General features: G+C 64.4%; 444 protein-coding genes, 8 tRNA genes, 1 other RNA gene and 1 pseudogene (1 of these 454 cut by a window edge). 232 read left to right on the top strand and 222 right to left on the bottom strand.

Annotated elements, in window-relative coordinates; all coding sequences use genetic code 11:
- A protein-coding gene (locus tag FYJ91_RS02245; RefSeq protein WP_149520647.1) for an MFS transporter crosses the window boundary here: on the top strand, positions 1–527 show its end. Its footprint begins 691 nt before the window's first position; 527 of the gene's 1218 nt are visible here — the last part of the coding sequence; the start codon falls outside the window, past its left edge; the stop codon is at positions 525–527.
- Positions 528–530: 3 nt separating this feature from the next.
- Here FYJ91_RS02245 and FYJ91_RS02240 read toward each other — a convergent pair whose 3' ends face one another.
- The 6 genes from FYJ91_RS02240 to FYJ91_RS02215 all read right to left on the bottom strand — a co-directional run bounded on the left by FYJ91_RS02240 (position 531) and on the right by FYJ91_RS02215 (position 5681).
- On the bottom strand, positions 531–1403 hold the full coding sequence (locus FYJ91_RS02240) for a hypothetical protein (protein WP_149520646.1): 873 nt from the start codon (positions 1401–1403) through the stop codon (positions 531–533).
- Positions 1404–1557: 154 nt separating this feature from the next.
- Positions 1558–2775, bottom strand: a complete 1218-nt coding sequence (gene coaBC, locus FYJ91_RS02235) for a bifunctional phosphopantothenoylcysteine decarboxylase/phosphopantothenate--cysteine ligase CoaBC (RefSeq protein WP_149520645.1) — start codon at positions 2773–2775, stop codon at positions 1558–1560.
- On the bottom strand, positions 2772–3119 hold the full coding sequence (locus FYJ91_RS02230) for a HepT-like ribonuclease domain-containing protein (protein WP_149520644.1): 348 nt from the start codon (positions 3117–3119) through the stop codon (positions 2772–2774). The genes coaBC and FYJ91_RS02230 overlap by 4 nt, the downstream gene beginning before the upstream one ends.
- Entirely contained in the window at positions 3120–3416 is a 297-nt protein-coding gene (locus tag FYJ91_RS02225; RefSeq protein WP_149520643.1) for a nucleotidyltransferase family protein, read from the bottom strand.
- 4 nt (positions 3417–3420) lie between these two features.
- Positions 3421–4953 (bottom strand): 2-polyprenylphenol 6-hydroxylase, encoded by a 1533-nt coding sequence (gene ubiB / locus FYJ91_RS02220; protein ID WP_149520642.1) that lies wholly within the window; start codon positions 4951–4953, stop codon positions 3421–3423.
- The gene (locus FYJ91_RS02215) at positions 4950–5681 is read right to left on the bottom strand and encodes a class I SAM-dependent methyltransferase (protein ID WP_149520641.1); all 732 of its coding nucleotides are present in this window, start codon (positions 5679–5681) and stop codon (positions 4950–4952) included. Before FYJ91_RS02215 ends, ubiB begins: the two co-directional genes overlap by 4 nt.
- Before the next feature lie 182 nt (positions 5682–5863).
- Between FYJ91_RS02215 and mutM the strand changes: the two genes are divergently transcribed.
- The 6 genes from mutM to FYJ91_RS02185 all read left to right on the top strand — a co-directional run bounded on the left by mutM (position 5864) and on the right by FYJ91_RS02185 (position 11126).
- On the top strand, positions 5864–6676 hold the full coding sequence (mutM, locus tag FYJ91_RS02210) for a bifunctional DNA-formamidopyrimidine glycosylase/DNA-(apurinic or apyrimidinic site) lyase (RefSeq protein WP_149520640.1): 813 nt from the start codon (positions 5864–5866) through the stop codon (positions 6674–6676).
- Positions 6677–6778: 102 nt separating this feature from the next.
- Positions 6779–7042, top strand: coding sequence for a 30S ribosomal protein S20 (rpsT, locus tag FYJ91_RS02205; RefSeq protein WP_149520639.1), 264 nt, complete (start codon positions 6779–6781; stop codon positions 7040–7042).
- A gap of 463 nt (positions 7043–7505) precedes the next feature.
- Entirely contained in the window at positions 7506–8888 is a 1383-nt protein-coding gene (dnaA, locus tag FYJ91_RS02200) for a chromosomal replication initiator protein DnaA (RefSeq protein WP_149521298.1), read from the top strand.
- Positions 8889–8989: 101 nt separating this feature from the next.
- Positions 8990–9074 (top strand) — tRNA-Leu (locus tag FYJ91_RS02195).
- 64 nt (positions 9075–9138) lie between these two features.
- Positions 9139–10791, top strand: a complete 1653-nt coding sequence (gene tig, locus FYJ91_RS02190; RefSeq protein ID WP_149520638.1) for a trigger factor — start codon at positions 9139–9141, stop codon at positions 10789–10791.
- Between the two features lie 122 nt (positions 10792–10913).
- Positions 10914–11126, top strand: coding sequence for a hypothetical protein (locus FYJ91_RS02185; protein WP_149520637.1), 213 nt, complete (start codon positions 10914–10916; stop codon positions 11124–11126).
- Here FYJ91_RS02185 and FYJ91_RS02180 read toward each other — a convergent pair.
- Complete coding sequence (locus tag FYJ91_RS02180; RefSeq protein ID WP_149520636.1) at positions 11123–12457, bottom strand: hypothetical protein; 1335 nt, start codon at positions 12455–12457, stop codon at positions 11123–11125. The two genes, FYJ91_RS02185 and FYJ91_RS02180, sit on opposite strands and share 4 nt — an antisense overlap.
- 243 nt (positions 12458–12700) lie before the next feature.
- Between FYJ91_RS02180 and clpP the strand changes: the two genes are divergently transcribed.
- The 6 genes from clpP to FYJ91_RS02150 all read left to right on the top strand — a co-directional run bounded on the left by clpP (position 12701) and on the right by FYJ91_RS02150 (position 18830).
- A complete protein-coding gene (gene clpP / locus FYJ91_RS02175; protein WP_149520635.1) occupies positions 12701–13357 on the top strand; it encodes an ATP-dependent Clp endopeptidase proteolytic subunit ClpP in 657 nt (218 codons plus the stop codon).
- A 234-nt stretch (positions 13358–13591) separates the two neighbouring features.
- On the top strand, positions 13592–14683 hold the full coding sequence (locus tag FYJ91_RS02170; RefSeq protein ID WP_149520634.1) for a hypothetical protein: 1092 nt from the start codon (positions 13592–13594) through the stop codon (positions 14681–14683).
- The gene (locus FYJ91_RS02165) at positions 14656–15018 is read left to right on the top strand and encodes a hypothetical protein (RefSeq protein ID WP_149520633.1); all 363 of its coding nucleotides are present in this window, start codon (positions 14656–14658) and stop codon (positions 15016–15018) included. Before FYJ91_RS02170 ends, FYJ91_RS02165 begins: the two co-directional genes overlap by 28 nt.
- A 33-nt stretch (positions 15019–15051) precedes the next feature.
- Positions 15052–16725 carry a 6-pyruvoyl-tetrahydropterin synthase-related protein gene (locus FYJ91_RS02160; RefSeq protein WP_149520632.1) on the top strand — a complete coding sequence of 558 codons (1674 nt, stop codon included), beginning with the start codon at positions 15052–15054 and terminating at the stop codon, positions 16723–16725.
- 140 nt (positions 16726–16865) lie between these two features.
- Positions 16866–18137: an ATP-dependent Clp protease ATP-binding subunit ClpX gene (clpX, locus tag FYJ91_RS02155; protein WP_149520631.1), complete on the top strand. Its 1272-nt coding sequence runs from the start codon at positions 16866–16868 to the stop codon at positions 18135–18137.
- A 231-nt stretch (positions 18138–18368) separates the two neighbouring features.
- Positions 18369–18830: an RNA polymerase sigma factor gene (locus FYJ91_RS02150; protein ID WP_149520630.1), complete on the top strand. Its 462-nt coding sequence runs from the start codon at positions 18369–18371 to the stop codon at positions 18828–18830.
- A 129-nt stretch (positions 18831–18959) separates the two neighbouring features.
- On the opposite strand, the gene opgC is transcribed toward FYJ91_RS02150, so the two are convergent.
- Positions 18960–20081, bottom strand: a complete 1122-nt coding sequence (gene opgC / locus FYJ91_RS02145) for an OpgC domain-containing protein (protein WP_149520629.1) — start codon at positions 20079–20081, stop codon at positions 18960–18962.
- Between the two features lie 87 nt (positions 20082–20168).
- Here opgC and FYJ91_RS02140 point away from each other — a divergent pair, with 87 nt between their 5' ends.
- The gene (locus FYJ91_RS02140; protein WP_149520628.1) at positions 20169–21944 is read left to right on the top strand and encodes an ABC transporter transmembrane domain-containing protein; all 1776 of its coding nucleotides are present in this window, start codon (positions 20169–20171) and stop codon (positions 21942–21944) included.
- Here FYJ91_RS02140 and FYJ91_RS02135 read toward each other — a convergent pair.
- Genes FYJ91_RS02135 through FYJ91_RS02125 form a run of 3 tightly spaced genes read right to left on the bottom strand, consistent with a single transcriptional unit; the run spans position 21941 to position 24407 of the window.
- Positions 21941–22276, bottom strand: a complete 336-nt coding sequence (locus FYJ91_RS02135; protein WP_149520627.1) for a 2Fe-2S iron-sulfur cluster-binding protein — start codon at positions 22274–22276, stop codon at positions 21941–21943. The genes FYJ91_RS02140 and FYJ91_RS02135 overlap by 4 nt on opposite strands.
- Complete coding sequence (locus tag FYJ91_RS02130; protein WP_149520626.1) at positions 22273–23373, bottom strand: cysteine desulfurase family protein; 1101 nt, start codon at positions 23371–23373, stop codon at positions 22273–22275. Before FYJ91_RS02130 ends, FYJ91_RS02135 begins: the two co-directional genes overlap by 4 nt.
- Positions 23370–24407, bottom strand: coding sequence for a cysteine desulfurase family protein (locus FYJ91_RS02125; protein ID WP_149521297.1), 1038 nt, complete (start codon positions 24405–24407; stop codon positions 23370–23372). The genes FYJ91_RS02130 and FYJ91_RS02125 overlap by 4 nt, the downstream gene beginning before the upstream one ends.
- 92 nt (positions 24408–24499) lie before the next feature.
- Here FYJ91_RS02125 and FYJ91_RS02120 point away from each other — a divergent pair, with 92 nt between their 5' ends.
- The 7 genes from FYJ91_RS02120 to FYJ91_RS02090 all read left to right on the top strand — a co-directional run bounded on the left by FYJ91_RS02120 (position 24500) and on the right by FYJ91_RS02090 (position 30732).
- Positions 24500–25141, top strand: coding sequence for an alpha/beta hydrolase (locus FYJ91_RS02120; protein WP_149520625.1), 642 nt, complete (start codon positions 24500–24502; stop codon positions 25139–25141).
- A gap of 157 nt (positions 25142–25298) precedes the next feature.
- On the top strand, positions 25299–26519 hold the full coding sequence (locus FYJ91_RS02115) for a polyhydroxyalkanoate depolymerase (RefSeq protein WP_149520624.1): 1221 nt from the start codon (positions 25299–25301) through the stop codon (positions 26517–26519).
- Positions 26509–28035 carry a hypothetical protein gene (locus FYJ91_RS02110; RefSeq protein WP_149520623.1) on the top strand — a complete coding sequence of 509 codons (1527 nt, stop codon included), beginning with the start codon at positions 26509–26511 and terminating at the stop codon, positions 28033–28035. The genes FYJ91_RS02115 and FYJ91_RS02110 overlap by 11 nt, the downstream gene beginning before the upstream one ends.
- The gene (gene dgcA / locus FYJ91_RS02105; RefSeq protein ID WP_425473983.1) at positions 28032–29018 is read left to right on the top strand and encodes an N-acetyl-D-Glu racemase DgcA; all 987 of its coding nucleotides are present in this window, start codon (positions 28032–28034) and stop codon (positions 29016–29018) included. The genes FYJ91_RS02110 and dgcA overlap by 4 nt, the downstream gene beginning before the upstream one ends.
- A gap of 48 nt (positions 29019–29066) precedes the next feature.
- Positions 29067–29143: transfer RNA gene (locus FYJ91_RS02100), tRNA-Arg, on the top strand.
- A 16-nt stretch (positions 29144–29159) separates the two neighbouring features.
- Positions 29160–30140 (top strand): oxygen-dependent tRNA uridine(34) hydroxylase TrhO, encoded by a 981-nt coding sequence (trhO, locus tag FYJ91_RS02095; RefSeq protein WP_149520621.1) that lies wholly within the window; start codon positions 29160–29162, stop codon positions 30138–30140.
- Positions 30133–30732 (top strand): glutathione S-transferase, encoded by a 600-nt coding sequence (locus tag FYJ91_RS02090; protein WP_149520620.1) that lies wholly within the window; start codon positions 30133–30135, stop codon positions 30730–30732. Before trhO ends, FYJ91_RS02090 begins: the two co-directional genes overlap by 8 nt.
- On the opposite strand, the gene FYJ91_RS02085 is transcribed toward FYJ91_RS02090, so the two are convergent.
- Complete coding sequence (locus FYJ91_RS02085) at positions 30729–31151, bottom strand: hypothetical protein (RefSeq protein ID WP_149520619.1); 423 nt, start codon at positions 31149–31151, stop codon at positions 30729–30731. The genes FYJ91_RS02090 and FYJ91_RS02085 overlap by 4 nt on opposite strands.
- Positions 31152–31218: 67 nt before the next feature.
- Positions 31219–31524, bottom strand: a complete 306-nt coding sequence (locus FYJ91_RS02080) for a glycerophosphodiester phosphodiesterase family protein (RefSeq protein ID WP_149520618.1) — start codon at positions 31522–31524, stop codon at positions 31219–31221.
- A gap of 133 nt (positions 31525–31657) precedes the next feature.
- Here FYJ91_RS02080 and FYJ91_RS02075 point away from each other — a divergent pair, with 133 nt between their 5' ends.
- Together FYJ91_RS02075 and FYJ91_RS02070 are read left to right on the top strand one after the other, a co-directional pair.
- The gene (locus tag FYJ91_RS02075) at positions 31658–32476 is read left to right on the top strand and encodes a helix-turn-helix domain-containing protein (RefSeq protein ID WP_149520617.1); all 819 of its coding nucleotides are present in this window, start codon (positions 31658–31660) and stop codon (positions 32474–32476) included.
- Between the two features lie 123 nt (positions 32477–32599).
- Complete coding sequence (locus FYJ91_RS02070; RefSeq protein WP_149520616.1) at positions 32600–33499, top strand: Coq4 family protein; 900 nt, start codon at positions 32600–32602, stop codon at positions 33497–33499.
- 115 nt (positions 33500–33614) lie between these two features.
- On the opposite strand, the gene FYJ91_RS02065 is transcribed toward FYJ91_RS02070, so the two are convergent.
- The 4 genes from FYJ91_RS02065 to FYJ91_RS02050 all read right to left on the bottom strand — a co-directional run bounded on the left by FYJ91_RS02065 (position 33615) and on the right by FYJ91_RS02050 (position 36203).
- Positions 33615–33998: a hypothetical protein gene (locus FYJ91_RS02065; RefSeq protein ID WP_149520615.1), complete on the bottom strand. Its 384-nt coding sequence runs from the start codon at positions 33996–33998 to the stop codon at positions 33615–33617.
- A gap of 20 nt (positions 33999–34018) precedes the next feature.
- Positions 34019–34672: an endonuclease III gene (gene nth, locus FYJ91_RS02060; RefSeq protein WP_149520614.1), complete on the bottom strand. Its 654-nt coding sequence runs from the start codon at positions 34670–34672 to the stop codon at positions 34019–34021.
- Between the two features lie 124 nt (positions 34673–34796).
- Positions 34797–35552: a 4-hydroxy-tetrahydrodipicolinate reductase gene (gene dapB / locus FYJ91_RS02055; protein WP_149520613.1), complete on the bottom strand. Its 756-nt coding sequence runs from the start codon at positions 35550–35552 to the stop codon at positions 34797–34799.
- 105 nt (positions 35553–35657) lie between these two features.
- Positions 35658–36203 (bottom strand): fasciclin domain-containing protein, encoded by a 546-nt coding sequence (locus FYJ91_RS02050; RefSeq protein ID WP_149520612.1) that lies wholly within the window; start codon positions 36201–36203, stop codon positions 35658–35660.
- A 151-nt stretch (positions 36204–36354) separates the two neighbouring features.
- Here FYJ91_RS02050 and FYJ91_RS02045 point away from each other — a divergent pair, with 151 nt between their 5' ends.
- Both FYJ91_RS02045 and FYJ91_RS02040 read left to right on the top strand, forming a co-directional pair.
- Entirely contained in the window at positions 36355–36543 is a 189-nt protein-coding gene (locus FYJ91_RS02045) for a hypothetical protein (RefSeq protein ID WP_149520611.1), read from the top strand.
- A gap of 7 nt (positions 36544–36550) precedes the next feature.
- The gene (locus tag FYJ91_RS02040; RefSeq protein ID WP_149520610.1) at positions 36551–37258 is read left to right on the top strand and encodes an NAD-dependent deacylase; all 708 of its coding nucleotides are present in this window, start codon (positions 36551–36553) and stop codon (positions 37256–37258) included.
- On the opposite strand, the gene era is transcribed toward FYJ91_RS02040, so the two are convergent.
- Both era and rnc read right to left on the bottom strand, forming a co-directional pair.
- Positions 37255–38148, bottom strand: coding sequence for a GTPase Era (gene era, locus FYJ91_RS02035; RefSeq protein WP_149520609.1), 894 nt, complete (start codon positions 38146–38148; stop codon positions 37255–37257). The two genes, FYJ91_RS02040 and era, sit on opposite strands and share 4 nt — an antisense overlap.
- Positions 38145–38813 (bottom strand): ribonuclease III, encoded by a 669-nt coding sequence (gene rnc, locus FYJ91_RS02030; RefSeq protein WP_149520608.1) that lies wholly within the window; start codon positions 38811–38813, stop codon positions 38145–38147. The genes era and rnc overlap by 4 nt, the downstream gene beginning before the upstream one ends.
- Positions 38814–38871: 58 nt before the next feature.
- On the opposite strand from rnc, the gene FYJ91_RS02025 reads away from it, so the two are divergent.
- Positions 38872–39051 (top strand): DUF4169 family protein, encoded by a 180-nt coding sequence (locus tag FYJ91_RS02025; protein ID WP_149520607.1) that lies wholly within the window; start codon positions 38872–38874, stop codon positions 39049–39051.
- Between the two features lie 32 nt (positions 39052–39083).
- Here FYJ91_RS02025 and FYJ91_RS02020 read toward each other — a convergent pair whose 3' ends face one another.
- The 7 genes from FYJ91_RS02020 to fliP all read right to left on the bottom strand — a co-directional run bounded on the left by FYJ91_RS02020 (position 39084) and on the right by fliP (position 44713).
- Positions 39084–39374, bottom strand: coding sequence for a hypothetical protein (locus FYJ91_RS02020; protein ID WP_149520606.1), 291 nt, complete (start codon positions 39372–39374; stop codon positions 39084–39086).
- Between the two features lie 82 nt (positions 39375–39456).
- A complete protein-coding gene (locus tag FYJ91_RS02015) occupies positions 39457–39846 on the bottom strand; it encodes a flagellar export chaperone FliS (protein WP_149520605.1) in 390 nt (129 codons plus the stop codon).
- A 40-nt stretch (positions 39847–39886) separates the two neighbouring features.
- Entirely contained in the window at positions 39887–41518 is a 1632-nt protein-coding gene (gene fliD, locus FYJ91_RS02010) for a flagellar filament capping protein FliD (protein ID WP_149520604.1), read from the bottom strand.
- A gap of 94 nt (positions 41519–41612) precedes the next feature.
- Positions 41613–42752: an EscU/YscU/HrcU family type III secretion system export apparatus switch protein gene (locus tag FYJ91_RS02005; protein ID WP_149520603.1), complete on the bottom strand. Its 1140-nt coding sequence runs from the start codon at positions 42750–42752 to the stop codon at positions 41613–41615.
- Between the two features lie 3 nt (positions 42753–42755).
- Entirely contained in the window at positions 42756–43538 is a 783-nt protein-coding gene (gene fliR / locus FYJ91_RS02000) for a flagellar biosynthetic protein FliR (RefSeq protein ID WP_149520602.1), read from the bottom strand.
- The gene (fliQ, locus tag FYJ91_RS01995) at positions 43535–43813 is read right to left on the bottom strand and encodes a flagellar biosynthesis protein FliQ (RefSeq protein WP_149520601.1); all 279 of its coding nucleotides are present in this window, start codon (positions 43811–43813) and stop codon (positions 43535–43537) included. Before fliQ ends, fliR begins: the two co-directional genes overlap by 4 nt.
- 123 nt (positions 43814–43936) lie before the next feature.
- On the bottom strand, positions 43937–44713 hold the full coding sequence (gene fliP, locus FYJ91_RS01990) for a flagellar type III secretion system pore protein FliP (protein WP_149520600.1): 777 nt from the start codon (positions 44711–44713) through the stop codon (positions 43937–43939).
- Between the two features lie 138 nt (positions 44714–44851).
- On the opposite strand from fliP, the gene plsY reads away from it, so the two are divergent.
- Together plsY and dprA are read left to right on the top strand one after the other, a co-directional pair.
- The gene (gene plsY, locus FYJ91_RS20775) at positions 44852–45448 is read left to right on the top strand and encodes a glycerol-3-phosphate 1-O-acyltransferase PlsY (protein WP_219822548.1); all 597 of its coding nucleotides are present in this window, start codon (positions 44852–44854) and stop codon (positions 45446–45448) included.
- Positions 45445–46533, top strand: coding sequence for a DNA-processing protein DprA (gene dprA, locus FYJ91_RS20770; RefSeq protein WP_425473964.1), 1089 nt, complete (start codon positions 45445–45447; stop codon positions 46531–46533). Before plsY ends, dprA begins: the two co-directional genes overlap by 4 nt.
- Before the next feature lie 118 nt (positions 46534–46651).
- Here dprA and FYJ91_RS01980 read toward each other — a convergent pair whose 3' ends face one another.
- Complete coding sequence (locus FYJ91_RS01980) at positions 46652–47965, bottom strand: M20/M25/M40 family metallo-hydrolase (protein ID WP_425473981.1); 1314 nt, start codon at positions 47963–47965, stop codon at positions 46652–46654.
- Positions 47966–48206: 241 nt separating this feature from the next.
- Between FYJ91_RS01980 and FYJ91_RS01975 the strand changes: the two genes are divergently transcribed.
- Complete coding sequence (locus tag FYJ91_RS01975) at positions 48207–49529, top strand: DEAD/DEAH box helicase (RefSeq protein WP_149520597.1); 1323 nt, start codon at positions 48207–48209, stop codon at positions 49527–49529.
- Between the two features lie 118 nt (positions 49530–49647).
- Here FYJ91_RS01975 and msrA (FYJ91_RS01970) read toward each other — a convergent pair whose 3' ends face one another.
- A complete protein-coding gene (gene msrA / locus FYJ91_RS01970) occupies positions 49648–50313 on the bottom strand; it encodes a peptide-methionine (S)-S-oxide reductase MsrA (RefSeq protein ID WP_181008309.1) in 666 nt (221 codons plus the stop codon).
- Positions 50314–50476: 163 nt separating this feature from the next.
- Positions 50477–51679, bottom strand: a complete 1203-nt coding sequence (locus tag FYJ91_RS01965; protein ID WP_149520595.1) for a pyridoxal phosphate-dependent aminotransferase — start codon at positions 51677–51679, stop codon at positions 50477–50479.
- Between the two features lie 104 nt (positions 51680–51783).
- Between FYJ91_RS01965 and FYJ91_RS01960 the strand changes: the two genes are divergently transcribed.
- A complete protein-coding gene (locus FYJ91_RS01960; protein ID WP_149520594.1) occupies positions 51784–52833 on the top strand; it encodes an NAD(P)H-dependent flavin oxidoreductase in 1050 nt (349 codons plus the stop codon).
- Here FYJ91_RS01960 and pabB read toward each other — a convergent pair.
- On the bottom strand, positions 52825–54573 hold the full coding sequence (pabB, locus tag FYJ91_RS01955; protein ID WP_181008308.1) for an aminodeoxychorismate synthase component I: 1749 nt from the start codon (positions 54571–54573) through the stop codon (positions 52825–52827). The two genes, FYJ91_RS01960 and pabB, sit on opposite strands and share 9 nt — an antisense overlap.
- A 67-nt stretch (positions 54574–54640) precedes the next feature.
- Here pabB and FYJ91_RS01950 point away from each other — a divergent pair, with 67 nt between their 5' ends.
- Complete coding sequence (locus FYJ91_RS01950) at positions 54641–55324, top strand: MBL fold metallo-hydrolase (protein ID WP_246152365.1); 684 nt, start codon at positions 54641–54643, stop codon at positions 55322–55324.
- 99 nt (positions 55325–55423) lie between these two features.
- Here the strand turns inward: FYJ91_RS01950 and FYJ91_RS01945 are convergent, their stop codons facing one another.
- Positions 55424–55858, bottom strand: coding sequence for an MAPEG family protein (locus tag FYJ91_RS01945; RefSeq protein ID WP_149520593.1), 435 nt, complete (start codon positions 55856–55858; stop codon positions 55424–55426).
- A 195-nt stretch (positions 55859–56053) separates the two neighbouring features.
- On the opposite strand from FYJ91_RS01945, the gene rpmF reads away from it, so the two are divergent.
- The 5 genes from rpmF (at position 56054) to FYJ91_RS01920 (ending at position 59224) form a co-directional block, all read left to right on the top strand.
- Positions 56054–56233, top strand: a complete 180-nt coding sequence (rpmF, locus tag FYJ91_RS01940) for a 50S ribosomal protein L32 (protein ID WP_127743140.1) — start codon at positions 56054–56056, stop codon at positions 56231–56233.
- Between the two features lie 15 nt (positions 56234–56248).
- A complete protein-coding gene (plsX, locus tag FYJ91_RS01935; protein ID WP_149520592.1) occupies positions 56249–57304 on the top strand; it encodes a phosphate acyltransferase PlsX in 1056 nt (351 codons plus the stop codon).
- A gap of 65 nt (positions 57305–57369) precedes the next feature.
- Positions 57370–58335 carry a beta-ketoacyl-ACP synthase III gene (locus FYJ91_RS01930; RefSeq protein WP_149520591.1) on the top strand — a complete coding sequence of 322 codons (966 nt, stop codon included), beginning with the start codon at positions 57370–57372 and terminating at the stop codon, positions 58333–58335.
- 158 nt (positions 58336–58493) lie between these two features.
- Entirely contained in the window at positions 58494–58796 is a 303-nt protein-coding gene (locus FYJ91_RS01925) for an integration host factor subunit alpha (RefSeq protein ID WP_149520590.1), read from the top strand.
- A gap of 11 nt (positions 58797–58807) precedes the next feature.
- Positions 58808–59224, top strand: a complete 417-nt coding sequence (locus FYJ91_RS01920; RefSeq protein ID WP_149520589.1) for a MerR family transcriptional regulator — start codon at positions 58808–58810, stop codon at positions 59222–59224.
- A 136-nt stretch (positions 59225–59360) separates the two neighbouring features.
- Here the strand turns inward: FYJ91_RS01920 and FYJ91_RS01915 are convergent, their stop codons facing one another.
- The gene (locus tag FYJ91_RS01915; protein ID WP_149520588.1) at positions 59361–59903 is read right to left on the bottom strand and encodes a SixA phosphatase family protein; all 543 of its coding nucleotides are present in this window, start codon (positions 59901–59903) and stop codon (positions 59361–59363) included.
- Positions 59900–62650 (bottom strand): ATP-dependent DNA helicase, encoded by a 2751-nt coding sequence (locus tag FYJ91_RS01910; RefSeq protein WP_149520587.1) that lies wholly within the window; start codon positions 62648–62650, stop codon positions 59900–59902. Before FYJ91_RS01910 ends, FYJ91_RS01915 begins: the two co-directional genes overlap by 4 nt.
- A gap of 339 nt (positions 62651–62989) precedes the next feature.
- On the opposite strand from FYJ91_RS01910, the gene FYJ91_RS01905 reads away from it, so the two are divergent.
- Entirely contained in the window at positions 62990–64612 is a 1623-nt protein-coding gene (locus FYJ91_RS01905; RefSeq protein WP_219822547.1) for a GmrSD restriction endonuclease domain-containing protein, read from the top strand.
- Between the two features lie 160 nt (positions 64613–64772).
- Here the strand turns inward: FYJ91_RS01905 and FYJ91_RS01900 are convergent, their stop codons facing one another.
- Positions 64773–65693 (bottom strand): IS1595 family transposase, encoded by a 921-nt coding sequence (locus FYJ91_RS01900; RefSeq protein ID WP_149520586.1) that lies wholly within the window; start codon positions 65691–65693, stop codon positions 64773–64775.
- A 145-nt stretch (positions 65694–65838) separates the two neighbouring features.
- Here FYJ91_RS01900 and FYJ91_RS01895 point away from each other — a divergent pair, with 145 nt between their 5' ends.
- Positions 65839–67425 (top strand): lysine--tRNA ligase, encoded by a 1587-nt coding sequence (locus tag FYJ91_RS01895; protein WP_149520585.1) that lies wholly within the window; start codon positions 65839–65841, stop codon positions 67423–67425.
- On the opposite strand, the gene FYJ91_RS01890 is transcribed toward FYJ91_RS01895, so the two are convergent.
- Positions 67422–68306 (bottom strand): LysR family transcriptional regulator, encoded by an 885-nt coding sequence (locus tag FYJ91_RS01890; protein WP_149520584.1) that lies wholly within the window; start codon positions 68304–68306, stop codon positions 67422–67424. The genes FYJ91_RS01895 and FYJ91_RS01890 overlap by 4 nt on opposite strands.
- Positions 68307–68419: 113 nt before the next feature.
- Between FYJ91_RS01890 and scpC the strand changes: the two genes are divergently transcribed.
- Complete coding sequence (scpC, locus tag FYJ91_RS01885; protein WP_149520583.1) at positions 68420–69934, top strand: succinyl-CoA:acetate CoA-transferase ScpC; 1515 nt, start codon at positions 68420–68422, stop codon at positions 69932–69934.
- Positions 69935–69971: 37 nt separating this feature from the next.
- On the opposite strand, the gene FYJ91_RS01880 is transcribed toward scpC, so the two are convergent.
- The 3 genes from FYJ91_RS01880 to FYJ91_RS20845 all read right to left on the bottom strand — a co-directional run bounded on the left by FYJ91_RS01880 (position 69972) and on the right by FYJ91_RS20845 (position 72856).
- Positions 69972–71795, bottom strand: coding sequence for a DUF885 domain-containing protein (locus FYJ91_RS01880; protein WP_149520582.1), 1824 nt, complete (start codon positions 71793–71795; stop codon positions 69972–69974).
- Between the two features lie 115 nt (positions 71796–71910).
- Positions 71911–72387: an RcnB family protein gene (locus FYJ91_RS01875; protein WP_149520581.1), complete on the bottom strand. Its 477-nt coding sequence runs from the start codon at positions 72385–72387 to the stop codon at positions 71911–71913.
- Positions 72388–72619: 232 nt separating this feature from the next.
- Positions 72620–72856, bottom strand: a complete 237-nt coding sequence (locus FYJ91_RS20845) for an RcnB family protein (protein WP_246152363.1) — start codon at positions 72854–72856, stop codon at positions 72620–72622.
- 6 nt (positions 72857–72862) lie between these two features.
- Here FYJ91_RS20845 and FYJ91_RS20840 point away from each other — a divergent pair, with 6 nt between their 5' ends.
- Positions 72863–73519, top strand: a complete 657-nt coding sequence (locus FYJ91_RS20840) for a hypothetical protein (RefSeq protein ID WP_246152362.1) — start codon at positions 72863–72865, stop codon at positions 73517–73519.
- A gap of 98 nt (positions 73520–73617) precedes the next feature.
- On the opposite strand, the gene FYJ91_RS01865 is transcribed toward FYJ91_RS20840, so the two are convergent.
- A complete protein-coding gene (locus FYJ91_RS01865) occupies positions 73618–74160 on the bottom strand; it encodes a (2Fe-2S)-binding protein (protein ID WP_149520580.1) in 543 nt (180 codons plus the stop codon).
- 218 nt (positions 74161–74378) lie between these two features.
- Between FYJ91_RS01865 and rpsU the strand changes: the two genes are divergently transcribed.
- The 3 genes from rpsU to uraH all read left to right on the top strand — a co-directional run bounded on the left by rpsU (position 74379) and on the right by uraH (position 75698).
- Entirely contained in the window at positions 74379–74585 is a 207-nt protein-coding gene (gene rpsU / locus FYJ91_RS01860) for a 30S ribosomal protein S21 (protein WP_010126124.1), read from the top strand.
- Positions 74586–74671: 86 nt separating this feature from the next.
- Complete coding sequence (locus tag FYJ91_RS01855; RefSeq protein ID WP_149520579.1) at positions 74672–75244, top strand: FKBP-type peptidyl-prolyl cis-trans isomerase; 573 nt, start codon at positions 74672–74674, stop codon at positions 75242–75244.
- 64 nt (positions 75245–75308) lie between these two features.
- Positions 75309–75698, top strand: a complete 390-nt coding sequence (gene uraH / locus FYJ91_RS01850) for a hydroxyisourate hydrolase (protein ID WP_149520578.1) — start codon at positions 75309–75311, stop codon at positions 75696–75698.
- A gap of 126 nt (positions 75699–75824) precedes the next feature.
- Here the strand turns inward: uraH and FYJ91_RS01845 are convergent, their stop codons facing one another.
- The 4 genes from FYJ91_RS01845 to rnd form a co-directional block, all read right to left on the bottom strand.
- Positions 75825–76919, bottom strand: coding sequence for a nucleoside hydrolase (locus FYJ91_RS01845; RefSeq protein WP_149520577.1), 1095 nt, complete (start codon positions 76917–76919; stop codon positions 75825–75827).
- A gap of 371 nt (positions 76920–77290) precedes the next feature.
- Positions 77291–79786, bottom strand: coding sequence for an ABC transporter permease (locus FYJ91_RS01840; RefSeq protein WP_149520576.1), 2496 nt, complete (start codon positions 79784–79786; stop codon positions 77291–77293).
- Positions 79783–80469 (bottom strand): ABC transporter ATP-binding protein, encoded by a 687-nt coding sequence (locus tag FYJ91_RS01835; protein WP_149520575.1) that lies wholly within the window; start codon positions 80467–80469, stop codon positions 79783–79785. The genes FYJ91_RS01840 and FYJ91_RS01835 overlap by 4 nt, the downstream gene beginning before the upstream one ends.
- A 182-nt stretch (positions 80470–80651) precedes the next feature.
- Entirely contained in the window at positions 80652–81821 is a 1170-nt protein-coding gene (gene rnd, locus FYJ91_RS01830; protein WP_149520574.1) for a ribonuclease D, read from the bottom strand.
- Positions 81822–81917: 96 nt separating this feature from the next.
- On the opposite strand from rnd, the gene aspS reads away from it, so the two are divergent.
- The 4 genes from aspS (at position 81918) to FYJ91_RS01810 (ending at position 85357) form a co-directional block, all read left to right on the top strand.
- Positions 81918–83696, top strand: a complete 1779-nt coding sequence (gene aspS / locus FYJ91_RS01825) for an aspartate--tRNA ligase (protein WP_149520573.1) — start codon at positions 81918–81920, stop codon at positions 83694–83696.
- A 239-nt stretch (positions 83697–83935) separates the two neighbouring features.
- Positions 83936–84742 carry a polyphosphate kinase 2 family protein gene (locus tag FYJ91_RS01820; protein WP_149520572.1) on the top strand — a complete coding sequence of 269 codons (807 nt, stop codon included), beginning with the start codon at positions 83936–83938 and terminating at the stop codon, positions 84740–84742.
- Positions 84743–84865: 123 nt separating this feature from the next.
- Entirely contained in the window at positions 84866–85138 is a 273-nt protein-coding gene (locus FYJ91_RS01815) for an HU family DNA-binding protein (protein ID WP_127743173.1), read from the top strand.
- A gap of 144 nt (positions 85139–85282) precedes the next feature.
- Positions 85283–85357: transfer RNA gene (locus FYJ91_RS01810), tRNA-Val, on the top strand.
- Positions 85358–85375: 18 nt separating this feature from the next.
- Here FYJ91_RS01810 and FYJ91_RS01805 read toward each other — a convergent pair.
- Positions 85376–86173, bottom strand: a complete 798-nt coding sequence (locus FYJ91_RS01805; protein ID WP_181008307.1) for a phosphotransferase family protein — start codon at positions 86171–86173, stop codon at positions 85376–85378.
- A 146-nt stretch (positions 86174–86319) separates the two neighbouring features.
- Between FYJ91_RS01805 and FYJ91_RS20495 the strand changes: the two genes are divergently transcribed.
- Positions 86320–86493: a hypothetical protein gene (locus FYJ91_RS20495; protein WP_181008306.1), complete on the top strand. Its 174-nt coding sequence runs from the start codon at positions 86320–86322 to the stop codon at positions 86491–86493.
- Positions 86494–86542: 49 nt separating this feature from the next.
- Positions 86543–88180 carry an NAD(P)/FAD-dependent oxidoreductase gene (locus tag FYJ91_RS01800; RefSeq protein WP_149520570.1) on the top strand — a complete coding sequence of 546 codons (1638 nt, stop codon included), beginning with the start codon at positions 86543–86545 and terminating at the stop codon, positions 88178–88180.
- 78 nt (positions 88181–88258) lie between these two features.
- Here FYJ91_RS01800 and FYJ91_RS01795 read toward each other — a convergent pair whose 3' ends face one another.
- On the bottom strand, positions 88259–89587 hold the full coding sequence (locus FYJ91_RS01795; RefSeq protein ID WP_149520569.1) for an aromatic ring-hydroxylating oxygenase subunit alpha: 1329 nt from the start codon (positions 89585–89587) through the stop codon (positions 88259–88261).
- Positions 89588–89820: 233 nt separating this feature from the next.
- Between FYJ91_RS01795 and FYJ91_RS01790 the strand changes: the two genes are divergently transcribed.
- The 5 genes from FYJ91_RS01790 to FYJ91_RS01770 all read left to right on the top strand — a co-directional run bounded on the left by FYJ91_RS01790 (position 89821) and on the right by FYJ91_RS01770 (position 94084).
- Positions 89821–90810 carry a thiamine pyrophosphate-dependent dehydrogenase E1 component subunit alpha gene (locus tag FYJ91_RS01790; protein ID WP_149520568.1) on the top strand — a complete coding sequence of 330 codons (990 nt, stop codon included), beginning with the start codon at positions 89821–89823 and terminating at the stop codon, positions 90808–90810.
- Entirely contained in the window at positions 90810–91790 is a 981-nt protein-coding gene (locus tag FYJ91_RS01785) for an alpha-ketoacid dehydrogenase subunit beta (protein ID WP_425473980.1), read from the top strand. The genes FYJ91_RS01790 and FYJ91_RS01785 overlap by 1 nt, the downstream gene beginning before the upstream one ends.
- A gap of 16 nt (positions 91791–91806) precedes the next feature.
- A complete protein-coding gene (locus FYJ91_RS01780; RefSeq protein ID WP_149520566.1) occupies positions 91807–92037 on the top strand; it encodes a biotin/lipoyl-containing protein in 231 nt (76 codons plus the stop codon).
- 111 nt (positions 92038–92148) lie between these two features.
- Positions 92149–92574 (top strand): nuclear transport factor 2 family protein, encoded by a 426-nt coding sequence (locus tag FYJ91_RS01775; RefSeq protein ID WP_149520565.1) that lies wholly within the window; start codon positions 92149–92151, stop codon positions 92572–92574.
- Between the two features lie 16 nt (positions 92575–92590).
- Positions 92591–94084 carry a CoA-acylating methylmalonate-semialdehyde dehydrogenase gene (locus FYJ91_RS01770; protein ID WP_149520564.1) on the top strand — a complete coding sequence of 498 codons (1494 nt, stop codon included), beginning with the start codon at positions 92591–92593 and terminating at the stop codon, positions 94082–94084.
- Between the two features lie 116 nt (positions 94085–94200).
- Here FYJ91_RS01770 and FYJ91_RS01765 read toward each other — a convergent pair whose 3' ends face one another.
- The 4 genes from FYJ91_RS01765 to FYJ91_RS01750 are packed head-to-tail and all read right to left on the bottom strand — an operon-like array spanning position 94201 to position 97600.
- Positions 94201–95118: an alpha/beta hydrolase gene (locus FYJ91_RS01765; protein ID WP_149520563.1), complete on the bottom strand. Its 918-nt coding sequence runs from the start codon at positions 95116–95118 to the stop codon at positions 94201–94203.
- Between the two features lie 2 nt (positions 95119–95120).
- Positions 95121–95906: an SDR family NAD(P)-dependent oxidoreductase gene (locus FYJ91_RS01760; protein WP_149520562.1), complete on the bottom strand. Its 786-nt coding sequence runs from the start codon at positions 95904–95906 to the stop codon at positions 95121–95123.
- Positions 95907–95927: 21 nt separating this feature from the next.
- Positions 95928–96680, bottom strand: coding sequence for an SDR family NAD(P)-dependent oxidoreductase (locus FYJ91_RS01755; RefSeq protein ID WP_149520561.1), 753 nt, complete (start codon positions 96678–96680; stop codon positions 95928–95930).
- The gene (locus FYJ91_RS01750) at positions 96677–97600 is read right to left on the bottom strand and encodes an IclR family transcriptional regulator (RefSeq protein ID WP_181008305.1); all 924 of its coding nucleotides are present in this window, start codon (positions 97598–97600) and stop codon (positions 96677–96679) included. The genes FYJ91_RS01755 and FYJ91_RS01750 overlap by 4 nt, the downstream gene beginning before the upstream one ends.
- 197 nt (positions 97601–97797) lie before the next feature.
- Between FYJ91_RS01750 and FYJ91_RS01745 the strand changes: the two genes are divergently transcribed.
- Positions 97798–99273 carry an ANL family adenylate-forming protein gene (locus FYJ91_RS01745; RefSeq protein ID WP_181008304.1) on the top strand — a complete coding sequence of 492 codons (1476 nt, stop codon included), beginning with the start codon at positions 97798–97800 and terminating at the stop codon, positions 99271–99273.
- 138 nt (positions 99274–99411) lie between these two features.
- On the opposite strand, the gene FYJ91_RS01740 is transcribed toward FYJ91_RS01745, so the two are convergent.
- On the bottom strand, positions 99412–100344 hold the full coding sequence (locus tag FYJ91_RS01740; RefSeq protein WP_181008303.1) for a LysR family transcriptional regulator: 933 nt from the start codon (positions 100342–100344) through the stop codon (positions 99412–99414).
- 157 nt (positions 100345–100501) lie between these two features.
- Between FYJ91_RS01740 and FYJ91_RS01735 the strand changes: the two genes are divergently transcribed.
- Positions 100502–101293 (top strand): enoyl-CoA hydratase/isomerase family protein, encoded by a 792-nt coding sequence (locus FYJ91_RS01735; protein WP_149520557.1) that lies wholly within the window; start codon positions 100502–100504, stop codon positions 101291–101293.
- Between the two features lie 36 nt (positions 101294–101329).
- On the opposite strand, the gene FYJ91_RS01730 is transcribed toward FYJ91_RS01735, so the two are convergent.
- The gene (locus FYJ91_RS01730) at positions 101330–102715 is read right to left on the bottom strand and encodes a M28 family peptidase (RefSeq protein WP_149520556.1); all 1386 of its coding nucleotides are present in this window, start codon (positions 102713–102715) and stop codon (positions 101330–101332) included.
- Positions 102716–102818: 103 nt separating this feature from the next.
- Here FYJ91_RS01730 and ettA point away from each other — a divergent pair, with 103 nt between their 5' ends.
- Positions 102819–104498, top strand: a complete 1680-nt coding sequence (ettA, locus tag FYJ91_RS01725) for an energy-dependent translational throttle protein EttA (RefSeq protein ID WP_149520555.1) — start codon at positions 102819–102821, stop codon at positions 104496–104498.
- A gap of 112 nt (positions 104499–104610) precedes the next feature.
- On the opposite strand, the gene FYJ91_RS01720 is transcribed toward ettA, so the two are convergent.
- From FYJ91_RS01720 to FYJ91_RS01710, 3 genes are all read right to left on the bottom strand, one after another.
- The gene (locus FYJ91_RS01720; RefSeq protein ID WP_149520554.1) at positions 104611–104889 is read right to left on the bottom strand and encodes a hypothetical protein; all 279 of its coding nucleotides are present in this window, start codon (positions 104887–104889) and stop codon (positions 104611–104613) included.
- A 267-nt stretch (positions 104890–105156) separates the two neighbouring features.
- The gene (locus FYJ91_RS01715; RefSeq protein ID WP_149520553.1) at positions 105157–105573 is read right to left on the bottom strand and encodes a hypothetical protein; all 417 of its coding nucleotides are present in this window, start codon (positions 105571–105573) and stop codon (positions 105157–105159) included.
- A 36-nt stretch (positions 105574–105609) separates the two neighbouring features.
- The gene (locus FYJ91_RS01710; RefSeq protein WP_149520552.1) at positions 105610–106242 is read right to left on the bottom strand and encodes a carbonic anhydrase; all 633 of its coding nucleotides are present in this window, start codon (positions 106240–106242) and stop codon (positions 105610–105612) included.
- A gap of 81 nt (positions 106243–106323) precedes the next feature.
- On the opposite strand from FYJ91_RS01710, the gene lipA reads away from it, so the two are divergent.
- Together lipA and FYJ91_RS01700 are read left to right on the top strand one after the other, a co-directional pair.
- On the top strand, positions 106324–107271 hold the full coding sequence (gene lipA / locus FYJ91_RS01705; protein WP_149520551.1) for a lipoyl synthase: 948 nt from the start codon (positions 106324–106326) through the stop codon (positions 107269–107271).
- Positions 107272–107282: 11 nt separating this feature from the next.
- Positions 107283–107762 carry a type II toxin-antitoxin system RatA family toxin gene (locus FYJ91_RS01700; protein ID WP_149520550.1) on the top strand — a complete coding sequence of 160 codons (480 nt, stop codon included), beginning with the start codon at positions 107283–107285 and terminating at the stop codon, positions 107760–107762.
- Here FYJ91_RS01700 and FYJ91_RS01695 read toward each other — a convergent pair.
- Genes FYJ91_RS01695 through FYJ91_RS01685 form a run of 3 tightly spaced genes read right to left on the bottom strand, consistent with a single transcriptional unit; the run spans position 107705 to position 110448 of the window.
- Positions 107705–108235 (bottom strand): CinA family protein, encoded by a 531-nt coding sequence (locus tag FYJ91_RS01695; protein WP_149520549.1) that lies wholly within the window; start codon positions 108233–108235, stop codon positions 107705–107707. The genes FYJ91_RS01700 and FYJ91_RS01695 overlap by 58 nt on opposite strands.
- 13 nt (positions 108236–108248) lie before the next feature.
- Complete coding sequence (locus FYJ91_RS01690) at positions 108249–109382, bottom strand: bifunctional 2-C-methyl-D-erythritol 4-phosphate cytidylyltransferase/2-C-methyl-D-erythritol 2,4-cyclodiphosphate synthase (RefSeq protein WP_149520548.1); 1134 nt, start codon at positions 109380–109382, stop codon at positions 108249–108251.
- 31 nt (positions 109383–109413) lie between these two features.
- Positions 109414–110448, bottom strand: coding sequence for an NAD(P)H-dependent amine dehydrogenase family protein (locus FYJ91_RS01685; protein ID WP_149520547.1), 1035 nt, complete (start codon positions 110446–110448; stop codon positions 109414–109416).
- Positions 110449–110764: 316 nt separating this feature from the next.
- Here FYJ91_RS01685 and dusB point away from each other — a divergent pair, with 316 nt between their 5' ends.
- From dusB to ntrX, 5 genes are all read left to right on the top strand, one after another.
- A complete protein-coding gene (gene dusB, locus FYJ91_RS01680; protein ID WP_149520546.1) occupies positions 110765–111763 on the top strand; it encodes a tRNA dihydrouridine synthase DusB in 999 nt (332 codons plus the stop codon).
- Positions 111739–112854 (top strand): two-component system sensor histidine kinase NtrB, encoded by a 1116-nt coding sequence (locus FYJ91_RS01675; RefSeq protein ID WP_149520545.1) that lies wholly within the window; start codon positions 111739–111741, stop codon positions 112852–112854. Before dusB ends, FYJ91_RS01675 begins: the two co-directional genes overlap by 25 nt.
- Positions 112851–114299 (top strand): nitrogen regulation protein NR(I), encoded by a 1449-nt coding sequence (gene ntrC / locus FYJ91_RS01670; protein ID WP_149520544.1) that lies wholly within the window; start codon positions 112851–112853, stop codon positions 114297–114299. The genes FYJ91_RS01675 and ntrC overlap by 4 nt, the downstream gene beginning before the upstream one ends.
- A gap of 88 nt (positions 114300–114387) precedes the next feature.
- The gene (locus tag FYJ91_RS01665; RefSeq protein ID WP_149520543.1) at positions 114388–116631 is read left to right on the top strand and encodes a sensor histidine kinase; all 2244 of its coding nucleotides are present in this window, start codon (positions 114388–114390) and stop codon (positions 116629–116631) included.
- An 11-nt stretch (positions 116632–116642) separates the two neighbouring features.
- Positions 116643–118037, top strand: coding sequence for a nitrogen assimilation response regulator NtrX (gene ntrX / locus FYJ91_RS01660; RefSeq protein WP_149520542.1), 1395 nt, complete (start codon positions 116643–116645; stop codon positions 118035–118037).
- A 12-nt stretch (positions 118038–118049) separates the two neighbouring features.
- Here ntrX and FYJ91_RS01655 read toward each other — a convergent pair whose 3' ends face one another.
- Positions 118050–118514 carry a hypothetical protein gene (locus tag FYJ91_RS01655; protein ID WP_149520541.1) on the bottom strand — a complete coding sequence of 155 codons (465 nt, stop codon included), beginning with the start codon at positions 118512–118514 and terminating at the stop codon, positions 118050–118052.
- Between the two features lie 137 nt (positions 118515–118651).
- On the opposite strand from FYJ91_RS01655, the gene hfq reads away from it, so the two are divergent.
- Complete coding sequence (hfq, locus tag FYJ91_RS01650) at positions 118652–119134, top strand: RNA chaperone Hfq (RefSeq protein ID WP_127743204.1); 483 nt, start codon at positions 118652–118654, stop codon at positions 119132–119134.
- Positions 119131–120450 (top strand): GTPase HflX, encoded by a 1320-nt coding sequence (gene hflX, locus FYJ91_RS01645; protein ID WP_149520540.1) that lies wholly within the window; start codon positions 119131–119133, stop codon positions 120448–120450. Before hfq ends, hflX begins: the two co-directional genes overlap by 4 nt.
- A 117-nt stretch (positions 120451–120567) precedes the next feature.
- Here the strand turns inward: hflX and FYJ91_RS01640 are convergent, their stop codons facing one another.
- A complete protein-coding gene (locus FYJ91_RS01640; RefSeq protein WP_149520539.1) occupies positions 120568–121722 on the bottom strand; it encodes a GGDEF domain-containing protein in 1155 nt (384 codons plus the stop codon).
- Between the two features lie 104 nt (positions 121723–121826).
- Positions 121827–122564 carry a nucleoside triphosphate pyrophosphohydrolase gene (gene mazG / locus FYJ91_RS01635; RefSeq protein ID WP_149520538.1) on the bottom strand — a complete coding sequence of 246 codons (738 nt, stop codon included), beginning with the start codon at positions 122562–122564 and terminating at the stop codon, positions 121827–121829.
- A 123-nt stretch (positions 122565–122687) separates the two neighbouring features.
- Between mazG and FYJ91_RS01630 the strand changes: the two genes are divergently transcribed.
- The 5 genes from FYJ91_RS01630 to FYJ91_RS01610 all read left to right on the top strand — a co-directional run bounded on the left by FYJ91_RS01630 (position 122688) and on the right by FYJ91_RS01610 (position 127190).
- A complete protein-coding gene (locus FYJ91_RS01630; RefSeq protein WP_149520537.1) occupies positions 122688–124205 on the top strand; it encodes a hypothetical protein in 1518 nt (505 codons plus the stop codon).
- Between the two features lie 33 nt (positions 124206–124238).
- On the top strand, positions 124239–125168 hold the full coding sequence (locus FYJ91_RS01625) for a glycosyltransferase family 2 protein (protein ID WP_149520536.1): 930 nt from the start codon (positions 124239–124241) through the stop codon (positions 125166–125168).
- 223 nt (positions 125169–125391) lie between these two features.
- Positions 125392–125622, top strand: coding sequence for a 50S ribosomal protein L31 (gene rpmE, locus FYJ91_RS01620; protein WP_149520535.1), 231 nt, complete (start codon positions 125392–125394; stop codon positions 125620–125622).
- A gap of 73 nt (positions 125623–125695) precedes the next feature.
- Entirely contained in the window at positions 125696–126064 is a 369-nt protein-coding gene (locus tag FYJ91_RS01615; RefSeq protein ID WP_149520534.1) for a VanZ family protein, read from the top strand.
- Between the two features lie 76 nt (positions 126065–126140).
- A complete protein-coding gene (locus tag FYJ91_RS01610) occupies positions 126141–127190 on the top strand; it encodes a Glu/Leu/Phe/Val family dehydrogenase (RefSeq protein WP_149520533.1) in 1050 nt (349 codons plus the stop codon).
- Between the two features lie 40 nt (positions 127191–127230).
- Here the strand turns inward: FYJ91_RS01610 and FYJ91_RS01605 are convergent, their stop codons facing one another.
- The 4 genes from FYJ91_RS01605 to FYJ91_RS01590 form a co-directional block, all read right to left on the bottom strand.
- Positions 127231–127839 (bottom strand): hypothetical protein, encoded by a 609-nt coding sequence (locus FYJ91_RS01605; protein WP_149520532.1) that lies wholly within the window; start codon positions 127837–127839, stop codon positions 127231–127233.
- A 93-nt stretch (positions 127840–127932) separates the two neighbouring features.
- Positions 127933–129111 (bottom strand): mechanosensitive ion channel family protein, encoded by a 1179-nt coding sequence (locus FYJ91_RS01600; protein ID WP_149520531.1) that lies wholly within the window; start codon positions 129109–129111, stop codon positions 127933–127935.
- Between the two features lie 23 nt (positions 129112–129134).
- Positions 129135–130604 (bottom strand): putative O-glycosylation ligase, exosortase A system-associated, encoded by a 1470-nt coding sequence (locus FYJ91_RS01595; protein WP_149520530.1) that lies wholly within the window; start codon positions 130602–130604, stop codon positions 129135–129137.
- Positions 130597–130776, bottom strand: coding sequence for a hypothetical protein (locus FYJ91_RS01590; RefSeq protein WP_149520529.1), 180 nt, complete (start codon positions 130774–130776; stop codon positions 130597–130599). Before FYJ91_RS01590 ends, FYJ91_RS01595 begins: the two co-directional genes overlap by 8 nt.
- Positions 130777–130855: 79 nt before the next feature.
- Here FYJ91_RS01590 and FYJ91_RS01585 point away from each other — a divergent pair, with 79 nt between their 5' ends.
- Together FYJ91_RS01585 and FYJ91_RS01580 are read left to right on the top strand one after the other, a co-directional pair.
- Positions 130856–132055 (top strand): TIGR04063 family PEP-CTERM/XrtA system glycosyltransferase, encoded by a 1200-nt coding sequence (locus FYJ91_RS01585; protein ID WP_149520528.1) that lies wholly within the window; start codon positions 130856–130858, stop codon positions 132053–132055.
- A gap of 75 nt (positions 132056–132130) precedes the next feature.
- Positions 132131–133696, top strand: coding sequence for a hypothetical protein (locus FYJ91_RS01580; RefSeq protein ID WP_149520527.1), 1566 nt, complete (start codon positions 132131–132133; stop codon positions 133694–133696).
- Between the two features lie 56 nt (positions 133697–133752).
- Here the strand turns inward: FYJ91_RS01580 and FYJ91_RS01575 are convergent, their stop codons facing one another.
- Both FYJ91_RS01575 and FYJ91_RS01570 read right to left on the bottom strand, forming a co-directional pair.
- Positions 133753–134040 (bottom strand): hypothetical protein, encoded by a 288-nt coding sequence (locus FYJ91_RS01575; RefSeq protein WP_149520526.1) that lies wholly within the window; start codon positions 134038–134040, stop codon positions 133753–133755.
- A complete protein-coding gene (locus tag FYJ91_RS01570) occupies positions 134037–134225 on the bottom strand; it encodes a hypothetical protein (protein WP_149520525.1) in 189 nt (62 codons plus the stop codon). The genes FYJ91_RS01575 and FYJ91_RS01570 overlap by 4 nt, the downstream gene beginning before the upstream one ends.
- Before the next feature lie 93 nt (positions 134226–134318).
- Here FYJ91_RS01570 and FYJ91_RS01565 point away from each other — a divergent pair, with 93 nt between their 5' ends.
- Complete coding sequence (locus FYJ91_RS01565) at positions 134319–134996, top strand: S24 family peptidase (protein WP_149520524.1); 678 nt, start codon at positions 134319–134321, stop codon at positions 134994–134996.
- Here the strand turns inward: FYJ91_RS01565 and FYJ91_RS01560 are convergent, their stop codons facing one another.
- Together FYJ91_RS01560 and FYJ91_RS20490 are read right to left on the bottom strand one after the other, a co-directional pair.
- Entirely contained in the window at positions 134997–136067 is a 1071-nt protein-coding gene (locus FYJ91_RS01560; RefSeq protein WP_149520523.1) for an NAD(P)H-dependent amine dehydrogenase family protein, read from the bottom strand.
- 118 nt (positions 136068–136185) lie between these two features.
- Positions 136186–136362 carry a hypothetical protein gene (locus FYJ91_RS20490; RefSeq protein ID WP_181008302.1) on the bottom strand — a complete coding sequence of 59 codons (177 nt, stop codon included), beginning with the start codon at positions 136360–136362 and terminating at the stop codon, positions 136186–136188.
- A gap of 227 nt (positions 136363–136589) precedes the next feature.
- Here FYJ91_RS20490 and FYJ91_RS01555 point away from each other — a divergent pair, with 227 nt between their 5' ends.
- From FYJ91_RS01555 to FYJ91_RS01530, 6 genes are all read left to right on the top strand, one after another.
- Positions 136590–136802 (top strand): hypothetical protein, encoded by a 213-nt coding sequence (locus tag FYJ91_RS01555; RefSeq protein WP_149520522.1) that lies wholly within the window; start codon positions 136590–136592, stop codon positions 136800–136802.
- Between the two features lie 90 nt (positions 136803–136892).
- Positions 136893–138905 carry an autotransporter assembly complex protein TamA gene (locus FYJ91_RS01550; RefSeq protein ID WP_149520521.1) on the top strand — a complete coding sequence of 671 codons (2013 nt, stop codon included), beginning with the start codon at positions 136893–136895 and terminating at the stop codon, positions 138903–138905.
- Positions 138905–143047 (top strand): translocation/assembly module TamB domain-containing protein, encoded by a 4143-nt coding sequence (locus tag FYJ91_RS01545; protein ID WP_149520520.1) that lies wholly within the window; start codon positions 138905–138907, stop codon positions 143045–143047. Before FYJ91_RS01550 ends, FYJ91_RS01545 begins: the two co-directional genes overlap by 1 nt.
- An 18-nt stretch (positions 143048–143065) precedes the next feature.
- Entirely contained in the window at positions 143066–143344 is a 279-nt protein-coding gene (locus tag FYJ91_RS01540; protein WP_149520519.1) for a hypothetical protein, read from the top strand.
- Positions 143345–143347: 3 nt separating this feature from the next.
- Positions 143348–144019: a hypothetical protein gene (locus tag FYJ91_RS01535; RefSeq protein WP_149520518.1), complete on the top strand. Its 672-nt coding sequence runs from the start codon at positions 143348–143350 to the stop codon at positions 144017–144019.
- A gap of 64 nt (positions 144020–144083) precedes the next feature.
- Entirely contained in the window at positions 144084–144746 is a 663-nt protein-coding gene (locus FYJ91_RS01530; RefSeq protein WP_149520517.1) for a nitroreductase, read from the top strand.
- On the opposite strand, the gene FYJ91_RS01525 is transcribed toward FYJ91_RS01530, so the two are convergent.
- The gene (locus FYJ91_RS01525) at positions 144743–145990 is read right to left on the bottom strand and encodes a multidrug effflux MFS transporter (protein ID WP_246152359.1); all 1248 of its coding nucleotides are present in this window, start codon (positions 145988–145990) and stop codon (positions 144743–144745) included. The genes FYJ91_RS01530 and FYJ91_RS01525 overlap by 4 nt on opposite strands.
- Positions 145991–146130: 140 nt before the next feature.
- On the opposite strand from FYJ91_RS01525, the gene FYJ91_RS01520 reads away from it, so the two are divergent.
- Entirely contained in the window at positions 146131–147387 is a 1257-nt protein-coding gene (locus FYJ91_RS01520; RefSeq protein ID WP_425473960.1) for a TCR/Tet family MFS transporter, read from the top strand.
- A gap of 57 nt (positions 147388–147444) precedes the next feature.
- Positions 147445–148596 carry an epoxide hydrolase family protein gene (locus FYJ91_RS01515; protein ID WP_149520515.1) on the top strand — a complete coding sequence of 384 codons (1152 nt, stop codon included), beginning with the start codon at positions 147445–147447 and terminating at the stop codon, positions 148594–148596.
- A 185-nt stretch (positions 148597–148781) separates the two neighbouring features.
- On the opposite strand, the gene glnA is transcribed toward FYJ91_RS01515, so the two are convergent.
- From glnA to map, 4 genes are all read right to left on the bottom strand, one after another.
- A complete protein-coding gene (gene glnA / locus FYJ91_RS01510; RefSeq protein ID WP_149520514.1) occupies positions 148782–150194 on the bottom strand; it encodes a type I glutamate--ammonia ligase in 1413 nt (470 codons plus the stop codon).
- A gap of 80 nt (positions 150195–150274) precedes the next feature.
- Positions 150275–150613, bottom strand: a complete 339-nt coding sequence (locus tag FYJ91_RS01505) for a P-II family nitrogen regulator (RefSeq protein WP_149520513.1) — start codon at positions 150611–150613, stop codon at positions 150275–150277.
- Positions 150614–150780: 167 nt separating this feature from the next.
- Positions 150781–151260, bottom strand: a complete 480-nt coding sequence (locus FYJ91_RS01500; protein WP_149520512.1) for a hypothetical protein — start codon at positions 151258–151260, stop codon at positions 150781–150783.
- A gap of 38 nt (positions 151261–151298) precedes the next feature.
- Entirely contained in the window at positions 151299–152123 is an 825-nt protein-coding gene (gene map / locus FYJ91_RS01495; RefSeq protein ID WP_149520511.1) for a type I methionyl aminopeptidase, read from the bottom strand.
- A 65-nt stretch (positions 152124–152188) separates the two neighbouring features.
- Between map and FYJ91_RS01490 the strand changes: the two genes are divergently transcribed.
- Positions 152189–152947, top strand: coding sequence for a competence/damage-inducible protein A (locus FYJ91_RS01490; protein ID WP_246152358.1), 759 nt, complete (start codon positions 152189–152191; stop codon positions 152945–152947).
- Between the two features lie 141 nt (positions 152948–153088).
- On the opposite strand, the gene FYJ91_RS01485 is transcribed toward FYJ91_RS01490, so the two are convergent.
- Positions 153089–153475, bottom strand: coding sequence for a winged helix-turn-helix transcriptional regulator (locus FYJ91_RS01485; protein WP_149520509.1), 387 nt, complete (start codon positions 153473–153475; stop codon positions 153089–153091).
- A 105-nt stretch (positions 153476–153580) separates the two neighbouring features.
- Here FYJ91_RS01485 and FYJ91_RS01480 point away from each other — a divergent pair, with 105 nt between their 5' ends.
- Complete coding sequence (locus tag FYJ91_RS01480) at positions 153581–154324, top strand: SDR family oxidoreductase (RefSeq protein WP_149520508.1); 744 nt, start codon at positions 153581–153583, stop codon at positions 154322–154324.
- Between the two features lie 93 nt (positions 154325–154417).
- On the opposite strand, the gene FYJ91_RS01475 is transcribed toward FYJ91_RS01480, so the two are convergent.
- Complete coding sequence (locus tag FYJ91_RS01475) at positions 154418–155662, bottom strand: MFS transporter (RefSeq protein ID WP_149520507.1); 1245 nt, start codon at positions 155660–155662, stop codon at positions 154418–154420.
- 254 nt (positions 155663–155916) lie between these two features.
- Between FYJ91_RS01475 and FYJ91_RS01470 the strand changes: the two genes are divergently transcribed.
- A complete protein-coding gene (locus FYJ91_RS01470; protein WP_149520506.1) occupies positions 155917–156321 on the top strand; it encodes a DUF2177 family protein in 405 nt (134 codons plus the stop codon).
- A complete protein-coding gene (locus FYJ91_RS01465; protein WP_149520505.1) occupies positions 156318–156686 on the top strand; it encodes a GFA family protein in 369 nt (122 codons plus the stop codon). The genes FYJ91_RS01470 and FYJ91_RS01465 overlap by 4 nt, the downstream gene beginning before the upstream one ends.
- 120 nt (positions 156687–156806) lie before the next feature.
- Here the strand turns inward: FYJ91_RS01465 and FYJ91_RS01460 are convergent, their stop codons facing one another.
- Together FYJ91_RS01460 and FYJ91_RS01455 are read right to left on the bottom strand one after the other, a co-directional pair.
- A complete protein-coding gene (locus FYJ91_RS01460) occupies positions 156807–157832 on the bottom strand; it encodes an SAM-dependent methyltransferase (protein ID WP_149520504.1) in 1026 nt (341 codons plus the stop codon).
- Positions 157833–157840: 8 nt separating this feature from the next.
- A complete protein-coding gene (locus FYJ91_RS01455) occupies positions 157841–158641 on the bottom strand; it encodes a DUF1295 domain-containing protein (RefSeq protein ID WP_149520503.1) in 801 nt (266 codons plus the stop codon).
- A gap of 213 nt (positions 158642–158854) precedes the next feature.
- Here FYJ91_RS01455 and FYJ91_RS01450 point away from each other — a divergent pair, with 213 nt between their 5' ends.
- The 5 genes from FYJ91_RS01450 (at position 158855) to FYJ91_RS01430 (ending at position 162479) form a co-directional block, all read left to right on the top strand.
- Positions 158855–160204, top strand: a complete 1350-nt coding sequence (locus FYJ91_RS01450; protein ID WP_149520502.1) for an NAD(P)/FAD-dependent oxidoreductase — start codon at positions 158855–158857, stop codon at positions 160202–160204.
- The gene (locus FYJ91_RS01445) at positions 160201–160986 is read left to right on the top strand and encodes a DUF1365 domain-containing protein (protein ID WP_149520501.1); all 786 of its coding nucleotides are present in this window, start codon (positions 160201–160203) and stop codon (positions 160984–160986) included. The genes FYJ91_RS01450 and FYJ91_RS01445 overlap by 4 nt, the downstream gene beginning before the upstream one ends.
- Positions 160983–161444, top strand: coding sequence for a GreA/GreB family elongation factor (locus FYJ91_RS01440; protein ID WP_149520500.1), 462 nt, complete (start codon positions 160983–160985; stop codon positions 161442–161444). Before FYJ91_RS01445 ends, FYJ91_RS01440 begins: the two co-directional genes overlap by 4 nt.
- Positions 161445–161455: 11 nt before the next feature.
- A complete protein-coding gene (locus tag FYJ91_RS21070) occupies positions 161456–161734 on the top strand; it encodes a hypothetical protein (protein ID WP_181008301.1) in 279 nt (92 codons plus the stop codon).
- A gap of 85 nt (positions 161735–161819) precedes the next feature.
- On the top strand, positions 161820–162479 hold the full coding sequence (locus tag FYJ91_RS01430; RefSeq protein ID WP_149520499.1) for an OmpW/AlkL family protein: 660 nt from the start codon (positions 161820–161822) through the stop codon (positions 162477–162479).
- An 18-nt stretch (positions 162480–162497) separates the two neighbouring features.
- On the opposite strand, the gene FYJ91_RS01425 is transcribed toward FYJ91_RS01430, so the two are convergent.
- Together FYJ91_RS01425 and FYJ91_RS01420 are read right to left on the bottom strand one after the other, a co-directional pair.
- Positions 162498–162977: an RNA pyrophosphohydrolase gene (locus FYJ91_RS01425; protein ID WP_181008300.1), complete on the bottom strand. Its 480-nt coding sequence runs from the start codon at positions 162975–162977 to the stop codon at positions 162498–162500.
- Positions 162978–162979: 2 nt separating this feature from the next.
- Complete coding sequence (locus tag FYJ91_RS01420; RefSeq protein ID WP_246152356.1) at positions 162980–163909, bottom strand: alpha/beta hydrolase; 930 nt, start codon at positions 163907–163909, stop codon at positions 162980–162982.
- Positions 163910–163922: 13 nt separating this feature from the next.
- On the opposite strand from FYJ91_RS01420, the gene FYJ91_RS01415 reads away from it, so the two are divergent.
- The 5 genes from FYJ91_RS01415 to FYJ91_RS01395 all read left to right on the top strand — a co-directional run bounded on the left by FYJ91_RS01415 (position 163923) and on the right by FYJ91_RS01395 (position 168705).
- Positions 163923–164873, top strand: a complete 951-nt coding sequence (locus FYJ91_RS01415) for a histone deacetylase family protein (RefSeq protein WP_149520497.1) — start codon at positions 163923–163925, stop codon at positions 164871–164873.
- A gap of 27 nt (positions 164874–164900) precedes the next feature.
- The gene (locus tag FYJ91_RS01410; RefSeq protein WP_149520496.1) at positions 164901–165308 is read left to right on the top strand and encodes a hypothetical protein; all 408 of its coding nucleotides are present in this window, start codon (positions 164901–164903) and stop codon (positions 165306–165308) included.
- Positions 165309–165315: 7 nt separating this feature from the next.
- A complete protein-coding gene (locus FYJ91_RS01405; protein ID WP_149520495.1) occupies positions 165316–166680 on the top strand; it encodes a cryptochrome/photolyase family protein in 1365 nt (454 codons plus the stop codon).
- A 143-nt stretch (positions 166681–166823) separates the two neighbouring features.
- The gene (locus FYJ91_RS01400) at positions 166824–168101 is read left to right on the top strand and encodes an SAM-dependent methyltransferase (protein ID WP_149520494.1); all 1278 of its coding nucleotides are present in this window, start codon (positions 166824–166826) and stop codon (positions 168099–168101) included.
- Between the two features lie 124 nt (positions 168102–168225).
- Positions 168226–168705 carry a PilZ domain-containing protein gene (locus tag FYJ91_RS01395; RefSeq protein WP_149520493.1) on the top strand — a complete coding sequence of 160 codons (480 nt, stop codon included), beginning with the start codon at positions 168226–168228 and terminating at the stop codon, positions 168703–168705.
- On the opposite strand, the gene FYJ91_RS01390 is transcribed toward FYJ91_RS01395, so the two are convergent.
- The 4 genes from FYJ91_RS01390 to FYJ91_RS01375 all read right to left on the bottom strand — a co-directional run bounded on the left by FYJ91_RS01390 (position 168702) and on the right by FYJ91_RS01375 (position 172434).
- A complete protein-coding gene (locus FYJ91_RS01390; RefSeq protein WP_149520492.1) occupies positions 168702–169502 on the bottom strand; it encodes a PhzF family phenazine biosynthesis protein in 801 nt (266 codons plus the stop codon). The two genes, FYJ91_RS01395 and FYJ91_RS01390, sit on opposite strands and share 4 nt — an antisense overlap.
- Entirely contained in the window at positions 169499–170383 is an 885-nt protein-coding gene (locus FYJ91_RS01385) for a cation diffusion facilitator family transporter (RefSeq protein ID WP_246152355.1), read from the bottom strand. Before FYJ91_RS01385 ends, FYJ91_RS01390 begins: the two co-directional genes overlap by 4 nt.
- A complete protein-coding gene (gene pdxH, locus FYJ91_RS01380; protein ID WP_149520490.1) occupies positions 170380–170955 on the bottom strand; it encodes a pyridoxamine 5'-phosphate oxidase in 576 nt (191 codons plus the stop codon). The genes FYJ91_RS01385 and pdxH overlap by 4 nt, the downstream gene beginning before the upstream one ends.
- A gap of 114 nt (positions 170956–171069) precedes the next feature.
- The gene (locus tag FYJ91_RS01375) at positions 171070–172434 is read right to left on the bottom strand and encodes an aminotransferase-like domain-containing protein (protein WP_149520489.1); all 1365 of its coding nucleotides are present in this window, start codon (positions 172432–172434) and stop codon (positions 171070–171072) included.
- A gap of 117 nt (positions 172435–172551) precedes the next feature.
- Between FYJ91_RS01375 and FYJ91_RS20480 the strand changes: the two genes are divergently transcribed.
- The 5 genes from FYJ91_RS20480 to FYJ91_RS01355 all read left to right on the top strand — a co-directional run bounded on the left by FYJ91_RS20480 (position 172552) and on the right by FYJ91_RS01355 (position 180172).
- A complete protein-coding gene (locus tag FYJ91_RS20480; RefSeq protein WP_181008299.1) occupies positions 172552–172695 on the top strand; it encodes a hypothetical protein in 144 nt (47 codons plus the stop codon).
- Positions 172692–173312, top strand: coding sequence for a LysE family translocator (locus FYJ91_RS01370; protein WP_149520488.1), 621 nt, complete (start codon positions 172692–172694; stop codon positions 173310–173312). The genes FYJ91_RS20480 and FYJ91_RS01370 overlap by 4 nt, the downstream gene beginning before the upstream one ends.
- A 114-nt stretch (positions 173313–173426) precedes the next feature.
- Positions 173427–176747, top strand: a complete 3321-nt coding sequence (locus FYJ91_RS01365) for a transglutaminase family protein (protein WP_149521289.1) — start codon at positions 173427–173429, stop codon at positions 176745–176747.
- Between the two features lie 21 nt (positions 176748–176768).
- Positions 176769–179291 (top strand): circularly permuted type 2 ATP-grasp protein, encoded by a 2523-nt coding sequence (locus FYJ91_RS01360; protein WP_246152353.1) that lies wholly within the window; start codon positions 176769–176771, stop codon positions 179289–179291.
- On the top strand, positions 179291–180172 hold the full coding sequence (locus FYJ91_RS01355; protein ID WP_149520486.1) for a transglutaminase family protein: 882 nt from the start codon (positions 179291–179293) through the stop codon (positions 180170–180172). Before FYJ91_RS01360 ends, FYJ91_RS01355 begins: the two co-directional genes overlap by 1 nt.
- On the opposite strand, the gene FYJ91_RS01350 is transcribed toward FYJ91_RS01355, so the two are convergent.
- The gene (locus tag FYJ91_RS01350; RefSeq protein ID WP_246152351.1) at positions 180159–180950 is read right to left on the bottom strand and encodes a hypothetical protein; all 792 of its coding nucleotides are present in this window, start codon (positions 180948–180950) and stop codon (positions 180159–180161) included. The two genes, FYJ91_RS01355 and FYJ91_RS01350, sit on opposite strands and share 14 nt — an antisense overlap.
- Positions 180951–181243: 293 nt before the next feature.
- Here FYJ91_RS01350 and egtB point away from each other — a divergent pair, with 293 nt between their 5' ends.
- Genes egtB through FYJ91_RS01335 form a run of 3 tightly spaced genes read left to right on the top strand, consistent with a single transcriptional unit; the run spans position 181244 to position 184109 of the window.
- Positions 181244–182497: an ergothioneine biosynthesis protein EgtB gene (egtB, locus tag FYJ91_RS01345; RefSeq protein WP_149520485.1), complete on the top strand. Its 1254-nt coding sequence runs from the start codon at positions 181244–181246 to the stop codon at positions 182495–182497.
- The gene (gene egtD, locus FYJ91_RS01340) at positions 182487–183479 is read left to right on the top strand and encodes an L-histidine N(alpha)-methyltransferase (RefSeq protein WP_181008298.1); all 993 of its coding nucleotides are present in this window, start codon (positions 182487–182489) and stop codon (positions 183477–183479) included. Before egtB ends, egtD begins: the two co-directional genes overlap by 11 nt.
- 21 nt (positions 183480–183500) lie before the next feature.
- Positions 183501–184109, top strand: a complete 609-nt coding sequence (locus FYJ91_RS01335) for a ribonuclease HII (protein WP_149520483.1) — start codon at positions 183501–183503, stop codon at positions 184107–184109.
- 44 nt (positions 184110–184153) lie between these two features.
- On the opposite strand, the gene FYJ91_RS01330 is transcribed toward FYJ91_RS01335, so the two are convergent.
- Positions 184154–184513, bottom strand: a complete 360-nt coding sequence (locus FYJ91_RS01330; protein WP_149520482.1) for a hypothetical protein — start codon at positions 184511–184513, stop codon at positions 184154–184156.
- Positions 184514–184773: 260 nt separating this feature from the next.
- Between FYJ91_RS01330 and FYJ91_RS01325 the strand changes: the two genes are divergently transcribed.
- The 3 genes from FYJ91_RS01325 (at position 184774) to folP (ending at position 188655) form a co-directional block, all read left to right on the top strand.
- Positions 184774–185922: a site-specific DNA-methyltransferase gene (locus FYJ91_RS01325; RefSeq protein WP_149521287.1), complete on the top strand. Its 1149-nt coding sequence runs from the start codon at positions 184774–184776 to the stop codon at positions 185920–185922.
- Positions 185923–186406: 484 nt separating this feature from the next.
- The gene (locus FYJ91_RS01320) at positions 186407–187546 is read left to right on the top strand and encodes a tetratricopeptide repeat protein (protein ID WP_181008297.1); all 1140 of its coding nucleotides are present in this window, start codon (positions 186407–186409) and stop codon (positions 187544–187546) included.
- A gap of 2 nt (positions 187547–187548) precedes the next feature.
- Positions 187549–188655 (top strand): dihydropteroate synthase, encoded by a 1107-nt coding sequence (gene folP / locus FYJ91_RS01315; RefSeq protein ID WP_149520480.1) that lies wholly within the window; start codon positions 187549–187551, stop codon positions 188653–188655.
- On the opposite strand, the gene FYJ91_RS01310 is transcribed toward folP, so the two are convergent.
- Entirely contained in the window at positions 188652–190088 is a 1437-nt protein-coding gene (locus FYJ91_RS01310) for a sigma-54-dependent transcriptional regulator (RefSeq protein WP_149520479.1), read from the bottom strand. The two genes, folP and FYJ91_RS01310, sit on opposite strands and share 4 nt — an antisense overlap.
- 162 nt (positions 190089–190250) lie before the next feature.
- Here FYJ91_RS01310 and FYJ91_RS01305 point away from each other — a divergent pair, with 162 nt between their 5' ends.
- The 4 genes from FYJ91_RS01305 to FYJ91_RS01290 are packed head-to-tail and all read left to right on the top strand — an operon-like array spanning position 190251 to position 193273.
- Entirely contained in the window at positions 190251–190388 is a 138-nt protein-coding gene (locus FYJ91_RS01305; RefSeq protein ID WP_149520478.1) for an aa3-type cytochrome c oxidase subunit IV, read from the top strand.
- Between the two features lie 6 nt (positions 190389–190394).
- Positions 190395–191516: an NAD(P) transhydrogenase subunit alpha gene (locus tag FYJ91_RS01300; RefSeq protein ID WP_149520477.1), complete on the top strand. Its 1122-nt coding sequence runs from the start codon at positions 190395–190397 to the stop codon at positions 191514–191516.
- A gap of 23 nt (positions 191517–191539) precedes the next feature.
- A complete protein-coding gene (locus tag FYJ91_RS01295) occupies positions 191540–191827 on the top strand; it encodes an NAD(P) transhydrogenase subunit alpha part 2 (protein ID WP_149520476.1) in 288 nt (95 codons plus the stop codon).
- A gap of 27 nt (positions 191828–191854) precedes the next feature.
- Positions 191855–193273, top strand: coding sequence for an NAD(P)(+) transhydrogenase (Re/Si-specific) subunit beta (locus tag FYJ91_RS01290; RefSeq protein ID WP_149520475.1), 1419 nt, complete (start codon positions 191855–191857; stop codon positions 193271–193273).
- Between the two features lie 124 nt (positions 193274–193397).
- On the opposite strand, the gene FYJ91_RS01285 is transcribed toward FYJ91_RS01290, so the two are convergent.
- Together FYJ91_RS01285 and FYJ91_RS01280 are read right to left on the bottom strand one after the other, a co-directional pair.
- Positions 193398–194162, bottom strand: a complete 765-nt coding sequence (locus FYJ91_RS01285; protein ID WP_149520474.1) for a class I SAM-dependent methyltransferase — start codon at positions 194160–194162, stop codon at positions 193398–193400.
- The gene (locus FYJ91_RS01280) at positions 194159–195718 is read right to left on the bottom strand and encodes a phospholipase D-like domain-containing protein (protein ID WP_149521286.1); all 1560 of its coding nucleotides are present in this window, start codon (positions 195716–195718) and stop codon (positions 194159–194161) included. Before FYJ91_RS01280 ends, FYJ91_RS01285 begins: the two co-directional genes overlap by 4 nt.
- 152 nt (positions 195719–195870) lie before the next feature.
- Here FYJ91_RS01280 and FYJ91_RS01275 point away from each other — a divergent pair, with 152 nt between their 5' ends.
- On the top strand, positions 195871–196425 hold the full coding sequence (locus FYJ91_RS01275; protein WP_181008296.1) for a biliverdin-producing heme oxygenase: 555 nt from the start codon (positions 195871–195873) through the stop codon (positions 196423–196425).
- 10 nt (positions 196426–196435) lie between these two features.
- Positions 196436–198985 (top strand): HWE histidine kinase domain-containing protein, encoded by a 2550-nt coding sequence (locus FYJ91_RS01270; protein ID WP_246152349.1) that lies wholly within the window; start codon positions 196436–196438, stop codon positions 198983–198985.
- Between the two features lie 60 nt (positions 198986–199045).
- Here FYJ91_RS01270 and FYJ91_RS01265 read toward each other — a convergent pair whose 3' ends face one another.
- The 3 genes from FYJ91_RS01265 to FYJ91_RS01255 form a co-directional block, all read right to left on the bottom strand.
- On the bottom strand, positions 199046–199225 hold the full coding sequence (locus FYJ91_RS01265; RefSeq protein ID WP_149520471.1) for a CsbD family protein: 180 nt from the start codon (positions 199223–199225) through the stop codon (positions 199046–199048).
- 82 nt (positions 199226–199307) lie between these two features.
- Positions 199308–200096, bottom strand: a complete 789-nt coding sequence (locus FYJ91_RS01260; protein WP_149520470.1) for a response regulator — start codon at positions 200094–200096, stop codon at positions 199308–199310.
- Positions 200097–200153: 57 nt separating this feature from the next.
- Complete coding sequence (locus FYJ91_RS01255) at positions 200154–200897, bottom strand: Crp/Fnr family transcriptional regulator (RefSeq protein WP_149520469.1); 744 nt, start codon at positions 200895–200897, stop codon at positions 200154–200156.
- A gap of 173 nt (positions 200898–201070) precedes the next feature.
- On the opposite strand from FYJ91_RS01255, the gene FYJ91_RS01250 reads away from it, so the two are divergent.
- From FYJ91_RS01250 to mmsB, 3 genes are read left to right on the top strand one after another with little or no spacing between them, the layout of a single operon-like run.
- On the top strand, positions 201071–202216 hold the full coding sequence (locus tag FYJ91_RS01250; RefSeq protein ID WP_149520468.1) for an acyl-CoA dehydrogenase family protein: 1146 nt from the start codon (positions 201071–201073) through the stop codon (positions 202214–202216).
- Between the two features lie 24 nt (positions 202217–202240).
- On the top strand, positions 202241–203017 hold the full coding sequence (locus tag FYJ91_RS01245) for an enoyl-CoA hydratase-related protein (protein ID WP_149520467.1): 777 nt from the start codon (positions 202241–202243) through the stop codon (positions 203015–203017).
- A 2-nt stretch (positions 203018–203019) separates the two neighbouring features.
- Positions 203020–203910: a 3-hydroxyisobutyrate dehydrogenase gene (mmsB, locus tag FYJ91_RS01240; protein WP_246152347.1), complete on the top strand. Its 891-nt coding sequence runs from the start codon at positions 203020–203022 to the stop codon at positions 203908–203910.
- Here the strand turns inward: mmsB and FYJ91_RS01235 are convergent.
- Positions 203907–204110 carry a hypothetical protein gene (locus FYJ91_RS01235; protein WP_149520466.1) on the bottom strand — a complete coding sequence of 68 codons (204 nt, stop codon included), beginning with the start codon at positions 204108–204110 and terminating at the stop codon, positions 203907–203909. The two genes, mmsB and FYJ91_RS01235, sit on opposite strands and share 4 nt — an antisense overlap.
- A 124-nt stretch (positions 204111–204234) precedes the next feature.
- Here FYJ91_RS01235 and trxB point away from each other — a divergent pair, with 124 nt between their 5' ends.
- Positions 204235–205200, top strand: coding sequence for a thioredoxin-disulfide reductase (gene trxB, locus FYJ91_RS01230; RefSeq protein ID WP_149520465.1), 966 nt, complete (start codon positions 204235–204237; stop codon positions 205198–205200).
- A gap of 117 nt (positions 205201–205317) precedes the next feature.
- Here the strand turns inward: trxB and FYJ91_RS01225 are convergent, their stop codons facing one another.
- Positions 205318–205596 (bottom strand): acyl carrier protein, encoded by a 279-nt coding sequence (locus tag FYJ91_RS01225; protein ID WP_149521284.1) that lies wholly within the window; start codon positions 205594–205596, stop codon positions 205318–205320.
- Positions 205597–205696: 100 nt separating this feature from the next.
- On the opposite strand from FYJ91_RS01225, the gene guaA reads away from it, so the two are divergent.
- The gene (guaA, locus tag FYJ91_RS01220) at positions 205697–207295 is read left to right on the top strand and encodes a glutamine-hydrolyzing GMP synthase (protein ID WP_149520464.1); all 1599 of its coding nucleotides are present in this window, start codon (positions 205697–205699) and stop codon (positions 207293–207295) included.
- Between the two features lie 258 nt (positions 207296–207553).
- Complete coding sequence (locus FYJ91_RS01215) at positions 207554–208843, top strand: tyrosine-type recombinase/integrase (RefSeq protein WP_425473958.1); 1290 nt, start codon at positions 207554–207556, stop codon at positions 208841–208843.
- Here the strand turns inward: FYJ91_RS01215 and FYJ91_RS01210 are convergent.
- The 11 genes from FYJ91_RS01210 to mads1 form a co-directional block, all read right to left on the bottom strand.
- Complete coding sequence (locus FYJ91_RS01210; RefSeq protein WP_149520462.1) at positions 208833–209162, bottom strand: helix-turn-helix transcriptional regulator; 330 nt, start codon at positions 209160–209162, stop codon at positions 208833–208835. The two genes, FYJ91_RS01215 and FYJ91_RS01210, sit on opposite strands and share 11 nt — an antisense overlap.
- A 123-nt stretch (positions 209163–209285) precedes the next feature.
- Positions 209286–210050, bottom strand: a complete 765-nt coding sequence (drmC, locus tag FYJ91_RS01205) for a DISARM system phospholipase D-like protein DrmC (protein ID WP_219822546.1) — start codon at positions 210048–210050, stop codon at positions 209286–209288.
- Positions 210047–211888 (bottom strand): DUF1998 domain-containing protein, encoded by a 1842-nt coding sequence (gene drmB / locus FYJ91_RS01200; protein ID WP_149520461.1) that lies wholly within the window; start codon positions 211886–211888, stop codon positions 210047–210049. The genes drmC and drmB overlap by 4 nt, the downstream gene beginning before the upstream one ends.
- Positions 211885–215862 (bottom strand): DISARM system helicase DrmA, encoded by a 3978-nt coding sequence (gene drmA, locus FYJ91_RS01195; RefSeq protein WP_149520460.1) that lies wholly within the window; start codon positions 215860–215862, stop codon positions 211885–211887. The genes drmB and drmA overlap by 4 nt, the downstream gene beginning before the upstream one ends.
- 23 nt (positions 215863–215885) lie before the next feature.
- Positions 215886–216881 (bottom strand): O-methyltransferase, encoded by a 996-nt coding sequence (locus FYJ91_RS01190; protein ID WP_149520459.1) that lies wholly within the window; start codon positions 216879–216881, stop codon positions 215886–215888.
- A gap of 3 nt (positions 216882–216884) precedes the next feature.
- Positions 216885–218300 (bottom strand): ATP-binding protein, encoded by a 1416-nt coding sequence (locus FYJ91_RS01185; RefSeq protein WP_181008295.1) that lies wholly within the window; start codon positions 218298–218300, stop codon positions 216885–216887.
- Positions 218301–218310: 10 nt separating this feature from the next.
- A complete protein-coding gene (locus FYJ91_RS01180; protein WP_149520457.1) occupies positions 218311–222399 on the bottom strand; it encodes an Eco57I restriction-modification methylase domain-containing protein in 4089 nt (1362 codons plus the stop codon).
- Positions 222396–225518: a DISARM system SNF2-like helicase DrmD gene (gene drmD / locus FYJ91_RS01175; protein ID WP_149520456.1), complete on the bottom strand. Its 3123-nt coding sequence runs from the start codon at positions 225516–225518 to the stop codon at positions 222396–222398. Before drmD ends, FYJ91_RS01180 begins: the two co-directional genes overlap by 4 nt.
- Complete coding sequence (locus tag FYJ91_RS01170) at positions 225515–225940, bottom strand: very short patch repair endonuclease (RefSeq protein WP_181008370.1); 426 nt, start codon at positions 225938–225940, stop codon at positions 225515–225517. The genes drmD and FYJ91_RS01170 overlap by 4 nt, the downstream gene beginning before the upstream one ends.
- Complete coding sequence (locus tag FYJ91_RS01165; RefSeq protein ID WP_149520454.1) at positions 225912–227006, bottom strand: DNA cytosine methyltransferase; 1095 nt, start codon at positions 227004–227006, stop codon at positions 225912–225914. The genes FYJ91_RS01170 and FYJ91_RS01165 overlap by 29 nt, the downstream gene beginning before the upstream one ends.
- 43 nt (positions 227007–227049) lie before the next feature.
- Complete coding sequence (gene mads1, locus FYJ91_RS01160) at positions 227050–227244, bottom strand: methylation-associated defense system helix-turn-helix domain-containing protein MAD1 (protein WP_149520453.1); 195 nt, start codon at positions 227242–227244, stop codon at positions 227050–227052.
- A 403-nt stretch (positions 227245–227647) separates the two neighbouring features.
- Between mads1 and FYJ91_RS01155 the strand changes: the two genes are divergently transcribed.
- From FYJ91_RS01155 to FYJ91_RS01145, 3 genes are all read left to right on the top strand, one after another.
- Entirely contained in the window at positions 227648–227842 is a 195-nt protein-coding gene (locus FYJ91_RS01155; RefSeq protein ID WP_149520452.1) for a hypothetical protein, read from the top strand.
- Positions 227843–228212: 370 nt separating this feature from the next.
- Positions 228213–228620: a GFA family protein gene (locus FYJ91_RS01150; protein WP_149520451.1), complete on the top strand. Its 408-nt coding sequence runs from the start codon at positions 228213–228215 to the stop codon at positions 228618–228620.
- Positions 228617–229030, top strand: a complete 414-nt coding sequence (locus FYJ91_RS01145) for a DUF2147 domain-containing protein (protein WP_149520450.1) — start codon at positions 228617–228619, stop codon at positions 229028–229030. The genes FYJ91_RS01150 and FYJ91_RS01145 overlap by 4 nt, the downstream gene beginning before the upstream one ends.
- 39 nt (positions 229031–229069) lie before the next feature.
- Here the strand turns inward: FYJ91_RS01145 and FYJ91_RS01140 are convergent, their stop codons facing one another.
- Genes FYJ91_RS01140 through FYJ91_RS01130 form a run of 3 tightly spaced genes read right to left on the bottom strand, consistent with a single transcriptional unit; the run spans position 229070 to position 233605 of the window.
- Complete coding sequence (locus FYJ91_RS01140) at positions 229070–231574, bottom strand: ABC transporter permease (RefSeq protein ID WP_149520449.1); 2505 nt, start codon at positions 231572–231574, stop codon at positions 229070–229072.
- Positions 231575–231600: 26 nt separating this feature from the next.
- Positions 231601–232281, bottom strand: coding sequence for an ABC transporter ATP-binding protein (locus FYJ91_RS01135; RefSeq protein WP_149520448.1), 681 nt, complete (start codon positions 232279–232281; stop codon positions 231601–231603).
- 13 nt (positions 232282–232294) lie between these two features.
- Positions 232295–233605 (bottom strand): efflux RND transporter periplasmic adaptor subunit, encoded by a 1311-nt coding sequence (locus tag FYJ91_RS01130; protein WP_149520447.1) that lies wholly within the window; start codon positions 233603–233605, stop codon positions 232295–232297.
- 174 nt (positions 233606–233779) lie between these two features.
- On the opposite strand from FYJ91_RS01130, the gene FYJ91_RS01125 reads away from it, so the two are divergent.
- From FYJ91_RS01125 to FYJ91_RS01110, 4 genes are all read left to right on the top strand, one after another.
- Positions 233780–235171, top strand: coding sequence for a sigma-54-dependent transcriptional regulator (locus FYJ91_RS01125; protein WP_149520446.1), 1392 nt, complete (start codon positions 233780–233782; stop codon positions 235169–235171).
- On the top strand, positions 235161–236468 hold the full coding sequence (locus FYJ91_RS01120; protein WP_149520445.1) for a sensor histidine kinase: 1308 nt from the start codon (positions 235161–235163) through the stop codon (positions 236466–236468). Before FYJ91_RS01125 ends, FYJ91_RS01120 begins: the two co-directional genes overlap by 11 nt.
- 264 nt (positions 236469–236732) lie before the next feature.
- Positions 236733–239474, top strand: a complete 2742-nt coding sequence (locus FYJ91_RS01115) for a TonB-dependent receptor (RefSeq protein ID WP_149520444.1) — start codon at positions 236733–236735, stop codon at positions 239472–239474.
- An 88-nt stretch (positions 239475–239562) separates the two neighbouring features.
- Positions 239563–239916 carry an ArsC family reductase gene (locus tag FYJ91_RS01110; protein WP_149520443.1) on the top strand — a complete coding sequence of 118 codons (354 nt, stop codon included), beginning with the start codon at positions 239563–239565 and terminating at the stop codon, positions 239914–239916.
- Here the strand turns inward: FYJ91_RS01110 and FYJ91_RS01105 are convergent.
- Positions 239889–241076, bottom strand: a complete 1188-nt coding sequence (locus tag FYJ91_RS01105; protein WP_149520442.1) for a GGDEF domain-containing protein — start codon at positions 241074–241076, stop codon at positions 239889–239891. The two genes, FYJ91_RS01110 and FYJ91_RS01105, sit on opposite strands and share 28 nt — an antisense overlap.
- Positions 241077–241209: 133 nt before the next feature.
- Here FYJ91_RS01105 and FYJ91_RS01100 point away from each other — a divergent pair, with 133 nt between their 5' ends.
- A complete protein-coding gene (locus FYJ91_RS01100) occupies positions 241210–241593 on the top strand; it encodes a RidA family protein (protein ID WP_149520441.1) in 384 nt (127 codons plus the stop codon).
- Here the strand turns inward: FYJ91_RS01100 and FYJ91_RS01095 are convergent, their stop codons facing one another.
- A complete protein-coding gene (locus FYJ91_RS01095; RefSeq protein WP_149520440.1) occupies positions 241594–242463 on the bottom strand; it encodes an alpha/beta hydrolase in 870 nt (289 codons plus the stop codon).
- 136 nt (positions 242464–242599) lie between these two features.
- Here FYJ91_RS01095 and FYJ91_RS01090 point away from each other — a divergent pair, with 136 nt between their 5' ends.
- The 5 genes from FYJ91_RS01090 to msrA (FYJ91_RS01070) all read left to right on the top strand — a co-directional run bounded on the left by FYJ91_RS01090 (position 242600) and on the right by msrA (FYJ91_RS01070) (position 246363).
- Positions 242600–243892: a homoserine dehydrogenase gene (locus FYJ91_RS01090; RefSeq protein WP_149520439.1), complete on the top strand. Its 1293-nt coding sequence runs from the start codon at positions 242600–242602 to the stop codon at positions 243890–243892.
- A gap of 80 nt (positions 243893–243972) precedes the next feature.
- On the top strand, positions 243973–244935 hold the full coding sequence (gene glpX / locus FYJ91_RS01085) for a class II fructose-bisphosphatase (protein ID WP_149520438.1): 963 nt from the start codon (positions 243973–243975) through the stop codon (positions 244933–244935).
- A 46-nt stretch (positions 244936–244981) separates the two neighbouring features.
- An RNA gene (gene rnpB, locus FYJ91_RS01080) (RNase P RNA component class A) lies at positions 244982–245359 on the top strand.
- A 50-nt stretch (positions 245360–245409) separates the two neighbouring features.
- Positions 245410–245652, top strand: coding sequence for a DUF2171 domain-containing protein (locus tag FYJ91_RS01075; protein ID WP_149520437.1), 243 nt, complete (start codon positions 245410–245412; stop codon positions 245650–245652).
- Positions 245653–245817: 165 nt separating this feature from the next.
- Positions 245818–246363, top strand: coding sequence for a peptide-methionine (S)-S-oxide reductase MsrA (gene msrA, locus FYJ91_RS01070; protein WP_149520436.1), 546 nt, complete (start codon positions 245818–245820; stop codon positions 246361–246363).
- 305 nt (positions 246364–246668) lie between these two features.
- Here msrA (FYJ91_RS01070) and FYJ91_RS01065 read toward each other — a convergent pair whose 3' ends face one another.
- The 3 genes from FYJ91_RS01065 to FYJ91_RS01055 form a co-directional block, all read right to left on the bottom strand.
- Entirely contained in the window at positions 246669–247604 is a 936-nt protein-coding gene (locus FYJ91_RS01065) for an L-threonylcarbamoyladenylate synthase (RefSeq protein WP_149520435.1), read from the bottom strand.
- Positions 247605–247765: 161 nt separating this feature from the next.
- Entirely contained in the window at positions 247766–248110 is a 345-nt protein-coding gene (locus tag FYJ91_RS01060) for a GntR family transcriptional regulator (protein ID WP_149520434.1), read from the bottom strand.
- A gap of 39 nt (positions 248111–248149) precedes the next feature.
- Positions 248150–248734 (bottom strand): nitroreductase family protein, encoded by a 585-nt coding sequence (locus FYJ91_RS01055; RefSeq protein WP_149520433.1) that lies wholly within the window; start codon positions 248732–248734, stop codon positions 248150–248152.
- 129 nt (positions 248735–248863) lie between these two features.
- Here FYJ91_RS01055 and FYJ91_RS01050 point away from each other — a divergent pair, with 129 nt between their 5' ends.
- From FYJ91_RS01050 to FYJ91_RS01025, 6 genes are all read left to right on the top strand, one after another.
- A complete protein-coding gene (locus FYJ91_RS01050) occupies positions 248864–250645 on the top strand; it encodes a peptide MFS transporter (RefSeq protein WP_149520432.1) in 1782 nt (593 codons plus the stop codon).
- Positions 250635–252050, top strand: coding sequence for an amidohydrolase (locus FYJ91_RS01045; RefSeq protein ID WP_149520431.1), 1416 nt, complete (start codon positions 250635–250637; stop codon positions 252048–252050). Before FYJ91_RS01050 ends, FYJ91_RS01045 begins: the two co-directional genes overlap by 11 nt.
- Entirely contained in the window at positions 252047–253333 is a 1287-nt protein-coding gene (locus tag FYJ91_RS01040; protein WP_149520430.1) for an amidohydrolase family protein, read from the top strand. Before FYJ91_RS01045 ends, FYJ91_RS01040 begins: the two co-directional genes overlap by 4 nt.
- A 76-nt stretch (positions 253334–253409) precedes the next feature.
- Entirely contained in the window at positions 253410–254747 is a 1338-nt protein-coding gene (gene glmM, locus FYJ91_RS01035; protein ID WP_149520429.1) for a phosphoglucosamine mutase, read from the top strand.
- Positions 254744–255499 (top strand): bifunctional hydroxymethylpyrimidine kinase/phosphomethylpyrimidine kinase, encoded by a 756-nt coding sequence (gene thiD / locus FYJ91_RS01030; protein ID WP_149520428.1) that lies wholly within the window; start codon positions 254744–254746, stop codon positions 255497–255499. Before glmM ends, thiD begins: the two co-directional genes overlap by 4 nt.
- Positions 255500–255525: 26 nt before the next feature.
- Positions 255526–256353, top strand: coding sequence for a hypothetical protein (locus FYJ91_RS01025; RefSeq protein ID WP_219822545.1), 828 nt, complete (start codon positions 255526–255528; stop codon positions 256351–256353).
- Here the strand turns inward: FYJ91_RS01025 and FYJ91_RS01020 are convergent.
- The 6 genes from FYJ91_RS01020 to glmU form a co-directional block, all read right to left on the bottom strand.
- Positions 256350–256781 (bottom strand): JAB domain-containing protein, encoded by a 432-nt coding sequence (locus FYJ91_RS01020; RefSeq protein WP_149520427.1) that lies wholly within the window; start codon positions 256779–256781, stop codon positions 256350–256352. The two genes, FYJ91_RS01025 and FYJ91_RS01020, sit on opposite strands and share 4 nt — an antisense overlap.
- 95 nt (positions 256782–256876) lie before the next feature.
- Positions 256877–258700 (bottom strand): glutamine--fructose-6-phosphate transaminase (isomerizing), encoded by a 1824-nt coding sequence (glmS, locus tag FYJ91_RS01015; protein WP_149520426.1) that lies wholly within the window; start codon positions 258698–258700, stop codon positions 256877–256879.
- Between the two features lie 13 nt (positions 258701–258713).
- The gene (locus FYJ91_RS01010) at positions 258714–259079 is read right to left on the bottom strand and encodes a type II toxin-antitoxin system VapC family toxin (protein ID WP_149520425.1); all 366 of its coding nucleotides are present in this window, start codon (positions 259077–259079) and stop codon (positions 258714–258716) included.
- Positions 259076–259315 (bottom strand): ribbon-helix-helix domain-containing protein, encoded by a 240-nt coding sequence (locus FYJ91_RS01005; protein ID WP_149520424.1) that lies wholly within the window; start codon positions 259313–259315, stop codon positions 259076–259078. Before FYJ91_RS01005 ends, FYJ91_RS01010 begins: the two co-directional genes overlap by 4 nt.
- 41 nt (positions 259316–259356) lie before the next feature.
- Positions 259357–259791 (bottom strand): hemerythrin domain-containing protein, encoded by a 435-nt coding sequence (locus tag FYJ91_RS01000; RefSeq protein WP_149520423.1) that lies wholly within the window; start codon positions 259789–259791, stop codon positions 259357–259359.
- Positions 259792–259894: 103 nt separating this feature from the next.
- Positions 259895–261253, bottom strand: coding sequence for a bifunctional UDP-N-acetylglucosamine diphosphorylase/glucosamine-1-phosphate N-acetyltransferase GlmU (gene glmU, locus FYJ91_RS00995; RefSeq protein ID WP_149520422.1), 1359 nt, complete (start codon positions 261251–261253; stop codon positions 259895–259897).
- 44 nt (positions 261254–261297) lie between these two features.
- On the opposite strand from glmU, the gene FYJ91_RS00990 reads away from it, so the two are divergent.
- Positions 261298–261966: an HAD-IA family hydrolase gene (locus FYJ91_RS00990; protein ID WP_149520421.1), complete on the top strand. Its 669-nt coding sequence runs from the start codon at positions 261298–261300 to the stop codon at positions 261964–261966.
- On the opposite strand, the gene FYJ91_RS00985 is transcribed toward FYJ91_RS00990, so the two are convergent.
- Genes FYJ91_RS00985 through FYJ91_RS00970 form a run of 4 tightly spaced genes read right to left on the bottom strand, consistent with a single transcriptional unit; the run spans position 261963 to position 264569 of the window.
- Entirely contained in the window at positions 261963–262973 is a 1011-nt protein-coding gene (locus FYJ91_RS00985) for a nucleotidyltransferase domain-containing protein (protein ID WP_149520420.1), read from the bottom strand. The two genes, FYJ91_RS00990 and FYJ91_RS00985, sit on opposite strands and share 4 nt — an antisense overlap.
- Positions 262970–263839 carry an HprK-related kinase A gene (locus FYJ91_RS00980; protein WP_425473979.1) on the bottom strand — a complete coding sequence of 290 codons (870 nt, stop codon included), beginning with the start codon at positions 263837–263839 and terminating at the stop codon, positions 262970–262972. Before FYJ91_RS00980 ends, FYJ91_RS00985 begins: the two co-directional genes overlap by 4 nt.
- A complete protein-coding gene (locus FYJ91_RS00975) occupies positions 263836–264120 on the bottom strand; it encodes an HPr-rel-A system PqqD family peptide chaperone (protein ID WP_149520418.1) in 285 nt (94 codons plus the stop codon). Before FYJ91_RS00975 ends, FYJ91_RS00980 begins: the two co-directional genes overlap by 4 nt.
- A gap of 11 nt (positions 264121–264131) precedes the next feature.
- A complete protein-coding gene (locus FYJ91_RS00970; RefSeq protein ID WP_149520417.1) occupies positions 264132–264569 on the bottom strand; it encodes a hypothetical protein in 438 nt (145 codons plus the stop codon).
- Between the two features lie 149 nt (positions 264570–264718).
- Here FYJ91_RS00970 and FYJ91_RS00965 point away from each other — a divergent pair, with 149 nt between their 5' ends.
- The 7 genes from FYJ91_RS00965 (at position 264719) to phoB (ending at position 271935) form a co-directional block, all read left to right on the top strand.
- Positions 264719–265933 carry an ATP-binding protein gene (locus tag FYJ91_RS00965; RefSeq protein ID WP_246152345.1) on the top strand — a complete coding sequence of 405 codons (1215 nt, stop codon included), beginning with the start codon at positions 264719–264721 and terminating at the stop codon, positions 265931–265933.
- A gap of 102 nt (positions 265934–266035) precedes the next feature.
- A complete protein-coding gene (locus FYJ91_RS00960) occupies positions 266036–267067 on the top strand; it encodes a substrate-binding domain-containing protein (RefSeq protein WP_149520415.1) in 1032 nt (343 codons plus the stop codon).
- Entirely contained in the window at positions 267064–268443 is a 1380-nt protein-coding gene (gene pstC, locus FYJ91_RS00955) for a phosphate ABC transporter permease subunit PstC (protein WP_149520414.1), read from the top strand. Before FYJ91_RS00960 ends, pstC begins: the two co-directional genes overlap by 4 nt.
- The gene (pstA, locus tag FYJ91_RS00950; protein WP_149520413.1) at positions 268436–269707 is read left to right on the top strand and encodes a phosphate ABC transporter permease PstA; all 1272 of its coding nucleotides are present in this window, start codon (positions 268436–268438) and stop codon (positions 269705–269707) included. Before pstC ends, pstA begins: the two co-directional genes overlap by 8 nt.
- A 65-nt stretch (positions 269708–269772) precedes the next feature.
- Entirely contained in the window at positions 269773–270519 is a 747-nt protein-coding gene (pstB, locus tag FYJ91_RS00945; RefSeq protein WP_246152452.1) for a phosphate ABC transporter ATP-binding protein PstB, read from the top strand.
- A gap of 13 nt (positions 270520–270532) precedes the next feature.
- Positions 270533–271240, top strand: a complete 708-nt coding sequence (phoU, locus tag FYJ91_RS00940) for a phosphate signaling complex protein PhoU (protein ID WP_149520411.1) — start codon at positions 270533–270535, stop codon at positions 271238–271240.
- Positions 271237–271935: a phosphate regulon transcriptional regulator PhoB gene (gene phoB, locus FYJ91_RS00935; protein WP_149520410.1), complete on the top strand. Its 699-nt coding sequence runs from the start codon at positions 271237–271239 to the stop codon at positions 271933–271935. The genes phoU and phoB overlap by 4 nt, the downstream gene beginning before the upstream one ends.
- Here the strand turns inward: phoB and FYJ91_RS00930 are convergent.
- Positions 271932–273071 carry an epoxide hydrolase family protein gene (locus FYJ91_RS00930; protein ID WP_181008293.1) on the bottom strand — a complete coding sequence of 380 codons (1140 nt, stop codon included), beginning with the start codon at positions 273069–273071 and terminating at the stop codon, positions 271932–271934. The genes phoB and FYJ91_RS00930 overlap by 4 nt on opposite strands.
- A gap of 218 nt (positions 273072–273289) precedes the next feature.
- Between FYJ91_RS00930 and FYJ91_RS00925 the strand changes: the two genes are divergently transcribed.
- Complete coding sequence (locus FYJ91_RS00925) at positions 273290–274357, top strand: hypothetical protein (protein WP_149520408.1); 1068 nt, start codon at positions 273290–273292, stop codon at positions 274355–274357.
- Between the two features lies 1 nt (position 274358).
- On the opposite strand, the gene FYJ91_RS00920 is transcribed toward FYJ91_RS00925, so the two are convergent.
- A complete protein-coding gene (locus tag FYJ91_RS00920) occupies positions 274359–275267 on the bottom strand; it encodes a DMT family transporter (protein WP_149520407.1) in 909 nt (302 codons plus the stop codon).
- 114 nt (positions 275268–275381) lie between these two features.
- Between FYJ91_RS00920 and ccmC the strand changes: the two genes are divergently transcribed.
- The 8 genes from ccmC to FYJ91_RS00885 all read left to right on the top strand — a co-directional run bounded on the left by ccmC (position 275382) and on the right by FYJ91_RS00885 (position 280451).
- Entirely contained in the window at positions 275382–276098 is a 717-nt protein-coding gene (gene ccmC / locus FYJ91_RS00915; protein WP_149521281.1) for a heme ABC transporter permease CcmC, read from the top strand.
- On the top strand, positions 276095–276232 hold the full coding sequence (locus FYJ91_RS20475; RefSeq protein ID WP_181008292.1) for a hypothetical protein: 138 nt from the start codon (positions 276095–276097) through the stop codon (positions 276230–276232). The genes ccmC and FYJ91_RS20475 overlap by 4 nt, the downstream gene beginning before the upstream one ends.
- Positions 276229–276663: a cytochrome c maturation protein CcmE gene (gene ccmE, locus FYJ91_RS00910; protein ID WP_149520406.1), complete on the top strand. Its 435-nt coding sequence runs from the start codon at positions 276229–276231 to the stop codon at positions 276661–276663. Before FYJ91_RS20475 ends, ccmE begins: the two co-directional genes overlap by 4 nt.
- Complete coding sequence (locus tag FYJ91_RS00905; RefSeq protein ID WP_149520405.1) at positions 276660–278585, top strand: heme lyase CcmF/NrfE family subunit; 1926 nt, start codon at positions 276660–276662, stop codon at positions 278583–278585. Before ccmE ends, FYJ91_RS00905 begins: the two co-directional genes overlap by 4 nt.
- The gene (locus FYJ91_RS00900; RefSeq protein ID WP_149520404.1) at positions 278585–279112 is read left to right on the top strand and encodes a DsbE family thiol:disulfide interchange protein; all 528 of its coding nucleotides are present in this window, start codon (positions 278585–278587) and stop codon (positions 279110–279112) included. The genes FYJ91_RS00905 and FYJ91_RS00900 overlap by 1 nt, the downstream gene beginning before the upstream one ends.
- Positions 279109–279522: a cytochrome c-type biogenesis protein gene (locus FYJ91_RS00895; RefSeq protein WP_246152343.1), complete on the top strand. Its 414-nt coding sequence runs from the start codon at positions 279109–279111 to the stop codon at positions 279520–279522. The genes FYJ91_RS00900 and FYJ91_RS00895 overlap by 4 nt, the downstream gene beginning before the upstream one ends.
- Complete coding sequence (locus FYJ91_RS00890) at positions 279519–280157, top strand: tetratricopeptide repeat protein (RefSeq protein WP_149520403.1); 639 nt, start codon at positions 279519–279521, stop codon at positions 280155–280157. Before FYJ91_RS00895 ends, FYJ91_RS00890 begins: the two co-directional genes overlap by 4 nt.
- A gap of 84 nt (positions 280158–280241) precedes the next feature.
- Positions 280242–280451 carry a hypothetical protein gene (locus FYJ91_RS00885; RefSeq protein WP_149520402.1) on the top strand — a complete coding sequence of 70 codons (210 nt, stop codon included), beginning with the start codon at positions 280242–280244 and terminating at the stop codon, positions 280449–280451.
- 102 nt (positions 280452–280553) lie between these two features.
- Here FYJ91_RS00885 and FYJ91_RS00880 read toward each other — a convergent pair whose 3' ends face one another.
- From FYJ91_RS00880 to FYJ91_RS00820, 12 genes and pseudogenes are all read right to left on the bottom strand, one after another.
- The gene (locus FYJ91_RS00880; protein WP_149520401.1) at positions 280554–281492 is read right to left on the bottom strand and encodes a cyclase family protein; all 939 of its coding nucleotides are present in this window, start codon (positions 281490–281492) and stop codon (positions 280554–280556) included.
- 59 nt (positions 281493–281551) lie between these two features.
- The gene (locus FYJ91_RS00875; protein ID WP_149520400.1) at positions 281552–283354 is read right to left on the bottom strand and encodes a flavin-containing monooxygenase; all 1803 of its coding nucleotides are present in this window, start codon (positions 283352–283354) and stop codon (positions 281552–281554) included.
- 108 nt (positions 283355–283462) lie between these two features.
- On the bottom strand, positions 283463–283798 hold the full coding sequence (locus FYJ91_RS00870) for a helix-turn-helix domain-containing protein (protein WP_149520399.1): 336 nt from the start codon (positions 283796–283798) through the stop codon (positions 283463–283465).
- Positions 283799–283808: 10 nt separating this feature from the next.
- Positions 283809–284240 (bottom strand): hypothetical protein, encoded by a 432-nt coding sequence (locus FYJ91_RS00865; protein WP_149520398.1) that lies wholly within the window; start codon positions 284238–284240, stop codon positions 283809–283811.
- 129 nt (positions 284241–284369) lie between these two features.
- A complete protein-coding gene (locus FYJ91_RS00860; RefSeq protein ID WP_149520397.1) occupies positions 284370–284879 on the bottom strand; it encodes a response regulator transcription factor in 510 nt (169 codons plus the stop codon).
- 35 nt (positions 284880–284914) lie between these two features.
- Complete coding sequence (locus FYJ91_RS00855) at positions 284915–285667, bottom strand: SDR family NAD(P)-dependent oxidoreductase (protein WP_149520396.1); 753 nt, start codon at positions 285665–285667, stop codon at positions 284915–284917.
- 3 nt (positions 285668–285670) lie between these two features.
- A complete protein-coding gene (locus tag FYJ91_RS00850) occupies positions 285671–287143 on the bottom strand; it encodes a flavin-containing monooxygenase (RefSeq protein ID WP_149520395.1) in 1473 nt (490 codons plus the stop codon).
- Positions 287144–287173: 30 nt separating this feature from the next.
- Positions 287174–288940 (bottom strand): N-acyl-D-amino-acid deacylase family protein, encoded by a 1767-nt coding sequence (locus tag FYJ91_RS00845; protein WP_149520394.1) that lies wholly within the window; start codon positions 288938–288940, stop codon positions 287174–287176.
- A 173-nt stretch (positions 288941–289113) separates the two neighbouring features.
- Positions 289114–289230 (bottom strand): annotated as a pseudogene (locus FYJ91_RS00840) (acyl-CoA dehydrogenase family protein); the annotation flags it as partial.
- 151 nt (positions 289231–289381) lie between these two features.
- Complete coding sequence (locus FYJ91_RS00830; protein ID WP_149520393.1) at positions 289382–290131, bottom strand: SDR family NAD(P)-dependent oxidoreductase; 750 nt, start codon at positions 290129–290131, stop codon at positions 289382–289384.
- A 12-nt stretch (positions 290132–290143) separates the two neighbouring features.
- The gene (locus tag FYJ91_RS00825) at positions 290144–291085 is read right to left on the bottom strand and encodes a hypothetical protein (protein ID WP_149520392.1); all 942 of its coding nucleotides are present in this window, start codon (positions 291083–291085) and stop codon (positions 290144–290146) included.
- 128 nt (positions 291086–291213) lie between these two features.
- Positions 291214–292566 (bottom strand): aminotransferase-like domain-containing protein, encoded by a 1353-nt coding sequence (locus tag FYJ91_RS00820; RefSeq protein WP_149520391.1) that lies wholly within the window; start codon positions 292564–292566, stop codon positions 291214–291216.
- An 80-nt stretch (positions 292567–292646) separates the two neighbouring features.
- Between FYJ91_RS00820 and FYJ91_RS00815 the strand changes: the two genes are divergently transcribed.
- Positions 292647–293087, top strand: a complete 441-nt coding sequence (locus tag FYJ91_RS00815; protein ID WP_149520390.1) for a DUF983 domain-containing protein — start codon at positions 292647–292649, stop codon at positions 293085–293087.
- Between the two features lie 30 nt (positions 293088–293117).
- On the opposite strand, the gene FYJ91_RS00810 is transcribed toward FYJ91_RS00815, so the two are convergent.
- On the bottom strand, positions 293118–293417 hold the full coding sequence (locus FYJ91_RS00810) for a DUF1244 domain-containing protein (RefSeq protein ID WP_149520389.1): 300 nt from the start codon (positions 293415–293417) through the stop codon (positions 293118–293120).
- A 73-nt stretch (positions 293418–293490) separates the two neighbouring features.
- Between FYJ91_RS00810 and FYJ91_RS00805 the strand changes: the two genes are divergently transcribed.
- Positions 293491–293724 (top strand): hypothetical protein, encoded by a 234-nt coding sequence (locus tag FYJ91_RS00805; RefSeq protein ID WP_149520388.1) that lies wholly within the window; start codon positions 293491–293493, stop codon positions 293722–293724.
- A gap of 11 nt (positions 293725–293735) precedes the next feature.
- Positions 293736–294323: a ClpP family protease gene (locus FYJ91_RS00800; RefSeq protein WP_149520387.1), complete on the top strand. Its 588-nt coding sequence runs from the start codon at positions 293736–293738 to the stop codon at positions 294321–294323.
- Between the two features lie 61 nt (positions 294324–294384).
- Here FYJ91_RS00800 and FYJ91_RS00795 read toward each other — a convergent pair whose 3' ends face one another.
- The 17 genes from FYJ91_RS00795 to FYJ91_RS00715 all read right to left on the bottom strand — a co-directional run bounded on the left by FYJ91_RS00795 (position 294385) and on the right by FYJ91_RS00715 (position 313267).
- Positions 294385–294612, bottom strand: coding sequence for a hypothetical protein (locus tag FYJ91_RS00795; RefSeq protein WP_149520386.1), 228 nt, complete (start codon positions 294610–294612; stop codon positions 294385–294387).
- A gap of 13 nt (positions 294613–294625) precedes the next feature.
- Positions 294626–296728 carry a catalase gene (locus FYJ91_RS00790; protein WP_149520385.1) on the bottom strand — a complete coding sequence of 701 codons (2103 nt, stop codon included), beginning with the start codon at positions 296726–296728 and terminating at the stop codon, positions 294626–294628.
- A 106-nt stretch (positions 296729–296834) separates the two neighbouring features.
- Positions 296835–298814: a hybrid sensor histidine kinase/response regulator gene (locus FYJ91_RS00785; RefSeq protein ID WP_149520384.1), complete on the bottom strand. Its 1980-nt coding sequence runs from the start codon at positions 298812–298814 to the stop codon at positions 296835–296837.
- On the bottom strand, positions 298807–299445 hold the full coding sequence (locus tag FYJ91_RS00780; protein WP_149520383.1) for a chemotaxis protein CheX: 639 nt from the start codon (positions 299443–299445) through the stop codon (positions 298807–298809). The genes FYJ91_RS00785 and FYJ91_RS00780 overlap by 8 nt, the downstream gene beginning before the upstream one ends.
- A complete protein-coding gene (locus FYJ91_RS00775; RefSeq protein WP_149520382.1) occupies positions 299442–299825 on the bottom strand; it encodes a response regulator in 384 nt (127 codons plus the stop codon). Before FYJ91_RS00775 ends, FYJ91_RS00780 begins: the two co-directional genes overlap by 4 nt.
- 68 nt (positions 299826–299893) lie before the next feature.
- The gene (locus FYJ91_RS00770; RefSeq protein ID WP_149520381.1) at positions 299894–300118 is read right to left on the bottom strand and encodes a hypothetical protein; all 225 of its coding nucleotides are present in this window, start codon (positions 300116–300118) and stop codon (positions 299894–299896) included.
- 20 nt (positions 300119–300138) lie between these two features.
- Positions 300139–302079: a chemotaxis protein CheA gene (locus FYJ91_RS00765; protein WP_149520380.1), complete on the bottom strand. Its 1941-nt coding sequence runs from the start codon at positions 302077–302079 to the stop codon at positions 300139–300141.
- A complete protein-coding gene (locus tag FYJ91_RS00760) occupies positions 302079–302912 on the bottom strand; it encodes a CheR family methyltransferase (RefSeq protein ID WP_149520379.1) in 834 nt (277 codons plus the stop codon). Before FYJ91_RS00760 ends, FYJ91_RS00765 begins: the two co-directional genes overlap by 1 nt.
- Complete coding sequence (gene cheB / locus FYJ91_RS00755; protein WP_149520378.1) at positions 302909–304015, bottom strand: chemotaxis-specific protein-glutamate methyltransferase CheB; 1107 nt, start codon at positions 304013–304015, stop codon at positions 302909–302911. Before cheB (FYJ91_RS00755) ends, FYJ91_RS00760 begins: the two co-directional genes overlap by 4 nt.
- Complete coding sequence (locus FYJ91_RS00750; protein WP_149520377.1) at positions 304012–305382, bottom strand: chemotaxis protein CheW; 1371 nt, start codon at positions 305380–305382, stop codon at positions 304012–304014. Before FYJ91_RS00750 ends, cheB (FYJ91_RS00755) begins: the two co-directional genes overlap by 4 nt.
- Positions 305379–307085 carry a methyl-accepting chemotaxis protein gene (locus tag FYJ91_RS00745; RefSeq protein ID WP_342787979.1) on the bottom strand — a complete coding sequence of 569 codons (1707 nt, stop codon included), beginning with the start codon at positions 307083–307085 and terminating at the stop codon, positions 305379–305381. The genes FYJ91_RS00750 and FYJ91_RS00745 overlap by 4 nt, the downstream gene beginning before the upstream one ends.
- Before the next feature lie 428 nt (positions 307086–307513).
- Positions 307514–307589, bottom strand: a tRNA-Lys gene (locus FYJ91_RS00740).
- Positions 307590–307698: 109 nt separating this feature from the next.
- Positions 307699–308799 carry a rod shape-determining protein RodA gene (rodA, locus tag FYJ91_RS00735; RefSeq protein ID WP_149520375.1) on the bottom strand — a complete coding sequence of 367 codons (1101 nt, stop codon included), beginning with the start codon at positions 308797–308799 and terminating at the stop codon, positions 307699–307701.
- Complete coding sequence (mrdA, locus tag FYJ91_RS00730) at positions 308796–310811, bottom strand: penicillin-binding protein 2 (protein WP_149520374.1); 2016 nt, start codon at positions 310809–310811, stop codon at positions 308796–308798. Before mrdA ends, rodA begins: the two co-directional genes overlap by 4 nt.
- Positions 310808–311320, bottom strand: a complete 513-nt coding sequence (locus FYJ91_RS00725) for a rod shape-determining protein MreD (RefSeq protein WP_149520373.1) — start codon at positions 311318–311320, stop codon at positions 310808–310810. Before FYJ91_RS00725 ends, mrdA begins: the two co-directional genes overlap by 4 nt.
- A 10-nt stretch (positions 311321–311330) precedes the next feature.
- The gene (locus FYJ91_RS00720; RefSeq protein WP_149520372.1) at positions 311331–312206 is read right to left on the bottom strand and encodes a rod shape-determining protein MreC; all 876 of its coding nucleotides are present in this window, start codon (positions 312204–312206) and stop codon (positions 311331–311333) included.
- 17 nt (positions 312207–312223) lie between these two features.
- A complete protein-coding gene (locus FYJ91_RS00715) occupies positions 312224–313267 on the bottom strand; it encodes a rod shape-determining protein (protein WP_149520371.1) in 1044 nt (347 codons plus the stop codon).
- A gap of 113 nt (positions 313268–313380) precedes the next feature.
- On the opposite strand from FYJ91_RS00715, the gene mutL reads away from it, so the two are divergent.
- Positions 313381–315162 carry a DNA mismatch repair endonuclease MutL gene (mutL, locus tag FYJ91_RS00710; protein ID WP_149520370.1) on the top strand — a complete coding sequence of 594 codons (1782 nt, stop codon included), beginning with the start codon at positions 313381–313383 and terminating at the stop codon, positions 315160–315162.
- A 3-nt stretch (positions 315163–315165) separates the two neighbouring features.
- On the opposite strand, the gene FYJ91_RS00705 is transcribed toward mutL, so the two are convergent.
- Both FYJ91_RS00705 and FYJ91_RS00700 read right to left on the bottom strand, forming a co-directional pair.
- On the bottom strand, positions 315166–315747 hold the full coding sequence (locus FYJ91_RS00705) for a permease (RefSeq protein ID WP_149520369.1): 582 nt from the start codon (positions 315745–315747) through the stop codon (positions 315166–315168).
- A 3-nt stretch (positions 315748–315750) separates the two neighbouring features.
- Positions 315751–316209, bottom strand: coding sequence for a GNAT family N-acetyltransferase (locus FYJ91_RS00700; RefSeq protein ID WP_246152342.1), 459 nt, complete (start codon positions 316207–316209; stop codon positions 315751–315753).
- A 200-nt stretch (positions 316210–316409) separates the two neighbouring features.
- Here FYJ91_RS00700 and FYJ91_RS00695 point away from each other — a divergent pair, with 200 nt between their 5' ends.
- Positions 316410–316676, top strand: coding sequence for a hypothetical protein (locus FYJ91_RS00695; RefSeq protein WP_149520367.1), 267 nt, complete (start codon positions 316410–316412; stop codon positions 316674–316676).
- On the opposite strand, the gene FYJ91_RS20470 is transcribed toward FYJ91_RS00695, so the two are convergent.
- The 8 genes from FYJ91_RS20470 to FYJ91_RS00660 all read right to left on the bottom strand — a co-directional run bounded on the left by FYJ91_RS20470 (position 316673) and on the right by FYJ91_RS00660 (position 324198).
- On the bottom strand, positions 316673–316846 hold the full coding sequence (locus FYJ91_RS20470; RefSeq protein ID WP_181008291.1) for a hypothetical protein: 174 nt from the start codon (positions 316844–316846) through the stop codon (positions 316673–316675). The two genes, FYJ91_RS00695 and FYJ91_RS20470, sit on opposite strands and share 4 nt — an antisense overlap.
- On the bottom strand, positions 316843–317607 hold the full coding sequence (locus FYJ91_RS00690) for an MBL fold metallo-hydrolase (RefSeq protein ID WP_149520366.1): 765 nt from the start codon (positions 317605–317607) through the stop codon (positions 316843–316845). Before FYJ91_RS00690 ends, FYJ91_RS20470 begins: the two co-directional genes overlap by 4 nt.
- Positions 317604–318380 (bottom strand): TatD family hydrolase, encoded by a 777-nt coding sequence (locus tag FYJ91_RS00685; protein ID WP_149520365.1) that lies wholly within the window; start codon positions 318378–318380, stop codon positions 317604–317606. The genes FYJ91_RS00690 and FYJ91_RS00685 overlap by 4 nt, the downstream gene beginning before the upstream one ends.
- On the bottom strand, positions 318380–319933 hold the full coding sequence (gene metG / locus FYJ91_RS00680; protein ID WP_149520364.1) for a methionine--tRNA ligase: 1554 nt from the start codon (positions 319931–319933) through the stop codon (positions 318380–318382). Before metG ends, FYJ91_RS00685 begins: the two co-directional genes overlap by 1 nt.
- 39 nt (positions 319934–319972) lie before the next feature.
- Positions 319973–320938, bottom strand: coding sequence for an AAA family ATPase (locus FYJ91_RS00675; RefSeq protein WP_149520363.1), 966 nt, complete (start codon positions 320936–320938; stop codon positions 319973–319975).
- Positions 320939–321042: 104 nt separating this feature from the next.
- A complete protein-coding gene (locus FYJ91_RS00670) occupies positions 321043–322218 on the bottom strand; it encodes a D-alanyl-D-alanine carboxypeptidase family protein (RefSeq protein WP_149520362.1) in 1176 nt (391 codons plus the stop codon).
- Positions 322215–323135, bottom strand: coding sequence for a septal ring lytic transglycosylase RlpA family protein (locus tag FYJ91_RS00665; RefSeq protein ID WP_246152339.1), 921 nt, complete (start codon positions 323133–323135; stop codon positions 322215–322217). Before FYJ91_RS00665 ends, FYJ91_RS00670 begins: the two co-directional genes overlap by 4 nt.
- Positions 323116–324198, bottom strand: coding sequence for a lytic murein transglycosylase (locus FYJ91_RS00660; RefSeq protein ID WP_149521278.1), 1083 nt, complete (start codon positions 324196–324198; stop codon positions 323116–323118). Before FYJ91_RS00660 ends, FYJ91_RS00665 begins: the two co-directional genes overlap by 20 nt.
- A gap of 163 nt (positions 324199–324361) precedes the next feature.
- Here FYJ91_RS00660 and FYJ91_RS00655 point away from each other — a divergent pair.
- Together FYJ91_RS00655 and FYJ91_RS00650 are read left to right on the top strand one after the other, a co-directional pair.
- Positions 324362–324451 (top strand) — tRNA-Ser (locus FYJ91_RS00655).
- Between the two features lie 25 nt (positions 324452–324476).
- Positions 324477–325532 carry an alpha/beta hydrolase family protein gene (locus tag FYJ91_RS00650; protein ID WP_149520361.1) on the top strand — a complete coding sequence of 352 codons (1056 nt, stop codon included), beginning with the start codon at positions 324477–324479 and terminating at the stop codon, positions 325530–325532.
- On the opposite strand, the gene FYJ91_RS00645 is transcribed toward FYJ91_RS00650, so the two are convergent.
- Entirely contained in the window at positions 325529–326407 is an 879-nt protein-coding gene (locus tag FYJ91_RS00645; protein WP_181008290.1) for an SDR family NAD(P)-dependent oxidoreductase, read from the bottom strand. The genes FYJ91_RS00650 and FYJ91_RS00645 overlap by 4 nt on opposite strands.
- 109 nt (positions 326408–326516) lie before the next feature.
- Here FYJ91_RS00645 and FYJ91_RS00640 point away from each other — a divergent pair, with 109 nt between their 5' ends.
- Both FYJ91_RS00640 and FYJ91_RS00635 read left to right on the top strand, forming a co-directional pair.
- Positions 326517–327479 (top strand): aspartate carbamoyltransferase catalytic subunit, encoded by a 963-nt coding sequence (locus tag FYJ91_RS00640; RefSeq protein WP_149520359.1) that lies wholly within the window; start codon positions 326517–326519, stop codon positions 327477–327479.
- Entirely contained in the window at positions 327476–328705 is a 1230-nt protein-coding gene (locus FYJ91_RS00635) for a dihydroorotase (protein WP_149520358.1), read from the top strand. The genes FYJ91_RS00640 and FYJ91_RS00635 overlap by 4 nt, the downstream gene beginning before the upstream one ends.
- Positions 328706–328758: 53 nt before the next feature.
- On the opposite strand, the gene FYJ91_RS00630 is transcribed toward FYJ91_RS00635, so the two are convergent.
- Positions 328759–330045 (bottom strand): SPOR domain-containing protein, encoded by a 1287-nt coding sequence (locus tag FYJ91_RS00630; protein WP_181008289.1) that lies wholly within the window; start codon positions 330043–330045, stop codon positions 328759–328761.
- Positions 330046–330207: 162 nt separating this feature from the next.
- Here FYJ91_RS00630 and FYJ91_RS00625 point away from each other — a divergent pair, with 162 nt between their 5' ends.
- Together FYJ91_RS00625 and FYJ91_RS00620 are read left to right on the top strand one after the other, a co-directional pair.
- Positions 330208–331272 carry an SPOR domain-containing protein gene (locus FYJ91_RS00625; RefSeq protein ID WP_149520356.1) on the top strand — a complete coding sequence of 355 codons (1065 nt, stop codon included), beginning with the start codon at positions 330208–330210 and terminating at the stop codon, positions 331270–331272.
- Positions 331273–331340: 68 nt separating this feature from the next.
- A complete protein-coding gene (locus FYJ91_RS00620) occupies positions 331341–331652 on the top strand; it encodes a hypothetical protein (protein WP_246152336.1) in 312 nt (103 codons plus the stop codon).
- Here the strand turns inward: FYJ91_RS00620 and serB are convergent.
- Positions 331649–332527 (bottom strand): phosphoserine phosphatase SerB, encoded by an 879-nt coding sequence (gene serB / locus FYJ91_RS00615; protein ID WP_149520355.1) that lies wholly within the window; start codon positions 332525–332527, stop codon positions 331649–331651. The two genes, FYJ91_RS00620 and serB, sit on opposite strands and share 4 nt — an antisense overlap.
- On the opposite strand from serB, the gene miaA reads away from it, so the two are divergent.
- The 7 genes from miaA (at position 332520) to FYJ91_RS00580 (ending at position 340946) form a co-directional block, all read left to right on the top strand.
- On the top strand, positions 332520–333470 hold the full coding sequence (gene miaA, locus FYJ91_RS00610; protein WP_149521276.1) for a tRNA (adenosine(37)-N6)-dimethylallyltransferase MiaA: 951 nt from the start codon (positions 332520–332522) through the stop codon (positions 333468–333470). The genes serB and miaA overlap by 8 nt on opposite strands.
- A gap of 81 nt (positions 333471–333551) precedes the next feature.
- On the top strand, positions 333552–335306 hold the full coding sequence (locus tag FYJ91_RS00605; RefSeq protein ID WP_149520354.1) for an acetolactate synthase 3 large subunit: 1755 nt from the start codon (positions 333552–333554) through the stop codon (positions 335304–335306).
- A gap of 46 nt (positions 335307–335352) precedes the next feature.
- Positions 335353–335868: an acetolactate synthase small subunit gene (gene ilvN, locus FYJ91_RS00600; RefSeq protein ID WP_149520353.1), complete on the top strand. Its 516-nt coding sequence runs from the start codon at positions 335353–335355 to the stop codon at positions 335866–335868.
- Between the two features lie 64 nt (positions 335869–335932).
- The gene (ilvC, locus tag FYJ91_RS00595) at positions 335933–336952 is read left to right on the top strand and encodes a ketol-acid reductoisomerase (protein ID WP_149520352.1); all 1020 of its coding nucleotides are present in this window, start codon (positions 335933–335935) and stop codon (positions 336950–336952) included.
- Between the two features lie 99 nt (positions 336953–337051).
- Positions 337052–337684 (top strand): YceI family protein, encoded by a 633-nt coding sequence (locus tag FYJ91_RS00590; protein WP_425473957.1) that lies wholly within the window; start codon positions 337052–337054, stop codon positions 337682–337684.
- A gap of 93 nt (positions 337685–337777) precedes the next feature.
- Positions 337778–339196 carry a sensor domain-containing diguanylate cyclase gene (locus FYJ91_RS00585; RefSeq protein ID WP_149520351.1) on the top strand — a complete coding sequence of 473 codons (1419 nt, stop codon included), beginning with the start codon at positions 337778–337780 and terminating at the stop codon, positions 339194–339196.
- Between the two features lie 205 nt (positions 339197–339401).
- The gene (locus tag FYJ91_RS00580; protein WP_149520350.1) at positions 339402–340946 is read left to right on the top strand and encodes a 2-isopropylmalate synthase; all 1545 of its coding nucleotides are present in this window, start codon (positions 339402–339404) and stop codon (positions 340944–340946) included.
- Between the two features lie 35 nt (positions 340947–340981).
- On the opposite strand, the gene FYJ91_RS00575 is transcribed toward FYJ91_RS00580, so the two are convergent.
- Positions 340982–341560: a carboxymuconolactone decarboxylase family protein gene (locus tag FYJ91_RS00575; protein ID WP_149520349.1), complete on the bottom strand. Its 579-nt coding sequence runs from the start codon at positions 341558–341560 to the stop codon at positions 340982–340984.
- 188 nt (positions 341561–341748) lie between these two features.
- Here FYJ91_RS00575 and FYJ91_RS00570 point away from each other — a divergent pair, with 188 nt between their 5' ends.
- On the top strand, positions 341749–342069 hold the full coding sequence (locus FYJ91_RS00570; RefSeq protein WP_149520348.1) for a PilZ domain-containing protein: 321 nt from the start codon (positions 341749–341751) through the stop codon (positions 342067–342069).
- Between the two features lie 6 nt (positions 342070–342075).
- On the opposite strand, the gene hrcA is transcribed toward FYJ91_RS00570, so the two are convergent.
- The gene (gene hrcA, locus FYJ91_RS00565) at positions 342076–343119 is read right to left on the bottom strand and encodes a heat-inducible transcriptional repressor HrcA (RefSeq protein WP_149520347.1); all 1044 of its coding nucleotides are present in this window, start codon (positions 343117–343119) and stop codon (positions 342076–342078) included.
- A 99-nt stretch (positions 343120–343218) separates the two neighbouring features.
- On the opposite strand from hrcA, the gene rph reads away from it, so the two are divergent.
- The 4 genes from rph to FYJ91_RS00545 are packed head-to-tail and all read left to right on the top strand — an operon-like array spanning position 343219 to position 346462.
- Positions 343219–343935, top strand: coding sequence for a ribonuclease PH (rph, locus tag FYJ91_RS00560; protein WP_149520346.1), 717 nt, complete (start codon positions 343219–343221; stop codon positions 343933–343935).
- A 2-nt stretch (positions 343936–343937) separates the two neighbouring features.
- Positions 343938–344558 carry an RdgB/HAM1 family non-canonical purine NTP pyrophosphatase gene (gene rdgB / locus FYJ91_RS00555; protein WP_149521274.1) on the top strand — a complete coding sequence of 207 codons (621 nt, stop codon included), beginning with the start codon at positions 343938–343940 and terminating at the stop codon, positions 344556–344558.
- A complete protein-coding gene (gene hemW / locus FYJ91_RS00550) occupies positions 344555–345715 on the top strand; it encodes a radical SAM family heme chaperone HemW (protein WP_149520345.1) in 1161 nt (386 codons plus the stop codon). Before rdgB ends, hemW begins: the two co-directional genes overlap by 4 nt.
- A 51-nt stretch (positions 345716–345766) precedes the next feature.
- Positions 345767–346462 carry a DUF4230 domain-containing protein gene (locus FYJ91_RS00545; RefSeq protein WP_181008288.1) on the top strand — a complete coding sequence of 232 codons (696 nt, stop codon included), beginning with the start codon at positions 345767–345769 and terminating at the stop codon, positions 346460–346462.
- A 3-nt stretch (positions 346463–346465) separates the two neighbouring features.
- Here FYJ91_RS00545 and FYJ91_RS00540 read toward each other — a convergent pair whose 3' ends face one another.
- The gene (locus FYJ91_RS00540) at positions 346466–347644 is read right to left on the bottom strand and encodes a penicillin-binding protein activator (protein WP_149520343.1); all 1179 of its coding nucleotides are present in this window, start codon (positions 347642–347644) and stop codon (positions 346466–346468) included.
- Between the two features lie 12 nt (positions 347645–347656).
- Between FYJ91_RS00540 and rsmI the strand changes: the two genes are divergently transcribed.
- From rsmI to FYJ91_RS00520, 4 genes are read left to right on the top strand one after another with little or no spacing between them, the layout of a single operon-like run.
- The gene (rsmI, locus tag FYJ91_RS00535) at positions 347657–348538 is read left to right on the top strand and encodes a 16S rRNA (cytidine(1402)-2'-O)-methyltransferase (protein ID WP_149520342.1); all 882 of its coding nucleotides are present in this window, start codon (positions 347657–347659) and stop codon (positions 348536–348538) included.
- Positions 348535–348888 carry a YraN family protein gene (locus FYJ91_RS00530; protein WP_149520341.1) on the top strand — a complete coding sequence of 118 codons (354 nt, stop codon included), beginning with the start codon at positions 348535–348537 and terminating at the stop codon, positions 348886–348888. Before rsmI ends, FYJ91_RS00530 begins: the two co-directional genes overlap by 4 nt.
- Positions 348889–348942: 54 nt before the next feature.
- Positions 348943–349890 carry a glutathione synthase gene (gene gshB, locus FYJ91_RS00525; RefSeq protein ID WP_149520340.1) on the top strand — a complete coding sequence of 316 codons (948 nt, stop codon included), beginning with the start codon at positions 348943–348945 and terminating at the stop codon, positions 349888–349890.
- A gap of 2 nt (positions 349891–349892) precedes the next feature.
- Entirely contained in the window at positions 349893–350498 is a 606-nt protein-coding gene (locus FYJ91_RS00520; protein ID WP_149520339.1) for a DedA family protein, read from the top strand.
- Here FYJ91_RS00520 and FYJ91_RS00515 read toward each other — a convergent pair.
- From FYJ91_RS00515 to hisI, 4 genes are all read right to left on the bottom strand, one after another.
- Positions 350486–352936, bottom strand: a complete 2451-nt coding sequence (locus tag FYJ91_RS00515; protein ID WP_149520338.1) for a TonB-dependent siderophore receptor — start codon at positions 352934–352936, stop codon at positions 350486–350488. The two genes, FYJ91_RS00520 and FYJ91_RS00515, sit on opposite strands and share 13 nt — an antisense overlap.
- A gap of 93 nt (positions 352937–353029) precedes the next feature.
- A complete protein-coding gene (locus FYJ91_RS00510) occupies positions 353030–354043 on the bottom strand; it encodes a LacI family DNA-binding transcriptional regulator (protein ID WP_149520337.1) in 1014 nt (337 codons plus the stop codon).
- Between the two features lie 55 nt (positions 354044–354098).
- Complete coding sequence (locus tag FYJ91_RS00505) at positions 354099–354554, bottom strand: DUF1465 family protein (RefSeq protein ID WP_149520336.1); 456 nt, start codon at positions 354552–354554, stop codon at positions 354099–354101.
- A gap of 191 nt (positions 354555–354745) precedes the next feature.
- Positions 354746–355123, bottom strand: coding sequence for a phosphoribosyl-AMP cyclohydrolase (gene hisI, locus FYJ91_RS00500; protein ID WP_149520335.1), 378 nt, complete (start codon positions 355121–355123; stop codon positions 354746–354748).
- Positions 355124–355251: 128 nt separating this feature from the next.
- Here hisI and purF point away from each other — a divergent pair, with 128 nt between their 5' ends.
- On the top strand, positions 355252–356712 hold the full coding sequence (gene purF / locus FYJ91_RS00495; protein WP_149520334.1) for an amidophosphoribosyltransferase: 1461 nt from the start codon (positions 355252–355254) through the stop codon (positions 356710–356712).
- A 26-nt stretch (positions 356713–356738) separates the two neighbouring features.
- The gene (locus FYJ91_RS00490; protein WP_149520333.1) at positions 356739–357449 is read left to right on the top strand and encodes an SDR family NAD(P)-dependent oxidoreductase; all 711 of its coding nucleotides are present in this window, start codon (positions 356739–356741) and stop codon (positions 357447–357449) included.
- Here FYJ91_RS00490 and mnmA read toward each other — a convergent pair.
- A complete protein-coding gene (gene mnmA, locus FYJ91_RS00485) occupies positions 357446–358549 on the bottom strand; it encodes a tRNA 2-thiouridine(34) synthase MnmA (protein WP_149520332.1) in 1104 nt (367 codons plus the stop codon). The two genes, FYJ91_RS00490 and mnmA, sit on opposite strands and share 4 nt — an antisense overlap.
- A gap of 109 nt (positions 358550–358658) precedes the next feature.
- Between mnmA and FYJ91_RS00480 the strand changes: the two genes are divergently transcribed.
- The 3 genes from FYJ91_RS00480 (at position 358659) to FYJ91_RS00470 (ending at position 359712) form a co-directional block, all read left to right on the top strand.
- Entirely contained in the window at positions 358659–358934 is a 276-nt protein-coding gene (locus FYJ91_RS00480; RefSeq protein ID WP_149520331.1) for a hypothetical protein, read from the top strand.
- A 112-nt stretch (positions 358935–359046) separates the two neighbouring features.
- Positions 359047–359346: a CtrA inhibitor SciP gene (gene sciP, locus FYJ91_RS00475; protein WP_149520330.1), complete on the top strand. Its 300-nt coding sequence runs from the start codon at positions 359047–359049 to the stop codon at positions 359344–359346.
- Between the two features lie 117 nt (positions 359347–359463).
- Positions 359464–359712, top strand: coding sequence for a GlsB/YeaQ/YmgE family stress response membrane protein (locus tag FYJ91_RS00470; protein WP_149520329.1), 249 nt, complete (start codon positions 359464–359466; stop codon positions 359710–359712).
- Positions 359713–359787: 75 nt separating this feature from the next.
- Here FYJ91_RS00470 and FYJ91_RS00465 read toward each other — a convergent pair whose 3' ends face one another.
- Positions 359788–360492: an SIMPL domain-containing protein gene (locus tag FYJ91_RS00465; protein WP_149520328.1), complete on the bottom strand. Its 705-nt coding sequence runs from the start codon at positions 360490–360492 to the stop codon at positions 359788–359790.
- Positions 360493–360746: 254 nt separating this feature from the next.
- Here FYJ91_RS00465 and FYJ91_RS00460 point away from each other — a divergent pair, with 254 nt between their 5' ends.
- The 3 genes from FYJ91_RS00460 to FYJ91_RS00450 all read left to right on the top strand — a co-directional run bounded on the left by FYJ91_RS00460 (position 360747) and on the right by FYJ91_RS00450 (position 366337).
- Entirely contained in the window at positions 360747–361919 is a 1173-nt protein-coding gene (locus FYJ91_RS00460) for an efflux RND transporter periplasmic adaptor subunit (RefSeq protein WP_149520327.1), read from the top strand.
- A gap of 10 nt (positions 361920–361929) precedes the next feature.
- Positions 361930–364998, top strand: coding sequence for an efflux RND transporter permease subunit (locus FYJ91_RS00455; protein WP_149520326.1), 3069 nt, complete (start codon positions 361930–361932; stop codon positions 364996–364998).
- A 67-nt stretch (positions 364999–365065) separates the two neighbouring features.
- Entirely contained in the window at positions 365066–366337 is a 1272-nt protein-coding gene (locus FYJ91_RS00450) for a DUF445 domain-containing protein (protein ID WP_149520325.1), read from the top strand.
- Between the two features lie 144 nt (positions 366338–366481).
- On the opposite strand, the gene FYJ91_RS00445 is transcribed toward FYJ91_RS00450, so the two are convergent.
- Positions 366482–367861 (bottom strand): MFS transporter, encoded by a 1380-nt coding sequence (locus FYJ91_RS00445; protein ID WP_149520324.1) that lies wholly within the window; start codon positions 367859–367861, stop codon positions 366482–366484.
- Positions 367862–368036: 175 nt separating this feature from the next.
- Between FYJ91_RS00445 and pgsA the strand changes: the two genes are divergently transcribed.
- From pgsA to FYJ91_RS00420, 5 genes are read left to right on the top strand one after another with little or no spacing between them, the layout of a single operon-like run.
- A complete protein-coding gene (gene pgsA, locus FYJ91_RS00440; protein WP_149520323.1) occupies positions 368037–368588 on the top strand; it encodes a CDP-diacylglycerol--glycerol-3-phosphate 3-phosphatidyltransferase in 552 nt (183 codons plus the stop codon).
- A 5-nt stretch (positions 368589–368593) separates the two neighbouring features.
- Positions 368594–368857, top strand: coding sequence for a MoaD/ThiS family protein (locus FYJ91_RS00435; protein ID WP_149520322.1), 264 nt, complete (start codon positions 368594–368596; stop codon positions 368855–368857).
- Positions 368854–369303, top strand: coding sequence for a molybdenum cofactor biosynthesis protein MoaE (locus tag FYJ91_RS00430; protein ID WP_149520321.1), 450 nt, complete (start codon positions 368854–368856; stop codon positions 369301–369303). The genes FYJ91_RS00435 and FYJ91_RS00430 overlap by 4 nt, the downstream gene beginning before the upstream one ends.
- Positions 369300–369842 (top strand): sigma-70 family RNA polymerase sigma factor, encoded by a 543-nt coding sequence (locus tag FYJ91_RS00425; RefSeq protein WP_149520320.1) that lies wholly within the window; start codon positions 369300–369302, stop codon positions 369840–369842. Before FYJ91_RS00430 ends, FYJ91_RS00425 begins: the two co-directional genes overlap by 4 nt.
- Positions 369835–370554: an anti-sigma factor gene (locus FYJ91_RS00420; RefSeq protein WP_149520319.1), complete on the top strand. Its 720-nt coding sequence runs from the start codon at positions 369835–369837 to the stop codon at positions 370552–370554. The genes FYJ91_RS00425 and FYJ91_RS00420 overlap by 8 nt, the downstream gene beginning before the upstream one ends.
- 233 nt (positions 370555–370787) lie before the next feature.
- On the opposite strand, the gene FYJ91_RS00415 is transcribed toward FYJ91_RS00420, so the two are convergent.
- Positions 370788–371699, bottom strand: a complete 912-nt coding sequence (locus FYJ91_RS00415) for a LysR substrate-binding domain-containing protein (RefSeq protein WP_149520318.1) — start codon at positions 371697–371699, stop codon at positions 370788–370790.
- A 122-nt stretch (positions 371700–371821) separates the two neighbouring features.
- Between FYJ91_RS00415 and FYJ91_RS00410 the strand changes: the two genes are divergently transcribed.
- The 4 genes from FYJ91_RS00410 to FYJ91_RS00395 all read left to right on the top strand — a co-directional run bounded on the left by FYJ91_RS00410 (position 371822) and on the right by FYJ91_RS00395 (position 374246).
- Positions 371822–372367, top strand: coding sequence for a peroxiredoxin (locus FYJ91_RS00410; RefSeq protein ID WP_149520317.1), 546 nt, complete (start codon positions 371822–371824; stop codon positions 372365–372367).
- A gap of 110 nt (positions 372368–372477) precedes the next feature.
- On the top strand, positions 372478–372999 hold the full coding sequence (gene ahpD / locus FYJ91_RS00405) for an alkylhydroperoxidase, AhpD family (protein WP_149520316.1): 522 nt from the start codon (positions 372478–372480) through the stop codon (positions 372997–372999).
- Positions 373000–373215: 216 nt separating this feature from the next.
- A complete protein-coding gene (gene epsC / locus FYJ91_RS00400; RefSeq protein WP_149520315.1) occupies positions 373216–373911 on the top strand; it encodes a serine O-acetyltransferase EpsC in 696 nt (231 codons plus the stop codon).
- A complete protein-coding gene (locus tag FYJ91_RS00395) occupies positions 373911–374246 on the top strand; it encodes a DUF2794 domain-containing protein (RefSeq protein ID WP_149520314.1) in 336 nt (111 codons plus the stop codon). The genes epsC and FYJ91_RS00395 overlap by 1 nt, the downstream gene beginning before the upstream one ends.
- On the opposite strand, the gene FYJ91_RS00390 is transcribed toward FYJ91_RS00395, so the two are convergent.
- From FYJ91_RS00390 to FYJ91_RS00375, 4 genes are read right to left on the bottom strand one after another with little or no spacing between them, the layout of a single operon-like run.
- Positions 374247–376082, bottom strand: coding sequence for an acetyl/propionyl/methylcrotonyl-CoA carboxylase subunit alpha (locus FYJ91_RS00390; RefSeq protein WP_149520313.1), 1836 nt, complete (start codon positions 376080–376082; stop codon positions 374247–374249).
- Complete coding sequence (locus FYJ91_RS00385; protein WP_149520312.1) at positions 376079–376564, bottom strand: endonuclease domain-containing protein; 486 nt, start codon at positions 376562–376564, stop codon at positions 376079–376081. The genes FYJ91_RS00390 and FYJ91_RS00385 overlap by 4 nt, the downstream gene beginning before the upstream one ends.
- A complete protein-coding gene (locus FYJ91_RS00380) occupies positions 376564–378156 on the bottom strand; it encodes a carboxyl transferase domain-containing protein (protein ID WP_149520311.1) in 1593 nt (530 codons plus the stop codon). The genes FYJ91_RS00385 and FYJ91_RS00380 overlap by 1 nt, the downstream gene beginning before the upstream one ends.
- Positions 378153–379304: an isovaleryl-CoA dehydrogenase gene (locus FYJ91_RS00375; protein WP_149520310.1), complete on the bottom strand. Its 1152-nt coding sequence runs from the start codon at positions 379302–379304 to the stop codon at positions 378153–378155. Before FYJ91_RS00375 ends, FYJ91_RS00380 begins: the two co-directional genes overlap by 4 nt.
- A 110-nt stretch (positions 379305–379414) precedes the next feature.
- Between FYJ91_RS00375 and FYJ91_RS00370 the strand changes: the two genes are divergently transcribed.
- From FYJ91_RS00370 to FYJ91_RS00360, 3 genes are all read left to right on the top strand, one after another.
- The gene (locus FYJ91_RS00370) at positions 379415–381547 is read left to right on the top strand and encodes a M3 family metallopeptidase (RefSeq protein WP_219822544.1); all 2133 of its coding nucleotides are present in this window, start codon (positions 379415–379417) and stop codon (positions 381545–381547) included.
- Positions 381548–381628: 81 nt separating this feature from the next.
- Positions 381629–381704: transfer RNA gene (locus FYJ91_RS00365), tRNA-Glu, on the top strand.
- Positions 381705–381789: 85 nt separating this feature from the next.
- A complete protein-coding gene (locus FYJ91_RS00360; RefSeq protein ID WP_149520309.1) occupies positions 381790–382029 on the top strand; it encodes a hypothetical protein in 240 nt (79 codons plus the stop codon).
- Between the two features lie 12 nt (positions 382030–382041).
- Here FYJ91_RS00360 and FYJ91_RS00355 read toward each other — a convergent pair whose 3' ends face one another.
- Positions 382042–383598, bottom strand: coding sequence for an acetate--CoA ligase (locus FYJ91_RS00355; protein ID WP_149520308.1), 1557 nt, complete (start codon positions 383596–383598; stop codon positions 382042–382044).
- Positions 383595–383951, bottom strand: coding sequence for an SDR family NAD(P)-dependent oxidoreductase (locus FYJ91_RS00350; protein ID WP_149520307.1), 357 nt, complete (start codon positions 383949–383951; stop codon positions 383595–383597). Before FYJ91_RS00350 ends, FYJ91_RS00355 begins: the two co-directional genes overlap by 4 nt.
- A 123-nt stretch (positions 383952–384074) precedes the next feature.
- Between FYJ91_RS00350 and FYJ91_RS00345 the strand changes: the two genes are divergently transcribed.
- Together FYJ91_RS00345 and FYJ91_RS00340 are read left to right on the top strand one after the other, a co-directional pair.
- Entirely contained in the window at positions 384075–384692 is a 618-nt protein-coding gene (locus FYJ91_RS00345) for a hypothetical protein (RefSeq protein ID WP_149520306.1), read from the top strand.
- 83 nt (positions 384693–384775) lie between these two features.
- A complete protein-coding gene (locus FYJ91_RS00340) occupies positions 384776–384976 on the top strand; it encodes a hypothetical protein (protein WP_149520305.1) in 201 nt (66 codons plus the stop codon).
- Positions 384977–385014: 38 nt separating this feature from the next.
- Here the strand turns inward: FYJ91_RS00340 and FYJ91_RS00335 are convergent, their stop codons facing one another.
- From FYJ91_RS00335 to FYJ91_RS00325, 3 genes are read right to left on the bottom strand one after another with little or no spacing between them, the layout of a single operon-like run.
- Positions 385015–385773 (bottom strand): SDR family NAD(P)-dependent oxidoreductase, encoded by a 759-nt coding sequence (locus FYJ91_RS00335; RefSeq protein WP_149520304.1) that lies wholly within the window; start codon positions 385771–385773, stop codon positions 385015–385017.
- Between the two features lie 10 nt (positions 385774–385783).
- Positions 385784–386956, bottom strand: coding sequence for an acyl-CoA dehydrogenase family protein (locus tag FYJ91_RS00330; protein WP_149520303.1), 1173 nt, complete (start codon positions 386954–386956; stop codon positions 385784–385786).
- Positions 386957–386967: 11 nt separating this feature from the next.
- Positions 386968–387753 carry a class II aldolase/adducin family protein gene (locus FYJ91_RS00325; protein WP_149520302.1) on the bottom strand — a complete coding sequence of 262 codons (786 nt, stop codon included), beginning with the start codon at positions 387751–387753 and terminating at the stop codon, positions 386968–386970.
- Positions 387754–387901: 148 nt separating this feature from the next.
- Between FYJ91_RS00325 and FYJ91_RS00320 the strand changes: the two genes are divergently transcribed.
- Positions 387902–389632 (top strand): N-acyl-D-amino-acid deacylase family protein, encoded by a 1731-nt coding sequence (locus tag FYJ91_RS00320; protein ID WP_149520301.1) that lies wholly within the window; start codon positions 387902–387904, stop codon positions 389630–389632.
- A 58-nt stretch (positions 389633–389690) separates the two neighbouring features.
- Positions 389691–390179, top strand: coding sequence for a pyridoxamine 5'-phosphate oxidase family protein (locus FYJ91_RS00315; protein ID WP_149520300.1), 489 nt, complete (start codon positions 389691–389693; stop codon positions 390177–390179).
- Positions 390180–390183: 4 nt separating this feature from the next.
- Here the strand turns inward: FYJ91_RS00315 and FYJ91_RS00310 are convergent, their stop codons facing one another.
- Positions 390184–391041: a S41 family peptidase gene (locus tag FYJ91_RS00310; protein WP_149520299.1), complete on the bottom strand. Its 858-nt coding sequence runs from the start codon at positions 391039–391041 to the stop codon at positions 390184–390186.
- Positions 391026–391922, bottom strand: coding sequence for a hypothetical protein (locus tag FYJ91_RS00305; RefSeq protein ID WP_149520298.1), 897 nt, complete (start codon positions 391920–391922; stop codon positions 391026–391028). Before FYJ91_RS00305 ends, FYJ91_RS00310 begins: the two co-directional genes overlap by 16 nt.
- Positions 391923–391976: 54 nt before the next feature.
- Between FYJ91_RS00305 and FYJ91_RS00300 the strand changes: the two genes are divergently transcribed.
- On the top strand, positions 391977–393650 hold the full coding sequence (locus FYJ91_RS00300) for a formate--tetrahydrofolate ligase (protein WP_149520297.1): 1674 nt from the start codon (positions 391977–391979) through the stop codon (positions 393648–393650).
- Positions 393651–393797: 147 nt separating this feature from the next.
- Here the strand turns inward: FYJ91_RS00300 and FYJ91_RS00295 are convergent, their stop codons facing one another.
- From FYJ91_RS00295 to FYJ91_RS00285, 3 genes are read right to left on the bottom strand one after another with little or no spacing between them, the layout of a single operon-like run.
- Complete coding sequence (locus FYJ91_RS00295; protein WP_149520296.1) at positions 393798–394427, bottom strand: TetR/AcrR family transcriptional regulator; 630 nt, start codon at positions 394425–394427, stop codon at positions 393798–393800.
- 42 nt (positions 394428–394469) lie between these two features.
- Positions 394470–395633 carry an MFS transporter gene (locus FYJ91_RS00290; RefSeq protein WP_149520295.1) on the bottom strand — a complete coding sequence of 388 codons (1164 nt, stop codon included), beginning with the start codon at positions 395631–395633 and terminating at the stop codon, positions 394470–394472.
- 4 nt (positions 395634–395637) lie between these two features.
- A complete protein-coding gene (locus tag FYJ91_RS00285) occupies positions 395638–396228 on the bottom strand; it encodes a cupin domain-containing protein (RefSeq protein WP_149520294.1) in 591 nt (196 codons plus the stop codon).
- 219 nt (positions 396229–396447) lie between these two features.
- Between FYJ91_RS00285 and FYJ91_RS00280 the strand changes: the two genes are divergently transcribed.
- Together FYJ91_RS00280 and FYJ91_RS00275 are read left to right on the top strand one after the other, a co-directional pair.
- A tRNA-Met gene (locus FYJ91_RS00280) sits at positions 396448–396524 on the top strand.
- A gap of 91 nt (positions 396525–396615) precedes the next feature.
- The gene (locus tag FYJ91_RS00275) at positions 396616–397023 is read left to right on the top strand and encodes a DUF3775 domain-containing protein (RefSeq protein ID WP_149520293.1); all 408 of its coding nucleotides are present in this window, start codon (positions 396616–396618) and stop codon (positions 397021–397023) included.
- A 35-nt stretch (positions 397024–397058) separates the two neighbouring features.
- Here the strand turns inward: FYJ91_RS00275 and FYJ91_RS00270 are convergent, their stop codons facing one another.
- The 3 genes from FYJ91_RS00270 to FYJ91_RS00260 form a co-directional block, all read right to left on the bottom strand.
- Complete coding sequence (locus FYJ91_RS00270; protein ID WP_149520292.1) at positions 397059–399014, bottom strand: potassium transporter Kup; 1956 nt, start codon at positions 399012–399014, stop codon at positions 397059–397061.
- 123 nt (positions 399015–399137) lie between these two features.
- Positions 399138–399851 carry a dienelactone hydrolase family protein gene (locus FYJ91_RS00265; RefSeq protein ID WP_181008287.1) on the bottom strand — a complete coding sequence of 238 codons (714 nt, stop codon included), beginning with the start codon at positions 399849–399851 and terminating at the stop codon, positions 399138–399140.
- A 254-nt stretch (positions 399852–400105) separates the two neighbouring features.
- Positions 400106–400369, bottom strand: a complete 264-nt coding sequence (locus tag FYJ91_RS00260; RefSeq protein ID WP_149520290.1) for a hypothetical protein — start codon at positions 400367–400369, stop codon at positions 400106–400108.
- Positions 400370–400739: 370 nt separating this feature from the next.
- Here FYJ91_RS00260 and ald point away from each other — a divergent pair, with 370 nt between their 5' ends.
- Positions 400740–401837 carry an alanine dehydrogenase gene (ald, locus tag FYJ91_RS00255; protein WP_149520289.1) on the top strand — a complete coding sequence of 366 codons (1098 nt, stop codon included), beginning with the start codon at positions 400740–400742 and terminating at the stop codon, positions 401835–401837.
- 102 nt (positions 401838–401939) lie between these two features.
- Positions 401940–403550, top strand: a complete 1611-nt coding sequence (locus FYJ91_RS00250; protein WP_149520288.1) for an FAD-dependent oxidoreductase — start codon at positions 401940–401942, stop codon at positions 403548–403550.
- Here FYJ91_RS00250 and FYJ91_RS00245 read toward each other — a convergent pair.
- The 10 genes from FYJ91_RS00245 to FYJ91_RS00200 all read right to left on the bottom strand — a co-directional run bounded on the left by FYJ91_RS00245 (position 403547) and on the right by FYJ91_RS00200 (position 413631).
- Positions 403547–404668: a glycoside hydrolase family 130 protein gene (locus FYJ91_RS00245; RefSeq protein ID WP_149520287.1), complete on the bottom strand. Its 1122-nt coding sequence runs from the start codon at positions 404666–404668 to the stop codon at positions 403547–403549. The genes FYJ91_RS00250 and FYJ91_RS00245 overlap by 4 nt on opposite strands.
- Before the next feature lie 52 nt (positions 404669–404720).
- Positions 404721–406451 carry a single-stranded-DNA-specific exonuclease RecJ gene (gene recJ, locus FYJ91_RS00240; protein ID WP_246152446.1) on the bottom strand — a complete coding sequence of 577 codons (1731 nt, stop codon included), beginning with the start codon at positions 406449–406451 and terminating at the stop codon, positions 404721–404723.
- Positions 406452–406497: 46 nt separating this feature from the next.
- On the bottom strand, positions 406498–407202 hold the full coding sequence (locus FYJ91_RS00235) for an N-acetylmuramoyl-L-alanine amidase (RefSeq protein WP_425473955.1): 705 nt from the start codon (positions 407200–407202) through the stop codon (positions 406498–406500).
- 30 nt (positions 407203–407232) lie between these two features.
- Complete coding sequence (locus FYJ91_RS00230) at positions 407233–408051, bottom strand: CheR family methyltransferase (RefSeq protein ID WP_149520284.1); 819 nt, start codon at positions 408049–408051, stop codon at positions 407233–407235.
- Positions 408042–409175 (bottom strand): chemotaxis-specific protein-glutamate methyltransferase CheB, encoded by a 1134-nt coding sequence (gene cheB / locus FYJ91_RS00225; protein ID WP_149520283.1) that lies wholly within the window; start codon positions 409173–409175, stop codon positions 408042–408044. The genes FYJ91_RS00230 and cheB (FYJ91_RS00225) overlap by 10 nt, the downstream gene beginning before the upstream one ends.
- A gap of 1 nt (position 409176) precedes the next feature.
- Positions 409177–409542: a response regulator gene (locus FYJ91_RS00220; protein WP_149520282.1), complete on the bottom strand. Its 366-nt coding sequence runs from the start codon at positions 409540–409542 to the stop codon at positions 409177–409179.
- Between the two features lie 68 nt (positions 409543–409610).
- The gene (locus FYJ91_RS00215) at positions 409611–410051 is read right to left on the bottom strand and encodes a chemotaxis protein CheW (RefSeq protein ID WP_246152333.1); all 441 of its coding nucleotides are present in this window, start codon (positions 410049–410051) and stop codon (positions 409611–409613) included.
- The gene (locus FYJ91_RS00210; RefSeq protein ID WP_149521271.1) at positions 410048–412375 is read right to left on the bottom strand and encodes a chemotaxis protein CheA; all 2328 of its coding nucleotides are present in this window, start codon (positions 412373–412375) and stop codon (positions 410048–410050) included. Before FYJ91_RS00210 ends, FYJ91_RS00215 begins: the two co-directional genes overlap by 4 nt.
- Before the next feature lie 97 nt (positions 412376–412472).
- On the bottom strand, positions 412473–413099 hold the full coding sequence (locus FYJ91_RS00205) for a histidine phosphotransferase family protein (RefSeq protein WP_149520281.1): 627 nt from the start codon (positions 413097–413099) through the stop codon (positions 412473–412475).
- Between the two features lie 118 nt (positions 413100–413217).
- Positions 413218–413631, bottom strand: a complete 414-nt coding sequence (locus FYJ91_RS00200; protein WP_149520280.1) for a M67 family metallopeptidase — start codon at positions 413629–413631, stop codon at positions 413218–413220.
- Positions 413632–413648: 17 nt separating this feature from the next.
- On the opposite strand from FYJ91_RS00200, the gene FYJ91_RS00195 reads away from it, so the two are divergent.
- The gene (locus tag FYJ91_RS00195) at positions 413649–414659 is read left to right on the top strand and encodes an RluA family pseudouridine synthase (protein ID WP_149520279.1); all 1011 of its coding nucleotides are present in this window, start codon (positions 413649–413651) and stop codon (positions 414657–414659) included.
- Positions 414660–414665: 6 nt separating this feature from the next.
- On the top strand, positions 414666–415571 hold the full coding sequence (gene rpoH / locus FYJ91_RS00190; protein WP_149520278.1) for an RNA polymerase sigma factor RpoH: 906 nt from the start codon (positions 414666–414668) through the stop codon (positions 415569–415571).
- Between the two features lie 57 nt (positions 415572–415628).
- Here rpoH and FYJ91_RS00185 read toward each other — a convergent pair whose 3' ends face one another.
- On the bottom strand, positions 415629–416426 hold the full coding sequence (locus tag FYJ91_RS00185) for a transporter (RefSeq protein WP_149520277.1): 798 nt from the start codon (positions 416424–416426) through the stop codon (positions 415629–415631).
- Positions 416427–416508: 82 nt separating this feature from the next.
- Here FYJ91_RS00185 and mtgA point away from each other — a divergent pair, with 82 nt between their 5' ends.
- Positions 416509–417222, top strand: a complete 714-nt coding sequence (mtgA, locus tag FYJ91_RS00180) for a monofunctional biosynthetic peptidoglycan transglycosylase (protein ID WP_149520276.1) — start codon at positions 416509–416511, stop codon at positions 417220–417222.
- On the opposite strand, the gene FYJ91_RS00175 is transcribed toward mtgA, so the two are convergent.
- Together FYJ91_RS00175 and FYJ91_RS00170 are read right to left on the bottom strand one after the other, a co-directional pair.
- Positions 417183–418901, bottom strand: coding sequence for a hypothetical protein (locus FYJ91_RS00175; protein WP_149520275.1), 1719 nt, complete (start codon positions 418899–418901; stop codon positions 417183–417185). The two genes, mtgA and FYJ91_RS00175, sit on opposite strands and share 40 nt — an antisense overlap.
- Positions 418898–421123 carry an ATP-binding protein gene (locus FYJ91_RS00170; protein WP_149520274.1) on the bottom strand — a complete coding sequence of 742 codons (2226 nt, stop codon included), beginning with the start codon at positions 421121–421123 and terminating at the stop codon, positions 418898–418900. Before FYJ91_RS00170 ends, FYJ91_RS00175 begins: the two co-directional genes overlap by 4 nt.
- A gap of 215 nt (positions 421124–421338) precedes the next feature.
- On the opposite strand from FYJ91_RS00170, the gene FYJ91_RS00165 reads away from it, so the two are divergent.
- On the top strand, positions 421339–422322 hold the full coding sequence (locus tag FYJ91_RS00165; protein WP_149520273.1) for an arginine N-succinyltransferase: 984 nt from the start codon (positions 421339–421341) through the stop codon (positions 422320–422322).
- Between the two features lie 9 nt (positions 422323–422331).
- Positions 422332–423609 (top strand): N-succinylarginine dihydrolase, encoded by a 1278-nt coding sequence (locus FYJ91_RS00160; RefSeq protein ID WP_149520272.1) that lies wholly within the window; start codon positions 422332–422334, stop codon positions 423607–423609.
- Here the strand turns inward: FYJ91_RS00160 and FYJ91_RS00155 are convergent.
- Positions 423606–424370, bottom strand: a complete 765-nt coding sequence (locus tag FYJ91_RS00155) for a CHAP domain-containing protein (RefSeq protein WP_149520271.1) — start codon at positions 424368–424370, stop codon at positions 423606–423608. The two genes, FYJ91_RS00160 and FYJ91_RS00155, sit on opposite strands and share 4 nt — an antisense overlap.
- Before the next feature lie 187 nt (positions 424371–424557).
- On the opposite strand from FYJ91_RS00155, the gene FYJ91_RS00150 reads away from it, so the two are divergent.
- The 7 genes from FYJ91_RS00150 (at position 424558) to FYJ91_RS00120 (ending at position 432685) form a co-directional block, all read left to right on the top strand.
- Complete coding sequence (locus FYJ91_RS00150) at positions 424558–425562, top strand: arginine N-succinyltransferase (RefSeq protein WP_149520270.1); 1005 nt, start codon at positions 424558–424560, stop codon at positions 425560–425562.
- Positions 425559–426962: a succinylglutamate-semialdehyde dehydrogenase gene (astD, locus tag FYJ91_RS00145; protein ID WP_149520269.1), complete on the top strand. Its 1404-nt coding sequence runs from the start codon at positions 425559–425561 to the stop codon at positions 426960–426962. The genes FYJ91_RS00150 and astD overlap by 4 nt, the downstream gene beginning before the upstream one ends.
- A complete protein-coding gene (locus FYJ91_RS00140; RefSeq protein WP_281290550.1) occupies positions 426959–428155 on the top strand; it encodes a hydrolase in 1197 nt (398 codons plus the stop codon). Before astD ends, FYJ91_RS00140 begins: the two co-directional genes overlap by 4 nt.
- Positions 428156–428411: 256 nt before the next feature.
- Complete coding sequence (locus FYJ91_RS00135) at positions 428412–430520, top strand: TonB-dependent receptor domain-containing protein (protein ID WP_149520268.1); 2109 nt, start codon at positions 428412–428414, stop codon at positions 430518–430520.
- Between the two features lie 80 nt (positions 430521–430600).
- A tRNA-Ile gene (locus FYJ91_RS00130) sits at positions 430601–430676 on the top strand.
- 174 nt (positions 430677–430850) lie between these two features.
- The gene (locus tag FYJ91_RS00125) at positions 430851–431420 is read left to right on the top strand and encodes an integrase arm-type DNA-binding domain-containing protein (RefSeq protein WP_181008286.1); all 570 of its coding nucleotides are present in this window, start codon (positions 430851–430853) and stop codon (positions 431418–431420) included.
- Positions 431417–432685 (top strand): tyrosine-type recombinase/integrase, encoded by a 1269-nt coding sequence (locus FYJ91_RS00120; protein ID WP_149520266.1) that lies wholly within the window; start codon positions 431417–431419, stop codon positions 432683–432685. The genes FYJ91_RS00125 and FYJ91_RS00120 overlap by 4 nt, the downstream gene beginning before the upstream one ends.
- A 7-nt stretch (positions 432686–432692) precedes the next feature.
- On the opposite strand, the gene FYJ91_RS00115 is transcribed toward FYJ91_RS00120, so the two are convergent.
- From FYJ91_RS00115 to FYJ91_RS00060, 12 genes are all read right to left on the bottom strand, one after another.
- Entirely contained in the window at positions 432693–433271 is a 579-nt protein-coding gene (locus FYJ91_RS00115; protein WP_149520265.1) for a hypothetical protein, read from the bottom strand.
- Positions 433272–433286: 15 nt separating this feature from the next.
- Positions 433287–434228 carry a hypothetical protein gene (locus FYJ91_RS00110; protein ID WP_149520264.1) on the bottom strand — a complete coding sequence of 314 codons (942 nt, stop codon included), beginning with the start codon at positions 434226–434228 and terminating at the stop codon, positions 433287–433289.
- Between the two features lie 68 nt (positions 434229–434296).
- Positions 434297–434530: a helix-turn-helix transcriptional regulator gene (locus FYJ91_RS00105; RefSeq protein WP_149520263.1), complete on the bottom strand. Its 234-nt coding sequence runs from the start codon at positions 434528–434530 to the stop codon at positions 434297–434299.
- Positions 434531–434728: 198 nt separating this feature from the next.
- Positions 434729–435172, bottom strand: a complete 444-nt coding sequence (locus FYJ91_RS00100; RefSeq protein WP_149520262.1) for a hypothetical protein — start codon at positions 435170–435172, stop codon at positions 434729–434731.
- A complete protein-coding gene (locus FYJ91_RS00095) occupies positions 435169–435402 on the bottom strand; it encodes a hypothetical protein (RefSeq protein ID WP_149520261.1) in 234 nt (77 codons plus the stop codon). Before FYJ91_RS00095 ends, FYJ91_RS00100 begins: the two co-directional genes overlap by 4 nt.
- Positions 435402–435920 carry a hypothetical protein gene (locus tag FYJ91_RS00090; protein ID WP_149520260.1) on the bottom strand — a complete coding sequence of 173 codons (519 nt, stop codon included), beginning with the start codon at positions 435918–435920 and terminating at the stop codon, positions 435402–435404. Before FYJ91_RS00090 ends, FYJ91_RS00095 begins: the two co-directional genes overlap by 1 nt.
- Before the next feature lie 28 nt (positions 435921–435948).
- Positions 435949–436452, bottom strand: coding sequence for a hypothetical protein (locus FYJ91_RS00085; protein WP_149520259.1), 504 nt, complete (start codon positions 436450–436452; stop codon positions 435949–435951).
- A complete protein-coding gene (locus FYJ91_RS00080) occupies positions 436449–437690 on the bottom strand; it encodes a helicase HerA domain-containing protein (protein ID WP_425473954.1) in 1242 nt (413 codons plus the stop codon). The genes FYJ91_RS00085 and FYJ91_RS00080 overlap by 4 nt, the downstream gene beginning before the upstream one ends.
- A complete protein-coding gene (locus tag FYJ91_RS00075; protein ID WP_149520258.1) occupies positions 437690–438820 on the bottom strand; it encodes a DUF6551 family protein in 1131 nt (376 codons plus the stop codon). The genes FYJ91_RS00080 and FYJ91_RS00075 overlap by 1 nt, the downstream gene beginning before the upstream one ends.
- Complete coding sequence (locus FYJ91_RS00070) at positions 438817–439083, bottom strand: hypothetical protein (protein WP_181008285.1); 267 nt, start codon at positions 439081–439083, stop codon at positions 438817–438819. Before FYJ91_RS00070 ends, FYJ91_RS00075 begins: the two co-directional genes overlap by 4 nt.
- A gap of 23 nt (positions 439084–439106) precedes the next feature.
- A complete protein-coding gene (locus tag FYJ91_RS00065; protein ID WP_149520257.1) occupies positions 439107–439388 on the bottom strand; it encodes a hypothetical protein in 282 nt (93 codons plus the stop codon).
- 174 nt (positions 439389–439562) lie between these two features.
- Positions 439563–440186 (bottom strand): LexA family protein, encoded by a 624-nt coding sequence (locus FYJ91_RS00060; protein WP_149520256.1) that lies wholly within the window; start codon positions 440184–440186, stop codon positions 439563–439565.
- Between the two features lie 344 nt (positions 440187–440530).
- Between FYJ91_RS00060 and FYJ91_RS00055 the strand changes: the two genes are divergently transcribed.
- The 4 genes from FYJ91_RS00055 to FYJ91_RS00035 all read left to right on the top strand — a co-directional run bounded on the left by FYJ91_RS00055 (position 440531) and on the right by FYJ91_RS00035 (position 444845).
- Complete coding sequence (locus tag FYJ91_RS00055) at positions 440531–441538, top strand: DUF7146 domain-containing protein (RefSeq protein ID WP_281290549.1); 1008 nt, start codon at positions 440531–440533, stop codon at positions 441536–441538.
- Positions 441535–442929 (top strand): replicative DNA helicase, encoded by a 1395-nt coding sequence (locus tag FYJ91_RS00050; protein WP_149520254.1) that lies wholly within the window; start codon positions 441535–441537, stop codon positions 442927–442929. The genes FYJ91_RS00055 and FYJ91_RS00050 overlap by 4 nt, the downstream gene beginning before the upstream one ends.
- A 31-nt stretch (positions 442930–442960) precedes the next feature.
- Positions 442961–443782 carry a hypothetical protein gene (locus FYJ91_RS00045; protein ID WP_149520253.1) on the top strand — a complete coding sequence of 274 codons (822 nt, stop codon included), beginning with the start codon at positions 442961–442963 and terminating at the stop codon, positions 443780–443782.
- A 199-nt stretch (positions 443783–443981) separates the two neighbouring features.
- Positions 443982–444845 carry a hypothetical protein gene (locus FYJ91_RS00035; protein ID WP_149520251.1) on the top strand — a complete coding sequence of 288 codons (864 nt, stop codon included), beginning with the start codon at positions 443982–443984 and terminating at the stop codon, positions 444843–444845.
- 146 nt (positions 444846–444991) lie between these two features.
- Here FYJ91_RS00035 and FYJ91_RS00030 read toward each other — a convergent pair whose 3' ends face one another.
- Complete coding sequence (locus tag FYJ91_RS00030; protein ID WP_181008283.1) at positions 444992–445552, bottom strand: hypothetical protein; 561 nt, start codon at positions 445550–445552, stop codon at positions 444992–444994.
- Between the two features lie 60 nt (positions 445553–445612).
- On the opposite strand from FYJ91_RS00030, the gene FYJ91_RS00025 reads away from it, so the two are divergent.
- The 5 genes from FYJ91_RS00025 to FYJ91_RS00005 form a co-directional block, all read left to right on the top strand.
- Positions 445613–445945, top strand: coding sequence for an HNH endonuclease (locus tag FYJ91_RS00025; RefSeq protein WP_149520249.1), 333 nt, complete (start codon positions 445613–445615; stop codon positions 445943–445945).
- Between the two features lie 96 nt (positions 445946–446041).
- The gene (locus tag FYJ91_RS00020; protein WP_149520248.1) at positions 446042–446476 is read left to right on the top strand and encodes a P27 family phage terminase small subunit; all 435 of its coding nucleotides are present in this window, start codon (positions 446042–446044) and stop codon (positions 446474–446476) included.
- A 175-nt stretch (positions 446477–446651) separates the two neighbouring features.
- Entirely contained in the window at positions 446652–448286 is a 1635-nt protein-coding gene (locus FYJ91_RS00015) for a terminase large subunit (protein ID WP_246152331.1), read from the top strand.
- A gap of 9 nt (positions 448287–448295) precedes the next feature.
- On the top strand, positions 448296–449600 hold the full coding sequence (locus FYJ91_RS00010) for a phage portal protein (protein WP_149520246.1): 1305 nt from the start codon (positions 448296–448298) through the stop codon (positions 449598–449600).
- Positions 449590–450457, top strand: an 868-nt coding sequence (locus FYJ91_RS00005) for a head maturation protease, ClpP-related (RefSeq protein ID WP_149520245.1), incomplete at its 3' end; no start/stop codon positions are given. The genes FYJ91_RS00010 and FYJ91_RS00005, both read left to right, overlap by 11 nt.

The raw sequence follows: 450457 nt of genomic DNA, 5'->3' as shown, positions 1-450457 counted from the left end.
GCTTCGGTGGCGTGTTTGCGGTATACAGCTATATCACGCCGATGCTGGTGTTCGTGACCGGGATGACCGAGGCGGCGGTGCCGCCGATCCTGTCGGTGATCGGCGTCGGCATGGTCGCGGGCAGCCTGTTCGGTGGCTGGCTGGCCGACAAGGGGGTGATGCGCGCGGTGGCGATCACATTGTCGCTTAACGTCGTGGTGCTGGCTCTGGTCGCGGTCACCGTGCACAATGTGGCGGCGGTGACGGTGAACATGTTCTTCATGGGTTTTGCCGCGCTGTCGATCGGGCCGGCGCTGCAGACGCGGCTGATGGACGTAGCGCAGGATGCGCAGGCGCTGGCCGCCGCGCTCAACCACAGCGCGTTCAACTTCGCCAATGCGCTGGGCGCGTGGCTGGGCGGGGTCGCGATCGCGGCGGGGATGGGGTGGACATCGACCGGGCCGATCGGCGCGCTGCTGGCGCTGGGCGGGCTGGCGATCTGGTTCGTCGCGTGGCGAAGCGGCGGCCCGAAGACCGCCGCCCGCTAAGTCTTACTCCGCCGCCTGTGCGTATTCAGGGCGGGGATCCTCGCTGAGCGCGGTTGTGTGCGCCCAGACGCCCGATGGCTGGACGTTCTTGATACCGAACTCCTCGCGGATGTCGGTGACCTGCCAGTCGAGATAGTCGCGGAACGGGACGATGAAGAGCGGGTGCTTCCACGAACGGCCCATCGCGGCGCCGACATCCTCATAATCCTGCATCTGTGCCGCGCTCTCCGGATAGAAGAGGCCCGACTTCATGATCGTCTTGGCGCGCAGATAGCTCTGCGTGCGGAACATGTAGTTGGCGAGCTCGGGCGTGAAATATTTGTAGATCGCACGGCTGTTCGCGGTGAGCAGGGCGAGCTCGCCGCCGTGATCGGTTTCGAAGCCGGTGATCATATGCTCGATATCGTGGGTGTGGACACGTTCCTTGCGGTAGAATTCCAGATCGGTCTCCACCTTCATGCCCTTGTAGAAATGGTCGATATCGTAGCCGCTGTTCGCCAGGAAATCATAGATCACCGCGCGCAGCGTGCCGGGTGCTGCGCCCTTGCATTCCTCGGCGGTGAAGTTCGATTGCTTGCGCTCGGTAAGCCATTTGCGGAATTCAGGAAGGCGCTTCTTCTCCTCTTCGAACAGCTGTTCGATGCGGGGATAATCCTCCATCTGATTCATGATCTGAACCACGTTGGGGATGAAGGCGGTGTTGGGCAGATCGGGCCCGTTCCGGCGCAGCATCTCCTGCGCGATCAGCTCGCGAAGCTGGCCGTTGTTGAGATACGGCGACGAGCTGATCAGGATCGAGCTGTTCGTCGTCGGCGCCTCTGCAGTGCCGTTATAATAAGCGAAATCGGCCGCTGTGGCCTTCAATTTGTCGTTCATGCCGAGCTCCTCTCCCAAGGCAGTCTGCCGAGTCGACGGCGCATTTCCGCGCCGATCGGGACCGGCGGGAATTACTTTTACCATCTACGAGAATTGTCGAACGGGTTTCAGAAAAGTCAAACCCTATTCGACGACCTGCGGCCTGGCGGAGGTGTCAGACCAGTTCGTCGGCGATCCGGGCGGCGAGGCGGCGGGCGACATCGGCCTTGGGAAGCCGTTCCCAGCTTTCGACGCCGTCGCGGGTGACGATGTGGATCGTGTTGGTGTCGCCGCCCATTACGTCGCCCGAGACATCATTGGCGACGATCCAGTCGGAGCCCTTGCGTTCGCGCTTGGCGACGGCGTGGTCGACGACCTTCTCGGTTTCCGCCGCAAAGCCGATCAGCAGGCGGGGGCGTTTGTCGCTGGCGCCGAGGCCGGCAAGGATGTCCGGGTTTTCGACCAGCGACAACGCGGGTGGGGCGCCGGTGCCGTCCTTCTTGATCTTCTGGTCCGCATTGGTGTCGACCCGCCAGTCGGCGACGGCGGCGACCATCACCGCTACATCGGCGGGAAGCGCGGCATCGACCGCGGCCGCCATCTGCCGCGCGGTTTCGACATCGACGCGGTTCACCCCGGCGGGGGCGGGGAGCCCGGTTGGGCCGGAGACGAGCGTCACCCGCGCGCCGAGCTTCGCCAGCGCCTCGGCGATCGCATAGCCCTGCTTCCCCGACGATCGGTTGGCGATGTAGCGGACCGGATCGATCGGCTCGTGGGTGGGGCCAGCGGTGACGAGGATGTGCCGGCCCGCCAAGACGCCGGGTGTCTCGACTTCGCTCGACACGAACGGATCGGAGGAAATGAGGCGCTGGATCGCGTCCCAGATCACCGGAGGTTCGGGCAGGCGGCCCGGCCCATATTCGCCGCAGGCCATCGGTCCCTCATCGGGATCGAGCACGGTGACGCCGTCGGCCTTCAGCGTCGCGACATTGCGCTGGGTGGCGGGGTGCAGCCACATCCGCACGTTCATCGCGGGCACCGCCAGCACGGGCTTGTCGGTGGCGAGGAGAAGCGTGGTCGCCATGTCGTCGGCGATCCCGGCGGCCATTTTCGCCATCAGATCGGCGGTGGCGGGGCAGACGACGACCAGGTTGGCCTCGCGGCTCAACTGGATATGCCCCATCTCGGTTTCGTTCTTGAGATCCCAGAGGCTGGTGTGGACTTCGTTCTCGCTCAATGCCGCGAGCGTCATCGGCGTCACGAAATGCTGCGCGCCCTCGGTCAGCACGCAGCGCACCGACCCGCCGCCCTTGCGGATCAACCGCACTAGCTCGCACGCTTTATAGGCCGCGATCCCGCCGCCGACGATCAGGAGGATGCGAGGAGAGGTCATTTGAGAAGACGCTCCAGTTCAATCTGGCAAAGCCGTTTAATCGGATCGAGCTCGGTCTGGACAACGTTCCAGATCAAGGGGGCGATGATCGTGCCGTAGCTATGCGCAATGACATTGCGCATCTGCACCATGCGCTTCCATTCGACTTCGGGGTAGCGATCACGGATGTCGGCGGAGAGCTTGCGCCCTTCCTCACCAATATGGCCAACCCGAAACGCGGCAAGATCGACCTCGTCCTGATCTGCCTCGAACTGAGCGAGACTGAGCGGCTTCGTGCGGCGTTCCAGGTGGGCGATCAGTTCGAGCATCGTTTCGAGAGGGTCGACATTGCGGTCTGCGGCCATTCAGAACACCTTGACCATTTCGGGTACCACTCTGTCCCGAATGCGAGGCCGTAGGCCGCGCCGTTCGACGAGGTCCACTGGCGCAGACAGATAATCCTCGAGACGATCCTTGATGCCGATGAAATCGAGCAAGCTGAGTTGCCTGATTCCAGCGAGATCACACAGCAAGTCGATATCGGATGTCGCCTTTGCTTCGTTCCGTCCGGTCGACCCGAACAGATACAGCGCATCGACCCCCGCCGAGCGCAATTCGCGCTCATGCGGGCGAAGGCGGGCAAGGGCTTCGTCGCGGGTCATGCGCTCAAGATAATATGAGCGTGGCTCCAGCGCCAGCCAGCCCCGCAAGCAGCGCGACGGCCAGGTAGCGCCAGCCGGCGCCAATGCGGACGATCTGCACCTCGCGCAGCGGCGGGGGAGGGGGGGCGGCTCCCGGTGCCGGGAAGCGTTCCTCGATGCGGCGGACGAGATCGGGGAGTTTGGCGAGGGTGCGGACGTCGTCGACGATGCGGTCGGCCAGCCATGCCTCGGGACCGAGTTCGCCGCGCATCCAGTCCTTCACGAACGGGCCGGCCGTTTCCCACATGTTGAGATCGGGATCGAGCGCGGTCGCGACGCCCTCCACCATCACCATCGTCTTTTGCAGCAGCAGCAGGTGCGGCTGGGTCTGCATGTCGAAATCGCGGGTGATCGCGAACAGGCCGTCGAGCATCTGACCGACCGAGATGTCCTTGACCGCAAGACCACGGATCGGTTCGCCCACGGCGCGCAGCGCGGTCGTGAACTCGGCGACATTGTGGTGCGGGGGAACATAGCCCGCCTCGAAATGGATTTCGGCGACGCGACGGTAATTGCCGGTGATCAGGCCGTGGATGATCTCGGCCAGCCACATGCGCGCGCGTCGATCGATCCGGCCCATGATGCCGAAGTCGATGACGCCGATCTTGCCGTCGGGCAGCGCGAACAGATTGCCCTGGTGAAGATCGGCGTGGAAGAAGCCGTCGCTGATCGCCTGGCGCAGGAAGGCGAGGACGAGCCGGTTGGCGAGCGCGCGGCGATCGTGACCGGCCAGGGTGAGCGCGGCGGTGTCGGACAGCTTGACGCCGTCCATCCACTCCATCGTCATCACCTTGCGCGCGCTGCGGGCCCAATCGATCCCGGGCACGACGAAGCCGGGGATCGCTTCCATATTCTCGGCGAGTTCGGACGCCGAGGCGGCTTCGCGGCGCAGGTCGAGCTCGCGCGCGGTCCACTGCCGGAAGGTGGCGATGACGAGGCGGGGGCGCAGACGCGCCAATTCTCCGCCGAGCGCCTCGGCATGGGCGGCGGCCCATTCGTAGGTTTCGAGCGCCTTGGCGAACTCTTCCTCGACGCCGGGGCGCAGCACCTTGACCGCGACCTTGCGGCCGTCGGTGGTAACGGCACGGTGCACCTGCGCGATCGAAGCGGCGCCCACCGGCTCCTGTTCGAAACTGGCGAACAGAGCCTCGATCGGCTGGCCGAGGCTTGCTTCGACCGCAGCGCGAATCGGTGCGAACGGGATGGGGGGCAGGGCGTCCTGCAGGCGGAACAGTTCGGCGGCTGCCTCCTCGCCCACCAGGTCGGGGCGGGTGGCTAGTGCCTGCCCGAACTTGATCGCGGCAGGGCCGAGCGCTTCGAATGCGGCGGCGTAATTGGGCTTGGCGGGCACCCGCGCGCCGAAGCGGGCAAGCTTCATCAGCCGGCGCGCGGGCGCGGGCGTCAGCGGATCGCGCTCAAGCCCGCGCAGCGCGCCGTGGCGGGCGAGGGTGCGGCCCCACTTGAGCAGCCGCCAGACGTGGACGACGGCTGCGGTCAAATCTTCCAGCCGCTATGAATGGCGACGAGGCCGCCGAGCATCGGCTCGACCTTGGTCTGGACGAAGCCGGCGGCGGAGATTTCGGCGCGGAACTCGTCCATCGGCGGGAAACGGCGGATCGATTCGATCAGGTAACGATAGCTTTCCTCGTCACCCGCCAGCGCCTTGCCGACCTTGGGAACGAGCTTGTGCGAATAAGCGTCGTACACTTCCTTGAAGCCGGGCCAGAGCGTGGTCGAGAATTCGAGGCAGAAGAAGCGCCCGCCGCGTTTGAGCACGCGATGGGCCTCGGCCAGCGCCTTTGCGCGATAGGTGACGTTCCGGATGCCGAAGGCGATGGTGTACGCATCGAAGGCGCGATCGTCGAAGCTGAGGGTCTCGGCATTCTGCTCCGACCAGATCAGGCCCTCTATGCCCTTCTTCTGCGCGCGCTCCATACCGACTTCGAGCATCGCGCCGTTGATGTCGCTCACCGTCACCTGCGAGCCCGACTTTGCGAGGCGGAAGGCGATGTCGCCGGTGCCGCCCGCCATGTCGAGGATGGTTTCGCCCTCGCGCGGCTTCACGCGGCGTACGAAGCGATCCTTCCAAAGCCGGTGCATACCAGCCGACATCGCGTCGTTCATGATGTCGTAGCGGCGCGCCACACTGCGAAACACCTCGCCGACCTTCTCGGTCTTATCGGCGGGGGCGATATCGGTATAGCCGAAGGAAACGGTGTCGGTCATGGGGTGGCCTCTAGCCAAGGCTTGGCCGCGCGGCAAACCCAACCTACCTTCGCGCGACATCTCGTTTCCCTTCGTCATTGCGAGCGGAGCGAAGCAATCCATTCCGAAGCCTGGAGTGGATTGCTTCGTCGCCTCCGGCGCCTCGCAATGACGAGGGGGGGCGAAGGGCCAAAAGGATCGCAATGCCCGAGCTTCCCGAAGTCGAAACCACCGTGCGTGGGCTGGAGCCTGTGCTGGCCGGCCATCGCCTGACCCATGTCGAGACGCGCCGTGCCGACCTGCGCCGGCCGTTCCCCGTCGACCTGCGCCAGCGGCTGACGGGCGCGACCGTCACCAAGCTGGGGCGGCGCGCCAAATATGGGCTGATCGAAACCGATCGCGACGACGTGATGATCTTCCACCTCGGCATGTCGGGGCGCTGGCGGATCGATCCGGAGGAGATCGGCAAGCACGACCATCTGATTCTGGAAACCGATGCGGGGCACCGGCTTGCCTTGTGCGATCCGCGACGCTTTGGATCGGTCGACCTCATAAGGCTGGACGCGTTGCCGGGTTTTGCGCCGTTTGCGGCGCTTGGCCCTGAACCGCTTGGCCCCGAGTTCAACGGCAAGATGCTCGCAAAGGCGCTCGATAGCCGGCTCGCGCCGATCAAGGCGCTGCTGCTCGACCAGCGGATCGTAGCCGGGCTGGGCAATATCTATGTGTGCGAGGCGCTGCACATGACGGGAATCGATCCTGCCACCCCTGGTGGCCGGATCGCCCGCAAGCGGCTGGATTCGCTGGTGGACGCGATTCGCGTGGTGCTCGCGGCTGCGATCCAGGCGGGGGGATCGACCCTGCGCGATTATGCGCGGCCCGACGGGCAACTCGGTTATTTCGCGAAGGAATGGCGCGTCTATGGGCGCGAAGGCGAGGCGTGCGGATGCGGGACGACGATCCTGCGGCGTGCGGATGGCGGAAGATCGACCTTCTATTGCCCGAAATGCCAGCGCTGATGGTTGACCGCATGGGGCCATCTGTGTATTGGCGCCACCTTCCCGGAGCGGGTCTTATGGTCCGTCGCCGTATCCGACATATTAGCTAGGGTTTGAACGAGCATGGCGAACACGCCGCAGGCAAAGAAGCGCATCCGTCGCAACGACCGTCGCGCCGACATCAATGGTGCGCGCATCAGCCGCATCCGCACCTTCGTGAAGAAGGTCGAGAGCGCGATCGCTGCTGGCGACAAGAGCGCGGCTGCGACTGCACTCGCCGCTGCTCAGCCCGAAATCTACCGCGGCGTTTCGAAGGGCGTGCTTCACAAGAATACTGTGTCGCGCAAGTTCTCGCGTCTGACGAAGGCGATCGCCGCTCTCGGCTGATCCTTTTTCCTATTACCAAATTATGGAAAGCCCGCTGGCGCAATCGTCAGCGGGCTTTTTTCGTCAAATGGTCACGAAACTGTAAGCTATGGAATTAGCTTGATTCGTTGATATGGTGGCAGCCAAGTCACTGAAAAATAGCCATTAAAATAAATGTTACGGTCAAAGGCCCGGCTTTGTTGAGTCAAGCGGGTTTATTTCACTTTGGCGAACATTGATGGCCTTGATCGCGGTTTCGCGATCTCCTTACTGTGTGTTCTCCGGTGCGGGTGATTCTCCCCACTGGGCAATATCGAGAGCGGTTTTCCAGGGTCTGTCGGGGCATGCCTCCCGGGCCTGGGGAGCTTTTTGCCCCGCGCATAGGGGCCCAACGGGGCGAAAAAGAAGGAGCGGGGGATTGGCGGAAGGGTTGGATCGGCCTGCCGATTGGGATCGGCGGGGCTTTGGCGAAAGCGCCGAGGGGATGGCTGTCGCCGACCCGATGGCGAGCGCCTGGGCCTCGGTTCGCGCCCATCTGCGGCGCGCGGTCGGCGCACGCACCTTCGACGGCTGGCTGAAGCAGCTCGCGCTCGGCGAATGCGATCCGGTGGCGGGCAGCGTACGCCTGGTCGCTCCCAGCGACTTCATGGCCAATTGGGTCAACACCCACTTCATCGACCATCTCCGCCAGGCATGGCGCGCGACCCTGCCGCAGATCGTCGACGTCGCGATCGTGGCGGGCATGGTGGCGACGATCGTCGAAGACGCGCAGTTCGCTGCCGAGCCGGTCGTGGAGACGCCCGTCGAGGCCGCTCCCGCGGTCGTCGATGCCGGCGCAGGCCGCAGCTCGCAGTTCGAGCCACGCTACAGTTTCGACACGTTCGTCGTCGGCAAGGCCAACGAGGTGGCGTATAACGCAGCCAAGACGCTGGCCGAGGGCGGTCCGCTCGCGTTCAACCCGCTGTTCCTCCATGGCGGCACGGGCTTGGGCAAGACGCATCTGATGCATGCGATCGGGCAGGAATATCTCGCCCGCCATCCGAACGCGCACGTTCTGTATATGTCGGCCGAAAAGTTCATGTTCGAGTTCGTCTCGGCCATGCGCGCGAAGGACACGTTCAGCTTCAAGCAGCGTCTGCGTTCGGCCGACGTGCTTATGATCGACGACGTCCAGTTCATCGCCGGCAAGGAATCGACCCAGGAAGAATTCTTCCACACGATGAACGAGCTGATCTCGGCCGGCCGCCGTCTGGTTATCAGCGCCGATCGCAGCCCGCAGAACCTCGACGGGATCGAAAGCCGGATCCTGTCGCGCCTGAGCTGGGGCCTGGTCGCCGACGTCAATCCGGCCGATTTCGAACTGCGGCTCAACATACTGAGCCGCAAGCTCGAAGCGATGCCGAACGCGACCGTGCCGCATGAAGTGGTGATGTTCCTGGCCAAGCGCATCAGCGCGAACGTCCGTGAACTCGAAGGCGCGCTCAACCGCGTGGTCGCCTATGCCAATCTGTCGGGCAAGACGGTCGACATCGATTTCACGCAGGAAGTCCTTGCCGATATCCTGCGCGCCAACCAGCGCCGCGTGACGATCGATGAGATCCAGCGTCGCGTGTGCGATCATTATCGCATCCGCCAGGCCGAGATGTCGTCGGCGCGCCGCGCGCGTGAAGTCGCCCGCCCTCGCCAGGTGGCGATGTATCTCGCAAAGCAGTTGACCCCGCGATCGCTGCCCGAAATCGGCCGTCGCTTCGGCGGTCGCGACCACACCACCGTGATCCATGCGGTGCGTCAGATCGAGAAGCTGCGTCAGACCGATGCGGAGCTCGATGCGGACGTTCGCCTGCTGATCCGCCAGCTGGAAGGCTGACGCCTTTCTGCAATACGATTGACCACCCCGGTCCGGTGGGGTAAGCGCGCCACCCGAACCGTGGGATGGGTCTCTGCTCCCTACGGGCCACGGGCTGACAAGCGGGCGTGGCGGAACTGGTAGACGCAGCAGGTTTAGGTCCTGCCATCGCAAGATGTGGGGGTTCGAGTCCCTTCGCCCGCACCAGCTTCGCCTTTGTCCCGAATGCCGGCCCGATCGCCAGATTTTTCGAGATAGAGGTTCAACCCCGATGCAGACTGTCGAGACGCTCAACGAGGGCCTGAAGCGCGCCTATAAGGTCACCATCCCTGCCAACGACGTCGCCAAGCGCGTCGAGGCGGAGATCAAGTCGATCGCGCCGCAGATCAAAATGCCCGGCTTCCGCCCCGGCAAGGTTCCGACGAACCTGGTCAAGAAGATGCACGGTGCGTCGATCGAGCAGGACGTGCTGCAGAAGGCCGTTCAGGACGGCATCCAGACCCTCCTGGTCGAGCAGAAGCTGCGCCCGGCCGTCCAGCCGTCGGTCGAGCTGGAAGAAGGCTATGAGAGCGGCAAGGATGTCGAGCTGAAGGTCGCGCTCGAAGTGCTGCCGGACGTGCCGGCCCCGTCGATCGACGGACTGACGCTTGAGCGCCTGACCGTCGACGCGGCCGATGCCGAGATCGACGCCGCGCTCGCCCGCATCGCCGGCCAGCAGAAGCAGTTCGCCGACGCGCTCGAAGGCCACCCCGCCGTCGAAGGCGATCTGGTCGTGATGGACTTCGCCGGCAAGGTCGACGGCGTCGCCTTCGAAGGCGGCACCGGTGAGGGCATGTCGATCGAACTCGGTTCGGGTCGCCTGATCCCGGGCTTCGAAGAGCAGCTCGAAGGCGTCAAGAATGGCGAAGAGCGCACGCTCAACGTCACCTTCCCGGCCGACTATCCGGAGAAGAAGCTCGCCGGCAAGGCCGCGACCTTCGACGTCAAGGTCACCGACATCCGCATCCCCAAGGAAGCGGTTGCCGACGAAGAATTTGCCAAGTCGCTGGGCCTCGACGGCCTCGAGACGCTTCGCAATCTCGTCAAGGGCCAGGTCGAGCAGGAGCTTAACGGCCTCACCCGCACCCACATGAAGCGCAAGCTGCTCGATCAGCTGGCCGAGTCGCACAGCTTCGACGTGCCGCCGTCGATGGTGGAAGCCGAATTCGAGCAGATCTGGGCGCAGCTCGAGCATGAAGCCGGCCACGAAGCCGATCCGGAGGCCGCTCGCGCCGAAATGGAGAAGGATCGCGACGATTATCGCGCGATCGCCGAGCGTCGCGTCCGCCTGGGCCTGCTGCTGTCGGAAATCGGCCAGCAGAACAATGTCCAGATCAGCGAGCAGGAAATGCAGCGCCTGATCATGCAGGCCGCCGGTCAGTACGGCCCCAAGGATCGCGACCGCTTCATCCAGTACGTCCAGCAGGATCCGATGGCCGCCGCGCAGCTCCGCGCGCCGCTCTATGAGGACAAGGTCGTCGACTTCCTGTTCGAAAAGGCGACCGTCACCGACCGCGCCGTTTCGCGCGAGGAGCTGGAAACCGCGATCGAGGCCGACGATGACAGCATCGGTAAGGGCCACGTCCATGGTCCGGATTGCGGCCACGACCATGATCACGATCATGGCCATGTTCACGGCCCCGATTGCGATCACGATCACGACGTGAAGCCGGCCGCCAAGAAGGCCGCGCCGAAGAAGGCCGCCGCCAAGAAGGCTGAAGCACCGGCCGAGACGACCGAAGCCGAAGCTGCTCCGGCGCCGAAGAAGAAGGCCCCGGCCAAGAAGGCGGAAGCCGCTCCGGCTGAAGAAACTGCCGAGGCAGCGCCGAAGAAGGCACCGGCCAAGAAGGCTCCTGCGAAGAAGGCCCCTGCCAAGGACGCCTGATCGTCGGCATGATGATTTGAGAAAGGCCGCGGGGGCGATTCCGCGGCCTTTTTCTGTGATCGCGGAACCGCCGCTTGGCACATGCGTCTCTGCGTCGAAACGGTTTCGAAACGGAGCGAAGCATGGCGTTGAGCACGGCTTTGGGTGCATTGATCGGCAGCGCGATCGACGGCGCGGATGGTGAGGATACGACTGCGGATGGCGCGATCATCGGTGCGGCGACCGCAACGGTCGTGCGCGTGCTGGTGCCGGTTATCTTCACCTATGCGGTTGGCTGGGCAGTCCTGAAGGGGCTCGATACTGCCAAGGACAAAGTGTTCGGCGACAAAGTTTAAGTCGACCGCCGCTTCATTGCGCCATAAGCGAACAGGCCGAACCCGCTCGCTATCGTCCAGACGAAGATGCGGTCCATGAACCAGGCGTGCAGCACGATGTGCTGGCGCGTCGCCACTACCCAGACGAGCAAGGCGAGGTTCGAGCCCGCGAGCAGCCAGGCGGTCTGGCGCACACGGACGTCGGGATGAGGGCGCAGCACGAACAGCGCCCATAGCCCGCCCGCGACCCCCAGCGCCATCGCGAGCACCGGCAGCGGCCAGGCGCCGGGCGCGAGAGCGTCGAGATTCCAGAACAGTTCGCTGACGAAGCGGCCGAACGAGGCGTCGACCGGCTCCCCAGTTGTGGGGATGATCGCCATCCGCACCTCGGTCGATCGCGCGATCTGTGCGAGGGCGCCGGTGCCGAAGGTCGATGCGACCAGCGCGAGCTTGATCGCGATCGTCGTGAGCACCGCAGCCCAGAAGGCGATCGTTGCGCTGGCAGCGGCCATGACGGGGCTCGTCTTGGCTTTGGCCCGCAAAGCGAGCGCCGTGCCACCGATGACGAGCGCGGTGCCGAGCGGCAGGCCGCCGCTCAGGAATTCGAAGTCGATCGTGAGCGCGCCGAACAAAGCGGCACCGGCGAGGAGCAGCCACAGCCGCGCGCCGCCTGCAAGGTTCGCCAGCGCCAAAGCCAGTATCGCGCCGACGAATACGATGTCAGCAGGCCCATGGCTGAGTGACTGACCGAATGCCTCGATCCCGAAAAACCGCGCGAAGGCGATGAACGCCGCGAACCAGACGAGCCCACTCGCCGCCCGCCTGCGTCGCAACGCGACCGTCAGCATCGCGATGCTGATGCCCAGAACGAGCAGGCGGATTTCGGTTTTCTTGTAGAGTTCGCGGATGTCGGCGACGGAATGATCGGGCAGCAGATAGCGCGTTAGCGTGGTGTGGCCGTGGAGATAGCGATTGTAGAAGGCTACGGGAGGCGTCGGCCCGCCGCGTTCGGCAAAGGCATGGAGCTTGGCGCACATACCGCCGGGCATGTCGGTCCAGATGATCGGGCTGACGGTCAATTGCGCCGTCGTGCCGCGCTGGTCGATCGCTTGCAGCAGGGTGAGGCAGTCGTTGAACTGATGATGGCCGATATCGGTGTTGCCGGGTAGCCAGTCCCTGTCCTGCAGGTCCCCGCTCGCGAAAGCGGCGCGGATACGCGCAGTGTCGTCGTGGCCCAGGCTCATGCGGTTGGCGAGGCACAAGAGGGCGAAGGCGAGCAGGCCCATCGCGAAGCCGATGCCCAGCGCCCCGAGGATCGGACGGCGAATGCGGGCGAGGGCGGGGCGGTTCATGCCGTAACGATAGCGGGGTGCGGCAACCTTTCAATCCTCCCCCGGAGGGGGAGGGGGACCGGCGCAGACGGTGGAGGGGTAGCTCTCCGCGGGAGCATCGCTGCCGGCCAATACTCCTCCGTCATGCCTGCGGCATGCCACCTTCCCGGCCGGGGGAGGATTTGAGGTGAGCGAGCCCCCTTGAAGTCCCCCCAACAAACGCCGATGTTGGCCTTCACCTAAGAGGGCAAAGCGAGACACCCCATGCAGAATCCTTTCGAGACCGGCCAGTTCATGAATCCCGAGACAGGTGCGCTGGTCCCCGTGGTCATCGAGCAGTCGAACCGCGGCGAACGTAGCTTCGACATCTACTCGCGCCTCCTGCGCGAGCGCATCATCTTCGTGACCGGCCAGGTCGAGGACCATATGGCCTCGCTGATCACCGCCCAGTTGCTCTTCCTCGAGTCCGAGAACCCGAAGAAGGACATCTTCATGTACATCAACTCGCCGGGTGGCGTGGTCACCGCGGGTCTCGCGATCCACGATACCATGCAATATATCCGTCCGCGCGTGGGCACGGTCTGCATCGGTCAGGCGGCATCGATGGGCAGCTTCCTGCTCTCGGCGGGTGAAAAGGGCATGCGCGTCGCGCTGACCAACAGCCGCATCATGATCCATCAGCCGTCGGGCGGTGCGCAGGGTATGGCGGCCGATATCGAGATCCAGGCCAAGGAAATCCTGCGGATGCGCCACCGCCTCAACTCGCTCTACGCCAAATATACCGGCAAGGAGATCGAGGAGATCGAGCGCGCGATGGATCGCGACAAGTTCCTCGAGGCCGACGAAGCCAAGGCGTTTGGCCTGATCGACGAAGTCTTCGACAAGCGCCCGTCCCCGGCCGACGAGGCGATCGCAGCCTGACCGTTAGGACGCGGTTCTTCCATCATAATCGCGCTTTAGAGGCGGCGAACCCCGACGGGTTCGCCGCCTTTTTCGTTATCGCGATTGGTTCATGTTCGTGAGGGCCATGAACAACGCGATATTATTTGCCAGTATTAGACTTCGAGATTGCATCGATCGGCGGCGCGCTTCAAACAAATATGCAGGGATTCGTGGGACTTTCTCGAAGCCTATTGGGTTGGGGGAGAAGCTGGAATGGGCGATATTGGCGCGGGCGGGCGTGTATCTGAGGATCGAACTTCGGCGGCTAAAAAAGGACGTGACCTTTTCGATCGCCTCCCGGAAAGTTCCGTCAGCTATGCATTGATAGCGTTCGCCAGTATCGCGGTTATCAGCAGTTTTGCGATGGCTTACCCCGGGGTGATGACAGAAGACAGCTTCAACCAGTATAAAGAGGCTGTTTCAGGCCAGTATAAAGACTGGTTTCCGCCGATAATGGCGCGACTATGGTCTATATTTCTTGTATTTACGCCAGTTGGCAGTGCCTTTTTCGTTCTGCACATGGCATGTTATTGGGGTGGCCTCTATCTGATCGCCGATCGGCTGCGCGACATGGGGCATCGCGGCATGGCCTTCGCGACCCTGGCGATCGGGATAGTGCCGTCCCAGTGGGTGACGAGCCTGTTCATCTGGAAGGACGTGGGCATGGCGGTGACGGCGCTTGCCGCCTTCGCCATCCTGTTCCGGGCGCGATCGAAGGGGAGGTCCATGCCGAAATGGCAGGGCGTGATCGTCGCGACCCTGCTGGCTTATTCGGTGATGGTTCGAGCCAATGGGCCATTCGCCGCGATTCCTGTGATCTTCTATGCCTTTCATGCGCCGATTGCCCGTCGCCCGATCCTGACTGCTACACTGGGTCTGGTCGCCATCGTTTTTGCAGTGGGAATAGCGACGCCGATAAACCGCCATGTCTTTGCGGCGAAAGATGCCGGCGGACGCTTCGCGCTCCTGATTTACGATATGGTGGGGACCGCGCATTTCGCCCGCGACACGGCGGTGTTCGACAAGATGGGCGGCGCCAGCCTGGCGGCGGTCGATCGCTGCTACACGCCTCAACTCGGTGACGGGATCGCCCATTCCAAATGTCAGGACGAGGTCGGAACCCGCAGTCCGGGCGCAGTGGGCGTGGCGAAATTCGTTCTGCGCCACCCTCTGGCCTATGCCCAGCACCGACTTCTCCACTGGTGCCGTGGGGGCGTTGGCACAATTATTACAAGATCGATTATTTCCCCGATCAGATGCGGCTTGGCCCGCAATATATGTTGTTGCAGTGGCACGGGATTCTGACGTCGGTTCCGTTGCTGGCGCCGGGGCTGTACCTCGTCCTGGCACTCGGACTGATCCCGATGGCGGGGCGGCTTGCGCGCCAGGGCAATGCGTTTGCGGAAGGGGCGCTCGTGATGGCGATCGCGTCGGCAAGCTATGCCCTGAGCTTCACTCTGCTGGGGATCGCCGCGCTCGCCCGGTACCAGTTTTTCACGCTGCTGGCCGCGCTGTTGGCGCTTGTGCTTTACATCTGCGCGCGGCGCGGCTTTGTCGGTCTCAGCCGTGGGGAACGGGCGCTGATCGCCATCGAAGGCGTGCTGCTCCTCGTGATCATCATTAGCCGCGTCGCTCTCTAACCGGGCGGCGTTGCCCGAACGACGAAGGCAGGGATGGACAGCCGCCGATCGACTCTCCTGATCTGCGCGTTGAGCGTCCTGTTGATGGCTCCCGCCTTGATCGACCCGGCGGCGATGACGGGCGACAGCTATATCGCCTATCGCTGGCAGGGGTATTTTGCTGAGGCGTTCTGGCGGGGCGATCTGTGGCCGCGCTGGCTGCCCGATCTGAATTTCGGATCAGGAAGCCCGGTCTTCTTCATCTATCCGCCGCTCAGCCAGTGGCTACCGGCGTTGCTTGATCCGATCCTGCCGGGGCCGGCGTGGTCGGGGAGCCGTGTGGTCGTGATCCTCCTGATCGCGCGTGTCGTGGGCGGGTTGGGCGTGCTGCGCTGGCTGCGCGCGATGGGCGTCAGCCCGAAGGGCGCACTGCTCGGCGCCGCAATCTATCTGCTGCTACCCTATCACGCCTTCATGGACACTTATCAGCGCGCGGCGTGCGCCGAACTGGTGGGGATGGCTGTGCTGCCGTGGGGGCTGCGCTATGCCCATGCGATCCGGGCAGTGGAGCGGAGCGGGTGGGCCGGGTTCGCGATCAGCATCGCGGCCCTGCTCTACAGCCACGCCCCGACCGCCTTGTTCGGCGCGCCGTTCCTGTGCCTCTATGCCGTTGCGCTGGCCGATCGCGGCAATGCGCTGCGGATCTGGGTGACGACCGCGCTCGCGGCTGCGCTCGGAATCGGGCTTGCCGCCGCCTATCTGGGGCCGGCGCTGACCCAGGTCGATCTGATCAACGGGCGGCATCTGTTCAACGGCATCTACAAGCCGACCAACTATCTGTTCTTTTCGGCCGCGCGCTGGCCCGATCCGGGGATCGAGGGCGCGGCTTTGATCTGCCTGGGCATCCACGTGCTCATGCTGGGCGTGCTGGCGGCGATCACATGGCGCACGAAGCCCGTGGATGGCCGAGCGCGGTTGTTCCTGCTGGTGGCTTTCGCCATCGTGCTGATCCTGATGACCGACGTTGCGCGCCCGCTATGGCGCGAGGATCTGCCCTGGGCGCGGATCCAGTTCGCGTGGCGGATGCTGACGCTCCACACGCTGATCCTCGCCGGTCTGGGCGGGATGGCCTGGGATGCGGCGGGGCAGGGACGGCGGGCGAAGCGCGGATATGTGTTGCTGCTGGCGCTCGTCCCGGCGTTGTTCGTCGCCGACGCGGGCATGCTCGGCATCCGCGTGTGGCGCGCGGCGCAACGGACCGAGAACTGGCCGCCAGCCTATCTCAAGGATTATCGTCGCGACGTGAACGAATATTGGGTGGGCGACTTCGAACATGCCCGCCGCTTCGGCCCCGATCGCGTTATCACGGTGGACCGGGCGACCGAGGTCGCCGTCCTGCAGTGGAAGAGCCGCGCGATCACTTTGGTGGCCGACGCTCCGGTGACGACTCGGATAATCGTTCGCCAATGGGTCTATTCGGGTTGGGAGATGCGGGTCGACGGAGGGGCGTGGCGGCCCACAGAGCGCCTTCCCGCGCCCGACAATTATGTCGTCGCACCAGTTCCGGCGGGACGGCACCGAGTCGAAATCATCATGCCGGCGCTGCCTGCAGAGCGCATCGGCGCGGGCATAAGCTGGGTATCGCTGGCGCTTTTGCTGGCATTGTTGGCGGCAGGCCGCATCGCCTCGCGTGGTGCCCTTGTGCGGAACCGTGGCGGCTCCATATAGTTCGAACGGGGTGGGCATGTTCATGCCAGAGATGTCAGGATCAAACCCCTACCGCCGATTTCCCGGTTGCGGGGGCGGTAAGCCGGGGTTTAGGATACCCCTTTATGGAAGGCCGGTGTGTTGGCCGATAGGATGAGAGCATGACGAAACTGACCGGCGGCGACTCGAAGAGCACCCTCTACTGCTCCTTCTGCGGGAAATCGCAGCACGAGGTTCGCAAGCTGATCGCCGGGCCGACCGTGTTCATCTGCGATGAGTGCGTCGAACTGTGCAACGATATCATCCGCGAAGAGACCAAGGGCGCACTCATCTCCAAGAAGGATGGTGGCGTCCCGACCCCGCACGATATTTGCGGGCATCTCGATCAATATGTGATCGGGCAGGCGAAGGCGAAGCGCGTCCTCTCGGTCGCGGTTCACAACCATTACAAGCGGCTCGATCACGGCGCGAAGGGCGCCGATGTCGAACTCGCCAAGTCGAACATCCTGCTCGTCGGCCCGACGGGTTCGGGCAAGACCCTGCTCGCGCAGACGATGGCCCGCCTGCTCGACGTGCCGTTCACGATGGCCGACGCGACCACGCTCACCGAAGCGGGCTATGTCGGCGAGGATGTCGAGAACATCATCCTCAAGCTGCTCCAGGCGTCGGACTACAACGTCGAGCGTGCGCAGCGCGGCATCGTCTATATCGACGAAATCGACAAGATCAGCCGCAAGGCCGACAATCCTTCGATCACGCGCGACGTTTCGGGCGAAGGCGTGCAGCAGGCGCTGCTCAAGCTGATGGAAGGCACGACCGCCAGCGTTCCCCCGCAGGGTGGGCGCAAGCATCCGCAGCAGGAATTCCTGCAGGTCGACACGACGAACATCCTGTTCATCTGCGGCGGCGCGTTTGCGGGCCTCGAAAAGATCATCGGCGATCGCCTGCAGGGCAAATCGATCGGCTTCGGCGCTTATGTCGCAGCACCTGAAGAGCGCCGCACCGGCGAGACGCTGCAGCAGTGCGAGCCGGAAGATCTGCTCAAGTTCGGCCTGATCCCCGAATTCGTCGGTCGTCTGCCCGTCATCGCGACGCTGATGGATCTGGACGAGACCGCATTGGTCAAGATCCTGGTCGAGCCGAAGAACGCGCTGGTGAAGCAGTATCAGAAGCTGTTCGACATGGAGGGCGTGAAGCTCAGCTTCACCGACGACGCCATGATCGCGGTGGCCAAGAAGGCGATTACCCGCAAGACCGGTGCGCGCGGCCTGCGATCGATCCTCGAAGGGCTGTTGCTCGACACGATGTTCGATCTGCCGTCGATGGACGGTGTCGAGGAGATCGTCGTCGACAAGGACGTGGTCGAAGGCCGCAAGGAACCGGTCCGCGTCTTCTCCAAGAAGGGTAAGGAAAAGGCTGGCGACGCCGCCTGATTCTGCGCTTATTCGTCATTGCGAGCGTAGCGAAGCAATCTACTCCGATCGTGAGTGGGTTGCTTCGTCGTTTTCAGCGCCTCGCAATGAAGAGGAAGGTAGTGGACAGCCCCTTGGAAAGATGATTTCTTTCTTATCGATAAAAAGAATGTTCGGGGGAGGATCGATTCCGGCTTTGGGGGCGGGGTGGATCCAGGGGTTTCCAAGATTGAATGGTTCACGCGGGACGTGATGCCGCATGCCGTCGTGCTGCGGCGGCGGGTGCGATCAAGCGTGCGCAGCGATGATGATGCCGACGATGTGGTGGCGGAGGCGATGGCACGCGCCTTTTCGGTCGAGGATTGGGGCGGCGTCGGCAACGGCAAACATTATCTGTTCCGGGTCGCGCGCAACATCCTGATCGACGAGGGGCGGCGCGGGGCGATCGCATCGTTCGAGCCGATCGTCGACATGGACGCGGTCCAGCCCTCCGCCAGCCCCGAACCGATGCTCGCCGCGCGCGATGAGCTTCGTCAGATCGAACGGTTCGTGGCGACCTTGCCCGCGCAGAGCCGCCGCGCGTTCGTGATGCGCCGGATCGAGGAGCGGACGCCGGGCGAGGTCGCCGAGGCGATGGGGCTGTCGATTTCTACGGTCGAGAAGCATCTGGCGCGTGCGATGATGCTGCTCACGCGCGAACTGGCGGCAACCTAACGTCAATCCTCCCCCGCCAGGGGGAGGTGGCGCCGAAGGCGACGGAGGGGGAGGGCTGCGACCAACTCCCGATCATCGCATCCTCCCCCTCCGTCAGCTGCGCTGACACCTCCCCCTGGCGGGGGAGGATCAGGAAGCGCGCGCCTTCCAGCGGGCGTAGCCGTTCGCGACGAGGCCCAATACCGCCACACTGCCAATGCACAGGGCGATATAGGCGCCGTGCGTGCGGGCATGCTCGATCCAGATATAACCGGCAGCATAGCTGATCGCGACGCAGGCGACGAAGGTCTGGAGCGAGTTCGATCCGATGATCGCCACCTGTCGGAACAACCAGAAGCGGCCCAGCCGCGGCCACATCCAGAACAGTGTCAGGATCGCCCAGATCACCGACAATGCGTGAGCGGTGCGGACCGGGCCGACGCGGATCTTGCTGACGAAATCGATGCGGAAGCCGTACCACGTCTGGGCAAGGAACAGCACGGTCAGCCCCGCGAACAGCGCCCAGGCGGCGATCAGCAGCCACCAGTTGCCTTGCGTCTTCCGGCGCAGCCAATCGAGGATGCGCCAGCGCCCCGCCGCCATCGCGACGAAGAACAGGGCCTGCCACGAAGCCGGATTGAAGTTCCACAGCCAGTCGCCCACCGGCGATCCGCCCGGAATGTTGAAACGGATATGTTCGTGCGCATACCAATACAGGCCGACCGACGCGACGAGCGCGACGAAGGGCTGGAGCCGCAGCAGCAGGGCGAACAGCGGCGCCGTGGCCAGCAGCACGATATAGGTGACGAGGATTTCGAGGCAGTAGGGCTGGACGTAGAGCAGCAGGAACTCGACGTAGCTCCACGGTTCATGCTTGAAGAACCAGCTGTAGAAGCCCAGCCGCGCCAGATCGGGCGAGGCGAGGCACAAAGGGATCAGCGCCACGAACAGCGCCAGATTATAGACGTAGAGTTTACCCGCGCGCCGCCACACCTTGGCCGCGAAGCCGCCGAACGAGGGTTGTTTCACCTTCGCGAAATAGACGGCGCCGACCAGATAGCCCGACAGGACGAAGAATATCTCGGCCGCGCTGGAAAAACCCCACAGGGTGAGGGTGGGGAATTGCATGCCCACCAGCCCCATCCGGTCGGTGAAGCCGGTAATGTGGTTGATCGTGATCGTGATCAGCGCCAGCCCGCGCAGGACATCGATCGCCGTATCGCGTTCGCGCGGCGGGGTCGTGGGTGCGGTGAAGTTCTCGGAATGGCTCACTCTTTGGCGGCATTAGGGGCGGCGGACGCGCATCGCAATGGTTGCGCGCTTCTCGCCTTCGCGCGGGAGGGGTGCTAGTTCGCGCGCATGGCGAAAGACTCGGACGACAAGGCACCACGGGGGAAGATCGGCGAACTAAGGATGCTGTGGGGTTTTGCCCGCCGCTATCCGTTGCAGATCATGGCGGCGGCGCTGGGGCTGGTGGTGGCCGCCGGCTCGACCTTGGCCATCCCGCGCGGTTTCCAGATGGTGATCGACAAGGGATTCATCGCCTCGGGCGGCGATGTCGCGCCCTATTTCCGCTATCTGCTGCTGATCGTCGCGGTCATGGCGCTGGGTACGGCCTTCCGCTTCTATTTCGTGTCGTGGATCGGCGAGCGCGTCGTCGCCGACATCCGGATCGCGGTGCAGGCGAACCTGCTCCGCCTCGCGCCGCGCTTCTTCGAGGAGAATCGGCCGTCAGAGATCGCGTCGCGCCTGACGGCGGACACGGCGATCATCGAACAGGTGGTGGGCACCACCGTGTCGGTCACGCTGCGCAACATCGTGCTGGCGATCGGCTGCGTCCTGTATCTCTTCTCGATCGCGCCGAAGCTCGCGGCGATGCTGTTGATCGGCATTCCGCTGGTGTTGACGCCGGTGCTGGTGATGGGACGGCGGCTGCGCGGGCTTTCGCGTAGCAGCCAGGATCGGATCGCCGATGTTGGCGCGATGATCTCCGAAGTGCTGGGCGCGATGAAGATCGTCCAGGCTTTCGGCCAGGAAAAGCGCGAGGCCGAACGCTTCGGTGCGGTGGTCGCGTCGACCTTCGGCACCGCCAAGCGCCGCATCCTGATGCGCGCCTTCATGACCGCAGCGATCATGGGCCTGATCTTCGGGTCGATCACGATGGTGATGTGGCAGGGTGCGATCGACGTCGCAGCCGGGCGGCTGTCGGGTGGTTCGATCGCGGCGTTCATCATCACCGGCGGACTGATGGCGGGTGCGTTCGGCGCGCTGGCCGAGGCTTATGGCGATATGGTGCGCGGGGCGGGGGCGGCGATGCGCCTATCCGAACTGCTCCACGCCGAACCCGAAATCCACGCGCCCGCCATTCCGGTCGCACTGCCGGTACCGGCGGTCGGCACCCTGGCCTTCGATCACGTCACCTTCCGCTATCCGACGCGGCCTGAGGTCAAGGCGCTCGACGATTTTTCGCTGTCGATCGCGCCGGGCGAGATGGTGGCCGTGGTCGGGCCGTCGGGCGCAGGCAAATCGACGCTACTGCAGCTTGCGCAGCGCTTCTACGATCCCGAATCCGGCGCGCTTCGGCTCGATGGTGTCGCTTTGCCCGATGCCGATCCGGCCGAGATCCGTGCGCGCCTTGCGATCGTGCCGCAGGAAACGGTGATCTTTGGCGCCTCTGCGCGCGATAACCTCCGCTACGGCCGCTGGGATGCGAGCGAGGACGATATCTGGAAGGCCGCCGAGGCTGCCAACGCCGCCACCTTCCTGCGCGCCTTGCCCGAAGGGCTCGATACGTTCCTGGGTGAAGGTGGTGCGCGTCTGTCGGGTGGCCAGCGCCAGCGGCTCGCGATCGCGCGGGCCTTGCTACGCGATGCGCCGCTGCTGCTGCTCGACGAAGCGACCTCGGCGCTCGACGCCGAATCGGAGCGACTGGTGCAGGATGCGCTCGACCGGCTGATGGCGAATCGCACGACGATCGTCATCGCGCATCGTCTGGCGACCGTTCGTGCGGCCGATCGTATCATCGTGATGGATCAGGGCCGGATCGTCGAGGAAGGCACCCACGCTACGCTTACGGCGCACGAGGGCCTCTACGCCCGCCTCGCCCGGCTCCAGTTCAGCGATATGGCGGCTTAACGCCCCTGCATGTTCTTGACCCCGCCGGGCATACGCACGGTGAGGCTGTCGATCGCGTCGGTCAGTTCGATCTGGCAGGCGAGCCGCGAATAGCGGGTGACGTGGCTTGCGAGGTCGAGCAGGTCTTCCTCCATTTCGGAGGCGCGGGGGAGTTTGCCGAAATCCTCGGCCGCGATCAGGACGTGGCAGGTCGAACAGGCCATCTGGCCCTCGCATGTGCCTTCGAGCGGCTGACCATCATTCTGCGCGACTTCGAGCAGGCGATGGCCCGCTGGTGCATCGACCTCGGAGCGCTGCTCGCCATCGGCGGAAAGGAAGGTGACGCGGGTCATGCCGCCCACATAGCCTGACGCGCGGCGGCGTCGAGAATCAATCGGGCAGCCTCGTCGATCTCGGCTTCGGTGGTGTAGCGGCCGAAGCCCAGACGGATGCTGGCGCGGGCCTCTGCATCGGATAGACCGAGCGCCTTGAGGACGTGGCTCGGCCGCCCCGATCCGCTCGCGCACGCCGATCCGGACGAGAATGCGATGTCGCGCAATCCTGAGATCAGTCGTGCCGAATCAATGCCTTGCCGGCGAATGTTGAGATTGCCTTTGTAACGGCGATCGACCGACCCGTTGACCGTCCAGCCTTCGGCCAGCAACGGCGCGGACAACCGATCCCACAATGTCTCGACGTGCGCCATATCCTCATCGCGTCGCTCGGCCGCCAGTTTCGCTGCCGCCCCGAATCCCGCGCAGAGCATCGGCGCGAGGGTGCCCGATCGCAGCCCCTGCTCCTGCGCGCCGCCGTGAATCAGCGGGGCGAGCACGATCCCGTCGCGCACCCACAGGGCGCCTATCCCCTTGGGGCCGTGAATCTTGTGCGCGGAAAGGGCGATCAGATCGCAAAAATCCGGGATGTCGACGCGGCCATAGCCCTGCACCGCGTCGCAGACGAAAGCGGCGCCCGCGTGGTGCGCGAGTTCGGCCAGCGGCGCGAGATCATGCATCACCCCGATCTCGTTGTTGACCAGCATTGCCACGACCGCCGAAACGCCGGGCACGATCGCGCCCATCGCGGCCGGCATGTCGACCAGCCCGTCGGGCCCGACCGGCAGGACGGTGACGTTGCGTCCGCCCCAGGCCATCGCTTTCACCGTATCGAGTACCGCCGCATGTTCTGTAGTGATCGTTACAATATCGCCGGGCGGAAGTCCCTTGATCGCGAGGTTGAGGGCCTCGGTCGCCCCACTGGTCAAGATCGTGCGCCCTCCCGGCGGCAGCAGCGCCGCGACCTGTTCGCGCGCCACCTCGACCGCCGCCGCGGCTTCACGGCCGAGCCGATGCGCCGAATGCGGGTTGCCGAACCTGTCGTCGAGATAGGGGAGCATTGCCGCCTTCGCTTCGGGCGCGAGCGGGGTGGTCGCCTGATAATCGAGGTAGATCATGCGGCGCGGGTCCGCGTGTTTCGCGCGATCTTCGTCCATTCTGCGATGAAGCGATCGAGCTCGTCCGAGGTCGTCGACGGCCCGAAGCTGACCCGCACCACCTCGCGCGCGGCGGCCTCGTTCCATCCCATCGCGGCGAGGACGTGGCTGGACTTCAGGCTGCCCGACGAACAGGCGCTGCCCGCCGACACCGCAATTCCGGCCAGATCGAACTGGATCAGCTGCGCGGTCGCGGCGGCTCCCGGCATCCGATAGCTCGCGATCGTGGGGAGGCGAGAGGCGTTCCTCGCGACGACGATACCGCCCGCCGCCTCGATCGCGGTATCGAGCCGCGCGCGAAGCTCGGCCGCGCGGTCCATCCACGCTTCGCCTGCCTCCAGCGCCGCCGCGAAACCCAGCGCGGCGGGCAGGTTCTCGGTGCCCGCGCGATAGCCCTGTTCCTGCCCGCCGCTGGCCTCCAGCGCTGCGAGGTCGCGGATCAGCAGCGCGCCGATCCCCGGCGGGCCGCCCAGCTTGTGCGCCGACACCGCGACGAAATCAGCGTCGGGCAGTGCGATCTTGCCGGCGGCCTGCGCGGCATCGGCGAGCCAGAAATGACTGCTGACCGGGGGCTGAACCACGCCGGTTTCGTTGTTGACGACCTGCACCGCGATCAGCGGCCGATCACCGTGAATGGCGGCGAGATCGACGACACCATCGGCATCGACCGGCAGTATATCCGCGTCGGCGGCGGTCCGGCGCACCGCATCATGCTCGACCGCCGAGACGAAGCGCCGCCCCGCCTTTGCCCGGCCGAGCGCGATCGCCAGCGCCTCGCTGGCGCCGCTCGTGAAGATCAGTGCGCCGTCCCAGCCCAGCGCCGCCTTGATCCGCGCGCGCGCATCCTCCAGCGCGGCACGGGCCGCGCGACCTTCGGCATGGGGGGAGGAGGGATTGGCCCAGCGCGCCAGCCCGTCGGCCATCGCCGCGATCGCTTGCGGAAGCATCGGCGTGGTCGCGGCGTGATCGAGATAGATACGGTTCGACAGAAGCATTTCCAAAGATTGCGCAAAGCCAAGCCGTTTCTATATAGGCGGACGATCATTAGGACGCCATTCCCGCGCGCCGCCAGCATTCAAGGACAGCGATGCCCGAAGTCATCTTCCCCGGACCCGAAGGTCGCCTCGAAGGCCGTTTCAATCCGGGGCCGCGCCCGCGCGCGCCTGTCGCGATGATCCTGCACCCGCATCCTCAGTCGGGCGGCACGATGAACAACCGCATCGTCCAGGCGATGTACCAGACGTTCGTGCGCCGCGGATTCGCGACGCTGCGCTTCAATTTCCGCGGCGTGGGCAAGAGCCAGGGCGTGTTCGACAACGGCATCGGCGAGCTTTCGGATGCCGCCTCGGCGCTCGATTGGGTCCAGTCGATCCATCCGGAGGCGCAGACCACCTGGATCGCGGGCTACAGCTTCGGCGCATGGATCGGCATGCAGTTGCTGATGCGCCGGCCGGAGATCAAGGGCTTCATCTCGGTCGCGCCGCCCGCGAACATGTACGACTTCACCTTCCTGGCGCCGTGCCCGTCCTCGGGCATCATCATCCAGGGCGAGGCCGATGAGGTCGTGACCCCGGGTGCGGTCCAGAAGCTGGTCGACAAGCTGCGCACCCAGCGCCACATCACCATCCACCACGACACCATCCCGACGGCGAACCACTTCTTCGCCGATGAGATGCCGCAGCTGATGCAGTCGGTGGACGGTTATCTGGACATGCGCCTCAACGGCTGATCGGAATGATGGCGCGCGGGAACGCGCGCCGTAATTCGCCGATTTTCAACCTTTGTGAGCTAAATGTCGGACCCACATCAGGGGTTGCGGCGTTCGCATTGCGTGATCTGCCGAGTTGGTCGTAAAACCGGTGCTGGCAAAGCGGAGAAGCGGTTCGATGTTGTACAATGCGTATGAGTTTCAGCGTAACCTGCTGTCGGTTGCCAGCGCCTGGGCCGATATCGGCTCCGAATGGCTGCAAAACCCGCTAAACCCCTTATCCTATGGTTCGATGGCGCCGATGATGGCGTCGGGCCTCGACGTGTTCGCCCATGCCTCCGCATCGCGCGGCAAGCCGGCCTTCGGCTTCACCGAAGTGATGGTCGACGGCAAGACTGTGCCGATCACCGAGGAAATCATCCTCCGCAAGCCCTTCGGCCAGCTCAAGCGCTTCCGCCGCAAGGGCGTGACGGGCAGCCCCAAGCTGCTGATCGTCGCTCCGATGTCCGGCCACTATGCGACACTGCTACGCGGAACCGCCGAGCGGATGCTGCCGTTTGCGGACGTTTACATCACCGACTGGCGTGATGCGCGCAACGTGCCGATCGAGGAAGGCACCTTCGATCTCGACGACTATATCGATTACGTCATCGAGTTCCTGGAGAAGATCGGCCCGGGCACGCACATGCTCGCGGTCTGTCAGCCTTCGGTTCCAGCTTATGCCGCCGCGGCGCTGATGTGCGAGGACAAGAATCCGTGCCGCCCGCGCACGCTGACCATGATGGGCGGACCGATCGACACGCGCGAGGCGCCTACGGTGGTCAACACCGTCGCCACGCAGCGGCCGCTGAGCTGGTTCGAACAGAATGTCATCCACACCGTACCGGTCCTGTATCCGGGCGGTGGCCGCCGCGTTTACCCGGGCTTCCTGCAGCTGGCCGGCTTCATGGCGATGAACCTGGGCAATCACCTCGTCAGCCATTGGGGGATGTTTAAGCATCTCGTCGACGGTGATGAGGAGAGCGCGCAGTCGACCAAGAAATTCTACGAAGAATATCGTTCAGTCTGCGACATGACCGCCGAATTCTATCTCCAGACGATCGACAGCGTGTTCCAGCGGCACCTGCTGCCCAAGGGCGAGCTCACCCATCGCGGGCGCAAGGTCGATCCGGCCGCGATCACCGATTGCGGCCTGCTCGCGATCGAAGGCGAAAAGGACGACATCTCCGGCCTGGGCCAGACCAAGGCGGCGCTGACGATCGCGACCCAATTGCCCAAGGCCCACAAGAAGCATTTCATCGCCGAGGGTGTCGGCCATTACGGCATCTTCAACGGCCGCCGCTGGCGGGAGAAGATCGCGCCCGTCGTCGAGGATTGGATCACCAAGCATGGGGCGTAAGGCCGCTATCGGCTTTGCGAGCCTCATGATCGCTGCGGCAGCGCCGGTTCACGCTGTCGAAACTACCGCGCTACCCACCAATTCGCTAGACGCGTCGTTGCAGGCCGCGCAGGCGGCGGCGGTGAACAACGACTGCACTGGCGTGCTCGCCGCGCTCGATCCGATCGTGCCGCAGCTCGGCGACACGCCGCAGCGGCCGATCATCCAGCGGATGCGGCTCGCGTGCCTGGCGGCGACTGGCCGGACGGGCGAAATCCCCGTTGTTCAGCAGGAACTGGCCAAGAGCCTGCCCAAAGATGGGCTCGTCCAGGCATTTGGCGTGCTTGTGGCGGCCGATTCGAGCCGTTTCGTCGATGCTGCGGACAAGATCGTCCAGCTCGCCGGATCCTCACCCAAGAATCTGGAGCTGCTGACCGGCGCCTCGGTCCGCGCGATCGCGATTCAGCTGGGCGAGCAGCGCGCCTTCGACGCGCGCGGCCGGATGATGGTTGCGCTGGCCAAGGCCGACTGGCTGCCCGCCGACATGCCCGATCTGCGCATCAGTGTGACGCAGGGGGCGATCGATTCGCTGGTCGATCAGGGCCGCGCCGACGAGGCCGCGAACCTGCTCGAAAGGGTCGACGAGCCCGAGCAGCTGACCGCCATGGCGATCGAACGGCGCTATTCGGTGCTGTGGCCGTCGATCGAGGATCTGCTCGGCCCGAACGGCAAGCCGATGGTCGATCGCTATGCCAAGGCGAAGCTCGATCTCTATTCGGACAATCCGGATGCACCGGGCGCGCTGCGCGATGCGACGTCGGCGATGCTGCTGCTCGGCCGCTATGCCGACGTGGTTCAGATGACGTCGGACATCGTGCCGCGCGACGGCATGGACCGCGACGGCGTGCGCACCGTATTGCTGCGCGCCCGCGCTCTGCTGGCGCTCAAGCGTTCGGATGAGGCGCTCAAGCTTCTGTCGGGCTTCGCCGCGCTCAATCTGGTTAAGACGCCCGAGGCGGCCGCGACACTGGTCACCTATGCCGAGATGCTCGATGAGGCCGGGCGCGAGGAGCAGGCATTAACCGCCGCCCGCGCGATCAACGCCACCGCCGCCCAATATCTGACCGATTATGGCCGGCGCTGGGTCGATCGCACCGAAATCTGCGCGCTGGGTGCCCTGGGCCGAACGGCCGAGGCCAATGCAGCGATGGCCAAGCTGGTCGCGACCGCGCAGCAGAACCAGCCCGCGACGATCGAGGCTTTGCTGTGCCTCAAGCGCGATGCCGAGGCGGAGAAGATGCTGATCAAGGCGATCGACGACGAGGATGTCGCCAGCAACCTCGTCGTCCAGTTCCAGCCTGCCGCCTCGCAATGGGCGGCAGCGCCGTCTCGGTTGCGGTCGCTGTGGCAGGCTTTCCTCGCGCGGCCGGCGGTGAAGGCCGCGTTCGAGCGCAAGGGGCGGCTGCTGCCCAAGGCGATGTGGCCGACGCCGGGCGAACGCCCCGTGCCGCGCGACAAGGGATCGAACCTCACCTGATGCGCCGGCTCGACGTTCGGATCGAGACCTGGCCGGTCGCCGGGGCGTTCACGATTGCGCGCGGCGCCAAGACCCAGGTCGACGTGGTCTGCGTCGAGATTGCCGATGGCCCGCATGTCGGCCGGGGTGAGGGCACCGCGATCTATTATCATGGTGAAAGCGCCGAGAGCGTAGCCGAACAGGCGCGCGCGATGGCCCGCGCTGTCGCGAGTGGAATCGATCGGCACGCGCTGCTGACCGCCATGCCACGGGGGGCAGCCCGCAACGCGATCGACGCCGCTTTGTGGGATCTGGAGGCGAAGGCCAGCGGTGTGCGCGCCTGGGCAAGTGCGGGTCTGCCGGCAATCGCGCCAGTCCAGTCGGCTTTCACGATTTCGGTCGCGGACCCTGCGACAATGGAGGCCGATGCGCGTGTCGCCGCGCCGACTTATCCTCTGCTCAAGCTCAAGCTGGCGGGGGAGGGCGACCTCGATCGGGTCGCGGCCGTACGGCGTGGGGCGCCCGATGCGCGCCTGATCGTCGACGCCAACGAAAGCTGGACGGGACGCGACGTTGCCGACGAAGCCGCGCGCCTGCTGCCCTTCGGGGTCGAACTGATCGAACAGCCCGTCGCGGCAGGCCAAGATCATCTGCTCGATGGCGTCATCTCTCCGATTCCCCTGTGCGCCGACGAAAGCTGCCAGGATCGCGCTGATCTTGCGCGTTGCCGGGGCCGCTATGCCGCGATCAACATCAAGCTCGACAAGGCTGGCGGGCTGACCGAGGCGCTCGCGCTGGCGGCGGAGGGCAAAGCGGCCGGGCTGGAGATCATGGTCGGCTGCATGCTCTCGACCTCGCTCGGTATCGCGCCGGCGACGATCGTCGCGCAGGACGCCCGATGGGTTGATATCGACGGGCCGTTGCTGCTCGCGCGCGATCGCGTTCCCGGCGTCGCCTTTGCCAACGGCATCGCCTCACCGCCCGATCCGGCGCTGTGGGGCTGACGATTTGCGCTGGCGGGGGCCACAACGCTTTGCTAAGCGCCCCTCAACGCACCCGTAGCTCAGCTGGATAGAGTACTGCCCTCCGAAGGCAGGGGTCACAGGTTCGAATCCTGTCGGGTGCGCCAGACTTACTGCAGGCCCATGCCGCTACCAGACGCACATCATCAGCCGGACGCCGCCGATTTCCCTATCCGGGTCGTCGCGCTCTACCGCTTCACGCCCTTCGCCGATCGGGAGACGATCCGCGCTTCGCTCGCGCTCGCATGCTGTTCGCGGGGGGTGAAGGGGACGCTGCTTGTGGCGCACGAGGGGCTGAACGGCACGATCGCGGGGACGGATGACGCGATCGGCGAGGTGCTGGACCATATCCGCACGCTGCCGGGCTGCGCCGATATCGAGGTGCGCGAGAGCCGCGCGGAGACGATGCCGTTCCACCGCATGAAGGTCCGCATCAAGGCCGAGATCGTGACGATGGGCGAGCCGGCGATCGATCCGGTCGCCGATGCCGGCCACTATGTCGCGCCGGCGGACTGGAACGCGCTGATCGACGATCCGAACACGATCCTGATCGACACGCGCAACGATTATGAAGTGGCGGTCGGCACCTTTGCCGGTGCGATCGATCCAAAGACGCGGACGTTCCGCGATTTCCCCATCTGGTTTCGCGAACACCGGGACGAACTGCTGGCCAAGGGCGAGACCCCGCGCGTCGCGATGTTCTGCACCGGTGGCATACGCTGCGAAAAATCCACTGCGTTCCTCGCGGCGGAGGGCGTGGAGGAGGTCTATCACCTCAAGGGCGGCATTTTGGCCTATCTCGAAACCGTGCCCGAAGAGCAGAGCCGCTGGGAAGGCGAATGCTTCGTCTTCGATCAGCGGGTAGCGGTGGGCCATGGGCTGGCGCCGGGCACCCACGAACTGTGCCATGGCTGCCGGATGCCGGTGAGCATCGCGGATCGGGCTTCGGACCATTATGAGGAGGGGGTGAGTTGCCCCGCCTGCCACGCCGACCGCAGCGAGGAGCAGAAGGCGGGCTATGCCGAACGCCATCGCCAGACCAGCCTGGCGGATGCGCGCGGCGTGGCGCACGTCGGCGCGACCTATCCGGCCAGGGATGGCTGAGCCGGTCCTCTACAGCTTTCGGCGCTGTCCCTATGCGATGCGCGCGCGTCTGGCGCTGCTGGTCGGCGAGACGGCCTTCGAACTGCGCGAGGTGAAGCTCTCGGCCAAGCCCGCGGCGATGATCGCGGCGTCGCCCAAGGGGACCGTGCCGGTGCTGGTGTTACCGGATGGACCGGTGATCGACGAGAGCATCGACATAATGCGCTGGGCGCTCGGTCGTCACGATCCCGAACATTGGCTCGATGGCGACGACACCGCCTTGATCGAGGCCAATGACGGTCCGTTCAAGCATCATCTCGATCGCTACAAATATCCCGAACGCCATGATTCCGATCCGGTCGCGCATCGCGCGGCGGCGCTGGGCCTGCTCGCGGCGCTGGACGATCGACTATCTCGACAGCCTTATCTGTGTGGGGCGACCCGATCGCTGACCGATGCGGCGCTGATGCCGTTCGTTCGCCAGTTTGCCGCGACGGACCGGGCGTGGTTTGACGGCCAGCCGGTTCCCGGTGTGCAGCGCTGGCTTGAGGCGCAATTGGCATCGCCCCTGTTCGATCGGGCGATGGCCCGGCACGAGGTATGGCGACCCTAACCGGCGCAGGCGGGCAGGCGCGTGGCGTGATCGGTGACGAGCAGATCGGCAGGGCGATCGGCCAGATAGCGACGATAGGCGCCGACGTCGGCCGCCGCGAGCCGATCGGGGGCGTCGGCGCCGCCGCTCATCGCGTCGGTCAGGGTCGGGACGCCCGCCGATCGCGCTTCGGCGAACAGGGCGGCTGGCGACAAGGTCGGGAGATAGGCGACGAAGCGTCGGCGGGCGAAGATGTCGCCATAGGCCCGCAACTCCTCGCGCGATTTGACCAGCACCGAGATGCGCCAATCCGCATCCGCCGCGATCGCGGCTTCGGCCGTCTTGCGATCGAAGGTCAGGACAAGCACACGTCTGGCCATCCGTGCGCTCCGGACGATGGGCGCGACCTTGGCGGGCGGCACCTTCTTGATATCGAGCATCAGCGTAACGCCGGGATTGCGCGCCGCCCAGCGCGCGACCGTATCGAAGCGCGGGAGCGTTTCCGGGCTATCCCTGAGCAGGAGCTTCGCGGCTTCGGTAGCTCAGAATGGCGAGCGGGCCTCGGCCGGTCGTGGTGCGATCGAGATAGTCGTCGTGGAGGAGCAGGATCGCGCCGTCGCGTGTCTCGCTCAGGTCGATCTCCAGCATATAGGGCGCGGCGGCGGTCGCCTTCATTTCCGCAAGGCTGTTCTCGGGCCGATCCGCGTCGCGCCGAGCGCGATGCGCAACGATACGTGGACCCGAGCCTGGCACGCAGAGCAGCGGATCCGGAAGGGCGGCCGCTGTCGCGGCGAGGAGGAGGGTGGCGAGCATGCGATCAGCCTATCCCCGCTCGATGACAGCGTCGATCGTTTCGCGCGGGACGGCTCCTGACCCCTGTTGATGGATTTCGGGTTGACCGGTCCCGCATGAAGGGGTGGATAGGCGCATCAGCCGGGGAGGGAGGATGATGATGGCCGCTAGGGAACGGATCGAAGGCGTGCGGCGCGGCAATGTCGACAGCGGGCGGATGCTCGCGCAGCTCAAGCGGCTCTTTCACGCCGCGGGCCTGCGCTATGCCGATGTCGCCAAGGAGATCGGTGTCAGCGAAAAGACCATGAAGCGCTACATGAGCGGACGCGGCCTGACGGTGGCGGCGCTGGAACGTATCTGCGCGGTCGTCGATACCGACCTGCTCGAACTCGCCGAACTCGCGGTCGATGCCGAAGCGGTGGCGAGCAGTTTCCTGACCTCCGCGCAGGAGAGCGCGCTGGCCGAGAACCAGGTGATGGGGCTGACCTTCTACTTGCTCAGCAAGGGATGGAGCGTCGACCGCATCGGTCACAATCTGCAACTGAGCGAAAGCGAGATGACCTTCCTGCTCACCAAGCTCGACAAGATCGGCGTGATCGCGCTCTACCCGGCAAACCGCGTCAAGCTGCGCGCTTCACTGCGCCCTTTCGCACAGCTCAACGAACAGATGGTCCGCAGCGTGCAGGAACGGTGGCGCAAGTTGTTCGCCGACATGGATTTCACCGATCCGCACACGATCTGCCGATCGGGTCTGACGCGGCTGAGCGAGGAGAGCTTCGCCAAGGCCGACGAACTGTTCAACCACTTCATGGCGCAGCTGTTCGCGCTGGGAGACAAGGATCGCAACCTGCCTCACGAGAAGGTCAGCTGGTATGCGACGGGTGCGGTGATGCGGTCCGATGACATCGTCGGCCGCATCCATGACGTGGGTAGTTTCCCGCCGATGCTCGACGGGGCTTTTTTGCGACGTTGAATGTTACGGGTCATTTGACGGGCCCAAATGGGCCATAAGGCGGGGCGGGGTGCAAAGGCATGTCCCCGAAGCTTGCCGGGCGGCGCTAAAGGCATATCCTCCCGATCAAAATAGGAGAGGCCGATGACACCGCCAGAGGTCGCCACGCTCGATCGTGAGCGTATCGAAGATCCGTCGACGATCGCCGACGCCAACGAGCGTCGCGCACTGACCGACGCCGAAAAGCGCTACATGCGCGGCGAGGCCGAGCCGGCGGTGTCGAGCGTGCTCACGTCCAATTCGAAATATCTCAACGATCCCTATTTCCGCGAAACCTTCGCACAGTTCGCGCTGCGGCGGCATGGCCCGGATTTACCCGAAACCTATCTGATCCCGAACATGGTCCGCGCGCTGGCCGAGGTGCGCGACAATGCCGAATTCTATGCGCTGATGCAGGCGGAGAGGGCGAAGAAGCCGGATTTGGCTGCGTGGCTCGATGCGCGGCGGATGACCAGTTACACGCCCGAGATCGTCGCCGACTGCAAGCCCGGCACTTTGGGCGCGCAGATTCACGCCTTCATCAGCCAGAGCGGCATGGAGATGAACTTCATGAAGGCGGGCCTCGAGGTCCGCAACGACATCGAATATGTGATGAAGCGCCGCGTGGCGAACCACGATATCGAACATATGATCACCGGCTTCGGCCCGCACCAGTTGGGCGAGGAAGCGTTGGCGATCATGAACACGACGTCGATCGCGGCCTATTTCACCCCGAAGCTGGCGCAATATCTGTCGGAGGCGAACATGTTCGTCAGCGCGACCGGATATTATCGCGTGTCGCTCCATTATCCCGCCCTGATGCCCGCGCAGCTTCACGCGATGCGGTTGGGCATCACGGCGGGCGAGGCGATCAAAAAGCCGCTGATGATGGTCGATTGGGAAGATTATCTCGACTGGCCGGTCGAGGATATCGCTGCCGATCTCGGTATCGAGCGCGGCCCGGGCGAGGAATGGGCGTGGTCGCTTCATGCATCGGTCGGCTGAACGATAAAGTTCGTCCTGGCGGACGTAGTGCGGCGGCGCTTCCGAAGGGGGGAGGCGCCGCCGGTTTTTTAAGCTTTTATGATCCTCCCCCCGGGCGGGGAGGATGGAGCTGGCCTTATTTCGGAGCACCCGTCACCGGCTGGAACTGGCCGAGGCCGCACGATGCGCCGGGCATGAAATTGGGGTTGGAGAACAGCACGGTGATGATGTCAGTCGAACAAAGCTGTGAGATCGAGGTCGCGTAGCTGAATCGTTCCTGGAAGCCGAGCGACGGGCAGCGCGACGGTAGCTTGTTCCGATAGACCTTCCGGTTGTTCATGTAGAAATCGATCGTGCTGTCGTCGCGCACGCGGCTCGACCGGATCTGGCTGATCGGGATGCAACTGACGGCCTTGCCGTCGGGCTTGATCAGCGCCTCCTGTTCGGGTTTGAGCGAGCGGGCATCGGCGGTCGCGGCAAGGCTGGCGATCGTGAGGATGATGGGCAAGCCGAGCTTCATGGCAACCTCCTGAGCCGCGTTCAGGCGGCTTTCTGCTTGGGCGCCGGCGTCTTCGGCTTGAAGGCGCACAGGTCGTCCACCGGGCAGCGCCAGCATTCGGGCTTGCGCGCCTTGCAGATATAGCGCCCGTGCAGGATCAGCCAATGGTGCGCGTGCTGGCGGAAGGGCGCGGGCGTCACTTTCTCCAGCTTGAGTTCGACTTGCAGCACGTTCGTGCCCTTGGCGAGGCCGGTGCGGTTGCCGACACGGAAGATGTGGGTATCGACCGCGATCGTTTCTGCCCCGAAGGCGACGTTCATCACGACATTGGCGGTCTTGCGCCCGACGCCCGGCAACTGCTCCAGCGCCTCGCGGCTCTGCGGCACTTCGCCATCATGTTCGTCGACCAGGATGCGGGCGGCGGCCATGACGTTCTTGGCCTTGGTGTTGAACAGGCCGATCGTCTTGATGTGCTGCTTCAGCCCCGCTTCGCCCAGATCGAGCATCGCCTGCGGGGTCTGCACCTCCTGAAACAGCAGCTTCGTCGCCTTGTTGACCCCGATATCGGTCGCCTGCGCGGACAAAGCGACCGCGACGAGCAGAGTGTAGGGGTTCACATATTCGAGTTCGGTCTCGGGCGCCGGATCGGACTCCGCAAGGCGCCGGTAGAATTCGAAGACGTCGGCTTTTTTCACTTCCCGAACCCGCCCCAAAAATAACCGTTCGTGTCGAGCGAAGTCGAGACGCGGCACCGCGCACCCAGCCAACGTGTCTCGACTTCGCTCGACACGAACGGGGTCGGGGACGACGCCTCGCGCATCAGAGCCCCAGCACGTCGCCCATCGTGTATCGGCCGGCCGGCTTCCCCGCGAGCCACAGCGCCGCCTTCACCGCACCCTTGGCGAAGATGCCGCGATTTTCGGCGCGGTGGCCTAGCTCGATCCGCTCGCCGTCGCTCGCGAATACGACCTGGTGATCGCCCGCCACCGATCCGCCGCGCAGCGAGGCATAGTAGATACCGCCTTCTTCGCGCGCGCCGGCATCGTTGCCCATCCGGTCGATGCGGTTCAGGTCGGTCCCGTTCGAAGCACCCCGGCCGATATTGGCCGATGCGCCGAGCAGCAAAGCGGTGCCCGACGGGGCATCGACCTTGTGGCGGTGATGCATCTCGACGATCTCGATATCCCAGTCGGTGCCGAGCATCTTCGCCGCACGCTCGACCAGCAGGCTGAGCACGTTGACGCCCAGCGAGGTGTTCGCTGACTGGAGGACGGCGATGTGCTTCGCAGCCTCGTCGATCCGGGCGTGATGTTCGGGCTTCAGGCCGGTCGTGCCGATGACGATCGGCCTGCCCGCCGCCTCGGCTGCCGCGAGATGCGCTTCGAGCGCGGCGGGGGAGGAGAAATCGATCAGGACGTCGGCGCCGCCGGCGAGTGCCGCGGCATCCGCATGCGGGCCGACGACCGCGCCCTCGCGATCGACCCCGCCCGCGATCGTGGCACCCAAGCCGGTCGCCTCATTGGCGATCGCAAGGCCCATTCGTCCCTGCGCACCCAAAATCCCGATCGCCGTCATGCCGTCCGCCCTTGTTGATCCGGCGGCTTAATGGGCGCTGGCGATCGTGCTTGCAACTCACCTCGTAAGGCGGAGGCCGGGACGGGCCCGGCCTCCGAAAGCCCATTACGGCATCAGGACGGTGTCGACGACGTGGATCACGCCGTTGGACTGCATCACGTCCTTGATCGTGACGGTCGAGTTGCCGCCCTTGGCGTCGGTCAGGACCAGCTTGTCGCCCTGCATCCACGCGGTGAGCTTCTCACCCTGGACGGTGGTGAGGCTAGCCTTGCCGTTGCCTGCCTTGATCGCGGCGGCAATTTCCTTGGAGGTCATGCGGCCCGCGACGACATGGTAGGTCAGGATCTTGGTGAGCGTGTCCTTGTTCTCGGGCTTCACCAGCGTGTCGACGGTGCCGGCCGGCAGCTTGCCGAACGCATCGTTGGTCGGTGCGAACACGGTGAAGGGGCCGGTGCCCTGCAGCGTCTCGACCAGGCCCGCGGCCTTCACGGCGGCGACGAGGGTGGTGTGATCCTTCGAGTTCACGGCATTGTCGACGATCGTCTTGGTCGGATACATCGCGGCACCACCGACCATCGGATTGGCGGCGATGACGGGCGCGGCGACGGCAAGCGCGATCGCGGCCAGGCTCAGGCGAAACTTAATGCTCATGGGAAGACATCCTCTCGAAGCCTCCCATGTGTGGGAAGCAACGACAGTTACGGGCCAAGATGCGTTATGGATGCGACAGAGCGATTATTTATCGGTGACAGCGACGAAAAGGCGCCTAGTCTGTGCCGATAACAATGAAGGAGGATGTGCCATGATCGTCACCCTTACCGACACCGATCGCCTGGAAACCGCCGTCAACGCCGCGCAGGTCACCTTCATATCCTCCGTCACCGACGGCACCCGCATCCGCTTCGGCGAGGGGCGCAGCGTCACCGTGATCGAGCCAATGGCCGAGGTCGTCGAAACCCTGAACCGCGCGCTGCCCTGGGCGGAACGATAGGAGCGCGATGCCCACCGCAGTCCGCAACATCGTCGTCCTGACGGGCGCCGGCATTTCGGCCGAAAGTGGGCTCGATACGTTTCGCGGGCCCGGTGGGCTGTGGGAGGGGCATCGAGTGGAGGATATCTGCACGCCCGAGGCGCTGGCGCGCAATCGCCCGCTGGTGCTCGATTTCTACGATCAGCGGCGCGCGGCGCTAGGCGGCGTCAAACCCAATGCGGCGCACGAGGCGCTGGCGCGGCTCGATCGCGAATGGGCGGGCGACCTGTTGATCGTCACGCAGAATGTTGATGATCTGCACGAACGCGCGGGGGCGAAGCGGCTGCTCCACATGCATGGCGAACTGATGTCGGCGCTGTGCGAAGGGTGCGGCGGGCGCGCCTCCTTCGGCGGGGCGATGCTCGACGGGCCGGACTGCGCCGTCTGCGGGGAGAGCGGTGGCGTGCGGCCCGACATCGTCTTCTTCGGCGAGATGCCGTATGAGATGGACCGGATCGAGGCGGCACTGGCCGAGGCCGATCTGTTCGTGTCGATCGGCACATCGGGCGCAGTCTATCCGGCGGCGGGCTATGTTCAGATGGCACGCCATTTCGGCGCCGAGACGCTCGAACTCAACCTCGAGCCGTCAGCGGGAAGCTACAATTTCGACGAGAGCCGGATGGGGCCGGCGAGCGTGCTGGTGCCCGCCTGGGTGGACGAGGTGCTAGGCGCCTAGTCGACCCAATCCAGCCCGATTTCGCGATAAAGCCCGCGATCGTCGCTCCATTTCTCCGCCACTTTGACGTGCAGGAACAGATGGACCTTGCGGTCGAGCAACTTGGCCAGTTCCTCGCGCGATCGGCTGCCGATTTCCTTCAGTCGCGCGCCGCGATGGCCCAGGACGATCGCGCGCTGGGTATCGCGGGCGACGAGGATCTGCTGGTAGATCGCGACCGATCCGTCCTTGCGCTCCTCATATTTCTCGGTCTCGACCGCGCTGTCATAGGGCAACTCGGCGTGGAGTTGCAGGTAGAGCTGCTCGCGCGTCACTTCGGCTGCCAACATGCGGTCGGTGGCGTCGGACACCTGCTCCTCGGGGAAATGCCATGGCCCCTCAGGCACGCGCGCGGCGAGCGCCGCCTTGAGGTCGCCGACGCCGTCGCCGGTCGACGCCGAGACCATGAAGATGTCCTCGGGGTTCAAGGCTTCCTGCAGCTTCGTCGCCAATTCGAGCAACGTCCCCTTCGAACAGAGATCGACCTTGTTGAGGATAACGAGCTTGGGCTCGCGACGCTGGCTAAGCGTCTCGATCAGCGGGGCGACCCGCTTGGTGACCCCGGTCTGGGCGTCGACGACGAGCGCGATCAGATCGGCATCCTGCGCACCGCCCCAGGCCGCGGCGACCATCGCGCGATCGAGCCGGCGCTTGGGATCGAAGATGCCGGGCGTGTCGATCAACAGGATCTGCGACTGGTCGGCGATCGCGACGCCGATCAGGCGGGTGCGCGTCGTTTGCGCCTTGGGGCTGACGATCGCGACCTTCTGGCCGACGATCGCGTTGACGAGGGTCGATTTGCCCGCGTTCGGCGCGCCGACGACGGCGACGAATCCGCAACGTTCGGTCATGCGAGCTTCTCCAATAGGGCTTTGGCGGCGGCGGTTTCCGCCTCCTGCTTCGATGTGCCTTCGGCGCTCGCCTCGGCGCGGCCGGGGATGGCGACGGTGACGTTGAAGCGCGGCGCATGGTGGGGGCCGGTGCGCGCGCCCAGCGTGTAGATGGGAGGGCGGCAGCGATTGGCAGCGGCCCATTCCTGCAAGGCGGACTTGGGATGCCGGGGCGCCTGCGCCTGCCGCGTGACCCGATCGCCCCACGCACGGCGGACGAATGCGGTCGCACCGTCGAGCCCGGCCTCCAGGAACAGCGCACCGATGAGCGCCTCGACGACGTCGCCGACGACATTTTCGGAATGGCGGGCGCCGTCGTCGCGCGCCTGCTTGCCCAGGATCAGCCGCTCGGGCACTCCGATGTCGCGGCCGACATCGGCGCAGGTTTCGCGGCTGACGATCACGTTGAGCCGGCGCGATAGATTGCCCTCGGGCTCGTTCGGGAACTCGGCATAGATCCAGTCGGCCGCGATCAGGCCCAAGACCCGGTCGCCCAGGAATTCAAGCCGCTCATAATGGTCGGCATTGTAACTGCCGTGGGTCAGCGCGCGGACGAACAGGGCGGGATCGCGGGGCGCATGGCCCAGCGCGTCGCGCACCCAGCCGGCGATGGCATCTTCATTCATCGGCGCGCCTTAGACGAAGCGGGTTCCGGCGTCACGCATTTCGGGGCAGGATGGGTTCATGGCTGAGATCATCAACCTCAATCGAGCCCGCAAGGCGAAGAAGCGCACCGACGACAAGGCCCGCGCCGATGCGAACCGCGCGGCATTCGGGCGGACGAAGGCAGAGAAGCAGGCGGCGGACAAAGAGCGCGCCCGGATCGAGCGCACCGTGGACGGAGCGAAGCTGGACGAATCTTGATCCTCCCCCGCCAGGGGGAGGACCTTAGATGATTACATCGCCGCTTTGACGAGCAGCGCGCCGATGCCGCCGAGGGTGCAGCCCCACAAGGTGACGGCGCCCAGTATGAAGCGCGACAATTCGCCGCGCTGCGATCGGTGTTCGCGGGGCAGGCGTACGGCATGACCGGCGGCATAGCGGCCGACCTGATCCTGCAAGATGCGCGCTGGGGATTCGACCGGGCGCGTATTGGCCGCGGCGGCCTGGATCGGGTTCACCTGCTCAGGTGCGCGTACCGACCGGAGGTCGCCACCGTCGCGAATCTGTCGTTTGGTAGCTGTCATGGCCTGTTCTCCGTTCGCCATCCTTGTGTGGCGAAGCTGCTGAAGCCGATCTGAAGCAGCGCGGTTAACGCGCCGGTAAGCGTCAGCCGATCTGTTCCCAGGCGCTGGCGATTTCGGCGAGCATCGAGCGGGCTTCCTCGACCATCTCGGGCCTGTCCTCGCGGCCGCCCTGCTGCACGAGCCGGCGCCCTTCGCGATAGACCTGCGCCAGCGTGATCGCCAGATCACCGCCACCCCGGAAATCGAGGCTGGTTTCGAGCGCGAGCAGGATGTTCGCGGCGCGCTGCTGCTTGTCGATCATCTTGGCGCGATTGCCGATGGACTGCGCCGCCTGCATGATCTCGATCGCCTTGATCAGTTCGTCGAACAGGATCGCGATCAGCTTGTGCGGCGATGCGCTTTCGATCCGGCTGTCGACGTCGACGGCCTGATAGCGGCCACGGGCGGCACCGGGATAACCGGACATCAGCATTCAAAGCTCCTGAACATGAAAAGGGTGATGCGGGCTGGCATCAATTGTTGCTCTTGTTCCATTGTTCGATCTGTTGGGTGATGAACGATTGGGTCGAGCTGTAGGCGCGCAGCCGGGTCTGCAACGATGTATATTGCTTGGTCAGCTGCTCGCGATAGGCGGCGTCCCGCACGGTCAGCTTCTCTTTCTCGTCGGAGATCGTCTTCTTCTCCGTGTCGAGCCGGGTCTGCGATGCGGTGAGCGCGCCGGACGAGGCAGTGAGGCTGGTCTTGATCGCCTCAAGCGCGCCGGCGATGCCGAGATCGATCGAGATGGTCGCGCTCGCGACGTCGCCCAACGGCTTGAAGATCAGGCCGGCCGATGCCGCGAAGAAGGACGATTGCACGCTGTCGCTGCCCGATGGGAGCATCGCCTGTCCGTCGAGCGTGGCGGAGGCAGCCGTGTTGCTGGTCGCCGCCTTGACGTTGGTCACGGTGTAGATGCCACCCGGCGTCTTGCCGATCGGGCTGGTGATCTGGATCAGCGGGCTTGACGAGCGCTGCCCCGGATTGAACATCGCCTCGACCGCTTCGGGATTGCTCGTCATCACCGACGACAGCTTGGCCGCGTCAAGCGTGAGCGTGCCATCGCGGTTGGTCTTGACCCCGATCTCGGCCAGCGTCGAAGGGCTGCTGGGATCGGCCGGATAGGTGAGCTTGGTCGTCGTCAGCTGCGACAGCTTGGTCACCAGCGAACGGATGCCCGAATCCGACCGAAGGCTGCCGTCGACGCCGGTCATCTTGCTCAGTGTCGAGCGCGCCTCGTTATAGGCGTCCACGATGTCGCTCACCGCCTGCTTGATCGCTTCGGTCGGCTGGTTCGCACCGATCGAGATCTTGGTGCCGGGCGCCGCGCCCTGCAGGTCGATCTTCACGCCGTCGAGGACGTCTGAAAAACTGTTCGACGCCTTGCTGACCGCGACGCCGTCGACGATCAGTTCGGCGTTGAGCGCCTCCTGCTTCAGCGTCAGGCCGGTGACGTTGTCCTCGTCATAGGTGGCCGGATCAAAGGTGAAGCGGCCGATACCTACATCGTCGCCGGTCAGCTTGGTCAGCGAGAAGGCGTTATCTTCTCCGGTTTGCCCCTTCACGACCAGGCGGGTGCCGGTGCTATCGGTGACGAGGCTGGCGGTGACGCCCAGGTTCGCGTCCTTGATCGCCTTGGCCAGACCGGCGGCGGTGTTGTTGGTCGAATCGATTTTGATCGTCGCGGTCTTGTCACCGACCTTGAGCTGCAGCGTGCCTTCGCCAATCGCGGCGTTGCTGCCGGACAGGGGGGCGGACGTCATCGTCTGCGCGGTGGCGAGCTGCTGCACCTCGATCGTCGCGGACAGGCCCGAAAGCCGCGCGCCGGCGACCGCGCTCACCTGCACCAGCGACGTGTTCGAGCTGGTCGGCTGGGTGTAGAGCGACCCGCCCGAAATCAGCGAAGCGAGCGACGAGGAGAAGGTCGTAATCGTGTTGATCGCATTGGCGAGGTCGGAGATCTTGGTAGTGTTCGCGGTTTCTTTCTTGGTCAGCGCAGCGGCTTTGTTAGCGATCGCGGCGGTCGCCAGCTGATCGACGAGCGAGGCCGTATCGATGTTCGACGCGCCCAGCGATGATAGGATCGACGATCCGACTGCCGTAACCATTATGAATTTCCACCCTCGTTTCAGCCGTTAACGGCATCGCGACGGGGTGGTTTAGGGCGAAGATGGTTACCGAAGGGTTTGCGGACGGCGAATTTTACGCCGTTGGTCGACCATCCTCGTCGAAGCGGGCGCCGCCCGGTACGTCGATGTCGGGCTGGACGATGCCTTCGGCCGCTGCGCGATCGAGATTGAAGACGAAGGCGAGGATCGATGCGACCGCAATGAAGAGGTCGTCGCGGATCATCTGGCCCGATCGGCTGGTATAGTAGATCGCGCGCGTCAGCTGCGGATAGCGCAGCAGGGGCACGCCGTTCTCGGTCGCGAGTTCGCGCAGCACGTCGGCGGTAACGCCGCGCCCGCGCGCTACGACGACGGGGGCGGGGTCCATGCCGGGGCGGTAACGCAGCGCGACCGCGAAATGGGTCGGGTTGGTCAGCACCACGGTTGCCTCGCTGATCGCCTTGCGGGCCGAGCTGCGCGACATCTGCATCTGCTTCGATCGGATGGCGCCCTTCATCTCGGGCGATCCTTCGGTCTGCTTGGACTCGTCCTTGATCTCCTGCTTCGACATCCGCAGGCGGCGTTGGCGCTGGAAGATCTGGGCGGGAACATCAAGGCCACCGACGATCGCGAGCGCCAGCGTCATCACCACCACCGCATAGACGAAGGTCGATCCCAGCTGCCCCAGAGCGGTGCGCAGATCCTGCTGGCCCATGGTCACGATCTGCTTCACCTGGCCCGCCAGCAACCAATAGCCGACTGCGCCCATCGCCACGATCTTGAGCAGCGACTTGATGAGTTCGACCAGCCCCTGCGTGCCGAAGATGCGTTTGATCCCCGCGATCGGATCGAGCTTGTTCGCCTTGAACCCGATCGCCTCCCAGCGGAAGCCGAGCGACCCGAGCGCTGCCGGTGCCGCGATGGCGGCGAGGAAGGTCAGCCCCATCAGCACGATGAGCGGCGGCGCGACCTGCAGCAGGGTGCGCGTTATCGCTGATCCCGCGTCGAAATTCTCGACCGCGCCGACATCGAAGGACAATGCGTCGGCCAGCATCGACTTGAGCGACCCCATCAGCCAAGGCCCCGCCAGCGCAATCCACGCCGCACCTGCGATCATGACGAGCGCGGTGCCGAGCTCCTTGGATTGAAGGACGTCGCCCTTTTCGACAGCCTCCTGCTTGCGCTTCGGGGTTGGGGCTTCTGTCTTGTCGTCGGCCTCGGGACCCTCGGCCATAGCCTATTTCCCGAGCGCAAGCTGGTGGGCGACGGCAAGGCCGCGCTGGATCGATGCGGTGATGCCGTCGCCCATCGAGGGCGCGGCGATCGCGAGCAGGACGAGGCCGGCGAGCAGCGTCGCGGGCAGGCCGACCGAGAAGATGTTCATCTGCGGCGCCGATCGCGCGAGCATCGCCATCACCAGCTGGACGAGGATCAGCGCGAAGCCGACGGGCAGGGCGATGGCCAGCCCAGCCGCGAACAGGTCGCCCCCGAACAGGGCCAGCCCCTGCAGGCTTTTCGCCCCCATCCACGCCTCGCCCGGGGGCAGCGCCTTGTAGCTTTCGATGATGATCGTCGCGAGCTGCAGGTGCCCGCCGATCGCCAGGAACAGGAAGGTCGCGATGATCGACATGAACTGGCTGATTGCGGGGGTGGGCGTGCCGCTGGCTGGGTCCATCATCCCCGCGAAACCCAGCCCCATCGCATTGCCGATCACTTCGCCCGCGACCACCGCGGCCGAAAAGCCGATCTGGGTCGCAAAGCCGAGCGCGAGGCCGACCAGCACTTCGCCCGCGACCAACGCTATGCCTGCGAAGGAGGCGATGCCGCCTTCGGGCAGCACAAACGGCGTGTTGGCGAGTGCTGGAATGCCGATTGCGAGCGCGATCACCGTCCGCAACTGCATCGGCACCGCGGGCGCGCCGAAGACCGGTGCGGCCATGAAGGCGGCCCCCGGCCGGATCATCGCGATCATCCACAGCCATAGCTGGGTTTCGACCCCGGCGAAGGCCGTGGGGATCATTGCAACAGATCCGGTATCCGCGCGAACATCTCGCGCGTGAAATCGGCGAGCAGCATCAGGATCGCGCCACCGAACAGCGCCAGCATCGCGCCGACGACGATCAGCTTGGGGACGAAAGCGAGCGTCTGTTCGTTGATCGACGTCGCCGCCTGGATCATGCCCAGGATGATCCCCGCGATCAGCGCCGGGATCAGGATCGGCGCGGAAGCGAGCGCGAGGATCCACATCGCCTGCTGCGCGATGCCGATGAAATAATCGGGGGAAGACGCGCCCATTACGCTCCCACCCCGATCGTCATCCCAGCGCGAGCTGGGATCTCACGAGGCTCTTGCGCACTACCACTTTCCAGAGATCCCAGCTTGCGCTGGGATGACGGGATCGGGTGGGATTGCATCATGCTAACCACCCGCAAAACTCCCCGCCAGCGAGCCCATCGTCAGCGCCCATCCGTCGACAAGAACGAACAATAACAGCTTGAACGGCATGGATATAATCGCCGGCGATAGCATCATCATGCCCAGTGACATCAAGGTCGAGGCCACCACCAGATCGATGACCAGGAAGGGCAGGAAAATCAGGAAGCCGATCTGGAATGCAGTCTTGAGTTCGCTCGTCACATAAGCGGGCAGCAGGATCGAAAAGGGGATGTCCGATGCCCGCTGGAAACGCGGTGCCTTGGCGAGATCGGCGAAAAGCTTGAGGTCGGTCTGGCGCGTCTGGCGGATCATGAAGCCGTGCAGCACGGTGCCCGATCGCGTGATCGCTTCCTCGATCCCGATCTGCCCGGCGCCATAGGGTTTCCAGGCGTTTGCGTTGATCTGGTCGATGCTCGGCCGCATGATGAACAGCGACAGGAACAGGGCGAGGCCGACGAGCACCTGATTGGGTGGCGTCTGTTGCAGCCCCAGCGCCTGACGCAGCAGCGACAGCACGATGATGATCCGCGTGAAGCTCGTCATCATCAGCACCAGCGACGGCAGCACCGTCAGCAGGCTCATCAGGACGAGGATCTGGAGTGACAGGCTCAGCGGCTGGCCGTTGCCCGCGATCGTGCCCATCGCGCGGTCGAGCGCCCCGGTTTGCGCCGGGCCGGCGGTCGAGGCGAGCGCTGGCTCGGCGAGGATCGCCGCGCCGAGCGCGAACAGCAAAATGGTGGCGAAGCGGCGCGCGGTCATCGGGCGGTTTCAGCACCGGGCCGGGTTAACTTCAAGCGGAGTTTTGGCGGCGGCGTCGGGCATGGCTGTGCGCACAAGTGCATGTTGCGAAAGCGGATCGTTCCACTATGGTCCCCACCGTTTCTCGCGGGGGGCAGAATGCCGACACTTGCCACAGCCATCGTGCTGATCGGCTCCTATCTGCTGGGTTCGATCCCCTTCGGCGTGCTGCTGACGCGGTGGGGCGGGGCGGGCGATCTGCGCCAGATCGGGTCGGGCAATATCGGCGCGACCAACGTGCTGCGCACCGGTCGGAAGGGGCTGGCGGCGGCGACGTTGCTGCTCGACGGCGCGAAAGGCGCGGTCGCAGTGCTGATCGTACGGCATTTCGCGCCGGGCCTCGAAGTCTTTGCGGCGGGCGCCTCCTTCCTGGGCCATCTCTATCCGGTGTGGCTGGGCTTTCGGGGCGGCAAGGGGGTCGCGACGATGCTGGGCGTCAGCCTCGCGCTCTATTGGCCGGCGGGCGTCGCCTTCGCGGCGGTCTGGATCGGCATGTTCGCGATCACGCGCATCTCTTCGCTCGGCGGCATGACAGCGTCGATCGCGCCGCCGGTGGTGGCTGCGATGGTCGGCCGGTCGGACGATGTGGTTGTGTTCCTGGGCATGACCCTGCTCGTCCTCATCAAGCATCGCGAGAATATCTCGCGACTGCTCGCGGGCACCGAACCCCGTTCCGGGGGCAAGAAGCCCGAGTGAGCATCGGCCGGGACGAAGGTATCGCCCGGCTGCGGCTGATCCGCACGTCGGGCATCGGGCCGGTGACCTATATCCAGTTGCTCCGCCGCTTCGGCGATCCGGAGGCCGCGCTCGCGGCACTGCCCGATCTGGCCCGGCGCGGCGGCGGCAAGGCGCCCGCCATCGCGTCCAAGGAGGTGGTCGAGGCCGAGATCGTCACGGTCAAGCGGCTCGGCGCGCGTTACCTGTTCCGTGATACGTCCGTTTATCCCGCTCTTTTGGCCGAGATCGACAATGCCCCGCCCGCCTTGATCGTGAAGGGCGACGTGGTGCTGCTCGAACGGCCCGCGGTCGCGATGGTCGGCGCGCGCAACGCCAGCGGCATCGCGATCCGCTTCGCGCGGCAACTGGCGCACGATCTGGTGGTGGAGGGGTGGACGGTGGTCTCCGGCCTCGCGCGCGGTATCGATACCGCCGCGCATGTCGGGTCGATAGACGGCGGCACGGTGGGCGTGATCGCAGGCGGCATCGACGTCGCCTATCCGCCCGAAAATGCCGCGTTACAGGATGACATTGCGGGGCGTGGCCTTCTGATCGCCGAACAACCGCCTGGCACCGAGCCCCGCGCGCGACACTTTCCCTATCGCAACCGGATCATCGCTGGGCTTTCCTTAGGAACGCTGGTGGTTGAGGCCGCGCCCAAGTCCGGCTCGCTGATCACCGCTCGGCTCGCGGGCGAGTTCGGGCGCGAGGTGATGGCGGTTCCCGGCTCGCCGCTCGATCCGCGTTCACAGGGCTGCAACCTTCTGATCCGCGAGGGCGCGACCCTGATCCAGTCCGCCGCCGACGCGATCGAGGCGATGGGATCGATCGGCGGCGGCGTGCGGGCGGGAAGGGGTGCATCCTACATTCCACCAGAGCCGATGGAGGCGGGCGACGCCGAACGCCGCGTCGTCATCGACTTGATGGGGCCGGTCGCGCTGCCGGTCGACGAGATCATCCGCCAGAGCGGGCTGCCGTCGCCGATCGTGCAGACGGTGCTGCTGGAGCTGGAGATCGGCGGAAGGCTGGAGCGGCACGCGGGCGGACGGGTGAGTTTGGCGTGACGCCACGACATTAATCGTCACCCCGGGCTCGACCCGGGGTCCAGCTACCTTTGCCACGCTGAAAGAAGAAGCTGGACCCCGGATCAAGTCGGGAGTGACGAAGTAAGGGGGCTGAGGCTTACCTCCGCTCCCCGCTCAACCGGCTCATCAGAACCGCCGCGCGCTTCGCCTGCAGCGGGATGCTCTTGAGGTCCACCGTCTCGCCCGGCGCATGATCCCCCCGGCTCGCGGCGCCCATGCCGACATAGCCGGCGACGTCTTTCGCCACGAAGCTGATGTCGCCCGCCCCCCGGCGCAGCGGATCGAGTTCGGGCATTTCGGGTAATCCCATGTCGCGGTTGACGATGTTGAGCTTGGCCAGGATCGCGCGATTGCCCGCAGTCGGTGCCATCGCGGGATAGCCATCCTTGGGAAAGCTGATCTCGGCGCCGGTGCCAGGCAGGTGATCGCCGACGATCGCCTTCATCTTCTCGCGCACCCGCACGGTCTGCTCGTCCGAAAGCGTGCGCATGTCGCCATGCGCCTCCGCGACGGGCGGGATGATGTTGCCCTTGCCGGTCGCGGTCGCACGGATGCCCTGCGCGTCGAACTCGGTCGTCGCGCCGCCCGCGATCAGGCCGATATTATAGGTTAGGTTGGTCTCGGGCAGCTCGCGACGGAAGCGATCGAGGATGCGGACCAGCTCGTAAGTTGCGCCATAGCCGACCCGATCGGAGAAGATGCCGCTCGAATGGCCGGTCTTGCCCGTCGCCTTAATCACCCAGGACGACGAGGACCGCCGCGCGATCGACCCCATGTCGCGGCCATCATCGCGCGCCAGCCCTTCGAAATCGAGCGCGGCATCGGCGCGCTTGCCTGCGGCGATCAGGTCGGCGCGCGCGATCGATACCGGCTCACCGACATTCTCCTCATCGCCCGTCAGCACGATCTCGATATTCGCCTTGGCCAGCGTGCCCGCCGCCTTCATCGCGCGCAGGGCCGCAACCATCACGGTCATCCCGCCCTTGTCGTCGCCCACGCCCGGTCCCTCGGCCTCGTCGCCCTTGCGGGTCCAGTGTTGGAAGGGGCTGTCGGGTTCGAACACCGTGTCGAGATGGCCGATCAGGAGCAGGCGTTTGCCGTCCTTCGCACCGGCATGCGTCGCGACGATGTGGCCCGATCGTTTGGCGGCCGCCATCGGCACCCACGTCACGGTGAAACCCAGCGGCTCGAGCTCGGCGCGCATCATCTCGCCGACCTTCGCGACCCCCTCCATGTTGAGCGAGCCGCTATTCTGTTCGACCAGCTTTTGCAGCAAAGCGATCGACCGGTCGGTTTCGGCATCGATCGTGGCGATCATCTTGCCTTCCGGCGCCGACAAAGCAGCGAGCGTCGGCGTCGCCGACGCGGACGCAAACAGGCCACAGATCAGCATTTTAGCGGCGTTGCGCATCGTCATTCGGCTCCCGGCTTGAAGTTCGGCATAAAATGCTGCATATGCGGTCTCGCGTCGATGCCGGAATTTCGGGATTGGCCTTCGAGCAGCGTGATCTCCTGTCCGCTCCAATGGACAGGCCGGCTCGGGTTTAAAGACGCACCCCAAGCTTAGGCTTCCCAATTCACGCGGGTCGTCATTCGAACCCGCTGTCGCATGGTGCGTAGCCGTGCGCCCGCATCACATGCGAAAGAATTTCATGACCAAATTTTCCGACCTCGGTCTTATCGAGCCGTTGCAGCGCGCGCTGGCCTCCAAGGGCTATGACGTGCCGACCCCGATTCAGGCCCAGGCCATTCCCGGTCTCCTCGAAGGCCGCGATCTGTGCGGCATCGCGCAGACCGGCACCGGCAAGACGGCCGCGTTCGCGCTGCCCTCGCTCCATCACCTCGCCGAGAACCTGAAGCATACGCCGCCACAGGGTTGCCGCATGCTCGTCCTCGCGCCGACGCGCGAACTCGCCAGCCAGATCGCCGAAAGCTTCGTGCAGTACGGCAAGTATCTGCGCCTTTCGGTCGCGACCGTGTTCGGCGGCGTGCCGATCAACCGGCAGATCCGTCAGCTGTCGCGCGGTGTCGACGTCCTCGTCGCCACGCCCGGCCGCCTGCTCGATCTGATCGACCAGCGCGCTCTGAGCCTGAAGTTCGTGGAGATTTTCGTCCTCGACGAAGCCGATCAGATGCTCGACCTCGGCTTCATCCATGCTCTCAAGCGCGTCGATCAGCTGCTGCCGAAAAAGCGTCAGTCGCTCTTCTTCTCGGCCACCATGCCCAAGACGATCGCCGAGCTGGGCGACCGTTTCCTGACCGATCCGATCAAGGTGTCGGTCGCGCCGCAGTCGACCACCGCCGAGCGTGTCGAGCAGTTCGCGACCTTCTGTAACGCGACCGAAAAGACCGCGCTGCTGATCATGAAGATCAAATCGGAGCCGATCGACCGCGCGCTGGTGTTCAGCCGCACCAAGCACGGCGCCGATCGCGTCGTGAAGCATCTGCGTGCCGCCGGCATCGCCGCCGATGCCATCCACGGTAACAAGAGCCAGCCGCAGCGCGAGCGCACGCTGCTGGGCTTCCGCAAGGGTGAGGTGAAGATCCTCGTCGCGACCGATATCGCCGCGCGCGGTATCGACGTCGGCGGCGTCAGCCACGTCTTCAACTTCGAACTGCCCAACGTCGCCGAACAATATGTCCACCGCATCGGCCGCACCGCGCGCGCCGGCGCCACGGGCATCGCCATCGCGTTCGTGGCCGATGACGAGCGGCCTTATCTCAAGGCGATCGAGCGTCTCACCAAGGTGAAGCTCGAAATCCAGCCGCTGCCCGAGAACTTCGTCACCGAAAAGGCGAAGCTGCCCAAGCCGGCCGCTCCGACCGCCGAGGAACTTCGCCAGCAGCGCAACGGCCAGAACGGCCGCCGCCACGAAGGCGAACGCCCCGCCGGCGGGGCCCCCCGCCGCTTCGGCCGCCCCAAGGGCCCGGTCGGCGCGCACAAGAGCGCGGTCCGCAAGACCAGCGGGCGTTAAGCTTCGCTGTAGCGAAAACCCATATCGTCATCCCCGCGAAGGCGGGGACACATCCAGCCGTTTCGCAAGAGGCGACGTTGGATAGGCGTCTGCCTTCGCGGGGTGACGATTTTGGGGGCTATCCGATCTTGTAGACCGTCACCGCCGTCTTGCGGAAATGCTGCGGGAATGCCGTGCGCAGCGCCTCGACCTTCGGCAGGTCGTTATAGACGATATACGGATAGTCGGGCTTCCGCGTCAGGAAGTCCTGGTGATATTTCTCGGCCGGAAAGAAGCCCTTGTTCGGCTCGACCTTGGTCACGATCGGGGCTTTCCACACCTTCGCCGCGCCGAGTTGCGCGATATAGGCGGTCGCGATCTGCTTCTGCGCGGGCGTCGTCGGGAAGATCGCGGTCCGATATTGGGTGCCGCGATCGGGGCCCTGCCGGTTGAGCGTCGTGGGATCGGCGACCACCGAAAAGAAGATGCGCAGCAGCGTGCCGTAGCTCACCTTGCGCGGATCGTAAGTGACCTGCACCGCTTCGGCATGGCCGGTCGTGCCGCTGCCCACGGCATCATAGTCCGCATTGGCCTTCGTGCCGCCCGAATAGCCAGAGACGGCGCCGGTGACGCCTTCGACATGCTGGAACACGCCCTGCACGCCCCAGAAGCATCCGCCCGCGAAGATGGCGGTGCGGGTGGGGGCCGTGTCGGCGGGATCGACGGCAGGTGCGGGGGCGCGGGCGATGGTGCCTGCATCGACCTTGGGCGCCGGCGCGATCGCCGGGCTGCGCGTGGCCATCATGCCGGCGGCTCCCAGAAGGAGAAGACCGGCGGCAATTCCGACACCAAGATGTCGTTTCGGGGAATCCGTCAAAACGGCATCCTTTTTCTGCATTCTGTGGCGTTTATGCCACAGTTTGCCGATGGATGTCGAGAGCGACCGATTCCCCGAACGGGACGCCTGTTTAACGCAGCGCCGCGCAGGCGGTCTGGATGCGTTCGCAGGCTTCGGTGAGGATCGCTTCCGACGTCGCGTAGGACACGCGGAACGCCGGCTCGAGCCCGAAGGCCGCGCCGTGCACCGCCGCGACCCGCGCGTCGTCGAGGAAATAATCGATCAGTTCGGCGTCATTGGTGATCTTCTTGCCCGCCGGGGTCGACTTGCCGATCAGGCCCGACACGTCCGGATAGACGTAGAACGCGCCTTCGGGCCGCGGGCAGACCATGCCGTTGACCTGGTTGAGCATCGACACGACAAGGTCGCGACGCTTCTGGAACGCGTCGGCGCGCTCCTTGAGGTGATCCTGCGGACCGTTGAGCGCCGCCACCGCCGCCGCCTGCGCGATCGAGCAGGGGTTGGACGTCGACTGCGACTGCAGCTTCGCCATCGCCTTGATCAGCGGGGCCGGACCGCCGGCGAAGCCGATGCGCCAGCCGGTCATCGAATAGGCCTTGGAGCAGCCGTTGACCGTCAGCGTGCGATCGTAAAGGTCGGGCGCGACCTCGGCGATCGTGGCGAACTTGAAGTCGTCATAGACGATATGCTCGTACATATCGTCGGCCATCACCCAGACGTGCGGGTGGCGGCGCAGAACCTCGGCGATCGCCCGCAGCTCGTCGGCGGTATAGGCCGCGCCCGACGGGTTGGACGGCGAATTGAGCAGCAGCCACTTGGTCTTGGGCGTGATCGCCGCTTCGACCTGATCGGGCGTGATCTTGTACAGCTTGTCCGCGCCCGCCTTGATGAACACCGGTGTGCCGCCCGCAAACTGGACGATATCGGGATAGCTGACCCAGTAGGGCGCGGGGATGATCACCTCGTCGCCCGCTTCCACGGTCGCGACCAGCGCATTGAACAAGGTGTGCTTGCCGCCGACGTTCACCGTGATCTGCGACGCATCGTAGGTCAGGCTGTTGTCGCGCTTGAACTTGCCGATGATCGCGGCCTTCAGCTCGGCGGTGCCATCGACGTTCGTATATTTGGTCTGGTTGTTGCGGATCGCCTCGATCGCGGCTTCCTTGACGAAGTCGGGCGTGGGGAAGTCGGGCTCGCCGGCGGAAAGGCCGATCACGTCGATGCCCTTCTGCTTCAGCTCGAGCACACGGCTCGTCATCGCGAGCGTGGGCGAGGGCGAGATGCGGTTGAGGGCCGAGGCGATGAGGCTCATGAGATTCGCTTTCCCCAATTCTAAAAACGCGCGGGCTATGGCGCGCGATGGGGGTGAGGGCAACCTTAGCTTTGCTTGGGGCTGCAAAATCGTAGGATGGCGGCATGACCCTGCTCGAACGCCTCGCTGTGCCCTTGCCGATCATCCAGGCACCGATGGCCGGAACCTCGACGCCTGAAATGGCGGCGGCGGTGTCCAATTCCGGCGCGCTCGGATCGATCGCGGTGGGCGCCACGGACGCGGCCGGTGCGCGATCGATGATCGATGCGGTGCGCGCGCAAACCGATCGGGCGTTCAACGTCAACCTGTTCGTCCACGCGCCGCCACGCCGCGATCCCGCGCGCGAAGCCACGTGGATCGATGCGCTCGCGCCGCTGTTTACGGAGCAGCAGGCGGCGCCGCCCAACGAACTGCGCGAAATCTACACGAGCTTTGCCGCAGACGACGCGACGTTCCGTCTGCTCGTCGAACAGGCGCCGCCGGTCGTGAGCTTCCATTTCGGCCTGCCCTCGGCCGATCGCATTGCGGCGCTTCGGCACGCCGGCTGCCTGCTGCTCGCCACCGCGACGAGCCTTGCCGAAGCCGAGGCCGTGCGCGCAGCCGGTATCGACGTGGTGGTCGCGCAGGGCTGGGAGGCGGGCGGCCATCGCGGCATGTTCGATCCGGAGGCGCACGACGATCGGCTCGGCACGGTGGCGTTGACGAGACTGCTGGTCGCCAGATCGGACCTGCCGGTGATCGCGGCGGGCGGGATCATGGATGGCGCCGGTATCCGCGCGATGCTCGATCTCGGCGCGGTTGCAGCGCAGCTTGGCACCGCCTTCATCGCCTGCCCCGAAAGCAGTGCCGATGCGTGGCACCGCGCCGCGCTGGCCGGCGAAGCGGCCGAACACACCGTCATGACGCGCGCGATTTCGGGCCGCCCCGCACGCTGCCTCGCCAATCGCCTCACTGCGTGGGGCAAGGCGAACGAGGCGGCCGTGCCCGATTATCCGGTGGCTTATGATGCGGGCAAGGCGCTGAACGCCGCCGCCAAGGCGCGGGGCGAGGGTGGTTATGGCGCCCAATGGGCGGGGCAGGGCGCTCCGCTCGCCCGGCCGATGCCGGCGGCCGATCTGGTCGCGACGCTCGCGGCGGAAGCTGGGTTAGATTAGGCGCGCCGGCATCAATCCGCGCAGGGCGTTGCCGATGAAGAAGCCGTTCGTCAGATCGTCGGGTTTCAGGGCGGTCTCGATCGCCTTGCCCTCGTCGAGCAGGCGCGCACGCAGCACGCCGGGCATCAGCGCGCCGATCAACGGGGTATGCAGCACGCCGTCGCGTTCGACGAAGATGTTGGTGAAGCTGCCTTCGGTCAGATAGCCGTCCTCGTCGACGAAGATAACTTCGAACGTGCCGGCTTCGTGGCGGGCTTTATCGAGGAAAGCGCGATCGCTGGTCTTGTGCTGAAGCCGAAAATCGTCGCGCGTTGTGGGCAGCGGCACCAGCTTCACCGCGACCGTCTCGGTCGGCGTCTCGGGGAGTGGACGAACTTCGATCGCGAGCGCGCCGCTGCGGGCCAGGAGAAGGCGAATCTTGGCGCTGTCCGCCAGCCGGAAGGTCGCGGCCTGCAGGTCGTTGCGGCAATCATGGCGATTGAATGCAAAGCCCAGCGCATCGGCGCTCGCCTTCATCCGCGCCATGTGGCGGTCCAGATCGACGAAGCCTTCGATCGCGTCGAAGTGCATTGTTTCGATCAGGTCGAACGGCCTGCTCGCCATCGTGACGAATTCCCCTTTCGCCATACACTCACGCCACTCGGCTTCTCGTTGCGAATCGGCAACGATCCCCGACCCTAACCCCAAAATCGCAGATTTCCGACCCTTGGTGATGGAAAGCGTGCGGATCGCCACATTGAAGCCGGCCGATCCCTGCGGGCCGAGCCAGCCGATGGAGCCGGTATAGGGGCCGCGAGCAAGTGTTTCAACTTCCTCAATAATCTCGATCGCGCGGATTTTCGGTGCCCCGGTCACCGATCCGCAAGGGAAGATCGCGGCCAACAGATCTACCGCGTCGCGCCCGTCGGTCAGGCGTGCCTCGACGGTCGATGTCATTTGGTGGACGGTCGGATAGGTTTCGACCGCGAAGGCCCGCGTCACGCGCACCGATCCCGGCGTGGCGAGGCGCGACAGGTCGTTGCGCAGCAGATCGACGATCATCAGATTTTCGGCGCGCTGCTTGGAATCGCTCGCAAGTTGCTCCGCCGCTCTGGCATCAGCCGCGGGATCGGGCAGGCGCGCGGCGGTGCCCTTCATCGGACGGACGGTGACATGGCCGTCCTCCAGCGTGAAGAACAATTCGGGCGACAGGCTCAGAAGCCAATCCTCACCGTCGAACAGCACGCCGCCCCAGCCTGACAGTGCGTACCTGCGCAGCCGGGCATAGAGCGCCAGCGGCGCGCCGAAACACGGCACTTCGGCGCGATAGGTCAGATTGGCCTGATAGATGTCGCCCGCCGCGATATAGTCCTGCACCCGATCGAATGCGGCGGCATAGGCCAGCGGGTCGATCATCGGCTTGGGCGTTCCCGCCCAGGCGGCGGCGGGGTCGGGCAGTTCGGCCAGGACACGGTCGGCGGGAATGTGGCGCGGTGCGTCGAACAATCCGAACCACAGCAGCTTCCCGGGGCGGGCGAGGGGCGCGAGCCTTGGCTCAAGAGCATGCCCCGCCTCGAACGCCATGAACCCCGCCGCGTGCAATCCCTCCGCCTGCGCTGCGCGCAGCCGGGCGAGTGCCGGGGCGACCTCGTCGGGCCTGTCGGCGCGGACGATCTCGCGCGGGTTCGCGAACAGCCGCGCCCCATCCGAGCCGGACCGTGCATCGTCGAGCAGCACGAAGGGACGGTCGGTCGCGATCATGGCGGGCGATTGGGGGAGACTATGGGCGCTGGCAAGCCCGGTATTGCATCGCGCAGGGCGCTCGCCCATGTCGGATGGCATGACCGACGCCCCCAAACGCCCGCTTCAGGCGGTTATCGTGCCCGTCACGGCCTTCCAGCAGAATTGCACCTTGTTCTGGTGCACCAACACGATGAAGGGCGCCTTCGTCGATGCGGGCGGTGATCTCCCCACGCTCAAACGCGCGGCGGAAAAGCACGGTGTCACGATCGAAAAGCTGCTCGTCACCCACGGCCATATCGATCATTGCGGCGGCACCGGTATCTTGGCCGAGGAACTGGGCGTGCCGATCGAAGGCCCGCATGAGGGCGACCGCTTCTGGATCGAGCGTCTCGGCGATGACGGACGCAGTTACGGCATCGAAGGGCGCGTGTTCGAGCCCGATCGCTGGCTCAGGGACGGCGATCAGGTGACGGTGGGGGATCTGACGCTCGATGTCATCCACTGCCCCGGCCACACGCCCGGCCATGTCGTGTTCCACCATGCCCCATCGCAGCTTGCGCTGGTCGGTGACGTGCTGTTCCAGGGATCGATCGGCCGCACCGATTTCCCGCAGGGCAGCCACCAGGCGCTGATCGACTCGATCACGAAGAAACTCTGGCCCCTCGGCGGGGAAACCGCCTTCGTCCCCGGCCACGGGCCGATGTCGACCTTCGCGCACGAACGACAGGGCAATCCTTTCGTCGGCGATCGGGTGGTGGGCGCGGCCTAGCTTCCTTTCTCGTCATTGCGAGAAGCCGCAGGCGACGAAGCAATCCACTCCGCAGTTCGGAGTGGATTGCTTCGTTATGCTCGCAATGACGTAGAAAAATCAGTGCGCCGAGTCGCTCGTCACGGTCGTGATCGTGCCGTCCTTCGTCACATAGGGAATGCTCACCGCCCATCCGGCCAGCGCCAGCAGGACGACGAAGGTGATGAGGATGCCGATGCCGCGAAAGGCGTTGGTCCCGGCCTTGTCGAGGCTGATGCCGTGGAGCAGGCGGCCCACGATATAGACGATGCCGATCACCCACAGGACCGTGGAGGTACCGCGCGCCAGTTCGATCAGGCCCATCAGGATCAGAACGAACGGCGTATATTCGACGAAGTTCGAATGCGCGCGCATCCGCGCCTCGAGCAGTGGCACGTTGCCGTGGCCGATCGAGACCTTGGTCTTGACCCGCGGCCCCGACACGCGGATCGCGAGCCAGAGATTGACGATGGCGGCCGCACCGGCAATCGTCAGCGTAACAGGCAATATTATCATGGGCCCCTCCGGCAAATCGAACAGGTCCGCGTGATCGCAGGTCATGGACTTACTTGCAACGCGGGGCGAATTCGCTATAGGGCGGTCCGCTCGCGACGAGCCCGGTAGTCGGGTCGATGGCCTCAGGGCCGCGATCCTTATGCCACGGGGGTTCGTCGCTATTTTATTTGATCATTACAGGAAACAGGTGCCGAAATGGCCGTCCCCAAGCGAAAGACCTCGCCCTCCAAGCGCAACATGCGCCGCAGCCACGACGCGCTGAAGGTGGAAGCGTTCCAGGAATGCCCGAACTGCGGCGAACTGAAGCGTCCGCACAATCTGTGCAACGCCTGCGGCCATTATAACGGCCGTGAGATCGTTTCGGTCGAGGCGTAAGCCAGGGACCGGAACATGGCGACGGGTCATCAGGGGCCCCGGATCGCCCTGGATGCGATGGGTGGTGACGTAGGTCCGGCGACGATGGTCGCCGGGGCCGCGATCGCGCGCAAGCGCAACTCCGGCATCCGGTTCGTCCTGTTCGGCGATGAAGCACAGGTGCGGGCCGAAGTGGCGCGTCACCCCGTGCTCGCCGACAGCGAAATCGTTCACACCGAAGACGTCATCACCGGCGACGACAAGCCCAGCCAGGCGATCCGCCGGGCGAAGACGTCGTCGATGGGCCGTGCCGTGCTGGCCGTCAAAGACGGTCTTGCGGATGCGGCCTTGTCCGCCGGGAACACCGGCGCGCTGATGGCGATCGCCAAGCTGAACCTGCGCACGATGCACGGCATCGATCGGCCGGCGCTCGCCGCGCTGATGCCGACGCTGGGCGACAATGACGTCGTGATGCTCGATCTCGGCGCCAACACCGAATGCGATGCGCGCAATCTCGCCGAGTTCGCGGTGATGGGCGCGGCCTATGCGCGCGCCGCAATGGGGCTGAGCTGCCCGCGCGTGCGCCTGCTCAACATCGGCACCGAGGAGCTGAAGGGCACCGGCGAGGTCAAGGACGCCGCGGCCCTGCTGCGCACCCAGACCAGCGGCGAATGGCGCTTCGACGGCTTCATCGAGGCCGATCGTCTTGGGCGTGGCGAAGTCGATGTCGTCGTGACCGACGGTTTTTCGGGCAATATCGCGCTCAAGTCGATCGAGGGCACGGCCCGTTTCATCACCGACCTGCTCAAGCGCGCCTTCTCCAGCTCGCTGCGGTCCAAGGCCGGTTTCCTGCTGTCGCGTCCGGCTTTCACGCTGCTGCGCGGTCATCTCGATCCGAACAACCATAATGGCGCCGTATTTCTCGGGCTGAACGGTCTCGTCATCAAGAGTCACGGCAGCGCCGATGCCACCGGCACCGCCAACGCGATCGATGTCGCCGTGCGGATCGTTTCGGAAGATATTACGCGCCGCATCACCGAGGATCTGGATCGTTTCCGGACCCATGCGGAGTTGCCCGAAGCCGCCGCTTGACGGGGGCGCGGGTTGATCTGAATTAGTCGCCCTGTTTTGCGAGGCGGCGGGAACAAGGACTTTTCATGCGTCGTGCCGTCATCGCGGGTACCGGATCGGCCCTTCCCAAAAGGCGCGTGACGAACGAAGAGCTCGCGCAGACGGTCGACACCAGCGACGAGTGGATCCAGGCGCGCACCGGCATCGCCGCGCGCCACATCGCCGGTGATGACGAAACCACGGTGACGCTGGCGACCGACGCCGCCCGCGCCGCGCTCGAAGCCGCCGGGATCGACGCCTCCGAAATCGGCCTGATCGTGCTGGGTACCGCGACCCCGGATCAGACCTTCCCGTCCTCGGCGACGCAGGTGCAGGCGAAGCTGGGCATCGACGATTGCGTATCGTTCGACGTGCAGGCGGTCTGCTCGGGCTTCCTCTACGCGCTGTCTGTCGCGGATTCGATGATCGCCAAGGGCGTCGCCGATACCGCGCTGGTGATCGGTGCCGAAACCTTCAGCCGCATCCTCGACTGGGAAGATCGCACCACCTGTGTCCTCTTCGGTGACGGCGCAGGTGCGATCGTGCTGAAGGCGGAGGAGAGCGCCGATGGCGCACGCGGCGTGCTGGCGACCAAGCTCCATGCTGATGGCCGCCACAACCAGCTCCTCTATGTCGATGGCGGCCCGTCGACCACGGGTACGGTCGGCAAGCTGCGCATGAAGGGGCAGGAGGTGTTCCGCCATGCCGTCGTCAACCTCGCCGAGGTGCTCGCCGAGGTGGTGAAGGACGCCGGGCATGAAATGGGCGACATCGACTGGGTCGTGCCGCATCAGGCCAATCGCCGCATCCTCGACGCGACCGCGCGCAAGCTTGGCCTGCCGCCGGAGCGCGTGATCATGACGGTCGATCAGCACGCCAACACATCAGCCGCCTCGGTCCCCCTTGCGCTCGATGTCGCGGTGCGTGACGGACGCATCAAGCCCGGCGATCTCGTCGTGCTCGAAGCGATGGGTGGCGGCTTCACCTGGGGCGCGGCGATCGTGCGCATCTAAACGGCAACCAGTCCAGGGCGGCCAAAACCACCCAATTGTAAAACAATGTTAAATATGTTCGCCGAATCGACCCGCGATGGTCGAATCTTGCCGTGGAATCAACTTTGCGGAACGCAAAGTCGACGATAAGGTGATATTCGAGATCGGTGGGGGACAATATGGGGTTGGACAGCAGTACGTTGACGCGCGCGGACTTGTCTGAACAGGTTCATCGTGAAATCGGGCTGTCCCGTGCCGAATCCGCTTCGATCGTCGAACAGTTGCTCGACCATATTTGCGGCGCGCTGGCCGAAGGGCAGAACGTCAAGATTTCGGGCTTCGGCAGCTTCGTCCTGCGTGAGAAGGGCGAGCGGGTCGGCCGCAATCCCAAAACCGGTGTCGAAGTGCCGATCGCCCCGCGCCGCGTACTTACCTTCCGCGCCAGCCAGATGTTGCGTGACAGGATCGTGAACGGCCACTAATCGCTTTGGTCATGACACCCGGCGGCGACAAGTCGGAAGATGCCTTCCGCACGATTGGCGAGCTATCGGCCGAGCTCGGCATTCCCCAGCACATCCTGCGCTATTGGGAGAGCCGCTTTCCGCAGCTCAAGCCCCTGCAGCGCGCGGGCAACCGGCGCTACTACCGGCCTGCCGACGCGGCGCTGGTCCGCCGAATCCATAGCCTGCTTAATGATCAGGGCTACACCATCAAGGGTGTCCAGAAGCTGCTCGCGCAAAAGGGCGGCGCCGCGCCTGAGCCCGAAGCCGTCGGCGATGACGGGCAGCGCGTGATCGCACCCCCGCCGGTGCTGGTCGTCAACCAGTCGGCTTTGCCGCGCGCGATCCGCGCCGAACTGGAAGCTATCCGCGATTCGCTGAAAGCGGCGCTCGCGACGGATATGGAATAACCTCTTTCCGCGAATTGCTCGTCATTGCGAGCATAGCGAAGCAATCCAGTCCCGTGAGGGTGGGGTTCGAACCATTCTCAAGTGCGGGACTGGATTGCCGCGTAGCCTGCGGCTCCTCGCAATGACGAATGGGAGACTAGTTCCCGTCCGGCCCCAGCGCAGGATCGAGATCGCGCGGGCGGACGAAGCGGGCGAGGGCGCCCTTGTTGGCGCGGACATCTTCCCAATGGTCGACCGGCAGGCTGATCTCGGCGATGCTGGCCGTGGGGAATTTCTCCTCCACTTCGTAGCGCGCCGTTCCCTCGGCCCCCTCGGGCACGAGCATCATGATCAGATCCTCCAGACCCGGATTATGCCCGGCGATCAGCAGGTGCGAATAGGAATCGTCGGCCTCCTGGATCACGTCGAGCAGCGATTCGGCCGATGCGAGATAGACGCGCTTGTCCCACGCGGGGGCGATCGTCTCGCCCAACCCGGTCGCGACATGCTCCAGCGTTTCGACCACGCGCACCGCGGGCGATGCGACGATATGATCGAACTCGAGATGTTCGTGGCGCAGATATTCGCCGACGCGTTGTGCGGCGCGCTTGCCCTTCGCATTGAGCGGGCGATCGAAGTCGCGCGAGACAGGCTCGTCCCACCCCGATTTGGCGTGGCGCAGCAACGTAACCGTCTTCACGATCGGCTTGTCTCCTCTCCGGTCGAGGGAACAGTGCCTGAAAGATGCGACGATAGGAAGTCGGCGCCCCGCGCTTTTTGTGCAGCCGCGATCCGCGCGACCGCTTCGTCGAGCGTTACGCGCAGCACCGGCACATCGCCGGGAAAGGCATCGAGCAGGCGCGACGGCGTGGCCGCACCCAGCAGCACGAAATGCCCCCGATCGCCGGCGGAGCGGATCAGCCGCCCGAACGCCTGGCGCAGCCGCGCGCGAACGATGCGATCGTCATAGGCGCTGCCGCCGCCTGCCATCTTGCGCGCGCTGTGCAGCACGGTGGGGCGCGGCCATGGCACTCCCTCCATCACCACAAGCCGCAGCGAATCGCCCGGCACGTCGACCCCGTCGCGCAGTGCATCGGTGCCCAGCAGAGACGCGCGCGGATCGTCGCGGAAGATGTCGACCAAAGTGCCGGTGTCGATCGGGTCGACATGTTGCGCGTAGATCGGGAGCCCGTCTCGCGCGAGGCGATCGGCGATCCGGGCATGGACCGCGCGCAGGCGGCTGATCGCGGTGAACAGTCCCAGCGTCCCGCCGCCCGCCGCTGCGATCAGTCGGTGATAGGCCTGCCCCAGTTGCGCGACGTCGCCGCGCTTCAGATCGTTGACGATCAGCACCTCGGCATGCGCGGCATAGTCGAACGGGCTGGGCACCGCGATCCGCGCCGTGCGCGCGTCAAGATGCGCGGCGCCGCTGCGCGCTTCGGCAACAGTCCAATCCTCGCCGTCGCGCAGAGTCGCCGATGTGATGACCGCACCCTGCGCCGGCTTGAGCACGGTCTCTGCAAAGGGCCGCGACGGATCGAGCCAGTGGCGGTGGAGTCCGATGTCGAACTCGCGTCCTTCAACCCGGTCGACCGCAAGCCAATCGACGAAGTCGGGATCGACCGGACCACCCAGCCGCGCGAGCATCGCGACCCACGCGGCGACGGTCTGCCCGCGCTGGACGAGGCCCGCGATCGCTCCTTCGACCCGGGCGCGCGCCTGTCCGTCGAGCCAGTCGGGCGCGTCGTCCATGATCGCCACGAGCCTTTGGCGTAGTTTGGCCATCGGTCGCATCAGCCCTTCCAGCGCGGCGATGGCCGGCTGCGCCGCGTCGATCAACATAGGCGGGGGAATGTTCGCGTCGGTTTCCAGCCCATAGCCCGCATCGGCCGCATCGGCGCGCGCCAGAACGGCGGCGCGGACGGCGGCCAGCAGCCGCTCGATCGGCCCCTGCGGCAGATCCTCACCGAGCCGCCCAAGCCATCCGTCGCCGGGCAGCAAGGTCGCGGCGGTCGCGGCGGCGTCGATCGCGAGCCCGCCTTCCTCGTCATAGCTGGCGATGTCCGAAAGCCGCGCCGAAAGCCCGCGCCGCCGCCCGCGCGACTTGGCTTCGGGGCCGATGATCCAGCGGCGCAGTTCGATCGCTTCCTGCCCGGTCAGCGCCGCCGCAAAGGTCGAATCCGCCGCGTCGAAGATATGATGGCCTTCGTCGAAGATGATCCGCCCGATCGGCGCGCCTTCATCGGCACGGCGTTGTGCCAGGATCATCACCAGCGCATGGTTGGCGATGACGATGTCGGCCTGCTCGGATGCGCGCGCGGCGCGTTCGATGAAGCATTTCCGATAGTGCGGGCAGCCCGCATAGACGCACTCGCCACGCCGGTCGGTCAGCGCGGTCGATCCCGCGCGTCGGAACAGGGTCGGCAGCCATCCGGGCATGTCGCCGCCCACCATGTCGCCGTCACGGCTGTAGCGCGCCCAGCGGGCGACAAGCTGCGCCAGGATTGCCGCCCGGTTCTGGAATCCGCCCTGCAGCGCATCTTCCAGATTGAGCAGGCACAGATAGTTTTCGCGGCCCTTGCGGATCACCACCTTGCCCGCGCGCGCCGCCGGATCGGGAAAGGCGCGTCGCGTTTCCTTGTCCAGCTGGCGTTGCAGCGCCTTGGTGTAGGTCGAAATCCACACGCCGCCCTGCGCCTGATGTGCCCACAGGGTCGCGGGCGCCAGATAGCCCAGCGTCTTGCCGATCCCCGTCCCCGCCTCGGCCAGAACGAGGTTGGGTTTGCCCTCGGCGATGCGCGGATCGAAGGCGCGCGCGGCGGCGGCGGCATATTGGCGCTGCCCCTCGCGGCTTTCGGCGCCGGGGCCGACAAGATCGCTCAGCCGGTCAAGCGTCTCATGTTCGTCGAGCAGAACGGCGCGTGGTGGGGGGCGGCGCGCTTCCTCATCCCATTCGGGGAGGCGCGCGAAGAGGCCGCGTTCGGGCTTGGCCGGCTCGCGCAGCACCTTGCCCAGCGCCGCGACCCACGGCCAGCGCAGCCGCGCGAGCGATTGCGCGCTGTTCCACGCCCCATCGCGTTCGGCCCAGCTGTCGCGCGCCTCGACCCGCTCCAGCAGCGCCTGCGCCGCCTTCAACAGCAATGCCGCGCTCGATGCCTCGTCGACGGGCGGATCGAGATCGAGCGCGCGGGCGATGCCCGCCGGCGTCGGCACCGCGAAGCGCGCTGGATGAACGAAGGCGAACAGCTCCAACAGGTCGAGCCCCAATAGCTCGGGCAGGCCAAGGCGCGCGGAGACCAGCGGCGCGTTGAGCATGATCATCGGCATATCCGCCGCCATGCTCGTCGCCTCCCCACGCCCGACCGCGCGGACATGCCCGTCGGGCGAGGCGATCCAGATACCGGCATGGGTGGCATGGAGCGCGGAATAGGGCAGGGGCGGCGGCATTCCCTCGCTATGTAGGAGATGCGGAACGGCGGGGGAACAGCAGTTGATCGCATTCTCCCGTCCCCGTCACCGCGGACTTGATCCGGGGTCCAGCTTTTCTGCCGAACCGAGCAAGAAGCGGGATCCCGGATCAAGTCCGGGATGACGAAAAGGGGGGGAGATCGACTGTCCTACACAGTCACACGCCCCTAAATTCGTCCCATGCTCACCCTTCGCTCCACCAGCCTCCGTCGCCTCCGCGCGGCGGCTTGCGGGAGGCGATTCCGGCGCGCACGTAGTGACAACTTTGGGCGTTGTTATATTTCGCGTACCCACTACTCTCGGTTGGAGGGCTAGGCTATGAATGCTTGGTCTGATCCGGGGGAGTTTGAAGCCGTGGCGCGAACAACCAACGTCGTTAATTTGGACGCCCTTATCAAGCGAGCAGACCTTGCCGAAATTGGTGAGGCTTCAGACGACATTCCGACCCTTTACATCAACGGATTAGAGCCCAAGGGGCTTCTCTACCCAGCGTTGCGGAAGCCGGACTTTCAGCGCGAAACTGCGGTTTGGTCTCCCGAACAGGTTTCAGATCTTATCGCCACGTTTCTAAGGCGCGAACTGATCCCAGCGGTGATCTTGTGGCGAAGCGGCAAACATGTGTTCGTGGTAGATGGAGCTCATCGCCTCAGCGCCCTTATTGCTTGGGTTCACAATGATTATGGCGACGGGACTATCAGTCAGGATTTTTTTGGGTCTGTACTCCCCGAAGATCAGGTCAAGGCCGCTAGGCGGACTAGGGACTTCGTCGATGGCACCATCGGTTCGTATCTGGAACACCGCGATGCCATTGAGCGGCCTGATAGGGCGCGGCCCGAAGTGCTTGAAAGGGCACAGCGATTTGGCTGGCAGAATATTGAAGTGCAGTGGATTCGTGGGGCGGATCACGCGAAGGCTGAAAAGTCATTTTTCCGAATCAATCAGGGAGGGACTAAGATTGAGCCCACTGAGCAGCGCATTCTCCTTGCACGCACTTCTGCGACGGCCCTCGCCTCCCGCGCCATTCTGCGCGGCGGTTCAGGCCATAATTATTGGGACAAGTTTTCGGCTGCGACACAGCGGCGCATTGAAGAGTTAGGCCGCGAAATATTCGCGCTGATGTTTAATCCGAATATCGAGCAGCCCATTCGGACGCTAGATTTGCCAATGGCGGGTCAGGGCTACGGCCCGCATGCACTTCCGTTCGTGTTCGACTTGGTAAACATCGCGAACAAGGTGCAGGTCGCCGATTCCAGCAATAAGAGAGTCAAGGAGGAAGATGGTTTCATCGATGACCTCGACGGCTCAGAGACGGTTAAATACTTGACCGAGGTTCGTCGGTTGCTCTGGCGATTTTGCTCTAACAACCCGTCATCCCTCGGCCTGCATCCAGTCCTCTATTTCTACAGCGGCAGCGGGGTTTTTCAGCCGGCGGCGTTGCTCAGCTTTGTAGTTTTGATGAAAGAATGGGAAACGGCTGATTACCGGAACTTTGTCGAAGTGCGTTCGCAGTTTGAGGAGTTTCTGCTGGCCAATCGCAACATTACGGAGGCGATTAGAAAGCTGGGAACTGGGAACCGGAGCCGACCCCGTATTATCGGCCTATACCGGATCATTATAAACCAGCTGCGCGAAGGAAAAACTTCTGCGGAGGTTGCGAATGCTCTCCGGGAGACCAAGGATTATGGATTTTTGATCGATGCTTCTGATGAGGCCCCGCCGATGTTGGCCCTAGACGGTGGGTCGTTCAGTCGCGAGACTAAAGGCGCCGCGTATATCGCCGAGGCGCTCCCCCACGCGCAAAAATGCCCCTCATGCGGGGGCCTCATGCATCGCAACGGAATGCAGGTTGGCCACCGCCGTCACCGTCGGGATGGGGGGAGTGGTAGGCAGGACAATGCCATGATGCAGCATCCATTCTGCAACAGCACCGTGCATAACTAGGATGGCTTGTCCCTCGCTCTCCGGACCAACTGATCGAGCGCGGCGTCCGCGACGGTGGGGTTTAGTTCGCCAGCGGCGATGGCCTCGCTTACGAACTTTCGGAACCGCTCGCTCTGCTCTTCCTGGCTTTCTGCCGGCGACCTCTTCTTTGGCATCGCGTTTACCCTCCGACACCAACTCGTTGATAGGTGAGCCGCTTGCCGACAACACCAGACAGCAGATTTTCGGCGCGATCGGTGTCGTTGAACCCGCAAGCAGCGCGGTTGGTATAGCGGAAGTCAAACTCTGCCAAATAGCGGTGCAGATGCTTCTCGGAGCAATGCTGATAAATGCCCCGCATCCCGCGCTTGAAGATGGAGAAGAAGCCCTCGACGGTGTTCGTCGTGACGTCGCCGCGCACATATTCGCCCGCCAGATGGTTGACCTTATCGTGGCCCGCATATTCGCGGCCAACTGCCTTGTAGAGCGAGGATTCGTCGGTGGTGAGCAGCGCTTCGCGAGCGACGTTGGCGCGCACGATCTGCGCGACTTCATCCTTCGCCAGACCAAAGGCGGCGATGGAGCGCGACTTGCCGGTTTCACGGTCGATCAGCGAAACGACGCGCATCTTGTGATAGCCGCCGCGCGTGACGGGAACGCCCTTCTTGCGGCCGATGTAGGTCTCATCGACTTCAACGCGCGTTCCGTTGCCGCCGAAGGGAGCAAGGTCGCCAGAGCGCATGGCTTCACGGATACGCTGCGACATAAACCAAGCGGTCTTGAGCGTCACGCCAAGCGTCCGATGAAGCTGGTTGCTCGAAATGCCCTTCTTGCTGCCCGCGATCAGGTACATCGCCTGCAACCAGATGTGCATGGCAACGTGGCTGCTTTCGAAGATGGTGCCGATCTTCACAGTGAAGGGCTTCCGGCACTGGTAGCACTTGTAGGCGCCGATCCGGGTGGACTTGCCCTGCATCTTCGAGATGCGCTCGACACCACCACAATGCGGGCAAGTCGGGCCTTCCGGCCAGATGCGAGCCTCGACAAAAGCATAGGCTGCTTCTTCGTTGTGGAACTCGGGGCGGGAAAGGGCGCTGCTCATGCAATTGACCTACCCCTAGTGGGTGGGTACGTCAAGTATAATAACGCCCAACTTTGACAACTTCGGAAGATTGTTGCGCGCTCGCGAATCGCGCCTGCCGCAACGATTGTTGATATGTGACGCCGCTTCCCGCTACAGGCGCGGCATGTCCGACAGCATCACCTCAGCCGCTCTGCGCGAAGCCGCGCTCGTCTCCAAGGCCTGGCCTTATGAAGAGGCGCGCAAGCTGCTCAAGCGTTACGAGAAAGGCGCGCCCGACAAGGGGCATGTGCTGTTCGAAACTGGCTATGGCCCGTCGGGCCTGCCGCACATCGGCACCTTCAACGAAGTGCTGCGCACCACGATGGTCCGCCGCGCTTATGAAGAGCTGTCGGATATCCCGACGCGCCTGATCGCGTTCAGCGACGATATGGATGGGCTGCGCAAGGTGCCCGACAACGTCCCGAACAAGGATCTGCTCGCGCAGCACCTCGGCAAGCCGCTGACGCAGGTGCCCGATCCGTTCGAAAAGTTTGACAGCTTCGCCGCACATAACAATGCGATGCTTAGGGAATTTCTCGATCGCTACGGCTTCGACTACGAATTCCTGTCGGCCACCGAGCAGTATAAGGCGGGTCGCTTCGACGAGACGCTGAAGTCCGTCCTGCGCCACTATGATGCGATCATGGGCGTGATGCTGCCGACGCTGCGGGCCGAGCGCCGCGCGACCTATTCGCCGGTCCTGCCGATCAGCCCGACGTCCGGCATAGTCCTGCAGGTGCCTGTGACTGTCGTCGACGCGGAGGCGGGCCTCGTCAGTTTCGAGGACGAGGGCCAGACGGTCACCCAGTCGATCCTGTCGGGCGGCGCCAAGCTCCAGTGGAAGGTGGACTGGGCGATGCGATGGGTCGCGCTTGGCGTCGATTACGAGATGTCGGGCAAGGATCTGATCGACTCGGTCACCCAGTCGTCGAAGATCGCGCGCGTCCTTGGCTCCCGGCCGCCGGAAATGTTCACCTACGAGATGTTCCTCGACGAAAAGGGCGAGAAGATCTCCAAGTCCAAGGGCAACGGGCTCAGCCTCGAGCAATGGCTGACCTATGGCCCCGAGGAGAGCCTGGCTTTCTACGCCTATCGCGAGCCCAAGAAGGCCAAGCAACTCCACATGGGCGTGATCCCGCGCGCTGTGGACGAATATTGGCAGTTCCGCGGCAATTATCCGGCCCAGCCGATCGAGCAGCGGCTCGGCAACCCGGTCCACCACATCCATAGCGGCAAGCTGCCGGAGGGCGAATTGCCGGTCACGTTCGGCCTGCTCCTCAATCTCGTCGGCGTGATGGGTGAGGCGTCGAAGGAGCAGGTGTGGGGCTATCTCGCCAATTATGTCGCTGATGCCTCGGCGGAGAAATATCCCGAGCTCGACCGGCTGATCGGCCACGCGCTCGCCTATCACCGCGATTTCGTCGCCCCGACGCTCAGGCGCCGCAAGCCCGAGCCGAATGAGGCTGCGGCGCTCAAGGCGCTCGACGACAAGCTGGCGGCAATGCCGGGCGCGTCGGCGGAGGATATCCAGAACGAAGTCTATGAGATCGGGAAGAACCCCGACTACGGCTTCGCCAGCCTGCGCGACTGGTTCAAGGCGCTGTACGAAACGCTGCTGGGCGCCGAACAGGGGCCGCGCATGGGGAGCTTCATCGCGCTCTACGGCATCGATAACTCGCGGAAACTGATCGCCGAGGCGCTGGCGGCTTAAGCGTCGCCCGCGCCGGGAAAGGCGCGGTGGAGGAAGTCGAGGACCGCGCGGACCCGGAACGGCATCTGCCGCCCGGGAAAGTGATGGACCACCGACAGCCGCAGCGGCTCGATCGCGATGCCGGGCAGCAGGCGGGTGAGCCGCCCTTCGGCGATCGCCTCGGCGACCTGGATGTCGGGGAGCAGGCCGATGCCCAGATCGTGCGTCACCGCGCGATAGACGGCCTCGCTGCTGTTCGCGCGGAACGCGCCGGTGGCCGGAATCTGTACGCCGCCCACGTCCCACACCGATGGGGCGGGGCCATAGCCATAAGCGATGCACTCATGCTCGCGCAGGTCATCGGCGCCATCAGGCGTGCCGCGCTGGCCAAGATATAAGGGGGTGGCGACGAGGCTGCGCCGGATCAGTCCCAGCGGCTCGGCGAACAGGCTTTCGGGCGCCGGATCGCCGACGCGCAGCGCGAGATCGAGCCCGGTCTCCCGCAACTCGCCCTGCCAGTCGGCGACCGCGAACTCGATCCGCAGTTCGGGGTGGCGCGCGCGCAGGTCGGCCAGCCGCCCGGCATAATGAAGGCCGAGCGCGGTCGTCACGCCGACGCGCACCACGCCGCGCGCGCTCTTGCGGTCGCCCAGTTCGGACCTGGCATTGTCGACTGCCTCGATCACCGTTCGGGCGTGGTCGAGCAGTCTCAGCCCCTCGTGCGTCAGCGTCAGCCGCCGGGTGCTGCGGTGGAGCAGGCGGGCGCCGAAATGCGCCTCGAGGAAATCGATCCGTCGCGCGATCGTCGTATGGCTCGCGCCCGATCGCTCGGCCACGCGCGAAAAGCTGCCCTCCGCAGCGACGTCGGCATAGGTTCGCAGCGCCTGCACCAGATCGGTCATCTGAACATCCTATGCACAGCTGATACTCATATTATCGATATTGTGAACATATTCCGACCAATTCATCAGCGGCGATCGAGTCTGGTTGGAAGCCAGCAGCAAGGAGAGTGTTCATGGCGGATCGCGTGGCGAACCCCGGTTTGCGGTCGAAAATCTGTTCGGCCGAACATGCGGCCAGCTTCATCCGGCACGGCATGACCGTGGGGATGAGCGGTTTTACCGGATCGGGCTATCCCAAGGCGGTGCCGACCGCGCTCGCGCGGATGATCGAGGCAGAACATGCCGCCGGCCGGCCGATGCGGGTCAAGGTGTGGACAGGCGCCTCCACCGGCCCCGAACTGGACGGCGCGCTGGCCAAGGCAGACGGGATCGAACTGCGTCTGCCCTACAATTCGGATCCGGTCGCGCGCGAACGGATCAACCGGGGCGAGATGGACTATCTCGACATGCATCTGAGCCAGGTCGCCCCGATGGCGTGGGAGGGGTTTCTCGGCCCGCTCGACGTCGCGGTGGTCGAGGTGACGGCGATCCGGGCGGACGGATCGCTGGTCCCGTCATCGTCGGTGGGCAACAACAAGACCTGGCTCGATCGCGCCGAGGCGGTGATCCTGGAGGTCAACAGTTGGCAGAATGCCGCGCTGGAGGGGATGCACGACATCTATTACGGCACCGCGCTTCCCCCGCATCGCGTGCCGATCCCGCTGGTTCGCGCCGACGATCGGATCGGCGAGCCCACCTTGCGATGCGATCCCGCCAAGATCGTCGCGATCGTCGAAACCGACGTGCCCGATCGCAACCTGCCGTTCAGCCCGCCCGATGAGACCGCGTCGCAGATTGCGGGCCACCTGCTCGAATTCCTGTCGCATGAGGTGCGGGTGGGGCGGATGCCGGCGAGCCTGTTGCCGCTGCAATCGGGCGTGGGCAATATCGCCAATGCGGTGATGACCGGGCTGATAGACGGGCCATTCGACGAACTGGTCGCCTATACCGAGGTGATCCAGGACGGGATGCTCGACCTGATCGACGCGGGGAAGATGCGGATGGCGTCGGCCACCGCTTTCTCGCTCAGCCCCGAGGCGGCCTTGCGCGTGAACAACGATATGGCGCGCTATCGCGACAAGATGATCTTGCGTCCGCAGGAGATCAGCAACCATCCCGAGATCGTCCGTCGGCTCGGCTGCATCGCGATGAACGGGCTGATCGAGGCCGACATCTACGGCAACGTCAATTCGACCTGCGTGATGGGATCGCGGATCCAGAACGGCATCGGCGGATCGGGCGATTTCGCGCGCAACGCCTTCGTCTCGATCTTCATGACCCCGTCGACCGCGAAAAGCGGGGCGATCTCCGCGATCGTGCCGCAGGCGGCGCATGTCGATCATATCATGCAGGACGTCGCCGTGCTGGTGACGGAGCAGGGACTTGCCGACTGCCGGGGCTTGAGCCCTCGTAAGCGCGCCGAGTTGATCATCGCGAACTGCGCTCACCCGGCCTATCGCGAAATGCTGCGCGATTATTACGATCGCGCGCTCAAAGGCTCCTACGGCCTCCACGCCCCCTCGCTGCTGCGCGAGGCGCTGTCATGGCATCAGCGGTTCATCGACACCGGCACGATGATGCCGGGCTGATGGCGTTGGGGGCGGGCAGGTAGCCCGCCCCCGTCGCTCACTTCCCCGCCGCGATCCAGCGGTCGAGCTTGGCTTCCAGCACCGACATCGGCAGCGCGCCGGTATCGAGCACCTGCGCATGGAAGGCGCGCGGGTCGAACTTCGCGCCCATGACCTGCTTGGCCTTGGCCTTTTCCTTCAGGATCGTCAGCGCGCCGATTTTGTAGGCGAGCGCCTGGCCCGGAATGGCGATGTAGCGTTCGACTTCGGCGGTCGCGTCGGTCTTGCCCATGTTGGAGTGGCTGAGCATGTAGGCGATCGCCTGATCGCGGGTCCAACCCTTGGCGTGGATGCCGGTGTCGACCACCAGTCGCATCGCGCGCAGCATCTCGTCGCTCAGGCCGCCGAACCGCTGATAGGGATCGGTCTCCATGCCCAGATCCTTCCACAAGGTTTCGGCATAGAGCGCCCAGCCTTCGACGAAGGCGGTGTTGCCGCCGAAGCGCATGAAGGCGGGCAGGCCGGCATTCTCCTGCGCCAGGCTGATCTGGAAATGATGCCCCGGCACCGCTTCGTGCAGGTAGAGCGTCTCCATCCCCGGCGTGGTGCGTGAAGGGAGATCATAGCTGTTGTAATAGAAGGTGCCCGGGCGCGAACCGTCCGGCGTTCCCTGCTGGTAGCTGCCGCCCGCCTCGGTCTTCTCGCGATAGGGCTCGACCGCCTTGATCTGCAGCGGGCTCTTGGGGATCAGCGCGAACTGTTCGGGAATGCGCTGGTCGACGCGCTTGCCGATCGCGACATATTCGTCGCGGATCCACTCGGCGCTCTTGGGCTGGAACTTGGGATCGCTGCGCAGATATTCGAAGAACTGCGCCAGTGTGCCCTTGTAGCCCACCTGCGTCCTGATCTTTTCCATCTCCCCGGTGATCCGCGCGACTTCGCCCAGCCCGAGTTGATGGACGTCCTCGGCCCTGAGCGGCAGGGTCGTGTTCTGTTCGATCAGATAAGCGTAGAGCGTGTCGCCGCCCTTCATGCCGACCAGGCCCACGCTGTCGCGCGCGGCCGGCAGATATTCGGTCTTCAGGAAATCGCGCAGGCGGACATAGGCCGGGATGATCTGTGCCTTGATGGCCGTGGCATATTCGGCCTTCAGCCGCGCCTGATCGGCGGGAGCGATGCCTTCGGGGAAAGTCTTCACGGGGCCGTAGAAGGTCGAACCTTCGGGGCCGGCCTTCACCTGATCGATCTGCAGGTTGAGCTGGTCGATCACGTTGTTGACGATCAGCTTGGGCTGGACGACGCCCGATTTCATCCCCTGACGGAAGCGGACGATGCTCTCGTCGAGCAGCGCGACATATTCGCGGTGCCGCTTCAGATTATTCTCATAATCGGTCAGCGTCTTGAACGGCGCCGCGCCTTCGCCCGATGCGAAACCGGGATAGAAGGTGTGGAAACCGAAAAAGTGGTCGATCGGCCGCACCGCCGTCAGTGCCAATATCTCGGGCGAAAGCCCGCGCAGCGCGATCTCGGTCTGCCATTCGAACACATCGTAGGCGATCTGGTCGGTCTGGTTCAGCTTGGCGCGATCGATCGCCTTCAGGTTCGCCAGATCCTGCTCGCCTGCCTTGCGTTCGCCGTCAAAATAGGCGTCGGACAGAAAATCGCCCAGCCGGTCAGCATAGCGCATGTCGCCGCGGAACATGCCGCTGATCGGATTGCGCCTGAGCGAGGCTTCGTCGCTGTCGGCGAACAGCTTGAGCAGCTTTTTGTCCTCCGGCCCCTGCGCTTCTGCGGCGGGGGCGGGTGTCGCCGTCTGGGCGGCGGCGATGCCAGGCGCGAGCATGAGCGCGGCGGTCGCGAAAAGGAGGGCGCGGATTTTCATGTGGAGGGGCATCCCTGTCTGGAAGATGCCCTGTCCTATTCCGCCAACACAGCGAAACGCAAGCGGCCCCGGCATCGCGAGGATGCCGGGGCCGCCAATGCTTCTATCGGGTAAATTACCAGAAGAAGCCGTTGTTCACCGTTACGACGCGGCCGGTGCGAACGTTCACGAGGACCGCATCATTGCCGTAACGGACCCACCGGTTGACGCCACCCGCCATCGGCAGACGATAGCGGCCCGGATCGGTGATGTAATAGCGCGAGTGGTAATAAGCCGGCTGGAACCGATAACCCACGCTCACCGGGCGGTAGACATAGCCGCGCGGGCCGACATAGGCCGGGCGACGATAGACGTCGCGGTGCGAGCGGCGATAATCGCGCCAATCCTCACGAACCTCACGACGGGCATCGCGCACATCGGCGCGGGCATTGCGAACGTCGCGGTTGCTACCGTAGCGCTGAGCGTCGCGCAGGTCGCGCTGCTCCTGGCGCAGCTCGCGCTGGCTGTGACGGACTTCGGCGGCCGACTGGGCCTGGGCCATGCTCGGCACCGCGACCGCGGCCAGCAGCGCCATGATGATCGGACTACGCATTTTAGTGCTCCTTCTCCGTTCGAATCTCGTGCCGGCGCTCAACAAAGATTGCGTCGACAGGTTCCTGATTCGCACAGTCGCGCTGAACGGAGCGGAAATGTGTTCGTCAGCGAAATGACAGGTTTCCGGGCATTTCCAGACATTTCAGGTTTGAAAAAATCGAGCTCGCAATCAAAGCGAAAGGCCCGGCGGATCGCTCCACCGGGCCTCCTGATTGCGCGTCCCGCAGCGATCAGCGCCAGAAGAAGTCGTAGATGATGTCGCGGACGATCCCGCTCTGCACGTCGACCAGGATCACGTCGTCATAATAGCGGACCCAGCGATAAGGGCCGTATGCGGGCGGCAGGCGATAGTCCCACGGATCGTTGATCCAGTAGCTATTGCCGTAAAACCACGGATCGATCCGGAACCCTGGCGACCAGCGACGATAGCTGTAGGAATAGCCGCGCGGACCGACGTAGCGCGGCACCCGATAGTGCGAGCGATTGTCGCGGCGATAATCCTGCCAGGCGAAGCGGCGATCGTTGCGCCAATCCCGGCTCCAGTCGCGCCGATCGTTCCCGTTCCAGTCGCGACGGTCATTCCAGTCGCGGCGGTCCGCGCGGAAATCATTGCGATCATTGCGGAAGTCGCGGCGCGCATCGGTGCGTTGTCGGTCGAACTGATTCCGGTCGCCTTGGCCGCGATCGACCTGACCCCGATTGACCTGACTGCGGTCGACCTGGCCCTGGCGCCGATCGTCCTGCCGATCCCGTTGCCAGTCGCGTCGATCCTGCGGGGCAGGGGTGGGCGCGTTTGGACGTTCCTGACGCGGCGGCTGGAATTCACGCGACGGTTCCTGCGGATTCAGGCGGGCGCGCTCTTCTCGATCCTGACCGAAGTCGCGACGTTCATTTTGTTGAGGCCCGCCACGGCCACGAAAGCCATCGCCACCACCATTGCCGCGATCGGGACGATCCGTCCGCGCTTCCTGCGCCTGTCCGGCGACGGGGGCCAATACGGCAGAGGCGAGCAGCAGGCCCATCAGGCCCTTCGACACGGTACGCATCTCTTGAAACTCTCCAACGAGGCGGGCGTGATGCCAGCCTCGCACCCCATTTGCCGTAGTGCGACTGAGCGATGTCTGAATTGAGTCGTCAGCTTTCAGAAAGCAATTCGGTTTCCCTTGTCACGTCCCCTTGTCATTGCGAGCGTCGTCGCCTTCGGCTTCTCGCAATGACGAGGGCAGGGTTAGGGTTTCGGTTTCGTCAGCGCCGGCACGGCATTGGCGGCGTCCTCGGGATCGATCCCCGGCGGAGGTGCTGCGGAGATTTCCTCGCCGCCCGACATCACCCGGCCCGCGCGCTGGATCGCACGGCGGATGCGCGGATAGGTGCCGCAGCGGCAGATGTTGGTCATCGCCGCGTCGATCTCTTCGTCGGTCGGCGCGTGATTCTTTTCGAGCAGCGCGGCGGCGGCCATGATCATGCCCGGCTGGCAATATCCGCACTGGGGCAGGTTTTCCGCCACCCATGCCTGCTGAACCGGATGGCTGCGATCGCGCGCCAGCGCCTCGATCGTCGTGACGAAGCTGCCCTCGATCGATCCGATCGGCACCTGGCAGCTGCGGATCGCGGCCCCGTCGACATGCACCGTGCACGCCCCGCACAGCCCCGCGCCGCAGCCATATTTGGTGCCGGTGAGGTTGGAAGAGTCGCGCAGTGCCCAGAGCAGGGGGGTGGCCGGGTCCATCTTATAATGGATGGGCTGGCCGTTGACGGTGAAGCGAGTCATGGCCGGAAGCATAGGCAAAGACGGGCGGACGCAAAAGCGCGGCTGAAAATGGCCGTGCGACTTGATGAATCAATATCAGGGGTGTAGGGGCGGCGCTTCACGGCGCGAAGCAAATGGCTCGCGACGAGGCTTATACGTTGTCCGGTCAGGAAATCGGTGCTCGTCGGATCGGCGATGCGGCGCTCCATCCCGGGCCGGATTTGGAGATAGACGGGTTTATGCAGATCATCGTTCGCGACAATAATGTCGATCAGGCTCTCCGCGCGCTCAAGAAGAAGCTGCAGCGCGAGGGCGTGTATCGCGAAATGAAGCTGCGTCGTCATTACGAGAAGCCGTCGGAGAAGCGCGCCCGCGAGCGTGCGGCTGCCATCCGTCGCGCCCGTAAGCTCGAGCGCAAGCGCGCCGAGCGCGACGGCGTCCGGTAAGAAGCACTTACTGAGCCTGAATATCCTTGCCGCGTCCGGCCGGACGCGGCATGTCTCGCCCGAACGCCAATAACCGCGAGAGACCTATGTCCGAAGTGACCGCCGTACCCCTTCGCCCGATCGCGAAGGGCAGCCTGACCAAGCTCTGGATCGGGGTGGCGGTGGTCCTCGCGGCGGCGGCGGGCGTGGCGTATGTCGGCACCTACAAGCAGGTGGCGATGGCGCAGACGCCCGAAGAATTCCTGGCCGCCAATGCCAAGCGCAGCGGCGTGAAGGTCACCGCGTCGGGCCTGCAATATGAAGTCCTGAAGGAAGGCAGCGGCCCTTCGCCCACCGCCAACGACATGGTGCTGGTCGAATATGAGGGCAAGCTTGCCAATGGCGACGTCTTCGACGCCAGCGCGCGCCACGGCGGCCCGCAGCCACTTCCCGTCGCGGGCGGCATGATCCCCGGCTGGGGCGAGGGCCTTCAGCTGATGAAGCAGGGCGCCAAGTATCGTTTCTGGATGCCGCCGGCGCTGGCCTTCGGCGAGCGTGGCGTGCCCAACGGCCCGATCCCGCCGAACGCGGTCGCGATCTTCGACGTCGACCTCATCGCCGTCGCGCCTCCCGGCGCGATGGGGGGAATGGGCGGCATGGGCGCCGGCCACGGAATGTAAGCAAAAGGGTCGCTTCGGCGGCCCTTTTTGTTTTCGCGCCTCTTCAGCCACCAAAGGTTCGTTCGTGAAAGCCATTCTTCCCTTGCTCGCTTTGTGTTTCGCCGCTCCGGCGGGCGCGGCGGAGATATCGACGCACATCCTCGACCTTTCGCGCGGTGTCGGCGGTGTCGGCGTGCCCGTAACCCTGTCGAAGCGCGCAGCCGACGGTCGCTGGAGCGAGGTTGCCACCGCCAAGACCGGCGAGGGTGGGCGCATCCGCAGCTTCGGTGACTCCAAGCTGTTCGACAAAGGCGACTACCGGCTGCAGTTCGACATGTCGGCCTATCCCGATGCCAGCGCGACGCCCTTCTTCCCCGAAATCGTCCTGACCTTCCGCGTGACCGATCCGGCGGCGCATTATCATGTGCCGGTGGTCGTCAGCCCTTATGGCTATTCGACCTATCGGGGGAATTGACGCGCAGCCCCGATTTCCCTCGTCATTGCGAGCGTAGCGAAGCAATCCAGTCCTTCGTTTCTCTCATGGTCCGGGCCTGGATTGCCGCGTCGCCTTCGGCTTCTCGCAATGACGAGGAGTGGAGAGTCACCGCCCGATCAAATCGACGAACATCGTGTCGAGCTTCGACACGTCGATCGCGTAGATCAGGTTGACGTCGCGTTCGCCGAGGCCGGGGCCTTTGCCGGCAGGCCATGTCAGGAGCGCGCCGTAATTGGCGCCGGGCATCAGATCGACGTCCATCGCCAATGTGCCGCGCTGGGTGACGATCGTGGGGTCGAGCCAGGCGGCGGCTTCGACTTCGTCCCACAGGGGGAAGCCGGGCTGGGCGGTCTTGGCGACGTAGCGGGCGACGGGGCGCTTGCTGGCGGTCGCCCTGGCGAGCAGATCGGCGCCCGCGCGGGTGGGGGCGCTGGTGTCGCCGGTGACGAGGGTGAGCTTCTGCCAGGGCGAGGTGAAGACGATGTGCGACGCCTCGGGATCCCAAAAATGGTTGAACGAGAGGCGCGGCGCGTGGCTGACCTGCGCGGCGAATTCGTCGCCCTTCGTGCCCGCCGGCGGGGCGAGGAACATGCCGCCTTCCATCACCAGTTCCTTCACGCGGCCCGCAAAATCGTCGTCGAGGCGCTGGGCGAGCGCGAGATTGGTGAGCGGGCCCATCGCGATGATCGTGATTTGCCCCGGATATTTGCGGGTCATGTCGATCAGGAAATCGGCGGCGGAGCCGGGGCGGGCGGCGATTTTCGGCAGGCCGATTTCCATCGGGGGCACGACCTTGGGTTCGTGGAAGGGCGCGCGCTTCATCGTGTTGTCGCCGGGCCAGCTTTCGGTCCAGGCGCCGCGATAGCCAAGCGCGCCATATTGATCCTCACGCGCCTTGTTGCGCGCCTTGCTGTTGATCAGCGGGTGGATCGCGCCCTGGATGACGGGGACTTCGGTGCGTCCGATCAGTTCGAGCATGCGCAAGGTCTGCGCGGTTTCCTCGGGCGCCCAGCCGTCCCCGCTGACGATCGTGATCCCGAGAACCTCGACGGTCGGATCCTGCAGCAGCATGAGGATAGGCTGAAGGCCCGGGCCTTCGAACGCGTCCTGATCGACAATCACCTTGCGGCGTTCGGCCTGCGCAGCGCTGGCGAGCGAGAGAGCCAGCAGAAGGAAGAGCGCGTGCAGTGCTTTTGTCATGTGACCCCCCGGTTCGATTTTTCGATGTTACCGTCTCACCGGCGGACCGAAAGCCAAAAAGCCAGAATGGTCGCGGCCTTTGTGGCTTTCGTGGCCTTCGGCCGAAAACCGGGCTTTTCGCGCGATGGGGATCGGGCGAATCGCGAGGCGTTATCGGGAGGGTGGAGTCCGGCGCACGGCGTGCCGTGTAGAACATAAAGAGAACATTGTCAAGAGGGATTGACGGGGTGGGTGGCAGTTAAGTCCTCCCCCGGAGGGAGAAGTGGCGCGCCGAAGGCGTGACGGAGGGGTATTTGCCGGCAGCGATGCCCTTGTGGCGAGCTACCCCTCCACCGGCTGCGCCGGTCCCCCTCCCCCTCCGGGGGAGGATTTTAGAGGGAACGCAAGGCCCGCGCCGGGCGGGCTGACAAAGCCGGGATCGCACCGAGGAGACCGATGCCCAGGGTGCCCAGCGCGCCGATCGCGAGGGTGACGAGGACAAGGGTCCAGTCGGTGCCCCAGGGAAGTTCGAACAGCTGGGTGACGAGATACCAGCCGGCCGCACTGCCGATCAGCAAGGCGACGATCGCGACCGCGATGCTGAGCAGGGCATATTCGAGCGCCTGCGCGAACAATATCTGCCCGCGCGTCGCACCGAGCAGCTTGAGCAGGACGGCGTCGTAGATGCGCGCGCGGCGCGAGGCGGCGATGGCGCCGATCAGGACGGCGATACCGGCGGCGACCGCCACGGCCGCGGCGGCGCGGATCGCGGTCGCCATCTGGCCGAACAGGGTGGATACCTGGCCCACGACATCCTTCACCCGGATCAACGAAACCGAGGGGAAGGTGGCGGCGACCGAGCGATTGAGCTGGCCCTCGGCGTCGTCGGGCAGGGTAACGGTGGCCATATAACTGTGCGGGGCGCCTTCGAGCGCACCGGGAGCGAAGATGATGCCGAAGTTGAAGCCCATCGTTTCCCAGTTCACGCGGCGGATCGAGGCGACTTTCGTCTCGATCTCGACCCCCAGAACCGAGATGGTCATCGCATCGCCGGGGTGGAGATCGAGCGCGAGCGCGGCGCGATCCTCGACCGAGATGAGTGGCGGGCCGCTATAATTTGCGGGCCACCATTTGCCCTCGACGATCTCATTCCCCTCGGGAAGCTTGCTCGCATAGGTGAGGCCGCGATCGCCGTTGAGGATCCACGCGCCCTGCGGCTTGGGCTTCATATCGGCGACGCGCTGCCCACGCACCGCGACGACGGTGCCGCGTAGCGAGGGGACGTTGGTGGTCGTCGCGGACGGGCTGGCTGCGCGGGCGAGCGACAGGAAGCGATCGATCCCGTCGACCGGGATGTCGAGCGCGAAGAAATTGGGCGCCTTCTTCGGCACGGTCTGTTCGATCTGCGATGTCAGGTTCGATTGTACGACCGCGAGCGTGACGAACAGCGTCAGGCCGAGGCCGAGCGCGACGACCAGCCGGTCGGTCTGCGCACCCGGGCGATGGAGATTGGCAAGCGCGAGGCGCGCAAGGGGCTGGCGCGGGCGCGGCATGGCGGCGGCAAGGCGGCGGATGCCCCAGCCGATCAGGCTGAGCAACGCAAAGACGCCGGCGGCCGCGACAAGGAAGCCCGCGCTGAGAACCGGGGCACGCGCGCTCAGGATCGCGAGCGCGGCGATGCCGAGACCGGCGACGACCATCGCGATGAGGACCGGCGTTGACGGCCGGCGCGCGCCATCGACGATCTCGCGGAACATGCTGGCGGCCGGAACGCGACGGGCGCGGGCGAGCGGGGGCAAGCTGAACAGCAACGCGGTGAGCAGGCCGTAAGCGGCGCTGACGACGAGCGGCAGCGGATAGAGGCCGAAGCGCGGCTTGACCGGCAATGCGTCACCCGCGAGCCAGCCAACGGCCTGTGGCACGAAGATGCCGACCAATAGCCCTGCGGCAATCGCGCCCGCCGCGACGATCGCGACCTGGATCAGATAGATGCGGAAGATGGTGGCGGACGACGCGCCCAGGATTTTCAACGTCGCGATGGCTCCGCGCCGCTGATCGAGCCAGGAGGCGACGCCGTTACCGACGCCTATTCCTGCGACGATCAGGGCGGTGAGGCCGACGAGGGTGAGGAACTGTTCGAGCTGCTGGACGAAGCGGCGCAGGCCGCGCGCGGCGTTGCTGCTGTCCTTCACATCCCAATTGGCATCATGGAAGCGGTGTTCGAGTTGTTCGGCGAGTGCGTGCGCATCCTCGCCCGCGTCGAGGCGGATTCGGTAGCGCGATTCGTAGAGGCTGCCGGGCTGGACGAGTTTGGTCGCGGCGAGCGCGGCGGGATCGACGAGGACGGTGGGGCCGAGGCTGAAGCCTTCGCCGACCTGATCGGGTTCGCTGTCGATCAGGCCGATCACGGTCAGCCGCGCCTCGCCGACGCGGATGATGCTGCCGGGGTGCAGCTTCAGGCGATCGGCGAGCGCGGGGGCGATCGCGGCCTGCAGGCCGCGCGGGCGGGATGCGAGCGCGCCGGGCTTCATCGTGAAGCTGCCGTAGAGCGGCCAGCGCGCGTCGATGCTCTTGAGCTGGGTGAGGAGCGAGGCCGATCCGTCGGCGCGGGTCGCCATAGCGCGCATCCGCACACTTTCGGAGATGGCGCCGAGTTTGGCGAAGGCGGCGCGTTCCTGCGGCGTCGCCCCGCGCTGATCGACCGCCATCTCGATGTCGGCGCCAAGGATCGTCTGCCCCTGGGCTTCAAGCTCGCCGATGATCGACGAGGCGAGGCTGCCGACCCCTGCGAGCGCGGCGACGCCGAGGAACAGGCAGATCGCGAGCAGGCGCAAGCCGCGCATGCCGCCGCGCAGTTCGCGGAGGGCCAGGGTGAGGGAGAGGCTCACGCCGCTTTCTTGTCCGAGACGATCAGGCCGTCGCGCATCTCGACGATGCGACCGCAGCGGGCGGCAAGCGCGGCGTCGTGGGTGATGACGAGGAGGGTGGCGCCGGCTTCGGCCTGGCGGGCGAAGATGAGATCCATGATCGTGGCGCCGGTCGCGGCATCGAGATTGCCGGTCGGTTCGTCGGCGAAGATCAAGGCTGGGCGGGGGGCCATGGCGCGGGCAATGGCGACGCGCTGCTGCTCGCCGCCCGAAAGCTGTGCGGGATAGTGGCCGGTGCGGTGGCCGAGCCCGACGGCTTCGAGTTCGGCGCGCGCGCGGGCGAAGGCGTCGGCATCGCCCGACAGTTCGAGCGGGACCGCTACATTTTCGAGCGCGGTCATCGTGGGCAGCAGGTGGAAAGCCTGGAGGATGATGCCGATGCGGCCGCGCCGCGCAGTGGCCAGTGCATCCTCGTCGAGCTTGCCGAAATCGAGGCCGGCGACATGGACCTGGCCCTGGTCGGCGCGTTCGAGGCCCGAAAGGATCGCCATCAGCGAGGATTTGCCCGAGCCCGAGGGGCCGAGCAAAGCGACGCTTTCGCCCGCCGTGACGGTCAGGTCGATGCCCTTGAGGATCTCGACCCGCGCGTCACCGCGCCCGAGCGAGAGACGGAGGGCGCGGGCGTCGATCGGGTCTGGCGTCATGGGCCCCATGATGGGGATGGTGTGTGGCGGACGCAAGACGGCGGTTTTCTAATCCTCCCCGGCACGGGGAGGGGGACCGCGAAGCGGTGGAGGGGGCGGGAGACAGGCGGTGCCGCTTGTGGCGAACCCCCTCCACCATGCTTCGCATGGTCCCCCTCCCCGTGCCGGGGAGGATCGAGGGCTCAGCCTTCGATCGCGGTCATCACCATCTTGCCGTTCTTGACGCTGAACCCCAGCCGGCCTTCGACGAGGTCGAGCGCGTCCTTGCCGAAGACGTCGTAGCGCCAGCCCTGGAGCAGCGGCAGATCCTTGCGGACGCCGGCGGCGAGCAGTTCGAGATCGTCGGAGCGCGCGATCAGGCGCGGGGCAACGTCGGCATCGCGCGAGCGGACCTTGAGCAGAAGCTTGAGCAGATCGGCGATCAGCGCGCCTTCCTTGCCGAGACCGGGACGGCGATCTTCGCGAGGGGGCATCTCCTCCTCGGTGAACGGCTCGGCGGCGGCGATCGCGGCCATCAGGCGCGCGCCGATATCGTTCGACGCCCAGCTAGGGGACAGGCCGCGCACCTTGGACAGATCGGACTGTTCGCGCGGCGGGTGCGACGCCATGTCGGCGATCGTCTCGTCCTTGGCGATGCGGCCGCGCGGGATGTTCTTGCCGCGCGCTTCACGCTCGCGCCACGCGGCGATCGCACGCAGGCGGCCGAGCACTTCGGCCTTGCGACTGGGCAGGCGGATGCGGTTCCAGGCGAGTTCGGGGACGTTGGCGTAGCTGGCGGGATCGCCGAGCCGCTCCATTTCGACGTCGAGCCAGCCGCCACGCCCGGTCTTGCGCAGCTTTTCCAGCATCTTGGGGAAGAGGTTTGCGAGATGGGTGACGTCGCCGATCGCATAGTCGATCTGCCGCTTGTCGAGCGGGCGGCGCGCCCAATCGGTGAAGCGCGCACCCTTGTCGAGCTTCACGCCGATCAGGGTTTCGACCAGGTTCGAATAGCCGATCTGTTCGCCAAGCCCCATCGCCATCGCCGCGACCTGCGTATCGAACAGCGGATAGGGGGTCTTGCCGGTCAGGTTGTGGACGATTTCGAGATCCTGCCCACCGGCGTGGAAGACCTTCAGAACCTCGTCATTCTCGACCAGCAGATCGAGCAGGGGCTTGAGATCGATATCTTTCGCCTTGGGATCGATCGCGGCGGCTTCCTCGCTGTCGGCGATCTGGATCAGGCAGAGATCGGGCCAATAGGTGTTCTCGCGCATGAACTCGGTATCCACGCACACGAAGGGCGAGTTGGAGAGCCGGGCGCAGAGATTGGCGAGCGAAGCGCTGTCGGTGATCAAAGGGTGGATGTGCATCCGAACATCCCATAGTCCTGTCTGAAAGCTTGACAAGCATGGAGGCCCGCGCGAAGCGCCAGCCCTTCAAAATCATCACAAAGCTGAAAGTTGCTCATGCACGCCTATCGCACCCATCATTGCGCCCAGCTTCGCGCCTCCGAAGTTGGTTCGCAGGTCCGGATTTCGGGCTGGGTCCACCGCAAGCGCGATCATGGCAACCTGCTGTTCGTCGACCTGCGCGACCATTATGGCATCACCCAGATCGTGACCGACATCGATGCGCCCGCGTTCAAGGTGCTGGAGCGGCTGCGCGTGGAATCGGTCGTGACGGTCACCGGCGACGTCGTCGCGCGTTCGGCGGAGGCGGTGAACCCGAACCTGCTGACCGGCGAGATCGAGGTGCGCGCGCGCGAAGTGACGATCCAGTCGGCGGCGCAGGAACTGCCACTGCCGGTCGCCGCCGAAGCCGATTATCCCGAGGATATCCGCCTGCGATATCGCTTCCTCGACCTGCGGCGCGAGCGGATCCACAAGAACATCCTGCTGCGATCCAACGTGATCCGGTCGATCCGCGAGCGGATGATCGGGCAGGGCTTCACCGAATATCAGACGCCGATCCTGACCGCGTCGTCGCCCGAAGGCGCGCGCGACTATCTGGTCCCCAGCCGCGTCCATCCGGGCAAGTTCTACGCGCTGCCGCAGGCGCCGCAGATGTTCAAGCAGTTGCTGATGGTCGCGGGCTTCGATCGCTATTTCCAGATCGCGCCCTGCTTCCGTGACGAAGATGCGCGCGCCGATCGCTCGCCGGGCGAGTTCTACCAGCTCGATCTCGAAATGAGCTTCGTCACGCAGGACGACGTGTTCGCCGCGCTGGAGCCGGTGCTGCAGGGCGTGTTCGAGGAATTCTCGGACGGCAAGAAAGTGACCGAAGCGCCGTTCCCGCGCATCGCCTATCGCGACGCGATGCTGCGTTATGGTTCGGACAAGCCCGACCTGCGCAACCCGCTGGAGATCACCGACGTCACCCAGCATTTCGTCGGTTCGGGCTTCGGCCTGTTCGCCAAGATCGTCGAGGGCGGCGGCGTGATCCGTGCGATCCCGGCGCCGGGCGCGGGTGCCGGCAGTCGCAAATTCTTCGACGACGCGAACGAGTGGGCGCGCGCGCAGGGCTATGCGGGCCTGGGCTATATCAACATCAAGGATGGCGAACCGGGCGGCCCGATCGCCAAGAACCACGGCCCCGAAGGCACCGCCAAGCTGATCGCCGAACTCGGCCTCGGCCCGAATGACGGCGTGTTCTTCGCAGCGGGCAAGGAAGGCCAGGCGGCCAAGCTCGCCGGCCTCGCGCGCACCCGCGTCGGCGAGACGCTCGACCTGATCGAACAGGGCGAGTTCAAGTTCTGCTGGGTCGTCGACTTCCCGATGTTCGAATATGACGAGGACGCCAAGAAGGTCGATTTCAGCCACAACCCCTTCTCAATGCCGCAGGGCGAGATGGAGGCGCTGACCACCAAGGATCCGCTCGATATCCTCGCCTATCAGTACGACATTGTCTGCAATGGCGTGGAGCTGTCGTCGGGCGCGATCCGGAATCACAAGCTCGACGTCATGTACAAGGCGTTCGAGATTGCGGGCTATACCGCCGAAGAGGTCGACGCGAACTTCCCGGGCATGATCAACGCGTTCAAATATGGCGCGCCGCCGCACGGCGGTTCGGCCCCGGGCATCGACCGCATCGTCATGCTGCTGGCCGATGAACCGAATATCCGCGAAGTCGTTCTGTTCCCGATGAACCAGAAGGCAGAGGATCTGATGATGGGTGCGCCCGCGCCGGTAACGGCCAAGCAGCTGCGCGAACTCAGCATCCGCGTCGTCGACGGTCCCAAGCCCTGATAAGCCGCGTTCCCTTCCGGCCTCTAATCCTCCCCCGCCAGGGGGAGGTGTCAGCGCAGCTGACGGAGGGGGAGGGCGCGGTGATTTGGAGGTGGCTGTGTCCTCCCCCTCCGTCGCCTGCGGCGCCACCTCCCCCTGGCGGGGGAGGATTGAAGTTGTACCAATGCGATACAGGGCGGCCACGGCGTTTACCTTGCTTGGCGCACCCTGCGCTCGGTCGATTGCGCTAGGCACGTCGTATGGCGAAGGCGCGATCTCTCGATCTGAAGGACTATGAGGAAGGCGCGCCTTTCGATGGCGACTATGACGCCGAGCTGAAGAAGTTGCAGGACCGGCTTTCCAAGCTTCAGGTCGCGCACAAGCTGTCCCTGCGCAAGACGATGATCGCCTTCGAAGGCTGGGATGCAGCGGGGAAGGGGGGCGCGATCCAGCGGCTGACCGCCACCTGGGATCCGCGCAATTACGAAGTTTGGCCGATCGCGGCACCGAGCTTCGAGGAGAAGAGCCGCCATTTCCTGTGGCGATTCTGGAAGGCGCTGCCGATCGCGGGCGACATCGCGGTGTTTGATCGCAGCTGGTATGGCCGCGTCCTCGTCGAATGGGTCGAGGGATATATCGACGCCAATCTGCGCAAGCGTGCGTTTGACGAGATCAACGAGTTCGAGGCGCAGCAGCGCGCCGACGGCGTGCTGACGATCAAGATATTCCTCCACGTCCGCGCCGACGAGCAGGACAAGCGGCTGAGCGCACGGCTCGAACACAAGTGGAAGCGCTGGAAGATCACGCGCGACGATTTCCGCAACCGGGCGCGCCGCGACGACTATCTGACGGCGATGCGCGACATGTTCGCCGAAACCAACACGCGGTGGGCGCCGTGGCACATCGTCGACGGCAATGACAAGAAGGCAGCGCGACTGGCGGTGTTGCGCATCGTCGCCGAGCAGTTGGAGCGGTTTGTACCGTCCGAACCTCCGCCGATGGACGAGGACTTTCTGCGCTATGCCCGAACCCAGTTGAATGGCGAAAAAAAGCCGGAAGCCGAGTAACCGTCGCTTCTTGCGGACCTGATGTCTTTGTTGCAGCATTATGGCTGACGGCGCTCATCACGCCGATCAAGGGGGCAAGACGTCGCCAGGCGCGGCCCAGCAACACGGGCAGAGGATAAAATGATGAACAAACAAGAGCTTATCGGAAAGGTTTCCGATGTCACCGGTCTGACCCGCAACGATGCCGGCAAGGCCGTCGAGGCTGTGTTCGATTCGATCGTTCGCGTGCTCAAGGGCGGCGACGAAGTGCGGTTGGTCGGTTTCGGGACATTTTCGGTCAATCAGCGCAAGGCGTCGACCGGCCGTAATCCGCGCACCGGCGAGCCGATGGACATCGGATCGTCGAACCAGCCCAAGTTTCGCGCGGGCAAGACGCTGAAGGACGCGGTCAACTAATAGCAATTCTAGCGAAGGCGGCGGTCCCTTCGGCCGCCTTCGCTACAGCTGGCGTCGAACCGCGTTTTGGGCTGGACAGCGATCGTCACGCGCCTTAGGGGAGCGCCCTGCCTCGGCGCCTTACGGCCAACGGGCCTTCAGAGTGGGCGCATAGCTCAGCGGTAGAGCACACCCTTCACACGGGTGGGGTCGCAGGTTCAATCCCTGCTGCGCCCACCACTCTGATCCCTTGAAAACCTAAAGCCAACGCTCGATCGCTGCCCGCAACAGCGGCACGTTGGCGCTGGTGCGCGGCTGTAGCCAAGCGACCGCGACGGGCAGTCGCCACGCTGCGATATCGGCGCGGCCGACGCCGGCTGCGCGCGCGTAGAAGCTGGTGTAGCTCCACGCGGCGCTGTCCCGCGGGATGCGGAAAATCGCCGAGCGCTGCAGCAGCCGGCTGTGGCGACCATAACGGATCAGCAGTTCGGTGCGCGCGGCATCGGCCAGCGGGTGCCCGGTGCAGGCGTTGAGCCAGTCGATAACCGCGAGCCCGTCGTCGGTTTCGATCGCATTGCCGGGGTGGAGATCGCCGTGACACAGCCGGTCGCCGTCGGGCAGCCCATCAAGCCGGGCATAAGCCGCGCTGCGCCATGCGTCCGGCACCTCGGCCGTTTCGATCCGGTGGCGCAGGATGATGCGTTGATCATGCAGGGGCGGGCCAGCCTCTACGCCGTGCATCGTCGCCTGATAGTCCGCCAGCCGCTTGATACCGATCAGCAGGGTGAACGGGCGAAAGCGCAACGTCTGGCGCATGTCGCGGCTCGGCAGGTCTTCGAACAGGATGCCGGTGCGGCCCTGCACCGTCTGCCAACCCAGCGGACGCGCGACGCGCAGGCCGGCACGTGCGGCGAGCTCCGCCGCGTCATATTCACGCTGCATGAGATCCTGGGTGATATCGTGCCGGAACAGCTTGATGACCTGGCCGCGGGGCAGCCGGTACACGTCGGCGCTTTCGCCGCTGCCGATGGGAAGATGGATTTCGGGGTCAAGCACGCGCACGTCCGTCTTTCTCAACCCCTTGACGGGCAATTGTATAAATGGCGCAAGCTTGTCAATGCGATGAAGCCGCCATGTCGTGCGATTGACACGAGCATATCGCGCTTCCAATCCGCACCCTCCATTTCGGGGAGAGTAGTTCGATGTCGACGATCGCGTCGCTGATCCTGTCGATGCTGATGCTGGCGACGGTGCTGCTCGGCGCGGGGGGCGTGTGGGTGATCGTCAAGCGAGGCGACAGGAAGCGCGGCGTGCTGATGCTGATCGCCGCCGTCGTCATGCTGGCCAACGTGCTGATCTCCGCATGGCCCGTATGACCGGGCCGGCTCAGTAGCGCGACGGCGTCCAAATCGCTAAGGGCGGCCGATGATCCGCCTGTCCGAACTCAAGCTGCCTCTCGATCATCCGCCCGAGGCGATCCCCGCCGCAATCGTCGCGCGCCTGGGGATCGAGCCCGCCGATCTGATCACGCACAGCATCGCCCGCCGTGGCAACGACGCGCGCAAGCGCAGTGCGATCCTGCTGGTCTATTCCGTCGACGTGGAACTGCGAGACGAGGCCGCGGTGCTTGCGCGCTTCGCCGCCGACGTGAACGTACGGCCGACGCCCGATACCGGCTATCGCTTCGTCGCGCAGGCGCCGGCCGTGCCGACGCGTCCGCGCCCGGTGGTGATCGGGGCGGGGCCGTGTGGGCTGTTCGCGGGGCTGATCCTGGCGCAGATGGGCTTTCGCCCGATCATCCTCGATCGCGGCAAGCTGGTGCGCGAGCGGACCAAGGACACTTGGGGCCTGTGGCGCCGTTCGGAGCTGAACCCCGAAAGCAATGTCCAATATGGCGAGGGCGGGGCGGGCACCTTCTCCGACGGAAAGCTCTATTGCCGGATCAAGGATCCGCGCCATCTGGGTCGCAAGGTGCTGACCGAGTTCGTGAAGGCCGGCGCGCCCGAGGAGATATTGACCGAAGCGCATCCGCATATCGGCACCTTCCGCCTTGTCACGATGGTCGAGAGCATGCGCGCGACGATCGAGGCGCTGGGCGGCGAATATCGCTGGCAGCATCGCGTCGAGGATATCGAGATCGAAGAGGTCGCCGGCGAGCGGCGCGTGCGCGGGCTGCACCTGTCGACGGGCGAGTTTCTGGAGGCCGACCATGTCGTCCTCGCGGTCGGGCACAGCGCGCGCGACACGTTCCACATGCTCCACGATCGCGGCGTGCATATCGAGGCGAAGCCGTTTTCGATCGGGGTGCGGATCGAACATCCGCAGAGCTGGGTCGATCGCGCGCGCTACGGCAATTGCGCGGGGCATCCCGATCTGGGGGCGGCGGCCTATGCGCTGTCGCACCACTGCGCGAACGGGCGCACGGTCTATAGCTTCTGCATGTGCCCGGGCGGGCGTGTGGTCGCGGCGGCATCCGAGCCGGGACGTGTCGTCACCAACGGCATGAGCCAATATTCGCGGCAGGAGTTCAACGCGAACTCCGGCCTTGTCGTCGCGATCGATCCGGACAAGGATTATCCGGGCCATCCGCTTGCGGGCATCGCCTTCCAACGCAAGTGGGAGGAGGCCGCGTTCGTCGCGGGCGGATCGACCTATCATGCGCCGGGGCAGCGCGTGGGAGACTTTCTGGCGAAGCGCGCGTCGACCGCGATGGGGGAGGTGACGCCCTCCTACAAGCCGGGCGTCACGCCGACCGATCTGTCGGCGTGCCTGCCCGATTATGCGATCGAGGCGCTGCGTGAGGCGATCCCGGTCTTCGGACGGCAACTGCCGCGCTATGACGATCCCGATGCGGTGATGACGGGGGTGGAGACGCGCACTTCGTCTCCGGTGCGAATTCGGCGCGGGGCGGATTTCGTGAGCGTCAACACCGTCGGCCTGTATCCGGCGGGCGAGGGCGCGGGTTATGCCGGCGGTATCCTCTCGGCCGCGATCGACGGGATCAAGGTGGCCGAGGCGATGGCGCTGAGTATGGTTTCCCAAGACTCGTCATTGCGAGCGTAGCGAAGCAATCCATTCCGCAATTCGGAGTGGATTGCCACGTCGCCTACGGCTCCTCGCAATGACAAGAAACGTGAGGGTTTAGGCGCACCACTCCCTGAGCTTGCGGTGGAAGTGGGCGACGGTGCCTTCCTGCACCGGGTTCGTCACAGCACCCTTGAAGCCGCGCGATTTCACGCCCTGATTGACGGCTTCCATGTTGAGGAAGTCCTCCTCCAGAAACTCGCAATTGCCTTTGAACGCTTCGAAGCCGTGGTAGATCTCCTGCTCGACCACCGGCTCCGCGCCCGGCGCGAAGCGGCCGAAGGACCAGATGTCGAACACAGCCTGATCGTGATGCTTGCCCGGCCGGATGCGATACCAGAGCGCGCCGTCAAGCGAGGGCAGGAAGATGCTGTTCGGGAAGATGTGCCAGTCGGTGCCCGCCGCGAACCACTTCTCCATATTCATCGTCTCGGGCAGGGTGACGCCTCGCTTCGCCAGTTCGTCGAGCTGATAGTCGAAGAAGAGCGCGAGAGTCTGTTCGGGGGGCGTGTCGTCTGGCAGGTCGAGCAGACGCTCGGTCGCCTTCATGCCCGGTTCCAGCGTGATCGCGCCCAGCGTGCTGTAGAGATGCTTCTGGTTCGCCCAGAAATGCTCGACGAAGGTCTTGGGCGTCGCCCAGCCGCCTTTTTCGGTCTTGTACTCGGTGAAGGGGGCGGGGGCGTTGTAGAACATCGCATGCTCGCCCACGACCTGCGTCGGCATCGGCGCCTCGCGATAGTTGATCCCGCTGATATGGGTTTCGCCGCTGTGATAGCCCTCGCAGAACGCCTCGACGATGATCTTCCAGTTCACGTCGGCGATGATCGTCTTCCACCACAGGGGGCGCATCGCGGCGAGATCGAAGGGTTCGAGGACGGGTGAGACATCCTTGAGCCATTCGGCCAATGGGATCGCGTCGGCATCCTGGTTGATCCACACCCAGCCGCCCCAGCGCGCGACCTGCACCGCCGGGATCGTCAGCTCGGCCTTGTTGAAGGCGGCGCACCCGTCCCAGTCGCCCTCGAACGGGACATGCTTCAGCTCGCCGGTCAGGCCGAAGCGCCAGCCGTGGAAGCGGCAGGCGATGTCATTGCCGAACTTGCCCTTCGCCCGCTCGGTCAGCTTGCGGCCGCGATGCTGGCAGACATTGTACATCGCATGGATATCGTCGGCGCCGTCGCCCGTCTTGATGACGAGGATCGATTCGTCGAGGATGTCATAGACGACATAGTCGCCCTTCGCCTTCAGGTCGCTTTCGCGGCAGGCCATCTGCCAGGTGCGCGGCCACAGCAATTCGGCTTCGCGGCGATCCTGGTCAGGATCGCGCCAGTCCGACGCCGGAATGAAGATGTCCGCTTTGATCCCGCCCGTAAGTTCGTTCATCATCCGCTCCTGGATAGCTTGATGCTTCTCCTCTTGGCGGCATCATAGCTCCCTGCCCGGAATAATGCCATGCGCGCCATGCATTTGCGTTATGGACAATAAAGAGTGGGCAGGGAACCGCTTATACGCATTATTGCAAGATCGTTTGGCGCGCGCAGCGGCGGATCATCGCCAACATCCGCTTCGCCGCCAAGGGCAGGCCGCCTAAGAGGGCGGCGCGACAAGGGAGAGATGCAGTGACGAGGCCGAACGCCGCCGCCGGACCGGAAGATCTGATCAAGATCTACCGGACGAGCACGCTGATCAAGCAGACCGACGAGGCCATTCGCGGGCTGCTGCGCAGAGGACGTCTGCAGGCGAACTATTATTCGCCGCGCGGGCAGGAGATCGTCGCCGCGGCGATGGCCGCCACGCTGCAACCGGACGATTATGTCGTGACCATCTATCGTGGCCTGCATGATCATCTGGCGAAGGGCGTGCCGCTCAAGGCGTTGATGGCCGAATATTTCGGCAAGGTCGACGGATCGTGCAAGGGCAAGGGTGGCTGCATGCACATCACGCATCCCGAAGCGGGCGTGATGGTGACGACGGGTATCGTGGGTTCGGGCATGCCGATCGCCAACGGCCTCGCGCTCGCATCGCAGGAGCGTAAGGACGGGCGCGTCACCGTCACCAACTTCGGCGACGGCGCGACCAATATCGGGTCGTTCCACGAAAGCATGAACCTGGCGTCGCTGTGGAAGCTGCCGGTGGTGTTCCTGTGCCAGAACAACCTGTTCGCCGAACATACTGCGACCGAGCTGTGCACCGCGGGCAACATCGTCGATCGCGCCAAGGGCTATGCGATGCCCGGCATTCTGGTCGACGGCAACGATCCCGAGGCGATGTATGCGGCCGCCCGTCAGGCGGTCGATCGCGCCCGCGACGGCGAGGGGCCGACGCTGATCGAAGCGCGCACCTTCCGTTTCGAAGGGCATAATTACGGCGATCCGTCGAGCTACATCCCCAAAGAGATGATGGCCGAGGCGAAGGCCAACGATCCTGTCCCGAAACTGCGCGCGCTGCTGATCGAACGCGGCATCGCGACCGAAGACGAGGTCGCCAAGATCGACGCCGACGCGGCCGCAGAGATCGCCGAGGCGGTCACCTTCGCGCAGGAATCGCCTTATCCCGACGTCGCGGAGAACCTGTCCGACGTTTACGCGACCGTGCTGGAGAACGCATGATGGCCGAGATTACCTGTAGCCAGGCGACGCAGCAGGCGCTCGACGAGGCGATGGCCGCCGATCCGACCGTGCTGGTCTTCGGTGAGGACGTCGCCGATCCCGAAGGCGGCGGCATCATGGGTTCGACCGCTGGCCTTTCGACCAAGTACGGATCGCGGGTCCGTTCGACCCCGATCTCCGAACAGGCGATTGCGGGCGCGGCGGTCGGTGCAGCCATCGCGGGCATGCGGCCGGTGGCCGAAATCATGCTGATGAACTTCATCACGGTCGCGATGGACATGATCGTCAACCACGCCGCCAAGACCCGCTTCATGTCGGGCGGCAAGACGGCGGTTCCGCTGACGATCCGCACCATGTCCGGCGCGGGCATTGGTGCTGGCGGGCAGCATTCGGACATGTACGAGGCGTGGCTGGCCCACGTTCCCGGCCTGAAGGTCGTCGTGCCGAGCAATGCGGCCGATCAGAAGGCGCTGCTCAAGAGCTGCATCTTCGATGACGATCCCTGCATCTTCGTCGAGACGACCTACATCCAGTTCGTGAAGGGCGAAGTGCCCGACGATTATGAGGCGCCGCTGGGCAAGGCCAAGGTCTCGCGCGAGGGCACCGACGTGACGATCGTCGGCTATGGTCGCCCGATCCTCGATGCGCTCGCGGTCGCGGAGAAGCTGGCCGCCGAGGGCATCTCGGTCGAGGTGGTCGATCTGCGCACCGTGATGCCGTGGGATCAGGAGACCGTGTTCAAATCGGTCGCCAAGACCAAGCGCGCGGTGACGCTGCACGAGGCGGTCGTCCAGTTCGGCGTCGGTGCGGAAATCTCTTCGCGGATCCACGAGGAGCTGTTCGATACGCTCAAGGCACCCGTCCAGCGCGTCGGATCGATGAACACGGTCGTCCCTTATTCGGCCCCGCTGGAGCAGAACTTCATGTGGAGCCAGGACAAGATCGAAGCGGCCATTCGCCGCACGCTAGAGCGCAAGTGAGCGTCAGGGAGATATAATGAGCACCGAAGTCGTTCTGCCCAAGCTGGGTTTCTCGATGCAGGCCGGGACGGTCACCGAATGGCTGATCGCCGACGGCGCCGAGGTCAAGGAAGGCGAGCCGCTGTTCCTGCTGGAAGCCGACAAGGCCACCAACGAGGTCGAGGCGCCTGCTTCGGGCAAGCTGACCATCATCGCCGCGACCGGCGAGGAGTTGGACGTCGGCACGGTGATCGGGCGGATCGACTGATCGAAGGTGGAGCAAACTCCTCCGTTCGTCCCGAGCGAAGTTGAGGGATGTTGGCTTGGTGAAACGTATCTCGACTTCGCTCGATACGAACGGCAGATGAGAGGATAGAAGATGACCAAGGTCACGACCGACGACTGGGTTTCGATCAGCGACCATCTGGGCCGTTATTGCTGGTTCGTCGACGAAGGCATGGGCGAGGAGTGGGCAGCGTTGTGGGAGCCTGAAGGCGTCTTCATCGGCGTCACGCCCGAGCCGATCAAGGGCCGCGCGGCGCTGTCCTTCGTCAGCACCAGCACCTACGAGCAGCTGAAAGGTCGCCTGCGCCACATCGCGGCAAACTTGCATGCCGATTATGCGGACGGCACCCGCGACATCGTCCACGCGCGCTACTATAATTATGTTTCGCGCTGGGACGACACACCCGGCAACTTCACCTTCGCGATCTGCCGCATGACCCTCGTCCGCGATGGGGACGGCTGGCTGATCCGCGAGAACAATGTCGAACTGTTCGCGCCGCCGCTGCAGGTAGCTCAATAATCTGAAAGCCCAGACAATGAAGACGATCCCGCACTATTTCGGCACCGGTACGGCTGCCGAGGCCACCCGCTTCGGCGATGTTTTCGATCCGAACAGCGGATCGGTCCAGGCGCGGGTCGTCCTGGGGACCGCCGCCGATCTCGACACGGCGGTGGCCGCCGCCCAGGCTGCACAACCTGCATGGGCAACGACCAATCCGCAGCGGCGCGCGCGCGTGATGTTCCGTTTCAAGGAACTGATCGAGGCGAACATGGAGGAGCTGGCACGGCTGCTCTCGTCCGAACATGGCAAGGTGGTCGCGGATTCGAAGGGCGACATCCAGCGCGGGCTCGAGGTGATCGAGTTCTGCGCGGGTGCGCCGCATCTGATGAAGGGCGAATTCTCGATCGGCGCCGGCCCCGGCATCGACGTCTATTCGATGCGCCAGCCGATCGGCATCGCGGCGGGCATCACCCCGTTCAACTTCCCGGCGATGATCCCCTTGTGGATGTGCGGGCCGGCGATCGTCACGGGCAACGCCTTCATCCTCAAGCCTTCGGAGCGTGACCCGTCGGTCCCTGTGCGGATCGCCGAACTGTGGAAGGAAGCGGGCCTGCCCGACGGCATCTTCCAGGTCGTTCACGGCGACAAGGAAATGGTCGACGCGATCCTCGATCATCCGGCGATCGGCGCGATCAGTTTCGTCGGTTCTTCCGACATCGCACATTATGTCTATAATCGTGGCGTCGCCGCCGGAAAGCGCGTCCAGGCGATGGGCGGCGCGAAGAACCACGGCATCGTCATGCCCGACGCGGACATGGACCAGGTGGTCGCCGATCTGTGCGGCGCGGCCTTCGGTTCGGCAGGCGAGCGCTGCATGGCGCTGCCGGTGGTCGTGCCAGTGGGTGAGGATACTGCCGACCGCCTTCGCCAGAAGCTGATCCCCGCGATCGAGGCGCTGCGCGTGGGCGTGTCGACCGATGCCGAAGCGCATTACGGCCCGGTCGTCACCGCCGCGCACAAGGCGAAGATCGAAAACTATATCCAGCTGGGCGTCGACGAGGGCGCCGAGCTGGTGATCGACGGACGCGGCTTCAAGTTGCAGGGGCATGAGGACGGCTTCTTTGTCGGCCCGACCCTGTTCGATCGCGTGACGACCGAGATGCGCACTTATCAGGAGGAGATCTTCGGCCCCGTCCTGCAGATGGTGCGCGCGAAGGATTTCGAGGAGGCGCTCGCGCTGCCCAGCCAGCACCAGTACGGCAATGGCGTCGCGATCTTCACCCGCAACGGCCATGCGGCGCGCGAATTCGCGGCGCGGGTGAATGTCGGCATGGTCGGCATCAACGTGCCGATCCCGGTGCCGGTCGCCTATCACAGCTTCGGCGGGTGGAAGCGCTCGGCGTTAGGCGACGTCAACCAGCACGGCGTCGAAGGCATCCGTTTCTACACGAAGGTCAAGACGGTGACCCAGCGCTGGCCCGATGGTGGCGCGGGCGACAGCGCGTTCGTGATCCCGACGATGGGGTGAGCCTTCGCGCTCATATCCTCAATTCGTCATTGCGAGCGTAGCGAAGCAATCCACTCCGAGGTTGGAGTGGATTGCTTCGTCGCTTTCAGCTCCTCGCAATGACGAGATATTAGAGGCTAGGTCGCTGCCTTTTTCAGCGCATCGGCGATCAGCTTCACGCCGCGCTGTGCCGAGGCAAGCTGCGGGAAGCTCAGGAAGCCGTGGAAGCTGCCGACCATGTTGGTCGCCTCCACCGGAACGCCCGCCTTCTTGAGACGCTCGGCATAGCGGATGCCGTCGTCGCGCAGCGGATCGTGATCGGCGGTGATGACCGTCGCGGGCGGCAGGCCCGCCACGTCGTCGACCTTGAGCGGCGACATGAGCGGCGCGGTGCGGTCGAAGCCGGGTTCGGCATATTGCTCCCAATACCAGCGGCAGGCTTCGCTGGTCAGGAAATAGCCGGTGGCGTTCTCTTCATAGGATGAACCGACGCAGGCCGCGTCGAGCATCGGATAGAGGAGCAACTGATGTGCGATCTTCGGGCCGCCGCGCTCGCGCGCAAGCAGCGTGATCGCGCCGGTGAGATTGCCGCCAGCGCTGTCGCCGCCGACCGCAAGGGTCGACCCGTCGATGCCCTTGGGGCTTTGCGACGCCCATTTGAGCACTGCGTAGCAATCCTCGAGCGCGCCGGGGAAGCGGACCTCGGGCGACAGGCGATATTCGATCGAGATGACGATCCAGTCGCTTTCCACCGCGATGCGGCGGCACAGATCGTCATGCGTCCCGATATTGCCGCCGATGAACCCGCCGCCATGCATGTAGAGCAGGGCAGGACGGGCCTTCTCACCACCGTTGGAATAGAGCCGCACCGGCACGTCACCCGCAGGGCCGGGCACTGCAAAATCCTCGACCCGCGCGACCTCTACGTTCGAGGGCGGCAGTTTGAACGCGAGCCCGGCGTTGCGATAGGCGATCGCGTCCGTATCCTTCTTGGGGGTCGGACGCGCGGCGCTCATCATGTCGACGAGCGCCTGTTCTTCAGCCACGAGCGCCATGATCAGGCCACCAGCGGCGCGATGCGATCGTTGAACATGCCTTGATAGGTCATGTCGGGCAGGATGTAGAGTTCGCGCGCCTCGGTCTTGTCCATCGTCAGCTTGGCGACGAATTCAGGCGGCATCAGGCTGGCAAAGAAATCGTCGGCGGCGGCTTCGCCCTGCGCATCGCGGACGCGGCCGACGGTGGTGGCGACGATGCCGGTCGCGACGCGCGGCGGGGCGAGCATCGAGGCGCGGACCGGCGAATCCTGCTTGGTCAGTTCCATGTTCAGCGTCTCGGTCAGCGCCCACACGCCGTGCTTGCTGGCGGCATAAGCGGCGATTTCGGGTGCGACGACGAAGCTCGCCTGCGAACCGGTGGCGACGAACTGCGCGGGCTCGGCTCGATCCATCATGCGACCTACGAAGCTGTGCAGCATGTGGACGACGCCGTACAGGTTGACGTCGATCGTGAACTTGAACTTTTCGAGATCGAGCCGGGGCGTGTCCTGATAGCGGATGATGCCGGCATTGGCGTAAACCGCCGCGATCGACGGGAAGGCGTCGAAGCAGGCCACGGCGAACGCTTCGACCGCCTCCGCCGAGCGGACGTCGACGACCTGCGAGACGACCTTGGCCTGGCGCTGGCGCAGCGCCTCGGCGGTCTCCTCAAGCCCTTCGGCATTCACATCGGCGATGGCGACCGCCATGCCGCGGCTGACCGCCTCATGCGCAAGCGCACGGCCGATACCCGAACCCGCGCCCGTGATGACCGCCGCGCGGCCGTGAAACTCCAGCTTTTCCATGATCCCTCTCCCGTCTTATTGTCAGTTGATCGAGAAGCCGCCGTCCACAGGCAGCGCAATTCCGTACACGAACTTGGATTTCTGACTCGACAGCCACAGCACCGCTTCCGCGATGTCGGCCGGTTCGCCCATCTGCCCGGTGACCGGGCTGAGCTTCTTGAGGCCGGCTTCGGTTATCGGCCGGCCCTCGATCGTCGTCATGCCGGTCTGGATCAGGCCGGGGCAGACGACGTTGATGCGGATACCCTGCGGCCCGTACATCATCGCAGCCGCCTTGCTGAAGCCGACCACGCCATGCTTGGCTGCGGTATAATCGAGCGTGCCGACATTGCCGGAGATGCCCGCGATCGAGGCGGTGTTGACGATCGTGCCGCCACCGTTGGCGATCATGTGCGCGATTTGATGCTTCATGCCCCAGATCACCGCCTCGAGATTGACCGACAGCGTGCGATGGATCCCGTCGGCATCCCACAGCCGATCGCCAAAGCTGCCAGCAACCCCGGCATTGTTGAAGGCGTGGTGCAGCCCGCCCAGCCCCTCGACCGTCTTCGCGACGACCATCTCGCACGCTTCGGGCGTCGACAGATCGGCGGGAATGGCGATGCCGTCGCCGCCCTTCTGCCGGATGAAGCCCAGCGTTTCGTCGAGCGCCTCCTCGTTCAGGTCGGCGCAGGCGACGCGGGCGCCCGCGCGCGCAAAGAACAAGGCTGTCTCGCGGCCGATGCCGCTGCCGGCGCCTGTCACCAGTGCAATCTTGCCGCCGAAGTCGCTCATCTCTGTCTTATCCTCCGCTCGGGCATCACGCCGGGCATGCGGACGTCGTTTTCACGCATCACCGCGGCGCAGGCATCGGTCACCTGCCGCGCGAGATTTTCGACCTCCGCTCCGGTGATCGCGGTACGATGGCCACCCAGTGACAGCGCATAGATCGCCTGGCCATGCGCATCGAAGATGGGGGCGGAGATCGCCGAAAGATCATAGGATAATTCGGGGACGATATCGTGAATCTGATAGCTGCCGCCGCCATAGAGGTCGGCGATCAGAGCATCGACCTGTCGCGGCTCCAGCGCGCTTTCGCGACCGGCGAGTGCGAAGGCCGTACCGAGCGCCTGTTGGGGCGGCGATTTGGCGACGACGATATAGCCGCGATCACGCACGATCTGCAGCGAGGCGCGATCCTGCACGTCGAGTTCGGGGCTGGAATCGCCCGGGCCACGGCGGGCCAGCCACTGGTCGATCTCCTCCTCGCTCATCCACGCGCAGAACGTGCCGCCGAGCGGGGGGCGGAGCGGAACACGCTCGCCCACGCGCATGCTGAACTGCGGGGTTCTGCTGCTGGCGAAGCGGGCGAGGCAGATGATGTCCTCACCCGCGCGGCCCGTAAGCACCACTTCCTGCCCGGTGGCCTCGGCCAGCCCCCCCGCGGCGGCGCGCGAGGAGGTGAGGAGCGGATCGTGCTGCGCCATCGCCTCGCCGATCGCGAACAAAGCGGGCGCCAGACGATAGGTCTTGTGGGTCGGGTGGCGGGTGAGATGCCCGTGCTGTACGAGCACCGCGAGGATCGCGTGCATCGATGCGATATTGGTGCCGGTCTGCTGCACCAGTTCGGACATCGTGAAGGCTTGCTTGGGCGATGCCGCCATCAGATCGATGATTTCGAGCGCGCGGGCGGCGGAGAGTGCGGGGCGGGCCATGCGCCTTTCTTCGCACGGCTTTGGCCTGGTCGCAATGTGGATATTCGCATCGATATTGCAATATTGCGTGCTTGCCATCGGCGTCTTCGCGCAGATATGCAGGACCGAATTGCAATGCTCGTCCGCCATTCCGGCGGGGGCGTGGTGGACAAGCTGGCCCGATCGCGCAACGGCACCAGCGACAGGAGAGCATGACGATGGCAACCACGATCGCCGAGGTGATCAACGATCAGCTGGCCCGCGACCCCGAAGAGGGGGCGATCCAGTTTCACGGCACCTGGTATAGCCGCGCACGGCTCAAGGCGTTCGTCGACAAGATCGACGCGGCGCTGGCGGCGGCGGGGGTGCCCGAAGGCGCGCCGATCGGCTTCGCCCCGCACAATCGCCCGGCCTTCGCGGCGGCGCTGGTCGCCCTGTTTTCGCGGCAGCGGCCGATCGTGATGATCTATGCCTATCAGTCACCCGAAGCGATCGCGAACAAGCTGCGTGACCTGAAGCTTCCCGCCGTGATCGCCGGGGTCGAGCAGTGGACCGATCCAACCCTGAACGCTGCGCGCGATCTGGGCAGCGCCGCGATCGCGCTGTCCGACGACGGTGCCGAGGTCGAACTGCTCGAACCCTGGAAGGCGGTGCCGGGCGTCGAGCAACGCAAATCCGATGGCGTTCCAAGCGTCGCCCTCCTCACCAGCGGGACGACCGGGCCACCCAAGCATTTCGAGATCAGCTACGAAAAGCTGCTCAAGCGGATGGTGATCGCCACCGAATTCGGCGCGAGCGAGCGTAACCCGCTCTTCTCCTTCTTTCCGCTCGGCAACATCTCGGGCATCTATCTGATCGTGCCGGCGATCGCCTCGGGCCAGCCGATCATCATGGTCGACAAGTTCAACGTCGCCGACTGGGTGGCGTTCGTGAAGCAGTACAAGCCCGAATTTCTCGGCGTTCCACCCGCGGCCTTCCGCATGATCCTCGATGCCGACGTCGATTACGACGACATCAGCAGCCTGAAGCTGATCAACACCGGCGCCGCGACGCTCGATCCTGCGCTGCGCCGCGAGTTCGAGGCGAAATATCCGATCCTTGTCACGCAAAGCTATGGTGCGACCGAGTTCGGTGGGATCGTGACGATCACGACGCCCGATCACGTCAAGGAGTTCGGGGACAGCAAGGCCGACTCGGTCGGCCGCCCCTGTCCGGGCGTGAAGTTGCGCGTGGTCGACGTCGATAGCGGCGCGGATTTGCCGGCAGGCGAGGAGGGGCGGCTGCTCGTCTTCGCGCCGGGAATGAGCGACGATTATATCGAGACGACCGATCTGGTGATGATCGACCCCGACGGCTTCTTGTTCCACCGCGGTCGCCTCGACGGCGCGATCATGCGTGGTGGGTTCAAGATCGTGCCCGAACAGGTGATGGAGGCGCTCAATCGCCATCCGAAAGTGGCGGCGTCGGCCGTGGTGGGCCTGGCTGAACCGCGATTGGGCGCCGTTCCTGTCGCGCTGGTTCAGCCGCGTGACATGGACGACGCGCCCGATGCGGCATCGCTCGACACGCATCTGCGGTCGCTGCTGCCCAAGACGATGATCCCGACCGACTATCGCGTGGTCAAGGCGCTGCCCCGTACCCCGTCGCTCAAGATCGACATGGGTGCGGCGAAGCGGATGTTCGAGGCGACCTAACACAATCCTCCCCGGGACGGGGAGGGGGACCATCCGCAGGATGGTGGAGGGGGATTGAGGCAAAGCGCGCCGCTTGCGGCCAGCCCCCTCCGTCGCGCTGCGCGCGCCACCTCCCCGACACGGGGAGGATCTTAGAAGCTAAGCCGCCGCCGCCACGTCCTGGCCCGCCAGGAGCGGACGGCTGACCTGCATCAGCCTATCGAGGAAGGACAGCACCGCCCGGATGCGCGACACACCTTGCTGATCAGTGCGGTACATCACCCAATAGGTGCGATCGATCGTCACGTCGGGCAGCAGCGGGATCAGCCGGTCGTCCGACGCGGCCATGAATCGATGCATCAGGCCGATGCCGACCCCGCTCGTTACCGCCTCGTGCTGCGCCACGATCGAGCTGCTGCTGAACGCGATCTGCGCGTCGTCGACGAGCTGGCGAAGATAGCGGAACTCGTTCGATTGCAGCAGATCGTCGATATACCAGACGAACTGATGCTTCTGCAGATCGTCGACCGAAGTCGGCATGCCGTGCTTTGCGATATAATCGCGCGAGGCATAGAGCGATAGGCGATAGTCGGCGAGCTTGCGGACCTTCAACCGGCCATGTTCGGGGCGGTGGAGCGACACCATCAGATCGGCCTCGCGCTTCGACAGGCTCACCGGCTGCGCGCTGGGGATCAGTTCGAGCTGCACGTCGGGATAGCTTTCGTGCAGCAGATGGATGTGCCGCGCGACCAGGAAGGATCCGAAGGCTTCGGGCGTGGCGATGCGGACGACGCCCGACGGGTGCTGCGCATCGCCGTCAAACGCTTCGGCGGCGCCCATCAGCTGCGATTCGACCCGTTCGGCATGTTCCATCAGCAGCATGCCCGGCGAGGTGAGCGAGACGCCGCCGGTCGACCGGAAGAGGAGGCGGGTGTTGAGCGTTTCCTCCAGCCGATCGATACGACGGGCCACGGTGGACTGATTGCAGCGCAGCGTCATCGCCCCGCCGCTCAGCCGGCCCGCGCGCGCGACGGCCAGGAAATACCGCAGATCGTCCCAGTTGATCTGATCCAGACTGATCTTACCCGCCATAATGCCGCCTCTTATACCGTAAGGCTGTCGACATACACGGTTTGGCCATCCGGATCGACAGATTTTTGCATGGCCATCTTGCATCCTTGTCGCTTCGGCCGGCAGAGAATGGCGGCTAGCGAGGCTTCGAAAGTCGCGAAGGCCGCGAGGAGGACTTATGACGCAGGCGCTCATCATCGATCAGATTGGCGGGATCGTACGCGCTACGCTCAATCGCCCCGAAAAGCTCAACGCGCTCAACATGGAGATTTTCGAAGGGCTGACCCAAGCCGTGCGCGAATATGCCGAGCGCGATGATCAGCGGGTGTTCCTGATCCGATCGACCGGGCGCTATTTCTGCGCGGGTGCCGATCTGGTCGGCGGTACGCAGGTGCCCGAGGGCAAGAGCTCGACCAAGGTCCGCCACTGGTATCGCAAGTCGATGGGGCCGGGGATGCAGACGCTCTACAACGAGATGGAGACGATCGAGAAACCCTTCGTCGTCGCGCATCACGCGCCGTGCGTCGGCGGTGGCCTCGAAATGTCGCTGTCGTGCGACTTCCGTCTCGCGGCCAAGAGCGCGCGCTACATGTTCCCCGAGGCGAAGCTGGGTTCGATCCCGGCGTCGGGCGGGGTGAGCCGCTTCACCCGGCTGGTCGGCCCGCATTGGGCGAAGTGGATCATCATGGCCGATCAGCCGATCGACGCCGATCGCGCGCTGATGATCGGGCTGGTCCACGACGTTTACCCCGACGACGAATTCGAGGACCGGGTGATGGCCTTTTGCGAAAGCCTGGCCGACAAGCCGCCGGAAATGACCGCGATGGCCAAGGTGACGATCGACCTGTGCGCCGACGCTACCCCTGGCCGCGCGCACGCAATCGAGATGCTCGGCCAGTCGATCCTGCAAGTGGGCGACGAGCAGGCGGCGATGTTTGCCAGGATGCAGGCGAAGCTGGCGAAGCGGTAATCCTTAATCCTCCCCTTGGCGGGGGAGGATTAAGAACTATTCCCGTGGCGGCGTGACCGGGCCGTATTCGGTCGGATCATTCGCGGTGATCGCGAGCAGGGTCGTCCACGCCGCGACGTTCTGGCGCAGCTGTTCGGGGTCGATCTTGTCGAGCGTGTCGTCGGCGGTGTGGTGCAGATCGAAATAGCGTGTCCCGTCCTGATTGAGCGAAACCATCGGCACGCCCGAACGCTGCAGATCGTCGGTGTCCGATCCGCCCGCTTCGCCATTCTTGCGGTTGGTGACGATACCGAGCGGGGCGAGCGCCTCGGCGATCGGCTTCATTGCCGGCAGCGCCTCGGGCTTTACCGCAGTCGAGAAGCGCCAGACGCGATCGGCGCCGAAATCCGATTCGGCGGCGAGTGCATGCTTCTCCTTCGCGTGCGCCCGGGCATAAGCCGCGCCGCCGAACAGGCCGATCTCTTCCGATCCGAACCAGACGACGCGGATCGTGCGCAGCGGCTGCCCCGCGTCCATGATCCGCTTGGCGGCCGCGGTGGTGATCGCGACGCCCGATGCATCGTCGATCGCGCCGGTGCCCAGATCCCAGCTGTCGAGATGTCCGCCGACCAGAACGATTCCCGCATTGGGATCGCGGCCCGGCACGTCGGCGATGACGTTGCCCGACTTGCGCGTACCCGCCATGCGCGCGGTGACGGTGAGCGCGATCGTCACCGGCTTGCCGCGCTTCAGAACGCGTTCGAGCTGATCGGCATCGGGGTTGGCGAGCGCGAGGGCAGGGATCGGCTTGGCGCCGTCGGTCCATGCCTGCACGCCGGTATGCGGCACGCGGTGATGATCGGTGCCGATCGACCGGATCAGGATCGCGACCGCGCCCTTCTTGGACGCCACGGAAGGCCCGGCGCGGCGAATCTGGCCGACGGGGCCGTAGGGCGACCCGTCCTGCGCGGGCTGCATCCGGTGGGTGACGAACACGATCTTGCCCTTGATCGTTGCAGGATCGGCGGCTTCGAGCGCGGCCATGCTGTCGAAACCGATCACCTCGGCGCTCAGTCCCTTGGCCGGGGTTGCCGCCGAATTGCCGAGGGCGGCGAGCGTCAGCGATTGGGGGAAGGGGGCGGTGATCTCGGCACTCGCATCGCCGCGTTCCCACCACGGCACGTCAAACGTCTCGATATGGACATTCTGGAAACCGAGCGCCTTGAGCTTCTCCACCGCCCAGTCGCGCGCGCGAGCCTCCGCCTCGCTGCCCGCCTGGCGCGGGCCGATCTCGGTCGTCAGCCCTTCGGTGATGTCCCAGGCGAGATCGTCCTTGAGCGCGGCGTCGCGCAAGGCGGCGACCTTCTCCGGGGCGATCTGGGCGGCGAGGGGGCTGGAAAGCGCGGCGGACGCGGCGAGCGCCGCAAGGATTTTCTTCGTCATGTTTTGGACGCTATCGGGCGCGTCCGCATTTGCCAATCCTGCGCGCGTCGGTTAGGGGCGGCGGCAGTTTTCCAGCCCATCATAGATCGAGGTAACGCCTCTCATGGCCGCTCAATACGCCTTCGTGATGAAGGACATGACCAAGACCTTCCCCGGCGCCCCCAAGCCGGTGCTGAGCAACATCAACCTGCAATTCTATCAGGGCGCCAAGATCGGCATTGTCGGCCCGAACGGCGCCGGTAAATCGACGCTGATGAAGATCATGGCGGGCGTCGACACCGATTTCACCGGTGAGGCCTGGCCGGGCGAGAACATCACGGTCGGCTATCTGGAGCAGGAGCCCGCACTCGATCCGACCAAGTCGGTCCTGGAGAACGTCAAGGACGGCGCGCGCGACGTGGCCGACATGGTCGATCGCTTCAACGCGATCTCGGCCGAAATGGGCGATCCGCAGGACGACACCGATTTCGACGCGCTGATGGAAGAAATGGGCGCGTTGCAGGAAAAGATCGACGCGGTCGATGGGTGGACGCTCGACAGCCAGCTCGAACTCGCGATGGAAGCGCTGCGTTGTCCGCCGTCAGATTCGCCCGTCACCAGCCTGTCGGGCGGTGAACGGCGCCGTGTGGCGCTGACCCGCCTGCTGATTCAGAAGCCGTCGATCCTGCTGCTCGACGAACCGACCAACCATCTCGACGCCGAGAGCGTTCAGTGGCTTGAAAGCCATCTGAAGGAATATGCGGGCGCGGTGCTGATGATCACCCACGATCGCTACTTCCTCGACAATGTGGTGGGCTGGATCCTCGAAATCGATCGCGGGAAGTATTTCCCCTACGAGGGCAATTACTCGACCTATCTGGAGAAGAAGGCCAAGCGCCTCGAACAGGAAGAGCGCGAGGAATCGGGCCGCCAGACCGCGATCCGCAACGAACTCGAATGGATCCGGCAGGGCGCCAAGGCCCGCCAGACCAAGTCGAAGGCGCGTATCGCCAAGTTCGACCAGCTCGTCGAACAGCAGAACAACCGCACCCCAGGCAAGGCCCAGATCGTCATCCAGGTGCCCGAGCGTCTGGGCGGCAAGGTGATCGAGGTCGAGAACATCGCCAAGAGCTATGGCGACAAGAAGCTGTTCAGCGACCTGTCGTTCACGCTGCCCGCGGGCGGCATCGTCGGCGTGATCGGCCCCAACGGTGCCGGCAAGTCGACCTTGTTCAAGCTGCTGACCGGCCAGGAAACGCCCGACAGCGGTACCGTCGAGATGGGCAGCACCGTCCGGCTCGGCTATGTCGACCAGAGCCGCGACCACCTCGATGACAAGAACAATGTCTGGCAGGAAATCTCTGACGGCCACGATTATATGAAGATCAACGGCCACGACCAGTCGACCCGCGCTTATGTCGGCGCGTTCAACTTCAAGGGTGCGGACCAGCAGAAGATCGTCGGCAAGCTTTCGGGCGGTGAGCGCAATCGCGTCAACATCGCCAAGATGCTCAAGAAGGGCGGCAACGTCCTGCTGCTCGACGAACCGACCAACGATCTCGACGTCGAGACGCTGGGCGCACTCGAGGAAGCGATCGAGAATTTCGCGGGCTGCGCGGTGGTGATCAGCCACGATCGCTTCTTCCTCGATCGCCTCGCCACCCACATCCTCGCCTTCGAAGGCGACGGGCATGTCGAATGGTTCGAAGGGAATTTCGATTCCTACGAGGAGGACAAGCGCCGCCGCCTCGGCGATGCCGCCGATCGTCCGGGCGCCAGCGCGTACAAGAAGCTGACGCGTTGATCTAATCCTCCCCCTGTCGGGGAGGATTTATCAGACAAAGAAAAAGGCCGGCGGTGACGCCGGCCTTTTCGTATCGATCGCGGCCGGTTCGCACCGGCCAGGCGATCGGCTCTTACTTGAGCTTGCGGACTTCGTCGCGCGAGAGCGAGGTCGTCAGGCGGCCATCTTCACCGGCGGTCACGGTCGACGCCGGGACGTGCACGAAGCGCGAATCGAAGATCAGGTTGAGCGAGACGGGCGCGCCGTCCTTGCTGGTGATCGTGTCAACGCGGCCGAGACGCTTGCCGTCCGCCGAGACGAGGATCGCGCCGGTCTTGAGGCTGGCAACGCCCTGCGCGAACGCGGGGGCCGAGGCGATGAGGGCGAGGGCGAAGAGAGCAACTTTGCGCATGATATTAGACATTCCCGTTTGATGCTTTGCCATGTTGCACTGCATCAGTAGGGAAAGTGGCGCAAGTGCTTGCGTATGATACAACGTGTAACGATCAAGCCTTTTCCTTGCTCTTTCGTCTGAAAAACATGACGAAAAGGATCGGCGCCTGATTTTTATACCGATAGGGCCAAAATGTCTCGATCGCGCCGGCTCGTCTGCCCTCCAACGAAAAACGGCCGCATCTGCGAAGGGCAGTTGCGACCGTCGATCGGATTTCCGTAACCCTTACATATAGTTCGCCGGATCGGGTGTCGGCAGGTCGCAGGCGCGGACACGGCCGCGCTTGCACGCCGCCGTCTGCATCCGCCAGTCGGCCATGGCCTGCGCATAGGCCGACTGCTGGCGGATGAAGATATCGTCGGTGATCGCGACATCGCGGCGATGTTCGCGAACGGCAGCCAGATAGGCCGCCTTGTCGGCATCATATTGCGCCTGGTTGGCGGCGTTCGCGACTTCGGTATGCGCGATGTTCGAATCGACCGAGTTGTTCAGCGACTGCGTCTGCGGCTTTTCGGCCGCGTCGGCGGCGACGTGGGCAGGGTCGGTCTTGGTGGGGCTGTCGGCGCCCGGATAGGCGGTCTGCGCCATCAGCGGCGCGGCCGCGACCATCGTGGTCGCGGCGATCAGGGTCAGCAGTTTCACGGCCTGTCTCCTCGTGGGATATGGCCGGCCAAACGCTCAAGCAGGCGCGAAGGTGCCGCCATTTTCGTCGAGGACGTGGAGAACGCCGTCGGCGATCGCGAAATAGGCGCCGTGGAGGCGCAGCTTGCCGGCTTTCTCTCGCGCCTGGACGCAGGGGAAGCTGCGCAGGTTGGCGATCGAGACCTTCACCGCTTCGAACTCCAGCGCGCGGACCGCCTCCGGCCCCTCGCCATGTTCGGCGACGACGCGATCGCGTGCATCGTCGAGCAGGTTGATCCAGTCGGCGATGAAGCCACCCTTGCCCTTGGGCGCGTCGGCGAAGCGCTTGGTCAGTGCCGCGCCGCAGCCGCCGCATGCCTGATGGCCCATCACGACGATTTCGGGCACTTCCAGCTGCGTCACCGCGAATTCGAGCGCGGCGGAAACGCCATGATGGCCGGGAGTCGTTTCGAACGGCGGCACCAGATTGGCGACGTTGCGGACCACGAACATCTCGCCGGGCGACGTATCGAAGATCTGCGTTGGATCGACCCGGCTGTCCGAACAGGCGATGACCATGACCTTGGGGCTCTGCCCCTCGGCCAGTTCGGTCCAGCGCGCGCGCTGCTTCTGCCAATCGCCTTCCTTGAAGCGATGATAGCCGTCGATCAGTCCGCTGAAGTCGGTCATGGGGAGTCTCCTTCGGCGGCGCGAGTTAATCCTCCTGCGCAGGACTGGCAAGACGCGCGCACATCGCCTATCTGCACGCGCATGACTGAACCGTTGCAGCCCGCAATCGCTCCGACCTCAGCGCCTCGGCAGCGCAAGCCCGACTGGATCCGCGTCAAGGCGCCGATCGGCAAGGCCTTTTCCGAGACAAAGGGGCTGATGCGCCGCATGAACCTCGCCACCGTGTGCGAGGAGGCCGCCTGCCCAAATATCGGCGAATGCTGGACCAAGAAGCACGCGACCGTGATGATCCTGGGCGACACGTGCACGCGCGCCTGCGCCTTCTGCAACGTGAAGACGGGCATGCCGCGCGCGGTCGATCCGCTGGAGCCGCAGCATGTGGCGGATGCCGCTGCCGAACTGGGCCTGGAACATATCGTCATCACCTCGGTCGATCGCGATGACCTGCCCGATGGCGGCGCCAAGCAGTTCGTGAAAGTGATCGAGGCGCTGCGCAAGGCCAAACCGGCCATGACGATCGAGATCCTGACCCCCGATTTCCGGAACAAGGCGGACGCCGCAGTCGAGATGATCGTTGCGGCGCGGCCGGACGTTTACAACCACAATCTCGAAACCGTTCCCAGGCTCTATCCCACGATCCGCCCGGGCGCGCGCTATTATGCGTCGCTGCGCCTGCTGGAGAGCGTGAAGCGGCTCGATCCGTCGATCTTCACCAAATCGGGCGTGATGGTCGGGCTGGGCGAGGAGCGGATGGAGGTTCATCAGGTGATGGACGACATGCGATCGGCCGACATCGATTTCCTGACGATGGGCCAGTATCTCCAGCCGACGCCCAAGCACGCCAAGGTGATCGATTTCGTCACCCCCAAGGCGTTCGAAGCCTATGGCGCGATCGCGCGGGCGAAGGGCTTCATGCTGGTGTCGGCGACTCCGCTGACCCGGTCGAGCTATCACGCCGGCGACGATTTCGCGAAGCTGCGCGATGCGCGCAACGCCAAGCTGGCGCGGGAAACCGCGCCGACGATCTAAGCGGGCCCGATATGCCTCGCCACAGCGAAACCCGTGCGCTGCCATATTCGCCCGAACAGATGTTCGATCTGGTGGCGGACGTTCCCCGTTATGCCGAGTTCCTGCCCTGGGTTTCGGCGGTGCGGGTGAAGTCCGACAGCCCGACCGAGATGGTCGCGGACCTGATGGTCGGTTTCAAGGCGCTGCGCGAGCGGTTTACCTCCAAGGTGGCCAAGGAACGACCAGGGAGCATCCACGTCGATTATCTCGACGGTCCTCTCAAATATCTGCGCAACGACTGGCGCTTCCGGCCCGATGGGCAGGGGGGCACGCTGGTCGATTTCGCGATCGATTTCGAGTTCAAGTCGAAGATCTTCGAGATGGTTGCAGGCCAGGTGTTCTCGACCGCGCTGCGCATGATGATCGGCGCGTTCGAGGAGCGCGCGAAGAAGCTTTACGGTTCGACCGAGGCGCCCGGCATCAGCAGTTCGAGCGCACACAGCGCCGCCTGAAGGCGGATGCCGCCCCGGCCCAGATCGCCGAAATGCCGCTTGTCGGCGATCACGTCCTCCGCATCGCCGCCTTTCAGCGCCTGGGCGAACACGACGGTGCCGACCGGCTTCTTTTCGGTGCCGCCACCGGGGCCGGCGACGCCCGTGATCGCCACCGCGACATCGGCGCCGCTGCGTTCGAGCGCACCGCGCGCCATCGCCCAGCCGACCGCGATCGAAACCGCGCCGAACGTGTCGATCAGATCAGGCGCGACGCCGACCAGACTGGTCTTGGCGTCGTTCGAATAGGTGACGAAGCTGGCGCCAAGGACGTCGGATGACCCCGGAATTTCGGTCAACGCGGCGGAAACGAGCCCGCCGGTGCAGCTTTCGGCGACGGCGACGGTGCGGCCCGCCTCCCGGTTCGCCTCGATCACGCGTCGGGCGGCGTCGACCAGTTCGGCCGGGAGGATCGTGTCGTGATGTTCTGCCACGTATCTGTTCCTGTCAGGCCGGGACACGGACGGTCGCCGCCGCTTGTGCGGCGATACCTTCGCGACGTCCGGTGAAGCCGAGCTTTTCGGTGGTGGTCGCCTTTACGCTCACTTGGGCCAGTTTCAAGCCCAGCAAATCGGCGATTCGATTGCGTATCGCCTCGCGGTGCGGACCAACCTTGGGTGCTTCGCAAATGATCGTGAGGTCGACGAAGTCGATGATTCCGCCCGCGCCCGCCACCAGCTTGCGCGCATGATCGAGGAAAAGGTGGGAGGGCGCGCCCTTCCACTGCATGTCGCTGGGCGGGAAATGGCTGCCGATATCGCCCGCGCCGATCGTGCCCAGCAGCGCATCGACCAGCGCGTGGAGCGCGACATCGGCGTCGCTGTGGCCCGACAGCGACTGGCTGTGCGCGATCTCCACTCCGCCGATCCACACCGAATGGCCGTCGGCGAAGGCATGGACGTCGAACCCGGTGGCGGTGCGGCTGATCATGCGGGCCTCCAGCGCGTGCGATGCCGCGGCGAAATCGTCGGGCGTGGTTAGTTTTTCTAAAGCGCGGTCACCTTTTATAACCGCCACCGAAAGTCCGGCGGCGCGCGCGACCTGCGCATCGTCGGTAGCTTCGGCGCTGGCGTCCCAGGTTTCGTGCGCGGCGAGGATCGCGGCGCGGCGGAAGGCCTGGGGCGTCTGTACCCGGAACAGCCCGTCCCGCGGCACCGGCTTGCCGTCGGCGGTCGTCAGCGTGTCGGCGACGGGGAGGGCGGGGATGGCACCGTCGTGGCTTTCCAGCGCTTCGAGCAGCCGGTCGACGACCTCGGTCGGCAGGAACGGACGGGCGGCATCGTGGACCAGGACGATATCGGCATCGATCGCGCGCAGCCCCGCGATCACCGAATCGCGTCGCGCTGCGCCGCCGATGACGGGGGCGGGAAGGGCGCGATCGCCGATCGCGGCGGCGTAGAGCGCCTCCTGTCCCGCGCCGATCACGACATGAACGACATCGATCGCCGGATGGGCGAGCAGCGCGTCGATCGCGTGCGCCAGCACCGCACGGTCGCCCAGTGGCGCATATTGCTTCGGGATGGATTGCCCGGCGCGAATGCCCTGTCCGGCGGCGACGATCAGGGCGGCGGTGCGAGTCATGCGCCCCGCCTAGTGCGCCGCCCCGTCCGGATCAATCGAGCTTCACATTGCCGCTGTTGAGCGGAGGCACGTCCGATCCCGCCACGACGCCCGGGGGCGCCGCGACTATCGCAGGGATCGCGTTGACCGCGCGCACCGCCGCTACGGCATAATCGAGCACGATCTCGGCCTCCAGATTGGGGCGTCCCTTCACGACGGTACGATAAGCGAGGCCGCAATTGCCGGCATTCGGGCGCGGCCAGTGATCGGGCATCGAATCGTAATCGCAATAATTGACGTGTTCGAGGATCACCAGCGGCTTGCCGTTCACCAGCCCCTGCACCTCGAAGCGCAGGCCGCACACTGTGCCCTTGGGGATCGTGTAGAAGGCGGCGGGCACGTCCCTTTTCGCGATCGCGACGTCGTGGACGATGCGGATCTCGTCGATTTCCACACCGATCCGCCGGGCGATGTCGCGCGGGATGCTGTGCCAGTTCTTCTCGACGCCGTCGCCCTGCAGGAGCGGGATCGGATCGCCGGGCTGCGCGCCGAAGCCCCAGCTGTGCGCGACTTCGACCACCGGATAGACGCTGTAGTCCGCGATTTCCTGCACGCGGATTTCGCGGATCTCGTCGACGATGCCGAGCATCGAGGTTGGAAAGAAATCGGTGCAGAAGCCGGGCGAGGCACCGGTGGAAAAGAAGCTGCTATTCCCCTCCTCACAGGCGGAGCTCACCAGTTCAAGGATCTCGGCAGGCGCATCCTGCGGGGTCAGCAGTTCGAACAAGGTCGGCGTGACGATGTTGCGGCCGGCCTTCAGGAACGGAAGGATGTCGTCGAAGCCGCCACGCGCGAAGCTGCCCATATAGACGAGGCAGTCGGCTTCGATCGCGAGCAGCTCGTCAAGGCTGTTGGTCGTGATCACGCCGGTGTCGGGCATGTCGACGAAGCTGCCGGCATCGCGCCCCGCGCGTTCAGCGCGGGCGACGTAGAGGCCAACCAGTTCCAACGCCGGATTGTTCAGGATAGCACGCAGCGCGCGCAGCCCCGCGGTTCCCGTGCCCCATTGCACGACCTTGATCGCCATAATCCCCTCCGTCTTGCTATCGTTTGACGGCATGATGTCCGAGACGCGCGGTTCGATCCTCCCCAAACAGGGTAGGGACCCGCCGCCGCCACCCATAACTGTCATGCTGAACTTGTTTCAGCATCCGCCGGGTCTCTAGGGCTGGTCGCGAGACTTCTGCGACAAGCTCCCCGCGCAAGCTCCTGTTTTACCTGCGTGATGGAGTGGATGCTGAAACAAGTTCAGCATGACGATCCGCATGATGGGAAGGTGTGTGTTCACTTGCTGTCGGGAGCCGGATCGACTATCTGCGCTGCCTGTTTATTAGGCAATTCGTGTGACCCAGCTTCAGCCCATCCAGATCGGCCCGGTGCGGATCGAAACCCCGGTGATCCTCGCTCCGATGACGGGCGTCAGTGACCTGCCGTTCAGGCGGGTCGTGCGGCGCTATGGTTCGGGCCTGAACGTCACCGAGATGATCGCCAGCCAGGCGGCGATCCGCGAGACGCGCCAGTCGCTTCAGAAAGCGATGTGGGACGCGATCGAGGAGCCGGTGTCGATGCAGCTCGTCGGCTGCACTCCCTATGAAATGGGCGAGGCGGCGAAGCTGAGTCAGGACAAGGGCGCCGCGATCATCGACATCAACATGGGCTGTCCGGTGCGCAAGGTCGTCAACGGCGATGCGGGATCGGCGCTGATGCGCGATCTGCCGCTCGCGACCGCGTTGCTCGAGGCGACCGCGAAGGCTGTGACCGCGCCCGTCACGCTCAAGATGCGGATGGGCTGGGACCATGACAGCCTGAACGCCCCCGAACTCGCGCGGATCGCCGAGGATCTGGGGATCAAAATGGTCACCGTCCACGGCCGAACCCGCAACCAGATGTACAAGGGATCGGCCGACTGGGCGTTCGTGCGCCGCGTGAAGGATGCGGTGAAGATTCCGGTGATCGTCAATGGCGATATCTGCTCGATCGACGATGCCGTCACCGCGCTCGAACAATCGGGCGCCGACGGGCTGATGATCGGGCGGGGTGCTTATGGCCGGCCCTGGATATTGTCGCAGGTGATGCAGTTTCTTCAGACGGGCGAGCGCCGCGCCGATCCATCGATCGAAGAACAATATCGTATCATCATAAATCATTATGTCGATATGCTCGAAGTCTATGGAAATGAGGTGGGCGTGAATATGGCCCGCAAGCATATCGGTTGGTACACCAAGGGGCTGCATGGCTCCGCCGAGTTCCGCCAGAAGGTCAACCAGGAGCCCAGCCACCAGCGCGTGCTGGCGATGCTCGCCGAATTTTACGCTCCATGGCTCTCCCGGGCGGCGGCCTGATCCGTTTCGGCCGGCGTCCGGCCGATCGCGCCGCAGGGCCGTTGACGGCGGGGGAGTTGCTCGCCGCGATGGCGACGCCTGTGCTCGCGGTGGATCCCGAAAGTCGGATCGTCGACATCAACGCAGCTGCCGAGCAATTCCTCAACCTAAGCCGCAACCAGATCCTCGGGCGCACGACCGAGGAGGTGATCGGTCATCCGCTGACGACGATGCCGTCCGATGCGCCCTTCGCGGCCTATGATCTGACGCTCCAATTGCCCGAGGAACGGCAGTTGAAGGTCGATCTGATGGTCTCTCCGCTGCCCGACAGGCTCGGATGGCGTGTCGTCTCGCTCCATGGCCATGCGCGCGGGCCGTTCCTCAGCCGCACCAGCGAGCGCGAGAGCGGCACGCGCACCGCGGTTGCCGCCGCCGCAATGCTGGCGCACGAGATCAAGAACCCCCTTTCGGCGGTGCGTGGTGCGGCACAATTGCTCGAAAGCACCGTCGATGAAGCGTCGCAGGGGTTGACGTCGCTGATCCGAGACGAGGTCGATCGCGTCGCGGCGCTGATCGATCGGATGCAGGGCTTCACCGACACCCGCCACCTGAAGATGGAGGAGCAGAACATCCACGCGATCCTCGCCCACGCGCGCGAGGTGGCGTTGAAAGGCTTTGCAAGTAATCGCGATATCAGAGAGCTTTACGATCCATCCTTGCCGCCGATGCTCGGCCATCGCGATTCGATGATCCAGATCCTGATCAACCTGCTCAAGAATGCTTCGGAGGCGCTGGGCCACGGTCCAGGCACGATCACGCTGACCACCGCATATCGCCACGGCGTCTCGATGCGCCGCCTGGGCGAAGAGGAAGCGCGCCAGTTGCCGATCGAGATCTGCGTGATCGACGACGGCCCCGGCGCGCCGCCCGAAATGGGCACCCACCTTTTCGATCCTTTCGTCACCAGCAAGCGTACCGGCAGTGGTCTCGGGCTGGCTCTAGTGGAGAAGCTTGTGTCCGATCAGGGCGGGTTCATTGAATATGCGCGCGAGGGCCGCCCGCTGCGGACCGTGTTCCGGATCCTGATGCCGCGCGCCAAGGTGAAGGCATGAGCACCACCGGCCGCGTTCTCGTCGTCGATGACGATGCCGCGATCCGCACCGTCGTGCGCGAGGCGCTGCGCCGCGCGGGCCACATCGTCGAGACGGCAGCCTCGGTCGCCGAGCAGCGTAGATTGTTTCAGAGCTTCGAACCCGAAGTCCTTGTAACGGATGTTGTTCTTCCGGATGGAAATGGTCTCGACATCATCCCCGAAATGCTCGCGAGCAAGCCCGGCCTGCCGGTGATCGTGCTGTCCGCGCAGAATACGTTCACCACGGCGCTGCGCGCGACCGAGCAGGGCGCGTTCGATTATCTGCCCAAGCCGTTCGATCTGGGTGCGCTGACCCGGGCCGTCTCCGACGCGCTGGCCGCGCGGGATGCGTCGGGAGCGAGCGATGCGGTCGGTCCGGTCGAGGAACTGCCGCTGATCGGCCGATCGCCGCCGATGCAGGAGGTGTACCGCACGATCGCGCGCGTCGTCGCCAACGACCTGACCGTGCTGGTGCTGGGCGAATCCGGAACCGGCAAGGAACTGGTCGCGCGCGCGATCCACGATTTCGGGCCGCGTGCCGCAGCACCGTTCGTCGCGGTCAATATGGCGGCGATCCCACGCGAGCTGATCGAAAGCGAGCTGTTCGGCCATGAACGCGGCGCCTTTACCGGGGCCGCCAGCCGCAATGCCGGCCGCTTCGAGCAGGCGCAGGGCGGCACGCTCTTTCTCGACGAAATCGGCGACATGCCGATGGAGGCGCAGACGCGGCTGCTGCGCGTGTTGCAGGCGGGCGAGTTCACGACCGTCGGTGGTTCGCGCGCGATCCGCGCCGATGTCCGCATCATCGCGGCGACCCACAAGGATCTGCCGCGCCTGATCGCCGACGGCGCGTTCCGCGAGGATCTCTATTACCGCATCAACGTCGTGCCCGTGCGACTCCCGTCGCTGCGCCAGCGCGGTGAGGATATTGGCGAGCTTGCGCGCTATTTCCTCGATCGCGCCGCCGCCGACGGCCTGCCGCGCAAGGCGCTCGATGCCGGCGCGGTCGATCGGCTGATGCGCCACGGTTGGCCGGGCAATGTGCGTGAGCTCGAAAACCTCATGCGTCGTCTGGCGGCGCTCAGCCGCGACGAACTGATCACCGCGTCGGTCATCGAACAGCAGTTCGATGGCGCTCCCCAGCCCGATGGCGCACCGCCGGTGATGGGATCGGGCGGGCTGGCCGAGGCGGTCGAGATGCACCTGACCCGCTATTTCGCGAGCTTTGGCCGCGATCTGCCGCCCGATGGATTGTACGATCGCGTTCTCGCCGAGTTCGAGCGGCCCCTGCTTCAGCTGTCGCTAGCGGCGGCGCGGGGCAACCAGCTGCGCGCCGCGCGGCTGCTGGGCATCAATCGCAACACGCTACGCAAACGGCTCACCGAATTGCAGATCGATGCCGGGACGGGGCGGCGCAGTGACTGAGATTCTGTAGCCGAAACGACAGGAAAACGCCGTCCAAACGAAACGGACTGTGTTCCTGCGGACACGCTATTGTGGTAGCGATGCCACTATGATCGTGCCGGCCAGCCGAATTTACCGCCTGCGGCGACGTCTCGCCGCGGCGACTCGACGCTGGCCGATCATGCCCTTTCTGGAAGGGCTGACCCTCGCCGCCGTCCTGATCATCGCTATCATCAGCTATCTGGTGATCAGCGGGCAGGGCGCGCCCGAGCGGCTGATGAGCCCGCCGCTGATCGCGCTGCTGCTCGTCGGCAATCTCGTGCCGATCATGGGGCTGATGGTGCTGATCGCCCGGCGGGTCGCGCTCGCCCGCGCGGCGCGGTCCGAACTGGGCAATCGCGCGCGGCTCCATGTGCGCCTCGTCGCCTTGTTCGCCGCGATCGCGATGATCCCGACGTTGCTGGTCGTGATCTTCGCCTCGCTCCTCTTCCAGTTCGGGATCGAATTTTCCTTCTCCGATCGCGCGCGCGTCGTGTTGGGCAGCGCCGAGCGCGTGGCGCAGGCCTATGTGCGCGAGAGCCGCGAGCGTCTGCTGGGCGATATCGTACCGATGGGCGGCGATCTGCGCGACGCGCTGACCGTCATGACGATCGATGATCCGCGTTTCGCGCCGATTTTCGCGCGCCAGATCGCCTATCGCCAGCTGTCCGAAGCCGCGATCATCTCGGTCGAGCCCGATGGTACCCCGCAGCTGATCGCGCTCGCCAATCTCGACAAGCGGCCCTTGGGCAAGCGTCTGCCGCCGGGGCTGATCCAGCTCCTGCAGGGCGGTCAGCCTTATATCACCGCGATTTCGGGCGATCGGATCGAAGGCACGATGCTGCTCGACAAGGCGAGCCAGACCTTCCTCTACATCTCGCGATCATCCGATCCGGTGGTGCTGTCCCAGGCCGCCCGCGCGCGATCGGCGCTGAGTGACTATAGCCGCCTGGTCGAACGATCGCGTGTGCTGCAAGTGCGCTTCAACATCGCGCTCATGATCGTGTCGCTGTCGATCCTGGGGATCGCGATCCTCGTCGCGATCCGCGTCGCCGATCGCCTCGTGCGCCCGGTGAACGAACTCGTCGCGGCCGCGCGGCGGGTGGCGGGCGGCGATCTGTCGGCGCGCGTGGTCGCATCGCCGGGGCAGGACGAGATCGGCGCGCTCAGCACCGCGTTCAACCGGATGACCCGCAAGCTGGGCGAGCAGACCGGCGCACTCGTTTCCGCCAACAGCCAGCTCGAAAGCCGCAGCGCCTTCATCGAAGCGGTGCTGTCGGGCGTGACCGCGGGGATCATCTCGGTCGACGAGGATCACCGCATCACGCTGGTCAATCCTTCGGCGCGGCAGATGCTCGCGCTGCCCGAAGAGGTGGAGGGCGTTCCGCTTGCCGACATTTCGGCCGAACTCGATCGCTTCCTGACGAGCGGCGAGCGCGAGGTGGTGCTGCAACTGCCGGTCGCAAACGAGCTCAAAACGCTCGCCGCCCGCGCGGTGAACGACGAAGCGGGGCAGGTGCTGACGTTCGACGATATCACCCAGCAGATCGTCGATCAGCGCCGCGCCGCCTGGGCCGACGTCGCGCGCCGCATCGCGCACGAGATCAAGAACCCGCTCACCCCGATCCAGCTTGCCGCCGAACGGCTCCAGCGCCGCTATGGCAAGGAGGTCGTCTCCGATCCGGCGGTGTTCGAGCGGCTGACCGCCACGATCGTCCGCCAGGTGGGCGACATGCGCCGGATCGTCGACGAATTTTCGTCCTTCGCGCGAATGCCGCGCCCATCCTTCCGTGAAGAAGCGATCGTCGACGTCGCGCGGCAGGCGCTGTTCCTGCACGAAGTCGCGCACCCCGGCATCGCCTTCTCGCTCGAAACCGGGGGCGAGGCGCCGACGATGATCTGCGACCGCCGTCAGCTGGGCCAGGCACTGACCAACCTCGTCAAGAATGCGATCGAGGCGATCACGGAGAACAAGGATCAGCAGGAGCCGCCTGCGATCGTGATGACGATCGCGGCCCGCGAACACACGCTCCTGATCGAAGTCGCCGACAACGGGCCCGGTTTGCCGCCTCAGCGCGATCGCCTGACCGAACCTTATATGACCACACGGGCGCGCGGCACCGGCCTTGGCCTCGCGATCGTCCGCAAGATTGTCGAGGATCATTCGGGCGTGATTTCCTTCCGCGATCGGCCCGGTGGCGGCACGATCGTCGATCTCGATTTCAACCTGGAGGCGCTGAGCGGCTTGGCCGTCGACGCATCCGACGAACCGGAGGCGCATGAGCGCCTGCCGGCATTGACCCGTAGCGCATAGGTGGTGTGAGCATGGCTTTGGACATCCTGATCGTCGACGACGAGGCCGACATCCGCGAACTGGTCGCGGGTGTGCTGGAGGATGAGGGCTATGCCGCGCGTATGGCGCCCGACAGCGACGGCGCGCTCGCCGCGATCGCCGATCGGCGGCCGTCGCTCGTCCTGCTCGATGTCTGGCTGCAGGGATCGCGGCTCGACGGGCTCGACCTGCTCGATGAGATCAAGCGGCGCGACCCCAGCCTGCCGGTGCTGATGATCTCGGGCCACGGCAATCTCGACACTGCGGTCGCCGCGATCCGGCGTGGTGCGGTAGATTTCATCGAAAAGCCGTTCGAGGCAGAGCGCCTGCTGATGCTCGTCGGCCGCGCGACCGAGACCGAGGCGCTGCGGCGCGAAAACGCCACCCTAAAGGCGCAGATCGGGCAGGAAGAGGAGCTGACCGGAAATTCGGCCGCGATCAACGGCATCCGCGCCACCCTGAAGCGTGTCGCCGCCACCGGAAGCCGTGTGCTGATCAGCGGCCCTGCCGGTGTGGGCAAGGAAGTCGCCGCGCGCCTGCTGCACCTGTGGAGCAACCGCGCCGATTCGCCCTTTATCGTCGTCTCCGCGGCGCGGATGGAGCCCGAGCGGGTCGAGGAGGAACTGTTCGGGGTCGAGGAGGGCGGCGAACTCGTCCGCCCCGGCCTGCTCGAACGCGCGCATGGCGGGACCCTGTTCCTCGACGAAATCGCCGACATGCCGGTGACGACGCAGGCCAAGATCCTGCGCGTGTTGACCGAACAGGCGTTCAACCGGGTCGGCGGCACCCGCATCGTCAAGGTCGACGTTCGTGTCGTTTCCGCCACATCGCGCGATCTTCCGGGTGAGATCGAGGCGGGCCGCTTCCGTGAGGATCTCTATTACCGGCTCAACGTGGTGCCGGTTGTCATCCCGCCGCTGCACGAACGCCGCGATGACATTCCCGCGCTCGTCGATCACTTCGCCGCTCGGTTCGCGTCCGAACGGCGCGTGCCCACCCCGACGGTCAGCGAGGATGCGGTCGGCGTGCTGCAGGCGTTCGAATGGCCGGGCAATGTCCGCCAGCTGCGCAACATCGTCGAACGCACGATCATTCTGGCGCCGGGCGATCGGGTGGGCCGGATCGAGATCGACATGCTCCCGCCCGAAATCCTGAACGATCAGGCGCGGCTCGCGCCGGGGGAGGCGGCCCGATCGATCATGGGCACGCCGCTGCGCGAAGCCCGCGAGACGTTCGAGCGCGAATATCTGCGTGTTCAGATCCGGCGTTTTTCCGGCAATATCTCGCGAACCGCCAGCTTCATCGGGATGGAGCGATCGGCGCTCCACCGCAAGCTCAAGACCCTGGGTCTGGCCGACGCGCGCGAGGGCGAGGACGAGGCGGAGTAAGCGCGCGGCGATTCAGAAATCCTGAAATATCAGGATCGAGAAAGTGCCGAGAAAGAGAATGATGTCGGCCGCATAGCCCGCTTTTTTGCTGGCGACGGTTGGCTTCTGATGCTTGAAGCTGTTGTTCACCCAGGCGTGCCAGCGATCGGGCCTGTTCGTCACGAGTGATGTCGTGTTGTTGAACAACGTCATCGTGGCGAGGAAGAATATGAACGAAACCAACCAGAAGGGAGTTCGCTCGAACGCCGTAGGGTTGATCGCATATTTGAATGTCCAGACCGTGATGAGCGATGCGAGGGACGCGAGGGCCAGTTTTACACGATAAGGCATGGTGCGCTCGTTATGCACCGACGCCAGTATCTTATTCGTTACCGGGTATCCTGAGGATAGCCAGCAATCCACCGCCGAACCGCGGATTGGATTGCCGCGTCGCCTGTGGCTCCTCGCAATGACGAAGAAAATGGTCGCCGTTGCCAAATTGCTGCATCTGCGAAGTGGACGCGCGTGCGTCCCCTCGCTATATGTCGGCCGTTCCCGTGTTGGGCGGGCGACGCACGACGCCATGCAAAGGCGCAGGAGCGGGCCACGACCCGCCAAGACCGGAGACCGGCACGATGGCCGACAATAAGGTCAACAACCTCCAGGATATTTTCCTGAACTCGGTTCGCAAGTCGAAGACCCCGGTGACGATGTTCCTCGTCAAGGGCGTCAAACTCCAGGGCATCATCACCTGGTTCGACAATTTCTCGGTGCTGCTGCGCCGGGATGGCCAGTCGCAGCTGATCTACAAGCATGCGATCTCCACCGTGATGCCTTCGCATCCCGTCGACATCTCCGAAGTCGAAAAGGGCTTCGAGGAAAAGAAGTCGCACCTGCTTCAGGAAGTCTTCCTGAACGCCTGCCGCAAGGCGCGCGAACCGGTGACGATGTTCCTCGTCAACGGCGTGATGCTCCAGGGCGAAATCGCGGCCTATGACCTCTTCTGCATGCTGCTTCGGCGCGATGGCCTGAGCCAGCTCGTTTACAAGCATGCGATCTCGACCGTTCAGCCGGCACACCCGCTGAATCTGGCCGAGGCTGATTCGGGCGACGATTGAGCGTTTTCAACCGGAGTGACGACGACGGGTTCGGCCGCGGCGCGCGTGCGCTCGTGGCCTTGCCCGATCGTGCCGATCAAGCATCGCAACGGTCGACCGAGGCGCGTCTCGACGAAGCGGTGGGCCTTGCCGCCGCGATCGGCGTCGACGTGGTGGAAAGGCTGTCCTTCCGCCTGCGCGATCCCAAGCCTGCAACCTTGTTCGGTTCGGGCCAGGTCGATCAGATCGCTCTGGCCGCCCGCATGGCCGAGGCACAGCTCATCATCGTCGATGGCGCGCTGACCCCGATCCAGCAGCGCAATCTGGAAAAGGCGACCGAGGCGAAGGTCATCGATCGCACCGGCCTGATCCTCGAAATCTTCGGCGAGCGCGCGGCGACGGCGGAAGGCCGCCTTCAGGTCGAACTCGCCCATCTCGATTATCAACAAGGCCGCCTGGTCCGCAGCTGGACCCACCTTGAGCGGCAGCGCGGCGGCTTCGGCTTCCTCGGTGGCCCTGGCGAAACCCAGATCGAGGCGGATCGTCGCTTGATCCGCGACCGGATGGCGAAGCTGCGGCGTGAACTGGAGCAGGTGCGCCGCACGCGCGGGCTGCACCGCGCCCGCCGCCGGCGCGCGCCGTGGCCGGTTATCGCGCTGGTCGGCTATACCAATGCCGGCAAGTCGACCCTGTTCAACCGAATGACCGGCGCCGACGTGATGGCGGAAAACCTGCTGTTCGCGACGCTCGATCCGACGATGCGGCAGATTTCGCTGCCCGGGCTCGACAAGGCGATCCTGAGCGACACGGTGGGTTTCGTATCGGACCTGCCGACCCAGCTCGTCGCCGCGTTCCGCGCGACGCTGGAGGAGGTGACGGGCGCCGACCTGATCATCCACGTCCGTGACATCGCGCATCCCGACACCGACGCGCAGGCCGCCGACGTCCTCGACGTGCTGGGCGGTATCGGGGTGGGCCCGAAGGCGCCCGAAGGCGCGGAGCCCGGACCGCAGATCATCGAGGTCTGGAACAAGATCGACCTGCTCGATGCCGAGGAGCGTGACGCTCTGTTGGCCGAAGCCGCGCGTCGCGACGACGTCGCCATCCTGTCGGCCTGGTCGGGGGAGGGCGTCGAAAACCTCCGCCGCACCGTTTCCGACCTGCTGAGCAAGGGCGCCCACATCCACCGCCTGACCCTCGACGCCGCCGACGGCGCCGCGCTCGCCTGGCTCCACGCGCATGGCGAGGTACTGGATCAGGTGACCGACGGTGATCGCATCACCGTCGAGGTGCGGCTGTCGGATATCGATTACGGGCGGTTCGAAGCACGGGATTGATCCCCATGAACTCGTCATTGCGAGCGTAGCGAAGCAATCCAGTCCGCAGTTCGGAGTGGGTTGCTTCGTCGCCGCAAGCGGCTCCTCGCAATGACGAAAAGGGGAGGGGCAGTCGCGTTACGCCGCCGCGTTCCAGGCGCCGATCGTCTCGCCCGCGATCGGCACCGCTTCCTGCTTCGCGCGCGCCAATGTCGTTTCCGCGTGGGCGACGAGGTCGTCGAGGTCGGCGTCGCGCTGGATGTCGACGATATAGCCGACGCGTGCGGCGACATGGACGTCGCGGCCGGCGATGCCGTAGGATTTTTCGAGCGTCTGGACGATCTTGTGGGCTAGAATGTCGGCCTCGCGCGCCTGGCCTATCTCGCTCTGCACGATCAGGAAGTCGTCACCGCCCAATCGCGCCGAAAGGCACCCGCGCCCGATCCGGCCCAGACGGCGTGATACCGCCTTGAGCACGGCATCACCGATCAGCTGGCCATGCTCCAGATTGATGTTGGCGAAGCCGTCGATGTCGACGCGGTGGATCGCGATCAGCGCGCCGGAGTCGCGCCGCGCGGCAAGGCTTGCGAAATGCTCGTCGAGCTGGAGGCGGTTGGGCAGTTCGGTCAGGTCGTCCTGCCGGTTCAGCGTCTCGAGCAGCCGCCGCATCTGGATCTCGTTCGATGCCGATCGATAACGCTGCATCATCGCGATGATCCCGCCGCCCAGAAACATGACGGTCAGCGCGGCTGTGCCGAGATAGGCGCCGCTGCCCATCGCGATGCCGACGCCGATCAGCGGCACGATCGCCGCGGCGATGCTCGTCACGCTGATCCACGGCCGCAACGCCACCGTCGCCGCCACGCCAGCGCCGTAGCCATAGACGAGCGCCACGATCGGCAGGCGCATATGATCGTTGACCAGCAGGAAGGCGCGCGCCGTGAACAGGCCGAAGAAGATCGCGAAGGCGATATAACTGGCGGCGAAGCAGCGTTCGATCGTGAACACCCGCGACGGCTCGATCGCGTCGGAAAAGACGGTGCGGCGATAGCCGAACAAGGTGCCGAGCCGGCCGGCCGACGAAAAGATGCTCAGCACGAACAGCACGAGCAGCGGCATATCGTCTGTATTGCGCACCACATAATAGCCGGCGCCCGCGAAGCAGATCGTCATGATGACGGCCGGGGCGGGAATCGCGAACAGCGACTGGATCAGTTCGATCCGCGTGCCGAGAGACAGCCTCGAACCGCGATCGGGCGCACGCAACAGACGAGGCAGTATATGCGGCCGCAAACGAAAGGCTCCCCCGGTTCCGGGCAGGAATAGCGCAAAACCTGTCTTTTTACAATGTTTTACAATTGCATACTAAAGTGTTAACTCGCGTCGATTCCATGATGTCAGCGGGCGCGTTTCTTCGCTTCGGCCCACAGATCTTCCTTGTCGTCGAGCGGCAGCCCGGCGAAGGAATCCCCCGCCATTTCCTCCATCGCGCGGAAGCGATGCTCGAACTTGGCATTGGCGGCGCGCAGCGCGCCTTCGGGGTCGATGCCCAGCTTGCGCGACCAGTTGACCACCGCGAACAGCAGATCGCCAATTTCCTCGGTTCGCGCCTCCTGATCGGGTGCGGTTTCGACTTCGTCGATTTCCTCGATGACCTTCGCCTTCGCGCCGTCAGGATCGGGCCAGTCGAAGCCAACCCGCGCGGCGCGCTTCTGCAGCTTTTCGGCGCGCAACAGGGCGGGCAGGGCCGCGGTGACGCCGGCGAGCGCGCTTTCATCCTCGCTCTTGCCCTTGCGCTCCTCGGCCTTGATCTCTTCCCAACCCGGGCTGGCACCGTCGCCGAAGACGTGGGGATGACGGCGGATCATCTTCGCGCCGATCGAATCGAGCACGTCCTTCAGCGCGAAATGCCCGGCCTCCTCAGCCATCCGCGCATGGAAGACGACCTGGAGTTGCAGGTCACCCAGCTCATCCTTCAGCGCCTCCATATCGGATCGCTCTATCGCATCGGCGACTTCATAGGCTTCTTCTATCGTGTAGGGCGCGATGGTCGCGAAGGTCTGTTCGACATCCCACGGGCATCCGCGCTCCGGATCGCGCAGCCGCGCCATGATGTCGCGAAGGTCTTCGATCATTCGTTCGGTCTCCGGTGGGGTTGCCAGACTAGGCGGGCGAGGGCGGGTTGCCAATCCGGGCGGGGGCCGCGAAAGAGGTGGGATGTAAACGCCGTTGGGGGACGGCCGAGCGCAGGGGGCGATGTGGCCGCAGCGGCGGATGCGAAGGACGGAGGCGGGCGTGTCGCCGCCTGGCTGCTGCATATCGCATGCGTGCTCGCCTTGTGCTGGCCCGCGATCGTCAATCGCCAACCTTTCTACTTCGCCGATACGACATCCTATGTCCGCGCGGCCGACAGCGCGGTCTATCTGTTCTCGGGCAAGCGGATCGCAACCGCATGGACCGCGCATTATGCCCGCGCGCTCGATGCGCCTGCACCGGAGGCGAAGCCTGTCGCCACCGTGCGGCCCGTGCAGGCCGCCAACGGCAACGATATCGCGCATGGCAACGTCATGGCCGGGCGATCACCTTATTTCGGCCTGGCGCTGTGGATCGCCTATGTGGCCAGCGCCTTCTGGCTGTTCGTGCTGCTGCAGGCCGGGATCGCTTATGGGTTGATCCGGCAGTCGTTGCGGTTGCTGGGGCTGGCGCGTCCGGCGATCGTAGCGGGGACGGTGGCGCTGCTCGCGTTGCTGACCGGGCTGCCCTTCTTCGACGCTTTGCTGATGCCCGACGCGCTCACCGGCTTCGGGATCCTGGCCTTCCTGCTGCTCGCGACGGGGCGGGGCAGGCTGGCGCGGTGGGAGCGGGTGCTGCTCGTCCTGCTGATGGCGGCCGCGGCGGTCGCGCATCTTACCCACATCCTGATCTTCATCGGCATGGCGGTGCTGCTGGGTGGCATCGCGCTGATCCGCCGTCAGCGTTTCGCGGAAATTCGTCCCGCGATCGTCGCGGCCTCGATCGCGGTCGCCGTCGGGATGATATCGGTGGTCGCGACGAACATGGTGGTGCAGCGCACGTTCGGAAAGGAGCCCCAACTCGTCCCGCTGCTCACCGCGCGCTTCTTCGCCGACGGCCCCGGCAAGGCATTTGTCGCGCGCGGGTGCGATCCGAAGAGGTTCGCGATCTGTGCCTTCCGCGATGCGCGCCCGCGCGACGACAGCGAGTTTCTCTGGTCGACCGTACCGGGGCGCGGGGTATTCCGCTTCGCCAGCCCCGAGGAGCGACGCGCCATGTCCGCACAGGACACCGCCTTCGCAATCGCCGTTCTCAAAGCCTATCCGATCGCGCAGACGCACGCGATGGTGGGCAACAGCTTGTTGCAGCTCGTCCGCTTCGACATCGGGATCAACTATGGCTGTGGCGGCATATCGCCGTGCTGGCCATCGATCCCCGAACCCGAACATGCGCGGATGATGCGCAGCCTCAGCGGACAGAATGGCTGGCCGGTCGATCTGATCTGGACGGTGCAGCGTGCGGTCGTCGCCGTGTCGGTGCTGGGGCTTCTCATTTGGCTGGCGACAACGCCGTGGCGTCGCGGCGGACCGGAGCGCGATCTGGCGCTGTGGCTGGCGCTGTTCATGGTAGCGATGCTGGTCAATGCGGTGCTGGGCGGCGCCGTGTCTGAACCCCAATGGCGATATCAGGCGCGGATCGTGTGGATCCTGCCGCTGTTCGCATGGCTGGCGCTGCTGCTTGTCCGTCGTGCACGCAAAGGGTGACAGGTCGTGACGCCATCGATATCACCGTCGCCTATGCCATCGATCGCGGTCATCCTGCCCTGCTATAACGAAGAGGCGGCGATCGCCGCGACCGTCGAGGGCTTTCGCCAGGCGCTTCCGGAAGCGCGCATCTACGTCTTCGACAATAACAGCAGCGATCGCACCGCCGAAGTCGCCCGCGCGGCAGGCGCCTTCGTTCGCACCGAACGGATGCAGGGCAAGGGCCACGTCGTCCGCCGCATGTTTTCGGACGTAGAGGCCGACATCTATGTGATGGCCGATGGCGACGCGACCTATGATGCCGCCGCCGCGCCCGCCCTGATCGCGATGATGCTCGACGAACGGCTCGACATGGTCGTCGGCGCCCGCCGATCGGAGATCGAGGAAGCCTATCGTCGCGGCCACCGCACCGGCAACAAAATGCTGACCGGGCTTCTGGCGTCGCTGTTCGGGCGCAGCTTCACCGATATCCTGTCGGGATACCGCGTCTTCTCACGCCGCTTCGTGAAGAGCTTCCCGGTGCTGAGCGCGGGTTTCGAGATCGAGACCGAGATCAGCGTCCACGCGCTCGAACTGCAGATGCCGGTGGGCGAGGTGATGACCGCTTATGGCGCGCGGCCCGAAGGATCGACTTCCAAACTGTCGACCTATCGTGATGGCTGGCGGATCCTGCGCACGATCCTGACGCTCTATCGCGTCGAGCGGCCGATCATCTATTTCGGCGCGATCGGGCTGCTGATGGCGCTCGCCGCGATCCTGTTCGCGATCCCGCTGGTGATCACCTACGTCCAGACTGGCCTCGTGCCGCGCCTGCCGACAGCCTTGCTCTCGACCGGCCTGATGATCCTCGCCGTGCTGGCGGGCGCGTGCGGGCTGATCCTCGATACCGTCACGCGCGGGCGGCTCGAAGTGCGGCGGCTTGCTTATCTGAGTTTCCCCGCGCCGGGCGATCCCAACGCCTGAACCCCTTTCTCGTCATTGCGAGCATAGCGAAGCAACCCAGGCCCGCATGAGAGAGGCTCGCGACCGAACTCCAGTGCGGGCCTGGATTGCCGCGTCGCCTGCGGCTCCTCGCAATGACGAATGGAGGAGGCGAGGGCGACTTGCCATTCCCGTCGTCTCCCTGTAGAGGCGCGCCTTCGATTTCCGGGCTGGTTGGAACCAGCCGCACATGCGGAGCAGGCATATGAAAAAAGACATTCATCCCGATTATCACATGATCACCATCCAGCTGACCGACGGCAGCACGTATCAGACGCGCTCGACCTACGGCGCGGAAGGCGACACGCTCCTCCTCGACATCGATCCGTCGGTGCACCCGGCATGGACCGGTGGCCGTGGCACGATGCTTGACGCGGGCGGCCAGGTCGCACGCTTCAACAAGCGTTTCGGTGGTCTCACGCTCAACAAGAAGTAAGCTTCTTCGCGAAACTGAAAATCGGGATGGCCGGGCCGCAATGCCCGGCCATTTCCATGTCGGGAACAGGTCGATGGCGCTCTCCAACTGGCGCAAGTTGCGTATCGCGGCCTTCTGGGCGACGACGGCCTTCACTTATGGTGCCGCGCTCATGCCGGGGGACGAAGCCCCCACGATGGGCGGCAGCGACAAGACCGATCATGTCGCCGCCTTCCTGACGCTGACCCTGCTTGCACGGCTCGCTTATCCCGTGGCGCCGCGCTGGCTCACCTTCCTGGGCCTTTCGATTTACGGCGCGTGGATCGAGATCAGCCAGGGCATGCCGATCTTCGGCCGTGACGCGAACATCTGGGACTGGGTGGCCGACAGCCTCGCCATCCTCGTGATGATGCTGGCCCTGTGGCCGTTCGAGAAGCGCCTGCCGCGCCTGTTCGAACGCTAGGGCGTTCTGGGGTGGTCGAATCGGTCGAATAAGATTATTGCGCGTGACCGTAATCTAATTTCGCGCGAGACTTGCCATGACCGCACCCTGGACGCTCCCCGACTTCGACGATCACGAAGGTCTGCATCTGTTTCGTGATGCCGCGTCGGGGCTGACCGCGATCATCGCGGTCCACTCGACCCATCTCGGGCCGGCGGCGGGCGGCACGCGCTTCTGGCATTATCCGAACGGTGACGATGCGATCGTCGATGCGCTGCGCCTGTCGCGCGGCATGAGCTTCAAGAACGCGATGGCGGGCCTGCCGATGGGCGGCGGCAAGGCCGTGATCCTGGCCGATACGCTGCGGACCAAGACGCCCGAGATGCTCGCCGCCTTCGGCCGCGCGATCGACTCGCTGGGCGGCCGCTATGTCACCGCCGAAGATGTCGGCATGTCGGATGCCGACATGGTCGCGATCGCCAAGACCACGCGCCACGTCTCCGGCCTGCCCGTCGCGGCGGGCAGCGCGGGCGGCGATCCGGGGCCGACGACCGCGTTCGGCGTCTATTTGGGCGTTCTGGCCGCGATCAAGCGCGCGCTGGGCAAGGACAGCGCGCAGGGCGTTCATGTCGCGATTCAGGGCGTGGGCAGCGTCGGCGGTGGCCTGGCCCGTCGTCTCGCAGCCGATGGCGCGAAGCTGACGCTGGCCGATGCCGATGCGGCGCGCGCGGCGAAGCTGGCCGACGAATTGGGCGCGTCGCACGTTCCGGCTGCCGACATCCTGACTGTAGAGGCCGATGTGCTCAGCCCCTGCGCGCTGGGCGCGATCCTGACCGAAGCGTCGATCGCGGCGCTGCGCGTGCCGGTCGTGGCCGGTGGCGCGAACAACCAGCTGGCGACGCCGAACGACGCCGATCGCGTCCATGCGCGCGGCATTCTCTATGCGCCCGATTACGTCATCAACGCCGGCGGCATCATCAACGTCGCGCTCGAATATCTGGGGGAGGGCGACCGCGCCGAAGTCGAAGCGCGCGTCCGTCGCATCCCCGAGCGACTGAACGAAGTGTGGGCGGAAAGCGCCGCGAACGACGTTCCCGCTGCGATTGTCGCCGATCGCATGGCCAAGCGCCTGATTGGCCGGGGCTGAACCCTTGTAAACCCTCCCCCGGGCGGGGGAGGATTAGAGATCATTTCGTCTCGAACTTGACGAGCAGGCTCTGCACTGAAGCCACAGGCGCACCGGCGGCATTGCGGGCGGGCGTGGGGCGATAATCCTTCGCCAGCGCCTCGCACGCCGCCGGGCCAAGCGCCTCGACAGTCTGCATGAAACGGCGGCGCTCGCCCGCCGTCGACGCGCACTGGCTGATCGCGCCATTGGCATCGACCATGAAAGCGACCTTCGCATAAGCCGGGCTGGCGACGCCCGCGGGCAGGCTGTCGACCTTGACGGTCAGCTTTGAGCGGTCGGGCCGGCCCTTGCTGCCGGGCATCAGGAAGCTGACGAGGACGTCGTGCCGCGCGAAGGCGGCATTGCCCTGATCGTCCTTCGCGGGCTGAAAGCGCGCGCGTTTCATCACGATTTCGCAGACGTCCTTGTCCAGTCCTTCGTGGACCGGCGTGTCGCAACGTATCGCGGTGCCGTCGGGTGCGACGTCGATCGCATAATCGAGCTGGCCGCGCCGCGTCACCTGCAGCGCGGTCTTCGGATGATCCTTGCTGGTGAACCACGTATTCGGTTCGACCGGCGTTGTGGGCACCACCGCTGCCGCGATCAATATCGGTAACAAAGCCGCCATTTCAAACATCCCCCAACATCAGCGTGCCCCGCTGATCGGGCCATCGCATGTGGGCGGGTGGGTGACAATGGGGGGCGATTTGGCCGGCGCGGATCAAGTCTCTGCCGGCATCACCGGCACGATAGCATGGTCGGGATAGGGCATGATCATCGTGCCGTCCGGCGCCGCGGTGAAGGTGGTCTGAGTGGGATAGGCGAACTCGATCGCTTCCTTCGCGAACCGTTCGAGAATGCCCACGCAGACTTCGTGTCGGGCGCGGGCGAAAATGGCGAATTCATCGCTCATCACGTCCACCAGCACTTCGAAATCAAGGCTGGATGAGCCAAACCCGGTCATGCCGCAGCGAAAGAGTTGGGCATGTTCCACGCCAGAGACGATCTCCTCGACGATCTCCGGGATGCGCCGGCATGTCTCGGGGCTGGTCTGATAGATCACGCCAATCGCCAGCACCACGCGGCGACGCGGGAGCCGCGCGAGGTTGCGCACTTCCTTGTTCAACAGATTGGCGTTGGAAATTACGACCTCTTCGCCCGTTACCGATCGAACGCGGGTGGTCTTGAGGCCGATTTCCTCGACGGTGCCGGTGGTCTGATCCCAGCCGATCGAATCCCCGCGTCGGAAAGGCTTGTCGAACAGGATCGAGAGCGCCGCAAACAGATCGGAAAAGACGCCCTGCGCCGCCAGGCCGATCGCGATGCCGCCGACGCCCAGCGAAGCAACGAGGCCGGTCGTGTTGACCCCCATATTGTCGAGGATCAGCAGGATCGCGATTGCGAAACAGATCACGCTGACGAGCAGCCGGATGATGCCCACCGCGCTGCCCAGCGACGTCGCGGCTTCGTCCGATCCCGCGCGCTGCTCCACGGCACCGATGATCAGTTCGCGGACCCAGATCGCACCCTGGATGGCCGCGGCGACGGTGAACAGGAAGCGGATGGTTGTGTCGATCGCTTCGGGTGGACGCGCATATCCGCTGACCAGCCGGGCTGCGAGCATGACGATGAAAAAGAGATTGGTGCGGGCGACCGCACGTCCGATGATCGACGGCCAATGACCGCGCATTCCGTCGTTGCGGCATATCCGAAGCCCCAACATACGAATGCCGTACAGCGCCGCGATGATGATCGCGCCGACCGTGCCAGCTATCGCGATCCCCAGAAAGTTGATCGAGATCCAGTGAAGCGTCTGATCCCAGAGCGCTTGAAGATCGTGCGAGGACTGGAGGAGGGGGGTGAAGCCGTCGACCAGGGGATCGCCTTTTTTAGCAGTCATCAGTCTTCCGTCTGAACCTTGTGTCAGCTTGGGCGGCCCGCCGGCTTGGGAACCGCCTTGCGGCCCCAACGTGGGCCGGCAGCAGATCGTTCCGGCTCGGGTTCGTCAAAATCGTCCTCTTCCTCGTCCGGAACTGGCGGATATTGGCCATCGGGCGACTGCCGGCTCTTGCGAACGCGGAACGGATTCCACGCCCGTCTGCGGATGTGGCGCTGGACATAGACGTCGAAACCGATTTCCACCGCGACGATCAGGTAGATGAACGGTTGCAGCGCGATACCGACGAACGATGCCCCGAGCAGGTAGATAAGATGGGCATGTTGCAGCGACGCGGCGAGGGGCGAGACCCATTCGTCGTCACCCACGCTCTTGCGATAGGTGCGCCGTATGAACTCCATCCGGATGATGCCGGTCAGGTGGATCAGCAGGAACAGGACGATGCCGAAATAGCCCTGTTCACCCAGCATCTCGAAATAGCTGTTGTGGAAGGCGCGGCCCTGATCATAGCCCTGCACGTTCACGGTCGTGCCATCGGCCGTCCTGTACGACATGTTGATCGTCAGCTTGTTGGCCAGATAGACATCGAAGCCGCCGCCGAACGGATGCTCCTTCACATAGTCGAGCGTCCATTTCCAAACGGCGATGCGCGTGCTGGCCGATGCGTCACCATGATAGCCGGCGATCGTTTCCATCCGCGAATTGAACGAACTCGGCATTAGCGGGATCGCGATGATCGCCGCCGCCGCCACGATGGCGATATAGCGCATCCGATGCTTGGCGGCGCGAAGCTCGAGCAGGATCATGAACGCGATGCAGACCAACCCGGTGCGCGCCTGCGTGCCGATCGGGATCAGCAGATTGGCGAATACCAGGGCATAGCAATAGAGTCGGGTCAGCAGGTTGGGTGGGAAGATCGTGCCATATTTCGAGTACCACAGGATCAGCGGGATCATGCAGATCGCGACGGCGGATATGATGCTGCCTTCATACAGGCCGCTATTGTTGCTGACCATCAGGTTGAGCGTGCCGTAGCCGCCGCCGCCCGCCAGCGTCTTCAGGCCGCCGACGACGGTGATCGCGGATAGCGAGATGATCATGAAGATCAGCACGGTTTCGATCCGCTGCCGGGTGTACAATGTCATCGGCAGGAAGATCGCGAACACGAGCGCTTTCCAGACCCAGTCCCATTTTATCATCGCCTGCGTGAAGAATACCGCGTTCCAGGTGGTGATGGCGCACCATAGCAACAGAATGATCAACATGATCTGCCGGGCGGAGAAGACGAGTTCCTTCTTGTTGTCGTTTATCGCCCAGCCGACGAAGGCGGCGATGAAGAAGATCAGCGAGATCGGAATCGAACTGAGCAGGTAGAAGGCCAGGCGCTGCGGCGAAACAATGTCGATGTAGATATAGCCGCAGACGAAGAGGAACGGCCGCCGCATCGCCAGGACGATTAGCCCTAGCATGAATACGATCAGGAAGATGTCACGCACGGCGGCGTTTTCCAGACCGGTCCTGGTCGAAAGGCCGATTCTTCGGCCCGATCAGCTTGAACTGGCGCTTCGATCGCTGCGGCTCGGTGTTCAGATCGGGCGAGTTGAACATGCGGAACGCGGCCCAGGCGAGCAGGAGATGGGCCAGGATCAGCGCGCCGGTGTCAATCATCGTAACATCTTCCTACCCGCTTTCGCAGCGCACCGAAACAGGTTGACAAGGCGGTAGGCGACATGCGCCCTGCGACCTCATGAAGATCCTGCACATCCTCGATCATAGCCTGCCGATCCACAGCGGCTACAGCTTTCGTACGCGCGCCATCCTGAAGTCGCAGATCGCGATGGGATGGGAGGTCGCGGGGGTGACGGGGCCGCGTTACAACGCGCCCGATCCCGATCCCCAGGTGGAGGAAGGGTTGACCTTCTATCGCACTGCGCCCGTCAGGAAGGCGATCGCGCCGTTCGGCGAGTTGCGCGAGGTGAAGGCGCTGGCCGATCGGGTGATCGAGGTCGCCCGCGAATGGAAACCCGATCTGCTCCACGCGCATTCGCCCGCGCTCGATGGCCTGGCGGGGCTGCGGGCGGCAAAGGCGCTCAAACTGCCTCTGGTCTATGAGATCCGGGCGTTCTGGGAGGATGCCGCGGTCGGCAACGGAACGGGCACCGAGGGATCGGCAATCTACCGCCTGACCCGCGCGGTGGAATCGCATGTCGTGAAGAATGCCAGTGCCGTCGCGGTGATCTGCGAAGGGCTGAAGGGCGATCTGATCGCGCGCGGCACGCCCGCGAACAAGGTGATGGTGTCGCCCAACGGGGTCGATCTGGAGCTGTTCGGCGACATTCCGCCCCCCGATCTGGAGCTGGCGGCAAAGCTGGGGATCGAGCCGGGTGACATCATCGGCTTCATCGGATCCTTCTACGATTATGAAGGGCTCGACGATCTGATCGCCGCCATGCCCATGATCGTCGCGCGGCGGCCCAAGGCGCAACTGTTGCTGGTCGGGGGCGGGCCGATGGAGGAGGCGCTGAAGGTGCAGGCGGCCGCATCGGGCGTCGCGGGGAACATCCACTTCATCGGTCGCGTGCCGCATACAGAGGTCGAACGCTATTACAGCCTGATCGACGTCCTGGCCTATCCGCGCAAGTCGATGCGGCTCACCGACCTCGTGACCCCGCTCAAGCCGCTGGAGGCGATGGCGCAGCGCCGGCTCGTGGCGGCATCGGATGTCGGCGGGCACAAGGAGCTGATCGAGGACGGCGTCACCGGCACATTGTTCGCCGCCGACGATCCCGCTGCGCTGGCCAAGTCGGTCGCCGACATGCTCGACGATCGTAGCGGGTGGGAGGCTATGCGCGATCGGGGCCGGGCCTTCGTCGAGCGGGAGCGCAACTGGGGCGTGAACGTCGCGCGCTATCGGCCGGTTTATGAAAAACTGATCGGACCCCGATGAGCGCGCATTCGTTTTCAACCCGAATTAAACCTATCTCGCGCTAAGGGGGCTCGCTGGATCTTCATGGGTGCGCTGGTGGTAAGAAAGAAGAAGAGCGTCGGTCGGGTCACAAGCCTGGTGATGGGCATCTCGCTTGCGCTGCTGATGGGCGCGGCGGTGGCCTTTCTGGTGTTCGCGCTGCCGCAGGATGCCCTGGAGCGGCTGACGACGATGTCGCGCCTGTCGAAGCTGATGGTCGAGGCCGAGCCGCCGATCTCGGCCAACGACCGCGCGCTGCTGGCGGCACTGGCGGGGATCGCGACCGCGGGCGTGAGCTGGGTCCTGGTCGACTGGCTGTTGTTCGGCAAGGCGATGCTCTCGATGATCTTCCGGTCGCGCCAAGACGACGATTATGAGGAATATGATGTCGGCCACGGGCCGGCGCTGATCGACTTCGGCCCGCTGCCCGGCGCGCGCCCGACGGCGCCCCCGGCACTGCCCCAGATCGATGCGCGCCGTCCGCTGTCGGCGGTGACCGACATCGGCGAGCCGACCGCGGCGATCAACCCGGTGGGAATTCCAAGCCCGGCGGTGGACGAACTGTTGCCGCCCCTCGACCAGCTCCTGCCCGGCGTGCCGCCCGCACCGCGCGCCGCCACCCCGCAGTCGGCCCCGACGCTGAACCTTGACATGAGCGCGCTGGCGCCCGAAGCGCAGCCTGAACCCGTGCCGCCCTTTGCCGGGCCACCGGCGATGCCGCAGCCGTTCGCACCCGAGCCACCTGCACCGGCACCCGTCGCGGCGGCGCCTGTTCCGTCCGACCCCTTTGCGCCACCCCCGGCGCCCGCGCCCGAAGCCCCGGCTGTTGCGCCGTCGCAACTGCTCGCCTCGCCGCTGACACAGAATCCGTTTGCAGCGCCTTCGCTGGCGGCGCCCATTCAGAATCCATTCGCCGCTCCGTCGCTTGCGCAGGCGGCTCCACCGCCGATGGCGCAACCGCCGGTCGCCCCGCCACCCCAGGTTATGGCACCGCCGCCTCCGCCCGAGCCCGAACCGGCAATGGCACCACCACCGCCCGCACCGCCTCCGATCGTGGAGCAGGCACCGCGCTTCCATGCCCCGGTGCCAGCATCGCTCGACCAGGCGCCGCTTGGCGATCTGCTGGCGCGGCTCGAACGGGGCATGGCGAGCCGCCGCACGCCTGCGGCGCTGCCGGCTCGGTCCGCCCCGGTGATGGCGCCACCGCCACCACCACCTTTGGTCGCGCCCGTAATGGCGCCGACGCCTGCACCCGAACCCGTCGCGCCGCCGCCGCCGATCCAGGCGGCTCCGGTCGAGCACACGCCGACGCCCGCCTGGGTTGCGCCATTGCCGCCAAAGCCGGCGCCGGTTTCGGTGCCGACGCCAGCCCCCTCGGCGTTTGCGCAGCCCGTCGTGCCGATGCCTATTCCACCGGCGGCGCCCGCCTATGAAGCGCCGTCCGTGGGTGGGCCGATGCCCCTCGCATCGACCCCGATCGCGTCGACGCCGCTACAGGTCGATATCGGCCGTCCGGTCACGCCGCCGAAACCGGCGAACGTGCTGGACGGCGACGCGATGCTCGACGAGCCGCTGCACATGGCGCTCGAAAAGCTGCGCGAACTGGTGCGCAAGCACGGCTGAGATTTTTTCCCGAAGTTGTCAAAGTTGTCACTACGTCGGCGTCGGAGAACGGCTCGTCACACCTCGACCGTCAGCACCTCCACGTCGAACAGCCAACCGCGATCCGACGCGCTGACATCGCCAAGCAGGATATCGGCGACGAGATGATCGCGCGGGGGAAAGTCAATCTCGCCGATCGTCGTGACGAGCGGGGCGGGGTCGATCGCGCTGCGCAGCCGCAGCCGATGCCGCCCGCCTGTGAAGGTGACGCTCGCCCAGTCCGAACTTTGCCGTTCGACCAGTTCGATCGTGCCGCCCAGCGCCCCGGTTAGCCCGCGCAGGATGATACGGACCGGATCGCTCATCGCGCCACCTCCCTCTGCCGATCGGCGATATAGGCAAGCACGCGCGCGCTCATCTTCGTGCCCGGTTGCCGCCCCCGGCGCAGGTCGTGGACGAGGCGCGGATCACGCACGGCGTCGCGTCCGAAGCGGGTCGGCGGCACCCCGCTGGCCTTGAGATAACGGTCGATTGTGGACAGCAGATGCATCGCGGCCTCCATTGGCGATTCGAATGTTCTTTAAATGTTCTCATCTCCGATTTCCTACTTGTCTAGGAAAAATCCTATCATATAATCGTCGATATGGAGGATGAAGCTCGCCGGGCGCTCGACGCGCTGATCCGCGAACGCGGGGAGGATTATTCGTCCTTATCGCGACTGATCGGCCGCAATCCGGCTTATATCCAGCAGTTCATCAAGCGCGGAACGCCGCAGCGGCTGGCCGAAGCCGATAGGAAAATTCTCGCATCCTATTTTCGCGTGGCTGAGGAAGTACTGGGCGGTCCGGCGGTTGCGCCTGCGCGGGTCGTCGCGGCGGCGGGATCACGGCGCGCGCGGCAGGCCGATCTTGTGACGGTGCCGCGCATCGATGTCGGCGCGTCGGCGGGGCCGGGCGGCTTCGTCGATACCGAGGAGGCGCGCCCGCGTCTGGCGTTTGACGCGCGGTTGTTGCGCGAACTGGCGTCGGGCGGGACCGACGGCCTGTCGATGATCCGGGTCGCGGGCGATTCGATGGAGCCGACCCTGATCGACGGCGACGACATCCTGGTCGACCGCGCCGACGCCGCGAACCGGCTGCGCGAGGGTATCTACGTCCTGCGCACCGACGGCGCGCTGATCGTCAAGCGGATCGAGCGGACGGGGGCGGGATTCGTCGTGCGCAGCGATAATCGCGAACGCTATCCGGCCGAATGGAACTGCGATCCTGACACGGTCGACGTGGTCGGCCGTGTTCTGTGGGCGGGCCGTCGATTGCGGTGATCAGCCCTTCCAGCGGGGCTGGGCCAGATCGCCCGCGGTGACGATTCCCGGCCGGGCGGCGGTGACGGCGTGGAGCCGGTTGACCAGCGCGAGCGCTGTGGCCGCACCGCTGGCATTGTACGCGCCGGTCGGAAGCGCACCGGGCACGAAGCTTTCGCGGGCGTCGAACACGCAGCGCAGCGATGGGCGGCCCTCGATCGTCACTTCCCAGCGCGTATCGCCGTCCATCTCGCCCGAGCGGGGCCAGCCTTCGGCCAGATCGAAGCCGACGATCCAATAGGTGTTCTGGACGATGCGCTCGACGCCGTCCTTGATCCCCGCCCAGCGCCAGCGCTGACCGGCGACGGTACCCGCCTCGATCCGGCCGACCTGCAGATCGAGCGGGCGGGGGATGGTGACGAGTTCGCGGGTGGAGCGGATCTCATCCAGATCCATGCCCAGGCCGTGGGCGAGGCCGGCGATCGAGGCCTCGAAGAAGCCCACCATCGTCGCCAGTTCGGCGACCTTGCCCGACGCGAAGTCCTCCGACGTGTGGCCGAAGCCCATCATCTGCAGCGTCCCTTGGTTCGGATAGCGCGAGCAATCGGCATATTCGTCGATGCGGACCACGTCCCACGTGCTGCTGAGCGAACTGAGGGTCAGGACCAGGATTTCGTCAACGAAGCCGGGATTCTGGCCCGACACGAAGAAGCTCGCGCCGCCCGCCTTGCCGGACTCTTCAAGCCGGCGTGCGGCCTCCTTGTCGTTCCAGGTGGGGAACATGAAGCCGGCCGTGGTCAGGACGTCGATGCCGCGAGACAGGAAAGCGCAGATGACGTCGAGATCGGGCTGGCGAACCATGTAGATGACCGCGTCGGCATCCATCGTCAGCAACGCGGCCATGTCATTGGTGGCGCGGATGCCCGTATCGGGGAGGCCGGCGAAGCTGCCCGCATCGCGCCCGACATTCGCATCGCTATGGACGTAGAGACCGACGAGTTCGAGGTCGTCGCGCTCGATAACGGCGCGCAGCCCTTCCTTGCCGGCGAGGCCCGCCCCGCACTGGATGACCCGCAACGGTCGTTGGTTCACGTCGATCCCCTCCGCTTATGCTCGTTGCTGCAAGCGATACATAGAGCCGGGACGGTGCGCGATCCACCCGAACGCACATCGGAGTTGCGTTATGGACGCGCGGGGAGCGATCCGCCGTTCAGCGGCGCCGGTCGTACAGCCACAGCCCAATGGTGATCGCGGCGCCGATCGCGGTGCCGACGATGATGCCGATCGTGGGCTGATGCATCCGCCCGCCGATGAAGGCGCCCGCGACGATCGTGAGGGCGAGGATGGCGCCGGCGGCGCGCGATGCCTTGGGAGTGGGATCGGACATGTGCGCCCCTTGCCACGGCGCGGCGTGCGATGCCAGCCACTCTCCCGTTCATGGAGGAGTAAGGGCGCACGCGGAATGGCATGTCCCAACCGTCCCGTTGCGGGAACATCGACCCGATCCGGGATTTGGTGAACGTGCCGTGCACCAGCGAAAGGGCTGAAATCGGCCAGACCCGCAAAGCTGGCACGCCACTTGGAAGGGGGAAGGGGACTGTTGGGAGGGTTTGCTTGGAAGAGCTGTTCTATATCGCCGATCGATCGGGTCTCCAGCAGGCGACCGATCTGTTGCGCGACTTTGGCGACGCGGCGTTCGCCGAGGCGGCTTCGCGCGCGGTGCGCTATCGCGAGCTCGGCAATGCGATCCGTTTCTGCGAATGGCGCCAGATCGAGCGCGTTCTGGTCGTGCTGGCGCAGTCGAGCGCGGTCGGTACCGTCCACTGATAGGACGATCCGTCGCCGGGGTGCGGCCGATCATTTTCCAGTCGAACTGTTTACTGGCGGGGCGGCAGGCCGCGCGCTAGACAGACGCGCATGAAGGCCGGTCGCGCGTCGTTGGGCGCACAGTCCCTCGCGGTCATAGCGTTGTTTTGTGCGGGTGCCCGAGCCGAGGCACAGGGCACTGCGCCTGTCGCGCCCGAAACGCTTCCGTCGTCCGATGCGGCGGGGCTGGATCCCACGTCGGACATGGCGCCTTTGCCCGATCTGGGCGTCGAATGGCCAACAACCGACGACGCCGGCATCGTGCCTTCGGGCGATACGCCGTCCAAGGCCGACAAGGATGCCGAAACCGGCGCCGATGCGCAGGCCGAGCAGCATTATCAGATCGTCATCGACGGCCTCGACGATGCCGAAGGGCTGAGCAATGAAACGCGCGCGGGGCTCCGGCTGCGCTTCGACAGCCTCTCCGCGCTCAAGGAAGGTGACGGCAAGGGCAATATCGCGCAGATCGATCGCCGCGCGCGCCAGGATGAAGAATTGCTGGGCGAATTGTTGCGCGCCGCTGGCTTTTACGAGGCGACCGTCGCGACGCGGATCGAACGACCGGCGGGCGGCAAGCTGCGCGTCGTGCTCGATTCCGATCCGGGCACGCTCTACACGTTGGCGGCGATCGATCTGCCGGGGATCGACGCGGCAGGCGACAGGGCGCCGGAGGTGCGCAAGGCGCTGGGCCTCAAGATCGGTGATCCGGTCGATGCCGATCGGATCGCGGCGGGGCAGGCGGCGGTGACCGCCGAGCTGGGGCGCGAAGGTTTCGTGTTCGCGAAGGTCGCCGAACCCGAGCTGACCGTCGACCATGAGGCGCACAATGCCGCGTTGAGCATGGCGATCGATCCCAATGGCGCGCGCAAGTTCGGCGCGATCCGGCTCGACGGCGACCGGCTGTTCAGTGCCAAACATATCGGCCGCATCGCGCGCTTCCGCCCCGGCCAGCCCTATGACAGCGCACGCATCGAGGATCTGCGCCGCGCGCTGATCCAGACGGGCCTTGTCAGCGCGGTGACGATCAAGCCGGTGCAGACCAGCGATCCGGATGTGGTCGACGTTTCGGTGAAGCTCGAGCCCGCGCCGCCGCGCACGATTTCTGGCGCACTGGGCTATGGCACTGGCGAAGGCTATCGCGTCGAGGCGAGCTGGCAGCATCGCAACCTGATCAAGCCCGAAGGTGGCGTCACCTTCCGCGGCGTGCTGGGCACGCAGGAACAGACGCTGGGCGCGATCCTGCGCCGCAACAATTACAAGGCGCGCGATCGCGTGCTGACGGGGCAGGTGTTCCTCAGCCACCTGGACCAGAACGCTTATGAAGCCCGCAGCGTGACGATCGCGGCGGGGATGGAGCGCCAGACCAACATCATCTGGCAGAAGAAATGGACCTGGTTCTACGGAGTCGAGTTCGTCGCGTCGAAGGAAGACGATACCGTCAAGGCAACCGGCGCACCGCGATCGCGCCAATATCTGATCGGGGCGCTGCCCACCGGCCTCACCTATGACGGATCGGACGATCTGTTGAACCCCAGCAAGGGCTATCGCCTGTCGGGCCGCATCTCGCCCGAACTGTCGCTGCAGGGGAGCGCGTTCGGCTATGTGAAAGCACAGGTCGACGGAAGCTACTATCAGCCGGTCACCGATCGTGTGGTGATGGCAGGGCGCGTACGGCTCGGCAGCATCTTGGGCGCAGGCGCGGAGCGGATCGCGCCGACGCGGCGCTTCTATGCGGGCGGCGGCGGATCGGTGCGGGGCTTCGGATACCAGAAGATCGGGCCGCTCGACGTCAACGGCGATCCGGCTGGCGGACGCAGCCTTGCGGAGTTTTCCATAGAAAGCCGCGTACGCTTCGGCGATTTCGGCGTGGTGCCGTTCATCGACGGCGGCAATCTCTATGCGGCGACGCTGCCGACCTTCGACAATCTGCGCTACGGCGCGGGCCTGGGCGTGCGCTATTATACCAGCTTCGGGCCGATCCGCGTCGATGTCGGCACGCCGCTCAACCGGCGGCCGGGGGATTCGCGCGTCACCGTCTATGTCTCGTTGGGGCAGGCGTTCTGATGTCGCGGGCGTTGCTCCTGAAGATCGCGCGCGGGGCGGGGATGGCGCTTGTCGGGCTCCTGCTGCTGCTCGCGATCGCGGTGGCGATGCTCGATACCGGGCCGGGGCACCGGCTGATCGTCGATCGCATCGCCAAGATCGCGCCGTCTTCGGGGCTGCGCGTCAAGATCGGGCGGATCGACGGATCGATCTGGAACAAGGCCACGATCCGCGACCTGCGGCTCTACGATGCGCGCGGGCTGTTCCTGGAGGCGCCCGAGATCGCGCTGGATTGGAAGCCGACGGCGTGGATGGCGAACCGGCTGTCGATCGACCGGCTCGAATCCGATCTGGTGGTGCTGCAGCGGCTGCCGAAGCTGAAGCCGACGACGAAGAAGGGGCCGTTGCTGCCCGGTTTCGACATCCATCTGGGCAAGCTGAAGATCGCGCATCTGCGGCTCGGCAAGGCGGTTCCGGGCGTCGCGAGCGTCGTGCGGATCGACGGGCGTGCCGATATCCGCAAGGGCCGCGCGCTGATCGACCTGACCGCCGCCAGCAATGCGCGCGACCGGCTCAAGATCTTCGTCGACGCTGAGCCCGACGCCAACCGCTTCGATGTCGAAGCGCGCGCGACCGGGCCGGACAAGGGGCTGCTTGCCGGGCTGATCGGTTTCCAGCGGCCGGTGTCGGGGGTGGTTTCGGGCAAGGGGACGTGGAAGGTCTGGAAAGGGCAGGCGCGGCTCGATCTGGGCGATCTGCGCGTCGTCGATCTGGCGCTGACGGCCGAGGCGGGGCGATATGGGCTGAACGGCACGCTGGCGCCGTCGAAGCTGCTCAAGGGCAAGCTGCAACGCCTGACCGCGCCGGTGATCCGCGTCGATGGCGGCGCGATCCTCTCCGACCGTCGGCTCGATGGCAGTATCGCGGTTAAGACGCCGGAGATCGAGTTCACCGCTGCGGGTATCCTTGATCTGGCGAACAATGCGTTCGAGAAGGCGACGCTCGACGGCAAGCTGATCAAGCCGCCCGCCTTGTTCCCGAACATGACCGGGCGCAACATCCGCCTTCACGCGCAGTTCGACGGCCCGTTCGCGACCGCCGACTACAGCTATGCGCTGACCGCCGATCATGTCGCGTTCGACAATACCGGGTTCGACGTGGTGCGTGCGGATGGAAAGGGGAAGCTCTCCCCCGCGCCCGTGAAACTGCCGGTGCGCCTGACCGCGCGGCGCGTGACCGGGATCGGGGATATTGCGGGGGGCATACTTGGCAATCTCAAGGTCGACGGCATCCTCGAGATCACCGCAAAGGAGGTGGTCGGCAGGAAGCTCAAGCTGAGTTCGGACAAGCTGAGCGGGCTTGTCGATCTTCATCTCGATCTCGGGACGGGCGATTACGACGTTGCTCTCAACGGGAAACTGCTCCGCTACCTGATCCCCGGCCTCGGCATCGTCGACGTGAATTCCGAACTGAAGGTCGTGCCCGGCGCCAAGGGTGGCACGATGGTTGCCGGGCGTGGGCGGGCGTGGGTGCGGCGCTTCGACAACAGTTTCCTGCGCTATCTGGCGGGCGGCCTGCCGTCGATCGACACGCGAATGCGGCGTGGGCCGGACGGGATCTTGCACTTCGACGGACTGGTGCTGACCGCCCCGTCGATCCGGATCACCGGCAGCGGCTATCGGCGCAGGGACGGCACGTTCTACTTCAAGGGCAAGGGCAATCAGAAGCAGTACGGCCCGCTCGAACTCACGCTCGACGGCAATATCTCGCGGCCGAAGATCGACCTGCTGCTCGTGTCACCGCTCGATCCGCTGGGGCTGTCCGATGTCGGAGTGAAGCTCGAACCGACGCCCGAGGGCTTCCGCTATACGGCCGGTGGCGGATCGATGTTGGGGCCGTTCACCAGCAACGGCGCGATCCTGCTGCCCGCGAACCAGCCGGCGACGATACAGGTCGCCGCGATCGACGTGTCGGGGGCGAAAGGTTCGGGGAGCCTGCGGTCCGATCCGGGAGGCTTTAGCGGGCGCATCGATCTGGCGGGCGGCACCGTGACTGGTCCGATGCTGTTCGCGGTGCGCGGCGGGGTGCAGGCGATCGAGCCGCATCTGCTGGCCCAGCGTGCGCATTTCGCGGCGGCGACCCCGATCGATATCGGGCGCGGTCGCTTCGACGGCACGATCCTGCTCGATCGGGAGGGAACGACGATCGATGGGCGCATGGGCGTCGTGGGCCTGCGCATGGGCGCGATCAGCCTTGCGCGGGGCCGCGCGGACATCAAGCTGAAGGACGGCAACGGCACGATCCGCAGCACCGTTTCGGGCCAGCGCGGTCGCGGCTTCCAGTTTGAAACGTCGCTGACGCTCGCGCCCGACAGCATGACCCTGAATGGCAGCGGTACGATCGATCGCCGCCCGATCGCGATCGACACGCCCGCCGTGCTGCGCCGAGAGGGCGAGGGCTGGCGGCTTGCCCAGACGAGCCTGAGCTTCGCAGGCGGCAAGGCCAATGTCGCGGGCCGTTTCGGCGGGGGCGCGAATGAACTCCATGCGAGCATGAGCGCGATGCCGCTGTCGCTGCTCGACATGATCTTCCCGCAGCTGGGGCTGAGCGGCACCGCGTCGGGCAAGCTCGATTATGGGGCACCCGGCAATGGCCTGCCGCCAACGGGTCGCGTCAACCTGAACATCAAGGGCATGTCGCGATCGGGGTTGGTACTGTCGTCGCGGCCCGCCGACATCGCGGTGGCCGGCGTCCTGACGGCGAACAGCGCGGCGGGCCGCGCGATCGTGTCGAGCGGCGGAAAGGTCGTCGGCCGTGCGCAGGGGCGGATCACGAACCTGCCGTCGGGCGGCGCGCTGGCCGATCGGCTGCGCAATGGCGGCCTGTTCGGGCAGCTTCGCTATAACGGCCCCGCCGATACCTTGTGGCGGCTGATCGGGGTCGAGACGATCGACATTTCGGGGCCGGTCGCGATCGGCGCGGATGTCGGCGGCACCGTCGCCGATCCGCGCATCCGCGGCACCGTACAGACCAATGCCGCGCGCCTCGAAAGCGCGGTTTCGGGCACCGTCATCAACAATATCCAGGCGGCCGGCCGCTTCGACGGGTCCAAGCTGCTCATCGACAAATTGTCAGGCCAGACGCGCGGCGGCGGTACGATCGCGGGCAAGGCGTCGTTCGATTTCGCGGGTGGGCGCGGCTTCGGGATGGACGTGCAGGTCAATGCGACCAACGCGCAACTGCTCAACCGCGACGATATCGGCGCGACCGTCACCGGACCGCTGCATCTCACTTCGAACGGCAATGGCGGCACGATCGCGGGCGACGTGAGGCTCAACAAGAGCCGGTTCCGCCTCGGCCGCGCGACAGCGGTTGCTGCGATCCCGCATATCAAGACGACCGAACTCAACCGCGCCGATGCGGGGATCGACGATGTCGCACCCCCGGCGCCGTGGAAGCTCGATATCAAGGCCGATGCGCGCAACCAGCTGATGGTCACCGGTCTCGGCCTCGACAGCGAATGGCGCGCGAACGTCACGATCGGCGGCCAGATCGACAATCCAGCGATCACAGGGCGCGCCGATCTGGTCCGCGGCGGCTATGAATTTGCCGGCCGCCGCTTCGATCTGGATCGCGGTTCGATCCGATTCCTGGGGCAGGCGCCGCCCGATCCGGTGCTCGATATCGTCGCCAAGGCGAACATCAACGGCGTCAGCGCGACGATCAGCGTGACGGGCACGGGCCTGCGCCCGGAGATCAACTTCACCTCGGTTCCGTCGCTGCCGGAGGACGAGCTGCTGTCGCGCCTGTTGTTCGGCACGTCGATCACCAACCTGTCGGCGCCCGAGGCGCTCCAGCTGGCGGCCGCCGTCAATTCGCTGCGCAGCAGTGGCGGGGGGCTCGATCCGATCAACGCGGTGCGCCGCGCGACCGGGCTCGATCGCCTGCGCATCCTGCCCGCCGATCCGACGACGGGGCAGGGGACGTCGCTGTCGGTCGGAAAATATATCGGGCGCAAGACGTTCGTCGAGGTGATCAGCGACGGCGCCGGCTATTCGGCGACGCGGGTCGAGTTTCAGATCACGCGCTGGCTGTCGCTGCTGTCGAGCATCTCGACGATCGGTCGCCAGAGTGCCAGCGTGCGCGTGTCGAAGGATTATTGATCGGCGAAGGGAGCGCACATGAAGGCAATATGGTGTCTCCTGATAGTCTACGCGATCCTGTGCATATTGGCGCTCGCGCTGATACCGATATCGGCGAGCGGATGGTTGGGCGGCGATGGCGATGGCCTGGCGGCGATCTACGCGATCCTGCTGGCTATGCCGTGGAGCATGATGCTGGGCACGTTCGGCGTCGGCTCGCCGTGGATAGCGGTGCCGCTGCTCGTCATCGGCATGGCGGCGAACGGGGCGATCGTGCTGGGTGTCGCAAAGCTGCTGGGCGCGGCGAAGAGGGGCTGAGCGATGGACTTCATGCGCATCCTGCAGTCGCTGGAGGGATTCCTCTACGAAGTGATGACGTGGCTGATCTTCTACCCACGCACGATGTGGCGATCGATCCGCCATCCGGTCCAGATGCTGCGCTATTCGGATCGCGAACTGAACGATCCGCTGGAGGATCGCTTCGCGGACACGCTGAGCCCGCCGTTGTTCCTGATGCTGACGATATTGCTGTCACACGCGGTCGAGATCGCGTCGCATCAGGCGTTGCCGCACGTGGCGTCGCCGCTCGGCCGACAGATCATGGCATCGGATCAGAATTTGCTGATCCTGCGGTCGATCCTGTTCGCGATCTATCCGCTGATGTTCGCGCTGCGCCGTTTGCAGCGGCAGGGCGCGGCGCTCAATCGCGAGACGCTGCGCAAGCCGTTCTTCGCGCAATGCTTCGTGGCTGCGCCGGCGGCGTTCGCGATCGGGGTCGGCACGATTATCGCGCGTGCCCATGTCCACTGGGTCGCGCTCGCCGGAGCCTTCCTCGTGATCGGTGCGGTCGTCTGGTATCTGTGGATCGAAACGGTCTGGCTCCATTCGCACGCTCGGATGAGCTGGTTCGCGGCCTTTCGATCGGCACTCGGCACGTGGTTGTTGGCGTCGCTGATCAACAGCGTGATCAGTTTCGTGATCCTGGGCACCTGACGACCGCTTGACCTCATGTTGCCCCTCCTGTCTCTTGGCCGTGACAAGACGATCGGGGGAATGAATGAACGTCGCTGAAGCCGTGGCCACGCGCCGATCCGTCCGCGCGTTTCTCGATACACCGGTGCCGCTGGAGACGATAAAGCGCGTGCTGGATCAGGCGCGGATGGCGCCTTCGGGCTGCAATTATCAGCCGTGGGAGGCGATTGTGCTGACCGGCGCGCCGCTCAAGGCATTGCAGGACCGGCTGTCGGTCAGCGAGCGCGACGATCCGCCGGAATATGACTTTTCGGCGCCCAGCGCGATCGATCCGAAATATCATGCGCGCCTCTCCGTGCTCGGCCGCCATCTCTATGGATCGATGGGGAGCGGTCGGGGCGAGAAGGACAATCGCGAGGCGTTCGCGCGCGCCAACATGGTCTCGTTCGGCGCGCCGGTGCTGCTGCTCTGCCACTTCCCCAAGGCGATGAAGGAAGCGCAATGGTCCGACACGGGCATGTGGCTGCAGACGATCATGCTGCTGCTGCGCGGCGAAGGGCTCGATAGCTGCGCACAGGAATATATGGGCGTCTATGGCCGCAGCATCAAAGACCATCTCGGCCTGTCGGACGGCACTTTGCTGTTCTGCGGGATCGCGATCGGCCACCGCGACCCGGCATCACCCGCGAACAATTTCGAACGCGAGCGCGTGCCGCTGGACGAGAATATCCGCTTTGAAGGATTCTAGACCCGGTTCGCGATGTGGCCGTGGAACAGGCGGCCGCGCTCGACGATCAGGACGATGACGAGCGCGGTCGCGGCGGCGCCGGTAAAGCCCAGGACGAGGGGCAGGGTGGTGCCGTCGAAAGCCTGCCCGACGAAGAAACCCGCGATCACGCCGAGGACCGTCGACAGGAAGCCCTGCACCGACGATGCCGTGCCGGCGATATGCGCCATCGGCTCCATCGCCATCGCGTTGAAGTTCGATCCGGTCAGGTTGAAGCAGAACATCATCATGCCCTGCAGGATCGCGAAGGTGACGACCGTTTCATGACCAGCGACGATGGTCGCAAGGTGGACGAGGTTGATCGCGAGCATGCCCAGCAGCGCGCTGTGCGAGACCTTGCGCATTCCGTAACGCTCGACGATGCGCGAATTGATCAACGCCGCCAGCGCCATCGTACCGGCGATGCCCGCGAAGATCAGCGGGAAGACCTGCTCGACGTCGAACACGTCGACGAACACCTGCTCGGCGCTGTTGATGAAGCTCATGATGCACGAGAACATGCAGGCGATGCACAGGGTGTAGCCAAGCGAATAGCGGTTGGTGAGCGTGTGCTTCATCGCAGATGCGATCGAGGCGACGGTGATCGCGCGGCGATCCTCCGGATGGAGCGTTTCTGGAAGGCGCAGCGCGACCCACAAAGCGACGAGGCCGCTGAAGGCGGCGAGCGCGTAGAAGATGCCGCGCCACGGCGCGATCAGCAGGACGAGCTGGCCGAGCGATGGGGCGAGGATGGGCACCGCGAGGAACACCATCGTGCACAGCGACATGACCCGCGCCATCGTGCGCCCGCCATAACAGTCACGCACGACCGAAACCGAAAGAACGCGGGTCGATGCCGATGCCATGCCCTGAAGCAGCCGCGCCACAAGCAACAAGGTGAAGCTGGCCGCCACCGAGGCGATCAGGCTCATGGCCGCATAGACCGCGATCGTGGCGATCAGGATCGGCCGTCGGCCAAAGCGATCGGCCAGCGGGCCATAAACGAGCTGCATCACCGAAAAGCCGGCCATGTAGATGGCGATCACCCATTGGCGGTGATTTTCCACGGTGACGCCGAGATCGGCGCTGATCGCCGGCAAGGCGGGGAGCATCATGTCGACGCCCAGCGCGTTCACCGCCATGACCATCGCCATCATCGCGACGAACTCGCGGAAATGGATGCCGGGGTGGGGCGTGGCTTGTTTGGGAGGGGCAGGCGAATGCACGGGCAGTTCCTGACGCGGACAAGTGACGGTGGCGTGACGCGCGGATCGGCGCGAACGCAGCTTCGGTGATGTGGGGGCCGCCGGCGGTCCGGCGGAGCGGACGCGCACTATCTAGCCGTTAACCGGCTTTTGGGCAACCGTTGCCGCCGTCATATTTCGCGCTTAGACCGCTGCGAATGCCGTCCAGCAGCATCCCCACGCCCCCGCGCGAGAACCGCGCGGCGATCGCCTTCATTCTTATCACCGCGATGTTCGACGTGATGGCGATGGGGCTCGTCATCCCCGTCCTGCCGACATTGATCACCGAATTTGCCGGATCGAACGCGGCGGCGGGCGAGTGGAACGGGGTGCTGGTCGCCTTATGGGCGATGATGCAGTTCGTCTGCTCGCCGCTGATCGGATCGCTGTCCGATCGTTTCGGGCGGCGCCCGGTGATCCTGATCTCGACCGCGGGCCTCGCCGCGGACTGGGTGATGATGGCGATGGCGCCCAGCATGGCATGGCTGGTGATCGGGCGGATCATCGGCGGCGTCACATCGTCGAGCTTCACCGCCGTCAACGCCTATATGGCCGACATCACCCCGCCCGAGGGACGCGCGCGGGCCTATGGCCTGATCGGCGCGGCGTTCGGCGCGGGCTTCGTGATCGGGCCGGCGCTGGGCGGAATGCTCGGCGTCTTCGGGCCGCGCGTGCCGTTCTGGACAGCGGCGGCTTTGTCGGCGATCGCCTTCCTCTACGGGCTGCTCGTGTTGCCGGAATCGCTGCCGAAGGACCGGCGGATGGCGTTTTCGTGGCGGCGGGCCAACCCGGTCGGCGCGCTGACCCTGCTGCGGTCGCATCCCGAGCTGGCGAGCCTCGCGACGGTCAACTTCCTCGTCTATTTCTCGCACCACGTCTTTGCGGCGGTCTATGTGCTGTACGCCGATCATCGCTACGGGATCGGCACGCTCGGCGTCGGCCTGCTGCTGGCGGGGGCAGGAGTGCTCGATATGGTCGTGCAGGGGCTGGTGGTCGGGCCGGTGACGAAGCGGCTGGGCGACCGGGTGACGATGCTGCTCGGCCTGTTCGGCGGCGCCTTCGGCCTTGCGATGATCGCTTTCGCGCAGAGCCCGCTGATGTTTGCGCTCGCGCTGATCCCCAACGCGGCCTGGGGGCTCGCCATGCCGACGATCCAGGCGATGATGACGCGGCGCGTTTCGGAGCGCGAGCAGGGGCAGTTGCAGGGCGCGAACAACAGCGTCGGCGCGATTGCCGGGATCGGATCGCCGATCTTCTTCGGCTGGATCTATGCGATGACGATCACGACGCATCCCTGGGCGGCGTTCGGGATTGCGGCGGCCGTTCTGCTCGCGGCATCCGGCGTGGGTGTGTTTGTCCACCGAACGAGCAACGAATAGACTTCCGGCCGAAACGAATGTCCGCCAGTCTCTCCGGCAAAATAAAGGAGAGGATGAATGGACGAGACGATCAGGCCGTTTCACACCGAAATAGCGCAGAGCGAGTTGGACGATCTGCGCAGCCGCCTGCGCCATGCGCGCTGGCCCGAGGCCGAGACGATCGGCGAGTGGAAGCAGGGCGTACCGATCGCCGACATGCAGCGGCTCGTGAAGCATTGGGCGGAGAATTACGACTGGCGCCGGTGCGAGGCGATGCTCAACGGGTGGGGGCAGCACATCACCACGATCGACGGGCTCGATATCCACTTCCTCCACATCCGGTCGAAGCACGAAAATGCGCTGCCGCTTATCATGACGCATGGCTGGCCGGGTTCGGTGCTCGAGTTCGTTCATGTCATCGGCCCGCTGGTCGATCCGGTCGCGCATGGCGGGAAGGCGGAGGATGCATTTCACCTGATCCTGCCGTCCTGTCCCGGTTTCGCCTTCTCCGGCAAGCCGGCTGAACATGGCTGGAGCATCGCCAAGACGGCGAAGGCGTGGGCCGAACTGATGCGACGGCTCGGTTATGATCGCTATGTCGCGCAGGGCGGCGATTATGGCGCGTCGATCACGCTCCAGATGGCGGGCGATGCGGCGCCGGGGCTGGTCGCCTACCACTCGAACCTGGCCTTCACGATCCCCACCGCAGAGGATATCGCCAACGCCGACGAGGACGAGAAGCGCTATTTGGCGCAACGCGCACAGGGCGACATGTGGCTGCGTGGCTACATGATGGAGCAATCGACCCGGCCGCAGACGATCGGTTACGCGCTGACCGACTCGCCGGTGGGGCAGGCGGCGTGGATCTACGAGAAGTTCCGCGACTGGACGACCGACTGCGATGGCGATCCGCTTAACGTGTTCGCGATCGACGACCTGCTCGACAACATCACGCTCTACTGGCTGACCGCGACCGCGGCATCGTCGGCGCGGCTTTACTGGGAACTGCGTCATTCGCCCTATCAGATGCCGGTCGGCGTTCCGATACCGGCGGGCTATTCGGCGTTCCAGGGCGAAACCCGCCACGCTTCGCGCCGCTGGATGGAGAGGCACATGGGTAACCTCGTCTATTGGAGCGAACCGCCGAAGGGCGGCCATTTCGCGGCGCTGCAGGAGCCGGGGCTGTTCGTGGAGGAGATGCGGACGTTCTTTGGGATGTTTCGCGCCTGACTGATCCTCCCCCGCCAGGGGGAGGTGTCGGCGTAAGCTGACGGAGTGGGAGGGCGGCGGCCAATAGGAGGTTCCGCATCCTCCCCCTCCGTCGCCACCTCCCCCGCCAGAGGGAGGATGAAAGACAAAAGAAAAGGGCGCCCCGGCATGGCCGGGACGCCCCTTCTCTTCGATCCGGTGAGGGATCAGCTCGAATAGTACATGTCGAATTCGACCGGGCTCGGCGTCATTTCCCAGCGGGCGACTTCCGGCCACTTGAGCTCGATATAGCTCTCGATCTGGTCCTCGGTGAACACGCCGCCCTTGGTGAGGAAGGCATGATCGGCTTCCAGGCTGTTCAGCGCTTCGCGGAGCGAACCGCAGACCGTCGGGATTTCCTTCAGCTCTTCCGGCGGCAGATCGTAGAGGTTCTTGTCCATCGCGTCGCCGGGATGGATCTTGTTCTCGATGCCGTCGAGGCCAGCCATCAGCAGCGCTGCATAGCAGAGATACGGATTGGCCATCGCGTCGGGGAAGCGGAACTCGACGCGCTTCGCCTTGGCGCCCGCACCATAAGGGATGCGGCACGAAGCCGAGCGGTTGCGCGCGGAATAAGCGAGCAGCACGGGGGCTTCGTAACCCGGTACCAGGCGCTTGTAGCTGTTGGTGGTCGGGTTGGTGAAGGCGTTGAGCGCCTTGGCGTGCTTGATGACGCCGCCGATGAAGTACAGGCACATGTCGGACAGACCGGCATAGCCGTTGCCGGCGAACAGGGGGTTGCCCTTGTCCCAGATCGACATGTGGGTGTGCATGCCCGAGCCGTTATCCTTGGCGATCGGTTTCGGCATGAAGGTCACGGTCTTGCCGTAGGCCTGAGCGACCTGCCACACGACATACTTATAGATCTGCATGCGATCGGCCGTCTGGACGAGCGTGCCGAAGGTGAGGCCGAGCTCGTGCTGAGCGGCGGCGACTTCGTGGTGATGCTTGTCGCAGGGCAGGCCCATTTCGAGCATGGTCGTGACCATCTCGGCCCGGATGTCGACGGCCGAGTCGACCGGCGCGACCGGGAAGTAGCCACCCTTCGCGCGCGGACGATGGGCGAGGTTGCCGCCTTCATATTCCTTGCCGGTGTTGGTCGGCAGCTCGATGTCGTCGATGTGGTAGTAGGACGAGCTGTAGGTGTTGTCGAAGCGCACGTCGTCGAACATGAAAAATTCGGCTTCCGGCCCGACGTAGATCGTGTCGCCGATACCCAGCGTCTTCACATAGGCTTCGGCGCGCTTGGCGCACGAACGCGGATCGCGGGCATAAAGCTCACCGGTCGAAGGCTCGACGATGTCGCAGACCAGGATCAGCATCGGGGTTGCCGAGAAAGGATCGGTCCACACCGCGTCCAGATCGGGCTTCAGGACCATGTCCGATTCGTTGATGGCCTTCCAGCCTTCGATCGACGAACCGTCGAACATGAAGCCTTCGTTGAGCTCGTCTTCGCCGACGACGCTCGAGACCATCGTCAGGTGCTGCCACTTGCCCTTGGGATCGGTGAAACGAAGATCGACCCACTCGATCTCCTGATCCTTGATCATCTTCAGGACGTCAGACGCCTTGTTCGCCATGATAGTGCCTTCCCCGTGAGAATGCTTTTGAAACTGAGCGGGCGATCATTGTCACCCCGTTGACTGTCGGCGGTGCGCGATCAGATCGCGTCGCCGTCCCTCTCCCCGGTGCGGATGCGGACCGCCCCTTCGACCGGAATGATGAAGATCTTTCCGTCCCCGATGCGGCCGGTCTGCGCGGCGGCGGCGATCGCCTCCACGACGCGATCGGCGAGGCTGTCTTCGACGACGACCTCGAGCTTCACCTTGGGGAGGAAATCGACGACATATTCGGCGCCGCGATAAAGTTCGGTATGGCCCTTCTGGCGCCCGAAACCCTTGGCCTCGGTGACGGTGATGCCGGACACGCCCACTTCGTGCAGCGCTTCCTTCACCTCGTCGAGCTTGAAGGGCTTAATGATGGCTTCGATCTTCTTCACTTGGCCCTCCCCGGCCCGCGCAACAAAAGTCCCATAAGCGTGCCACGAAGCGAGTCGCAAGGATAGTGCGCCACGCTGTCGCGATATTCTGTTGCGCTGCCGCATATGAGGGCAGTTTTGTTACAGGTGCCGTTTTTTTGGGCGGATGATGCCCAAGCGGTGATCGTTCAGAAGCGGCGTTCGTTGGCGTCGGTTTTTTCGCAGCGCCCGGTGAAATCGAAGCCAGTTCCGCTCATCGTCAACATGCCCGTCATGCGATCGATGCGCAGCTTGGGATGGTTGAGCCCGTTGAGCTTGAAGCTCGCGCGGACTTCCCTGTCGCCGACGATGACGTCGTTGAGCGGCCACCATCCATCTCCATCGCCGCTACCATGGATCGGGGGGATCATCGATTTGGGAAGCTGGACCGATCCGCTGTCGCCCGAAACGCGCACCGTCACCGCCGCAGCATAGGGGCGCATTTCGTTCTCGATGCCGCTCTGGGGAACGTACTTCTTTTGCTTGTCGTCCCACATATAGCCGCTCTTATAGCCCGAGCCGAGCTTCTCGCCCTGACCCTGGCAGACGAGCGTGAGGTTTTCCGCCTGTGCCATGCTGGCCAGCGTCAGCATCGATAATGCAGCCAATATCGTGACACGACGATGCATAAGCAGGCTCCTTGGACCGTCGCGATGACGAAGGGTGTTCAGGCGTAAGGTGGTCGGTGCAGGCCGCGTGGGCTGAGCGTGAAGATCTCGCAGCCGGTTTCGGTGATGCCGATCGAATGTTCGAACTGCGCCGAGAGCGATCGATCGCGTGTGACCGCCGTCCAGCCATCGTCGAGCATCTTCACGTCCGGACGGCCGATGTTGATCATCGGTTCGATCGTGAAGAACATGCCGGGCTTGAGCTCGGGGCCGGTGCCGGGGCGGCCGATATGGACGACCTCCGGGGCATCGTGGAACACGCGGCCCAGGCCGTGACCGCAGAAATCGCGGACCACGCCGTAGCGATGCTTTTCGGCGTGCGTCTGGATCGCGTGGCTGATGTCGCCCAGGCGATTGCCGGGCTTCGCTTGCTCGATGCCCAGCATCAGGCATTCATGCGTGACCTCGACCAACCGGCGCGATTTCACGCCGACATCGCCTGCCAGATACATCCGGCTCGAATCGCCATGCCAGCCATTGAGCAGGGGGGTGACGTCGACATTGACGATGTCGCCGTCCTTCAGGGTGCGGCTGCCCGGAATGCCATGGCACACGACATGGTTGATGCTGATGCAGCAGCTATGGGTATATCCGCGATAATGCATCGTGGCGGGCACCGCGCCGCCCGCGATCGTCATGTCATAGACGATGCGGTCAATCTCTTCGGTGGTGACGCCGGGAACGACATGGGGGGCGACCGCATCGAGGATCTCGGCGGCGAGGCGACCGGCGGCGCGCATCCCTTCGAAGTCAGCGGGCCCGTGCAGCTTGATCGCGCTGGTGCGCGAATGGACGGCTTCGTCGGCGTTCACATAGGTCGTCATGCATGTCGATATAGTCCAATCGTCCTCACTTTGCGAGTGCGGCACAGCACGTTATGGCGGTGGGCATGACATCCGACCGCATCTGGACCGCCGCCCTGCTGATCATCGGCGACGAGATCCTGTCAGGGCGCACGCAGGACAAGAATGTCGGGCAGGTTGCGACTTGGCTGAACACACAGGGCATAAGGCTGACCGAGGTTCGCGTCGTCGCCGACGATATCGGCGCGATCGGCGAGGCGGTGAACGCGCTGAAGGCCCGCAACGACTATCTGTTCACCACCGGGGGCATCGGCCCGACGCATGACGACATCACCGTCGATGCGATCGCGGCGGCGCTGGGCGTCGAGGTGGAGATCCACCCCGAGGCGCGCGCGGTGCTGGAAGGCTATTACGAGTCGCGCGGGGGCATCAACGACGCACGGCTGCGCATGGCGCGAGTGCCCGCCGGCGCGACGCTGATCAAGAATGCCGCGACCGGCGCGCCGGGCATCCGCGTGGGCGACATCTTCATCCTGGCCGGTGTTCCGCGCATCGCCGAACTGATGCTGGACGCGCTGTCAGGCACGCTGGAGGGCGGCCGCCCGATGCTGTCGCGGACGATCGGCTGCTGGGTGCCCGAAAGCGAGGTCGCCGACCTGCTGCGCGCGACCGAGGCGGCGCATGACGGATCGCAGATCGGCAGCTACCCGTTCTGGCGCGAGGGCAGGGGTGGAGCGAACTTCGTGGTGCGATCGACCGACCCGGCGACGGTGGAGGCGTGCATCGCCGCGATCGGGGCGGGGCTGGCGGCGCTGGGCTACGAGCCGGTGGTGGACGGGATTTAGCCGCTACTTACCCTCGTCATTGCGAGAAGCCGAAGGCGACGAAGCAATCCAGGCCCGCATTGGAGAGGCTCGCGACCATCTCATTTGCGGGCCTGGATTGCTTCGCTAAGCTCGCAATGACGAGTGGGGAGGGGAGGTTGTCTAACCCTTCCGCGCGTCGAATGCCGTGCGCGCCGCGTCGATCGCCGACAGGTTTGCCTCCGCCCATTGCCATACGCCGCAGAATGCCTCGCCGAGACTGTGGCCCAAGTCGGTGAGCCTATAATCCACGCGCGGTGGGACGACCGGATGCACCGTGCGTGTCAGCAGGCCGTCGCGTTCCATCGCGCGGACCGTCTGGGTCAGCATCTTCTGGCTGACGCCGGGGATTTCGCGGGCGAGCGCGGTGAAGCGCAGTTCGCCATGCTCCTCCAAAGCCTCCAGAACCAGCATCGTCCATTTGTCGGCGACGCGGCCGATCACCTCGGTCACGAGCGCCTCGACGCGCGGATCAGTTGAGAAGGGAAAGTCGTGCGGGTTCGTCGCCATTATTACTTACCTTCGGGTAACTACGGCACTTTCAGGTGCCTTCTTTCGAATCGAAACTAATGGATTAAATAAGGCTCATCATCCTCTCGAACAAGGATTTGGACGATGAAGACCAGCGGTAACACTATTCTTATCACCGGCGGCGGCAGCGGGATCGGGCGCGAGCTTGCGCGCCGTTTCAACGATCTGGGCAATGACGTGATCGTCGCGGGTCGCCGCCGCGATGCGCTCGACGAGACGATCGCGGGCCGCACCGGCATGCATGCGATCGAGCTGGACGTCGAAAGCGCGGAATCGATCGCGGCCTTCGCGAGGACTCTGATCGCCGAGCATCCGCGCCTTAACGTCGTGATCAACAATGCCGGCATGATGCGCACCGACGATCTGACCCGTGGCGATGGGCTCAACGGCGCCGAAGAGACGATCGTGACCAACCTGCTCGGCCCGATCCGGCTTAATGCCGCGTTGGTCGATCATCTTGGGACGCAGCCCGATGCCGCGATCGTCAATGTCAGTTCGGGCCTGGCGTTCGTCCCGCTGATGAAGGCGCCCATCTATTCGGCAAGCAAGGCGGCCATCCACAGCTATACGGTGAGCCTGCGCGAACAGCTGCGCGGGAGCGTCGAGGTGATCGAACTGGCGCCACCAGCGGTGCAGACCGGCTTAACGCCGGGCCAGTCGACCCGCGAAGGCTATATGCCGCTGCAGGATTATATCGACGAGGTGATGGGTCTCTTCGCGACCACGCCGACACCAGCGGAGATCCTGGTCGAACGCGTCAAGCCGCTACGCTTCGCCGAGGCGGAAGGGCGGTATGGCGACGTGCTGGCGATGCTGAAGTCGCTCTGAACCCAACCTCGTCATTGCGAGCGTAGCGAAGCAATCCATTCCGCAGATCGGAGTGGATTGCCACGTCGCCTACGGCTCCTCGCAATGACGAGGTTAGGGAGAAGTGGCTTTCTCCGCGTCCACTTCGCGCATCGGTTTCGCCATCGACAGCGCGACCAAGGCGGCGACGGCGAAAGCGGCCGCGATGATGAAGGCGGCGCCGGCGAAGTGGACCGGCGCCGTCGGGCTGGTGAAGTAAGCGAGCGCGGGGTTGAGCAGCAGCGGCCCCGCAATCGCACCGATCGCGTTCAGGCTGCCGATGAAGCCCTGCATCTCGCCTTGCGCATTGGCGGGGGCGCGCTGCGACATCATCGCGGTGATCGACGGCTGGACGAGCGCCTGCAGCGCGGTGGCGCCGACCAGCACGAAGGCAAGCGATCCGTAAGGATTGAAGGCATGGGCGAGATAGCCGACCGCTGCCACGGCGACGCCGAGCATCGCGGTTTTGCGCTCGCGAAGACGCTTGACGACCCGGCCGAGGATGCCGCCCTGCACGACCGTCATCGATATGCCGGCGATCGCGAGCGACGCGCCGATCATCCCATTCGACCAATCGAACCGAGCGATCGCAAAGAAGGACCAGGTCGCCGGATAGACCATGGACGCGATGTTCCACAGCAGCAGGATGCCGGCGAGGCCGAGCACGCCCTGCAGCTTGCCCGCCGCCATCAACGCGCCAATCGGATTGGCGCGGCGCCACTGGAACGATCGGCGATTTTCGGGCGCGAGCGTTTCCGGGAAATAGAACAGCCCGAACAGGAAGTTGGCGGCCGAAAAAGCGGCGGCGGCATAGAAGGGCGCGCGCGCGTCGATCTCACCGAGCAGGCCGCCGATCGCGGGGCCGACGATGAAGCCGATCCCGAACGCCGCGCCGACCAGGCCGAAGCTTTTGGCGCGGTTCTCGGGCGGGGTGATGTCAGCCAGCGCGGCGGTGGCGGGGCCAAACGACGCGCCGAAGACGCCCGCGATCAGTCGCCCGGCGAACAGCCAGGCGAGCGTCGGCGCGAAGCCCATCAGCAGATAATCGATCGTGAACCCGCCCAGCGCCAGCAGCAGCACCGGTCGCCGCCCGAAGCGATCGCCCAGATTGCCGGCCAGCGGCCCGCACAGGAACTGCATCACCGCATAGATCGCCGACATCCAGCCGCCGATCCATGTCGCCGTGGCGATATCGACATGGCCGAGCTGCATCACCAGCCGCGGCATCACCGGGATGATGATGCCGAAACCGATCGCGTCGATCAGGATGGTGGCGACGATGAACACCGCCGCACTGCGGCCCTTTGACTGGGTGGCCATGATTCCTCTGTCGCCCGGCCTCTCCCCTGGCGGGACCCGCCCCTCATCGACGCGCGGCGGGGGAAAGGCAAGGGCGGAAGATGCGGGGTGCCAGCGCCTCAATTCGTCATTGCGAGCGGAGCGAAGCAATCCAGTCCGACGTTGGGACGCGTGTTGCTCCGTCGCCTCCGGCTCCTCGCAATGACGAGACAGGGAGATGACGTGACGGAGCCGTAAGAGTCGTTCATGATGGAACGACACAGGAGAACGCGCTTATGCTGAGGATCTTCGTCGCCTATATCGCCACCATGATCGTGTTCGCGATCATCGATGCGATCTGGCTGACCCAGGTGGGGCCCCATCTGTACAAACCGATCATCGGATCGATCCTGGCGCCCGAGCCCCGGATGGTGACGGCGGTGATCTTCTATCTGATCTACATCGGCGGCCTCGTCTATTTCGCGGTCAACCCCGCGCTGTCGGGCGGTGGATGGCAGGGCGCGTTGGTGAAAGGCGCAGCGTTCGGCTTCTTCTGCTACGCGACCTACGATCTCACCAATCAGGCGACGCTCGTCGTCTGGTCGACCAAGATCACGCTGGCCGACATCGCCTGGGGCACCTTCATCTCCGGATCGTCGGCGACCGCCGCCTACTTCCTGACGCGGACGGTTACCCGGTGAAGATCGAGGGCGGTTGCCATTGCGGTCTGGTGCGGTTCGAAGCGACGGTCGACGACGGGCCGATCGACATCCTCGACTGCAATTGCTCGATCTGTTCGATGACCGGCTATCTCCACCTGATCGTGCCGGACACGCGCTTTCGACTGGTCGAGGGGCAGAAGGACACGACCACCTACCGCTTCGGGACCGGCAAGGCGCGGCACATCTTCTGCTCGCAATGCGGCATCAAGAGTTTCTACCGCCCGCGTTCTCATCCGGAGGGGATCAGCATCCACCTGAAATGCGTGGATGACTGGGAGGATCTCGACGTCACGATCGTGCCGTTCGACGGCAAGGATTGGGAGAAGGCGAAGGCGGCGCTCTAAATCCTCCCCGGAACGGGGAGGGGGACCGCTTAGCGGTGGAGGGGGCAGGCGGCTGGGCGCATCGCTTGTGATGGCCCCCCTCCGTCGCCTTCGGCGCCACCTCCCCGTCCCGGGGAGGACTTACTGGGACGGCTTCAACCGATAATGGCTCACCGCCCATGGCACGCCGTCCTGCCAGCCGAAGAGGCCAGCGGTCGCGAGGAAGAACATGCGCCAGCGGCGCTCCCACAGGCTCGCATCCTTGCCGTAGGTTTCCTTCAGGATCAGACGGATCTTGTCGATGTTCGCGTCGAAGCGGGCGAGCCAGTCGAATGCGGTGCGTTCGTAATGCTTGCCGTTCCAGCGCCATTCCTCCTCGACGGTGAAATGCTGCGGATATTGGCGGATCAGGCCGTGGCTGGGCATGACGCCGCCGGTGAAGAAATGCTGCGCGATCCAGTCGGCCTTGTCGGCATGGTCGAAGCGGTAACAGGATTTGTCGTGCGTGAAGATGTGGATGAAGAGATAGCCTTCCGGTTTCACCCACTGTTTCACCCGGCCGAGCAGCGCATCCCAGTTCGACATATGCTCGAACATCTCGACCGAAACCACGCGATCGAAACGCTTTTCCGGCTGGAAATCGTTCATGTCGCAGGTGATGATCGTCAGGTTGGTCAGCCCCTTCGCGGCGGCCAGCTTCTCGATATGCTCGCGCTGGCCGTGCGAGTTGGAGACTCCGGTGATCCGCGCATTGGGGAAGGTCTCGGCCATGTAGAGGCTGAGCGAGCCCCAGCCGCAGCCGAGTTCGAGCACGTCCATCCCATCCTCGATCTTCGCATGTTCGACCGTCTGCGCAAGCGCGGCCTCCTCGGCCTCGGCGATCGTCGAGGACGGCGAGGGGTAGAAGCACGAGCTGTATTTGCGACGCGGGCCGAGGCACAAGTCAAAGAAGCCGGCGGGCACTTCGTAATGCTGGGCGTTCGCGTCGTCGGTGTGCGTGGCGATCGGGTAATCGGCCATCGTCCTGGCGAATTCGGCATCGTTGCTCGGCAACTTGGCAAGCCGACGGCCGGTATTGCCGACGAGAAAGCGGACTCCCCCCAGCGTGACGGCATCGGGAAGCGGCAGCCGCTCGACGGCGGTGGTGGCGAGCGCGATCAGATCCATGAAGTCGCTTACTTTCTGGGAGGGAGAGGGAAGAAGGCGCTTGTGCGCGCCTGATAATCGCGGAAAGCTTGGCCCCGCGATCGGAGCATGTGCGCTTCGAGCGGGGGAATGCCCGAGGCATAGACGAGCAGCCAGTACATCAGCAACGGGCCGATCAACGCGAGCCAGCCCTGCCACCATCCGCCCATAGGATCGATTGCGATTACGGCATAGGCGATCCAGCCGAGCCATTCGAAGAAGTAGTTCGGGTGGCGCGACCAACCCCACAGCCCGACGTCGCAGACCTTGCCCTTGTTCGCCGGACCCTTCGCGAAGGCGCGCAGCTGCCGGTCGGCCACGCCTTCGCCGATTACCGAGACGATCAGGATTGCCAGCCCGATCCAGTCGGTGAGCAGCGGGAAATCGCCCGGCCGGTGCGCGGCGGCGAAGACGCTGACGACGAGGCCGAGGCCGCACAAAGCCTGGATATGCAGGAACAGGAACAGCCGCATCTGGAAGCGGTCGCCCCATTCGCGGCGCAGGTCGGCGTAGCGCGGGTCCTCGCTCTTGGCGCCGAGCGTGCGGATCAGGATGTGATGCCCCAGCCGGACCGACCAGAAGATCACCATTGCCGCAACAAGCCCGGTGCGCAGCGCGGGGGCGCCGCCGATATGCGCGAAGCAGGTGATGATTCCGCCCATGCCGATCGCGAAGGACCAGAAGACATCGGCCCAGCCCGACTGGCCCGTGCGCTTCTGCAACCACCATGCGGTCGCCATCATCACCGACAGGACGATGGCCGCGACTATGATGCTGGTGATGGCCGTCATGCCTGCCCCCGATCGTCCCCCCTTCGTCATTTGGTAGGCAATACGGCGGGCGAGGCCAAGTGGTTGCGATCGGCTTCGTTTCGTGGTCGGGACTTCCGCATTGCCGTGACACAGTTTAGCTGTGCGACTGGGGACGGTTCGCAACCCGCGCGCTATCGCGCCCGTAACTGGGCGATGGCCGGCGCAGGCCGTGCATTCAGGTGGGGTATCGTGATGAGTGAAGGCCGCAGCGGACAACGTATCGCGGTGGTGGGCAGCGGGATCGCCGGGCTTTCGGCCGCGTGGCTCCTCGCCAGGACCAACGATGTCGTGCTGTATGAGGCTGAAGGGCGGCCCGGCGGGCACAGCCGCACGATCGATGTCGATATGGGCGGCGGCCGGACGCTGCCCGTCGACACCGGCTTCATCGTCTATAATGACCGCACCTATCCCAATCTGATCGCGATGCTGCGCCATCTGGGTGTCGAGGCGCGCGTGACCGACATGAGCTTTGCCGTGTCGCTCGACGACGGGAAGCTCGAATATGCCGCCGGCGACCGGATCTGGCAGCTGTTCGCGCAGCCATCCAACCTGTTTTCGGCGCGCTTCTGGTCGATGCTGCGCAATCTCGTCCGCTTCTATCGCGAGGCGGCGGCGGGGATTGGCGGTTTCGGCGATATGACGCTGGGCCAGATGCTCGAACAGGGGCGCTATGGCGATGCGTTTCGCGACGATCATCTGCTGCCGATGGCGGCGGCGATCTGGTCCGCGCCCGCGCAATTGCTGCTCGATTATCCGGCCGAAGCGTTCGTGCGCTTCTGCGACAATCACGGCCTGCTCAATCTGGGCGCGCGTCCCAAATGGCGGACGGTGGTGGGCGGCAGCCGTGCCTATGTCGAACGTATGCTGAGCGATTTCGCAGGCGAGTTCCGGGTCGGCACGCCGGTCGCGCAGGTTGAGCGCAAAGGCGGGCAAGTGACGATCGTCGACACGGCGGGTCATCGCGATACGTTCGACGAGGTGGTGATTGCGTCGCACGGCAATCAGGCGCTCGCGATGCTGGCCGATCCGTCTCCGCAGGAGCGCGCGATCCTGGGTGCCTTTCGCTATTCGACCAACCTTACCGTGTTGCACGACGATCCTGCGCTGATGCCCAAGCGGCGTTCGCTATGGGGCGCGTGGAATTATTTCGGCCGCCGCCACGCCAATGACGCGACCGGAGACCTGTGCGTCTCTTATTGGATGAACCGGCTGCAGGGGTTCGAGACCAAGCGCCCGCTGATCGTCACGCTCAACCCCAATCGCGCGATCGGGGCGGGGCACGAGATCAATCGCACGACCTTCGAACATCCGATCTTCGATCATGCCGCTCTGGAGGCGCAGCGCGAGATCTGGGGGATTCAGGGCACGCGCAACACCTTCTTCTGTGGCGCGCATCTGGGCGCGGGTTTCCACGAGGACGGTCTGCAATCGGGCCTCGCGGTCGCGGAGATGCTGGGCGCGAAGCGGCCGTGGAGCGTCGAAAGCCCCAATGGCCGTCTGTCGATGGAACTGGCGCGCGGACGCGAGGCGGCTGCGGCGTGAAGTCTGCGATCTACACGGGCGAAGTCTTTCACCAGCGCTACCGCCCGCGGGCGCACAAACTGCGCTACAAGGTGTTCCAGTGCCTGTTCGACCTTGACGAGATCGACGGTCTGTCGGCCAGGTCGCGGCTGTTCTCGCGCAATCGCTTCAACCTGTTTTCCTTCTTCGACAAGGATTTCGGCGATCGATCGGGTGCGCCGCTGCGCTCGCAGATCGAGGCGCTGGTGCGTCAGGCGGGGCAGGAACCCGATGGCGGCGCGATCCGTTTGCTGACCATGCCCCGCATGTTCGGCCATGTCTTCAATCCGCTGTCGGTGTGGTTCTGCCACCGCCGCGACGGGAGCCTGTCGACGATCATCTATGAGGTGACGAACACCTTCAAGGAACGCCACAGCTACGTCATTCCGGTGGACGGCCCGCAGGACGGAACGATCCGGCAGGCGTGCGACAAATGCTTCTATGTCTCGCCCTTCATGGACATCGATATGCGCTACGACTTCACGGTCGACGTGCCCGGCGATCGGACGAAGGTGATCGTCGAGGGCGGTGACGCCAACGGCCCGCTGATCATGGCGGCCTTCGCGGGCGCGCGGCGCGAGATGAGCGACGGCGAGTGGGTGCGTCAGTTCGTGCGGCACCCGCTGCTGACGCTCAAGGTGGTCGCGGGTATCCATGTCGAGGCGCTGTGGCTGTTCCTCAAGCGGATCGGCGTGCGCCGCCACGTCGCGACCGCGGGCGACGGCGTGTCGATCGTCACGCCGCAGATGGCGGCAGCGGAATGAGCGTCGCCTTCCGGCGCGAGGGGGACGACGAGCATCTCGAACCCAAGTTCGAGTTGCCGATCCCGCCTGGCCCCAATCTCGTCACCGAAAACGGCCTCAAGCTGATCGAAGCAAGGGTCGACGAACTCGAAGCACGCGTCGCCCAGGGCGGCGATGACGAGACCCTCAAGCCCATCAAGCGCGACCTGCGTTACTGGCGAACCCGCAAGGCCACCGCCGTGGTGCAGCCTTTAGCGGACGGCGAGGAAGCCGCTTTTGGCACGCGCGTCCGCTACCGGCTCAACGGCAAGACCAACGAGATCGCGATCGTCGGCGATGACGAGGCCGATCCGGCGGCCGGCCTCATCTCCTTCTCCTCCCCGATCGCCCGCGCGTTGATCGGCGCTTACGAGGGCGAGCGGGTGGACTTTGCAGGGCGTGCCGAGGCGATCGAGATTTTGGAAATCACTCCCCTCTAAACCCACCCGTCATGCTGAACTTGTTTCAGCATCCACCAGGCGGCTGGAGACTAGCCAAGAGGTCAAAAGCCCAACCCCACCGCCAGATCCTCCCAAGCCGGGTTGTCGCGCTCGATGAGGTTGATCTTCCACTCACGCCGCCACCGCTTGATCTGTTTCTCACGCTCGATTGCGGCACTCATGTCGCCACCAGCTTCGTAGAAGACGAGGCGGTTGATTCCGTAGCGTTTGGTAAAGCCGTCGAGCGTGCCTTCGCGGTGCTGGTGGATGCTGAAACAAGTTCAGCATGACGGTCTGAGGGATTGACCACCGTCAATGTCGCATCCCTCGTCCGGGCGCAGGGCGGTCTTCGTCACGCAGTGAAGGAGACAGACTATGCGCCGCACCATCATCCTGCTCGCCACGGCCGCGATCGCAGGCATAGCGGCCCCCGCGCAGGCGAAGCAGGGCGACGTGATCGTCCGCGCGCGCGCCATCCTGGTCGCGCCGAACGAAAAGAGCAGCAGCATCCTGCCCGCCTTTCCGGGCGAGAAAGTGAAGGTGAACAACTCGATCATGCCCGAGGCCGACGTCACCTATATGGCGACCGACCATGTCGGCTTCGAACTGATCGCCGCGACCACCAAGCACAATGCGAGCGGCAGGACCGGGACGACCGGCACGCTGGGCAAGCTGGCATCGACGTGGGTGCTGCCGCCCACGCTGACCGCGCAATATCATTTTGCGCCGGAGGCGAAGGTGCGGCCCTATGTCGGCGCGGGCGTGAACTACACGATCTTCTACAACGAGAAGGCGTCGAAGGCGCTGCGCGGTGCCGTGGGGCCGACCGACGTGCATATGTCGGACAGCTTCGGCTGGGCGGCGCAGGCCGGCATCGACTTCGATCTGACGGAGAAGGTGTTCCTCAACTTCGACGTCAAATATGTCGACATCGACACCAAGACCCGCCTGACCACCGCGGCTGCGGGCGTGCAGCGGGTGAAGGTCCGTCTCGATCCGCTGGTGTTCGGCGTGGGAATCGGAACGCGGTTCTAGCGTGCCGGAAAGGGGTGCCTATTCAGGCACCCCGAGATGCTCGCGGAAGGCATCGACCACTTGAGCGTAAAGCTCTTTCTTGAAGGGCACGATCAGGTCGACCAGTTCGCTCGCATCGGCCCATTTCCAGGCGCGGAATTCGGGATGCTCGGTTTCGAGGTTCACGTCGGCGTCGGTGCCGAGGAAGCGGGCGATATACCAGTGCTGGCGCTGGCCGCGATATTTGCCGCCCCACATTCTGCCGAGCATTTCGGGCGGCAGATCGTAGAGCAATTCCCTGGGCGCCTTGCCGATGATCTCGACGAGCGACGGCGGAATGCCCGTCTCCTCCTCGAGTTCGCGCAGCGCGCCGGCTTCGGGCTCCTCGCCGGGATCGAGGCCGCCCTGCGGCATCTGCCAGGCTTCGAGCTTGGTATCGATCCGCTGTGCCACGAACACCTTGTTCTCGGCATTGAGCAGCATGATCGCGGCGGCGGGGCGGTAGGGAAGGTCGGTCATGATCACCTCAGGTCGATCAATGTGCGGAAAAGCGCAAGGTTGCGGGCGAGATCGGCATTGGCGGAGGGAAGCGCGCGGCGCAACGTGAGCCAGCCGTGGATCGTACCCGCCGCCTCGTCATAGATGACCGAGCCGCCTTCCTCGACCAGCGCCTTGGCAAAGGCGCGGCCCTGATCGAGCAGCGGATCGAGCGACGATGTCGACACCAGCACCGGGGGCAAACCAGCCAGGATGCCATGCCCCGGCGACGCGCGCCAATGGCGAAAATCAGGCGCGTAGCATTCGTTGAACCAGCGGAGCAGTTCGGCGGTCAACATATGACCCTCGGCGAACCGCTCGGTCGAAGGATAGCGTCGGCGCAGGTCGGTCGCGGGGTAGAGCGCCCAAATAGCGGTGACGGGCAGGGCGGCGGGCGTTTCGCGCAGCGCCATCGCCGATACGATCGAGAGCGTCGCCCCCGCGCTGTCGCCCGCCAGAGCGATCCGATCATGGGCGCGGCCGAACAGATCGGGCTGCTCCGCGATCCAGCGCAGCGCCGCCTCGCAATCGTCGGGTGCTGCGGGCCAGGGATGATCGGGCGCGAGGCGATAGGCGATCGAAATGACGGGAAGCCCGGTGCCATTGGCGATCGCGGTGGCCGCGCTGTCATAGGTGTCGAGATCGCCCAGCACGAAGCCGCCGCCGTGGATGAACACGATCAGCGGCCCCGCCTCGTCGCGTTCCGGCTGCGGATCGTAGAAGCGCGCGGCGATCGATCCGTGCGGGGCGGGGATGGTCAGATCGCGACGAAAGGCGATCGGTTCGGCAGGCAGATCGCTGCGCGCATTGTCCTGCGCCGATTGCGCGCGGGCGTCGGCTGCGGCCATCCGATAGAGCGCGGGCCGGTCCATGCCATTGATCTTGTCGAGGAACGTCCGCACATCGGGACGCATGAAGTCGCTTTCCATGACGGACGAGGTGGGGCAGGCGGACGGCGCTGACAAGCTGCACGTCGTCCATCACCCCGATTATGTCGCACCGGGCGCGGCGGGGAGCGGCTTCGCCTTCGACAAATATGGGCTGGTGATGGAGGCGCTGGCGGACAGTGCGGTGCCGCACATCATCCACACGCCCGATCCGATGCCGGTCGGCTGGATCGAGGCGATCCATGATCCTGCCTACGTCGCCGAGGTGCTGACCTGCGCGGTGCCGCCGGTGAAGGAGCGGCGGATCGGCTTTCCGATCGTCCAGCGCACCGCCCGCCGCGCGCAGCTGGCACCGGGCGGGACGTGGTTGGCGGCGAAGCTTGCGCTCGAACATGGATATGCCGCGAACATGGCGGGAGGCAGCCATCATGCGCTTGGCGATACGGGCGCGGGCTATTGCGTGTTCAACGATCTGGCGATCACCGCGAACCGGCTGGTGGCCGAAGGCGACGCCGCCCGCGTGATGATCATCGACCTCGACGTCCACCAGGGCGACGGGACCGCTGCCTTGCTTGCCGGGCGGCCTGACATCTTCACCTTCTCTATCCACGCCGAAAAGAATTTTCCGGCCCGCAAGGCGCGTAGCAGCTTCGATCTGGGCCTGCCCGACGCCACGGGCGACGAGGCCTATCTGGCCGCGCTGGCGGAGACATTGCCGCGCGCGATCGACGATTTCGCGCCCGATTTCATTCTTTACCAGGCGGGCGTCGACCCGCATGTCGAGGACCGCCTCGGCCGGCTGGCGCTGAGCGACGGCGGGCTGGCGGCGCGCGATGCGTTCGTGATGCGAATGGCGCGCGGGCGAGCTTTGCCGATCGCGAGCGCACTCGGCGGAGGTTATGGCGCCGATCGCATGGCGGTGGCGCGCCGCCATGTCGCGACGATCCTCGCGCTCCACCGCGCATTTGTCGCGGCGCCGGGCCCGGCGTAAAGCGGGGCTATCGAAAGGATGCTGCCGATGTTCGTTCGCTTTGCCCTGTTCGCGGCGCTCGCCGTTCCCGCTTTTGCCGCCGCACCCCGGCCTGTCGCACCCGCGCCGGTGGTGCTGACGCCCGGAGCGAACTGGAGCGGCCTGTCTCCAGAGGGGCGCACGATTGCCGCACAGGTCTATGCCGAGCCCGATCCGCGCGCTGGGCAGCTCAAGAGCGAGATCGACGCGCTGCGCCTCGAGCGGCTGCAGTTGATCGCCGCCGTCCCGATCGACGTCGACGCGCTCGAAATGCTGCTCAAGAAGGATGAGGCGTTGCAGGCCGAACGGCGCAAGCGCAGCAACGACAAGCTGATCGAGCTTCTCCGCGCACTGCCCGAGGCCGATCGCGCGACCCTGCTCAAGACGCTTGCAGCCCCCGCACGGCCGGCGCGTTAAGGGACGCATGACCGCCTCCCTCGTCTGGTTTCGCCAGGATCTCCGCCTTTCCGATCAAGCCGCCGTCGCCGCCGCAACCCATGAGGGGCCGTGGATCGGTGTCTATGTGCTCGACGATGCTGCTGCCGGTCCCTGGGCGATTGGCGGTGCGCAGCGCTGGTGGCTGCACCACAGCCTGACCGCGCTGGGGGAGGCGATCCGCGAGAAAGGCGGGCGGCTCGTGCTCCGGCGCGGCGATGTGGTGAAGGAGTTGCGGGCGGTCGCCGAGGCCGTCGGCGCGAAAAGCATCCATGCGATCCATCATTACGAACCTTGGTGGCAGGCGGCCGAGGAGGCGCTCGCCAGGCATCTCGATCTGCGGCTCTACGAAGGCAGCCGGCTCGCCGCACCCGATGGAGTGCTGACCGGATCGCACACGCGCTATCGCGTCTTCACGCCTTTCTGGCGCGCGTTGAAGGAACAGATGCCGCCGCCCACGCCGCATCCCGCACCCTCGGCCTTCACCGCACCGCATGTCGCGATCGATGGCGACCGGCTGTCGGACTGGGATCTGCTGCCGACCAAACCGGATTGGGCGAAGGGCTTCGACATCTGGACGCCGGGCGAGGTTGGGGGGCGCGAGGCGCTCGCCGATTTCCTGCCCAAGATCGAAGACTATGATCATGATCGCAACATGCCCGCGATCGAGGGCACGTCGCGTTTGTCGCCGCATCTCCACTTCGGCGAGGTTTCGCCGGCCTATGTCTGGCACCGCGCCGCCAAGCACGGCCGCGCCAAGGCCGAACCGTGGCTGCGCGAGGTGGCGTGGCGCGATTTCGCGGCGAACGTGATCGATATCCTGCCCGATTATGGGCGGAAGAACGGGCGCGATGCCTATGATCATTTCCGCTGGCGGACGGGCGCGGCGCCCGATCGTGATTTCGATGCGTGGACGAAAGGACGAACCGGCTATCCGATCGTCGACGCCGGCATGCGCGAATTGTGGGCGACCGGGATCATGCACAACCGCGTGCGGATGATCGCCGCCTCGTTCCTGATCAAACATCTGCTGATCGACTGGCGGCGCGGCGAGCGATGGTTCTGGGATACGCTGGTCGATGCGGATTACGGCAACAATGCCGTCAACTGGCAGTGGGTGGCCGGGACTGGGATCGACAGCAACCCGTTCGGCCGGATCATGGCGCCGCTGGTGCAATCGCGGAAGTTCGACGCAGGCGATTACATCCGCGAATGGGTGCCGGAACTGCGCGAGATAGAGGGCGATGCGATTCACAATCCGCATGAGGCGGGCTGCGCGCCGAACGATTATCCCGAGCCGCTGATCGGCCATCGCGAGGCGCGCGAGCGGGCGTTGGCAGCGGCGAAAAGCTGACATCTCCCTCACGAGGGGGGAGGCGAAGGCGTCCACGAAAATTTTCGCCCGCCGACACAATCCGCAACAAACCCGCTTCCCGCCCCGTATCCCCCGTTATACAGCCGGTTATCGACGCTGTTGTGAGGGGAGCAACGCCAGCGATGAATGCCCAGCCGCCCGCCGCCCGCGGTCGCCATCTCGTCAAGGCCGATCGCGGTTTCGCGACAGGCGCAGGGCTGATCGCCCGGCTGTTCGCACCGGGATTCCAGCGGTTGCTCGACACGATCCACGGCGGGCTCGTCGAAGGCGCGATCGAGGCGACCTTGCCCGACGGCAGCTTCCGCGTGCTCGGCAACCCCACCAACGGGCCCGTCGCAATCTGCGAGCTCAAGAACTGGATGCCGCTTGTCCGCCTCGTCACCGCCGGATCGGTCGGCTGGTATCGCAGTTGGGCCGAAGGCGAATGGACCAGCCCCGATCCGGTGCCGATCTTCGATCTGTTCATGCGCAACCGCCACCCGCTGGGCGAACTCGGCCGTGCGCAGGGGCCGCTGCGCGCGTTCAACATGATCCTGCACGCCTTCCGCCGGAACAGCCGCGCGAACAGCCGCAAGAACATCTCCTTCCATTACGATCTGGGCAATGATTTCTACGAACTGTGGCTCGACAAGACGATGAGCTATTCGTCGGCCCTGTTCGCTGAGCCGATCTCGCCCGCAGAAACGCTCGAGGAAGCATCGACCCGCAAGATCCGCGCGATGCTCGACCGGCTCGATCTCAAGCCGGGGGACAAGCTGCTTGAAATCGGCTGCGGCTGGGGTGGGCTCGCCGAGGTGGCTGCAGCCGAATATGGCGCCGACGTCACCGGGATCACCTTGTCGGTCGAACAGAAGAAATATGCCGACGATCGGCTGGCCGCCAAAGGGCTGGGGCACAAGGCGCGCTTCGAGATCTGCGACTATCGCGACGTGCCCGATCGATATGATGCGGTCGCCAGCGTCGAAATGGTCGAGGCAGTCGGCGAGGAATATTGGCCGGCCTATATGCAGGCGATCGCCCGCGCGCTGAAGCCCGGCGGTAAGGCCTCGATCCAGTTCATCTCGATCGACGACGCGGTGTATGACAGCTACCGCACCGATCCCGATTTCGTGCAGACCTATATCTTCCCCGGCGGCATGCTGATCTCCGAAAGCCGCTTTCGCGCTGCGGCGGAGAAGGCCGGCCTCGAATGGCGCGACCGCCACGGCTTCGGCCTGCATTATGCCGAGACGCTCAAGCGCTGGCGGGTCAGCTTCGACGCGGCGGTCGCGGCGAACCAGTTGCCCGACGGGTTCGACGCCGAATTCGTCAAGCTGTGGCGTTTCTACCTGATGTATTGCGAAGGTGGCTTTGCGGGCGGCGGCATCGACGTCGCGCAGGTGACGCTGGTGAAGCGGTAGGCCGCGCGCAAAGTTGGCGCTTCCGTACAATTGTAAAATCAACCTGGATTAGTTTTCGGGCGGAACTTTTGGCGTTTTTCCGCGGTTGCTCCGATATAGAACCAAATCCGGGTTGGGGTCAGGCATGAGCGATCGGCGTCACGACGAGCGTATCGAAGTCCATCTTTCGGCTCGGCTGCGGCCCGGCATCTGCATCGCACTCGATATGGAAGGCGCGAAGGGCGACATCATCCAGCACGTCACCGTCACCGATCTTTCGGGGGGCGGCTTCTCGATGCTGGGCGATACGATGCTGTTTCTCGGTTCGCGTGTGATGGTGGAAGTGCCGCTGGTCGGTTGGCGCGAAGCCTATGTGTTGTGGATGGCCGAAGGACGCATTGGCTGTCAGTTTGCCGAGCCGCTATCCGCCAGCCAGCTCGACGATGCGGTGGCCGCCGACAGCAGCTTCGGTGAAATGTTTCCAGGGCTCGTCGCGCAGGCGGGCGCGCGTTTCACCACCACCGTGGCGACGGCGCCGCTGTCCGGCGGCGCGGTGATCGAATTCGAACTCGCCGTGCGCCTGTCGGAACACGGCATGGAAGTATTGTCGGTCGATGAGGTCTAGTCGAGGCGGAAACGCCCCTCTATCACTGTCACGCACTGCCCCTCCAGGATCGCCCAGTCGCCCTTGAGCGTGCAGCGCAAATGGCCGCCGCGCGCGGACGCCTGAAAAGCGGTGAAGCTGTCGCGGCCGAGGCGCGCGGCCCAATAAGGGGTCAGCAGGCAGTGCGCGGAGCCCGTTACCGGATCCTCATCGATTCCCGCGCCCGGCGCGAAGGCACGGCTGACGATGTCGGTATCGTCGCCGGGAGCTGTTGCGATCAGCAGTAGATCGCCCAGCGGCTTCAATGCCCGGAAGTCGGGATCGAGCGCGCGGATGTCCTTTTCGCTGTTATAGACGAGCAGCGCGTAGCCGCCGTCTCGCCACAGGGTCTCGACCGGCGCGCCGCCGATCCCGCCAAGCAGGGGCACGGGAAGCGGCTTGGGTTCGACCTTCCACGCGGGCAAGGCAAGGCGATAGCCGGTCTCTGCGCGCGCGACTTCGAGCAGGCCGGATTTGCGCGTTCGGAAGCGCACCTTGTCGAGCACGGGATCGGCCGAAAGCAGCACATGGCCGCTTGCCAGCGTAGCATGGCCACATAATGCGACCTCGACCGCCGGCGTGAACCAGCGCAGCTCGTAATCGGCCTCGCTACTCGTGTCGGGGACGAGGAAGGCGGTTTCGGCCAGATTATTCTCCTCGGCGATCCGCTGCAGCGTCTCGTCGGGCAGCCAAGCGTCGAGTGGCATCACCGCGGCCGGATTGCCGACGAACGGTCGGTCGGCAAAGGCATCGACCTGGTGGAAGGGCAGGGTGGTCACGCGGTCATCTCCGTGGTCGGATCGAATTGCCCGGTCGGTTCGGGGTGGATCAGGATTTCGGTATCAGGGAACTCAGCCATTAACCGCGCCTCCAGCTCGTCCATCGCGCGATGCGCTTCGCCGATCGTCATCGCGGGATCGACCCAGATGTGGAACTGGACGAAATCACGGTCGCCCGACGTGCGGGTGCGCAGCTCGTGAATGCCATCCAACTCCGGGTGGCGGCTCGCGGCGCGCAGGAAGGCCTGGCGCTTTTCCTCGGGCCATTCCTTGTCCATCAGCTGGTCGATCGCATCGCCCGACGCGCGCCATGCGCCCCAGGCGAGCCACAGGGCGATCGCGATACCGAATAGCGGATCGGCGCCCCGCAGCCCCAAGAACCCGTCGAGCACGAGTGCGACGATCACCGCGCCGTTGAGCAGAAGGTCGCTCTGATAGTGGACATTGTCAGTGCGGATCGCGATCGATCCGGTCTGCGCGATGATCCTCCGCTGATAGAGCAGCAGCCCACCGGTCAGGATCAGTGAGAGGGCCGAGACAGCGATCCCCTCATGCGCTGCCCCGGTCTCCGCGCCGTCGAACCACTGCTCGATCGCGCGGATGATCAGCCCGAAGGCCGACATGCTGATCAGCACGACCTGAAAGACCGCGGCGATCGCCTCCGCCTTGCCGTGGCCGAAGCGGTGCTTGCGATCGGCCGGGCGCGCGGCGAGGCGGACGCCGTAGAGCGTGGCCAGCGAGGCGACGATATCGAGCACTGTGTCCGCGAGCGATCCGAGCATCGCGACCGACCCGCTGATCCACGCCGCATGACCCTTCAGGATCGCGAGGATCAGGGCGACCGAAACCGACGCCAAGGCTGCGCGGACGTTGAGCGTCACGGGTAGAGCAGCCCTTCGCTCCACCCGTCGCCGGCCCGCGTGAACAGGCGGCGTTCGTGGAGGCGGTGGGCGCGGTCCTGCCAGAACTCGATCCGTTCGGGCGCAACGCGGAAGCCCGACCAGTGGGGTGGGCGCGGTACGTCGCCGCCTTCGAACCGGGCCTTCACCTCTTCGAAGCGTGCTTCGAACGTCTCGCGGCGATCGAGCGGGCGCGATTGGTCTGACGCCCAGGCGCCGAGTTGCGAGTCGCGCGCGCGGCTTGCGAAATAGGCGTCGGCTTCGCCGTCGGTGACGCGGGAGACCGGCCCCTCGATGCGAATCTGGCGGCGCAGCGACTTCCAGTGAAAGAGAAGCGCGGCCTTGGGCTGCGCCAGCAGATCGCCCGCCTTTCGGCCCTCCAAATTGGTGTAGAAGACGAAGCCGCGCGCGTCGTGGCCCTTCAACAGGACCATGCGCACCGAAGGCTGGCCGTCGGCGCCGACGGTGGCGAGCGCCATCGCATTGGCGTCATTGGGTTCGCTCGTCCGCGCCTCGGCGAACCAGCTGTCGAAGATGGGGAAGGGATCGGTCATGGTCTCTCTCTAATCGTCATTGCGAGCGTAGCGAAGCAATCCACTCCGCAGTTCGGAATGGATTGCCACGTCGCCTGCGGCTCCTCGCAATGACCAGGTGTAGGGGCGTCACGGCTAGACGACACCATGATCACGCTCGCGCAGGGCCTCCGCCACCCGGTCGAGTGCGGCCGACAATGTGGCGCGATCGGCCACCGCGCCGATGCACAGCCGAACGCCGGACACCGCCCCCGCATCCACCAGCGGAGCTGAGGGCGGCGTGATCTCGACCCCCGCGCGCATCGCGCGGGCGGCGAGGCGTTCGGCGTCGATTTCGGGCATGGGCAGCCACAGATGCGGGCAGCGCGGATCGGCGGGCGCTTCGCAGGCGCTGCCGAGCGTGTCGCGGGCGATGGCCCCGCGGGCGAGCATCTCGGCCTGGACCTCGGCGACCACCTCGTCGGCGGTGCCGTCCTCGATCCACTGGCTCGCGACCATCGCGCCCAGGGAGGCAGGCGAATAGATGCGGGCGCGGATCAGGCGCAGCGCCGCATCGAACTGTTCGGAATTGGGCAGCACCATGTAGCCGACGCGCAATCCGGGGGCCAAAGCCTTGGACGTACCGTTGATGTAGATGCAACGATCGGGCGCATAGGCGGCGAGGGGCGGCGGCGCGGTGCCGATCGCGAAGGCGGAATAAAGATCGTCCTCGACGATCCACAGGTCATGCTTGCGTGCCACATCGATGATGTCCATCCGCCGCCGGTAGGACATGATACGGCCCGTCGGGTTCTGCAGCGTGGGCAGGGTGTAGAGCACTTTCGCACCGCTCTCGGCCGCCGCCTGGTCGAGCGCGTCGGGAAGCAGCCCTTCGCCGTCCATCGCGATGCCGCGCAGCTTGTAACCGCCGACCTGCGCGATCGATCGCATCCCGAAATAGGTCGCGGCCTCACACAGCAGGGTATCGCCCGGCTTGCAGAGCGTGTCGAACGCCAGCGTCATGGCCTGCTGCGCGCCGGTGGTGACGATCAGCTTGGACAGGTCGATCGCGTCATGCCCGCTCACCCGCTTGAGCCATTCGCCGCCGAGGCGGCGGTGTGCGGCATAGCCTTCGGGTGGGGCATAGCCGAGATGATCGACCAGATCGGGCCGCTGGCGCAGACGGCCGAACGTCGCCGCGAAGCGCCGTTGCGCGGGAGCGAGCGGCGGAACGTTCTGCGACATTCGGATCGTGCCATCGTCGGCGGGCGAGGCCAGGCTCGCCTGTTCCGCGACGAAGCTGCCGCGGCCGACCTGCGCGGTGATCAGCCCTTCGCGCACGGCCTCCGCATAGACGGTCGTGACCGTGCCGAGGCCGATGCCCAGCCGGTGCGCCAGATCGCGATGCGTGGGCAGCTTTTCGCCGGGCGTCAGAACCCCGTCCGCAATGTCGCGGCGCATCGCCGAGAGCAGGCGGCCGGACACCGTCTCCACATCATCGGCCAGAACGGGGGTCCACATCGATTGTCTCCAACATTGTCACTATGACAATATACGTTTTGACATGTGACAATTGCCGGGACAATTCGGCGGCGTCAACTGGCCAATCGGAGACTCGGCCAAAAAAGGAGACGTTCCATGCGCAATGTTCTGACCACCAGCATCGTGACCTTCTTTCTGGGCGGCGCCGTCCTGATCGTCGCGGCGTCGGCGATCAGCGACGATCGCTGGAACGGCGGCGTGGCGGCGCAGTACGACCTTGCCAAAGCGCTCGGGCGATGACGCCCGAACTGCTCGCGGCAGCGGCATCCTTCTGCGTCGTATCGTCGGGGACGCCGGGCCCGAACAACATGATGCTGCTGTCGTCAGGGGCCACGTTCGGCTTTCGGCGCACCCTGCCGCACATCTTTGGGATCAGTGCGGGCTGTGTCGCGATGGTGCTGTTGCTGGGCTTTGGCCTGGCGGGACTGATCGAGAGCGTGCCGTGGCTCTACACCGCGCTCCACATCGTCTCGACCGCCTATCTGCTGTGGCTCGCCTTCAAGATCGCGACGTCGACCGGGCTCGGTGAGGTCCGGCCGCGGGCCAAGCCGCTGGGCTTCTGGGGCGCGGTGGCGTTCCAGTGGGTCAATCCCAAGGCGTGGGCGATGTGCCTGGGCGCGGCGACCAGCTTTTCGCGGCCCGAGACGCTGACGACCGACGTGTTGATCGTCGCGGCGGTGCTGGGGCTGACCGGCCTGCCGTGCATCATGTGCTGGGCGGGCGGCGGCGTGGCGATCCGCCACTGGCTCGATCGGCCGGGCCTGCTGCGCATCTTCAACGTCGGAATGGCGGCGTTGCTGGTGGTGTCTCTGGTGCCGGGGATCATCGAGCTGTTCGGTTCGTTATCGGGATCATAGCGGAGCATCCGCTCCCGCCGTCGGCATTTCGTCCCACGGTTCCTTGCGATACCGGACGGACCCCATGACGAATATATTGCACCGCACAAGCCGTTGCGGCATTTCCTTGTGGCTATGATTCAGGCCGCGCTCCACCACCGGACGAGCTACACCTACGACCACCCCGTCGTGCTCGGCCCACAGATCATCCGGCTGCGGCCTGCGGCGCATAGCCGCACGGCCGTTCCGAACTATTCGCTGACGGTCAGCCCGGCGAACCACTTCATCAACTGGCAGCAGGATCCGCACGGCAACTGGCTGGCGCGGATCGTGTTTCCCGAGCCGGCCGACCATTTCTCGGTGACGGTGGACCTGATCGCCGACCTGGTGGTGATCAATCCGTTCGATTTCTTCGTCGAAAGCTATGCCGAGGAAACGCCATTTATCTACGCGCCCGATCTGCGCACCGATCTTGCGGCCTATTTCGACATCGAGCCGCAGGGGGCGCAGTTCGAGGCGTTCGTCGATCAGTTTCGCGGCGTAACCAAGCGGACGATCGATTTCCTGGTCGACCTGAACGTCGCGGTGAACCGGCAGGTCGGATATGTCATCCGCATGGAGCCGGGCGTTCAGACGCCCGAGGAGACCTTGTGCATCGGGCGGGGCAGTTGCCGCGATTCGGCGTGGCTGCTGGTGCAGGCGGCGCGCAGGCTGGGCTTCGCCGCGCGCTTCGTATCGGGATATTCGATCCAGCTGACCCCGGATATCGTGCCGATCGACGGACCCAAGGGCGTCGCGCAGGACGTGGTCGATCTTCATGCATGGGCCGAAATCTATGTGCCCGGTGCGGGCTGGATCGGGCTCGACGCGACATCGGGCATGTTCGCGGGTGAGGGGCATATCCCGCTCGCGGCAACGCCGCACTATCGATCGGCCACCCCGATCGAGGGCGCGGTGCTGGAGCCGGTGAAGTCCGACTTCCACTTCGACATGACCGTCCAGCGCATCGCCGAAGCGGTGCGGATCACCAAGCCGTTTACCGATGAACGCTGGGACGCGGTGACCGCGCTCGGCCACAAGGTCGATTCCGATCTGGCGACGCAGGACGTGCGGCTGACGATGGGGGGCGAGCCGACCTTCGTCGCGATCGACGATCCCGAGGCGCCCGAATGGAATGGCGACGCGGTGGGACCAACCAAGGCGGGCTATGCCGATCGGCTGATCCGCAAGCTGCGCGATCGCTATGCGCCCGGCGGGATGCTCCACCACGGCCAGGGCAAATGGTATCCGGGCGAAAGCCTGCCGCGCTGGGGCTATTCGATCTATTGGCGGCTGGACGGCGTCCCCGTGTGGCGCGACGCGAGCCTGATCGCGGGCGGCGAAGGCGAAAAGGCGGTCACGAACGAGGTCGCCGCGACCTTCCTGACGAACATCGCCGAAGGGCTGGGCGTCGGCGCGGACATGATCGAACCGGCCTATGAGGACGGGATCGAGTGGGCGGTGAAGGAGGCGCAGCTTCCCGAGAATGTCGACCCGACCGACCCCAAGATCGACGATCCCGAGGCGCGCAGCCGGATGGTGACCGCGTTCGAGCGCGGCTTGAGCAAGCCTGTCGGCTATGTGCTGCCGATCCAGGCGTGGCAGGCGGCGCAGGCACCCACCGGCCGCCGCTGGCGTTCCGAACGATGGCAGGTGCGGCGCGGCAAATTGTTCGTGATGCCGGGCGATGCCTCGATCGGCTATCGCCTGCCGCTCGGATCGCTGCCTTATGTGCCGCCCGCGGCCTATCCCTATCTCCACCCGCGCGACACGACCGAGCCGCGCGAGGAGCTGCCCGATTTCCACGCGGCGGTTGAGCAGCGCTCCGAAGCCGTCGCGCCGGCGGCGGGCGGCAGCGCCGCGCAGGATCGGCAGGAACAGACGATCATTGCCGGCGCCGTTCGCACCGCGATGACCACCGAGGCACGCAACGGCTATGTCGCGGTGTTCCTGCCGCCGACCGAGCGGCTTGAGGATTATCTCGAGCTGGTCGCGCAGGTGGAGGCGCAGGCGGCAAAGACCGGTGTTCCCGTCCGCATCGAAGGCTATCCGCCACCACCCGATCCACGACTGCAGGTGCTCAAGGTGACGCCCGATCCCGGCGTGATCGAGGTCAATATCCACCCGTCGGGCAGCTGGACCGAAACGGTCGACATCACCACCGGCCTGTATGAGCTGGCGCGCGAATGCGGGCTGACGGCCGACAAATTCATGGTCGACGGTCGCGCGATCGGCACCGGGGGCGGCAACCATATCGTGCTGGGCGGGCGTTCGGTGAACGATTCCCCGTTCATTCGCCGGCCCGACATGCTCAAGAGCTTCGTGCTCTACTGGCAGCGGCATCCATCGCTCAGCTATCTCTTCTCCGGCCTCACCATCGGCCCGACGAGCCAGGCGCCGCGGATCGACGAGGCGCGGCACGACGGGCTGTACGAACTGGAGATCGCACTGGCGCAGGTGCCCGCGCCCGGCGAAGGCGATCAGCCGCCGCCATGGGTGGTCGACCGGCTGTTTCGCAACCTGCTGGTCGACGTGACGGGCAATACGCACCGCACCGAGATCTGCATCGACAAGATGTTTTCGCCCGACGGCCCGACCGGCCGGCTTGGCCTGCTCGAATTCCGCGGCTTCGAAATGCCGCCCGAGCCCAAGATGAGCCTTGCGCAGCAATTGCTACTGCGCGCGCTTACCGCCTGGTTCTGGCGTGAGCCGCAGAAGGGGGGCTTCGTGCGCTGGGGCACGACGCTGCACGATCGCTTCCTGCTCGGCCATTTCGTGTGGGCGGATTTCCTGGAGGTGCTGAACGACCTTCGCCATGCTGGCTACGATTTCGATCCGGCGTGGTTCGAGGCGCAGCGCCAGTTCCGCTTTCCCATCCACGGCACGGTGCAGGCAGGCGGCGTCACGCTGGAGATCGCCCACGCGCTCGAACCGTGGAACGTGCTGGGCGAGACGGGCGCGATTGGCGGGACGGTGCGCTATGTCGACAGCTCGACCGAGCGATTGCAGGTGAAAGCCAGCGGGCTGATCCCCGGCCGACATATCGTGTCGTGCAACGGACGGCGTGTGCCGCTGACGCCCACCGGCGTTCCCGGCGAAGCCGTCGGCGGGGTGCGCTACAAGGCGTGGCAGCCGGCCAACAGCATGCATCCGATGCTGGCGCCCGATGCGCCGCTGACCTTCGACGTGTTCGATAGCTGGAATGATCGATCGCTTGGCGGATGCGTCTATCATGTCGCTCACCCCGGCGGCCGAAACTATGATACGGTGCCGATCAACGACTATGAGGCGGAAGCCCGACGCCGTGCGCGGTTCCAGGATCATGGACACACGCCCGGCCCGGTCTCGATGCCGATCCAGGAGAGGGTGAGCGAGTTTCCGATGACGCTAGACCTTCGCGCACCGCCACTCGTGTAGCGCGCCATGCAGGGGGAACTGATGGCGCAGCTGCCGGGAATGCCGAGCCTTGGGCAAGGCTGGTTCAGCAGCTATTTGGGCGTCGCGAGCGACGCGGACACGCTGCGCGGCGACGCGGGGCGTGGCGCGCAATGGTGGCGGCACCTTTTCGATGGGTTGAGCGACCTCGCTGACGGCGGGCGACTCGACACGATCCAGCAGCGTATCGCGCGGCAGGTTCAGGAACTCGGCACCGCCTTCCGTCTGCCGGGTGAAGGGCAGGAACGGCAATGGCCGCTCTCCGCTGTCCCGCTGCTGATCGGCGAGGATGAGTGGCATGGGATCGCCGAGGGTGTTTCCCAGCGCGCCGAGCTGATGGAGAAGCTCCTCAACGACATTTTCGGCGAGCAGCAGTTGGTCCTTTCGGGGGCGGTGCCGGAAGCACTGATCACCGGGAGCCGCGCCTTCTGGCGATCGCAGATCGGGGTAAAGCCGCCCGGTGGATATCGCCTGCACATCTATGCGGTTGATCTAGGCCGCGATCCGACCGGCGAGTGGCGCGTGCTCGACGATCATGCGCGTGCGCCAGTGGGGGCGGGCTATGCGCTGGAAAACCGCCTCGCCGCGACGCGCGTCATGGGCAATCTCCAGACGCGGCTGCAGGTCGAGCGTCTGGCGGGCTTCTTCTCCGCGTTTCGCGAAGGCCTGTCGGCGGTGTGTCGCCGGTCCGAGCCGCGCATCGGGCTTCTGACGCCGGGGCGCTACAACCAATCCTATCCCGAGCAGGCGCATCTCGCACGCTATCTGGGCCTGCTGCTGCTCGAGGGAAGCGACCTCGCGGTGCGCGACGACGGGCTGTTCGTCCGCACGATCGAGGGGATGAAGCGGATCGACGCGCTGTGGCGACGGATCGATTCGAAATTTCTCGATCCGCTCGCGTTCGATTCGAGTTCGGCGATCGGGGTGCCGGGGCTGATGGACGCGATGGAGGCGGGGCAGGCCGTCATCGCCAATGCCCCCGGATCGGGCACGATCGAGGCCAACGCCTTTGCCGCCTTCCTGCCTGTGCTGGCGCGGCGGCTGATCGGCGAGGATCTGAAGCTGCCCAATATCGCGACCTGGTGGTGCGGGCAGGATGCGCCGCGCGCGTTCGTGGAGGAAAATCTCGACGAACTGCTGATAGGCCCGGCTTTCAGCGAGGCGCCGATGGGTCTGCCGGGTGGACGACCCGTATTGGGATCATCGCTGTCGCCCGCCGAGCGATCGCGCCTGCTGGCCGACATGAAACTGCGGCCGATGGACTATGTGGGGCAGGAGATCGTTCGCGTCTCGACGACTCCGGCGGTCCAGCACGGCGCGATGGTGCCGCGTCCCTTCACCTTGCGCGTGTTCGCCGCGCGGGACGCGCAGGGCCATTGGACGGTGATGCCGGGCGGCTTTGCACGGTTGGGCGACGACAGCGACGTGCGCGCGACCGTGATGGGCGAGGGCGCTTTCTCCGCCGACGTGTGGATCGTGGGCCGGAAGCCCGTGACCGACCAGACATCGCTGTTGCCATCGCTCGTGCCGATCCGCCGCAATCCGGGCACGTTGACGAGCCGCGCGGCCGACAATCTCTACTGGCTCGGCCGCTATCTGGAGCGCGGGGAATCGACGCTGCGGCTGGTGCGGTCGACGCTGGGCGGCAGCATCGTCGCCGATGGTGGTGCGGCCCTGTTCCCGCTGACGCTCGATCGGCTCGGTTCGCTGTTGGTGGCGACCGGCGCTGCGCGCACCGGCCCGGAACCCGACGACGATACCGAGGAACAGGATGTCGACGGAGGCGAGACGCACGATCTGCGTCACCTCGCTCTCCTCGCGCTCGATGGCGAAGGCGCGGCGAGCGTCGCGTCGCTGATCCGCAGCGCGCGGATGATCGCCAGCGTGATGCGAGACCGGCTGTCGGCCGACGTGTGGCGCCTGATCGACGCGCCTTTGCCGCGCCGTTTCTCCGAAGATGCCGAAGCGACCCTGGCGCGCGCGGTGGAGCTGCAGGGGCGCTTTTCCGCCCTGGCGGGGCTTGCCGCGGAGAATATGGGGCGAACCTCTGGCTGGCGCTTCCACGATCTGGGCCGCCGGGTCGAGCGCGCGCTGATGGTGTGCCGCCTGCTGCGCAATTTCGCGGGCAAGGATGCATCGACCGACGATCTCACGACCCTGCTCGACCTCAACGACACCCAGATAAGCTATCGCGCGCGTTACCTGACCGGCCTCGCGGTCGAGCCGGTGCGCGACATGATCGCGCTCGATCCGTTCAATCCGCGATCCATCGCCTACCAGGTCGGCCGCATCCGCCAGCATCTCGATCGGCTGCCGACGTTGCGCGACGATGGCATGGCCGAACACCACGTCTCGCTGTCGATCCGGATCGAGGCCGCGGTGCGCACCGCGACGGCCGAGACGCTCGATACCGCCGCCGTGCTGGGGATCGAGAACATGCTCGAAGAACTGTCCGACGCGATCGGCAAGCGTTTCTTCCTGCAGGGGTCGGAGTCGCTTCGGATGGGGGGCATGACGTTAGCCTGATGCTCTACCAGATCAGCCACAAGACGCGGTTCCGCTATGCCTTCCCGGTGACGTTCGCGCGCTGCAACCTGCGCCTGAAGCCCATCGAATGGGACGGGCAGCGGCTCGACCGGTTCGATCTGGAGATCAGCTCGCACGTCAAGCTCTCGGTGCCCAAGCCGATCGGCTATCTCGGCTTCGTCAGCCGTATGGTGCTGGAGGTGCCCGCGCGCGAGATCGTGATCGAGAGCAGGATGCGCATCAAGGTCGACCGCGAGGTACCGGTGCCCGAAGTCGATGACCTGACCGTCGCCGAGATCGCGGCCCTCGCGCGCGCCAAGGCCGACAAGCGCCCGGAAAGCCCGGGCAATTACCTCTACCCATCGCCCTCGATCCCGTTGTTCCGCGCGGCGACCGAATGGGCGGCGGAGGATCTGCGCGCCGACCGGCCGATCGTCGAGGCGGGGCTGGCGCTCGCCACGCGCATCCACGACGAATTCGTCTATGACGGGAGCGCCACGACCGTCGACACGCCGCCCGCCGATGCTTTTGAGAAGAAGCATGGCGTGTGCCAGGATTTCGCGCAGATCATGGTCGCGGCGTTGCGGGGGCACGGGCTGCCGGCCGCTTATGTGTCGGGGTATCTGCGCACCGTGCCGCCCCCAGGCAAGGCGCGGCTGATCGGTGCTGACGCGACTCATGCGTGGGCCGCGATCTGGTGTGGTCCCAAGCGCGGGTGGCTGGGATTCGACCCTACCAATGCATGTATGGTGGGGCCGGACCACATCATCACCGCAATGGGCCGCGATTATTCTGACGTCGCGCCGATCGACGGCGTGTTCACGGGGCTCGACGGTCAGAAGGTCGACGTGTCGGTCGACGTTGAGCCTATCGACCTGTGATCATCGGTCCCGAAGGGGGTGGGGGATAGGCGGCTGGGGACAGAGCGGCGCCAGGCGATCCGGCCGTAACACCTGCGTAGATCGCGTCGCCGATCGGGCTCATGACGATCAGGTCGATGCCGACCTGCATGGCGACGATGGTGCCCACGCCCCACCACCAGGCGGGATGGACGCGGCGATCGGCGCGCAGATCGCGGACGATGCCGGCGATCGGAAACAGGATGATCGCCGCGAACGCCGCCCATCCGGCAAGCGGGATCAGGAACGGCATCGGCAACAGGCGGCCGAAGCCCGGCCCCAGCAGGATCGTCATCCCGCAGAACATCAGCCGGCGATGCCATTGCGTGCGTCGCCGCATTACGATCGCGGCACCCGTCAGCCCGGCAAAGGTCAGCACCGTCAGCGGGTTCATGATCAGGAAGTAGAGCGGGGTGAAGAAGAAGGGCGCATGCCCCCGCCGGACCATCAGCACGGTGACGGCGATCCCCGCCGCGACCATTGCAGGCACCCATAGGAGCGCCAGCCAGCCCAGCCTGCGGTGCAGGCTGATCGCCGCCGAATTGCCCGCAAGCGTCGCCTGAACAAGATAGAGCGCGGTCCAGCCGAAGAAGATCAGCGCATGCGCATGGACGACCCAGGGTGCCGCGAAGGTCGATCTTCCCATCGCGACCTGAACGGAAAAGCCTGCCACCAGCACAAGTGCCATGATGATGGCGCTGACCTGAAAGAAGCGCGTGCCGCGATCGTCCCGAATATCGCCATCTGCCATCGTCGCCATGGCACGTCCCCAAGAGCTGCCGTCGAAATCGTAGTCTATCATGGCACGACGTCTTCGCGATGGCACTATTGCCACCGTTCGGCCCGCGGGAGCATAAGATAAGCAGGGGAGCGGGGCAGGGGCGATGCCGAAGATTATCAGGGATATCATCATGACCATCGTCGCAATGGTCCTGCTGGGCGTCGCAAGCGTCCAGTTCTGGCAGAAATACGGACATATCTTCTCAGATCGCTATCAGGCGCCAAACCGGCAATGATTCTGGAACAAGATCAGGGCGTTCGCGTTCGGATCGGATGCTGATTGGGGGCCTCCTGCACGACGAACGCACTCTTGAGCGCGATGATGCGCCTGCGGCGATTTCGCTTGGCGATCGTTACTTCGCGGTGCGCGCGCGCAGCGAGGCGATCGCCTCGCCGCTGAGCGCCGAGGATCAGCAGCTCCAATCGATGCCCGATGCCAGCCCGACCAAATGGCATCTGGCGCATGTCAGCTGGTTCTTCGAAACATTCCTGCTGTCGCGCGACCCGACCTATCGCCCATTCGATCCGAACTACACCTATCTGTTCAACAGCTATTATGATTCCGTCGGCGCGCGCCACCCCAGGCCGCAACGCGGGCTGCTGAGCCGACCGACCCTTACCGAGATCATGGCCTATCGCGCGCATGTCGACCGGGCGATGCTGGACCGGATCGACGGCTTGCCGGCGGATCTGGTCACGTTGGGATTGCACCATGAGGAGCAGCATCAGGAACTGATCCTGATGGACATCAAACACGCCTTTTCGATGAACGCGATCGCGCCCGCTTATGCGCCTGCCGACGTCGCGCAGCCGGTGAGTGGCGAGGGCGGCTGGAGCCGTTTCGACGGCGGGCTGATCGAGGTCGGTCACGACGGCGTCGGTTTCGCTTTCGACAATGAAGGCCCGCGCCACCGCCAGTGGATCGAGCCGTTCCGGCTTGCCGATCGGCTCGTGACCAATGGAGAGTGGGAGGCGTTCGTCGAGGACGGTGGTTATCGCACGCCTGCGTTGTGGCTGTCGGACGGTTGGGCGATGGTCTGCGCTCAAGGGTGGCAGACGCCGCTCTATTGGCGCGACGATCGCCGGATCTTCACGCTGCATGGCGAACAGTCGCTCGATCCGTCCGCGCCGGTCAGCCATGTCAGCTATTATGAGGCGGATGCTTTCGCGCGCTGGGCGGGAAAGCGGTTGCCGACCGAAGCGGAATGGGAGGTGGCGGCGAGCGACCTCGCAGCGGAACCTACCGGCGCTTCGATCGAACCCCTGCCGGCGACGGGCAGCGGCCTGCGCCAGATGACGGGGGCGCTGTGGCAATGGACCGCGAGCGCCTATGCACCTTATCCCGGTTTCAAACCGGCCGACGACGCGACGGGCGAATATAACGGTAAATTCATGTCGGGGCAGATGGTGTTGCGCGGCGGCGCCTGCATAACCTCGCCAGGGCACACGCGATCGACCTACCGAAATTTCTTTCCGCCCGCCGCGCGCTGGGCCTTTGCCGGAGTGAGGCTCGCCGATGAAGCTTGATATGCTGGCAACCCGTCCCGATGCTGCAGGACTGCTTCGCTTTCACGATCACGAGCCGGCACAGGACGATTTCCGCACGGCGCTCGTCGCGGGCCTGTCGGGGGTGTCGAAGTCGATCCCGTGCCGCTTCCTTTACGACGCATCGGGATCCTTGCTGTTCGACCGGATCTGCGAACTGCCCGAATATTATCCGACGCGGACCGAAGTTGGCATTCTTGGCGCTAATGCGGCTGAAATGGCGGCCGTGATCGGCTCATGTGCGCAGATCGTCGAACTCGGCAGCGGATCGAGCGCGAAGATAGGCCTGCTGCTCGACGCGCTCGATGCGCCGTGGAGCTATGTGCCGATCGATATCTCGCGCGAGCACCTGCTGGGCGCTGCGCAGGCTATCCAGCAGCAATATCCGGCGCTCCGGGTCGAAGCGGTGTGCGCCGATTTCGCGCAGGAATTCGATCTGCCCGCCAATGACGGCGGCGGAGCGCGTATCTGCTTCTATCCGGGATCGACGATCGGAAACCTGACGCCGTCAGAGGCCTTGGCCTTTCTTACCCAATGGTCGGCGCGGCTGGGGCGGGGGGCGCTGATGATCATCGGGGTCGACCTGCGCAAGGACGCATCGATCCTGGAACCGGCCTATGACGATGCAGCTGGAGTGACCGCGCGTTTCAGCCTGAATATGCTTGCGCGCGCCAATCGCGAACTGGGCACCGATTTCGACGTTTCGCGTTTCCGCCATCGGGCGATCTACCATCCCGACACCGGCCGGGTCGGCATCGATCTGGTCGCGCAGGCCGATCAGATCATCCACCTCGATCATCATCGTTTTCGCGTCGCCGAGGGCGAGGCGATCCATATCGAGGACAGCTGGAAATATCATATCTCGGATTTTCAGGCGCTCGCGGCCAAGGCGGGTTTCGCCGCGCGCGACGTGTGGACCGACGATGCGCGACTGTTCAGCGTGCACCTGCTGGAAGTCGCCTGACCGATTGGCTAGAACGGCCCGATGCCAGGGCCATCCTTCGAACTTGAAATAGCGCATCCGATGCCGCTTGCCGGCGTCGACGAGGCGGGGCGGGGGCCGCTGGCCGGCCCGGTCGTCGCGGCGGCGGTGATCCTCGATCGTGATTGCGTGCCCGAGGGCATAAACGATTCCAAGAAGCTGAACGCCGAAGCGCGCGCCAGACTGTGCGCCGAGATCATGGCCTGCGCGCGGGTGGGCGTCGGGATCGCGAGCGTCGAAGAGATCGACGAGATCAACATCCTGTGGGCGTCGATGCTGGCGATGGAGCGCGCCGTGGCGGCACTGTCCGTCGCGCCCGCGATGATCCTGGTCGACGGCAATCGCTGTCCCAAATGGTCGTACCGGTCGGTCGCGGTGGTCAGTGGCGATGCGCTGTGCCTGTCGATCGCGGCGGCTTCGATCATCGCGAAGGAAGAGCGCGATCGTATCATGATCGAGCATGATGCGATCCACCCCGGCTATGGTTGGTCGTCGAACAAGGGATACGGCACGCCCGCACATCTCGACGGGTTGCGCCGATTGGGCCCGACTCCGCTTCACCGCCGGAGCTTCGCGCCCGTCGCGCAATATCAGATGTTCGCTGCGGAGTAGACGGACCTTCAACTCCTCCATTCGTCATTGCGAGAAATGGACGTTCAGGCGCCACTCACATCCCGGAAATAGGCGATACAGCCGCGGTTGAAGCCCCAGCTGTCGGTCGGGCAGTCATCGGGTGATCCGAGGTTCCGGCGGCCCGCCCAGCGATAGCCGAGGTCGCGCTCGGAGCAGCCGCCACAGCCTTCGTCATAGGCGGCGGGCTGATAATAGTCGTCGCCATAGTCGCCGGTGCCAGGAGCATAAGGATTGTGTTCCAGGCCCGCGGCCACCGCCTGTGACCCGTAACGTTGCACGCTCATCCCGCTGACGGTGGTGGTGCCGCCGACCACGCCCATCAAGATCGCGCCTAGCGCGAACAAGGTTGGGGTGGCGTAGCGACGCACGGTCGGATGCAGCATCTCTCCGGTCCCTTCATGCGCCCGCTCACCGCCGATAACGTGGGCCGAATGACCATGTTCCGGTAAAATCGACGAGGTGAGTCCGCCGCGCCACACCACAAGGGGTTGAGTCCTCCCGGGCCGGCGGGACTCAATATACGGTGCCGGACTCCTTTCGTTCTCTTTTTGATTCAGAATCTACGCGAATCGGTGCAAGTTATTGTTCTTGACCGCAGAGTCGTGAAGATTCACCTATGCGCCATCAGATTGGGGGACCACCGATGGGCGTGATGGAAAAGATCAAGGCGGGGAGCGCGCGCGCCGCGACCCGCGCCAAGGCGAAGCCGGATGACCGCTTCCTGCCGCTCAATGCGATCCTGCGTGGCGACTGCATCGCCGAGATGGCGAAGCTGCCAGATCGCTCGGTCGACATGATCTTCGCCGATCCGCCCTACAACCTGCAGTTGGGCGGCGACCTGTTTCGCCCTGACGGCAGCCAGGTCGATGCAGTCGACGACGATTGGGACAAGTTCGATACGTTCGCGGCCTATGACCGCTTCACCCGCGCCTGGCTGAAGGAAGCGCGTCGCATTCTGAAGGATGATGGCACGATCTGGGTGATCGGCAGCTATCACAACATCTTCCGCGTCGGCACCGCGCTGCAGGATGAGGGCTTCTGGATCCTGAACGACATCGTGTGGCGCAAGTCGAACCCGATGCCGAACTTCAAGGGCACCCGCTTCACCAACGCGCATGAAACGCTGATCTGGTGTTCGAAGGCGGAGAAGGCGAAATACACCTTCAATTATCGCACGATGAAGGCACTGAACGACGACATCCAGATGCGCAGCGACTGGTCGCTGCCGATCTGTTCGGGCGGTGAGCGGCTGAAGGGCGATGACGGGCACAAGGCGCACCCCACGCAGAAGCCAGAATCGTTGCTTTATCGTGTGATGCTCGCCTGCACCGAGCCGGGCGATCTGGTGCTCGATCCCTTCTTCGGCACCGGCACGACGGGCGCGGTCGCGCGGCGTTTGCGCCGTCGCTGGATCGGCATCGAGCGCGAGGACAAGTATATCAAGGTCGCCGAAGCGCGGATCGAGGCGACCCTGCCGCTCGACGAGAGCATGATGCTGTCGATCCCCGAGAAGAAATCGATGCCGCGCGTGGCCTTCGGCCTTTTGGTCGAAAGCGGGCTGATCCCGGCGGGCACCGTGCTGACCGACGCCAAGCGCCGCTGGAAGGCGACTGTGCGCGCCGACGCGATGGTCGCGACCGCAGACGGCAACACTGCGTCGATTCACGGCCTGGGCGCAAAGCTCCAGAACGCGCCGTCGTGCAATGGTTGGAGCTTCTGGCATATCGACGGCCCTAACGGGCTCGAACCGATCGACGCAGTACGCCAACGCCACCTCGCCGCAGGGGAATAGGCTTCTCAACCCCGCTGCGCGATCCTAGGATCGCTGGCGGGGAAGGGGGCTTCACACCATGCGATTGAGGACGTGGGCGATCGCGATCGCCGGACTATTGGCTGCGACACCTGTCGTCGCGGCCAAGCCCTGGTTCGAAGCACGCGCCGATCACTTCCGCGTCTACATGCGCAGTGACGAACCGGCGATCCGCGCCTTTGCGGGCGAACTCGAGCGTTTCGACATGGCGCTTCGCAAGCTTCATGGCTTGCCGACACAAAGGTCCGACGCCGCCAATCCGCTTAACGTGTTCGTCGTCGACGATGTCGACGACTTGCAAAGGATTTGCACTGGGACGAACAGCACGCGCGGCTGCCGAAGCATCATGGGCTTCTATAACGGTCGCGTTTCGGGTTCGGTGGCGTTTACGCCACGCTATTCGGGTAACGGCCGTTACGACCTAAACGCGCAGACGATCCTGTTCCATGAATATGCGCATCACTTCATGCTCGCCAACTGGAGTGGCGCTCACCCCGCCTGGTTCGTCGAGGGCTTCGCTGAATTTAACGCGACGGCGCGTTTCAACGAGCGGGGCAAGATCGATCTCGGGTTGGCGGCGAAGCATCGCTATCCAACCCTGTTACTGGGCATGCAGTTGCCGATCGAGAGGGTTCTGACAGGGACGAGCGCGGGGCTGAACGCCGAACTGGCAGACTCCTTCTATGCGAAGGGTTGGCTGCTGACGCATATGCTGACGTTCGAAAAGCGTCGCGCCGGACAGCTGGAAACCTATCTGGCGGCGATCAATAAGGGCACAGCGAGCCTGGATGCGGCGAAGCAGGCGTTTGGCGACCTAGCCATGCTGGATCGCGAGATGAACCAATATGTGCGACGCAAGCAGATGACCGTCGCCGAAATGCCGATTGCACAGCTTCCTCTCGATGCAATTGCTGTCCGCCAACTGACAGCCGGGGAGCAGGCGTTGATGCAGGTTAGATTACGATCCGAGCGCGGCGTTACCGACAAGACTGCGTCCGCCGTCGCGGCAGATGCCCGTAAACTTGCGGCGCCCTTCACCGAGGATCCTGGCGCGCAGCTTATCCTTGCCGAGGCCGAGTTCGACGCGGATCAAGACAATGCCGCAGATGTCGCCGCCGATCGCGTCCTTGCCGCCCGACCGAACGATGTCGATGCGTTGATCTTCAAAGGTCATGTTGCCATGAGGCGGCTGACGAAGACGAAATCCAGCGACGTCGTGGCGTGGAAGGCGGCGCGCCAATGGTTTGTTCGTGCGAACCGCGTGCAGCCGAATGCCGCCGAGCCGCTCTCGCTATTTTACGCGATCATGTTGGAGCAGGGCGAGAAACCGACCGCCAATGCGATCGCCGCCCTCCAGCGGGCGTTCGAGCTGGTCCCGCAGGATTCGGCGCTACGCTTCCTGTTGGCGCGCCAATATTTGATTGATGGCAAATTGACCGAGGGTCGCGTGCTGCTCGAGCCGATGGCCTATAATCCGCATGCGGCGCCCGACAACTCGGCCGCGCAGTTGATTGCGCTGATCGATAAGAAGGATCAGGCGGCGATCAGGGACTATTTGGCGCATAAGCCTGATCCAGCTCAAAAACCCGACCCGGAATCGGACTGACCATGATCCGCCTGTCGCCCGATGGCCGCCTCTATTTCCGTCCCGCCGCGTTCGTCGGCGCACCGTTCGGGCGTGACGGGCAGGTGGAGCGCTTGGCGGGCGGACTGCTGTGGTTTTCGGCCTATGAGGTTGTCGTGGTCGAGGGCGGCCGGCGCGTCGCCGAGATGCTGGTTCCAGTCGGCCGGATCGACACGTTGCTGGCGGGCTTGTCCGACATGCAGGCTGGCGCCGCGCGCAACGCTATCACCCGCATCACCGCGCCTCGTCCTCCAGTCACGCTTGGCGAGCGCGTGCTTAGGCTCGATCAACCGCAGGTGATGGGCATCCTCAATGTCACGCCAGACAGCTTTTCGGACGGTGGACGGAATCCCGATCCGGTTGCGGCGGGAGTCGCGATGGCGGAGGCGGGGGCGGCGATCATCGATGTCGGGGGTGAGTCCACCCGACCGGGCGCGCAGCCGGTGTGGGAAGGCGATGAGATTGCGCGGGTGCGGCCGGTGGTCGCGGGTCTCGCGAGCGCCGGCGCGATCGTGTCGATCGATACGCGCAAGGCGGGGGTGATGGATGCGGCGCTCGGCGTCGGCGCACACATCGTCAACGATGTGTCGGCGCTGCTCTGGGATCCGCTGTCAATGCCGTTGATGGCAGGGCGCGATTGTCCGGTGGTGCTGATGCATCATCAGGGCGATCCGCAGACGATGCAGGAACGGCCGAGCTACGACGACGTCCTGATCGAGGTCTATGACTGGCTCGAGGCGAGGATCGCGGCGGCCGAGGCGGCGGGGATCGCGCGGTCGCGGATCATCGTCGATCCGGGCATCGGTTTCGGCAAGACGCTACGCCACAATCTGGCACTGCTGAACGGGCTCGCGCTGTTCCACGGTCTGGGATGCCCGCTGCTGCTGGGGGCGAGCCGCAAGCGGATGATCGGGGCATTGTCGAACGAGGCCCCGGTCGAGAAAAGGCTTGGGGGATCGGTTGCGCTGGCGCTGCATGGGGCGGATTTGGGCGCGCAGATCGTGCGGGTGCACGATGTTGCGGAGACGGTACAGGCGCTGCGCGTATGGCGCGGGCTGCGTGACGAGGCGCTGACGCCGGTAATCGGCTAGGCGTTGATCCCGAGTTCGGCGAGCTTGCGGTAAAGGGTCGAGCGGCCGATGCCGAGGCGACGGGCGACTTCGGTCATGCGCCCGTCATAGCGGTTAATGGCGAGGCGGATCATATCGGCTTCCACCGCTTCAATCGATCGGAGGTGGCCGTCGGCTGCGAACGGATCGATGATCGAAGGCGCGGGATCGCGTGCGACGATTGCCGGCATGTCTGCCGCGACCGGCCCGGTTGCGGTGGAGCGCGCGAGATGTGGGAAGTCCGCGCGGGTGAGCGTGCTTGCCCGACAGAAGATCGCCGCGCGGAACAGGACATTGTGGAGCTGGCGGACATTGCCTGGCCAGTCGAACGCGCCGAGCAGATCGAGCGCACCTTTGTCGATGCCAAGCCGGCTCGCGCCGAGCTGTTCGGCGATGCGCGTCAGCAGGCCACAGGCGAGCGCGGGCAAATCCTCGATCCGGTCGCGCAGCGGCGGCATCGTCAGCTGGACGACGGCGAGACGGTAGAACAGGTCTTCGCGAAATCGCCCCTGCGTCACCGCCTGCGCGAGCTTCGAATTGGTCGCCGCGATCACGCGAACCGAGACGTTGCGCGGCATGCGCGCGCCGATCGGCTGAATCTCGCCTGACTGGAGAACGCGCAGCAGCTTGACCTGCGCGTCGAGCGGCAGGTCGCCGATCTCGTCGAGAAAGATCGTGCCGCCATCGGCGATCGCGAATTTGCCCAGGCGCCGTTCGAACGCACCGGTAAAGGCGCCACGTTCATGCCCGAACAGCTCGGATTCGACCAGGTTGGCGGGGATCGCGCCGCAATTGACGGTGACGAGCGGCTGCGTGCCGAGCGGGCTCGCGCGGTGGATCGCCTGCGCCAGCACCTCCTTGCCCACGCCGCTTTCTCCCTCGATCAGCACGGGGGCCGGGGTGGGGGCGACGCGCATCGCGCTTTCGACGAGATCGCGGAAACAGGGCGCGCTGCCGATCATCGACCCGAAGTCGAGGCTGGCATGCGGCTTTTCCGCCAGCGGACGAAGCTCGCCATCGACGCCGCGAGTGGTGGCGTGGTCGAGCGCCGCAAGCAGGCGATCGGGCGCGATCGGTTTGATCACGAAATCGCTCGCACCGGCGCGGATCGCGCTGATTGCAAGGCGGGCGCTGTCCTGCGCGGTCATCACGATGACGGGAAGGTGGGGCCAGTGCTGGCGCATCCGGGCGACCGCGCCGGCCGTGTCGGCATCGGGCGACCAGACATCCATCAGAACGGCGTCGATCCGCTCGCGACCGCTATCTGCGATCTTGAGCGCGGCGGAAACATCGGGCGCACGCGAGACGCGCCAGTTGGCCCGACCCGCCATCGCGGCGATCAGGCTGCCCTGCGCTGGCTGATCATCGATCAGTAGCAGCCCCCGTGCGGGAGCGCGATTTGCCAAAGTCCCCATGACGTCGAAACGCCTAACCCCATACCCCTTGAGCTTTGGTTAAACCGAAATCCGCCATTCCGAAAATGCACTACTGACCAGAAAGCTTTCACTTGAGGCGATCGCAACGCATGGTTAGAAGGCGCCCGGCATATTAAACGACCACAAATTGCGGGGGACATCATGGCCGACAAGGGCGCTCCGATGGATTATAAAGCCCATAACCAGACTTTTGCGGGGTTTGTGACCCTGATTAAAGTCGGCACGATCGCCAGTGCGCTGGTAGGTCTGCTCGTCGTCATCCTCATCGCGCCGAAGTAAGCTCGCATGAAGATCGCAGTCCTCAAGGAGGGCGCGCCCGGCGAAACGCGCGTTTCGGCAACTCCAGAAACGGTGAAGAAGTTCATCGCTCTTGGTGCCGAAATGGCGGTTGAGTCCGGCGCGGGTGAGCATGCGTCGATTGCCGACGCGGATTACAGCAATGCTGGCGCGAAGGTCGGTGACCGGGCGGCGACGTTGGCCGGTGCGGACATCGTGTTCGGCGTTCAGGGTCCGGATCCCGAAAGCCTGGGCGGCGCCAAGGCGGGTGCATGGATCGTCGCCAGCCTCAATCCGTTCGGGGATCGTCCGCGCGTCGATGCCTATGCGGCCAAGGGCTATGAGGCGCTGGCGATGGAGTTCATGCCGCGCATCACGCGTGCGCAGTCGATGGACATCCTGTCGTCGCAGTCGAACCTGGCGGGCTACAAGTCCGTGCTGATCGCGGCCAACGAATATGGCCGCGCCTTCCCGATGATGATGACCGCCGCGGGCACCGTTTCGGCCGCCAAGGCTTTCGTGATGGGCGTCGGCGTTGCCGGCCTTCAGGCGATCGCGACCGCGCGCCGCATGGGTGCGCAGGTTTCGGCGACGGACGTGCGGTCTGCGACCAAGGAGCAGATCCAGTCGCTGGGCGCCAAGCCGATCTTCGTCGAGAACGTCAAGGGTATCGAAGGCGAAGGTTCGGGCGGTTACGCGACCGAGATGAGCGAAGAATATCAGAAGGCGCAGGCCGAACTGGTATCGTCGCACATCGCCAAACAGGACATCGTGATCACGACCGCCCTGATCCCGGGGCGGCCCGCGCCGCGCCTGATCAGCGACGCGCAGATCGCGACGATGCGTCCGGGTTCGGTGATCGTCGATCTCGCCGCCGAAAGCGGCGGCAACGTCGAAGGCGCGGTTTCGGGCGAGACCGTCGTCCGGCATGGCGTCAAGATCGTCGGCGCGAAGAACATGGCCGGTACGCTGGCCGCCGACAGCTCGGCGCTTTTCTCGCGCAACCTGTTCAACTTCCTGTCCGCTTTCTGGGACAAGGAAAAGAACGCGCCGGTGCTCGATGAAGAAGTCGGCGATGCGATCCGGCTGACCAAGAGCGGCGCGGTCGTCAACGCGCGGCTGCTCGGCTGATCACAGGGATAAGGGGACACCATATGGATTTCATCTCGATCCTGTCGATCTTCGTGATGGCCTGCTTCGTCGGCTATTATGTCGTCTGGTCGGTCACGCCCGCGCTGCACACGCCGCTAATGGCCGTCACCAACGCCATTTCGTCGGTGATCATCGTCGGCGCGCTGGTGGCCAGCGCTGCTGCGGGAAGCGTCGTCGCGAAATATCTGGGTCTGGGCGCGGTCGTGATGGCCAGCGTCAACATCTTCGGCGGCTTCGCGGTCACCGAACGGATGCTCGCCATGTACAAGAAAAAAGAGAAGAAGGGCTGAGGCCCGGTGACTTTGGGGGACCAATAAATGCACGAAGTCGCCGCTGCACCCGCCTGGGTAAGCCTCGCCTACCTCGTTTCCGGGGTGCTTTTCATTCTCGCGCTGCGCGGGCTTTCGAGCCCGGCCAGCTCGCGCCGCGGCAATCGCTACGGCATGGCGGGCATGCTGATCGCGGTCGTGACGACGCTCGTCACGCATGAGGTCGCGTCGCTGCCCGAAATCCTGATCGCGATCGCCATTGGCGGCGTGATCGGTTTCGTCACCGCCAAGAAGATCGCGATGACGGACATGCCGCAGCTCGTTGCGGCCTTCCACTCGCTGGTCGGCCTCGCCGCTGTGCTGGTCGCGATCGCAGCTTATCTGAATCCGGAGGCTTTCCACGTCCTCGATCCCTCTGGCCTCGATATCCTGCAGGTCAGCCGGATCGAAATGGGCCTGGGCGTCGCGATCGGTGCGATCACCTTCTCGGGTTCGGTCATCGCCTTCCTGAAGCTCAACGGCAACATGGGTGGCAAGCCGATCATGCTGCCGGGTCGCCACATCATCAATCTCGGCACGCTCGCCGCGATCATCGTGCTGGTCGGCGTGTTTCACCTGAACACGCCCGAACTGTTCGTTGCGATCGTGGTGCTCAGCTTCATCATCGGCTTCCTGCTGATCATCCCGATCGGCGGCGCGGACATGCCGGTCGTCGTCTCGATGCTGAACAGCTATTCGGGCTGGGCGGCTGCGGCGATGGGCTTCACGCTGCACAACACCGCGATGATCATCACCGGCGCGCTGGTCGGTTCGTCGGGCGCGATCCTCAGCTACATCATGTGCCGCGCGATGAACCGCAGCTTCATCAGCGTCATCGCGGGTGGCTTTGGTGGCGACACCGGCGGCGCTGCGGGTGGCGAAGCCAAGGAGCAGCGCCCGTGGAAGCGCGGCTCGGCCGAGGACGCGGCCTTCCTGATGGGCCAGGCTGAACAGGTGGTCATCGTTCCGGGATACGGCATGGCCGTCAGCCAGGCGCAGCACGCCCTTCGCGAGATGGGCGATCTGCTGAAGGCCGAGGGCGTCAAGGTGAAGTATGCGATTCACCCCGTGGCGGGTCGTATGCCGGGCCACATGAACGTGCTGCTGGCCGAAGCCAATGTGCCGTACGACGAGGTGTTCGAGCTGGAGGACATCAACTCGGAATTCTCGCAGACCGACGTCGCCTTCGTCATCGGCGCCAACGACGTGACCAACCCGGCGGCGAAGACCGACAAGACCTCGCCGATCTACGGCATGCCGATCCTGGACGTCGCCAACGCCAAGACCGTGCTGTTCGTGAAGCGTTCGATGGGCGGCGTCGGTTATGCCGGCGTCGACAACGACGTGTTCTACATGGACAACACGATGATGCTTCTGGGCGACGCCAAGAAGATGGTCGAGGAAATCGTGAAGTCGATGGCGCACTAATTTGGTGGTGCGATTTCCGAGTCAGCAGGTGATTTCACCTGTTTCGAAATCGCACTAAGCCACCGCCTTTTCGAACCGAACAAGGAGCGGTCCGACCCGATGGAGTTGGGCCGCTTCTTGCATTTCAGGGCTTGAGGAGCAGCAGTTCGATATAGGGCGCGATCCAGCCGGGGCTGCGCGCCAGAGCCGCGATGGCGCGGTTGATCGGTGACAGGCGGCCGTGGATCGCACGGCGGGCCGCAACCCAATGATCGCCGCTGGCATCGACAAACCGCCCGCGCACGGCTTTCGCCAAGGCGATCGGGCCGAGACCGCGTTGCTCCCCTGGAAGGATCGCGCGGGGCAGCCAGTTGATCCCCCAGCGTCGGCTGTGCAGTTCGATTGGCGACAGGCGGCTTGCGGTGCCGCAGATCAGCAGATGTCCGCCGGGGCGCAGCAGGCGATGGAACTCGCCGAACACCTGCGCCAGCCAGTCGGCGGGCACATATTCGAGCACGCTGTTCGCGACGATCACGTCGAAGCCAGCATCGCGCAGGGGTATCGCGCGCGTATCGGGTACGGGAAGCGTCGTAGCATTCTCGAACCCGTGCCGATCGAGATTGGCGCGGGCGACAGCGACCGTGGCGGCATCGATGTCGATCGCGGTCAGGCGCGCGCCCAGCGCCGCCAGCACCACCGCCGACCCGCCGACATTGCAGCCGAATTCGAGAACGTCCTTACCCGCCGGATCGATGTCGTAGGCGGCGAACAGCGGGCGTAGGTGGTCCCACTCATAATCGGCATAGCCTTCGACCCACGCATCGTCCGGCTTCATCTTCGCCGCGCGTGCCGCCTCTTCGAAACGGGTCTGGGCAGGGGAGGATCGGTCGGGGACGGGGCGATCGGTCATTGCATCCGATCTATGAGCCGACGGAGCTTGCGACGCCAGCGTCCGCGATTGTGCTCGCGCCGGCGCAGGCGGCGCTCGCGCAGGTCGTTCCACAGATGGCGCGTGCCCCGCCGCAGGAAGCCGCGGAACAGCCCGCGCCCCGACAGCGGCTCGAACCGTTCGTCGACCGATTCGGGATCGAGCAACTCGCTGGCGCCGAGCATGTGGGTCGCATCGCTGATCTCGGGCGGATCGAAGGGGACGAGCGTCTTGCCGTGCCCGCGCAGCGCGTCGATCGTCGCGATTAGCGATTTGCTGTGGCTGCAGCCTTCGGCCACCGCCTCACGCGTTGTACCGAGATGTTCGGCCATGAGCGTCTCGCGCAGGTGGCGAATGGCGGGATCAACGTCGGGACATTCGATCGCGATGTCGCATTCGCTGTCGAGGCCCATCGAGCGGTTGTTCATGTTCGATGATCCGACGCGCAGGATGCGATCGTCGACGATCATCAACTTCGAATGAACGTAGATCGGCTTTCCGGCGGCGGTGACAGGCGTGTAGATTTGGAATCGATCATATTTGTCGGCTTCGATCAGAGCCTGCATCAATTCGGCCCGCGCGCTGCCCATCGCGGCCTCCTGCAGCCAGCCGTCGGCGCTTACAGGATTGACGATCACGATCTCCGGCCCGTCCTTTTCGCCCAGCCGGTTCGCCATCGCTTCGGCGACGCTGCGCGACGCGAAATACTGGTTGTCGGCATAGATGAAGCGCTTCGCCGTCGCGATCATGTCGATGTAGAGCGCTTCGATCTCGCGCGTCTCGGTAGTCTTTTCGGTCTTCGGCACCGTGCGCGCGACGGCGATGTCACGGTCCTCCATCAGGACGCCCAGCCGCTCGGGCCAGGGGGCCTTGTGCGGCGTCGGGGCGGGGAGGGTGCGGCCGGTGCCCAGATGCCAACGCTCGCGTGCCAGTTCGCCCAGCGCGACCGCCGCATCGCCGTCGATCGCCGTCGCTGTGTCGTGCCACGCCATATACGGGCTGCCGCCGGGAAGGCGGCGGAAGGGCTGATCATCGAGATGTTCGGGCGTGTCCCAGCGATCCGACGTCATGTCGATCCCGCCGCAAAAGGCGATGCTGTCGTCGATCACGACGATCTTCTGGTGGTGGGTGGCGCCGATGGGCTGGCTGCTGTCGAAGCGAATCTCGACATTATGCGCCATCCGCCAGCGCGCAAGCTGGAGGATCGCGCGCCCGCCACGCAGCAGCATCTTGAAGAAGCCGGCATTCCAGATCAGCAGGTTGATGCGCAGTTCGGGCCGCCGCTTCGCCAGCCAGGGGACGAAGTCGGCAAGGCAGTTGGGCCCTTCGCTATCCTCTTCGCAGGGATCGAGCAGGATGCGCGGGTCCACGTCCCAGCCGACGAGCAGGATCTGTTCCCTGGCGCCCATCATCGCATCGCGGACGATGCGGAAATAATCCGCGGCATCGATGATGACGGACAGCCGGCCGGCCTTCGCAATGCGCCAGCAATTTTCGCCGGGTCGAAAAAGGCCGGGTTGCGTCGAATCGCTATCCATCGGTCCCCTTATCGTCGTCTGATCATCCATCGTCACCGCCGAACGCGGTTGCGATCGTTTCGTTTCCGATCCGCGCGTTAATCTGCGTCATTTGCGCGGTCGGGACGGGTATGCCATGCCGTCCCACCGACCCGGATTCCGGAAGGATCGACTTGCCCGACATCGATACCGCCCCGTCGCTTCGCGATCTCCTGCGCAGTGCAACCCGCAGCGCGCATGACCGCGTCGACGCTCTGTTCGGAAGCTGCGACCTTGCGACGCCTGAGGGCTATACTCGTTTCCTGACCGCGCAGGCGGCGGCGTGGCGCACGTTGGCGCCGGTTCTCGATGACGGATCGCGGGCGCGGCTCAATGGCGTGGAGGCCGATCTGGCGGCGCTCGGCGTGCCGATGCCGCCTGCGCTCGACGACGTCGCGAAGCCTGAGGCCGGATCGCTCGGCATGTCCTACGTCCTCGAAGGATCACGCCTCGGATCGACCATATTGCTGCGCGATCTCGCCGAACGTGCGCCGGAGTTGATCGAACGGGCGGGCGCCTATTTCACCGCGTCGACCGACCTGAGCGGGTGGAAACGATTGTCCACTATTCTACAGTCTCAGCCGCGTAACGATGTTAGCGACGCAGCTGTCCTCGCCGACGCCACGGCGACCTTCGACCTGTTCGAGCGTGCCTTCCATGCGACGGCGCGCTCCGTGGCGCACGATTGAGGTAGGTTTCTTGAGCGATTTCGAGCAGCAGCCAGATCTTACGGTCTGCGATCGCGAACCCATCCACCTTCTCGGCCGCGTCCAGAGCTTCGGCTTCCTGATCGCAGTCAGCGCCGACTGGCTGGTGAGCCGCCATTCCGCGAACCTCGCCGAGCATCTTGGCAGCCTGGCCAAAGATTCGGTCGGCAAGCCGCTGGATCAATTGTTCTCCGAACAGGCCGTCCACGACATTCGCAATCGTATCGCCTATCTGCAGGGCGAGGACAGCGTCGAGCGGCTGCTGCGGGTTAAGCTGCGCGACGATCTGCCCGAATATGATATCGCGCTGCATTTCATGCGCAGCCTGATCATCATCGAAGGCGAGCCGAGCGGCCCGGCGGGGCATGAGGATATCGGCATCACCGTGCGATCGATGTTGATGCGCCAGTCGAGCTCCAGCTCGATGCAGAATTTCTTCCTGAGCGGCGTACGCCAGATCCGTGCGATCACCGGATATGACCGCGTGATGCTGTACCGCTTCGATCAGGATGAAGCAGGCGAGGTGGTGGCCGAGGCGGTCGCGCCGCGGCGGGAGTCCTTCATGGGCCTCCATTATCCGGCCACCGATATCCCGCGCCAGGCGCGCGCGCTCTACCGCCGCAATTTTCTGCGCCTGATCGCCGATATCGACGATCGCGGTGCGCCGGTGCTGCCCGAACTCGACCTGCAGGGACAACCGCTCGATCTGTCGATGTCGGTGCTGCGATCGGTGTCCCCGGTTCACGTCGAATATCTGCGCAACATGGGCGTGCGCGCGTCGCTATCGATCTCGATCATGGCAGAGGGCAAATTGTGGGGGCTGATCGCCTGCCACCATTATGCGCCGCTTCGCCCGACCCTGGAGCAGCGCACGGCCGCCGAACTGTTCGGGCGCATGTTCTCGATGATGCTCGAGTCGCGCGAACGGGCGGAGACGTCCGAATATGAGCAACGCTCGCGCGCGATCACCGACCGGCTGATGGCGGTGTTGGCGCAGGATGCGGACCTGCTGAGCAATCCGGAGTGGATCGCCGACACGATCTCCTCCGCGATCCCGAACGATGGCGTCGGCGTGTATTTGGACGGGCGCATCGCTCTGTCGGGGATGACGCCCGATGAAAGCCAGTTCCGCACGCTGATTCGTGATCTGGGACGCGGCGCGGCATCGACGATCGTCGCCAGCGATCATCTTTCCAAACTGCACCCGCCCGCGGCGGAATATTCGGATCGGGCGGCGGGTATGATCGCGATCCCGGTCTCGCGGTCACCGCGCGACTATGTGGTCCTGTTCCGCGCCGAGAAGATCAAGACCGTGCGCTGGGCGGGCGATCCGCAAAAGGCGCTGGAGGAAGACGCCGAAGGCATCCGCCTGTCGCCGCGCAAGAGCTTCGAAGCGTGGCGCCAGCTCGTCCAGGGCGTCAGCGAACCGTTTACCGCGCCTGAGCGGCGCGTGGCGGAAGCGGTGCGCACCTCGCTGCTCGAAGTCATTCTGCTCCTGTCCGAAGGTCGCCAGACCGATCAGGTCCGCGCGCGCGAACGGCAAGAGTTGCTGATTGCCGAGCTCAACCACCGGGTCCGCAACATCCTCAGCCTCGTGCGCAGCCTCATTTCGCGGACGCAGGGGGCGGCCGATACTTATGAGGATTTCGTCACCACGCTGGAAGGCCGCGTCCAGGCGATCGCGCGTGCGCATGATCAGCTGACGATCAAGCAATGGGGTGCGGTCGAGATCGAACCGCTGGTTCGTGCGGAGGCCGCCGCTTATGTCGGCGGCAAGGAAGATCGCATCCGCATTTCGGGCCCCGAAGTTTCGCTCGATCCGGTCGCGTTCAACACGTTCGCGCTCGTGCTGCACGAACTCATCACCAATGCCGCCAAATATGGTGCGCTGGGCGATCATGGCACCGTCGAGTTGCGCTGGGGCGTCGATGTCGAGGGTGATCTGATTGTCATGTGGCGCGAGAGTGGTGGCCCGCCGGTCCAGGCTCCGATGCGCAAGGGCTTCGGTACCACGATCATCGAACGATCGATCGAATATGATCTCGGTGGGCGCGCGCGGGCCGACTACAAGCTGACCGGGTTCGAGGCCGAATTCATGATCCCGTCGCGTTACGTGACGGTGGGCACGGGCACGCTCAGCGCGCTGAAATCGGGTGACGCCGGCACCGTGCTTTCGCAGGTCGACGATTTCCCGAAAACGGTCCTTCTGGTCGAAGACAGCATGCTTATCGCGCTGGATATCGAGGATACGCTGCGTCGTCTGGGTGCGGAAACCGTCATGAGCGCCGGATCGGTGCGTCTGGCGCGTGAGGCCATTGCGAACCTCATTCCCGATTTCGCGCTACTCGACATCAATCTGGGCGCTGAGACGAGCATTCCGATCGCGGACGACCTGCTGGAACGGGGCGTGCCGTTCGTCTTTGCAAGCGGCTATGGCGAGCAGAGCCAACTGGGCGATCGCTTCGGCACGGTGCCGGTGATAGCCAAGCCTTATGGTCCCACCGAGGTGGCGGCCGCCTTGGCGACGTTGAGGGCACGCTAGCCAAAGAGAAGGGCCGCCCCGCTTTCGCAGGACGGCCCATATTCTCGAATATCGACTTGATCAGATGCGGTTGATCGCACCCTTCACGTCGCCCTTGGCCTTCTGCAGATCACCCTTGGCCTCCTGCGCGTCGCCTTCGGCCGTGATATCCGGACGGTCGGTTGCTTCGCCGATCGCACGCTTGGCCTTGCCGATGGCTTCGTTCGCGTGGCCCTTGGCCTTGTCCAACATCTCACCCATCATCAAACTCCTTCGCTACGAAAGCATATCAGCTTTCTTGTAGAACCTGTTGATAGAACGCCCGAAGTTGCATTCGGTTGCATCAGGCGGGCACGGTTGCATCGTCGAAGAACAAAGCTTGCGCGATCGCGGCCTTTACGGTCGAACGCTGGAAGGGCTTGGTGATGAGGAAGGCCGGTTCGGGGCGATCTCCGGTCAGCAGCCGCTCGGGAAAAGCGGTGATGAAGATGGTGGGGACATGGAAATCGGTAAGGATGTCCTTCACCGCCTCGATCCCGCAGCTGGCATCCGCAAGCTGGACGTCGGCGAGAACCAGCGTCGGGCGATGGAGGCGGGCGGCGGCGACGGCCTCGTCGTGCGTGGTGGCGATGGCGCAGACGTCATGACCAAGGTCGCGGACCATCGTTTCGATGTCCATCGCGATGATCGGCTCGTCCTCGATGATCAACACGCGGGCATGCGTCTGCCGCTCGATCTCGGCCAGCGCCTCGGCGACCAGCGCTTCGACTTCGGCGCGGTCGCTACCCATCAGATAGGCTGCGTCCTCCGACGTGAAGCCCTCCATTTCGGTCAACAGCAATGCCTGGCGCGGACGTGGCGTGATCCGCGAGAGCCGGCGGCGCGCAATACGTTCGTCGCCATCGGACTGGTCCACGAGTTCATCGCCGTCCTGATCCTGCCAGTTACTCAAAAAGGCTGCGTACAATCCCAGTCGGGGGTCGATCCCGGTCGGGAAAGAGGTCGGGTCGGCGACGATCGCGGCCAGGGTGTGCTTGACCAAGCGATCACCTACGGTCTGGCTACCGGTCAGCGCGCGCGCATAGCGGCGCAGGAAGGGGAGATGGTAGGCGAGATCCTGGCCGAATGACACGCTGGCAAAGCTCCTATTGAGTTATGTGAGAACGCAGGCTGATGGGCTTGGTTGCGACTATTTCGCTGCCAAACACTGGTCGGGTGGATAGACGCCGCTCAGCACCGCTTCGAAATGGTGGCGGATACGGTCGTTGCAATCGCAGGCGGTGGCGCGAAGCCGGTCCGGATCGGCGATCAGGATACGGCGCCGTCGCGATCCCAATATGCCCTTTGCGTTCAGCTGGCGCAGCGATCGGTTGATGAAGCTGCGCCCGACGCCCAGCATCTCGCCAAGCTGCTCCTGCGTGATCGTCACCTCGTCCGATCCGATCCGGTCGCGCGTGGCCAGCAGCCAGCGGCCGAGGCGCTGAACGATGGTGTGCGACGCATTACACGCCGCCGACTGGAAGAGTTGCGCCACCAGACAGTCCGAATAGCGCGCAAGCCAGTCGGTCAGCGCCGCCGATTGCAGGCGTGCGGCGTTGAGCGCGTTGACGTGAATGCGCAGGAATTGACCGCCGAACTGGACGTGGGCGCGCGCATAAGCCGGGATGCGACCGTGCGAGATGATGCCGCCGATCGCGCCTTCATTCCCGACCAGAGCGGCATCGACCATATGGTTGTGGTCGGCGGCGACGACATAGGATGCGGCGGCGGGCCCGCAGGGGAACCACGCCTGTGTCACGTCGGCGCCCGCTTCCTGCAGAAGACGGCCGGGCGGCTGCTCCTGCAGCGTGAAGGACGGCAGCAGCAATTCAAGGTCTTGCGGCTTGAGCGCCGCGAGCAATCTGTTTCGTTTGGCCGTGTCGATGTCGATCATGGGCTACTCCAAAGATTGGAGGGCCGAACGCTCGTTTCGGGGAAGTGTTCACCAAAACACACAGGCAACGAAATAAAGTTCGGGAGCCGGAACGAAACGAAATCGTATCGGTTGAAGCGGTTCTGCGCGGCGGCTATCGCCACCCTCTACGAGAGGATAAGGCGCAAGCCCCGATGACAGACCAGTTCGACCTGACCGAAGACCAGCGCGCCATCCAGGAGATGGCGCGCCGCTTCACCGCCGATGCGATCACGCCCCACGCCGCGGAGTGGGACGAAAAGCATCACTTCCCCCGCGACGTTGTAAAGGCTGCGGCCGAGCTCGGTTTCGCATCAATCTACGTTTCCGAAGAGAGCGGGGGCATCGGCCTGGGGCGGCTCGATGCGGCGCTGATCATGGAGGCGATGGCCTATGGCTGTCCTTCGACCAGCGCGTTCATTTCGATCCACAACATGGCGTCGTGGATGATCGACCGCTTCGGTTCCAGCGAGCTGAAGCGGCGCTATCTGCCCGATATGGTGACGGGCGACGTGCTTGGTTCCTATTGCCTGACCGAGCCGGGATCGGGCTCCGACGCCGCCGCGCTCAAGACGAAGGCGGTGCGCGACGGAGACGATTATGTCGTGACCGGATCGAAGGCGTTCATTTCGGGTGGCGGCTCCAACGGACTGTACGTCACGATGGTCCGCACCGGGGAGGAGGGGCCGAATGGCATCTCCTGCCTCGTGATCGAAAAGGACATGCCGGGTGTCAGCTTCGGCGCGAACGAGCGCAAGCTGGGCTGGCGATCGCAGCCGACCGCGCAGGTCAACTTCGATGCCGTCCGTGTTCCTGTCGCCAACCGCATCGGCGCGGAGGGGGAGGGGTTCCGCATCGCAATGTCGGGGCTCGACGGCGGGCGGCTGAACATCGGCGCCTGCTCGCTGGGCGGCGCGCAACGCTGCCTCGACGAAGCGATTGCCTACACGAAGGATCGCAAGCAGTTCGGCAAGCCTATCGCCGATTTCCAGAACACGCAGTTCGTCCTGGCCGACATGGCGACCGAGATGGAGGCGGCACGGGCGCTGCTTTATTCGGCCGCCGCCAAGGTGACGGCCGGCACGCCCGACAAGACTCGCTTCGCCGCGATGGCCAAGCGTTTCGCCACCGACACCGGATCGTCGGTCGTCGATCGCGCGCTGCAGCTTTTCGGCGGATACGGCTATCTTCAGGACTATCCGATCGAGCGATTCTGGCGCGATCTGCGCGTACACCGCATCCTCGAAGGCACTAACGAGATCATGCGCGTCATCACCGCGCGCGAACTGCTCCGCCAATAACGCAGCCGACAAGAAGGGTCAGACATGAGCTACGAAACCATCCTCGTCGAACAGCGCGACGCCGTCACCCTGATCACGCTCAACCGGCCGCAGGCGCTGAACGCGCTCAATACGCAGGTGCTGGCCGATCTGACGCAAGCGTTCCGTGCGTATGACGCCGATCCGAGCCAGCGTTGCGCCGTCCTGACGGGCAGCGAAAAAGCGTTCGCGGCGGGCGCGGACATCAAGGAGATGGTGGACAAGGACGCGGCCGACTTCTTCCTCGAGGACTTCTTTTCGGGCTGGCAGACGGGCGTGGTCGCGACGCGGAAACCCTGGATCGCGGCGGTCGCGGGCTTCGCGCTGGGCGGTGGTTGCGAGTTGGCGATGATGGCCGACTTCATCATTGCGGCCGACACCGCCAGGTTCGGGCAGCCCGAGATCAAGCTGGGCGTCGCGCCAGGCATGGGAGGATCGCAGCGGCTCGCGCGTGCGGTCGGCAAGTCTGTGGCGATGGAGATGTGCCTGACGGGGCGGATGATGGACGCGGCCGAGGCCAAGCAGGGCGGCCTCGTCGCCCGCGTCGTGCCCGCTGCAGATCTGCTGGAGGATGCGCTGAAGACCGCCGCGACGATCGCGTCGATGCCGCCGATGGCCGCGATGATCAACAAGGAGATGGTCAATCTCGCCTTCGAAACCCCGCTCAATCAGGCGCTGACCACCGAACGCCGCCTCTTCCAGATCCTGACCGCGACCGAGGACAAGAAGGAAGGCATGACCGCCTTCGTCGAAAAACGTCCCGGCGTCTGGAAAGGCCGCTGACCATGGCGACGATCGGCTTCATCGGCCTGGGCAATATGGGCGGCGGCATGGCTGCCAATCTTGCCAAGAACGGGCATGACGTCCGCGCCTTCGATCTGTCGGCCGAGGCGCTCGATCGCGCGAAGGCGGCGGGTTGCCTGCCCGTAGGTTCGGCCGCGGAGGCGGCGAAGGAAGCCGAATTCGTGGTGACGATGTTGCCAGCGGGCAAGCATGTGCAGTCCGTCTATGAGGGCGAACTGTTCGATGCGGTTCCGGCCTCGGCGCTACTGATCGACTGTTCGACGATCGACGTCGCGACCGCCAAGGCGGTGGGCGCGGTGGCGGGGGCCAAGGGGCTAGCAATGGTCGATGCCCCCGTTTCAGGCGGGATCGCGGCGGCCAATGGCGGCACGCTGACCTTCATGGTCGGCGGGGCGGCCGAGCACTTCGCGCGGGCGGAGCCGATCCTCGCGCTGATGGGTAAGGCGGTGATCCACGCCGGTGGCCTTGGCTCCGGACAGGCGGCCAAGATCGCGAACAACATGCTGTTGGGCGCGACGATGATCGCGACGTGCGAGGCGTTCACGCTGGCGGCCAAGCTGGGCCTCGATCTCCAGACCTTCTACGACATCTCGTCGCAGGCGAGCGGACAGAGCTGGTCGATGACCAGCTATTGCCCCGTGCCCGGCGTCGGCCCGGAAACGCCCGCCGATCGTGACTATGAGGGTGGTTTCGCCTCCGCGCTGATGCTCAAGGATCTGAAGCTGGCCATCGGCGCGGCGCAGGATGCGGGGGCGTCGGTGCCGATGGGCGCGAATGCCGAGGCGCTCTATCAGGCCTTCGCCAATCTGGGCGGCGCGTCGAAGGATTTTTCGGCGATCATCAAGCTGCTCGACGGCAGCTGGAGCGCCTAATTCCGTAAGGCATCGTTGGCGCGGTGGAGCGCTTCTACGAATCCCTTGCCCAGCGCGCCGAGATCCTCGGCGGCGGTCTTGGTCGTCGCGCCGATATCGTGCTTGCCCTCCAGCTTGCGCGTGCCGATGCCGACGGCCACCGCCAGCAGGCAAGAGATCATCACGAACCTGATCGGGATCGAGGAGCGGCGAAGCTTCATGTGGTCGCTCTAGGGCAAGCTATCCTAAACCGGGGTAAACGAGGCATGCGGCATCGTCCGGTTGCCAAGCGCCCCTGCGACTTCCTATCTGCCTGACAAGATTCGAACAGGAGCGTTTACGAATATGGCCGCCACCCATTCCACCCGCATGCTCGTCCTCGGTTCGGGACCCGCGGGCCTTTCGGCGGCGATCTATGGCGCGCGCGCCGGCCTCGCGCCGATCGTCGTGCAGGGCATCCAGCCGGGCGGCCAGCTGACCATCACCACCGACGTCGAGAATTATCCCGGCTTCCGCGATGTGATTCAGGGGCCGTGGCTGATGGAGCAGATGCAGGCGCAGGCCGAACATGTCGGCGCGACGATGATCTGGGACACAATTGTCGACGTCGACCTGTCCGAACGCCCGTATCGCCTGAAGGGTGACGGCGGCGCGCTCTATGTCTGCGATACTTTGGTGATCGCGACGGGCGCGCAGGCCAAGTGGCTCGGCATTCCGGGCGAGCAGGAACTCGGCGGCAAAGGCGTTTCAGCCTGCGCGACCTGCGACGGCTTCTTCTATCGCGGCAAGAAGGTTGCGGTGATCGGCGGCGGCAACACGGCGGTCGAAGAGGCGCTGTATCTCACCAACCACAGCCAGGACGTGACCCTGATCCACCGCCGCGACAGCCTGCGCGCGGAAAAGATCCTGCAGGACCGGCTGTTCAAGCATCCGAACGTCAACGTGCTGTGGAACAAGGAAACGGTCCGCTTTGTGGGCGGTGACGATCCTTCGCAGGGTCTGGTGGGTATCGAACTGCGCGACACGCTGACGGGTGAGACTTCGATCCTTGGCGTCGATGGCGGCTTCGTCGCGATCGGCCACCATCCGTCGACCGAGCTGTTTCGCGGGCATCTCGACCTCGACAGTGACGGCTATCTGATCGTCGAGAAGGGCGGCACGAAGACCAACGTGCCCGGCGTGTTCGGCTGCGGCGACGTGGCCGACAAGATCTACCGTCAGGCCGTCACCGCTGCCGGCACCGGCTGCATGGCAGCGCTCGACGCGGAGCGATTTCTCGCGGAGAGCGATTTCGAGGTCGAGCCGGCCTGAAGCCGCTTCCTCGTCATTGCGAGGAGCCAGAGGCGACGAAGCAATCCACTCCGAACTGCGGACTGGATTGCTTCGCTACGTTCGCAATGACGGAGTGGCGAACCGACGTGGCAACGGTCAGGCCCCGACCTTCGCCTCGGCGAAGGCAACAAGCGCGCCGAAGCTTTCGAGCATCTCGCCGTCGACTTCGTCATCGTCGATCATGATGCCGAGTCGGTCCTCGAGTTCGGTCAGAAGGCCTGCGACCGCCATCGAATCGAGTTCGGGCAGCGATCCGAACAACTGGGTATCGGCATCGAAGGCGGCGACGCGGATCGGGTCGAGGCCCAGCACATCGGCGAGCACGGCGCGCACCACATCCTCGGTTGCGCCAGGATCGTTCACGGTCACCGTCATTCCTTGAAAGCCGTCCGAAAAGTCGCGCCCGACTAGACCGATCGATGGCATACGGCAAGATGCGGTGGACAGGACGGCCTCGCGCATTTATCGGCCCCCCATGACAGCCCAGCTCCCCGCGGTTTCGTCTGGCCCGACCGCAGGCCAGCCCCAGGAATCCATCCTGATCGTCGACTTCGGCAGTCAGGTGACTCAGCTGATCGCACGGCGCGTGCGCGAAGCGGGCGTCTATAGCGAGATCGCCCCCTTCACACAGGCCGAAGCCGCCTTCGAACGGATGAAGCCCAAGGGTATCATCCTGTCGGGCGGCCCTGCATCGGTCGCCGATATCGGTAGCCCGCGGGCACCGCAGGCATTCTTCGAGGCGGGCATCCCGATCCTCGGCATCTGCTACGGTCAGCAGACGATGTGCGCGCAGCTCGGTGGATCGGTGACGCCGGGGCACGACAGCCGCGAGTTCGGCCGTGCCTTTATCGAAGTGTCCGGTCGGTCGGCGTTGTTCGACGGGCTGTGGAAGGAAGGCGAGAAGCATCAGGTCTGGATGAGCCACGGCGACAAGGTCGACGCGCTCCCGCCCGGCTTCTCCCCGATCGCGGTTTCGGAAGGCGCGCCCTTCGCGGTGACCTCGGATGAGAAGCGCCGCTTCTACGGCGTCCAGTTCCACCCCGAGGTCGTGCATACGCCCGACGGCGGCAAGCTGATCGCCAATTTCGCGCGCCACGTCTGCGGCCTTGCCGGCGACTGGACGATGGCCGAATTCCGCGCGACCAAGATCGCCGAAATCCGTCAGCAGGTCGGCAAGGGCAGGGTGATCTGCGGTCTTTCCGGGGGTGTCGACAGCGCGGTCGCGGCCGTCCTGATCCATGAGGCGATTGGCGACCAGCTGACCTGCGTGTTCGTCGACCATGGCCTGATGCGGATGGGCGAGGCCGATCAGGTCGTCGGCCTGTTCCGTGAGCATTACGGCATCCCGCTCGTTCACGTGAACGCAGAGACGTTGTTCCTCAACGGCCTTGCCGGCGTCACGGACCCGGAGGCCAAGCGCAAATTCATCGGCAAGACCTTCATCGAGGTGTTCGAGGCCGAAGCGAAGAAGATCGGCGGCGCCGATTTCCTGGCGCAGGGTACGCTCTATCCCGACGTGATCGAGAGTGTCAGCTTCACCGGCGGGCCTTCGGTGACGATCAAGAGCCATCACAATGTCGGTGGCCTGCCCGAGCGGATGAACATGAAGCTCGTCGAGCCGCTGCGCGAATTGTTCAAGGACGAGGTTCGTGCGCTGGGTCGCGAACTTGGCCTGCCCGACATCTTCGTCGGCCGTCACCCCTTCCCTGGGCCGGGCCTTGCGATCCGCATTCCGGGCGAAGTCACCAAGGAGCGGTGCGACATCCTGCGCAAGGCGGACGCGGTCTATCTCGAGGAAATCCGCAATGCGGGTCTCTACGATGCGATCTGGCAGGCCTTCGCCGTCCTGCTGCCGGTCCGCACCGTCGGCGTGATGGGTGACGGGCGTACCTATGACTCGGTCTGCGCGCTGCGCGCCGTCACCTCGACCGATGGCATGACCGCCGACATCTACCCCTATGATGCCGCCTTCCTCAGCCGCTGCGCGACCCGCATCGTCAACGAGGTGCAGGGCATCAACCGCGTGGTGTACGACTACACGTCGAAGCCGCCCGGCACGATCGAATGGGAATAATTTCTTCGCCGCCGATCGCCGCCAAAACTACGATATTCTGCGACGTAACCCTCTGAAAATAAAATAATTTCATAACGCCATCTATCGCCATCGTTCACGGGGTAAGCGTCCCGGTTTGCGGGCTGGCTGACGGTAGGTGGAAGTATTGCACAACGCGATTTTCGCGAATACCGTCACGGCAATTGAGGTCGTGACGGTATTTTTTTCGCTGTAAGCATCTGTATTGCTTACGGAATATCCTGCTGCGGCCTCTGAAATATGCCTGACGGTATTTTTTGCTCGGAGGTCATTGTGCTCACAGACACCGCTATTCGATCGCTTAAGCCAAAAGAAAGGCCGTATAAAGTCACAGATAGGGACGGGATGTATGTTCTCGTCACCGTAAAGGGCGGGATTTCATTTCGACTGGACTACCGTCTAAACGGTAGGCGCGAAACTCTTACTCTAGGCAAGTACGGCCCGGACGGCCTTTCATTGGCACGAGCGCGCGAAAAGTGCATTGATGCTCGACGCCTTGTTGCTGAGGGCCAATCCCCCGCGATTGAGAAGCAACGAGAGAAGCGGCGCATCAAAGAAGCGAAGAGCTTTGGCGAGTTTGGCGAAAAGTGGCTCACGGCGGCTCCCATGGCTGATAGCACCAGAGCCATGCGGCGCTCGATCTGGGAGCGGGAGCTGCTTCCAGTGTGGCGCAACCGGCTGCTGACGGAGATCAGCCCAAACGACCTCCGCGCTCACTGCGGCAAGATCGTGGATCGAGGCGCCCCCGCTACGGCAATCCATGTCCGAGACATCCTGAAGCAGATTTACGGATTTGCGATTCTGCACGGCGAGAAGGTCGCGAACCCCGCTGACGAGGTTGGTCCAGCTTCGATCGCAACCTTCGTTCCGAAGGATCGCTCGCTTTCGCCTAGTGAGATCCGCGTAATGCTCAAGCAATTGGAGCACGTTCCGACGCTGCCGACGATTCGGCTCGGCATGCGGCTGTTCTTGATGACGATGGTCCGCAAGAGTGAGCTGCAGGATGCGGTCTGGGATGAGGTCGATTTCGAGAACGCCGTGTGGACGATCCCGAAGGAACGCATGAAGCGGTCGAAGGCCCACAACGTCTACCTGTCGACCCAGGTGCTCGACATCATGGTTGCGTTGAAGACTTGCGCCGGCAACTCAAAGTACCTGCTCCCGTCGCGATACGATGCCGACGCGCCGATGTCGCGCGCAACCTTCAACCGCGTTACGTACTCGGTTGTTGAGAGGGCGAAGAGCGAGGGGCTGCCGCTGGAACCGTTCACCGTCCATGACCTGCGACGTACCGGGTCCACGCTTTTGAACGAGCTGGGCTTCAACCGCGACTGGATTGAGAAGTGTCTGGCACATGAGGATGGGAGGTCATCTCGCGGCGTCTATAACAAGGCGGAGTACGAGCATCAGCGCCGCCACATGATGCAGGAATGGTCGAACCTGATCGAGGCGTGGATAGCGGGACAGAAGTACACGCCCACGCTCATGCCCAAGGCGATGGGCATGCTCGAACTCGACCCTACTGTGTAACGGGCTTCGCCCGACGCAACCGAACGTCGGGTGTCGGCGCGAGTTTGATGGCCTTGGCGCGGGAAGCTGCACGCCTTGCGTCAAGCCATTGCTCGACCTCGCCAAGATCCCAGACGACACATCGAGACGTCAGATAGAAGCGCTGAGGGAACTCACCGCGCTGCTCCATTTCGAAAATAGTGCTGTCAGCCAGGGGCACGATTTCGCGTAGTTGCTGTCGGCGGATGGTCCGCCGTGATGCGGCTGAAATAGAGTTCACGCCCAAAGCGGCGAGCTGATCGGCAGGCGGCCGATCGGCAAGGGAACTCGGGACGGACATTAGACAGCATACGACTCACTTGTTCACTCTATGTTCCCGCTTGCGGATAGATTCGTCAAGCGGATTGATTCACTTGACTGTCACGTTTCGGCTGGAGCCAAGTTACCCGATGGCTGGACGGGATCAGACCATTCTGATGACCTCTGTGGTGATCAAAGCATGCAGGTGATCCCGGAGGCGCCGAGGCGTGTCTCCACCGGTGAGGAGGATGCCCGCTTCCATATTCTTTTCGAGAGCATGTCCGGTTAGATTGGCGCTGGTCAAGAACGCAAGCGCCGTGTCAGCTACGGCGAGTTTGGCATGTACACGGCCGTTCGTGAATGGGTGGACGCGATCGGTCCAGACGTACAATCTTGCTTCCGGGACTGCTTTTTTCATCGTTGCGACTGGATCCACGAGAAGGCTTCCTCCTTGGGTCACGGACGCTTCGACGAGGATGCGGGTATCGACGCCACGAGCAATGGCATCGGTGATCGCCGCGATCACCGATGGGACGTCGTAAGCCACGAAGCTCACGATGAACAATTCGCGATCGGCACGTTCGATGAGATCCAAGAGCACCTGTTCGGTACGGCGTGTCGCGACGAAAGGAGTCGTGGGGCCGGTCCACACGAATTCGACGCGCTGTTCTTGATGTGATTTGAGGCGGCCATGGGCCGCTCCCATCAGCATTCCGGCAACGACGTCACCGGTCAAAGTCGTATTCCGCCAAGCTGCCAAGAGTGACTCCAAAGCGGCGCGAGCCGGCGGCGTCCCTACGATCCCGATGAGGTCTCGTTCTCGATCGGCAGCGCTCGTTCCACGAAGCCGCGAGGCGATCGCTTCGACCTTCGACGGCGACAGTAGTGCCACGAGTTCCGCGACCGCGTCCAAAAGGATGGTTGTCACTTGGCCTGGAAGAACGCGGCTTGCGCGTTTTCGAGAGTAGGCACGACGAGCGCACGGTCGAGGTTCCGGTTGCCTTTCTCGCAAGATGTCTCGGATACGAAAGAACAGGCGTGACACGCGGCACCGTGCAACGACTGATCTTTGCTGGGATCATGCTCGGAGCATAGCGGGTCGGAAGCGCAGACGTGCCCTCGATCCAAAGCTTGGCGAAGCAAACGCCCGAGATTTTCCGGTTTTCCCAGCTCGACCAGACCGCCGAGAGTGCCATCGGAATCTGCAGCAGCGGTATAGATGAGGAAGCCGGCTTGATCCTTCCCATCCTCCACGTCACCGTAGATTCGCTCGCGGATACTGGCGGCATTGTACCCACACTCGAGCGCCAATTCCCTGATCAGCATATGAGCGAGCGTGTGGAGGAACGCGTAACGGGGGCCGGGATGTCCCTGGGCCGGATCGAGGTTGCGCTTCTGGCGCCACCCACGATGGCCCGTGTGCATGCGGGCATCGACTTCCTTGACCGCGTCTCGCTCGGCCCATTCCTTCAGTGCATCGACATCGAACTGGATGAAAATGCCCTCGCCATGGACCTGCGTCGCAGGGATCCAATCGGGAACCGACCGCCCAAGAGGCGCGCGTGGAGCGGCCTCATCGCCCGATCCTTCGTCGGGAGACTCGACGCGGGTGAAGCCCAATAGAGCATTCACTTCGCGTAACCGTTCCAGCAGCAGGACACGGGTGACGACGGCTTCGAAGCCCTTGGGTACTTCGACCTTCTTGCTCAGGAAGTGAGGATAATCGGTGGGCGGTTCCGAAGCTGTCAGGATCTGCCACTCGGGCTCTTTCAGGTCACGCTGCTCGACATCGCCACCGCCATTGCGATGAACTTGAATGGCGGACCAAATCTGATCGCTCGTAAACTTCTCGATTCCGGGAAGCTGTGCAGTCTTTTTGAGGGTCTTTACGACGAATCCGACCTCATCGGCCGAATCCACGTCTTCGAAGAACGTCCAGCCGTCTCCAATCAGCTGCGCCAAAGGACTGCCAGTCTGCGGGATTGCGAGCACCGACAAGGTCACAGGGAACCAGCCATTGGTCGCGCCGAGTAGAATGGCGCGCGGATCTTCGACGCACTCATCGACGAAACGATCGATGTGGGGGTGTCTTCCCCGGCAGGCAGGCAAATTGTCCCGCCCGGCTTGCCCGAAGCCTTGGGCCATGTTCTTTGCTGCGCCGCAGCTGTCGCATTTCACCCAGAGGTTTTCGGTTTGAAGCGACGCTCCGCTCTCGAAGAAGCGTAGAGTTCCGCGGCAGCCGGATGGGCCGCCATGGACGAACCAGTGCCACGGGAAATCGTCGAGATGCCCTGCACGGCAAGCCATCAGAAAACGTGCCGGTACGGCGTCGGCATCTTTGGGCCGCTGATCGTTGTTCGACCCTCTGCAGCCTTCGTGCACGAAACGGGTCAGTTCGGGGCGGTATCGGTTCTCCTTGAGCTTGAACAGACCGGCGTCGAACGGGGAGAGCAAGCCACATTTGACGCAGCGCAGCCATCGCGGAAACGGTTTCACGGGGACACCGACCAGTGCTGCGGCGGAGAATGGGTCGACGACGTCGCGATCACCGAGTGGAGGCATCCGGAGCGACTCCACCTGGGGGCCGAGAACGCTTCGCACGTTCGCCAACAGGCGCGATTCCTGGATGGGTTGGCACCGGTCCCGTTCCCATCGATCGATCCCCATCGTCACGACCGAGAGGTTGGGCAGGTCGATCAGCGCTCCCGGACCATAGGTCCATAGTAGCTGGCTGGGACGGATTTCTCCGACGGGTGTTCTCGTCATGCATCGTCTCCGCCGGTCGGAGTGATGCGGGGGCGCCAGTCCGGGTCACTGAGCGAACGGGAGTCCTCCATCACCAGCCTCACGCCGGGCTCAACCTCACGCATGGACATTGGAACGGTCCAGTCAGTCCAAGGTTTGACGCCCGGGGTTTCGAGCAGTGGATATGCAGTGGGGCCAGCCCCGAACTTCTGATAGACGAGCGTGCGCCCGCCGACATTCGCTTCCTTCGCCCAATCGTCGGCGCGAGTTTTCATTTCTTGCTCAGCGAGTGCTTTTTTGGCGGAATCCTCGGTGACCTCCCAGGTTCGATCGGAGACGACTCCGATGGTGTCCGCCATCTCTGCCCGGCTGGGACTGGTCATGGCACCGGCCCCCGCGTTGGGAGCGAAAGCCTCGTAGCTGTTGCGCATGATGGAGAGCATCGCCCCAGTCAGTCCGCGATCAAGCGCGCGCGGTGAGAATGGTGTGACGGATTGCGCCTCGACGTGCTGGTAGAATGTAGCGTGATAATGTTCGAACGTTTCATAGTGCGAAAGGTCGCGGGGCCGTGCCCAAGTGAGAACGGTGGCAACGAGCCCAGGATGGGAGCGGCCCACCCGGCTGGTCGCCTGGATGTATTCTGCGGTTCCCTTGGGCTGCCCGTTCACGACCATCACCCCGAGACGGTTCACGTCGACGCCAACCGAAAGCATGTTCGTGGCGAGGACTACGTCGATCGGTCGCGGTGCACCGGAAGTCCGATCCTCGACCCATTTCTGTGCCGCGGGGTCGAAAATCGCGTTGAAGGGGATTTCCAACTGGTCGAGATAGCGAGGAATGTCGTGGCTAGAAACGCGCGAGGTAAGCTCGCGAACGTCGCCGACCCGCCGCTGGGATAGCCCGGGGCGATCGACTAGGCTCATGTCCACACGATACGAACGGGTTTGTACGTCGTCTTCTGCGAGCCTCTTCATTCCACCGAGCTCGCGCAGTGAGTTGAAGTAGCCGACGAGGGTCATGTATGGATCTGCGATCGGCCCGAAGCGATCGAAGAGTGCCTGGGCGGCGGTGAGAAAGGCCGTGTAGGTTCGGATGAGGACTGCGGGACGCGAACTGCCGGGCGCACAGATCCCCATATAGCGGCGTCCAGGCTTGTCGGCGATGGAGCGCTGAACCGAGAAGAAATTGTCCTCCACGTCCAGCCCTGTCGGCGGGAAAACGGAGATCCTGCGCATGAAGACATTCCGGACCTGATCTTCGGCGCGACGGACGGTGGCCGTCGAGGCAACGACCTTCGGCCGAACCTTGTGGCCGTCGAGCTGCCATGAACTCAGTTCGTCGACGGCGCTTTCGTAAAGACCGACCATCGTGCCCAGTGGGCCGCTGATCAGATGGAACTCGTCCTGGATGATCAAATCCGGCGGCCGGACCGGCGCGCGCAGTGGCTTGACCTTCGCGTTCGGGTGAGCCCCTCTGGCCCGATGTCCGGTTCCGCAGTCATGGCCGGGCCAGAGCAGTCCGTGGCGCTCACACTCTTCATCAACCCGACCGAAAAGCGTGCGCACTTCGGGGCGCCAAGCCATCATGGCGAATTTGTCCACCGTGGCGATCATCATCGTCGGGGGGCGATGATAGATTTCTTCATCCACGACTTTCACGGGTAAGCCAGGGTGTAGGCGCCCGCTCGAAGACGCTCGAGAAAATTCGCAAGCGCCCAGTTTATCGCCGCAGTGGATGATGGTCCTGCCGGCGATCCGATCGACCTCGATGTCGCGCCCCGGCGAAATTTCGGTTCCGCACCAAGGACAACTCGTCAATTGTGCTGGCGAGGCGATGCCCGCTTTGTTTCGGTCGCCGTTTCGTAGGGCTTCGATGGCCTGATGGGCATCGTCAGTACGACCCGGGGTCACGCGATTACCGACCCAGAGGCCGAGCGTGAACGGCTCTTTGCCCCATCGTGCCTCGTCCGCACGACGGATCACCTCCATCGCGCACAGCAATGCAGCGGCGCGTTGAAACTGCTGCAGCGTCAAGAGCCGCAACGTGTACCTCATGATGACGGCGAGCCCTCGACTGGCGTCGAGCCCCCCCGTGTCGCTCTTCAGCCGACGCATCGCCATCGCGAAAGCTGCGACGCCAAGATAAGCTTCGGTTTTGCCGCCGCCGGTGGGGAACCACAAGAGGTCTGCAAAGGCCTCCGCCGGGCTCGTGCGATCCGGATGGGCCGCGTCCGCCAGCGAGGGCACCGACAGTAGAAGGAAGGCCAGCTGGAAAGGACGCCACGACCGGTTCTTGGGAAGATCCAGTTCAGCGAGAACCGGTGTCTCGCCTCTCCGTCGCTTGAGCGCGAACAAGCTTTGAACGCGCTGACGTGCCATGGACTCATTGGCGAAGCGGAATGCCGCGAGTGCTGCCTCATCGGAGAAGAGCGTACCCACGCCCTCGCGGAGGCGACGAAGCGTACCTTCGCAGCGGGCGACGACATCGCGTCCAGCCTCGTCATGGCCATCGATTTGCTGTTTCAGCCGATCGACTTGTTCAGCGATCCAGGCAGCATAATCCTCCACCAAGCATGACAGGGCTTCTCGAAGGCGATCTGGCTCCATTTCGGAAAGGCGGCGCATATCGAGCCAACCGGCCTCGACCATCCGGCGCATCGCTGGTCGGTCGTCAGGATCGAGCCCCGGGGTTTCGGTCACAGCGACCTCGTAGCGTGGGATGATCTCCGTCTTGAGGCGCGATGCCTTCGTCGGATCGTCTGGAACGGGATCGGCATGAACGGAAACGCCATGGCCCACCGCGAACTCGAGACGGTTTCGGTAGATCAGCGCCAACCGATCGCGCTCGGGATCATCGACGACGACGTCATTCGAGGGACGCCGCCGAAAGATCGCTCGATCGGCGGCACCGGATTGGGCCTCGGCCGAGATTTCGGGCTGAAAGAGCCAGGCGCGGTCCTTGTTCTCGCTGGGCTCAAGCTGTCCGTTGACGAGGAACAGCGTAACGAGACGCTCACCCTTCGCGTTGGTTCGTACCGTTCCTTGAAGCCTCACCTCGGGCTGCTCGACATCCAAGATGGCTGGCTTGATCGGCCCTTCGTGTAGGGTCAGAGACACTTCGCCCCCGCTCGGCAAGCGGCGCCAGACCTTGACCTTGGTTTGCTCTTCGTGCCCCGTCAGTCGGTTTTTGCGCGTTTTGACGATTTCGTGTTCGTCACCTGGGACGCGTTCGTAGCGCCCCCAGCGCACGTCGATGGCGAGTGCGTCGATGCCGGGGGCGACGCAGAAGGTCAGCCCGATGCTGGAGGGTACGAGAGACTGATTGTTCGTGGTATCGATCTCGTCGAGTGCGTCGTCTTCGGGTTCGACCCGCCCCGACGCGCTTGCGAATTCCGCTCCCGGCTCATGGATCGGGGCCGATCGCTCGTCTTCAATATCACCGATCTCATCACTGGCGGCAGCAGGCTCGACAAGGACGATGTCGTCGCTCGGCCTACGAGGAGCAAGCTTCCCGACCAAATAGCGGTCGCGAACGCTCATGTCTTTTATCAGTTCGTCGGGTCCGCCCGCGGGACCCAAGAGATCGTCGCGAACGGCTATTTCGAGCAGGTCGCGCGTATACGCCGCGTCTTGGACGAGCGGAATGTCGGCGGTCGTGATTCCCGCCCTTGCCATGACGGCCGAGAAATTTTCGGGGAGAAGCCTGGCGATCTGGCCTACTGGGAGGGTCAGGCCGAGATCGGAAGGGCTGGTCTCGGCGGTTAGCGCGTACACATGGCTGAAGTAGATCGTCGTCGAACCCGCTTCGGACCGCATCCGAAAAACGCGACCGACGTGCATCAGCATGTCATCTTCGCCGGTAGATACGACCCAATGCCCTTCACCCATCGCCGGTATGGCTGAACGGGGGGTCGCGAGCTGGATCGCAAATGACCCATACCAGTTTGGCTTTTTTATGAGCCAATGCTGCAGGGTATTTTCCGGGATGGAAGTCATGTGTCGCCCATGGGAAGAGGTCTCTACAGCTCGACGCGAGAGAAGTGCGGATAGATGCGGTAGAATTTCTTGAAGACGTCGATCGGATCTTCGCCCATGTCCGATTTGGGCAAAGAGAATGCCAGCTTCGCCCGAGCGTCATCGTCCGATTCCATCGTTAAACGCTCCAGCGTCGAGAGCGCGGGCATGTCGAGGCGATGAGGCGCGTCGGGCGTGGACCGAAACTCCCAGCCGTCCAGGATATCGCGGATCGAGTTGTCGTCGGCAGGGCAGACAACGAGCGCCGCGGTCACCATCGCTTGACCATCCTTATAATGCGTCGCGAGGGACCACACGACCTGGCGATCGCGAAAGTTGAGCGCTTCCTTCTCGACGGCGAGTTTGACGACGCGCAGAATGCTCGACCCATAGGTTTTGTGCGTCATCCCCTCGGGAGATAATCCACTGGGAAAAAGCTGCCCCACGCGCTCCTTGAAGCGTGCCAGACGCCACTCTTGCACGGTGGGTTTCAAAGCTCGATCACCGGATGCAGCGTCGCCGACTTCTACGGAGATGTCGTTTGGGAGCGGCTTGCCCAGGGATTCCGGATTGGCATTGAGGGTGATCCGGAGGATGCTCCCCATGGGCACCATGCCGATCGTCCGCGCGAAGCGCTCGATTTGCTCGGTTATCGCTTTTGGCTCGGTGTAGTCCAGCCAAACGATGGCGGGGCACTCGAAGTCGTGCCCATCGAGATAGTTTTCCAATGTCTCGTGGATGCACTCGATCGAAGCGATCGGCCGGTTGAAGAGCTGTCTTTTATGAACTTCTTCTTCGGTCTCGATGCAGGTCATGCGTGCGACGCCGAGACGCGCATGGACCAGCCTGAAGTCTTCCAAGAAAGGGCCGCCCAGGCCGATATAATGGTGCTTCTCGAGCGACAGCGCAGGAGCGAGTCGCATCAACATCGACAGAAACAGTTCCCGATCGACAGCCTTGTTGGGTCTGAGGCGGTATGGGAGTGATGATCCGGCGCCCATGGTTCAGACGCCCTGCTTCACAGCTTTGGCCAGTGTCAGCTCGAAACATTTTTCCCCGATGATGCCCGGCTTCTCATCGTCGATGTCGAACAGCATTTTGGAAACCAGACGAAGTTCTTCGGTCGGTCGCGAGAATACGATCCTGCGGGAGGATGGCGTTTTCCCCGGCGGTTCTGGAAGCACCTTAGCTTTCTGAGGGTTGAACTCGATCTGGCTCTCAGACTTTTTGACGTCGGTGCGCAAGGCTACTGCGGCGATCGTCTTGCCGAGAGACAGCGGCTTGGAGTCTTCCCAGAAGTTCGACTGATCAGCTCTGGGGTGGTTTTTCCACTGGTTGGTATAGGAGATCCATACCCGCATCCCCTCCTTCATCTTCACCAACGATTCTAGCCAGACGTTAGAGGAAGTGTCCAAGGCCCTCTTCGTCGTCGTCACCGGCAGCTTATCCGCGACTTTAGACCGAAATTCGATGATCCCGGTGAGGATGGCGAACTGCGGATGGTAAAGGGGGATGCCGTCACCCCAGCCAGTCAATCGGCTCTTGTCGCCTACGATGACCGCGCGATCGTTGCAAAGCACGGTCCAGCCCGCAGTCGCGGATGAGCGATCCCGCTCGAAGCCGGAATCCTCATCGTCGTCGTTGCCCAAACTTCGGCCGGTGTTCAGGCCGACCGTGATTGAGACCAACACGTCGTCGATCGTCTTCTGAAACACGAAGGGAGCCGGACCGTCGGCACGATCGGACACAAGAACCTCGACGAACACGGGCTCCACGGGCGTCCCGTTGAGATCGACTTTCAATCCCCATTGGAGGAACATCGTGAAATGCTCAGCGATGGCCGTGCGGACTTCGTTCTCGAAAGCTTCGTTCGCGAAGTGCCGGGCGACACCGTCGTACAGTTCGTCCACGCGGATCACGGTGCCGGGCTCGGCAAGTTGTTCGTTCACCTCGGTCGGTTCGTTGATCGGTAACGGATCCCAGCCTTTGGCTTCGAGCCAAGCGGAGGTTATCGGCACTTCGAAGGTATCGTCACCGTAACGGGTCCGAACGAGCGCTTCGCGACCCATCTTGAAGATCGCACGCTTCATGCCGACGCCATACATGCCAATAGTCTCGGAGTCGGAGTCGCGGTCGTCGTCCGGCTCACGCCCCATCTTGAAGGCATAGTTCTTTGCAACGTCGCGCGGGATGCCGCCGCAATTGTCTTCGATCGAGAAGTGATCTGCGGTGAGTTCGATCTTCACGAAATGCTGTGCGTAATCCACATCGCCACCGTCCGCGAGCCGGAGCGCGCCATCCAGGCAATTATCGAGAAGGTCGAGAATCGCATCAGCGAGGTTGATGTCTCGCGTCAGCATCGAAACGAAGAACCGTTTGGTTGGACTGGCTTCTGCCCGATCGGTGGTGGGTTTCGTCATCGGCGTGGCCTCAGTATGTGATAGGTTCGGTGGTAGGTGTTTCACTCGCACTGACATTTTCGAAAAGTTGTCCTAGCTCTGATGATGCTTGACGCTTGCCTCTCACAGATTTCGGACGCTGTTTACCAAGCCCGGAAGCTGGCGCCGTGGCTTCGTAAAGCTGATGATTCAACTCAACGAGCTTGGATAGCACAAGTGTGCGCGTTTGCTTGTCCAGACCATGATAGCTGGAGCTAGCATCGCCATCATCGGAGTCATCTTGAAAATTATGAGAGAGATCAATGTCGATCCAGCCGTAGGCGTCAGCTACTCCAGCGTCGATCTGTTCGAGAATATTGCGAATTGCGACAATTTGATCGTCGTGCGAAGCAGTTGAATGGACGGCGTTCATCGCTTCCGTCATTCCAGCCGAATTTCGACGGCTCCACGAAACGAGAGTGCTCTGAAAATCTCTGGCTGCCGCGATGGCATTGTCAGGGACATGGCCAGGTGGGAAAGGGAACGTCGCAAGCGCCTCACTAACAGATAGTGTCAGCGTGTTGTTGTCCCCTCCGAGACTGCGGACAGAAAAATTGCGCAACCAAATTTGGAACATGGAGCTCAAGCATATTGGATGGGTTTGCTCGTTAGCTTCTTCTACAAGCACAACCTTGTTCGTGTATATCCACTGCGTTGGCGCCTGAACGCAAATTGGATATTTTGCGGCCTTTGCAAACGCTATGAACTGATGGCGTGTACGAAGCTGCCGCATTTGCGCAGCGCGATGGTTCCAGAATTGCCACCACCGATCGACGAGACCCTTGTAGCTTTTGAGGTTCTTTTGGGTTCGCGTTGGTAACACGAGCTCAACGAGAAACTGATATGCGACCGGCCACTCGCTCTCGATCGTTTCGAGAGGCAGGTCGGCAATGTCTAGAGCCCAGCGCTCGACTCGAGTGAGTGAAGTACTCGTGATATCGTTGCCGGTAATGTACGGTCGCAGCAGAGAGCCGCTCTCAGAGCGAAGGCGTTCGAACCAGGGGTGCTCCTCCGTGAGGACGAAGGCCAACCCTTTGCTATTATCGACCCCCGCGAACGCGAACAGGGTGTCGGGGAGCGCCTGCGGCTCCCATCCCCCGCCGATTTCGGGCTGGAGACGCGGCCCGATTTTATCGCATGCAATGCCGTCACAGTTCCTAAACCCGGTCCATCCACCTTTCCGAAAGCACACAATGGCAATTACCGTGGAGGCCGCGCCCGGCCACGGCATGCCCTTGCGGGAAAAGTAGAAGTCCCCTTCGGCTGCTATCCGTTCCAACCCAACAGAAACAGCGCTCCCTTCAGCAATGTTGTTCGCCGCCAGCAATCCGTAGGTTCCGCCGGATCTCAGCAGTGAGGTCGCACGACGATGGAAGACGGCCGAAAGATCGATCTTTCCGGGCGCTACATCCAAAATCATCTGTACGACACGTTGGTAGGCAGCTCCGTAGGTTCCCTTCCACAATCTATTGCCAAGGAACGGCGGATTCCCGACGAAAGCGTCGAAACCGCCATTCGTGCGGAGGAAGACCTCGGGAAATTCCAATGGCCAGTGTAAAGGGCGCCCACGCTGTTCAGCGACAAAGTCGCTCGTGAGGTCAGACTGAGCTTGTGCCGCGAGTGCTCGGCCCGCGTCGTCCCCGCCATCTGACGCTTGATCGGCTGCTGTTGAGAGAGCGGCAAGTCTCTTGTCCAGACCCCCGCCACTTCCAGTCGCAACCAAGAGCCCGACGAATGCGTCGGCGATTAGTTCGGACGTCGCGAGCGTGGCATTCGATTGCGCGTCGAGTGCGGCCATCGCCTCGACATCACCGATGTCGCGGATGGGGATCGCGCGAAGCTGGCTCCGTAGCGCGAGCGCCCTGTCGACGGCCGAACGGACGGTCTGGCCGAAGAGGCGAAGCTGGGCATTGCCCGTCGGCTTCATATCCAGCTCAATGAGCTGACCGAGATCATGGATACCGAGCAGGCTGTCGCCGCTTCTGAGGTTGTGATCAAGGAAGCCAAAGGGGCGCCCCTTGGCGAGCGTGGTCAGCCAAAGGGATAGCTTGGCGAGCTCGACCGCGAGCGGGTTTTTGTCGACGCCATAAAGGCAGCGCTCGGCTATCAGGCGACGCGCAAGAATGGCCCGCTCTTCGGTATCGCGCGGCAACGGCTCGAACCCGGATGCGTCATCCACGTCGCGAACGCGGCCTTCGTCGTCGATCCGGCCTCCCGACGCTTCCAAATTGGACCAAGCTTCGACTAGTCGATCGGCGAGCCAGCGGCAGGACTGCACGAGGAACGCGCCCGATCCCATCGCAGGATCGCAGATCTTCAGGTCGAGGAGTTCGTCGGCACTCCTGAGCTTCCAATCCTCTCGTGTCGCTCCTTCGGGCGGGCCGCGATAGGCGATAGGGGTCAGCGTTTCCTCGACGATCTTCTCGGTGAGGCTCTTGGGCGTGTAATGCGTCCCGCTTTCACGTCGGTCGGCGCCGAGGACAACGACGAAGGCGCCAGCATGATGCACGAGGGGATATCCCCATGGGTCCGTCCGCAGGAGTTCGGCGAAGGGCAAGATACGGTCGCGCAGGGCAACGTCACCGCGACAGACGCTGAGCAACCGCGCCGCGACGCGTTCATTCGGCACTCGGCCGACGGCGTTGCGAATAGCGGGCTCGGAGCGTTCGCTACGTTCCTTCAGTAGTTCAATGGTCCTTGCAGTGCCGTCGAGACGTGCCGATTCAATCTCGCCGAGAGAGACGCGGGCATTTTTGGCTTTGGCCGAACCATACAGTTCGAGGGTAAGGTCATCGACGCGCTGAACCGTGCGTTCGAGGAGGCCCTCGTAAACATGACCGATCTGTTCCACGTCGAGTGCGCGGTAGGACAGCGTGCGACCCTCGAACGTCTGGATCGCCTCCAGCAAGAGAAGGACCGTCCGGTCGTCGATTGGCAAAGGCTCGGCGGGATCGCTGCGCCAGTTCGTGCCCTTCTTGCGACCCTCGAGAAACGGATAGCGATCTGGGTCGAAGAGCGAGCCGCCCATTGCCGGTAAGCGCAGTAACGGATGGTCGATGCCGCCATAAATACCACGGAACAGGGCCAGCAGCCGCGACCATGCCGAACGACGGCGTTCGAGTATCTCCTCGGCCTCGGCGCGCAACTGCATACGCAGACTGGATAGCGCGTAGAAGGCGTCATAGCGGGGCTCGCCGAGCAAGAGGAGGCCACGCTCTTCCGCCGCAAGCAAGAAGACGAGCCGCATCATGACCGTGAGGCCGGCCTCGTAGAGTTCTCGCGGATCGACGTCTTGCAGCAAATCCCGGTTACGATCCTGGTCGGCGCGGTCGAGGGATTGGACCAGCACTTCCACGGCGCGGCGGACTTGTTCGCCGAGGGCGTCGGTCACATCGTCCTGATGCTTCAGCGACCGCTCGAACAGTGCGGGTAACCTTTCGGTTTCCGGGCCGAAAAGACGGCGAACCCCTAGGAGGCTGACGAAAGCGCGAAGCGTTTCGGGCTCTTGGCCCCAGAGCCGTGCATACCAGCTGGCGAAGCTCGCCACGGAGCCGGTCGGCGCATGGACAAGCATCCAGCGTTCGCCATTCGTCACGACGCCGACCGGGCACCCGACGCTGCGCAGCAGTGCCACCATGCGGTCGCCGGGTGTCGTGGCCAACCCGTCGTCATTCCGGGTAGCGTCGAGATCGGTGTCGGGATCGTAGAGTTGCACGAGCAGGAGTGGGGCATCGTCCTGGGTTGGATCGACGATGGCGAGGTCGGGCGCGATCGTGACGCCGTGCTCAGGCAGCGGCACCTTCAACCGCTCCGGCAAAGTCGCGGCCCGCCGCAAAACCTGCTCGTCGGCCTCTAAGGCGCTATCGAGAATCTCGTCGATCCAAGCCGAATGGATCGCGGGCAAGTCGGGATCGTCCGCATCGACGGCGTCACGCCATTCGTCATAGGCGGCGCGAAGCCGCTGCGGGCGGCCGGAGACAAGGGCTTCCAATCCTTGCGGCAGCACTTCGCGGAGAACTGGCACGGCGAGGAAGGGGCCTGACACCTCGATGAGGTTGAGCCATTCGTGGTCGATGCTCATCGAGAGTGCCCCATCGTCAAAGACTGGGGCACGAGCAGGATGACCGCGACGGGGAAAGTGTGATCCCGGACGTTGGAATATCTGATGTCGATGCCCCGCACCTCTTGCTCTCGTTCCATCGGAATACGGGCGAGTCGCGCCTCGAGAGCGGAGTGATCACGCCGGAGTTGAATGCGCTCGTCCTCGGAGAAGAGGGAGAGCTGCTGCGGCTCGCGGTCGGCGAGGAGTTCGCTCCGTAAGGCCTTGTCGAGATCGTCGAGCACCTGCCGGATGTCGTCGCTCTCCCTTACTTTCCTGGCATCAATTGAGTTGGACAGAAAGCGTAGGCGCTCCTTTGAGCGCGCATCAATCGAAGCGAGGATGGCGTCCTGGTGTCTGTCGAAACGTGCGCGCAAAGCCGAAAACGTCGCATCAGATAGGACCGCGGGGGTCGAATCCTGTAGCCAGCGTCGGACCTCGGTGACCCGCTCCTCTCTACGGAATGTGGAATCGCGCAAATAGCCGCCTGCCTCTGTGAGCTCTTCGTGCAAACGGTGATGGCTTCCGCCCGTAACGGCCAGCCTAGAAACGGCGATGACGGCAGGGCCTTCGAGCTCGTTGTCGGGCATAGACCGGACAGCGATGCGGTGAATTTTTTTGATGTCATCACGCGCCCAAATCTCCGCGCGGAGCAGGCGTAAGCTCATTTGGACGAGTGGATGGTTCAGGTGGACCAGCACGACGTCGTCGCGTCCCTTCGCGATGTCGTGGTCGAAGGTGATGGGGCGAATTTTCTTGGTGTACGGGTGCTCCAGTCCTTCCAAGCAGCGCATCCACGAGCCGGACAATGCAGGCATCGCAAAGACGGTCCCCTGTGATGACCCGGGTAGAGGAACTTCAATCAAGTCGGCTTTATCGGAAAGGCGCAAGGCAACCCTCACTGCGCTTTCAATACGGTCCGGAGATAAATTCTGTTCGCGCCTCGTTTCCGTGAGTCGATCGTGGAGCTTCGCTACGCGATCGCGGACGTCACGTTCGGCTCGGACGAAGCGTCGGGACTTTTCCATACGCGCTTCGGCCAGCCGAGTGTCTAAATCGCTCCGACGCCCTTCGATTAAATCTGGGAGTTGTGGGGCGATGACGGGGTTCACGCTACCCATGTCGGCGCGCATCGCGTCGAGTTTGCGCAAAGCCCTGAGGATGTCCTGGCCATGATCGCCTTGGTCGTCGACGGGATGCCAGATGACGACTTCGCTGGACCGCTGACCGTGGCGATCGATCCGGCCGTTCCGCTGCTCCATTACGTTGGGATTGTATGGGATTTCGAGATGGATCATCAAATGGCAATGGTTCTGAAGATCGATACCTTCTGACGCGGCATCGGTGGCTAGTAGGATTCGAACCGGCGCTTCAGCGGGGTTCGCCTGGAATGCCGCCTTGACGGCCTCTCGCTCGTCGCGATCCATCCCGCCATAAATCAGCTCCAGCCGGTCGCCGCCGAAGCCCTGGGCCACCAGCACTTCCTGAAGCCATTGCTGCGTCGCCCGATACTCGGTGAATAGGATCACGCGCTCGTGAGACCATTGGCCATCTTCGTGAAGATGGTCGCTCAGCCAATCCAATATCGCGCGAGCTTTGGAGTCCGGCCTGTGAGCGGATTGTCGGGCCCAGGCGCGGAGTTGCTCAAGCATGTTCCGCTCCATCTCGCTAGGCGGACGGACGTGCTTGCTTGCCTCGGCGAGAGCGTCGAACTCAGCTGCGTCCCGCAGGCTGTCGTCGGCATAGTCCTCCTCGGCCTTCGAGATGGCCCGGCGCAGGATCCTGTCATCCAGCTTGCGCCGCCCATGGTCGGAAAGAGAGCGCCCCTCCATCGTTGCGATATGCTTTTCGAGTGTCGTTGCGAAAGCCGCAGGGGAGGATGCGAGCCGCTTACGCAGTAGCTGATGAACGAAGCGATCGACCGCACGTGCCGCGCCTTCGCCATTTTCCCGGCTCGACACATATTCGTCGAGCAAGCGACGGACCTGGCGCTCTTCGTCGTCATATTTGATCGGAAGAGCCTCGAGTCGGCGCACAGGATAAAGCCGATTGCCGTTGGCATCGACCAAATCACTTTTAAGCCGCCTGACCATGACTCGAGAGCGCTGAGCCTCGTCGGGAAGCACGTTTCTCGCAAAGCGCTGATCGTCCAGCAATTCGAGCAATGCGGTGAACGATTCTGTGTAGCCGTCGTGAGGTGTCGCAGTCAGAAACAGCTTATGTTGGAAGTGTGGCGCCAACAGCCGCACCAGCTTGGTCCGAAGACTTTCGACTGCATACTGCCCGACGGTGGGCGCGACATTATGGGCCTCGTCGATCACCAGCAGATCAAACTTCCGTGGATGGGTCACGTTTGATGGCAGGGTATCACGGAACAGCCGCATCCCTTCACCTTGCTTTGCCCAGTCCATCGACGTGATGAGGAGAGGATATGATGTCCAAGGATTCGCGTGCAGACCTCGTTCGCGCCGCAGGCGCTTGACGAAGTCGGTATCGACTATCCGAAAATCTAGGCCAAATTTCTCCTGCATCTCGGCACGCCACTTCTCCTGAAGCGATGCGGGGCACAGAACCAGTGCAGTCCGAGCACGGTGGCGCAGGAGCATCTCCTGTATGACCAAGCCCGCTTCGATGGTTTTTCCGAGGCCGACGTCGTCTGCGATCAGCAAGCTCGTCCGGGCCATGTCGATGGCTCGTACCAATGGGTCGAGCTGAAAATCTTCGATGCTGACGCCGCTCCGGAAGGGAGCCTGCAGATAACCTCTATCCGCGTTGGTCGCGGCACCCCAACGGACGGCATCGAGAAAGGCCTGTAGTGAGACCGCGTCATCTAGCCCAGTGAGCCGCGGCAGGCCGGCCCGCTCAATGACGTGGGCGCCCGGCTCGAGCTCCCAAAGCACTTCGATTTCCTCGCCGAGCGCGTCGTCGTCGATCGACGTCAATCTGACCAGATGGCGCTTCGGCAAGCCAGGCGCCACGGATCCACCGTCGATTTCAGCCGCGATCCACTGGCGCCGGCGAACTTCGACGAGCTGCCCGGGTTCAGGTATCGTGAAGTGAGCGATCTGAGCCGCGTCAGGATGAATTTCCTGGAGAGTCATTGGAGGTCGCCCTCATTGCGAACGATGGTTTCAATGCGCTTGGCAGCCTCATCGGCAGCTTCGTGAGCCCACACCCGCACGACGCGCCAGCCCAGTTCGTGAAGCCGGCGATCGGTATCGGCGTCGCGTGCCATGTTGCTTTCGATCTTGTCACGCCAGAATTGTGCGTTGCTTTTCGGCCACGATGCATGCTGGGGGCAACCGTGCCAGAAGCAGCCGTCGACAAAGACCGCGACCTTTCTTCGCGGGAATACGATGTCGGGGACACGCCGAGGCTTCGAGAGCAAGGGAACGTGCAGGCGATAGCGGAGTCCCTTTGCATGGAGTGCACGACGCAGGGCGAGCTCTACGTCCGTGCCCTTTTGCCGCACGCGAGCCATTCGACGGCTCGCCTCATGCGACGAGGGACTTATACGTGGCATCTGGAGCGCCTCCACTGTTCGCAAGATTGGTGGCGGCGCTGATGCCGAGGTGATTGATGATGCTCTCGCCGATTGCTTTGCCCAATGCCACGGGAACGGCATTGCCGATCATGCGCCCCAAAGCTTTGAAATGCGTCGGGCCATGCTCCGCGACAAAGGCATACTTCGTTGGAAACCCTTGAAGTATGGCCCCCTCGCGTAGCGAGATGGCTCGATCCTGATCAGGATGGCCGAAGCGACCGTTTCCAAAGCCATAAAACTGCGTCGTGATGGTGGGGGAGGGAGCATCCCAGCTCATCCTGCCATATACTCCCGGATAAGTGCGCCCAGTTGCGCGTCGATGACACTCGGCCACCAACTCATCCGGCCAGTCTCGCCAAGTGCCTCCCTGACGAGAAGCACGAATACGCTTCAGGTTTAGGTCCGAGAGCTTGGAAGAAATATGAAACGAATCTTCAGAATGTACGGTGCCCGCATTGATGGCGGGCAGATCTTCAATGACATCTCTGACTGTCAACGGCTTTTCGTGAGTCGGTGGGACGAGCTCGATCTTTCCTACCAAACTCGCGAGGATCACCATACGTCGGCGCGTTTGCGGTAGCCCGTAGTGGGTGCAATCCACGACTTGCTTCCAGACCTTGTAACCCAAGCGCTCAAGGGTCGTGACGAAGTCATCGAAAACGGCATGCTTTTCGACCAGCGGCACGTTCTCCATGGTTACGATGTCTGGCCGAACAGATTTGACCAGACGTGCAAACTGATACAGCAGCGGCCAGCGCGGGCTGGTGAGTGTGTCGTAGCGCTGCGAGTATGTGGAAAACGGCTGACAGGGTGCGCATCCTGCAAGAATGCGGACCTTCGCGTCGCCATACAGTTTGTTGAGATCGGCCGGCTTTACGTTTTTGATGTCCTTGCTGAGGAAACGAGCACCGTTGTTCACCTCGAAGGGATGACGGCACGCTGCATCGACGTCGATTCCTGCAACGACCGGAACACCCGCCTGAATGAGGCCATGAGTCAGCCCCCCTGCGCCGCAGAACAAATCGATACAGGCAACCTCGCTCATCTCTAACCTTTCGTCGCCCGTCCTCCCCACGCAATCGGATGACTTAAAGCGATTTCAACTCTTCATCTGCAGCCTTGCCAGCTCTCACCCAAAGATCGACTTCATCGGCCTTGAACTTCCAAAGCCTGCCTACTTTGTGGGCAGGCAGGTCTCTCTTTGCGATCCAGCCGTAGATCGTGTCTTTGCTCACGCCCAAATAGCCGGCAATCTCCTCAACGGACATCCACCGATCAGACATGAACCAGGCTTCCTCCGATCCGACGACACACGCCTCACTATCCCATCAACAGGCTGAAAGGTAAATCGGATTTGAACCGATCTAATCGGATTTGTCGTGATCAAACCGGGTATCACACCGAAGTTGCCCCGAAGCGCTCATAAGACCCATCTTGAGGGCGTATCCCCGCTACCCCTTGCTCTGCCGCCGCTTGATGCCGTTCACTGTCGAGGCGGAACACGGGTCGGGTTGAGGAGGACTCCAAGATCCCCAATGGTGAACGTGGCTGCGACACCTTTGCTCTGCCGTTTCACCTCGGTGGCGTCGCGTCGAATGAAGCGCGCTAGATCCTGCGCGGATTTGCGGCCGGCATGGCGCCATGCCTTTTAAAATGCGGCCAGCTCGTCCACGCGGAGCGCATGTCGTGGTTGCCGCGGCCGCTGAACTGCGCGCCGTATCAGGCAAGTACGAACAGGCGTGGCGGGGGCCTGGCGCCGGCTTTGAATCCGAGGCGGCGCAGCAGTTCATCGGCAACGTTGGTCTCGAGCGTCGGCTCAAGGAGCGCCGGCTGTTTGCCAAGGACGACGATCACGACTTTCGGCCGCCTGCCTACTATTGACGTACTCCCCGCAAGGCTGACGCTCGCGTTTCCCTCAAGTGTTCGTTAGGGTGGTGACGGTGTTTTTTTGGAGCGCCGCTGCGAAGGCAACTGCGATCCCGAGCGTTGGAATGGGGCGATCGACAGCGATAGATGACGAAGCCTCGCAAAAAAATTTTCGCGGGGAAAATCGTTTGAAATCAAAAGCGTAGCTTTTTGTCGGATCGCCGGTCGGGATCGGGCTGGAGGATGGAGATATTTTTCTTGTTTTTCAACTTCTTACCGCCGACTGAGGCAATCGAGTGGGAATGATCGGGGGCGTGCGCGAGTAGCGCCAGCCGGTTCGCTGGTGGTATCGTCGGCGACGCTGCAAGGCCGAGGAGAGATGTCTATGCCTCAGATGACCTCCGGTTCCTGCCAATGCGGTGCTGTCCGGTTTGAGATCGAGGGATCGTTCGACAGCTTCTTCCTTTGCCACTGCAGCCGCTGCCGAAAGGATACGGGCTCGGCGCACGCATCGAACCTGTTTTCGTCGACGGCGACGCTGACGTGGCGATCGGGACAGGAGAAGATCGCCCACTATAAGATCCCCGCCACGCGGCATGCGCGGAGCTTCTGCTCGGTCTGCGGATCCGGCCTTCCCAACATCCAGATGGACGGTGCGCTGCTGGTAGTGCCTGCGGGAAGCCTTGATGACGATGTGGACATTTCCCCGATCGCGCACATCTGCTTCGCCAGTCGCGCGGGCTGGGATGAGGCGATGGGTGACATTCCGAAGATCGATGGCCTTCCGGCATGACGGGATGGAGATTGGTCTGCGCGGTCGCCGCAGCATCGTTACTGGTCGGCGGGCCAGCCGGCGCGGCCGCGCCGGATGGCTCTTTCGGGACCTGGCGTAACCCGCAGAACAGCGTCCATGTCCGCGCGGAAAGATGTGGCAAGCATATGTGCGGCACGGTCGTCTGGGCCAATGACAAGGCTCAGGCCGACGCGCGCAGGGGCGGCACTGGCCAACTCATCGGACTGCGGCTGTTCCGCGACTTCTCGGTCGACAAGAAGGGTGAGTGGCGCGGGAAGGTCCATGTGCCCGATATCGGCAAGACCTTTTCGGGCACGATCAGCGTCGTCGATGATAACACGTTGGTCGGCACCGGCTGCCTGATCGGCCGGGTAGGGTGCAAGAGCCAGACCTGGACGCGGCTTCCCTGACGTAAAAAGGGCGCCGCCATCGCTGGCGACGCCCGTTCCTTACTCGTATCGCAGCGCGTGGATCGGGTTGGCGCGCGCCACGCGGACGGCGTGGGCCGATATGGTACCGATAGCGATCACGAGTGCGATCGCGCCCGCGATCACGAACGGCACCGGGGTCAACGTGATCCGGCTGTCGAACGTGTTGAGCCAGTCGCGCATCACCCACCACGCGATCGGCCAGGCGATCAGATTGGCGATCAACACCGGGCGGCTGAACTGCCACACCAGCAACTGGACGATGTCCCGCGTCCGCGCGCCCAGCACCTTGCGAATGCCGATTTCCTTGGTGCGGCGTTCGGCGGTGAAGCTGGCGAGGCCGAACAGGCCCAGGCAGCCGACGATCACCGCGAGGATCGCGAAGGATGCGAAGATCTGCGCGCGCGCCGTTTCGGCTTCGTAGAGCTTGCCGACGATCTCCTCGCTGAACCGTGCTTGATAGGGCACCGTCGCGGCCCTGCGTTTCCACAGCTGCTCGATCCGGTTGTTGACCGCCTGGGGGTCGCCCGAATAGCGCACGACCACATAATCGTCGCCGCCCTGATCGCGGTAGAACATCATCGGTTCCATCGGCGTGCGGACCGACCGGAAACGCGTATCGTTGAAGACGCCGACGATCGTGACCGGCGTCGGCCCGTATTTCAGATCGACCATCGATGTCCGGACGGTCTTGCCGATTGCCGCCTGCGGATCGGAAAAGCCGAGCCGTTTCACCGCCAGTTCGTTCATCACGACGTTCAGACCGCGCTGGTTGAGGGCCGCATCGGCGGCGGGTTGCGACGGAAAGGGCAGGGTGGCGTCGTCCATCGGGCGGTTGCGATCGAGATTGCGCCCTGCGACGCGCTGCATGCCCATGGCCGCAAAGAAGTCCGGATCGATCGCATAGGTGCCCAGTTCGATCGGATCGTTGCGTCCGTCGATCTGGAACCCGCGGTTGCTGCTGTTGCGGGTGTTGACGCCGATGCTGGTGGTCGCTGCCGCGACGACGCCGTCGATGCGCTTGATCTCGTCGACCAGCGCGCGCCGCGCCCCGTGGTCGCGAATGCGGCCCACATTGGGGATCTGCAGGATGCCGTCGCGGCGGAAACCCGGATCGCTCGTCTGCGCGTAGATCGTCTGGCCGTATATGATCGCGGTGCAGATGATCAGCCCGATCGACACGGCGAACTGGCCGACCACCAGGATCGAACGCAGCCGACCCGATCCTTGGGCGTCCGCGCTCGACTTATTGGCCTTCAGGACGCGCGCAGGTTGGAAACCAGACAGGATGAACGCCGGATAGAGCCCACCGGCCAGACCGACGACCAGAACCAGCAAGATCATCGGCAGGATCACGCCGTCCAGCCCCCAATACTGAAGCTGGATGTTCGCCTTCAGAAAGGACGAGAACCAGGGGAGCGAAATTTCCACGATCGCGAGCGCGACGAGCATCGCGATGCCCGACATCAGAATCGATTCCGCGAGGAATTGCGCGATCAGCTGTTGTCGGCTCGCGCCCAGAACCTTGCGCAGCGCGACTTCGCGGGCGCGTTGACCGGCGCGGGCGGTCGCGAGGTTGGTGAAGTTGACGCACGCCATGCCCAGGATCAGCAGCGCGATCACGCCGAAGGTGATGACCGTGCCGCGATCATTGCCGTTCGTCATCGAACCGGCCTGCGCCTTGCCTAGGTGGACGTCGCGGATATTGACGATATGCCAGTCCTGATCGTCGCCCTGGTTGGTGGTCAGCCCGCCCAGCGTCTCGTTGGGGATGTTGCGCTTCTCCCACGCAGGGAGCTGCGCTTCCATCACCTTGGGATCGGCTCCCGGCCGCAGCGTCAGGAATACCCAGCCCGATTGCCAGCCCCAGCTGTCGAGAAATTCGGGAATGTCCGCCCAATAGCTCGCCATGTCGACGCGGCCGATCATCGTATATTTGATCGCGCTGTTCTTGGGCGTGTCGGCGGTAACACCGGTGATGCGATAGTCGATCGTGCGGCCGGCGCGCGCGGTGAGCGTCAGGGTCTTGCCCAGAACGTCGATCGAACCGAAATATTTACGGGCCTCGCTCTCGGTCAGCACGATTGATCCGGCGTTGCTCAAAGCAGTCGCGGGGTTGCCGCGCAGGAAGGGGAAGCGCAGCACGTCGAAAAAATTGCCGTCGACCAGCAGGACATCCTCGGTTGGGGTCGCTTCGCCATCCTTCATCACGACCGGGCTGCCGCCCAGCGCGTAAACGAGCTTGTCGACCTGCGGGAAGTCCTTCTGGAACCGCTGCCCTGCGATGTATGACGACATCTGCAGGTTCATCTCGGCGCCGGTCTGCGAGCTCTTGTAATGCGACTGGAACTGATAGGCTTTCTCCACGCCCGGCAGCGTCGCGTCATAGGTCAGCTCGTACCGGACGAAGAGCAGGATCATCAGGCAGGCCGCCATGCCGATCGCCAGACCCAGGATGTTGATGAAGGCATAGGCGCGGTTCTTCGCGAGCGCCCGGATGCCGACGGTCAGATAGTTGCGCCACATGGCTCCGTTCCCCTTTGTCCGGACGTTCAGGCCGCGCGGCGGCGTTCGACGAGGATGCGGCCGTCGAGCATGTTGACGACGCGGCTTGCATAGTCGGCATGCGCCGGCGAGTGCGTGACCATCACGATCGTCGCCCCGTCGCGATTGAGCGCCTGAAGCATGCCCATCACCTCCTCGCCATGCTGGGTATCGAGATTGCCGGTCGGCTCGTCGGCCAGGATCAGATCGGGCTTGCCGACGACCGCGCGGGCGACGGCGACGCGCTGCTGCTGGCCGCCCGACAATTGGCTGGGCCTGTGATCGGCGCGGTGGGCGATGCCGACGCGGTCCATCGCGGCGGCGACGCGCTTGCGCCGGTCGGCGGCGGAGATGCCGTGGTAGAGGAGGGCAAGCTCGATATTCTCGCGTACCGTCAGCTCGTCGACCAGGTTGAAGCTCTGGAAGATGAAGCCGACATGGCGCTTGCGCACGTCGGCCAGCTTCGCTTCGGGAAGGCCGGCGACTTCCTGATCATGGAACAGGTACGAACCGCTGCTGGGGCTGTCGAGCAGACCCAATATGTTGAGCAGGGTCGATTTACCGCAGCCCGACGGCCCCATGATCGCGACAAACTCGCCCGCGGCGATGTCGAGATCGATCGCGTCGAGCGCGGCGGTTTCGACCGTGTCGGTGCGGTAGGTTCGGGAAAGATTGCGCAGCGTCAGCATAAGGGGTTCCTTCTCAGTCGCGCTTGATGTCGAGGCCGGTCTTGTCGACGAGGCCGGAATAGGAGGAGGTGATCACCTTCTCGCCGGGATCGAGCCCGTCGAGCACCTCGATGAAATCGGAATTGCGGCGGCCGAGGCGGACGTCGCGACGCACCGCGCTCTTGCCGTCGGGCGCCACCACGAACACCCAGCTGCCGCCGGTGTCGTTGTAGAAGCTGCCGTTGGGGATCAGCCGCGCGCGGCTCGGGTCGCCCAGCGTCAGCCGGGTCTGGATCGTCTGGCCACGCTGCATGCCCTCGGGCTCGGCGCCCAGGAACCACAGGTCGACCTCGAACTCGCCATTCTTCACCTGCGGATAGATCTTGGCGACCTTCATCCGATACGGCTTGCCGTCGCGTTCGATCGTGGCGATCTGGCCCGGTTCGACGCGGCCGAGGTAGAATTCGTCGACGCCGGCGACGATCTTGGTGCGGCCGGGGCTGTCGATCTGCCCGATCCGCTCGCCTCGGCTCATCGACTGGCCGACCTGGATCGAAAAGGCGGTGAGCTGGCCCGCGACGGGCGCCCGCAGCTTCAGCTGTTCCAGATTGCCGCGCGCGATCGCGAGCGCGGACTGGAGCGAGTTGGCGGTGGCGCGCAATTGGGCGAGCTGGCTGGTCTGGAGCCGCTCGTCGGTCGCCTGCGCCTCACGCAGCACACGGTTGCGCTTCAGCTGATACTGATAGTCGTCGGTGGTATCGCGGAAGGTGCGGCCGGCGACGAAGCCCTTGTCGGCCAACGGGCGCTGGATCTCATATTGCCGCTTCGCCTTGTTCGCGTCGAGATCGGCCTGGATCAGATTGCGCTCATTCTCCAGCCGGTTGCGCGACAAGTTGAGTTCGGTCGTGCGCAGATTGTTGAGCTGCTCGGCCACCTCGGTTTCGCGCGCCAGCGTGGAGAGCTGGAGATCGGCGTTGGAGAGTTCGGCGAGAAGCTGCCCCTTCGTCACGGTCGCGCCATCCTCGACCAAAATCTTTTCGACCCGGCCGCCTTCGACCGCGTCGAGATAGACGGTGAGGAGCGGGGTTACGCGGCCCCGGAGCGGCAGGAAATCGTCGAAGGTGCCCGTCTTCACCGTCGAGACGGTCAGGCGGCTCGCATCGACCGTCTGGCTTTCCCCGCGCGGTGCGAACCACCAGGCGCCGATCAGCAGCAGGAGCGCGGCCACACCGCCGGCGATGATCCTGGTGCGCGTCGAAAGGCCACGCTTTTCGATCACGCGGTCCATGCTGCCGCCGGTCGGGGCGCTGCTCTGCGGTTCGGATTTCATGCGGAGAACGGTCATGCCGAATTATTACGCAAGCGCCGTGCCACTTGCTGCTGGTCAGGCGGCATAAGCCTTTCGTCGAAGCGCACTCGCCTGCGCTGTCCGTTTTCGGACAGTGGCGATGTCCGAAAGCGAACAGTCGTCCTTTCGCGACTGTCCGAAATCGGACATGCTGGGGATATGGGGGAATTGATGGCGAATGGCCGGTTCGATCTGGCGGTGGTGATCGACGACGATCAGGACATCCTGCTCGCCGCGCGCCTGGCGCTGCGCGACCATTTTGCCGAGGTGCTGACGACGCCGGTTCCCGAGGAGGGGCTGCGTCTTGTCGCCCAACGATCGCCGGACGTCGTCCTGCTCGACGCCAATTTCGCGCGCGGGGCGACCGACGGGAGCGAGGGCTTTCTGTGGCTCGACCGGATCGTCAAGGCCGATCCCGACGCGGTGGTTGTGCTGATCACCGCGCATGCCGGGGTGCAGATGGCGGTCGAGGCGATGAAGCGCGGGGCGACCGATTTCGTGTCGAAGCCGTGGCTCAACGAGCGTCTGGTCGCCACGGTCAGCACCGCCGCGCGCCTGCGCCGCTCGCGCCGCGCCACCGGGGTCGAGCGCGCGAAGCTCGCGACCTTGAGCGCAGCGGCGACGGCGACGCCTCTGCTCGGCACGTCGCCCGCGATGCGCCACGTCCATTCGCTGATCGAACGCGCGGCGCCGACCGAGGCGAATGTGCTGATCCTGGGCGAGAACGGGACCGGCAAGGAACTGGTTGCGCGCGAAATCCACAATCGTTCGCGCCGGGCATCGGCCGCGATGGTGTCGGTCGATATGGGTGCCGTGACCGAAAACCTGATCGACAGCGAGCTGTTCGGTCATGTGAAGGGCGCCTTCACCGATGCGCGCGCGGATCGGGTCGGGCGGCTGCAGGCGGCCGATGGCGGCACATTGTTCCTCGACGAAATCGGCAATCTGCCGCTCCATCTCCAACCCAAATTGCTCACCGCGCTCGAACAGAGGCAGGTGACGCCGGTGGGCGCGAACCGGCCTGTGCCGATCGACGTGCGCGTTGTCTCCGCCACCAATGTCGCACCCGACCGGCTGACCGACGAACGCGCTTTCCGCGCCGATCTGCTGTTCCGGCTCAACACGGTCGAGATCCATCTGCCGCCGCTGCGTGATCGGCGCGAGGATATCCCGCTGCTGCTCGCGCACTTCATCGATATCTATCGGCGTCGCTATGACGCGCCCGAACGCGAACTGCCGTCCGATCTGATCGCGGCGCTGCAGGAGCATGCTTGGCCGGGCAATGTTCGCGCGTTGCGCCATGCCGCCGAACGTGCGGTGATCCTTGCGCAGGGCGATGCCTATGAACTGGCCGACTTCCCGCTGGCGCGCGGGGCGACGCCTGTCCGCATCGCGCCCGAGAGCATTTCGGCCGAGACGGGCGATTTCAACCTGGAGCGCGCCGAGCGCCAGATGATCGAACGTGCGCTCAAGAAGCACGCTTACAATATCTCGGCCGCCGCGACCGATCTCGGCCTGACGCGCGGTTCGCTCTATCGGCGCATGGAAAAGCATGGGCTTTGATCGCAGCTTCTCGGCCGGGGTCGCGCTGCGGCTCGGCGCGATCGGGGCGACGATGTTCGCGTTGGTGGGCAGCGTGTCGCAATCGCTGGCCGCCACTGCGATCCTCTCGGCGCTCCTGCTGGTCGCGGCGGTGGCGAGCCTGTGGGCCTATGTCCGCCGCACCAATGTCGAGGTCGCGCGCTTCGTGCAGGCGCTGATGCACGGCGATCTGTCGCAGGGCTTTTCGACCGGGCGGAGGGGCGGGGGCTTCGAGATATTGGGGCGTCAGCTCGATGCCGCGATCCGCACCCTGCGTGACGAACGCGCCGCGGCGACCGATGCGGGGCGATTTCACGCGGCCCTGGTCGACGAGGCGCCGGTCGCGTTGTTGGTGATCGACGAGGATCGGGTCGAGCTTGTTAATCGCGCCGCGCGCAAGCTGTTCCATACCGACGCCGTCCGGATCGCGGATTTTGCGGGCTTCGGCGACGATCTGGTGGCGGCCCTGCACGGACGGGGGCGGCGGCTTGGGATCGTGTCGATCGATGGCAGGCCGCAGCGGGCGTCGATGCTTGCGACCCCGCTTCACCGCCTCGGCCGCCCGCTGCGCCTGCTGGCGATCCAGCCGCTCCATAACGAGATCGATGCTGTCGAAATGAGCGCGCAAGCCGATCTGGTCCGCGTGCTGACGCATGAGATCATGAACTCGATGACCCCGGTGACGTCGCTCGCGCGGTCGGCCGCGTCGCTGATGGCGGCTGCGCCCGCCGATCTGGCCGATGCGCGCATGGCGATCGAGACGGTGGCGCGCCGGTCCGAAGGGATCATGCACTTTGTCGAGGGCTATCGCGCCTTCATCCGATCGCCGGTCATCCATCCGTGCCGCTTCGCCGCGAAGGGCTGGGCCGAGGAGATGGGGCGGCTGTTCGCGGCGACGCCCGAAGGCGAGGGGGCGGGGCTCACAGTGTCGGTCGCACCCGACGATCTGATGCTCGATCTCGATCCCGATCTGATGGCGCAGGCGGTGCTCAACCTGATGAAGAACGGCGCCGAGGCAGCTTCTGGCGCAGGGCGGTCGCCACAGATCGGATTGACCATCGCGCGCGGCGCGGCCGGCATCGCGATCACGGTGGGCGACAACGGACCGGGCATTCCGCCCGACCTGACGAACGACATCTTCCTGCCCTTCTTCACGACCAAGGCGACCGGAACCGGCGTGGGCCTGAGCCTGGTCCGGCGCATCGTCACCGCGCATCGCGGCACCGTCGCGCTGCGCCACAGCGGCCCGGACGGAACGAGCATCGAAATCCTCGTCTGACCGCTATCGCCATTTGTGCGGTGCGTGATGCAAAAATGCGTTTAACCCGGTTCCCAAAAGTCGTTGGTCGCTCCGTCACGGCTTCGTCATAGCAGCGCGCCTGCCGCCCAAGCGGTGAAAAGCCGGGAAAATACTCGGGTTCTGGAGAGAGATGACGATCGGCGCGGGCGGCTGTCCCAGCGCGTCCCATCCCTGTGAAGCGTCGATTCAGGCGCGCAACATCGCCGGCACAGGCGAGACTTCATCTGGTTTTGAGAGGGTTTCATGGGCAAATTTTCGATTCAGCTTCAGGTTGCGCGCGTCTCCGCGATGGCGCTGGCGACGAGCTTGAGCATTCCCGCTTTCGCGCAGGACGCCGCCGTCGAGCCGGCCGCCGAGGAAGCGCCGCAGGGCGGCCTGCAGGACATCGTCGTCACCGCGCGTCGCGTTGAGGAACGCCTGCAGGACGTGCCGCTGTCGATCACGGCGATGAACGCCAAGACGCTGAACGACAACCGGATCAGCCAGGTGCAGGATCTGGGCGCGTCGGTGCCGAACCTGATCACCGGCAAGACCTCGATCCCCGGCGGTGGTCAGGTCGCGATCCGCGGCGTCAATGGGCAGAGCCTGCCGCGCATCGGCCTGGACAGCCGCGTCGGCGTCTATCTCGACGGCGTCTATCTGGCGCGTTCGCAGGGGCAGAGCTTCAACCTGCCCGATATCTCGCGCATCGAAGTGCTTAAAGGTCCGCAGGGCACTTTGTTCGGCCGTAACGTGACCGCAGGCTCGATCAACATCGTGACCGCGAACCCGACCGGCAAGTTCGGCGCCACGCTGGAAGCCGGCCTCGGCAGCCGCGATCGCCGCCGCTATCGCGCGACGGTCGACTTCCCCGAGTTCAACGGCCTGTCGCTGCGCGTCAGCTATATGCACGACGAACGGGAAGGCGATTTCAAGAACCGCGCTGCAGGCTTCCGTCCGGGCCCGGTGCTGATCAGTGTACCGGCGGTCGCCGCGACGGCCACCACGCCGGCGAGCGATGCGTTCAACTTCGCCTACACCCCGAAGAAGGCGGCGAGCAGCTTCGGTTATCTGAACAGCGATAACGTGTTCGTGGCTGCGCGCTACGAAGGGATCGACGGCCTGACCGCCGATTACAAGTTCGATTACAATCACCAGCTCGAAGCCAACGCCACCCAGAATATCCAAGGCTATTCGCGCGGCGGCAGCTGCGTGGCGGCGGCGATCGCGCTGGGCGGCAGCGTGAACCAGTGCGGCGCGGGATCGATCACCACGCCGGGCTTCACCAACGGCGTCATCTCGCGCCCCGGCACGATCACCAATGTTGGTGGCATTCGCGGCAATTTCGACTCGGTCGGCGCGCAGGACTTCTCGCTCGGCTTCCGCCGTCCGGGCGCCAAGGCGGAGCCTTATACCGCGCCGGCGCTGATCCGGTCCTACGGCCACAATCTGACGCTCAACTACGAAGCGGCGGATTATCTGACCGTGAAGAGCATCACGGCCTATCGCAACCTGAAGACCCAGGTGCAGCAGAATGGCGATGGCGGCCAGTTCACGCTGATGAACGAGTTCCTGACTGCGGTGAACCCGGCGCTGTATCCCGCGTCGCGCTTCCCCGCCGGGCAGAACACCCTGTTTCCGCTCGGCTATGCCTTCCAGGGGCAGGAGCAGCGCCAGTTCTCGCAGGAATTGCAGGGCTTTGGCAGCGCGACCGAATGGCTCGATTACTTGGTCGGCCTTTATTACTTCAAGGAGAAGGGGTTCGCCTATCAGTTCGGTTCGAACGCTAATGCGACCTCGCCGGGCGGCATCATCGCCGCGCTCAACGGCACCAACGGCATTCCGGTGATCCAGCCCAATGGCGGTCTGAACAACTGGGGCATCGGTTCGACGCTGGCGGGCGATTACAACCACTCGACTTCGGAATCGCAGGCGATTTTCGGGCGCCTGACGGTGAAGCCCGTCGAGCAGGTCGATATCGTGCTGGGCGGCCGCTACACCAAGGATGAGAAGACGGGCAGCATCCCGCAGTTCATGGCGAACTTCCTCGATGCCGATCCGCTGGTGCAGCCGGGCCGTCAACAGGTGTCGGCCTTCCTGCGGCAGAAGTTCGACAAGTTCACCTACGACGGCACGATCACCTATCACTTCTCGCGCGATGCCAACATCTATGCACGTTATGCGACCGCCTATCTGGCCGGCGGCGCGATCCGCAACGTGCCGTTCGAACCGGAAACGACCAAGGCCGGCGAAATCGGCTTCAAGTCGGAACTGTTCGATCGCAAGGTCCGCTTCAACACTGCGGCTTTTTATCAGTCGAGCAAGAACTCGCAGTTCAACCGCACCTCGCCGATCCCGGTGGTCCTGCCCGGTCAGACGGCGATCACGAACGTGACGGCCACGCAGCTGCTCAACCTCGGCTCGGCCAAGGTGAAGGGCTTCGAGGCCGAACTGACCGCCGCGCCGATCGACGGGCTGACGCTCAACGGCAGCGTCGGTTACGCCAAGCAGACCTTCGCTTCGCCCTTCGCGGGTGTCGCGCCGGGCAAGCCGATCGCGCCCGAATGGACGCTGCAGGGTTCGGTCCAGTACGATACGCAGCCGATCATCGGTGACGCCTATTTGTCGATCCGCCTCGATGCGAACTACCGCTCGCATTACGAAGCGCAGACCATTCCGACGACCCCGGCGCTGGGTCTGCCGCGCGAACTGCTGGCGCTTTACGGCCTGCCCACCGCAACGGCGGCGGACGTCGCGGCGAGCACGCAGACTTACACCGATCTTCTGGTGAAGAACGGACGTCTCGGCGGCTTCTGGTTGGCGAATGCGCGCATCTCGCTGGTCGATGTTCCGATCGGCGGCACCAAGGGGCGCATCTCGGGCTACGTCCGCAACATGTTCAACGAAAAGCACGGCCTGTCTTACCTCGCCTTCTACGGCATATCGGCGGGCGGCACCTTCGTCGAGCGGCGCAGCTTCGGCCTCGATCTCAGCGTCGAATTCTAAGCCTCGCCTGCCGAGTAGATGGGCCGTCGTTGCGATTGCAGCGGCGGCCTTTCTCGTGTCTGAAGGCGGCGACTGTGAGAGGACGCCCATGACCATCACCATGTACGGCATCAAGAATTGCGACACGATCAAGAAGGCGCGCGATTGGCTCGCCGATCAGGGCAAAGCTTATGACTTTCACGATTACAAGGCGTCGGGCGTCGATGCCGCGACGCTCGGTCGCTGGGCCGATGTCGTGGGCTGGGACGTGCTGCTGAACAAGGCGGGCACGACCTTCAAGAAGCTGCCCGATGCCGACAAGGCGGGGATCGACCGCGACAAGGCGATCGCGCTGATGGTGGCGCAGCCTTCGATGATCAAGCGACCCGTGCTGGATGCCGACGGCAAGCTGATCGTCGGGTTCAAGCCCGACATTTACGCGCGCGAGCTGGCGAGTTCCTGACGGGCGCGGGCGGGAGGCATATCGGCAGTGGTCGTCCGGTTGCGGCCCGTCTGCTTCGATGCATAAAGCGCCTGATCGGCGCGCTTGATCAGGGTCGCGAGCGTATCGAGGGGCGCGAGCTGAGTTAGGCCGAAGCTCGCGGTGATCTGGATCGGCAGACCGGCGATCGCGAGCGCCATCACGTCGCGCCGCAGGTTTTCGACCTCGCCATGCACGTCGGTCAGGTCGCGGCCCGGGAAAAACAGCAGGAATTCCTCACCGCCGTAGCGGCCGTGGAGTGGCTTTGAACCATGCCGTTCGAACAAGAGCGAGATGTTGCACAACACCTCGTCGCCCAGCGCATGGCCGAAGCGATCGTTGATATATTTGAACTGATCGAGATCGCACAGCGCCGCGCACAGCGGCGTGCCGGCGGTGCGGGCCTCGTCGATCACGCGCCGGCCAGTTGCCTCGATCGCGCGGCGATTGGGCGCGCCCGTCAGCGAGTCCGTCTCGGCGGTGCGACGGAGCCGATCGGCCAGGTCGCTCGCCAGCAGATACAGTGCGAACATGCCGAGCGCGACGGTCATCGCCGGCAAGCCAATGAACACGACGAACATATAGACGTTTTCGAGGAATGCGTCCGGCTCCCGTCCCCGCAGGAACAGTGCGACGCCGCCGATCGTCTCGGTGGTTACCATGAGAAGGCTGGTGACGATCATCGGCCGCTCGCCCAGCAACAGCTTCCGGCCGGGACGCCACATGGCGGCGGTGCCCCAGACGATCATGCTCGACGCCAGGAGCGGAACGATGGCGCCGCGTGCGCCTTTGTTTGGGTCGACCAGCGAGAAATAGAGCGTCAGCGCGAGTGTCAGCACCTGCACCGCCGCGTAGATCCAGATCTTTGGCGGCAAACCGACCCGTACCCGCATTCCGGCCGCCGCAAACATCGTACCGAGCGTACCAAGCGCATTGAGCAGGCACAGCAGCGCCACGCTGTCGCGAAAGAGCGCGAGGTAGAGGACGTCGACAATATACATGACGACATTGCAGCAGAACGCCGCCGCAAGCAGGCGCGCGACAAGCGGCTGCCCCAGGCTGCGCGCAGCGAGCAGCAATGCGGTCGCCACCAGCACGTTGACCATCAACAGGATCGTCAGGATGAAGAAATCGGTCGACACGTGTGTCTATGCAGCCCCCAAGATGCTTCGCCCGTCATAATGCGCATCGCGCGCTACTCAATCGGGATTGTGCCCGTCACGTCGTAGGTTAAGGCGAATCTGCAATCGATTCGTCTCTTTCTGGGAACAACTGATGAGCCGTCGCCTGATTTCGTCCGGATCTCCTTTTGAGAAACAGGCTGGCTACAGCCGGGCACTGGTCGACGGCGACTGGGCGTTCGTCGCTGGGACGACCGGCTATGATCCCGAAACCCGCATCATGCCGGCCGATGTCGCCGATCAGGCGCGCAACGCTATCGCCGTCATCGCGGCTGCGCTGACCGAAGGCGGCTTTGCGCTGGAGGATGTCGTGCGCGCGACCTATTACATCACCGACGCGGCTTATTGGGATGCAGTGGTACCGGTGCTGGGGAAGGCGTTCGGCGAAATCCGGCCAGCGGCGACATGCCTTGTCACGGGATTGATCAAGCCCGAGATGAAGATCGAGATCGAGGTGACCGTGCTGCGCCGCCGTTGATCAGTTCCCCGCTACGCGATGCGCGAACGCGGTGACGTCGGCCAGGCTTGGCGCGTTGCCGCGAAACGGCTTGGCCAGCGCGGTGACGATGCCTACGTGGCCCGTACCTTCATAGACCTTCAGTTCGGAACGAGCGCCCAGTTCGCGCAGCCGCCGGTCGAGATTGATCGAGTTCTTGGGCCACACGGTATCGTCCTTCGACCCGTGCAGCAGCAGCATCGGCGGAGCGGAAGCGGCGGCGAAATGGATCGGCTGCGTTTCATCCAGGCGGGGCCATTGCCCGAACGTCTTGACCGGGATCGGGCCATCGAGCGGCAAGAAATCATAGGGACCGGCAAGCCCCGCAAAGCCTTTCACCGCCGCGCGATCATCGCCCAGCCACTGCGGGTCCAGCGCGAGCATCGCGGCATTGTAGGCACCCGCCGAATGGCCGGCCAGGACGATCCGGCCCGAATCGCCGCCATAACGGCCGATATTCGCGACCGTCCAATGGAAGGCGGCGGCGCAATCCTGCAGGAAACCGGGGAAATAGACTTCGGGTACCAGCCGGTAATCGGCGATGACCACGACGAAGCCCGATGCCGCCAGCGCGCGGCCGGCAAAGGCGTAACCATCCTTGGTGCCATTTGCCCACGATCCGCCGTAGATGAAGAAGATCACCGGCTTCGGCTTGCCAGCGGGCATGTCGCGCGGCGCATATATGTCGAGCGTGCGGCGTGGGCCTACGCCGTAGGGCACATTGGTCGCGACTTCGCGGCTGCCGCCATCCTTGGGCAGGATGGCGTCGAAGGTCTTGAGCGGCGAACAGGCACCCGCAATCAGGGTGCCGACGACCAGCACCGCCAGCCCGATCAATGTTAAGCGCATCATTCCCCGCATGCTATTCGGCTCACCCCGTCAGATACGGCTGATGGCGTGAATTGGTTGTGGAGGGAAGGGGCGTGGCCTTTCTTCGCATGTGCCTCTAACAAGCCGCCGAAGATTCGAAGCAGAAAGGCTCCTCCATATGTCCCAACCGCTCAAGGTCGCGCTCGCCGGGCTCGGCACCGTCGGTGGGGGCGTCGTCAAGCTGCTCGACGAAAATCGCGAGCTTATCGAGCGTCGCGCGGGGCGCGCGATTGAGGTGGTCGCGGTGACGGCGCGCGATCGGACACGCGATCGCGGGCTCGATCTCAACCGCTTCGCCTGGGTCGACGATGCCGCCACGCTTGCAGCCGCTCACGACGTCGATGTGGTGGTCGAGTTGATCGGCGGGTCGGATGGCCCTGCGCTGACGCTGGCGCGTGAGACGCTGGCGGCGGGCAAGCCCTTCGTCACCGCGAACAAGGCGATGATCGCGCATCACGGCCTCGAGCTTGCCGGCCTGGCCGAACAGCGCGGCGTCGCGCTGAAATATGAAGCAGCGGTTGCCGGCGGCATCCCGGTGATCAAGGGGCTGCGCGAAGGCGCGGCCGCCAACGAGATCGCGCAGGTCTTCGGTATCCTCAATGGTACCTGCAACTATATCCTGACCGAGATGGAGGAGAAGGGCAGCGACTTCGCCGACGTCCTCGCCGAAGCACAGCGGCTCGGCTATGCCGAGGCCGATCCGAGCTTCGACATCGACGGTGTCGATGCGGCGCACAAGCTGGCGATCCTCGCCAGCCTCGCCTTCGGCACCGCAGTCGATTTCAAGAATGTCGCGATTACCGGCATCCGCCACGTCATCGCCGCCGACATCAAGGAAGCCGCCGCTCTCGGTTTCCGCATCCGCCTGGTCGGGCAGGGTGAAGCGAACACCAAGGGACTGTTCCAGCGCGTCCACCCCTGCCTGGTGCCGCTGAGCCATCCGCTCGCGCATGTCTCGGGCTCGCTCAACGCCGTCGTCGCGCACGGCAATTTCGTCGGCCGGCTGTTTTTCCAGGGCCGCGGCGCGGGTGAGGGGCCGACTGCCTCCGCCGTGGTCGCCGATCTGATCGACATCGCGCGTGGCGAGACCGGCCCGGCCTTCGCAATGCCGGTTGCAGCACTCAGCCGCGCCGAGCCGGCTTCGGCCGACGATCGACGCGGCCGCGTCTATCTGCGCTTCACCGTCGCCGATCGTCCCGGCGTGCTCGCCGAAATCGCTGCCGCGATGCGCGACGCCGGCGTATCGATCGAAAGCCTGATCCAGCGTGGGGCGGCGGCGGACGGCAACGTGCTGATCGCGATCGTGACCCACGTCGCGCCCGAAAAATCGGTCACGCAGGCGCTCGAGCGGCTCGAAGGATCGCAAAGCCTCGTCGCTTCGCCGATGCTGATGCACATATTGGAAGAATAAGCGCGGCGCGCTTCTCGACATTGTAACGGGCGTGTCCTAATCGCTCGGACTTCCACGCCAGTTTAAAGGGGCTTTTCGCTATGAGTAAGGCAGGTAACGCGCTCGATCGAGTTCTTGTTCTCGAAATGGTGCGCGTGACCGAGGCCGCCGCTATAGCCGCCTCCAAGCTGGTCGGTCGCGGCGACGAGAAGGCCGCCGACCATGTCGCGGTCGAAGCGATGCGCGCCGCGTTCAACGAACTCGACTTCGACGGCACCGTCGTGATCGGCGAGGGCGAACGTGACGAAGCCCCGATGCTGTACATCGGCGAGAAGGTCGGCACCGGCAAAGGCCCGAAGATCGACATCGCGCTCGATCCGCTCGAAGGCACCACGCTGACTGCCAAGGCCTATCCGAACGCGCTCGCGGTGCTGGCGATCGCGGAGGAAGGTGGCCTGCTCAACGCGCCCGACACCTATATGGACAAGATCGCGATCGGGCCGGGCTACGAAAAGGGCATCGTCAGCCTCGCCAAGACCCCGTCGGAGAACGTCAAGGCATTGGCCGCTGCCAAGGGCGTGCAGCCCGACGAGATCATCGCCTGCGTTCTCGACCGCCCGCGCCATGAAAAGCTGATCGCCGAACTGCGGTCGCTTGGCTGCGGCGTCGTGCTCATTCCCGACGGCGACGTTGCGGGCGTGATCGCGTGCACCAATCCTGATACGACGATCGACATCTACATGGGATCGGGCGGCGCGCCGGAAGGCGTTCTGGCGGCGGCGGCGCTCAAGTGCGTCGGCGGTCAGTTCCAGGGTCGGCTGATCTTCCGCAACGATGAAGAGAAGGCGCGCGGCAAGAAGTGGGGTGTCACCGACTTCGACCGCATCTATGATCTCGACGATCTGGTGAAGGGCGATGCGATCTTCGCGGCGACCGGCGTCACCGACGGTTCGTTCCTCGACGGCGTCAAGATCCGCAAGGGCTGCATCACGACCGAGAGCGTGGTGATGCGCGCGTCGTCGGGCACCGTGCGCCGCGTTCGTGGTGAACACCGCAAGGCTTGACCTAAGAGCTTGACCTCTCGGGGCCGGGCGCTACAGCCGCCCGGCGCCAGAGGATCGGGCGATCGCCGCGGCGGCTTTATGGCTTCCGGGGAGGAAAGTCCGGGCTCCAAGGAGTGACGGTGCCGGGTAACGCCCGGCGGGGGCGACCCCAGGGACAGTGCCACAGAAAGCAGACCGCCCGGCGGCCCTCACGGGTCCGGGTAAGGTCGAAAGGGTGCGGCAAGAGCGCACCGCGGGCCCGGTAACGGGAACGGCATGGTAAACCCCACCGGGAGCAAGATCGAATAGGGACGGCATATGGGCTACTCCGCCCGGTCGTCCGGGTTGATTGCTGGAGGCCGTGTGCGAGCGCGGTCCTAGAGGAATGATCGCCCATCCGCCCTCGGGCGGTGGACAAAACCCGGCTTACAGATCCTCTGGCGCTTTTCTCCGTCTCGCGCGTTTCCCCGTCTCCCATTCCAAAGGAGACGACGCATGGCCGATCTTTCGAGCATCAAAGAGCATTTCGAAGTCATCGGGGCCGATGGCGTCCATGTCGGCACGGTCGACCATGTCGACGGTGATCGCATCAAGCTGACCAAGAAGGACAGCGGCGAAGGCAGCCACAAGGGCCATCATCATTATATTTCGGGCGGCCTCGTCGCGGGTGTCGAGGGCAACAAGGTGCGCCTGTCCGCCAATGGCGACGTGGCGGTGACGTTCGAAGAAGAAGCCTGACGCCTTCCCGCAAGATCCGTCATTGCGAGCGTAGCGAAGCAATCCATTCCGCAGTTCGGAGTGGATTGCCGCGTCGCCGCAAGCGGCTCCTCGCAATGACGAGCGTGTGGGGCGATTGTATCTTTCCGACCACCCCTTATCTTCTGCACCAAAGGAGATCAGGTGATGGCGGAAGAGATCGCGACGCTCGCAGGCGGGTGCTTCTGGTGCGTCGAGGCCGTGTATGACGACGTGATCGGCGTCAAATCGGTCGAAAGCGGATATATCGGCGGGCACGTGCCCGATCCGACCTACAAAGCGGTTTGCAGCGGCACGACGGGCCATGCTGAGGCGATCCGGGTCACATTCGATCCGGAGGTGATCAGCTATGGCGAACTGCTCGACATCTTCTTCCACGTCCATGATCCCAGCCAGCTCAACCGCCAGGGCAATGACGTCGGCACACAATATCGCAGTGCGATCTTCCCGCATTCGCCCGAGCAGGAAGCCGAAGCCAAGGCCGCGATCGAGCGAGCGCGGCCCGATTGGGATCGTCCGATCGTGACGACAATCGAACCTGATGCGCCGTGGTATATCGCCGAGGACTATCACCAGGAATATTTCGCCCGCGAAGGATCGAACAACGGTTATTGCGTCGCCGTGGTCGCGCCCAAGCTAATGAAATTCCGTAAGAGTTATGCGAACCGGCTGAAGAACGCCGCGACCGCCTGATCGATCTATATCAGCGTATTAGCCGTGGCGAAGGCCGCGAAAGCCACAATGGTTGCGGCTTTCGCGGCCTTTGTGGCTTTCGATATAGTGAATTTGCGACTTGTGATCGTCATTGCGAGAAGCCGAAGGCGACGAAGCAATCCAGGCACGAACTAGAGATGGTCGCGAACCTCTCTTCTGCGGGCCTGGATTGCTTCGCTGCGCTCGCAATGACGAGAAGGTAAGTTAACGGACTCGGCGAGAAGGTAAGTTAACGGATTCGGGGCGAAGGCATCCGAGTCCAATAGAACAAAAAGAGAACAATATCAAGGCCGGGGTGCGGCGGCCCTGTTCAGGCGGTCGTTGATCGCCGCGCCGAGGCCGTCGTGCGGGATGGGGGCGACCGCAATGGCGGGGGCCGGGGATGCATCGGCAATGTGAAGCAGATCGAACAGGCGCGCAGCGGCCTGCTGGAGATCGCCTGCAGCGGACAGCGAGACATCGCCCGCGACCGGGCCGAAACCGATCAGATATTCGCCATCCTTCGCCGTGGTCGCGTCGAGCCGGACGGGCTTGGAGGGGGCGTAATGGCTGGCAAGCTGGCCGGGTGCCTCGATCGCGCCGCTTTCTGCCGTGTCGACTGGCGCGAACTCGGCCAGCATTTCGGCCGTGATCGGGCCGGGGCGGAGGAGGCGGAGGCTGTCGCTCTCGACCGCGACGATCGTGGATTCGACGCCGGCCTCGGTCGCACCTGCGTCGAGGATCAGCGGCAGCCGGCCGTCGAGCGTGCGGGCGACATGTTCCGCGCGGGTGGGGCTGATCGATCCGCTGGCATTTGCGGAGGGCGCGGCGAGAGGGCGATCGGCCGAGGCGATCAGCGCGCGCATCACCGGATGGGCGGGCATGCGGATCGCGACGGTGGACAGGCCGGCCGTTACGAGGCTGGCGATCGGGGCGCCGTCACGCAGCGGCAGGACCATTGTGAGCGGGCCGGGCCAGAAACGGTCGGCGAGGCGATTGGCGAGGGGGGCGAAGGCGGCGATCCGATCGGCCATAACGCGATCGGCGACGTGGAGGATCAAAGGATTGAAGCTGGGGCGTCCCTTGGCGGCGTAGATCGCGGCGACGGCTTCGCCCGAGGTCGCATCGCCCGCGAGGCCATAGACGGTCTCGGTCGGCACCGCGACGATTTCGCCCGCGGCGATCAGGCGCGCGGCTTGGGCGATGGCGTCTTCGGTGGCGGGGAGGGTGCGGGTGATCATTGCCTGCCCGCTATCATCCTGCACTCGTCATTGCGACCCCGGGCTTGACCCGGGGAAGCAATCCAGGCCCGAGCTAGGCGAGGTTCGCGACATTCTCATGTGCGGACTGGATTGCCGCGTCGCCTTCGGCTCCTCGCAATGACGAGGAGAGTGAGAGGACGTCAGCTGACCTTGTCGAGCAACTCGGCGGGCTCGATGCGAAGGCGGCGCATCTGATCGACCACGCGGGGCCATTGTTCGTCGAGAAACTGCGCGCGCGCCTCTCGGCGGAGGCGTTCGCTGGCACCTTCGGCGACGAACATGCCGACGCCGCGGCGGACGACGACCAGATCTTCGTCCTGAAAACCCTGGTAGGCCTTCGCAGCCGTCAGCGGGTTCGCGCCATGCTGTGCCGCGAAAGCCCGCACCGAGGGCAGGGCATCACCGTCTCCGTAAACGCCGTCGAGAATCGATTCCGCGATGATATCGCGCAGGCGGAGATAGACGGGGCGATCTTGCGAACTCATGCCGTGACACTGTGCTAACACAGCACGCCGCGTCAACCGCTATCCACCTTTCCACGTCGAAACGACAGCTTCATACGTCGGACGGGGGCGCTCCTCGAGTGGCTTGATCTGCGTGCCGATGAACACGAAACCGGCGATGCGATCATTGGGTTTTCCGCCCAGTGAGACGAGGACGTCCTCGTTGAAGGCGGGCCACGCTGTCAGCCAGTTGCCCGCGAATCCCTGCGCGTGTGCCGCGACGAGCATGGTCATGCAGGCAGCACCCGCCGACAATTCCTGTTCCCAGACCGGGATCTTGCTGCCGGCGACGGGGGTGGAAAGGATCGCGACCATCGTCGGCGCCTGTTGGGCGAACTGATCCATCGCTTCGAGTTCGAGCCGGCCGGCGCCCGGAGTCGCCTTGAGATAGGCGGTGCGCAGCATCGCGGCGAAGGCATCGCGCCGGTCGAGCGGGACCACCACGAAGCGCCACGGCGCCAGCTTGCCATGGTCGGGCACGCGCATCGCGGCCTCCAGAATCTGGCGCAACTGCGCGTCGTCGGGGCCGGGCGCGGCGAGGTCGCGCGCCTTGCCTGAGCGGCGCGTGGCGAGCAGAGCGGCGGTGCTGGAGAGGTCGTTGAACATGACGCCGTCTCTATCAATGCCACCGATCTGCAACAACCGGCTTCACAGCGCGTCGCGACGTGCCTAGTTTGCTGACCCCATGAGACGCGCCGCCCCGAATGGAGGCCAGAGCGCACAAAGGGAGTCTTCATGGTCGACACGCCAACCGCGGACAATCCGCGCGAGCCCGACATTTCGCATGTCAATCCAACTGACGAGAAAACCTGGTTCGGGCACCCCCGACAACTCGCCAGGCTTTTCACGACCGAGGCGATGGAGCGCTTCGGCTTCTACGGTATGCGCGCGCTGCTCGCGCTCTACCTCAGCAAGCATTTTCTGTTCAGCGATCAGACGACCAACGGCCTCTATGGCGGTTTCACCGCGCTCGTCTATCTAACGCCGCTGGTCGGCGGCATGATCGCCGACCGCTATCTCGGCTCCAAGCAATCGGTGAAGTTCGGCGCGATCCTGATGTCGCTTGGCTATCTCACGCTTTGCTTCGGCGGGCCGACTGCCAAGCCCTATGCCACGATCGAAGGCCAGCGTTACGAAGTCGTCGTCGGCGAAAGCGGCGCCCAGTCGGTGGTCGATGGCGGGCGGCAGCTGGCGATCAAGGGCCAGGATGACGGCTCGGTCCAACTGGTCGCACCCGATGGCAGCGTGGCGCGCACGGTCGCCAAGGGCGGCTTCGCCTCGGGCGCAGATCGCAGCCATTTCTACACGATGCTGACACTGATTGCGCTGTCGATGGTCACGATCGGCAACGGCTTCTTCAAGCCCAATATCTCGACGATCGTCGGCGCACTCTATGCCGTCGGGGATCGACGACGCGATGCCGGCTTCACGATCTTCTACATGGGCATCAACCTGGGGTCGCTATTCTCGCAGATATTGTGCCCCTTCCTCGCCGTTGCCGTGGGCTGGTGGGCGGGCTTCGGCCTCGCCGCGATCGGCATGATGCTGTCGTGGGCGCTGATCCAGTTCTCCGGGGCTCAGCTTGCGGGCTATGGCGATCCGCCGGCGGGCGCCAGCGGACGCAATTTGTGGATCTATGTCGGCGCGGTTCTGGCGGTGCCGGTCGCGTGGTTCCTGTTCGTCAACCTGATGAACGCGCCGGCGGCGGCCGAGGGATCGGGGATCGTCGGCTATCTCATCGCGCTGCCGCTGATGGGCAAGGTGCTGTTCACGACCTTCCTGATCGCCGTCATCGCGATCCCGATCTGGTCGCTCAAGGTCGGCAACAAGGTCGAGTTCCAGATGATGCTCGCTGCGATCGTGCTGATCGTGTTCAACGTCGTATTCTGGACCCTGTTCGAACAGGCGGGCTCGTCGCTCACCCTGTTCGCCGATCGCAACACCGATCTGTCGGTCTTTGGCCTGTTCACGATGACGGCGGGGCAGACCCAGTTCTTCAATGCATTGTTCATCGTCCTGCTGGCGCCGCTGACCTCGGTGCTGTGGAATGCGCTCGGCAAGCGTGGGTTGGAGCCGTCGATCCCGATCAAGTTCGCGATCGCACTGGCGGGCGTTGGCCTGGGTTTCCTCGCGCTCGTGTGGGGCACCAAATATGCCGGGCCTGATTTCAAGGTCACGGTCTGGTGGCTGGCCTTGCTCTACCTCATCCACTCGGCGGCCGAATTGTGCATCTCGCCGGTGGGCCTGTCGATGATCACCAAGCTGTCGATCGCCCGCGTGGTGGGCCTGATGATGGGCGTGTGGTTCCTGTCGATCAGTTGCGCGCAATATGTCGCAGGCGTCGTCGCCCAGGTGGCCAGTGTCGAGACGGTCGGCGGCCAGGTGACCAACCTGAAGGTCAGCCTGGAAACCTATGCGGGTGTATTCCAGACTATCGGTATCGCATCGGTGGTGATCGGTGGTGTGCTGTTCGTCCTCTCCCCTGTGATCAAGAAGTGGATGCACGGTGTCCAATAAGCTCACGCTGGCGATCGTCGTCGCCCTCTCGCTCGCGGCGTGCGGGCAGGCGGCCAAGCCCAGGTCGGCCGCGTCCGATGCGCCGCCGCCGGGCAAGGGGAAGGGGTTCAACCACGATCCCTTCCCGTCGACCTACCACGCCTATCCGGGTGTCCCGACCGCGCTGGTCGGGGCGACCGTCTATGACGGGGAGGGCAGCCGGATCGATAACGGCACCGTCCTCTTCGCGGACGGCAAGGTGACCGCGGTCGGCGGGGCGGACCTCGCCATTCCGGCGGGCTCCACCGTGATCGACGGCAAGGGCAAGTGGGTGACGCCGGGCGTCATCGACATCCACAGCCACCTGGGCGACTATCCGTCGCCGGGCGTGCAGGCGCTATCCGATGGTAACGAGGCGACCGGCCCCGTCACCGCCGACGTGTGGGCCGAACATAGCGTGTGGCCGCAGGATCCGGGCTTCAGCCGCGCGCTGGCAAACGGGGGCGTGACGACGCTGCAGATCCTGCCGGGTTCGGCGAACCTGATGGGCGGCCGATCGGTGCTCCTCAAGAACGTCTATGCGCGCACGGCGCAGGGGATGAAGTTCCCCGGCGCGCCCTACGGCCTCAAGATGGCGTGCGGCGAAAATCCGAAGCGCGTCTACGGTTCGAAGGGGCGCCAGCCATCGACCCGCATGGGCAATATCGCGGTCGATCGCCAGACCTGGGCGAAGGCCGCGGAATATAAGCGCAAGTGGGACAAATATGAGGAGAAGGGCGGCGAGCCGCCCGCGCGCGACATCGCGATGGACACGCTGATGGGCGTGCTGTCGGGCGAAATCCTGATCCAGAACCACTGCTATCGCGCCGACGAAATGGCGAACGTGATCGATATGTCGAAGGAGTTCGGCTACCACGTCTCGGCATTCCATCACGCGGTGGAGGCGTACAAGATTGCCGATCTGCTGAAGGCGAACGGCGTCTGCGCGTCGGTATGGGCCGACTGGTATGGCTTCAAGATGGAAAGCTATGACGGTATTCCGGAGAATCTCGCGATCCTCCAGAAAGCCGGCGCGTGCGTCACGATCCATTCGGACGATCAGAACGGCATCCAGCGGCTGAACCAGGAGGCGGGCAAGGCGCTCGCATCGGGCCGTCGCGCGGGGATCGAGATTTCGGACGAGTTGGCCTGGACCTGGCTGGCGATCGCGCCCGCCAAGGCATTGGGTATCGCGGACAAGACCGGCAGCCTGAAGGCCGGCAAGATGGCCGACGTGGTGCTGTGGAACGGCAATCCGTTCAGCGTGTACACCCGGCCCGAAAAGGTCTGGATCGACGGGGCGATGCTCTACGACGCCTATAATCCGAAGTTGCGTCCGATAAGCGACTTCGAGCTTGGCCAGCCCGGCGAGGGAGACGTGAAATGAAACATCTCCTTCTGGCAGCGGCGGCGCTGATCGCCGCACCGCTTTCCGCCGAGACGATCGCCATCACCGGCGGCACCGTCGCGATCGGCGACGGATCGCAGCCGATCCGGGGCGGCACCGTCGTCATCGCCAACGGCCGCGTCGTGGCGGCCGGGGCTGGCGTCGCGGTTCCGGCCGGCGCGCGTGTCGTCGATGCGACTGGCAAATGGGTGTCGCCCGGCATCGTCGCGCCGATCTCCACGCTCGGCATCGTCGACGGTTATGGCATGAACGAGACCAACGATGCCCGGACCAAGGGTTCGCCCTTCTCGGCGGCGATCGACGTTTCGACGTCGATCAACACCAGCGGGCAGGGGATCGCGACCGAACGATCGAGCGGCACCACGCGCGCCTTCGTGGTCCCGGCGGCGGGCAACACGATGTTCGGCGGGCAGGGCGCGGTGATCGACCTCGGCGCCGATGTCGATCCGGTGACGAAGCCCCGCGCCTTCCAATATGTCGAACTGGGCGAGGATGCGGGCGATCATGGCGGCGGCACCCGTCCGGCCGCTCACGTCCTGCTCCGCGCCGCCCTCGCTGCGGCGCAGAACCCCGCGCAGGCGGGGTGGCTCGATAAGGACTCGCTCATCACGAAGCAGGACGCGCTGGCGCTCGGCCCGGTGATCCGGGGCACGATGCCGCTGCTCGTCCATGTCGAGCGGGTGGCGGACATCCGCGCGGCGCTGGCGCTCAAGGCGGATTATCCGGCGATCAAGCTGGTGCTGGTCGGCGCGACCGAGGGCTGGCGCATCGCCGATCAGATCGCGGCCGCCAAGGTGCCGGTGATCGCGGCGGCGATCACCGACCTGCCCGAGCGTTTCGAAACGCTGGCGGCGACGCAGTCGAACGTCGGACGGCTGACGAAGGCGGGCGTTCTGGTCGCGATTTCCAACGTCGATGCGTCGGAGGGGCCGTACGAATCCTATCTGACCCAGTTCGCCGGCAATCTGGTGGCGATCACCAGGATCCCGGGCGCGACGGGGCTCGATTGGGGGCAGGCGTTCGCCACGATCACGTCGAAGCCCGCCGAGACGATCGGGATGGGTGGCGAGATCGGGTCGCTGCGTCCCGGCCGTCACGCCGACGTGGTGATCTGGGACGGCGATCCGCTCGAGATCGCATCGGCGCCGGTCGCAATCTGGATCGACGGCGTTGCTCAGCCGATGACAAGCCGCCAGACGCGCTTGCGTGACCGCTACCTCGACCCGACCGAGAAGGCGCTGCCCAAGGCGTACGAGTATTGAGAGGAGGGCGGAGCCTCTTGAGGCTCCGCCCTTTTCGGCGCATCTAGCGCCTCCAACCTCCGCTGGGGACGATTGCATGGCGCGCAAATATTTCGGCACCGACGGTATAAGGGGCCGGACCAACGAAACGCCGATGACCGCCGAGATCGCGATGAAAGTCGGGCAGGCGGCGGGAGCGCATTTCCTGCGCGGCGAGCATCGCCACCGCGTTGTGATCGGCAAGGATACCCGCCTGAGCGGCTATATGATGGAATCGGCGCTGATCGCGGGCTTCACCAGCGTCGGCATGGACGTGGTGATGGTCGGCCCGATGCCGACCCCCGCCGTCGCGCTGCTGACCCGCGCGATGCGCGCCGATCTGGGCGTGATGATCTCCGCCAGCCACAATCCTTTCGCCGACAACGGCATCAAGCTGTTCGGCCCCGACGGCTACAAATTGAGCGACGATGACGAGGCGGCGATCGAAGCCGCGCTCGATAAGCCCTCGAAGCTCGCCAAATCGGCCGACATTGGCCGGGCCCGCCGCGTCGAAGATGCGCGTGGTCGCTATGTGCATGCGATCAAGTCGAGCTTTCCCGAGCACCTGCGCCTCGACAGCCTTCGCATCGTCGTCGATTGCGCGAACGGAGCGGCCTATAATGTCGCGCCGATGACGCTGTGGGAGCTGGGCGCCGACGTCATCGCGATGGGCGTCGAACCCAACGGCACCAACATCAACGACAAATGCGGATCGACCGACCCCAAGGCGCTGCAGGACAAGGTGCGTGAGACCCGCGCCGATATCGGCATCGCACTCGATGGGGATGCCGACCGGCTGATCGTGGTCGACAATCTCGGCCGCATCGTCGACGGCGACCAGCTCATGGCGCTGATTGCTACCGGCGCGCTCAAGCGCGGTGAGCTCAAGGGCGGCGGGATCGTGGCGACGGTGATGTCGAACCTCGGCCTCGAACGCTATCTGAGCGGCCTTGGCCTCACGCTCCACCGCACGCAGGTCGGCGATCGTTATGTGGTCGAAGCGATGCGCTCCGAAGGCTTCAACATCGGCGGCGAGCAATCGGGCCACATCATCATGTCCGATCACGCGACAACCGGCGACGGAATGATCGCCGCGCTTCAGGTGCTGGCGCAGCTCGTGGAGAGTGGGAAGCCGTCGAGCCAGCTGCTCCATCTGTTCGATCCGCTGCCCCAATTGCTCAAGAATGTCCGCTTCGCGGGCGGCGAGCCGCTCAAGGACGACAAGGTCAAGGCCGCGATCGCCGATGCCGAAGCAAAGCTGGAAGGCAATGGCCGCCTCGTGATCCGCAAGTCGGGCACCGAACCGCTGATCCGCGTGATGGCGGAGGGCGAGGACAAGAAGCTCGTCGAGGCGATGGTCGACCAGATCTGCGAGGCGGTGCGTAAGGCGGCGTGAGCATTGCTCGTATCCTGATCATCGCTGGCTCGGATTCTGGCGGAGGGGCCGGCATCCAGGCTGACATCAAGACGGTGACGATGCTGGGCGGTCACGCGATGACCGCCATCACCGCGCTTACCGCGCAGAACACGCTCGGTGTCACGGGGGTGATGCCGGTACCCGCCGATTTTGTGCTGACGCAGATCGATGCGGTGGTCAGCGATATCGGCGTCGATGCGGTGAAGATCGGGATGATTGGATCGGCCGAGGTGGTGAACGCGGTCGCCGATCGGCTCGCGGCACTCGAAAATATACCGATCGTTTTCGATCCGGTGATGGTCGCGACGAGCGGCTCGCTGCTCGCTGACGAGGCGACGATCGCGGCGTTCGGGCGGCTGATGGATATTGCGACGGTGGTGACGCCCAATCTGCCCGAACTCGCCGTGCTGGGTGGATCGGCCGAGGCGCTCGCGGCACGGCATGGCTGCGCGGTGCTGGCCAAGGGCGGGCATGGCGAGGGTGCGGATCTGACCGATCGTCTCGTCATCGCCGATGGCGGCTCGACCGAGTGGACATCCGAGCGGATCGAGACGCGGCACACGCATGGCACCGGCTGCACGCTGGCCAGCGCGATCGCGACTGGGTTGGGGCAAGGGCTCAAGCTTTCCGAGGCTGTGGAGAAAGCGCGGGAGTTCGTCCGTGCCAGCCTGCTTGCAGCACCGGGTCTCGGAAATGGGCATGGACCGATGGGGCAGGGTCTGGTTCGATAGCTCCCATAAAATAATGGGAGAGCGACATGACGATGGACTCGCTGGAACTGCACCGCGCAATTGCCGAAGGACCGTATGAGGCCCAGATCGGATCGGCGCTGATCACGATGGTCGAGCCGCATGAAGGCTTCGACCGCGACTATAACCGCTGGTACGAGGACGATCATTTCATCTCGGGCGCGCTGGCGATGCCATGGATGTTCGCGGGCCGCCGTTTCGTCGCGCCGAAGCGCCTGCAGGGGATGCGCGCGCCAGACAATTCGCCGATCGCGAACCCGCTGGCCTTAGGCAAATATATCTCGCTCTACTGGATCATAGAGGGGCGGCAGAACGATCAGGCGGCGCACAGCACCGCGATCAACCGGCGCCTGCGCGCCGACGATCGCATCCTGCTGAAGCGCGATCATATCTACACGTCGTTCCAGACCTATCGTGGCGCGGTCTATCGCGACGATGCGGTGGTGCGCGACATCCACATCCTCAACTATCCGTTCGGCGGGCATGTGCTCGAAGTGATCGATGCGGTCGATGGCCAGCGCGAGGCGCTGATCGACTGGCTCAAGGCGGATTATATCCCGTCGCGACTGAAGGGCAGCGACATGGCCGTCGCGACGATCTTCACGCCGATCCCGCTGCCCGCCGACAAGATGCCCGATGTCGCCGACATTCCCGGTATCGAGGATCGCGTAACGATCCTGTGGTTCAGCGACCATGAGCCCGAGCGATCCTTCGACGCTTTGTTCGGCATGGCCGAAGTGGATTTGGTGGCGTCGGGCAAGGGCAAGCTCGCCTTCGTCGCGCCGTTCGTCCCGACCTTCCACGGCACCGATCGCTACGTCGACGAACTTCGCTAAAGCAGCCCGCTTTCGGCAAAGCTGTAGCTGTGGTCACCAGCCAGGATCATGTGATCGAGCAGGCGGATGTCGAGTGCGCGGGCGATGTCCGCAAGCTTCTTGGTCGCGAGCTGATCTGCCCTACTCGGCGATGGGTCTCCGCTCGGATGGTTGTGCGCGATGACGATCATCGACGATCCGAGTTCGAGCGCCTCGCCGATGATGCGGCGGATCGGCAGTTCGACTTCGCCTTCGTGCTCGCTGCCCATGACGGACCGTCCGAGAAGATGTCGATCGGAATCCAGATGGAATATATGAATGGTTTCGAAGGCGGAGCGCGCGAAGCTTTTATCGAGAATGTCGCGAATATCTTCGGGTGACTGCAATCGTTTTCGATCGGCCCCAGTCAATATCAGATGATGTGAAGATACACCGTGCACATGGCACATGTGCAACTTGGCTAAGCTGTCAGAATATCACGCTTGGTCCGTTATGGACCAAGCGTGATATCTCAATCGCTTATATTGATCCGATGTGGATATACCTATTCCACCGTGACGGATTTCGCCAAATTCCGCGGTTGATCGACGTCGGTGCCCTTCAGAACGGCCACGTGATAGGCAAGTAATTGCACCGGGATCGCATAGACGATCGGCGCGATCAGCGGGTGGACTTTGGGCATGGTGATCGTCGCCATGCAGCCGTCCCCGGCAGCCTGGATTCCGTCATAGTCCGAGATCAGAACGACCTTGCCACCGCGCGCCTGAACTTCCTGCATGTTCGACACGGTCTTGTCGAAGAGCGGGCCTGAAGGCGCGATGACGATCACGGGCACATTCTCGTCGATCAGTGCGATCGGACCGTGTTTCATCTCACCCGCCGCATAACCTTCGGCATGGATATAGCTGATTTCCTTGAGTTTCAGTGCGCCTTCAAGCGCGAGCGGATAGTCGGTGCCACGGCCGAGATAGAGCACGTCGCGCGCCGGGGCGATCAGATGCGCCATCGCCTCGATCGCCTCGTCATAGGCCAGCGCGCCGTTGATCGCGGCAGGCGCTTCGGACAGGTGCCGGACGACTTCCTTTTCCTCGCGCGGATCGAGACGGCCCTTGGCGCGGGCGAGATTGGCGGCGAGTGCGGCGAGAACCGCGAGCTGGCAGGTGAACGCCTTGGTCGATGCGACGCCGATTTCGGGGCCGGCATGGGTGGGGAGCAGCAGATCGGCTTCGCGCGCCATGGTCGAGGTGGGCACGTTCACCACGACCGCGATCTTCTGCCCCTCCGAACGGGCGTGCCGGAGAGCCGCGAGCGTGTCCGCGGTTTCGCCCGACTGGCTGATGAAGAGAGCCAGGCCGCCATCTTCCATCACCGGCTGCCGATATCGAAATTCCGATGCGACATCGATGTCGACGGGGACGCGCGCGAACTGTTCGAACCAATATTTGGCGACCATTCCGGCGTAATAGCTGGTTCCGCACGCGACGATCGTCACGCGGCGGATGGCGCTCAGATCGAAGTCGGGCGTCGGCAACGACACCTGATCGTCGAGCCGGCGGACGTAGGATTTGAGCGTCTGCGCCACCACGATCGGCTGCTCGTAAATCTCCTTGAGCATGAAGTGGCGGTGATTGCCCTTGTCGATCGTGAGGCTAGACACGCCCGAATTGACGATCGGGCGTTCGACCGGCTGATCGTCCTTGTCGTAGATCTGCGTGCCGGCGCGGGTGATGACCACCCAGTCGCCTTCGTCGAGATAGGCGATCTTCTGCGTCAGTGGAGCGAGCGCCAGCGCGTCCGATCCGAGATAGGTCTCATTCTCGCCATAGCCGACGACCAGCGGCGAGCCGAGGCGCGCGCCGATCAGCAGATCGGGATGCTGGCGGAACAGGATGGCGAGCGCGAAGGCGCCGTGGAGGCGCTTCAAATTGGTGCGGACAGCCTCGACCGGCTCCATCCCCGCCTCGACATCGGCTGAGATCAGATGGGCGACGACTTCGGTGTCGGTCTGGCTCGTGAAGGTGCGGCCCTTGGCGATCAGTTCGTCGCGCAGCGGCTTGAAATTCTCGATGATGCCATTGTGGACCAAAGCGACTTCGCCGGTGGCGTGCGGATGGGCATTGTCCTGCGTCGGGGCGCCATGGGTGGCCCAGCGAGTGTGGGCGATGCCGATGATGCCGGGCAGCGGTTCGCCGTCGAGCTTCCTCGCGAGATTGTCGAGCTTGCCCTCCGCGCGCCGGCGATCGAGCTGGTCATCGTGGATCGTGCAGATGCCCGCCGAATCATAGCCGCGATATTCGAGCCGCCGCAGCCCGTCGAGCAGCCGGCCCGATACGTCCTGATTGCCGAGAATGCCGATGATTCCGCACATGGGTTTTGCTCTCTCAGAGTGTGTAGGGGATGCGGATGCCCGGCATGCTGGCCGGGAAATCCTTCGTATTGCGCGTGACGAGGATGGCGCCGTGAACCTGCGACGTCGCGAGGATCATGGCATCGAGCAGTTTCATGTGCGTGCGACGGCGGATGTCCGCCGCCGCGACCGCAGTTCGCTGATCCAGTTCGACGACTTCGAACGGCTGCAGCAGGATGCGTACCTCATCGCGCGTGGCGGCGGGCTCGCCGGCCAGCACTTCGGTCCACACGATACGGCTGATCCTGTGTCGAGGATATCGGCCGAGTTCCGCGACCGCCGGTGAGCGATCCAGAAGCCAGTCGATCAGAATGTTGGTATCGAAGAAAGGATCGCTCACTTACCAGAGCCATCATTGCGATCCGTGCGCATCGCGCGCTGATATTCGATCGCGTCGCCGATATCGGTACGATGCTTCCAATAACCCGCGCCGCGCGCAATCCAGTCCTTGCTCGATTCCGCGCGATATGCGGACACGGCTTCGCGCACTATCGCAGCGCGGGACTGACCGGTTTCAGCCGCCTTGTGATCGAGCCAGCGAATATCGTCCTCGGGAAGATCAACCAGCGTCCGCATATCAAGGCGATATCATCATGTGATATCGCCTGCAATGGCGCTCAGGCGGCGGCGCGCAACCGGATGTGGTTCTTCTGCAGCGCCATTGGATAAAGAAGGTCGTTCTCGGCCTTTATCCGCGCGCGCAGTCGCTCCAACATCTCGACGGTTTCGCCGACGAAACCGGCCCAGTCGGCGGCCACGCATTCGTTATCCCAGAGATGGAGATAGTCTTTCCAGTCCGCCGCGAGCGCCGCGAAGCAGCTGTGGAACTCGCGGACGCGTGCGGGATAGCAATCCTGTTCCGCATCGCCGAGCAGGCGATCGTAGAGAAAGCCGTCTTCCTTGCTCAGATGATCGTCGAGCGTCACCGACAGATCGGCGCGGATCGCGAGCGCGCTTATGGGATCCGGTTCACCGGCCACGACGTCCAGCAGTTCCAGCGCCAATTTGTCCAGGCGGTCATGTTCGATCATCAGCGTATGGAAATCATGCATTGCTCGGCTCCCGTGGGGGAGGCCAGAGCTATGACGAACATCGTTACCGACAGGTTGGCGCTTACTGATCCAAATCAGTCGGACGCTAGACCTTGGTCGAAACTCAGCGCTTTTCCGCCTTTTTCGCCGCCATCTTCTCGCGGAAGGTCGCAGCCCAGCCGGCGCGGGCCTCCTGCTTGCCGCGCGCTATCGCAAGCGCATCGGAATTGACGTTGCAGGTCACGACCGATCCCGCACCGACGATCGCGCCGTCGCCGATCGTGACCGGCGCCACGAGCGCGCTGTTCGATCCGATGAAGGCGCCCGCGCCGATCGTGGTCTTGTATTTCAGGAAGCCGTCATAGTTGCAGGTGATCGTGCCTGCGCCGATATTCGCCTTCGCGCCCACATCGGCATCGCCGATATAGCTGAGGTGATTGGCCTTGGCGCCCGGCCCGAGCCTGGCCTTCTTGATCTCGACGAAATTCCCAACCTTGGCATTCTCACCGATGTCGGCGCCGGGACGGAGGCGGGCGTAAGGGCCGATTTCCGCGCCTTTCGCGACGATCGCCCCTTCGATATGGCTGAACGCGTGGATCGTGACGCCATCGCCGATCGACACATTCGGTCCGAAGACGATATTCGGTTCCAGAACGACATCGCGACCGATCTTCGTGTCAAATGCGAACCACACTGTTTCGGGCGCGATCAAGGTCGCGCCGTCGGCCATTGCCGCGCGCCGGCGCCGGCCCTGCCATTCGGCTTCGACGCCGGCGAGCTCGGCGCGGCTGTTGACGCCGGCGACCTCCCACGGTTCGGCTTCGATCACTGCCGAGGCGCGGCCCGCTTGCCTCGCGATCATCACGATGTCGGGGAGATAATATTCGCCCGCGGCATTGTCGTTGCCGACCTTGGCGAGCAGCGGCCACAGGTCGGCGCCGCGCACCGCCATCAGCCCCGAATTGCACAGATCGACAGCGCGTTCGTCGGGCGTGGCATCCTTATACTCGACCATCTTCACGATCGTGCCGTCGGCGCCGGCAAGGATGCGGCCATAAGCGAGCGCATCGTGTGGGCGGAAGCCCAGCACGACGGCGACCGGCGCATCGGGGGCGTTTAGCCGGTCTAGCATCGCCTGCATCGTTTCGGGGCGGACGAGCGGCACATCGCCATAGAGGATCAGCACGTCGCCATCGAAGCCCCCGAGAGCGGTTTCGCCCTGCTGGACGGCGTGGGCGGTGCCAAGCTGGGGCTCCTGCGTCGCAACCGCCACACCGCGCGGCGCGACATAAGCCTCGACCTGTTCGCGGCCTGCACCCGTCACCACCACCTTGCGCTCCGCACCCAGCGCGTCGACACTGGCGAGCAGGTGGCCGAGCATCGGCTGACCGGCAATCGGGTGAAGCACCTTGTGGAGATCGGACTTCATCCGCGTGCCCTTTCCGGCGGCGAGGATGAGGGCGGCGAAGGGACGAGTCTGCATGTGCGTCACTTGCCATGCAGTCGCGGCGCGGCCAAGGGGCGGACATGGCCGATTTTCCCTTCGACGTCGTCGCTTTCGATCTCGACGGCACGCTCGCCGATACCGCCCCGGACCTCACGGGCGCGCTCAATCACGCGCTGGGCGAGCTTGGCCGGCCACCGGTCCCGACGGCAAGCGTGCGCAGCATGATCGGTCATGGCGCCCGCGCGCTGCTGGAAAAGGGACTTGGCGCGACCGGCGGGGCCACCGAGGAACTGGTCGAGCGTGGTTTTCCGATCTTCATCGATCATTATGTCGCGCATATCGCCGACGGGACGCAGATCTTCGCGGGTCTCGAAGCCGCGCTCGATGCGCTGGCAGCCCGCGGCGTGAAACTCGCGGTCTGCACCAACAAGGCTGAAGGGTTGGCGCGCGCCTTGGTCGATGCGCTGGGCTGGGAGCGGCGGTTCGATGCTCTGGTCGGGGGCGACACGCTGCCGACCAAGAAGCCCGAACCTGCGATGCTGTTCGAAGCAATCGCGCGATGCGGCGGTGGGCGGGCGGCCTATGTCGGCGATTCGATCACCGACACCGATACCGGCCGGAATGCGGGAATACCGACGATCGCGGTGACGTTCGGCTTCTCGGATCGCGCACCCGAGCTTCTCGGTGCCAGCGCGCTGATCGATCATTACGACGCGCTTATTCCGACGCTGGAGCGCCTGGGCGGCTAGCTTCGCGCCTTGATCCAGAGGTGCCGCGCCAGCATCAGCGGCGGCATCCGCATCCAGTGCGACCGGATATAGAAAGCGAGACGGGTCGCGCGGTTCGTCTGCCGGCCCCATCCATCGCGCGATAGCAGCCGACGGACGAACAGCGCGTCGCTGGCGCGCGTGTGTCCGGCCACTGCATGATCGACTGGCGTCTCGTAAAGCTGATGCGTCAGGCGCAGCGTGCGCGCCACTGGCTCCCGCATCTGATGTACGCCTGACCGCTCAGCGAGCATCGGCCAGAAATTCGCCTGCCGCGAAAAGTCGCGCACGAGTCGGTCGATGTCCCACAGGTTGCGCAGGCCCCCCGCCATGTCACCATCGGCGATCAGGTGGCACGCGGCGTGGACGATCATGTCGGCAGGGGAGAGCGTGGCGAGGCCCGGCGCGATGTCCACCGCATCGGCCACGAGCGCCGGCGCATCGGGTGTCGGGCGCGCGGTCAACGGCAGGATCGTATGGTGGACATCGATCATCGTGCCGCGCTCGGCATGGATCAGCGGCGGCAGTTCGTGCATCCAGCGGCGATAATAGGCCTGGGTGTAGGGATCGTCCTTCGCCCACTCATATCCGCCGACGAGCAACGCCGCTTCCGCTTTGTTCAGCTGATCGGCCGGCAGCAGAATATCGAGATCGCCCACCATGCGGCCTTCTCCGGCCGCGAGTCCGGCTACCACGAACGCACTGCCTTTGAGCAGGATCGGCCGGATCCCGAGCGGGGCGAGCAGGCGGCGCGTCAGCTCGACCTCCCACCGCGCCTGAACATGATCGAACGCCGCTTGAACGCGCGCCGCCTCCAGCGCCTCCATCACCGAAACAGGCAGATCGCGTTCCTTCAACCGTACCGCGAGGCTCCCGATCAGCCGCTCGGCGCGTGCGATCGAAAGGAGCGCGGTCCAGTCGTCGGGCATGATGTGGTCGACCGATGCGGGGTCGGTCAGCGCGCGGACGAGGGGGAGGGCATCCCTCATATCCCGAGTTCCGCGGCGAACTGCTCGACGATCGCCATTCCGCCCGCGCTATCGGGATAAGCGAAGCGCACGCCGGGTACGGTGGTTGCCAGGCGCGCCATCGTCTCGAACCCACGCTCGCCAAGCGCGGCATAGTTGGTAGAGCCTTGCGTCAGCAACGCGAACAATTCCGCCTGTCCCATACCCTCGGCCTGCGACGCATGGCCAAATGTGGGGAAGAGGACCAATGCCGGCATCGCACGCTCGTCCATTCGAGCAATGGCGTCGGGGGCGGGGCGGAGGTGGCGCAGATCGCCCTTGGGCGTGGCGCGCAGCAGCGGACCGAAGCGATCTCGATCGGCCACCACGCGCTCCAGCTCGGCGATCGCCGCATTCTTGAGACTGATCGCGCGGGGAAAGGCACGGACAAGACCGGTGCCCGGTTCGATCAGCACGAACTCGTCGCTCAACAGCCGCCATCCATGCTCACCCAGCAGCGCCGACAAGGTCGACTTGCCCGATCCGGATTCGCCGGTGAGGATGATGACGCGGCCGTTGCGCTCGACGGCGCCGGCATGGAGCAGCAGGTGCCGCCGCTCGCCCAGCGCGATCTGCAGGTTCATCGCCATCTCGATCGCGAGCAGCCCGTGGTCCAGCGTCATGGGCACCGCATCGGGCAGTTCGAAATCCCCCCGGATCGCGACCTGTGGCCGCAAATGTCTGCGCCAGGGCTTTTCCGGTTCGATGCGCGCGGTGAGCGTGGCGAGCCCTTCGTCGGGCGCGGGATATCCGGCATATAATCTTCGGAGCGCGTCGATCGGTCTTCGCCACGCCGATCCGACCCGATAGCCGACCGGCCCCACCCGCAGATCCAAGCGATACATCAGTCGCGCCAGACCAGACCGGCGGCTTCGAGTTCGTCGAGCCGATGGCCGACGACGGCATGAGCCTCTTCATCCTGAGCAACGCCGAGCCGCGCGCACAGCCGGGTGGTCAGGCCTTGGATCGTGTCGGGCTGCTCACCCAGCAAGATCAGCATGTCGGGCAGCGGATCGGCTAACAGATGCGTCTCGCCGGATGCTCGATGAAACAGCAGCCGCATATCCGCCGTCGTGACCACAGGGTGGGCGACGTACGATTCTGCATGATATCGGGAGTTCTGGGCCATCAGCCCCTGGATCAGCGCGGCGTCATCACCGAAGCATAACAGGTATAGCCCTGCTTACCGACGGTCAGCTTCTTGATGTAATTGTTATAGGCGTTGGTTTGCTGCGAGCTGTAGCCCGAATAGGTCGTGCCGTATTTGAGCGAGTTTTTCACATCCTCGCCCTTCAACGGATTTGAAGGCGGGGCGTAGCTGTTGGCCGTTCCCGATTTGACGAGCGTCCCGTCATTCTTGACCCACTTGCCCGCATTCGCGCTGTCGGGAATCGGAATCTGGCATTTGAGCGCGGAGACCGCGGCCTGGGCCAGGCCAGCATTGGGTCGCACCGTCGCAATCGCAGCGCCGCCGAGCGCGGTCAGGCGCAGGAGATTGCGACGCGACGTATGGAGATTTCCGGCCTCGTCGGCGCCGCTTGCGACCTCCGTCTGCTCCGTTTCGTCCCGCTCGGCCATGTTCAATCCCCGCAAAGCCACTGCGGCTGTCCTTACCGCGAAAGCATCAATGAGGCGAGGGGGGCTGGTCGATGTCACAATTGTTTCTCATAACAGTTCCAGCCTAGTCGATTATGACAGGGCAGCAGGACGATTTGGAGAAACGGCCGTTGGGCGAGAGGCGCACGCTGGCGGTCGCGGCAATTTTTACGGCTACGGCGGTCGTCGCTTGGCTGCTCGATGCACCGATAGGCTCGGCGGTCGGGGCGGGGCTGGCGGCAGGCACCCTGTTATGGCTTGCGACGATTCCGGAACTCGATTCTCCCCGGCCACGGCCCGTCGAACCGGCTGCGCCACCGTCCGATCTGGAAACCCCGTCGTTGCGGGCAGCCGAGCTGATCGCGGCCATCGACGATCCGATGATGATCATCGATGGCCAGCGGATCGCCTTTGCGAACACGGCCGCGGAGGCCATCTTCGGCGAGGAGCGGCTGAAGGGCGATTTCCGTCTCGCGCTGCGCCATCCGGCGGCGGCCGACATGCTCGCCTCGCCATTCACCGATCCGCCGTCGAGCCCCATCGAACTGGTGGGTATCGGCGCGCCCGACAAAAGATGGCTGATGTCGGTCCACAAGCTGCCGGACGGCGTGCGCCTCGTTCGCCTGCGCGACCGCACCGACACCTGGGCTGCGGAGCGGATGCGCGTCGACTTCGTCGCCAATGCGAGCCACGAACTGCGCACCCCGCTCGCCACGTTGCTTGGTTTCATCGAGACACTGAGCGATGCGAGCGCGGGCGCGGACGAAGCGATACGGCAGCGTTTCCTGGGCATCATGCTGGCAGAGGCCAAACGCATGCAGCAGTTGGTCGACGATCTGATGTCGCTGTCGCGGATCGAGGCCGATCGTTTTTCGACGCCCCAGACGCCGATCGCGCTCGCGCCGGTCATCGAGGAAGTGGCGAATGTTATCCGATCGGGCCAGCGGGACGAGGGAGGGCGAATCGCCCTCGACATCGGTGACGTCGCTGATGTGCGCGCCGATCGCGTTCAGATCGCCCAATTGCTCCACAATCTGATCGGCAATGCGATTAAATATGGCCGCCCCGGCACCCCGATCCGGGTCGCGCTTGAGCCGGTCAACGGCAAGGTGCGCCTGCAGGTTACCGATCAGGGAGAGGGCATCGCCCCGGAACATCTTCCACGCCTCACCGAGCGCTTTTACCGGGTCGATGCGGGGCGCAGTCGCGCTGTCGGTGGGACCGGGCTCGGCCTCGCCATCGTAAAGCATATCGTCGAGCGGCATCGGGCGACCTTCGGTATCACCAGCAAGCTCGGCGAAGGCACCGTGGTGACTGTAACATTTCCCCCCGCCAATCCAACTTAGTGTAATGCTCCCGTCACATGTGGTCAGCATAGGCGGCTGCGGGGAGTTCGCGGGGGCCGATACGCGACTCAGGATTTGATCTGCGATCGGCGGAGGTTTTCGATGCGTTTGGTTAGGGGTCTGGTGCTGGCGTCGGCCCTGCTCCTTGCCGGTTGTGGGCAGGATGCATCCCGTCAGCAGATCCGCATCGTCGGTTCGTCGACAGTCTATCCCTTCTCGACCGCAGTGGCCGAACGCTTCGCGCGCAAGAACCCGAAATTCAAGGCGCCTATCGTCGAATCGACCGGCACCGGCGCGGGCATGAAGCTGTTCTGCTCTGGCGTCGGTGCGGCTTATCCCGACATCGAGGACGCATCGCGCCGGATCAAGAAATCCGAGATGGAAGGATGCACGAAAGCCGGCGTCCGTGATCTCATCGAACTCCAGATTGGCATCGACGGCATCATGCTTGCCGAAAGCCGGGCGGGGTCGGCGATCGCTCTGACCCCGGCACAGGTTTACCAGGCGCTCGCGGCCCAGCCTTATGGCAAGCCGCAGACGGCGCGCACGTGGAAGGATGTCGATCCTTCGCTGCCTGACACCGCGATCCAGGTCTATGGCCCGCCGCCCACCAGCGGCACGCGCGACGCCTTTGCCGAGCTTATCCTCGACGCCGGCTGCAAGGCCGATCCGGCTACCAAGGCGCTCAGCAAGACCGACCCTGATACCTTCAAGGCGATCTGCACCAAGATCCGCGAGGACGGTGCCTATGTCGAAGCGGGCGAGAACGACAATCTGATCGTTCAGAAGCTGGGTGCCAATCCAGATGCCATCGGCATCTTCGGCTACAGCTTCCTCGAGGAGAATGCCGATCGCGTGCGCGGTATCCCGCTCAACGGCGTGCATCCGACCTACGATACGATCGCCGACTACAGCTATCCGGGCGCACGCCCATTGTTCATCTACGTCAAGGCGGCGCATCTGCGCGCCGTGCCGGGCCTTGCCGAGTTCGTCGCGGAATATGCTTCCGCGTGGAACAAGGAAGGCTATTTGTCGCGCCGTGGCCTGATCGCCGCGCCGGCCGATGTGCAGGCGAAGAACGCCGCGATCGCCAAGGCGCTGACGATCCTCGATCCGAAGACATTGACCGAATGACCTTTTCCGTTGCTCTCCTCCTGATCCTCGCGTTGGGCGTGGTCGCCTGGCTCACGGCGCGTGGCAAGGCCGCCGCGTTCGCGACCAGCGCGCGATCGCACAGCCGCCCCGGTCATCATGGCTGGTATGTGGCGTTATGGGCTGGCGTGCCCGCCCTGATCTTCCTCATCGCCTGGTCCGCCACTGTGCCGGGCCTGGTCGCCAGCGAGACGCTGTCCGCGCCCGCCGCCGTGCAATTGCCGGCCGACCCCATGGAACGGTCGGCAGTGATGGCGGAGGTGCGCGGGATCGCCTCTGGTGAGCTGGCGGGCGGGTTCCATCCGGTGTCGGAACAGCTGGCTCCGATCTATCGTTCGGCGACGACGCGCTTTGGTTGGATCGGCTTCGGTATCGCTGCACTGCTCGCGCTGGGTGGCGGCGCTTATGCGTGGTTCCGCCTGACGCCGAGCTTCCGGGCGCGCACCGCGGTCGAGCGGGTGGTGATGATCGCGCTGATTGCGGCGTCGCTGATCGCGATCATCACGACGATCGGCATCGTTTTCTCGCTGCTGTTCGAATCGCTGCGCTTCTTCGCCAAGGTTTCGCCGATCGAATTCCTGTTCGGCACCACCTGGAGCCCGCAGACGGCCATCCGTGCCGACCAGGTCGGCTCTTCGGGCGCATTCGGCGCGGTGCCTTTGTTCTGGGGCACGATCTTCATCGGCGCGATTATCGCGATGATTGTCGCGATCCCATTGGGCCTGATGAGCGCGATCTACCTGACCCAATATGCGCCCCCAACCGCGCGTAAATGGCTCAAGCCTATCCTCGAGATGCTCGCGGGCGTGCCGACGGTGGTCTATGGCTATTTCGCTGCGCTGACGGTGGCGCCCGCGCTGCGCAGCTTCGCGGCGACCGTCGGCATCCCCGGCGCTTCTTCGGAGAGCGCACTCGCGGCGGGCCTCGTCATGGGCATCATGATCATCCCCTTCGTTTCCTCGATGGCCGACGATTCGATCGCCGCCGTGCCGCAGTCGATGCGCGACGGCAGCCTTGCGATGGGCGCGACGACATCCGAGACGATCCGTAAGGTGCTGGTGCCTGCCGCACTTCCCGGCGTGGTCGGCGGCGTCCTGCTGGCTGTCAGCCGCGCGATCGGCGAGACGATGATCGTCGTGATGGCGGCGGGACTTGCCGCCAATCTCACCGCAAATCCGTTCGCCAGCGTCACCACGGTCACCACCCAGATCGTGCAACTGCTGACGGGCGATCAGGAGTTCGACAGCGCCAAGACGCTCGCCGCCTTCGCGCTGGGGCTCGTACTGTTCCTGGTCACCCTGCTGCTCAACATCGTCGCGCTCGGCGTGGTGAAGAAATATCGTGAGGCTTATGACTGATCCGGTCGCCACTCCCCAGGTGCCGGAGCGCCGCCCGACCGACTGGAAGGGCAAGGTGATGCAGCGTCGCATCGCCAATCGCTACGCCGCCGAACGCCGCTTTCACGCGATGGGGCTCGGCGCGGTGCTGCTGTCGGTGGGCTTTCTCGCCTTTCTGCTGGTCACGATGATCGGCAATGGCGCGAGCGGCTTCCGCCGGACCGAGATCCTCGTCCCGGTCGACTTCGCACATGCTGCGATCCGCCTCGATCCCGCCAGCTTCCGTGGCCCGGGCCGCGAGGCCGCTCTTGCCGCCGCGGATTTCGAAGGCGTCCTGTTCGAATCGGCGCAGGCGCGATTTGGTGGCGGGGTCTTCAAGATCCTGTCGGAAGGCGCCTGGCTCACCGTGCGCAACAAGGTCGCTGATAATCCGGACATCCTGAAGGGGAAGGCCGATATCTGGGTGCCCGCGTCGAGCGCGATCGATCGCGCCGCCAAAAGCGGAACGCCCGACCCCGAACTCGATCGCGTCCGCAAGATCACCGACGTCCGCACCAGCTTCGACGTGAGCTTCCTGGTCGGCGCGGATTCGACCGATCCGACGATGGTGGGCGTGTGGGGCGCGTTCAAGGGATCGCTGCTGACAATGCTCGTCACGCTGGCGCTCGCTTTTCCGGTCGGTGTGCTCTCGGCGCTCTACCTTGAGGAATATGCTCCCCGGAACCGCTGGACCGACCTGATCGAGGTGTCGATCAACAATCTGGCGGCGGTGCCGTCGATCATCTTCGGTTTGCTCGGCCTCGCTGTATTCCTCAATGTCATGAGCCTGCCGCGCTCGGCCCCGATCGTCGGCGGTCTGACGCTGGCGCTGATGACGATGCCCGTCATCGTCATCGCCGGCCGCAATGCGATCAAGGCGGTGCCGCCGTCGATCCGCGACGCCGCGCTCGGCATCGGGGCGAGCCGGGTTCAGGTGGTGTTCCATCACGTCCTGCCGCTGGCGTTGCCCGGTATCCTGACCGGCACGATCATCGGCATGGCCCGCGCGCTCGGCGAAACCGCGCCGCTGCTGATGATCGGCATGCGCGCCTTCGTCTCGGCACCCCCGGGTGGCCTGACCGACCCCGCGACGGTGCTGCCGGTCCAGATTTTCCTGTGGTCCGACGAAGTCAGCAAGGGCTTCGTCGAAAAGACGTCGGCCGCGATCATCGTGCTGCTCGTCTTCCTGATGACGATGAACGGTCTCGCCATCTATCTTCGTAATCGCTTTGAAAGGCGCTGGTGATGAACGCCCAGAATTTCGCGGACGCCGCGACCGACAGCACGGCGGGAACCGAACGTGACATCAAGATGGTCGCGCGCGATGTGAACGTTTATTACGGCCCGAAGCAGGCAATCAAAGGCGTCTCGATCGAGATTCCGACCGACGAGGTCACGGCCTTCATCGGTCCGTCGGGTTGCGGCAAATCGACGTTCCTGCGCACGCTCAATCGGATGAACGACACGGTGTCTGGCGCCCGCGTGGAAGGCGATATCCGCCTCGATGGCGAGAATATCTACGATTCGTCGATGGATGTCGTGCAGCTGCGCGCGCGGGTCGGTATGGTGTTTCAGAAGCCGAACCCGTTCCCCAAGTCGATCTTCGAGAACGTCGCTTATGGCACCCGCATTCATGGCCTCGCCTCCTCACGCGGCGAGATGGAGCAGATCGTCGAACAGTCGCTGAAGCGTGCGGGCCTGTGGGACGAGGTCAAGGATCGGCTCAACGACAGCGGCACCGCCTTGTCGGGCGGTCAGCAGCAGCGCCTGTGCATCGCCCGCGCGATCGCCGTCGATCCCGAGGTCATCCTGATGGACGAGCCCTGCTCGGCGCTCGATCCGATCGCGACCGCCAAGATCGAGGAACTGATCCACGAACTGCGCGGCCGCTATGCGATCGCGATCGTGACCCACAACATGCAGCAGGCGGCCCGCGTTTCGCAGCGTACCGCCTTTTTCCACCTCGGGCACCTCGTCGAATATGGCGACACGTCCGAGATGTTCACCAACCCGCGCGAACAGCGCACCAAAGACTACATTACCGGCCGCTACGGCTGAGGAGAGAGACGGAATGGTGACGACCACGGGACATACCGTCAAAGCATTCGACGAGGATCTGAGCGAGCTGCGCGGCCTCGTCTCCGAGATGGGCGGCCGTGCCGAGGCCGCGATCATCGATGCGTTGGCCGCGCTCCAGCATCGCGATCTCGACAGCGCCGCGCGCGTTGTGGAGGGTGATCGCAAGATCGACGAACTGGAGGCGGAGATCGAGCGCCGCGTCGTCCGCCTGATCGCGCTGCGTGCGCCGATGGCCGACGATCTGCGCGACATTCTTGCGGCGCTCAAGATCGCGGCGGTCGTCGAGCGGATGGGCGACTATGCGAAGAACATCGCCAAGCGCGTGCCCGTTCTGCAGGATGCGCGCGGCATGGAACCGATGTCGGTGCTGCCGTCGATGGGGCGCGTCACCGCATCGATGGTCCGCGACGTGCTCGACGCGTTCGTCACCCGCGATGCCCAGGCTGCGCTGGCGGTGGTGGAGCGTGATCGCGAAGTCGACGATTTCTACAACAGCCTCTTCCGGACGCTCCTGACCTACATGATGGAGAATCCGCACAACATCACCGCGTCGACCCATCTGCTGTTCATCGCGAAGAATCTCGAGCGGATCGGCGATCACGCCACCAACGTGGCCGAGATGGTTTATTTCGCGGCGACCGGCCAGACGATGGCGGAGCGGACCAAGGGCGAAGATCCACTGGCGGGGGACGCGAAATGAGCAGGGGGCATGTTCTGCTTGTCGAGGACGATGCGGCGCTCGCCGAACTCGTCCGCTGGCATCTCGAACGCGAGAATTTCGAGGTTGAGCATACGGTAGACGGCGAAGAAGCATTGCTTCTCGCCCGTGAGAGCCCGCCGGATCTGGTGCTGCTCGACTGGATGGTCGAGGGGCTTTCAGGGATCGAGGTGTGTCGCCGCCTGCGCCGCGTCGCCGACACCGCGAACGTGCCGATCATCATGCTGACGGCGCGCGGCGAGGAAGAGGATCGCGTGCGCGGTCTCGAAACCGGCGCCGACGATTATGTGACGAAGCCTTTTTCACCGCGCGAACTGGTGGCGCGCGTCGGCGCGGTGCTGCGCCGCGTGCGACCGGCGCTGGCGGGCGAACAGCTTGCCTATGCCGATATTGAGATGGACACCGCCGCGCACAAGGTTCGCCGTGGTGGCGCACCTGTCGCATTGGGGCCGACCGAGTTCCGGCTGCTCAAGCACTTCCTGGAGCATCCCGGCCGCGTCTTTTCGCGCGAGCGACTGCTGGATTCGGTGTGGGGTCGTGACAGCGACATCGAGCCGCGCACGGTGGACGTCCACATCCGCCGACTGCGCAAGGCGATCAACATCGGCGATGCGGCCGACATCATCCGCACCGTTCGTTCGGCCGGCTACGCGCTGGATTCGGAAGGTGCGGCCTAGTCGAACCTGCCGTCGGTGACGTCGCGGCAGAAGGCGAGCAGGTCAGAACAGAAGAGTTCGGGCTGTTCGAACGCCGCGAAGTGGCCGCCGGCGGGCACGTCGGTCCAGCGGACAATATTGGTGTAGGTCTTTTCGAGGAAGCTCCTCGGAAAGCTGGCGATCTCGCCGGGAAAGCGCAGGAAGGCGGTCGGCACGTCGATGATGCTGTCGGCGGGGCGCTGTTCGTCGATCCGCAGGCCGCGATAGCTGTTCATCGATGATGGCAGGCTGCCGGTGAGCAGGAAGATCATCACCGTCGTCGCCAGCGCGTCCTTGTCATAGACCGACCACAAATCATCGATTCCGCGCTTGTAGCGCGCGAAGATCCATGCCGCCGCGCCCAACGGGCTGTCGGTGAACGCGTAAGCCAGGTTGAACGGGCGGGTCGCGGCGAGGTGCGAATAGCCCCCGTCATCGTCGCGCAAGTGGTTCCAGCGCGTCACCGCCTCAGCTTCCTCTTGTGTCTCGGGCTTCTGTCCGGCCTGAAACCAGCCGTTATAATTGAGGTGGAGCGCCCGCACCGCAGGCGACCGCCACGCGATCCAGCTCGAGATCACCGACCCGACATCGCCGCCCTGTGGGATATAGGAGTCGAGGCCGAGCCCTTCGGTCATCAGCCGGTCGAACTGGCGCGCGAACGTTGGCGGGCCGATGATCCGGCGTGGCATCGGCGAGAAGCCGTAACCGGGTAGCGAGGGGATGACGAGGTGCAGCGCATCTTCGGCGCGGCCGCCATGTCGCTCGGGATGGGTCAGCCGGTCGATCACGCCGATGAAGTCGGCATGGGTACTGGGCCAGCCGTGGCTGAGCAGCACGGTTGGCGCATCGTCGCGATCGGATCTCGCGTGGATGAAGTGGATTTCCTGGCCGTCCACGGCCGCCATATATTGCGGAAAGGCGTTGAGCTTCGCTTCTTCCGCGCGCCAGTCATAATGGTTCACGATATGGTCGACGAAGTCGCGCAGGTCGGTGTTGTCGACACCATGCCGCCACGGTTCCTCATCGGGCAGCGTCGGCCAGCGCGCATCGGCAAGACGTCCAAGCACCCATTGCAGCCGATCGTCCGGAATCGCGATCGTGAAAGGCTCGATCCGCATCCATTTTCTCCCGCTTCTGTTTTGGCGGAGGATGACGAGGGGATGACTGGCGAGCAATCTCTCCTTCGTCAGTGCGAGCGAAGCGAAGCAATCCATTCCGCAGTTTCGAAGTGGGTTGCCGCGTCGCCTTCGGCTCCTTGCAATGACGGGTGTTGTGTATTGCTGATATAATACGGCAATGCTATAAGCCGGACATTGGGCAATCGGAGAAATGCCGCATGTATAGCGAGAGCGATATCGACGGAGCGGTCGACGCCGGCGCCTTGAGCGCGCAGGCTGCGGCGGATTTCCGCGGATGGGTGGCGCGTGAGCGCGCGACCCCGGCCGCCGATGAGGAGAGCTTTCGCCTCCTTACCGGCTTCAACGACATTTTCGTGTCGATCGCGGCATCGTTGCTGCTCGTCGCGATGGGCTGGATCGGCCATTCGATCCGCATCGGCGCGACGAGCGAGCATGGCCCGACCCCGGCAATGGGCTTCCTGATCGCGGCCACGGCGTGGGGACTTGCTGAATATTTCACCCGCACCCGTCGCATGGCTTTGCCCAGCATCATCCTGCTGGTGGCTTTTGCCGGCGGCCTGTTGCTCGGCTTCGGCACCATGCTGATCCCCAGCGAGGTCGAACTCGCACAGGATCGCATGTCGGCCGTGATGCTCGCGCTGTCTGGCGCGCTCACAGCCGGGGGCGTCTGGCTGCATTGGCGGCGGTTCCGCGTGCCGATCACCATCGCGGTCGGCGTCGCGACCTTGAGCGCGGTGGTCATCGGCCTGCTACTCGCCGCAGTCCCCCAGCTTTCCGATCATGTCACCGCGATCATCTTCGTATGTGGCGTTGGCGTGTTCGCGCTGGCGATGTGGTGGGACATGAGCGACACGCGCCGGCAGACGCGCCGCGCCGACGTTGCCTTCTGGCTGCACCTGTTGGCAGCGCCGATGATCGTCCATCCGGTCTTCGCGATGATGGGGTTGCTCCACGGCGCCGAAACGACGCCGGGGCAGGGGGGCGTCGTGGTCGCGCTCTACCTCGTACTCGGGTTCGTCGCGCTGGCGATCGATCGCCGCGCACTGATGGTCTCCGCGCTCGCCTATGTCCTCTTTGCGCTGTCGAGCTTGTTTCAACAGGCTGGCGCGGTCGACATGGCATTCGGCTTCACCGCCCTGATCATCGGATCGGCGCTGCTGCTGCTCTCGGCCTTCTGGCAGGTGGCGCGGCGCTTCGTGGTAGGGCTTCTGCCAGGCGGTGTGGCGGTGCGGCTGCCCGCACCGGAACGTCTGGCGACGGCGTAACCTATTCGAGCGGCGGTGTGGCGGCGATCGTCAACCGCCGCTTCCGGCTTTCGCGCCAGGCAGTGTAGAGCCCGGCGCACACGATCAGCCCGGCGCCGACCAACGTATTGGTGCCGGGCGCGGTCGACCAGAGCAGCCAGCCCAACAGGCTCGCCCAGATGATCTGCCCATAATCGAACGGCGAGACGACCGAGACGGGCGCGGCCTTCAGCGACATCGTCATCAGGATCTGCGCGAAGGCGCCCGCGACCCCGGATATCGCCAGGACGCCATAGGTTTCGAGCGAATGAACGCTTCCGAAGAAGGGCAGCATCGATCCGCTCACGATTGCCGACGCGACGAAGAACCAGAAGACGATCGTGCCGGGCTCCTCGGTGCTGCCAATCTGGCGGATCGTCACCGTTACGCCGGCCGTGCCGATCGCACCCAGCAGTGCCGCCGCGATGCCGACGTGCGACAGCACCTCTCCGCCGCCTGGTCGCACCACGATCGCGACGCCGATAAAGCCCAGGGCGACTGCGCTCCACCTGTGCCCGCCGACATGCTCCTTCAGGACCAGTGCCGAGAGGATCGTGGCAAAGATCGGCGCGGAAAAGCCGATTGTCGTCACGTCGGCCAGCGGCAGCATGATCAGCGCCTGAAAGTTCATCAGGATGCCCGACATGCCGATCATCGATCGGATCAGATGCGCCTTGGGCCGCTTCGTGCGGATGATGCCGATGCCCGGGCCGAGAAGCAGCCAGGCGACGACCACGGGCAGGCCGATCGCCGAACGGAAGAAGAGCATCTCGATCGCGGACACGTGGTCCGCGCTCGCCCATTTCATCGCGGCGCTCATGATCGCGAAGCATACGACCGCGCCACAACGCAGCATGATGCCGCGCAGATTATGGCTATGCTCGTTGCTCATCGGGATAGGATGCCGCGCCGGAATAATCAGGTGCGCACCCCTTGGGCGTATTGTTCAATGATCGCAAGCAGTCGCGCCTTTTCTCCGGGGCGAAGCTGATCTATGCCCCGCTGCGTGCACATCTTCGCCAATCCTGCCCGCTTCCTGTCGATCGCGCGTCCGCTGACACCCTGGCTTGGGTGGGGCGGGGGGCTGATGGTCGTGGCGGCACTGATTTCGGGCCTGTTCGTGACCCCGCCCGACTATCTGCAGGGGGAGAGCGTGCGAATCATGTACGTCCACGTGCCCGCGGCCTGGCTCGGCATGGCTGGCTGGACGGGGATCGCGGTGGCGAGCCTGATGCAGCTGATCTGGCGCCATCCGCTGGCCAGCGTCGCAGCCCGCGCGATTGCCGTGCCCGGCGCACTGTTCGCGGCGATCTGCCTGATCAGCGGGTCGATCTGGGGCCGCCCGACCTGGGGCACCTGGTGGGAATGGGATGGACGGCTGACCTCGATGCTCGTCCTCTTCTTCCTCTACCTGGGCTATGTGGCGCTGTCGTCCGCCGGGTCCGAACGCGGAGCCAACGACCGCATCTCGGCGATCTTCGGGGTGATCGGCGCGATCAACATTCCGGTCATCCATTATTCGGTCCTGTGGTGGCGCACACTGCATCAGGGGCAGAGCATCACGATGAAGGGTTCGACGATCGATGGATCGATCCTGTGGCCGCTGCCGATTGCGACGCTCGGCTTTTCGCTGTTGTTCGGCGCGGTCGTGCTGATGCGGATGCGCGCGTTGCTGGCCGAGGCGAAGGTAGAGGCGCGGTTGCGCCGGATGAGCGCCGAATGAACCATTGGCCCTTCATCATCGCCGCTTATACGATCACGATCGTCGGCACGGTCGCGATCGTCGCGATCAGCTATGCGGCCATGCGCCGCGCCGAAAAGAAAGCCGATGCGCTGACGAAGCGGGACAGGCCGTGAAGGCAAAGAATCAACGGCTGATCCTTGCGGGTCTCGCGATCGTCGCGATCATCGGCGCAGCATTGCTCGCCATGTCGGCGCTCAAGGATCAGGCCGCTTACTTCTACACGCCGACCGATGCGAAGCGCGATCATGTCGAGACGGGTCGCGCAGTGCGTCTTGGCGGGATGGTGCAGGGCGGATCGATCAAGCGTGACAATGACGGCGTGACAATCCGCTTCATTGTCACGGACAACGTCGAGACAATCCCTGTGACATTCAAGGGCATTGTCCCCGATCTGTTCAAGGAGAATTCGGGCGTTGTCGCCGAAGGCAAGTTCCAGCCCGACGGCAGCTTCGTGGCCGACAATATCCTGGCCAAGCATGACGAACGTTATATGCCGCCGCAGGTAGCGGGTGAGATGCACAAAACGGAGAGCCTGAAAAAGTGATCGCGGAAGGGGGGCTTGCCGCATTGTGGCTCGCGGCGGCGCTTGCCGCGCTGCAACTGGTGCTGGGCATCATGGGGGTTCGCAGCGGGCGCACCGATTTGCTGGCGGCCGTACGTCCGGTAGCGGTTGTGCAGGGTGTGCTAACGCTGATCGCCTTCGTCGCGCTGATCTGGCTGTTCGTGACGGTCGATCTGTCGGTCGCCCTGGTCGCCGCCAATGACGCGTCGACCAAGCCGCTCCTCTACAAATTTGCCGGCACCTGGGGAAACCACGAAGGCTCGATGCTGATGTGGGTGACGATCCTGGGTGTCGCGGGCGGTGCGGTGGCGATCCTCGAGCGGCGGCTGAACGAGCGCACGCTGATCGCGACGCTCGCCGCACAGGCGGCGATAGGGCTCGGATTCTACGCTTTCCTGTTGTTCGCATCGAACCCGTTCGCGCGGCTCAATCCCGCGCCGGTCGAAGGGCAGGGGCTCAATCCGCTGCTGCAGGATCCGGGGCTCGCCTTCCATCCGCCGACGCTCTACCTCGGCTATGTCGGGCTTTCGGTCGCCTTCTCCTTCGCCGTCGGTGCGCTGGTGACGCGCGATGTCGGCGCGGCCTTTGCGCGCGCGATGCGGCCGTGGGTGCTGGGCGCGTGGATCCTCCTGACGCTCGGCATCACGGCCGGCAGCTACTGGGCCTATTACGAGCTGGGCTGGGGTGGCTGGTGGTTCTGGGATCCGGTCGAAAATGCCTCGCTGATGCCGTGGCTTGCCGCGACCGCTCTGCTCCATTCGGTGACCGTGCTGGCAACGCGTGAGGGGCTGCGCGCCTGGACGGTGATGCTCGCAGTGGTTGCCTTTTCGATGTCGATGGTGGGCACATTCCTCGTCCGCTCGGGCATCCTGACGAGCGTTCACGCCTTCGCGGTCGACCCCAAGCGCGGCACGTTCATCCTCGCCTTGCTCGCCATCTATATCGGCGGTGCGCTCGCCTTGTTCGCGCTGCGCGTCGGCACCGTGCGCGAAGGATCGCGCTTTGACGCGGTCAGCCGCGAAGGCGCGCTCGTCATCAACAACCTGCTGCTGTCGGCGATCCTGGGCGTGGTGCTGGTCGGTACGCTCTATCCGCTGATCGCGGAATCGCTGACGGGCGAGAAGCTGTCGGTCGGCCCGCCTTATTTCAACAGCGCGGCGGGTCCGCTCGCGCTGATCCTCGTCGCGGTGATGGCGGCGGGACCGGTGATGCGCTGGCGTCGGGACGACCTGAAGGCCGTGGCCAAGCGGATCGCGCTTCCTGTGCTGGTTGCGGCGATTGCGTTTCTTGCGGTGATCCTGCTTGCGCCGGGCATTCGCATCCTGCCGCTGCTGGGCCTCGTCGCCGCGGCCGGCGTCGGCCTCGCCAGCCTCGCACCTTTGTGGAAGCGCAATCTGCGCCGCACGCCGTTGTTCATCTGGGGCATGGTGATTTCGCATCTCGGCATCGCCGTGAGCATGGCGGGCATGGCAGCCGAGAGCGCCTTCACGCGCGAGACTCTGGTGGCGACGCAGGTCGGCGCGACACACAAGGTCGGCCCCTATACCGTCCGCCTCGACGATGTGCAGCCGATCGCCGGGCCGAATTACACGGCGATCGAAGCGACCGTGACGGCGCGGCGCGGCGCGGGCGCCCCCATTCTCCTCAAGCCCGAGACCCGCACCTTCCCATCGCCGCAGACCGAGACGAACGAGGCGGCGATCAAGACGGTGCTCGACGGCCAGCTCTACATCGTCGTCGGCAAGCCCGACGATCAGGGCAGGTGGCAGCTGCGCGCATGGTGGAAGCCGTTCGTGACCTTCATCTGGCTGGGCGGCGCGCTGATCGCATTCGGTGGTTTCCTGGCAATGATCGGTCGCATTCGGCGCGAGATCCGCCACGCCCCGCCGCCGGAGTTCGTGTGATGCGGCGCCTGTTGATCTGGGCCCCTCTGGCTCTGTTCATCGCCTTCTTCGTCGTGTTCGCGAGCGGGTTGATCAGCCCGGAGAGCAAGACGATCCGGTCGCAGCTGATCGGCAAGCCGATGCCCACCTTCGCGCTCGCGCCCGGGGTTCCGGGCAAGCCGGGCCTGTCGAGTGCGGAACTGGCGAACGGGAAACCGCACCTCGTCAACGTCTTCGCGAGCTGGTGCATCCCGTGCATCGCCGAAGCGCCGCAGCTCGAACAGCTCGCGCAGGCGGGCGTACCGATCTACGGCGTCGCGATCCGCGACCGGCCCGAGGATCTCGCCCGCTTCCTTGCGCGTAACGGCGACCCCTATCGCGCGATCGGCGGAGATCCCAATTCGAGTGTGCAGATCGCGCTGGGCTCGTCGGGCGTGCCCGAAACCTTCATCGTCGACGGCAAGGGCATCATCCGGCACCAGCATATCGGTGATATCCAGCCGCAGGATGTGCCTGGCATCATGTCGGCTCTGGGGGCAGCGAAGTGAGGAAGGCTGCACTCGCCGCGTTGCTGCTCGCGACCGCGAGCCCGCTTCTGGCCGACTCGCTGATGCCCGCTGCGCCTTATACGAACGAGCAGCTGCCCGATCCCAAGCAGGAAGCCGCGGCCAAGCATCTGATGGAATCGCTGCGCTGCCTCGTCTGCCAGGGGCAGTCGATCGCGGACAGCGATGCCGAGATGGCGGGCGATATGCGCTCGCTGGTCCGCACGCGCATCCAGAAGGGCGAAAAGCCGGAGGATATCCGCAAATGGCTGATCGAGCGCTATGGCGACTGGGTGAGCTATAATCCCCCGCTGGATGCGCTGACCTGGCCGCTGTGGGTGATGCCGATCCTGTTCCTGGGCATCGGCGTCTGGATTGTGAGCGGGCGACTTAAGCGAAGGAATCGCAAGTGACGGGCTGGCTGGTCTTTCTGGGGCTCGCTCTGCTGGTGGGCGGCGCGCTGTTTCGCTGGGGCAGGCTGCCGAAGGGCGGCATGGAGCTGGTCGGCGCGGCCTTGTTCGTCGGGGTCGCGGGCTATGCGTGGCAAGGGAGTCCCGCGCTGCCGGGCAAGCCGACCCCGCCCCCCGAATCCGCCGCCAACCTGCCAGATACGACCTTCGCGCTCGAACGCGGCAAGATGCTCGATCGCTTCGGCACCGACGCGCAGGTGCTCGGCACCGCCGACGCCTTCCATCGCCAGGGGCTCAACACCTATGCGATCGGGATCATCAAGGGCGGTCTGTCGCGCCGCCCGAACAGTCCCGATCTGTGGGTCGGCCTGGGCAATGCGCTGGTGATCCACGGGCAGGGGATGATGTCCCCCGCGGCACAGCTCGCCTTCGAACGAGCGGGGAAACTCGCACCCGACCATCCCGGGCCGCCCTTCTTTCTCGGCCTTGCCTATGCGCAGGCGGGGCAGTTGGATCGCGCGGCAAAGGTGTGGAGCGATCTTCTCGCGCGCAGCCCGGCCGATGCGCCGTGGCGCCCCGAGCTGGAACAGAGGCTTGGCGAACTCGCGCAGATGCAGGGTGGCGGCGGGCAACAATAGCTTGCGTTGCACTTGTTTACTTGGCCGTAACGATTGGTGGCGTCAGATCTCCGCTTACGTAGTTCCCAAGCGGAGAACAGTCGGATGACCCTGATCACCGAAGCCCTGGAAACGCTGGCCCGCGCCCGTGCCGAAGGTCGTAAGCCACAGGGCTGGCGCGTGAGCCACGAGGTCATCGCGAGCATCGTCGGCAGCGGCGAGCGCTATCGCTTCGTGCGCACCGATGCGGGCTGGTCGTGGCGCGGCCTCCCGATCGTCGCGGTCGCGGGGCAGGGCGCCCAGCTCAGCTACTGATTTTCGAACTCGTCTTTGCAAGTCGGAGCGAAAGCAACCCACTCCGTCCCTGGAGTGGATTGCTTCGTCGCCTTCGGTTCCTCGCAGTGACGAGGAACGATGTTACTTCAGCACCATCGGATTGACGGGCGATCCCACCGCGCCCGTGATCGCGAGCGGCGGGGCGGCGAGCAGGAAGGTGTATTTCCCGTCCGCCGCGCAATCGGCCGCGAGCGGGGACATGTTCCACATCTCGCCTAGCGGCAGGCCCATTTCGCGTAGGCACAGCATGTGGAAAGGCAGCGGCATTTCGGAGCCGCCGAAGCTTTCCATCGGGGTCGTCTCGACCGCCAGATTGTCCGCCGCGATCGCCGCGGCACTGTGATCGTAGAGCCATTCGGCCACTTCCGTCGATACGCCGGGATTGTTCATGTAAAAGTTCATCATATTTCGATCGATCGTGAAGTGATCGATATGGCCGGTGCGCACCATCACGATGTCGCCGGCCTGGATCGACACGCCTTCCTTGTCGCAGGCGGCGCGCAGGTCATCGACGGTGACGACGGTGCCGGGCTCGAGCCGGTCGACACCCTTGAGTCGCGCGATATCGAGCAGCACGCCGCGCGCCATGATGCCGGGATTGGCGAGATGCTCGATGCCGTTCTTGCTGGCGCCGGCGGTGCTCAACACGTCGCACGCCTTGCAGCCATTATAGAGTTCGCCGTCATAATGGGCATGGCTGAGCGCATCCCATTGGGTCGCGCATTGGAGCGACATGTGGACGACGTCGTCGGAAAAGACGACTTCGGGGAAATTGGGATTCATGACCTGGGCTATCGCGGTCATGTAGAGCTGCGGGTTCATGCGCATGCCCGGCGGCTGCGGGCCGTTCTTGTCGAAGTTGAGCCCGAGCGCGAACATCTTGCCCGACTGGACCGAGGTCGCTGCGCGTTGCAGCGCCTCCGGCCCGATATGATTGAGCGTTCCGCGCTGATCCTCATTGCCCCAGCGGCCCCAGTTGCGGAGCCGCTCGGCGATCTTGTCGAAGTCTTTCCGCTGCATCGATGCAGTCCCTCTCCCTAGTTCTCAAGGGAGAGGGAGGCATTGTCCGCTACAGGATGTCAAGCCTCGGCTGAGGCTTTCCCCTTATGCAGTTCGAGGCCCTCGAGATCGCCCTTGGCGCGCCAATCCTTCAGGATTTCGATGAAGGCCGGCGTACCACCCATGAAGGCCGCGTTCTTCGCCATCTTGATGTCGGCAGCACCTTCGTTGTTGTAGGCGCCCGGGGTGCATTCGGCCATGATCGTGGCGCGCGCCATGACATGCTTCAGGATGACGCCTAGCCATTCGTTCTGCGCTTCCTCGGTCGGTTCGACGACTTCGATGTCGTGATCGAGCGCATATTTGATGACGTGCGCGGTGTGCGCCGACTGTTCGATCAGAACCTGCGGCACGTTGACCGAGAAGCCGCCTTGCACGGTGCTGTACATCATCATGTTCGGGAAGCCGCGGGCGTGGAGGCCATAGAGCGTCGCGGCGCCCTCGGACCAGGCGTCCTTGAGCGACACGCCGTCGCGGCCGACCGGGTTGAAGCCCATGCGGCCGGTATATTCGGTCGTCAGTTCATAGCCCGAAGCGAAGATGATGCAGTCGACCTCATATTCCTTGCCATCGACGACGACGCCGTTGGGCGTGATCCGCTCGACGCCCTTGCCGCCGGTGTCGACGAGGGTGACGTTCGGGCGGTTGAAGGTCTGCAGATATTCGTCGTGAAAGCAGGGGCGCTTGCAGTGAAGGTTGTACCACGGCTTGAGCGCCTCGGCGGTCGCCTTGTCCTCGACGATCTCGTCGCAACGGCCGCGTACGGCTTCCATCTTCGAATAATCGGCGATCTGACGGCGTTCGAACGCGCCGACCGGATCATTTTCATAATCCTGCGCTTCGTCCGAATAGGCCCAGGTCCATCCGTCCTGAATCAGATCCTCTTCGGTCTTCACGCCGTTCACGATCTTGCCGAAATTGGCGATGCGCTCGGCCTGCCAGCCGGGCTTGAGCGAGTTCCACCACGCGGGATCGGTCGGGCGGTTGTCGCGGCGCGACACCGACGAGGGGGTCCGCTGGAACACGTAGAGATGCTTGGCGGCACGGCCGACGGGGGGCACGACCTGGATCGACGTGGCGCCGGTGCCGATCACGGCGACACGCTTGTCGCCCAGCTTGTCGAGTTCGGTCAGCGGGGTGCCACCGGTATATTCGTAGTCCCATCGGCCGGTGTGGAAGGCATGGCCCTTGAAGCTGTTCAGGCCGGGCAGATTGGGCAGCTTCGCCTTATGGAGCATGCCGCCCGCGATGATCAGGAAACGTGCCGCGATCCGATCGCCGCGATCGGTCTCGACGATCCAGCGATTGTCCTTGTCGTTCCACTCCGCACTGGTGATGCGCGTCTGGAACAGGGCATGGCTGTAGAGGTCGAAATGGTGGCCGATCCGCTGGCAGTGCGCGAAGATTTCCGGCCCCTTGGCGTAACGCTCGGTCGGCATGACGCCGAGTTCCTCGAGCATCGGCATGTAGATATAGGCTTCGACGTCGCAGGCCGCGCCCGGATAGCGGTTCCAGTACCAGGTGCCGCCGAAGTCGCCGGCCTTCTCGATGATCAGATAGTCGTCGATCCCGGCCTGATGCAGTCGGGCACCGGCGAACATGCCACCGAAGCCGCCGCCGACGATCAGCGTCTCCGTCTCACGCACGATCGGATCGCGGGTGAAGCCTGGTTCGGCATAGGGGTCCGCATCGAAATGCGCGAACTCGCCGCTCAGATCGTGAAACTGCGCGTTGCCGTCGGACCGCAGGCGCTTCTCACGCTCGATCCGGTACCGCTCCTTGAGCGCCTCGGGGGAAAAACCGAGATTATCCTGGTCAGCCATATCGAATCCCCGCCTTATGTAAACACTGGTTTACATAATAGATAGGACAGGCTGTCACGTAAGTAAACGCACATGGGTGAATTGACGAGGATGCGGAGGCGAGGCCGTCTATGAATCCGACGAATGCATCAGAACCTGCTCGATCCGCGCGCGGCCGGCATCCGATAGCGATACGATCCGGATGCGCTGGTCACGATCATCGGACGAGCGGTTGATCAGGCCACGATTTACGAGCACCGCTGTCCATCGCATCATCGTCGTCGGCGCGATCCCGGCGAGCAGGCCGAGCGCGGACAGCTTGACCTGCTTGCCCTCCACCTCGGACGTATAGAGATCGAGCAATATGTCCCACGCCGGTTCGCCAAACAGATCATGACCCAGGATCGTGTCGCGCCGCCGCCGCATCTCCATCAGCGCGCGGGCGCGATCGTAGAGCGTGCTCATGCGGCGTCCTTCACAGGACGATGCTGGTGGCCTTCACGCGGGTTCGACGATAGCGCCACGTCGCGAGCGCAAGTGCGAACATCTGGAGCCAGGCCCACACGGCGGTGCCGTTCATGTAGACGCGCATGTCCGAATTGGCGCCGATGATCGTGAGCGTGGTGACGATCAGCGATGGGATCTGAAACGACGCCGCCCACATCGGCCAGTAACGATCGCAGCGCAACGCCAGCACGACCAACGCCACGAGCAGCATCAGATCGACGATCGCGACATAGGGGTTGGCCTGCGTGTTGTCCGCATCGAAACCCGCCATCCCAATCTGCGTCAGCAGCCATGCGGCGGCGAAGATCGCCGCCCCCCAGCGTTCCGGCCAGTCGCCGAACAACACGGCAAAGGCCAGCGTGCCGACGAACAGTGCCATGAAGGTGAGAAAGAGGATCACGAGGCCAATCGATAGCCGTGGGGCCCAAGGGGTCAAGCTGTTGATGTGTTACGATTTTGGGACAGGACATGATGTTCCCTCCGCACCGCTTCATAGGCAGCGCGTTGCCGGCGATCATTGAATGGACGGCTATCGGATCAGATATTTGAGCGCGGCGAGGCCACCAGCCGCGGCGATTGCGACCCCGGTCCAGATCATCCCCATCGCGCCGATCCGCGCCAGCTTCTGCGTCGCGCTCAGATCGTTGCGCTCGCCCGTCTGAGGTCGTGGCAGTGGCACCAATGGTGCCGGCTCGCCGGTGGAAATGTCCCCAAGACCGTCTTGTCCATGCCCCGCCATGCCCCATGCGTCCGCTTTGTCCGGAGGAGAGACTGCGTTGAAAAACGCCGCTTCGGCAACGATTTGCGGTTGAAGCATCAATGATTGAGGGGTCGCGACCTCGGCCTCATGAAGCCTCCGCGCGGCATCGATGCGGTCGGCGGCATCCAGAGTCCGGATCGCCTTACGCAGATAATCGTCGACGGTGTGGGGGGACAGGCCCAGGTGGCGCGCGATGTCCTTTGACGATTGGTGGCGCCAGACGAGGCGAAGGCATTCCTTCTGCCGGTCACTAAGTCGGTCGATGGGCGTCGGAGCCATAATCCGAGATAATCGCAGCCAGCGGGCCGATGCAATCAGTTGATCCAGGCACCGCCATTCGCGCCGATCGTCTGCCCGGTGATCCAGCCGGCCTCATCCGAAGCCAGATAGACCGCGAGCGCGCCGATATCTTCGGGCTTGCCGAGCCGCTTGAGCGGGATCGACTTGGCCATCGGCTCGGTCACGGGGCTGGGCTTTGCGATGACGAGGCCGATCGCGATCGTGTTGCAGGTGATGTTGTAGCGCGCATTTTCGACCGCGAGATGGCGCATGAAGCCGATCTGGCCCGATTTGGCCGCGCCATAGGCCGACACGCCGATGTTGAGCCCCGCCTGGCCGGCACCCGACGTGTTGGTGATGATCCGGCCCTGCTGCCGCTCGATCATGCTGGGCAACACCGCCTGGCAGCAGTGGAACAGGCCGTAGAGATTGACCGCGAAGATGCCTGGCCACACCTCGGGCGAGGTTTCTGCGAACGGCTTCTGGCCCATATTACCGCCGATGCCGGCATTGCCTGCATTGTTGACGAGGATGTCGACCGGCCCCTCATTCGCAGCGATCTCGGCGACCGCTGCGTTCACCGCCTCGCGATCGGTGACGTCGAAGGGCACCGCGCGCGCCTTGCCGCCGGCCGCGACGATTCCGTCGACGGTCTCCTGCGCGCGCTCGGCATAATAATCGTTCACCAGCACGATGGCGCCCTGCGCCGCCATCAACTGGGCGACGCCTGCGCCGATATTCTGCCCCGCGCCTGTGATCAGCGCGATCTTGCCATCGAGCCGGAACATCAATCAGGCCTGTTCGAACGCTTCGAGCTTTGGCTCTGACGTTTCTTCCATGAAGCGCTCCAACGTATAGGGCCAGATCGTCGGCACGCCGTCCGGATCGAGATACCAACTCGAACAGCCACTCGCCCAGACGGTGCCCTTGGTCGCGGCGATCAGTTCGCTGTTATACGTTGCCATCGCCTCGCGAGAGACGCTGATCTGGCGGGCATTGCCGCTGCTGATCACCTCGAGCAGCTTCATCACCAGCATCATCTGATATTCGGCGACCGCGATGCTCGAAAGATTGCCGAACGGCGCGCTCGGCCCGTTGAGCATGAAGAAGTTGGGGAAATCGGGGATCGAAACCGCCAGATAGGCACTCGGCCTTTTGTCCCACAATTTGTTGAGTTCGACGCCGTCGCGGCCGACCACGTTCATCGGACGCATGAAGGACGACGCCTTGAAGCCCGTCGCGAGCACGATGATGTCGAGTTCGTGGAACTCGCCATCGGCGGTGCGGATTCCATTGGCTTCGAACCGATCGATCTTCTCGCGCACCACCTCGACTGCGGGCAACTGGACCTTCTCATAATAGTCCATCGAAATGATCATGCGCTTGCATGCTGCGCGATAATTGGGGCGCAGCTTTTCGCGCAGGACAGGATCCTGCACGTTGTTCTCGAGGTTCATCCGCGTGTACGCCTCGACCGCCGCCATTTCGGGCGAGTTCACGTCGGTCACGGCGCGCGTGAACATGCGCAGCCCTTCCTTCAGTTCGGGCGACTCGTGCAGGTCGATCATCAGCTGCGGATTGGCGCGGAAGGCGGCGCGCTGTTCTTCGGTGAACTGCGGGTTCTGGCCCGGCGTGATCCATTGCGGCGTGCGCTGGAAATGGATGAGCTTCGACGCGCGTTCGGCCAGCGCCGAAACGATCTGAACGCCGGTCGATCCCGAACCGATCACGCCGATCCGCTTGCCGTCGAGTTCGACGCTCTCGTCCCAGCGCGCCGAATGGAAGATCGGTCCCTTGAAAGTCTCCTGCCCCTCGAAGGTCGGGATATTGGGGTGGTGGAGGATGCCGGTCGCGACGATCATCGCATCGGCGCGCTCGCTGGCGCCATCCGCCGTACCGATCGCCCAGCCGCCATCTTCGAACACGGCCGAGGTGACTTCCTTGTTGAAGACGATCCGATCGTTCAGGCCGAATTCCTCGGTCACGCGCGCGAAGTAGGCAAAGATTTCCGGGCCGGGCGGGTAACGCTGGGTCCAGTCGGGATTGGGCGCGAAGCTGTAGGTGTAAGCATGCGACGGGATATCGCAGGTCAGCCCCGGATAGCGGTTCTCACGCCATGTTCCCGCGACCTTGTCGGCCTTCTCGTAGATCGCGAAATTGGTGTAACCCGCCTTCTGCAACTCGATGCCCGCCAGCAGGCCGGACATACCGGCGCCCACGACGATGATCCGCATGTCGGCCCGGTTCTTCGCACTATCGATCATGGATGGTCTTTCGGTCTGTGGTGATGGGATTCAGGCGACGCTGCGCAGCAGGCGCCCGGTGCGCGCGCCGGTGTCGCTGTCGTTGCGGCGGGTGACGGTGCCGGCGAGGATCGTCGCGAGGAAGCCGGTCGTCACCTGATTGAGGCGCGTGCCGCCCGTGGGCAGATCGTGCGCGATCACCGGGTGATGCAACTGCAACCCGTCGAAATCGATCACGTTAACGTCGGCACGCAGCCCTTCGCGCAGCAGGCCGCGATCGGAAAGGCCGAAGGCGCGGGCGTTGCGTCCAGTGATCCGCGCGACCATTTCCTCGACCGTAAAGCGAGGCCCGCGCTTGCGGTCGCGCGCCCAGAAGCTGAGATGGAAGGGCAGCATCGAAGCGTCCGAGATCAGCTTCATATGCGCGCCACCATCGCCCAGCGACGAGACGGTGTCCGGATGTCGCAGCATCGTGTGGATGTGATCGAGATTGCCGCCCGCATAGTTGAGCAACATGTGGACGACGCTGTTGCCGCCATCGGCCGCCACGAGGTGATCGTACACCACCTCCTCGACCGTCCTGCCTTGTGCAGAGGCGACGTTGTCGACGATCCGGTCCTGATCGGGTTCATAGTCGCTGTCGGCAGGTGAGAAGAGATAGCCGCGCCCGCCCAGATTCTTGAGCATCATCGAGCCATAGGTCGCCTCGCGGCCGACGGTCTGTGGCGGCAGGTTATCCTCGGACAGGATCGCGGCGCGGCGGGCCGGCTCGCGCATCGCCTTCGCACGCTCGGCGAGCGGAAGATTCTCAATCTCGCGATAGGACGGGCGCGCCTGGAAATTGTGATAGCCGTCGAGCATCGAGACGAGGCCGAAGCCGCGCGATGCGATGTGGCAGGTGATCGGCAGGCCCGCTTCGTTGGCGGCGCGGGTGCGATCGAGCATCATCCGCCAGTCGCCGGTGTCGCTGCCGAACTGCTGGAGCAGATAGTGGACCGGGCGGCCCGAGCGGCGGGCGATATCCTCGAACAGCTGGTGTTCGGCCTCGCGATCCTGCCGCGTGGCGACGGGCGCGATCGGCGAGGCGCCGGCGGCGCCGCGCGGCACGATCTGGAAGATGCCGCGCCCGCTTTCGGCCATCGCCTCGGCCAGCGCGAAGAATTCCTCATGTTCGGCGAAGGTGCCGGGGGTGTTCTTGCGGTCGTCGCCATAGATATGTTCGGCGATCCGGCCCGCGGAGATGCCGAAGGCGCCGGCCTTCATTGCGCCGCGCACCAGATCGCGCATCACGTTCAGTTCGTCGACGGTCGCGGCCTCGTGAGTCACCGCGCGCTCGCCCATCGCGAAAACGCGCATCGGGGCGTGTGGCGCGAGCACGCCGACATCGAGGCCGAACGACCGGCCGGCCAGGAAGTCCATATATTCGGGGAAGCTCTCCCACTTCCACGGCACGCCTTCGGTCAGCACGATGCCGGGGATCGCCTCCACCCCCTCCATCACCGATATCATCAGATCGCGATCACGCGGGCGGGCAGGGGCGAAGCCGACGCCGCACATGCCCATCATCGTCGTGGTGATGCCGTTGGAAAAGGACGGGTCGATCGTCTCGTCCCACGTCGCCTGGCCATCATAGTGGCTGTGGACGTCGACGAAGCCGGGGGTGATGAGCGCGCCGTCGGCGTCGATCTCCTGCTTTGCCGGGCCTGCCTTGCCGCCGACCCGGGTGATGACGCCGTCGCGGATCGCGATGTCGCCCGTGACCAAAGAGGCTCCCGAACCATCGGCGATCCTGCCGCCGCGAATGACGATATCATCCATCTCTCGCTCTCCTCCGCCGGCCTTCCCGGCTTTCCGCTCAGCTTTTTCGTTGCTGATTCGGAAATTGCATATCGGCTTAACTTGGATCGAAGAGGCTGTCCATTTGGCAAAGAAAAACCCCGGTCGTCGGGGCTGGGGTCGAAAGTGTGTGCGTCATTTGGCTGCTGCCCGCGTCAGGTTCGCCAGTCGCGCTTGATCTTCTTGGCGAGGCTCCATTTGTGAACCTCGGTCGGGCCGTCATATATGCGGAATGCGCGAATTTCGCGGAAGACGCGCTCGACGGCGGGGTCATCAACCCGGCGTCACGGGCAAGCTTGCGCAACTCGACGACCAGATCCTCGGATGGGCCGTGGGCGCCCAGGCGAGGGTCTTTCTCGTAGGGGGCGACGATATCGCGGACGAAAGTTTCGACCTTCTCCGCGATGACTTCGGCACGCGCGCTCATCGCGGCGCCATCCGGATCGCGCCGTCGAGGCGGATCACCTCGCCGTTGAGCATCGGGTTTGCGATGATGGCTTCCACCATGCCGGCATATTCTTCCGGTTTTCCGAGGCGCGCGGGATGGGGCACCTGTGCGCCCAGCGCATCCTGCACCTCCTGCGGGAAGCCCTGCATCATCGGCGTCAGGAACAGTCCCGGCGCGATCGTCATGACCCGGATCTTCAACGCGGCGAGATCGCGTGCGACGGGGAGGGTGAGGCCGGCGACGCCGGCTTTCGATGCGGCATAAGCGGCCTGGCCGATCTGCCCGTCATAGGCGGCGACGGACGCGGTGTTGACGATAACGCCGCGCTCCTCGCCCACCGGCTCTGCGGTGCTGAGACGCGCGGCGAACTGCGCGATCAGGTTGAACGTGCCGATCAGGTTGATCTCGACCGCCTTGCGAAAGGTGTCGAGGCTGTGCGGCTTGGCATCACGGCCCACCGTCTTCATCGCGGGCGCGATGCCGGCGCAATTGACGAGAATGCGGGCGACCCCATGCTTCGCCTCGGCGGCGGCAATCGCTTCACCAATCTCCGTCTCGCTGGTCACGTCGGCGGTAAAGGCGGCGACGCCATCGGGCAGATCTGTCGCCACCTGGCGATCGAGGATCGCCACCCGCGCGCCCAGTTCGGCCAAACGGAGCGCCGTCGCGCGGCCGAGCCCGGAGGCCCCGCCGGTGACGATCGCGGGCACTTCATTCACGTTCATTCAGGATCGTCCTCAGTCCATCGTCGCGTCGGTCGTCCATTGCCACGCGCGACCGGGCCCTCGTTCGAAGCCAAGGTGCGCGGCGATGTCGTCCAACTGCCAGTCGATATAGTCGATCCAGCGTATGAGGAACATCGGCTGCCGGATCGCCTGTCCCGCCGCGATGCCCTGCCGCGTCGCGTCGAAATAGGTCGGCATCACATGGTGATAGTGCAGTGCGTTGCGAAACAGTCCCAACGCCGAAACCCACATACCCGGTGCGCTGAGATATTGCGCCAGTTCGGGCGTGAAGAAGCGGGCGTCCTGCGTCGCATTCATGATCGCGAGCGCCGCTTCGCCCGCCGAGTTCGCGTCGAAGCCCGACACGATATGTTCGATGTCGTGATAATAGCCCCGCCGCCGCTGCAGATATTCGGCGTCGGTGGTGCTGGCCTTGCCGGCATAAGCGAATTCCATGTTCACCCCGGGGATGCTCATCAGGTCGAAGATTTCCCGACCGAGCGTGCCTTCGTCGCAGCCCGCGAGATCGGCCTTGTTGAACGTCCAGTCCTCGCGCGCATCGAGCCATTCGCCCAGCGCGGGCATGCGGACCTTCTCCGCCGCTAGCAATTCTGCGAAGCGCGCGAAATCGGTGGTCTCGGTGATCGCGCGCGACACGACCGGGATCATGTACGGCGGCGGCAGATCGTGGCCGTGGCGGCGGGTCGCCTGCTGCGCGACGGCATCGCGATAATAAGGATCGTTGAGATGCTTGGAGCTCGATATCAGCACGCTCGACGTCGCGGGGCGCTTGCCGCCCTGAAGATAATTCGCGGCGGCGAGGGCCATCAGCACCTTCGGCCGGACATCGGCGTCGGGAGCCTGCACCGGAATGCGCTCGATCGGCGGCTGCGGGTTTTCGGGAAAGCTGGCAATCGGCTGTACGGTCGGCGTGGGATCGGGACGGGCGGCCATGACATTCTCTTTCTGTGGTCTATCCCGTGATCGGTAGGCGTGGTGCCGGATCAAGTGCCAGCGGAACCGCGAGTAACCGGCGTTCTAAGCACAGCGGGACAGCAGCCGAGGCCCGTCGGGCCTACAGATTACCCCTTGCGCGTCGCCACCTCGACCACCCGGTCGAGCGCACGGGCGAGCCGGGGGTGATCGATCGAGCCCCCCAGAGAAAGGCGCAGCTTCGCGGAGGTCCGCGCCCGATTGATCGCGAAGCTGGCGCCATCGACGATCGACAGGCCGAGCGGCCGCGTAGCGGCGATCACCTTCGCAGCGTCGATATCGTCCGGAAGATCGACCCACAGATGATAGCCTTCCGGATGTGCCCCATAGGATAATGCGGTGAGGTGCTGAGCGGCGAGGCGCTGCCGGGCCACGCCTTCGGCGCGCACGGCGTCGACCAAGGTCGCGAAACTGCCGTCGCGCAGCCATGACGTCACCAGCGCGGCGTTGAGCGGCGGCGCCATGATCGCGGTCTCGTAGATATCCGCCGCCAGTTGGACCGCCGATATTCCCGAGGGCGCGCGGACATGTGCGACGCGCAACGCGGGCGATATGATCTTCGAGACGCTGGCGATGTGCCAGCACATATCGGGCGCCAGCGCGGCAAGGGGGGCAGGGGGACGTGAGGGCAGAAGGCCATAGGCATCATCCTCGATGATGGTGAGGCCGTGACGCCGCGCCATATCTATCACCTCATGCCGTCGCCGTGCGGTCATGGTCGCTGTGGTCGGATTGTCGTTGGTGGGTACGACATAAAGCGTTTGTGCGCCGGCACGGGCGGCAGCTGCGATCGCCGTTGGATCGATCCCTTCGTCATCGGCGGAGAGAGGGATGAGGGACAGGCCGAGGCGCGCGGCGAGGTGAAGCAGGCCGGGATAGACGTGCTGCCCAGCGGCGATCGCATCGCCCGTTGATAGAGACGTGGCGAGGATCGCGTGGAGTGCGCTCTGCCCGCCCGCAGTGACGATGACGTCGTCCTCTTGCGTTGGAATGCCGCGGTCGGTGAAGGCGGCAGCTGCCTCCCGCCTGTCGCGCACGCTGCCGGCTGATGGCTGGTACTGCAGAAGCGGCGATTGGCCGGCGGCGCGCAGCAGCTTCGTCATGCCGATGCGGAGCGCGTCGGGGAGCAGCGCGGATGCGGGCTGGGGCGGCATGATCATCCCGCCTTCCGCCTCGACATCGGCGGCGGGCAGATCGACATTGTTGCGCACGAAACTCCCGAGCCGGCCCGCCCCTTGGATCAGCCCCGAGTCAGTCGCGAGGCCATAAGCGCGGGTAACGGTCGTGAGGTCGACGCCGAGCGATATCGCAAGCTCACGTTGGGGCGGAAGCCGTTCTCCCGCACGCAGCAACCCGCTTCGTATCGCCTCCTCGAGCGCGGCGACAATCGCGAGATATTTCGGGCCATCCCGTTCGGCCGCGCCCGCCCACCAGCTTTGCATGTCTCACGTCCAGTTTATGTATGGTTGTGATATCCATACATAAATCCTAACTTCGCACCATAGCAGTTAGGGACATCGACATGACCGTCACGCCTACCGAGTGGCCTCGCCTCGATCCGATCCGCACAGGAATACGCGGTCGGTGCCCACGCTGTGGCGAAGGGCATCTGTTCGACGGCTTTCTTCGCCTGCGGAGCGAATGCGATGCCTGCGGTCTCGATTATGGCTTTGCGGACCCGGCCGACGGCCCGGCCTTCTTCGTGATCTGCTTCGGCTGCGTACCGGCCGTGGTCTTCGCGGTGATGCTGGAAATCTGGGCAAGCCCGCCGCTGTGGGTGCAGCTGGTGACCACGCTGCCGTTCATGCTCATTACCTGCCTGTTGCCGCTGCGCCCGCTGAAGGGCTGGCTCGTCTGCAGCCAATTCTTCTTCAAGGCGGGCGAGGGCACCATATCGCGCCCATGGCAGCCATACGGTGCGGACGGTCCGACCGTGATGCCGGCCAGGCGCAGGTTCAGCTGACGATCCGAGTTGCAGACATAAGTGCGCCGATCAGGCCGGTGGGTTGAGCTTCAGGCTTTCGGCCATCCGGGCGAGTTGCTCGGGCGTGGCCTGGCTCTGATGCTGCGCCTTCCATTCGGAATAAGGCATGCCGTAGATCGCTTCGCGCGCCTGATCCCTGGTGACGGCGCCATCCAGCGCCTCGGCCGTCCAATCGCCCAGGCAGTTGCGGCAGAATCCGGCCAATCCCATCAGGTCGATATTCTCTGCATCGGAGCGATGTCGGAGGTGCCGGACGAGCCGGCGGAACACTTCGGCTGCGGTTCGATCGTCGATATCGTCCAATGTCATGGGTCTCGCCTCGCTTGTGGAACGCAGGTCCGTTTCCACCGGTTCTATCGGTCTTCCGACCCGCGAGGTAATCATGGACCGCTCCGATCACAACATCTCGACAGACCATCACCCCGAAGGCAGCGACGCGCGACCGAAGGACACGCTCGACCGCGATCAGGGCGAGACGCCTCAACCCTCGCCATCACCGTCGCACGGCAAGGGCCCGGTCGTCGACGAGGAGGGACGACCGCTCAGCGGCGATGGCCTGACCAAGAGCGAAACGCCGGTCGTCCGGCCCTCGACCGCTGAGCGCATGGATAAGTAAGGCGACAATTCATGATGTCTTCCATTCCGCCGCTCGTCGCGGCCGATTTCAAGAACCCCGAGATCCTTCTGTCCGGTCCCGTCGATTACGACATGTATCGCGACTTCCGTACCAAACTCGAACCCGCACTGGCCGAAACGGGGGAGGGTGGGCGTATCCACGTCGAACTGTCGACGCTGGGGGGCGATCCCGAAGTCGCACGGATGATGGGCGAAGATATCCGCTTCCACAGCGATCTCCCGCCCCATCGCCGCTTCGTGTTCCTGGGCAAAGCTGCGATCTATTCGGCCGGGACGACGTTCATGTCGTTCTTCGCGATCGAGAACCGCTATCTCACGCGCGGAACGCGAATCATGATTCACGAGCGCAAGATGTCGAAGACTCTGCAGGTCGAAGGACCGCTTACGACCTGCATCGCGGGCGTGAGAGCAACCCTGCACGAGATCGAAAGCTCAATCGCGATCCAGAACGAAGGGTTCGAAAATCTGGTCCGCGGCAGCAAGGTGACCATGGCCGACGTTCTCGAGAAAGCGCCTTCCAATTGGTATATCGAAGCCAATGAGGCCGTCGCGCTCGGCCTCGTCACCGCGATCATCTGACCTTTCACCGACACGACAAGGGCCGCGTCTCTGAGAGACGCGGCCCTTGTTTCGTACGCTGCTAGACGCCGTCAGGGCTGCTGTCGGCGCGGCCCTCTTCGGGATCATCCTCGGGCATCACCGTGCTGGCCGACGGGCTATCCTCGGAATCCTCCTGCTCCCGTCCGACCCGCCTATGCGGATCAGGATCTGTGGCGCTCGGGCGGACATCACCGACCGGGTCGCGTGGCGATGGTGGTCGAGCATCTGGATCATGGCCACTGTCGATGTCGTCGGGTGTGTCGTCCATGATCCTACTCCTGTCAGGCGAGTGTGCGGAGCTTGGGCTCGCGCGCCCAGACACGGCCCTTGGCTGCTTCGATGAAGGCCGTACCGAGATCGGTGACGCCCTCGTCGGGTTCGACCCCCGCCTTGTCGAGCAGCGGCTTGGCCGCCTCGCTAGCGCCGATCGCCTTGAGGTGGCCGAAGGCGTCCATCACGAACTGAACCGCCGCTGCCTCCTTGAGCAGCGCCTTGCAGCCTTCGTCGCTTAGCGCGATTGCGACCGCGTCGAACATGACCGATGGCGTGCCCGCCAATTGGCCGTCCGCCTTCAGGACCGACCCATCCGACATTTTCGCACCGCCGACCTTGGGCGCCACGATCACGGGGCGGCCACCGGCTTTACCGATCGCACTCGTCAGAGCGCCGACCGCCTTGGCATCGGATCCGTCGGAGACGAGAATGCCGATCGAGCGGCCTTCGAGCGTCTTGAGATCGAGCGGGCCATTGATGAGGCGGAGGGAGGGCGAAAGATCGAAATCCTGAACAGGCACTGCGGTCGGCGACGCTTTGGGCCGGTCCATCGCGAGCCCGTCGGCGACACGCTGTGCCAGATCCGGATCGACGTTGACGAGGTTCGACACCATCCGCGTCCGCACATGCTCCAGCCCGACCTTCGAAAGCTCGAAAACGAGGGCGGAGGCAAGGTGCGCCTGTTCAGGGGTGTCGATCGATCGGAAAAACAGCCGCGCCTGGCTATAGTGATCCGCGAAGCTTTCGGGCCGGATACGCAGCTTGTCGCCTTGCTCATCTTCCGCCGCGCGGCCGGTTGTCGTCGCGAAACCTTTGTGCGGGCATTCGCGCGGACCGGCGTCTTCGCCTGCTTCGCTCAGGCTGTTGGGCTCATAGTTGGCGCGGCCCTTGGGCTGCAGCATCTGCATCTGGCCGTCGCGCTGGAAATTCATCACGGGGCATTTCGGCGCATTGATCGGAATCTGGTGGAAGTTGGTCGATCCGAGCCGCTTCAGCTGGGTATCGAGATAGGAGAAGAGGCGTCCCTGCAGCAGCGGATCGTTCGAGAAATCCACGCCCGGGACGATGTTCGCCGGGCAATAAGCAACTTGCTCGGTCTCGGCGAAGAAATTGTCGGGATTGCGATCGAGCACCATTCGCCCGATCGGCCGGACCGGCAGCACCTCCTCCGGGATAATCTTGGTCGGATCGAGCACATCATAGGGGAGGCTGTCGGCGAACTTCTCATCGAACGCCTGGATACCTAGCTCCCATTCGGGAAAATCGCCGCGATCGATCGCTTCGAACAGGTCGCGCCGCTGGAAATCGGGATCGGCGCCCGCGATCTTAACGGCCTCGTCCCAGATCGTCGACGCCACGCCCTGCTTGGGCTTCCAATGGAACTTGACGAATGTCACCTTGCCTTTGGCGTTGACCAGCTTGAACGTGTGGATGCCGAAGCCCTGCATCGTCCGCAGCGTGCGCGGGATCGTGCGGTCCGACATCGCCCACATGATCATATGGGTCGCCTCGGGCATCAGCGAGATGAAGTCCCAAAAGGTGTCGTGCGCCGAGGCCGCCTGCGGATAGCCCTTGTCGGCCTCCATCTTCACCGAATGGATCAGATCCGGAAACTTAATCGCATCCTGGATGAAGAAGACCGGGATGTTGTTGCCAACCAGATCCCAATTGCCTTCCTGCGTGTAGAATTTGACGGCGAAGCCGCGCACGTCGCGCGGTGTATCGACCGAACCGGACCCGCCCGCGACGGTCGAGAAGCGGGTGAAGAGCGGGGTGCGCTTGCCCTTTTCGGAAAAGAGGTCCGCCTTGGTGATGTCCGACAGGTCCTCATATGCTTCGAAAAAGCCGTGCGCCGCCGATCCGCGGGCGTGAACGATCCGCTCGGGAATGCGCTCATGATCGAAGTGGAAGATCTTCTCGCGCAGCACGAAGTCTTCGAGAAGCACCGGCCCTCGGGCGCCGGATTTCAACTGGTTCTGATTGTCGGAAACCGGAATGCCCTGATTGGTCGTCAGATGCGGCGCGGTCTTATGGTCTGCCTTCTTCGCGATCTGCTGGTGGGTCTCGCCCCCCGTACCGCGCGCGGTCTCAATGTCCGACGTCGTCGCCATATCGTCTCTCCCTGGGCTGAGCAGGGGCAATGAGCGGCGGTGCAAAAGGTTGCGTTCATAACGCCGTGCGATCGACGAACTGATCTCGATAAGCGTGATTTGTTCATCAGGCGCGGTCGAGAAGTTCCCGCACCTTGATCGCCAGCCCTTTAAACGTGAATGGCTTGGCGAGCAGGTCGACGCCGGGGCTGAGGCGCCCGTCACGGGTGATCGCGTCCCGCGGATAGCCAGATGTGTAGAGAACGAGCAGATCGGGCACGAGCGCGCGAGCTGCCTGTGCGAGTTCGCTGCCCGACATCGCAGGCATCACGACATCGGTCACGAGCAACTGCACGCCTTGTTCCTGGCGTTCGAGAAGACGGAGCGCCGAGGCGCCGTCATGCGCCTCTATCACGCGGTAACCGAGTTCACGCAGCGTCGCGACGGTGTAGGCGCGAACGTCATCGTCATCCTCGACGACGAGCAATGTTTCGCTGGAGCTGCCCTGGGGCTCGTCGTCACTCTGCCGATCGTCGATGGCCTCCACCGCCGCACTGCTGCGTGCCAGGAGCAAGGTGACGGTTGTGCCTGCGTCGACTGTCGAGACGATGTCGACTGCGCCGCCCGATTGTTTGACGAAACCATAGACCATCGAGAGGCCGAGCCCGGTGCCCTTGCCGACTTCCTTGGTGGTGAAGAAAGGATCGAACACCTTGGTGATCGTTTCGGGGGCCATGCCAATGCCGCTGTCCGCGACTGCAATTGCGACATAGTCGCCAGGCGGCACATGGCTCTCGGTCGCTTCACCGGCCGCAATCGTGCGATTTCGCGCGGAAATGGTGAGTTGACCACCCCTCGGCATCGCGTCGCGTGCGTTCACCCCAAGATTGAGGATCGCATTTTCCAGCTGATGAGGGTCGGCTTCGATTGTCCAGACGTCGTCGGGCGCATCTATCGCGATGGCGATAGACTCGGTGATGGTTCGCGTCAGCAAATCGGACATGCCGGCGAGCAGGCGCGGGGCATCGACTGCGCGCGGGTCCAACGGCTGCCGGCGCGAGAAAGCGAGCAGGCGTTGGGTGAGGGCGGCAGCGCGTTCGACCCCGCGCATCGCGTTGTCGAGCGCGCGCGCCACTCGTGGGTCCGACGAACGGTCCAGTCGACGAGAGGCCATCTCCACACTGCCCGACACGATCGTAAGGAGATTGTTGAAATCGTGCGCGATACCGCCGGTCAGCTGGCCGACGGCCTCCATTTTCTGGGACTGGCGCAAGGCTTCCTCGGTGCGAAGACGTTCCACGATCTCCTCCGCCACCCGCTGCTCGAGCGTGTCGTTGAGGTCGCGCAATCGCGCTTCCTGGCGCTTGGCCTCGGTTACGTCGTAAACGACGCCCAGCAGTCGATAGCCGCCGGCTTCGCCGTCCTGGATCACTTCGCCCCGCCGCGCGATCCAGCGCTCGGCGCCGTCGTCACTCCGGTGGATGCGAAATTCACCGTCAAGTGAAGCAGGCGTTTCCCCATCGGGCGGGATCAGCGGTGATTCACCGTCCAGAAGCACGGCATTGATCGTGCGAACTGGCAAGCGATCCGTGGGATGGAAACCCAGAAGCCTGCAAAATTCGCTCGATACCGATACGGTGGCGAAGCCGTCCTGATATTCGAAGGTGCCGACCCCACCCGCACTTTGCGCAACGCGCAGCCGTTCCTCAGTCCGCTTGCGGTCGGTGACGTCGATGAGCAGCCCGGTGAAGCGGACCGCGTTGTCATCCTCATCGCGATGGCCCTGGCCGCGCCCGTGCATCCACAGGATCGCCCCGTTCGGAGCGATGACCCGAAATTCTTTCGAGAAGAGCTCGGCGCCGGCGAGCAGACCTGCCACGGCAATCCGGATGCGCGCCCGATCTTCGGCGTGGATCGCTTGGTAGAAGGTAGCGGTGGGAAGCGCCCTCCCGGCATCTTGCGGATCAAGACCGTAGAGCTCTGCGAAACGGGGATCGACAATCAGCGTGTCGCCGGCGATGTCCCAATCCCACGCGCCACATGCGCCCGCCGCTGCAAGCACTCCCCGCAGCTCTTCGGCGGTCGCGGACGTCGTGTTGTCAGCCATCCTCACCGACGACGCGCAAGATGAATTCGTCAAGCAACTCCTTCAGCGTGGCAAGCGACGGAATGTCCATCAGCATTGCGATATAGCCGCGAATGTCCCGCTGACGGACCGCGAAATCGATGTAGAGAAAGAGAACAAGCCCTTCGGACTCGCTATTCTGATCGATCTCGAAAAGCGTTGCTCCGGTGCCACGAAGCACCTCGGGAAGCGTCATCGTCAACGATCGCTTGAGCATGTTCGCCATGGTGGCAAGACAGCCGTTGAGGATGACGTTGCCAGTCTCGGCAAGCGCTTCATGCTCCATCTCGACCACTTCTTCGGCCGAGAGTTCGCCGCCGGTTACGGCACGGACCAGTTCGAGGCTGTTGGTTTCCGGAAATATCAGAAGCGCGCGGCCCGAAAATGGGCCCGAAAAATCCTGGCGCACCGCAACGAGGTCGACGATTTCGCGCTCGGAGATCAGGCGCGCGGCACGCCTCTGGTTCACCACCTCGATCGATGGAACAGACAGGAGAACCTGGTCGCCGACCATCTTGCGTAGCGAGGACGCCGCGCGGCTGACCCCGATGTTGACGATCTCGGTCAGGGCATCTCGTTCGAGCTCGTCGAGCGCGATCTGATCAGGAATCATCCTTTGATCGACCTGAGCTTCAGCGCCGCGCCACTCAGGAAAGGGCTCAGCCCCTCGGCGGTGACAGGCTTGGCGATGAACGCGGCGCCGATCTCCCGGGCTTGCGCGATGATCTCGTCCTGAATGTTGGCTGTGATGATCGCGATAGGCATTTCGGCTCGCACAGCGCGTATAGCACGTGCAAGTTCCAATCCGTCCTGCTCGCTCATGTTGAAATCGATGAGCGCGATGTCGGCATGAGCGCCGGCGAGCACTTCGAGGGCCTGTGCGCCGCTTCCGGCTTCGAGTTTCTGCCAATCGGGCTGCAGTTCAGCGAGGGCCTTGGCCGCGACGATCCTTGCGAGCTTGCTATCGTCGACGATCAGGACGGTTACCGACATTCGTGGCTCCAAACGGAAAGCTGAGATTTCGATGCTTATAGGGAGGATTAGACCGGGTCGGTACCGAATTATCTTGGACTAATCTGGATCAATCCGATTGCCGGGAGATCGCGCAGAAAGCCTTCGCCTGGCTTGCTGACCAACGGTCGACCGGCTGCGCAGAGCAGCTGAACTATGGCGAGATGAGCCCGATCGAGCCCGGTGACATCAATTGCGCAACCCGGTTGATCGATGAGGGCCGCGAGCAAAGGCTCCGCATCCTCGACCGATGCGATGCCGCTGAGCAGGATCATATCGGGCGCAAGGGCGATGTTCATGCGAGAATCTCAGGCAAGTCGAGGACGAGCAGCACGCTTCCGTCGGCCAACATCGTCGTTCCAGCTATCGACGGAACCGCATTCAGCAGCCCGCCTGCCTCCCGAATGACGGCATCGAAACGCTCGCCGAAGCCAGCAACCCGCAATGCGGTGCGACCTGCGCCCGCGTCGGTAATGACGAGCCGGGCCTTCGCATCCTGGGTTTCGCCCAGACCGAGCAGCACGGCCAGGTCGAGCACCGGGACAGTTTGATCGCGGAGCACGCAAGCATGACCAGGGCCGATGCGCTGGATCGCGCTGGCCTCTATCCGCGTCGTCTCCAAGATATGGTCGAGACGCAGCCCCATCGTCTGGTCGCCTACCTCAACGATCAACAACGGCGTGACGATCGCGCTGGCCGGCAAGCGCAGCGTGATCGTCGTACCCTCACCGACCACACTATCGATGGCCACCGCACCGGCCAGCCGTTCGACCGAGGTGCGTACGGCATCCATCCCGACCCCGCGGCCCGACAGGTTGGTCGCCGTCGCGACGGTCGAAAAGCCGGGAAGGAAGATCAGGCGCAACGCATCCGCATCGCCGAGTGATTCGGCCCGATCCGCGTCGATCAATCCTTTGGAGACAGCGGCGGTTCTGATCGCGTGAGGATCGATGCCCCGGCCGTCGTCCGTCAGGGTCAGAACCACGCTGTCGCCGTCCTGCACGACGGAGAGTGCGATCCTGCCTTCGTTGGGTTTCGCTTGAGCGGCGCGCACATCGGCCGGCTCGATTCCGTGATCGATCGCGTTGCGGACAAGGTGGAGGAGCGGCTCGAACAGTTGGTCGGCGATCTGCTTGTCGACCTGGACGGTATCACCATCCAAGCTGAAGCGGATCGTCTTGCCGATGCTCGCCGCAGCTTCACGCGCCAATCGCGGCAGCCGGCGCAGCACAGGTTCCAGCGAGACGAGCCGGACGCCCGCGATACTGCGCTGTATCGCACCGGCGGTTCGGCCGATCTCGTCCTCGACGGCGGTGAATGCCGCGGCGAGCAGAGGATCGCTCGCCCGCAATTTTTCGATCAGTGGGCCGAGCGCCCGGATCGCAACGCCCAGTTCACCGCTCTGGTCAGCGAGCTTGTCGAGCCGCGCCGCATCGATGCGTAACGACGTCGTGGGTTCGGCGCGTATCCCCTGATCGGTTGGGACGGCCGTAGCCTCGCCCGCCAAAGCTGCAATCCGGATCTGATCGGGAACGAGGCGAAAGGCGGCACGAACCTGATCTGCATCGGCTGCGGCGACACCCTCGAGGATGCTTATGCAACGAAATGGCTCGCAGTCGGCAAGGGCCGGCCATGCGCCGTCAGCCGGCAAGATCGCGAGCGCGAGCAACGCGGGAACGCCCGATACGATCGCCAGCGGATCCTCACCGCGAAAGAAGCAGTCGGGGTCGGGCGTGTAGCGAAACGCCGTGCGCGCGGACGCCATGTCGACGTCAGCGAAATCGGATCGGCCACGCAACGTGGTGAGCCAATCGGGTTCGGCGTTCTCGCCGGCATCCGTAATGCCTCCCTTGGGCGTTACGGTGCTGTCCAACAGCGCGACGAGCCTGTGGGTTGCGGCCTCCGCGTCGCTGTCGATCGCGCCGCGCGTCTCCATCGCATCGATCCAGCGATCGGTTTGGTCGATGATTGCGACGAGCCCATCCCGTGTCGCCGGATCGAGCGGAACCTTACCTTTGCGCACATCCGCAAGCCGGGCTTCCGCTGCATGAAGCAGCCGTTCGGCAGGGGCCATGTCGAACAGGGCGACCGATCCCTTGAGCGTATGAGTTGCGCGAAACAGCGAATCGATCGCCGCCAGTGATGCAGGATCGCGGCTCAGCGCCACCAATGCCTCCTGAGCCTCGGCGACAAGGTCGCGGCCCTCGATCAGGAACTGGGAGAGGAGCTCGTCCATCAAGGGCGACGATAGACGATTGCAGAGTCCAAGCGAACCAGTTCGAACCGCTCGTCGATACGCGCCATCGACTCGCTATGGCCGAGCAGAAGATAACCGCCCGGCAACAGGGCGTCGTGGAGGTGCTCGGCAGCCTGACCACGCGATTCTTCGTTGAAATAAATCAGGAGGTTGCGGCACAGGATCACGTCGAAGCGCCCCTGTGCCTTGACCGAAGCCGCGTCGATGAGATTGCTCTGCGTGAACAGGACGGACTCGCGCATATCATCGACGATCCGGCGGCGATGCGCATGTTCGCGTTCGAAATAGGCGGCGATCACCGGCTCGGGCAGTTTGGAAAGCGCGCGGGTTCCGTAGCGGCCTTCGCGGGCCGCCTCCAGGGCATGCGTGTCGATGTCCGAGCCGACGATCTCGACATGATAGGCGTCCACCAAAGGCCATTTTTCAAGCAGCCACAGCGCGATCGAATAGGCCTCTTCGCCGGTCGAGCAGGGCATCGACCAGATGCGGACGAGATCGCCAGGGCGCTTCGTCGCTACGATCCTCGGCAATATCTCATCGGCGAGCGCGGCAAGCTGATGCTCCTCGCGGTAGAAATAGGTTTCGTTGATCGTGACCGCGTTGACGAGCAGTTGTCGCTCATAGGGATCGCGATCAAGGAGCATGAGGTAGCGGGCAATCTCCGTGATCGCGGTCTTCTTCATCCGCTCGGCGACGCGGCGCTCGATATAATAGCGCTTCTTTTCCCCGAAGATCATACCCGTCGTGCGGTATAGTAGCGCGGTGATCTGCTCGAGCGAGCGGCCGGTGAGGACGATCTCGGGATCGCTCATGACTGCGCCCATGCGAGCAACTGGGAAGCCAGCTCGTCAAGGGGCAGGACAAGATCGGCGCCGTCGGCGGCGACCAGGGCACCGGGCATACCCCAAACGACCGAACTCGCCTCATCCTGCGCGAGAACATGTCCTCCGTCACGGCGAAGGGCTGACATTGCCGCGGCTCCGTCGTTGCCCATCCCCGTCATCAGCACGCCGATCAGCGCCTCGGGCGCAAATGCGCTCCTTGCGCTTTCGACCATCCGATCGGCGCTGGGGTGCCAGAGGCGGGTGGTGTCGCTCGGCGCCGCCATGACATGTGGCACGCCGCCGCGCCGGGAAAAGAGAATGTCGGCGTCGCCGCGCCCGATATAGACGGTTCCGGCTTCGAGTGGCACGGCCTGTCCGATCTCGACGACGACGAGCGCGCAGGTGCGGTCCAGCCGACGCGAGAGCGGACCAGTGAAGGCGGCAGGCATATGTTGCGCGATTACTATCGGCCACGGATAATCGGCCGGGATCGGACGAAGCAGCCGGTCCAGCGCGGGGGGGCCGCCGGTCGAAACGCCGACAAGAACCGCTTCGATTCCGCTCAAGCCTGCCGTATCGATCCCGGCTTTTCCCGGGCGGCGCGATACCGGCTTCGCGGGAGAGGTCGCTGAAACGCGGGCAATCGGGCTTCTGGCCCGGCGACGGACGCGTTCGGTCAGGCGTGTGCTGCGCGGAATGCGGGCGGCGGCCGCGGCGCGCACCTTGGCGACGAGGCCCGCAGCGATCTCTTCGATTTCGAGCGAGATCGCCCCACGTGGCTTGGGAACGAAGTCGACCGCCCCAAGCGCCAACGCTTCGAGCGTTTCTTCCGCGCCTTCATCCGTCAGCGATGACACCATCACCACCGGAGTAGGTCGCTCGATCATGATCCGATCGAGGCAGGCGAGGCCGTCCATTCCTGGCATGTGCACGTCGAGTGTTATGACGTCAGGCGCTGCATCGGCGAGCTTGCGGAGCGCCTCGTCGGCGCTGCGCGCCACCGCCACCTCGAAATCGCCAGCCGCGGAGAAGATATCGGTCAGCAGCCTTCGCATCAACGGACTGTCATCGACGATCAGCAGCTTCGTCATGCGTTGCCGAGGCTTTCGATGAGCGCATGTTCGGCCGAAGACATCAACGCGACCGGATCGATGATCACAAGCGCGGCGTCGTCATCGAAGTGAAGAGCGTCGCCGTAAATCCCGCCGGCGAGTGTTTCGGGCACTGGTGCGGGTGAGAGCGCGCCGGCGGGAGCGATGATCAGGTTGCGCGCCTCATCGACCAGAAAACCGATCCGCTGCCGTCCGATCTGGGTGACGATCATGTGCGCCTTGCCGGTTGCAGGCGTATCCGTCAGCCGCAGAACCTGATCGATCAATATCAGCGGTTCGCCGCTTACCGCGGCCATCCCGGTCAACCACGCCGGAGTGCGGGGGATCGAGGTTACGAGCGTTGGGCGCGGAGCGATCTTTTCGATCGCTTCGATGGGCAGGCCGAAGCGATGCTCGCCGATCCAGGCGATGATGAAACGCCGATTGTTTGATGCATCTGCCGTCGCGGTGGCGTCATGGGACTGTTGCGCGGTCACCAACAGTCGTCTTGTCTGCGCTTCGGCAAGTATATGATCTGCGCCGAGGATCGATACGAGCGGACCACCGTTTTCGGGGCGGCAGATTGCGCGAATGCGCGCCTCGGCATCACTGCGTGTCAGCGTCGGTGGTATCGGATCGATCCGGTCGGACGAGGCCCGCAGCAGGCCGTCGCTTCGATCGACGAGCAGACCGAACCGGTGCGATCCCAGCGCAACGACGATCACCCGGCTCTGCGCGGTGACTGCCGCCCGGTGCAGGCCGAGCAAGCTCGCTGCCGAAAGGACGCCGAGGCTCGTCTCGCGCCAGGCGATCAATCCAAACACGGCATCGTCGGCGCCGGGCAGGGGGGCGACCTGCGGAACATTCAACACCTCGACAATCTCGTCGAGCGGCAAGGCGAAGAGCTGATCACTGATCGTGAACCGCAGCAGTGGGAGACGCTCATCGCGTGCGGCGCTGGCTGTGGTCCTGGCGCCCGAACCCAGAATGCGGCGCGCTGCCGGTCGGGGTGGACTGACGGTTCGAACCAGTTCGTCGATATCGAGCGTGGTGGCGCTGTCGTCGTCGTGCGTAACCCGCTCGACCATATCGACCGCGAGCGCGATCCGCTCGGCCCCGTCCAGTACGACCAACTGACGGGGGTGATGCGAGGCGCCGTCGTGCACCAAGGGCGACAGGACCGCGAGCGTTTCGCCACGGACTTGTGCGAGCCCGAGCAACCCGGCGGATGCCAGCGGGACCTTGGTCAGTCGCGGTAGCCGCACCAATTCGCGAACCTGGGACGCGGGCAGGGCGAAGCGCCGCGCGCCAGCGTGCACGATCAGCCGCGCTGCGGCCTCATCCCCCCGCCGCATGGCGGCGGTCATGCTGCGCTGGGCGCCTGGGCATTGAGCGAAGCCGCGAGTGAGGCGATGTCCTCGATCGCGGCGGCGAGCATTTCGGCACCCTGGGCCTGCTCCTGCGCTGCAGCTCCCGCCTCGCGCGCCGCGTCGGCGGCGATTTCGGCGGCTTTGGCAATCTGGTCACATCCGCTGCGAACCTCGCGCGCGGCGCTCTGTATCGCGTCGGTACCATCGAGGATGACCTGATTGTCCGCGCGAACTTTACCAAGCTCGGCATTCATTTCGGCAAAGCGATCGAGCAGTGCCTGATTGCGCGCGCTTTCCGCCTCGCCAGCCGCGGCGATCTGATCGAGATCGCGACGGGCACCTGCTATCCCGTCCTGGATCGCGCGCACGATATCCTTGCCGTTCTCGGCATTCGCCGCGAGATTGCGCGCGAGTTTTCTGATGTCGGCGGTGACGGTCGCGAAGCCCTGACCGGCTTCTCCGGCCCGCGTCGCCTCGACCGCGCCGTTTACGCCGAGCATGTTGGTTTGGAGCGCGTCCAGACTAAGGGCATCCGTGATCTTTTCGGCACGGCGTGCTGTGTCGCTCAGGGCCGAGAGCAGGTCCAGAACCGACCGGGTTTCGACGACGGCGGCGCCGACCCCGTCGACGAGCCCCTTCAATGTCGCGCTGCCATCGGTGACGGTGGCCACCACAATGTCGAGGCGGTCGACCGTTTGCTGGGCGCGATCCCGCGCGACGTCGGCGCTGGTTTCTATCTGGCCCATCGCCGTACTTGCTTCGAGCGTAGCGGAGCTTTGAATCTGGGTGCCGCGCACGATTTGCTCGATCGCGATCTGGATCTGGCTCGAGGCGCCCGACAATTCCTGGACGGTCGCCGACAGTTGCTCGGCCGACACGGCGACCTGCTCGACGGCGGTCGCATCGCTGCCGCCGTCGCCGAGCACGCCGCTCAGCACCGCAAGCGCCTCCGCGGTCTGTTGGCTCTCTTCAAGCGAGACCGCCTGCTGTTCGATCGCCTGTTGGGCTTCGGCCGCCGCCGCAGATTGCTCCTCAGCCGCGCTCGCGACCTGTTCGGCGCCACGCTCGGCCTCGGTAGCGGCTCCTTCGGCCTGGACCGCCGCCGTCGCGATCTCCCGCGCGCCATCGAGCACCAGGCCGAGCTCGTTGCGAGACAGGGACAATGCCGCGCTTACCGTATTGCCGTTCTTCGCTTCTGTTGTCGCGAGGTCGCTCGCACTTTGGATGCGACCCACGATGGCGCGGACCTCCTCGACGATGCCATTCGCTAGCCGACGGATATTCTCCGCGTTCGCTTCCGATCCTTCAGCCAGCAGGCGGACTTCGTCGGCGACGATGCCGAATCCACGTCCGCTATCACCGGCGCGGGTGGCCTCGATCGATGCATTGAGCGCAAGCATGCCGGTCTGTTCGGCGAGATCCACGACGGTGTCGCCGAGCGCCCCGATCCGATCTGCGGCGGCCCCGAGTTGGCCAATCATCATCACCGAGTTGATCTGGCGCCTGGCATTGAGGTCGATCGAGGCGACAGACGCGTCGATCTGGGCCACCGTCTCGACGAACGAGCTTTCGAGACGTTCGGTCTGACTCTGCGCCGCCGCGGCGCGCGACCTGGCCTCTCGAAACTGGGCGCGCAAATGCCCGATCAGGCCGAGCGATTCCTGCGCGGCGCCCGCAGCTTCTTCCGCGCCGCTGGCCATCTGTTCGACATTGCGTTGCAGCTCTGCGGCAGCGGACGCAGATTGCGCCAGACCACTTGCCAGCTCTTGAGTGGCCTGATCGAGCCGTTCTATCGCGGTCGCGGCCTTTCTCGTCCGCGTACGAGGCGAAGGGCTGACTGCCGTCGGCGCAACCTTTGTAACAGGGGCCGTCGGCGTCTTGCCAGTGCGCCTGCCTAACGCCGCCTTCTTCACCAGGGCCATGAACCGTCTTTCTTCGTCGCGAGAGCTCTCATTGCAGGCATAAGCTACGCGAAGGAGCGGCGCCACATCTGCTTGTTACGCGACGGAAAAGACCCGTTTGGTGACCGTTGTAAAGTTGCTCAAGCAATTCGGCCGAACTGGTGTGACGACAGCTCAACACGCACTAGCGTGCGTGCCACTCTTATTGAAAAATTTATCGAAGAAAATGGTGGACGCACTTGGGCTCGAACCAAGGACCCGCTGATTAAGAGTCAGCTGCTCTACCAACTGAGCTATGCGTCCACACCTCGGCCTCAGAGGGGAGGTTGGTGCCTCCCGCCGTGGGTGAGGCGCGCTGTTAGCCGGGGGCGCAGCGCTTGTAAACCGTCAAAACGAATGTTTTTTCAAAAGCTCAATTTCGCCGGGCGGAGCGGTCGATCGCCATCAGCAGGCCAAGGCAGATCAGCACGGTCATCATCGCCGATCCGCCGAACGAGACGAGGGGCAGGGGGATGCCCACGACGGGTGCCAAACCCATCACCATCGACAGGTTGATCGCGACGTAGAAGAAGATCGTGGTTGTCAGCCCCGCCGCAGTCAGTCGCGAGAAGCGCGAGCGCGCACGGCCCGCCACACCCATTCCCCAGCGCAGGACCAGCAGATAGGCACCGATGATCGCGATGCCCCCGGCGAGTCCCCATTCTTCGGCCATCGTGGCGAATACAAAGTCCGTGTGGCGTTCGGGGAGATAATCGAGGTGACTCTGCGTGCCCCCTAGGAAGCCCTTGCCGAAAACACCGCCCGATCCGATCGCGATCTTCGATTGGATGATGTGATAGCCGGTGCCAAGCGGATCGCTTTCGGGATTGAGGAAGATTTCCACGCGATCACGCTGATATCCATGCATCATCGACAGTGCGAGCGGGAGCGCCGCAGCAAGGGCGAGGGCCGCGCCGACGAACAAGCGCAAGGGAATGCCCGCGAGGAACGCCACCGTCACGCCGCCCAGGCAGATCATGATCGCGGTACCCAGATCGGGTTGCGCCATCACCAGGATCGCGGGCAAGCCGATCATCACCGCGGGAATCCAGATCGCGGTCCAGCTGCGGATCGCGCTGGCGGGAAGCAGATCGTAGAAACGGGCGACCGCAAGTACGATCGCGACCTTCATCAGTTCCGACGGTTGCAGCCGGATGATGCCGAGATCGAGCCAGCGCCGGCTTCCCCCGCGCACGAAGCCAAACAGTTCGACTGCAACGAGCATGCCGAGCAGGATGACATAAGCTGGAATGGCGACCTGCTTCACCCCTTCTTCGCCGACGCGCGAGAGCAGAATGGCGAGAAGAAGAAACGCCAGAAAGCGCGTGCCCTGCGATTGCGCCCACGGCGTCATACTGCCGCCGGCTGCCGAATAGAGAACGACGAGGCCGAACCCGGCAATCGCGCAGACCAGCGCCAGCATTTTCCAGGGAATTTGGCGCAGCGGCGGGGGGACGAGCGAATCGCGGCTCATCTTTCGTCATCCTGGGCATCGTCGCCGTCGTTCACCGGGGGCGAAGGCACGACGGGCAGTGGCGAGGCAGGTTTCACGACGGGGACTGGCGGATCGTTGCGATGGTCCCATCGCCACGCATCGGCCGCCATGCGTTGCTCGATCGTGCCGCCCCAGCCTTCCTCAAGCGTGCGCAGGCGATCAAGCGCGCGTTTGGGATCATAAAGATAGGTGATGAGATCGCGCGCCACGACCGCGCCCGCCGTGCCGTGCAGCCCATGTTCGACGACTACGGAAACCGCGTAGCGCGGATCGACAACCGGCGCGAAGCCGATGAACAGCCCATGCTCTCGATATTTCCACGGCATGCCGTCGGTGCCGGTCATGCCCGCGCGACGCATCGCCATCGAGATGCGACGAACCTGCGCAGTCCCGGTCTTTCCCGCAAGCTGCTCGCCAGTCGACAGATTGAGGCGTGCCTGGCCGCCCGTACCCCAGGGACCGTTGACGACGCCGGCCATCCCTGCGCGAACGATCTCGAGGTTACGCGGATCGACGTCGAGCGCACCGCCTTGTTCCGGATAGCGCTTGTTGACGATCAGGCGCGGAGCAAGCGACGTCCCGCTCGCGATCCGCGAGGCCATCACCGCAAGTTGGAGCGGGTTGGCGAGCATATAGCCCTGGCCGATGGTGGAATTGAGCGTGTCGGCGGTCGTCCAGCGCTGCTTATACTTGCGCAGCTTCCAGTCGGTGTCAGGCACGGTGCCGTAACGCTGCGACGGCATGGGAAGAACGAACTCCTCGCCCATGCCGAGCATACGCGCCGTCGCCGCGATCCGATCGATCCCAACGACGCGCGCCATCGTATAGAAATAGATGTCGCAACTGGCGGCGATGGCGCGCGCCATGTCGACCGAGCCGTGTCCGCTATGCCTGTGGCAGTGGAAATAGCTGTTCCCGAGCCGGTAGCGGCCGGTGCACACGACCGTCTGGTTCGGATCTACTCCGGCCTCGAGCAGCGCCAGCGAGACCATCGGCTTGACGGTGGAACCGGGCGGATAGAGCCCCTGCATGACCTTGTTCGTCAGCGGCAGATGGTCGTTCGACGACATCATGTCCCATTCGCGATGGCTGATGCCGTCCGAAAAGCCGTTGGGATCATAAGCAGGCATCGATGCCATCGCGAGGATGCCCCCGGTGTGCGTGTCGATCACGACCGCTGAGGCGCTTTCGATGCCGAGCCGGCGCGCTGCATAGCTCTGAAGTCCGGCGTCGATCGTCAGTTGGAGCGCGTTGCCCACCACCTCGGGCCGGGTCGTCAGTTCGCGGACGATCTTGCCGCGCGCGGTCACCTCGCTGCGTTTGGCTCCCGGCTTACCACGTAGCCAGGGCTCCATCGTTCTTTCAAGACCTTCCTTTCCGATCTTGAAACCAGGTGTGATCAACAGGGGGTCGCGCGTACGGTCATAATCGGCTGCTGAGGCGGGCCCAACATAGCCTACAAGATGCGCGACCGCCGGACCGGCGGGGTAGAAGCGGCCATAGCCGCTCGACGGCGCGACACCGGGCAGCGAGGACTGTCGCACGCTGACGGCGGCAAAACGCTCATAAGGGATGTTGTCGGCGACGGCGACCGGCTGATAGCCGCGCGCCTTGCCCAAATCCTCGCGGATCCGGTCGAGATCTTCGGCGGTAAGTGCGAGAAGCTGCTGAAGTGAGGCGAGAGTCGTGGCCGAATTGCGTAGCTGATCGGGTATGATGTCGACGCGGAAGACCGTGCGGTTGATCGCAATCGGCTTCCCCGCGCGATCGATAATCCATCCCCGGCGCGGCGGCACAAGCGTCATCTGGACACGATTATTCTCGGCAAGGGTCGAGTAACGTTCGTTCTGCGCGATTGCGAGCCAGCCCATGCGTGTCGCGAGGAGCCCGCCGAATCCGGCCTGCGCTGCGCCGAGAACGAAGGCGCGCCGTTGAAAACTGAACGCCTGCAGTTGTTCGGTGACGATCCGCGTAGTCCGCCCGAACTTCATCGGGCAAGCCGCCAGCGATCGAGGGCGGCGACAAGGCGCACCAAAGCAGGGAAGACGAGCACCGCCAATATTGCCTGCGGCATCGCCACGACCACCGATCCGTAAGCGATATAGCTACGCGACACGGCCCAGCCCCCGACGACGGCGAAAAGGATGGTTAGGGACGCCAAAGCCCATTCCATCCAGAAATCGCGCCAAAGCAGGTGATGATCGATCCAGTCGAAGATCAACGAGGCGACGGTCCAGATCGCCATCGACGTACCGAGCATCTGGCCCGACAGCAGATCGTCGAACAGGCCGAGCGGCAAAGCCACCCAGGCCGGCCACATTTCCGGTCGCAGCAGCCGCCACGCGAGCAGTATCAGCAGGCCGAAAGGCGGCATGGAGGGGCCGACCGCGACGATCGGCAGCAATACGACGGCCGATCCCGCCATCGTGGACAGCACCGGCACGAGCCGGGCCTTGAACGGCAGCCATACGGGCAGGGGACGGGGACGAACGGCGATCATGGTCCAGTTATCACGGTTTGGGCTGCGATGGAGCAGCTTCCGATGGCGCTTGGTAGATCGGATAGACTAGCGCCATGCCGACGCGCGCAGGATCGGCGAGCGGTGCCGCGATCGCGCGATCGCCGGTGACGGTTACGACCACCGCGACGGGCACGTTGGGCGTATAGACCCCGCCCACGCCCGAGGTGAGCGCCAGATCACCACGACGGAAGGGGCGGCCGCCCGCGATCAGCCCGCGTATCTCGACGCTGCCGTCGCCCCGGCCGGTGACGAGCGCAGCGAGACCGTTGCGGGCCATCCGCACCGGAACCGCGCTCTCGCCATCGGTGAGCAGCAGCACGCGCGACGCGATCAGCCCGGTTTCGAACACACGCCCGATCAGCCCTTCCGGTGCCCGCACCGCCATCCCAGGTCGAACGCCATCGCTGCTGCCGGCGGCGAGCGTGACGAAACGGCGCGCGGCCGTCGGGGTCGATCCGACGATCCGGGCACCGAGCAGCGGGCGCGGCAGATGTTCGACAAGAAGCGCCATCCGCTTGAGGCGGGCATTTTCAAGGGTCAGCGCCTGCGCCCCGATCCGGGCCCGTTCGCTCGCGTCGAGCCGGTGCTTCAGGTCGCGGTTCTGGGCGGCAGCGTCGAAATACGCATCGACATCCGCGCTGAGATCCGCGGCGCCGCGAACGATCGCCCTTGGCGGGCCGCTGATGAGGCTACCCGCGTCGATCGCAATGCCACGCAATGTCGCGAAGGCGCGCGGATCGAGATGCGCGATGGCGAGCAACGCCACCGCGACCATCACACCCACGACCGCCAGCACATAGCCGGCGAACAGGCTGTACTGGACGCGGCGTGAAAAGCCTCGACGCCGGTGCCGGGGCGCCGCCATCGCCGCTCAGCGCCTCGTCAGGCGGTCTGGAGCACGCCGCGGAAGACAGGGTCTTCCAGCGCGCGACCGGTGCCCAGTGCAACGCACGTCAGCGGATCGTCGGCAATCGATACCGGCAGGCCCGTCGCTTCACGAAGAACCTCGTCGATCCCCTGCAAAAGCGCGCCTCCGCCGGTGAGGACGATGCCCTGATCGACGATGTCTGCTGCGAGTTCGGGCTGCGTGTTTTCGAGCGCGATGCGGACGCCTTCGACGATCGCGGAGACCGGCTCGGTCAGCGCTTCGGCTATCTGCGCCTGGGTGATCGCGATCTCCTTCGGCACGCCGTTGACGAGATCGCGGCCCTTTATCTGGATCGTCAGGCCCTTGCCGTCGGCGGGCATCTTGGCGACGCCGACTTCCTGCTTGATCCGCTCCGCAGTCGCTTCGCCGATCAGCAGGTTGTGATTACGGCGAACATAGGAGCTGATCGCTTCATCCATCTTGTCGCCGCCGACGCGGACCGAGGTGGTGTAGGCCAGACCACGCAACGACAGGACGGCGACCTCGGTGGTGCCGCCGCCGATGTCGACGACCATCGACCCGACCGGTTCGGTCACCGGCATGCCCGCGCCGATCGCGGCCGCCATCGGCTCCTCGATCAGCCAGACTTGCGATGCGCCGGCATTCGACGCGGCGTCGCGGATCGCGCGGCGCTCGACCGAGGTGGAGCCGGACGGCACGCAGATCACAATCTCCGGGAAGCGCCACGGACGCGCCTTGCCGCCATGCACCTTCTGGATGAAGTGCTTGATCATCTGTTCGGCGACGTCGATGTCGGCGATGACGCCGTCTCGCAACGGGCGGATCGCTTCGATCTGGTGCGGTGTCTTGCCCATCATCAGCTTGGCATCGTCGCCGACCGCCTTGACGCGCTTGACGCCGTTGATCGTTTCGATCGCTACGACCGACGGTTCGTTGAGAACAATGCCGCGTCCGCGCAGGTAGACGACCGTGTTGGCGGTGCCGAGATCGATCGCCATATCGTGCGACATGAATTTGAAAAGGCGCTGAAAGAGCATTCGTCCGTCCGTTTTATGGGCGTATCGTGCGATGTCGCCGCCCCGAATATATCGGCCTTTGAGAACCGTAAACGAGGATGCGGAAAGGCGCCGCTTGGGCTAGAGCAACCCCCATGTCAATACGCCGCCTGCCCGAGCATCTCGTGAATCGCATTGCTGCCGGTGAAGTGGTCGAAAGGCCCGCCAGCGCGCTGAAGGAATTGGTCGAAAATGCGATCGATGCCGGCGCCACCCGCATATCGATTGCGCTGGGTGAGGGCGGGCTCGCTTCGATCGAAGTGATCGACGACGGATGCGGCATGGCGCCCGCCGATATCGCGCTGGCGCTGGAGCGGCATGCGACCTCGAAGCTGCCCGATGAGGCGATCGAAGCGGTGACGACTCTTGGCTTTCGGGGCGAGGCGCTGCCCTCGATCGCGAGTGTCGCCGAGCTGACGATCGAAAGCCGGGTGCGTGGCGCCGACGGGTGGCTGCGCCGCATCGATCACGGCGCACTTGCGGGGGAGGGGCCGGCCGCCCTGCCGCCCGGCACGCGCATCAAGGTCGCGCAACTGTTCGGCAAGGTGCCTGCGCGGCGCAAATTCCTGCGATCGGCCCGCGCCGAATATGCGGCCTGCGTCGATGCGGTGAAGCGGCTTGCGATGGCGCGGCCCGATATCGGCTTCACGCTGGAGCATGACGGCCGCCGCGCATTCAGCGTGCCGCCGGGCGAGGACCGCGCGCAGCGGGTCGCGGCGCTCACTGATCGCGAGCTGGCAGCGAACAGCGTCGCGGTCGATTATGGGCGCGAGGGCATATCGCTAACCGGGGTTGCGGGTCTGCCGACCTTCAATCGCGGCGTTGCCGACCACCAATTTCTGTTCGTCAACGGCCGGCCGGTGAAGGACCGAGTGCTGATCGGCGCGGTGCGTGGCGCCTATCAGGACATGCTGGCGCGTGACCGGCATCCGGTGGTGGCCCTGTTCGTCGAACTTCCCGGCGACTTGGTCGACGTCAACGTCCATCCGGCCAAGACCGAGGTTCGCTTCCGCGATCCGGGGCTGATCCGCGGGATGATCGTCGGCGGACTGCGCGCGGCGCTCGATGAGGCAGGGCATCGCAGCGCGCATCGCGCGTCGGTGGCGGCGCTCGGCAATTGGGAGAGCGGGTCCAGCTTTGCGCCGCCGCCGATGCGATCCCCCAGCTTCGCTTATCCGATGCCGGCAGGCGGCGGGGAAGGGGGGCAGGGTTCGGTGTGGGATCATGCCCCCGCTTTCGCGCCGCAGCCGATGGGCAGGGCCGAGCCGGCCGAAGCGCCCGCACCGACACCGGATCATTATCCGCTCGGCATTGCGCGCGGTCAGATCGCGGCGACTTATATAGTCGCCGAGACCGACGACGGGTTGGTCATCGTCGACCAGCATGCCGCGCACGAGCGGCTCGTGCTCGAACGGATGAAGCGCGCGATGGCCGAGGGCGGCGCGCGGGCGCAGGCGCTGCTGCTGCCCGAGGTGGTCGAACTCGATGAGGTCGCGTGCGACCGGATCGAGGCGAGGGCCGGCGAACTCGCCGAAATGGGACTGGAACTGGAACGCTTCGGCCCCGCCGCCATCCTCGTCCGCGCGACGCCGGCGCTGCTGGGGCAGGGCGACGTGCGCGGGCTCGTGGTCGATCTGGCCGATGAACTGGCCGCTTATGATCAGGCGCTATCGCTCAAGGAGCGGCTCGATCATGTCGCCGCGACGATGGCGTGCCACGGATCGGTGCGGGCAGGACGGACCCTGTCGGTCGCCGAGATGAACGCGCTACTGCGCGAAATGGAGGTCACGCCGCATTCGGGCCAGTGCAACCACGGCCGGCCGACCTGGATCAAGCTGGGGCATGGTGAAATCGAGAAACTGTTCGGGCGGAAGTAGTCCTCAAACCGCCTTGTCGAACATGTCCTGCACCGCCCCGATATCGCCGGCGGTGTAAGTGACCGGTCCCTTGGTTGCGGCGCCCGAGCCGTACAGGAAGAAGGGGGTGCCGAAGCCGCCGCCCTCGATCAGTTCCTCGGCGATATGGCGGCCCGCCATCAGCACCTGATCGGGCAGATCCGGGCTGTTCGAGGCGGTCAGCGGCACCGGCTCACCCATCATATAAGCGTCAAGATCGGCGAAGCTCGTCTCGCGCCGATAGAGATAGTTGAGCTCGCGATTGTTATCGCCGGGCCACGGATAGACGATGAAGCGCATTTCGAGCTTCGAGAAGCCCGATCGATAGGCGCGGTGCACCGACTTGCAGATCGAGCAGCTCTTGTTGGTGAACATGAAGCAGATGTCGCGGGCATCGGCATCGTGCGCCGGCTCGCGCACATTGGGCAGCGACATGAACAGTGGCCAGAACATGTCGAGCTGTTTCTGGAAAACATCCTTGGGATCGGCAAGCGTCAGGGCCGAGGCGGGCCGCGCCAGCGCAAGGGCGGGCAACAGAGCAAGAAGCTGACGACGATCGAAGCGCATGATTCACCGCATCGCACGAATATCTCGCGCCATCCAGCGGGCATCGGCGCCGTAGGAAGCGACCTTGGCGGCCAATGCCGGCGAAACCTCTTCCTCGACAAAACCGAGCCCGCGCCAATAGCTTTCCGCGCCCTCGACCGCGATCAGTTCGGCGCGGCGCAGGCCGGCCGTCGTGGCGAGATCGAAGGCATGGTCGATGATCCTGCGTCCAAGATCAATGCCGCGACCGGCGGTGGATACGCACAGATCGTGGATGAACAGCACATCATGGCCGGCATCGCCAGGGCCAAGCACATGGCCGACCGGAAATGGCGATCGGGCGGCCGATCCATGCGCGATCAGATAGGCAATCAATCGGTCCGATCGGATTGCGGCGAGGCAGAGGCTGCCGGGCACGAGCATCCGGCTCGCAAAGGCTGCAGGCTCTTCGCAAAGGAAAGCGGGATAGCTTTGGTTCTGCATCACCAGAGCTGTGGCGAGATCGCTTTGCTCCAAGGGGCGGATGGTAATGTCGTGAGGGGGTGCGATCATGGGATGGCAATGTGAGAGAGCGCCGCCCTCCGCAAGATCCGCTTTGGTGCGATAATATATATTATGTTAAATATCGATCATGCCATATCATTCAGCGGGCCGTAATCCGTCGACCGATATCGGCGCCTTATATGCGGCGCGAACACCTTCTTGGACTTCTGATCCTTTCTCAGGCAGCTGTCGCCCGCGCTGAGGATGCAGCGCATCGTGCCGATCGGCTGCGGACCGAGCAACTCAACCGCCGCGCTCTGGCGGCGACCGAACGGCGTGACGTCGGCAATGCTAAGGTTCGGCGATCGAATGCAGATGCGATGGACGATTATCAGCGCAAACTGGCCGCCTGGCGCAAACGCTATGACGCCTGCCTCGACGGTGACTATTCGGCTTGCGACCGTTAGCGGCCGTAGATCAGCCAGATCGCGGCGGTCACGACCACGATCACCAGCACCCACAAGCCCGCCATGCTCAAATAAGCGCTGCCCGGAACGCGCCGCGCGACCAGCCCACTGAGGACGAGCAACAGCAACAAGGCAACGAAGATGCTGCTTGCGATCTGGTCTCCGCTCATAGGATGAAAACCTGTCCGTCATGGGCCGGTTCCACGCCCGGCGGCAAAGTCGGCGCGAGCGACGCAAAGTCCATCGACTGGTCCATATGGGTCAGGATCGCCCTGCCCGGTTTTGCCTGACCAATTGCGTCGAGGGTAAGCTGGAGATGCGCGTGGGTCGGGTGTGGCCGGGCACGCAGTGCGTCGATCACCCAGATGTCGACACCTGCGAATAATTCCAACATATCCTGTGTAACCAGGTGAAAATCGGTCGAATATCCGATCGCTTGCTCGCCACAATCGAAGCGGAATCCCGCGCTGAAGATGTTGCCATGGGGCTGTGCGACATGGCGGATGCGAACGTCGCCGATCGTCAGATCATCGGGAAGATCGTGGCCGTCGATTGTGGGCGGATAGCCGTCGCGGCCGAAAAAGGCATAAGCGAAGCGCTCGCGAAGCGACGCCATCGTCTGGGCGAAGCCATAGCCTGGAACCGGTGTTCCGCGGGCGTGGAACAGCTGCCGGACATCGTCGATACCGTGGCAATGATCGGCATGATCGTGCGTCCACAGGATCGCGTCGATGCAGCCGATATCAGCATCGAGCAACTGCTGGCGCATGTCGGGCGAGGTGTCGACCAGGATGCGGACATCGTCGCTTTCGACGGCGATCGACGCGCGGGTGCGGCGGTTGCGCGGGTCCGCCGGGTCGCAATCGCCCCAATCATTCCCGATCCTCGGCACGCCGGACGATGTGCCACAGCCGAGGATGCGCAGCTTCATACAGCCGCCTTGCGGAAGAGGCGGAAGAAATTGGCGCTCGTCTGCGCGGCGAGATCCTCGATCGGCCAGTTGAGTTCGGTCGAAAGCGCGCGCGCCGTATCGGTGACGAACGCCGGCTCGCACGGTTTGCCCCGGTGCGGCACGGGCGCGAGAAACGGCGAATCCGTTTCTATCAGCAGGCGATCGCGCGGGATCAGATGCGCCGTCTCGCGCAGATCGGCGGCATTGCGGAAGGTCACGATCCCCGACAGCGAGATATAGAAGCCGAGGTCGATCATGTTTTTCGCGAGCGCCGCGCTGGCGGTGAAGCAGTGGATGACGCCGGAGAAGGCGCCCTTCCCCATTTCGTCGGTCAGGATATCGCGCGTGTCGTCTTCCGCCTCTCGGGTGTGGACGATCAGGGGCAGGCGAGTCTCCCGCGCCGCGGCGATGTGGCGGCGGAAGCTCGCGCGCTGTCGATCGCGATCCGACTTGTCGTAATAGAAATCGAGACCGGTCTCGCCGATGCCGACGATGCGCGGATGGGCAGCCTTTTCGACCAGCAAGGCGGTTTCGATATCCGCATGCGTGTCGGCATCGTGCGGATGGATGCCGATGCTCGCCCAGACATCGGGCTCGCGTTCCGCCACCGCGAGCACCGCATCCCATTCGGCGGCGCGCGTCGAGATGTTGAGCATCGTCGAGACGCCCGCCGCGCGCGCCTTCGCCAGCACTTCGTCTTGCCGCTCGGCAAGGCCGGCATAATTGAGGTGGCAGTGGCTATCGACGAACATCAGGCTTCTTCGAGCTCCAGACGCGGAAAAAGCCCGCTCGGCTGAGTTAGGACGAAGCCGCTGGCACGCAGTTCGTCATACCAGCCCTGCCGCTCAAGCGCGGCGAAATCGCGCGCATCGGCGGCGATTCCCATCTGGTCGAGCAGCTTGCCCGCCGATGTGGGAATGATCGGGCTGATAGCGATGGCGAGGTCACGGATCGCCTGGAACAGCACGCCGAGGACGACCTTCATCCTATCGGGATCGGTCTTGCGCAGCGTCCATGGCGCCTGGGCGTCGACATATTGGTTGCAGGCGAACACGGCCTTCATCCACGCCTCGATACCGATCGAGAAGGCGAATTGCTCGAACGCGCGCGGCAGTTCGTCGAGGCACGCTGCGGCGACCGTGCGCACCAGCGCGGCGTCATCTTCGTTGCGATCGATCGCCGGAAGCTCGCCGTTCAGGTTTTTGAAGATCATCGACAGCGTGCGCTGCGCAAGATTTCCGAAGCTGTTGGCGAGTTCGGAATTTGACCGATTTACAATCGCTTCATGGCTATAGCTTCCATCCTGACCGAAGCTGACTTCGCGCAGCAGGAAGTAGCGGAGTTGATCGACGCCATAGGTGTCGGCCATCGCGATCGGATCGACGACGTTACCGACCGACTTCGACATCTTCTCGCCCTTGTTGAGCAGGAAGCCGTGGCCGAAAACCTGGTTGGGCAGTGCGATTTTCGCCGACATCAGGAAGGCCGGCCAATAGACCGCGTGGAAGCGGACGATATCCTTGCCGATGATGTGGACGTTGGCGGGCCAGAAACGGTCCCAAAGATCGCCGCCGTTCGGATAGCCGAGGCCGGTAATATAGTTGGTCAGCGCGTCGACCCAGACGTACATGACGTGACCTGGCGACCCGGGCACCGGCACGCCCCAATCGAAGCTGGTTCGCGACACCGACAGATCGTTGAGCCCGCCCGAAACGAAGCTGGCGATCTCGTTGCGGCGGCTTTCCGGCCGAATGAAATCGGGCTGCTCGCGGTAGAGCGCCAGCAACGGCTCCTGATATTTGCTCAGGCGGAAGAACCAGCTTTCCTCGACGGTCCATTCGACGGGCGTGCCCTGCGGCGAGAGCTTCGTGCCCCCTTCCCCGTCGATCAGTTCCTTCTCGTCGTAAAAGGCTTCGTCGCGGACCGAATACCAGCCCTCGTAACGATCGAGATAGAGATCGCCCGCATCCTCCATCGCCTTCCATATAGCTTGGCTGGCGGCGTAATGATCCTCGTCGCTTGTGCGGATAAAGCGATCACAGGAAATGTCCAGCTTGTCTGCCATTTCCTTGAAATAGCCCGACATCTCGTCTGCGAGCTGGCGCGGGGTGATGTCACGCGCGCGGGCCGCCTGCGCCATTTTGAGGCCATGCTCGTCGGTTCCCGTCTGGAAACGGACATCGCGGCCCATCAGCCGCTGGAAACGCGCGATAGCATCGGCAGCGATCGCTTCATACGCGTGGCCGATATGCGGGCGACCATTGGGATAGCTGATCGCGGTTGTGACGTAGAAAGGTTCGGACATGGCCGAGGCTTTAGGAGCGCCTCGTGACAGGTGCAACTGTCAGGCCGCAAGCCGCGTGAGCAGCGTGCCGAGTTCGAACACGGTGGTCTGCGGATCGAGCGAGATGCGTACCGCGCTGTCGCCGATCGCGCGCGCCTGTTCCCAAAGCACTATCGCATCGGTGCCCGCCTGCCCGCGACGGCGCTTCGCCTCGGCGGCAATGCGGGCGGGGACGCGCTCGAGGAACGCCTCGTAGCGCGGCTGCGCGGCCTTCAGGCCAAGCTTGCGGGCGAGATCGGCGCGCAGCGCGTTGGTGGGGTCGCCCTTTGAAGCAAGCGTTTCCATCGCGGCGTCGAGCGCGGCGATATCGAGGCCGGCGAAGCCCAGAGCGCGGCCGGGCGAGCCCTCCCCCACCCCAACGAGCGCATCGACCTCGGAGGATGGCAGTTCGGGGTCGGCCTCGGCAATCGCGCGCGCCATTTCACTGTCGGACAGGCGGCCAAAGCGAAGCAGGCGGCAGCGCGATCGTATCGTCGGCAGCAGCCGGCCCGGTGCGTGGCTGACGAGCAGGAAGATCGTCCCGACGGGGGGCTCCTCGAGATTCTTGAGGAGCGCGTTGGCGGCGGGGCGCTCCAGATCGTCGATCGCATCGATGACGACGACGCGGCGCTGCGAGAAGCTGGGGGTTGTGGCGAACATCGACTGGAGCGAGCGCACCTGATCGATGCTGATCGATCGCGCGAGTTCATCACCCTTGTCCTTGGCAAGCCGGGCGAGAATCTTGAGATCGGGATGCGAACCCTGCGTGACATAATTGGCGATCGGATGGGTTGCCGGCACGTCGAGCCCCGGTAGCGACACCGGCGGCCCTGCGGCGTCCGCGAGCATTCGCGTGGCCGCCGCGAGCGCGAAATGCGCTTTGCCAACACCCTGCGGCCCCGCGAGCAGCCAGCCATGATGAATTCGGCCGGAATCGAGTGCCTCGCGAAAGGCGCTGATTTCCTCTTTATGGCCGATCAAGGACACTCAACAATTCTCGTCATTGCGAGCGTAGCGAAGCAATCCAGTCCGCAGGCCGGAGCGGATTGCCGCGTCGCCTCCGGCTCCTCCCAGTGACGAGGAACTGAACATCAAAGCCCCACCAACCCCTTGATGTTGTTGCCCATGCGGCCGAAGAAGCCCGCTTCGCCCACGTCGCTCGCGGCGACGAGCGGGAGGGTCTGGCGCGGCAGATCGGGGCCGGTGACGACGAGATCCGCGATGTGGGCCCCCGCCTTGAACGGTGCCTTGATCGGCCCCTTGTAGACGACCTTGGTCTTGAGGTCGGCGCCGAGGCCCGCCGGGATCGTGACCGCCAGGTTCTTCGGCGCGATCAAGGCGACTTCGCGGGCGTCCCCGCCCTGCACTTCGGCGACCTGGACCTTGCGGCCCTTGGCGGCGATAACCTTCGATTGCCAGGCGCCGAAGCCCCAGTTCATGAAGCTGACTGACTGGTCGATCCGCTGGTTGAAGCCGGTCAGACCCGACAGGACCATGACGAGGCGGCGGCCATTCTGTTCGGCCGATCCGGTGAAGCCGTATCCGGCCTCCTCGGTATGACCGGTCTTGAGACCATCGGCGCCGGCGACACGGCCGAGCAGCGGATCGCGATTGGCCTGGGTGATGTCGGCGCCCGAGCCGAGCGTCTTGCCCCAGGTGAAATTAAGCCGGCTGTAGAAGGTCTTGTAAAGCTTGGGATGCTCCTCGATCGTCTTTTCGGCCAACGTCGCGAGATCGCGCGCGCTGACATAAGTAACGCCGCCGTCGGGCCAGCCGTTCGACGTGCCGAAATTGCTGTTGGTCAGCCCCATTTCCTTGGCGCGGCGGTTCATCAGCGCGACGAAGGCGGGCTCGGTGCCCGAAATCCCCTCGGCCAGCACGACGCAGGCATCGTTGCCCGACAAGGTGACGATGCCGAAGAGGAGATTGGCGACGCTCACCTGCTCGCCCGCCGACAGAAACATGGTCGAGCCCGCGGCGGGGCCGTGCCACTTGCGCCACGTCTCGGGCTGGACGGTGATCATCTTGTCGAGACTCAATTCGCCCTTCTTGATCAGATCGAAGGCGACATAGACGGTCATCATCTTCGCCATCGACGCGGGGGGCATCCGGCGGTCGGCGTCCTTGGCGTAGAGGACGGCGCCCGATGACAGATCCTTCATGAAGGCGACTGGTGCGGGTGTGTCGAACGGCGGCGCGGCGGCCTCCGCGGGCAGCGCGAGGCCCACAAAAGTCAGCGAAAGCAGGGCGGTCTTGGTGCGCTTCATGGCGTCGTTCTTCCCTCCGAGGAACCTTGAGCGGCCGGGATGCTCACCAGCCTTGCGTCCTGATAGCCCCGCCCATGCACCTGTGCCAACGCGCTGTTTGCTTCATCCACAGATTTGTACGGCCCCATCCGCACCCGCCACAGTGCGCCTGCCGCCTCGATCCGCGCGCCGAGAAGCTCAGCGACATCCTCGGCGCGCGCGCGATCGCCGAAGGCGGCGACCTGGATGAAGGTACCGCCCACCGGCACGGCCGGTGCCGGGATCGCGGCCGCGATACGCGGCGGCGCGGGCGGATCGGGGCGTCGCTCGACGAAGCGGGCGGACAGTGCCGCAAGGTCGGACCGGCTGATATAGTGGCGATCGGAGGCGGGCCGGCCCGACCGCAGCGCGAGCCTGTCGCTGTCCGAAGGATAGACCCGACGAACGTGGACGCGCGAAACGCCGGCCCGTTCGATTCCAAGCAATTGCGCGGCGCGACGCGACAGATCGATGATCCGGCTCGACACGAACGGCCCGCGATCGTTGATGCGGACGAGGATCGTGCGGCCAGTATCGAGCGCAGTGACCTCGACATAGCTCGGCAGCGGCAGCGTCTTATGTGCAGCGCCCACGCGGTCCATGTCGAACGGTTCGCCATTGGCGGTCGGCGCGCCGTGGAACTGCGCGCCGTACCAGCTGGCATAGCCAACCTCGTCATAATTGGTGTCGTCGGCCGGATAATAGGTGATCCCGGCGACCTGATAAGGCTTGCCGATCTTGACAGGCGTATCGGACACCGGCCCCGAGGGGCGTGGTGGCGGGCGGTTGGTCGATGGACGCGACGGATATTTGCCACGCGGCCGCTCGTTCGAGGCGCAGGCCGCCAGGAACAGCATCAGCGCGAGGGAAAGCCCCCGCTTAATTGCCGACTGCGTCACCCAGCAGCCCCACCGACAGCGCATAATAATTCGAGCAATTATAATCGAGGATCGAGCGATAATTGCTCGTCAGCAGATAAGCGGTGCGGAACGGCCCGTCGGGCTCGATCAGCATCGTCAGCTCGTCGTCGGCGGGAATGCGGCTGCCGAGCATCATCAGCCCCTTCTGCCGCCATTCGGCGACCGTCAGCCAGCGGCTGTGGCGGGCGTGGACACGCGGGCAACGTGGCGAACTCATCAGCGGAGACACAGCGCCACGATCGAAACCTTCAGGCACACGCACCGCGACACCCCAGGGCGAACCGGGCTTCCATCCCGCGTCGCTCAGATAGTTGCCGATGGAGGCGAGCGCGTCGGGCTCGCTGCGCCAGATGTCGACCCGGCCGTCATTGTCACCATCGATACCGACCCGCAGATAGACCGAGGGCAGGAATTGCGGATAGCCGGTCGCCCCCGCCCAGCTGCCCTTCAGTGTCTCGCGCGGGATACCGCGCTGGAGCAACAGCAACGTGTCGATGAACTCGGCCGCGAACAAATCGCGCCGCCGCCCTTCGAAGGCCAATGTCGCGAGCGATCGGAGCAGATCGAAATTGCCGGTGAAGGTGCCATAGCCGGTTTCATGCCCGTAGATCGCAAGCATGATCTGTTCGGGCACGCCCGTCTTGGTCTCGATGCTCGCCAGAAGCGGGCGGAGCCGTCCATAACGCGATCTGCCCATATTGATCCGGTTCGCGTCGACATGGCTGGCCAGATAGGGTGCAAAATCGGGCGAGGCCGAACGGCTCGACGATGCGCCGGGCTGTCCGCGATCGAGGCGGATGACCCGATCATTGTATGTCAGCGTGGGCACGACCCCATCGAACAGATTGCCCGAAACACCGCGCTCGATCGCTTTGGGCCGGAGCGTGCGGATGAAGCCCTGCAGCGCGATGTCCTGCGCAGGGACGACGGGCGCGGGCGTGTCGATAACCTGCGCGGCATCGTCCGTGGACGCATCACCCGCAATCACGGTCGACGGATCTGGTTCCTGAGCCGGCTGAGCCAGCCCCGGGCTCGCGGCCATCCAACAAATCATCGCGGCGATCGATGCCGTCTTGGCGAAACCCATTTCGTCCCCTTCGTTACGCCCTCCTCCTGCCACAGCATCGCGTGATGATGAACCCATTGTGGTCGCGCGACTTGCACGAATGGGCGCAGCGGGACTATCGGCGGGCAACCGCGCGCAAGGAAGAGTGGCCGAGTGGTTTAAGGCAACGGTCTTGAAAACCGTCGTGGGTGCAAGCTCACCGTGGGTTCGAATCCCACCTCTTCCGCCATCGCCCCATCAGTGGAGCGCAGACCATGAAATATCGCTGGTTCACTTGTGCCACCGCTTTCCTTCTCGTCGCCGCGCCAGCGACGGCGGCACTCGATCTGCCCTGGACGGTTCCTTCCGAGAACCCGGTTGCGCAGCGAGCGATCACGTTCGAACACAAGGGCGCGACGCTTTCGGGCACGCTTTTCTACCCGGCAAACGGCCGATCGCTCGCCACCGCAATCGTGCTGCACGGGGCGCAGGCACCGCTGCGGAGCGAACCGCTCTACCATCACCTGACCGAAATGCTGCCCCGGCTCGGCATGGCAGTGTTCGTCTATGATCGGCGCGGCTCGGGGGAATCCACGAGTGGCGGCGCGGCGCCGGGCAATTTCGATCTTCTGGCAGAGGATGCCGTCGCGGCCTTCGCCACGCTGCAGCGCGATCCTATCGTGGACCCGGCGCGGATCGGCTTCTGGGGATTGAGCCAAGGCGGATGGCTGACGATCATGGCCGCCGCGAAGGAGCAGCGCGCAGCCTTCGCGGTCGCGATCTCGGCGCCGATGGCGGCGGCCGACGTGCAGATGAATTTCGCCGTCGCCAATCTCCTGCGCGTGCGTGGCTATCCGCAAAGCGTGATCGATGCGGCGATCGGTGCGCGCACCGCCGTCGACGATTATACGCGTGGAAAGATTTCGCGCGCCGAAGCCGCGGCGGCCGAGGTGAAAATCAGCGGCGAACCCTGGTATCGCGAGCTCTACTTAAAGGGAAACATCGACGATCCCGAATGGAAGCGGCAGATCAGCGCCGATCCATTGGCCTCACTCAACGGATCGCGCATCCCGACGCTGATTTTGTTTGGGCAGGGCGATCCCTGGGTGCCGGTCGCGCCATCGCTCGCGGCACTACGGGCGCGGGAAAAGCTTTATCCCAACGTCACCACGCATGTCATCGACGGCGCCGATCATGGTATGATGCTGGGCGTCGATCCGAAGGACCAGATGGACCTGGCCTTTGCAAAGAGGGTTTCGCCGAACGCGCCGGCCTATTTCGCGCTTCTGGCGGCATGGTTTCAGCAGATGGGGCTGGCGAAGCTGCGCTAGATGACCGTGCCGATCTCATAGAGATGCACGTCGGTCGGTAGCTGGTTTGCCGCGAGCGTCGCATCGAAAGCATCGGCCACCGCATCCGCGGTCCACACGTCGCGCTCGATGATCGGCGCGCGAATGGCGGGGTGAGACATCAGGCTGAGGCGGGTGCCGTCGATGCGGACGACCTGGCCGGTGATCCCCGCCGCGCGATCCGACAGCAGATAGACCATGACCGGCGCATTGGTTTCAGGCGTGGGCATTGCGGGGCCGGTAGCGCGGGCGATGCCCTGATCTCGCAGGTGCGTGCCCATCACGCCCGACATATCGGTCGCGGCCATCGGGGAGATGGCATTGACGCGGATCCCGCGGTCCCTCAACTCGCTCGCCCAGGCATAAGTGAAGGATGCCACCGCGCCCTTGGTCGCGCCGTAGCCGCCCAGATAGGTCTGCCCCGTCTGCGCGCCCGAGGTGACGTTGATGATCGCCCCCTTCCCCGCCGCGAGCATGGGTTCGATCGCGGCGCGCGCGCAGTTGAAGGTGCCGACGATGTTGACGTCGATCATCGCGCGCAGTTTCTCGAGACTGTCCTGCTCGAGCCGTGCAGGCAGCATGATTGCGGCATTGTTCACCAATCCGTCGATCGCGCCGAATGCCGCGATGCACCGATCGATAAGCGCCGCCGCCTTTTCGGATCGAACGATATCGCTGGGTTCGGCAATGGCATCGCCGCCGGCGGCGCGGATTTCGTCGGCGACGGATTCGGCCGACTCGGCATCGATATCGTTGACGACGATCCGCGCGCCCGCCGTGCCCAGCGCCTTCGCGTAAGCCGCGCCGATCCCGCGCCCGGCGCCCGTGACGACGATCGCCTTTCCATCCAGCCGCATCACTCGCTCTCCCATATATATTTTGACGGCACATGACGCGCATCGGCGGAAGGTTTCAAGCCTCGTACGGCTTGAGCTTTGGCGCGTCTCGCCCTATGGCGCGGCTTTAATGTCTGCGAACCTCCCCAGCCCTTTCCCGCATCAGCATCTGACGGGAATCTACGGGCTCATGCCGCATGAGATCGCGTTCCTGCTCGACGAAGCCGAACAGTGGATCGCACTCAATCGAACCACCACCAAACATGATAGCCGGCTCGCCGGCCTGACGCTGATCAATGCCTTTTTCGAGAATTCGACGCGCACTCTGCTGTCGTTCGAAATAGCGGGCAAGCGCCTGGGCGCCGACGTCGTCAACATGCAGGTCAGCCAGTCTAGCGTGAAGAAGGGCGAGACTCTGATCGACACCGCCGTCACGCTCAACGCGATGCGCGCGGATATGATCGTGGTGCGACACCAGTCATCGGGCGCGGTGCAACTGCTCGCCGACAAGGTCGACTGTCCGGTGCTCAACGCCGGCGACGGCCGGCATGAACACCCGACCCAGGCTTTGCTCGATGCGCTGACGATCCGACGGCGCAAGGGCTATATCGCTGGGCTGACGGTCGCGATCTGTGGCGACATCCTGCACAGCCGGGTTGCGCGGTCGAACATCCTGGCCCTGACCGCCCTGGGCGCCGAGGTGCGTGTCGTCGCGCCGCCGACCTTGATGCCTGCCGCGATCGAGCGGATGGGCGCGATCCCGTTCCACGATTTCGACGCTGGCCTCGATGGAGCCGACGTGGTGATGATGCTCCGCCTGCAGAACGAGCGGATGGAGGGCGCCTACCTGCCCTCCCCGCGCGAGTTCCACGCGCTCTATGGTCTTACGCCCGAGCGACTTGAGCGTGCGGCGCCCGACGCGCTGGTGATGCACCCCGGCCCTATGAACCGCGGGGTCGAGATCGTGAGCAGCGTCGCCGATCATCCGACCCGATCGGCGATCACCGAACAGGTCGAAATGGGCGTCGCGGTGCGCATGGCCTGCCTGGACGTGCTGACGCGCAAACGGCGCGGCGTGGAGGGTTGGGCATGACCCGGCCTCTCGCAATCCGTAATGCACGGATAATAGATCCTATCGCTAAATCAGATGCTTCCGGTGATATTCTTATAGTCGATCGGATGATTGCAGCCGTCGGCACGATCGACGCGCCGGCGGATGCCGAGACGCTCGACGCGAAGGGCGCGTATATCGCGCCCGGCCTCGTCGATGTCGGCTGCTTCGCGATCGACATGCCTGCCTTTGCGGCCGGAGGGGTCACGCGCGTGGCGCTGATGCCCGACCAATCGCCCGCCCTCGATCACGCCGCGCTCGTCCAGCGGGCTGCGGCTGCCGGTAAGCCTGATTTGTGGGTTCACCCGATCGCAGCGGCGACCAAGGGGCTCATGGGCACGGACCTGGCCGAAATCGGGCTGATGAAGGCGGCGGGCGCCTGCGCTGTGGCAACCGGGCGGGGCTGGATCGCGGACTCGGGCGTAATGTATCGCCTGCTGTCTTATGCCGCCGCGCTCGATCTGGTGGTGATCGCGCATGCCGAGGATGGCGGGCTGACCGCCGGCGCCGTGGCGACCGAGGGCGAGATGGCGACCCGCTTTGGCCTGCCCGCGGCGCCCGCGATTGCCGAGGCGATGGCCGTAGGGCGCGATATCGCGCTGGCCGAACGTACCGGTGCCGCCATCCACTTCCGGCAGTTGTCGACCACCGCGGCTTTCGATCTGGTGCGGAAGGCCAAGGCGCGCGGCGTGCGCGTGACCTGCGGCATCTCGCCGGCCTATTTCCTGCTGTCCGACATCGCGATCGGCGGTTTCCGGACCTTCGCCCGCCTGTCCCCGCCGTTGCGCGACAACGACGATGTGACGGCGGCGATCGCGGCGATCCGCGACGGAACGGTTGATGTGATCTGCTCGAGCCACGATCCGCACGGCCCCGAGGCAAAGCGCCTGCCTTATGCCGACGCCGAAGCGGGCATGTCGGGCGCCGAGACGCTCCTGACGCTTTCGCTGGCACTCGTCCGCGACGAGGTGATTGCCCTGCCCGACCTGATCGCCTTGCTCTCCACCGCGCCCGCCAATCTGCTCGGCCTGCCCGGCGGCACGATCGCTCCGGGCGGGGAGGCAGACCTTGTACTGTTCGACCCGGACGCCTTCTGGAAAATCGATTCGGATCGCATGGCCGGCAGCGCTGGCAACACGCCGTTCGATGGCCTGCCGGTTCAGGGCAAGGTGCTGACGACGATCAAGGGCGGCGTAGTCGTCAAATGAGAAGGGCGACCCGGCTAGCCGGATCGCCCCTTAACTTTCCTGAAGAGTGAAGATCAGGCGCGGCGCGCGTCCTCGCGGCGGAGCGCCCATTCGAGCGGGCGGTCGTTGGCGGTCGTCCGGACGAAGCAAGTGCTGCCCGCGGCCTTGATGCGCGTGCACAGCTTGGAAGCTTCGGCGCGGGTGGCGATGCCGCCGACCGAGAGGCGATAGAGGGTCGCCTTGCCCACGCGGAAATCCGAGCCCGACGGGGTATAAGCGGCGAGATAGCCTGCTTTGCCTGCGATGTGGCCCCATGCGGCTTCGGTGCGTCGCGCCGTGCTGAACGCTCCCAACTGAACGGTGAAGCCGCCGGTGCGGATGGTCGGTGCGCGCAGTCTGGGCTTGCTGGCCATGGCGAATATGGGGCGAGCCTTTGGTGCGGCGAGGCGCGCCGGAGCAGTAGCGCGTGCCTTCTCGACCGTAGCGACGGCCATGATGGGCGCAGGCGCGATCGAGCGCTGAACGATCGGTGCCTGCTCTGCAATCGCCACGGGTGCGACTGGTTCGGCAACCACTTCGGGCTGAGGCGCGGGGGTGGCTTCCGCGAGCATCGGTGCGGGTTCGGCCGGAGCGACGAGCGCGAGTGCGGTCGGCATGCCCGGGTCCTCGACCCGTGCGACACCAAGAAGGGCTGCGACCTGCTGTGCGCTGTCCTGCGCCGCGGCGATCTGCGCCCAGCGGCGGAGGCGATCGGGAAGCTGATCGGCGGGCACGTCACGCGCGGCGGTGGCCGAGGCGGCATCCCAACGACCGAGCAGGGCATAACCCAGAGCGAGGTTCTGACGGGCGCGGGCATCGGCACCGGGCGCGCGGGCGGCGGACTCCATGATCTCCAGCCCTTCTTTGCGACGGCCGGCGAGCATGAGCGCGAGGCCGGCTTCCGCATCGGCCTGATCGGCCTTGAGGCCATCGAGCGTTGCGAGCGCGGCGTCGTCCTTGCCCTGAGCGAGTTCGGCGAGCGCCTTGATCACGGCTACGCGACCCATCGTGGCGTCCAGCGCCTGAGCATCGCCGAAGGCCGTCTCGGCCGAACCGAAGCGGCCATTGGCAAGATAGACGCGGCCGAGCAGTGCGCGATAGGTCGCGTCCTGCGGGGCAAGGCCGACAGCGTTCTCAGCCTGAACGACCGCGAGAAGAGGGTTACGGGCGAGCAGCGCTTCCTGCGCCGCGCTTGCGGCCGTGGCGGCTGCACGCTGCCCTGTGGGCTGGGATAGCGCAACGCGTGGATGTTGTGCCGTCATCGCGCAGCCCGTCGCCGCAACGCTCAAGCCCGCCATCGCGAACGCCAACAACTTGCGCATGTTCAACCCCATGTCCTGCGGGCGCAATTCGCCCTCCCCACCCGCATCGCACGGCCGCCGCTAAGGAAGTGTTAACGACGTTCTTTAAGAGAATTCCCTGTCGCGAGCCGGTCACAAAGTCGCTATCACCCTGCCCGGACGGGGAGATTTGAGGCGGTGGTAATGAAGGCTTGGGCAGTCGCGTTGCTGATCGGAAGCACGGCCATGACGGGGCCGGCATTCGCAGGGGTGAAGGAAGGCGTCGATGCCTGGCTCGCCGGCGACTATCCCAAGGCGGTGGCTGAGTGGAAAGCGCCTGCCGCCGCCGGCGATCCCGACGCGCAGTTCAATCTGGGCCAAGCCTATAAGCTGGGCCGCGGCGTGCCCCAGGATTCGAATGCGGCGACCGAATGGTATCGCAAGGCCGCGACCGCCGATCACGAACAGGCACAGGCCACGCTGGGCCTCCAACTGTTCCAGTCGGGCAAGCGCGATGAGGCGATGACCTGGCTCAAGAAAGCAGCAGATCATGGCGAGGCGCGCGCGCAATACGTGGTCGGCACCGCCTATTTCAACGGCGATTCGCTGCCGAAAGACTGGTCGCGGGCTTATGCCTATATGACGCGCGCCAAGGCGCAGGGCATCGGCGCGGCGAGCACGAGCCTGACCCAGATGGATCAGCTGATTCCCGAGAATCAGAAGCAGTCGGGCCTCGCGATCGCGAAGGAAATGGAGCGCACCGATCAGCTCAAGATGGTCGATCAGGGCACGGGCAGCAGCCCCCTGACGATGCGCAATTCGCGCGGAGTGGCGGGCGGGCCAGCCCCGTCGACGGTCGGCCGAGCCGACGTGCCCGCCTCGCCTCCGTCGCCTGTACCTGCCCCGTCGAAGCTCGCGAGCGCAGCACCCAAGCCTGTCGCCACCGCGACGATCCCGCCGCCCAAGCCGGTAGTCACGGCTCCCGTCAAACCGGCTCCGACGCCGGCCGCGCCTAAGCCCGCCGCTGTGGCGAGTTCGGGTGGCAAGTGGAAAATCCAGCTCGGCGCCTTTTCGACGCCCGGCGCCGCACAGACGGCGTGGGCGAAGATGAGCAAGTCGGGCGGGCTTTCGGGCCTGACGCCCTTCTATGTGCCGAACGGCGCGATGACGCGACTGCAGGCCGGGCCGTTCGCGACCCGTGCGGCGGCGAGCCAGGCATGCGCGGCAGCGGCGGGTGCCGTTACGGGCTGTTTCCCTACCGGGGGGTAAGCGCCGCTTTAACCGAATGGCAGGCGTTGCCGTCTAAACCGGGTCCGTACAACGGATACGGATTTTGCATGCTCTACGAAAAGATCAGCCCCGCGCATGCCATGGCGACGCCGTGGCGCCGGCGACGACTCTGCACCCTCACCGTCGGCCATGAAAATTCGACGGTGGCGCTGCGATCGGTTTCGGGCAGTGGCGCGCAGGTCGACACGACGATCGTGCCGCCGACCGGCATGACCGTCGAGCTACATCACCCGGATGCGGGCGCGATCAAGGGCCGGGTCTCGACGATCGATGCCGACGGCATCCGAATCGATTTCGACGGCGGTGAGGCGGCGGTCGCCTTCGCGCTCAACGCCATCATCGCGGATATGGCAGCTTAGGCTACCCAATCCGCGCGCTTATAACCTTGTGCATAAAGAAGCGCATGCAAGTCATTGTGATCAATACGCGCTGAAGCCGCCGCCGCCGTCTTCGGCTTGGCGTGATAAGCGATGCCCAGCCCTGCCGCTTCGATCATCGGAATATCGTTCGCGCCGTCGCCGACCGCGAGGCAATCGGCCGGATCGAGACCATGCGCCGCGGCCTCGGCGAGCAGGGTTTCGCGCTTTGCCGCCGCTCCCACAATCGGGCGGGCGACCGTGCCAGTCAGTACGCCGCCCTGGATATCCAGCGTGTTCGAAAGCGCGCGGGTGAAACCGATCTCTTCCGCCACGCGATCGGCGAACACCGTAAACCCACCCGAGACGAGATAGCAGTCGTGGCCGTTGGCGCGCATCGTGCGAACCAGCGGCCTGGCCCCGCCCATGATGACGACGCGCTCGGCATGGCAGCGATCGATCACGCTTGCGTCGAGCCCCTTGAGCAGCGCCACACGGGCGTCGAGCGCGCCTTCGAAATCGAGTTCGCCGCGCATCGCGCGCTCGGTCACTTCGGAAACCTGCGCCTTGATCCCGGCATAATCGGCCAGTTCGTCGATGCATTCGATCGTGATCATCGTCGAATCCATATCGGCGATCAGCATCTTGCGACGGCGCCTTGCGGCCTCCTGCACCACGACATCGGTTCCGGCGAAGGCGCCTTCCAACGCAGCACGCACCGCCTTGGGATCGCCATCGAAGGCTATGTCGCATGCGACGCCGTCTTCTATCCAACTGATCGTGCCCGGCGTCGCGCCGGTGGCCGCGATCCGATCGGCGGCGGCGGAAATATCGCCCTGCCCCAGCTTTTCCGATGCTATCAGCGTGGCGATGAACACAATCGTCTCTCCGGATCGTAAACCGGTCGCGCTTATTGCGGGGCCGACGGCCAGCGGCAAGTCCGCTCTCGCGATGGCGCTAGCCGGGATCGCGAACGGCGTGGTGATCAATGCCGATGCATCGCAGGTCTATGCCGACCTGCGCGTGCTTTCGGCGCGACCGAGCGTCGAGGACGAGGCCACGGTGCCGCATCGCCTGTTCGGCTATCGCGATGCGGCCGACGCCTGCTCGGCAGCGGATTGGGCGGCCGATGCACGTGCCGCGATTGCCGAAGTGCACGATGCGGGGCGTTTGCCGATCATCGTAGGCGGCACCGGCCTTTACATCCGCACCCTGCTGTTTGGGATCGCACCTGTGCCGGAGATCGATCCGGCGATCCGCGCCACAGTTCGCGGACAATCCGTCACTGAGAATTACGCCGCCTTGTCGGTCGAGGATCCGATCATGGCGGCACGATTGCGGCCGAGCGATACCACGCGGATCGCCAGAGCCCTCGAGGTGATACGATCAACCAAGGAATCGATAAGCCAATGGCAAGAACGACTTGAGGGGGGAATCTCACAAGAAGTTTCGACATATCCCGTCATCCTGCTGCCACCGCGCGAATGGCTGCGTGCGCGGTGCGATGCGCGTTTCGAACATATGCTGGCCGCAGGTGCCGTGGCCGAGGTCGAGGCGCTGATGACGCGCGAACTCGATCCCACCCTTCCCGCCATGCGCGCGATCGGTGTGCCCGAAATCGCCGCATGGCGCGCGGGCGACATCAGCCGCGAAGTGATGATCGAGCGCGCCCAGACCGCGACGCGCCAATATGCCAAGCGGCAATATACGTGGTTCCGCCACCAACTCCCGCCCGAATGGCCCCGGATCGGCGCGCATCTTGATGCCAATTTGATCGATAAAATCGCAATTAAATTACGCGAAGATGTGTTGACACATTAGTTTATTATCTCTAGGTCGCCCCTCCCGGATGCGGTAAACCCCGCGTCTCCGAGCATTTCGAGCGTGAACGAGGACCGAACGATGACTGCCGAGCTTTCCGGAGCTGATATCCTGATCCAGGCGCTGACCGATCTCGGCGTCGAGGTCGTATTCGGCTATCCCGGCGGCGCGGTCCTTCCGATCTATGATGCGCTGTTCAAGCAGAAGCGGATTCGCCACATCCTCGTCCGTCAGGAAGGCGGCGCAGCGCATGCGGCCGAAGGCTATGCGCGATCGACCGGTAAGCCGGGCGTGGTGCTGGTGACCTCCGGGCCGGGCGCGACGAATGCCGTGACCGGTATCGCCGACGCGCTGATGGATTCGATCCCGATGGTGGTCATCACCGGGCAGGTGGGAACACCGCTGATCGGCACCGACGCGTTCCAGGAATGCGACACGGTCGGCATCACCCGCCACTGCACCAAGCACAATTATCTGGTGAAGGATCCGGCCAAGCTCAGCGACGTGATCCACGAGGCGTTCCACATCGCGACCTCGGGCCGTCCGGGTCCGGTGGTGATCGATCTGCCCAAGGATGTGCAGGTCGCGACCGCCACCTATCGCAAGCCGACCACGAAGGAGATGCCGCACAAGGGATATCGCCCGCAGGTAAAGGCCGATCCGACCCTGATCGAAACCGCGGTAGAGATGATCGCGGCCGCCGAGCGCCCCGTGCTCTATACCGGCGGCGGCGTGATCAACTCGGGTCCGGCGGCGAGCCAGATCCTGCGCGAATTGGCCCGTGTCACGGGCGCGCCCGTCACGTCGACACTGATGGGACTCGGCGCCTTCCCCGCGTCGTCGTCGCAGTGGCTCGGCATGCTCGGCATGCATGGCACCTATGAAGCGAATTTGGCGATGAACCAGGCGGACCTGATCGTCTGTCTCGGTGCGCGCTTCGACGATCGCGTAACCGGCCGCCTCGATGCATTCGCGCCACAAAGCAAGAAGATCCACGTCGATATCGATCGCAGCTCGATCAACAAGATCGTGCGCGCCGATGTCGGCATCGTCGGCGACGTCGGCCGAGCGATGGAGGATATGGTCAAGCTGTGGAAGGCGCGCCAGCATATGGCGCAGGACCTGAAGCCATGGTTCGCGCAGATCGACCAGTGGCGCGCTAAAAAGAGCCTGAAATATGGCGCTTCGACCAAGGAGATCATGCCGCAGCACGCCATCAAGCGGCTGTGGGAGGCGACACACAAGCTCAAGCCGATCATCACGACCGAGGTCGGCCAGCATCAGATGTGGGCCGCGCAGCACTTCGACTTCGAAGGGCCGAATAAGTGGCTTACCTCGGGCGGTCTGGGTACGATGGGCTATGGCCTGCCCGCTGCAATCGGCGCCCAGTTGGGCAATCCCAATGCGCTCGTGATCGATATCGCGGGCGAAGCGTCGATCCAGATGAATATCCAGGAGCTCGGCACGGCGACCCAATATCGCCTGCCGGTGAAGATATTTATCCTGAACAACGAATATATGGGCATGGTCCGGCAGTGGCAGGATCTGACCTATGCGGGCCGGTATTCAGAGTCTTACAGTGATGCTTTGCCAGATTTTGTGAAGCTGGCGGAGGCTTATGGCTGGATGGGTCTGCGGATCGAGGGACCGGATCAGCTCGACGATGGGATCGCTGCCATGCTCGCGCATGACGGGCCGGTAATGGTCGACTGCCGCGTCGCCAAGCTTGCCAATTGCTTCCCGATGATCCCGTCGGGTGCTTCGCACGTCGACATGATCCTCGAGGCCGATGATGTGGTCGGTGAGATGGACGACGAGGCCAAGGCGCTCGTCTGATCCCCTCCCCGCCATCCACCGACAAAATTCGATCAGGGACGATCCCATGCATATCAAGCAGGAGGCCACCGAGCGGCATACGCTCAGCGTGACCGTGGACAACGAAGCCGGTATTCTGGCCCGTATCGCCGGGCTGTTTTCGGCGCGCGGCTATAATATCGACAGCCTGACGGTGGCCGACGTCACCGAGGACGAGAAGATCAGCCGGATCACGATCGTGACGACGGGCACCCCGCACGTCATCGATCAGGTGGTTGCACAGCTCGACCGGATGATCCCGGTCCACAAGGTCACCGACCTGAGCGTGCTGGGCCCGCATGTCGAACGCGAACTGGCGCTGGTTAAGGTCGTCGGTACCGGCGATCACCGGATCGAGGCTCTTCGCCTGGCGGAGGTTTATCGCGCCCGGGTCGTGGACTCGACGATTTCGAGCTTCATCTTCGAAGTGACCGGAAACCCCGAAAAGATAGACAAATTCCTCGAGCTGATGCGTGAGGTTGGCCTCGTCGAGGTAGCGCGCACCGGCGTCGCCGCGATCATTCGCGGCAAAGAGGCACTTTAAAAGCTTTCAGGAGAGGCGAACGGCCGCTAACGGCCGCCCCCAAGATTTCGGAAAGGGAATTGAAATGCGCGTCTATTACGATCGTGATGCCGACATCGGCCTCATCAAGACCAAGAAGGTCGCCATCGTCGGTTACGGCAGCCAGGGCCATGCCCATGCGCAGAACCTGCGTGACTCGGGCGTTGCCGAAGTCGCGATCGCGCTGCGCGGCGGTTCGGGCACCGCGAAGAAGGCCGAAGAGGCCGGTTTCAAGGTGCTGTCGGTCGCCGAAGCTGCGGCCTGGGCCGACATCATCATGATCCTCGCCCCCGACGAGCATCAGGCGCAGATCTACAATGACGAGATCGCACCGAATCTGAAGTCGGGCGCAGCGATCGCCTTCGCGCACGGCCTGAACGTCCATTTCGGGCTGATCGAGCCGGCCAAGGACATCGACGTGTTCATGATCGCGCCGAAGGGCCCGGGGCACACCGTGCGTTCGGAATATCAGCGCGGCGGCGGCGTGCCCTGCCTGATCGCGATCCACCAGGACGCCAGCGGCAACGCGCATGACGTCGCCCTCTCTTATGCGTCCGCTGTCGGCGGCGGCCGTTCGGGCGTGATCGAGACGACGTTCCAGGAAGAGTGCGAGACCGATCTGTTCGGCGAGCAGGCTGTGCTGTGCGGCGGTATCACTCACCTGATCCAGGCGGGTTTCGAAACGCTGGTCGAGGCGGGCTACGCTCCCGAAATGGCCTATTTCGAGTGCCTCCACGAAACCAAGCTGATCGTCGACCTGCTCTATGAAGGCGGCATCGCCAACATGCGCTATTCGATCTCGAACACGGCCGAGTATGGCGACATCGTCACCGGCCCGCGCATCATCACCGCCGACACCAAGGCCGAGATGAAGCGCGTTCTCGCCGACATCCAGTCGGGCCGTTTCGTGAAGAACTTCGTTCTCGACAATCGCGCCGGCCAGCCCGAACTGAAGGCCAGCCGCAAGGCCGCCGCTGCCCACCCGATCGAGAAGGTTGGTTCGGAGCTGCGCGCGATGATGCCGTGGATCGGCAAGAACAAGCTGGTCGACAAGACCAAGAACTGATCCGGTCAGGAAAAGAGCCGGATCGTTTCGGTTCGCTATCGGTTTAAGGGGGCGGTGCGGCTATGGTCGCGCCGCCCCTTTTCCATGTCCGGAGAGTCGATGATGAAGACGCCTCTGATCCTCGCCGCCGTCGGCGGTTTGATCGCCCTGCCCGTGATCGCGCAAATGCCCAAGGAAGCACCCGGTGCGGCCGATCCCTCGCGCGTCACCGCCGGCACCTACAAGGCCGATCCAGGCCATACCCAGGTCGGTTTCAACGTCATGCACCTGGGCTTCAGCTATTATCGCGGCCTGTTCGGCGACATCAGCGGCACGCTCACCCTTGACCCCAAGGCGCCCGATAAGGCGAAGGTGTCGATCGACGTGCCGATCGCGGGCGTCGTAACGACGCATGAGAAGCTCAACGAACATCTGAAGGGTGCGGACTTCTTCGATGCTGCGAAGTTCCCGACGGCACACTTCGAATCGACCTCGGTCAAGGTCAGCGGCACCAAAGCGGTGATCGCGGGCAACCTCACCATCAAGGGCATCACCAAGCCCGTCACGCTCGACGCGCATTTCGTCGGCGCGGGCAAGATGTTCAACCCGATGACCAAGGCGAATAGCGAACAGGTCGGGTTCGAGGCTACCACCACGATCAAGCGCAGCGACTTCGGCGTGAGCTATGGCATCCCGTTGGTGCCGGATGCCGTGCCGCTGACCATCAGCGTGGCGTTCGAAAAGCCCGCTTAAGCGTGTTGCAATGCTTTGCATTGCACATTCGATTGCGGATTTTCGTTCATCTTCGTTAACGCTACGTATTGGCTCTCCTTTGAGGGATGATCGTTGCTCCACGAAGATGCCCAAGGCGACCTTGCCGTAACCGAACTGCGCCTCTCACAGGCGCTGCTCGCATTGCAATCGGTGATCGCCGCCGCCGATGGCCATGTCGAGCTGGCCATCGGCGCGGTGCTGGAGGGCGCCTTGCGGCTGGTGCCCAGCGCCGACGGCGTGCTGGTTGCTGTCACCGAACCGGCAGGTCTGATCTGTCGGGCGGCGCGCGGCAGCTTCGAAACGCTGGCCGGGCGGCGGCTCGACGGAGTTACCCATTCGGCCGAGATTGCGCTGAGCGAAGGCCGCTACATGTATGATCCCGATATCGGGTCCGGCGGGGGCTTCGCACCGATGATCGCCCGGCTTGGCGCCCGGTCGGTGGCGGTGGTTCCGATCCCCTTTCGCGCCGGCCATGTCGGCGTGCTCAAGATCGGGGCGGCAAGGCCCGACGCCTTCACCGAGGAGCATCAGCTTGCGATCCGCCTGCTCGCGGGGCCGCTCGCCCTCGCCTTCCTGGGCAGCGCGCATCTGGAGGCGAGCGAAGGACATGAGAGCGCCGATCGCCGTTTCGTCGCGACATTCGAGCAGGCGGCGGTCGGCATGGCACATGTGGGGCCGGATGGCGGCTTCATGCGCGTCAACCAACGCTTCTGCGAGATTGCCGGTTACAAGAACGATGAGCTGCTTGCGGGCGGATTCCAGCAGATCACCCATCCCGACGATCTGGAGATCGACGAGCATCATGTCGCCGAACTGATCGACGGGGCTGCCGACAGCTATACGCTCGAAAAGCGTTACATCCGGAGCGATGGCGAGACGGTGTGGGTCAACCTTACCGTCTCACTGGTGCGCAATCAGGCCGCCGCGCCCGAATTCTTCGTCGCGGTGGTCGAGGATATCAGCGCGCGCAAGATCGCGGAGCAGGCGGCGCGGCGCGACAGTTTGACCGGCCTGCTCAATCGGCGTGGGCTGATCGAACTGCTCAACCAGATGGTCGACCCGGGAAGTGACCGCGAAGCCTTCGTGCTCGCTTTCCTCGACATGGACGGCTTCAAGAATGTTAATGACCAGCTCGGCCATGACGAGGGCGATCGCTGCCTCGTCTCGATCGCCGAAACGTTGATCGCTTCACGGCGCCGTGGCGATCGGCTCGCCCGCCTTGGCGGGGACGAGTTCGTGATGATCCTTCCGAACACGGCCGAAGCGGAAGCCCGCCCGCTGATCGACGAGGCGTGTCAGGCTATCAAGAGCGATGCCGAGGCCTGCGGCTGGCCGATCTCGGTCAGTGCCGGTGCCGTCGCCATTCCAGATAAGACATCCTGCTTGGCGACGGACATCATCGCGGCGGCCGATCGGCTGATGTACCGGGCGAAGCGATCGAAGCGGTCCTCGCTCCTCATCGAAACCTACGCCCCGCCTTCGCCGCAATAATCCGATCTACGGACTGGACTTGCGCGCAGCTTTCGATGTATCCGCCGCACCAATGACGCATTATCGCGCCCTTCTCCTGCTTCGACTTACGCGCCCTTAGGCGCGCGATTTCGCTTGGGGTCCGGGGCGGATCCTTCAAGCCACGGCGTCTAAGGGGTTCTGAACCGCAGCCCGACAAGACCATCCTGCAACAGGAGCAGGTTCCGTGACCGACACCATATTGATTTTCGATACCACCCTGCGCGATGGCGAGCAGTCTCCCGGCTGTTCGATGAATCTCGAGGAAAAGCTGCAGGTTGCAGCCCAGCTCGAAACGCTGGGCGTGGACATCATCGAGGCGGGCTTTGCGATCGCCTCACCTGGCGATTTCGAGGCGGTGAGCGAAGTTGCGCGTCAGTGCAAGCGTGCGACCATCGCCTCGCTGGCCCGCGCCGCGACCGCCGATATTGAGCGCGCTTGGGAAGCCGTGCAGCATGCCGAGCGCCCGCGCATCCACACCTTCATCGCCACATCGCCGCTCCATATGCGCGTCAAGCTCAACAAGAGCCCCGACGAGGTTCTGGAGGCAATCGACCGAACCGTCCGCCTGGCGCGCAACCTGTGCCCCGATGTCGAGTGGTCGGCCGAGGATGCGACACGATCGGATCCCGATTTCCTGGCGCGAGCGATCGAAACCGCGATTGCGGCCGGCGCGCGGACGATCAACCTGCCCGATACCGTCGGCTACGCGACGCCCGAAACCTATGGTGCGATGTTTCGCGACATGATCGGCCGGGTGCCGAACGCCGATCTCGCGGTGTTCTCCACCCATTGTCACAACGACCTGGGTCTCGCGGTCGCCAACTCGCTCGCGGCGGTGATGGCAGGCGCGCGACAGGTCGAATCGACGATCAATGGCATCGGCGAGCGCGCCGGCAATGCCGCGGTCGAGGAGATCGCGATGGCGCTGAAGGTCCGTCACGATGTGATGCCGGTGCGATCCAACATCGTGTCGACCGAGATCACGCGTGCTTCGCGGCTGATCTCGGGCATCACCGGCTTCCAGGTTCAGCCGAACAAGGCGATCGTTGGCGCCAATGCCTTCGCGCATGAGAGTGGCATCCACCAGGACGGCATGATCAAGGACGCTTCGACTTACGAGATCATGACGCCGGAAAGCGTCGGCCTCACCCAGTCGAGCCTCGTCATGGGCAAGCATTCGGGCCGCGCCGCCTTCCGTCAGAAGCTGCAGGAACTCGGCTACGAACTGGGCGACAATGCTTTCCAGGACGCCTTTGCGCGCTTCAAGGAACTCGCCGACGCCAAGAAGGCGGTTTACGACGAGGATATCGTCGCGCTGGTCGACGATGAGGTGAACAGCGGCCACGCCGCGATCCAGGTCAAGGAAGTCGAGATCTACTGCGGCTCGAACGGTCCGCAGCGTGCGATCCTGACCCTCGAGGTCGATGGCGAGGACAAGACCGTGACCTCGCGCGGCAACGGCCCCGTCGACGCACTGTTCAACGCGATCCGCATGATCGTGCCGCACGACAGCTCGATCATGGAGCGCTACGAGGTACATGCCGTCACCGGCGGCACAGACGCGCAGGCCGAGGTGTCGGTCCTCCTCTCGGAAAACGGACGCACCACGCGCGGGCGCGGTGCGCATCACGACACGATGGTTGCATCGGCGCGTGCCTATGTGAACGCTCTCAACAAGATGATGGTCAAGCGCGGCAAGGCGCCGGTGGACGCGAAGGTCGCCAGCTGATCGGGTCGGGGCGGTCGATGGACCGCCCCACCTTTTCAGGCTTCGCGGGATTCGGGCGGCCGGAACGGGCAGGTGCGCAGCCGTTCGAGCAGGTCGAAGGCGAGAATGAACTTCGCCATGCCGGTCAGCACCGCCATGATCACTCCGAACTCGACCAGCTCGGCATCGCTGAAAGATCGCTTGAACCGATCGTAAAGCTCCGGCGTGACGACCGCCGCGGCGTTATCGAGCGCCATGACGTCCGCCAGCGCCAGGATCGCACGCTCACGCTCCTCGAACGGACCATTCTCGTAGTCGGCCAGCGCATTGAGCTGCTCTTCGCTATAGCCTGCCGCGATCGCCGCCGCCCAATCCGACCGGTTGCACGATGCACAGCCATGCCGCCCGGCGAGATGAAGGCGAACGAGCTCGACCAATTTGGGATCGAGTCGACCGGAAGCGAACAGATCGCGGTAGAAGGCATCGTTATACCAGTCATAGACCTGCGGCGCGTTCGTCATCACCTCGACGAAGCTGGTGTCGCCGTGGAGTTCCTGCGATCGATCCCAACTGCCCTGATGGCGGGGGGACATCGTCTCGCGCGGCACGCGATTGAAGGGGGTCTGGGGCAGCATAGTGAGTCCTCCGGCCGAAAAGCCTGAGCCTAGCCATGCCAAACGCGACGGACATCGCTTCGCACGGAATATTCGCGCTGCGAACGGATCGCCGAAATGCGACAGAATGATCGCGCCATTAGCCGATTGTTAGGGATATCCGGGCATCGTTTCGGAACCATCAGAGTCGACACTGACGGAAAGAGACAATGAACCTGATCGATGACAGCGAAGAGAATGAAGCACGGCGCTACGGGCGTCATCGCATCATGCTCGCCGTCAATCTCTACTCGGTGCATGGCGAGCTGGGCGGTGTCCTGCTCGACATTTCACGCGGCGGCGCGATGCTGAACGCGCATCCACCGCTTCCGGTCGGCTGCAAGCTGGTGATCGAGCGGCAGCATCTCGAGGTGCCTGCCATCGTTCGCTGGGTCGAAGGCAATCGCTTCGGTATCCAGTTCGACACCCCTCTCAGCGAACTCGACGTCCTCGCCATCGTGACCAAGAGCCGACAGCGCGACGCGGCCTGACGTCGCTCAGGTCATCATCCGGGTCAGGGCCTGCGCGGTGAAATCGACCATCGGCACGATCCGCGCATAATTGAGCCGGGTCGGCCCGATCACCCCCACCACGCCGACAACGCGACCGTCGATGCCGCGATAGGGCGCTGCGATCACCGATGATCCCGACAGAGAGAACAGCTTGTTCTCCGCACCGATGAAGATCTTCATCCCCTGCCCGCTGCGCGCGCTTTCGAGCAGGCGGGCAATCTCTTCTTTGCCCTCAATCTCGTCGAGCAGCTGGCGGACCCGCTCCAGATCGGCGGCGTCGCCCGGATCGATCAGGTTCGCCTGCCCGCGCACAATCAGCACGGGCCGCGACGCGCCATCCTGCGACCAGATGGCCAGCCCGCGCTCGACAAGCGCCGCGGCCGCCTTGTCGAGCGCCGCGCGTTCCCGGCCGATCTCCGCCTCCATCCGCAGGCGCGCTTCGCCTAGCGTCAGGCCAGCTAGCCGTTCGCTGATGAAGTTTCCGGCCTCGACCAGCGCACTGGGCGGGATATCTGGTGGAAGATCGACGACGCGGTTCTCGACGCTGCCATCATGCCCGACCATCACAGCGACGGCCTGCTCGCGCGACAGCGGAACGAAGCTGAACTGGCGCAACACCGGCTCATTGGGCGGAACCAGCACGATTCCGGCACAGGCAGACAGGCCGGACAAGACTGCGCTGGTCGCGGCCAATGCCTCCTCGATCGGTCCACCGCGCGCCGCGCGCGCCTCGATTGCCGCGCGTTCCTCGGCCGACGGTTCCGCCGTCTGCATCATGCCGTCAACGAACAAACGCAGGCCCGTCTGCGTCGGCATGCGGCCCGCCGAGGTGTGCGGCGCCTCCAGCAGCCCCAGTTCCTCCAGATCCTGCATCACGTTGCGGATCGAGGCCGGCGACAGATTGAGCGCCGCGAGCTTCGCAATGGTGCGCGATCCGACGGGCACGCCCGATCCCAGATAGCTCTCGACGACCACGCGAAATACCTCGCGTGCTCGGGTCGATAGTTCAGTGACAGGAGGTCCGCTCACGCATGAGAGATAGGGAAAGGTGGAGCGCTGCTCAACTCCCGTTGCTCCGCGCGCGCCCGACGCCTAAAGAGCCGGCCACATCATAAGAAGGATAGCCCCATGCGCCCATCCGGCCGCACCCCCGATCAGATGCGCCCGATCGCGATCGAAACCGGTTTTACCGTCCACGCCGAAGGTTCGGTGCTGATTTCGTTCGGCGACACCAAGGTGCTCGTCACCGCCAGCGTCGAGGAGCGCGTCCCTCCCTTCCTGCGCGGCAAGGGCCAGGGTTGGGTCACGGCCGAATATGGCATGCTGCCCCGCGCGACCCACACGCGCGGCAGCCGGGAAGCGGCGAAGGGCAAGCAGTCGGGACGTACGCAGGAAATTCAGCGTCTTATTGGACGTTCTTTGCGCGCGGTGGTCGACATGACCAAGCTGGGCGAGCGCCAGATCACGATCGACTGCGACGTGATCCAGGCCGACGGCGGCACCCGAACCGCATCGATTTCGGGCGGATGGGTCGCACTGCGCCTTGCGGTCGACAAGCTGATGGCGGCCGGACTGATCACCGAGGATCCGATCACCGCGCAGGTCGGTGCGGTCTCGTGCGGCATCTACGAAGGCACGCCTGTTCTCGACCTCGACTATATAGAGGATTCGAACGCGCATGCCGATGCGAACTTCGTCCTGCTCGACAATGGCAACATCGCCGAGGCGCAGGCGACCGCCGAGGGCGCGACCTATGACGAGGAAGCCCTCCTCCGCCTGCTTCGTCTCGCCCGCATCGGCTGCAACCAGATCTTCGCCGAGCAGCGCAAGGCCGTCGGTCGGTGACGATCGAGCTACCCCATCGCAAGCTCGCCCCGGGAAAGCTCGTTATCGCGAGCCACAACAAGGGCAAGCTCAAGGAAATCGCCGAACTGCTCGCGCCTTACGGGATCGAGACGGTATCGGCGGCGGCGATGGACGTGCCCGAGCCCGAGGAAACCGGCACCAGCTTCGTCGCCAATGCCGAGTTGAAGGCGCGCTTTTCGGCGGATCTGACCGGCCTGCCCGCGCTCGCCGACGATAGCGGACTGTGCGTCGAGGCGCTGGGTGGCGAACCGGGTATCTTTTCGGCGCGCTGGGCCGAGATGGAAGACGGCACGCGCGACTTTGCCGAGGCGATGCGCCGCGTGAATGCGCGCGTTTCCGAGAAAGGCCCCGAATCCGGCCACGACGCACATTTCGTCTGCGCCCTTTCGATCGCCTGGCCCGATGGCCATGTCGAAAGCTTCGAGGGCCGCGTCGACGGAACGCTCGTCTGGCCACCGCGTGGCAGCAATGGTTTCGGTTACGACGCGATGTTCCAGGCGCTGGGCATGGAGCAGACCTTCGGCGAGATCGAGCCCGAGGCGAAGCACGCGATGAGCCACCGCGCCGATGCCTTTGCCAAGCTCGTCGCGGCGGTGTTTTGATCCGAGCCGATCAGGAGGGCGCGCTCGCCCTCTACATCCACTGGCCCTTCTGCGTCGCCAAATGCCCCTATTGCGACTTCAACAGCCATGTCCGCAACACCGTGGACCAGGACGCATGGCGCACGGCTTTGCTCACCGATCTGGCGCATGAGGCAGCGCTGCTCCCCGGACGGAAGTTGACATCGATCTTCTTCGGGGGTGGAACGCCATCGCTGATGCCCCCCGCGACGGTTGCCGCGCTGATCGAAGCGGCGGGCCAGCACTGGACCTTTGCCGACGATATCGAGATCACGCTCGAGGCCAATCCGAACTCGATCGAAACCGCCCGCTTCGGCGATATTGCGGCGGCTGGCGTCAACCGCGTCTCGTTGGGATTGCAGGCGCTAGATGACGAGACGCTCCACTTTCTCGGCCGCGCCCACGACTCCACCGAAGGGCTGCGCGGGCTGGAGACGGCGCAGCGCCATTTCGCGCGGGTGAGCTTCGATCTGATCTATGCCCGCCCCGGCCAGAGTGCCGCGGCATGGGAAAGCGAACTCACCCTGGCACTTGGCTACGGGACCGAACACCTGTCGCTCTATCAACTCACAATCGAACCGGGCACGCAGTTCGCGGCGCGCTTCGCGAAAGGCGATCTGCCCACGCTGGACAGTGACAGCGCCGCCGATCTGTTCGAGCAAACCCGCGCCCAGATGCGCGAGGCGGGGCTTCCGGCCTATGAGGTGTCCAATCATGCGCGGCCAGGAGCAGAGAGCCGGCACAACCTGACCTATTGGCGCTATGGCGACTATGCCGGCGTCGGCCCCGGCGCGCACGGCCGCCGTGCCGGCGTCGCGACCGCACGCCACAAGAAGCCCGAAAACTGGATCGCGCGGGTCGACGCGCACGGGCATGGTATCCAGATCGAGGACGTGCTGAGCGCAGCCGAACGTGCCCGCGAGGCGCTGCTGATGGGCCTGCGTCTCAATGCAGGGATCGACCTTGCCGCGATCGCCGCGCGCACGGGTCAGCCGATCGACCGGCTCGTGAATGGAGCGGCGGTCGACAAGCTTTCCGGGCATGGCCTCGTCGCTCGTGACGGCACCGCGCTGCGTGTCACCGAAGCCGGTATGCTGCTGCTCGACGCGATCCTCGCCGAGATCGTTACCGCCGACTGACCTTCACAACGCCGTTCCCCTGCCCCATCTCGGGACGCGAAGGAGATATATGTGCGGCGACGTGTAGGATTATGGGTCGGACTGGCGACCGGTTTGACGATCGTGGTCGTGGTGGCGCTTCTCGGATGGTCGCTCGGTCGACGCTATGACGCGATCGTCGACCCGAAGCCCGAAACGATCGTATCCGCCAGCCTGCAGGGCCTGCGCGAGCAGAACCGTCTGTCCGCCTTCACCGCCAGCTATGTCGCGGTCGTGACCTCAAAGCAGAGCCGATTCGGCCTGTCCGCGCAAAAGACGCTGATCATGCCGGGCCTCGTCCGCTACGAAGTCGATATGGCGCGGCTCAAGGATGCCGATGTGCGCTGGGCGGCCAAGAGCAAGGAACTGTTCGTCACCCTGCCCGACGTCGAGACCGTCGGCCCGCAGATCGATCTGACGCGGATCAAGGAGTATGACAGTGGCGGGTTGCTGCTGCGGCTGACGGACGCTGCGCAGACGCTGGATGCGGCGAACCGCCGTGCGGGCCAAGCCGAGCTGCTGCGGCAGGCGCGCGCACCGATCCCGATGTCGCTGGCGCGCGATGCGACCCGTCGGGCCGTTGCGCAGAATTTCGTTCTGCCGATGCGCGCGGCAGGCATGGACGCCGCAGTCCGCGTCCGGTTCGCCGGCGAGAAGGATTTTCCTTCGGCGAGCCGGGAGTGGATCACCCGCTCCCGCTCGCTCGAAGAGGTTTACGCGAAGCCGTGATGCCTACTGCTTGAAGCTGGCCGGCGCTTCGGACACCGTCTTGACGCCCGCCGGGCTGAGTTCCTGGACCTCGAGCGCGCGCTCGGCGATGCCGGTCGGGCCGAAGCGGAAAGCGCCGTCGACGCCGACGAAGCCGTCGGGATCGCGCAGCATGTTCGCCGGGAAGCGATCGCCCACCTTCCAGCTGCCCGTAGCCTTGATTACCAGCAGCATCGAATCGTAACCCAGGCTTGCAAGGCGGAACGGCGCACGTCCGAACTGGCGCTTATAGCCGACAGCAAGCTGGCGATAACGCTTGTCGGAGACGCTGGCGAACCACGAGCCAGCAAGGATCGGCGAGGTCAGCAGCCCCGATTCGGCCTGCCAAAGCTCGGTCCCCATTACGCGCGCCTGTGGGCTGGTGGCCTTACGGACGAGCGGTACGGCCTGGGTCGCGATGCGGGCATTGTCGGCGACGAGAACGGCATCATAAGGCTGGCCCTTGCCGAGTTGCGCCACCGCGACACCCAACGACTTGGGGCTGCGATCATAGCTTTTCATCGCGACGAGCGAACCGCCCGCGCTTTCCACTGCGCGGATCATCGCGGTCGAAGCGTTGCGGCCATAGACGCCGGCCGGCACGAGTGCCGCGAACTTGGTGATGCCGCGCCCCTTGGCATAGCGAACGACGCGATCGACCGACTGGTTCGGCGAAAAGCCCATCAGATAGACGCCATCGCCCACGACCGACGTATCGTTCGAATAAGCGACGACCGGGACTGACGCGTTCCGTGCCTCCGCGGCAACCGCAGCGACGTCTTGAGACAGCAGCGGCCCCAGGAACAGGCGGTTGCCATCGGCCAGCGCACGCTTGGCGGCGGCGGCGGCGCCGGTCGCGGTGTCATAAGTCGTCAGGCGGATCGATCGATTGCTGGTGTCGATCAGCGCCATACTCGCGGCATTGGCGATCGACTGGCCGACAGAGGCGTTCGGTCCGCTCAACGGCACGAGCACGGCGACACGATGCCGCGGCTGATCCTGCGGCGCGATTTCGGACTGGGCCTGCGGCTTGGGTGCGGCCGGCGCTGGGCGCCCCCCACGCGGGACGACTCCAGAGCAGCTTGCCAACAGCATCGTAAACAACGTCGCCCCCGCGACGAACATGCGGCGCGATCGTTGATCGCAACGGGGAGCTTCTGCCATTACACTCATTCTATGACCGATCCTTTTGAGCCCGATCCGGTTGCCGACCGGCAACCGAATGCGTCCCTCTCCCCGGGCCTGTATATCGTTGCCACGCCGATCGGCAACTTGGGCGACCTTTCCCCGCGTGCCGCCGACATATTGGCCCGTGCCGATCTGATAGCGGTCGAAGACAGCCGTGTGACGGCCAAGCTGCTTCAGCGGATCGGTACGAAGCGTCCAATGGCGCCCTATCACGATCACAATGCCGACAAGGTGCGCCCGGCCCTGATCGCCCGAATGGCAGGTGAGGCCATCGCTTTGGTGTCCGACGCGGGCACGCCGTTGATCTCCGATCCGGGGTACAAACTGGTCCGCGATGCGCGCGCGGCGGGTCATATCGTCACCACCATCCCTGGCCCCTGCGCTGCGATCGCGGCATTGACCCTCGCCGGTCTTCCCACCGATCGCTTTTTCTTTCTCGGCTTCCTCCCCGCCAAGGAGAAGGCCAAGACGGATGCGATTGCCGAGATTTCCGCCATCCGCGCCACACTGATTCTTTACGAATCCGGCCCAAGACTGGCCGTGACCCTGGGCGCTTTGGCCAAGGGGCTGGGCGATCGCGAGGCTGGCGTCGCCCGGGAAATCAGCAAGGCCTATGAGGAATGCGTGACGGGAACGCTGACCGATCTTGCGGCGCGCTATGCCGATCATCCGCCCAAGGGCGAGATCGTCATCATCGTGGGCCCGCCCGGAGAGGCCGCGCCTGCAACCGAAGCCGAAGCGGAGGCGTTGCTACGAGATGCGATCACCCGCCTCCCTCCGACGAAAGCCGCAGCCGAAGTGTCGAAGATCACAGGCCTTCCCCGTCGCGACCTCTATGCCCTGGCCATGACGATGAAGGACCCGGAATGAGCGACCGTCACCATGCCGAAAAGCGGGGCCGCTGGGGCGAAACGCTAGCTTCGCTGTGGCTGATGTTGCGCGGCTGGCGGATCGTGGGCCGGCGCGTGAAAACATATCGAGGCGAGATCGATCTGGTCGCACGCCGTTGCGGAACCGTCGCCTTCGTCGAGGTCAAGACGCGCGGCACGGAGCGCAATCTGCTCCGATCGATTGACGAATATCGCCTGCGCCGCGTGATCGCCGCAGCAGAGGCCGTCGCGTCGCGCTATGCCGGCCCGCGCGATGCTATCCGCATCGACGTGATGCTCGTGCGCCCGTGGTCGCTGCCGATCCATCTGCCCAACGTCTGGCATGGGTGACAAGTCACCACCGCGACCCTAGGTAAGCGGCTCCAAACAACGGAGCCTGCCCCCATGAGCCTGAATGTCGCGGTCCAGATGGATCCGCTTGAGACGATCAACATCATGGGCGATTCGACCTTCGCCGTGATGCTCTCCGGAATCGCGCGCGGGCACAGCCTCTGGCATTATGCGGCCGGGGATCTCTGCTATCGCGACGGGCGCCTGACCGCACCGGCCCGACGGATCACGCGGCTGGCCCGCGTCCTTGGCGATCATTTCGAGCTGGGCGAATGGGAGGTCATCGACCTCGCCGACGACATCGACGTCGTGCTGATGCGGCAGGATCCGCCGTTCGACCTCGCTTATATCACAGCGACCCATCTGCTTGAGCGGATTCAGCACAAGACCCTGGTGGTCAACGATCCGGCTTCGGTCCGCAACGCGCCTGAAAAGCTGTTCGTGCTCGATTACGCGCGCTTCATGCCGCCGACGATGATCACCCGCCGGCTCGAAGACGCGCGCGCCTTCCATGAGGAACATGGCGAGGTTGTGGTGAAGCCGCTTTACGGCAATGCCGGCTCGGCCGTGTTCCATGTCGGCCGCAACGACGCCAATCTAGCGGCCCTCACCGAACTGTTCGGGCAGGTCTGGCGCGAGCCGTTCATGGTTCAAGCCTTCCTTCCCGACGTGACCAAGGGCGACAAGAGGATCGTGCTGGTCGACGGCAAAGTTGCTGGCGCTATCAACCGCTTACCGAAGAAAGGTGAGATTCGATCGAATCTGGCGGCGGGCGGCAAAGCCGATGCGACCGAATTAACGCCCCGCGAAGTCGAGATTTGCGAGGCGCTTGGACCGGACCTTGCCGCACGTGGCCTCCTGTTCGTGGGCATTGACGTGATCGCGGGGCACCTGACCGAGATCAACGTCACCTCCCCCACCGGCATCGTCGCGATCGACAATTTCAACGGCACCGATACGCCCGCGCTGATCTGGGAGGCCATCGAGGCCAAGGCGCGCTGATCATGGCCGACTGGGTTCGCCAGTTGATCGTCGACGGCGGCTATTTCGGCATCTTCCTGCTGATGGTCGCAGAAACCGTGTTCCCGCCGATCCCTTCCGAAGTGATCATGTCGCTGGCGGGTTACGAGGCGGCGGCGGGGCGGCTGTCGCTGCCCGTTGCAATCGTGGTCGGCACCGCAGGCGCAATGGTCGGCAACACGATGTGGTATTTCGTCGCGCGGGCGCTCGGCTTCGATCGCCTCCGCCCGGTCGTCGAGCGGCACGGGCGCTGGTTCACGGTCGACTGGAGCGAGATCGAGACCGGCGAACGCTGGTTTCGGCGCTATGGTGGCTGGCTCGTCGGCCTCGGCCGAATCATGCCGACCTTCCGTACGCTGATATCGGTTCCGGCGGGGCTGGTGCGGATGCGTTTCTGCGCCTTCTTCCTGTGGTCGATGCTCGGCACGTTGGGCTGGGTGACTACGCTCGGTACGCTTGGCTGGACCTTGCGACATACCTTTACGCAGGCCGAGCAGTGGCTCAACATCGTGACCTTCGCGGTCGTGGGCGTGATGGTTGTCTGGTATCTCTGGCGTGTCGCGACCTGGGATCGCCGTCAGAAGGAATAGCCGACCGTCGCCGAAATCGTGCGCCCGTTGATCGATCGGGTGCGAACGATGCCGTTCACAGGGATCGATGCCTCTTCGGCTTCCGTAAATCCCTTCACATCGAACAGGTTGTTCGCGCCGATCGATACCGACACACGCGGCATTGGACGCACTTCGGCGAACAGGCTGACCGTGGTGAAGCCAGGTAGCTTCAGCTGATTGCTGTCCTGCGCGTAGCTGTCGCCTGTGCCGACGATGTTGGCGCCGATCGTGAACAGCTGCCGGCGATATTGCGGGGTCAGCTGATAGACGAACTTGGCCTGACGGCGGGGGCGATTGCCTTCATTGGCAGGGGTGATCGCGTCGGCGCTGATCTTCGCGTCGGTCCATGTCCCCTTCGCGGTGAGGCCGAGGCCGTTCAGCGAGAAATAGCTGCCTTCCAGCTCGACGCCCGTCGCGCGGTATCGGCGATCGAGGAAGCGCAGGCTCGTCGCCTCGAAATTCTGTTCCTCGGTATTGGCGTGGAACAGGGTGGCGTAGAGTTCCATCCGCCGGGTGCGATATTTGACGCCGGCTTCGGCCTGCCGCACGAAATCGACCGCCGCGCTCTTGTCCGCGATGCCGCCGGCCGCATCGATCGCCGGGCCGAACAGGATGCGGTCGGCATTGGCGCGCCCGCCTCGGCTGTAGCGCGCGAAGAAAGACATCTCGCGGTCGAGGCGATAGTTGAGGCCCGTCGACCACGACACATAGTCATAATCGTAGCGGACAGGCGATCGCGCGGCCGGAAGCAAGGTTGTGCGCGTCTCGGGCGGCGAAATCGTCCCGTCGCCATTGACGTCGAGCGAACCAACGGTCGCCGCAACCCCACGCAAATTACCCCGCGTGCGGCCATTGTCCCACCGCACGCTCCCGGCGAGCGTCCACTTGCCGCGAAGGAAGCTCATGGCGGCGAAGGGCGCAGCGATGTCGTATCGCAGATCATAGTCGCGGCGACAGCAATTGCCGAAATAGGTCGCACCATATCCATAGACGCCGGCTTCGGTGACGCGCTGTCCGGCGGCATTTCGTATGTCGATCAGCGCCGCATTCCCGTCGCCGCGGACGTCGGAGACGAGGCTCGTCCACCGCCAGTCGCTCTTCATATACTGGCGTGCGAGATAGAGCCCCCCGGTCAGAGTCAGTTTACCGCCGCCGACGTTGGCGTCGCGGATCGCGCGCATGTCGTTGACGATCTCATCGAGATTGCGCAGCCGCACGTCGAAGATGGCGCTTTCCGACAAAAGCCCGTTGCCGTTGAGCGTGGCAGGCGTTGCGATCGTGGTGCCAGCCAACGATCCGGTCGCGTATGCGATGCTCGCCCCTGCCCCACCGAGCGCCGTCGCAATCGTGGAGGCGTTGTCGACTGCCGCTGGGAACAGCCCCGTGAAGCGTCCGGACGTGTTTGCGTAGCGAAAGCGTTCGCGCAGTGTCCAGCCATCGCCGGGCTGGACCTGGATCTCCATTCCCACCTGACGGACCAGTGATCGCATGCCATCCGCAACATCGTCGCGCACCGGACGATTGTCGCGATCGAGCGTCAACGCGGTGCGGATGTTGCGCGAATAGGGCGAGCCGCCGTTGATCGAGAAGCCGGGCAGGCTCTGGTAGCTCGGGTCGGAATCGCTCCCCGTCACGCGTGCCGGGGCGGGGAGATAGGACACCGCGTGGTCATCCAGATATTTGAAATAGAGCCGGACGAAACCGCTCGCAAAGTACTTGGTGACATTGCCTTTGATCTGGCCACCGCGATTGCCGTCATATCCGACTTTTCGCGGTCCCTCGCCGCGCCGATAGAATCCGCCGACATGGAAGCGCCAGTCATCGCCGATCGGCGCGCCATAATCGAAATCGAGGCGATACTCCTCGTAATCGAGGCCAAAACCCGCGCGGATATCACCGCCTGCGGTCTCGCCGGTTTTCGACAGGATGTTTATGACCGCGCCCGGCGCATTCGAAACGAGCGTCGAGGCCGATCCGCCGCGCACCGCCTCGATCCGCAGCACGTTCAGGTCCGCACGGATGAAGCTGTCGGCCGTGGCGAAGGTGATGTCGCCGAACTGCAGCGCCGGAAGACCATCCTCCTGCAGTTGGACATATTTCGCGCCGCCGGTCGCGAGCGGCAGGCCGCGCACCGCGATATTGGCATTCCCTTCCCCGCCCGAACTTTCGGCGCGGACGCCGGGGATGTTGCGGAAAATCTCGGCGGTCGATCGCGGCGACAGGATCGATATCTCATCGGGGCTGACCGTGCTCACCGAGATGCTGGCGTCGAGCCGGTTGAGCCCACGCGGCACCGCCGTGACGATGATCGTCGGCGAACTCGACAACTGACGCGGTTCCACGGGCGGCGTCTGCGCAAGCGAGGGCACCGCCATCGCCATCGCGCCCAAGCTGATGCTCGCCGCCGTCCCCCTCATATTCACCGGTTTCGCCCGACGCGGCTTCCGCTGCAACCCCTGATATCGCACAGATACGTCTGCAGCCGATCATAACTGTCAGACCGCAGTCCCCTAGGCCGAAGCGCGCTTCACCAGTGTCGGCGCCATCACGAGCGATCCAACGTCCTCGCCCGCATGCCGGCGGAAGAGGCGATCGACCATTTCCCCCGCACCGCGCTGGAAATCCTGCCGGATGGTCGTAAGCGCCGGCGCCATGAGTTCGGCGACCGGAACGTCGTCAAATCCGGTTACGGCCACATCATCGGGCACATTCAGTCCGCGCGCCTTGAGCGCCTTGATCGCCTCGATCGCGATCACGTCCGAGGCCGCGACGATCGCATCGGGCAATTCGCCCTGGTTGAGCCGCTCGGCAATTGCCGCGAATGCGGGCGCAGGTTCGAACAAAGCTTCCACCTTGCCGAACGGCTCTACGCCTGCTTCGCGATGCGCATCGATATAGCCGGCATAGCGGGCCGCCGTTTCCGGGACATCGAGGCAACCGGCGAACAATATCCGCCGTCGTCCCTGCGCCAGCACATGCTGCGCCGCCATCATGCCGCCAATCCGGTTATCCGTGCCCACCGAGCAGTAGAGTTGGCCTTCCTGCCGCTCGCCCCAGACGATCAGCGGTCGATATTCCGCCGCGAGCCGATCGAGCGCGTCGCTCTGGTCCGATTGGCCAAGCACGATCAGTCCGTCGATCCGCCCCGAATTGGCCAGCCCGTCAAGCCAGCCATCCTCGGTCGGCACTATGCGCGACAGCAGCAAGTCATATCCGCGCGCCGTGACGCCTTCGGCAAGATATCCGAGCATGATGCCGAAGAAGGGATCGGACAGATGCTGACCGACCTCGTGCCCCATCGGAAGCACCAGGCCGATCGCCTGAGATCGCCGCAGACGCAGATTGCGCGCCATCTGGTTGAGCCGGAAACCATGTTCGCGCGCCAACGCCTTGACGCGCGCGCGCGTGCCTTCGCTGATCATGCTGCTGCCGGCCAGCGCGCGCGACACGGTCGATGCCGACACGCCGGCAAGGCGCGCCAGATCGGATATGCTCGTAACGCCCTCTCTGGGCTTCCTCGTCATTGCCGCCCCCCGATCGCGGTTCAGTAGGAGGCACGATTGCGCCGTGCCTCCGGTCTCAAAATGCGCGCTCCAGACGGCTTAGAAGATGCAGCGCAGGGCTCGGTGCCGGCTCGGCCGGTTCTTCCGCGGCATCAAGCCGTGCAACCCTGGCATAAAGATCCCGGCTGGCCTCGATCAGCGCGATCGCCTCGTCCGGAAGGGCGTGGAGCGTCGCGGGGTCGCTGTCGGCGGCCTCGCCGATCCTCTTCGTCAAGCGCGCCTCGATAGTGTCGACCTGACCCATTTCCGCTGCGCGCTGCGAAAGGAGCCAGGAGAGGATGTGCATCAGCCGCGTCGTGACCTTGAGCGACTCGCACGAAAACACGACCCTATCGAGCGGCAAGAGCGCTTCGCGCTCCGCCGATGCGCGCTCGAAATAAGCACGCACCTCATCCGCCAGCAGCATCGCCTCCGTGTACAGAGTGTCGATGAGCCGACTGTGAAGTCGAATCTGGGCAGGTTCATTCCCCATGTGTTGAGAATGACACAGTTCCAATGCGCACCGAAACAAAAATCATCGTTAAGCCATTGGCTTGCGATGGATTTTTGCTCGCTCGAAGGGTGCGATCGATTGCGAATATCGCGCTTTTGACCAGCCAAGTGTCTGAAATTGCTAATCGCTCGCAAATCCGGGATTTTTAATGAGTTATCGTCAAGCGTGGCTCATAATTTGCGATCGAGGGTCACGGCGCCATTCGGGGCCGTCGCAATTGTACGATAAAAACAGCTGCGCTCGCCTGTGTGGCATGCCGGACCGGCCGGTTCGCAGCGTAGCCAGACGGCATCCTGATCGCAGTCGATCCGAATCTCGACGACGCGCATCACGTTGCCGCTGGTCTCGCCCTTCTTCCACAGCTTGCCGCGTGACCGTGAGAAGAAGGTCGCTTCCCCGCTTTTGATCGTCGCATCGAGCGCCTCGGCGTTCATATGCGCGAGCATCAGCACCTCGCCGGTCACATGGTCGGTGACGACCGCCGTGATCAGCCCTGTGGCGTCATATTTGGGCTGGAGCGCCCGTCCCTGTTCGCGATCGTCGGCCATAGGTGCGGCGCTTGGCGGAAAGGCGGATGGCCCTCAAGTCGAAAAGTGACAATCGTGGGTCACTGCGGGGGCGACAAAGCCGATACCTCTCCCTATATGCCCGGCCATCAGCCACAGCAGGATTCGCGATGCTCACGACGCATCCGTTCGACGACGACAAGCTGCGTGAAGAATGCGGCATCTTCGGCATTTGGGGCGCGGATACCGCGTCCGCCATGGTCGCGTTGGGGCTTCACGCGCTCCAGCATCGCGGTCAGGAGGCCGCGGGAATCACCAGCTGGGACGGCCGTGCCTTCCACACCCATCGGGCGATGGGGCATGTCGCCGGTAATTTCGACCGCGACGACGTCATCCGTGGTCTGCCGGGCCATGTCGCTTGCGGTCATGTCCGCTATTCGACCACGGGCGAGACCGCGCTGCGCAACGTGCAGCCGCTGTTCGCCGAATTGTCGTCGGGTGGCTTTGCGATCGCGCATAATGGCAACATCTCGAATGCAATGAAGCTCAAGCGCGATCTCGTCCGCCTCGGCTCGATCTTCCAGTCGACCAGCGATACCGAGACGATCATCCACCTCGTCGCGATGTCCAAATATCGCACATTGCTCGATCGCTTCATCGATGCACTCAAGCAGGTCGAGGGCGCCTATGCGCTTGTCTGCATGACGCCGGAGGGCATGATCGCCTGCCGCGATCCCTTGGGAATTCGTCCGCTCGTTCTGGGTCGCGTTGGCGACGCTTATGTGTTCGCGTCCGAAACCGTCGCCCTCGACGTGATCGGCGGCACCTTCATCCGCCAGGTCGAACCCGGCGAACTGGTGATCGTTTCGGAAAACGGCCTGCGTTCGATCCGCCCCTTTGGCGATGTGCGCGCGCGGCCGTGCATATTCGAGCATGTCTATTTCTCGCGGCCCGATTCGATCGTCGATGGATCGTCGGTCTATTCGGTTCGCAAGCGCATCGGTGCGCAGCTCGCGATCGAAAATGGCGTCGAGGCCGATCTGGTCGTGCCCGTGCCCGACAGCGGCACCCCCGCAGCGATCGGCTATGCCCAGCAATCGGGCATTCCCTTCGAACTCGGCATCATCCGGTCGCATTATGTCGGCCGCACCTTCATTCAGCCGAGCGATCAGGTCCGCCACCTTGGCGTCAAGCTGAAGCACAACGCCAATCGTGCGCTGATCGAAGGCCAGCGGATCGTGCTGATCGACGATTCGATCGTGCGCGGTACGACCAGTGTGAAGATCCTGCAGATGCTCCGCGATGCGGGCGCACGCGAAGTCCATTTGCGCATTGCCAGTCCGCCGACCCGGCACAGCTGCTTTTACGGCGTCGATACGCCCGAGCGCGCCAAGCTGCTCGCCGCGCAGATGAACGTCGCGGAAATGGCGACCTATATCGGCGCGGACAGCCTGTCGTTCCTGTCGATCGACGGGCTCTACAAAGCGTTGGGCGAAGCTGGCCGTGACGATCGCGCGCCCAATTTCTGCGACGCCTGCTTTACCGGCGACTATCCGACCCACCTGACCGATCAGGAGGAACTGGAGCCCAGCGACCAATTGGCCCTCCATGGCGAGCGCGTCGTCGCCTGAACCCTCTCTCGAATACGGAAACGACCATGATCCAGACGCTTTCCGGCAAGCTTGCGCTCGTCACAGGCGCATCGCGCGGCATCGGCGCCGCGACCGCGATCGCGCTGGGCAAGCGGGGCGCGCACGTCATCCTCACCGCGCGCACGACCGGCGGGCTGGAAGACGTCGAAGACGCGATCCATCGCGTCGGCGGCACGGCAACGATCGCTCCGCTCGATCTGGCCGAAAATGATAGCATCGCCCGGCTTGCCGAGGCGATTGCGGGGCGGTGGGCGCGGCTCGACGTCATGGTGCTCAACGCCGCGATGCTCGGCACGCTGGCGCCTGTCGCCGCGATCGATGCGAAGGAGTTCGCGCGCGTCCTGACGCTCAATGTCATGGCGCAACAGCAGTTGATCGCCGCCTTCGATCCGCTTCTGCGCGCTTCGGACAATGCGAGCGTGTTCGGCGTCACCTCGTCGGTCGGCGCCAAGGCACGGCCCTATTGGGGCGCCTATGGAGCGTCGAAGGCCGCACTCGACACGATGCTGCTGGCCTATGGTCAGGAAGTGGCGAACATCAGCAAGATCCGCGTCGCCATCATCGACCCGGGTGCCACCGCGACGAAGATGCGCGAGCAGGCTTTCCCGGGCGAGGATCAGTCGACGCTCAAGAGCCCCGACGCCGTCGCGGATGCAATTGCGGAACTGACCGAGACCGGCTTCGAGAGCGGCAGCCGGACGCGAGTCGAGGCTTAAGCGGCCAGCGCCTCGGCCGCGACCGTCTCGCGGATCCAGCCTCCGCCCAGCACGCGGTCGCCACGATAGAGCACCGCCGCCTGCCCGGGGGCCACGCCATATTCGGGCTGATCGAAGACCACCGTGCCGCCCTCGATCCGGGCGGGCACGGGCTTGGCCAGCGAGCGGACCTTGGCCGTCACCGGCCCGTCACCACGCGGCCCGATCCAGTTGCAGTCGTCGAGCATGGCCGCGCGAACCGCGAGCGCACGCCGCGGGCCGACGATCAGACGGCGTTCGGCCGGATCGAGCCGGACGACGTAGAGCGGCTCTGGGCTGCCGCCAATCTCGATCCCGCGACGCTGGCCGACGGTGAAGTGGATCAGCCCCTTGTGGCGGCCGATCACCTGCCCCTCCAGATCGACGATCTCGCCGGGTTCGGCCGCCTCAGGGCGGAGCTTACGGACGATCTTGGCATAGTCGCCGTCGGGCACGAAACAGATGTCCTGGCTGTCGGGCTTGGCCGCGACTCCTAGGCCATATTCGGCTGCAGTGGCGCGCACGGCCGCCTTCTCCATCCCGCCCAGCGGGAAACGCAGGAAGGCGAGTTGCTCGTCGGTCGTCGCGAACAGGAAATAGCTCTGGTCGCGCGCGGGATCGATCGCGCGGTGAAGCTCCGGGCCGTCGCTGCCAATCGCGCGGCGGACATAATGGCCGGTGGCGAGGCAATCGGCGCCGAGATCGCGCGCAATGCCGAACAGATCGGTGAACTTCACCCCCTGATTGCAGCGGACGCAGGGGATTGGCGTCCGACCCGCCGCATATTCATCGGCGAAATCGGCAATCACCGAATCCCGGAACTGGCTTTCATAATCAAAGACATAATGCGCGATGCCGAGCCGGTCGGCGACCGCGCGGGCATCACGGATGTCCTGCCCCGCGCAGCAACTGCCCGTGCGCCCCACCGCCGCGCCATGATCGTAAAGCTGGAGCGTCACGCCGATCACCTCGGCACCGCTTTTCGCCGCGAGCGCCGCCACGACCGAGCTGTCGACGCCCCCCGACATGGCGACGACGATCCGCTTTTCCGCAATGTTTTCGAACTGAAAATCACCAAACATGCGGCGCCCTTTAGCACCGGCTTAGACGATCGGCGAATCCGTGATTTCACCCTAAAGATTCCCCCGCTCCACCCGTTACCTTGGCTGAGACCGGGAAGGAGGTGGTGGCATGAAGGAAACGTTCGGAGCTTTCGACACCGCCGCCGCGACCCCGGTCACCAACGGTCTGGATTTCGACACGCTCAAGGCGGCGTTGGCGGCGGCACAAGCCGCCTCCCCCACCGCGCGTGCGATGGAGGCAGATGCATCCGTGCGTTCGCCCCATCCGACCGACAGCGCCATCGCATTGTTCCTGGGTGAGGAGGGATGGCGCAGCGCGTCGTCCGCCATGCACGGCAGCTTCCACCGGGCTGCCGCCGGAACAATCGTGGATAACGAAGGCTAATGAAGGTGACCCGGCCGTTTACCGTGCCGTTCAAATCTTCGTTGAGAGCGGAACCGTAGGAATGACCAAGAGGAACACATCCTGGTCCTCGGGCCGTGTAGAGGTAGCGTAAATGATCGAGAACCAGAAAATCCGTCCCGCTCAGGTTATTGGTCCGCTTGGCGAGCCGCTAACCCTCGACAGCCTGCCGGCCGCTGGCACGACCCGTTGGGTCGTCCGCCGCAAGGCCGAAGTCGTCTCCGCGGTATCGGGCGGTCTGCTGACCGTCGACGAGGTTTGCGATCGCTACGACCTTACCGTCGAGGAATTCGCGTCGTGGCAGCGCGCCGTCGAACGGTCGGGCATGCCCGGCCTGCGCGTCACCCGCATCCAGCACTATAAGTCGCTCTACGAACGCCAGCAGAAGTATTGAGGTGAAACGAGCCGCCTGAAAGCGCGGGAAAAGGAACCAGCCCTGTCGCCAAGCGTATCTAGCGCAATCGGTTTTTCGGCCATGCCGAACCCGAAGTATAGATACAGGAGGAACAGCATGGACTTGATTATTTTCCTGATCGTCGGCGGCATCATCGGCTGGCTGGCAAGCATCGTGATGCGTACCGACGCGCAGCAGGGCATCATCCTGAACGTCGTCGTCGGCATCATCGGTTCTTTCATCGGCGGCGTACTGTTCGGTCGCACGCTGGGTGGCGGCGGGATCGGTGGCTGGATCAGCGCCTTCCTCGGCGCGGTCGTCCTGCTCGCGATCGTCAATCTGGTGCGCCGCGGCGCGGTGCGCTGATTTAAACGTCACCACTCAAAAAAGGGGCCGCCGGAGCGATCCGACGGCCCTTTTTCTTGTCCATTGCAGTCCGGCCTATTGCAGTTCGAAGGTCACCGAAATGCTGATCGACAGGCTCTGTTGCCCGGGCTCGATAGAGGTATCCGCAGCCTTTTCCGCGCGCATCGCCATCATCGGCATGGGACGCGGGGTCGGCTCGAAGCTGCCTTCGCTTATCGACACGATCCGCTTTACGCCCAGGCCCGCCGCCTTGGCATAGAGTTCCGCGCGCGCCTTCGCTTGCGCGATCGCCTTCACCCGTGCCTGATCGATCAGCGCCTCCGGATGGTCGACCGACAGGTTCGGCCCGTTGATCTGGTTGGCGCCCGCCGCGACCAGCGCATCGAGGATCGTCCCCGCGCGCTTCACATCGCGGAAACGGATCGTCAGCTGGTTCGATGCCTGATAGCCGGTGATGACCGGCGGCTGGTTATCCGCATATTTATACTGCGGCTGCAGGCCGATCGAGCTCGTCTGAATATCGCGATCGGCGACCCCGGCCTTCTTGAGCGCCGCGACGGTCGCCGCCATGCGCTGCGCATTCTCCGCCATCGCCGCCGCTGCCGTCGGCGCCTGTGTCACGACGCCGGCACCGATCGACGCAAGATCGGGCGTCGCGCTGACCTCTCCGGTCGCCACGATGTCGAGGCGCGTGCCCTGGATGGCGGGTGCGACAGGCTCCTGTGCGCTGGCCATCGCGGGCATCGCCGCCGCCGCCATAAGGATCGTCAATCGGTTCATATTCACTCCTGTTCTCCTGTCCGTACCGGTTGTTTCGCGCATTGCCGCGACAACACGGCACCTGTATGACGCAGTGTATCGGTGGGACTGCATGAAAGCTGAACGCCGACCTTGCCCAAATCGGTCCCGGATTGCGCCATCGTTGCCCAATCGTTCCGATCCCGGCTTGAGCCAGGTGCCATATTAAGCTAATACAGTCTCCATCGAGGGCGGAAGGCCGCTTCGTGGGGTTCGTAAGTAGAAAGAAGATGGGGATGAACGTCGAGACCGGCATCCGACAGGATGCGCCCGAATATGGCGCCTATGCATGGGATGAGGAGCGCGCGAAGCGCCGTCGCCTGATCCTGATCGGCGTGGTGGCCGTCGCATTGATCGCGGCGCTGCTGGTGGCGAAGATGGTCTTTGGCGGCAAGAAGCCGGCCGCAGCGCCCGACAGCGCGCCCGTCGTCACCGTCATCGTTCCGGGCAAGACCGAGGTTTCGGCCACGATCGCGGCCAATGGCACGCTCGCGGCGAAGCGCGAGATGCCGGTTGGCGTCGCGGGCGAAGGTGGTCAGGTTAAAGCCGTTCTGGTCGAACCGGGTGACTGGGTGCAGGCCGGTCAGGTGCTCGCCACGATCGAACGCTCGGTCCAGTCGCAGCAGGCGAGTTCGCTCGCCGCCTCGGTTCAGGTCGCGCGCGCCGACGCCAGCATCGCTCAGCTCGAATATGATCGCGCCAAGGCGCTCGTATCGCGCGGGTTCATCTCCAAGGCTGACCTCGATCGCCGTGGCGCCACCCGCGATGCGGCGAACGCACGCGTCTCGGTCGCACAGGCCCAGTTGGGCCAGCAGCGCGCGACCATTGGCCGCCTCGACATCCGCTCTCCCGCCGCCGGCCTCGTGCTGACCCGCGCGGTCGAGCCGGGCCAGGTCGTCGGGCCGGGCAATGGTGCCCTCTTCCGCGTCGCCAAGGGTGGCGAGATGGAAATCCGCGCCGCACTGGCCGAACAGGATCTCGCCCGCCTCAAAGTCGGTTCGATCGCCACGGTGACGCCGGTCGGCTCGGCGCAGAAGTTCTCAGGCTCGGTGTGGCAGCTTTCGCCGATCATCGATGCGACCACCCGTCAGGGCGTCGCCCGCATCCAGCTTGCCTACAATCCAGCGCTTCGTCCGGGTGGCTTCGCTGCTGCCGAGATCGTCGCGGGTAAGGGGCTGGCGCCCCTGCTCCCCGAAAGCGCGGTGCTCAGCGAGCCAAAGGGCGGCAATTACGTTTACGTGATCGAGGGCGGAAAGGTCGTGAAGCGCACCGTCAAGGTCGGCGACGTTTCCGACACGGGCGTCTCCGTTCTGTCGGGTCTTAACGGCAATGAGCAGGTCGTCTATTCGGCAGGTGCCTTCCTCAACCCCGGCGACAAAGTGAAGCCGCTCGTCAAGACCGACAAGTAAGGCACCGGCAATGAGCTTCCGGAACATATCCGCCTGGGCGATCCGAAACCCGATCGCCCCTATCGTCATGTTCGTGGCGCTGACCCTCGCGGGCATCATCAGCTTCATGCGGATGGACGTGAATCAGCAGCCGGACATCAGCTTCCCGGCCGTCGCGGTCGAGATATCGCAGCCTGGCGCCGCGCCGACCGAACTCGAAATGCAGGTCACGCAGCGGGTCGAGGCCGCCGTGCGAAGCATCAGCGGTGTCGACGAACTGTCCTCCTATATCAGCGAGGGCAATTCACGCACCGTGATCCAGTTCAATATCGGCGTGCCGGTGGATCGCGCCACCAACGACGTTCGTGATGCGGTTTCCAATATCCGCTCGCAGTTGCCCGAAGGTATTCTCGAGCCGCAGATTTCGCGCCTGGAGATGGATGGCGGACCGATCGCCTATTTCTCGGTCGAAGCGGTCGACATGACGCTGGAGGAGCTCAGCTGGTTCGTCGACAACACTGTCGTCAAGACGCTGCTCAACGTCACCGGAATGGCGCAGGTACGGCGCGGCGGCGGCGTGAGCCGCGAGATCCGCGTGATCCTCGATCCCGCCAAGATGCAGTCGTTCGGCATCACTGCGAGCCAAGTCAACGCGCAGCTCCGCCAGGTCAACGTCAATGCGGCCGGCGGGCGGGCGGAGATTGCCGGTTCGGAACAGGCCGTGCGCGTGGTCGGCAATGCCGAAAGCGCTTATTCGCTTGGCGAAAAACTGATCACCTTGCCCTCGGGGCAGACGGTCCGCCTTGCCGATATCGCCGACGTTCGCGATCGCTACGCCGAACAGCGCAACGTATCGAAGATGAACGGCCGGCAGGTGCTGAGCTTCGCGATGGTCAAGGCGAAGGGGTCTTCGGACGTCACCGTCTATGACAATGCGATGAAGAAGCTCGACCAACTCAGGAAGCAATATCCGAAGGTCAAGTTCACCCAACTCTACACCAGCGTCGACTATACCAAGCAGCAGTTCCACTCGGCGATCGAGGCGATGATCGAGGGTGCGGTTCTGGCCGTCATCGTCGTGTTCATCTTCCTGCGCGACTGGCGCGCCACGGTGATCTCGGCGCTGGCTATCCCGCTGTCGGCGATCCCGGCCTTCTGGTTCATGGACCTGCTCGATTTCACGCTGAACAATGCCAGTCTTCTGGCGCTCAGCCTCGTCGCTGGCGTTCTCGTCGATGACGCGATCGTGGAGATCGAGAATATCGTCCGACATATGCGAATGGGCAAATCGGCCTACCAGGCGTCAATCGACGCTGCGGACGAAATCGGTCTCGCGGTGCTCGCGACCACCATGTCGATCGTCGCGGTGTTCTTGCCAGTGGGCGTGATGCCGGGCGTGTCGGGCCAGATCTTCAAGAGTTTCGGCCTTACCGTCGTCATCTCGGTGCTGCTGAGCCTCGCAGTCGCGCGTCTCATCACGCCGATGGTCGCGGCCTATTTCCTCAAGGCCGAGGGTGCCAAGCCGCATGGCGATGCCAAGTGGATCGATGGATATATCCGCATCCTTCACTGGTCGCTCGCCAATCGCTGGAAGACGATGGGCATTGCGGGGCTCGCGCTCGTTGCAACCGTCGGTGCTTTCGCGACCCTGCCCGTGACCTTGCAACCGCCGCTCAATCTCGACTCGAGCCAGGTCAAGATTTCCATGACCCCCGGCACCACGCTCGAACAGACCGAGGCAGTGGCGGAAAAGGCGTCGGCGATCCTGCGCAAGGAGCCCGAAGTCGTCGCCGCATTCGCCGACGTGAACGTGGGCAACGGCGACATCTTCCTGACGCTCAACCCCGACAGGAAGCGGACGAGCACCGAGTTCGAACGCGCGCTGGCCCCTGCCCTTCGCGCCATCCCTGACGCGCGAGTGACGTTCCAGTCGCAGTCGGGCGGCCTCGGCCGCGACATCACCTTCATGCTCGCCGGCGACGATCCCGAGAAACTCTACAAGCACTCGCTCAAGATCGTCGGCGAGATGAACAAGCTGAAGGATCTGCGCGCGCCGCGGCTCGAAGGCGATACGCCGCGTCCGGAGATCAACATCCATCCGCGCTTCGATCTCGCAGCCGACATGGGTGTCACGACGGCAGCGCTCAGCCAGACGATCCGCATCGCGACGCTGGGCGATATCGATCAGAACGTCGCGAAATTCTCGCTGTCCGATCGTCAGATCCCGATCCGGGTCTCGCTGAACGAGGATTCGCGCAAGAGCCTCGCCACGATCCAGAACCTGCCCGTTCCCACGGCACGTGGTGGATCGGTGCCGCTCAAGGTCGTCGCCGACGTCACCTTCGGCGCGGGACCGTCCGAACTGCGTCGTCAAAACCAGAATCGTCGCATCGTGATCACCGCCGACCTCGCCCCCGGCGTGGTCGAGGCGCAGTCGAAAATCGATCAGCTGCCATCGGTCAAGAACCTGCCCAACGGGATAAACCGGGTTTCGTTCGGCGATCAGAAGATCATGGCGGAGCTTGCGATCAACTTCGTGATCGCGGTGATCTCGGGCGTGTTGCTGGTGTTCGCGGTCCTCGTGCTGCTCTACAAGCGTGTCGTGCCGCCGATGGTGAACATGAGCGCGCTGCTGCTGGCGCCGCTGGGTGGCGCTATCGCGCTGCACCTGACCGGCAATGCGCTGTCGATGCCCGTCTTCATCGGTCTGCTGATGCTGTTCGGCATCGTTGCCAAGAACTCGATTCTGCTCGTCGACTTCGCGTTGGAGGAGATGGACAAGGGCGTGCCGCGCGACGAAGCAATCCTTGATGCGGGCCACAAGCGCGCGCAGCCGATCGTCATGACCACCGTCGCGATGGTGGCGGGCATGTTGCCGGTCGCCATGTCGATAACTGGCGACGGCAGCTGGCGCGCGCCGATGGGCGTCGTCGTGATCGGTGGCCTGATCCTGTCGACGTTGCTCACGCTCATCATCGTTCCTGCGGGGTTCAGCCTGGCGGTCGGTATCGAGCGACGCGTCGGTGGCTGGCTTAGCCGCAAGCTGATTGTGGGCGGCAAGGACGGCCCCGTTCCGACGCCCCATCATCCCGCGGAGTAAAGGATAACGATCGCGCCAAATTCGACCATCTGGTTGAACTATCGGCGCGATCGGCCATTCTCGAACCATGAACCTGCTCAAGACGACCGGCCTCGACCGCTTCAACCCCGCACAGGGGGGCGTGCGCGGCATGCGGATCGTCGCGACCGGGCTTCTGATCCTGATGGCGGCCATCTACATCGCCGCGCGCGGGCAGGAATTGGACGGCCATCATGCGGCGTGGGGCTATCTCCGTTCCTTTGCCGAAGCGGCGATGGTGGGCGGCCTTGCCGACTGGTTCGCGGTGACGGCGTTGTTCCGCCATCCGCTCGGCCTTCCCATCCCCCACACCGCGATCATCCCGCGCAACAAGGATCGGATCGGATCGAGCCTCGCCAACTTTCTGCGCGTCAACTTCCTGACCGCGTCGGTCGTCGCGCGGCGGATGATGAAGGTCGATGCCGCAGGCGCGATCGGCCGCCTGCTCGCCAACCCGCCCAAGAGCGGACGCATGCGCGAAGGCGTCGGTCGGCTTTTCGCGACGATCCTTGAGTCGCTCGGCGACGATCGGCTTGGCGCAATGGTGAAGTCGGGTCTGGCGAACCGGCTGCGCGAGTTCGATGTCAGCCCCCTTCTCGGTCAGACGCTCTCCGCCGCGATCGTCGAAAACCGCCATGCCGAGATGCTCGACGGGCTGATCCAGTGGGGCAGCCGCGTCCTGCTACACAACGAAACCCTGATCCACGATATGGTGCAGACCCGCACCGGCAAGTTCATGCGCTGGACCGGCCTCGACGAAAAGCTGTCGGGCGCGATCGTCGAAGGGCTGCACAAGCTGCTGGACGACATGGCCACCGATCCGAACCACCCGCTCCGTCTAAAAGCGCAGGAAGGGCTGGAGGCTTTGGCTTCAAAGCTGCAAAACGACCCCGAGACGCGCGCTAAGGTCGACGCACTCAAGGCCGACATCATCGACAGCCCGGCGGTCGCCGCATGGATGGATCGGCTGTGGCAGGGCGCTCGCACCCGCATGATCGCCGCTGCGCGCAATCCGGACGTCGTCGCCGGCGGCCAGATTGGTGAGGCTCTGCGCCAGCTTGGCGGCACGCTCCAGACCGATGTCGCGCTGCGCCGCACGATCAACCGCTTCACGCGCCGCGCGGTGGTGGGCCTGGTCGCCGATTATGGCGACAGCATCGTCACGCTGGTATCCGATACGATCCGCAGCTGGGATGCGCGCACGGTTACGACGCAGCTCGAAAATGCGGTGGGTCGCGATCTTCAGTATATCCGCGTCAACGGAACGATCGTCGGCGGCCTCGTCGGCGTTGGGCTTCACGGCTTGTCGGCGCTGCTCTGACGATATTGGGACAGGTGCCCCCCGCGCGCCGTTGTGATGGCCGTCCCCGCCTGTTAGCTCAGGACCATGTGGCGTAAATTGACAGCACAGGTCTCGCCCGAGGATGGGCGCCGCTTCCTGATCGCTTATTCGGTCTTCCTGGCCTTATTCCTGCTTATTCTCGGCTGACGGTGCCTCGTGGTGCTGCGACAGGATAGGCAGCATGTCGCCCGTCGGATCATGCGCGAACGGCGTGTCATGCTCGGGCAGTTCGGCCTCGCCGCACGCCTTGTGGAGCCGCCAGCCCGTCCAAGCTGAAACCAGGCACATAGCCGGCACCAGCAGCAGCGCGTTGAGTACCGAAACGCCCGAAGCCGTCGTCGCGATCACCAGAGCAGCGCCGCCCACCATCGCGCCCGAATTGACGATATTGTTGGCGGCGACGGTGCGTGCGGTCTTGTCCTCGCCGACAGTGGTCGTGAGGAAGGCATAGAGCGGGACCACGAACATGCCGCCGGTCACCGCGACGCCCAGCAGCGCAGTCGCAACCAGCCACGAACTCGGATGGTTGATGAACTCGATAAGGTTGTAGAGCTTGCCGTCGGTACGGCCTTCCCAGCCTTCGGCCACAAAATACATGAACAGCACGAAACCGGCCATCGCGATCACCGATGCCGGCGCGTAACGCGCCGAGACGTGCGAGCCGAGCAGCTTGTTGATCACGACCGAGCCGATCGCGACGCCGACCGAAAAGATCGCGAGGAACAGGCTCGCCACCTTCTCGTCGGCGGTGAAGACGTTCTTCACGAGCGGCGGGAACTCGATGATCAGGATCGAACCGATCGCCCAGAAGAAGCTGATCGCGATAATGGCGAGGAACAGCCGGCGGACGTGCATCGTATCCGACACCAGCTTGATCGAAGCGCGCACGACATGGAAATCGAGCGGATCGCCCTTCCCCACCGGCGGCGCCGGCGGCACTTGCCGTCCCGCCAACCAGCCCAGTACCGCGACGATCAGGACCGCCGCGGCCGCCGTCTTCGCGCTGATGAAGCCAGCCAGGATCGTGCCGGCCAGGATCGCGATATAGGTACCGGCCTCGACCAGCCCGGTACCCGCAAGAACCTCGTCCTTCTCAAGATGCTGGGGCAGCAGCGCATATTTGATCGGGCCGAAGAAAGTGGAATGCACGCCCATCGCAAACAGGGCCGCGAGCATCACGGGGATCATCTTGAGGATCAGGCCGGTCGCGCCCACCACCATGATGCCGATCTCGGCCGCCTTGATGATGCGGATGATCTTCGCCTTGTCCCGGCTGTCCGCGAGTTGGCCCGACAGCGCCGAGAGCAGGAAGAAGGGCAGGATCACGAGCGCGGTCGCCAGCGCCGAAAACTTCGCCTCGACCGCCGGATCCGAATAGACTTCGAAGGTGACGAACAAGACCATCGATGTCTTGAACAGATTGTCGTTAAACGCGCCCAGGAACTGGGTGACGAAAAGCGGCAGAAACCGGCGCTGGCCGAGGAGCCGAAAGGACGGGGTCATGCGGAGCGTGAGGCCTTCTATCGTTATCGCCGGCTCGAACGGATGCGGCATAGCCTAGCGCGTGTGACGGACCAAGCGCGATATGCGTGACGCCACGATGACATGTGGATGGGACGGAAAATCGTTCCGTGACCGCTTCCTCCTGTGGGGGAAACTGCGCTAGACGAGGCAACAGATGCTGACCTTGCCGAACATTCTGACGCTCTCGCGTATCCTGGCGGTGCCAATCCTCGTCTTCCTGCTGTGGCCGGGGGCGAGCAAGCTCGAATATGCGCTCGCCTTCGGGCTCTATGCGCTGATGGCGATCACCGATTACTTCGACGGCTATCTGGCCCGCGCACAAGGTACGGTGTCGAAGCTCGGCGTGTTCCTCGATCCGATCGCCGACAAGATCATGGTGGCGGCCGTCATCGTCATGCTGGTCTTCACCCGCGACGTCACGGGGTACCACACCATCGCAGCGCTGATCATTCTGCTGCGTGAGATCACCGTATCGGGCCTGCGCGAGTTTCTGGCAGGGTTGCAGATTTCGATGCCGGTCAGCCAGCTCGCCAAGTGGAAGACGACGTTCCAGTTGGTGTCGCTCGGTTCGATCATTCTTGCCGGTGCGCTGCCGGAATGGCCGTGGGTGCGCGATGTGGGGCTGTTCAGCCTGTGGGCCGCCGCGGGTCTGACGCTGTTGACCGGGTGGGACTATATGCGCGTCGGCGTACGGCACATGGACTGATACGGGTGGCGATCGATCTTCTCTACTTCGCCGGTATTCGCGAAGCGATCGGGCTGAGCGGCGAGCGGGTCGATCCGCCGGCATCGGTCGCCCGCATCGTCGATCTCGTTGATTGGCTCGTCGAACGCGGCAATGGCTATGTCGCGGCCTTCGCCGATCGCACCCGGCTTCGTGCGGCCATCGACGACCGCTTCGTCGACCTGACGGCCAGCCTCGCAGGCGCGCGTGAAATCGCCCTTTTTCCGCCTGTGACCGGAGGCGCCGCGTGAGTGCGCTCCGGGTGCTGGTGCAGCGTGAGGATATCGATGTCGGTGCGGAACTCGCGCGGCTCGAAGCGCTGGGCGGCGGCGGGCTCGCAAGCTTTACCGGGATCGTGCGCGGCGAAGGGGGCATGGCGATGCTCGAACTCGAACATCATCCGGGCATGACCGGAAAGGTGATGCGTGATATCGCCGAACAGGCGGCCGAGCGCTGGACGCTCGCCGGGGTGACCGTAATCCACCGTTATGGCGAATTGCGCGCGGGCGAGCGCATCGTCCTCACCGCAGCGGCGGCACGGCATCGCCATGCTGCGCTCGAAGCCTGCGCCTTCCTGATCGACTGGCTCAAGACCGAAGCGCCCTTCTGGAAGAAGGAGCATTTTGCCGACGGTCGCAGCGCCTGGGTCGAATCTCGCAGCAGCGATACCGCTGCGACCGACAGGTGGCGGCCATGAGCGCGGGTACGGGCAGCGCCGAACTCGGCGTCCTTCTGCTCGCGACGGCGGAAGGCGATCGCGCTGCCTTTGCCGAGCTGTACCGCCGGACTTCGGCGAAACTATTCGGGATCGTGCTCCGTATCTTGCCCGAAAGGTCGGTAGCTGAAGACGCGATGCAGGATGTTTACGTAAAAATCTGGCGCAACGCCGCGGGTTATGACGCTCTGCGCGGCAGCCCGATCGCGTGGCTGGCCACCATCGCACGCAATGTCGCGATCGACGTCCGCCGTCGCGAGCGGCCGGGCACGAAGCTGTCGACCGACGAGTTTGATTTCGATCTGGTCGCCGACGAAGGCGGTCCATCGGCCGAGGCACTCGCCGCGCTGCGCATCTGCCTCGATCGGCTCGATGAGGATCAGCGCCAGCTGGTGCTGGCCGCCTATCTGCGCGGCGACAGTCGCGACGAACTGGCCGAACGGCTGGGCCATCCCAGCGGCACCATCAAGTCGTGGCTTCACCGCGCGCTCGCCAAGCTGAAGGTCTGCCTCGGTGGCTGACAATCCCGATCTGATCGCTGGTGAATTTGTCCTCGGCACGCTCGAAACCTATGAGCGGCAGGCTGTGGCGCTTGGCATTCTCACCGACCCCGCAATTGCGCGCGCGGTCGCCGATTGGCAGTCGCGCCTGGCGCCCGCGCTGCTGACCGCGCCCTCGGTCGACCCCTCCCCCGATCTATGGCGGCGGATCGAGCGCGCCACGGCGGGCGCTGCGATTGCAAACGATAATCACCGGGTCGCCAAGTCCGAACGTCGCTGGCAATTCGCGACGGCAGCCGCAGCTGTCATGGCGCTTCTCGCCTCCGGCCTTGCGCTGCGTGGACCGATGCTCACGCCGCCGCCGCCCATCACGTCCCCCGCTCCGCTCACGCCGGGAATCCAGTCGATCGCCGCGCTCAGCGAGAGCGGTGGCAGCCCCGCGCTTCTCGTCACTTTCGATCAGGCGACGGGCCAGATGCGCGTGATGCCGGTCAACCTCACCGCGCGTCCGGGTCACAGCCTCGAACTGTGGGCGATCATGGGCAAGGATGCGCCGAAATCGCTCGGCGTGATGCCATCGTCCGGCTCGGCGACAATGCCGGCGAAAATGCTCGGCGGCCGCAATGACGCGACGATCGCGGTCTCGCTCGAACCCGTCGGCGGATCGCCGACCGGACTGCCCACCGGCCCGGTCCTCTATTCGGGCAGCATGGTGACGATGCCCGTCAGCTGAAGGTGGGGCCTTCCCTATCGACGACATACCGAAAAGCCGGCGTCCTGGGCGACGGGCCGTACCGCTCATCGCACTGGGAACTAGCACGCAACGCAACTCGCACAATCGCCCCGGACGGCTACGCCACTGTTCCGGGGGCGGGGGGCAGGAGTCGTTACGCCGCTACCTATGATCTGGTTGCAGTGGATGCAGCGGAACCAGAAAATTTTTTCCCGGAAATCCGCCAAGAATGACTATGCGGTGTTCTGCCCTGCTTCGCGCAGGGCATCGGCCAACAGCCGAAACTCCTTCTCCCGCGGACTGCCCTTGCGCCAGGCGAGCGCGATCCGGCGCGAGGGATTGTCGGCCGAGAGCGGACGCGCGAGCACATGCGTATTGTCGAGGATGCCCGCGTCGAGCGCCATTGCCGGCAGCAGGGTGACGCCCAGGCCATTGTCGACCATCTGCACCAGCGTGTGGAGCGAGGTGCCCAGCATCGCAGCCTCGGCACGCAGTTCGGGCCGGTTGCACGCCGCGAGCGCATGATCCTTCAGGCAATGCCCGTCCTCGAGCAGCAGCAGCCGGCTTTCGTCGATCGCATCGGCGCTCAGCACCGGCGAATGATCGATCTTCTCATCCTCGGAAAAGGCGATGAACAGGCGGTCGAGAAACAGGTCGACGCTCTCCACGTCGCCGCAATGATAGGGCAATGCGAGCAGCACGCAGTCGACATGACCACGATGCAGCGAGTCGCACGCGGCACCCGTCGTCTCCTCCCGCAGATAAAGCTTCAGGTCGGGCCACTCGCTGCGCAGCTTGGGGAGGATGCGCGGCAGCAGAAACGGCGCGATCGTGGGGATCACGCCCATGCGCAGATCACCCGACAGCGGCTTGCCCGCAGCCCGCGCGAGATCGCTGAGTTCCTCCGCCTCGCGCAGCACGCGCTGGGCCTTCTCGGCGATCCGCAGCCCCAGCGGCGTGAAGCGGACCACGCGGCGCGTCCGTTCGACCAGCGTGATGCCGATCAGCGACTCAAGCTCGCGCAACCCCGCCGACAGCGTCGATTGCGTCACGAAGCATGCCTCCGCCGCCTTGCCGAAATGACCATGGTCCTTGAGCGCCACGAGATATTGAAGCTGTTTCAGCGTCGGGAGATAGGTCGCCATTCATCGCCTCTGTCGATCAATGGGGGCGAAATAATCAATTTGTCGTGCGAATGCCACCCTGCCATGACACCGTCACTAATGTCCGTCACGCCGCACCGGCAAATCACATAAGGAGCTTCGACATGGCGCTTACCGTTGGCGATGAATTCCCCTCGTTCGTCCTCCCTGTTCAGCAGGGCGTCGCCGCGCTCCCGGCCGGCGAAACGATCGACACCGGCGAAACCGGCGGCAAGTGGAAGGTCGTGTTCTTCTGGCCGAAGGACTTCACCTTCATCTGCCCGACCGAGATCATCGGTTATGGCGAACTGAAGAACGACCTGGCGGATCGTGACGCGGTGCTGATCGGCGCGTCGACCGACACCGATTTCGTTCACTTTGCGTGGCGCAAGTCGGATGAGCGTCTGGCGAACTGCGACTTCCCGTGGATCGCGGACAACCAGAAGAAGCTCGCCGGTGCGCTCGGCATCGTCGACAAGGATGCGGGCGTTGCCTATCGCGCGACCTACATCGTCGATCCGCACAACATCATCCAGCACGTCACCGTGAACGGTCTCAACCAGGGCCGTAACCCGGCCGAGGCGATCCGCGTTCTCGACGCGCTGCAGACCGACGAACTGTGCCCTTGCAACTGGAACAAGGGCGACGAGGTTCTCAAGCCCGCCGCCTGAGCCCTTACAGGCGGTTAGCCCGCCGTCCCCCTCAGGGGATGCGGGCGCAAGAGGGGCGCGGAGGGCAATGACCTCCGCGCCCTTTTTATTTCTCAGACAAGGAACGAACGATGTCGCTCAAGACCTTCGCCGACGCGCTTCCCGATTATGCCAAGGATATCCGGCTGAACGTCGGTTCGCTCATCAGCGATCAGACGCTGGGCGACCAGCGTAAGTACGGCCTTCTGCTCGCCTGTGCGCATGGCAGCGGGTACAAGCCGATCGTCGACGCGGTCGAGGCCGAGGCCGAGGGCAAGCTCTCCCCCGAAGCCGCCAACGCCGCGCGCGCGTCGGCCGCCGTCATGGCGATGAACAATGTCTATTACCGCTTCGTCCATCTCGCCTCGAACAAGGAATATGGGCAGATGCCGGCGAAGCTGCGCATGAACGTGATAGGCACGCCTGGAATAGACAAGGCCGATTTCGAGCTGTTCAGCCTTGCTGTTTCGGCGATGAATGGCTGCGGCATGTGCATCGACGCGCATGAAAAGGTGTTGCGCCAGCACAATGTCGCCGCGGACGTGATCCAGACCGCCGCCCGTGTCGGCGCGATCATCAAGGCAGCCGCCACCGTCCACGCGACGGCGGTTTAAGAGCGCTTTCCCGGCTGTCCTCGTCATTGCGAGAAGCCGCAGGCGACGAAGCAATCCAGGCCCGTGTGTGTGTGCAGGCCACGAATCTCATCTGGTTCGGGCCTGGATTGCTTCGCTACGCTCGCAATGACGAGCTTTGTTGCGGAACCCTTTCAAGCGGCGGGCGTCGTCCCTATAATGTTCCTTCGTAAAGGGAACCGCACGAAAGACGCGCGCATGTTTGATGGCCTCATCGCCTATCTCGACTCGATCAAGGCCCGCGATCCCGCGCCGCGCTCGCGCTGGGAAATCCTGCTTTATCCCGGCGTATGGGCGCTTGGCCTCCACCGCATCGCGCACTGGCTGTTTCAGGCCGAACTCTATTTTCTCGCGCGGGTGGTGAACCATCTGGCGCGCACGCTAACCGCGATCGACATTCATCCGGGCGCGCAGATCGGCCGCAACTTCTTCATCGATCATGGTTTCGTCGTGATCGGCGAAACGTCGATCATCGGCAACGATGTCACCATCTATCAGAACGCGACGCTGGGCGGCACGAACCCGACCAATGGTGAAGGTGGCAAGCGTCACCCCACGATCGGCGACGGTGCGATCATCAGCGTCGGTTCGGTCGTCCTCGGCCCGATCACGATTGGCGAGCGCGCGCGCGTCGGCGCCAATGCGGTCGTGACCAAGGACGTCGCCGACGGCCAGGTCGTCGTCGGCATCCCCGCCAAGCCGATGCTCGTCGACGCCACCGAGTTTCAGCGCAAGTTCGTGCCCTATGGCACCCAGTGCAGCGAACGCTTCGATCCGCAGACCCAACAGCTCGAAATCCTCAAATGCGAGCTGGAGACGATGCGTGGTCGCCTTTCCCAATTGATCGAGGAACGCGACAAGGCCGAAGCCGCGAAGGACCGCGACTGCGCCTGATGGGCGTCGTCACACCGTTTCCCGGCACCGCGCAGCAGGTCGCCTTCGACCGGCACGAACTCACGCGCATCCTGGATCTTTATGGCCGGATGGTCGCGGCGGGGCATTGGCGTGACTATGCGATGGATTTCAATCGCGACATCGCCTGCTTCGCAGCGTTCCGCCGCGCGACCGAACGGCCGGAAATCCGGATCGAGAAGCGCCCTGCCCTTCACACCCGCCAAGGCATGTGGGCGCTGATCGGGGAGAATGGCGCCGTGCTGAAGCGCGGTCATGAACTCGGCCCGGTTCTGGCACCGGTCGAGCGCCGCCTGATGAAGCTGGTGGCTGAGTAACTACTCCGCCTTTTCAATCCGCGCGAGCAGCAAGCCATCGCTCACCTGCCCGCCCTCGACAACTGACAGACCCGCCACGGTCCCGTCGAACGGCGCGGTCAAGCTGTGCTCCATCTTCATCGCCTCGATCGTGACGATTTTCTGGCCCTGCTTCACCCGATCGCCATTCGCCACAGCGAGCGCGATGACCTTGCCCGGCATCGGCGAGAGGATCGCTCCATCACCATGCCCTGCCCTGCCTGCACCATCGACATGCCAGCGCGACAGCTTCCAGACCTGGCCATGCTCGGCAATCAGGATCGAGTCTGCGGGGTCGCCGCCTGCCTCGGCGTCGAACGCAATATCGATCGGCTGCCCGTCGAGCAGGAAACGGCCCTGCTCGACTGCCGTTCGATTGAGCCGGAAGCCCCCAAGCCGGCTTCCGCCCGCCACAGCCATCGCCGCGTCGGTGAGCGCATCGATCGACGGTGTGGCTGGCGGGAGCAGTGCATCGCCCTCGCGTGCAATCAACCCGGTATCAATATTGCCGTCGACAAAATCAGGGTGTTCCAACGCCGTCACCAGAAAACCCGCATTGGTGCGCACTGGCCAGATCGCGCTATGGTCGAGCGCCGCGGCGAGCGTTGTGCGAGCTTCCTCGCGATCCTCACCCCAGGCGATCATCTTGGCTACCATCGGGTCATAGTGCGGGGAGACTACGCCGCCCTCCTCCACACCGCTATCGATCCGCACGCCATCGCCAAGTTCGAAAACGTCGAGCGCGCCGATCGACGGCAGGAAGCCTTTGGCCGGATCCTCGGCATACAATCGGGCTTCCATGGCCCAACCGTCGATCTCCAACTCGTCCTGCTCGAGCGGCAAGATTTCACCCGATGCAACCAGCAACTGCCACTCGACCAGATCCTGCCCGGTAATCTCCTCGGTCACCGGATGCTCGACCTGAAGGCGGGTGTTCATCTCCATGAACCATATGCGGTCGGCGCGCAGCCCTTCGGAGGCGTCGGCGATGAACTCGATCGTCCCCGCCCCGACATAGTCGACCGCGCGCGCCGCCTTGACCGCCGCCTCGCAGATCGCCGCGCGGGTCGCATCATCCATGCCCGGCGCCGGCGCTTCCTCGATCACCTTCTGATGGCGACGCTGAAGCGAACAGTCGCGCTCGAACAGGTGGACGATATTGCCATGTGTGTCGCCGAACACCTGCACCTCGATATGGCGCGGGGTCAGGATATATTTCTCCAGCAGCACCCGATCGTCGCCGAACGAAGCCGCGGCCTCGCGCCGGCATGATGCCAGCGCCTCGGCGAAATCCGCCGCGGCATCGACGCGCCGCATCCCCTTGCCGCCGCCGCCAGCAACCGCCTTGATCAGCACCGGATAGCCAATCGCATCCGCCTCGGCCTGTAGCCGCGCTTCGGACTGGTCGTCGCCCAGATAGCCGGGCGTGGTCGGCACACCGGCCTCCTGCATCAGCCGCTTCGCCGCGTCCTTGAGGCCCATCGCGCGGATGCTCTTGGGGTCGGGGCCGACCCAGATCAGCCCCGCCGCGATCACAGCCTCTGCAAAGTCGGCATTCTCGCTGAGGAAACCATAGCCTGGATGAATCGCCTCCGCGCCTGTCGCCTTGGCTGCAGCAATGATCTTTTCGCCGACCAGATAACTTTCGCGGGCCGGAGCCGGCCCGATATGCACCGCCTCGTCCGCTTCTCGCACATGGAGCGCCCCGGCATCGGCATCCGAATAGACCGCAACCGTCGCGATCCCCATCTCTCGCGCCGTGCGGATGATCCGGCAGGCGATTTCACCGCGATTGGCGATCAGGAGTTTGTTGATCATGGCTTCTCACCAAATACCTCCCCGGCACGGGGAGGGGGACCATCCGAAGGATGGTGGAGGGGTTGGCCCGCCTTGCAGGCTTCGACGATAGCTCGAACAACCGCGTCGAGATCATTCAACACATCACGCGCCGGAATGCGAAGTGTCCGGAAGCCCGATTGAGCAAGCCGACTATCGCGAATTTCATCACGCTGTGGCCTGTCGCCGCGACCGTGCACTTCACCGTCAATCTCGATCGCCAATCGTGCGGACAGGCAAGCAAAGTCCAAGCTGTAGGGGCCAATCGGATGCTGTTTGCGAAACTTAAAGCCACCGGGGCGTGTTCTCAACGCTCTCCACAACACAACTTCAGGCAAATTGCCGCTTCGCCGTTCGCGGCGCGCCAGCTCGATCGTTTTGCGCGTGGTGGCGAAAACCCCTCCACCACGCTTCGCGCGGTCCCCCTCCCCGTTCCGGGGAGGTATCGGAGCATCGCCCTCCATCACATCCTGAACACGCCGAAGCGCGCGCTCTCGGGGATCGGGGCGTTCAGCGTGGCGGCGAAGGCGAGGCCGAGCACGTCGCGGGTCTGGGTGGGGTCGATAATACCGTCGTCCCACAGATGCGATGTCGCATAATAGGGATTCCCCTCATCCTCATATTTCTGGCGGATCGGGTTCTTGAAGGCTTCGGCCTCCTTCGCGCTCCAGCGATCGGCATCGCGATGGACAGTCGCGAGGACCGAGGCCGCCTGCTCGCCACCCATCACGCTGATCCGCGCATTGGGCCAGGTGAACAGGAAACGCGGCGAATAGGCCCGTCCGCACATACCGTAATTGCCGGCACCGAAGCTGCCGCCGATCAGCACGGTGATCTTGGGCACCTGCGCGGTCGCGACCGCCGTGACCAGCTTCGCGCCGTGCTTGGCGATCCCCTCGGCCTCGTATTTTCCGCCGACCATGAAGCCCGAAATGTTCTGGAGAAACAGCAAGGGCACGCGCCGCTGGCAGGCGAGTTCGATGAAGTGCGCGCCCTTCACCGCGCTCTCGCTGAACAGCACGCCATTATTCGCGAGGATCGCGACCGGCATGCCCCAGATATGCGCGAAGCCGCAGACCAACGTGGTGCCGTAGAGCGCCTTGAACTCGTGAAACTCCGAACCGTCGACGATGCGCGCGATCACCTCGCGCACGTCATAGGGTGCGCGAACATCGTCCGGGACGACCCCGTAAAGCTGCTCGGGGGGAAATAACGGCGCGCGCGGTTCGCACATCGCGATGTCGGGCGTGCGATCGAGCGGGATCGTGGCCACAATATCGCGCACGATCGACAGCGCATGTTCGTCATTGTCGGCGACATGATCGACCACGCCGGACTTGCGCCCGTGCAGGTCGCCACCGCCCAGATCCTCGGCCGAAATCACCTCGCCCGTCGCGGCCTTCACCAGCGGCGGGCCGGCGAGAAAGATCGTGCCCTGATTGCGCACGATCACCGTCTCGTCCGACATGGCCGGCACATAGGCGCCGCCCGCAGTACAGCTTCCCATCACGCAGGCGATCTGGGGAATGCCCTTTGCGGACATGTTCGCCTGGTTAAAGAAGATGCGGCCGAAATGCTCGCGGTCGGGGAACACCTCCGCCTGATGCGGCAGGTTCGCGCCGCCCGAGTCGACCAGATAGATGCACGGCAGGCGGTTAGCCTCGGCAATCTCCTGCGCGCGGAGATGCTTCTTCACCGTCATCGGATAATAGGTGCCGCCCTTAACGGTCGCGTCGTTACACGCGATCATCACTTGCCGGCCCGAAACCCGGCCGATCCCGGCGATGATGCCGGCACCCGGCACCTCGTTTCCATAAAGGCCGTTCGCCGCGAGTTGCCCGACTTCGAGGAAAGGCGAGCCCGGATCGAGCAGCCGCTCCACCCGATCGCGCGGAAGCAGCTTGCCGCGCGACGCATGCCGCTCGCGGGACTTCGCACTGCCACCCAGCGCCGCATTGGCGACCCGCGCGCGCAGATCGTCTGCCAGCCCGCGATTATGCGCCGCGCGGGCGACGAACTCGGGCGAGGCCGGATCGAGCGAGGTGCCGAGGATCATGCGCCGATCAACTCCCGCCCGATCAGCATCCGCCGGATCTCGTTGGTGCCAGCCCCGATGTCGAGCAGCTTGGCGTCCCGCATGAAGCGCTCGACCGGCCAGTCCTTCGTATAGCCGGCACCGCCCAGGGCCTGCACCGCGTCCAGCGAAGTCTTCATTGCATTTTCGCTGGCCAGCAGGATCGCACCCGCCGCGTCGAAGCGCGTCGTCCTGCCCGCGTCGCACGCTTTGGCGACCGCATAGACATAGGCCCGCGCCGAATTGAGCGCGACATACATGTCGGCGATCTTGGCCTGCATCAGCTGGAACGCGCCGATCGGCTTGCCGAACTGCTTACGATCGCGAACGTAGGGAAGAACCACGTCGAGGCACGCCTGCATGATGCCGAGCTGGATGCCCGACAGCACCGTCCGCTCATAGTCGAGCCCCGACATCAGGATGCCGACCCCACCATTGAGCGGCCCCATGACATTCTCTTCCGGCACCTCGCAATCGTCGAAGACGAGCTCTGCGGTCGGCGATCCGCGCATGCCCATCTTGTCGATCTTCTGCCCGATCGAGAAACCCTTGAAGTCCTTTTCGATCAGGAACGTGCTGATCCCCTTCGATCCCTCGCCGGTCTTGGCATAGACGACCAGGACGTCGGCATAGGTCGCGTTGGTGATCCAGAATTTCGTGCCGTTCAGGACGTAGTGATCGCCCTTCTTCTCGGCCTTGAGCTTCATCGAGACGACGTCGGACCCCGCCCCCGCCTCGGACATGGCGAGGCTGCCGACATGTTCGCCCGAAATAAGCTTGGGCAGATAGCGCGCCTTCTGTTCTGGACTCGCCCACCGCCGGATCTGATTGACGCAAAGGTTCGAGTGCGCGCCATAACTCAACCCGATCGAGGCGGAGGCGCGGGCCACCTCCTCCTGCGCAACGACATGCTCGAGATAGCCGAGGCCCAGGCCCCCATCGGCTTCGTCCACCGTGATCCCGTGGAGGCCGAGCGCGCCCATTGCGGGCCACAGATCGCGCGGAAACCAGTCCTCGGCGTCGATCTTCGCCGCGATCGGCGCGATCCGGTCGGTCGCGAAGCGTTCGGTCGTTTCGCGGATCATATCCGCGGTCTCGCCGAGGCCGAAGTCGAACGTTGCGGCGGTCATGGCATCCTCATGTTATTTTGTGCCAATCTAACGGTGTGAGTTCGGGCTGGCAAAGCCGGGCGACGCGAATATGCTGAAACGCAACAGAAGCATTTCGTGAGAACCTCCCCATGAACAAATCGATCCTGACCGCAGGCGCTGCGGCAATGATGGTGACATTGATGACCTCGACGAATCTCCAGGCGGCCCCTGCGGTCGCGACGACAGCCGCGAATCCCCTGCTTGCCGAGTGGACCGGCCCCAACGGCGGCGTGCCCGCGTTCGACAAGGCGAAGGTCGCCGATTTTAAGCCGGCGATCGAAGCCGGGATCGACTCGCAACTCAAGGAAATCGACGCGATCGCGAACAATGCCGCCGCGCCGACCTTCGACAATGTCTTCGTGCCGCTGGAAAAGGCCGGGCGGCCGCTCAGCCGCGCGCTCGCGGTGTTCTTCATCTACTCGTCCAACCTCTCGAGCCCCGAATTCCAGAAGGTCGAAGAGGAGCTCATGCCCAAGCTGGCGGCGGCGCAGGACAAGCTGATCCAGAATGCCAAGCTCTTTGCGCGCATCGACGCGGTCTATAATTCGCCCGCCAAAGCGAAGCTGACGGCCGAACAGCAGCGCCTAGTCTGGAAATATTGGACCGACTTCGCACAGGCCGGCGCCAAGCTGAGCGAGGCCGACAAGGCTACCCTGTCGACCTATAACCAGAAGCTCGCCGGCCTCTACACCAAGTTCGCGCAGAACCAGCTTGCGGACGAGGAGAATTACGCCCTCGTCCTCGACAGCAAGGATCAGTTGAAGGGGCTGACAACCGAACAGATCGATGCCGCCGCCGCCGATGCGACCGCGCACAAGCTGCCCGGCAAGTGGCGTATCGCCAACACGCGTTCGGCGATGGAACCGTTCATCACCTATTCCACCGATCGCGCTCTGCGCGAAAAGGGCTGGCGCATGTGGATCAGCCGCGGGGACAACGGCAATGCGAACGACAACAACGCCACCGTCGTCGAAATCCTGAAAGTCCGCGCCCAGAAGGCGAAACTGCTCGGCTATCCCACCTATGCGCACTGGCATCTGGCCGACACGATGGCCAAGACGCCCGACAATGCGATGAACCTGCTGATGCGCGCGTGGAAGCCGGCGGTCGCGCAGGTTCATGCCGACGTCGCGGAGATGCAGAAGATCGCGAGCGTCGACAAGCTGACGATCGAGCCGTGGGATTATCGTTTCTACGCGGAGAAGCTGCGCAAGGCGAAGTATGACCTCGATCTGGGTGAGGTGAAGCCCTACCTCCAGCTCGATCACGTCCGCGAGGCGATGTTCATGGCTGCGGGCAAGCTTTACGGCTACAGCTTCACCAAGGTCGACGGCCTGCCCGTCTATCATCCCGACGTCAGCGTCTATGAGGTGAAGGACAAGGCCGGAAAGCATGTCGGCTATTGGTATTTCGATCCGCTCGCGCGTGCCGGCAAGCAATCGGGCGCGTGGATGAATGCGTATCGCGAACAGTCGCGCATCGATGCGGACATTCCGACGATCGTATCGAACAACTCGAATTTCATCCCCGGCAGCGCGGGCCAGCCCACGACGATTTCGTGGGACGACGCCGAAACGATGTTCCATGAATTCGGTCACGCGCTGCACGGCCTCAGCGCGAACACCACCTATCCTTCGCTGTCGGGCACGAACACCGCGCGCGACTTCGTGGAGTTCCCCAGCCAGGTGAACGAGAACTGGTTCTCAACGCCCGAGGTGCAGGCGATGTTGGTCAACGCGAAGGGCGAGCCGATCCCGGCCGACCTGCTCGCCAAGATCAAGCGTGCCAAGACGTTCAACCAGGGCTTCAGCGTTGTCGAGACGCAGGCGAGCGCGATCGTCGACATGAAGCTGCATCTGGCAGGCGGCGTGCCGATCGACCCCAAGGCGTTCGAAAAGGCGACCCTGACCGAGATCGGCATGCCCAAGGAAATCGTGATGCGGCATCGCATCCCGCAATTCGGCCACATCTTCGCCGGTGAAGGCTATGCTGCCGGCTATTACGGCTATCTGTGGGCCGAAGTGCTGGCGACCGACGCCTATGAAGCGTTCGGGGAAGCAGGCAGCCCCTATGATCCCGGCACCGCCAAAAGATTCCACGACACAATCCTGTCGGTCGGCAACACGGTCGATCCGGCGCAGGCATTCCGTAATTTCCGGGGCCGCGATCCGAAGGTCGCCGCCTGGCTGCGGCATGAGGGCTTCCCCGTCACCGAGGAATAAAAACACGTTCTGGGCAGCTAAGGCGTCGGGGAGGGTTGACCCCCCGGCGCCTCTCCCTTAAGCGGCCCGTCACCGATCGACGGCCCCATCGTCTAGCGGTCTAGGACGTCGCCCTTTCACGGCGAAAACACGGGTTCGAGTCCCGTTGGGGTCACCACGGTTCAGGCTTCCGACAGGCTGGATCCTTTCATCGTGCCACGCGGCACCGCCCATCCCCGCATCGGTCAACAGGGAACGGCTTCATGATCAAACGCACCATCATCCTGACGACGACGCTGATGTTGGCCGGCTGCGATCGCGCGCCGCCGCCGGCTCCGCAGGCGAAGATCGGCCGCTATCAGGTCGTGATCGGGGAAGGCCCTTACGAGCCGAGCCTCTATGTCCTAGACAGCGTCACCGGCATGATGCGGATGTGCAAGAAGGTCGTGGGCAAGAACAGCCGCGACCTCGAATGCGGCAAGCCCGTCAGCGCCAGGCCCTAGAGTACGACAACCTTAGCACTCGCTCTCGCGCACCAAAAGCTCGCGCAGCACATTACGCTGGATCTTGCCGGTCAGCGTCTTGGGCAGTTCGCCCACGAAGCGTACACTGCGCGGGTATTTGTAAGGCGCGGTCGCGCCGCGCACGAAGGCCTGCAGGTCGGACGCGAGCGACGGTCCTGCTTCGCCGCGCGCCACCACGAAGGCAACGACGATCTCGCCGCGCTGTTCGTCCGGCCCGCCGACCACCGCCACCTCGGCGACCGCCGGGTGGGCCAGCAGAACATCCTCGATCTCGCTCGGCCCGATTCGATAGCCCGACGAGTTGATCACGTCGTCGGTGCGCCCCTGATGATAGATGAAGCCGTCTTCATCCTGTGAACCGCGATCGCCGGTGACGAACCATCGCCCGTCCGGCCCCTCGGCATAGCAATCGGCGGTGCGTTCCGCATCCTTCCAGTAACCGAGCATGATCTGCGGATTGGGCGCGCGGATCGCGATGTCGCCGATTTCGCCGCGCGGCAGTTCGCGCCCGCCCGCGATGATGCGGACGTCGTTATAGGCCATCGGCCGTCCCGCCGAACCGCGCCGATAGGGCTGATCGGGCGGGTAGCAGATCGAGATCAACGTTTCGGTCTGGCCATAGCCTTCGGCGATCGCATGGCCGGTCGCGTGCCGCCAACGCTCAACGATGACCGGGCTGAGCGACTCCCCCGCCGATGTCGTGCGGCGCAGCCGCGACAGATCGTGCGCGGCCATATCGTTATCGACCACGCGCAGCAGCTCGGTCGCCGGCGCGCAGTAAATGCTGACCCCGTAGCGCGACAGCTGCCGCAGCCTTTCGGCCGCATCGAACGGCCCATCGTAGAAGAAGGCGCACGCCCCAACACTCCACGGTCCCACCAGGATCGCGGTACCCGCCATGCTCCAGCCCGTATCCGCCGTCGCCCAGATCAGGTCATCGCGCCGCAGGTCGAGCCAGTCGGTCGCCGACTGTCGCCACACATAGGTCGCGCGGGCGGCATGCAGGACACCCTTGGGCTGACCCGTGGACCCGCTGGTAAAATAGAGGATGGCGGGATCCTCGGCCGCCATCCGCACCGGTTCGAACCCAATATCGCCCGCATCGACCAGCGCATCGAACGACAGCCAGTCGACCGCCTCGCCTACGCTGACCCGCACCGCCACCTCCAGACCCGTAAATTTGTCGATCTGCTCGGCGCGCGCGATAGCCACCTTGGCCTCCGCGCACACGACGCGATAGGCTATGTCCTTGCCCGTCAGCATCTCAATGCAGGGGATCGGGATAGCGCCCAGCTTGAAACAGGCGACCATCGCTATCTGCCATTCGGGGATACGCGGCAGCATCACGATCACCCGATCGCCCTTCGCCACGCCCTGCCGCGCCAGCGAAGATGCCAGCTTCGCCGACAGTCGCGCGATATCCGAATAAGCGAAGCGACGCTCCTCACCCGCGGCATTGGCCCAGATCAACGCGGGCCCATCGGCGGTGCGCGCGATATGATCGATCACGTCCCCGCCGAAATTGAAGGTCGGCGGATAGAGGCTCATGACGCCGTATCGCCCGCGTCGACACGCAGCGACCTGGTCAGCGGCTCCAGCCCGCCCTTCGCGGCGTTGAACGCCGCTGATCTGGCGAACCCGACATGCCCCGCGACCGAACTGATCCCGATGATCGATGCCCGGCCCCGCTCCAGCATCGGCGCACCGAACAACTGGCAGCAGTGAAAAACCGCGCTGAGGTTGACGTCGATGATAGCGCGCCACTCGCTCGTCGGCACTTTCTCGGCGCTGCGGTACGAGGGCTTGATCCCGGCATTGTTTATCAAAGTATCAACCGGCCCCCGTCCGCCGCCGGTGACGACCACCGTCTCGCCGCTGAAATCGTAGCGAACCGCGCCCATCGATCATCCCTCCATGGGGATATCGCGTTCCCCTTCATCACAAGTGTTCAGGAGTGAAATCGGCCTGTCAACGCACGCGGCGCTTGGCTAGGGTGATCTTATCGAGGGCGAGAACAGGAAATCATGATGTTCCGGACGAAGCTGATCCCCGCAGTCGCACTGGCGCTTGCGACCATCCCGGCCGTTGCTGGCGCCGCCTGCGTCGATGCGATCCCCACCGGTTTCGTGTGCCGTGGCAACGATGTCCTCGTCCACGAAGCCAGCGGCACCGCATTTCCCAAGCAGCTCGCCGGCTTCACTCGCTTCTACGAGCAACCGATCGACCTGACCGGGCATGACGTCACCATCGCCTATGGCCGCGATCTGAAAGGCACGGCCATCGTCGCGCGCGTGGCGCTGATCCATATCGAGGCGATGACGCCTAAGGAACATTATCTCGGTATGAAATCGCTGATCGGCCAGTATTTCGGCGCGCTCAAGTTCAGCGATCTCAAGCCCTCCGGCGAAGGTCCGTTCGATCCGCCCGGGATGAAGCCGGGGTCGGGCTATCAGGGGCGCTTTTCTGCCGTCGCCGATGGCGTGCCCTACGAACTCAGCCTGTCGACCGTGAGCTTCGGATATTGGAGCGCCCGCCTGACGGCCGCCTATCCGACCGACGGTGCTGCCACGACGCGCGCGTCGATCCTGGAACTCGCCCGCAAGCTCGAGCGGACCGGACCTGCCAAGGCCGCGAAGAAATAGAAAACGAACGGACCCGCAACGAGGTTGGCACGTTTTGGCTCATCGGCGGGCAACGACCCGTCGAAAGAGGCAGGAGTTTCCTCATGAAGACCATCGTGATGCTGACCGCGCTCGCCTTCGCGACGACCGGAATTGCCGCTCAGGCGCAGGACGCTGCTCCGGCCGCGCCCGCGCTTCCGACCTGCTCGAAGACCGTCACCGACAAATGCGTCAACCGCACGGTCCATCATCGCAAGGTGATCAAGAAGACGACCAAGATCACGAAGACCCACAAGCAGGGTTGATCGGTTAGGGGTCGGTGCTTCGCCGGCCCCGTCTCCGCTTACGGTCGCATCGACGATCCACCATCGACGCTAATGATCTGGCCGTTGATGAAGCCGCCTTCGTCCGACATGATCAGCGCGGACATCGCCGCGATATCGGTCGATACGCCAAGCCGCGGGCTATGCACCCGGCTCATCGCCCAGGGCACAAGGCCTGCCGACGCCTTCGCCTTCAACTGATCGTGCAATACCACGCCCGGCGCGATCGCGTTCGATCGGATACCATCCTTGCCCCAGCGGCTGGCGATGTGGCGGGTCAGTGCGTGGATCGCCGATTTGGCCATCGAATATGCGACGCGGGTCGGATCGCCTGCGTGCGCCGCACCCGAACTGGTGAACAGCAACGATCCACCACCCCGGCGCAGCAACGCCGGCACGGCGTGACGGGCACAGCGCATATGCCCGCCCGCATTGCCCATCAGCATGTGATCGAACAAAGCCAGATCGATCTCGACGACGTCGAAGTCATCCTTGGCGAAGACGGCCGCGTTGACATGGACACCGTCGATCCCGCCATAGCGCGCTTCGGCCGCCGCGATGAACGCCGCCGCGCTGGCATCGTCGGTCATGTCGACCGCCGCGCCGGTCGCCTCACCACCCTCGGCCTTGATCTGTTCGGCCACCGCTTGCGCCGCCGCAAGATCGAGGTCGCCGACGAAAACCGTCGCGCCTTCTTCTGCATAGCGCAGCGACGTGATACCGCCGATACCGCCCGCACCGCCGATGATCGCGATCACCTTGCTCGTCAGCTTGCCCATCGCTCTCTCCTCAATAGCTTTTCTTCTGCCCCAGCTCTCGCTCTGCAACGTAGCTGAAGATCATCTCGCGGCTGACCGGCGCGATGCGCGCGATCATCGACTCGCGGAAATAGCGTTCGACATGGAATTCGCGGGCATAGCCCATGCCGCCATGCGTGAGGACGGCCGTTTCGCACGCGTGGAAGCCCGCCTCGGCGCCCAGATATTTGGCGGCGTTGGCAAAGGATCCGCATTCCTGGTCGGCATCGAACAGGCGAGCGGCCTGGAACGCCATCAGATTGGCGGCCTCCAGTTCCATCCAGCTTTTCGCCAGCGGATGCTGGATACCCTGATTCTGCCCGATCGGTCGGCCGAAGACGGTCCGGTCACGCGCATAGTCCGATGCCTTGCGCAGCGCCGCACGCCCCAGCCCCACGGATTCCGCCGCGAACAGCACGCGTTCCGGGTTGAGGCCGTGCAGGAGGTAGCGGAAACCCTTGCCGACTTCGCCGACCAGATCCTCGTCGGGCACGTCGAGATCGTCGATAAAGACCGCGTTGGTATCGACCGCGTTGCGCCCCATCTTGGGAATCCGCCGCACGTCGACTTTTGAACGATCGAGATCGGTGTAGAACAGCGACAACCCCTCGGTCGGCTTTGCGCATTCCTCCTTGGGCGTGGTGCGGACGATGATCAGGATCTTGGTCGCGGTCTGCGCGCCGCTGGTCCACATCTTGCGCCCGTTGATCCGCCATCCGCCGCCGGGCTTCTTCGTCGCGAAGGTCTTCAGGCTGGTCGTGTCTAGCCCGCTATCGGGCTCGGTCACGCCGAAGCAAACCCGGTCCTCCCCCGCAAGTACGCGCGGCAAGTGGCGCGCGCGCTGCTCGTCGGTGCCGAACCGGATCAGCGGCATCAGGCCGAAGATGTTGAGGTGGATCGCCGATGCACCGGTGAAGCCCGCCCCGCTCTCGGTCACCGCCTGCATCATCGCCGCGGCCTCGCCCAGCCCCAGCCCCGCGCCACCCACCGACTGCGGCATCGCGATGCCCAGCCAACCGCCATCGGCCATCGCCTTCACAAACTCTTCGGGAAAGCGCTTCGCCTCGTCGCAGTCATGCCAATAGGCATCGTCGAAATCGGCCAGCACCTTCTGCACGGCACTCCGGATCTCCGCCTGTTCGGGCGTCAGGATATGATCGGACAAAATGGGATCCTTCAGTCGAAAAGGTCGGGTTCGTCGCGGACGACCATGTCCCAATAGGGTTTGAACCCGTAGATGCCGGCAATCTCGGACCCGATCTGGCCGCGCGTCTTTATCGCGATGTCGTGCGGGATCGGGATCGGCGTGCCGACAGCCTCGGCCGACAGTTGCACCTGCGCGGCGTTCTCCATGCCGATATAGCGCCACACCGCGCTTTCGATCGATCCGCCGACGGTCAGCAGCCCGTGATTCTGAAGGATCACCGCCTTGCCGTCACCCAGCGCCTCGCCGATGCGATCACCCTCATCGGTGTCGTAAACCACGCCCGAAAAGGCCGAGAACACCTTGTGATCCTGATAGAAGGCGCACGCATCCTGCGTCAGCGGATCGAGCGTGCGGCCCAGAGTCGACCAGGTCTTGCCGTGGATCGAGTGCGAATGTGCCGCAGCCAACACGTCCGGCCGCGCCTCGTGAAGTCGCGCATGGATAGCAAAAGCCGCACGGTTAAGCTGCCCTTCGCCCTCGACCCGGCGTCCCTCATGGTTGACCATGATCAGGCTCGACACCGTGATATGGCCGAACGGCACCGTGTACGGGTTGACCCAGAAATGCGTCGGATCGCCGGGATCGCGCACCGTGATATGCCCGGCCCCGCCCATGTCGTAGCCCAGGCGCCCGAAGATACGGCACGCTGCCGCAAGCCGTTGCTTTCGATAGAGTCGCTCCTCTGCGATCGACTCGCGCGGAGGCGGTAACTCCTTGCCCTTCGGCCAGATCGTCGGGACGATCTTCGACTCCATAACGGTCGGCTCCCTCTCTCGTTGGCAAAAGAGTTAACTCAATTGCACAAGCGACGCAATGCTCGCTCATTTGTCGTGATGGCCAATAAATCCACGCTGTTCAGCCCGCGACCGAAGGCGCACACTTCCCGAAAATATGGAGAGAGTGATGGCCGAAACGGCATATGACCTGGTGATCCGCGGCGGAACCGTCGTCGACGGCAGCGGTGGCGAGCGTTTCGTTGCCGATGTCGCGGTCAAGGACGGCCGGATCGCCGCCCTCGGCGAGGTTCGCGGCACGGGCGCGCAGGAGATCGACGCGACCGGCCTGATCGTCACTCCCGGCTTCGTCGACGTCCACACCCACTATGACGGGCAGGCTTTGTGGGATGAACGCATGCAGCCATCGTCCTGGCACGGCGTCACCACGATCGTGATGGGCAATTGCGGCGTCGGCTTCGCGCCCTGCAAGCCCGAGGATCGCGAACGGCTCGTCCGGCTGATGGAGGGGGTAGAGGACATCCCCAATCCGGTGATGACCGAGGGCCTTCCCTGGAACTGGTTGAGCTTCCCAGACTATCTCGACGCGATCGAGGAACGGCGCTTCGACGTCGATATCGGCACCCAGTTGCCCCACGCCGCTCTGCGCACCTATGTGATGGGCGAGCGCGCAACCTGCTTCGAGCAGGCGACCGAGGCCGATATCAACGCGATGGCCGCGATCGCGAAACGCGCGGTGGAAGCCGGCGCGCTGGGCTTTTCCACGTCGCGCACGATCAACCACAAGACGCCGGACGGTGAGCATACACCCACGCTCAAGGCGGCCGAACGCGAACTCATCGGCATCGCCAAGGGCCTTGCGGCCGCCGGCAAGGGCACGCTGCAGATGATCTGCGACTTCGACGACGTCGACAGCGAGTTCGCGCTGATGCGCCACATGGTCGAGGAAAGCGGCCGCCCCCTCTCCTTCTCGCTGATGCAGAAGCATGAGCGGCCCGAGGACTGGCGCCGGATCGTCGCGCATCTGGGCGACGCGGTGGATGCGGGCCTGCCGATGAAGGCACAGGTGGCGGCGCGCGGCGTCGGCGCGCTGCAGGGGCTGGAACTGACCTACAACCCCTTCATCGCCAACCCGGTGTTCCGCGAGATCATCGCGTTGCCCCATGCCGAAAAGGTGGCGAAGCTGAGCGACCCGATCTTCCGCGAACGGCTGCTGGAGGCGAACCGCAGCCCCGATCTGCCCGCCGGGCTACGCAATTTCAGCCGCATGTACATCCTAGCCCGCGAAAATACCGATTACGAACCACGCGCCGAAGATTCGATCGCGGGCCTCGCGGAAGCGCGCGGGGTGGAGCCAGCGGAAATCGCGCTCGACCATATGCTGAGCGATGGCGGACGCGGGCTGATCTATACCGTCGCGACCAACTATGCGCATGGCAATCTCGATCATGCGCGCGAGCTTCTGCTCGATCCCAACACCATCCCGGGCCTGTCCGATGGAGGCGCGCATATGGGGATCATCTGCGACGGCTCCTTCCCGACCCAGGTGATGCTCTGGGCGAAGCGGACGCGCGGCGAAGGCATCGGTATCGAAGAACTCGTGCAGATGCAGGCGAACGATACCGCGCAGGCACTCGGCCTCGCCGATCGCGGGCGGATCGAGCCGGGGCTGCGCGCCGATCTCAACATCATCGATCTCGATGCCCTGAGCCTCTACGCGCCCGAAGTGCGCTACGATCTGCCGACCGGCGCTCGTCGCCTCGTCCAGCGCGCGGAGGGCTATCGCTGGACGATCGTCGCCGGCGAAGTGACCTATCGCGATGGCGAGCCGACCGACGCCCTGCCCGGCCGCCTCGTGCGCGGGGCGCGGGGCAAGGAAAGGATCGCGGCGGCAGCCTGAGGGAACCGCGTTTCCCGGCCATCCGTTTCCGCGGCAACGACAGCCGAGGAGAATGAACATGCCGACCCCGCAGGAGCTCGAAGCCAAGTTCTGGAAAGCCCTTAAATCCGACATGACGATCATGCTCGGGCAGGACGGGGCCGAGGACGGCCATACCCGCCCGATGACCGTTCAGGTCGAAGGCGATCACGGCCCGTTGTGGATGTTCACTTCCACCGACAATGCCTTCGCCAACAGCCTCGCCAATTATGGCGGCCGCGCGATCGCGACTTTTGCGTCGAAGGGGCATGATCTGTTCGCGACGATCCATGGCACCGTCCGTGTCGATACCGACCGCGCCGTCGTCGACCGGCTGTGGAACAGCCACGTCGCCGCCTGGTACGAAGACGGCAAGGACGATCCCAAGATCGTCCTGCTGCGCCTCGACCCCGAGAAGGCCGAGATCTGGGAGAACGGATCGAGCCTGATCGCGGGCATCAAGACGATGATCGGCCGCGATCCGAAAGAGGATTACAAGGAAAAGGTCGCCGAGGTTTCGCTCAACTAGGCCGTCAGCACGCCGCTCCACCTCTTGCGAGGTGGAGCGCGCAGGCCATCGGCGCATCTTCGTCGGGACGCTCCGCCACACGATGCCGCGGCATGACCCCAACTTTCTCGATCCGGGCTCCGTCCGGCAGGCGCACGTCATAATCCGCCACGGTAAGCCGCCCCCCGTCAGGCAAGCGATAGTCCGCGCCGCCCGTCACCGCCCCCTTGCTACGCTGGCCGATGATCTTGGCGCCCGCCCGCTCCAGCGCGACCGCCAGCAGTTCTGCGGCACTCGCCGTCCTCGGGCCGATCAGGACGAACACCGGCCCGTCATACAGGCGCGTCCCTGCCGCGCGCTCGATCCTTTCGCCCCACAACAGCGGCGTGCCCTTCGGCAGAAACATCCCCGCGATCCGATCGAAGACGTCATCCCGACCACCGCCATTCGCGCGCAGGTCGAGGATCAGCGCGGTGGGTCGGATCGCCTTGATTGTTGCGCGCAGCCATCGCTCTTCGGGCGGGATGAACGCGTCGAAGCGGATCGACCAGATGCCCTGCGCGATTTCGCGTGCTTCACGCTTCGTCCGGTCGGGCGCGCGCTCCATAGCCAGCGCCGCAGGCGAGCGCGCATAGACGTGGCTGTCGCCGATCTTTGCCAGCATCGTGTTGAGCGTCGCATAGAACGCTGCCTGATCGGGCGCGGAAAGCGCCTCCGCACGATAGTGATCGCGCAGCGCAGGCCAGTCGGCTCCACCAAAATTGCGATCCCAATAGTGGCGATCGACCAGCGTCCAGGCGCGATCGAATGTCCGTGCATTGTCGGGCGATGCAGCACAGAGCGGCAGCATCGCCGCGACCAGCGCGATTAATCGAAGGCGCATCGCAACGTCATCCGCTGAGCCGGCACATCGACCTGGATTTCGGCGCAGCGGTTCAGCCGGTCGCGCGCGAGCATTACCACCGGCCAAGCCTCCTGCCGCTTTATCCGCCGCTGGACCACGATGTCGCCCGGATCGCTATCGTGATCGACAAAGGTCTCGCGCCCGCCAAAATCCGTCATCCGCACCGGGATTTCGGCGAAGGAGAATCCGGCGATGTCTGCCGGCCGTCCGAAACGCACCCGCCGCGCCGGCCGTGTCACCCCGAAAGCTGCGGGAATTTCGAAACTCTCGCCCTCGGGCGCACCGCCTAGCCGGCGCGCAAGGATTGCCCCGGCCGCTGCGGTCGCGACGCTCCGATCGCGGGTCGGCGCGAACTGGATCGCGACCGTGCTGTCCGCCGGAACCGCCTCCAGCCCGCGTTCGATCGTCGATCGCACCGGCAGGCTGCGTTCCGTCGGCGAACCGACGACATCGTCGCGAAGGAAGCGGACTGTCGCATAAGGCAGCAGGCCGATGCCGATCTCGCCATCCACACCATCGCAGCATGATCGTCCATGCGATGACAGCTGCACCATCCGCTTCGTCTTGCCGATCCGCAGTTCGCCGATCGCGGTCACGCCCTTGATTGTCTCGCGTCCCACCTCGGCATCGAAGCCATCCTCGAAACGCAGGGGAAGCCGTGCGATCACGTCGGCATTGATCTCGACGACATCTTTCGCCTCCAGCCCAACCCGAAGCCGTAATGGCACACCTGCCATCTCAACCGCGATCACCGGCGCATCCATCGGCAGCACGATTTCGCCACGGGGCGCTCGCGGCGCGCGGGCACCGGCCGGGGATATCAGCGCCAGCGCTCCAATGATCCACAGATAGTTCGTCATGACGCGCCAACGAGGGGATAGCGCAGGCCGTTCCGCCTTGATACCGATCGGTCCATGCAGACCGATATCGAGATCGCCCGCGCCGCCACGCTTCGTCCCATCGCCGCCGTCGCGGGCAGCCTGGGGATACCGGACGAGGCCGTCGAACCTTATGGTCGATACAAGGCCAAGATCGCCCTCCCCTGGCTCCGCGATCAGGAAAAGACGGGAAAGCGTGGCAAGCTGATCCTCGTCACCGCGATCAACCCCACCCCGGCAGGCGAAGGCAAGACGACGACGTCAGTGGGCCTCGCCGACGCGCTCAACCGCATCGGGCGCAAGACGGTGCTGTGCCTGCGCGAGCCCTCGCTTGGCCCGTGCTTCGGCATGAAAGGTGGTGCGGCCGGTGGCGGCTTTGCGCAGGTCGCGCCGATGGAGGATATCAACCTCCACTTTACCGGCGATTTCCACGCCATCACCTCGGCGCACAATCTGCTCGCCGCGATGATAGACAATCATATCCACTGGGGTAACGCGCTCGGCATCGACGTGCGCCGGGTGATGTGGCGCCGCGTGCTCGATATGAACGATCGTGCGCTGCGAGACATCGTCCAGTCGATCGGTGGTGCTGCCAACGGCTTCCCCCGCGAATCCGGCTTCGACATCACCGTTGCGTCCGAAGTGATGGCGATCCTGTGCCTGTCCGAAGATCTGGCCGACATGGAGGCGCGGCTCGGCCGCATCGTCGTCGCCTATACCCGCGACCGCAAGCCCATCACAGCCCGTGATCTCAAGGCCGACGGCGCAATGGCGGTGCTTCTGAGCCAGGCGATCCAGCCCAATCTGGTGCAGACGCTCGAAGGCAATCCGGCGTTCGTCCACGGCGGGCCGTTTGCCAATATCGCGCATGGCTGCAATTCCGTCATCGCGACCCGCGCGGCGCTGTCGCTGGGCGACTATGTTGTGACCGAAGCAGGCTTCGGCGCCGATCTGGGCGCGGAGAAATTCTTCGACATCAAGTGCCGGCAGGCCGGGCTATCGCCCGAAGCCGTCGTGATCGTCGCGACGGTGCGCGCGCTCAAGATGAATGGCGGCGTCGCCAAGGCAGATCTGGGCAAGGAAGATGTCGAGGCGGTTCGCCGCGGGTCGGTCAACCTGATCCGCCACATCGAAAATGTCCGCCAGTTCGGCGTGCCCGCCATCGTCGCGATCAATCATTTTGTCAGCGACAGCGAGGCGGAGCTTCAGGTGCTGCGCGATATCGCAGAAGCGCATGGATCACATGCTATACTGTGCCGCCACTGGGCGCAGGGCGGTGCGGGCGCGGTCGAGCTGGCGGAGGCGGTCGCTGCGATCGCCGACAAGGGCGCCGCGCAATTCGCCCCCCTCTACGACGACGGCCTGTCGCTGTTCGACAAGATCAACACCATCGCCACGCGCATCTATCGCGCCGAGGAGGCCGTCGCCGACCCCAGCGTCCGCGCGCAACTCGATCGCTGGGAACAAGCTGGCTACGGGCACCTGCCCGTGTGCCTCGCCAAGACCCAATATAGTTTCTCGACCGACCCCGCATTGCTTGGCGCCCCGACGGGCCATGTCGTGCCGGTGCGCGAAGTACGCCTTTCCGCAGGCGCGGGCTTCGTGGTCGCGATTTGCGGGGAGATCATGACGATGCCCGGGCTGCCGAAAGTGCCGGCCGCAGAAGCCATCCGCATCGACGCCGAGGGTGTGATCGAGGGACTGTTCTAAAAAACGCCATTCCGCCGAGAGGGTGGTGGCGGAATGGCGCGATAGTTTAGCCCGATCGAAGTCGCGTGACAGAGCCATGATCCGCCGCGCGTCTTACCTCGTAGGCACTGTCTATCGAACCTGTTACATCTTGTAAACGACAGGATGTCACGGATAGCGCGCGATGAACCGGCAGAAGGATCGGGTCAGCGCGTCGAGCATATCGTTCCGTTCAAGCAGCGCATAATGGATGATGTAGCTGTTGAACTGTTCGAGGATCAGTTCAACCAGCAGCACCGCATCGGCAAAGCGTTCGCGATCCTGCACGCTGCCGTCCTGTTCGTACCTGAACAGCGGGATATTCTCGGTCAGCTCCGCCATATAATCGCGCACCAGATCCTTCACTGCCTTGGTGAAGGTCGGCTCGACTGCACCCATTTCGAAGAACGCCCGCAATGCGTTGCGATCCTGCTCGTAACCATCGAGCATTTTGGTCAGCCACGCACGCGCGCCCTGCGGATCGCGGGCCTGTTCAGCAGAAATCTGACCCCACACCTTGCGCGCCAGTTGGTGCTGTTCGTCGAAGAACTCCATCGCCACGGCCAACTTGCCGTCGAAATGGCGGTAGAAGGTCTGGCGGCTTACGCCCGCTTCCTGCGCGATATCGTCGACCGAGGGGGCGAGGTAACCCGACCGTTCAAAGACCCGGCGTGCCGCCGCGATCAGCCTGCGGCGATTTTCCTCGCGCTGCGCGCGTGCGAAGGCGCCGAGCGCCGCGACCTGCTTGCCCTTGTTCATGCGCCACCCCTTTGCACTGAAATGCGCCGGGGAAAAGAGCCGTCAGGCCGCGACGGCAAGCGCACGCGGCATCATCGCCCGCACAACCAGCGCGGCGACAAGGCCGAAAATGCCCAGCGCAGCCAGCGCCATGCCCGCATTCGCCAAGCCCGCAATCGGCTCCAATGCGAACTGGGCCAGGAAAGGCGCGGCGAAATACGCGCCGCGTGCCAACCCCATATTACGCGTCTTGTCGATGTCCCGTCCCACCAGCGCCGCAAAGGCGTAGAGATTGGGGGTCACGAAGCCCAAGCCCAGGCCAATCACCGCCTGCCCCGCCAGCAGAATCGGCAGCGTCGCCGCAAAACCGACTAGCAGCAGCCCCGCCGCCATCACCGCGAAGCAAATGATGAAGGTCGCATTCAGCGATACGCTGCGCCGCCACCGGCCGTAGAATATCGACACCACCGCGCCCACCAGCGCACCCGGCAGCATGGTAAGCCCGACGATGCCGGGATCATGGACGCCGATATCGGCAAGGTGGAACGGCGTGTAGAGCGTCTGCGTGCTGACCAGCGCCCCGGTCGCCAGGCCGAGGATCACGATGCCCCACGGGAAAGCCGCCCGATCGACCGATTTCGGACTGTGCTGCGGCGGTGCGCCGACGCTGTGCGGGATGCCCGATGCGACGAGGACGACGACGACCAGCGCGATCGCATGCACCCCGAAGGGCAACCGCCAGTCGATCTTGCCCAAAAAGCCCGAGATCGGCACGAGCACGAGCGCGCCCAGCGTTCCGGTGACCATCACATAGCCAAGCCATCGGTTGCGCTGATCGCCCTCCATCTCGACCGCGATCAGCGAGACGAGCAGCGTGGCGATGATCGCGGTCGACAGGCCAAGGCCGAACCGCGTCGCGACGATCAGCCACAGATTGTCGATCATGCCGCCCGCGACGCCGAAGGCCGCATAGCCGATCAGCCCGAGGATCAGCGCACGACGCCATCCCAGCTTGCGCGCGAGGATGCCGGTGAACGGCGCGAACAGCATCGCGATGCCGATCGAGGTCACCATCAGCCGGGTGAGCCACCCCACCCCCGGCGTCGCCGCGAAATGGGCGCCGACTTTGGGCAGGATGGGCGTCAGCCCGGCGACGGCATAAGCCGACAGGACCGGGGCGAGGAGGATCGAGATGCGGGCGGCGAGCCCGAGCGGTGCGCGCTCCACCGTCTCAGGCCGGAACGCGGTCCGTGGGCTTCACCGTCTCTTCTTTCCAGCGATCCTTGTTGTCGCGATAGCTGGCGGCCATCTTGTCCCAATGGGCGTCGTCATTGCCCTTGAAATGGATGTTGAACGCGGTGGCATTGCGGCATTCGAGAAACTCGACACCATCCTCCAGCGCTTCGAACGTATAGCCGAAGTCGGCCGGGATGAAGATGCCGTCGCCCTTGCGCAGAATCTGCGTGCCCGCACGCAGCGCACCGCCCAGGATATAGTAGATGCAGTCGGCATTGTGGCTGTGGCGCGGCAGGACGTAGCCGCTCTTGAACCAGGAATAGCACAGGCTCATGCCCCCGCCGGGCATGCTGAAGAGAACGCGGACATCTTCGCCCGCAACGCGCTCCTCGCCGCCCTGCGCCGCCGCCAGCTTGGCAAAGCCTGCCATCACGCCCGCATCGACCCCGACAAACGGCATCGCATCCTTGCCCAGTTCGGGTGCGTCGGCGCCGCGGAAGATCTGCATCTTCTGGCGGGTGGCCTTGGGTGCCTCGATGGGCTCCACGGTTTCGGTGGTGGCGGTGCTGCTGATACCGTCGGTCATGGTCTGATCTCCTGGTTCGCGCGTCTCCCCCGCGCTTTATAATGCGTTATTCTCTCGCGGGACCTACGGGTCAAGCATGTCCGAGCGCTAGCGCTCGATTTTCGAACCCAGTTCGTTATCTTAGGCGTCCGTAATTTCCCGGCCGGCGTCGAACGGCCTGTTGACCACCGCGCAGACGCCACCTATAGGCCGCGTCCACCGTGGAGCGGTGCCCATCGGGGCGGAGTAGCTCAGCTGGTTAGAGCAGCGGAATCATAATCCGCGTGTCGGGGGTTCAAGTCCCTCCTCCGCTACCACTCCACGGTCCTTCAAAATCCTTTGCACCGTCCCGGAACCACAGCCGCAGGCCCACGTTGGCCGCACGGACTGGGGAAAAGGAACTGTGCGATGGAACTGACCGTATCGATTGAGACTGTCTGCCGGCTGATCATCCGCGCCCGCGAGCTGGAAGCGCAGGTGCCCGCGATTGAAACCGAGGCGGACACCGACCCCACCGACTCCGACGATCCCTTCGCCGTCATCGAGGACGAAGCCAACGAGGCGATCGAGGAAGAAGTGTCGAGCCTGCTCGACGATCTGGCCGACGATGAGCTTTACGAGGTGCTGGCGCTGGCACTTGTCGGTCGCGGCACGTTCGACGCCAGCGAATGGGACGAGGCGATCGAGGCCGCCGGCGAGGACGGCACCGACGAAGCCGTCGCCCAGCTCATGGATATGCCGATGCTCGCCGGCTATCTGGATGCGGGCCTGGCTGCGTTCGATCTCAGCTGTGAAGGCATCGGCCAGATCGATTGATCCGTCGCCCCGGCGCAAGCCGGGGCACGAAAAACTTAGATCTCCACCTGACTGCCAAGCTCAACGACCCGATTGGTCGGCAGCTTGAAGAACTCCATCGCGCTTTCCGCATTACGCAGCATCCACGCGAACAGCTTCTCGCGCCAGATCGCCATGCCCGGCCGCGACGACGGCAGCAACGTCTGCCGCGCGAGGAAGAAGCTGGTGTCCATCATCCGGAATTCGGGCCCGCACGCGCGGGTCGACGCCAGAACCGCGGGCACGTCCGGATCCTCCATGAAGCCGTAATTGACGACGACGCGATGGAAGCCGTGGCCCAGATCCTTGAAGTCCATCCGGTTGCCGCTCGTGAGATAGGGCACGTCGGCGATCTTGACGGTCAGCAGGATCACCCGCTCGTGCAGCACCTTGTTGTGCTTCAGATTGTGGAGCAGCGCATGGGGCACGCCTTCGGGCGAGCTCGTCATGAACACGGCCGTTCCCGGCACCCGCGTGGCCGATGCCACCGCCGACTGGACGAACACCTTCACCGGCATCGCCACTTCGCGCATCCGCGCCATCATCAGCTGGCGCCCGCGCGCCCATGTGGTCAACAGCGTGAAGGCGATGAAGCCGATCAGCAGCGGGAACCAGCCCCCGTCGGGCACCTTCGTCAAATTCGCGCCGAAATAGGCAAGGTCGACCAGCGCAAATACGCCGATCAGCGGTGCGGCCAGCCACTTGTTCCAGCCCCACAGGTGGACCAGCACGACCGCCAGCAGGCAGGTGTCGATCGCCATCGCACCCGTCACGGCGATGCCATAGGCTGCGGCGAGGTTCGACGAGGAACGGAACGAGATGACCAGCAGGATCACCATCACCATCAGGCCCCAGTTCATCACCGGGATATAGATCTGCCCGATCGCGCCCGCGCTGGTGTGCGTGATGCGCAGTCGCGGCATGAAGCCCAGCTGGATCGCCTGCTGCGTGACCGAGAAAGCGCCCGAAATCACCGCCTGGCTCGCGATCACCGTCGCCATCGTCGCGAGAATGACCAGCGGAAGGCGCAGATATTCGGGCGCCAGCAGGAAGAACGGGTTGTGGATCGTCTGCAGCGCGGTGTTGATGTCCTGCGACAGGATCATCGCCCCCTGCCCCAGATAGTTCAGCATCAGCGCGGGCAGCACGAAGACGAGCCATGATACGCCGATCGGCTTGCGTCCGAAATGGCCCATGTCGGCGTAAAGTGCCTCGGCACCCGTCACCGCCAGCACCACCGAACCCATGGCGAGAAACGCCAGATAGCCGTCGGTGATGAAGAACTGGATCGCATACCAGGGGTTCAACGCCACCAGCACCGCGGGATTGCCCAGGATATGGATGATGCCCAGCACCGCCAGCACGGTGAAATAGACCAGCATGATCGGGCCGAACAACAGCCCCACCTTCGCCGTCCCGCGCGATTGAATGAAGAAAAGGCCGATCAGGATGCCCACTGCGATCGGCAGCACGAAGGGCGTGAAGCCCGGATTGACCGTCGTCAGCCCCTCGACCGCGGACAGCACCGAAATCGCCGGGGTGATCATGCTGTCGCCATAGAACAGGGCCGTGGCGAACACGCCGAGCAGGACGATGCCCTTGGTCCAGCGCTTGCCTTCCGACTTGCGGTTGATCAGCGCGAGCAGCGCCAGGCTGCCGCCCTCGCCCTTGTTGTCGGCGCGCATGATGATCATGACGTACTTGATCGTGACGACCAGCATCATCGACCAGAAGATCAGGCTCAGCACGCCCAGGATGTGGAGCCGATCGGGCAGCAGCGGGTGATGCCCGGCGAATGTTTCGCGGAAGGCGTAGAGCGGGCTCGTGCCGATATCGCCAAAGACGATACCAATCGCGCCCACCACCAGCTTCGCCATGCCGCCGTGCGCGTGGCTCTCGCCCTGCGAGTGGATCGCGACCGGGCCGTTCGGCTCAGACGCGCCGTCGGCCGGCAATTCCGGGTCTGTCGTCATGCGGTGTTGGACTTCCTGGCCGTCAATGGCTTCATCCCGGGCGCCGACTCCGTCCCCCGTGTCTGGCGCATAGCGGCGGGCCACTATCATTTGTTCCATGGGGCCGCAATGGACAGCGCCGGTTCAGCTTCCGAAAGCGTCCCGAAGCAGGAAAGTCGCGGCATTCCAGGATTCGCGGTCGGCATGCGCGTCGTAGCGGTAAACCTCCGGATCGCCCGTCGCATCGGGATCGGTGAAGCTGTGGCGCACCCCGCCATAGAGGTTGACCTGCCACTGGGCGTCGTGATCGCGCATCCCCGCTTCGAACGCCACGACGTCCTCGATCGGCGCATAAGGATCGCGCGTCCCGTTACACACCAGCAGCCGCGCCTTCAGCTTGCCCGCGTCGGACAGGGTCAGCGGGTTCAGCAGCATATGAAAACCAATCGCCGCCCGCAGCGCCGCCCCCGACAGTGCGAACTCCACCGCCATCGCCCCGCCGAAGCAATAACCGATCGCCGCGACCCGCTCGGCATCGACCTCGGGCCGCGCCGCCAGCACATCGAAAGCTTCCTTCGCGCGGCTGCGCATCAACCCGACATCGCCCAGCAGTTCCTGGAAGCGCCGCAGATTCTCGGCGTCGCCCATGTCCGCGCCCCGATAGCCGCCGCCATAATAGTCCGCCGCCAGCGTCACATAGCCCTGCTCGGCCAATCGCCGCGCCGACCGATAGGCCGCCTCCCCGATCCCGCCCCCGCCCGGAAAAACGATCACCCCCGGCCGCGACGACGCCCCCTCGGGCACGAACAATCGCCCGTGCGAGTCCCCGGCACCGTAGCGCACCTTCTCCTCGATCATCCCGCCTCTCCTCCTTCCGCCCGCGAACCGTTGCTCACTTTCACACATGGTCACCCCGGACGTGATCCAGGGTCCAGCGTCTTCTTCCCCTTTCGACGCCGGGAACAGGCAGCTGGACCCCGGATCAACCCCGGGGTGACGCCGATTAGAGAGAACGCCCTACCCACTCGTCATTGCGAGGAGCCGCAGGGGACGCGGCAATCCACTCCGAACTGGATTGGTTCGCTATGCTCGCAATGACGGAAATGGGGTGGTTAGCGGTCGTAGTTCTGTTCCGTTTTCCACAGAATTCCAGCCCAACCGAACAACGCTATTACCGCGAATATGATACCACAAAGCCAACCGAGGATGGGATTGTCTTCCACCTCGTTGATGAACACGAAACCGAAAGGCCAAGGCAAGATCAGCATGCTGATGATCCACAGCCATCCCTGACGTCGGATCGGCCAATACAACAGCGGGTTGATCTTTCTGAACCACGGTTCGCCCATAGGGGCTTGATAACTGAGATCGGGCACGTCCGCTATTGGGGCGGAAGCTGCCGCCTGTTCCTCAAGTCACCTTGACAAATTAGAACAAATAAAGTACAAACCATCTCAATCGCGCTCGCGCGTTGTTCTTTCTCATCGTCCGCCACTCGCTCATTATTGCGAATGCTAATCAATATGATGTGTTTTGACGGGGACGTCGTGATAACTTTGACAACTTCCGAGCATCCATCGTGACGCTGCGAATCGGATTTTCGCGCTTCCCGTTCTACGAAATTATCGTGCCGGCCGGCCGCCCCACACGCGCATCATTACGGCCCCGGCGCGATATATTCGCAACCTTCGTGCCCGGCAAAAGCGTTATATCTGAGGACATATCGCAATCTGCGAGGAGAGAGACATGCGCGTCGGCGTCCCCAAGGAAATCAAGAACCACGAATATCGCGTCGGTCTGACCCCGGCCTCGGTCGCCGAACTGACTGCGGCGGGCCACGAAGTGATCGTCCAGACCCAGGCGGGCATGGGGATCGATTTCGAGGATCAGGACTATGTCGATGCGGGCGCGCGGATCGTGCCCAATGCCGGCGCGGTCTTTTCGGGCGCCGACATGATCGTGAAGGTGAAGGAGCCGCAGCAGAGCGAGATCGCGATGCTGGAATCGCGCCACCTCCTTTTCACCTATCTCCACCTCGCCGCGGACAAGCCGCAGGCCGAAGGGCTGATGGCGTCGGGCGCGACCTGCATCGCCTATGAAACCGTCACGTCGCCGCGCGGCGGCCTTCCTCTCCTCAAGCCCATGTCCGAAGTCGCGGGCCGCATGTCGGTGCAGGTCGGCGCGCATTATCTCGAGAAAGAACAGGGCGGGCGCGGCGTGCTGCTGGGCGGCGTGCCGGGCGTTGCGCCTGCGCGGGTCGCGATCCTCGGCGGCGGCATCGCCGGCGTGAACGCCGCGCAGATGGCGGTCGGCATGCGCGCCGACGTGACGATCTACGACATCTCCAACGATCGCCTCGCCGAACTCGACATGTTCTTTTCCAGCCAGATCAAGACGGCCTATGCCAGCAAGGCCGCGATCGCCGCCGCCGTCGCCAAGGCGCATCTCGTGATCGGCGCGGTGCTGGTGCCCGGCGCCGCAGCCCCCAAGCTCGTCACCCGCGACATGCTCAAGACGATGAAACGCGGTTCGGTCCTCGTCGACATCGCGATTGATCAGGGCGGCTGTTTCGAAACCAGCCACGCCACCACGCATGACGATCCGGTGTTCGAAGTCGACGGCATCATCCACTATTGCGTCGCCAACATGCCCGGCGCGGTCGCGCGCACCTCGGCCTTCGCGCTCAACAACGCCACCCTGCCCTTCGTGCTCAAGCTCGCTCATCTGGGCGCCGAAGCCGCGATGGCGGCCGACCCGCATCTGGCCGCCGGCCTCAATGTTTCGGGCGGCAAGATCCGGCACAAGGCGGTCGCCGACGCGCTCACCTTGCCATTCCACGCCTAAAGCCGAACCGATCGGTTCGCCCGCGTTGACGTGGGCGCACCGGCGGTGCACGATCGCTCCCGGATCAGGCCGTCATCAGACCGGCCGGCCCGGGAGGATCGCATGAGCTGGGATGAAAGCTTCGATGTGGTGGTGGTCGGCAGCGGCGCTTCGGGGCTGACCGCCGCCATCGTCGCGGCGAAGCGCGGGCTCAAAGTCAGAGTGCTGGAGAAAGCCGCCGTCTGGGGCGGCACGACCGCTTTGTCGGGCGGCGGCCTGTGGGTGCCCACCAACCGCTATCAGCGTGCCTCGGGCGTCCACGATACGCTGGACGCAGCCGAAGCCTATCTCGACGAGATCCGCAACCCCGCCGACGACCCGACCGACAAGGCCAAGCGCCGCGCGATGCTCGAACAGGGGCCGCATCTCGTCGATCTGCTGACCGACGAAGGCTTTGCCTGGACCAGCTCGCCCCAGCCCGATTATCGCGCCGCCCTCCATGCCGGTCTCGCCCGCGGGCTCGATATGGAGATCGCCGACGGCCGCAGGCTGGGCGCGAACCTCGCGACGATGCGCCGGTCGGGCGCGCCCTTCGCGATCATGATCAAGGACATTCCCAAGGTCTCGCGCGCCTTCACCAGCCTCACCAGCATCGCCGCGATGGCGCGGGTGTTCCTGGGCGAGAAGCTGCGCCGCGCGAAAGGCTGGATCCCGCTCGGCTGCGGCGAAAGCCTGATCGGCCAACTCCGCATGGTCGCCGACCGGCTGGGGATCGAGGTCCGCCTGAACAGCCCGATCGCCGAGGTGGTGATCGAGGGTGGCCGCGCGACCGGCATTGTGCTGGCGGGCGGCGGGCGGATCGGCGCGGGCAAGGCGCTGTTCCTCTGCGCGGGCGGCTTCGCCCATGCCGATGCGATGCGGACCGAGCTTCAGGGGATCGACGGCGCCCAATCGTCCGCCTCGCGAGACGACACCGGCGACATCATCCGCATGGCCGACGCCATCGGTGCGAAGACCGCGATGCTCGACGCCGCCTGGTGGGGCACCGCCTTCGCGATGCCGGGTGTGCCTGATGCGATCTTCTGCCTCGCCGAACGATCCCTCCCCCACAGCATCGTCGTCGATCAGTCGGGACGGCGCTTCGTCAACGAGGCTGCCGACTATTACTCGTTCGGATCGGCCATGCGAAAGGCGGGGCTTACCGAAGCGTGGCTGATCGTCGATGCCACCCACCGCAGCCGCTACATGTTCTGCGGCATGATGCCGGGCAAGACGCCGCAAGCGTTGATCGACGCGGGCTTCTTCATCCAGGCCGACACGATCGAGGCGCTGGCCGGCAAGACCGGGATCGACGCCGCGAACCTGAAGGCTACTCTCGCCCGCTTCAACACGATGGCCGCCAAGGGCGTCGACGAGGACTTCCAACGGGGAGAGAGCCCCTATGAGGGTTTCTGGAACGACCCGACCGTCAAACCCAATGGCAGCTTCGCTCCGGTCGACAAAGGCCCGTTCCTCGCGGTCCGCATGCTGTTGGGCGATCTCGGCACCAAGGGCGGCCTCGTTACCGACGAGCATTCACGGGTCGTTGGTACCGACGGTCAGCCGATCGCAGGCCTCTACGCGGCCGGCAACTGCACCGCCTCGATCTATGGCCGCTCCTATCCCGGCCCCGGCGCAACGCTCGGCCCGGCGATGACCTTCGCCTACATCGGGGCGAACCACATACCGGCCTAGAGGCCGAAGCGCGCCTTGGGGATGTGGGTAATCCGGCAGGCGAGATCCGCCTCGCCCGACGCCACGACGAAATGATCGCCCGCATCGACGATGCCCGTCGTGAACACGACATCGTGGAGATACATCTGCTCCTCGATCGGCCGGGTGAGGTCTGGGTTCGCCTCGATCAGCGGCGCGTGGTCGGTGCGAACCAGCTTCGACGGATCGTCGCGGTCGAGGATCGACCAATAAGTGCGGTAGATGCCGACGATCCCGCTCGGCTCGACGCCGTGCCACAGGGTCAGCCAGCCATCGTCGGTCAGGATCGGCGGCGTCCCGCCCCCCATCCGCGCTGTCGCGACCGTGCCGGCATGCGGCCGGATTCCAGGCTTCTCATATGGCTTCCAGTGGAGCGCGTCGGGCGAACTGGCGAGGTTGATCGACGGCCCTGCACGCCATTCGCTGCCCGGTGGGTAGGCGAAATAGAGATCGCCGAGCGGCCGCGTCTGCGCCCAATATTTGCCACCGATCAGCCCTTCGAAAATCAGCATGTCCTTGTTCTGATGATCGAGGACGATCCCTTCGAAATGCCAGTCCAGCGCGTCGTTCGAGCTGTAGAGCGTGGTCGAGTGCCGCTCGGGGCTGACCGAGCAAGTCGTCATGAAGAAGCGATCGCCGACCCTGCTGATCCGCGCATCCTCCAGGCCGTAGCATTGAAGATCGTATCGGGGCGCGATCGCCTTGTCGTAATGGATCGCGATCCGGCCGAGCCCGTCGGGGCTGAGTTCGACCGGCAGCAGCCAGCTGAGCGAGGTCAGCGCCATGATCTTCCACCCGCCGCCGCGGATCATGAACTTGCGCGGATCGGCGGTGTCGGCAAATTCGAGCGGCCATGCGTCGATCGTGAAACGCCCGCCCGCCTCGTCATAGCGGATCGCGTGGACATGACCGTCGCGGATCGGATGGCGCAGCGCCTCGGCGACGCGGACCATCATCAACAGATTGCCGTTGGGCAGCCTTGTCAGCCCCGGATTGAACGCGCCCAGCACATAGGTTTCGTGCCCCAGTTCGCGGCCCAATGGCGACCGCGCCAGATCGATATCGTCGGGCGCAAGGACGAGCCGGTCGATCTCGGTCATGGCGGTCTCCTGTTACTGAGCCGCTGGAACGTGCGGGATCGGGTTTTGAGCCTCAATCGGCCCAGGCGGCATCCTCAAGGTGCATTTCGGCGGCGGGGCGGCTTCCCCAATCGTCGATCTTCGGTCGGCCCGCGATCCAGAGCGAGCGGCCCGGCCCGGCGCCGAGCAGCGCCTCACCCAGTGGCGTTTCCGCAGCGCGGAAGGCCATCGCCTTGAACGAACGGCCGTCGCGACCCTGAACGATCGCGCGGACATGTCCGTTGCCGACCACATCGACCTTGATGATCCGTACCGGCCCGGCGGCGATCCGGGGGGCCGGCCAACCCGCGCCATAAGGTCCACCGGCTTCCAAAGCCTCCACCAATGCGGGCGTGACGCCGCCGGATGCGACGACGCCGTCGAGAAGCAGTGCGCGTCCGTCCGATGCCTGCGCGACCGCGGTTTCGAGCCGCGCATCGAGGAAGTCGGCCAACGCCTCGATACCCCCCGGGCCGACCGTCAGACCCGCCGCCATCGCATGACCGCCGCCCGCGACGAGCAGCCCCATATCCTTCGCCGCCAGGATCGCTGCGCCCAGATCGACGCCCGACACCGACCGGCCCGATCCCTTGCCGACGCCTTCGGCATCGAGAGCGATGACGATCGCGGGCTTGCCGAGCTTCTCCTTGAGGCGCCCCGCCACGATCCCGATCACGCCGGGATGCCAGCCTTCGCCCGAAACCACCGCGACCGCGCGATTGCCCTGATGGAGCGCAGCCACTTCCGCCTCGGCCTGAACGGTCGCCTCGATCGCACGGCGTTCCTCGTTCAGCCGATCGAGTTCGGCGGCGATCTCCGTCGCTTCATCGGCATTTTCGGTCGTCAGCAGGCGCACGCCAAGATCGGACTTGCCGACACGCCCACCCGCGTTGATACGCGGCCCCAGCGCAAAGCCGAGATCGGTGCAGGTGGGCGCACGCGACAGCCGCGCCGCGCCGATCAGCGCGTTCAAACCAACATTGCGCCGGTTCGCCATCACCTTGAGCCCCTGCGCGACGAAGGCACGATTGAGCCCCTTGAGCTGTGCAACATCGGCCACCGTCCCGAGGGCAACGATATCGAGCAGTTCCAATATCTTCGGCTCGATCTTTCCCGCAAAAAATCCACGTGCCCGCAGCACGCGCAGCAACGCCGCACCCAACAGGAAGGCAACCCCGACCGCCGCCAGATGGCCATGCGCCGCACCTTCATCTTCGTCGAGCCGATTGGGGTTCACGACCGCGAGCGCTTCCGGAAGCCTGGCCGCGCATTGATGATGATCGACGACGATCACCTCGATCCCGGCGGCGCTCGCCTGCGCAAGCGCGTCAAACGCCTGCGCGCCGCAATCGACCGTGACAATCAGCTTGCTGCCTGCCGTCCCGATCCGCACCAGCGCTTCGCCCGACGGGCCATAACCCTCCATCAGCCGATCGGGGATATAATAGCCGACCGGGCACCCCAGATCGCGCAGAATGCGTATCAACAATGCTGCGGAAGTTGCTCCATCAACGTCATAATCACCAAAAACAGTGATAGCTTCTCCAGCCAACACTGCATCGGCCAGGCGTTCGGCGGCGCGGTCCATGTCACGAAAGATCGACGGATCGGGCATGAAAGCACGTATCGTCGGCGCGCGATGGTCCTCGACCGCGTCGCGCGGACAACCGCGCGCGAGCAGCAACTGGGTCACCAGATCGTCCGGCTCGAACCCCTCGTCGCGGGCGTCGGCGGAGCCACCGCGCCAATGCCAGGGCTGGCCCATGACCGAGCGGACGACGCCGAGGATCGGGGCGCGACCCTCACCCACTTTAGCGGCTAAGGCCATTTTCACGGTCCAGCAGGAGGCTCAGCAGGATGGCGCGACACTCGCCATCGGCGATCCCGTCGATCGTCTCGGGTCGGAAACGGCGCTGGAAGGCGGTAACGGCAGCCGGGCCGTCGACAACGTCATAGCCGAAGCGTTCGAGCGCGAGCAGGAAGCCGCCCGGCGTCCAATGCGGATCAGCGAGGTTCTTGCGCGGCCGCTTGATCGCGAGGCCGACCTTGGCGAGCATTTCCCAATCGAACAGCTCGCCCGGATCCTGCTTGCGCGCCGGCGCGATATCCGAATGGCCGACGACGTTGGCCGGCGCGATATCGTATCGCTTCACGATCTCGGCGACGAGCGGGACGATCGAATCCATCTGCGCGCGTGGAAACGGGCGATAGCCCCATTCGTGGCCGGGATTGACGATCTCGATACCGACACTGGCCGAGTTAACGTCGGTGATGTGCCGCCAATGGCTCTTGCCCGCATGCCAGGCGCGCCGATCCTCAGGCACGAGACGAAGCACCTGCCCGTCCTCGGCAACCACATAATGGCTTGAAACCTTGGCGTCGGCATCGGTCAGCCGTTCGATCGCCGACGGGCCGTCCTGCATCCCGGTATAGTGGAGCACGACCATGCTGATCGGCAGCTTGCGGGCGTCATGATTCGGCGACGGGCAATCGATGATCTCGCTCATGCGCCACATGTAGCTCCGCCCCGCAAAGGGGCAAGGGCGTCAGGCTGCGTGGCGGAAGACGGTCAGCAGGTCCGCGTCGGCAACGAGTTGACGCGCATCGGCTCCTGCCGTCTCTCCCGCGCCGAGGATCAACGCCGCATCGGGCTTCATCGCCGCAGCCAGCCCGGCGAGGACCACCGCGCGGTTGTGCGGCGGAAAATAGAGCAACGCGTTGCGACACAAGACGAGATCGTAGCTGCGCTGGCCAGGCGGTGGCCTCATCAGATTATGGGGTGCGAAGCGGACCATCGCGGCGATCTGCGGCACGATCGTCCAACTGCCGTCGGTCTTTTCGACGAACCAGTTGCCCAGAAGCCGCCCGGGAAGCCCCCGTTGCACTTCGAATGCGGTGTAGTTTCCCGCGCTCGCCCGCTTGAGCGCGGCGCGCGACATATCGGTGCCCAATATCTCAATCGACCAGCCCTGCCAGCGTTCGGGATCCTCGGCGAACAGCATCGCGATCGAATAAGGTTCCTGCCCTGTCGCGCAGCCGGCGGACCAGATGCGTATTCGTCGGCTCGCGGCGCAGCGCAGCGCCAGTTCGGGCAAAATGTCGTCCTGGATCTGCCGGAACACCGCGCCGTCGCGAAAGAAGCTCGTCTCGTTGTTCAAAAGCGCATCGACGACCTGCGTCATCGCGGGATCGCGCGGATCGGCGGCGGCTCGCCCCGCCAGATCGCTCGGCTCGACACCAAGGCGACGACATAAGGGCGTCAGCATGGCATTGACCCGCCACAGCCGATCATCGCCAAGGCGCTGCCCGGTATCCTTTTCGAAAATGCGCGCGATCTGGCGCGCCGTGGCAGGGCTCAGGTCCATGCCGAACCGCGCGCCGCGACGCAGGCGGCGAGCTGCGCGGGCGGTGCCACCACGTTCGCAAGACCCGCCCGCGCAACCGATCCGGGCATGCCCCAGACCACCGAGCTCGACGAATCCTGCGCGAGCACTTCGGCCCCCACCTCAACAAGATTGCGCGCGCCGATCGTCCCGTCGCGGCCCATGCCGGTGAGCACGATACCGACACCAGCAGGACCGAACAGCTCGGCGACAGCCTCGAACATCGGATCGACGGAGGGCATGCAGCGGCTCGGTGCCGGATCGTGATCGATCCTGATCCGCACGACATCGGTCATGATCAGTCGGATATGCCCTTCGCCCGGCGCGACGATGATCTCGCCGCGAACGAGACGCATGCCGTCCTGCGCCACCTTGGCGGGGCGGCCGCAGATGTCGCGCAGCTGGTTGGCGAAATACGACATGAAGACGGGCGGCAGATGCTGGGTGACCAGGATCGGCGCGTCGAATTCCTTCGGCAGCGCCTGAAGGAAGGCCGACAGAGCGTGAAGTCCTCCAGTCGACGCCCCGATCGCCAGACATTCGACAGGACCACCCGCCTGCGGGGCGCGCAGCGGCACCAGAACCGGCTCCGGCATGGGCGCGACGTGGACCGGCTCATAGGCCTGCTCCGCGCCGACGGCCTTGCGGCGGTGGCCAAGCCGGAGAAGCGTATCGATATACTTACGGGTGAAATCGGCGCCGAAGCTGCCGGCGGTCGGCTTGAGCAACGTGTCGGCGGCGCCCAGCGTCAGCGCACGCATCGTAGCCGCCGCGCCCTTGGCCGCAGCCGACGAGACAATCAGCACGCGGGCGCCCTTGCACGCCTCCAATATCTCGGGAAGCGCGGTCAGCCCGTCCTTGCCGGGCATCTCGACATCCAGGACGACGATGTCGACCGGAGCAGTGCGCAGAAAATCGATTGCGCGATCGGCACCGGGAAAGGCGCCCGCAACCTCGAAACGCGAATCTCCTTCGACAAGCCGCGCGAGCACCGTGCGCGCAACAAGCGAGTCGTCCACCAGCAGGATGCGGATCGGCGGCGCCGCCGCGATCCTGCCGCCGCCGGGCGCCCTTCGCTGTCCGCGTTCGGCGCCCGCCGGTGCCATGTCAGGCGACGCCTACGATCTGCAGCTTGTTTTCGATCGTCGCGCGATCGAACGGCTTCATCATATATTCGTCGGCGCCCGCATCGATCGCGGCACGGATGTGCCCCACATCGTCCTCGGTCGTGCAGAACACGATCTTCGGGCGAGGCGCGATTTCGGTCTGGCCGAGCGCACGCAGGAACTCGATCCCGCTCATGACGGGCATGTTCCAGTCGAGCAGGATCACGTCGGGCGGTGAACTCTGGCAGCGATCGAGCGCCTCGCGCCCATCGCCGGCTTCATCGACGTTGAAGCTCAGCCCTTCCAATATGTGACGGGCGACCTTGCGGATCACCTTTGAGTCATCGACGACGAGGCAGGTCTTCATGCGGTGTCCCGTGAGCATTTGAATCCGCTGGATAATAACCGACGGCGGTAAGCGACCGGTTAACGCGATCAGGCCGCGAGCGCGGTGGGTTTTCCGCTGATCAGCGCGTCGACATCGAGCACGATCATCGGCATGCCGTCATGCTCCAATATGCCAGCACTCATCGCAGCCCAGCCCGGCGACAGCAATGCGCGCGCAGGCGCAGGCGCACCATCGATGGGCACGACGTCGTCGACGTGATCGACCACGAAACCGTAAAGATGGTCTCCCATCGTCACGATCACCGCCTGCACGGCGCGCCCACCGGGGCGGACGTCCGCGCCGAGCGCCGCCCGCGTATCGATAACGGTCATCACCCGGCTGCGGAGCGCAAACAGGCCCAGCACATGGCGCGGGGCACAGGGAACGGGCGTCACCTCCCCCATCTCGACCACCGATTCGATACAACTGGCCGGAAGCACCGCCTTCTGGCCGTCGATTTCGACGATCAGGTAGAGATCGGTCATCATGCGGCGTTCCTGCGGGTGCGGTGGCGTTGAAGTTCGGCGAGCAAGGCGGGGCGATCATAGCGCCACAGGCTCGGATCGGATGCGTCGACCGGTTCTGACGTCATCCGCAGACGCAGGGTCGGAGCGCTCAATTCGCCGGTCGCCGCGTCGCCCGCGATGACCAGATCGGGCGCAGCGCCACTATCATCGAAGGCTACGCGATAGCCGGCGGCCTCGACGAGCGGGGCCAGAACCTTGCGGGTCCACGCATCGTCGTCGGCGAGCAGGCAGAGCGGCTTGCATTCGACCGGCGTTTCGGCCTGCGCGACCTCGGCGAACATCCAGAAACTGTCGAGCATCTCGACCGGCCGATCCTCGACCAGCATCACGCCGGCGACCAGACCCGGCGTCGCGGCGCGATGGAGGGCGACCTCGACCGGGGCGATGTCAATCACGGTGTCGATCGCATAGGCTATCTCGGCCGTGCCATCGTTCATTCGCAGCACGCGAACCTTGGGTGCGGTGATCGGCACGCCGCAGCTGAGCAGCGGGATCATTCTCCCTTCGTGAACGAGGCGCACCCGCCCTGCCCGCTCGCTGATCGCGCCGGCAAAGCAATCCTCGATCCGCTCGACCAGTGCCAGCGGGATCGCGCGCTCGGTACCATCCAGATCGCGGAACAGCAGGATCGGGTCATGCGGCTCGACGAGCGCCTCCACATTGTCGTCAGCCAGATCGCGCCCGCCTGTCTTCCAGTCGACGCCCGCACGCTCGGCGATCGCGGCGATATCGAGCAGCAGCATCGGCCGGCTGTTGTCGGGCAAGGTCGTGCCGCCATAGATGCCGCACGCCATGATGATCGGTGCGGCGGGCTTTACCACCAGCTCCTCATGATCATGGACCGCATCGACCGCGAGCGCATAGCGATTGCCGCCCGACAGTTTGAGCACGACCATATGCAGGTGATCGCCGCCATCGTCGGCCCCGATCACGTTGGCCAGTGCGACCACCGGTAGCCGGACGCCGCGAATGAACACCACGTCTGCCCCGCCCAGCTTGGCAGGACGTACGGCGTCGCCGCCGACGCGGACGATCTCATCGATGGCCGAGCGCGGAATGGCGAAATGCTGCCCGCCGCAACTGACCGTGAGCGCCGGGATGATCGTCAGCGTCATCGGCACGCGCATTGTAAGATGGACACCGCGTCCGGGCACGCTTTCGACTTCGACCGTGCCGCCGATCTTTTCGACATTGGCGCGGACCACGTCCATGCCGACACCGCGCCCCGAAATCGCCGTGACCGACTGTGCAGTCGAAAGGCCGGGCGAGAAGATCAGCTGAAGCTTGGCATCCCAGCCCAGGCGCGACGCAGCCTCTTCCGTGATGACATCGTTGTCGATGGCCTTTCGGACTAGCCGATCAGCGTCGATGCCGCGCCCGTCGTCGAGGATTTCGATCAGGATGTGGTTGCCGACCTGCCGCGCACAGACGTCCAAAGTGCCGATGGCTGGCTTGCCGGCTAGAAGGCGATCTTCGGGCCGCTCGATGCCATGATCAATCGCGTTGCGAACGATGTGGGTCAGCGGATCGCGGATCATCTCGATCATCTCGCGATCGAGCTCGACGTCGCCGCCGTCGATCCGCAGGGTCACCTGCTTGCCGAGTTCGGACGAGATATCGCGAACGAGGCGCGGCAGCGCCGTGAACAGGTGCTCGATCCGCGCCATGCGGGTGCGGGTGATCGAATCGCGCATCTCGGCGATGCACAGCGAAAGCCGCTCGAACGCGACTTCGATACCCGACTGGATGCCGACTTCGCGCAGCTTGCGCGACAATTCGTTGCGGGCGAGCACCATGTCGGACACACCCGCCATCATCCGGTCGAGCAGGTCGACCGGCAGCCGGATGCTGCGCGCAACGCCGCGGTTTGCCGGCACGGCAATCGCCGTTGCTGGCGATTCCTCGGCCACGCTGACCTCGGCCTCGCTGAGAGCCGCGATCAGGATATGATCGTCGCCGTCAGGCAGCGCATGGCCGCTGTCGATGGCCTCGGTGAGTTCGGAGATACGGTCGATGATGGCAAGGACCGCCGTGACGAGGCGCGCATCGGGCTTGCGACGATCGTCGCGCACATCGGCCAGCACGTCCTCGGCGGCGTGGCTTAGCCGCTCGAGCCGCGGCAGATCGAGAAAACCGCAACTGCCCTTCACGGTGTGGACGAAGCGGAAAATCGAATCGAGACGCGAGCGGTCGCCGGGCGCGGCTTCCCACGCCACGATCTCCCCAGCGATCGCCTCAAGCGTTTCGCGCGTTTCAGCGATGAAGTCGCTGAGCAGGTCGTCCATCATGCTTTTCCCGATCGGATATCAGGTCGCTGATGGCAGATAGATGGTAAACAAGCGGTTATTGCGGGGCTTAGCCCACACCGCAGGCGTCAAACCATCAGGGGAGAGTGACGCCCATTAGTAGAACGCCGGGTTCGACTTCGGAAACCTGGACCTGGCCACCCTCTTCCTGAACGAGCAGATGCACCAGCCAGGCGGCGGCGGCGCGCGGGCTGATCAGCCCTTCGTCGGCCTCGCCCAGTATCGCATTTCGCAGTTCCGGATCGAGCACGATGCGCGGCCCTTCGGCGCGCAGGACGATCTCGCTGCCCTCGGCACCGATATCGAGACGACCACCACGCACCAGTGCATCACCGGCGATCAGCGCGAGGTTGAGCAGAATCTTGACGGCGTTTTTGGCGCGCGCGCCCTCCTCGACCATCCATCCGATCTGAACCCGGCTGGAGGCGCCATGCAACCCTTCGATCGCCGCCCGCGCCTCACGCGTGTCGACCATTTCGCCGAAACCACCGGCCGCACCAAATGCGAGGCGAAAGAACTTCAGCTTGTTCGCCGTCGCCGCGGCGCTTTCCGCCAGCAATTCCATGCAACGGGCGCGCATCTCTGGATCGGTCTCGTCGGCCAGAAGCTCCAACCCGTTGTTGAGCGCGCCAACCGGGGACAGAAGATCATGACACAGGCGCGAACATAGCAGACTGGCGAACTCCGCAGCTCTGCTCGCCATCCTACTCGTCCTTTATCGCTGTCGCACCCGAAACGATGCCGGGCCGCCCTTGGGTGAAATTCAAGGGCGCTCTTGTGACCGTTAGTCGGCTGTTAGGCAAGACACGCCCAATAGGCGATTATGGCTCGTCGACGGACAATATCGTCACTTCGTCGAACATGTCGTGCCGGGCGCCGCCCGGTCGCGCGATCCACGCCCGTACGCCCTCTTCACCGACGATCAGCCAGAGGGTGCCGGGCTCGGCCGCAGCGGCGTCGCACATGGATGGTTCGGCACGTCCCGATGGGTGCGAATGATAATGGCCGATGGGTGCGGCCGCCTCGCCACGGCGCGCTGCCTTGTGCGCCGCGAACAGCGCGGCGGGATCGATCTCGAAGCGTCGGGCGGGATCATCGGCGACGTTCGCGCAGGGCCGGATCGCTTCGACCACGCCCCGTTCACCCAACAGAAGGCCACAGACTTCCAGGGTGGGATCACGCGCCGCGTGCGCCGCTACGTCCTCCAGCATGGCTCTTGAAATCCGCAGATTCATGTCCATCTCGATAAACGATGACCGGGGGGAAATCGACATTGCTGGCAATCGTGCCTGCCGACGCCGAAGGGTGGAGACTCGATCGCACGCTCGCCGTGCTGATCCCGACCCTTTCACGCGAACGGCTGAAGGCGCTGATATCCTCCGGACAGGTCGCGACCGATAATGGCGCGCTCGCCCGCGATCCCGCCGCCAAAGTGCGCCCGGGCGTCGCTTATTCCGTTACCATTCCCGATCCCAAGCCCGCGCATAACGAGGCGCAGGAAATCCCGCTCAACGTCGTGTTCGAGGACGAGCATCTGATCGTGGTGGACAAGCCGGCAGGGCTCGTCGTTCATCCCGCGGCGGGCAATTTCGACGGAACGCTGGTCAACGCGCTGCTCCATCATTGCCGAGGTAGCCTGTCGGGGATCGGCGGGGTCGAACGGCCGGGGATCGTACACCGGATCGACAAGGATACGTCGGGGCTGATGGTCGCGGCCAAGACTGACCCGGCGCATGTCGGGCTCGCCGCGCAATTCGCCAAACACAGCATCGACCGGCGCTATCTGGCGATCGTCGCAGGCTGGCCGAACCCCGTCGACGGCACGGTACGCGCCTCGCTGGCCCGATCGGATGCGAACCGCAAGAAGATCGCGATCGTTCCCGAAGGGCGCGGCAAGCACGCCATCACCCATTATCGCACGGTGCAGAAGCTCAAGAGCGCGGCGATGGTCGAATGCCGGCTGGAAACCGGCCGCACCCACCAGGTTCGCGTCCACATGGCCTCGCTGGGACACCCCCTCCTAGGGGATCCCGCTTACGGACGAAGTCGCCCGGAACATCGCGAAACCCTCGCTCGTTTGGAATTCAAGCGGCAGGCGCTTCACGCCGCCGTATTGGGCTTCGTTCATCCAATCACAAGCGAAGCTTTAAGGTTCGATAGCGATTGTCCGCAGGATATGCAGCATCTGTTCAGCGAACTCATGCTATCAGAAACATCGAGGAAAGAGCCGATTTCGACTCGTTCCATGCTAAAGGGAGTTTGATCGATCATGGCTAGCGGCAAGAACGTCCCGGCGACGATTCCGGCCCTCGGCGGTGAGCAGAGCCTCAACCGATATCTCGCAGAGATTCGGAAGTTCCCCATGCTGAAGCCGGAAGAAGAATATATGCTCGCCAAGCGCTTTCAGGAGCATGGCGATCCGGAAGCGGCCACGCGCCTCGTCACCTCGCACCTTCGCCTCGTGGCGAAGATCGCGATGGGTTACCGCGGCTATGGCCTGCCGACGAACGAGCTGATTTCGGAAGGCAATATCGGCCTGATGCAGGGCGTTAAGAAGTTCGAGCCCGATCGCGGCTTCCGCCTCGCCACGTATGCCATGTGGTGGATCAAGGCGTCGATCCAGGAATATATCCTGCGGTCGTGGAGCCTCGTTAAGATGGGCACCACTGCGGCGCAGAAGAAGCTGTTCTTCAATCTGCGCAGGATGAAGTCCAAGCTCGATGCGTTCGAAGATGGCGACCTGAAGCCCGAGGTTCTCAAGAAGATCGCGACCGATCTCGGCGTGACCGAGGAGGAAGTGACCTCGATGAACCGCCGCATGGCGATGGGGGGCGATACGTCGCTCAACGTCTCGATGCGCGAGGACGGCGAGGGTCAGTGGCAGGATTGGCTGGTCGATGACGAGCCGCTTCAGGACTCGCGCGTTGCCGAAGCGCAGGAAAAGAGCCTGCGCCACAACATGCTTGAGGAAGCGATGACGGCGCTCAACGACCGCGAAAAGCACATCCTGGTCGAGCGGCGTCTGGTCGATGAGCCCAAGACGCTCGAGGAACTGAGCCAGGTCTATGGCGTCAGCCGCGAGCGGGTTCGCCAGATCGAGGTGCGCGCCTTCGACAAGCTTCAGAAGGCGATGGTTCGCCTTGCGGGTGAAAAGCGGCTTCTGCCGGCGATGTGATCGCGAGACCGATACGGATTTTGGGGCGGGGTACCGATGGTGCCCCGCCCCTTTGTTTCAGAAGCGCCGCGAGACGCCCAGATAGAGTTCGACGTCAGGACTGTTGTGGTTCAGCCCGGCGTTGGAGCCGACATCGAGTTGCCAATTGTCGCTCGGTTGCCAGCCCAGCGACAGGCCGGCGAGCATCATCGTCGCATGCCCCGTCGGGTCTCGATCACGTAGCGCCTGCATCTCGACCGACGCCGTCACCTTTTCACTAAGCTTGTCGGTCAGGCCGATGACGCTGCCGAAGGCGAGATGGCGGCCATGCCCGTCATCGTCCACGGCGGCATCGACCTCGGGCATCATCTCCAGTTTCAGCCGATCGTTCAGCGCGTAGTTGACCGGGACGAGCAGGCCCGTGCCCCAATCTCCCGCGCCGATCGGCTCGCGCCCGACCGGCAGGGTCGCATAAGGCTGCAACGCAATTGACAGGCCCGATCCATCCGGATTGGCCAGGCTCTGGCGCAGTGCGACGGTCATGTCGCCCGCGCGATGCGCATCGCGGCGCGTGCCGCTTATCCTGTCGCGGTCGTCATCGATCCCGAAACCGTCCCAGCCCAGTTGAACTTCGGTTATATCGGTGAGGCCAAAGCGGATCAGCGCGGCGCCGAGCAGATATTGGCTGTCCCGCTCGTCCGCCGTGCGATCGAGCGTCCAGTCGGCAAGCCCGATCTCGAGCGACACATGACCCTTGTCGATGATGCAGGGCGGCGTACCGATGCCCGGGCGGTCGGAGCAATAGTCGCGCAAGTCCGCCGCCTGTGCCGAAGCGGGCATCGCGAGCACTAACGCCGCGATCATCCAGTAACGCATCGGCAATCTCCCAGCATCGTTTCGCCGCCCAACGCCGCCGCTTGCCGAAATATCCGTCGCTGCTAATCGTGATCGCCAATCTATGGCCAAGCGTTCCTCCGCCCCTCGCAGATCCTTTCCCCGCCGTGTCCTCGGCTGGATTGGTCGCGCGATCCTGATCTTCGTCACCGTGTCGGTGCTGTGGGTGCTGCTATACCGCTTCGTGCCGCCGCCGGTGACGGTGACGATGATCGCCAATTCAGGCGGCGGGCGCGGCATCACCAAGGACTGGATGAGCCTTTCGACCATGGACCGGAACATGCCGCTCGCCGCCCTCGCGGCCGAGGATGGCAATTTCTGTACACATAATGGTTTCGATTTCAAAGCGATACAAAAGGCTCTTGCGAGTAATATCGAAGGCGAGCGCAAGATTCGGGGTGGATCGACGATCAGCCAGCAGACCGCCAAGAACGCCTTTCTGTTCCAGGGCGGCGGCTATGTCCGCAAGGGGCTGGAAGCCTATTTCACCGTCCTGATCGAACTGATCTGGGGCAAGCAGCGGATCATGGAAGTCTATCTCAACATCGCGGAGACCGGGATCGGTACCTACGGCGCCAATGCCGGCGCAATGCGCTATTTCCACCACGACGCTTCGCGGCTCTCGCGCATCGAAGCCGCGCGGATCGCGGCGGTGTTACCCTTACCCAAGAAGCGGGGGGCGATCGCGCCAAGCGGGTTCACCCGCCGCTATGGAGACCGCATCGCGCGGAGGATCGGTCAGGTCGATCGATACGGCTTCGCGAACTGCCTGCGCTGAGGCAGAACCGCGCGATAGACGCACCGCCCACCTGCCTCGAACAGCGCATTCGGCGATCCGCAGCGATCGACGACATAGGCCAGTCGATGCGTCACCGCGAAGGCCAAACGCTCATCATGATTCGCCAGCGCCATGACCGCCAGCACGCGGCGACGCCACGGCAGATAATAACTCGGCGTCCATAATGCCGCCGCGCCCGAACGGACGTCGACGAAGGTCGATCGTTCGGACATCGTCGAAAACACCTCATAACCTTCGACCATCGCGCCCTGCCCCGGTTCGGCCGGCGTGTAGGGCGGATCGACGAAGACGATGTTCGCGATCGGGATCAGGAAACGATCGTCCGGCGCACTGTGCGTCCGCGCCCAATCCCCAATCGCAGTCCAGGCGGCGATGTCGGCGCGCTCGACGGCATTCTCGCGCGCCTGTCGTACGATCAGCGCCGACCAGACGAGCAGCAACGCAATGGCAGCCGCGACATCCAGGCGGATCCGCGTGACGACGGACGGCAGGCGCCTCCGCATCACCACAGCGGCGAGCAGCGCGATCGGGAGGACATGCCGCACCGTACAGCCGCCGATCGCGAGCAAAGGTGCCCAGAAACGGCGCCCCTCCCCCTGATCCCGCGCTGCGACCACGGTCAACGCGGCGAGCGCGAGCGCGGAGAGCAGGAATATGCCGCCGCCGCCGCGCAGAAATTGAAGGTTGATGAACATCGGTATCGGCGCGACCAGCGGGACCAGCGCTCCCGCCAGCCAGTCTACAATAAAGCCCGCAAGCGAGGCGATAAGCAGCGCCGCCCGCCGATCGACCTGCGACAGCCTCCACGAAGCCACAATCCCCGTCGTCGCGGTCAGCAGGAGTACGGCGATCGATCGCGGGGTCGATCCGTCGATCAACCAATGCTCGGGGAAATATTCGCGCAGATAGGCGAGGAAATCGTGATCCATCGGCCGGCCAAGTTCCGGATTGCCCATGAACCCCAGCAAAGCCGGCGAAGCGCACAGCACAAAAGCGCCGAACCCCGTCACCATGCGGAGCGCCAACGCCTTCGGCGCGACATCACCGCGGCGGACCAGCACCAGCGTGACAGCCAGCAGCGGCAGCGCCATCCACACCGCCATGAACGCGTTGAGGAAGAAGGTGACGCCGTTCCACGCAAAGGCGCCGAAGAAGCGCCCGCGCCAAGCGCACCACAAGGATAGCAGCATCGACGCATTGGCCAGTTCGCTATGCGTGAAGCTGTTGATGAACAGCCCATGCGAACCCGCCGACGAATAGCCGTTGGCAAGGCTTGAGAAAGCCAGCAGGGTCACGAAGAATAGCCGCTCTCCGCGTCGGCTTATCCCGATCGCGTCGGCGCACAGCAGAAAGGCAGCGATGCAGGCCGTCCGGGAAACCAGCGCCATGATATCGATCAGGATCAGCCCGGAATGGCCTGGCGCAAGACCGTGCAGGCTTTGCCAGAAGCCCGACGAATAATAGCGCAGGCTCTGAACGTAAGGATCGGCGGCGAATTGCGGCAAGTCGGGCAGGCCAGCGAGTATAGGAAGGTGGAAGATATTGTTGCGGAAACCCGCCACCTGCCCGGTCATCGCCAGCGAGAGCAAGGTTCCGACGACGACCGCGATCAGGAAGCCGCGCCGATCGAAGTCCGCGCGATCCACCGCCTGCGTCAAAGGCCGGCCGCCAGGTTGCGCGCTTCGCTGATGCTCATCGACAGGTCACGCTGGCGGAAAGGCTTGGCGAGGATCGAAATGCCCGGCAGATCGAGGTCGGGGGCGGCATAGCCGGTGACGAGGACTACAGGGACCTTCGGCATGATCCTGCGCGCTTCGGCGATCAGCACAGCGCCGTTCATGCCGGGCATCAGATAGTCGCTGATCAGCAGATCGAAGGCCGGCCCTTCCGCAATCTTGCGAAGAGCCTCGGCCCCCGAACTCGCCTGAACCGTCTGATAACCGAGCCCTTCGAGCAGTTCCGCGCTGCCCCTCCGCACCATCTCCTCATCATCGACGAGCAGGACGCGCCCGGGCTCCGTCAGGTCGGGGATAAGTTCGGCGCTGGCGGGGCTCGCCTCCAGCAACTGGGCACGTGGAAAGCGCAAGGTGGCGATCGTGCCGGCGCCGATCCGGCTGCTCAGCGTGAATGAGCCACCCGATTGCGCCGCAAGCCCGTCGACCATCGACAGGCCAAGGCCGGTCCCGCGGCCCTGTTCCTTGGTGGTGAAGAACGGCTCGATCGCGCGCGCCAGAGTCGCATCATCCATGCCCTCGCCGCCGTCGATCACCTCAATGCGGACAAAATCCTCCGTCTCGTCGATCACGCGAAACAGCAGTGGCCCGCCCTCCGGCATGGCATCGCGCGCATTGATCGCAAGGTTGAGCAAGGCCAGTTCGAGTTGGTTGGGATCGACCAATGCGACGGCCGGCGTTTTGGGGGATTCGATCTGAACCTCGATCGTCGATCCCAGCGAACGCTGGAGCAGATCGCTCATCCCGTGGACGAGCGCACCGAGATCCACGGGTCGCGGCTGGAGCGACTGACGACGGGCGAAAGCGAGCAGGCGGGCGACGAGCGTCTTGGCGCGCTCCGTACTGGCAAGTGCGGCGGCGATCAGTCGTCCGCTCTTGGGATCCGTCCCATGGCGCAGCTGGAGCAGGTCCAGCGCACCCATGACCGGCGCCAGCAGATTGTTGAAATCATGCGCGACACCGCCCGTCAGCCGCCCGAGCGTTTCAAGCTTCTGCGCCTCATGCAGTTGCGCCAGAACGCGCTCGCGCTCCGCCAGCGCTTCTTCGACCCGTTGCGACAGCGAGGTGTTGAGCGCGGCCAGCGCCTGATCGCGTTCTCGCAAATGCTGGTCGGCCTCGGCGAGCGCCACGCCGATCGCGTCGAGTTCGGCAATCCGTGTGGCCGGAGCCACGAAAGGTTCGCGCGCACCCAGCGCCTTGGCGCTGTGCGCGACGGCCTCCACTCCCCGTGAAGCGCGCTGACCCCAGCGATAGGCCACGAAGCCGCCCACCAGCATCAGCAGCACGACCACGATCGCGGCGAGGATCAAGGTCGACCAAATGCCGGAGTCGAGTTGTTCGCGCGGTGCCGCGATGAAGAATGTCCAGCGGCTGACCGGCGAGCGGCTATACGCCGCATAGGTCTTGACCCCGTCGAGCGACGTCGCGGCAATAACGCCCTCATCGCTGGCCAGCAGCGCCTTCTTCGCCTCGTCGGCGGCAGAATGGCCGACAAATTTGGTCGCATCGCGGCTGCGCCACACCAGGGCGAGCTTGGTGTCGAGAATCGATCCATACCAGTCCGACGGGAGCCGCTGCCGTTGGAACAACGGCTGCAATGCGCGCGGACGCATGATCACCGACATGTAATAAGCGGCGCGCCCATCCTCCATGATCGGAACATCGACGCAGATGATATCGCGTTCGACGAGGCCGTGAGTCAGGTTGCACAGGTGGGTCTGCGCGCGATCCAGGATCGGCCAGATCCAGCCAGGATCCTTGCCGGCCGGCAATATCGCGCCTCTCGCCAGCTTGGTATTGACCAATTGGCGGCCGCCGCGATCACCCACGACGATCCAGGCGTCGGGATTGCGCAACACCGCTCGCGCCTGCGCGTCGACGGCATCCCAATCGTGGGCAGCGACGCTGGGCGACTGGGCCAGCGCACGCAGCATCGCTTCATGCCGCGCGAAATCGCCGTCGAGCACGCGTGAAAGCGCACGTGCGGTTTCGACCATCTGACGCTTGGCCTGATCGCGGGCGAAATATTCCGCGCTTCCGACAAGGATCGCGGTGCTGGCGAGCGCAACCGCGAGCAATAGCGCGAGAAGCCGCAGGAAGCCGACCCGCATCGATTGGGACGCGAGCCCCACATCTGATCCAGCCATGCCGACTACACGCCCCACAGACACCTGACGAACTGCCAGAAATCGGCGACTAACAGAAAAGTTCAAACGAAACCATCACGGCCAAACGGACGAATAGCGCAGCCCGTTTCCGCAATGGATTATAACGGCGTATCCATCGCGTTAGCATGGGTGAATCACCTCGATGGGCATTGCGCCGTCTCGACAAGTCGGCCCATCCGGCGCACACAAGAGCGATGGCGACCGTGATCCGCCCCGCGACCGAAGCCGATCTGGACGCACTTCTCGCTCTGGCGACATCGGCGGGACCCGGGCTGACCAATCTGCCCCCGGACCGGCCAGCACTGGTAGAACGGATCATCCGCAGCGACGCGCTCCTCGATGGGGAGGACCTGTCGGGCGCCATTCTTCTCCTACTCGAAATCGACGGCAAGGTGCGCGGCAGCGGCATGATATTCCCGCACACAGGGATCGACTGGCCATTCTACAGTTACCGCGTCGGACGGATCACGCAGCGCTCCAGCCTCGACGGGCATATGGTGCGCTTCGACGTCCTGACGCTGGTCAACGATCTGGAGGGCGCGACCGAGGTGGGTGGGCTGCTCGTGGATTCCGCCTTACGCGGCGGCGCTTATGGCAGGCTGATGGCGCGCAGCCGTTATCTGCTCATCGCACGCGATCGCGCTCGCTTCGCCGACCGGATGATCGCCGATCTGCGCGGCCATCTGCGCAATGACGATTCCCCCTTCTGGGACGCGGTCGGCGGGCGCTTCTACGCAATGGGTTTTGCAGAGGCGGACCGGATCAACGGCATCACCGGCAACCAGTTCATCGCCGATCTCGGCCCCCGCCACCCGATCTACACCAACATGCTGCCCGAAGAGGCGCAGGCCGCGATCGGCCGCGTTCATGACGACGGCCGCCCTGCACTGGCGCTGCTCGCCGAAGAAGGCTTCATCGACGAAGGCTATGTCGACATTTTCGATGCCGGCCCGACTCTGATAGCCGCGACGGATGCCCTGCGCGGAGTTGCCGAAGCAAGATGCGGCTCGATCCGCGCGATCCTCGACGGCGGCAACGACAGCTTGATCGCCACCGGACACGGCCGATCCTTCCGCGCGACAAGGGGCAACGTCACCAATGGCACCGCGATCGATCGGATATCGGCGGCGACGCTCGGCATCGGCCCGGGCGACGACATCACCCATTTTCCGTTCTGAGTTTCCGGCATGCATGCGACCGAGATCAATTTCGACGGGCTGATCGGCCCCATCCACAATTATGCGGGCCTCTCCGTCGGCAATCTGGCGAGCGCCACGAATGCCGGTGGCGTCTCGCGGCCGCGCGATGCCGCATTGCAGGGTCTGGCCAAGATGCGGGTGCTGATGGACCGCGGCCTCACGCAGGGTTTCATTCCCCCGCCACGCCGCCCCGGCGTCGCGATCCTGCGTAGCCTCGGCTTCGGCGGAAGCGATGCCGAGGTACTGACCGCCGCCGCCGAGAGTGATCCGGTGCTGTTCAACAATGCCTGCTCGGCCTCGTCGATGTGGGCCGCGAACGCCGCGACCGTGCTCGCAGCACCCGACTGCGACGATGGGCGCGTCCACCTCGTGACCGCCAATCTCGCGACCATGCTGCATCGTTCGTTCGAGGCCACAGCCACCCATGCGATGCTATCGACGATCTTCGCCGACAGGCGCCATTTCGCCGTCCACTCCGCTCTGCCCGCCACAGCGCAATTCAGCGATGAGGGCGCCGCCAATCATATGCGGCTATCGACAAGCCATGCAGCGGCGGGCGCCAACGTGTTCGTCCATGGCGAACCGCGCGGCGGGCGCTTCCCCGAACGCCAGTCGCGCAGAGCGGGCGAAGCAGTTGCACGGATGGCTGGCGTCGGCGTCGCGATTCACACGCTACAGTCGCGGGATGCGATCGAGGCCGGCGCCTTTCACAATGACGTCGTCGCGGTGGCCAATGAGAATGTGCTGTTCGCCCACCCACAGGCATTCGAAGGCCGCGATGCACTGTTCGCCGCACTCTCCGCATCCGTGCCGGGTTTCGTTGCGGTCGAAACCGCGGGGGTAACGCTGGCGGAGGCGGTTTCCTCCTATCTGTTCAATTCGCAGCTGGTGACGCTGCCGACGGGCGCGATGGCGCTGGTGCTGCCGGCCGAAACCCAGACCGTCCCATCGGTCCGTTCCGCGATTGATGCCGCAATCTCGGGCGACAATCCGATCGTCGCGGCGATCATCGTCGATGTGCGCGAGAGCATGCGCAATGGCGGTGGCCCGGCCTGCCTACGCCTGCGCGTACCCGTATCGGAGGCGGCCAAGTCTGCGATCGACCAGCGCTTCCTGCTAACGCCTGCCCGCTGGGATGCACTGGCCAGCCTCGTCGAGGCACACTGGCCCGAGACGATAGACGCGGGCGACCTGACCGATCCTGCGATCTGGGCCGAGGTCGGACGAGCGCACGATGCTTTATCCGACTGGCTTCGGTCCAGTTAGGTAAGGACGATATCGAGTCCCCTGGCGGCACGCATGCGCGAGTTCGCTTCAAAACCGTTCGATGTTCCATTGGCGTCGGTATTGCCCTCCGCTGTCAGGAGCGTGCCACCATTGTCGGACAGAACGATCCCGGTATGGACCCAGTCGGCCGCGTTAACTTTGCTCGGCAACAGAAAAACCGATCCCGGCGGCACAGGCTGCAACGTACCCTTCTGACGAAAGCGCCCATCCGCCTTTGCCTTCTTTGCCAGCGCGTCGCAGCCGAATGTCCGCGGCACCGGATTTTCGACGCCGTGCAGCCCCGAGCAATATGCGGTGATGTAGGTAACGAAACCTGCGCACCATAGCCATTGCGCCCCCTCGTTTCCCGCCATGTAGAGCCGTACCCACGGCCCGGAATTGGCGCCGTTTATTTCAATAGGATGCTCGGCCAGATGCTGTTTTGCATACTTAACAATTGACGCCGGTAGATCCGCCTGCGGCGAGATGGCGGCAACCGCACGCAACAAAGGCTGCGCCAGCAAATCCATCATTGCCTGATCCGCCGTAGCAACCGGCTTCACACCCTTCGCTGCGCAAAAGGCATTGAGTGCATGCTGCGTGGTCGGCCCCCAATCACCGTCTATGGTCGGCTTGATGCCGTTGACCCAAAGATACTCCTGCAAGAGCTTTGCCCCCGCGCTTTTCCCTTTGCCGAATGGAGCCCTGATCAAAAGTTCTTTGGCGAGCCGCACGTCCGAACAATTTGAAGAGTTCAGCATATCCACCCCCGCGAATTACATCGAACTTCGCAATCTTTATCGCACCGGCCACCTTTCATTTGAACAGATGCATCCGCACCGGTTCAATTTCTTCGGCCGACCATCACACGGAGCCGCGACTTCCCCTTGCGCGCAGATCGGCGCACAAGACCGTGATGATTCCTCGTCGCAAGATCGCAGCCAGCGGATGCTGATCGTCCGCCCCGCCCGCATCGATGATCTGTCCGCGCTGATGGAGCTGGCGATCCTTTCGGGGCGCGGCTTCACGAGCCTGCCCGAGGATGAGGCCACCCTGCTCGCCCGCCTCACATTGTCCGAACAGAGCTTCGCGGGCACCGTGCCGACGCGCGAAGCCTGGTACACCTTGATGCTCGAGGACAGCGAGACCGGCCGGGTCGAGGGGCTATGCGGCGTCCGCGCCGGCGTGGGCGTCGGGCGCCCGCACTTCTCGTTCCGCGTGATGACGCTCGCACAATTCTCCTCGGCGATTGCGACCCGCTTCGATCATCAGGCGCTGGTGCTGGTCAACGAATGCGCGGGCTGGACTGAGGTCGGATCGCTGTACCTTCGCCCCGAACGGCGCAGCGGGGGCGCTGGTAGTCTGCTCGCCCGATCGCGCTACATGCTGATCGGCGCGGAGCGCGCGCGCTTCTCCGAAACGGTGATGGCGGAATTGCGCGGCTATTTCGCGCCCGACGGCACCTGCCCTTTCTGGGAAGGCGTCGCGAGCAAGTTCTTCCGCCTGCCCTTCGATCAGGCCGATCATATGGTGATGTCGACCGACGGACAGTTCATCCTCGATCTCGCGCCGCGCCATCCGATCTATGTCGAACTGATCGATGAGGCCGCCGCCGACGCGATCGGCAAGGTCCATGTCGAAGGACAGGCGGCGCGTGCGATGTTGGAGCAGGAAGGGTTTCGCGGATCGGGGCTGGTCGACATCTTCGACGGCGGCCCGACCTACACCGCTCCGCGCGATTCGATCACGACGATCGAGCGAACCCGAACCTGCACGGTCGCGATCGGCGATCCGGGAGAGGCGGAGCAGACGATCATTTCGACCAATCGCATCACGGACTTCCGTGCAGCGCGCTTGCCCGTATTCGTCGACGGCGATCGGGCGACGATCGACGCGAGCGACGCCGATCTGCTGGGGCTGAACACAGGTGATACGATGAGGGTGCGAACATGATGCAGTCGATCGATCCGGCCACCGGTGAGACGGTATGGGAGGGCGAGGAGACGTCGGTCACGACAATCCCCGCAATGGTCGATCGCGCGCGGGCCGCGCTGTCGGGATGGGCCGGAATGCCGGTCGACGATCGCATCGCCGTCGTCCGCCGCTATGCCGAGGCGCTGAGAGCCGAGACCGACGGACTGGCGCGGGACATATCGCGCGAGACAGGCAAGCCATTGTGGGAAACGCGCGGCGAGATCGCGTCGATGATCGGCAAGGTCGAAGTGTCGATCGCCGCACAGGCCGAGCGCGCCGGCACCCGCGAGGCGACGACCGGCTTCGGCCGCGCGGTGCTGCGCCACAAGCCGCATGGCGTGATGGCGGTGCTGGGGCCGTACAACTTCCCCGGCCATCTGCCCAACGGGCATATCATTCCCGCTTTGCTCGCGGGCAATGCGGTGATCTTCAAGCCGTCCGAGGAATGCCCGCTGACGGGCAAGACCATGGCGCGGCTCCTCCACGTCGCTGGGGTGCCGGACGACATCTTCCAGATCGTTCAGGGTGGGCGCGATCAGGGCGCGGCGCTGATCGACGCCGATATCGACGGACTGCTGTTCACCGGCGCAGCATCGACTGGTGCGCATTTCCGTCGTGCGACCGTCGACAGGCCGCATCTGATCCTCGCGCTCGAACTCGGCGGCAATAACCCGCTGATCGCATGGGGCGATGGCGACAGTTCGGCGGCCGCGATCGTCCAGTCGGCGTTCGTGACCACCGGCCAGCGTTGCTCGTGCGCACGCCGTCTGATCGTGCCGGAGGGCAGCTTCGGCAATGCAATCGTCGAGGCGACGCATACGCTCGCCTCGCGCCTGCGCATCGGTGCGTGGGATGACGAGCAGGAGCCCTATATGGGGCCGCTTGTATCGACAGCCGCGGCGACCCGCGCGATCGATGCTGTCGCGGCGCTCAGGGCGAAGGGTGCCAAGCCCCTCCTCCCCTTCGAACGGCTCGATCGCGGGGATGCCTTCGTCACCCCGGCGATCTACGACGTGACCGGGATCGACGTTCCCGATGAGGAAATCTTCGCGCCCGTCCTCCAGCTGATCCGCGTTCCCAGCTTCGACGCCGCGATCGAGGCCGCAAATGCGACGAGCTACGGTCTGTCGGCAGGGCTGCTCAGCGACGACGAAGAATTGTGGCAGCGCTTCATGTCGCGGTCGCGCGCGGGGGTGGTGAACTGGAACCGACCGACGACGGGCGCGGCCGGCAACATGCCCTTCGGCGGGCTTGGCCGATCGGGCAACCACCGCCCCAGCGCATATTATGCCGCCGATTACTGCGCCTACCCCGTTGCAAGCTTCGAAGCGCCGACGATCGAAGACATGACCGCCGATCTGGGCGGGCGGCTGTTGTGACCCTGCCCGTCTCCGCGCTCGACATCGCCGCATCGGCCCCGATGCGTGCGCAGGTCGAGTCGTGGAGTGCGGTCAATTCGGGGTCGCGCAATCTAGACGGCCTGGCCGTGGTGGCGGACCTGCTGGCCAACGCTTACGCGGTGCTGCCAGGCGACGTGCGGCTCCTCGATGCGACACCTGGCGAGACGGTCGATGCGGAGGGGATCGTTCAGCCCGTTGTGTTCGGGCGTAACCTCCACGTCTGCGTGCGCCCGTCGGCGCCGGTGCAACTGCTGCTGACCGGCCATATGGATACGGTGTTCGGGATCGATCACCCCTTCCAGACGGTGGTGCCGCTCGAAAACGGCGCGATCCTGAACGGACCCGGCTGTGCCGACATGAAGGGTGGCATCGCATTGATGCTCGCCGCGCTGATCGGGGTCGAAGCCTCGCCGCTCGCGTCGCGGATCGGCTATGAGGTGGTGATCAACTCGGACGAGGAGATCGGCTCGCCTGGCTCGGCATCGCTCATCGCCGACGCAGCTCGCGGCAAACTCGCCGCGCTGACCTACGAGCCGGCCTTGCCCGACGGAACACTGGCGGGTGCACGGCCGGGCAGCGGCAATTTTTCGATCATCATCACGGGGCGCGCCGCCCATGCCGGCCGCAATCCGGAGGATGGCCGCAATGCCGTCGTAGCGGCGGCGGATCTTGCATTGCGGCTATCCCGCGCGCGGCGGCAGGGTCTGGCGATCAATCCGGCGAAGATCGATGGCGGCGGCCCGAACAACATCGTCCCCGATCGCGCGATCCTGCGGGTCAACCTGCGCCCCGCTTTACCCGGGGATCAGGCGATCGCCGTCGCCCTGATCGACCGGCTGATCGCCGAAGTCGCGGCCGAGCATGAGGTTTCGATCCACCTCCACGGTGGCTTCGGTCGCCCGCCCAAGCCCGTCGATGCCCGCGCCGAAAAGCTGTTCACTCTGGTCGAACGCAGCGCCACCGATCTGGGCATCGCGATCGGCCGCAAGGCGACCGGCGGGGTGTGTGATGGCAACAACATCGCCGCGTGCGGCGTCCCCGTGGTCGACACGATGGGTGCACGCGGCGGGGCTATCCACTCGATTGACGAATATCTGATCGTCGACAGCCTTGCGGAACGGGCGCGGCTGTCGACGCTTGTCATGCTTCGCCTTGCCGAATCCGGTCTGTGAGCGAGCCGGGCCACAATCTTTTGGCCCGCGCGATAAGATCGTAGTCGCGCGCGTGCCTGGAGCCTGCGAAAGCGGCCGTAACGACGGTGTTGGAACTGATTCCGTCCATGCAGACCCGATGATCCAGCACCTTCGCCGAAAGATGTCAAAATGTTGCAGGTGCCTTGCTGAGGCACGACGAGTGGCCGCACAAAGTGTCTTGATATAATATCTCACGAGGCATAGGCAGGCGAGGTCACAAAGGGAATATTATAACATGACGCTCGCCTCTCGGCTCGCACTCTCCTCCTCGCTCGCGCTCATCCTCGCGGCTCCCGCTTTCGCCGAAGACGCGGCCGACGCCGACTATCACCAGACGCCCACCAACGACATCATCGTTTCCGCCCCAATCCAGCGCGACCGGATGGACGTGCTCGCCAACAGCGTCGCCATCAGCGGTGAAAAGCTTCTGAGCATGGTGCGGCCGACGATCGGCGAAACGCTGCAGCACACCGCCGGTGTCTCGGCCAGTTCGTTCGGCCCCAACGCGTCGCGCCCCATCCTGCGCGGCCTTTCGGGTAGCCGCGCGCCGGTGCTGACCGACGGCATCGGATCGATCGACGTGTCGAACACCAGCGCGGACCACGCCGTCGTTATCGATCCGCTGCTCGCCGATCGTATCGAGGTGGTTCGCGGGCCTGAAGCGCTGCTCTACGATTCCGCCCCACTCGGCGGTGTCGTCAACGTCTCGGACAAGCGTATCCCGCGCGCCATTCCCGACGAAGCCTTCCATGCCGATTTCACCGGGGGCTATGGCACCGCCGCGAATGAGCGGACGATCGGCGGCGCGATCGACGCTCCGGTCGGCGGCGGCTTCGTCGTCCATGCCGATGGCAGCTATCTGAAGACCGGCGATCTCGACATTGGCGGGCATGTGTTGAGCCGTTCGGCCCGTGCCGACGCGCTTGCGTCTGCCGCGCTTCCCGCCGATCCGGATGCCGATCCGGAGATCGATTTCGGTGCCAATGCTGCCTTGAAGGACAAGCTGCCGAACAGCGCCGCCAAAACCTGGACCGCCGGCGCCGGCGTCGCCTATATCGGTGACCGTGGCAGCTTCGGCATCTCCTACGGCCATTATGACAGCCTTTATGGCATCCCCGCCCGTTACGCGGTGGTGCCGGGCGAGGGACAGGAGGCGCCGCGCCTCGACGTCCTCCAAAACCGCGTCGACGCGCGCGCCGAGATTGAAACCGGCGGCGATCTGCTCAAATCGATACGCATCCGCACCGGTTATGCGCATTATCGCCATTTCGAGCTCGAGGAAGACGGCGCGATCGGTACCGCCTTCTACAATGACGGGTTCGAAGGTCGCATCGATGTCGTCCAGGCCGATCGCGGCGCCTGGCGCGGATCGACCGGCGCGCAGATCACCGTGCGCGATTTCAACGTGATCGGCGAAGAGGCATTCCTGCCCAAGAGCCAGACCGACAAGCTCGCCTTCTTCACGCTGCAGCAGCTCGATTATGGCGCGTTCAAGGTCGAAGGCGCTTTACGCTACGAACGTGCCAATTCGTCGGCGAGCCCGCTGGATAACCAGAGCCAGTTCTTCTCCGGCAAACGCAGCTTTGATTCCTTTTCGGGGTCGCTCGGCGCCTCTTACGGCTTTGATGACAATTGGCGCGCGGGCGTGAACGTGATGCGCACCGAGCGCGCGCCCACGCCCGAGGAACTGTTCGCCAACGGCCCTCACGCGGGCACCGAAGCGTTCGAGATCGGCGATCCCGCCTTCGACACCGAACGCGCCTGGGGCGTCGAAGCGGTGCTGCACGGCAAGGGGCCGGGCTTCACCGTCCACGCCTCAGCCTATCACAATTGGTATGACAGCTTCATCTACGACATCCGCACCGGCGCGCTCGAAGATGGCCTGCCCGTCTATCTCAACCAGCAGGGCAAGGCGCGCTTCTACGGCTTCGAAGCCGAAGGCACGCTCGATATCGCCACGATCGGCGACTACACGATCCGCGCAGACGCGCTGGGCGACTATATCCACGCGAACATCAAAAGCGTCGGCCCCGCCCCCCGCATCCCACCGCTTCGCCTGCTTGGCGGACTCGGCGTCGAAAGCGACCGGATCGACGGTCGTGTCGAGGTCGAATGGGTCGACAAGGCGCAGCGGCTTGCGGTGAACGAAAGCCCGACCGACAGCTATACTCTGGTCAACGCTTCGCTGACCTTCCACCCCTTCACGGGCGACAAGACGACCAGCATCATCCTGTCGGCGAACAACATCTTCGACGTAAATGCCCGCCGTCACGCAAGCTTCCTGAAGGATTTCGCTCCGCTCGCCGGTCGCGACTTCCGCATCGCGACGCGCTTCTCGCTCTAAGACGGACTATCGTCCCCGGTGAAAGCCGGGGACGCTTGCCAGCGGGCGCGATCCTCCGCTAATCGCCGGGACGCTGGTTGGGGCCTGTAGCTCAATGGTTAGAGCTGGCCGCTCATAACGGCTAGGTTGCGGGTTCGAGTCCTGCCGGGCCCACCAGTGTTTCCCCTCATAGCTTCCATAAAGCGTCGCAAACCTCAATTTTTCGGAGGTTTTGGCAATGTCGCTCTTCCACTAGTTCTCATTTTCGCCGAGACATCTCGGGCCGGGCGGGGGCAGCTTTGGGGGCACTGGGGACTTGATGTCCTTCGGATGCCCCCATATCATCGTGACATGCTGACAGATGCCCAGATCGCCGAGGCCGCTCCAACGGACCGCGCCTACAAGATGGCCGATTCGAATGGCCTCTACCTGTACATCACGAGGGCCGGCGCGAAATCGTGGCGGCTGAAGTACCGGTTTGGGGGCCACGAGCAGCGGCTGACGTTCGGTCTTTACCCCGAGATCACCGTCGAACGCGCGCGCGAGCTACGGGACCAGGCTCGACTATTGCTGAAGGCGAAGCAAGATCCTCGCCGCGCTCTAGAGGTGGTCGCTCAGCGGGATGCCGCCTTCTTTCTGCTCACCCCGCCTGAGACCGAGGGGACGCCTAATGTGTATTTCGTCAGGCAGGCGTCGGGGCTCATCAAGATCGGAGTGACCAGGAACCTGCCGGCGCGGCTGGCGCAGTTGCAGCTTGGGGGCGATCGGCCTTTGGAGCTCATGGGTGTGCTTAGCGGCGGATTCGCGACAGAGGGCATGCTCCACCGCCTTTTCGCCGAGAGCGCGGTCGGTGGCGAATGGTTCACGCCATCACCTCGCCTGCTCGAGTTCATAGAAGAGAACATCGAGGTGGCCGGATGACACTGACCGCCACCGAAGCGCGAGCCGCGAAGGCTCGTGCAAAGGATTACAAGCTCGCAGATTCGGGCGGGCTCTACCTCTTCATCACCACGAAGGGTGCGAAGTCGTGGCGGTTCAAATACCGTTTCGCAGGCAAGGAAAAGCGGCTGACCTTCGGCCTGTTTCCCGAAGTCTCGCTGAGCGCCGCGCGCGATCGCCGCGACGACGCCCGCGCCATCCTGCGCGAAAACAAAGACCCAGCCGTTGAGGCCGAACGGCGCAAGCTCGCCGCTATTGCGGCGGCGGGCGCGACCTTCAAGGCGGTGGCCGAAGATTGGCAGCGCGACGAAGCCCCCGGCTGGTCGCCCAGCCACACGGCCCGCGTCCGCTTTAGGCTCGAGCGTGACCTATATCCCGCCCTCGGTAAGATGCCCATTGCCGACATCACCGGCCCGATGGTGTTGCGCGAGCTGCGCAAGATCGAGAAGCGCGGATCGATCGAGACTGCAAAGCGGGTGAAGGGATACGTCGTCGCGATATTCAAGCGCGCCAAAGGCGAGCACCTGGTCGGCGCGGACGCGGTTCTCGGGATCTCGGAAATCGGCGACGCGCTCAAGCCGACCCCGGCAGGGTCCAAGCAGCCCTCGCTGACGAAGATCGAGGATCTGATCGAACTGCAGCGCGCGGTGGACAGGTCGACGGCCGGCATCACCACGAAGCTTGCCTCGCGCCTGATCGCACTCACCGTCGTTCGCGTCGGCGTTCTGCGCACCGCGACATGGGATGAGTTCGAGGGTATCGACTGGGACGATCCTGACGCCCCTGCCCCGGATGCCATGTGGCGCATCTCCGCTAGCAGGATGAAGCTGGACGTCGAGGACAAGGGGAACGAGGCGTTTGGGCATGAGGTGCCCCTGTCCACCCAGGCGGTGGCGCTGCTGCGCCAGTTGCGATCGATCACCGGCAACCGACCGTTCCTGTTCCCTGGCGGCAAGAGCTGGCGCGAGCCGTTGAGCGATTCTGCCATCAGTTCGCTCTACAAGCGGATGGCCGGCGGTGCTTACAAGGGGCGGATGGTGCCACACGGCTGGCGATCTGCCTTCTCGACAGTCATGAACGAGCGCGCCGCTGAGTTGAGCCGCGATGGCGATCGCATGTTGATCGACATGATGCTGGCGCATGTACCGCAGGGGATGTCGGCATCGGAGTGGGCCTATAACCGCGCACGTTACCTGAAGCCGCGTCGCGAGCTGGGGCAGGCTTGGGCCGATCTGCTGGCAAACTAGAAGTCCGCTATTCGACTTGTTCAGACCCACGGTCGCGCACGATTTCAGGATCCGGCCGCTGAAGCCTGTCCGTGAAATAATAGAGGCCGACCAGCGTCGCAGTGAAGACATGGCAAAGCCAAAAATTATACATAAGTAGGAACAGGCCAGCCGCCGGACGATGAAATACCGGCATGATGAGGAGCCTAGCTCCCGGGGCGATCAGATTCGCCAGAAGGCCGGCCACATACAACGCGAAACACGAAAACGCCAAGTACCCAAAGAGTAGGCATAAAAATCGGCGGCGCTCAATCGGGTCGATACCACGCCCGAACGTCACGGGCGGGTATCCGGCAAGAGGCTGAGACAACGCTTTTCCAGCCGTCGTCGACACCAACGTTAAAGCCGTGACAAAGAAGCCGCCGAGAATAGCGTAGAGGTTCTGGAGCCCCGCCAAGAAACCGGAACCGCCAAAAACTGGACCGACCTTGGGCCAAAAAAGCAGTATGCTGGTGAGCACGATCGTGCCGACGCCTGGCAAGATCTTGTCCCACCATGTTTTCGTCGGGTGACGCACCCTCCAATAGCGCAATGGCGCCAACAGCATTTCCGGTCTCCAACGCTAGGCGTACTGGTCGATCATGGCAGCGACGAACTCATCGCTGATTTGGTCACAGCACTCTGGCAATCCGTTCTCTATATGTACCATCTCGCGGTGCGCGAACATAGCGGTACCTAAATCTGCAAGATCCGTGCGCATCTCAGCGGACCCTCCGCGCTTTTCGCCCGGCAGTCGCCAGCTGACCCTCATGTGTCCATAGCCGTTTGCGGAAGCCACGTCTTTCAAATCGTGTAGCGCCTCCGTGAATGTTCTCCCCGGGGCGGGTTTGACCTTTACCGTGAGCATATGCTGCCGCACCGAAAACTGCGGATTCTCGTCAAAAGCCGGCACGCGCCGCGTGTCGAACAGCGTCACGGGGAGAAACGCGCCGTGCTCCAGCGCGCGGGCCAGATCTTGAGACTGCCGAGGATTGACCTCGACAATAGCAGCAAAGTTATTCCAACGGCCCGTGTCCGGATTAAGGAAGCGCTCGCCTCTATCCTTTGATATTTGACGCAGCGCGCGATTGAGCAAGCGCGTGACCGGGGTGCGACCGATACCTCGAACCTCTTCGAGCAGCATCCTATACCGATCGGGCCTATCATCGTCCGGACTTAGGCGGACCAAACAATGGGCGCTGTACCCTTTGACTTCGCCATCCTCTTTCTCCGGCGAGCGGGCACCACCCAAATCGAAATGCAGAAACGCCGGGTCAGCGCCCCGCTTGTTGCCTAACGTAATCACCATCGCCAGGGCCTCGGTCCCATCGGCCAAGTTAACCTTACGTGCCTGGGCTATGCGTGTGACACGGCTTTCATGCTCGAATACCCGCTTCGCCTCACCCCGGCCCACTAAATGAATAAGATCGTCGATGTAGTCGGCTAATATCGGCTGAGGAGCGCTGGCGTGGTCGGCTCGAAACTCAAAATCACAAAATAGGCACCAGCGATCAAACGTATCCACGAATCGAGTCCCCCCAGTTGTCGCCGGGAAGTTACTCCATCAGTTGGACATCAAACAAATAGGTCGAACTACGAGACGGTATATGCGCTCAACCGATAATTGGCGGGGCTCGCAACAAACTCGTCAATGTCGCTCTCGTACCAGCCCACCGCCCTCCCCCCAAGCGGCTCACGCTTCGGGAACGTGCCAGCGGCCTCGCGGCGGTACATCGTCGGCACGGACAGCCCCGTGCGCTGCTGAACCTCGCGAGCGCGGAGGATGCGGTCTTTTCGCCGATCTTTCGGCGGCAGTTCCGTGGTCATCGGGAAAGCCTTGCGATTTGGATGGCAATCTCGGCGAGTGCCATCGTCAGCCAGAATATTGCGAGGGTCAGGAGGGTGAGCTGGCGGGTCACAGGCTGGGTCCGTCCAGATCACACCAGAGGCCGATTGACAGCACCATCCGTCGACCAATCCAGATACCCAACCAGACGCTGGGGCGGCAGCCTGCAATCTCGGCGATCACTCGGACTTCTCCGGACGCGCGCCGCCGAGCAGCAGGATCAATCCGTCGATCACCGCTTCCGCCTGGCCAAACTCGTGCGGCTCAACCGGCACCTCGCCGTAAAAACCGAATGCGGGATACATCGAGCCAAGGTTATAACGGGCGATCGCGTGGCCGCCGGATAGGATCGCAGCACGCCGCACACCATCCTCAGCGACGGTAGCCGCCCGCGCCTCGGCTGACACAAGCGCCGCTCGCTCAACCTGAAGTGCAGCGCGAAGCGCCGCGATCTCCTTATCGCGCTCGCGTGCGCGCTCGGCGCCTTCGAAACCGACAATGATGAGCGAGGCTAGCACCGTGCCAGCAACGACGTTGGCAGTGAGCAGCCCAGCCCACCAAGATACAAAGCTGAGCCACGCCACAAGCGCGATCGCTGGCCACCAGTCGCGAATGACTTTCATCGGTCTTGGCCTTTCGTGATTGGCACACCCGAGCGCGCTTCGCGGCGCGGTACCCGGATATTGGCAATGCGATCGGCGGCTTGATGAAGCCTGCGCACGTCCTGAGACGGCGACAGTCCTTCACGCACCTGCTCGGCTGAACGTCGATCGTGCTGCTCGGCGAGATCGAGGACGGCCGTTCGTGCCAGCTCGCGCGCCGATTTGAAGCCGTGCCCATACGGATCGGTCATCAGGCCTCTCCCGCTGGCTGCGCCATGATGTTCGCGCCAATCAAATCCGCGACCTCTGAGCGCGTCTGCACATCCGCCGCGAGCAGCTGAGCCTCGAGGTGCTTAATCCTCGCGCAGAGCAGCGCGACATAGACAGCCGGCACGATGGCATCGGGACCAACCTTGCCCAAGGTCTGATAGTAACCGTCGGTCTCGGCTGGCGGCAGCGGGGGCAGCATCGCCTCGACATGCGCGACCAGTCCGACGGGCCAAGGGTTCGGAGTTTCCTCGGGACGCGGACATCCGCGCGTCACGCGCAACAGCATCGCGCCGACGCCGAGCAGGATCACCGCCTCGTCGCGTGAGACGCGATCGGCAATGCCGGCGACGGCTTCGGCCAAAGTTTCCATGCCATCTACACCAGTCATGGTGGTGGGAATTTCGCGCTCGATCTGCGCCATCGTGATGAGGTTCGCGACAGCTGAGCCCACGTTTACAGGCCGCAGAGCGGATGGCAGCGATATGATGTTGTCGTTCATTTCTCGGTACCCTCGTGCTGAGTTTTGATCATGCCGCCCGCCTCTGAGGCTGGGTCTCGGCTTGCCGCCGCCGCGTGACGTTCTGTTCCCGCTCGGCCATCTGCTCCGGCGTCAGGAAGTGTAGGTAGTTTTTGGCGCCACCCTTCGACATGCCGAGGCTCCGGTCGATGTCGCAAAGGCGATCGCCGTCGACGAGCATCTCAAGTGCGATGCGACGGCGCTCCAATATGATGACGGATTCCGCGCGCGTGCGCCCAGGCACGCAGTCGGCGGGCCAACTCTTGGCGTAGCTGTCGGCGCAGCCATACGGGTGAAATCTGTCCTTGCCGCAGCCGCACTGCGGATGCGTGCCGTTGAGCTTCATGATGGCAAGAAACGGCGCAGCTTCACGTCGGACAACATCAAGTCGCAGGCCCAGGATCGCGCAGATATCGCGAAAACTGCCTACGCTCGGGAGCAGCTCGACCAGCTGGGCCAACTTGTCCGGCGTGATGTAATAGGCTTCGCCCGTCCTAGTGCCTGGCCGGCTCATTTGACGATCCTCAGCGCCGGGGCAACCGGTAGGTCTTCCCCATCCTCATCGGCGAGCATCAGAGATTGCATCGCTTCAGCCGTGAGGCTGGGGAGCGGGGTAAGCCCCTTCTCGGGGCCCGCCTTCCCCAGCGTGATGACAGAGCCAACCTTCACCTTGAGAGGTCGCCGCGCGATCGCCGGCCCGAGCCCGAGAAACTCGCCCCGGCTCAAGTTTCGGATGTCCTCGGCTTGCGCTCGCTGTAAGCCGAGCAGATCCGCGGCGCGGGCGATGTCGATATCTAAGAAGGTCCGGCCGAGTAGGAAGTTAGACGCCTCCGCTGCGACGTTCTTGTGCAGTTTCGACAGTCGCTGGGTAGCAATGATCCCCGCAAGCCCACGCTTGCGGCCCCTGCACATCAAATTGGCAACCGCCTGCTGGCTGCTCTTGCGAGTTTCCTTATCCTCCCCATTGTCGCCGGCCGGGGCGTACAAATGCGCCTCGTCGATCGCGACGATGATCGGATGCCAATGCTCAGGCGGCGCATCGAACAGGCCTGACAGAAACGCCGAGACAGCATCCATCTGCTGCTCGATCTCTATTCCTTCCAGGCTCAGGACGATTGAGCCGCGCAGGTGCCGGGCCTTGGCCGCGATCCCGCATAGGCGGCTGGCTGCAAAATCCTTTGCGTTGATCACCGTGTGTCCGAAGGCGTCGCCGAAGCTGACGAAATCGCCCTCCGGATCGATAATGACCTGCTGCACGATCCCAGCGCACTCTTCGAGCAGCCGCCGTAGAAGGTGGCTTTTGCCGCTCCCGCTGTTGCCTTGAATCAGGAGCCGGGTAGTCAGCAATTCTTCGAGATCAACAAACACCGGCCTGTCCACGTGAATGCCGATCTCAAGCGCATTGTCGCCCGTCGGCTGGACCGGCGCCACGTAATCCGCTTGCGCCTGAGCGGGGGTGATCAGCCGCGGCTCTGCGGCAGGGGGGGCATCGCCTTTGCGAGCCGCGGCTGATCCGGCGCGCGGGGGAGAGACGCGCCGTACTGGTGATGTGTATTGCTCCTCTTGTGCGCGGGCCTTCGCTGCCGCCGAGAGGTTCTCGGGCAGTCCAGCCTCTCGCCGCCACGCGATTATGTTATTCACGGACGTGTTGTTTGCATCCGCGATCTCGCGATCGGTCTGACCCGCACCGTGTAGCGCGAGCGCAAGCATCTTCTGGGTTTCCCCAAAGAAGGTGGTTCGCTGGTGCAGCATTATTCTGCCTCCGCTTCTGCGTAGGCCTCGGCCAGCGCCTTCATCATAGCTTCCGCGCGCTCTTGACCGCTTTCGGCGCCATCGACGGCCTCTTTCCATCCGGGGATGCCGACCTCGGCGAGAACGGTCTCCATCAAGGCGCTGTCAATCGGGTTGCCTGCCTTGGAGCGCTCCTGAACAATCGAGCAGAGGCCCTCGAAGACGGCCCCCACCCCGGTTAGGACGAGCCCTTCGAATGCCCGAGCGATCATGCCGAGAACCTGCTCGACGACCGGCTTTCCGTGGCTGTGAAGCGCCCGCGTGATTGCGGTTACGAACACCACTTCGCCCGGCTTCCAATATTGCCACGCTTGAATCCGGCCGACGGCGAGACCGGCGGCGGTGACCACCTCGTTCACGGCCACGGCCTTAGTGTCTCCGGCGATCACGGCGGCGTGGAAGTCGTCCAACTTGCTCATCGTGCGCCGACTGCGGTTCGCCTGGACGAAGAGTTCCGCCTCGCCGCGCGGATCGTCGAAATCGAACACGACGACCGGAATATCTCTGATGTCGCCGCGAAGACGAGCCGCCTCCAGCCGATGCTGCCCATCGATCACGTAGAGGCTTCCCTGACGTCGGGAGACGATCAAAGGCAGGCAGAGCCGCCAGTCCCAGTTCTCAGCGATCTTGACGATGAGCTTCTGCGAAGCCCCACCCTCGATCGAGCGCTGGTAACTGTCATCCACCATCAGCTGGTCGACCAGAGCGAACTGCGGCGCCGGGGGTGATCCAATCATCGCCTTCAGCTTAAGCGGCTTGTCGCCCGATGCCTTAGCGAGCGGCGCCTGCTTTTCTTCGCGTCGACGCTCGCGTTCGGCCTCCGCGCGATTGGCGAGGTTCGCGACCACCTCATTGTCTTCACCGGCCGCAGCCGCTAGCTTCTCCTGGACCAGCTTGGGCGGGCAGGCGAAAACCTGTTCCCCGAACTCGAACACGGCGTATCCCGCCTCAACCTTTACCACGCCGTCAGATGCTTCGATCTCGAAGCTGCCATCGGTGGCGACATCGGCCGTCGTCATGCGCTCAAGGATCCAGTCAGGAACCTCTTTGCCCGTGACGCATATCCAGATTTTCGATGGTGCGTTCGTCATGCCGCGCTCCTGCCGAAAGGAACGACGACCGGATCCTTCTGCTCACCGCCATTTGGTCCTGATCCGCCAGCGGGGGTGAACCGACCGCAGGAGCGACTGGCGTGCACCTTGGGAAAGACGCTGACCGGAAACCACGCGCTGGGCATGGCTACGGGCGGCTCGGCAGTGCAGACGCCAGTGTCGGGAGTGGCCTGCGGATCGATGATCGCCGAAGCGAGCTGTGCGCCGGCCTGATCGAAGAAGGCGCAGTTGGCACACTTCACCTCGGAATGCTGAGGATTGCCCATTAGATGCCCCCGATTTCTGCCGAATGCATGTTGATCAGGGCCACGGCGCGACGCACCTCACCGCCCTGCAAGTCAACCAGGCAGTGCAAATGCAGCGCGTCCTCGACAGCCGTCATGAAGCCACCGCGTTCGATTGCCTCTTGAAGAGAGGCGATCCGGCGGATGTGGAGCGCGAGTGCGTCCGAATACTTGATCAAATCGGTAAGGGGCTTCGGCGGCGAGGCCGCCAATTCAGCCATGCTTCCCCGGCTGATTGGGGGTTTTGGTGCGTCACCGGCCACTGCGGCCTCCCTGCGTTCGAGGAGCAGGGCCGATCCGCGGAGGCTGCCGTCAGGCGAGCACGCATTTCCTTTCCCTGCGCATCGGCGTCTTCGGCCCGGGGGCGATCAACCGATACGCATAAGGCTAGCCTGAGCGGCTAAACAGTCAACAGTGATTTTCGCCGCTCAGGCATATTACAGTGCCGCGATGCTGTAGATGACACGTCCGATGACGGTGAAAGGGACTTTTCCCAACGGGATCGGCTTGTGATCAGGGTTCGACGACACCGGCTCAAGTCGCATGGGATCGGCCCGAAACCGCTTAAAGGTCGCCTCATGCTCACTGTTCATGATCGCGTAAACCTTCCCGTCTCGTAGGTCGCCGTCCTCAGGATCGACCACGATGAGGCTGCCCGGCGGGGCAATAAGGTCCATGCTATCGCCTACCAGTTCGAGCGCGAAGGCAGATGAGCTTGTGCTGACCGGAACCGCCGCAAGTTCGGTGCTATCTAGCACAGCCTCCCGCCAATTGCCGGCGGCGATTTGGCCGATCAGCGGAATAGTGCGCAGCGGCTTCTGTCGGTCAAGTTGCTGATCAAGCACTTCACCAGGATCTACCCCAAGTGCGACGCAAATCTTGAAGATCCAATCGAGCGAGATGGTACGCATCGATTTTTCGATTTTCGCGAGCGTGGTGAAATGCACCACCTCGTTATTCTGCGCTGAAATCTTCGCAGCGAGCTGCTCTAGGGTGTAGCCTTTCTCAAGGCGAAGCTCGCGCAGCCGATGCCCAACAGCTTCGATTTGGTCCTTGATCAAATTCGCCTCCCGCCTAACTGCGCGCGACTTAGCCCAATAGGCCAAACAAAGAAAGGGGATAAACGCGAATTAGCCCCTTGCGCTAATAGCCCCTCAGGCTAATCTGTTGGCATGCAGCTTATGGCCTATCTAACCCGCGAAAACCTCACGTACTCCGAGTTCGCCCGTCGAACCGGCACGCCACACGCGAGGACCATTGAGAGAATAGCGAAGGGCGCGCGAAAGCCCGGCAATCGAATGATGCCGGCTATTATCGCCGCGACCAACGGCGAAGTGACGCCCAACGACTTTTACGATCTACCCCGACAGGCCTCCCCTGCTTCTATTGCCGCCGAGGCCTGACTGTGCCGGGGCGGGGAAACTCTCGGTCCGGCGATCGTCGCCGCGACCCGGCTGCTGACGCCGAGTTTCGACGGCTGGTCGAGGATGCAAAGGCGCGTCACGACATCAGCGCTGTGGTTGCGCGCAGCCGCAAGGTCGAGCGCGCCGGACGTGCAAAGCGGGCGGTCTGCGCGTTCCATCAGGAGCGCAGCCCGAGCATGCAGCTCTACGATAGCCAGGGTCGCTATCATTGCTTCGGATGCGGCGCCGACGGCGACATCGTCGAGTATGTGATGCATGTCGAGCGACTGGACTTCAAAGAAGCCCTTCGCTGGCTAGGCGCTGCCGACCTGCCCGTCGTTGATCCAGCCCAGCGGGCGATCGCAGCCGCTGAAGACGAGGTTGAGCGGGCCGAGGCGATCGCGGAGGCGCGCGCAATCTGGGACGCTGCCGGGCCAGCGGCTGGATCGCCAGCGGAGGTTTACGCCCGCTCGCGCGGGATCACGATGTCCCTGCCCGCGACAATCCGCTTTGGCCACTGCTACCGCTGGCGCGATCGAGAGACCGGCGAGGTCGGCCCCTCCCTGCCCGCCCTGATCGGTGGCGTTTCCGATGATCAGAACCGGCTGGTAGGTCTGCAGCGCATTTTCCTGCGCGACGGTGGGAAAGCGAAAGCCGCGATGAAGCGCGCTAAGCTGAGCCTTGGGCGGGTTCGTGGCGGTGCGCTGCGGCTCGGGCCGCCAGCCAATGAGATTATCGTCTGCGAAGGCCCGGAGGATGGGCTGACGCTGGCGCAGGAGATGCCCGGTCGATCGGTATGGGTCGCGCTCGGCACAGACATGATGCCAGCACTGATGTTGCCGCCGATTGTCCGGACCGTCGTGTTGGCGGGCGACAATGACGACGCCGGGCGCGCCGCGATCGACAAGGCGGCTCGTGCGCTGGGCGAGCGTGGCCTCGATGTGCGCACCATGTTTCCCCGCATCGGCTTCAAGGACTTCAACGACCAATTGCGGGGGATCCGCCAGTGAGCGTGTTCGCTGTGCGCGAAGCCGGATCGGCTGACCTGATCCTGAGCAACCCCGCCGCTGAGCAGAAAATAATCGGCCAGTTGCTCTATGATGACAGCTGGGCCGAGGTGATTGGCGACAAGGTCGATGATCGCGACTTTGCCGATCCATTGCTGGGACGCATCTTCGCCGTCGCCATGCGTGAGGTCGCGGAGCGCCGCCGGGTAAATCTGGTTCTGCTTGCACCGCTCTTCAAAGACGATGACGAGTTTCACGACGCGGGCGGTCAGCGGTATCTGCAGGATCTCACCCGAGATGCGATGACCGACCGGCTGGACGATGCGTATTGCTCGCAGGTCCGCTTGCTTGCCACCCAACGCCGCCTGATCGCATCGCTGCGCGAAACCATTCAAAGCGCATCGGTGCCGGGTGCCGACCTTCCCGCGATCGTGGCGAGCGCTGACAGCGCGCTCAGCGCGGCGATCGAGGCGCGTGACGACATCACCTTCCGCGACGGCAGCGATTGCATCGACGAGGTCATTGACGGCTTCGATCGCCAGATCGTCGGCGTCACCAGCGGCATCGTTGAGGGCATCGACCATCTGATCGGCGCTATCCGCCCCGGCTGGCTCGGTATCCTCGCCGCGCGCCCCGGCATGGGCAAGACAGCGACGATCGTGAGCTATTTGCGCGGCGCGGCGGCGCAGGGGCACCATGTCCTGCTCGCCAGCCTTGAGATGACGTGGGAGACGCTCGCCCTCCGCCTGATCGCTGACCACTGCCACAGCACGGGCCAGCCGGTGTCATTCGACGCGATCATGAACCGGCGGGTGCAGGATCATCATCGCCGCCAGATTCGCGCGATGCGCGACGAGATCGCCGCTCTGCCAATGAAAGTGATCGACAAGCGCTGCCACACGCTCGGTCAGCTGCGCCGCGCCATTCGGCGGCATAAGCGCCTTCTCGAAGTGCAGGGCAAGAAATTGGACCTGGTCGCCGTCGACTATCTCCAACTGCTTCGCCCCGATCACCGTGGCAATTCCGAGTTCGACGATGTCAGCGAGGTGAGCCGCACGCTGAAGCAGATGGCCGGTGAGGAAGATGTGGCAATCATCGCGCTGTCCCAGCTCAGTCGATCGGTCGAAAGCCGTGAGGACAAGCGCCCTCGCCTCTCTGATCTGCGCAGCAGCGGCCAGATCGAACAGGACGCCGACTTCGTGATCTTCCTGCTCAGCGAGGAATATTATCTCTCGAAGGAAGAGCCTCGCAGCGACGACCAGCACTATGACGCGTGGGCCTCGAAGATGGAGCGCGCTCGCGATCGGCTGGAGTTCAGCTGCGCGAAGTTCCGCCACGGAGCCGACGGTATCCACCACGGCAAGTTTTTCCGACGCTTCCAGGCGGTACGCTGATGGCACGCCTCTCGATCAACATGGAGCCCCTATGACCGGCTGGTATCGCATGCCCCGCGGGTGGATGGATCACCCCCTTTTCCAAGGCGAGGCATTTTGCAAGCGCACGGCTTTCCAGTGGATGGTCGAGCAGGCTGTATATCAGCCGACGACCATCGCGACGAAGGGAGGTGTGATCAATCTCCAGAGAGGCCAGTTCTCTCATTCAATCCGCTTCATGGCGGCCGCGTGGAGGTGGGATGAGAAGAGGGTGCGGCGCTTTCTCGATGCCGGTGCGGCGGCGGCAAAAATTGAGCGCGGCGAGGCCGCAGGCCAAACCGTAATAACTATCTGTAACTTCGACTATTATCAGCCCCTCCCGCGCGGCGGTGCCGCAGTAAACGGTGCGGCGGTGCCGGACGAGCGCCGCGGCGGCGCCGCAAAGAAGAAAGAAGGGAATGAAATAAAGAAAGAACCTCCCGCGCGCGAGCGCGCGACGGCGGGACTGGGTTATGCTTTCGATGGGCAGACCGTCCGGCTCAACCAGCGGGACTTCGACCAGTGGGCAGGCAGCTTTCACGCCATCGCCGATCTACGCGCTGAGTTGGCGTCGATCGACAGCTGGTGGCAGGCGCAACCCGAAGATAAGCGGCGCGGCTGGTTCCATGCCACCAGCCGGATGCTCAACGCCAAGCACCAAAAGGCGGTCAGTGAGCAGGCTGCCTCAACCGCCGCCAGCGATGAGGCGATCCGCCGGATGGACGACTGGGATCGGCGCAATCCGGATGCGGTCGACCGCTACGCCGAGATGACCCGGATGACCCGTGAGGCCGAGGCCTACTGGGACGCCGAGCTTGCGAGGACTAAGCATTGAGCCGGGTGCGATCATCGCTAGCGAGCTTCGCCCCGCTCAACCACCTCCCGGACCCTGCAAGGGCTCGGCAGGCGGCCCGCGCGGCGTGGCACGATGCTGGCCTGATCCTCATCAATCCCGAATGGCTGCCCGGCTGGGCGGATCGCAAACAGGCCGAGATCTTGGCCGAGAAATGTCACGGAAAGCGGAAGGTGACGAAGTGAGCGGCGAACGGAAGAAGGATATCATCGACGTTCGCGCCGGACTTTCCGAACGGACGCGGGCCGCGCTGGCTGGCGCGATCAGGCCCAAGAAGCAGGCCGACCGCCCCAAGCTGCCGCGTGCCGATCCGGCCGAGCCGACGCCAGAGCGCATGCGTCACTCCGAGTTTGTCCAGGCGCCGGTCTATGACATCCTGCCGGGCGGGCGGCGGACCATGATCGGAAAGGCTTGGCAGGTGCGCCCTCGGTTCCTCAGCATCGAGGGGCTTAGCCCCGCGCAGCTTCGCGCGCTGGCGATCTACCGCAAGGCGTTCGACGAGTCCGAGCGTTCGGAGGTCAAGAGCCAGCTCAACGTGGGGACCGGAGGCCGGTCGACGTTGTCCGGCGCGGATCTGGCGATCGCTCGGCTGGAGGGCATCGCCTTTGCCGACCTCGCCCTGCAGCGGATCGAAGCGAGGGTGAAGAACGAGCTTGCCGTGCTGCGGGCGGTGGCCTTGTTCGATCGAGACTTTACCGAAGTCGCTATCGAGCTTTTCGGAGGGCGCGAAATCCAGAAGATCGACGCACGGCGCAAGCCGGCCGTGACGCGGAACATCGTGGTCCCGAAATCTGGTAAGCATCGCACCGAGGCGAGGGATCGGTTCATGCGGGCGCTGGTCGATCTGGTGGCCGCGGTCAGCGCGCCAAAAGTGGTGGCCGCGCCGGCGGCCGAGTTCCTCACCGGCGCGATCGTGCCGATTGGCGTGGACGAGCAATTCCTTGATGAGCGGGGCTATATGCGGCCTTGGGAGGAGGTCCGCGACATCATCTTGGCTGCCATCCAAACCGTGGCCACGTGTGACCCAGATGGAGGGGCGAGCTAAACAGTGCTGCGTTAACATCAGCCTCTTGCGCGGGGGCACGAATTGAGGCACTTAGACCACAGTGCATTCGTGCGCTCAGAAAAACCCGCCCTTCCCCGGCGGGTTTTTTTGTTGGAGGAGCGGTTGATGCTGGCTTGGCTTCAAATCTACGCGATCGCCGCCGCTGCTTCGAGTTGCCTCTTGATGGCGATTGTAATCCGTCGTTCGATCGCGTCGGTGGATACTAGGCTAAGGCGCATCGACAGCTTGCTCGACCGGATGGACGATTTGAGCAGGTAGATCGTCTCATGAGAGACGTCTCCGCCGCCCCAGTGCTGATGCCTTGGGGTTCCCGCAGCGGCCGTTTCCGCGCCCATCTTGAACACTGACGAGCAGGTCCGCTCGGCGGCTTGGAAATTGATCAGGTCGTCGAACGTGCCGGTCCTCTCGGCAAGCATCGCCGAAAAGCCTTTCGCCCCGCGCGGGCGCTTGATCGACATGCGCGTCGAGCGCCACGCCGTGTCAGTCACGTTCCGCACCACAATGTTGAGCGCTATCCAGTCGTCATGTTCCACGGCCTGCCTCGGGGAGCATGTGACCACCGGAAACTCGGCTTGGCGCTGCCAACGGAATACGCGCCAAGCGATGATCGACGCAGCGGTAGCCGCGATCGCGCCCCACACACCGACGATTACCGCTGGCGATGTCCAACTGTCTGCCACTGCCACGTTCTCCCCTGCCCCTTCGGTTGATTAGGGTGGTCGAGCACTAAGACCAAGGGGGCTCGTATGGGCGAGCGTATCCGGGGCTCGGCTGGGGTCAAACTGCGTAAGCGCCGCTTGGCGCGCACGGGCGGCCTGTGTGAGCGATGCGAGGCGGCAGGTCGTGTCACCCTCGCCACCCGCGTCGACCATATCCAGCCGCTGGCGCTGGGCGGTGAGGACGTCGACGAGAACACCCGCAACCTCTGCGAGCCGTGCCACCTCGAGGTGACGGCCGAGCAGTTCAATCACGCTGCCCCGATCGAGGGGCGCGGCATCGGGCGCGACGGGCGGCCGACCAGCGCCGACCACCCCTGGAACCGCGATCGGTCAGGCCCACCCCCCGGGTCGAAAGTCTGAGAGGCCGCGAGGCTGGACACCGACGGCCCCCTCCGTGCGCACTGAGATGTGTTTTCAAGTAAAAAGTTCGGGGTCATCCCGAAGGGATGGTGCTGCATGAACGTGATCGAAGGCAGCGGCGACATCGTTGTTGAGCCCGATTGGGACGCCTTTCTGAAGTATCCGGCCGACAAGGAATCGGCCCGGGCTTATTGGCGCTCGATCACGAGCGAGATGCGCAACCGCAATATTCTCGCGCCGGCCAATGCCCACGCAATAGCGCGGCTGGTGATGATCTACATCGTTCACGACAAGGCGGCGATCGACGCTGCGAACCTAGGGCCGGTTTCGAAGCCGAAGCGAGGCAATCCGAAGGCGATCGCCCGCATTAGTCCGCACTTCACCGCTATGAAGGAGGCGGCCACCTCGGCGGCGGCGCTTGAAGCGGAGCTGGGTCTGTCGCCACGCCGCCGCGGTGGCGCCGCCCAGGTCGAACGTAAGGCGCGACGCGCGACTGGCGCGGATGCGTATCTGAAGCCCGTTGCCAAATAGGTTTCTTTCCGCGCCCGACCCAACCACGGCATGGGCCGAGGCGGCGGTCGCAGGGCGGATCGTCACCGGAGAGATCGTCAGAGCGCAGGCCGAGAGGCACCTGCGCGACATTCGCGACGCCGAGAAGCGTGGCTTGTACTGGCGCCCAGAGCTGGCGGCGCACGCGCTGGGCTTCATGCCGGCGGTGCTGGCCGTCACTGATGGCCCGAGCGCCGGGCAGCCGTTCCACCCGCTGTCCTGGCACACCTTCGTTGTCGGCAGTATCTTCGGCTGGGTGAATGCGACCGGGCGCTGGCGCTTTCGCTCTGCTTGGCTCGAAACAGGAAAGGGACAGGCAAAGTCTCCGCTGATGGCGGCGATTGGCCTCTACATCATGGGCTGGTGCGATATCTCGCGAGCTCAGGTCTTCGCGCTGGCCAACGATAAGGCGACCGCTAACGTGCTCTTCAGGGACGCAACGGCGATGTGCCGGGCCGACATCCCAGAGCAGGATGAGGGCGATAGTCTTGAGACGCGCGGCGAGGTCGTCATTCGCGGCGAACTTGAAAACGCCTGGATGATCGAGCACCCGGAATCGAAGTCGTTCTTCCGCACCCTCGCCGGTGGCGAGCGCCAGTCCGGCCCCCGGCCTGCCGCGGTGTTGGCCGACGAGATCCACGAGTTTCGCACCGACACGGCGATTAACACCTGGGAAGAGGCAATCACGAAGATGGCGGGCAACGCCATTATGATCCTCGGCACGAACACGCCCGCGACATCGCAGCATGTCGGCACTTCCTTCTCCGACAAATATCAGGACATCGCGCTCGGGAAGGTCAAGGACGACACGGCGTTCGCCTTCGTCGCCCGTGTCGATAAGGCTGACCGCGAGACGGTTTTCGCCAACGAGGCCTGCTGGCCAAAGGCGCTGCCGGCCCTCGGCGAGACTTTCCCGATCGGCAATATCCGCGAGCGCGTCGTGACGGCCCAAACGCGGATATCGACCGCATCCTCCGTGAAGCGTCTCTATTTCGGGATTCCTACGGGCGCCGCCGACTTCTGGATCGCGGAAGAGGCCTGGGCAGCGGTTCAGGGGGCGGTCGATACAAAGGCGCTGCGCGGCAAGCGCTGCTATCTGTCCCTCGATCTCAGCCGGAAAAACGATCTCACCGCCCTATCGGCAGACTGGATCACGCCGCGTGTCGACAAGGGCCCACTGCACGACGTCAAAACCTGGTACTGGACGACCAAAGAGGGGATCGAGGATCGCGCCAAGGCGGATTCGGCGCCCTACGAGGCGTGGGTCGATGAGAAATATCTGACGGCGGTGCCGGGTAGCGTGATCGATATGACCTTCGTTGCGGCGAAAGTCAGGGAGATCGAAGCCGAACACGACGTCGCATTCCTCACCTTCGACGCCGCTTTTATCGCGAGCTTCATCGAAGCCTGTGACGAGATAGGTTTCCCAGTCTGGCGCTATGAAGGTCCGGGCAAGCCCGACGGCAAGGGGATGAAGCTGGTCGCCCACGCGCAGGGCACCCGCGTCCTGTTCGAAGACAAGCAGCTCTGCATGCCGCAGTCGATCACGAAACTGGAAGACGCCATCCTTGACGGGTCGATCACGATCGACGCGTCGCCGGTGACATATAGCTGCGCGGCCAATGCCGCGCTGATCGAGGACGGCCAGGCCAACCGAGCCTTCGACAAAAAGCGGTCGCGCGGCCGCATCGACGGGATCGTGACGATCGCGATGGTCGTCGGCGCTGCCGCGATGAACGAAAAGCCGAAAAAGAAATCGGTTTACGCCTCGCGTGGCGTCCTGCGGATCTAAGGAGGCGGCATGGCAGGATTCACGTCGCCCGATCAATATAGGGCAGCGGCTGGCTATCGTCGTAATGGCGCGCAGCCTCAGCGCATCGGGCATCCCCAACTGGCTGGCCCGATCGTCGCATACGAAACTTATTCGCTGAGCGATCCTGCCCTGCTGGAGATGATGCGGGGCACTGGCGGGCGTACGGGATTTGCCGGCGTCGCGGTCAACGAGCGCTTGGCGCTTCGCAATAGCACCTTGAACCGTGCCCTTACGCTTCAGTGCGGGTCGATGGGCATGCTGCCGCTGCACCTCCGCCGTCGAAACGGCCGCGATACCGAAAAGGCGACCGACCACCCGCTGTTCAATGTCCTGCATCGCAAGCCGAACGACTATCAGACGGCATCGCGGTTCAAGAGCTACATGCAGCTCTGTGCCCTGCTCGATGGCGCAGCCTACGCGCTAAAGATCAAATCCCGTGGCGCGGTGCGCCAGCTCGTCCCGCTCGCCCGCGGAAGCATCAAGCCGCTGCTGTCGGACACCTTCGATCTGACCTTCCGGTATAACCGGCCAAGCGGCGGTACGACGATCCTGCAGGCCGACGACGTCTTTCACTTCAGCACGCCCCTGACGCTGGATGGCCTCAACGGCATTTCTATCCTCGATGTCGCGGCCGACACGCTGGGCATGGCCGTGCGAGCGCAGCAAGCGGCCGCCCGCCTGCTCACCAAGGGCACAATGGCGCGCGGCGCGCTGGAGACGGATGTATCACTCGGCGCCGAGGCGATCGGAAACCTGAAGGACAGCTTGCGCGAGGACTATGCCGGCGTCGGCGCGACCGACGACTGGCTGATCCTCGAGGAAGGTCTGAAGGCTAAGCTCTTCGCATCGACTGCCCGGGATTCGCAGCTGGTCGAGCTGATGAAGCGCGAGGCGGAGGAAGTCGCACGGTTCACCGGCGTTCCCCGGCCGCTTCTGATGTTCGACGAGACGAGCTGGGGAAGCGGCATCGAGCAGCTGTCGCTGTTCTTCATCACCTACTGCTTGATGCCCTGGTTTGTGATCTGGGAAGAGGCGGTGTGGATGTGGCTGCTCACCCCGGCCGAGCAGCAGACCTATTACGCGAAGTTCAATGAGGGCGCACTGCTTCGCGGTTCGCTCAAGGATCAGGCCGACTTTCTGAAGGCCGCGCTTGGGCCGAACAACGGCTACCTGACCCAGAACGAGGCGCGCGAGACGATGGATCGCAATCCGGTCGACGGTGGCGACGACCTGCCCCGCCCCGGCACCACCGCCGCCGCGATCATGCAAGAGGAAAAGACCGATGCAGCGTAGCAGCTTGCTGACCCGCACCGCGCTCTGGGGGATCCGCGCCGAGCGGCCGCCGGCCATGCCCGACCTGGCCGGCGGCAACGATTGGCAGTTCGAAACCCAAGCGCTCGCGTCAGACTTCGCGAAGTTCGAAGTTTCCGCGCTTGCATCGGACAACCCTACGATCTCGATCTTCGACCGGATCGGCGCCGATTATGAGGGCAATGGCGTTACCGCGGCGCGTGTCGCTGGCGCGCTGCGCTCGATCGGCAACAAGGCCGTTACAGTCGAGATCAATTCGCCCGGCGGCAACTATTTTGAGGGCGTCGCCATCTACAATCTGTTCCGCCGGCACCCGATGCCCGTCGCGGTGCAGATCCTCGGGATCGCCGCCTCGGCCGCGTCGATCATCGCCATGGCCGGTGACACGATCGCGATCGCGCACAATGCCGAGATCATGATCCACCAGGCGCAGGGCGTTTTCTTCGGTAACGCTGACGATATGGAGGCCGCGATCGCGACCCTCCGCAAGCTCGATACCGCGATGGCCGACACCTATGTCGCGCGCACCGGACTGGAACGCGACGAGCTGCTCGCGATGATGAAAGCCGAAACCTACATCGGGGGCCAAGACGCCGTCGATAAGGGCTTCGCCGACGAGGTTATGGCGCGCGAGGCTCAAATGCCGGTCTATGCCAGCAGCGATATGCCCACCGACAAGGCGTCCCTCGACAAGTTTCTCGCGACCAAAGGCATTTCGCGCTCCGAGCGACGTGACCTCTATCGCGCGATGGGGATCGGCATGCCGCGCGCTGCCGAGCCCACCCCCGCCACGCACAACGCTGGCAATGAACCGGAAGCGGTTGCCCGCCTCCTCCACG

It is taken from the genome of Sphingomonas montanisoli, from assembly GCF_008274695.1.
Classification (GTDB): domain Bacteria; phylum Pseudomonadota; class Alphaproteobacteria; order Sphingomonadales; family Sphingomonadaceae; genus Rhizorhabdus; species Rhizorhabdus montanisoli.
The sequence above is the reverse complement of the archived record's forward strand: the minus strand, read 5'-3'. Positions and strand labels throughout refer to the sequence as shown.

Coding starts and splice junctions, on each gene's coding strand:
- FYJ91_RS01625 (WP_149520536.1), top strand. CDS start 124,239: ATGCCATCGATCGCGGTCATCCTGCCCTGCTATAACGAAGAGGCGGCG.
- trxB (WP_149520465.1), top strand. CDS start 204,235: ATGGCCGCCACCCATTCCACCCGCATGCTCGTCCTCGGTTCGGGACCC.
- FYJ91_RS01590 (WP_149520529.1), bottom strand. CDS start 130,776: ATGATTGACACCGGCGCGCTGATCCTGGCCCATCTCCTGCTCGCCTGG.
- FYJ91_RS00985 (WP_149520420.1), bottom strand. CDS start 262,973: ATGAGGGATGCCCTCCCCCTCGTCCGCGCGCTGACCGACCCCGCATCG.
- FYJ91_RS01975 (WP_149520597.1), top strand. CDS start 48,207: ATGACCAAATTTTCCGACCTCGGTCTTATCGAGCCGTTGCAGCGCGCG.
- FYJ91_RS02125 (WP_149521297.1), bottom strand. CDS start 24,407: ATGCTTCTGTCGAACCGTATCTATCTCGATCACGCCGCGACCACGCCG.
- ntrX (WP_149520542.1), top strand. CDS start 116,643: ATGGCTTTGGACATCCTGATCGTCGACGACGAGGCCGACATCCGCGAA.
- FYJ91_RS01360 (WP_246152353.1), top strand. CDS start 176,769: ATGGCGCAGCTGCCGGGAATGCCGAGCCTTGGGCAAGGCTGGTTCAGC.
- drmB (WP_149520461.1), bottom strand. CDS start 211,888: ATGACGAGAACACCCGTCGGAGAAATCCGTCCCAGCCAGCTACTATGG.
- FYJ91_RS00765 (WP_149520380.1), bottom strand. CDS start 302,079: ATGGACGAGCTCCTCTCCCAGTTCCTGATCGAGGGCCGCGACCTTGTC.
- FYJ91_RS00080 (WP_425473954.1), bottom strand. CDS start 437,690: ATGCTGCACCAGCGAACCACCTTCTTTGGGGAAACCCAGAAGATGCTT.
- FYJ91_RS00885 (WP_149520402.1), top strand. CDS start 280,242: ATGACCCTGATCACCGAAGCCCTGGAAACGCTGGCCCGCGCCCGTGCC.
- FYJ91_RS01475 (WP_149520507.1), bottom strand. CDS start 155,662: ATGGCCACCCAGTCAAAGGGCCGCAGTGCGGCGGTGTTCATCGTCGCC.
- FYJ91_RS20475 (WP_181008292.1), top strand. CDS start 276,095: ATGAACCATTGGCCCTTCATCATCGCCGCTTATACGATCACGATCGTC.
- miaA (WP_149521276.1), top strand. CDS start 332,520: ATGAACACAATCGTCTCTCCGGATCGTAAACCGGTCGCGCTTATTGCG.
- ald (WP_149520289.1), top strand. CDS start 400,740: ATGCGCGTCGGCGTCCCCAAGGAAATCAAGAACCACGAATATCGCGTC.
- pstB (WP_246152452.1), top strand. CDS start 269,773: ATGGTCGCGCGCGATGTGAACGTTTATTACGGCCCGAAGCAGGCAATC.
- FYJ91_RS00725 (WP_149520373.1), bottom strand. CDS start 311,320: ATGATCGCCGTTCGTCCCCGTCCCCTGCCCGTATGGCTGCCGTTCAAG.
- FYJ91_RS02150 (WP_149520630.1), top strand. CDS start 18,369: ATGCCGCATGCCGTCGTGCTGCGGCGGCGGGTGCGATCAAGCGTGCGC.
- FYJ91_RS02230 (WP_149520644.1), bottom strand. CDS start 3,119: ATGGCCGCAGACCGCAATGTCGACCCTCTCGAAACGATGCTCGAACTG.
- FYJ91_RS02050 (WP_149520612.1), bottom strand. CDS start 36,203: ATGAGCATTAAGTTTCGCCTGAGCCTGGCCGCGATCGCGCTTGCCGTC.
- FYJ91_RS01350 (WP_246152351.1), bottom strand. CDS start 180,950: ATGGCGACGATGGCAGATGGCGATATTCGGGACGATCGCGGCACGCGC.
- FYJ91_RS00790 (WP_149520385.1), bottom strand. CDS start 296,728: ATGGCGACGACGTCGGACATTGAGACCGCGCGCGGTACGGGGGGCGAG.
- FYJ91_RS01880 (WP_149520582.1), bottom strand. CDS start 71,795: ATGAAAATCCGCGCCCTCCTTTTCGCGACCGCCGCGCTCATGCTCGCG.
- FYJ91_RS02135 (WP_149520627.1), bottom strand. CDS start 22,276: ATGACCCGCGTCACCTTCCTTTCCGCCGATGGCGAGCAGCGCTCCGAG.
- FYJ91_RS02140 (WP_149520628.1), top strand. CDS start 20,169: ATGGCGAAAGACTCGGACGACAAGGCACCACGGGGGAAGATCGGCGAA.
- FYJ91_RS02130 (WP_149520626.1), bottom strand. CDS start 23,373: ATGATCTACCTCGATTATCAGGCGACCACCCCGCTCGCGCCCGAAGCG.
- FYJ91_RS00235 (WP_425473955.1), bottom strand. CDS start 407,202: ATGTGGCGCATGAGCGAGATCATCGATTGCCCGTCGCCGAATCATGAC.
- FYJ91_RS00265 (WP_181008287.1), bottom strand. CDS start 399,851: ATGATCGAGGAGAAGGTGCGCTACGGTGCCGGGGACTCGCACGGGCGA.
- FYJ91_RS02120 (WP_149520625.1), top strand. CDS start 24,500: ATGCCCGAAGTCATCTTCCCCGGACCCGAAGGTCGCCTCGAAGGCCGT.
- FYJ91_RS01890 (WP_149520584.1), bottom strand. CDS start 68,306: ATGACCGATCTGGTGCAGGCGCTGCGAACCTATGCCGACGTCGCTGCG.
- gshB (WP_149520340.1), top strand. CDS start 348,943: ATGAGCCTGAATGTCGCGGTCCAGATGGATCCGCTTGAGACGATCAAC.
- rpmE (WP_149520535.1), top strand. CDS start 125,392: ATGAAAAAAGACATTCATCCCGATTATCACATGATCACCATCCAGCTG.
- FYJ91_RS02225 (WP_149520643.1), bottom strand. CDS start 3,416: ATGACCCGCGACGAAGCCCTTGCCCGCCTTCGCCCGCATGAGCGCGAA.
- FYJ91_RS02090 (WP_149520620.1), top strand. CDS start 30,133: ATGGCTGAGCCGGTCCTCTACAGCTTTCGGCGCTGTCCCTATGCGATG.
- FYJ91_RS01005 (WP_149520424.1), bottom strand. CDS start 259,315: ATGCGGACGCTGGTTGATCTTCCCGAGGACGATATTCGCTGGCTCGAT.
- egtD (WP_181008298.1), top strand. CDS start 182,487: ATGAAGCTTGATATGCTGGCAACCCGTCCCGATGCTGCAGGACTGCTT.
- egtB (WP_149520485.1), top strand. CDS start 181,244: ATGCTGATTGGGGGCCTCCTGCACGACGAACGCACTCTTGAGCGCGAT.
- FYJ91_RS00360 (WP_149520309.1), top strand. CDS start 381,790: ATGATCAAACGCACCATCATCCTGACGACGACGCTGATGTTGGCCGGC.
- FYJ91_RS00640 (WP_149520359.1), top strand. CDS start 326,517: ATGTCTGCGAACCTCCCCAGCCCTTTCCCGCATCAGCATCTGACGGGA.
- hisI (WP_149520335.1), bottom strand. CDS start 355,123: ATGGCCGACGATCGCGAACAGGGACGGGCGCTCCAGCCCAAATATGAC.
- FYJ91_RS00345 (WP_149520306.1), top strand. CDS start 384,075: ATGATGTTCCGGACGAAGCTGATCCCCGCAGTCGCACTGGCGCTTGCG.
- rnd (WP_149520574.1), bottom strand. CDS start 81,821: ATGCACATCCACCCTTTGATCACCGACAGCGCTTCGCTCGCCAATCTC.
- FYJ91_RS01235 (WP_149520466.1), bottom strand. CDS start 204,110: ATGAAGCTTCGCCGCTCCTCGATCCCGATCAGGTTCGTGATGATCTCT.
- FYJ91_RS00855 (WP_149520396.1), bottom strand. CDS start 285,667: ATGTTCCGGCTCGATGGCAAGATCGCGCTGATCACAGGCGCGGGGCAG.
- FYJ91_RS00245 (WP_149520287.1), bottom strand. CDS start 404,668: ATGACCGAGATCGACCGGCTCGTCCTTGCGCCCGACGATATCGATCTG.
- FYJ91_RS00305 (WP_149520298.1), bottom strand. CDS start 391,922: ATGACGAACTATCTGTGGATCATTGGAGCGCTGGCGCTGATATCCCCG.
- FYJ91_RS01100 (WP_149520441.1), top strand. CDS start 241,210: ATGAGCCGTCGCCTGATTTCGTCCGGATCTCCTTTTGAGAAACAGGCT.
- FYJ91_RS00480 (WP_149520331.1), top strand. CDS start 358,659: ATGAAGGAAACGTTCGGAGCTTTCGACACCGCCGCCGCGACCCCGGTC.
- trhO (WP_149520621.1), top strand. CDS start 29,160: ATGCCGCTACCAGACGCACATCATCAGCCGGACGCCGCCGATTTCCCT.
- FYJ91_RS00990 (WP_149520421.1), top strand. CDS start 261,298: ATGGCCGATTTTCCCTTCGACGTCGTCGCTTTCGATCTCGACGGCACG.
- FYJ91_RS01065 (WP_149520435.1), bottom strand. CDS start 247,604: ATGATCACCCGCACCCTCCCCGCCACCGAAGACGCCATCGCCCAAGCC.
- clpP (WP_149520635.1), top strand. CDS start 12,701: ATGCAGAATCCTTTCGAGACCGGCCAGTTCATGAATCCCGAGACAGGT.
- FYJ91_RS01730 (WP_149520556.1), bottom strand. CDS start 102,715: ATGACGAAGAAAATCCTTGCGGCGCTCGCCGCGTCCGCCGCGCTTTCC.
- FYJ91_RS00350 (WP_149520307.1), bottom strand. CDS start 383,951: ATGGGCGCGGTTCGCTACGATTTCAGCGGCGAGACGGTGGTCGTCACC.
- FYJ91_RS00760 (WP_149520379.1), bottom strand. CDS start 302,912: ATGAGCGATCCCGAGATCGTCCTCACCGGCCGCTCGCTCGAGCAGATC.
- FYJ91_RS01335 (WP_149520483.1), top strand. CDS start 183,501: ATGCCAGGGCCATCCTTCGAACTTGAAATAGCGCATCCGATGCCGCTT.
- FYJ91_RS01450 (WP_149520502.1), top strand. CDS start 158,855: ATGAGTGAAGGCCGCAGCGGACAACGTATCGCGGTGGTGGGCAGCGGG.
- FYJ91_RS01355 (WP_149520486.1), top strand. CDS start 179,291: ATGCTCTACCAGATCAGCCACAAGACGCGGTTCCGCTATGCCTTCCCG.
- FYJ91_RS01180 (WP_149520457.1), bottom strand. CDS start 222,399: ATGAGCATCGACCACGAATGGCTCAACCTCATCGAGGTGTCAGGCCCC.
- FYJ91_RS01290 (WP_149520475.1), top strand. CDS start 191,855: ATGCACGAAGTCGCCGCTGCACCCGCCTGGGTAAGCCTCGCCTACCTC.
- FYJ91_RS00630 (WP_181008289.1), bottom strand. CDS start 330,045: ATGCGCAAGTTGTTGGCGTTCGCGATGGCGGGCTTGAGCGTTGCGGCG.
- FYJ91_RS02165 (WP_149520633.1), top strand. CDS start 14,656: ATGTTGTTGCAGTGGCACGGGATTCTGACGTCGGTTCCGTTGCTGGCG.
- FYJ91_RS01430 (WP_149520499.1), top strand. CDS start 161,820: ATGCGCCGCACCATCATCCTGCTCGCCACGGCCGCGATCGCAGGCATA.
- FYJ91_RS01565 (WP_149520524.1), top strand. CDS start 134,319: ATGGAGGATGAAGCTCGCCGGGCGCTCGACGCGCTGATCCGCGAACGC.
- FYJ91_RS01125 (WP_149520446.1), top strand. CDS start 233,780: ATGGCGAATGGCCGGTTCGATCTGGCGGTGGTGATCGACGACGATCAG.
- FYJ91_RS01250 (WP_149520468.1), top strand. CDS start 201,071: ATGACAGACCAGTTCGACCTGACCGAAGACCAGCGCGCCATCCAGGAG.
- FYJ91_RS01420 (WP_246152356.1), bottom strand. CDS start 163,909: ATGCGTCCCGATGTGCGGACGTTCCTCGACAAGATCAATGGCATGGAC.
- FYJ91_RS00845 (WP_149520394.1), bottom strand. CDS start 288,940: ATGGATGATATCGTCATTCGCGGCGGCAGGATCGCCGATGGTTCGGGA.
- FYJ91_RS01480 (WP_149520508.1), top strand. CDS start 153,581: ATGAAGACCAGCGGTAACACTATTCTTATCACCGGCGGCGGCAGCGGG.
- FYJ91_RS01795 (WP_149520569.1), bottom strand. CDS start 89,587: ATGATGAACGAACTTACGGGCGGGATCAAAGCGGACATCTTCATTCCG.
- FYJ91_RS00270 (WP_149520292.1), bottom strand. CDS start 399,014: ATGACGACAGACCCGGAATTGCCGGCCGACGGCGCGTCTGAGCCGAAC.
- FYJ91_RS01460 (WP_149520504.1), bottom strand. CDS start 157,832: ATGGATCTGATCGCGCTCGCCACCACCGCCGTCGAGCGGCTGCCGCTT.
- FYJ91_RS01400 (WP_149520494.1), top strand. CDS start 166,824: ATGAATGCCCAGCCGCCCGCCGCCCGCGGTCGCCATCTCGTCAAGGCC.
- glpX (WP_149520438.1), top strand. CDS start 243,973: ATGAGTAAGGCAGGTAACGCGCTCGATCGAGTTCTTGTTCTCGAAATG.
- FYJ91_RS00220 (WP_149520282.1), bottom strand. CDS start 409,542: ATGAAGACCTGCCTCGTCGTCGATGACTCAAAGGTGATCCGCAAGGTC.
- msrA (WP_181008309.1), bottom strand. CDS start 50,313: ATGATGGCCACGCGCAGCCCGGCGATCGCGCCGGCGCCCAAGGTCGAT.
- rodA (WP_149520375.1), bottom strand. CDS start 308,799: ATGAGCCGCGATTCGCTCGTCCCCCCGCCGCTGCGCCAAATTCCCTGG.
- metG (WP_149520364.1), bottom strand. CDS start 319,933: ATGTCCGAACCTTTCTACGTCACAACCGCGATCAGCTATCCCAATGGT.
- plsY (WP_219822548.1), top strand. CDS start 44,852: ATGCCGACACTTGCCACAGCCATCGTGCTGATCGGCTCCTATCTGCTG.
- FYJ91_RS00100 (WP_149520262.1), bottom strand. CDS start 435,172: ATGAAAGTCATTCGCGACTGGTGGCCAGCGATCGCGCTTGTGGCGTGG.
- FYJ91_RS00875 (WP_149520400.1), bottom strand. CDS start 283,354: ATGGCTGACCAGGATAATCTCGGTTTTTCCCCCGAGGCGCTCAAGGAG.
- FYJ91_RS00930 (WP_181008293.1), bottom strand. CDS start 273,071: ATGCGGATCGAGCCTTTCACGATCGCGATTCCGGACGATCGGCTGCAA.
- FYJ91_RS00920 (WP_149520407.1), bottom strand. CDS start 275,267: ATGAGCAACGAGCATAGCCATAATCTGCGCGGCATCATGCTGCGTTGT.
- FYJ91_RS01365 (WP_149521289.1), top strand. CDS start 173,427: ATGATTCAGGCCGCGCTCCACCACCGGACGAGCTACACCTACGACCAC.
- FYJ91_RS00285 (WP_149520294.1), bottom strand. CDS start 396,228: ATGACCGACGGTATCAGCAGCACCGCCACCACCGAAACCGTGGAGCCC.
- FYJ91_RS01740 (WP_181008303.1), bottom strand. CDS start 100,344: ATGGCGGGTAAGATCAGTCTGGATCAGATCAACTGGGACGATCTGCGG.
- purF (WP_149520334.1), top strand. CDS start 355,252: ATGCTCACGACGCATCCGTTCGACGACGACAAGCTGCGTGAAGAATGC.
- drmA (WP_149520460.1), bottom strand. CDS start 215,862: ATGACTTCCATCCCGGAAAATACCCTGCAGCATTGGCTCATAAAAAAG.
- FYJ91_RS00310 (WP_149520299.1), bottom strand. CDS start 391,041: ATGCGCCTTCGATTAATCGCGCTGGTCGCGGCGATGCTGCCGCTCTGT.
- FYJ91_RS00850 (WP_149520395.1), bottom strand. CDS start 287,143: ATGATCGATAGTGCGAAGAACCGGGCCGACATGCGGATCATCGTCGTG.
- FYJ91_RS01040 (WP_149520430.1), top strand. CDS start 252,047: ATGAAACATCTCCTTCTGGCAGCGGCGGCGCTGATCGCCGCACCGCTT.
- FYJ91_RS00825 (WP_149520392.1), bottom strand. CDS start 291,085: ATGGCCGCCCGTCCCGATCCCACGCCGACCGTACAGCCGATTGCCAGC.
- FYJ91_RS01535 (WP_149520518.1), top strand. CDS start 143,348: ATGGACTTCATGCGCATCCTGCAGTCGCTGGAGGGATTCCTCTACGAA.
- FYJ91_RS01550 (WP_149520521.1), top strand. CDS start 136,893: ATGAAGGCCGGTCGCGCGTCGTTGGGCGCACAGTCCCTCGCGGTCATA.
- FYJ91_RS00165 (WP_149520273.1), top strand. CDS start 421,339: ATGGCGACCGTGATCCGCCCCGCGACCGAAGCCGATCTGGACGCACTT.
- mrdA (WP_149520374.1), bottom strand. CDS start 310,811: ATGAAGTTCGGGCGGACTACGCGGATCGTCACCGAACAACTGCAGGCG.
- FYJ91_RS01075 (WP_149520437.1), top strand. CDS start 245,410: ATGGCCGATCTTTCGAGCATCAAAGAGCATTTCGAAGTCATCGGGGCC.
- FYJ91_RS01615 (WP_149520534.1), top strand. CDS start 125,696: ATGGCGCTCTCCAACTGGCGCAAGTTGCGTATCGCGGCCTTCTGGGCG.
- FYJ91_RS01575 (WP_149520526.1), bottom strand. CDS start 134,040: ATGAGCGATCCGGTCCGTATCATCCTGCGCGGGCTAACCGGGGCGCTG.
- FYJ91_RS01215 (WP_425473958.1), top strand. CDS start 207,554: ATGCCTGACGGTATTTTTTGCTCGGAGGTCATTGTGCTCACAGACACC.
- FYJ91_RS01930 (WP_149520591.1), top strand. CDS start 57,370: ATGCGTCGTGCCGTCATCGCGGGTACCGGATCGGCCCTTCCCAAAAGG.
- sciP (WP_149520330.1), top strand. CDS start 359,047: ATGATCGAGAACCAGAAAATCCGTCCCGCTCAGGTTATTGGTCCGCTT.
- FYJ91_RS01300 (WP_149520477.1), top strand. CDS start 190,395: ATGAAGATCGCAGTCCTCAAGGAGGGCGCGCCCGGCGAAACGCGCGTT.
- rph (WP_149520346.1), top strand. CDS start 343,219: ATGCGCCCATCCGGCCGCACCCCCGATCAGATGCGCCCGATCGCGATC.
- FYJ91_RS00025 (WP_149520249.1), top strand. CDS start 445,613: ATGGGCGAGCGTATCCGGGGCTCGGCTGGGGTCAAACTGCGTAAGCGC.
- FYJ91_RS01110 (WP_149520443.1), top strand. CDS start 239,563: ATGACCATCACCATGTACGGCATCAAGAATTGCGACACGATCAAGAAG.
- FYJ91_RS00815 (WP_149520390.1), top strand. CDS start 292,647: ATGACCGTCACGCCTACCGAGTGGCCTCGCCTCGATCCGATCCGCACA.
- rnc (WP_149520608.1), bottom strand. CDS start 38,813: ATGAATGAAGATGCCATCGCCGGCTGGGTGCGCGACGCGCTGGGCCAT.
- FYJ91_RS01980 (WP_425473981.1), bottom strand. CDS start 47,965: ATGCGCAACGCCGCTAAAATGCTGATCTGTGGCCTGTTTGCGTCCGCG.
- glmS (WP_149520426.1), bottom strand. CDS start 258,700: ATGTGCGGAATCATCGGCATTCTCGGCAATCAGGACGTATCGGGCCGG.
- FYJ91_RS00490 (WP_149520333.1), top strand. CDS start 356,739: ATGATCCAGACGCTTTCCGGCAAGCTTGCGCTCGTCACAGGCGCATCG.
- FYJ91_RS20490 (WP_181008302.1), bottom strand. CDS start 136,362: ATGTCCGATCCCACTCCCAAGGCATCGCGCGCCGCCGGCGCCATCCTC.
- FYJ91_RS01090 (WP_149520439.1), top strand. CDS start 242,600: ATGTCCCAACCGCTCAAGGTCGCGCTCGCCGGGCTCGGCACCGTCGGT.
- FYJ91_RS01720 (WP_149520554.1), bottom strand. CDS start 104,889: ATGCGCAAAGTTGCTCTCTTCGCCCTCGCCCTCATCGCCTCGGCCCCC.
- FYJ91_RS01470 (WP_149520506.1), top strand. CDS start 155,917: ATGCTGAGGATCTTCGTCGCCTATATCGCCACCATGATCGTGTTCGCG.
- drmD (WP_149520456.1), bottom strand. CDS start 225,518: ATGACTCTCCAGGAAATTCATCCTGACGCGGCTCAGATCGCTCACTTC.
- FYJ91_RS21070 (WP_181008301.1), top strand. CDS start 161,456: ATGCTGAACTTGTTTCAGCATCCACCAGGCGGCTGGAGACTAGCCAAG.
- map (WP_149520511.1), bottom strand. CDS start 152,123: ATGACGACCTATGTGAACGCCGACGAAGCCGTCCATTCGCGCACCAGC.
- FYJ91_RS01405 (WP_149520495.1), top strand. CDS start 165,316: ATGACCGCCTCCCTCGTCTGGTTTCGCCAGGATCTCCGCCTTTCCGAT.
- FYJ91_RS00700 (WP_246152342.1), bottom strand. CDS start 316,209: ATGCAGAACCAAAGCTATCCCGCTTTCCTTTGCGAAGAGCCTGCAGCC.
- FYJ91_RS01050 (WP_149520432.1), top strand. CDS start 248,864: ATGGTCGACACGCCAACCGCGGACAATCCGCGCGAGCCCGACATTTCG.
- FYJ91_RS01170 (WP_181008370.1), bottom strand. CDS start 225,940: ATGCCACGTATAAGTCCCTCGTCGCATGAGGCGAGCCGTCGAATGGCT.
- FYJ91_RS00570 (WP_149520348.1), top strand. CDS start 341,749: ATGAACCTGATCGATGACAGCGAAGAGAATGAAGCACGGCGCTACGGG.
- FYJ91_RS00115 (WP_149520265.1), bottom strand. CDS start 433,271: ATGCTGTTGGCGCCATTGCGCTATTGGAGGGTGCGTCACCCGACGAAA.
- FYJ91_RS00295 (WP_149520296.1), bottom strand. CDS start 394,427: ATGAACAAGGGCAAGCAGGTCGCGGCGCTCGGCGCCTTCGCACGCGCG.
- FYJ91_RS01000 (WP_149520423.1), bottom strand. CDS start 259,791: ATGCATGATTTCCATACGCTGATGATCGAACATGACCGCCTGGACAAA.
- FYJ91_RS01820 (WP_149520572.1), top strand. CDS start 83,936: ATGGCGAAGGCGCGATCTCTCGATCTGAAGGACTATGAGGAAGGCGCG.
- FYJ91_RS01905 (WP_219822547.1), top strand. CDS start 62,990: ATGAATGCTTGGTCTGATCCGGGGGAGTTTGAAGCCGTGGCGCGAACA.
- FYJ91_RS00605 (WP_149520354.1), top strand. CDS start 333,552: ATGACTGCCGAGCTTTCCGGAGCTGATATCCTGATCCAGGCGCTGACC.
- FYJ91_RS00380 (WP_149520311.1), bottom strand. CDS start 378,156: ATGATCCTCGGCACCTCGCTCGATCCGGCCTCGCCCGAGTTCGTCGCC.
- FYJ91_RS02180 (WP_149520636.1), bottom strand. CDS start 12,457: ATGAACCGCCCCGCCCTCGCCCGCATTCGCCGTCCGATCCTCGGGGCG.
- FYJ91_RS01585 (WP_149520528.1), top strand. CDS start 130,856: ATGAAGATCCTGCACATCCTCGATCATAGCCTGCCGATCCACAGCGGC.
- FYJ91_RS02110 (WP_149520623.1), top strand. CDS start 26,509: ATGGGGCGTAAGGCCGCTATCGGCTTTGCGAGCCTCATGATCGCTGCG.
- FYJ91_RS00325 (WP_149520302.1), bottom strand. CDS start 387,753: ATGGAGTCGAAGATCGTCCCGACGATCTGGCCGAAGGGCAAGGAGTTA.
- FYJ91_RS01900 (WP_149520586.1), bottom strand. CDS start 65,693: ATGAGCAGCGCCCTTTCCCGCCCCGAGTTCCACAACGAAGAAGCAGCC.
- FYJ91_RS02170 (WP_149520634.1), top strand. CDS start 13,592: ATGGGCGATATTGGCGCGGGCGGGCGTGTATCTGAGGATCGAACTTCG.
- FYJ91_RS00200 (WP_149520280.1), bottom strand. CDS start 413,631: ATGAATCTGCGGATTTCAAGAGCCATGCTGGAGGACGTAGCGGCGCAC.
- FYJ91_RS00135 (WP_149520268.1), top strand. CDS start 428,412: ATGACGCTCGCCTCTCGGCTCGCACTCTCCTCCTCGCTCGCGCTCATC.
- FYJ91_RS00860 (WP_149520397.1), bottom strand. CDS start 284,879: ATGGCTCCGACGCCCATCGACCGACTTAGTGACCGGCAGAAGGAATGC.
- FYJ91_RS01500 (WP_149520512.1), bottom strand. CDS start 151,260: ATGCATCGTCGTGTCACGATATTGGCTGCATTATCGATGCTGACGCTG.
- FYJ91_RS01770 (WP_149520564.1), top strand. CDS start 92,591: ATGAAGACGATCCCGCACTATTTCGGCACCGGTACGGCTGCCGAGGCC.
- FYJ91_RS00170 (WP_149520274.1), bottom strand. CDS start 421,123: ATGGCTGGATCAGATGTGGGGCTCGCGTCCCAATCGATGCGGGTCGGC.
- FYJ91_RS01910 (WP_149520587.1), bottom strand. CDS start 62,650: ATGCCGCCGCCCCTGCCCTATTCCGCGCTCCATGCCACCCATGCCGGT.
- FYJ91_RS01855 (WP_149520579.1), top strand. CDS start 74,672: ATGTCCGAAGTGACCGCCGTACCCCTTCGCCCGATCGCGAAGGGCAGC.
- FYJ91_RS00250 (WP_149520288.1), top strand. CDS start 401,940: ATGAGCTGGGATGAAAGCTTCGATGTGGTGGTGGTCGGCAGCGGCGCT.
- FYJ91_RS00575 (WP_149520349.1), bottom strand. CDS start 341,560: ATGCTGCCCCAGACCCCCTTCAATCGCGTGCCGCGCGAGACGATGTCC.
- FYJ91_RS01950 (WP_246152365.1), top strand. CDS start 54,641: ATGTCGGATGGCATGACCGACGCCCCCAAACGCCCGCTTCAGGCGGTT.
- FYJ91_RS01965 (WP_149520595.1), bottom strand. CDS start 51,679: ATGAGCCTCATCGCCTCGGCCCTCAACCGCATCTCGCCCTCGCCCACG.
- FYJ91_RS01285 (WP_149520474.1), bottom strand. CDS start 194,162: ATGACCGATCGCCCCGTCCCCGACCGATCCTCCCCTGCCCAGACCCGT.
- FYJ91_RS00215 (WP_246152333.1), bottom strand. CDS start 410,051: ATGATGACCGATCTCTACCTGATCGTCGAAATCGACGGCCAGAAGGCG.
- coaBC (WP_149520645.1), bottom strand. CDS start 2,775: ATGACCTCTCCTCGCATCCTCCTGATCGTCGGCGGCGGGATCGCGGCC.
- FYJ91_RS01225 (WP_149521284.1), bottom strand. CDS start 205,596: ATGACGGTGACCGTGAACGATCCTGGCGCAACCGAGGATGTGGTGCGC.
- FYJ91_RS01845 (WP_149520577.1), bottom strand. CDS start 76,919: ATGACAAAAGCACTGCACGCGCTCTTCCTTCTGCTGGCTCTCTCGCTC.
- FYJ91_RS00505 (WP_149520336.1), bottom strand. CDS start 354,554: ATGGGGAATGAACCTGCCCAGATTCGACTTCACAGTCGGCTCATCGAC.
- FYJ91_RS00780 (WP_149520383.1), bottom strand. CDS start 299,445: ATGATTCCTGATCAGATCGCGCTCGACGAGCTCGAACGAGATGCCCTG.
- FYJ91_RS00085 (WP_149520259.1), bottom strand. CDS start 436,452: ATGAGCCGGCCAGGCACTAGGACGGGCGAAGCCTATTACATCACGCCG.
- mtgA (WP_149520276.1), top strand. CDS start 416,509: ATGGCCAAGCGTTCCTCCGCCCCTCGCAGATCCTTTCCCCGCCGTGTC.
- FYJ91_RS01145 (WP_149520450.1), top strand. CDS start 228,617: ATGACGGGATGGAGATTGGTCTGCGCGGTCGCCGCAGCATCGTTACTG.
- FYJ91_RS00795 (WP_149520386.1), bottom strand. CDS start 294,612: ATGGACGACACACCCGACGACATCGACAGTGGCCATGATCCAGATGCT.
- FYJ91_RS01610 (WP_149520533.1), top strand. CDS start 126,141: ATGACCGCACCCTGGACGCTCCCCGACTTCGACGATCACGAAGGTCTG.
- FYJ91_RS00450 (WP_149520325.1), top strand. CDS start 365,066: ATGAACCTGCTCAAGACGACCGGCCTCGACCGCTTCAACCCCGCACAG.
- mutM (WP_149520640.1), top strand. CDS start 5,864: ATGCCCGAGCTTCCCGAAGTCGAAACCACCGTGCGTGGGCTGGAGCCT.
- glmU (WP_149520422.1), bottom strand. CDS start 261,253: ATGCAGACTCGTCCCTTCGCCGCCCTCATCCTCGCCGCCGGAAAGGGC.
- FYJ91_RS01185 (WP_181008295.1), bottom strand. CDS start 218,300: ATGACGAAACCCACCACCGATCGGGCAGAAGCCAGTCCAACCAAACGG.
- FYJ91_RS01605 (WP_149520532.1), bottom strand. CDS start 127,839: ATGGCGGCTTTGTTACCGATATTGATCGCGGCAGCGGTGGTGCCCACA.
- cheB (WP_149520283.1), bottom strand. CDS start 409,175: ATGGCACCGGCGGGCGCCGAACGCGGACAGCGAAGGGCGCCCGGCGGC.
- FYJ91_RS02115 (WP_149520624.1), top strand. CDS start 25,299: ATGTTGTACAATGCGTATGAGTTTCAGCGTAACCTGCTGTCGGTTGCC.
- FYJ91_RS00075 (WP_149520258.1), bottom strand. CDS start 438,820: ATGACGAACGCACCATCGAAAATCTGGATATGCGTCACGGGCAAAGAG.
- astD (WP_149520269.1), top strand. CDS start 425,559: ATGATGCAGTCGATCGATCCGGCCACCGGTGAGACGGTATGGGAGGGC.
- FYJ91_RS00880 (WP_149520401.1), bottom strand. CDS start 281,492: ATGCAGCGGAAAGACTTCGACAAGATCGCCGAGCGGCTCCGCAACTGG.
- FYJ91_RS01320 (WP_181008297.1), top strand. CDS start 186,407: ATGCTCGCCAACTGGAGTGGCGCTCACCCCGCCTGGTTCGTCGAGGGC.
- FYJ91_RS01325 (WP_149521287.1), top strand. CDS start 184,774: ATGGGCGTGATGGAAAAGATCAAGGCGGGGAGCGCGCGCGCCGCGACC.
- FYJ91_RS01410 (WP_149520496.1), top strand. CDS start 164,901: ATGTTCGTTCGCTTTGCCCTGTTCGCGGCGCTCGCCGTTCCCGCTTTT.
- hfq (WP_127743204.1), top strand. CDS start 118,652: ATGGCCGACAATAAGGTCAACAACCTCCAGGATATTTTCCTGAACTCG.
- FYJ91_RS00185 (WP_149520277.1), bottom strand. CDS start 416,426: ATGCGTTACTGGATGATCGCGGCGTTAGTGCTCGCGATGCCCGCTTCG.
- FYJ91_RS01690 (WP_149520548.1), bottom strand. CDS start 109,382: ATGACTCGCACCGCCGCCCTGATCGTCGCCGCCGGACAGGGCATTCGC.
- FYJ91_RS01835 (WP_149520575.1), bottom strand. CDS start 80,469: ATGACGCCAGACCCGATCGACGCCCGCGCCCTCCGTCTCTCGCTCGGG.
- FYJ91_RS01415 (WP_149520497.1), top strand. CDS start 163,923: ATGACGGACGAGGTGGGGCAGGCGGACGGCGCTGACAAGCTGCACGTC.
- fliQ (WP_149520601.1), bottom strand. CDS start 43,813: ATGGGCGCGTCTTCCCCCGATTATTTCATCGGCATCGCGCAGCAGGCG.
- FYJ91_RS01130 (WP_149520447.1), bottom strand. CDS start 233,605: ATGACCGTTCTCCGCATGAAATCCGAACCGCAGAGCAGCGCCCCGACC.
- FYJ91_RS02005 (WP_149520603.1), bottom strand. CDS start 42,752: ATGGCCGAGGGTCCCGAGGCCGACGACAAGACAGAAGCCCCAACCCCG.
- FYJ91_RS02240 (WP_149520646.1), bottom strand. CDS start 1,403: ATGAACGACAAATTGAAGGCCACAGCGGCCGATTTCGCTTATTATAAC.
- FYJ91_RS01895 (WP_149520585.1), top strand. CDS start 65,839: ATGTCCGACAGCATCACCTCAGCCGCTCTGCGCGAAGCCGCGCTCGTC.
- FYJ91_RS00095 (WP_149520261.1), bottom strand. CDS start 435,402: ATGACCGATCCGTATGGGCACGGCTTCAAATCGGCGCGCGAGCTGGCA.
- FYJ91_RS01055 (WP_149520433.1), bottom strand. CDS start 248,734: ATGTTCAACGACCTCTCCAGCACCGCCGCTCTGCTCGCCACGCGCCGC.
- FYJ91_RS01190 (WP_149520459.1), bottom strand. CDS start 216,881: ATGGGCGCCGGATCATCACTCCCATACCGCCTCAGACCCAACAAGGCT.
- FYJ91_RS01735 (WP_149520557.1), top strand. CDS start 100,502: ATGACGCAGGCGCTCATCATCGATCAGATTGGCGGGATCGTACGCGCT.
- recJ (WP_246152446.1), bottom strand. CDS start 406,451: ATGGGCCAGCCCTGGCATTGGCGCGGTGGCTCCGCCGACGCCCGCGAC.
- ntrC (WP_149520544.1), top strand. CDS start 112,851: ATGAGCACCACCGGCCGCGTTCTCGTCGTCGATGACGATGCCGCGATC.
- FYJ91_RS02185 (WP_149520637.1), top strand. CDS start 10,914: ATGGCGTTGAGCACGGCTTTGGGTGCATTGATCGGCAGCGCGATCGAC.
- cheB (WP_149520378.1), bottom strand. CDS start 304,015: ATGACGAAGCTGCTGATCGTCGATGACAGTCCGTTGATGCGAAGGCTG.
- FYJ91_RS01310 (WP_149520479.1), bottom strand. CDS start 190,088: ATGGGGACTTTGGCAAATCGCGCTCCCGCACGGGGGCTGCTACTGATC.
- FYJ91_RS00925 (WP_149520408.1), top strand. CDS start 273,290: ATGTATAGCGAGAGCGATATCGACGGAGCGGTCGACGCCGGCGCCTTG.
- FYJ91_RS01025 (WP_219822545.1), top strand. CDS start 255,526: ATGACGATGGACTCGCTGGAACTGCACCGCGCAATTGCCGAAGGACCG.
- FYJ91_RS00660 (WP_149521278.1), bottom strand. CDS start 324,198: ATGGCCGCGAGCCCGGGGCTGGCTCAGCCGGCTCAGGAACCAGATCCG.
- FYJ91_RS00645 (WP_181008290.1), bottom strand. CDS start 326,407: ATGCGGCTGGATGGAAAGGCGATCGTCGTCACGGGCGCCGGGCGCGGG.
- FYJ91_RS02025 (WP_149520607.1), top strand. CDS start 38,872: ATGGCTGAGATCATCAACCTCAATCGAGCCCGCAAGGCGAAGAAGCGC.
- pstA (WP_149520413.1), top strand. CDS start 268,436: ATGACTGATCCGGTCGCCACTCCCCAGGTGCCGGAGCGCCGCCCGACC.
- glnA (WP_149520514.1), bottom strand. CDS start 150,194: ATGGCGAACAAGGCGTCTGACGTCCTGAAGATGATCAAGGATCAGGAG.
- FYJ91_RS00410 (WP_149520317.1), top strand. CDS start 371,822: ATGGCGCTTACCGTTGGCGATGAATTCCCCTCGTTCGTCCTCCCTGTT.
- FYJ91_RS00230 (WP_149520284.1), bottom strand. CDS start 408,051: ATGGACCTGAGCCCTGCCACGGCGCGCCAGATCGCGCGCATTTTCGAA.
- mazG (WP_149520538.1), bottom strand. CDS start 122,564: ATGATCGAAGACCTTCGCGACATCATGGCGCGGCTGCGCGATCCGGAG.
- FYJ91_RS02215 (WP_149520641.1), bottom strand. CDS start 5,681: ATGACCGACACCGTTTCCTTCGGCTATACCGATATCGCCCCCGCCGAT.
- FYJ91_RS00540 (WP_149520343.1), bottom strand. CDS start 347,644: ATGGCAGAAGCTCCCCGTTGCGATCAACGATCGCGCCGCATGTTCGTC.
- fliD (WP_149520604.1), bottom strand. CDS start 41,518: ATGGTTACGGCAGTCGGATCGTCGATCCTATCATCGCTGGGCGCGTCG.
- FYJ91_RS02070 (WP_149520616.1), top strand. CDS start 32,600: ATGACACCGCCAGAGGTCGCCACGCTCGATCGTGAGCGTATCGAAGAT.
- FYJ91_RS01280 (WP_149521286.1), bottom strand. CDS start 195,718: ATGGATAGCGATTCGACGCAACCCGGCCTTTTTCGACCCGGCGAAAAT.
- FYJ91_RS01210 (WP_149520462.1), bottom strand. CDS start 209,162: ATGTCCGTCCCGAGTTCCCTTGCCGATCGGCCGCCTGCCGATCAGCTC.
- FYJ91_RS01755 (WP_149520561.1), bottom strand. CDS start 96,680: ATGAGCGACTTCGGCGGCAAGATTGCACTGGTGACAGGCGCCGGCAGC.
- FYJ91_RS00205 (WP_149520281.1), bottom strand. CDS start 413,099: ATGGCGAGCAGAGCTGCGGAGTTCGCCAGTCTGCTATGTTCGCGCCTG.
- FYJ91_RS00770 (WP_149520381.1), bottom strand. CDS start 300,118: ATGATCCTGCTCAGCGGCATCGCATCGGTCGAGGATGCGGAGCCTTTG.
- FYJ91_RS01665 (WP_149520543.1), top strand. CDS start 114,388: ATGATCGTGCCGGCCAGCCGAATTTACCGCCTGCGGCGACGTCTCGCC.
- FYJ91_RS00975 (WP_149520418.1), bottom strand. CDS start 264,120: ATGGCCCAGAACTCCCGATATCATGCAGAATCGTACGTCGCCCACCCT.
- FYJ91_RS00775 (WP_149520382.1), bottom strand. CDS start 299,825: ATGTCGGTAACCGTCCTGATCGTCGACGATAGCAAGCTCGCAAGGATC.
- FYJ91_RS01440 (WP_149520500.1), top strand. CDS start 160,983: ATGAGCGTCGCCTTCCGGCGCGAGGGGGACGACGAGCATCTCGAACCC.
- FYJ91_RS02080 (WP_149520618.1), bottom strand. CDS start 31,524: ATGCTCGCCACCCTCCTCCTCGCCGCGACAGCGGCCGCCCTTCCGGAT.
- FYJ91_RS00690 (WP_149520366.1), bottom strand. CDS start 317,607: ATGAAGCTGCGCATCCTCGGCTGTGGCACATCGTCCGGCGTGCCGAGG.
- FYJ91_RS01020 (WP_149520427.1), bottom strand. CDS start 256,781: ATGTGCCATGTGCACGGTGTATCTTCACATCATCTGATATTGACTGGG.
- dapB (WP_149520613.1), bottom strand. CDS start 35,552: ATGACGGCGATCGGGATTTTGGGTGCGCAGGGACGAATGGGCCTTGCG.
- FYJ91_RS00385 (WP_149520312.1), bottom strand. CDS start 376,564: ATGGAGGGCGATGCTCCGATACCTCCCCGGAACGGGGAGGGGGACCGC.
- mnmA (WP_149520332.1), bottom strand. CDS start 358,549: ATGTTTGGTGATTTTCAGTTCGAAAACATTGCGGAAAAGCGGATCGTC.
- aspS (WP_149520573.1), top strand. CDS start 81,918: ATGCACGCCTATCGCACCCATCATTGCGCCCAGCTTCGCGCCTCCGAA.
- rpsT (WP_149520639.1), top strand. CDS start 6,779: ATGGCGAACACGCCGCAGGCAAAGAAGCGCATCCGTCGCAACGACCGT.
- FYJ91_RS00805 (WP_149520388.1), top strand. CDS start 293,491: ATGGACCGCTCCGATCACAACATCTCGACAGACCATCACCCCGAAGGC.
- FYJ91_RS00510 (WP_149520337.1), bottom strand. CDS start 354,043: ATGACGAGGAAGCCCAGAGAGGGCGTTACGAGCATATCCGATCTGGCG.
- FYJ91_RS01485 (WP_149520509.1), bottom strand. CDS start 153,475: ATGGCGACGAACCCGCACGACTTTCCCTTCTCAACTGATCCGCGCGTC.
- FYJ91_RS01540 (WP_149520519.1), top strand. CDS start 143,066: ATGAAGGCAATATGGTGTCTCCTGATAGTCTACGCGATCCTGTGCATA.
- FYJ91_RS00375 (WP_149520310.1), bottom strand. CDS start 379,304: ATGACCGCCGCAACGTTCGACTTCGGCCTCGGCGAGACCGCGGATATG.
- FYJ91_RS01920 (WP_149520589.1), top strand. CDS start 58,808: ATGACACCCGGCGGCGACAAGTCGGAAGATGCCTTCCGCACGATTGGC.
- FYJ91_RS01600 (WP_149520531.1), bottom strand. CDS start 129,111: ATGACTGCTAAAAAAGGCGATCCCCTGGTCGACGGCTTCACCCCCCTC.
- FYJ91_RS01095 (WP_149520440.1), bottom strand. CDS start 242,463: ATGATGCGCTTAACATTGATCGGGCTGGCGGTGCTGGTCGTCGGCACC.
- lipA (WP_149520551.1), top strand. CDS start 106,324: ATGACTGAACCGTTGCAGCCCGCAATCGCTCCGACCTCAGCGCCTCGG.
- folP (WP_149520480.1), top strand. CDS start 187,549: ATGATCCGCCTGTCGCCCGATGGCCGCCTCTATTTCCGTCCCGCCGCG.
- FYJ91_RS00830 (WP_149520393.1), bottom strand. CDS start 290,131: ATGAACGTGAATGAAGTGCCCGCGATCGTCACCGGCGGGGCCTCCGGG.
- FYJ91_RS00370 (WP_219822544.1), top strand. CDS start 379,415: ATGAACAAATCGATCCTGACCGCAGGCGCTGCGGCAATGATGGTGACA.
- FYJ91_RS00300 (WP_149520297.1), top strand. CDS start 391,977: ATGCAGACCGATATCGAGATCGCCCGCGCCGCCACGCTTCGTCCCATC.
- FYJ91_RS00520 (WP_149520339.1), top strand. CDS start 349,893: ATGGCCGACTGGGTTCGCCAGTTGATCGTCGACGGCGGCTATTTCGGC.
- FYJ91_RS01800 (WP_149520570.1), top strand. CDS start 86,543: ATGATCCGCCTGTCCGAACTCAAGCTGCCTCTCGATCATCCGCCCGAG.
- FYJ91_RS01945 (WP_149520593.1), bottom strand. CDS start 55,858: ATGATAATATTGCCTGTTACGCTGACGATTGCCGGTGCGGCCGCCATC.
- pstC (WP_149520414.1), top strand. CDS start 267,064: ATGACCTTTTCCGTTGCTCTCCTCCTGATCCTCGCGTTGGGCGTGGTC.
- FYJ91_RS01875 (WP_149520581.1), bottom strand. CDS start 72,387: ATGCGTAGTCCGATCATCATGGCGCTGCTGGCCGCGGTCGCGGTGCCG.
- FYJ91_RS01760 (WP_149520562.1), bottom strand. CDS start 95,906: ATGGAAAAGCTGGAGTTTCACGGCCGCGCGGCGGTCATCACGGGCGCG.
- FYJ91_RS20470 (WP_181008291.1), bottom strand. CDS start 316,846: ATGAGCGGAGACCAGATCGCAAGCAGCATCTTCGTTGCCTTGTTGCTG.
- FYJ91_RS00090 (WP_149520260.1), bottom strand. CDS start 435,920: ATGAACGACAACATCATATCGCTGCCATCCGCTCTGCGGCCTGTAAAC.
- FYJ91_RS00720 (WP_149520372.1), bottom strand. CDS start 312,206: ATGGCGGCGCCCCGGCACCGGCGTCGAGGCTTTTCACGCCGCGTCCAG.
- dnaA (WP_149521298.1), top strand. CDS start 7,506: ATGGCTGTCGCCGACCCGATGGCGAGCGCCTGGGCCTCGGTTCGCGCC.
- FYJ91_RS00635 (WP_149520358.1), top strand. CDS start 327,476: ATGACCCGGCCTCTCGCAATCCGTAATGCACGGATAATAGATCCTATC.
- FYJ91_RS01395 (WP_149520493.1), top strand. CDS start 168,226: ATGAGCGATCGGCGTCACGACGAGCGTATCGAAGTCCATCTTTCGGCT.
- FYJ91_RS00715 (WP_149520371.1), bottom strand. CDS start 313,267: ATGCTCTTTCAGCGCCTTTTCAAATTCATGTCGCACGATATGGCGATC.
- FYJ91_RS01685 (WP_149520547.1), bottom strand. CDS start 110,448: ATGGCGATCAAGGTCGTGCAATGGGGCACGGGAACCGCGGGGCTGCGC.
- FYJ91_RS01370 (WP_149520488.1), top strand. CDS start 172,692: ATGACGCCCGAACTGCTCGCGGCAGCGGCATCCTTCTGCGTCGTATCG.
- FYJ91_RS00395 (WP_149520314.1), top strand. CDS start 373,911: ATGGGCGTCGTCACACCGTTTCCCGGCACCGCGCAGCAGGTCGCCTTC.
- FYJ91_RS02015 (WP_149520605.1), bottom strand. CDS start 39,846: ATGCTGATGTCCGGTTATCCCGGTGCCGCCCGTGGCCGCTATCAGGCC.
- FYJ91_RS00590 (WP_425473957.1), top strand. CDS start 337,052: ATGATGAAGACGCCTCTGATCCTCGCCGCCGTCGGCGGTTTGATCGCC.
- FYJ91_RS01815 (WP_127743173.1), top strand. CDS start 84,866: ATGAACAAACAAGAGCTTATCGGAAAGGTTTCCGATGTCACCGGTCTG.
- FYJ91_RS01330 (WP_149520482.1), bottom strand. CDS start 184,513: ATGCTGCATCCGACCGTGCGTCGCTACGCCACCCCAACCTTGTTCGCG.
- FYJ91_RS00010 (WP_149520246.1), top strand. CDS start 448,296: ATGGCAGGATTCACGTCGCCCGATCAATATAGGGCAGCGGCTGGCTAT.
- FYJ91_RS02065 (WP_149520615.1), bottom strand. CDS start 33,998: ATGAAGCTCGGCTTGCCCATCATCCTCACGATCGCCAGCCTTGCCGCG.
- FYJ91_RS01265 (WP_149520471.1), bottom strand. CDS start 199,225: ATGGGTGAGATGTTGGACAAGGCCAAGGGCCACGCGAACGAAGCCATC.
- FYJ91_RS20495 (WP_181008306.1), top strand. CDS start 86,320: ATGTCGACGATCGCGTCGCTGATCCTGTCGATGCTGATGCTGGCGACG.
- epsC (WP_149520315.1), top strand. CDS start 373,216: ATGTTTGATGGCCTCATCGCCTATCTCGACTCGATCAAGGCCCGCGAT.
- FYJ91_RS00625 (WP_149520356.1), top strand. CDS start 330,208: ATGAAGGCTTGGGCAGTCGCGTTGCTGATCGGAAGCACGGCCATGACG.
- FYJ91_RS00820 (WP_149520391.1), bottom strand. CDS start 292,566: ATGCAAAGCTGGTGGGCGGGCGCGGCCGAACGGGATGGCCCGAAATAT.
- FYJ91_RS20480 (WP_181008299.1), top strand. CDS start 172,552: ATGCGCAATGTTCTGACCACCAGCATCGTGACCTTCTTTCTGGGCGGC.
- FYJ91_RS01960 (WP_149520594.1), top strand. CDS start 51,784: ATGACCCTGCTCGAACGCCTCGCTGTGCCCTTGCCGATCATCCAGGCA.
- FYJ91_RS00120 (WP_149520266.1), top strand. CDS start 431,417: ATGACACTGACCGCCACCGAAGCGCGAGCCGCGAAGGCTCGTGCAAAG.
- FYJ91_RS00685 (WP_149520365.1), bottom strand. CDS start 318,380: ATGTTCGTCGATAGCCACTGCCACCTCAATTATGCCGGCCTTGCCGAG.
- FYJ91_RS01255 (WP_149520469.1), bottom strand. CDS start 200,897: ATGATCGACATCGACACGGCCAAACGAAACAGATTGCTCGCGGCGCTC.
- pgsA (WP_149520323.1), top strand. CDS start 368,037: ATGCTGACCTTGCCGAACATTCTGACGCTCTCGCGTATCCTGGCGGTG.
- pabB (WP_181008308.1), bottom strand. CDS start 54,573: ATGATCGCGACCGACCGTCCCTTCGTGCTGCTCGACGATGCACGGTCC.
- FYJ91_RS00515 (WP_149520338.1), bottom strand. CDS start 352,936: ATGAGGGGGACGGCGGCGAGCATCAGCTTGGGCGCGATGGCGATGGCG.
- FYJ91_RS00155 (WP_149520271.1), bottom strand. CDS start 424,370: ATGCTGAACTCTTCAAATTGTTCGGACGTGCGGCTCGCCAAAGAACTT.
- FYJ91_RS00620 (WP_246152336.1), top strand. CDS start 331,341: ATGCTCTACGAAAAGATCAGCCCCGCGCATGCCATGGCGACGCCGTGG.
- FYJ91_RS02085 (WP_149520619.1), bottom strand. CDS start 31,151: ATGCTCGATATCAAGAAGGTGCCGCCCGCCAAGGTCGCGCCCATCGTC.
- FYJ91_RS02160 (WP_149520632.1), top strand. CDS start 15,052: ATGGACAGCCGCCGATCGACTCTCCTGATCTGCGCGTTGAGCGTCCTG.
- FYJ91_RS01780 (WP_149520566.1), top strand. CDS start 91,807: ATGAGCACCGAAGTCGTTCTGCCCAAGCTGGGTTTCTCGATGCAGGCC.
- FYJ91_RS00530 (WP_149520341.1), top strand. CDS start 348,535: ATGAGCGACCGTCACCATGCCGAAAAGCGGGGCCGCTGGGGCGAAACG.
- rsmI (WP_149520342.1), top strand. CDS start 347,657: ATGACCGATCCTTTTGAGCCCGATCCGGTTGCCGACCGGCAACCGAAT.
- FYJ91_RS00705 (WP_149520369.1), bottom strand. CDS start 315,747: ATGCGCTTCGATCGTCGTCAGCTTCTTGCTCTGTTGCCCGCCCTTGCG.
- FYJ91_RS00650 (WP_149520361.1), top strand. CDS start 324,477: ATGAAATATCGCTGGTTCACTTGTGCCACCGCTTTCCTTCTCGTCGCC.
- FYJ91_RS01545 (WP_149520520.1), top strand. CDS start 138,905: ATGTCGCGGGCGTTGCTCCTGAAGATCGCGCGCGGGGCGGGGATGGCG.
- FYJ91_RS01570 (WP_149520525.1), bottom strand. CDS start 134,225: ATGCATCTGCTGTCCACAATCGACCGTTATCTCAAGGCCAGCGGGGTG.
- FYJ91_RS01710 (WP_149520552.1), bottom strand. CDS start 106,242: ATGACCGACTTCAGCGGACTGATCGACGGCTATCATCGCTTCAAGGAA.
- era (WP_149520609.1), bottom strand. CDS start 38,148: ATGACCGAACGTTGCGGATTCGTCGCCGTCGTCGGCGCGCCGAACGCG.
- fliR (WP_149520602.1), bottom strand. CDS start 43,538: ATGATCCCCACGGCCTTCGCCGGGGTCGAAACCCAGCTATGGCTGTGG.
- rpsU (WP_010126124.1), top strand. CDS start 74,379: ATGCAGATCATCGTTCGCGACAATAATGTCGATCAGGCTCTCCGCGCG.
- FYJ91_RS01120 (WP_149520445.1), top strand. CDS start 235,161: ATGGGCTTTGATCGCAGCTTCTCGGCCGGGGTCGCGCTGCGGCTCGGC.
- FYJ91_RS00275 (WP_149520293.1), top strand. CDS start 396,616: ATGGAACTGACCGTATCGATTGAGACTGTCTGCCGGCTGATCATCCGC.
- FYJ91_RS00335 (WP_149520304.1), bottom strand. CDS start 385,773: ATGGGCAAGCTGACGAGCAAGGTGATCGCGATCATCGGCGGTGCGGGC.
- fliP (WP_149520600.1), bottom strand. CDS start 44,713: ATGACCGCGCGCCGCTTCGCCACCATTTTGCTGTTCGCGCTCGGCGCG.
- FYJ91_RS00015 (WP_246152331.1), top strand. CDS start 446,652: ATGCCGGCGGTGCTGGCCGTCACTGATGGCCCGAGCGCCGGGCAGCCG.
- FYJ91_RS00210 (WP_149521271.1), bottom strand. CDS start 412,375: ATGGACGACCTGCTCAGCGACTTCATCGCTGAAACGCGCGAAACGCTT.
- FYJ91_RS00670 (WP_149520362.1), bottom strand. CDS start 322,218: ATGAAGCGCACCAAGACCGCCCTGCTTTCGCTGACTTTTGTGGGCCTC.
- FYJ91_RS00355 (WP_149520308.1), bottom strand. CDS start 383,598: ATGAGCCTCTATCCGCCGACCTTCAATTTCGGCGGGGACGTGATCGAT.
- FYJ91_RS00750 (WP_149520377.1), bottom strand. CDS start 305,382: ATGACCGCCGCCATGCGGCGGGGGGATGAGGCCGCAGCGCGGCTGATC.
- FYJ91_RS02075 (WP_149520617.1), top strand. CDS start 31,658: ATGATGATGGCCGCTAGGGAACGGATCGAAGGCGTGCGGCGCGGCAAT.
- FYJ91_RS01305 (WP_149520478.1), top strand. CDS start 190,251: ATGGCCGACAAGGGCGCTCCGATGGATTATAAAGCCCATAACCAGACT.
- FYJ91_RS00455 (WP_149520326.1), top strand. CDS start 361,930: ATGAGCTTCCGGAACATATCCGCCTGGGCGATCCGAAACCCGATCGCC.
- FYJ91_RS01295 (WP_149520476.1), top strand. CDS start 191,540: ATGGATTTCATCTCGATCCTGTCGATCTTCGTGATGGCCTGCTTCGTC.
- FYJ91_RS00125 (WP_181008286.1), top strand. CDS start 430,851: ATGCTGACAGATGCCCAGATCGCCGAGGCCGCTCCAACGGACCGCGCC.
- FYJ91_RS00870 (WP_149520399.1), bottom strand. CDS start 283,798: ATGAGCACGCTCTACGATCGCGCCCGCGCGCTGATGGAGATGCGGCGG.
- glmM (WP_149520429.1), top strand. CDS start 253,410: ATGGCGCGCAAATATTTCGGCACCGACGGTATAAGGGGCCGGACCAAC.
- phoU (WP_149520411.1), top strand. CDS start 270,533: ATGGTGACGACCACGGGACATACCGTCAAAGCATTCGACGAGGATCTG.
- FYJ91_RS00045 (WP_149520253.1), top strand. CDS start 442,961: ATGACCGGCTGGTATCGCATGCCCCGCGGGTGGATGGATCACCCCCTT.
- FYJ91_RS00810 (WP_149520389.1), bottom strand. CDS start 293,417: ATGACATTGGACGATATCGACGATCGAACCGCAGCCGAAGTGTTCCGC.
- FYJ91_RS00465 (WP_149520328.1), bottom strand. CDS start 360,492: ATGAACCGATTGACGATCCTTATGGCGGCGGCGGCGATGCCCGCGATG.
- FYJ91_RS01375 (WP_149520489.1), bottom strand. CDS start 172,434: ATGTGGACCCCCGTTCTGGCCGATGATGTGGAGACGGTGTCCGGCCGC.
- FYJ91_RS00340 (WP_149520305.1), top strand. CDS start 384,776: ATGAAGACCATCGTGATGCTGACCGCGCTCGCCTTCGCGACGACCGGA.
- FYJ91_RS02045 (WP_149520611.1), top strand. CDS start 36,355: ATGATCGTCACCCTTACCGACACCGATCGCCTGGAAACCGCCGTCAAC.
- FYJ91_RS00315 (WP_149520300.1), top strand. CDS start 389,691: ATGCCGACCCCGCAGGAGCTCGAAGCCAAGTTCTGGAAAGCCCTTAAA.
- FYJ91_RS00900 (WP_149520404.1), top strand. CDS start 278,585: ATGCGGCGCCTGTTGATCTGGGCCCCTCTGGCTCTGTTCATCGCCTTC.
- FYJ91_RS01135 (WP_149520448.1), bottom strand. CDS start 232,281: ATGCTGACGCTGCGCAATCTTTCCCGAACCTACCGCACCGACACGGTC.
- FYJ91_RS01765 (WP_149520563.1), bottom strand. CDS start 95,118: ATGGCGCTCGTGGCTGAAGAACAGGCGCTCGTCGACATGATGAGCGCC.
- FYJ91_RS00195 (WP_149520279.1), top strand. CDS start 413,649: ATGACCGGGGGGAAATCGACATTGCTGGCAATCGTGCCTGCCGACGCC.
- FYJ91_RS01115 (WP_149520444.1), top strand. CDS start 236,733: ATGGGCAAATTTTCGATTCAGCTTCAGGTTGCGCGCGTCTCCGCGATG.
- FYJ91_RS01785 (WP_425473980.1), top strand. CDS start 90,810: ATGGCCGAGATTACCTGTAGCCAGGCGACGCAGCAGGCGCTCGACGAG.
- FYJ91_RS00960 (WP_149520415.1), top strand. CDS start 266,036: ATGCGTTTGGTTAGGGGTCTGGTGCTGGCGTCGGCCCTGCTCCTTGCC.
- FYJ91_RS00970 (WP_149520417.1), bottom strand. CDS start 264,569: ATGGCCGAGCGGGACGAAACGGAGCAGACGGAGGTCGCAAGCGGCGCC.
- rpmF (WP_127743140.1), top strand. CDS start 56,054: ATGGCCGTCCCCAAGCGAAAGACCTCGCCCTCCAAGCGCAACATGCGC.
- FYJ91_RS00160 (WP_149520272.1), top strand. CDS start 422,332: ATGCATGCGACCGAGATCAATTTCGACGGGCTGATCGGCCCCATCCAC.
- FYJ91_RS01150 (WP_149520451.1), top strand. CDS start 228,213: ATGCCTCAGATGACCTCCGGTTCCTGCCAATGCGGTGCTGTCCGGTTT.
- tig (WP_149520638.1), top strand. CDS start 9,139: ATGCAGACTGTCGAGACGCTCAACGAGGGCCTGAAGCGCGCCTATAAG.
- plsX (WP_149520592.1), top strand. CDS start 56,249: ATGGCGACGGGTCATCAGGGGCCCCGGATCGCCCTGGATGCGATGGGT.
- FYJ91_RS01165 (WP_149520454.1), bottom strand. CDS start 227,006: ATGAGCGAGGTTGCCTGTATCGATTTGTTCTGCGGCGCAGGGGGGCTG.
- FYJ91_RS01515 (WP_149520515.1), top strand. CDS start 147,445: ATGGACGAGACGATCAGGCCGTTTCACACCGAAATAGCGCAGAGCGAG.
- FYJ91_RS00445 (WP_149520324.1), bottom strand. CDS start 367,861: ATGACCCCGTCCTTTCGGCTCCTCGGCCAGCGCCGGTTTCTGCCGCTT.
- FYJ91_RS00800 (WP_149520387.1), top strand. CDS start 293,736: ATGATGTCTTCCATTCCGCCGCTCGTCGCGGCCGATTTCAAGAACCCC.
- FYJ91_RS00460 (WP_149520327.1), top strand. CDS start 360,747: ATGAACGTCGAGACCGGCATCCGACAGGATGCGCCCGAATATGGCGCC.
- ilvN (WP_149520353.1), top strand. CDS start 335,353: ATGCATATCAAGCAGGAGGCCACCGAGCGGCATACGCTCAGCGTGACC.
- FYJ91_RS01425 (WP_181008300.1), bottom strand. CDS start 162,977: ATGACCGACCTTCCCTACCGCCCCGCCGCCGCGATCATGCTGCTCAAT.
- ahpD (WP_149520316.1), top strand. CDS start 372,478: ATGTCGCTCAAGACCTTCGCCGACGCGCTTCCCGATTATGCCAAGGAT.
- phoB (WP_149520410.1), top strand. CDS start 271,237: ATGAGCAGGGGGCATGTTCTGCTTGTCGAGGACGATGCGGCGCTCGCC.
- FYJ91_RS00470 (WP_149520329.1), top strand. CDS start 359,464: ATGGACTTGATTATTTTCCTGATCGTCGGCGGCATCATCGGCTGGCTG.
- mmsB (WP_246152347.1), top strand. CDS start 203,020: ATGGCGACGATCGGCTTCATCGGCCTGGGCAATATGGGCGGCGGCATG.
- FYJ91_RS02020 (WP_149520606.1), bottom strand. CDS start 39,374: ATGACAGCTACCAAACGACAGATTCGCGACGGTGGCGACCTCCGGTCG.
- FYJ91_RS00745 (WP_342787979.1), bottom strand. CDS start 307,085: ATGGCCAGCGGCGCGGAAGAAGCTGCGGGCGCCGCGCAGGAATCGCTC.
- scpC (WP_149520583.1), top strand. CDS start 68,420: ATGGCGGATCGCGTGGCGAACCCCGGTTTGCGGTCGAAAATCTGTTCG.
- FYJ91_RS00695 (WP_149520367.1), top strand. CDS start 316,410: ATGCGGCGCGAACACCTTCTTGGACTTCTGATCCTTTCTCAGGCAGCT.
- FYJ91_RS01455 (WP_149520503.1), bottom strand. CDS start 158,641: ATGACGGCCATCACCAGCATCATAGTCGCGGCCATCGTCCTGTCGGTG.
- pdxH (WP_149520490.1), bottom strand. CDS start 170,955: ATGACCGATCCCTTCCCCATCTTCGACAGCTGGTTCGCCGAGGCGCGG.
- ilvC (WP_149520352.1), top strand. CDS start 335,933: ATGCGCGTCTATTACGATCGTGATGCCGACATCGGCCTCATCAAGACC.
- clpX (WP_149520631.1), top strand. CDS start 16,866: ATGACGAAACTGACCGGCGGCGACTCGAAGAGCACCCTCTACTGCTCC.
- FYJ91_RS01530 (WP_149520517.1), top strand. CDS start 144,084: ATGAACGTCGCTGAAGCCGTGGCCACGCGCCGATCCGTCCGCGCGTTT.
- FYJ91_RS01865 (WP_149520580.1), bottom strand. CDS start 74,160: ATGACTCGCTTCACCGTCAACGGCCAGCCCATCCATTATAAGATGGAC.
- FYJ91_RS01745 (WP_181008304.1), top strand. CDS start 97,798: ATGGCAACCACGATCGCCGAGGTGATCAACGATCAGCTGGCCCGCGAC.
- FYJ91_RS00150 (WP_149520270.1), top strand. CDS start 424,558: ATGCTGATCGTCCGCCCCGCCCGCATCGATGATCTGTCCGCGCTGATG.
- FYJ91_RS00105 (WP_149520263.1), bottom strand. CDS start 434,530: ATGACCACGGAACTGCCGCCGAAAGATCGGCGAAAAGACCGCATCCTC.
- FYJ91_RS00415 (WP_149520318.1), bottom strand. CDS start 371,699: ATGGCGACCTATCTCCCGACGCTGAAACAGCTTCAATATCTCGTGGCG.
- FYJ91_RS00785 (WP_149520384.1), bottom strand. CDS start 298,814: ATGGCTGACAACACGACGTCCGCGACCGCCGAAGAGCTGCGGGGAGTG.
- FYJ91_RS00020 (WP_149520248.1), top strand. CDS start 446,042: ATGAACGTGATCGAAGGCAGCGGCGACATCGTTGTTGAGCCCGATTGG.
- FYJ91_RS01925 (WP_149520590.1), top strand. CDS start 58,494: ATGGGGTTGGACAGCAGTACGTTGACGCGCGCGGACTTGTCTGAACAG.
- mutL (WP_149520370.1), top strand. CDS start 313,381: ATGTCAATACGCCGCCTGCCCGAGCATCTCGTGAATCGCATTGCTGCC.
- FYJ91_RS00390 (WP_149520313.1), bottom strand. CDS start 376,082: ATGATCAACAAACTCCTGATCGCCAATCGCGGTGAAATCGCCTGCCGG.
- ettA (WP_149520555.1), top strand. CDS start 102,819: ATGGCCGCTCAATACGCCTTCGTGATGAAGGACATGACCAAGACCTTC.
- FYJ91_RS01750 (WP_181008305.1), bottom strand. CDS start 97,600: ATGGCCCGCCCCGCACTCTCCGCCGCCCGCGCGCTCGAAATCATCGAT.
- FYJ91_RS02040 (WP_149520610.1), top strand. CDS start 36,551: ATGCCCACCGCAGTCCGCAACATCGTCGTCCTGACGGGCGCCGGCATT.
- FYJ91_RS01700 (WP_149520550.1), top strand. CDS start 107,283: ATGCCTCGCCACAGCGAAACCCGTGCGCTGCCATATTCGCCCGAACAG.
- guaA (WP_149520464.1), top strand. CDS start 205,697: ATGACAGCCCAGCTCCCCGCGGTTTCGTCTGGCCCGACCGCAGGCCAG.
- FYJ91_RS00320 (WP_149520301.1), top strand. CDS start 387,902: ATGGCCGAAACGGCATATGACCTGGTGATCCGCGGCGGAACCGTCGTC.
- FYJ91_RS01675 (WP_149520545.1), top strand. CDS start 111,739: ATGGCTCTCCCGGGCGGCGGCCTGATCCGTTTCGGCCGGCGTCCGGCC.
- msrA (WP_149520436.1), top strand. CDS start 245,818: ATGGCGGAAGAGATCGCGACGCTCGCAGGCGGGTGCTTCTGGTGCGTC.
- FYJ91_RS01490 (WP_246152358.1), top strand. CDS start 152,189: ATGACATCCGACCGCATCTGGACCGCCGCCCTGCTGATCATCGGCGAC.
- FYJ91_RS01140 (WP_149520449.1), bottom strand. CDS start 231,574: ATGTGGCGCAACTATCTGACCGTCGGCATCCGGGCGCTCGCGAAGAAC.
- FYJ91_RS00425 (WP_149520320.1), top strand. CDS start 369,300: ATGAGCGCGGGTACGGGCAGCGCCGAACTCGGCGTCCTTCTGCTCGCG.
- FYJ91_RS01060 (WP_149520434.1), bottom strand. CDS start 248,110: ATGAGTTCGCAAGATCGCCCCGTCTATCTCCGCCTGCGCGATATCATC.
- rpoH (WP_149520278.1), top strand. CDS start 414,666: ATGGCTAGCGGCAAGAACGTCCCGGCGACGATTCCGGCCCTCGGCGGT.
- FYJ91_RS01245 (WP_149520467.1), top strand. CDS start 202,241: ATGAGCTACGAAACCATCCTCGTCGAACAGCGCGACGCCGTCACCCTG.
- mads1 (WP_149520453.1), bottom strand. CDS start 227,244: ATGTCTGATCGGTGGATGTCCGTTGAGGAGATTGCCGGCTATTTGGGC.
- FYJ91_RS01775 (WP_149520565.1), top strand. CDS start 92,149: ATGACCAAGGTCACGACCGACGACTGGGTTTCGATCAGCGACCATCTG.